This window comes from Arthrobacter sp. PGP41, from assembly GCF_002953935.1.
Taxonomy (GTDB): domain Bacteria; phylum Actinomycetota; class Actinomycetes; order Actinomycetales; family Micrococcaceae; genus Arthrobacter.
Window position 1 is genome coordinate 846,620 of sequence record NZ_CP026514.1, and the last position, 458,222, is coordinate 1,304,841.

Genomic DNA, 458,222 nt, shown 5'->3' on the forward strand with positions numbered 1-458,222 from the left:
CACGGTGAGAAGGAAATCAACGTCTACGGCACCGTCAAGGAAGCCATGGCGGAAACAGGCGCCGACGTTTCCATCGTCTTCGTGCCGCCGGCATTCACCAAGAACGCCGTTGTAGAAGCGATCGAGGCCGGCATCGGCCTGGTCGTCGTGATCACCGAAGGCGTGCCGGTCCAGGACTCTGCCGAGTTCTGGGCGCTGGCCCAGTCCAAGGTTGACGCGGACGGCAACCAGGTCACCCGCATCATCGGACCGAACTGCCCCGGCATCATCACCCCCGGCGAGGCACTGGTCGGCATTACCCCGGCCAACATCACGGGCAAGGGTCCCATCGGCCTGGTTTCCAAGTCCGGAACCCTGACCTACCAGATGATGTACGAACTGCGCGACCTCGGCTTCTCCACCGCCATCGGCATCGGCGGCGACCCCATCATCGGCACCACGCACATTGATGCCCTGGCCGCATTCGAGGCTGACCCCGAGACCAAGGCGATCGTGATGATCGGCGAAATCGGCGGCGACGCCGAAGAGCGCGCGGCTGACTTCATCAAGGCCAACGTCACCAAGCCTGTTGTCGGCTACGTGGCCGGCTTCACCGCTCCCGAGGGCAAGACCATGGGCCACGCCGGCGCCATCGTCTCCGGTTCCGCCGGAACCGCCCAGGCCAAGAAGGAAGCCCTTGAGGCCGCTGGCGTGAAGGTCGGCAAGACGCCGTCCGAAACCGCCAAGCTGCTGCGCGAAGTCTACGCAGCGCTCTAACTCCTGGTAACAAACAAGGCGGGGTCACTCCCGGCCCGATCCATCCCCTGGATTGGGCGCGGAGTGACCCCGCGTTGCTGTTTAACGCACGACGGCGGAAGGTCACCTTTCCAGGCGAAAGGTGACCTCCCGTCGTCGTACTTTTGGCCCGTCAGACCTTGGCGCCGCTGAGGAGTTCGTCCAGCCGCTCGTAGCCCTCGCTCATGCCGCCTTCCATTCCGGACTGGGCCATCCCGTCGCGCGCCTCCTGGCTTGGGTAGACGGAGTGGCCCCGCAGGCGGCACCGTCCATTGCCGAGGTCCTCGAAGGTCATGAATTCCAGGCTCACCACGTCCGGGTAGCCGCCGAACTCAAAGGTCTGGATGGCGAATTCGTTCTCGCGGACCGTGTGGAAGATGCCCCTGAACTCGTAGGGCACCCCTTCGGGGCCGGTGTGCAGGTAGCTGTAGCTGCCGCCGGTCCGGAAATCGTAGTGGCCGATCTCCATCTTGTAGCCCCGCGGGCCCAGCCACTGGACGATCAGGTCCGGTTCCTTGTGGGCCCGGAAGACGTCCGCTGCAGGGAAATCAAACTCGCGCTCGTAGTCGATGAAGGGGACGCCCTCAGGAACGCTGAGTTTCAGGGAATTACTCATGATGACTCCTTGGAGATGGATCGCTGCTGGCCGCAGCATGTGATCTAAGTACGGCGTCGAGGCTCCGGAACTGCCCTTCGCGGACCAGCCTGTACTGGTCGATCCAGGCTGTCAGCGCCTCAAGCCGCGCCGGGTTCAGGTGGACGGGCCGGCGCTGCGCATCCCTGGTCCGGGTGACCAGTCCCGCCTGCTCGAGTACCTGGATATGTTTTGAGACCGCCTGCTTGGAGATCTCAAACGGTTCCGCCAATTCGTTCACGGTGGCCGGGCCCCGGCTGAGCCGGGCGATGATGCTCCGCCGCACGGGATCGGCCAAGGCCATGAAGGCCGAGTCCAAGGCTGCGCTTTCGGAGTTCATCAGGGCCCTTCCTTGCTCAACCTTTTGTTTTATCAACCTTTAGGTTGTTTAAGCCTACGCCTACTCAGGCGCTCGCACAAGCACCGCAGCTCTTGCCCTAGCTCGACGAACTTTGTTAGTATGTCAGTACAAACTTGCATAAGGAGAGACCGTTGCCACTCGTTCGTATCGATGTAAACCAGGGCCGCAGCCAGGAAGACCTGCAGCAGTTGAGCAGGGGAATCCACGACGCCATCCTTGCCGAATACGGCATTCCGGAGCGCGATTACTTCCACATCCTCACCGAGCATCCCGCCGGGCAGATCTTTGCCCAGGATGCCGGACTCGGTTTTGAGCGGACAAGCGGTGTGGTGATGATCCAGATCTTCACCCAGGGCGGACGGTCGCAGGAGGCAAAGCAGCGGCTCTTTGCTGCCGTGGCGGACAAGCTCGCCGAGGTGGGGATCGCTGGCGAGGACGTGTTCATTGGCTACGTGGAGAACACTGCCGGCGACTGGTCCTTCGGCTTTGGCCGCGCCCAGTATGTTACCGGCGAGCTTGCCGTACCCCGGAAATAGGCCGCCGACTTCGACCCGCAGGGACCCTTCCAGGCCTCCTGCGGGAGCCTAAAACCGCCGGTATGGCAAGTTGTAAACATGTCAGTACAAACCTTTGACAGGACATTAATTCTAGGGCAAAGTAGTGGGTGTGACCCCGCTCATGGAGGGGCCAGTCAGGCACCGGAGCTCTAGCTGTTTGAGGTACAGAGTTCAAACTAGAAAGGTCCGCAAATACCGTGACCCACGAACTGCTCACCATCGGGCGCATCAGCGTTGATATCTACCCGAATGACATTGGGGTGGACCTGGAAGACGTGACGTCCTTCGGCAAGTACCTCGGCGGATCGCCGTCGAACGTTGCGGTAGCAGCCGCCCGGCATGGCCGCCGGACCGGCGTGATTACCCGCACCGGTGACGACGCTTTCGGCAAGTACCTCCACCGGGAACTGAAGAAGTTCAACGTTGACGATACCTTCGTCACCCCGGTCAGGGAATGGCCCACGGCGGTGACGTTCTGTGCGATCAAGCCGGCCACGGACGAGTTCCCGCTCTACTTTTACGGGCGTTTCCCTACTGCCCCGGATCTGCAGATCAAGGCCGAAGAGCTTGACCTGGACGCCATCCGCGACGCGCGGATCTTCTGGTCCACGGTGACGGGCCTGTGCCAGGAGCCGAGCCGAAGCGCGCACATTGCCGCTCATGAGGCCCGCCCGCACGCCGGGCTCAAGGACGGCCAGTTCACCATCCTGGACCTGGACTACCGGCCCATGTTCTGGGCCTCCGAAGAGGAAGCCCGGGAACAGGTCGGCCGTATCCTGCCGCACGTGACCGTGGCCATTGGCAACGACAAGGAATGCGCGGTGGCCGTTGGGGAGGGGACGCCTGATGAGCAGGCTGACCGCCTCCTGGCAGCCGGCGTTGAGATTGCCGTCGTGAAGCTTGGCGCCGAAGGCGTCATGGCGAAGACCCGCACCGAGCGTGTTGTCTCCGCACCGGTACCGGTGGAAACGGTCAACGGCCTTGGCGCCGGCGATTCCTTCGGTGGAGCCTTCTGCCACGGCCTGCTCTCAGGCTGGCCGCTGGCCCAGGTCCTGGACTACGCCAACGCTGCCGGCGCGATCGTCGCCTCCCGCCTTTCCTGCGCCGACGCGATGCCGACGCCGGAGGAAGTCACCTCGCTGCTTGCCGAACGCGGCCGCCTGGTTCCTGGTCAGTTTGCCACCGAAGGAGCAGCACTGTGACCCTCACGCCCCTCGCCTCGAACAATGCCCTGGACGACGACCCCCGCCGCTACGCCCACCTGAGCACCATCCGGCTTGAAGACCCGGACGCCATAGCCCGGGCCGCGAAGGCACGGCGCCGCCACCCCGGCCTGAAATACGGCAAGCAAAACTTCATTGTGGCTGCGGACCACCCCGCACGCGGCGCCCTTGCCGTCGGTTCGGATCCCGTGGCCATGGCAGACCGCCGGCAGTTGCTGGACCGGCTGCAAATTGCACTGGCCAACCCGGACGTGGACGGCGTGCTTGCCTCGCCGGATATCATGGACGACCTGCTGCTGCTCGGCGCGCTTGAGGGCAAGCTGGTTTTCGGCTCGATGAACCGCGGCGGGCTCGCGGGCCTGGTCAACGAATTCGATGACCGCTTCACCGGCCACACGGCAGCAGCTCTTGAGGCCCTTGGTGCCGATGGCGGCAAGATGCTGACGCGCATCTGCCTCGGGGACCCGGACACGGTTGTCACTCTCGAAGCAACAGCCAAGGCTATTGATTCGCTTGCCGAGCGTAAGCTGATCGCCATGGTGGAGCCCTTCCTGTCGGTCCGGGAAAACGGCCGCGTCCGGAACGACCTTTCAACGGACGCCGTGATCAAGTCCATCGCCATCGCTGAGGGCTTGGGCTCCACGAGCGCCTACACGTGGATGAAGCTTCCCGTCGTTGCGAACATGGAACGGGTCATGGCGGCCACCACCATGCCCACTGTCCTGCTGGGCGGGGACCCGGACAGCAGCCAGGACGAGGTTTTCGCAAGCTGGCAGGCAGCCCTCGCGCTGCCCGGGGTGCAGGGCCTTACCGTTGGCCGGACACTCCTGTACCCGGCCGGCGGCGATGTTGCCGGCGCCGTTGCCACCGCCGCCTCGCTGCTGAACCACACCACCCCAAACCGAACCGAAGAAGTATCGGAGTAGCCTCCCCATGGGAACAACATCAGGAACTGCAACCCGCAGAATGACGGTCGCCCAGGCCGTGGTGGAATACCTTTCCAGGCAGTACACCGTGGACACGGTCGGGGGAGTGGATTACCGTGAGCGGCTGATCCCGGGAACCTTCGGCATCTTCGGGCACGGGAACGTGGCCGGTGTGGGCCAGGCGCTGAAGCAGTACCAGCAGCTGGATCCGGCCATCATGCCGTACTACCAGGGCCGGAACGAGCAGGCCCAGGTGCATCAGGCCGTGGGCTATGCCCGGCACACCCGCCGCCGCCAGACGTTCGCGATCAGCACGTCCATCGGTCCTGGTTCCTCGAACCTGCTGACCGGTGCCGCTTTGGCGACGACCAACCGTTTGCCGGTGCTGCTGCTGCCCAGCGACACCTTTGCCACCCGCGCCGCGGATCCCGTGCTGCAGCAGCTGGAGCAGCCGTACGCCTACGACATCACCGTGAACGATTCGTTCCGGCCGCTGTCCAAGTTCTTTGACCGGGTGACCCGGCCGGAGCAGTTGTTCTCCGCGTTCCACCACGGCCTGCGCGTCCTGACGGACCCGGCTGAGACCGGTGCAGTGACCATTTCGCTGCCGCAGGATGTTCAGGCCGAGGCCTTCGACGTCCCTGCCGAGTTCCTGGCCGAACGCGAGTGGCGGATCCGCCGCCCGGACGCGGACGACGACGACATCGCCCGCGCCGCAGCGGCGATCCGTGCCGCGAAGCGCCCGCTGATCATCGCCGGCGGCGGCGTCCTGTACGCCTACGCCAACGACGAACTCGCGAAGTTCGTCGAACTGACGGGCATCCCGGTGGGCAACACGCAGGCCGGCGTCGGCGTCCTGCCCTGGGACCACACGTTCTCCCTGGGGGCGATTGGCTCCACGGGCACGACGGCGGCGAACGCCATCGCTGCCGAGGCGGACCTGATCATCGGCATCGGCACCCGCTACGAGGACTTCACCACCGCGTCCCGCACAGCTTTCCAGAACCCGGACGTACAGTTCATCAACATCAACGTCGCCCCGATCGACGCGTACAAGCACGGCACCACGCTGCCGATCGTCGCCGACGCCCGTAAGGCACTGGTGAAGCTCAACGCAGCTTTGGGCGGGTACCGCGTGGGCGCGGACCTGGAACAGAAAATCGAGGCCGAGAAGAAGCGCTGGGACACCACCGTGGACGCCGCGTTCAACACCCGCTACACCCCGCTGCCGGCGCAGAACGAGATCATCGGCGCCACGTCCCGGGCCATGGACGCCCAGGATGTTGTCATCTGCGCGGCCGGTTCCCTGCCCGGTGACCTGCACAAGATGTGGCGCGTCCGCGACCCCTTCGGCTACCACGTCGAGTACGCGTACTCCTGCATGGGCTACGAAATCCCGGGCGGGCTCGGCGTCAAGCGCGCCGCGCTGGCCGAAGCCGCCAACGGCGGAACCCGGCGCGACGTCGTCGTAATGGTGGGGGACGGCTCCTACCTGATGATGCACACCGAACTGGTCACCGCCGTCGCCGAACGGATCAAGCTGATCGTGGTCCTGATCCAGAACCACGGCTACGCCTCCATCGGCTCGCTCTCGGAAATGCTCGGCTCACAGCGGTTCGGCACCCAGTACCGGGCGCTGAACGAGGAACAGCACAGCTTCGACGAAGGCGAGACCCTGCCCGTGGACCTGGCCCTGAACGCCGAGTCCCTGGGCGTGAAGGTCATCCGGATCGAACCGGGGGAGAAGGTCATTGCCGAACTCGAGCAGGCCATCCGCGACGCGAAGGCCGCCCCGGAACGCGGCGGGCCCATCCTGATCCACGTCGAATCCGACCCGCTGCTGGACGCCCCGTCCTCCGAGTCCTGGTGGGACGTGCCCGTCTCCCAGGTTTCCGAACTGGACTCGACGAAAGCGGCATACCAGACCTACTCCGACCACAAAGCCCGCCAGCGCAAACTGCTCGGCTGACACCCCACCCCGCACAGCCACAGACCAAGGAAGTCCACACATGTCAACGACGACCACCACTGTCATCAACCACTTCATCGACGGCGCCGAAAGCGCCGGTGAGGGCGACCGCACCACCAACGTCTACAACCCGGCCACCGGCCAGGTCAGTGCAGAGCTGCGCCTGGCGAACCGGGCGGACCTGGACGCAACGGTTGCCGCAGCCCGCAAGGCCGCCGACACCTGGGGCGATATCTCCCTGGCCAAGCGCACCGCCGTGCTGTTCAAGTTCCGCGAGCTGGTCGCAGCCCACGTGGACGACCTCGCTGCCCTGATCACTGCGGAGCACGGCAAGGTTCTTTCCGACGCCAAGGGCGAGATCGGCCGCGGCCTTGAGGTCATCGAATACGCCTGCGGGATTCCCACCCTGCTCAAGGGCGACTACTCCGACCAGGTCTCCACCGGCATCGACGTCTTCAACTTCCGCGAACCCCTCGGTGTGGTCGCAGGCATCACCCCGTTCAACTTCCCGGTCATGGTGCCGCTGTGGATGGCCCCGATGGCCATCGCCACCGGCAACGCCTTCATCCTCAAGCCCTCCGAACGCGACCCCTCCGCCTCGATGCTGCTGGCCAAGCTCTGGAAGCAGGCCGGCCTGCCCGACGGCGTGTTCCAGGTCCTGCACGGTGACAAGGAAACCGTGGACGGTCTCCTGACCCACCCGGACGTGGACGGCATCTCCTTCGTCGGCTCCACCCCGATCGCCCAGTACGTCCACGAGACCGCCACCAAGCACGGCAAGCGTGTCCAGGCACTGGGCGGGGCGAAGAACCACGCCATCATCATGCCCGACGCCGACCTGGACAACGCCGCGGACCACCTCGCCGCCGCCGCTTTCGGCTCCGCCGGGGAACGCTGCATGGCCATCTCGGTCGCCGTCGCCGTCGGGGAAGCCGCAGACCTGATCGTCAAGAAGGTCGAAGAACGCGCCCTGGCCGTGAAGGTCAACAACGGCACCGCCCCCGACGCCGAAATGGGCCCGGTCATCACCCCCGCCTCCAAGGAACGCATCGTCCGGATCGTCACCGAAGCCGAACAGGCCGGCGCCGCGATGGTCGTTGACGGCCGCGACCTCGTGGTCCCCGGCCACGAGGACGGCTTCTGGGTCGGCCCCACCGTCATCGACCACGTCAAGACCGAGATGACCGCCTACACCGAGGAAATCTTCGGACCGGTCCTCGTTGTGGTCCGCGTTGACAGCCTGGAGGACGGCATCGCGCTGATCAACGCCAACCCGTACGGCAACGGCACCGCCATCTTCACCTCCTCCGGCGCCGCAGCCCGCAAGTTCCAACGCTCCGTGACCGTCGGCATGATCGGCATCAACGTGCCCCTGCCCGTCCCGGTGGCCTACCACTCCTTCGGCGGCTGGAAAGCATCCCTCTTCGGCGACAAGCACATCTACGGCCCCGAAGGCGTCTCCTTCTACACCCGCGGCAAGGTCATCACCTCCCGCTGGCCCGAACCCACGGCCGCTTCGGGCGCCTCCTACAACTTTCCCTCCCACGCGGACGATCACGCTGTACGGCACGACGGAATAGCGGAAGGACTCCCCGACGAGCTGGCGCACGGAGAAGACGCCGTTCCAGGCCGGGCCGACGACGCCACTGAAGGCCGCGGACGGCGCGACTGACCCCTTCGACCTACGCCATCCCGGCTGAGCACCCCGACAACAGAAAGACAACGCTGTCATGACTGACAACAAACTGATCATCGGCACGGCGCCGGACTCCTGGGGCGTCTGGTTCCCGGATGACCCCAAGCAGACGCCGTGGGAACGGTTCCTCGATGAGGTTGCCGAGTCCGGCTACAAGTGGATCGAACTGGGCCCTTACGGCTACCTCCCCACCGACCCCGCACGGCTGGCCGAGGAGCTCAAGCAGCGCGACCTTAAGGTGTGCGCCGGCACGGTCTTCACAGCCTTCCACCGCGGCTTGGAGCAGTGGGAAACCGCCTGGGAGCCGGCCCGCAAAGTTGCCGAACTGACCGCCGCGATGGGCGGCGAACACATCGTGGTCATTCCCGCCATGTGGCGCGACGACGTTACCGGCGAAGCCGTCGAAAGCGGCACGCTGAGCGAGAAGGCGTGGAGCGACCTCTTCGACGGCCACAACCGCCTGGGCAAAACCCTCCTGGAGGACTTCGGCCTGAAGCAGCAGTTCCACTCCCACGCCGACTCACATGTGGGTGCGCAGGAAGACATCGAGCACCTCCTGGCTGCAACCGATCCGCAGTATTTGAACCTTTGCCTGGATACGGGCCATGCCGAGTACTGCGGCGCATCAAGCCTGGAGCTCATCAAGAACTACCCGGACCGGATCGGCTACCTGCACCTGAAGCAGATCAACCCGGAGATCCTTAAGAAGGTCAACGAGGAAAACATGACCTGGGCTGCCGCCAACCTGGCAGGCGTTATGACCGAGCCGCCGAACGGCCTGCCGGACCTGCGCGCCGTCATCGAAGCGGTGGAGGGCCTCAACCGCCCCATCTTCGGCATCGTGGAGCAGGACATGTACCCGGTGGCCTTCGACGTGCCCATGCCGATCGCCAAGCGCACCCGCAACTACCTGCTGTCCTGCGGTTCCCGAACCACCGTCAATTGACACAAGACAGCCCGCATCCGTTACAGATACAGAAGGACGAAACAATGACTCAAAACCTCCGCGTCGCCGTCATCGGCGCCGGACGCATGGGCGCCGACCACATCCAGCGGCTCAACACCCGCATCCACGGAGCCGAGGTGGCCGCCGTCGTCGACGTTGACCTGGCCCGCGCACAGGCAGCCATTGAAGGCATCCCGGGCGCTGTTGCCCTTGCCGACGCCGAGGAAGCGCTCAACAACGGCGACGTCAACGCAGTACTCATTGCCACCCCGGGCTTCCTGCACGAGGACATCCTGCTCAAGGCCATTGCCAAGGACATCCCCATCCTCTGCGAGAAGCCGCTGACCCCGGACGCCGAGTCTTCCTGGAAGATCGTCCAGGCCGAGGTTGCACTGGGCCACAAGCGCATCCAGGTGGGCTTCATGCGCCGCTTCGACGCCGAGTACGCGGCACTGGGTGGAATCATCCGGAACGGTGAACTGGGCGAGCTGCTGATGCTGCACCACCAGCACCGCAACCCCACCACGCCGGCCGGCTTCACCAACGAGATGCTGATCAACGACTCCGTTGTGCACGAGTTCGACGCCATCAGGTACTTCACCGGTGAAGAAATCACCAGCGTCCAGGTCCGCCTGGGCAAGGCGACCAGGAACGCGCCCGCAGGCCAGCACGACCCCCAGCACGTCCTGCTGGAGACCGAGTCAGGTGTCCTGGCCGACGTCGAAATCTACGTCAACGCCAAGTTCGGCTATGAAGTGGCCACGCAGGCGTCCTTCGAAGAGGGCATCGTCAGCATCGGCGGGGACAAGGGACCCTACACCCGCAGCGCAGGCCACTGGGGCGGCAACGTCACGCCCGGCTTCGAGGAGCGCTTCGGTGCGGCATACGACGTCGAAATCCAGTCATGGGTGGACGCGGCACTTAAGGGCGGGATCGGCGGTCCCACGGCCTGGGACGGTTACGCCACCGCAGCCTGCTGCGAAGCAGGTGTCGAGGCACAGAAGAACGGTGAGAAGGTCGCCGTGAAGCTTGCCCCCAAGCCAGACCTCTACAGCTAGCCCCATCCTGACTGATCCACAACGGAGTGTTTTTTCGTGAAAATCGCACTTGACCCTACGCCCTTCCACCACTCGCACAGCCTGCTCGAATTCCCGAAGGTGGTGGCGGACCTCGGCTACAAGTACATGCAGATGACCCCGCACGCGGACTTGATCCCCTTCTACAACCACCCCAAGGCCGATGACGAACTCGTGGGTCAGCTCAGCAAGGCCTGCCGGGACGCGGGGATTGAGATCGCGTCCGTGCTGCCCGTGCTCCGCTGGTCCGGCCCGGACGAGGATGCCCGCGAAGCAGCAGTCCGCTACTGGAAGCGGGTCATCCAGATCACGGTGGACCTCGGCGTCGGCACCATCAACACGGAGTTCAGCGGAAGGCCGGAGAAGGCCGAGGAGTCCGAGCGGGCCTTCTACCGTTCCATGGAGGAGCTCCTGCCGATCATTGAACGCGAGGGCCTCGACCTTCTGATCGACCCGCACCCGGACGACTTCGTGGAGGAAGGCCTGGCAGCGATCCGGGTGATCAGGGGGCTGAACTCGAAGAACGTGGGCCTGGTCTACGTGGCCTCGCACAGCTTCCACATGCAGAACGCACCGCTGGACATCATGCGGGCAGCGGGGGACAAGCTGCGCCTGGTCCATGTTGCCGACACCATGAACCACCATGCCTCGCACGGGCTGCGGTACATCACCAATCCGCCGGGCAACCCCGTCCGCGTGCACCAGCACCTGAAGATCGGTGACGGCGACGTCAACTGGGACGAATTCTTCGGCGGGCTGAAGGAAATTGGATTCCTGGACCGGGAGGACACCGTGATGGTGTCGAGCGTTTTTGCGGAGGACGAGAAGGCTGATGAGGTTTCCCGGTACCAGCTGGAGACGATGAAGGCCTACATCGCCAAGACGAAGTAGTGGATGCGCGGATGGAACACAGCAAAGGAATCTTAACGGAGTCCGAATCCCCGGAAGTGGCCATCGGCGGGGGAGCGCCCCCGAAGGTCACTCAATCCGATCCGAGAAAGTTCATGCGGAAGGTGGCCCTGTTCTCCACCTTCGGCGGCTTGCTTTTTGGCTACGACACCGGAGTCATCAACGGCGCCCTCCCATTTATGCAGCGCGACCTTGGCCTTACACCGCTGACCGAGGGCCTCGTCACGTCGACGCTGCTCTTCGGGGCTGCCTTCGGAGCCATCAGCGCCGGACGGCTCTCGGACCGCTTCGGCAGGCGCAAAACCATCATGGGGCTGGCGCTGATCTTCGTTGCCGCCACCATCTTCTGCACCATCTCGCCCAGCACTGAACTGCTGATTGCGGCAAGGACCCTGCTGGGGCTCGCAGTGGGCGGCGCGTCGGTAATTGTCCCCGTGTACCTTGCGGAGATGTCGCCGGCGGCCCAGCGTGGCCGCATCGTCACGCAGAACGAACTGATGATCGTCACCGGCCAGTTCCTCGCCTTCACGTTCAATGCAGTGCTGGGCAACGCCTTCCCGGAAGAGGCCAACATATGGCGGTGGATGCTCGTGATCGCTACTTTGCCGGCTGTGGTGCTGTGGTTCGGGATGCTGGTCCTGCCGGAAAGCCCGCGCTGGCTGGCGTCTGCCGGCCGGTTCGGTGCTGTCCTGGAGGTGCTGCGCTCCACCCGCGCTGCCGGGGAGGTGCCGGCGGAGTTCGACGAAGTGCGGCAGGCGGCCCGTGAGGACTACCAGGCCAAACTCGGAACGGTCAAGGACCTTACCGTCCCCTGGATTCGCAGGATCTTCGTGGTGGGTCTCGGCATGGCGATCATCAACCAGATCAGCGGCGTCAATGCGATCATGTACTACGGAACGTCCATCCTGTCTTCATCAGGATTCGGCGACCAGGGCGCCCTGATCGCAAACGTTCTCAACGGCATTACCTCCGTAGTGGCCGTGGTTATAGGCATGTACCTGATGTCGCGTGTGCCCCGTAAACCCATGCTGATTGTGGGACTTTGCGGCACAGCCACATCCCTGCTGGCCATCGCGATGATCTCTCTGGCCCTGCCGGAAAGCACCCTTCGCGGCTACCTGGTATTGCTGTTCATGGTGACGTTCCTGGCCTCTATGCAGGGCTGCATCGGCACCGTGACCTGGCTGACCATGTCCGAGATCTTCCCGATGCACGTCCGCGGTGTCGCTATGGGAATCTGCGTGTTCGTCTTGTGGATGGTCAACTTCCTCATCGGCTTCTTCTTCCCGCAGATGGTTTCGTGGATCGGAGTATCGGCCACCTTCCTCATCTTCGTGGCACTGCAGATCTGCGCGATCGCCTGGGTCAAGCGGATGGTCCCGGAAACCAAGGACAAGTCGCTCGAGGAGCTTGAGCACCTCTTCAAAGAGCGTTCCGGCATAAACGCCTAAACCCCTCGACGCAAGGCACCCTCAGTGCAATAGAAACGCCCGACGCCGGCTGGCGTCCCCGCCAACACCATCGCTGCCGGCGTCCCAGCACAAGTCCTGCGCACCATCATCGACGCCGACCGCACCGGGTGGACACCCTCCTGATCTTCATCGGTCGGATTACAGTCGGTCGGCAGCATCTCCATTGAACTTCGGTTTCCCGAAACCCTGCCCTCCGAAGACACCAGGCACACGCGACGGAGGACCTAAGGCGAATCGCGGCCGTGGCGGGAAAGCCAGCAGGAGGAGCGGCGCGTGTGCGCCACCCCTCCTGCTGTGCGGGTTTGTTGTGCGATCAGGCCGTCGGCTTCAGCGAAGAGGTGAGCGCTGCATCAGCGTCCTTCAACACCTTGGCGGCCACTTCCAGCCCTTCGATGCGGCCGAGTGAAACATCCTCATGCTCGATATTGACCAGCATGTCTGGATCTACCTCGTACAGTGCGCGTAGGAATTCCGTCCAGAAGGCGGTGTCGTGCCCACGGCCCAGGGCCACGAAATCCCACGCAGAGTCCTTGGGCCACTCATTGGCCCACTCGTCACCGCCCAGGTTGGTGCGGTTTTCCCCGGGCGAGAGTCGACGGAAACTGTTGTCGAGCACGCCGTACAGCGCCGCGTTCTCCGTGTTTATCCGGACATCCTTCGCTGCCGCCTGGAACACGAGCGGGCCAAGTTCCCGCACCACGGCAACCGGATCCATCTGCTGCCAGAACAGGTGGGAGGCATCCAGTTCCACGCCAACGTGGGTTGCCCCCGTCAGCTCGATTAGTTTGCGGACATCGGCGGTGTTGAAAACAATATTCTGGGGGTGCAGTTCCAGGGCCACTTTGACATCATGGTCCGCGGCGAGGCGGTCGGTCTCCCTCCAGAACTCCGCTGCCACGCCCCATTGGTAGTCCAACACATCCAGCGCCGCAGAGTTCCAGGCGTTCACGATCCAGTTGGCGACGGTGGCGCCGGGCTCTCCGCCGGGCAGCCCTGACATTGTGACCACCCGGTTCTGCCCAAGGCGGTGCGCGAGGCGAATGGAACGGCGGATGTCTTCGGCATGCTTCTCGCCGATCTCACGCTTGGGATGCAGGGGGTTGCCGTTACAGTTCAGGCCGGCGATTGACACCCCGGTTCCCTCGAAAATCGCCAGGAAGTCATCGCGGGCGGCGTCGCTTTCCAGGATCTGGTCCATGGCGGGCACGTGGACCGCGGGCAGGAACCCGCCGGTGTTGATTTCGATCCCGGTGAGGCCGAGGTCGGCGATGACCTTCAATGCCTCGGGAAGGGGCCGGTCATGCAGGATCGCGTTATAGACACCCAGCTTCACAGCGAGATCTTCTTTCCGTTGTTGAGTGCCGAATCGGTGACGGCGCCGAGCAGTTCCATGTTTCGGACGCCCTCGTCGAAGGTGGCGCAGCGGGGGAGGGACTCTTGTTCGCCCAGGCCGGCAACCTCTTCGAGGAAGGCGCGGGCCTGGTAGCCGAAGGCGTCGTTCTGGCCGAACCCCACCTCCGGCGCGTCCATGGCGAGGCCACCTGCGATGTAGGGGTGACCGGGACCGAGAATGACCTGCCGGTAGCCGTTTTCGTGGCCAGAGCCGTCATTGAGGAACAGCTGGATTTCGGAGGGGCGGCGCTGGTCGAACTTGGCGGCGCCGTTTTCACAGAAGACCTCAAACTGAAGGCTGTTCGCGTGGCCGGCGGCAACGCGGGACACTTCGAAGCTTCCCGCGCCCGTGGCGAACTCCGCGTTGAAGGCTGCGTAGTCGTCGTTCTCGACGGCTTCGAAGGTGTCGCTGACGGCAACGTGGTCATGGCCCATCACAGCGGCAAGCGGCAGCGGACGTTTGGTGATGACCGTGCTGAGCTGACCGCCGGAGACAGCCTGGATATCGCCGCAGAGGAACTCGGAGACGTACGCCAAGTGGGATCCGACGTCGGCAAGAGCGCCCGAGCCCGGGCCGCCCTTGTACCGCCAGCTCATGGGGGCGGAGGGGCTGAAGCCGTAGTCGGTCCAGTAGCGGCCGCTGAAGTGCAGGACGTTGCCGAGCACCCCTGTCTGAATCAGGTCCCGAATGTAAGCGATGCCCGGGGTGCGGCGGAACGTGAAGCCGATGCGCGCGATGCTGGACGCGTTGCGCGCCGCCTCGGCCATCGCACGAGCGTCGTCCATGGAATCGCTCAAAGGCTTTTCGCACAGCACGTGCTTGCCGGCCGCGAGCAGACCTTCAACGACCTCACGGTGAAGGGAGTTGGCGATCACTACGCTGACCACGTCGATGTCATCGGCTTCAGCAATTGCCTGCCATGACGTGTCGTTACGCTCGTACCCGAATCGACGGGCGGCCAAGGAACCGAATTCGGCGTTGACGTCGCCGATGGAGACCAGTCGGACCGGAGGAAGGACCGGGCTGTACAGGGCGGACGCCGTACGGTACGCGGCAGCGTGCGCCTTGCCGGCCATGCCTGCGCCGATGACTGCTACACCGAGGCTTTCAGCCATTGATTTCTCCTTTGAAATTCAGCCGCAGCGGGGATCGCCGGCGGCATTTTGTAGCGCTACAATTTTTGCGCTGACCTTGAGCGTAGCCATGTCCATATGTCCTGTCAATCGTTCCCGGGATATTCTCAACCGAGAGATGAAAGGCACTTCCATGACGCATGACCGCCCCAAAAACCGGCGCCCGACGATCTATGACGTGGCAAAGCAGGCGGGAGTCTCGCCATCGCTGGTTTCCCTGGTGCTGCAAAACCCGGTGCGAGTAAGCGAAAAGCGCCGCAATGCCGTGCAAGCGGCGATCTCGGAGCTTGGCTATCGTCCCAGCCGGGCTGCCACGGCGCTGGCCAGCAGCCGGACGAAGAGCATAGGACTTGTCATAGATGACTACCGGAACCTTTGGTTTGTCGATTTGCTGCGGGGCATGGAATCCGTGCTGACGGAGGACGGCTACCGGGTTATGCTGGCCGATTCCCGCCCTGGCGCAAACCGCACCAGTGAGGCGGTGGATGGACTACTGGCCATGCACGTGGACGGGCTGGTGATAGCGGCCGAACCCACTCCATCAATGCTCGCCGGCGCCGGGGTGCCCACCGTCGTTGCAGGTTGGCGCAGCGGCGTGCCTGCGGGGGCTGACCTGATCACAAATGACGACGACGGCGGTGGCGCCATGGCTGCCCAACACCTGCTGGGCCTCGGCCACACCAGGATCGGGCACCTGTCCGGCTCCGGCGGCGCCGCCGACCACCGAAGGGCGGGCTTTGCCGGCCAGCTGCAGGGGGCGGGTCTTGACGTGTGCGTCGTCGGGGAGTCGGGGGGAACTTCGGAGGAGGACGGCTTTTCGTCCGCATCCTGGCTGCTGGACCATCATCCGGAGACCACGGCTATTTTCGCGGCCAACGACACCATGGCCCTCGGTGCCCTCGGCGCCATCAAGATGCGGGGATTGTCCGTCCCGTCCGAAATTTCCGTGATTGGGTATGACAATTCCACGGTGGCGAAGTCCAAGTATGTGGAACTTACTTCCATCGACAACCGAAGTGACCTTGTGGGGATTGATGTGGCTAAGACGTTGCTGGCGCGCATTGAGACAGGGGCTGCCGGAAGCCAGAAGAAGCTCATTGAGCCGGCACTGGTGGTGCGCGGCACCACAGGCCCGCCGGCCCCAATCGCCCCAAAGTAGTTGATTCGTTAAAACATCCTAATGTCAGGACAAACTATTGACATTGGTGAGTCAAGTCACCATGATCTAGGTAGACAGAGTTCCGGAGGCGGCAGAGTGGCAGCCCGGAACCTGGGATCAAAGGAGATTATTGTGGCTAATATTTCTTGGCGTAAGGTGGCTCTGGTTGCGGCGGTAGTGCCGATGCTGGCACTTGCTGCATGTTCGAGCACCGGTGGGAAAACCGAGAACGCAGGCGGCGGCGCCGGCGGAGGCCAAGTGGCCACCACGGACCGAATGAAGGTCGCGCTGATCACCCACGCTGCGGCCGGCGACACGTTCTGGGACATTGTCCGCAAGGGGGCCGAGGAGGCATCCGCTAAAGACAATGTGGAACTGCTCTACACCAGCGACCCTGAGGCCGGACGCCAGGCCCAGCTCGTCCAACAGGCCATTGACCAGAAAGTCGACGGCATCGCCCTTACCCTCGCAACCCCGGATGCCCTCAAGGACGTCCTGAAGAAGGCTACGGACGCCGGCATCCCGGTGGTGAGCCTCAACGCAGGCGAGAGCATCTCGTCGCAGCTCGGCGCATTCACCCACTTCGGTTCCAACGAGAAACTCGCCGGCGAGGCCGTGGGGACCCGGCTGGCCGCCGAGGGCTTCAAGCACCCCGTGTGCGTGATTCAGCAGCAGGGCCATGTTGGCCTGGAAGCACGATGCGCAGGCGTCAAGGCGAAGGTTCCGGGCGCGGAGATCCTGTATGTCGACGGCAAGGACATGACCGCCGTCCAGTCCACCGCCACCGCGAAGCTCCAGGCCGCCAAGGATGCGGACGTCATCATTGGCCTGGGCGCACCGATCACCCTGACGCTGCTCAAGTCCGTCGCGGACGCCGGCAGCTCGTCGAAGGTCGCCAGTTTCGACCTGAACGCAGAGCTAGCGCAGAAGATCGTGGATGGTGACGTGATCTTCACCGTGGACCAACAGCCGTGGCTCCAGGGCTACATGTCCGTTGATTCCCTCTGGCAGGCCAAGCGCGGCGGGTTCAAGCTCGGCGGTGGACAGCCTGTGCTGACCGGCCCGACCATTGTGGACAAGTCCAACGCTTCAAACGTCCTCAAATTCGCCCAGCAGGGCGTCCGCTAGATCCGGGACTCAGGCCGTGCGGCGGCGATCCGCCGCACGGCCTGACCAACAAGGAGTTATTCCTATGGCAAATACAGCAACCCTGCCCCCGGCCCCCGCCTCGGCAGCCGGGCCGCGCGGCGACGAGCGGGTCGGACAACGGAACCCCTTCCAGAAGCTCCTGGGCCGCCCCGAAGTTGGCGCGCTCGTAGGAGCAGTGGTCCTGTTCGTTTTCTTCGCGCTGGTTTCTTCGACCTTCACGCAGCCCAACGCCTTGGCGACCATTCTTTACGGCAGTTCCACCATCGGCATCATGGCCGTGGGTGTGTCGCTGCTGATGATCGGTGGCGAATTCGACCTTTCCACCGGCGTGGCAGTTATCTCATCTGCGCTGACCGCATCCCTTTTCAGCTGGAATTTCTCCATGAACGCATGGGTGGGTGTTGCGTTGGCGCTCGTAGTCTCGCTGGCCATCGGGTTCATCAATGGCTGGATCCTGATCAAGACCAAGCTTCCCAGCTTCATCGTCACCCTCGCGACGTTCCTGATGCTTACCGGCCTGAACCTGGCACTCACCCGCCTCATCGGAGGCAGCGTGTCCTCGCCTTCCATTTCCAAGCTGGACGGCTTCGAATCGGCCCGCGCCGTATTTGCCTCGTCGATCAGCATCGGCGGCGTTGAAGTCAAAATCACCGTGTTCTTCTGGATCATCCTGGTTGCCGTCGCATCGTGGGTACTGCTGCGTACCAAGGTTGGCAACTGGATCTTCGCAGTGGGCGGGAACGCCGACTCGGCACGCGCTGTGGGCGTGCCCGTGACGAAAACCAAGATCGGGCTGTTCATGGCGGTTGGGTTCTGCGGTTGGATCCTTGGCATGCACAACCTGTTCGCCTTCGACGCCGTGCAGTCGGGCGAGGGCGTGGGCAATGAATTCCTCTACATCATTGCCGCAGTGATCGGCGGCTGCCTGCTCACCGGCGGCTACGGATCAGCCGTCGGCGGTGCAATCGGCGCGTTTATCTTTGGCATGGCCAACAAAGGCATCGTCTACGCGCAGTGGAACCCGGACTGGTTCAAGTTCTTCCTCGGCCTGATGCTGCTGCTGGCCACCATCGTCAACCTCATCGTCAAACGCCGCGCGGAACTGAAGTAAGGGGCGAAGAAAATGAACGCCAAAGCCATCGACCAGCAGACCCTGCTCAAGAACGAAAAGGACCCGCTGACGCACACCCCGGTCCATTTGCTCTCCCTGGAAGGTGTGGGGAAGCATTACGGCAACATCATTGCCCTTCGCGATGTCACCATGGCTGTGGACAACGGACGCGTCACCTGTGTCCTGGGGGACAACGGCGCCGGTAAGTCCACGCTGATCAAGATCATCGCCGGACTGCACCAGCACGACGAAGGCTCACTGTACGTCATGGGCGACGAACGGAAGTTCAGTTCCCCCCGCGATGCCCTCGACGTCGGCATTGCCACGGTCTACCAGGACCTCGCCGTGGTTTCTCTGATGCCGATCTGGCGCAACTTCTTCCTCGGGTCCGAGCTCACCAGCGGATTCGGCCCGTTCAAGAGCCTCGATGTCCAAAAGATGAAGGACATCACCAAGAAAGAGCTCGCCGACATGGGCATCGACCTGCGCGATGTGGAACAGCCCATCGGCCAGCTTTCGGGCGGTGAGCGCCAGTGTGTCGCCATTGCCCGGGCAGTGTACTTCGGAGCCAAGGTCCTGATCCTGGACGAGCCGACGGCGGCTCTGGGCGTCAAGCAGTCGGGCGTAGTTTTGCGCTACATCCTCCAGGCGAGGGACCGGGGCCTCGGGGTCATCTTCATCACCCACAACCCGCACCACGCCTTCCCCGTGGGCGACCGGTTCCTCCTGCTCAAGCGGGGCAAATCCATCGGATACTACGACAAAAAGGACATCACCCTGGACGAGCTCACCGCCCAGATGGCCGGCGGCGCGGAACTTGCCGAGCTTGCCCACGAGCTCGAACAGCTCGGCGGCCACAGCGACATCGTCAAGGAAGTCCAGGCCGAGGTGGCTGAAGTGACCGAGACGGCGGAGGCAAAGGAAAGCAGCCCGCGGCACGCATAACACCACTGGAGACGGGGGCCCGCCGCGAGACCCGACGGGCCCCTCGCCATGCCGCGAAGACGAGCAGCCAGCAGACAGGAAGAGAACATGCCGATCCGGGTGGGCGTCATTGGCGCCGGCGTTATGGGCGCAGACCATATCAGGAACCTTTCCGCCACCGTCAACGGTGCCGAAGTCACCTTCGTGGCAGACCTCGACGCCGGACGCGCGGCTGCTGCTGCGCCGCCGTCGGCCAGGACCACGACGGACCCCTCGGAGTTGATCAACGCCAGCGAGGTGGACGCGGTCGTTATCGCTTCGCACGACTCCACCCACGCCGGACTGGTGCTGGAATGCTTCGAAGCGATGACGCCCGTTCTATGTGAAAAGCCATTGGCCCCTACACTCCTGGAGAGCCTTGACGTAGTGGAGGCCGAAGCGGACATCATCGCGGCGACCGGTGCCAGGCTCCTGTCCATGGGCTTTATGAGGCGCTTCGATCCCGGCTACGCCGCCCTGCGCGAAACCACGCGGCTTCGGAGCCACGGCGAACCACTGATTGTCCACTGCACCAGCCGCACGGCAGCCTCCGGCCCCGGCACCAGCTCGGAAACAGCCATCACCAATTCGGCCATTCACGAGTTCGATATCATCCCCTGGCTGCTGGACTCGCCCATCACCGAAGTTTCATGGCAGGCGGGGCGCAGCTCCCGGCACAGTCCCGGAGAACTGCAGGACCCTGCGTTGATGCTCCTGCGGACGGCCGACGGAACCCTGGCGACCCTTGAACTGTTCCTGAACTCGCAGTACGGCTATACCACCAGGTGTGAAGTCGTCTCCGAGCGTGGCACCGCTGCCCTGCCCGAACCCGCAGCCCTGGTAGTTCAGCGTGAGGGCCATCGCACGGCCGAAATCCCCGCTGACTGGCGCCCGCGTTTCGCCGACGCCTACCGTCTTCAGCTCCAGGCCTGGATTTCCGCCCTCGAAAGGGGCGAGCCCGCAGCGCTCGCCACCGGAGAAGACGGCCTGAGAGCATCGCAGGTTGCCCAGGCCATGATCCGGTCGCTTCACAGCGACGGAGCCTTCACGAAAGTAATCTACTAGTGGCTGTTCCCGTCATGCCGGCACCACGCGTCCCGGATTCGAAGGATGCACCCTCCCTGCGGTGGGGCATCATGGGGCCCGGGTGGATTGCAGAGCGTTTCACGGAGTCGGTGCAGGCGCATTCCCGCCAGGTTATTGCCGCCGTCGGCTCCCGCTCTTTGGCCCGCTCCAAAGAGTTTGCCGGGAAGTTTGGCGTGCCGGCCGCATACGGAAGTTACGAGGAACTCGCGGCGGCTCCCGGTATCGACATCGTCTACGTCACCACACCGCACAATTTCCACCACAGCGCCGCCCTGCTCGCCCTCGAAGCAGGCAAGCACGTCCTGATCGAAAAACCCATTGGACTCAATGCCGGGCAGGCACGGGACATCGCCGCACGGGCCGGATCCGCCGGCGTTTTCGCCGCCGAGGCGATGTGGAGTTTCTTCCTGCCCAAATTCGACGTCATCCGGCAGATCCTCGAAGCCGGGACACTGGGGACCTTGACCACGGTGGTGGCGGAGTACGGCGAGCACTTCGACCGGAGCCACCGTATCTTTGATCCAGCGCTCGCCGGGGGACCGCTGCTGGACCTAGGGACCTACCCTTTGGCGCTCATCACCGAAGTCCTGGGCTCCCCCGATAAGGTGCACGTCATCGGCCAGCCGCACGAATCCGGAGTTAATGCCCAGCTTTCGGCGATCATGCAATTCCCGGGCGGCAGCCAGGCAGCCATGAACACGCAGCTGCATAATGTCACCCCCACGGCCGCCACCATTGTTGGTTCCCAGGCAACGCTGGCCATTGACGGCCCCTTCAACATGCCCGGCGGCTTCGAGCTGCGGTTCCCGGACGGGACACGGCTGCGCCACAGCGAGCCGGCGGGCGGGCACTTCGAAGGCCTGCATTTCGAAGCCGCCGCAGTGGCCCGTTGCATTGCAGCCGGACAAGCAGAAAGCCCCCAGCGTCCACTCGCTGCTTCCATCCGGACGATGGAAGCAGCGGACGAAATCCGGCGCCAGCTCGGCATTAGCTTTCCGGGCGAAGGAAACCCGTCCGCTTAACCGTCGCTGTACACAAACCCGAAAGGATGAGCCCTTGGGTTACATCACCCACAACCCCACGGCAGTCCCGGTCCCGGTACGGATGGGTCTCATCGGCTCCGGCTGGATGGGCGCATTCCATGCGGACAGCGTTGCCCGCCGCATCCCCGGCGTAGTCCTGGCCGCCATCGCCGACCCCAACATCGAGTCCGCCCGGAGCCTTGCCCTGGAGCGGGGCACTGCCAAGGTGACGGCCAGTGCCGACGACATCTTCGCGGATCCAGTCGGCATGGAGGCGTGGGCCAGGGATGACAGCGCCGCGGCCCTCGACGCCTTCCGGACCACCTTTACCGTCTATGCAGAGGAAAAACCATGAAGGAAGTAACGCTTGGCCTGGTAGGCGTGGGCCGGATCGGCGTGATGCACGCCGGCAACATCGCGGGCCTCAACGGGGTGCTGAACCCCAAGGGCATCAACGTCAGGCTCCGGCTCACCGACGTGGCCGAAGAGCACGCCCGGACCGTGGCAGCCGGCGCGGGCGCCGAGTTTCTTCCGTCCGTCGAAGCCCTCCTTGCCTCCGGCATCGACGGCCTGGTGGTGGCCACAGGCACCGCCACCCATCCTGGGCTGATCAAGGCCGGGGTGGACGCGGGCATCCCGGTATTCTGCGAGAAGCCGGTGGCAATGAATGTGGCGGATGCCCTGCCCGTGCTGGATTATATCCGCAGCAAGCACGGCGTGGTCCAGATCGGCCACCAGCGCCGCTTTGATGCCGGCTACCTGGAAGCCAAGCGGGCGTACCAGGCCGGCGAACTGGGCTGGATCCACTCGCTGCGTGCCGTCACCTGTGACATGGCACCGCCTCCTGTGGAGTTCCTGGCCACATCAGGCGGCTTGTTCCGCGACTGCTCCGTCCACGATTTTGACATCCTCCGCTGGCTGACGGGCCGCGAGATCGTTGAGGTGTACGCAAAGGGCTCCAACAACGGGGACCCGGCCATCGGCGCTGTGGGCGACGTGGACACGGCGCTCGCGCTCGTGACGTTCGACGACGGCACCGTGGGCACTGTCTCAGCGACGCGTTACAACGGGGCGGGCCACGACGTCCGCCTGGAAATCCAGGGTTCCAAGGGATCGCTGACGGTGGGCCTGGATGAAAAAACCGCCATGGCGTCGGCCGAGCCCGGCGTGGATTTCCCGTCCGGTGAGCCGCACAGGACCTTCGCCGAGCGCTTTGACCAGGCCTACCGGTCCGAAATGGCCGCGTTCGTTGAGCTTGTCCTTGGCCAGCGTGACAACCCCTGCACACCGGAGGACGCAGTGGCCGCCTCCCGGGTGGCGGACGCCGCCCAGGAATCGTTGGCCAGCGGTGTCCCGGTGAGGGTGGAACACGCCACGGCGGGCGTGCACTGAAACTCCGGGCGCGGGAGCTTGCCGTAGGTGGCTAGCGTCCCGCGCCGGGATCTGAGGAGCTCCGCACCACCAGCGCCGGATCGAGCTTGCGCGTGACGGAGGGGCCGGAACCGGCAAGCCGGTCCAGCATGACCTGCGCCGCCACCCGGCCGAGTTCCCCGGCGTGCTGGTCGATGGATGTCAGTCCAATGAGGGGTGAGGCGGCCAGCTCGATGTTGTCGCAGCCCACGATCGCCACATCGTCCGGGACCCTCAGCCCGTGCGTAGCCAGGGCCTCCATGATGCCGATGGCCGTGAGGTCGTTGTGGGCAAAGATCGCGGTGGGCAGCACGGCGCCGGAAGCCAGGAACCGTTCCATGACGTTGCGCCCGCCGCGCTCGGTCATGTCGCTGTGCACCAGCATCGGCTCAAGGCCGAACTGCTTCATCGCGTGCAGGTAGCCTTCGCGGCGGTCGGTGTACGGCAGCCAGTCGGAGATATCCACATGGGCGATCCGCCGGTGCCCCAGCCCGTGCAGATGCTCCACGGCGAGCGCTCCGGAGCGGAAGTCATCCGTCAGGACCGAATCGACGCCGTCGACCTTTAATTCCCTGGTGATGACGACGGCGGCCGTCCCGCGCAGGGCGGCCTCCAGTTCACCGGCCAAGCCGGTGTAGCCGGCCAGGATGACCCCGTCCACGCGGAGGTCCACGAAGTTCCTCACGGCTTCCAGTTCGGTGCCGGGATCAGCGGAGCCGACGGCGACCATCACCTGGTTGCCGCTGCCGGCGAGGCCCTCGGCAATGCCGTCGTAAATGTCTGCGAAGACCGAGTTGTGCAGGTCGAGGAAGAGGACGCCCAGGGTGTTGGTGCGGTGGCTCGCGAGGCGGCTGGCAAGCCGGTTGGGGGAGTAGCCCAGGGCGGCCGCGCTTTCCAGCACCGCCGTCCGCTTGGCGGCCGAGACTTTGGGGGAATCGCGCATCACCAGGGAGACCAGCGCCCGGCTCACGCCGGCTTCGCGTGCCACGTCCTCCATGGTCACGGAGCGGGCGGGGGAAGTCTGCTTCACAAGACCCCACTCTGCCACGTAGCGGGTCTGCGCCGGGACCTCGTTCAGGCTCCGAACGGCAGCCGGGGGTCGATCTCCTGCCCGTCCCACGTCTGGCGAACCCAGCCGTGGTGGGGATCGTCGCTGATGAGCCATTCGCGCACCGGTCCCGGTCCTGCCATTACGTTCAGGTAGTACAGGTCGTAGCCGGGGGCAGCCATCGCCGGTCCGTGCCAGCCGTAAGGAACCAGGACGACGTCACCGGTGCGGACCTCGGCGGACACGTCGATGGGGCGGTCATCGGAGGCGTAGACGCGCTGGTAGCCCATGGCATCGGCATCGGCCGGTGCAGCTGAGCCGGCGGCCACCCGCGTCTCGAAGTAGTAGATCTCCTCCAGGTGGGTCTCGCCGTCCTTTTCCTCGTCATGCTTGTGCGGCGGGTACGAGGACCAGTTGCCGGCGGGAGTGAGGACCTCGCAGACGATGAACCTGTCGGCCTCGAGCGCGGCGGGCGTGCCGAAGTTGTGGACCTGGCGGGAGCAGTTGCCGGCCCCGCGCAGTTCCACCGGCGTCTCGGCGGCAGTCACCAGGCGGGTGGGGTACGAATCCTTCGCCGGTGCCGTGGCAACCGCCACGCGGCCGCCGTCGGCCGAGCTGATGGTGACCCCCCGCCCCGTGCCGGAGTAGAGGACGTCGCTGGGGCCGTGGAACACCGATGCACGGCCTTCCAGCTGGTACTCGATGCTGTCCACCGTGACGGTAAAGGATCCATTAAGGGGCACCACAATGCGCTCCTCAGCGGCGGCGGGAAGGACGACGTCGGCCCCGGCGGCGAGGGTGCCCACCTTCAGTCCGGTGTGTGCCCAGCCGTCCACGGCAAGGGAGGAATCGGAGGTCCCGATTGAGACGTCCCATTTGCCGTCGGCGGCGGTGCCCAGGGGGTAGACCCAGTTGGTCATGGAGTTGGCTCCTTGCGTTATCGCTGTACGAGTGTCATTTCAAAGCTGTAGGAATCGCCGCGGTACACGTGGTGCCCGGTTTCCACGCGCCGGCCGGTGTCATCCATGGCAGTGCGCTCCATGGTGACCAGCGCGGACCCGGGAGCGGTGTCCAGGAGGGAGGCCTGGTAGTCGTTGGCCACCACGGCCCCGATGCGCTGGTTGGCCAGGCGGAAGTTCACGCCGCCGCGGCGCAGGATGGCGTACAGGCCTTCCGCGGCCAGCAACGCTTCATCCATGTCGGTGATGTCGTCACGGACCCAGTTCTCCATAAGCGCCAACGGTTTGCCCCCCACCTTGCGCAGCCGGGTGAAGTGGTAGACCTTGGAGCCCGCCGGCAACTGCAGCGTGGCCAGGGTGGCGTCGTCCGCCTCAACATGGGAGAAGCTCAGGACATCGGTGGTGGGCTTCTTGCCGTTGTTGGTGAGGTCGTCGTAGAGGCTGGAGAGCTCGAGTGGACGGCGCACCTGGCTTGAAACCACCTGGGTTCCCACGCCGCGTTTGCGCACCAGCAGGCCGGACCGGACCAGTTCGTCCATGGCCTTGCGCATCGTGGGGCGGGAAAGGTTCAGCTGCGCCGCCAGGTCAATCTCGTTGTCCAGCCGGCTGCCGGGTTCCAGCACGCCACTGAAGATGGCCGCTTCTATGCCCTGCACCACCTGGTGGTAGAGCGGGACGGGGGAGGAGCGGTCGATGCTGAGACCCAGGTTGTTCGCCACGGTACTTCCCTCATGTTCCTGTTGCGGGGCGTCTTCGCCCGGGTGGGGCGTGAACGGCCGCTTTGCCACTATATGTTCGCTTGATAGGACATACTATCTGTCCTTCGATCCTAGCAGGCGCTTTCCTTGGGTCAAGGGATCGGCCATGCGGCAGGGGATAATGCGCTAGGCGCATTATGTACTGACATTAGAACTTTATGTTGACATGCGGCGTTAGAGCGCTCTAACGTGGGTGTTACGCATCACATTCCTGACCGCTACTCCGGTCCCCGAGAGAATCTGAGAGGCAACAATGCTGTTGCAGAAACAATCGCCGACCGTGCCCGGCACCCAGCGCCGCGGCTACCTCGCCCGGCTGACTGTCATCTCCACCCTGGGGGGCCTGCTCTTCGGCTACGACACCGGCGTTATCTCCGGCGCCCTGCTGTACATGAACGACTCCCTGAACATGACCGCCGTCGAGGAAGCCACGGTGGTCAGCGCCCTGCTGTTCCCCGGCGCCGCGGTGGGTGCCCTCACCGGCGGCCGCATGGCGGACAGGCTTGGCCGCAGGGGTTCCCTGCTGGTCTGCGCCCTGCTGTTCCTGTTCGGTGCCATTGGCTGCGCCATCGCCCCCACCGTGCCGTTCATGATCGCGGCGCGCATCCTGCTGGGCCTGGGTGTGGGCGCGGCGGCCGTTACCTGCCCGCTGTACCTGGCCGAAATGGCGCCCGCCCACCTGCGCGGCCGCATGGTCACCATCAACGAGCTCATGATCGTCACGGGCCAGATGCTGGCGTTCGCCATCAACGCCCTGCTCGATGCCCTGATCCACGACACCGAGGTCTGGCGCACCATGCTGGGCATCGCGTCCCTTCCCGCCCTCGCGCTGCTCGCCGGAATGCTGATGCTCCCCGAGTCCCCCCGCTGGTACGCCATCCGCGGCCGCCTCGAGGATAGCCGCCGTGTCCTCAACCTCAGCCGAAGCCCCGAAGAAGCCGCCAGTGAGTTCCAGGAAATTGCGGAGGCTGCGAAGACCGCCAAGGAAGAGCGCGGTCACGCCTGGCGGGACCTGCGGGACAACCCCTGGATGCGCCGCCTTCTCTGGATCGGCATTGGCCTTGCCGTCGTGCAGCAGGCCACCGGCATCAACACCGTGAACTACTACGCCCCCAGCATCCTTGAAAAGAGCGGGCTCGGCGTCAGCGCATCCCTGGTGGCCACCATCGGCGTCGGCGTGACTTCTGTGCTGATGACCATCCTCGGAATCTGGCTGCTCGGCTTCATCGGCCGGCGGAAAATGCTGATCATCGGCTTCTCCGGAGTGGTGGGCTCCCAGGCACTGCTTGCCGTGGTCTTCCTGTTGCCCCAGTCCGACCTGGCCAGCTACACCATCCTCGCCGCCATGATGCTGTTCGTCGCGTTCGTCCAGTGCTTCATCGGTACCTGCGTGTGGCTGCTCCTCTCGGAGATGTTCCCGCTGGCCATCCGAGGTTTCGCCATGGGAATCGCGGTGTTCGCGCTGTGGACGGTCAACGCAGCCATCTCCTTCCTGTTCCCGATCGTGGTGGAAGCGCTTGGTTCCACCGGCACCTTTGGCCTGTTCGTCCTGGTGAACCTCGCGTCCCTGATGTTCGTCAGCAAGTTCGTCCCGGAGACAAAGGGCCATTCCCTTGAGGATCTAGAAGCGCACTTCCGCCACGGCGAAACCGTCCGGGTTCCCGCCTAGCAACTCCACCAACGCGGGGTCAGATTCAACCCATTCCGGTGCACCGGAGAGACGGTATCTGACCCCGCATTGCTTTAGGTTTAGACGGTGAACCTCTCCGGAAACCTGGGCCCCCACCCGCACAACCTCGAAGTCCAGGACCTGGAGAGCTTCGACCGGCTGCTCAGCGCAGGCGCCCTGGACATGCACGGCTGGCATGCACAGTCCCTGGACCTGCGGGGGAGGACCGCCGCGCTGGAAGGCATGCACGTGGAGGGTGCCATCTTCCTCGGCTGCACGTTCGATGACGGTGCAGAGGACCTGCTCCGGCAACGGGGAGCGCTGATCTTTCCACGGCTTGAGACGGTGCCCTTCAACCCCTACCGGGCCACCCTCTATACGCCCCAGGAGCTCTACGCCGGGCTGCCGCACTCCGCTTATGAGCAGCTTCCGGATGCCCGGATCTACCAATGGAGCATCCACGATGGCCACCGGCACCGGCTGGACGCCACCCTTGCTTCCGCGCTTCATGACCATGCCATCGGCGACGCCCTGGACGAGCTGGCCAGGACAGGGCCCTGGCAGGGCCGTGCCATGGTCGGCGTGATGGGCGGGCACGCCGCGCAGCGTGGCAGCACGGGTTTTGCCCAGGCCGCCCTGCTGGGCCGGCTGCTGGCACAGGACGGTCGCGTGGTTGCCACAGGCGGAGGGCCGGGCGCCATGGAGGCGGCGAACATGGGTGCGTACCTCAGCGAGGCGTCCGACGCCGAGGTGCAGGCGGCGCTGGACATGCTCGCCTCCGTCCCCGGGTTCCGTCCCTCGGTGTCCGCGTGGGCGCGCGCGGCCGCTGCCGTCGTCGAACGCTTTCCCGGCGGGACGCCGTCGCTCGGCATCCCCACGTGGTTCTACGGGCACGAGCCGCCCAACTATTTCGCCACGCACATTGCCAAATACTTTGCCAATGCCATCAGGGAAGCCATCCTGCTGGAGCTGTGCAAGGGAGGCATCGTGTTCCTTCCCGGGGCCGCGGGCACAGTGCAGGAAATATTCCAGGACGCCTGCGAGAACTACTACGGCGCGCGGGAAACGGTCACGCCGATGGTGCTGGTGGGCAGGCACCACTGGGAGCACCAGTACCCCGCATGGCCCATGCTCCGCAGCCTGGCAGCCGGCCGGCCGATGGAAGACCATATCTTCCTGGTGGACTCCGTGCAGGATGCGGTGGACGTGCTGCGAAGCCAACCGGGGCCAGGGCTGGCCACCTGAGACCCGGCGGGCATCCGGGTCCGGAGGGTCAGAGGTCCTTGCGGCACTGGGCCTTGCCCAGCTCATACAGCCCGTTGAGGTCTCCGGCGGACAACCCCTCGGGGGTGCCGATTTCCGGGTACATCAGCTGCGTGGGGTCCTCGACATGGTCAAGTCCCATGACGTGGCTGAGCTCGTGGAGGATCACGGCCCTGGCATACAGGTGGCCATCCGGGTTCAGGAGTTCATCGGCGATCTGCGGTGAGTCCAGGTCCAGGCCTCCGGTCACAAAGGCTCTGGGGCCGTCGTCGTAACTGAAGTGGGTGCTGCCTCCGGTGCCGATCACCTTGCCCTTCAGCTGCGGTGCTGCTTCCGGGGTTGTCCAGGCGATGAGCAGCGGCGCCCAGCGCTCGCCGTAGGCCTCGGGCTGGTAGGGCGGCCGTTGCGGAGAGGGCTGTTCCCGGGTGGTTCCGTCGTAGATGAACTGGATTCCGGTGGCGGCCGAGATGGTGGCGATGGCCTCCATGATGAGCTGCTGCGCGCCGGCCGGTGCCAGTTCGTCGTTGACCACATAGTGCAGCGGCCTGCAGGGCGAATACCCTACGGGGCTGCCGTCCCCGTTGACCGCGAGGAAGCGGTAGGAATCGCTGCCCAGCGGCGGAGGGCTGGCGGCGGCCAGCGGGGCGTCCGACTCCTCGAGTCCCGGAGGCGGCGTCTTCGTCCGGCCCTCAGCCGGGGGTGCCTGGCCGGCCTGTCCCGTGGGGTAGGTATCCTGGTGGCCGCCTGAATCGCCGGCCTTTCCGCCTGGTTGTCCGGTTCCCGGGCCGATGCGGACATCCAGCAGTTCCTTGAAGCGCGGATCGCTGACTGCCACGGCCGCACCAAAAACTGCCGCCGTGGCCAGTCCGGCGATGACCAGGAGCCTGGCTATCCCTCGTGTGCCTCGGCGGACCCTGGCCCGCGCATGGCGGGACCCCTCGCGGCGGTCCTCCACTAGGCTCCGCCCATTAAGATGCCACCGCTAGCCCACCACGGTGCCGAAGACCAGCCCCAGCAGGTAGGTGACTGCTGCAGCGCCGAGGCCAATGGCAAGCTGGCGCAGCCCGCGCGTCAGGGGCGACGTGCCGGACAGCAGACCAACGGTGGCGCCGGTGACCAGCAGGGCCAGGCCCACCAGGACGCCCGCCACCACCAGAGCCGGCACACCTGTCAGGCCGAACACAAACGGCAGGATGGGTACGATCGCGCCGGACGCGAAGAAGCAGAAGCTGGACAGGGCCGCGGCCCATGCTGTGCCCACGGCCTCATGCTGGTCATCGACGTCGGGCAGTTCGGGCTGCAGCGACAAGCTGGGGTCGCAGTCACAGGGCAGCAGGCCGGTGCGCTCGGCCACCCGGTGTTCCGCGGCTTCCTGGGTCATGCCCCGGGCCAGGTACACCAGCAGCAGTTCGTTGTGCTCAAGGTCAAGCTTGGGAGCCGCTACCAGCGTGACCTGCGTGGGCCGCGTTGCCGCCAGCAGTTCCCGCTGGGAACGGACGGAAATGAACTCACCGGCGCCCATGGACATGGCGCCGGCCAGGAGGCCGGCAATGCCGCTCAGCAGCACCACGCTGCTGGCCACGCCGGATGCAGCCATGCCCATCACCAGGGACAGGTTGCTGACCAGGCCGTCATTGGCGCCGAACACCGCTGCCCGGAAAGTTCCTGCCAGGCGGTTGCGCCCCCGTGTTGCCAGTCCGCGGACCACTTCCTCGTGGATCTGCTCATCGGCCGCCATGGCATCCGTGGCGTTGGGGTCCTTGGCATAGGGGGAGCGGCCTTCAGCGCGCTGGGCCAGCGCCAGCACGAACACCGAGCCGAAGTGCCGGGCCAGGAAACCCAGCAGCCGGCTGCGGAGGGATGCACGCCGGGGCTTGCCCGCACGGTCCCCAAGCAGGCCCAGCCAGTGTGCTTCATGGCGGCCTTCGGCCTCGGCCAGGGCCAGGAGGATGTCACGTTCTTCACCCTGGCGGCTCTGCGCCAGGTCCCGGTAAACGGCGGCCTCGGCGCGCTCGTCCGCGAGGTATTGCCGCCAACGTTTGATGTCCGTCGGCGACGGCCGGGACTGCCGGTTCGGCCCGGAAGCTTCCGGTGCAGCCGGAAGGGGCGACGCCTGGGGCGTGGTGTTTCGGTTGTTCTGGGCGTGCGGAGACACGGACACTCCTGGGCTGGATGAAGCATGGTTCGGCCCCATTGCAGTGCCAGCTTACTGCGAAAATCCGCCGGTTTTTGGCAGGTAATCCTCCCTCGGACATTTCGGTCCGCCGTAAATCACGGTCCTGCTCCTGAGGGTGCCGCCAGCCGCTTTCCAGCGCTATTGACCCGTATGCCGGGCGGTGCTGTGATGAAAGTGTGGCGCGGCCCGCGCCCTCACTGAAAGAGCACGTCAGGCGAACAAACGGAGGTTCAATCATGAGCACCACCGGACAGCACCCGGACATGCCGCACCTTGATGCCGTGGAGGCGGACCCCGCCTACGACTACGCCGAGGATGCACCGGTAGATGAGGACGACTGGGACACCGAGGACGATCTCCTGGACGAGGAGGAACCTGTGGTCCAGGTGCCTCCTGTCGTGATCGACGCAGAGGACCGGGTGGTCCCCCTCGAGGACCCCGACGAGGTCCGCGAAGCCGAGTAGGACTGACGACGGCGGCACCTCCTTCGCTGGAACGCTACAGGAGGTGCCGCCGTCGTACTTTGCCGTGGAGCGGTCCGCCGGACCTAGCGGATTGCGGTGGGAACCGGCGCTTCTTCGCTGTCCTGCCCGGCCACCCGGCGCTGCCAGTTGCGCATGACCTGGGGGTCGGTGGGCTTGGTCAGCAGGGACACCGCAATGTAGACCACCGCTGAGGCCAGGAGGCCGTAGTAGATGGGCTCGTTGGCGTAGATGCCGTCCAGCGGCGCCTTGGCGTTGACTTCAAGGATGATCATGGTGCCCAGGGTCACCACGGACCCCACTGCCATGGAGGCCGCGGCGGCCAGGCCCGTGCCGCGCTTCCATACCAGGCCGCCCAGGATTGCCACCAGGAGGCCGCCCACCAGGATGTCGTAGGCGATGGTCAGGGCTGCCACCACGTCCTTGGTGATGATGGCGATGACGATGGCCACGATGCCAAGGGCGAGGACCCACGTGCGGTTGGCTTTGACATCGTGCTCCGGGTTGTCTGTGTCTTCGGTGTTGATGGTCTTGCCGAACCAGCTGGCGACGAAAGGCAGGACATCTGCGCGGGCCACGGTTGCAGCGGCAATGAGGGCGCCGGAAGCCGTTGACATCATTGCGGCCACGGCCGCCGCCAGGACAAGTCCGCCGATGCCTACCGGCAGCAGGGTCTGGGCCACCTCTGCATAGACATCGTCCTTCGCTGCGATCTCAATGTCGGAGAGGGCCACGCTGGCGGCCATGCCGATCAACGCGCCGGCCACACCATAAAGGATGCAGTAGATGCCTGCAGTGGCGCCGCCCCACCGGGCCACCGTGGGGGTCTTCGCCGTGAAGACCCGCTGCCAGATGTCCTGGCCGATCAGCAGGCCCAGTGTGTAGACGACGAAATAGGTGATGATGGTCTGGGCGCCGATGCCGTCAATCTGGAAGAAGCTTTCATCCACACGGCTGCGGATGCCTTCAAAGCCGCCCGCAGCGTTCAGGGTGAACGGCAGCATCAGGAAGAAGATGCCTACGGTCTTGATGATGAACTGCACCTGGTCCGCCAGGGTGATGGACCACATGCCGCCTACTGTGGAATAGACCAGCACGATTGCGCCGCCGACGGCGATGGCCATAGCCCGGTCCCAGTCGAAGAGCACCACGAAGATGGTGGCATAGGCGCCGGTGGACGTGGCGCACAGCATCAGCGTGTAGGCGAGCATCACGATGCCCGAGGCTTCGGTGGCCCTGCTGCCGTAGCGCAGGGTGAGCATCTGGGAGACCGTGTAGATCTTCAGCTTCTGGATGGTCCCGGCGAAGAGCAGGCTCAGCAGCAGGACGCCGGCGCCGATGGCCACTACCAGCCACATGCCGGAGATCCCGAACTTGTAGCCGAGGCCTACACCGCCCACGGTTGAGGCGCCGCCCAGGACGACGGCGGCCATGGTGCCCGTGTAGAGGAAGGGGCCGAGGCGGCGGCCGGCAACCAGGAAGTCGCTGTTGTTCCTGGTGCGGGACTTGCCCCACCAGCCGAAGGCCAGCATCGCGAGCAGGTACGCCACCACGATGGCGATGTTGATGACACTTAGGTCCATGTTGGCTCCTTGGAGCGTGTTGGCAGCGGGGCTGCAGCCCGGGTACCGGGGGGAGCCGGACAACTGCTGCGGAGATGGGGAGAGGTTTTCGAGTTATTGCCCTATAGGCAACAATGGTTTTCCTAAGTTAGGCTGTGATGGTGGTAACAGTCAAGGGGGTTTGCCGTCGCCGCGGCGCGTACGCAACGGTCGCGTCACAGGCGGGGCCGGCCATTAGGATTGCTCCAGAGCGGAGCCGGGCGGCCGGCCATGAAAGGTTCGTAGATGAAGGCACTGCCAGTTGAGCCGAGCAATGTTCCGGTAGCCATCGGTTCCAGGATCCGTGCGGCCCGGCAGTCCCAGCGGCTCACCATAGAGCAGGTGGCAGACGCTACGGGCCTGACCAAGGGGTTTCTCAGCCGGGTTGAGCGCGACCTGACGTCGCCGTCCGTCGCCTCGCTCGTGACGCTTTGCCAGGTGCTGTCGATTTCCATCGGCGATCTGTTCGCAGCGCCGGAAACGCACTTGACCAAACGCAACGAGGGGCCAAGGATCTCCTTGGGTGGCGAGGGCATCGTGGAGCGGCTCCTCACCGCCCGTTCGGAGCGGCGCATCCAGATCATCCAAGCCTGCATTGAACCGCATGGACGCGGTGAGTCCGAGCTCTATGCCGTGGACTGCGACGTTGACGTTCTCCATGTGATCAAGGGCAGGATCCGCCTGATCCTCACCAATGAGGAATACGACCTCGGCGCCGGAGACACGGTGACCTTCCCGGGCCGTGAGCCGCACACCTGGATGAACCCCACGGACAAGCCGGTTGAGGTGCTCTGGGTCCTGGTTCCCGCCGCCAGCCGTTAACCCCCACAACTAGGTAGCGCTAAGTGTCGTTTTGAGCGTTCAAAACGACACTTAGCGTTACTCAGATGGGTGAGGCTCCGTAAACATGCGGTGCACATAGGAAAACCCGGGTGTATGATGGCAGTCACAACAGTCCCTCAACTCCTCGAAGGAGAGGCCTCCAGTGGAAGAGCTGCGCATCGAAGCCAACGGCAACCTAGGCCCCATTGATTCATCCCGCATCCCGCGCTACGCGGGCGCTGCCACCTATGCCCGGCTGCCGCGGCTGGACCAGGTGGCCAAAGCCGATGTCACCGTGGTGGGCGTGCCCTTCGATTCGGGCGTCTCCTACCGCCCGGGAGCCCGCTTCGGCGCCAACCACATCCGGGAAGCCAGCCGGCTGCTGCGCCCCTACAATCCGGCATGGGACGTCAGCCCCTTCGAGAACATCCAGGTTGCCGACGCCGGGGACATGGCGGTCAACCCGTTCAACATCAACGAAGCCATCGAAACCATCCAGCAGAATGCTTTGGACCTCACCGCCGGAGGCAGCAAGCTGGTGACCCTCGGCGGTGACCATACGATTGCCCTGCCGCTTCTCCGCGCCGCGGCCGAGCGGGCCGGGGGCCCGGTGGCGATGCTGCACTTCGACGCGCACCTGGACACCTGGGACACGTACTTCGGTGCCGAATACACCCACGGCACCCCGTTCCGCCGCGCCGTCGAGGAGGGCATCCTGGACACGGAAGCCATCAGCCATATCGGCACCCGCGGCCCGCTGTACGGCAAGAAGGATCTCGACGACGACCATCGCTTCGGGTTCGGCATTGTCACCTCCGCGGACGTCTACTACCAGGGCGTCCTGGAAACCGTGGCCAAGGTCCGGGACCGGATCGGCAACCGCCCGCTGTACATCTCAGTGGACATCGACGTCCTGGACCCGGCCCACGCTCCCGGCACCGGCACGCCCGAAGCCGGCGGCATCACCAGCCGCGAGCTGCTGGAGATCATCCGGGGCTTCCGCGGCATGAACCTGGTGGGCGCCGACGTCGTGGAGGTGGCCCCGGCCTACGACCATGCCGAGATCACCGGCGTAGCCGCCAGCCACGTCGCCTACGAACTGGTCACCCTAATGGCGGACAACGCCGTGGAAGGAAGCCGCTTCGGCTCGGCAACGGGATACGCCGCCCAGGCGCTCGGCCAGGAGGTCCGCCGGCCGGCAGGCTTCGCACCGGCGGGCAAGGAGTAGCGGTGATGGTCGAGCACGATCCGGGCAGGGCGGCTGTGCCGGCAGGGAAAGGTCCGGGTACGGGTGCGCGCAACGGCGGGGACCTCGTCGTGGAAACACTGGAAGCGCTGGGCGCGAAGACGGTGTTTGGCATCCCCGGGCAGCATGCGCTGGGACTGTTTGATGCAATGGGCCGGGGCAACCTGCAGTTCGTTTCCTCGCGGGTGGAGAACAACAGCGCCTTCGCTGCGGACGGGTATTCGCGGGCCACCGGTGAAGTGGGTGTCCTGTTCCTTTCCACCGGTCCAGGTGCGCTGACGTCCCTGGCCGGGCTGCAGGAAGCCTATGCCACCGGCGTGCCGATGGTGGTGGTAGCGAGCCAGATTCCGCTGGAAGGCCTGGGCGCCCGGCGCAAGGGCATGCTGCACCAGCTCGATGACCAGAAGGCCTCGGCCGCGAACGTGACGAAGAGCCAGCGGCTGATCCAGCACGCGTCCGGCATCCCGTCCGCCATCCAGGATGCGTGGACCGAGGCAATCTCCTCGCCCCAGGGGCCGGTGTGGCTCGAGATTCCGCAGAACGTCCTGCTCGATCCGATCATGGTGCCGCCGGTGGAGGACGCCCTCGCTGAAGCGGCGGACAACCCGCCGCGGGTGGAGCTGGTCCGCGAAGCGGTGAAATGGCTGCAGGCCGCCGAGCGCCCGGCCATCATTGCCGGCGGCGGTACCCGCCGGGGCCGGGCTGAGAAGTCGCTGCTGTCCATTGCGGAGAAACTGCGTGCCCCCGTGATCTGCACTCCGGGCGGCAACGGCGCGTTCCCCTGGAACCACGAGCTCTCGCTGCAGTCGTGGATCGAGGACCGCTACATGACCGACGTGCTCGAGGATGCCGACGTGCTGGTGGTGATCGGCTCGTCGCTGGGCGAGGTCACGTCCAACTACTTCACATTCGAGCCGCGCGGCAGGATCATCCAGATCGACGCCGAACCCCGGGTCCTGGAGTCCAACCGGCCCGGGCTGGGCATCCGCGCGGACGCGGGACAGGCACTGGCTGCCCTGGACGAGGCGCTGGAGGTGGAGCCTGCGCATGCCAGGCCCAACTGGCACGGCACCTCTCCGGAGGACCTGGTCAAGGAATCCCTGGCGAAAGTCCGGGCGCGCCTGGAATCCCAGGACCTTGCCAAGGAGCTGAAGTTCATGGCCGACATCCGGGAAGCGGTCCCGGCGGACATGCAGACCTTCTGGGACATGACCATCGCCGCCTACTGGGGCTGGAGCTGCTGGGACGCCCGGGAGGGCCAGTTCCACTCCGCCCAAGGCGCCGGCGGCCTGGGCTACGGCTTCCCGGCGGCGATCGGCGCCGCCGTGGGGCTGGAAACAGTCGGCAAGCCGGGCCGGGTGCTCGCCGTCTCCGGCGACGGCTCGTCCATGTACTCCATCGCGGAACTGGCCACGGCGAAGCAGCACAACGTGCCGGTCACCTGGCTGATCGTGGACGACGGCGGCTACGGCATCCTGCGCGAATACATGGTGGGCGCCTTCGGCAAGGCAACCGCCACCGAGCTGGCCCGGCCGGACTTCGTCAAACTCGCCGAAGCCTTCGGCGTGCCGGCCACAAAAGTGGCGCCGGAGGACGTGGGGGAGGCGCTCAAGGCGGGCTTCGCCGGTGACGGGCCCAACGTCGTCGTGGTGGAAACGCTCCTGAAGATGTTCGCCCCCACCCATCTCCCCGCATAGGGCCCACTCAACCGAATACGCAGAAAAAGGGTCCCGGCCTCCGCAAGGAGCCGGGGCCCTTCGTCATCCCCGAAGCCCTTTAGTTTCCTGAAGCAATCAAATGGGTATATAGTTGCTTCAGGCAAACAAGTAAGGAGTGTCTGTAGCAATGGCAGTTGCACCGGATACGGCGGCCGATCTCGTCTACCAGATCTTCGATCTCCAGCGCGCGGTGCGTTGCATCGCCACTGCCGCAGTCCGCGGGCAGGAGACCGGAGTCGCACTCCAGGGCGTCCTCCGGTTCGTGGGAGAGGGGGAGTCGCGCGCCACGAGCCTGGCCGAGCGGCTGGGGGTCAGCGCGCCGGTCCTCAGCCGCCACATCGCGGACCTGGAGGAGCACGGCCTGGTGGTCCGCAGGCAGGACCCCGACGACGGACGGGCACAGTTGGTTGCCCTCACGCCCCTGGGAGTAGACAGGCTCCGGAGCATCGAGGAGCAGCGGACGGCAGCCCTGCAGGACTACCTGCGGGACTGGAGCGAGGAGGATGCCGGCAACACGGCGAAAACCCTGCACAAGCTCACCGAATCACTCAGGAAATCAGCCCGGGCAACGGCGGCCGGCACCATCACCACCCCCTAGGAGCAAACCCATGGCAACCACAGCCGCCCCGGCCACCATGCCGAGTGCACCCGCTGCACCGCCCGAAATGTCCCACCGCCAGATCATGGAAGCGCTCACCGGCCTCCTGGCCGCCTTCTTCACGGCGATCCTCAGCAGCACGATCGTGGCCAACGCCCTGCCGACGATCATGTCCGACCTGCACGGCACCCAGACCGACTTTGCCTGGGTGATCACCGCCGCGCTGCTGGCCAACGCCGCCACTACGCCCATCTGGGGCAAACTTGCTGACCTCTATGACAAGAAGGTCCTGGTCCAGCTGAGCATCATCATCTTCGTTGCAGGGTCCGTCATGGCAGGACTCTCCGACACCATCCCGCTGCTGCTGGGTGCGCGGGTCGTCCAGGGCGTTGCCATGGGCGGCCTCACGGCATTGGCCCAGGCCATCATCGGCACCATGATCCCGCCGCGGAACCGCGGGAAATACTCCGGCTACATGGGCGCGGTCATGGCGGTCGGCACCGCCGGCGGACCGCTGCTGGGCGGCTTCATCGTGGACAGCCCGCTGGGCTGGCGCTGGACCTTCTTCGTGTGCGTGCCGCTCGCCGTCGTCGCCCTGATCCTCCTGCAGGCCACCCTGAAGATCAGCCACGTCCGCCGGCCCGCCACGATCGACTGGCTCGGTTCCATCCTGCTCACCTCCGGCGTAAGCCTGCTGCTGATCTGGGTCTCCTTCGCCGGCAACCCCGCCTACTACGACTGGATCTCCTGGCAGTCCGCCCTCATGGTGGGCGGCGGAATGCTCCTGCTGGCACTGCTGGTCCTGGTGGAATCCAAGGTGGAACAGCCCATCATCCCGCTCAAAATCATCTCCGAACGCACCACGGCCCTTGCCATCCTCGCCTCAGTGGCGGTAGGCGTCGCGATGTTCGGTTCCTCAACCTTCCTGGGGCAGTACTTCCAGGTGGCCCGCGGCGCCACCCCCACCGAGGCCGGACTGCTTACCCTGCCCATGATCGCCGGCAACCTGGCGGGCTCGGTGGCATCCGGACTCCTGATCAGCCGCACGGGAAAGTGGAAGGGCTACCTGATCGCGGGATCCATCCTGCTGATCGGCGGGCTGGGACTAGCAGGGACCATGGACCACAGCACGGAGCTCTGGCACGCCGGAATCTTCACAACGGTGCTGGGGCTTGGCCTGGGCATGCTGATGCAGAACCTTGTGCTGGCGGTGCAGAACACGGTCCGGGCTGCGGACATTGGGACGGCCAGCGCCTCCGTGGCGTTCTTCCGGTCCGTGGGCGGGGCCATTGGCGTCTCTGTCCTGGGCGCCGTCCTGGCCAACAGGGTCAGCGAACTGGCCACCCAGGGACTGGCAGCGGCCGGTATCCCCGTCCAGGGCGGCGCTGCGGGCTCCAGCATGGACTTGGCGCACATGCCGGAACCCGTCCGCGACATCATGCGGGCCGCCTACGGTGACGCCACCGCGGAAGTGTTCCTGATCTCCGCCGCCGTGGCCGTCGCCGCCCTGGTGTCCGTGCTGTTCATCAAGGAAAAGCCGCTGCGGCGGACGGTTGACATCCAGCCGGCGCCGGAACAGGCGCGGAAGCAGGAAAGCTCGACGGCGGAGCCCGCCCCGGCGGGCAGGTGACACCAGGGGCGTACTCCCCGCGCTCCGCGATGCCGATACGATTCTGGTCATGGAAAAGGGCAAGATCGTGGATGCACAGTTGATCACGCAGGAGGCGCCCGCGCAGCAGGACACCCCGGCGCAGCCGGAATCCACGGGCGGCCGCCGGATCGAGGTGCTGGTGCCCATGCGCTGGGGTGACATGGACGCATACGGGCACATCAACAACGTCCAGATCGTCCGGATGCTGGAGGAAGCCCGGATCGCAGCCTTCGGCCCGCCGCGGGGCGCGGGGCTGCCCGGCATTGAACCCCGCGTCTCACTCTTCAACGATGTCCCGGACGGGACCATGGCCCTGGTGGTGGACCACAAGATCCGGTACGTCAGGACCCTTGAATACCGCAACGTTCCGGCCGTGGTCCTGGTGTGGATCGGGGCCGTCAAGGGGGCAAGCTTTGATATCAACTACCTGGTCCAGGACCCGGTCACCCGGGAGGACTGCGTGAAGGCAAGCAGCCACCTTGCGTTCGTGGACGAAGCCACGGGCCGGGTGCAGCGGCTTACTCCGGAACAGAAGGAACGGCTGGCACCGTTCACTGCCTGAGCCGTCTTGCGGCGGCAGGGCACTGCCACCCATTGCGCAGCGGGCGCCTGCACCGGAAACTGAAACCCCAACCAAGGAGCAGAGAACATGGCCAAGAAAAAGACCTGGAAGGAAATGACTCCGTCGGCCAAGGCAGGCACCATTGTGGTGGGCATCGTGCAGATGTCCCTGCTGGTGGCAGCCCAGCGCGATATCTCCAAGCGCCCGGCCGCAATGATCAACGGTCCCAAGGCAGCCTGGCGGGCGGCGTCCTTCATCAACTTCATCGGTCCCATGGGCTACTTCATTTTCGGCCGGAAGAAGCCCGTCACCGCCATGTAGTGAGCCGGGCCAAGACCGGCCGTTCACCGTCTGTTGAGCGCCCGTCCAGCTTGACCCTGTAAATTTGAATCCATGACCCCCGCCTCCACTGCTGCCATGACCCGCGCCCTCGGCATATCAGAGGAGATTGAGGACGCAGCATGGTTCGTACTGGGCCCGGGGCTGCTGGGGAAACCGTCGGCCCTGGATGGCCGAACCCTGACGTGGACCGGGGACGCGGCCGCAGAGCTTCTGGAGCGGCTGGAACGCGGGACGCCTGACCCCAAGGCCCCCATGATGACCAACCTGCGGCAGAACCTGGACGGCGCCTCCAGAGAAGCGAAGCAGCTGGCCGTCGAACTGTTGTTCCTGCAGTCCCTTCCGCTGGCCCATGAGGTGAAGTCACTGAAGGTCAAGCGTGCCCGCGTGGCCGAGGCTGCTTCATGGCTGGAGCCTCCGCTGGAACTGCCCGACGAGCTCTACGAGGGCATGACGGACCACGGTGTCATCAGGGACCGAACCGCCGAGTTCAACTGGACCATCTGGGACCACCTGAAATGGCTGTGCCGGTTTGTGCAGCACGTGGACCAGCAGCCCACGGCGGCCATCGCGGCGGCGCTGCAGGACCCGCTCGAGTTCCACCGGCTGGCGGCCGCAACCCCGGACGACCAGCCCGCAATCCGCCGCAGCATCGAGTTCCTCACCTGCCCCAGCTACTTCGAGCCCGTGGTGGCGGACGTGGAGCGGCAGGAGATCCGGGACGCCTTCGCGTCGCTGGTGGGCGGCGCGAAGGGGGATGCCGAAGAGGACATCACCGCTGACATCCACCGTATCCGCCTGCACCTGGATGAGCAGGCCGGCCAGCGCATCGACTGGTACTCCCGCCAGCTCGTCAGCCAGTGGCGCAAGGTGGGCGACCCCGGCCGGCGGGCCTGGCTGCTGCGCACGCACAGCGACAACACAGAGCTCCTTACCGCCTGGCAGGGCGAGGAAAAGGCGACCCTCGACGTCGAACACCTTCGACTGCTGGACCCCGGCGTTACCGCCGGGCTGGTCCAGCACGCCGTGGACGAGGACTACAAGCACCTCGGTTACGTGGAGCGCGAGGACACCAAGACGGCGGTCTTTGCCTTCCTGACGGTCATGAAGCCGGGGGACCTGGTGCTGTACCAGCACGCCGGCACCGTGAGCCTGGGGGTTGTGCTGGGGGAGCCCGAACACAACGACGACAACCGGCGCCTGCGCCGCAAGGTCCGCTGGTTCGACGAGGGACACACCACCACCAGCCTTCCCCGGCACGTCCAGCGGCAGCTGGCCACCCCCGGCATCGTCGTGGATGTGACCAAGGTGGTGCAGGCGCTGCAGGCACTTCTGCCGGCAGAGGCGGAAACAGAGCCCGACGACGGCGCTGAAGCGGCCGCCGTCGTACCTCCCGTCCAGGAGGGCTTCCGCCCGCTGACCCGCGAGTTCGCGGACTCGCTGCACATGGAGCTTGAGCCGCTCCAGGAGATCGCCGAGCTGCTGGAGGAGAACCGGCAGCTGGTCCTGTACGGCCCGCCCGGGACCGGCAAGACCTACCTGGCGAAGCACCTCGCCGCCGAACTGGCGGACGACACCACGGACGAGCGGGTCAAACTGGTCCAGTTCCATCCCTCCTACGCCTACGAGGACTTCTTCGAGGGGTACCGCCCGGACAAGACCGACGAAGGCCAGGTCTCCTTCAAGCTGGTGGCTGGGCCGCTGCGCCGGCTCGCGGAGGAGGCGGCGAAGCCCGGCAACGAAAACAAGCCGTACTTCCTCATCATCGACGAGATGAACCGCGCCAACCTGGCCAAGGTGTTCGGCGAACTGTACTTCCTTCTGGAATACCGGGACGACCGGATTTACCTGCAGTACAGCCCCAACGAGCCGTTCACCCTGCCGGACAACCTGTACATCATCGGCACCATGAACACCGCGGACCGTTCCATTGCCATGATGGACGCGGCCATCCGGCGGCGATTCTCCTTCATCGAGCTGCACCCGCAGACCGAGCCCGTGAAGGGCTCCTTGCTGCGGTTCCTCCAGGCGCGGCAACTCGACCTCACGCCGGCGCTGCTGCTGGATGCCCTGAACAGTGCGATCGACGAGTGGGACCGGGACCTGATGATCGGGCCGTCCTACTTCATGAAGCCGGCTGCCCAGACCCCTGCCGGGCTGCGCCGGATCTGGAAGTACGAGCTCATGCCGCTGCTGGAGGAGCACTACCACGGCCAGCTGACCCGGGCGCAGCTCGAGGAGCGCTTCGGGCTGGACCAGCTGCTGGGACGCCTTGCGGGCCGCTGACCCCGGCACGTCTGTCCGGCACCTGGTGCTGGACGAACTGTCCCGCGGCATCGTGGAGCGGCTGGACCCGGCCAGCGCGTCCTTCCTGAATTCCAGCGGCCTGGCCAAGGCATCACCCATGGGCCTTGGGCTGTACCGGATCGAGCCGGTGGGCAAAGTGGGTTCGGTGCGCACGGCCACCGTGCAGCTCGACGTGCGTCCCAAGGACCGGCTGGGGCTCAGCCGGCTCCTGTTCCTGCTCAGCTACGCCGGCGAGCAGGGCTTCCGCCCCGATTCGGTCTCAGCCCTGGAGGACCGGGAGCTGTGGAGCGCGCTGGCGGAGTCCTTGGCGCAACTGGCCGAACGTGCCCTGGGCCGCGGCGTGCTGCAGGGCTATCTCACCGTGGATGAATCGCTCCGGACGGTCAAGGGCCGGATCCGGATTTCGGACCAGATTTCCCGGCGGCCCGGCATGCTGGTGCCCCTGGAGGTGTCCTATGACGAGTTCACCGAGGACATTGCCGAGAACCGGATCCTGCGCGCCGCTCTGGAGCGGATGGGCCAGGTGCCGCGCGTCCGCCCCGAGGTGTTGAGCAGGCTGCGCCAGCTCAAGGGAAAGCTCGACGCCGTTACGCGCCTCCCGGCAGGAGCACCGCTGCCCCGGTGGAAAGCCACCAGGATGAACGTCCGCTACCACGCGGTGCTGCGCCTGGCGGAGCTGATCCTGCGCAACGCCTCCGCGGAAGCCGGCGAAGGCACGCAGCAGACAGCCTCCTTCGTGGTGGACATGTCCCGGGTGTTTGAGGATTTCGTGGGCACGGCGCTGCGGGAGGCGATGTCCGCCTACCCGGGCGAACTCCGGCTCCGGTTCAATGCGCTCCTGAGCGAGGCGGTGCATGACGCTGACCGGCTTTCGGTGCGCCCGGACGCCGTACACCTGCTCGGCGGCCGGCCGGTGGTGGTGTACAACGCCAAGTACACCGCGGCTTCGGATACTGGCGCTTCCCTGACCGCGGACCACTACCAGATGCTGGCGCACTGCACCGCGCTGGCGGTGCCCACCGCTTGGCTGGTCTACGCCGGGACGGGGGAAATGAAGCTCCGCCGGATCCTCAACACGGACATCGATATCATTGAATTCCCGCTGGACCTGTCCAGGCCGCCGTTGGAAATCCTCGCGTCCGTCCGGGAACTCGCCCGCCAGTCCTGGGGTGAGGTGGTCCGGCAGTCCACTCCGTGAGGGCTAGACCGGAACCCGGAACGTGAAGGTGGTCCCTTCGCCGAGGGTGCTGTCCACCCCGATGGTTCCGCCGTGGGCCTCGATGATCGCCTTGCTGATCGGGAGGCCCAGGCCGACACCGGGGATGGCGGTCCGGCGGACCGTGCTGGAGCGGAAGAACTTGGCGAAAACCTCGGAGGCGTCCTCGGGGCTCATACCCATGCCGGTGTCGGTGATCCGGCAGGCCAGGTGCCCGTCCTCCTGCTCCAGGGAGACCAACACGCTGCCGCCGTCAGGGGAGTACTTGATGGCGTTGGACACCAGGTTGTCCAGGACCTGGGAGATCCGGGCACCGTCCACGTGGGCCTCAAGCCGTTCAGGGGTCTGCGCCTGGAGCGCCACCCCCGCGTCTGTTGCCCGGGGCGTGGCCGAGGAAACGCTGGACCGCACCAGTTCGGCGACGTCCACGGCCTCCGGCGTGACGATCAGCTGCCCGTTGCGGCTGGACAGCAGGTCCGAGACCAGGGTCAGGAGCCGCTCGGAGTTCCGGCGAAGAATCTCCAGCATCTGCCGCTGCGCCTCCGTCGGTTTGTCAGCCAGCAGGAGTTCCACGTAGCCCAGGATGGAGGTCAGCGGGGTCCGGAACTCGTGGGAGACGCTGGCAACAAAGTCGTCCTTCGCCGTCAGGGCGTTCACCAGGTCCGTCACGTCGCTGAACGCGACCACCGAGCCGGCGAAAGCGCCGTCGTGGTCCTTCATGGCGCGCGCGGTGGTCACGACGGCGCGCTGGTCGCTGCCGGCTCCCAGCCAGACCAGGTAATCAGTGAAGGTTTCACCCAGGACGGCGCGGCGAACCGGCCGTTCCTCCACGGGAACCAGCGTTTTCCGGTCCGGCCCGAATACCAGCAGCTGGGACTCGTTCGGGTCGGCGATCTCCTTGGGCCGGGCCAGTTCGTGGTTTGCCCGCTGCTTCCTGTTCATCAGGACATCGTGACCGTCCGCGTCCACGGCAAGGACGCCCAGATGGACAGTGTCCAAAACGGTATTGAGCAGTGCCTCCTGGCGCTGGCTGGTCCGAAGGTTCGCCTGCAGCTGGGCGTCCTTTTCCTCAAGTTCCCGCTGCTGCCGCATCATGCTGAGGGTCAGTACGCTCACGGATGTACCGATTCCGAGCACTATCACCGGAACCAGCAAAGAACGCGCCAGGTCCTGGGGCGAAAAGTTCCCCTTCAACAGCAGCGGAACCCAGATGATGGCCAGCGGCCCCAGGAAGGACAACCACAACGCCGCCCTGGGATAATATCCTGACGCGCACAGCCAAATCACCGGGAAAACGGCCAGCAGGGTGATGCCCGCCAGGCTCTCCTGCCCGCCCTGCCGGCCCACCCCGATGGAGACAAAGTCCAGCAGCGGAATGACCAGGAAGCTCGTGTAGGGCAGCCGCTCCCACGGAACCAGGTAGCAAAGGCCCATGATGGCCAGCTGGGAGATTACGAAGGCGGCAAAGAGTGGATTGTCCATGGTGCCCGGGAAGAAGGCCCACACCAGGAACACCGTCAACAACGTGGTGATGAACAGCGGCATCTGGCTCAGCCCCACCCGCTGGGTCAGGCTGTACTCGTGAAAGGGCCGCCGGAAAAACCTCAACTTACCCGAAGCCCACGCCACTGGAGCGGTCATGGCGTGCACAGGTAGGGGAGCGGGGTCAGTGGAGCCATACCAGCAGGATATCGGCAGCCAGCTATACTTCTGACGTTGGCTGCTGAGGGGGCGCTATGAGTGATGCACGAGTGGGACTGGTCATCGAGGATGACCACGACATCCGGGAACTGGTACGCACGGTGCTGTCACAGGCCGGTTTCGAGGTGAGTGTTGCCAGCAGCGGGGCAGAAGGCGTCCTGATCGCCAAGAACCTCAGCCCGGACGTCATCACCCTGGACCTTGGATTGCCTGACATCGACGGCTTCGAGGTTTCCCGGCAGATCCGTGAATTTTCCGATGCCTACATCGTGATGCTCACGGCCCGGACCGAGGAACTGGACACCCTGATCGGGCTGGAGTCCGGGGCCGACGATTACCTCACCAAACCGTTCCGGCCCAGGGAGCTGCGTGCGCGCATCGCAGCGATGATGCGCCGTCCCCGTTCCGTCCCGGACCCTGCCCAGGCCCTGTCCGCGGATAACCAAGCTGACGGGGGAGCCCACCCCGAGCGGGGCAACTTCAGCCACAACGGGCTGGAGCTCAGCTACTCGTCCCGGACCGTGGTTGTGGACGGTAAGGAAATGAACCTGACCCGTACGGAATTCGAACTCCTGCACGCACTCCTGGAAGCAGGGCGGACCGTGCGGACCAAATCGGACCTGGTGCGGCGGCTGCGGGACGAGGATTACGACGTCGGCAGCTACATCAGCGAGGCTGACGAACGGTCCGTCGAGGTGCACATGGGGAACCTGCGGAAGAAGCTGGGCGACTCGCCCCAGAAACCGCGCTGGCTGCAAACCGTCAGGGGAGTCGGCTACCGGCTGGCGCCGGAGGCCCACTGAGCCTCAAGGCGGTGCATCGTCTGCCGGCTGCAATGGTTGATCCGCCTCAAGAAGGCGACAGCCAGCCGCGGCAGGAAGACAGCCACGTCCGCCTCCTGTGCCTCGGTACGGATTTCGCCCTCCAGTTCCATGGCCAGGCTGGCCAGCCGTTCGGCACCCACCATCTGGCTGGCGGTCTTCAGGCTCAGGACCGCGTCCACTGAACCTTCCAGGTCTCCCGTGGTCAGGGCAAGGCGGAGCCGCCCAATGCGATGCGGCAGGAACTCGATAAAGTTCCCCACAAAGACCCTGCAGTAGCCCTCATCCTCTTCCAGTTCTTCCCGGAGCCGGTCGAGAACGGACTGGTCCACCAAGGGCCGGGGGGCATCATCGGCGGCGCTCATGGCGGTCCTTTCGGTGGGTGGCGGTCCATTCCTGGAGGAGGCGTTTAAGTGGGGCATGAATGTCACTTCAGGTTAGGTCTGTTGCTTTTGCCGGGCAGGTTTCCCGAAGAGAATTGTGCGTTTCTTGATGGGACTGCGGTGGTTCCGAATCGACCTGGAACAGGACCTGATGTCCTGCCTGCCTGCCAGCCGGACCGCCTTCAGGGCTGCCCTAACGGCGCGTCGGAGCTGAGGGTCGAGGCAGCCGGCAACAGCCCGGGTGAAGGGTCAGCGGCGGGTTTCGAGGAACTGCACGAGCTCCGCCTCGAGGGCAGAACTGTCCTTGAGCTCGCACTCCCACACCGTCAGGACGTCCCAGCCGGCCTCCTCCAGCAGGCGGCGCTGGCTGGCATCCCGGTCCCGGGTCCGGGTGCGCTTGGCGGCCCAGAATTCCGCGTTGGCCTTCGGCGCATGCTGACCCGCCCGGCACTCATGGAAGTGCCAGAAACAGCCGTTGATGAAGATGACTTTGCGACGGCCGGCGAAGACCAGGTCCGGGTTGCCGGGCAGGCGGGTGCTCCCGGACCTGCCGTGCAGCCGGTACCGGTAGCCCTTGGCGTGGAGGAGCCTGCGCACCAGCAGCTCAGGCTTGGTGTTCTTGCCCCGGATCCGGGACATATTCCAGCTGCGCTGCTCGGGGGTGAGCTTGTCCGCCATGCTTTTAGTCCGGGAGCTCCTAGATTTCCCGTTCAGGCTGTTCGCCAAAGTGGAAGTGGCGGCCGCTGACGGACGTGGGTTCAATTTCCACGTAGAAGTCCTTCAAGGTGGGAACCCAGCTTTTCAGGCCCAGTTCCTCCACCGCCGCCAGTTCCCCGGAGTTGCTCAGAACGCGTGCCTGTCCGCGCAGCACCACGGACCATGCCTCCTCGGAGAGGACGCCGTCCGTTTCGAAGAGGACAGAGGAGTTGATGGTGAGTTGGGCAAGTTTGTTGCCCGGGGCCGTCCTCAGATAGAGCTTTCGGGCGGACGTGACGTAGTTGACCGGGAAGATGTCCGGTTCGCCGGCAACGGATACAACGAGCCGCCCGTGCTTGGTGCCCTCCAACAGCCGCCAGGACTGCTCATCGTTGAGTTCCAGTACGGGTTGTCCATCTGCATGTTCAAACATCATGAAGCTATTCTTCTACGTTATGTAGAAATATTCCAGAGCTTTGACGAGTTTGCTCCTTGCGACGGGGTGGCCGTTCCATGCCGGGAACAGGTTGCCCGCCAGGCAAGGGGCGAGACCTGCACTTTCAGGCGGCGTCCGCAATCGGGGCAGTAGCGCGGCGGTTCCAGCTGCAGCCGTGCGGCGCACGCCGGGTGGAGGGCGATGCCCCGGCGGGCGTCCGACGGCGGAGCGTTGCCGCCGTCGGACGCTTCCTTGCTGCGGGGCTCCCCGCAGAGGGCGCAGAAGATCGCGGCTGGATTGTGCGGGGTGCTCATAGGGTTTTCTGGAGTTCCCTGATGGGCATGTTGAGGTCCACCAGGAGGTTGAGGTCGGCGGCGGCCGGCCGGCCCAGGGTTGTGAGGTAGTTGCCAACGATCACCGCGTTGATACCGCCCAGAAGTCCTTCGCGGGTGCCGAGGTCGCCGAGGGTCAGCTCGCGGCCGCCGGCGTACCGCAGGACCGTGCGGGGCATGGCCAGGCGGAATGCGGCGATGGCGCGGAGGGCATCCTTGCCGTCCATGATGCCCTGGTTTTCCAGCGGGGTTCCGGGCCGCGGATTAAGGAAGTTCAGGGGGACCTCGTGCGGGTCCAGCGCGGCGAGCTGGGCGGCGAGCTCGGCCCGCTGTTCAAGTGTTTCGCCCATGCCGATGAGGGCGCCGCAGCACAGCTCCATCCCGGCGTCTTTGACCATGTTGCAGGTCTCCAGCCGCTCCTCGTAGCTGTGGGTGGTGACCACCTCGGGAAAGTAGCTGCGCGCGGTTTCGAGGTTGTGGTTGTAGCGGTGGACACCCCAGCCGGCGAGCTGGTCCACCTGCCGCTGGGTGAGCATGCCCAGGGAGCAGGCGATGTTGATGTCCACCTCCTCGTTGATGCGGTCGATCGCGAACTTGATCTGGTTCATCAGCTTGATGTCCGGCCCACGGACCGCGGCCACGATGCAGAACTCGGTGGCCCCGGTGGCCGCAGTTTCCTTGGCGGCCTTGACCAGCTCCGGAATGTCCAGCCAGACGCCGCGGACCGGGCTGTCGAAGAGCCCGGACTGGCTGCAGAAGTGGCAGTCTTCCGGGCAGCCTCCGGTCTTGATCGAGATGATGCCTTCCACCTCCACAGCCTCTCCGCAGTGCCTGAGGCGGACCTGATGGGCAAGCTCCAGCGCGGCCGGGACTGCGTGATCGGGAAGCCGGAGAATCTCCACGAGCTGCGCCTCCGAGAGGCCGGTTCCGCCCTCCAGGACCTGCTGCCGGGCGGTCTCGAGGATGGGGTATTCCGTCGTGTGTGAATTGCTTGTCATCGGCGTCCTAGCTTTCGGTGGTGATCCCTCTTTCCGAGACTAATTCCGGGATGTGCGGCCGGTTTTGTGGAATTGCGACAATGGGCAGTTGCTCCCTTTGTTTACAGCAGCAGTCAAGGCTTAACGCCCAAGAAACAAGCCCGTGACCAAGCTGTCGTTTGTGCCGGATAGCGTCGCATCAGATCCCCCAAGATACGAAAGCGACGCAATTCCATGAGCAGTGACAAAGAGACAACGCAACTGCTGGAACCGCCGGCACAGCCCGGCGCCGCCGCCGTCGGAAGCGCTCCCGCAACTAGCGCCGCGGGCAACGCCGCGGCGCTGAACGCCACCAAGGAAAGCCTTGAGGACTACACGCTCCGGTTCGCGCCGCGCTCCTACCGGAAGTGGAGTGCCGGTGTGGTGGCCACCAGTGCTTTGGGTGGTATTGCCTACCTGGCGGACTTCTCCATCGGCGCGAACATCGGCATCGCGTACGGCACCGTCAACGCCATTTTCGGCATCCTGGCGGCTGCCGTGATCATCTTCGCCACGGGTTTCCCGCTGGCATATTACGCGGCACGCTACAACATTGACCTGGACCTCATTACCCGCGGCTCGGGATTCGGCTATTACGGGTCTGTGGTCACCAACGTCATCTTCGCGACGTTCACCTTCATTTTCTTCGCCCTCGAAGGCTCCATCATGGCCCAGGGCCTGGAAGTGGGCCTGGGGATTCCGCAGTGGCTCGGGTACGCCGCATCCACCGTGATCATCATTCCGCTGGTGATCTACGGGATGAACACCCTGGCCAAGCTGCAGGTGTGGACCACCCCGCTGTGGCTGCTCCTGATGGTGGTGCCGGTGGGGTACCTGCTGGTCTCGCACCCGGAGAGCATCAACACCTTCTTCGCCTATACAGGCGAATCGGGTGACGGCGGCCCGAACCTCGCGTCCGTCATGCTGGCTGCCGGCGTCTGCCTGTCCTTGATGGCACAGATTGCCGAGCAGATCGACTACCTGCGCTTCATGCCGCCGCGCACTGAGGCCAACAAGGGTGCGTGGTGGCGCGCCGTGATCCTGGCGGGGCCGGGCTGGGTGATTTTCGGGGCGGTCAAGCAGATTGTCGGGCTGTTCATTGCCATCTACCTCATCGCCACGCTGGATCCCGCAGCCTCGGCGACCGCCAACGAGCCGGTGCACCAGTTCCTGGGCGTCTACCGGGAGATGATGCCGGCCTGGCTGGCCATGACGCTCGCCGTGGTGCTGGTGGTCATCTCGCAGATCAAGATCAATGTCACCAACGCCTACTCCGGCTCGCTGGCATGGACCAACAGCTTCACCCGCATTACCAAGACCTACCCCGGCCGGATGGTCTTCGTGGTGGTCAACCTGGCCATTGCCCTGGTCCTGATGGAAGCCAACATGTTCGACTTCCTCAACACCATCCTCGGGTTCTACGCCAACTGCGCCATGGCCTGGGTGGTGACGGTCGCGTCCGACATTGCCATCAACAAGTACCTGTTGAAGATTTCCCCCAAGGTTCCCGAGTTCCGCCGCGGCATGCTGTATGCCGTGAACCCGGTAGGGTTCGTCTCGATGCTGGCTTCCGCAGGGATCTCGATTGCGGTGTTCTTCGGAGCATTCGGTTCCGCGATCCAGCCGTTCTCGCCCATCTTTGCGGTGGGCCTGGCGCTGGTCCTTCCACCAGTGCTCGCCTTGGCCACCCGCGGTCAGTACTACCTCCGCCGCGCCGACGACGGTATTGACCTGCCGATGTTCGACGCCGACGGGAACCCGAGCGACGCCAGGCTCCTGTGCCACGTGACCGGAATTGAGTTCGAGCGTCCGGACATGGTCCGTTCGGCGAAGGATGCCGACGACGGCGGCCCGCTGTATGTTTCTTCACTCGCTTTGTCCACGGACAAGACAGGGGAGTTGGTGCTGCCGCCGCAGAAGTAGCCATTCGCTGTAATAGGGAAAGCCGGTGCTTATGTGCCGGCTTTCTTTATGACTTTTCCCCGGCCGTTGGTGGTGGTAAAAGTTGGCGAGGTAGCTGTGGATAAGTTTGATCGCTGAATTGTGACCTGGGCTACCCTTAAGTCATTGTCCGGAGCAAGCCGTCTTGAAACTACTGGGGGATTAGCGGCCCATGACATCACAGAACGTCCCTACGCCTTGGCAAGCCCGGTCCAGTGCTGCCGCCTTTATCATTGCAGCGGGGCTGATACTCGCCGGCTGCGCGGGTGGCGCGCCTGCAGACCCCGGCACGGCGACGGCGACGGCTACAACTCCAGCCAGCAGCAGCCCTTCCCCGACGCCAACGCCGAGCGCCGTCTACAAGCCGGCTGATGCATCCGGGCCGGCCCAAAACGTCCCCGTCCCCGTGCTGCCCGAGGTGGCAAAGACGGAGACGAAGGAGGGCCTGGAGGCTTTCGCCAGGTATTGGTACTCCACCCTTAGCTACGCCTATGAAACCGGGGACATGGGCCCCTTGGAAGCGATATCCGGTCCGGCGTGCGCGAGCTGCGCGAAGGTAAGGACAGAAGTTACTGATTGGCACGCAGAGGGTCGCTGGTTGGCAGGCGGGAAAATGGTCGTAGAAGGCGTGCATAGCGACTTCATTGAAACCGGCCCAAGGGAATACCAAGCAATCGTTCAGGTTTACCAAGACACCGTCGATTATCACTTGCCAGACGGCACTATCAAGGGGTCGGTTCCTCGTAAGCCTGCCATGGGCGACATAGTCGTCGCAGAATTTGCCGGTGGTGGGTGGAAGGCCAAGACGGTAGAGCACCTGGTGCAGTGATGAGGCGGCGAGACTTCCGCGATCGCTGCCTCGAGATAGCGGTAGTGGCCTTATTGTTTCTTTGGCTTCCAATTGCCGGAGCATGGGCGGACACGGCGAGTTCACCGTCGATCGGGACTGGCTGGGAGGGCAACGGTGCGGCAGCCTCGGGGTGGTACCAAGATCCGGCCAGCAAGGGTTGGACGACTGTACCGATTGGCATTCCCACAGACCCTTTCAAATACCGCTTCAAGCATGTCTGCCGAACCGATCCAACCCTGGACGGGTCCAACTGCAGCGGCCCGGATGTCCAATGTACCGACGGGGAAAATGGGCGGACTGTGAATTGGTACCGGTCGTTGAAGGCCCTCGATGTCTATTCGTTCTTCGCCGGCCCAACATGCATTTATGACCAGAAGCCCGTTGACGCCTTGGAACAGATCGCCGCCGACATCCAGCGGCAGTTCCAGAGCCTTCCGGTCAACGCCGGGACCGTGGTGGCCCAACCGAGTCCCCACACCTTGAGGGGTGCCGAAACCAACTTCTACGCGGAGGCAGCTGAACAGCAGTTCGACGTCACCATGTTCGGGCAGCAGGTGCACATCGTCGCCACCCCGGTCCAGTACACCTGGAATTACGGGGACGGCACCGTGTTCGGTCCCCAGCCGTCAATGGGCGGACCCCTGCCGCAGGACCGCTGGGGCGAGAAGACCCGGACGAGTCACGCCTACGGCGCCACGGGTGACTTCCAAGTGGTGCTGACCACCACCTTCCAGGGAACGTACTCGGTCAACGCCGGGCCGGCCCTGCCGATTCCCGGCCAGGGCCAGTTCAGCGCTGCTCCCCAGACCATCAGCGTGTGGCGCTCGCTCACCCGGAACTACGCCGACGACTGCAACGCGAATCCCCACGGCCAGGGCTGCCCCGGTGCGCCTCGGTAGGGCCCCAACAAGGCCAGGGTTTGCCTGCGAACCCGCTGTGATTCCCATCGCAGCCGGAATAGCAGCAGATGCTTCCCGGTTGGCAAGGACAGTACGTCTTCAGCCTTCGAAAGGAACTGCACATGCTGTTTTCCCCTCTCACCCTCGGCGAACTTGAACTCCCCAACCGGCTGGTCATGGCGCCTTTGACGCGGCTCCGCGCAGGTGAGGAAGGCGTCCCCGGCCCGCTCGTCGTCGAGCATTACCGCCAGCGCGCGTCCCTTGGCCTCATCGTCAGCGAAGGAACGTTCCCCGCACCGGCCGGCCGCTCCTACGCCGGCCAGCCGGGCATCGTCACCGAAGAACAGGTTGCCGGCTGGAAGAAGGTCACCGACGCCGTCCACGCCGAAGGCGGCCGCATGTTCGCCCAGATCATGCACGGCGGCCGCGTCTCGCACCCGGACATCACCGGCGGCCTTGCGCTGGTGGCTCCCAGCGCCGTCGCCATCGAAGGCGAAGTCCGCACCCCGCTTGGCAAGCAGCCCTACCCGGTGCCGCATGCGCTCACCACGGATGAGCTGCCCATGGTGATCCAGGAGTTCGTGAACGCGTCGCTCAACGCCATCGAGGCCGGGTTCGACGGCGTCGAACTGCACTCAGCCAACGGCTACCTGCTGCACGAATTCCTGGCGCCCAACTCCAACGTTCGCGACGACAGCTACGGCGGCTCGCCCGAGAACCGTGCCCGGTTCGTCATCGAAACCGTCAACGCCGTGGTGGCCGCCGTTGGCGCCAACCGCGTTGGCATCCGCATCTCCCCGGAGCACAACGTGCAGGGCATTGCCGAAACTGATGCCGCGGACGTCCGTGCCACGTACGAGGTGCTCGTGGACAGCATCGCCCCGCTCAACCTTGCATACCTGAGCATCCTGCACCACGAGCCGTCAGGGGAACTGGTGCAGGATCTCCGTGCCCGCTTTGGCGGGGCCTTCCTGGTGAACACCGGATTCGGCGTGATCACCACCCGTGATGAGGCCACGTCCCTGGTGGCAGACGGCCTCGCTGACGCCGTGGTGGTGGGCCGTCCCGCCATCGCCAACCCGGACCTTGCCCGCCGCTGGAAGGAAAGCCTCCCGCTGAACGAGCCGGACCCGTCCACGTTCTACGCCGACGGCGCCCGGGGATACACGGACTACCCGGCCTACCAGAACTAGGACGGGATTAACGACGACGGCGGCACCCGGCATTGGGTGCCGCCGTCGCTGGCTGCGCGGTGTGCTGTCCCGGCAGCTGGCGCCGAGGGCCATCCGACGGCCTCCGGCTCAGACTGTTAACTTGGCCCGCCGGGTCCTCAGGGATGCCGGCGGTGATCAGATGCTACTCCAGCGAATGGACTTTTGCTAGGCCTGGTTTTCGGCAAGCGCATGCCGCTAAAGCACAGCCTCCCGGCCGGTCCCTTCCCTCATCACCAGCCGGCCGTCCTCGATTGAAACCAGCACGCTTTTCGGCTTGCCGCTGACCTTTGTGATCGCCTTCAACCCCCGGTTGGTCACCTCAACGCCCACCTGTGCGCCCTTCGCCGGCAGCTCCACGGACACCTCGTTGGCAATGCCCAAAATCGGATTGGTGGACACACCGAGGTCCCGTCTTGCCTGTTTGCCGTTCACCGTCACAGTGATGTTGGCCTCCTCGAACCCCTCCTGAAAGACGATAAGCAGTTCCCGCATGGTGGCCTCTTCCTCGAGCATTGGGCGTCTGTGACGGCATCTCCACTACAGCACTTTGCGGGCGGGAGCGGAATACCTTAGCCGGCCCGTGCGAGCAGACGGCCGCCGCGCCGGGCAGTGGAGCGGGGCAAGCCCGTAAGGCAAGATGTTCTGGTGACTCAACTGCCGCAGGCCCCCTCCGCTCCGTCCCCGTCCACGAAACCGGACGATGCCATCTACTCGCAGATAGCCGCAGAGCTGGGTGTCAAGGCCTGGCAGGTGAAGGCCGCTGTTGAACTGCTCGACGGCGGATCCACCGTGCCGTTCATCGCCCGGTACCGCAAAGAGGCCACGGGGACGCTGGACGATACCCAGCTCCGCGAGCTCGACGAACGGCTCCGCTACCTCCGCGAACTAGCAGACCGCCGTCGTTCGGTGCTCGATGCGATCGAAGCGCAGGGGCAGCTGACTCCTGAACTGGCGAAGGCCATCCTTGCCGCGGACACGAAGTCCCGGCTTGAAGACATCTACCTGCCGTTCAAGTCCAAGCGGCGGACGAAGGCACAGATTGCGCGGGAGGCGGGCCTGGAGCCCCTGGCGGATGCCCTGCTCAAGCGGCCTGACCTGGACCCGGAACGCGAGGCCGCCAAGTACCTCAACGCCGAGCACGCCATCACCGACCCCGCTGCGGCGCTCGCCGGGGCGCGCGCCATCCTGGTTGAGAGGGTGGCGCAGGACCCTGACCTCGCGGCCACCTTGCGCGAGCGGCTGTGGACGCAAGGCCGCATGGTGTCCCGCGTGAAGAAGGGGAAGGAAACCGACGGCCAGAAATTCGCCGACTACTTCGAGTTCGCCCAGGCGCCCGCCGGGATGCCTTCCCACCGCGTCCTCGCATTGCTCCGCGGCGAGAAGGACGGCGTCCTTGAGCTGGACCTCGCCGAGGCGGATCCAACGGACGACGACGGCCTTGCCGCCGCGCGCTCGCGGTACGAGGCCGCGGTGGCCAGGTGCCTCGGGGTCGCCGACCGTGGCCGTCCCGCCGACCAGTGGCTGGTCCAGACCGCGCAGGTGGCATGGCGGTCACGTCTGCTGTCCCGTCTGACGGCGGATCTCCGCGGCAAACTGTTCGCTGCCGCCGAGGACGAGGCCGTCCGGGTCTTCGCCGCCAACCTGCGCGACGTACTGCTGGCCGCGCCCGCAGGGAACCGGGCCACCCTCGGCCTGGACCCGGGGCTCCGCACCGGCGTCAAAGTGGCTGTGGTGGACGGCACCGGCAAGGTGGTGGCCACGGACACCGTCTACCCGCATGCTCCCGCCCGGAAGTGGGACGAAGCATTGGCAACCCTGGTGCGGCTGGCGCGCCAGCACGCCGTCGAACTCATCGCCATTGGCAACGGCACGGCGTCGCGGGAGACTGACAAACTCGCGGCCGAGCTGATCAAGCGGCTGCCGGAAGTGGACCGGAAGCCGCAGAAGCTGGTGGTGTCCGAAGCCGGCGCGTCCGTCTATTCGGCGTCGGCCCTGGCAGCTGCCGAACTGCCGGGGATGGACGTGTCCCTTCGCGGTGCGGTCTCCATTGCCCGCCGTCTCCAGGACCCGCTCGCAGAGCTGGTAAAGATCGATCCGAAATCCATCGGTGTGGGCCAGTACCAGCACGACGTGACAGCCTCGAAACTGGACCGTAGCCTGGACGCCGTGGTGGAGGACTGCGTGAACGCCGTGGGCGTGGACGTCAACACTGCCTCGCCCGCGCTGCTCAGCCGCGTGGCCGGCGTCGGGCCCTTGCTGAGCGAGAACATCGTGGCTTACCGGAACGAACACGGGCCCTTCGCCAAGCGCACGGACCTGAAAAAGGTGCCGCGGCTCGGCGCCAAGGCGTTCGAGCAGTGCGCCGGCTTCCTCCGGATCACCGGGGGAGCGGAGCCGCTGGACGCATCCAGTGTGCATCCGGAGTCCTATGCCGTGGCGCGGAAGATCCTGGCTGCGGCCGGTTCCACGCCGGCCTCCTCCCTGGACCCGCGGGACTTCGTGGACGATGCGTTGGGCCTGCCCACGGTGCAGGACATCCTGTCCGAGCTGGACAAGCCGGGCCGGGACCCGCGTCCGGCGTTTGCGGCAGCCACCTTTTCCGAGGGAATCGAGAAGATCTCCGACCTCAAGCCCGGGATGGTGCTGGAAGGAACGGTGACCAACGTCGCTGCGTTCGGCGCATTCGTGGATGTGGGCGTCCACCAGGATGGTTTGGTCCACGTCTCGGCGATGGCGAACCGTTTTGTTTCCGATCCGCGGGAAGTGGTTAAGTCCGGCCAGGTGGTCCGGGTGAAGGTGCTGGAAGCGGATCCTGACCGGAAACGGATTTCGCTGACCTTGAGGCTCGACGACGAACCCTCCGTTGGCGGGCCGGGCTCAGGACGCGCCGGCAACAGTTCACGACCCCGGGAACGCGGCAGGGAGAAGGGCGGCACTCCGGCACGGAACATGCCGTCGCCAGCCCGTTCATCCGCGGCGCCGGCTGCCGCCAGGAAGGAAGCCCCTGTCAACACGGCCATGGCTGAGGCGCTGCGGAAGGCCGGCCTGGACAAGTAGCCGTTTCCTGCACCTTCAGGCGAGCGAGAGTATGAACGCCAGGACAAATCCTGCGGCAGTACTGAGGGCCACCGCGGGGCCGCCGTGTTCGTAGGCTTCCGGCATCAGGGTGTCCGCCAGGGATGCGATCACCGCGCCGGCAGCAAATGCCAGCGGTATTGATATTGCCTCGGGATCGGTACCGGACAGGGGGCCGGCTCCGATAACGACGGCGATGACCAGCAGAACGGCACATGACACCCACAGCCCGATGATGCTGCCTGCAGACCGGCCCTGGCTCCGCATCGAAGCTGAACCTACCAGGGCTTCAGGGAAGTTCGATACAAAGATGGCGGCCAGCAGCGCCAGGCCGCCCGTTCCTTCTCCCAAAGAGATTCCGAGGGCAAGGTTTTCCGGGACGCCGTCCAAGGTGACGGCCGCCAGCAATGCCAGGCCTGCCGCTCCGCCCGTCGAGGCAGAGGTTGGGCGTTTGTCGCTCGCCGCAGCGTCGGTATCCAGTTTGGCGCTGCCCTGGAACTCGTCCGCCGCCTTGGCCTGCTTCTGGTCTCCGGCCTGTGCCCACCGGTCCAGCAAAGCGCTCAGAACCGTGAAGACGACGGCACCCAGCATCAAACCAATGGCTGCGCGGAGGATGCCGCCGCGTTCGTAGGCGTCCTGGAACAGTTCGAAAGCCAGGGCAGTGATGAGCGATCCGGCCGCGAAGGCCAGGAGCATGGCAAGGAGCCGTTTGGGAAGTTCGAACCGTACGCCGATGAACGCACCCAGGACGAGAGCGCTGGATGCTATGACGCCAAACCACAGCGACATCATCATCCGGCAAGTATAGGAGCGGTCCGTTGACGTGGGAAGACACGTGTGGAATGGCTCCGGCCCCGGCCGACTTTCGGCGGCAGGTGGTTTCTGCAAAGGTTGCTTCATGACTTATTTCCTGGAGTACACGATTCCCGCCGCGCCCGACGAAGCCGAGTTTGAGTTTCCCCATGATGAGATCAACCCCGGGACCACTATTCCGTTGTCGGAGACCGATGCTGAAGTGGTCCACACCCCGGAACTGCCGGCCAGGACCGGCATCATCGCTGCCACCGTTCCCGAAGCGAAGCTTGAGGCTGAGCAGTTGATCCTGCACAGCCGGGCCTCTGAAGGTTCCCTCTACTTTGACCCGTCCAGTTCCCTTCAGGCCGGAGTTGGGACGCTCGTGGCCACGTTCAGCGAGGGCCGGGGCTGGCAGGACGCCTAGGCAACCGCAGGGTGGCGGGGGCTCCCCATCAGCCTCGGCCGTCCGAACTGGGTCCGCACGCCAGGCGAAAACAGGACCGATTCAGGCGGCCCGCTCACCCCGATACCCGCTGAGGCAATCAGTTCATCCTGCACATGGTGCAGACTGGCGCGGCGCAGAGGCCATGGTTCATGGGTGTTGGGAATGTAGATGCTCCGCCTGCGGAATGCACCGTGCATGCCGAACCTCGCCGTCAGAAAGATGGATAACGGGTCGTCGACTGCGGCACCGGACCGGGGTTCGACGGCGAAGCTGCTCCGTGCCCCTTGCCTGAAGCGCCTGACCGAAAATCCGAATGCTTCATTGCCCGGCGGCCTCATCTGGGAATAGCGGATCCGCGACCACACATAGGGAATTCCCGCTGCCCGGGCCGCCACAACCACGGGCAGCCGGTCCGCGTCCAAGCTCAGGAAAACCACGCCCCGGGTTCCGTCGGGTTCCCGCGAGTAGAGGCGCACGTTGACCTCATTGAAGCTGCCCAGGTACGGGATCCCGGGGCCGCGTCCGATTCCGGCGTTCTCCATGCGGAAACCGATAAGCCCCACCCATGAACTGCCGTCGAAGAGGTCCGGTTGCACTCCAGGGGGCATAAAACGGGCTGCGACGTTTTCCGGGATGCGCCAATGAAGGAATATGGCGTCGGCCCACTGCTGGTCCATGATGCGGGGCGGTGGCAGCTCAGGCGGGGCGGGCCAGAGACCTGCGGCTGTTGGGTGGGTGTCCACGTGCGAAGCCTACCGGAGGCGGCCGGCCGTCACGCGGCGCTTAGCCTGCGGGGGCGCCCGCGGGGTCGCCGGACTCCCGGGACTCCTTCTGCCACGGCCAGCGCCCGGTGATTTCCAGCTCCAGCGAGAAACTGAGGAACGTCCGGATCAGCACGATGACGGCGAGAACGCCGACACTTTCGAAGGTTGGGGTGACGGCGACGGTGCGGATGATGTCTGCGGCCACCAGCAGCTCAAGTCCCAGGAGGATGGACCTGCCCAGCAGCTGACGGTAGGAGCGGTACAACGTCAGCTTTTCGGCGCCGGCGGGCAGTTTGCGGGGCTGGTGGCCGCGAAGCGCGAGCGGGATGGAGATGAGGGCCCCGATCACCATCACGGCCACCCCCGCAAAATCGACGAACTCGCCGACCGTTTCAATGATGTGCCGAAAATCCATGGGTTACGCCTTCCTATATGCCCGAGGCCCAAGCTGCCAGCCTAAACGCTGGCTCCGCTGTGCGGCCGCAACCTATGGGTGGCGTACCCCATTGCCGGCGAGGATGTCCCGGTAGCCCTCCCGGAACGAGGGGAACGCGAATTGGAACCCCGTGCTGCGCAGCAGTTCGTTGCGGCAGCGCTTGTTGCCGCCCCGTGCGAGCCCGGCATCACCCACGGGTGGCTCCTCAAGCCCCAGCTCCGCGGCGAGGAAGCGCAGCACCGTCCCAAGATCGGCGGGGTCGTTGTCCACGCCGACATAAACGGGGGCCGGTTCTGGAGGCATGGTGGCCAGGTGCACGATGGCGGCAGCGGCGTCGTCGCGATGGATGCGGTTGGTGTACCTGGCATCTTCCGGGACGACGGCGGTGCCGCCGCGGACTTGGTCGATCAGGCGGGTGCGGCCAGGTCCGTAGATGCCGCCCAGCCGGAGGGACGTCGCAGTGGTTGCCGTTCCGCTGAATGTTGCCTGCAGCAGCTGCTCCGCTTCCAGCAGGACGCGGCCGGAAAACCCGCCCGGGCGGGGAGGCGTATTTTCATCCACCCAGCCGCCCCCGGCATCGCCGTAAACCGCCGTGGAGGAAACGAAGAGCACCCGCCGGGGCCTGACGCCGTCGCGTTCCAAGGCATCAAGCACATGGGTGAGACCGTCCATGTAGGCGGCCCGGTAGGCCTCCTCCGTCGGCGAGTCGGCAGCTACCGCTATGACGACGGCGGTGGTGTCCGCCGGGACTGGCGGCAGGTTGGGCGCGCTCAGGTCCGCGGCTGCACCTTCGATGGCCGCCGGCAGTTTGGCAGGGGAACGGCGCCAGCCGACGACCCGGTGGCCAAGGGCGTGGAAACGCATCCCGGCCTCAGTCCCCAAGTCACCGCAGCCGGCTAAAAGGATGGTCATGCCTTACGGCGCCTCAACCGGGAAGAAGACTCGCGGGTCCTGGAGAAGGGCCGGGTAGGCAAAAGCGGAGCGGTCAATGATTTCAGTAACAGTGAAGTTCCTGCCGAACCTGCCGTCCTCCAGCGTGATGGGCCGGCCCATCACCTGTCCCACCGCGAACTTCGCGCCGTGCTCGAACGGAACGGCCACCGGGGTTTTGCCCGGCAGCGTCGAGAACGCTTCCTCCTGTGCGAGGCGTTTGCGGGTTGGCTTCTTGACCAGCTGCCTGGGCGGCGCCTTCCGGGGCTGCCGGGAAGGACGGCGGGATCCGTCGTCGAGGAAGACAGGTGAGTAGTCATCGTCGCCAAGAACGGCCGCCGCTGCGGCCGCGGAGCTCCGGCTCACCGGCGGAAGCGCCACCGTGTTCAGCGTCTGGGGGTCGACGTCGTGGTGCGGTGAACGGAGGATCCACAGAATGTCGCCCTCGGGCTCCTGCGGCAGGAACTCATGCTTGGGCTCCGGCCAGATGTAGTCCATCTCGGGGATTGCATCGGTGAACACTGAGCTGTAGAACTTCGGTTCCTTGCGCACCAGCTTGGAGCGGTGGCTGAGGTGGAAATCAGCATCCCCAAGCCACGGCGGCATCGGAATCTTCGCCGCATAGTCCGGGTGCGCGGCCTGCGGTGCGAACTCGGTGATGTTCGCCCGGGTGTTGTCGGGGTGGCCGCGCTTGGTCCACTCGTCCACCATTGCCAGGCCGTACAGGGTGAGGGCCGGCACGTAGCCCATCCACATGCGGATGGCCGGGTGGGTCTGCCAGCCGTAGCCCGGAAGCACCAGGGATCGAAGCGTCTGCAGCGCCTCGACGCGCTGCTTGCCCAGCCTGGCGGTGTCCAGGGCGGCGGCGCTCTGCCGGAAATCGGGGTACGGAAGGAAGGTTTGCATCTCTTCAGTCTGACGGCACCTGGCGGATGTGCCAATTGCAGTGCCACGGGCCACATGGGGATGTCCTGGATGTTCACATCGTGGACGCATGCATACGCCAGTGGCCTCCAGGCACTAAGATCACCGCAACCACCCCAGCGTTTTGGAAGCTCACTCATGACATCAACAGTTGAAAAAACCACCGGAACCGCCCCGGCCTTCGTGCCCCGCTACGGGCAAATGCTAAGCCCGGAAGCAAAGGGCATCCTGGTCCTTGACGAGTTCACCATCGATCCTGCCGCGGCGCGCAAGGAACAGCACCGCTTCCGCGACGGCATGGCTGCAGTCGCCCGGACAATGCGCCGGATCGCCGCCCTCCGCGTAGTGATCGCCATTGTAGCCATCGGGAACCTGCCGCTGTTCCTGCTCTCCAGCGGCTGGTGGATCTACGCCGTGTCGCTCACCCTCGTGGTGGCCGTACACGCGGCTGTTTCATGGCTCAACCGCCATGAGCCGCGGCTCAAGCAGCGCTCCGCCCTGGAGCTGCACATGCACCGCGAGCGCAGCGCCAACTACCGCAAGGTGCGCGACGCCGTGAAATACATGATCGACACCCCTGCGCGGATGAACGAGCACCTCTACCTGGAACTGCTCGCCGCAAAGCGCGTCGCCCTCAACCTTGCCCACGGCACCGTCGCCCTGCTGGACACCAGCGACGACTCCGCCTGGAAGGTGCGCATCGTGCGGGAGCTGCCGGCAGCAAGCTGACCCGCCAGGCGGTGCCTGTAGGGATTAAAGAACGACGCCGGCACGTCCCTTGTGGGGGCGTGCCGGCGTCGTTTTTGGTCAACGGAATTTGTCTATCGCCGACCTGTCGGTGGTGCCGCTGGGGCTGGCGCCCCGCCGTGGCTGGCCCCGGCTGTGACAAGCCGCAGGGCCTGTGCAGCCACTACGCGGGGAGCTGGATGACCTGACCCTCGAAAACAAGGTTGGGATCAGAAATGGTGTCCGTGTTGGCGTCGGCCAGGTGCTGCCAGCCGCCCTCCACGCCAAGCTTCTGGGCCACGATGCTCAGGGTGTCACCGGCCTGCAGCGTGTAGGTCTCGCCGCTGAGGGCCACTGTTGTGGCATGCTTTGCCGCCGGCGCCTGGGCAACGGGTGCGCTTTGGACCGGAGCGGTTTGCGCGGCCTGGACCGGAGCGCTCTGGACCGGCGCTGCCTGGACGGCTCCGGTGGCGCCGCCGCTCAGGCCCAGCTGCGCGGCGCAGGACGGCCAGGCGCCCCAGCCCTGTGAGGCCTGGACCTGCTCGGCTACGGCGATCTGCTGCTCCCGGCTGGCGTCCGCGGCTGAGCCGGTGCCTCCGTAGGCAGCCCAGGTGGTGGGGCTGAACTGCAGTCCGCCGGAGTAGCCGTTCCCGGTGTTGGTGGCCCAGTTGCCGCCGCTCTCACACTGTGCCAGCGCGTCCCAGGTGGACGTGCTGGTGGTGGCGTTGGCCGCCGTGGCTGAGATCGCCAGGCCTGCCACGGAGATGGCGGCTACAGTGGCTCCGCGGCGCGCGGCAGTACGGAATTTGGTGTTTTTCATGATGGTGATGCTCCTGAAGGCCACCTGCGCTGGTTCCGTCCCCGGAGATCATCGCGCCACTGCCCGCCCCTGACGAATAGAGGTCAATTTCGGTGGCTGCCTGCTGGGCAGTTGTGGTGGAGGCAGCACCGGGCATTCCTTCGCCCGCGAGCAGCGGGCATGCGTTTCACGCTAGGACATCACCCGGGCGTTATCAAATCGAGATTTTCCTGGGTGTTGGCTGGTGGTTGCCTGGCCGAGCGCAGCGGCCAGATAGGAAGCGGTGCGGCTGCGGGTGGAATTTGCGACGGCGGCGGGCGTCCCGGCTGCCATGATCTGCCCGCCCTTGTCCCCTCCTGACGGCCCAAGGTCAATGACCCAGTCTGCCCCCGCCACCACTGCCATGTCGTGCTCGACCACCACCACCGAGTTGCCGGCGTCCACCAGGCCGTGGAGCTGGGCCATCAGGAGCTGCACATCGGCCGGATGCAGCCCGGTGGTCGGTTCATCGAGGAGGTAGAGGCTGTGGCCGCGCTGCGCCCGTTGCAGCTCGGTGGCGAGCTTGATGCGCTGCGCCTCGCCGCCGGAGAGTTCGGTGGCGGGCTGCCCCAGCCGCAAATAGCCGAGACCCACGTCCCGCAGGCTCTTGAGGCTCCTCGCGGCAGCAGGGATGCCGGCCAGGAATTCGGAGGCGACATCCACCGTCATGGCCAGAACCTCGGCGATATTCAGGCCCCGGTACCGCACCTCAAGTGTTGCGGGGTTGTAGCGGGATCCCTCGCACTCCGGGCAGGGGCCGTAGCTGCCGGGTAGGAAGAGTAGTTCGACGGCCACAAACCCTTCGCCCTGGCAGGTTTCGCAGCGCCCGCCAGCCACGTTGAAAGAGAACCTGCCGGCGCCGAAACCGCGCGCCTTGGCCTGCCCGGTGGCCGCGAATTCCTTGCGGACGGCGTCGAAAAGTCCGGTGTAGGTGGCCAGGTTGGAACGCGGGGTCCTGCCGATGGGCTTCTGGTCCACGGTCACGAGCCGGTCGATGCGGTGGTTGCCCCGAACGTTTCCCAGCTCCAGGGTCTCCGCGGGGTCCTCCTGCTCCACCGGGCTCTTGAGCGCAGAGGCGACCACCTCGCCCAGGACTTTGCCCACAAGAGTGGATTTACCGGAGCCTGAAACACCGGTGACGGCTGTCAGCACGCCCAAGGGGAACTCTGCATCCAGTCCGCGCAGGTTGTGCAGGCTGATGTCCGTCAGTTCCAGCCACTCCTGCGGCTCCCTGGCCCCGCCGGAACTGGAACAGCCGTGCGGGACAGAGCCGCCGTCGTCGAACAGGAACGGCCTGGTGACTGACGCCTCGATCCCGGCGAGGCCGTCGACAGGTCCGCTGTAGAGCACTTCGCCGCCGCCTTCGCCGGCGCGCGGGCCCACGTCCACCAGCCAGTCGGCCCTGCGGACCACGTCCATGTTGTGTTCCACCACGAATACCGAGTTGCCGGACGCTTTCAGCTGCTCCAGCACTTCCAGCAGCGGCTCGGCGTCTGCCGGATGAAGGCCGGCGGAGGGTTCATCCAGCACGTAGATCACACCGAACAGGCCCGACCTCAGCTGCGTGGCGATCCTGAGCCGCTGCATCTCGCCGGGCGAAAGGGTGGGGGTGGCCCGGCCGAGCGCCAGGTAGCCCAGCCCGAGGTCCAGCAGGACCGTGATGCGCTGCAGCAGGTCCCGGGTGATGGCCACCGCCACCTCGTTGGACTCCCCGGAAAGCTGCCTGCGGGACGCCGTGCCGGCGTCGTCCAATGCAGCGGTGGGACGGACAACCTCGGCGAGCTCCGCCATCGGAAGCCTGTTGAGTTCCGCGATGGTCCTGCCCGCAAACGTGACGGCCAGGGCCTCCGGCACCAGCCCCGTCCCGGAACAGCGGAGGCACGGCCCGGACTCCATGTAGGCAAGCACGCGTTCACGCATCGAGGCGCTCTGCGAATCAGCCAGCGTATGGAGCACATAGCTCCGGGCGCTCCAGAACCGTCCCTTGTACGGTTTGGCCACCCGGTCACGCTGCGGAGTCACCTCCACCACCGGCTGCTCCTCCGTGAAAAGGATCCAGTCGCGGTGTTTCCTGGGCAGCTTGCGCCAGGGGACGTCGACGTCGTAGCCCAGGTGGGTGAGGATGTCCCGCAGGTTCTTCCCCTGCCAGGCGCCGGGCCACGCCGCGATGGCGCCGTCCCGGATGCTGAGTGACGGGTCCGGGACCAGCGAGGACTCTGTCACCGTGTGCGCGGTGCCCAGGCCGTGGCATTCCCGGCAGGCGCCGGCGGCGGTGTTGGGGGAGAAGGTGTCCGAGTCCAGCTGGGTGGAGCCTGCCGGGTAGGTGCCGGCCCGGGAGAAAAGCATGCGCAGGGAGTTGGAGAGCGTGGTGACTGTTCCCACGGTGGACCGGCTGCTGGGTGCGCCGCGGCGCTGCTGAAGCGCGACGGCGGGAGGCAGTCCGCTGATCAGCTCCACCTTCGGATTGTGCCCCTGCTGGATGAGGCGGCGCGCGTACGGAGCCACGGACTCGAAGTAGCGCCGCTGCGCCTCGGCGTAGATGGTGCCGAACGCCAGCGAGGACTTGCCCGAGCCTGAGACGCCGGTGAACGCCACGATCGCGTCGCGCGGGACATCCACATCCACGTTGCGGAGATTGTTTTCGCGGGCTCCGCGGACGCGGACAAAACCGTCGGCGGAAGGTGAAGGAGCGGGGTACTGCAGGTCATCAGCGTGCTTAGCGTTCTGCATTGGTTCGACTCTAGTGGCGATTCGGGCCCCGGGCATTATCCTGACCCGATGGATAACTTTGCGGACGGCACTGCCGTGCCTGATACAGAACCGGACGAAGCTGGGCTTGACGTGCCGGCCAGGCTCCTCCCGGTGGCGGAGCTGCACCTTCACATCGAGGGAACCCTCCAGCCCGAGCTGATCTTCGCACTCGCAGAGAGAAACGGCATCACCCTGCCGTACGCAGGCCTGGACGAGCTCCGGGAAAGGTACGAGTTCACGGACCTGCAGTCCTTCCTTGACCTGTACTACGCCAACATGGCTGTGCTGCAGACAGAGCAGGATTTCGCGGACATGACCCGGACCTACCTGGAGCGCGCAGCTGCAGCCGGGGTGCGGCACGCCGAGATCATGATGGACCCGCAGGCCCACCTCACACGCGGGATTTCCCTGCAGACCTGCGTCAACGGTGTGGCGTCCGTACTGGCAACGTCGCAGGAGGACTTTGGGATTTCAACCCTGCTGATCGCTGCGTTCCTGCGTGATCTTTCCGAGGAGTCGGCACTGGAAGTGCTGGACAGCTTGCTGGCCATGGACGCACCCATTTCCGCCGTCGGCCTGGATTCCGCCGAGGTGGGCAATCCGCCGTCGAAATTCGAGCGGCTCTATGACAAGGCACGCGAAGCAGGCCTGCGGCTGACGGCGCACGCCGGCGAGGAGGGGCCGCCGTCGTACATCATCGAAGCCCTGGACATCCTGGGCGTGGAACGCATTGACCACGGCATCCGCTGCATGGAGGATCCGGACCTGGTGGAACGCCTGGTGGATGCGCGGATTCCGCTCACCGTCTGCCCGCTGTCCAACGTCAGGCTCAGGGCCGTGGACACCCTTGCCGACCATCCGCTGCCCGCAATGCTCGCGGCGGGGCTGAACGTGTCCGTCAACTCGGACGACCCTGCGTACTTTGGCGGCTATGTGGACGACAACTTCGCCCAGCTGGGGGCGGTGTTTGAGCTCTCCGATTTCGACAAGGCCCGGCTGGCCGCGAACTCGATCCATTCGTCCTTCGCTTCCGAGGAACGGAAGGCGGAACTGCTGGAGGAACTCAACGGCGGCGAAGTGGCGGGCGCTTAACGTGTCCCAGGCAACAGCCGCTGATTAATCCCGCTAATATGGGTGCCGCAGGCGTGTCTGGGGAAGTGCAATGTCGCACCCATGTCAGCGCTCAAGGGTTGTGCAGTCAGCCCGTTTCCCGAGACCTCAGCCTCATTTTGTGGGGACGTCCGCTTAATAGTCGGTCACGACACGCAGTGTTAACCATTTCAAGTCGCGCGAATTAACCGGCAGTTGGCAAGATGCCTAAGACCGATCGCATTTATAAAGGGGAATCATGGCCAAGTCCACCGCAGAAAACACCTTCCTTCGCCTCAAGACCGTGCTGGATGTCCTGACCGAAGGCGTGTGGTCCGGCGATGCACTGAACGCGGGGCAGGTCCTCGCGGAGGCTACGGCACGCGTGCCGTTCAACGAGCACGAAGCTGAACTGCTCAGCGGCGGAATTCCCCGCGGGCACAAGACGCTCACCTCAGCCACCGCAAAGCTGGTCAAGGCCGGCTGGCTGGTCAAGGGCCGGTCCGGCTGGACCATCACTGACGAAGGCATGCGCGCCACGGTTGCCTTCCCGGACGCAGTGTCCTTTGCCACCGCGCTCGACGCCGGCGCTCCAGTGCCTGCCGAGGTCCAGGTTCCCACTGCTCCCGAGGGCTTCGTGCGCAGGACCACCGCGGTTCCCGAAACGGCAGCGCCGGCAGCCGTGGCCGCCGACGCCAAGAAGGCTCCTGCAAAGAAGACCCCGGCAAAGAAGGCCGCCGCCGCCGTGGGCAAGGCAGCCAAGGTGATCGAGGACGCCGTCGAGCCCGTTGTCAAAGCCGTGCGCACGCGCAAGGCGCCGGCCAAGGCCACTGAAACCGCCGTACCCGTGGCAGCGGAGCCGTTCGAGGACGCGGACGTTGAGACGCACCCGCAGCCCGAAGCCGTGGCTGTAGCGGGCGACTTCAACACGATCCTGGGCGCCCCGGAGAACTGGGCACCGCAGTACGACGAAGCCCAGATGGAGTTCGACTTCCTGGACCAGCTCTGGAAGAAGAACGCCGACCTGCCCGCCGGTTTCTACACCTTCAAGATCGCCCTCAACCGGTCCTGGGAAGAGAACTACGGCGCGTTCGGCGCGTTCGACGGCCCCAACCACGAACTGCACCACGCCGGCGGCCCGGTCACCATCCGCTACAACCACAGCACCCGCGACATCACCATCAACTAAGTGTCCGTCCGCCTGCCCAACTAGGTAGCGCCAAGTGTCGTTTTGGACGCTCAAAACGACACTTACTGCTACCTAGTTGGGAGGGGACGGCACTGACGGAGGGGAGGCACCTTGGCCAGGCACGCAGGTCCGTCATCCGAGGTGCCCGATCCTTCTGACGGCGCCCCGCCATCCGAGGGAGCCGCGTCATCCGACGCGGGTGCGGTGCGGCTGACTGCCCGGGTTTTCGGCGTGGTTCAGGGTGTTGGCTTCCGCTACTGGACCAGGGGCCAAGCCGAAGAGCTCGGCCTCATCGGCGAGGTGAAGAACCTCGCCGATGGCTCGGTGGGCCTGGTCGCCGAAGGACCCCAGGGGAAAATCAACGAACTCCGCACCTGGCTGAATTCCGGGCGCACCCCCGGGCGTGTGGAGCGCGTGGAGGACTCCATCTCCGCGGCCGAGGGTGGCTTCCGCGGGTTCAGGGCGCGCTGAGCTTTACGGCTCCTGACCCGCTTGGCTCAATCCCGCGGGCTGAGCCCAATGAAGGCACCCAGCTCCTCCAGCGCTGCGGGCTTGTGCGGCGCGTAGCTGGTGAGCTCGGGGGAGCGGATGATCACGGCCCGCCATTGCCCGCGTGACACGGCCACATTGATCCGGTTCCTGTTGAGCAGGAACTCAGCTCCCCGCGGTGCCTCGGCCACGGCGGAGCATGCCATGGATACGATCACAACGGGTGCTTCCTGGCCCTGGAACTTGTCCACGGTTCCCACCCGGACATCCGGCAGCCCGGCTTCCTCCAGGGCTTTCCGGACCAGGTGGACCTGGGCGTTGTAGGCGGCCACCACCAGCAGGTCCTGCTGGTCGAGGGGCCGCGGCTCGCTCTCCGCCCCCGGTTTCCATTTCAGGCCAAGGTGCCGCCGCGCCTGACGGACCACCTCCGCAGCCTCTTCCCTGGACGCTGTGGTGTTGCCGGTGTGCTCCACGAACACAGTTTCGACGCCGGGCGGCAGCTCCTCGAGTTTCCGCTGCGAGGCTGCCGGGGCGGACTTCAGCTTTCCTTCGTAGCTGAGCCCGGAAACTGCGCGGCACAGTTCCGGGTGCATCCGCCAGCTGTCGGCCAGGAAGTAGCCAAGGCTGGCAGGCAGGGTGGCGTGGCCTGCGGCCAGCCACCCCAGTGCGGACTCATCCACGGGCTCGGGGTGCGCGCCCTGGGTGACTTGTGGCAGCTGCTGCGGATCGCCGAGCAGGAGCAGCCGCTTGGCGGCCCGGGAAACAGCGAGGGTGTTGGCCAGCGAGAACTGCCCGGCTTCATCGATCACCAGCAGGTCCAGGGAGCCGGCCGGGACCTCCTTGCCGGTCATGGTCCAGGCCGTTCCGCCCACAAGGCAGCCGCCGGAGGATGCGAGCAGTCGGGCGACGTCGCCCTCGCCCCTGGACTTCCAAGGAACGTCGTGCGGGGCCGCCAGCTTCTTGGTAACCGCCGCCGGATCAACGCCGCCGGCGGCAATGGCGCGGCAGAGCAGGTTCTCCACCACGTTGTGCGACTGGCCCACTACGCCGATTTTCCAGCCCTCATTCACCAGCCGGCCGATGACGTGGGCGCCGACGTACGTCTTTCCAGTGCCCGGCGGGCCCTGCACGGCGAGGTAGGAGCGCTGAAGGTCCAGGAGTGACGCCGTGATCGCCGCAGCGTAGTCCGCGGCGCCATCGGTGCCATGGGGCACGACCACCGGTCCGTCCAGGCTTCTGAACCGCGGCGGCTGCTTGCGCAGGATGTCCAGCCCGGGTTGGGCGGGCAGCGATGGCACGGACGCGCCAACGGCGGCGGCGGCGATCTCCGCGATCGCAGCTTCGATGCTCGCGGTGGCCAGCGGCTGGTCCTCGGTAAGGGCCACGGGCAGGTGCGGGTAGGCGGCAACCTTCCCCGACTCGCGCTCCGCGATGGTGATGATGGTGTGCTCCGGGTTGTCAGGGGCCGGAGCCAGCTCGCTGATCCTGGTCCCGAAGGAGTAGGCGCGTGCACCGGGAGCAGCGTCCGGCGCGGCCATGCCCTCCGGGGGCGGTGCATCGTAGAGCCGGCACCAGGTGGAGTCTGCCCGGAAGTCCGACCCCTCGGTCATGGTGCCGCTGAGCCGGAGCACCCGGGTCCGCATACGCTCCCGGGGTTTGGCCAGCGCCCAGTCGGAGACGACCTCGGCCGAGGACACCACGAACACGTTCCGTTGGTCCGCCCAGGTCTCGAGCGGTGCTTCCACGCGGTCGAAGTGCTGCCACCAGAACTGCTTGCGCTCGCGGCGGTGGTAGCCGGTGGCGGCGGCCACCATCGCGATGGCGCGTTCGTCATCTGTCCAGGAGCGGTTGTCCGGGAGGTCTGCCAGGTACTCGCACAGCCGGGCCTCCGCTGGACTTTCCCCGGGGGCAGCCCGCTGTTCCGGCGCTTGCTGGCGCTCGGCTGGACCCCGGCGGTCCGGGGATGCTGCGGGCGCGGTGGCCTGCGCCCCCACCTCCCGCAGCCAATCCCTGAGCCGGAGCGTGGACAGGCAGTCGTACTGGTTGTAGTCCGAGATGGACGCGAGGACCTTGTCCGCTTCCGCCATATTCCCGGCATCGCGGGCCGCGCAGTACGCGGCGTAGGCCACCACGGAGGCACCGGCGTCCTTCACGTCCCCCGAGCGCAGGTTGCTGCCCATATAGAGCGGTTCGAGTTTCTTGATGGAGTAGGAGGGCTCGGAAATGCGCAGCGAATGCCGGACGGTGGCGTAAAGATCAACCAGCAGCCCTTCCCGGAGCCACTTGTCCACCGTCTCCTCCCCGGCCTGGTGCGCCAGCGAGAGGTTGCGGAGCGCCGTTTTTTCGTACGCCGCGTAGTGGTAGACGTGCATGTCCGGATACCGTGCCCGGCGTTCCTCTACGTAGGCAAGGAAATCCAGGAAGGCGCGGCGCTCCCCGGACCTGGAGTGCGCCCAGAACGGACGGAACACCGGGTCCCCGTGATGGTCTGGAGCCGGCGCCTCGACCACTCCGAACAGGTACTCGATGCCCCAGGCTCCGGTGGCGGGATCCTGCCAGAGGGGGTCACCCTCGAAATCGAAGAAGATGTCCCCGGGGCTGGGCGGCGGGAGCGACCCGATGGTGCTTCCGGGCAGGACAGTGAACGCGACCGTATGGGGCTGGCCGTCCTTGATGAACGTCCGGGAGCCGGCGGCGGCGTCCAGCCCCAGCTGCATCCGCGCCTGCGACCGGAGCCGGGCCACGGAATTCCGGGCGTCCCCGGCAGGCATTGCCGCGAGTTCGTCGATGGTGGTGATGCGGGCGGCGTGCAGTTTCTTTCGCTGCACCACAGACATTCCTGCCACCATCAGCAGGTCCCGGTGCAGCTGCACCTGCTCGGCGCAGTAATCGCACCGGCCGCAGTGGGCGATTCCCGGCTGCTGCCACTGCACCGTGGCGTCAGCCTCCCTGTGGTGCGTAACCAGTTCGCGGAAACGGCGCCGCCGTTCACGGAAAACAGGCAGCAGGTCCGGCAGGGAGTGGCTGCTGCGGAGCCAGTCTTCACCTATGCGCGTGCCCAGCACCAGCGTGACCACCGGTGAGGGCTCAATGCCCATCCCCAGCAGTTGGTCCCCGTAGGCGGCGAGCTGGAGCAGGGCGCCCGCCTTGGCGTGCCGGGCGAGTTTCGTGTCCCAGACCTCGTAGCGGCCGGGGTCTCCGGTGCCCGCGGCTTCGTTGACCAGGAAGTCTGCGTAACCCAGGAACTCCCCGTCAAAGAACGTGGCCTGGAACACCACGTCCGCCCCGGACCGCAGGGCGAGCTCTGTTTCCGCATGCTTGGCCTTCAGTTCCCCGCGCACGTTCTGGCCACGGTCAAGGCAGTACACGCCCGCACCCCGGCTGGAATCCCATTCGCCGTACTTGGCAACCAGGCTGGCAAGGACGGTTTGCTCATGCCGGTCGCCCAGTTCGCCGGCGCGGACCTGCATCTCGTCTGCGGGGAAGACGGCCTTGGGGGAGCGGCCCAGCTTCTCGTCCAGGACCCGGAGCATGCGGTACTCGCACTCGCTGGCAGCCACAAGGTCGCTGGCGGAAAACACCAGGTCCGGCGGCGCGCCAGCGGCAGCAGCTTCAAGCAGGAACACGGGGCCTCCCCATCGACAGCCGGGCTATCATCGGCGGGCCGGAGGAGAAGTCCCGTGGCCCAGAATCAAAGCTAGCAAGAGGCACCGACAAACAGCCGGGCCCCGAAACTGGGTAGCGCCAAGTGTCGTTTTGAGCCCCCAAAACGACACTTGGCGCTACCTAGTTGGGTGGGCGGGTCAGCCCTCCGCGGCCGCCCGCACCTGGGCTTTGTCATGCTCGGCATGGGCGGAACGCAGCAGGTCCATGAACTCGGGCTCGTTCCGGATGAGGCGCTTGTACTTCTCCGGGAGCTTGCGGATCTGGTCCTCCTCGCGGCACATTGCGGCGAAGATCTTGTCCCGCTCGTTCATGTCCGTCTCGTAGTTGAGGTCCAGGTATTCAACGGCATGCCGCCGCGCACCGGAAACGGCGTTCTTGGCCTTGCCCTTGGGGCTGAAGATGGATGCCAGCACGGTGACCACCAGGACACCCAGGATCACGCTCAGGGACACCTCCGTGCTGACCTCCACCACATTCACGTGCTGGCCGTCGTTGATGAACGGCAGGGTGTTCTCATGCAGGGCATGCAGGATGAGCTTCACGCCGATGAACCCCAGGATGACGGCCAGGCCGTAGGAAAGGAAGATCAGGCGGTCCAGCAGGCCGTCGATCAGGAAGAACAGCTGCCGCAGGCCCATCAGGGAGAACGCCGTGGCCGTGAACACGATGAACACGTTCTGGGTCAGGCCGAAAATTGCCGGGATGGAGTCCAGCGCAAACAGGATGTCCGTGCCGCCGATCGCCACCATCACCAGGAGCATCGGGGTGAGGACCCGCTTGCCGTCCTGCACGGTGAAGAGCTTGTCGCCGTCGTAGTGTTCCGACGCCGGCAGGAACTTCTTGGCCAGCCGGACCACCAGGCCTTCGGAGTCGTCGTCGTGGCTGTCCGGCCTGAGGAGGTTGCCGGCGGTGATGAGCAGGATCAGCCCGAAGATGTAGAACACCCACGCGAAGCTGTTGATCAGGGCCGCGCCGAGGAAAATGAATGCCGTGCGGGCGATGAGCGAAAAGACGATGCCGAAGAGCAGCACCTTCTGCTGGTCCGCGCGGGGCACCCGGAAGCTGGCCATGATGATGAGGAACACGAAGAGGTTGTCCACGGACAGCGCCTTCTCCGTGATGTACCCGGCAAAGTATTCGGTGCCCATGGTGGGTCCGCCGAGCAGCAGCACGCCGAGCCCGAAAAGCAGCGCGATTCCCACGTACAGGGCTGACCAGATGGCCGATTCCCTAAGCGAGGGAGTGTGTGCCTTGCGGACATGAAAGAAGAAGTCGAAGACCAGCAGGCCCACGATCCCAATGACGGTCAGGGTCCAGACATAAGAAGGTACTTCCACGTGGCGGGCCTTTCGTTCGGGTCTCTTCCCAGCCTACCTACCTATGCTGGCTTCAGAAGTTCGTGTTCCACTACAGCGGTCCGCGAGAGGGTCTTGTAGCCTTCCTGTTCAAACAGGACGGTCATCACGTCATCCTCGTGCCGCATCACCAGCCCCGGACCCCACTCCTTATGGACCACGGCGGACTGGAGCGGGAACCGTTCCTCCGCCTGATCGCCGAAAGCCCTGCCGCCGTCGTCCGCTGAATGAAGGGCCGGCTCCTTGGCCGCAGCATCGGCGCACGCGTCGCAGTTGCCGCACGGTTCCGGCAGGTGCTCGCCAAAGTAGGCCAGCAGGAACTGCCGCCGGCAGCTGTCCGTCTCGGCGTAGCCGCGCATCATGGTGAGCCGGGACTGGTCCACGCGCTGCCGGGCTTCGGCGAGTTCGACGGCGCCACCCACCAGGGCGGGCAGCTTCTCCGTGGAGACGAGCCGGACGCCGCGCCTGCCGGACGTGACAGCGCCGGTTTCCTCCAGCTGGTTCACCAGCGAGGTGATGCGGCGGGCCGATAAACCCGTGAGTTCGGCAAGGGAAGACCTGGGGGCAGGCGCGCCCGCTGACTTGAGGACCTTCAACAGGGCCAGGAGCGCCTCGGGATCGGGGGAGTGAGTTGCGAAGAACTTCCGCAGGCCCAGATCCTCTGAGCGGTAGTGCAGCACGGCCGCAGCCGGCTCACCGTCACGCCCGGCCCGGCCAATTTCCTGATAGTAGGAATCCAGCGACTCGGGAATGTCCGCGTGGACCACGAAGCGCACATTGGGTTTGTCGATTCCCATGCCGAAGGCGGTGGTGGCCACCACCATGTCCAGCTGGTCGTCCAGGAACTGTTCGTGAATGCGCTCGCGTTCCGCCGCGGAACGCCCGGCGTGGTACGCCTCCGCGCGCAGCCCCTCCTTGCCCAGCCTGGCGGCGTACTTTTCGGTATCTTTGCGGGTGGCGGCGTAGAGGAGGCCCTGCCCCTCCCGGGCCATCGCCGCCACCTGTTCCACCACGGCCTGGCGCTTGCCCTTGTCCTCATGGTGCCGGACGACGTCCAGGCCGATGTTGGGCCGGTCGAAGCCGTGCACCAGGACCAGCGGGTCCTTCATGCGCAGCCGCTCCTCGATCTCGTCCCGGACCGGGGACGAGGCGGTGGCGGTGAGTGCTGCAACGGGAGGATTGCCCAGCCGTTCGCGGACGCTGCCCAGTCCGAGGTAGTCGGGGCGGAAATCGTGGCCCCAGGAGGAGACGCAGTGGGCCTCGTCCACCACGAACAGCGAGATGTCCAGGGCGGCGATGCGGTCCACCGTCTTCTGCTTGGCCAATTGCTCCGGGGCGAGGAACAGGAACGCGGCCTTGCCGGTTTCCACCGCCTGCCACGCGGCCTCCACCTCCGAATCGCTGCGGGACGAATTGACGGCGACGGCGGCGCCCGCCCCCAGGTCCCCGGCCAGCGCGTCGAGCTGGTCCTCCTGCAGGGCGATGAGCGGGGAGACCACGACGGCGGGCCGCCGGGTTTTGTTGTGGAGGAACAGGGCAGCGACCTGGTAGATCGCAGACTTTCCGTAGCCGGTGGGCATTACCGCAAGGACGTCACGGCCGGCGGCCAGCGCGGCCATGCCTGCCAGCTGGCCGTCCCGCAGGTGGGACAGGGAAAAGGAGGACGCCGCGAGGGCGGAGAGGGCAAGATCGTCTGACATAAAAGGCGCTCCGCAGAGTGGTTTCCGCAGCCGCTTGCTTCAGCCGAGGTGACCAGCCTATCGCGGCCCGGAAGCCGCCGTCGTCAATTGTTCGCGGCGGTGTCATGGACAGGAAGCCGTTTTCCTTGACTTCCCGGTTTCCCTGAACAAGTGTGGAAAGGGCCCGGACCCCCGAACATGCGGAGGGTGGCAGGTACCGGCCGAACGCGAGGAGAACCAGCAGTGACGCGCAAGAATCCCGAAGTCGAAGAGGCTGACGAGTCTGAGATTGAAGTCAGCGGCCACCCGAAAACCTGGGCTGCCGGCGTGCCCGGCGTCTACCATTCCATGCAGCCGGCCCTCAAGCACATGGGCCTGGACCGGTCGCGGAAGACCCTGCTGGCGCTGAACCAGAAGGACGGATTCGACTGCATGAGCTGTGCCTGGCCGGACCCTGGCCACCGCAAAACGTTCGAATTCTGCGAGAACGGCGCCAAGGCAGTGACCTGGGAAGCCACCCCGGTGGTGATCGGGTCCGAATTCTGGGCGGAGCATCCGGTCAGCGAGCTGCGGGAACGGTCCGAGTACTGGCTGGGCATGCAGGGGCGCCTGACGGAGCCTGTGTACAAGCCTGCAGGCGAAGACCACTACCGGCCCGTGGGCTGGGACGAAGCGTTCGGGATCATTGCGGACAAGTTGAAGTCGCTGCCCAGCCCCGACCAGGCAGCCTTCTACACCAGCGGCCGGACCTCGAACGAGGCAGCCTTCCTCTACCAGCTTTTCATCCGCGGGTACGGCACCAACAACCTGCCGGACTGCTCCAACATGTGCCACGAGTCCTCGGGCTGGGCAATGGGCCAGACCATCGGCATCGGCAAAGCAACGGTTTCCTATGACGACTTCGCCAAGGCCGAGCTGATCATCATCATGGGCCAGAACCCGGGCACCAACCACCCCCGGATGCTCACCGCCCTCGAAGAAGCGAAGGAGGCCGGTGCCCGGATCGTGGCGGTCAACCCGCTGCCCGAGGCCGGGCTGATGCGCTACAAGAATCCGCAGAAGGTGAAGGGGATCATCGGCCGCGGCACGGACCTGGCAGACCAGTTCCTGCAGGTGCGGATCGGCGGCGACATGGCGCTGCTGCAGGCCGTCTCCAAGCGCGTCCTCGATGCCGAGGCCGCTCATCCGGGGACTGTGCTGGACCACCAGTTCCTCGAGGAACACTGCGACGGCCTCGAGGAACTCCGGGCGCACCTTGCTGAACTGGACGAGGCCGCCGTCCTTGAGGCCACCGGCCTGCGGACCGAGGAAATCGACGAGCTCGCAGCCCGGTACCTCGCTGCGGAGAAGGTGATCATCACCTGGGCGATGGGCATCACGCAGCAGAAGAAGGGCGTTGCCACCATCAAGGAGATCATCAACCTGCTCCTGCTGCGCGGCAACATCGGCAAGCCCGGCGCCGGTGCCTCGCCCATCCGGGGACACAGCAACGTCCAGGGCGACAGGACCATGGGGATCTGGGAGCAGATGCCACCGGCATTCCTGGACGCCCTGGGCAAGGAATTCAGCTTCGAACCGCCGCGGACGCACGGCGCGGATGCGGTGGAGACCATCCGGCAGATGCGCGACGGCGGGATCAAGGTTTTCATCGCCATGGGCGGCAACTTCGTGGGCGCCATGTCGGACACCCGGGCCGCGGAGACGGCGATGGAAGGCACGGAACTGTCCGTCCAGGTTTCCACGAAGCTCAACCACTCCCACGCGGTCACGGGCGCCGAGGCCTTGATCCTGCCCACGCTCGGGCGGACCGAGATTGACCGGCAGGCGTCAGGCCCGCAGTTCGTGTCCGTGGAGGACACCGTCTGCGCCGTCCATGCCTCCCACGGCACGGTGGAACCCGTGGCGCCCGGCCTGCTCTCGGAAGTGGCCATCGTCTGCCAGCTGGCACAGCGGGTGCTGGGTGACCGGATCGCGGCGGACTGGGCGGGCTTCCAAGAGAACTATGACCTGATCCGCGAGCACATCTCCCACGTGGTGGTGGGCTGCGAGGACTACAACCGGAAGATCAGGCAGGAGGGCGGCTTCGTCCTGCCGAACGGTCCCCGCGATTCCCGCACGTTCCACACCCCCACCGGCAAGGCCATGCTGACCGTCAACGAGCTCGAGCATGTGGAGCGGCCGGCAGGCACCCTGATCCTGCAGAGCATGCGCTCGCACGACCAGTTCAACACCACCATCTACGGCCACAACGACCGCTACCGCGGCATCAAGAAGGGCCGCGAGGTGGTGTTCGTGAATCCGGAAGACCTTGCCGAACTGGGGCTTGAAGACGGGCAGCACGTGGACGTGCGGGGTGTGTACGGGGACAACGCCGAGCGGGTCCTCCGCAACTACCGGGTGGTGTCCTACCCGTCAGCCCGCGGGTGCGCTGCCGCCTACTATCCGGAAGCCAACGTGCTGGTGCCGCTGGAGAGCGTGGCGGAGGGCAGCCAGACGCCCGTCTCCAAAGCAGTGATCGTCCGTCTTGAGCCCGTAGCCGCCTTCCGTGAGGAGCCAACGGCCGCGGGATAAGCCGCGGGGATAAGCAGGCGCGACTATTGTGCGGTGTCCGCCCAGCCCTTGCTGGCGGGCCCGCCGTCGTGCCCGTCCTCGCACAGCTGGAAGGCGGTGTCCGCGGCCTTGGCCACCGCGGCAGCCGCGTTCCCGCGGTTGCCGGCACTGCCGGTGCCGGCCTGCAGTCCCGCAGCGTATCCCACCATGAAGGTGGTCACCGGGGCTGCGGCGTGGGTGACAGACCCGGCCGATTTCCGGGCCAGGTCCAGGAGCAGTTCGTGGTCCACGTCCAGGTCCAGGATTTGCAGCGCCTGGGCCAGCCGGTTGCTCCATTGGTCCAGGATCTGCATTTCGTCCTCATTGGCCGGCATGTCCACTCCTTGGTTTTGGCTCGGTGTTGGGTCGCTGGAACGTTCTCCGTGCCGAGACTACAAGGGTTCGGCGCGGAAGTCACCGGGTGTCCGGAACCCTTAATTCCCGTGAGTGGAGATATTAGGGGTCGAACCTATGGCTACGCGGCCACGCCGTGCTTAGACTGGGCGGACCCCCGCCCATTGGACCCTTTCCGGCCCGATCCCCACCTGATGTTGAGGCGCCAGGAATATCGGCCCACCGGACGGTGCCCTTGCCCGGGGTAGCATCAACGACCCAAAATCACGGCCGTCCCACCGGGCAGGCCTGACAACAGGAGACAGAGATGACAGGAAACAAAGCCGTTGCCTACAAAGAGCCGGGCAAGGTTGAACTGATCGACATTGACTACCCCAGTTTCGAACTCAAGGACGGGCCGGGGGTCAACCCAGCGAATGTGGGCCGTCCGGTCAATCACGGAGTGATCCTCAAGACCGTAGCCACCAACATCTGCGGCTCGGACCAGCACATGGTCCGCGGACGCACCACCGCCCCGCCCAACCTGGTGCTGGGGCATGAGATCACCGGTGAAGTGGTGGAGGTGGGCCGCGACGTGGAATTTATTAAAGTCGGCGATCTCTGTTCGGTGCCGTTCAACATCGCCTGCGGCCGCTGCCGGAACTGCAAGGAGCGCAAGACCGGCATCTGCCTGAACGTGAACCCGGACCGCCCGGGCAGCGCCTATGGGTACGTGGACATGGGCGGCTGGGTGGGCGGCCAGGCAAACTACGTGCTGGTGCCGTATGCCGACTGGAACCTGCTGAAGTTCCCGGACAAGGACCGGGCCATGGAGAAGATCATGGACCTTGCCATGCTCTCGGATATCTTCCCCACGGGATTCCACGGAGCCGTGAGCGCCGGTGTGGGTGTTGGTTCCACGGTGTATGTGGCCGGAGCCGGTCCTGTGGGCCTCGCAGCGGCGACGAGCGCGCATCTGCTGGGTGCCGCCGTCGTGATTGTGGGGGACCTCAACGAGGACAGGCTGGCGCGGGCGCGCAGCTTTGGCTGCGAAACGGTGGACCTCACCAAGGGCGGCCCGGCGGAGCAGATCGAACAGATCCTCGGGGTGCCCGAAGTGGACTGCGGCGTGGACGCGGTGGGCTTCGAGGCGCGGGGGCATGGGCACGGAAAGGACGCTGAGGAAGCACCTGCCACCGTCCTGAACTCGCTGATGGAGATCACCGCGGCCGGCGGCGCGCTTGGCATCCCTGGCCTCTATGTGACGGGTGATCCCGGCGGCATCGACGAGGCCGCCAAGAAGGGCGCGCTGAGCCTGAGCCTGGGCACCGGCTGGGCCAAGTCCCTGAGCTTCACCACCGGCCAGTGCCCGGTGATGAAGTACAACCGGCAGCTGATGATGGCCATCCTGAACGACAAGGTGAACATCGCCAAGAACGTGAACGCCAAGGCGATCACGCTTGAGGAAGCGCCGCAGGGCTACGCGGAGTTCGACGCCGGTGCAGCAACCAAGTACGTCCTCAACCCGAACGGCTACCTGAGCTGACCCAGGACTGGCGGACGGTGGGCCGGGCAAGGGAAGGGTGCGGGAACAAGTATCCCTCGGCTGTGGTTAGCTGAAGGACACACCGCACAGAAGGAGATTCCCCTTGAGTGACATCACCGTCCGTCACAACCCCGGCCGCGAGCGCTTCGAAGTGCTCGACGCCGGCAACGTGATCGGCAAGGCCGCGTACAAGGATTACGACGGCGGCGGCTCGCCGCAGCGGATTTTCTACCACACCGTGATCAACGAGGAGTACGGCGGCCAGGGACTGGCGGGCCAGCTCGCCACCGCCGCGCTGGGTGCCACGGTCAGCGCCGGAATGGGAATCGTCCCGGTGTGCCCCTACATCAGGAAATTCCTCATCAGCCATCCTGACTACGCGGGTCACACAGTGCGTGTTGCTCCCGCACACCTGGAGTTCCTGGACGCTGCGCTGGCCGCCCGCACCCGCTGACGGACACCGCACCTGCGCGTCCGCGGGTGCAGTGTCCATAAAGGGGTGCCGGGACATGGCGCGCCTGCGGCTTATCAGGCAGCTCCCGACCTTCAATGGTCTAATCAACATCGCATCCCGTGCGCTGGGGCCGCGTGATGCAGACCGGGCTGTTGAAGGAGGCAGGAGCCCCTATGTCGGTGGACCAGAAAAACACTCCGTCCGGGCCGAAGGCCCGTCCGGGCCCGCGGGCGGCAAGGCGACGGCTTGCGGTGTTGTTTTGTGCCGTGGCGCTCCTGATAGCCGCCACCTTTGTCCTGGCCGTCCAGCGATCGGTGCCGCTGGCCGGGGGAGCGGAACCGGTCCCGGCCGCGGCGCCGACGGAGCCTGTTGCTGCCGCCCCGAATTCGCTGCAGGACCGCATCGACTCCCTTCTGGCGGATAAGGCCGGCTACCGGATCGGGGTGGCCCTGGCGGACGTTTCCGGTGACGCAGCGCTGACCTTCGGGGACCAGGAGGCCTTCAACGCGGCCAGCACGGCAAAGATCATCACGGCAGCGGCCTACTACCGCCTGGTGGAAAAGGGGGAGGCGCGCCTCGACGACCCCCTGGGGGACTATGACGCAGCGTTCCAGCTTGAAGCGATGGTGAACCAGAGCAACAACGATTCCTGGCTGCTCCTGATGGATGCGGTGGGCTACCCGGAGCTGACCGCCTATTCCGCCTCGATCGGTGTCACTTACGATCCCGAAGAGAACCTCCTGACTCCCGCCGCCATGGCCAGTGTCCTCAAACAGCTTTACGCCGGGGACCTGTTGAACCCGGAGAATACGGCGGAACTGCTCGGCTACATGCAGGAGACGAATAACGAGGACCTGATCCCCGCCGGCTCCCAGGCCGGGATCGAGGTGTTCCACAAGTACGGGGAGTTCGACGGGCAGCTTCACGATGCCGCCATCCTGAATTACCGCGGCTCATCCTTTGCGCTGGTGATCTACACCGAGAATGCGGAGGGATTGGAAGCCGCCGGGCAGGCCGACGCAATCCGCGAACTGACAGGACTGGTTGAGGAAGCATTGTTCCCGCCGGTGCGGGCCGGGAACCAGGCCGGATAGCCCATCAACTCGCGCCATCTGTGCCGTGTGCGCCAGACTGTTTCCGTGAGCAACAAATCCCGGACTGCCCTGGCCGTCGCCGGCCTCAGCCTGGGCACGGCGCTGAATCCCCTCAACTCCTCCATGATCGCCGTTGCCCTGGTGGTGCTCCGCGCGGACTTCGGGCTCGACGTCGCTGCCGTCACCTGGGTGGTCACGTCCTTCTACCTCGCGTCGGCAGCAGGCCAGCCCGTGATGGGCAGGCTGGCCGACAGGTTCGGCCCGCGGCGCATGTTCATGCTCGGCATGGCTTTGGTCGCGGTGACGTGTGCGCTGGCACCGTTGGCCCCGAACTTCGCCCTGCTCTGCCTGGCCCGTGCGGTGATGGCGCTCGGTACGGCCACCGCGTACCCCAGTGCTGTGGTGATGGTGGGGGCCATTGCACACCGTGCCAACATGGAGCCGGCGCGTCCTCTTGGCAGGCTTCAGATGGCGAACACCTCGGCCGCTGCGGTGGGCCCCGTTGTTGGTGGACTGCTGGTCAGCCTTGTGGGCTGGGAGGCTTTGTTCCTGGTCAACGTCCCGCTGGCGCTGGCCGCACTGTTGATCGTCCGGCAGGCAGCACCCAAGGACGAGGCCCGGGAGCGCGGCAGCGTCGCGCAGTTGCTGCGCGACTCGGACATCCCCGGGATCCTGGGATTCGTGGCCGCCCTGCTGCTGGTGATGATGGCCGCACTGAACGTCTTTCCCGCCTACCGCTGGTGGATGCTGGCCGCCGGAACGGTCATTGCAGCCCTGTTCGCCTGGCGCGAGCTGCGCTTCAACCGCCCGTTCCTTGACCTGCGGCTGCTGGGACGCAACAAATCCCTGATGCTGATCTACCTGGCCTTCGCGGTGTTCAGCAGCGTGTACTACTTTGTCTTTTTCGGCCTTCCCCAGCTCCTGCAGGAAGCCGGCGGCTACGATCCCGGCGTTGTTGGCCTCCTGATGCTGCCGCTGGCGGGCATGTCCGTCCTGGCTACGCCCTGGGCGGTCCGGGCGATGGGAAGGTTCGGCGTGCGGCGGGTGTTGATTGCCGGCGTCGTCCTCCTCACCGTGGCGGCCGCCCTGATGTGGCTGCTGACCGGCACCCTGGTGATCCCCCTGGTGGTGGTGCTGACTGCCCTGATGGGTGTCCCCTACGGAACGGTGGGCATCGCCACCAACCAGGGCATGTTCGTTTCGATCGGGCCGCAGGAGCGCGGCGTTGCGGCCGGCATCTACCAGACCTGCCGGTACGTGGGCGCCATCACCGCCACGGTGATGATCGGCGTCTTCGCGGGCGGTGGCGTGGACCAGGAAAGTTGGTCCCGGATGGTCCTCGCGATGCTGGTCCTGTGCGCGGTGACGTTCGCGGTGAGCCTGCTGTGGCGGCAGCGGGCGCACCAGTAGTCCCTGTTGCCGGGTTTATCGTGGAGACATGGCTTCTCCAAAGGCGCAGCTGTACCTGGACATCACCGCGAAAGGCCTGTGCATCGTAGGCGCAGCGCTGATGATCTTCGCCCGGGATGCCTGGTTCTACGTGGGCGTCGCCACGGTGGTAGCTGGTGTGCTGTTCATGGGTGCGTCCCTGGTGGCATCCCGCCACCTGCGGCAGCGGGGATGGGACGGCAGGAACCGGCGTCCACTTTCCTAGTTCCGTGATGCCAGGGTCTGGTCTCGGTCCTGGAAGACATCCTCGCCGGGCCCGGTGAAGGCACGCGAGCGCTGCACAGCCTCGATCGAGCCGGTGAACAGCTGTGACTCGTGCGGATCCGCGGCCGGTCGGGCGCCGTCCCGGCTGGACGTACCCAGCCCCCGCAATGGCTGCTGGCGGCCGGCGGAGGTGCCGCCGTCGGACGCTGCCTCGGTCCAGCGCTGCTGGGGGAGCGCTTCCGGATGGCCCTGCTGCAGGAAGCTCACCATGGCCTCGCGGATGAGGCAGCGCAGGTCGAAGAGCGCGGCGCTGTCCGCGGCGCTGACCAGGATGCGCACCCGGACGAAGCCGCCAGTGGCGTCGGTGATCTGCAGGATGCCCACACGCTCGTCCCACAGGTCAGTGCCGGCGAGGACGGACCGCAGCTCGGCGCGCATGTCCTCCACGGGGGCGCGCCAGTCGAGGTCGAACTCCACGGTGCCCATGACCTCGGACTGGCGCCGGGTCCAGTTCTCGAACGGGGTGGTGGTGAAGTAGGTGGACGGTAGGATCAGGCGGCGGTCGTCCCAGATGTGGACCACCACGTAGGTGAGGGTGATTTCCTCGATCCGGCCCCACTCCTTCTGCACCACTACAACGTCGTCCACGCGGATGGCGTCCGTGAAGGCCAGCTGCATGCCGGCGAAGACGTTCACCAGGGAGGTCTGGGCGGCCAGGCCTGCCACGATCGAGATCACGCCGGCGGAGGCCAGCAGCCCGGCGCCGAGGGCCTGGATGGCCGGGAAGGTCAGCATCACCGAGCCGGCGGCGAGCACCACCACCAGCGCCACCCCGATCCGCCGGGCCAGGATCATCTGGGTGCGGAGCCGCCGCGCGCGCCGGTTGTCCGCAACGTCCACGCTGTACCGGCCCAGCACCACCGCCTCGACGATCAGCAGTACGGCCACGGCCAGCCAGGCGAGGGAGCCGATGAGGGATATGAGCAGCAGGTGGTCGACGGCGCCGTGCCAGCTTTCGCCGGCTGCCGTGAGTCCCAGCGCGGTGCGGACGCCGATCAGGCACAGGGCCATGCGCAGCGGCTGGCGGGCAACCCGGGACGTGGCCTGCAGTTCCGGACGCTTGCGGTTGAGGCGCAGGACGAGCCTGCGCAGCAGCCAGGACAGGACCAGGCCTGCGGCCACCGCCAGGGTGACGGCAATGAAGGGCATGGCGGGATTAAGTAGGTCTTGCATCCTTTAACCTCTACCAACGTCGCGCCCGGGGCCGAAATCCGCCTCCGCCCCGGCGTGGTGCAAAAGCACGACGGCGGCTGCCGGACTCCTCCGCGGACGTCCGGCAGCCGCCGTCGGGCCTTCCGCGGAATTTAGCCCTGCAGCGAGTAGGCCTTGGGCAGCTTCAGGCCGCGCTCCGCCATGAGGGTGCGCAGGCGGGTGGGGTAGTCGGTGATGATGCCGTTCCTCCAGGTGGCGGTTCCGGCGGTTCGCCGGTGACCCGTCAACGCTAGGGGGCAGGTTGCGCGCCGGGTGCGGGGAGTTGGCGCCGGGGTTAACGCCGGGTGCCCTGTTTGTCCTGCGGTTCGATGGCCGGAAGCGGTGAATCCTTGCCGTCAGGGTGTGCCCTGCTGATTCCCCGCTCATTGGCGGGTTCCGTGCTGTTCACGGGAGCCGGGGCCGGGACCGGAGGTGCCCCGGTGGGGCCCGGACCCGGAGTTTCCGCCCCGCGGTTGGCATCCGCCGGCACACCGGCCGCTGCCCCCGCTGCACCATCAGGAGAAGCCTTGGCGGCACCCGGGGCATGCCCCGGCGTCGGCGGCTTTTCCGCCGCCGGCTCCTGCCCGGAATCGGACGCCGGATGTTCAGCAGGCCGGGGCCCGGGGGGATAAGGCACGGTCCGGTCCTCCGCCGGATCGCCCGCAACGGCGGGAGCCGAACCCGGTTCCCGGGACGGCAGGGCGGGCGCCGGAGCTGTGGGCAGCGGCGCGGAGAACGCCCGGACAATGTTCATGATGGTTCCTTCCGCACTGCGGCGGATTTCCTCGCTCGCGGCAGCCGCGCCGCTTGCGATGCCGAGCGAGGCCGCTACTGCAAGCGTGGTGAAGGCAATACGCCTTTTCTTCGGCTGCTTGCCCGGCTCCAGCACGTTAACGGTGGCCTCTCCGGGTCCGCCCATCAGCGCGGCCAGTTCGGCCGAGGGCGGTGGAACATCGGCAACCCGCAGTTCCCTCAGCTTCAGGAGCACGTCCCGGAGCCCAGGGTCGTCCGTGTAACCAGCTTCAGCCAGCAGGGCATCCACGCACCGCTCATCCTCCAGCCGGTGCCCGTGCTGCGTGCTGTCCGCGCCGGTTGCTTTGTGTTCACTGCTCATGGCGACCTTCTCCCAGGGAGGGACAGTGCTTCCGGAGCCGGGACAGGGCCCTCCGCTGCAATTGCTTGATGGCGCCCGGCGTTTTGCCCATGATCTCCGCCGTCGTCTCAAGCGACAAGTCCGCGACGATCCTTAGCGCAAGGACCTCCTGCTGATCCTGCTGCAGCGTCCCCAGCAGCGCATTGACGTTTTCGGAGCCCTCGCCAGCCAGCACCTGGTCCTCGGCGGAATCGGTGCGGCGGGGGTCGGCGTCGGGGTCGTATCCGGTGCTGAACGGGGCCTTGACCCGGCGGCGGTGCTCGTCCACGTATCGGGCATGGGCGATGGAAAAGGCCAGGGACTTGGCACCCTTGGCCCCGCCGTTCAGCCCGTCAAGCTGAGGGTACAGGGCAAGGAAAACCTCCTGGGTCATGGCCTCGGGATCTTCCACGTCCCGGGCCCGCAGATAGCTCAAGACCCCGGGCGACAATTCCCGGTACACAGCACAAAAGGCGCCTTGGTCGATCTGACCGTGCGCCGCTGCTTCGTCGCTGACTTCTTGCATCCGCCCCCCTGCGGCAGATGCCCCGGCGGGACATCGTTGGGATGGCGCCGCACCGGGAACGGACAGCCCGTCCCGGTGCGGTCACCGCTCCTAATGAAAGGTTACCGCTGTCCCTGGTTGGAGTTCTTGGCGCTGTTGCCCTGGTGTCTAGCGCCGCCGTTGCTGCCGTTGGAGCCAGAGGCTCCTTCACGCTGCAGCTCAACGCCCTGCGGCTGGACCGCGCCGTCGTGGGTGCCATCGTCCGTGCCGTCCTCAATATCCTGCGGGGCAGGGATGGTGGCGCAGTAATCGTCGATGGCTTCATCTCCGCCGGCCACCTGCATGAGCACCGTGTAGGCCGTGGACGTGGAGTTCAGGCCGCCGTTTTCGAATGCGTTGCACAGGCCCACCGCGGCCGCGCCGGTTACGTCAGGGCCGACCGGGGTGGATGTGGGGCCGCCTTCGGGCTCGTCCGTCTCAGTTGGCTCCGGCTCCGGATCCGCGGTTTCCGTAGGCTCAGCTTCGGCCGTTTCGGTCTCCGTAGGCTCAGGTTCCGGGGTTTCAGTTTCGGTGGGGGTGGGCTCCGGCGTTTCGGTTTCCGTGGGAGTCGGCGACTCCGTGGCCGCCGCCACGGGGCTGTCCGGCACTGAATCGGCCATGGCGGCGACGCCGGTGCCACCCACCGCCAAAGCGCCTGCCGCCAGTACGGTCATAAGCAGCTTGTTGCCGGAAAAAGTGGAGTAAGACATGAGACCCTCCGTTGACGAATTTCATGGATTACGTTCAACTTCGCGGGATGTCCCCGCACTTACTGGATCGAAAACGGGGTCAAGAAGGTTACGGCTTTGGGGAAAAAATTTGACGAAGTTGTCACGCGCCCGTCATCGATTGCTCCGCAAATGCCGTTATGAGCGGTGAAAACGGCCGGTAGGGAGCAATCGATGGGGATTAGGGACGGGGGCGCGACGGCGGTGCACTGGGTTCCGCCACACGAACGTCCTCCGGACGGACGGGCCTCGGCTCGAGCCACACCCGCTCCCGCCGTCCGGGCGGATACGCGTGCTTCTTTCCGGCAAGGGTGATGATCCAGGCCGCCACCACCGGCAGCGCCGCGGCTACGGGGACCAACAGCGGTCCGCCCACCACAAGTGCCGCGGAGCCGTACAGGGCGCCCACCGTGATGCCGAGCTGGATGGTGAGCACCGTGAGGCCGTTCGCGGCTTCCTGGAACTCCCCTCCGGCACGCAGGATGGCGGACTGGTTGTAGATGCCTATCGCGCCGAGTCCCGCACCCCAGACCGTCATGAGGACCAAGGCCACGGCGAAGTTGCCCACCGCAAGGGGGAGGAAGAACATGGAAAGGGCGATCGCCGCCGTCGTCACCAGCAGGGAACGCCGGGGCCGGGAGTCCACGGTGAGGCCCGCGATCCAGATGCCCAGCAGCCCCGAACCGCCCAGGACGGTGAGGGAGAGGCTGATGGCGTAGTCGGGGAAGCCCGCCTCGCGGATGAACGGCGCGATGTAGGTGAACAGCGCGAAGTGGGCCAGGACCAGCAGCGGCCAGGCGATGGCCACCGACTTTACCCCGGGCTGGGCGATTGCCTTGCGCAGTGAAGGACGCACGGCGTCGGAAATGCGCTGGACCCGCGGCAGCAGGAAAAACGCCAGCACTGTCAGGACCAGTCCGAACCCTGCCAGCACCAGGAACGCCGAGCGCCAACCAAGGAAGCCGCCCAGCGCGGTGCCCACCGGCGCGCCGATGGCCAGGCCCAGGCTGTTGCCGCTGAAGACAATGGCCAGGGCCTTGCCCACCTTGTCCGCCGGGACCACCCTTGCGACAAACGGGGCCATGGTGGTCCAGAGCAGGCCGTGCGCCAGGCCGCCCACCAGCCGGGCGACCATCGCAGCGGTGAAGTCCGGCGCGAGTCCCACCATGGCGTTGCTGGCGGCGAACGTCAGGACGAGCCCCACCAGCAGCGCATGCCGGGGAATCTTTCCCAGCAGCCGGGCGGCCGGGACCACCGTGACCACAATGACGGCGGCATAGGCCGCGGCCAAGTAGCCCGCCACCGGCTCGGACACGTTCAGGCCAGCGCTGATCTGCGGCAGCAGCCCGGACGGCAGGAGTTCGGTGGTGATGGCGGTGAAGGCGATAGTGGCCAGAACCACCATCGCGGCATACGGGAAGCGGGCAGGTTCCGGCGCGGGAATGGCGGAAGACATGGGGGAACGATCCATTCAAGGGGGAGGGGTGGAACGTGGCTCGCTGGCCGGACAATTCCTCCCTTAAATTTACAGGATCGCGCCGGCGCTCCTGTACAAGCAGATGCCTTGCGCAGCTATGTTGCAGTGCTTGTCAGGGCGCATTTCGCCAACCGGCTGCGCCGGCTGTAACGGCTACCGGGTGCCGAAGTCGGTGTCCGTGTAGGAGCCCGGCCGCACGGACTTGCCGCCCTGGCAGGTGCAGGTGCGGGTGCCCTGCACGTCGATACGTATCAACGCCGGGGCGCCGGCATCGACGCGCAGGTTCAGGGTTTCCGCATCATCAGCGGCGGTGATGCGCAGGACTGTTTCTTCGGAGGAGATGGCAGGCATGGTTGTCCTTTCATGGGGGATATCGGCCGCCGGCGTGGGGGAGGCAGCGCGGGCAGGGAACCTGGTGCGGAATCAGTGGATCACAGGCTCGCGCCTTGCATGGTGCCGTTGAGCCGTGCGTCCAGCAGGCCTGCCGCAACTGCCGGAGCCAGACCGGGAGCCAGCGGAAGGCGGGGCACCACCAGGCAGTGCCACAGGTGATAGATGTCCGCCTTGCCGGACCACACGGTGGAGGTGACGTTGCCGTCCTCGTCGAGTTCCTGCTTCCAGGATCCGTGCTCGTAGTCGATGAACCAGTCGCGGGCGTGGTCCCAGATCCGCTCGTACCAGTCCGCATACTTCTTCTCGCCGGTGGCGATGTAGAGGGCTGCCGCGCCGCCGATTGCCTCTGCGGGCACCCAGCGGATGCGGGTGGTGACAACGGGCTTGCCTTCCCAGTCCACGGTATAGACAAATCCCGGATGGCCGTCCGGCTCCCAGGCATCGCGGATGGCGGCATCGAACAAGCCCCGTGCGTCTTCCAGCAGCCAGGCCGGGACCTCCAGGCCGCGGGTTTCGAGTCCGGCGCGGAGGTGGAGGAGCAGGCGCGCCCACTCAACCCAGTGGCCGGGGGTTCCGCCATAGGCACGGAACTGGCTGGCCCGGTCATCGGTGTTGTACTCCGGCATGGGCTTCCACTCCGGGTCGAAGTGCTCGAACACCCGGTAGTTGTTGTTGCGCGCAAATTTGTGGATGAGCACCTCGGCGATGTGCAGGGCCCGTTCGAGCCAGCGGTTCTCCCCGGTCACGTCGGCGACGATGAGGTACGCCTCCACGGAGTGCATGCTGGCGTTTCCGCCCCGGTATGCCTCGGTTTCCGTAAATTCCCGGTTCCAGGAGTCGAAGCACATGTTGGCCTGGTGGTCCCAGAACTTCGTGTCGGCTATCCGCAGCGCTTCGTCGAGCAGTTCTCGGGCCCCCGGTCGCCCGGCCGCAACGGCACTGGCAGCAGCGAGGAGCACAAAGGAGTGCTGGTAGCCGGACTTCGTGTCGTTCACCGGGCCGCTTTCGTCGACCTCGGCGTACCAGCCGCCGAACTCCTTATCGTGGAGGACTCCGTTGAGCGCCGCGATCCCGTGGTCCACGAGTGTTGCGGCACCGGGGCGTCCCATCAGCGCGGCGACAGCGAAACTGTGCGTCATCCGGGCGGTGATCCACAGATGGGTCGGCTTATCGGCGAACACCTTGCCGTAGTTGTCGAGCCAGCCGAACCCCGTGGGGACCTTGGAAGCTGAGGCGAAATTGACCAGTCGGTCGGTTTCCGCCTCGAGCCATCGTGCGTGGGCGGCGCTGTTCAGCCACGTCATGTTAGTTCCTTTCTTTGTTACGGGTGCAAGCGAAGTTGTTGGGGTCATCCGACGGCGTCGAACACGCCGCGGATGATGGTGGCGGCCGCGCCCAGGTAGGCCAGGATAATCAGCAGTATCTGCGCGGCGCGGGCAGGGACGAACTTTGCGGCGACGTCACCGAGCACCAGCCCGGCTAGGCAGGCCACGCCCACGGCCGTCCACATTCCCCACGGAAGCGCGGGAAACGCGGCCGGCGCGGTCAGGGACTTGGAGATGAGCGAGAACGCCCCGATGGTAAAGAAGTACGGCTGCATGGTGGCAGCGAAGGAGGTGTGCGGCCACCGGGTGGCGATGGAGTAAATGCTGACCGCCGGGCCGCCCACGCCGGCCGCTGTGTTCATGAAGCCGCTGAGGCCGCCGGCGGTGAACAGGTAGCGGCGGCGCGCTGGCAGGGTGGCCGACTTGAGGACCAGCAGAACGGTCAACCCGGCGGCGAGGATCACACCGATGCCGATCTCCAGCACCGCCGTTGGAACGAGGTGGATCAGGAAGGCGGCGGGGATGATCCCGAGCAGGGCCGAGGCAGTGAGCAGAACGTACCGTTTCCAGTCAATGTCCCGCACCACGCGGAAGATGATGGCCCCCGCGGTCACGGCACCGCACATGTTCACCAGCACCACACCTTCCACCGGGCCCAGGAGCAGGACCAGGAAGGGTGCAGCCACCAGGGCGAAACCCATCCCGGTGATGCGCTGCATCCCGGCTCCCATCACCACGGCGCCCAGCACCAGCCCGGTGGTCAGCACCTAGGGCCTCCAGGCCACGTACTGGACCTCCTCGAATTCCTCCAGGCCCAGGCTTGATCCTTCCCGGCCCAGCCCTGACTGCTTGGCGCCGCCCATGGGCGCGAAGGCCACGGACGGGAGTGGATCGTTCACGCCCACGATGCCCGCTTCGAGCTGCTCCGGAATGTCCCAGCCGCGCCTGGGGCTGCTGCTCCAGACGTAGGCGGCCAGGCCCATTTCCGTGGCGTTGGCTTTCCGGATGGCTTCCTCCTCCGAGGAGAAGGTTACGACGCCGGCTGCCGGGCCGAACACTTCCTCCGTCACCAGGGGTGCGTCGTCGGGGACGTCCGCCAGCAGGGTGGGCGCCAGGAAGGAGCCGTGGCCTGGAACATCGGTGCGTTGGGTGACGCGTCGGGCGCCGCGCTCCAGGGCATCGTCGATCAAGGCCTGGACCGCGGTGACCCGGTCGGCGTCGATCATGGGACCGAGGTCGGGAACCTGGCTGCCGTCGGGAACGCCGTGGCCGATGCTCATCGCGTCAAAGCGCGCGGCCAGCCTGGCGGCGAACTCCTCGGCGATGCTGTCCTGGACCAGGAACCGATTGGCGGCCACGCAGGACTGTCCGGTGTTGCGGAGCCGGCCCAGGACGGCACCCTCGACGGCGGCATCCAGGTCGGCGTCCTCGAACACGATGAAGGGCGCGTTGCCGCCCAGCTCCAGCAGCGGCCGGACCACCCGTTCGGAGGCGGAGGCCATGATCTGCCGGCCCACGCCCGTGGAGCCGGTGAAGCTGACGGCCCTGACAGCGGGGTGGGACATCAGCGCGGCGGTGATTTCCCGGGAGGGGCCGTGGACCAGGTTGACGACGCCTGCAGGGAACCCGGCGTCGTGGAGGACTTCGAACAGCCCGGTGGCAGCCAGCGGGGCCTTCTCGGACACCCGGCCCACCACGGTGCAGCCGGCCGCCAGCATCGCCGCGAGCTTCCGGGCCTGGATGGAGACCGGGAAATTCCAGGGGGTGAGGCTGAGGGCCACGCCGATGGGTTTGCGAAGGCTCAGGTGGCGGCGGCCCTGCAGCTCGGGCGGGCTGACGGTGCCGGTGGCGCGGCGCGCTTCCTCGGCGAACCAGCGGAAGTATTCCACGGAGAAGTCCACTTCGCCCTGCGCTTCAGGGAGCCGTTTGCCCGCTTCAAGCGCCAGGGTGTGGGCAAGTTCGTCGCGTCGCTCTGCCAGGACGTCGGCGGCGTTGCGGAGCAGGTCCGCCCGGTTCCGGACGGTGGTGCGTGACCAGGAACTGAAGGCCTCCGCCGCGGCGTCGGCGGCCTTGGTGGCATCCTTGCCGGTGCCCCAGGCCACCTCGCCCACGGTGCTGCCGTTGCCGGGGTCAGTCACGTCCTTGGCGGTTCCGGCGGTGTTCCAGGTGCCGTTGACGAGGTGTTGGGCTGACTTGAGGTTCACGAATGATGCCTTTCATTGGGCTGGAAGGGGTCCATTGCGGCGGGGCGGGCGCGGCTGGCCGCCGTCGTCGTGACGCTCATCCCTTGCTGGCGCCTGCGGTGATGCCGGCCACGAAGTACCGCTGCAGGAAGACGTAGGCCACCACCACGGGCAGGGAAGCCATGATGACGCCGGCGAAGAGCAGGGGGTAGTCGGTCTGGAACTCGCCTTGGAAGCTGAGCAGTGCCAGCGGCAGGGTGCGGTTGCCGGGTGACTGGATGAAGAGCAGCGGGTACAGCAGTTCGTTCCAGTGGATCACGAACAGGAAGATGGCGGCCGCGGCGATGGACGGGGCGGACAGCGGCAGGGCGATGGAAACGTACGTCCGCCATGGGCCGGTGCCGTCAATCGAGGAAGCCTCGTACAGTTCCTTGGGCAGGGTCCGCATGAAGCCCCCCAGGATGAAGACGGCGATGGGCAGGGTGGACACCAGGTTGGCCACCACCAGGCCCGTAAGGTTGTCGAGCAGACCCAGCCGCCCGAAGAGGACGTAGAGCGGCACCATGTTGGCCTGCGCGGGAATGGCCATGCCCAGGACGAGGAAGCCGAAGATGGCCCAGGACATGAAACCGCGGAGCCGGGAGACGGCGTAGCCGGCCAGGCTGGCCAGGAACAGGGTGAGCGGCACGGAAATGGCCGTGACAATCACGCTGTTCATGAAGGACGAGCCCAGGTCCTGGCCGCCGATCACTTCCGCATAGTTGGCGGGGGAGAGGGACTGCGGCAGGCTGAACGGCCCGGCAAACAGTTCCTGGGTGGACTTGAAGCTGCCGAACCCCACCACGGTCAGCGGAACGATGATGATGACCGCGTAGATCGCGAGGATTCCGCGGCGGGTTATTGACGCGAACATGCTGTCATTCCCCCTTCGGGGTGAGGCGGAGCAGGCGGCGCTGCAGCCAGGTGACCAGAGCGATCATCGCCATGAAGATGATTGACTGGGCGGCTGCGTAGCCGAACTCCGAGTTGGCAAAGGTGCTGTAGATCCGGGTGGAGAGGATGTCCAGGGACTGCTTGGGCGGGTTGCCCGCGATGCCCAGGATCAGGTCGAAGGCCTTGAACGACTGCACGGTGGTGTAGGCCACCACAATGGACGTTGCCGGGGCCACGAACGGCCAGGTGATGGACTTGAACTGCTGCCACTTGTTGGCGCCGTCCATTTCCGCTGCCTCGTACAGCTCCCGCGGGATGGCCTGCAGGCCGGCAATGTAGACCACCATCATCTGCCCGGCGTGGAACCACACCTGGGTCACGGCCACCCAGTACAGGGCCTGGGCGTCGTTGCCGAGGTAGGAGCTCTGGAGCGACTCCAGGCCAACGCCGCCCAGGACCGAGTTGGCCAGGCCGAAGTTGGGGTCGTAGATGAACTTCCAGATGAAGGCCACCGACACCGAGGACAGGATGGTGGGGAAGAAGAACAGGGCGCGGAGCAGGACGCTTCCCCGCGAATTCTTCGTCAGCAGCAGCGCCAGGAGCAGCGAGAACAGCGTCTGCGCGATCACCACCAGCAGCACGAACTTCAGGTTGTTGGTCAGCGCGTTGGTGAACAGCGAGTCCTTGGTGAAGGCCCGGATGAAGTTGTCCAGGCCCACGTAGTTGAACGCTGCCGAGAAGCCGTTCCAGTCCGTGATGGCGTACTGGAAGGCCTGCAGCGTGGGCATCACCAGGAAGAAAGCAATGACGGCCACCGCGGGAAGCGGGAACAGGTATAGTGCCGGATTCACCCGCGTGGGCGAGCGGCGGCGCTTCTTCGCGTCGTCAGGTTCCGTGTGGTTGTCCGGTGCCTTCCGCGTGGGCGCCGTCCCGGGATGGATGCTCATAGCCGTTCGTCAACAATCTTCTGGGCGGCCGCCGCTGCCTGCTCCGGGCTGGTGCCGGAGATGACGGCGGTGGCGCTGGCTTCCACGGCGTTGCGGACATCGAGGTTCTGGAACTGGAACCGCGCCGCCAGCGCCGTCTTCTTTTCCAGCCACGGGCTCAACCGCTTGAGGTCGGGGTTGGTGTAGTCCACATTGTTCACGGACACGTGCTGGGCCGTCTTGTTGGCGTAGTAGCCGGCGTTCTCCGGCTCGGACAGGAAGTCGATCCAGGCGGCCGCCGCGGCCTGGTTCTTGCTGGCAGAGTTCACGCCCAGGATGAACGTGGCGTTGTAGACGCCCTCGTACTTGCCGTTGCCATCCGAGGTGTTCGGGAACACCAGTTCAATGGGGAACTGGGCGCCCAGGCCACGGACTGCGGCGATGTGGTAGGAGCCGGTGGCCAGCATGGCGGCCTTCCCCTGCGAGAACAGGTTCTGGGCCGGCTCCACGGCGGTGCCCGTGGCGTTGGGCTGCAGGTACGGGACCAGGTCCTTGTACTGGTTGAGCATCTTGATGAACCAGTCGTCCGTGACCTTCAGCTTGCCCTGCTCGATCTGGGCGCACATGTCGTCCACGGGGGCGTTGTTGGCAATCATGCAGTTGAACAGCTGGCCGCCGTTTCCAACATCGCCGCCCGGCCAGGAGATGGGAATGACGCCGGCCGAGGCCAGTTTGTCGCACATGGCCAGGAAGGAATCCCAGTCCTTGGGTGCAAGCTCGGCGCCGGCTTTGTCGAAGAGGTCCACGTTGGCCATGGGCATGGGGAACACCACCTGGTAGGGAAGGCCCAGTTGGCTCTCCCCTGACTTGCCTGCGGAGAGCAGGCCTTCCTGGTAGTTCGAAACAGCCTTGCTGCCCTTCAGTTCCGCGTAGATGCCGGCTTCGGTGAAGTTCTTGAACTGGGCGCCGCGGAACGTGGCAAAGGCGTCACCGATGGAGCCGCCGCGCAGTTTCTGGAGAGCCTGGGCGTTGTAGTCGTTGGACGTGGAAATGTCCTGGGCAACCTCCACGCCGTCGTGCATGGCGGCGAAGCGCGTGATCAGTTCGTCGAACACCGCCTTGTCCTCGCCGCGCCAGTGGGCGAAGGACACCTTGCCGGTGACGGCTCCGGTGGAGGGCGCGGCAGGGCCGGTGGCGCCGCCGGGTGCGGTGGAACCGCCCGGCCCGGCACATGCTGCCGCCGTGGCGCCGAAGCCCAGGGCTCCGAGAACTGCGATGGCCTGCCTGCGTGAAATCTGACTCACAATAGTCTCCTCGTTGAGTGTTTGCTGTGCCTTGTTTACTTGACTGCGGAAAGGGTTGCCACGGTCACGACGCTTTGGCTCCCCGGGTGCTTATGCGTTGGTCCTTTGGGCGGTGACGACGTCGTCCACCACGGCGCAGAGGCGCTGCAGCCGCCGGACGGCGTCAGTGGACAGGGATTCGACGACGTCGGGCGCGCCGATGCAGGACGCCCACACAGCGCGTCCGGAGAGGAAGCCGCTGGCACCTTCCAGGCAGGCCCACCGGACCGCCTCCGGGAAGACGTCCTCGGGGACGCCGGAGGAGAGCACCACCCAGGGGCCGTCGATGGCGTTGGTCAGGTCGGCGCACGCGGCACGGACCTCTGCTTCGGAGGCCTGGCCGTGGAAGGGGACTTCTGCCTTGTACAGGTCCGCACCCAGGCTGCCCAGCTCCTTGGCGGCCGCCAGGATCCCGGCGTTCCAGTCAAAGTCTCCGCCGGCCAGCGGCTTGCGGGAGACGGGCTCGATGATGCTGATGAGGCCGGCGGACTGGCACCGTTCCACGAATTCGCGGACCATTTCCACCCGGCCCTCGGCGGGCTCATCCGGGCGGTAGAGGACCAGGAGCTTGAGGGCCTTCACGCCCAGGGCCTTGTACTTGTGCGGGTCCACCAGGCGGTCAATGGTTACCTCGCCCACCAGTTCGCCGTGTGCGGATTCGAAGTGGTCCGCCGAGGCGATCAGCCCGCAGCCGGGGTCCACCACGTTGTCCTCGATGGCCTGGTCGAGGGCGAACTGCCGGTCGATCAGGACGCCCGAGGCGTAGGGGGTGAGGATTCTGGCGGCCTGGAGCTTGAAGTCCTGGAGGTCCTGGTCCGTGACGGGCTGGTCGGTGTGTTCCGCGAACATGTTGCGCATGGCTTCGCGCTGGTCCACGGCGAGCATCGCGAAGGCGCCTGACGGGCGCTGGAGGGGTGAGAGGTCTGTGGGGCTCATGGGCTGCTTCTTTCAGCTGGGCGTTTGGTTAGGCGGGCAGTTTGGAGGCGAGGACAGGGTTGATGGTCTGGTGCGGGATGGCGGAGCGGCCGTCCAGTCCCTGGCAGGACGCGGAGGCGGTGCGCCCGGCAAAGGCTGCAGCCTCCACCAGCGGCAGCCCGGCGGCGACGGCGGCCAGGAGGGCGCCGTGGTACACGTCGCCGGCGCCCAGGGTGGAGACGATATTGGCGGGGGTTGCAGGCACGTGGACCGGGTCGCCGTTGCCGTCCTTGACCCAGGCGCCTTCGGAGCCGGCGGTGGCAACGACGGCGGAGGCGCCGTCGTCGACCGCCTTTTGAAGGAGCGCCGCGGGGGAGAGGTGCTCGCCGTACTCCGCGCGCAGCCGCTCGATGGTGGGGACGTACAGCGCGACGCCCTTGGGATTGAAGGACGGAATGGGGTTGCCGGCATCCACGCTGATTCTTGGGGTGCCACGGTCACGGCGTGCGCCGGAGGCGACGGCGTTCCAGCCCAAGTGGTCCACGTGGACCCAGGCTGCCGATTCCACCAGTTCATGGAAGCGGCTGCCGGCGGGAAAGCTGACCGGCGGCACCGGACGGGTGACGATGGCCCGGCTTTCGGAAACCTTGCTGACCACGATCACGCTGGCCCCCGTTTTGACGTTGGGATCGCGGATCACGGCGGAGGTGTCCACGCCTTCGGCCTGCAGGCCGGCGACGATGCGGTCGCCTTCCTCGTCGGTGCCGAGGACACCTGCGAAAGCTGTGTTGGCTCCGGCGCGGGCGGCTGCCACTGCCGCGGTTGCGGCCGGGCCGCCGCCCGCCGTCGCGAAGTCCGTGGCTACGGTGCGGCTGTCCGCAGCGGGGTAGTCCTCCACCAAGGCGATGGAGTCAAGCGTGGCGCAGCCTACGAAGAGCAGGGTTCCAGTTGACGGTTGGGGCACGTTCCACCTCGTTGTAGTTCCGGGCTGATACTGAAGAAATATACACACGCTATGTTGGAATAACAACACTTTCGGTATAGTTCTGTTTGGGATGCAACGCCACGGTCCCCCAAAACTCAACGTAGAGAAACGGAGCAGCACATGTCATTGCCTTCTGCGGAACCGGTCCGGACTATCCGATACGGCCTCATCGGGGCCGGCCACATGGCCCGCGAACACGTCCGAAACCTCGCCTTGATCCCCGGAAGCCGCATCACCGCAGTCTCAGATCCCCAGCCCTCATCCCTGGAGGAGACCGTTGCGGAGATCGGCTACGGGGTGGAGACCTTTCCCTCCCACCAGGAACTGCTGGCCTCCGGTCTGGTGGACGCGCTGGTCATCGCCAGCCCCAATGACACGCACCTCGGCATCCTGAAAGACATTTTTGCCAGCGGCACGAACCTCCCGGTGCTTGTGGAGAAGCCGGTGTGCACCACCGCCGAGCAGGCCGACGAACTGGAGGGTCTGGCCGCCGGATACCCGGCAGCGGTGTGGGTGGCGATGGAGTACCGCTACATGCCGCCGGTGCAGGAAGTCATCCAGGCTGCGCACAACGGCAAGCTCGGCAACATCTACATGCTCTCCATCGTGGAGCACCGCTTCCCTTTCCTGCACAAGGTGGACGCCTGGAACCGCTTCGCGGAGCGGACCGGCGGAACCCTGGTGGAGAAGTGCTGCCACTTCTTCGACCTGATGCGGCTGATCCTGCAGGATGAGCCCGTCCGGGTCTATGCCAGCGGCGGCCACGACGTGAACCACATGGACGAGGTCTACGACGGCCGCGTCTCTGACATGATCGACAACGCGTACGTGATCGTGGACTTCAAGGGTGGCCGCCGCGCCATGCTGGAGCTGTCCATGTTCGCCGAGGGGTCCAAATTCCAGGAGCGGATCTCGATCGTGGGGGATGCCGCCAAGATTGAGACGCTCATCCCGGTGGCAGCCAACCACTGGATTCCCGGCGATGAGGCGGAAGCCACCGTGGAGTTCAGCCCGCGCTCGCCGCTGGGCCCGGAGAAGCACGAGGTCCCGGTGGATGAGGCAGTGCTTGCTGCGGGCGCGCACCACGGCTCCACCTACTACGAGCACCTTGGGTACCGGAAGGCGATCCTGGGCGAGGGGCCGGTGGAAGTAACGGTTGCGGACGGGCTGCAATCGGTCCGGATGGGCCTCGCGGCCGAACGTTCAATCGCGGAAGGACGCCCCGTCGAGCTTACGAATGCCGGTGCCGGGGTACATCACTAGGTAAGTTGGTGTTGGAATAGCAACACTGCGGCGGGCCGGGGTCCGGCGGGTGGGGCAGGAAGAAGGGTCATGAGCATCGCACGCGAGGAGGCGCCGCTGACGCCCCGCCAGCGCACCATTTTGGACGAGCTGGGCCGGCGGGGGTTCATTTCCACCACCGATCTGGCCGAGACTTTCGCGGTTTCGGACATGACAGTGCGCCGGGACACGCGGGTACTGTCCAAACTGGGCCTGGTCCGGGTGGTGCACGGCGGCGTGAGCGCCATCCATGGGCAGGGCCAGAACGCGGACTTCGCTGCCCGGGTCCGCGAGGATGCCGAAGCCAAGCTTCGCGTGGCCCGCGCCTGCGTATCCATGATCGGGGAGCGGGACGCGATCATCCTGGACGCCGGCACCACCACGTACCAGATCGCGCAGGAACTGCCCGCCGCCTTCAAGGGGACAATTATTACCCACTCGGCCCCGGCCATCCAGCGGTGCCTGCAGCTGACCTCGGCACGGACCATCTGCCTCGGCGGGGAACTGCTGCTGGACAGCCAGGCGTTCAACGGTCCCATGACTGTCAGTGCCGCGGCCGGGCTGCGCGCCAGGACCGCGTTCATTGGCGTCAGCGGAATCCATGATGAGGCGTTTTACATTGAGCGTGACGTGGAGCGCGCCACTAAGATCGCACTCATGAACTCTGCGGAACAGGTGGTAGTGGTGGCAACCCACCAGAAGATGCTGCGGTACGCGCTGGCCCGGCTGGCGGCCTTCGACGCCGCGGATGTACTGGTGACGGACGCGCCCCCGCCTCGGGAAATCGAATCAGCGCTGCGTGCGGCGAACGTCAAGCTCGTGGTGGCGGCATGACCGCGCCGCTGCGGGTTTCCCTGCCCGACCAGAAACTGGTGGACGCGCTTGCGCCGGCTGCCGGCGTCGAATTCTTTGTGTGGGACTTTTCCGGCCCTGCCCCCGACGGTCCGTTGGACATCGTGGTGCCGCCGTACATGCGCGGGCCGGAGGTACTGGCTGCGCTGGAGTCCGTGGAGATCGGCCTGATCCAGAGCCAGTCCATTGGGTACGACGGCGTGGCGGACGTCCTGCCCGCCGGTTGCCTTTTCGCCAACGCGGCGGGGGTGCATGAAACGTCGACGGCGGAACTTGCCCTGGGCATGATGATTGCCAGCCAGCGCGGCATGGCCGATTTTGCACGCAACCAGGCCACCGGAACCTGGGACAACAGCCAGCGGCCCAGCCTGGCAGACCGCCGGGTGCTGCTGGTGGGCTACGGGGGAGTGGGCAAGGCCATCGAAGCCCGGCTCCTGCCCTTTGAAACGCAGGTGACCCGGATGGCGAGCCGCGAACGCGAGGACGCCGGCGGGAGGATCCTCGGGATCGACTCGCTTTATGAGCAGCTGCCCCTGCACGACATCGTGGTGGTCAGTGTGCCCCTCAGCGAGCAGACAAAGCAGCTGGTGGACGCAAAGTTCCTGGCCGCAATGCCTGACGGGGCGCTGCTGGTGAACGTGGCCCGCGGACCGGTGGCGGACACGGATGCGCTGCTGGCGGAGACGTCGTCGGGCCGTTTGCGTGCCGCGCTGGACGTGACGGACCCCGAGCCGCTGCCCGCGGACCATCCCCTGTGGACGTCGCCCGGCGTGCTGATTACCCCGCACGTCGGCGGCGCAAGCTCGGCGATGTTCCCGCGGATGGTCCGGCTGATCAGGCAGCAGATCGGCCTGATGCTCGACGGCAAGGAGCCGGTCAACGTGGTGCTGGGCGGATCGCCCCGGGACTAGGTTCCGCGGCCTACTGCAACGCGGGGTCATTCCCAGCCCAATAATTGACCATTATTGGGCCAAAAGTGACCCCGCGTTGCTTGAATAAGGGGCGGAATTCGTGCGGACCGGGTTGGTCCGGAGGACCCAATATTTACAGGGCAGGCTGGCGCTTCCTGCGGAACACCATCCGCAGGTGGTCCCGGAAACCCAGGCTGCTCCTCCGGCTGGCTATGATCACGCCGGCGACTGAAGCCAGCAGCACGATGACGCCGCCGGAAGCCACTGACCAGCGCGCGCCGAACTCTGAGCCGATCCAGCCCATCAGGGGCGCGCCCAGGGCGGTACCGCCCTGGAGGACCGCCAAGTAGAGCGCCAGCACGCGGCCGCGGAACTGCGGTTCCACGGAGAGTTGGATGCTCGTGTTGCAGCTGTTCAGGAACGTGATGGACGCCAGCCCGATGGGGATCAGGACGGCTGCGTACAGCCAGAACGACGGCGACACGCTCCCCAGGAGGGTGAACGCACCGAGTCCCAGTGCACCGCCCAACAGGAACCGTAGCCGCGGCCCCGCCCGGCGTGCCGCAAGCAGCGCGCCGGCCAGCGTGCCCACGGCCATGATCGAACCAAGAAGCCCGAATTCACCCGGGCCGGCGCCGAACTCAGTGGTGGCCATCAGTGCGTTGATGATGGGAAAGTTCATTCCGAACGCGCCAAGGATGCCCACCAGGACCATGGTCAGCACCAGGTCCGGCCGGTTGCGCACATAGCGGACGCCTTCCGCCACCTGGTGCTTGCTCCGTGTTGCCGGGGCAGCGGAGGCGGGTTCTGCGGTCCGGATCCGGAAGAGGGAAACTATGACGGCGGCGAAGCTGGCGGCGTTCAGCAGGAAGACCGGTCCCGTGCCAACCCAGGCAATCAGTACCCCGGCGATCGCAGGGCCGGTCAGCCGGGCTGTGTTGAAGGAGGCGGAGTTCAGCGCAACGGCGTTGGAGATGTTGTCCTGTCCCACGAGTTCGGACACAAACGACTGGCGCGACGGTGCATCGATGGCGCTGGCTATCCCAAGACAGAGGGCGGCCAGATAGGCGTGCCAGAGCTGGGCGGTGCCGGTCACCACCAGGAGCCCGAGTGCCAGCCCGGTCACGCCCATGGCCACCTGCGTCCACAGCAGGATTACCCGCTTGCGGTAGCGGTCCGCCAGCACTCCGCCGTACGGGCCAAGCAGCAGCATGGGGAGGAACTGAAGGCCTGTGGTGATGCCGATGGCGGCGCCGGAGTAGTTGGTGAGGACGGTCAGGACCAGCCAGTCCTGCGCCACCCGCTGCATCCAGGTCCCGATGTTGGACACCAGCGCGCCGCCGGCCCAGATCCTGTAGTTGCGGTCTTCCAACGCGCGGAACATGGCGCTCATCTGCCGCTCATCTCCTGCATGATGTGTGCGGCCCGGCTCAGGACCAGCCGGTCTTCCTCGCTCAGCCCGGCCACGCGCTGCGCAAGCCACGCGGTCCGCTGGTTCCGGGCCTCTTCAAGGACGGCCCGGCCGGCATCGGTGATGTCGATGTGGACCTGACGGCCGTCGGCGGGGTTTGCCGCCCTTGAGACGAAGCCCAGTTCGGCGAGGGCGTTGACGATCCGGGTCATGGACGGGGCTTGCACGTGCTCGCTTGTGGCCAGTTCGCGGAGGGTGCTGGGTCCGCTGCCGTTGAGCAATGCCAGCACCGTGTACTGGCCCGGCGTGATGACGTCGCCGGTCGCCTCGACGCGGAGCCGCCGCGAGGTGCGCATCACGGCGGTTCGGAGGTCGATGGCCAGGGTGTCCGGGCTGATCTGCCCGGCCGTGCTCTTGTTCTTGGTTGTGGTCACGTCCGCGTTGCGCCTCCGAAAATGCTTAGCAATGCTAATTAGTCCTGCTAATAAGTATGCTACCGCTTTGAAGAAGCGGCAAGCGGTCGGCCGGTGTGGCCGTCGCGGGCGGGGCGGCGTAGGCCCTGGTGCACCATGACAGAACAGCAACCCTTCGAGCTGGTCCGGCGCCATTCGCACTTCGAACTGCGCCACTATCCCGGCCACGTTTGTGGCGAAACCAAGGTGGCCGCCACCTTTGACCGTGCCGGAAACTTCGCCTTCCGGCGCTTGTTCAACTACATCAGCGGGAACAACTCCACCCGCCGGAAGCTGGCTATGACCGCCCCGTGCTTCAGTCCGGGTCCCGGCGGGAAAAGGCGGACAGCCGAATTTGCGGGGCTTTTGTGCTTCCTGCAGGCGGCGCTGACCCTGGCTTGCCCCCTGCCCTACTGGCCCGCCAATGCTTCAAGTGTGGCCCGTGATCCGGCGTCGTGGAGGCTTGTCAGCGCCTGGGAATACGCGGCGATGAATTCCTGGTTGCCGGCCAGGTCGCCAAAGACCTCCCGGTCCGAGATGAAGGCCAGCGGTTCCTGCCGCTGCCGGGCGGCTGAGGCCATCAGCTTGGCCCTGAGCCGGTCGACGACGTCAATCGGGTTGCCCTGCTCGTCGGCGCCTTCGGCATAGCGGGCCCAGCTGGCAACGATGGCCGCGGACCGGCGGATTTCCCCGCCCCGCTCAAGGCTGATGCGGATGACCGGCAGCAGCCATTTGGGGATCCGGTCCGAGCTTTCCGCGCAGAGTCGGGCAAGGGTGTCCCGGACGTGTTCGTTGGAGAAGCGTTCGATGAGGGTGTGTTTGTAGTCGGCGATGTCCACGCCGGGCACCGGCTCCAGGGTGGGGGTGGCCTCCTTGTCCATGTAGTCGAGCAGGAACTGCGCGAACAGCGGGTCCTGGGCAACTTCGTGGGCGTAGCGGTAGCCAGCCAGGTAGCCGAAGTAGCACATGCCCTGGTGGCGGGCGTTGAGCAGGCGGAGTTTCATCAGTTCGTACGGCTCAACATCCGCCACGAGCTGGACCCCGGCGTCCTCTAACGGGGGACGTCCAAGGCTGAACGTGTCCTCGAGGACCCACTGCTCAAACGGCTCGCACACCACGGGCCACCCATCTTCGACGCCGAACTCCGCCGAGATGGCGGCGCGGTCCGCGTCCGTGGTGACGGGCGTGATCCGGTCCACCATGCTGTTGGGGAAGGGAACGTTCGCGGTGATCCAGGCGCCGAGGTCCGGGTCCTTGACGGTGGCGAAGGCGGTGAACGTCCTGCGCGCCACGTCGCCGTTGCCTTGGATGTTGTCGCAGGACATCACCGTGAAGGGGACCAGGCCGCGGGCACGACGGCGGGCCAGGGCTGCCGTGATGAGGCCGAAGATCGTCCGCGGTGCTGCCCCCGCCTGGAGGTCGTGGACCACGTCCGGGTTGCCGGCGTCGAACTCGCCGGTGACGTGGTGGAAGTTGTATCCGCCCTCCGTGATTGTGAGTGAAACGATCCGGACGGCGTCGGACGCCATCTTCTCGATGACGGACTCGGGATCGTCAGGGGCGAACAGGTACTCGATGATCGAGCCGATGACCCGGCCTTCCCGGGTCCCGTCCGGGTTCTTGACCACCAGCGTGTAGAGGCAGTCCTGGCTGTCCATGACCTGTTTCATGCGGGCATCACCGGGCAGGACCCCCACGCCGCAGATGGCCCAGTCGAGGGCCTTGCCGTCGTTCATCAGCCGGTCCAGGTACATGGCCTGGTGCGCGCGGTGGAAGCCGCCCACCCCGAAGTGGACGATTCCCGCCGTCAGCGAGGCCCGGTCGTAGGCGGGGACAGCCAGGGACGCGGGCAGGCCGGCAAGGGTGCGGGTTTGAAGTGCAGTCATGGGGCTAACCTTCTGCAGAGGCGGGCCGGCCGGGCGGTGTTCCGGCCGGCTTTCCGGACAGGGAACCCAGCCCGGCTGACGTGGGCGGGTTGGCCCCCGGCCGGGAACACGCGATGGCGGCGGCCCTGTTCGCGTAGGCCGCCAGGGCATCCAGGTCTTCGGGGGAGAGGCTCCACAGGCGCGGCCTGTTGGCGGCACCGAGCGCGTCCAGTTGCGCCAGGCCGGCGATCAGGGCCGCCATGAAGGAGTCACCCGCCCCCACGGTGTCCGCCACGGCGACCGTTTCGCCCGGCATCTCCACGCGCCCCTTCCGGGTCAGGACCACCGGTCCGTCCGCGCCTCGCGTCAGCGCAACCAGTGCCGGTCCCAGCTCCAGCCAGGCGGCAAGGGACTCGTCCAGGGTCCTTCCCGGGTAGAGCCAGCGCAGGTCCTCGTCGCTGGCTTTAACGAAGTCACTGGCGGCCACAAAGTCTTCCGCTTCACGGCGTGCCGCTTCAACATCGGGGCTGCTGGCCGGCCGGCAATTGGGGTCGAAACTCACCGTCGCGTGCGGGCGTGCCGCTTCGGCCAGGCCCCGGACGGCCTTGCTTCCGGGTGCCAGGACCGTGGCGATGGATCCGGTGTGGACATGCAGCGAACCCTGCACCGCGGCAAGGGCCGGGATGGAGGCCCCGTTGATGTCCCAGCTGATGTTGAACGTGTACTCGGCTGCGCCGGTAGCGTCCAGGGACGCCAGTGCCGACGACGTCGGCAGGGAACCTCCCACGATCGGTTCAACATTGTTGGTGCGCAGGTGGTCAGCGATCAGCTTCCCGTGCGCGTCGTCGCCATAGTGCGTGACCAGCCTGGTCCCCAGGCCCAGCCGCGCGCACCCTACCGCGACGTTGAGCGGGCTCCCGCCCGGGTGCACCTGCTGCGCGGAGCCCCGGCCGGGGGCCTCAATGATGTCAACAAGCGACTCGCCGATGACGGTGATCATGGTCAGCGGCCCGGGTAGACAACGGCTTTGAGCTGGCCGGGCTGCTTGCCCGCCTTGAGCGCGTTCTCGGAGTCCGCGAGTGGGAACCTGCCGGTGACTAGGATGTCCAGGTCCACCTTGCCGTCCGCGATCAGCTGGATGGCCAGCGGCCAGGTGTTGGTGTAGCGGAACACGCCGGAGAGCCAGATCTCGCGGTTCTGGATGTAGGAGACGGGGAGTTCGACGTCGTCCGCGCCCAGGCCGACCAGGATGACTGTGCCTGCAGGGGCCACGGCCTTGATCCCGGCGCGGACCGCCTGCGGTGCGCCGGACGCGTCAATGAACGCGTCGACGTCGAGCCCTTCCACGCTGTCCGTCTTTGCGTTGAGCGCGTGGGTGGCGCCGTGTTCGAGGGCGAAGGCGAGCCGGTCTTCGGCGATGTCGGAGATGTAGATCTCGGTGGCGCCGAACGCGCGGGCGGCCTGGGCAGCGATGATGCCGATGGGCCCGGCGCCGGCGATCAGGACCCGGCTGCCGGGCTTGATCTCCGCGCGTTCGCAGGCCCACAGCCCTACGGAGAGCGGCTCGATGAGGGCGGCGGCCTCGTCGCTGACGCTGTCCGGGATGTCGTAGGCGAAGTCGGACTGGATGGTGACGTATTCGGCGAAGGCGCCGTCAACGGGCGGGGTGGCGTAGAACTCGATGTCCGGGCAGAGGTTGTAGCGGCCGGCCTTGCACTGCTTGCACGTGCGGCAGGGGCGCTGGGGCTCGACGGCGACGCGCCGGCCGGTGCGGGCGGGGTCAACGGCGGATCCGACGGCGGCGATCCGGCCGGAGAGTTCGTGGCCGAGGATGAGCGGGTGGTCCACTACGTACGGGCCGATCCGGCCGTGCTCGTAGTAGTGGACGTCGCTGCCGCAGACGCCGACGGCGGCAACCTGCACCAGGACCTGGTCAGCGTCGAGCTGCGGGAGGGGCAGGGTTTCCATGGCCATCTCGCCCTGGCGCTTCAGGATGGACGCCCGCATGGTGGCCGGCAGACCGGAGCCGGTGGCCGGGGACTGGGTGGTTGTTGTGGTCATCGGAGTGATCCTTCTGAGTGTTGGGCGGGCTGGTTTATCTCACGGCCTGCTATTTCACGGCGCCGAGGGAGAGTCCCTGGACGAGCTTGTCCTGGGCGGCGAACCCGGCAAAAAGCACGGGCAGGGAGATGACGACGGCGGCCGCGCACACCTTGGCGAGGAAGAGGCCCTGGCTGGAGACGAAGCCGGTGAGGAAGACCGGGGCGGTTCCGGCCATGACGCCGGTGAGGACCCGGGCGAGCAGCAGTTCGTTCCAGCTGAAGATGAAGCAGATCAGGGCTGTGGCGGCGATCCCCGGCATCGCGACCGGGGCCACCACTGCGCGGAGGGTCAGGAGCAGGCCGGCTCCGTCGATCTGGGAGGCTTCGAGCATTTCCACCGGGACTTCGGCGAGGAAGGACCGCATCATCCAGACCGCGATGGGCAGGTTCATGGACGTGTACATCAGGACCAGGAACCAGATGTTGTCCAGCCCGCCGATGGTTTTGGCGAACAGGAACAGCGGCAGGACCGCGGCGACGGTGGGCAGCATCTTGGTGGAAAGGAAGAAGAACATCACGTCCGTCCACTTCTTGATCGGCCTGATCGAGAGGGCGTACGCGGCCGGGATGGCCAGGACCAGCACCAGGACCGTGGACAGGACCGAGGCGGTGGCCGAGTTGATCAGCGGCGGCCAGGGGCTGACCCCGGAGCTGGCGCCGAAGAATTCCGCGTAGGCATCGAGCGTCAGGGGTGCGCCGATGGACGGCGGGTTGGTGGCGGCATCCGTTTCGGAGTGGAAGGAGGTCAGGATCATCCACAGGACCGGGGCCACGAACAACAGGGCCAGCAGCCAGGCGGCGATGCCGGCGGCGGTGTTGTTGCGCGTGGGATCCATCCGGGACTTGCCCCGGCCGGACCTTCCGAATCCGCGGCGGCCGGACCCGGTGTTCAGGGCGGTGGGCGGTGTTAAACGGGCCAGGCCCGGCTTGCGGGGTTCGGCAGGAGTGAGGGTGCTCATCGTGCTGCCTCCTTCTTGAAGAGTGAAAAGACGGTGCGGAGGGCGAAGGTGGCCACGATGATGGTGCCGATGACCACCACGACGCCTGTTGCGGAAGCCAGACCGTATTCATTGGCGAAGTAGAAGGTCTGGTAAATGGAGTACGGCAGGTTGGCCGTGCCCAGGCCGCCCGAGGTGAGCGTGAAGACGGCGTCGAAGTTCTGCACGATGTAGATGGCACCGAGCAGGCCGCCCAGTTCCAGGTACTGGCGCAGGTGCGGGAGGGTCAGATGGCGGAAGATTTCCCAGGGGCTGGCCCCGTCCATCTGCGCCGCTTCCACGGTGTCCATGGGCCGGGACTGCAGCCCGGCCAGCAGGATGAGCATCATGAACGGCGTCCACTGCCACACCAGCGAGAGGATGACCGCGGTCAGGGGAGCCTGCGAGAGGAGGTCCGGCTGCGGCGGGGTGTCACTGCCGAAGAGCGACCAGATCCAGGTCAGGACGCCGTTGAACAGCCCATACGTCGGGTTCAGCAGGGCGTGCTTCCATACGAGAGCAGCAGCTACGGGCACCACCAGGAACGGTGCGATCAGCAGGGTGCGGGCAAGCCCGCGGCCAATGAACTTCTTGTCCAGGAGCAGGGCCAGGACCAGCCCGATGACGAGGCTGGCCAGGACCACCGAGACGGTGAGGACGATGGTGGTGAAGATGGCCTGGCGCAGGTCCGCGTTGGTAAGGACCTCCACGTAGTTGCTGAAACCCGCGAATCCCGTCTGGTCCGGGCGGAGGCTGTTCCAGTTCATGAATGAAATGATCAGGGTGGCAGCAAAGGGAAGCTGCGTGACGATAATGAGGAAGATCAGGGCCGGCAGCAGCGGTGCGCGCCGTGCCCACGCCGTGGCGCGTTCACGGGCCCTGGCGTCTTTGGAAGGTTTGGGGGCGCTGTGCCCTGAACGGGCGACGCGCGCTGTTGCGGAAGTCATGATGTTCTCCTGCGGTTCTGTGGCCCGCCGGCAGGGCGGGCCACAGAACCGATTGGTGGGTGGTTACTTCTTGTACTTGTCGCCGATTTTCTGGGCGGCTTCCTGGCCCTTGGCCAGTGCGTCCTCCACGGTGCCCTGTCCGGCTATCGCTGCGCTCACGCCCTGGGAGACAGTGGTGCCAAGGTCCGCGAACTCGGGGATGCCGACGAACTGGATGCCAACCACCGGACGTTCCTGCACACCCGGGTTCTTCGGGTCGGCGTTCTCAATGGCGGAGCGTTCGGCCTTGAAGAACGGTGCGGCCTTCTGGAACTCGGCGTTCTCGTAGGTGGAGATGCGCTTGCCGGACGGAACCTTGGCCCATCCCAGCTTCGAGGCGACCAGTTCTTCATACTTCTTCGAGCTGGCCCAGGCGATGAACTTGCCTGCGGCGTCCTGCTTCTTGGACGCAGCCTGCACACCCCATGACCAGGTCCACAGCCAGCCCGAGGAGTCGGTCTTCTTGACGGGAGCCTGGGCGTAGCCGATCTTGCCCTTCACCGGCGAACCCTCCGCTTCGAGGGCGCCCGCTGCAGAGGTGGCGTCGTACCACATGGCCACCTTGGACTGGCTCATGTTGTTCAGGCATTCGGTGAACCCGGCCTGGGCGGCGCCGGCTTCACCGTGCTTCTTGACCAGGTCCACGTAGAACTTGGTAGCCTCGGTGAATTCCGGAGAATTGACCTTGGCGTTCCAGTCCTTATCGAACCAGGTGCCGCCGAAGGTGTTCACCACCGTGGTCAGCGGTGCGAAAACCTGGCCCCAGCCGGGCTGGCCGCGGAGGCAGATGCCCTTCATTCCCGGCGCGGCGCCGTCGGCCTGGGCGGCGAGCTCGGCCACCTGGTCCCAGGTGGGCTTCTCCGGCATCGCCAGGCCCTTGGCCTCAAGGATGTCCTTGCGGTACATCAGGAAGGACGACTCGCCGTAGAAGGGCTCGCCGTAGAGCTTGCCGTCCTTGCCGGTGAGCGAGGCGGTGTACGCCGGCAGGATGTCGTCCTGGTTGAATTCGGCGTCCTTGGCCACACTGTCCAGCGGGGCCAGCCAGTTGTTGGCGGAGTAGAACGGGATCTCATAGTTAGACAGGGACGCGACATCGTACTGGCCGGCCTGGCTGGAGAACTCCTGGCTGATCTTGGCCCGGACGTCGTTCTCCGGCAGGATCGTGTAGTTCACCTTGATCCCGGTGTCCTTGGTGAAGTTGTCTGCAGTGAGCTTCTGCAGGTCCTCCATCTGGGGATTGTTCACCATCAGGACATTGATGCTGTTCTGGTCACCGGCAGCAGTGCCGCCGCCGGCACCGGAGCAGGCCGATGCGGAGAGTGCGATGCACAAGGCAGCGGCAGCCAGCGTGGCAGTGCGCATTTTTGGGCGCATTGAGGACTCCTTTGTTCTTCAGGGGGTGCGCAGTCACCACATCCGACTGCTGCGTCGGGATGCCTGACCGTGGCGCGGCGTGGAATCGGGAAGCCGATGTGCCGCTGATGTTCCTCAAGATTAGGCCGGTGGCGTGGGGCACAACTAGCGCCGTGGTTGCCGATTTCTGATACTAATTTTCCGCAGCAGGTCCTGCATCAGGCGCTACTCTGGGGACAGGTCCCTGGATCTTGTCCAGAATTCATAACCACTACGGGCGCGGAGAAACACATGACTGCCACGGACACAGCGGACGGAGCTGCAGCCCGGCTGGCCGAGAGGCTGCTGGGGATGAGGGCCAACCGGGAGATCATCCCGCCCGATCCCAACCACTCCGTCCGGTGGGTGGAACACAGCTATCCCAGCCCGGTGGCGCGGTGGAACTACCACCCCGAGTACGAGATTCACCTCATCCGCAAAGGCACCGGACAGTTCATCGTGGGCGACCATATCGGCACGTTCGAAGCCGGCCACGTGTCCCTCGTCGGATCGGGGCTGCCGCACGACTGGGTTAGCGACCTTGAACCCGGCGAAGTGCTGGAGAACCGGGATGCCGTAATCCAGTTCGACGGCAAATGGGTTGAGCAGACGGCTTCGCTGGTCCCGGAGATGGCTGAAGTGAAGCCACTGCTGGAGCAGTCCCAGCGGGGGATCGAATTCCTGGGGCCCTCGGCGGAGAACGCGGCCGCCGCCATAGAAGCCATGGGTGCCAGCACGGGTCTGGTGCGGTTGCGCCACCTGCTGGATCTCTTTGTGGTGCTGGCGCGGGCTCCGCAGGAAGAACGGCGATACCTCGCGGACGAATGGTTCCGGCCGCAACTGGATGGCCAGGCCGCCGCCGTGGTGGACATTGTGCTCGAGTACGTCTTCACCAACCATGCCGGCAGCGTGAAGATGTCCGGGGCCGCCGAGCTGGTGGGCATGTCCGAGCCCACCTTCTCCAAATACTTCAAGCGGGCTACCGGCCAGAACTTCAGTGACCTGGTGCGCAAGCTCCGGCTTGCACATGCCCGCCGGCTGCTGGAGCACAGCGACAAGGCCATCTCGGAGATCTGTTACGAAGTGGGGTTCTCCAACCTGTCCAACTTCAACCGCCACTTCCTGAACGACGCAGGGGAGACGCCGAGGAACTACCGCCAGCGCGTGCAGGGCTGACAATGTCCTGACAGCCGGCAGTGGCAGCTGAGCCGGGAACTACTGGCTCCCCTTGATTTTCCGCCAGCCGCCCGCGCGGTTGGTTTCGATGATTGCCCGGAACATCTCCAGCAGGGCCTCCTCGTTGATTGGCTCGCCCGCGTAGTAGGAAATCATCCGGCCCGTCTTGTTGCCGTGGCCGCCCGTGATGATGTTGTGCGGGTCCGGGGTGAGCCCGCCGTCGTACAGGAAAACATTGACGTGGTCTTTGGCGGCGAGGAGGGCGCAGATGTTGCCCTGCAGCACGAAGTACGGCTGGACGGTGCGCTTTATTGTCTCCTCGACGCCGGGGTCGGCAGCATGGACGAGGTCCCGCACCTTCAGGCAGATGGCCTGCTGCCAGGGCAGGAGTGCGCCGATGTACTGGTCAACACGGGGATCCTTCTGGTAGGTCATCGTTGAACTCCTGGCGGGTCTGTTACTGGCTGCGCAACGCTCGTAGGGTGGGGCCATGGCTGATACATTCTCGTCCCTGATTGACGCGTTCAAGAACGTCGGCGTTTCCAAAGCCTACGGTTCCCCAATCCAGCTGGGCGGGGAAGAGGTCATTCCCGTAGCGCTGGTGTCCTTCGGGTTCGGCGGCGGCGGGGAGGCCGGGCAGGACGGCGCCTCCGGGGGCGGCGGTGGCGGGATGGTGCTGCCGCTCGGCGTTTACCGGAACATCGGCGGTCAGGTGGCGTTCCGGCCGAACACCGTGGTTGCCCTGGTGTGCCTCGTCCCGGTCATCACCGCTGTGGGCGCAGCCGTCCGGAAGGCCATCCGCGCCGCCAAGGCGTAACGGGAAGCCCGGCGCTACGGGGCTGCGCAACATGGCCCGGGTTCAGTGCGCCCGGACTGCTCCTGCGCACCGGCGCCGGGTCCCACTGCGCCAGGCCGCGGCGCAGGGAGCTGCCATGGCGCTGGAACTGCCGTCCCGCCGTCGGCCATCCCTGCGGGGCTAGGATGGCCGCATGGGTGACGTTGACGATTCCCTTGCCGCCTTGGACGAGCCGGAGCGCAGCTCCCTGCAGCGCGTCATTGCGGCGGCGCGGCGCGTGATCCCGGAGGCCGAAGAGGGGCGCAGCTACGGGATGCCGGCGTTGAAGGTGGACGGCAAACCGCTCATCGGGGTAGCGGCGGCTGCCAAGCACCTGTCCATCTTTCCGTTCTCGCCCGAGGTGGTGGACGCCGTCGCGCCCAGACTGGCGGGCTTCTCGCTGTCCAAGGGTACTGTCCGGTTCACGCCGGACCATCCCGTCCCCGAGGAAGTGGTGGAGGAGATGGTCCGGCTGCGGCTGGCTGAGATCCGGAAGTAGCGCCTAGAGCTGCGCCGCGTCCAGGGGCAGCGGAGTGATCGGCTGGTCGTTCGCGGTCAGGTCGATGCCCAGGTCCTTGGCGAACACCAGGCGGGTTTCCTTGTAGATCCCCGCGTGGTTCTCATCCAGCTCGAAGACGCGCGCGCCGCGGAGCCGGTTCCGGTCGGCGCCCGGCAGCCCGTAGGCGCCGAATCCCGTCCCGGGGGCGTAGCCGAGCTCCACGCCGTAGTAGTTGCCCACGTAGGTGTTGACGTGGTCGTGGCCCACGAAGTAGCCGCGGACGTCCCCGCGTTCCAGGAAGGCGTTGAACAGCCCGGAGTTGAAGGGGCCGGGGCACTCGTCCTCGTTCCGCTCGCCCACGATGCCGTGCTTCTTCACCGCCCGCTGGTGGTCCGCGTCCGTCCGGGAATCGATGCTGGCGAACCACATGCTGCGGTGTTCGTGCAGGGCGATGTGGCCCCACATCAGGGAGGGGATCTTCCTGCCGTACTTCTGCTCGGTGGCGATGGAGAGGTTGCGGTACCAGGCCACCTGGTCCATGCGGACCCAGTCCCAGTCCGGGTAGCCCTCGAAGTCCTGGCCGTTGATGGTGTCCGGGGCGTAGCGGCCGGTATCGATGAGCCAAAGGCCGAAGGCCGGGTCCTTGGATTTCGAGGACTGCACCAGCAGCAGCGAGTTGGACGTGCCGGTGAGGCCATCCGTGGAGTCGCCGTTGACGTTGAACGCGTAGCTCTGCAGGAATTGCAGCATCCGGGCCTCGGTCATGCCGGTCCTCGCCACCGAGTCCTCGTCGTGGTTGCCGAACGTGACGGCCCACGGGATCTGCCGGCTTTCCATCGGCCGGACCACGTGGTTCAGGGCCTGCTTGACCTCGAGTTCAGTGTCGCAGCCGCCGTTGATCACGTCCCCGTTGATCACCACGAAGTCAGGCTTTTCGGCATCCAGCGTGCGGTCCATGAGCTCGATGGTGCGGCGGTCCGTCTGCTCGTCGTCCTGGGTGTCGTTGAACTGGATTACCTTGAACCGGCCGTCCGGGCGGAACGCGAGGGCGGGCTTGGGTGCCTTCGTTCCCGGTGCCGCGGTGGCTCCGGTTGCGGCCGCCACCGTCATGCCGAGTGCACCCAGGGTTCCGGCTGCCGCCAGGGCCGCCCGCCTGCTGAAGTTGGGCTGGTTGAGTTTGATGGTCATCACTGCCTCTCTGCATTGTTGCCGCCGGGTTCCGGCCGCCGTCACCTGTGAGGGTAGGAAGCCCGGGCATCGGGGTGCCTAACGCATGGTGAACGGCACGTGCGAAGCTAGCGTTTAACGGACACGTACCGGGAGGGACCTGTGAACACCAACGAACTGCTGCTGGACGCCTTCGGCCGGATCCGCGAGAACGTGGAGGCCACCCTTGAAGGGCTCGACGGCGGGACGCTTGCTTGGCGGCCGGGCGGCGCCGGCAACTCGATTGCCTGGCTGATCTGGCACCTCAGCCGCGTGGAGGACGCGCAGGTGGCGGACGTCGCCGGCCGCGAACAGGCCTGGAGTGAGCAAGACTTCGTGGGCCGCTTCGGGCTCCCGCTGAACCCCCGCGACACCGGCTACGGCCACTCCACGGAGCAGGTGGATTCGGTGCAGGCTGAGCCGGAACTGCTGCTGGAGTACTACGACGCCGTCCACCGGCGGACCGTGGAGTTCCTGCAGGACCTGGGGGACCGGGACCTGGACCGCGTCGTGGATACCCGGTGGGACCCGCCTGTCACGCTGGGCGTGCGTCTGGTGAGCACCCTGGCAGACTGTCTCCAGCACGTGGGGCAGGCCGCATACGCCAAGGGCCTGAAACAGGTGCAGGGGCAGTAGCAATCCCCTATTTCCGTGGGCACAATTCGGTTCCATAATGGCCACATAGGCTTCGGGGACCCTCGCGCCAATGACGGCTGGCGGGGCACGCAGAGTCCCTGGTGGCCGCCCCGGAAAACAGGCGCGACGGGCGGCCATGCGTTCCCGGACTTGGTGGTTCGGGTCCGCGCCCGGGGGAGAGCAACCGCCGCCAATACAAGAATGCTCAAAAGGAAATCACCATGCTCAAAGATTCAGCAGTCATGGCTGTCCTTCCCGCAAAGGACATTAACAGGGCCAAGGATTTTTACCGGGAAAAGCTGGGGCTGGAGCCCTCCGAAACCGTGGAGGACAACTTGGTGTACCGGTGCGGCAACGGAACAAGCTTCCTTGTGTACCAGACAGATAACGCGGGTACGGCCAGGAACACGCAGATGGGCTGGGAAACGGACAGCCTCGAGCGCGACATGGAGGAACTGCGGGGCCGCGGCGTGGTGTTCGAAGACTACGACTTCCCCGGCCTGAAGACGGAAAACGGAATTGCCACGGACAGCTGGGGCAAGGCCGCCTGGTTCTTGGACAGCGAGGGAAATATCCTCAATCTCTCCCAGCGCGCATAACAAGGGCCACGAGCCCGCGCGGGCATGGTGCCCCGCGGGCTGAGCCCTGCCTGGTCACCACCTGGCTGGCCTCAAGATGCAGCGCTTGTTGAGCGCCGAATCCTCCATGCGGCATGAACAATCAAGTCCTGATCAAAATTGCCAAAGGTTCTCCCCAGTTTCGGCGTCATCTGCGGTCCGGGGAAATAGGTTCTTCCCATAATCAGTTTTGGCTTAGCAAGAGGCCCGGCTTATTGCCGGGCCTTTATTTAATGGGGAAACATTGCCGCCACGCGCCTTTACCTTCACCGTCGCTGGGACCAGCGCGCTGCTGGTCCTTCCGGTCCTCGTCGGGTGCGCGGGCCCCGCCGACCTGAAGGCCGCCTCGTCCGAAACCACAACTTCGCCAGCCGCCGCTTTGGCGGGCGCACCCGCCAGAGCAACACCGGCGCCGTCGTCCGTCCAAGAAACGGGCGCACCGCTGGATCCCGACACCACCAGCCTGGTGCCGCAGGCCGCCGCTATGGCGGCTCCAAGGATGCAGCCCGCGTTCGCCACCACGGCGATCGACCTGCTGGCCACCCTCCCCATCAAGGGCCGTGCGCCCAAGACGGGGTACGACCGCGCGCTGTTTGGGCAGGCGTGGCTCGATGTTGACCGTAACGGCTGCGACACCCGCAATGACATGCTCAAGCGGGACATGACGGGCATCAACTACACCAACAGCGTGCCCTGCAAGGTGCAGTCGGGGACGCTGGCGGACCCGTACACCGGCACTACCATCAGCTTCCTGCGGGGGAGCGGGACCAGCAGCAAGGTGCAGATCGACCATGTTGTTGCGCTCAGCGATGCGTGGCAGAAGGGCGCGCAGCAGCTCACCACCGAACAGCGGACCGCCTTCGCCAACGATCCGCTGAACCTGCAGGCGACGGACGGGCCAACCAACCAGAAGAAGGGCGACGGCGACGCGGCCACCTGGCTGCCGCCGAACAAGGGCTTCCGCTGCGAGTACGTCTCCCGGCAGATTTCAGTGAAGGCTACCTACAGCCTGTGGGTAACCAAGGCCGAGCACGACGCTATGGCCAGGATCCTGGCCGACTGCCCGGGCCAGCTGGCGCCCACAAACCAGGAGGCACCTGCCACTCCGGCGCCCGCACCTGCTGTGGCGCCGGCCCTGGTTGCGCCGGCTCCCGCTGCTCCGGCCCCGGCTGCGGTGCCGGCCCCACCCGCTGTTGTCCCGGCGCCTGCGGCCGCCTACTTCGCCAACTGTGCCGCGGCCAGGGCTGCCGGTGCCGCGCCGCTCTTCGCCGGGCAGGCGGGCTACCGTGCCGGTCTGGACCGTGATTCCGACGGCGTTGCCTGCGAGTAGCCGCTATTGCGTAAGTTCAATTGACTGAATGCCGTGGATACCTTCGTTCTTGGAGGCATCCACGGCTTTCGTCTGCCAGCGTGTCCTGTGACATCGCCCTAACGGCCTTGACAGGAGGCGTCTCTAAGCTGCTTTTCCGGTCCCATAATTGATGAACCTGAATGAAACCTGAAAATCCCTAGACACTGGAATAATTCGAGGTCTAGGCTGAGCGCCATTGGGGGCTAAAGAAAAATTCTTCTGGAGGCAAAGCATGCCGCAACGCAGTAGATTGGTTGTTTTTGCAGCACTAAGTACCCTGGCACTATCAGCGCTCGGACTCTCGGGCGCCACCGCCCACCCGGATGGCCAGCACGGCATGGACGAAGGGCACCTCGTCGGAACCGGGGAGTTCGGGAAGATTGATCTGCTGGATGTCGTCCGCCTGACAGACACTCCCGACCTGATCGCCGATGTGAGTGTCTCGCCAGATGGGAACACCGCCTACCTCGCCAACTGGGGCGAGCCTGACTGTGCGGGACCGGAAACGGGCGGGCAGACCAGCCCGGATGCCGGCGTCTACATTGTGGACATCACCGGCGTGGACCAGGGCGCGGCCGGAGCGGAACCGAAACAGGTGGGATTCATCCCGTCACACCAGGATTCACGCCCGGGTGAGGGCCTGCAGGTCGTCACCCTCAGCACCGCAAGCTTCACCGGAGAAATCCTTGTGGTGAACAACGAAGCTTGCGGGAAGAACGGCAAGGGCGGCGTGTCGCTCTTCGACGTTACGGACCCCCTCAACCCAAAGAAGCTGTCCGAGAACTTCGGTGACCGCGCGCCGGGAAGCCGGGATTCCAACGAGATCCACAGCGTTTTTGCCTGGGATGCAGGGGCCAACGCCTATGTGGTGATGACCGACAATGAGGAAGTCACGGATGTGGACATCCTCGACATCACCAACCCGCACCGGCCGCGCCTGGTCGCGGAATATGACCTGAATGCGTTCAAGGTAGACCAGCCGGAACTGGGGCTTACCGATTCTTTCCTTCATGACATGGTGGTCAAGGAAATCAACGGCCATTTCATAATGCTGCTCTCGTACTGGGACGGCGGTTACGTTCTCCTGAACGTCGATGATCCCGCCAACGCCGTGTTCCTCGGGGACTCGGACTTCGCGGCGGTGGACCCTGAACTGCTTGAATCCCTGGGTGTGTCCCTTACGCCTGAGGGCAACGCGCACCAGGCGGAGTTTACGGCCGACAACAGGTTCATCATCAGCACGGATGAGGATTTCGCACCCTACCGCACGGACGATTTCAAGATCACCAGCGGAGCCCACCCGGGCACTTACCCTTCGGTGATTGTTTCCGGGGGCCAGGCGCCTGCCGTCCTGCCGGACCTGACCCTGAATGGTCCTGTGGTGTATGGCGGCTACGCCTGCCCCGGCTCCGCGCCTGTCCCCACGCCGGAGAGCGTCCCGGGATACGTGGAATCGCTGGCACCCGGGGAGGAAACCACCCTGGTGCTCCAACGAGGTCCGGTCGGGGACCTAAGTGCCCCGGAGGGTGCGTGCTTCCCGGGGGAGAAGGCCCATCAGGCAGCCCTTGCGGGCTGGGACGCCGTGCTTTTCGTCAACCACCACACGGGTGAGGCTGCCACGACTGAGCCGTTCTGCGGTTCAGGCGCCTTCGTGGACGAGATCGTTGCTGTCTGCACCACCCACGCGGCATTCCACCGGCTCTTCGACCTTGCACCGCTGGATGAGCCGTGGACCTACCCCGAAGCCCTTCCCGTCGGCACCATCGGGGCGGACATTGAAGTGGGGTCGGTCTTTGACGGCTGGGGCTACGTCCACCTCCTGGACGCGGCCACCCTGCAGGAGTTGGACACGTTCGCCATCCCGGAAGCACATGATCCCGCCTACGCGCTCAATTCCGGGGACCTCAGCGTTCACGAGGTGGCCGTTGATCCGCAAGACCCGTCCCTGGCTTACCTCTCGTACTACTCCGGCGGCCTCCGGGCGGTCCAGATCCAGTGCACCAACCCGGCCGATAACGCCACGTGCGAACTGGTGGAAGTCGGCGGCTACCTGGATGAGGCAGGGAACGACTTCTGGGGAGTGGAGACGTTCGTAGGTGAGGACGGAGCCACCTACGTCCTGGGCAGTGACCGGGACAGCGGCCTCTGGATTTTCAAGGATCCGTAAACCCGGAACAAAACACGGAGGGGGGCGGCTGGGCGCCCCCCTCCGTCTTTAAAGCTCCTACCTCCTTCAGTGCGAGGTGAGTTCGCGCATCAGTCCGAGTTGCGCCAGGAACTCCACCTGGTCGAAATAGAAGTGGTGAGAGGCGATCTCCCCGTTCTCGACTGTGGCGACGTCGCAGCTGTGGACACTGAGTTGCTTGCCGGTGGCCGGCAGGGTTTCGCCGGTGGGCATGCGCAGCGGCCCGGTGTTGGTTCCGACGACGATGCCTTCATCGATCGCTACGTTGCCGGACTCGTACCGCCCCGTCTGGTTGTACCTGACGTCGGGCATCGCTTCCCAGAATTCCATCAGGTACCCGGTGATGGCGTCACGGCCGCGGAGCTCACCCTGGTCAGGGGTGTAAGCCACGGCATCGGTGGCGTAGCTACGTGCGAGCGCCTCTTTGTCTTTTGTTTCCATGGCCTTGTTCAGGCGATCCATTACTTCGCGTGCCTGTCCCATTGTGGACCTCCAATTTGGGCGGCCTCACGGAAGCGGAGGCCGCTTCGTGGATTGGTTTCGGCTGCTTGCCGAAGCCACTTAAATTCCACGCCCGCCGCAGGCTGCTGTCAACGGACGGTTCAACCGCTTGATCACCGGGGAAGACACCCCGGCAGAGCTTTCTCAAGTGGCCTGTTCCGCCCGCCGCAGGAAATCACGGAGCACCTGCAGGAACAGATCGGGCTCCTCGAGATGGGGCATGTGGCTGCTGTTCTCGAAAATGACCAGCTCCGATGCCGGTACCAGGCTGTGGTACCACGCCGTATCCTCGGGCCGCATCTCGTCGTGACGGCCGCAGATGAACAGTGTGGGAACGGATAGGTCCCCCAGGCGGCCGGTTGCGTCGTAATCCTTGTGGATTCCAGTGATCTGGAATTCGCTGGGCCCCTGCATCCGCTCATAAATGACTTGGTTCAGCTGGCCAAAGGTCCGCATGAGGGGCTCAGGCCACGGGTCCAGCCGGCAGACGTGCCGACGATAGAATTCCATGGAGGCGTCCTGGTATTCATCTGAGTCGGTGGTGCCTGCCGCCTCGTGCCGGTCAAGCACAGCGCGGACCTCTGCCGGCAGCTCCCCCCGGAGTGCAGCTGCAGTTTCAGCGTAGCGCGGCAGGCTCAGGCATGGATCAGCCAGAACCAAGCCCGCCAACCTGTCCGGCGCCCGGAGGGCGTACTCGGCCGCCACGATTGTCCCCCACGAGTGGCCAAGCAAATGGACCCGGTCCAAAGCGAGGCCGTCAAGTATCCTGCCCAGTTCGTCAACCAGGCGTTCGTTGGTCCACAATCCAATGTCGTCCGGTGCATCGGATTTTCCCGCGCCCAGCTGGTCGTAGAAAACCACCGGCCGCTCATCGGCCATGGCCTCCAACGGTTCGAGATAGTCGTGGGTGGCACCCGGGCCGCCGTGAACAATGACCAAGGGTACAGCCGGGCTGTCGCCGACGACGCGATACCAGACACCACCGCCCGGAACCTGCAGCCGGCCTTCCCGAGTGCTTACTCCAGCGGACATGATCCACCATCCATGATGAGCTTTTGTGCGCAGGACGCGTCCTCGTCTTCGATTACACTCCCCATCCGCGTCCCGGTCAACGGCTGCTAGGTGACCCTGATCCGGGAGATGCGCAGCCGGTCCATCGCCGTCACCGTCAGCACGTGGCCTGCCACCTCCACCTGGTCGCCGACGCGGGGGAGGCGGCCCAGCCGGTCGATGACGAACCCTGCCACCGTCTCGTAGTGCCCTTCCGGCAGTTCGATCCCGGCGGCCGATTCGAACTCCTGCAGGATCAGCCCGCCGTCCACGTCCACCGCCCCGTTGGTCCTGGTGACGCGGTCCTCGGGTTCGGCGCCGGTGTCGTACTCGTCGTAGATCTCGCCCACAAGTTCCTCCACCAGGTCCTCCAGGGTGACGATGCCGTCCGTGCCGCCGTATTCGTCCACCACCAGCGCAATATGCTGGCCCAGCCTGCGCATGCGGGACAGCGAGGGCAGCACTTTGTTGGTGCCGGGCAGCGGAAGGATCTCCCGCGCGATGTCACGCACCAGCCCGTCGTCGTACTTCCCGTCCCGGGGCATGAGGTCACGGATATGGATGAAGCCCAGGACGTCGTCGGGCGTTTTGTCGATGACGGGATACCGTGAGAACGGGCCGTCCCTGACCATGCTGCGTACGGCCGCGATGGTGAGGTTGCCGTCGATGAAGGTCACCTCGGTGCGCGGCCGCATCACTTCCTGCAGCGATCGGTCCCCGGCGCCGAAGACGTCGCTAAGGATGCTCCGGCTGTGTTCCTCCAGTTCCTCGCTCTCGGCCACCATGTCCCAGAGTTCCTCGGAGCTGACGCTCTCCTGCCTGGCGTGGGGGTCGCCGCCGAAGAGCCGCACCACGGCGTCGGTGGAGACGGACAGCAGCCAGACGGCCGGGCGCATGATCTGCGAGAGGACCCCCAGCGGCGGGGCAAGCACCTTGGTGAAGCCGACGGCGCTTTGCATGGCCAGGCGCTTCGGCACCAGTTCACCGAGCACCAGGGACAGGTATGCCACCAGCAGCGTCATGCCGATGAACGCAACAGGTTCGGCCGCGGCGCCGAAGCCGATGCCTTCGAGGAGGGGTTCGACGTCGGGCGCGATGGTGGAGGCGCCGTAGGCGGCCGAGAAGAAGCCGGACAGCGTCACGCCGATCTGCACGGTGGAGAGGAAGCGGTTGGGATTGCCGGCAAGGGCGGCGATCCGGGCGCCGCGCTTCCCCGACTTTTCCATCCGGCGCACCTGGCTTTCGCGGAGCGACACCAGCGCCATTTCCGTCCCGGCGAACACCCCGCCCAGCAGCACAAAGAAGAGGACCAACAGGAAATTGAGCAGCGTGTCCACGTCCATGCTCAGACAATATCGAATGGGCGCCGGAAGCCCGGGATGGCGGAATTTGCTAGTTCATATAGTAATTAGACAAGCTAGGTACTGAAATCAGTCCGGGGAATGGTGCTGCAGTGCTCACCCAGCGCGGCTGCCTGCATGGTGGGGAAAGGAAGGACCTGATGAAGGACTCGGACCGCAAGGCGCTCGTTATCTTCATGATCGCGGTAGGGGTGGGGATGCTCGTCGCCCTCGCCGGCAGCCAGGGTGGTGCCACCGTGGGCGGCTTCCCCCTGTTTGCTTTGGGGGTGGCGGCGGCCTTCGTCATCCAGTGGCTGGCATTCGTCCCCGCATTTAGGGCACAGACCGAAAAGTATTACGACCTCACCGGCGCCCTGACCTACATCTCCATCACGGTGCTTCTGGTAGTTCTGACCCCGGGCGTGGATGCGCGGGGGCTGCTCCTGGCCGCGATGGTGGTGGCATGGGCCGTGAGGCTGGGGAGCTTCCTGTTCCGCCGTGTGAGCAAGCACGGCAAGGATGATCGCTTCGATGAAATCAAGCCGTCGTTCATCCGGTTCCTGAACACCTGGACGGTGCAGGGGCTGTGGGTGGTCCTCACCGCGGCCGCGGCCTGGATTGCCATCACGTCCGTTGCCCGGGTTGCGCTCGACTGGTGGGCGCTGGCGGGCTTTGTGGTGTGGGCTGTTGGTTTCGGTATTGAGGCCCTGGCGGACAACCAGAAGGGCCGGTTCAAGGCTGACCCGATCAATAAAGGCCGATTCATCTCCACCGGCCTGTGGTCCAGGTCCCGCCACCCCAACTACTTCGGCGAGATTGTGCTCTGGACCGGGGTGCTCGTTATCGCTGTTCCGGTCCTGGAGGGCTGGCAATGGCTGGCCCTGCTGTCCCCGGTGTTCGTAGCGTTGCTGCTGATCAAGGGCAGCGGCATCCCGTTGCTGGAGAAAAAGGCTGACAAGAAATGGGGCGGCGATCCCGCTTATGAGGCCTACAAGAAGAACACCCCAATCTTGATCCCCAAGCTGTAGGAGAATGTGCGCGTGCCCTAGCTCTGGCTGTCCCGGCTGGGTACGGTGTCCGCATGCAGAAGATATCGATTGATGCCCTGGCCAGACAGCAGCTCAAAGCGGCCGTGGCGGCTCCCAGCGGCCGGGCTGCGGACACGGCGTTCGGCGGCCACGAGAAGAAGCTGCGCCAGACCGTCATGGCCTTCCGCGCAGGTACCCAGCTCAGCGAACACCAGAATCCCGGCGAAGCTACGGTCTACGTGATCAAGGGCTCGGTGTGGCTGAAGTCCGGAGGGGAGGCCTGGCAGGGAAAGGCAGGGGATCTGCTCATCATTCCGGACGGGCTGCACAGCCTGGAAGCGGACGAGGACTCGGCGGTGCTGTTTACGGTGGTCAAGACGGACCGGTAGGGAAGGGGCCGGCGCCTACCGGGTGGGCTGGCGCGACGGGCATCAGCTGAATACCATCCGGAGGCCCGGGGGGACAGGCGGACCTACCGGCCCCCACGGTAAGCCCCGTTACTCCGCAGCCGCCGGGACCAACTCCCCGTCGCGGAGGACTGGAGTGCTGCGGCGGCGCCAGTATGCGGCCAGAACTGCACCGGAAACGTTGTGCCAGACCGAGAAGATGGCTCCGGGCAGGGCCGCCTCCGGCGTCAGGTACTGCCGTGCCAGCCCGGCTGCCAGACCCGAGTTCTGCATGCCGACTTCGATCGCGGTGGTGCGTCGGGAGGGGATCGGCAACCTGAACAGGCGGGCCGCCGCGTAACCCAGGGCGTAACCAAGGCCGTTGTGAAGGATGACTGCTGCAAGTACCAGCAGGCCGGCCGCGAAGATGGCCTTTGCGCTTCCGGCGACCACGGCAACCACCACGGCGGTAATGGCGAGCACGGAAATCCAGGGAAGGGCAGGCAGGGCCATGTTGACAAGGCGGGGCAGGAAGAGCCGGGCCACGAGTCCCAGCAGCACAGGGAACAGTACGATTTGGACGATGGACCACGCCATGGAACCGGCGTCCACGGGCATGTACTGGCCTGCCAGCCACAGTGCCAGCACCGGCGTCAGCAGCGGAGCGATCAGGGTGGAGACGGTGGTCATCGCCACGGACAGGGCAACGTCCCCCTTGGCAAGGTAGGAGACCACATTGGACGCCGTTCCACCCGGGCAGCAGCCCACCAGGATGACGCCCGCGGCCAGCGCCGGCGGCAGCCCCAGTGCCGCGGCCACCAGCCAGCCCAGGAACGGCATGATGGCGTACTGCGCCACCACCCCGATCACCACCGGGACGGGACGTTTGGCGATGACGGCGAAGTCAGGGGGCGTGAGCGTCAGCCCCATGCCGAACATGATGAGTCCCAAAAGGGGGCTGATCCAGGGGCCCAGCCCGGTAAACGCTGATGGAGCGGCAAGCGCCACGGCTCCTCCGGCCAGGATAAGCACAGGAAAGAGCGTGACTGCGATGCGGGCGCTGCGTTCTTCCGAGGCTGAGGCCGTCGTGGAAGATTCGGATAAGGAAGACAACCTATCGACTATCACAGTGAGGGTCGGGTCACGGAATTCTCAGGTCTTAATGTCGAGGGCGCAGGTGCCCGGCGACGCCTTGGTGCGTTCATCGCTGGTCAGGCCCGGGTGGAAGGCGCAGCCCTGCCTCCTGCCGCTCGCCGCGGAATTAATACCGCTCGGCGCAAAAATCATACGCTTGGTGACGATTTGCCCCATGATTGCCGGAGGCATTGGCCCAAGTGGGGCTTTTCGCCCCTAAATCGAACAGACATCGACGCCGTCGGATAAGCAAGCGTCGGATAAGCAAGCGTCGAACAAAGCAAAGGGAATATCTATGGGCTGGCTGGACCGAGAACGAACTGTTGCCCCGCCGGGATTCAACCGCTGGCTGGTGCCGCCCGCCGCGCTCGCGGTCCATCTCTGCATCGGGCAGGCCTACGCCACGAGCGTGTACAAGACCGCCCTGGTCAAGCACTTCGGCGCCAGCCTGACCGAAATCGGCGTGATCTTCTCCATCGCCATCGTGATGCTGGGCCTCTCGGCCGCGATCATGGGCACCTGGGTGGACACGAACGGCCCGCGCAAGGCGATGTTCACCTCGGCCATGTTCTGGGCCGGCGGCTTCCTGATCGGATCGCTGGGCATCTTCACGGGCCAGCTTTGGCTCGTCTACCTGGGCTACGGCTTCATCGGCGGCATTGGGCTGGGCATCGGCTACATCTCGCCTGTGTCCACCTTGATCAAGTGGTTCCCGGACCGGCCCGGCCTCGCCACCGGCATGGCCATCATGGGCTTCGGCGGCGGCGCGCTGATCGCCAGCCCAGTCTCCACGGCGCTGCTCAAGATGTACGATTCCAACTCAGGCGCCAAGGACTGGGTGGCCAGCGGCGATGCCGTGGGCAAGCTCTTCCTGACGCTCGGCGTCGTCTACCTCGCGTACATGCTCTTCGGCGCCTTCACCATCAAGGTTCCCGCGCCGGGCTGGGCGCCGGCGGGCTTCGACCCCGCCAAGGTCAAGGCCGCCAAGCTCGTCACCACGGAGAACGTCTCCGCAAAGAACGCCATTAAGACCAAGCAGTTCTGGTTGGTCTGGATCGTCCTGTTCTGCAACGTCACCGCGGGCATCGGCATCCTGGAGCAGGCCGCGCCCATGATCCAGGACTTCTTCCGCCAGTCCGACGGCGTGTCCCTGGTGAGTGCCGCCGTCGCCGCCGGCTTCGTGGGGCTCCTGTCCATCGGCAACATGGCGGGGCGCTTCGCCTGGTCCGCCACCTCCGACGTCACCGGCCGCAAGCGCATCTACATGGTCTACCTCGGCGTCGGCGCCGTCCTTTACACGGTGCTGGCGCTGGCCGGATCGAGCACCACATTCCTCTACGTGGCGCTTGCCTTCGTCATCATTTCCTTCTACGGCGGCGGCTTCGCCACTGTTCCGGCCTACCTGCGTGACCTCTTCGGAACCTTCCAGGTGGGCGCCATCCACGGCCGGCTGCTGACCGCCTGGTCCGCCGCCGGCGTGGCCGGTCCGCTGATCGTCAACGCGTTCCTGGATGCGCAGGGCAAGCCCGGCCAGCTGGACGCCGCCTCCTACCAGCCGGCACTGCTGACCATGGTGGCGCTGCTGGTGGTCGGTTTCCTGGCCAACCTGATGGTCAAGCCGGTGGACGCACGATTCCACGAACCCCGCCCCGATCGGGGACGGGCACACGAACCTGCCATGGAGGCCTGAGATGAGCACTGCACACACCCCCGGCGCGCAGGCGCCCGCCAAAGTATCCGTCGGCAAACTCGCCATCGCCTGGGCGCTGGTGGGCGTCCCGCTTGCCTACGGGATCTACCAGACCCTGACCCGGGTGGCTGCGCTCTTCGGGTGAGGAATGGCGCCAACCCTGCCCGCGCCGGCCGCGGCGCAGGGTTGGCGCAGGAGTCCTTAAGAATTTCCGCAGTTCCACCAAAACGCACGTTTCCGGTTCGCGGCGGGCCATAGGCTCTTCCCTGGCGCAAACACGGCCATGATGCCGGCGCCCGAACCTATCGTGCACACAACCTGGGGAACTGCATGTCCAACAACACGTCCTTGCCTGAAACGATGCCTGCATCCGGCACCCGCGCGGCGGCCGCCGTCGTCCTTGCCGCTGTCCTTGCCCTGTTCTCCGGGGGTGCCCCGGCAGCCGCAGACACCATGGACAGCACCGCAACATACGCGGCCGAAGCTTCGGCTGCCGTTGAGGCAGCGGACCTGCTGGCCACCCTCCCCGTGAAGGGCCGCGCGCCCAAGACCGGATACGAACGTGCTCTGTTTGGCCCGACGTGGGCGGACGTGGACCAGAACGGCTGCGATACCCGGAACGACATCCTGCGGCGGGACCTGACCGAGGTCACCTACACCACCAGCGTCCCCTGCACGGTCAAGACCGGCATCCTGGCGGACCCGTACACGGGCACAACCATCAGCTTCGTCCGCGGCACCACCACCAGCAGCGCCGTGCAGATCGACCACGTGGTGGCGCTCAGCGACGCCTGGCAGAAGGGCGCGCAGCAGCTGAGCACCGAGCAGCGGACGGCGTTCGCCAACGATCCGCTGAACCTACAGGCAACGGACGGCCCCACCAACCAGCAAAAGGGCGACGGCGACGCCGCCACCTGGCTGCCGCCGAACAAGGGCTTCCGGTGCGAGTACGTCGCCCGGCAGGTTTCGGTGAAGGCGCGGTACAGCCTGTGGGTGACGCAGGCCGAGCACGACGCGATCGCGGTCATCCTCGCCGGGTGCCCCGGTCAAGTGGCGCCCGCCGCCGTCGGGCCCGCCGCTCCTGCCGCGGTCTATTACGCCAACTGCGCCGAGGTTGTGGCTGCCGGAGCGGCGCCCCTTTACGCCGCTTCGCCAGGGTACAGGTCCGGGCTCGACGGGGATTCCGACGGCGTTGCCTGCGAGGGGTAGCTCCTGTCCCGGCATGTCCGGCACCACTCTGCGGACGACGGCGGCGCGGTCACCTTCAGGAGGGGTATCCACGGATAGGCTGGAGCTGACCGCACCAAGGCAACAAAGGGCACCGGAGGATGGGCACGATGGCTGATGACCGGGCACCTGCCTTTGACCGGGTAGTCCTGATCTTCAATCCGACGAGGGCCGGGATGGCCGCGCGGATCGATTCCCTGCAGGAGGAGCTTGCCGCGAACCTTCCGGACCTGCCAGTGGACCTGCTGCCCACGGAGTTCGCGGGGCACGCCCGGGACTTGGCACGGTCGGCGGCCGAAAGCGGAACTCCGCTCATCGTTTCGGTCAGCGGCGACGGCGGGTACAACGAGGTGGTCAACGGCGTGATGGACGTGTCCGCCAGTAGGGCGGTGTGCACTGTGCTCCCGGCAGGGAACGCCAACGATCACCATAGGAGCATGCCGGTCCGGCCGCTCACCGAAGCCATCCGCGAGGGCCGCGTCCGGCGAATCGACCTGTTGCGCGTGACCTTCCGCGGGATGCACCGGGAGCAGGTCCGGTACGCCCACTCCTATGTGGGGTTCGGGCTCACGCCGCTGATGGCCATCGGGATCGAAAAGGGTGGAAAAGGGAAAGTCCTGGAACTCATATCCGTGGCCCGGACGCTTTCGGGTTTGAGGCCGTTTGAACTGGTCCGGGCAGACGGTGCCACCGCGAAGTTCGACAGCCTGATCCTGGCCAACATTTCCCGGATGGCCAAGTATGGAACGGTCAGCGAGGCGGACCACCCTGACGATGGCCGGTTCGAGGTGGTCACATTACCCCATGCCGGGCTTATGAGGATGGCGCTGATGACCCTCCGGGCCGTCACGCTGGGACTGGGGCATCAGCCCAGCGTCAGCAGTTATGCCTTCACGACGCGGGACGCCGTACCCTGCCAGATTGACGGCGAAGTCGTCTATGTCCAGGCAGGCACCCATGTCCTGGTGGAAAGCGCCAAGGGCGCCCTGCCAACCATCTGATGGAAAATGGCCGGGGCGTTAAGGCAGCGCCGGACCGCCGAATGACGGACGCCGGCCGGACCGGTAGGCGGAGTCGATGACGGGTTTGAGTTCGTCGAGCACAGTCTTGTTCCCCGGGAGAACCACGTGGGCCAGGAATTCGGATTCAAGGGTGGCGATGCCTGCCGCCGCCGCTGCGAGTTTGGCGTCGATGGCCAGGGCCAGGGCATGCCACGATTTGCGGTTGGCGCGTTCGAGGACTTTTGCGTTCGCCTCGTGAAGCGGGCCTTCGGCTACGTCCCCGCGGATGGCCAGGGCGCCTTCAGACTGCAAAAGCGGAAGGACAATCCGGAATTGCCGGCCGCCGCCCTTGAAAGCGATGGCACTCTGGTTCCCCCGTTGGGTGAAAAGAACGTCCGTTGCCCCGTAGTCTCCTAGCGCCCGCCTGATGTGTTTCCGGGAAGCCTCGCTGGTAAAGGAATCGCCCCGGGTGTAAGGACCTGTCATTCTTCAACTATGCGCCTCCCGGCCACTCTTTACTGCATGGCTGGTACCTGCGCGCGTGAATCTGCGCCAGACTGGAGGCTGCACCCACCACGAAAGCGGAGTCCCTTGATTACTCTCCAGCAGGACGCAGACGGCTTCATCCGGATGAACCGGCACTACCCCAACAGCGTCCGCATCAGGATCGCCTTCACCGACGGCAGCACCGGCGAATTCTCAGGGCAGACCCTCAACAATGCCTACGACGCAGCCCTCGCGGAATTCCGCGCGAAGAACGGCCTGGATGCGCGGGGGTTCTCCAGGACGCCCGCCGGCCGGCAAAACTCCGGCAACAAAGTCGATTTTGTTCCCGTCCATCCCGGCATGGGGGAGTAGCGCGCCCGTCGCCCAACCGGCCGCGGGCACCGTTAACCGCGGACCCAATAATTAGGTATCCCGGCATCTTGACTGCCTTCGGCCGGAGGAATAGCGTCTGCGTTAACGGGGTCATGACCCCCGTTTTTCACGGAATGAGGCGCCGGTCCGGGCCACCTCTGCACGGCGATGGCGCCAGGTGAGGAGGATTCTGTGTCTTGGGAAATGTCTGGAACATACGCTGGCAGCTGCACGTGCCAGCTGGTGTGCCCGTGCCCCGTGGACGGCGTGCCCACCGGGCCCGGAGGTGAGTGCCGCAACCTGAATGTCTTCCATATCGCAAGGGGGAACCATGACGCCACGGACCTTTCCGGCGTCGACTTCGCGTTCGTCGCCTGGTTCCCCGCGAATCTGACGGCCGGGGGCTGGAAGGTAGGCGTCGTCGTCGACCAGTCCGCATCCGATGCCCAGGTGGGCGCCCTGGAAACCATCCTTCGCGGCCAGGCCGGGGGCCCCTTCGGCGACTTTGCCGGCCTGTACGGCGAGTGGCTGGGACTGGAACGCGCCGCGGTCACATTCACGGACGGTGAGCGTCCTTCCGGTTCAGTCTCGGACAAGGCCCGGTTCACGTTCGAGCCGCTGCCCGGACCGGACGGCGGCGTGACCACAGTGAAGAACGCAATGTACGGCTTTGCGCCCGAATTCCTGATCGGAAAGGGGCCCGGGCACGTGGACCTTTTCGGCATCGACTTCGACGGCATCTACGGCGAAACATCCGACTTCACGTTCGCCAGTGAGATGGCGGAGGGTGCCCCCAAGGGCCGGGTCTGAACGGCCCGCCGGTGGAACGCGGAAAGCTGTTCAGGAGCAGGACCGTCAAGGCAGTGGCACACGCCTCCCGGGTTGATCCGCGGGAGGCCACCCTCGTGGCGGTCCTGCTCTTCCTCGCCGCTGCCAGCTGGGTGTTGACGTCAACGCAGTTGACCGGGATGGACATGGGTGCCTGGACCGCCCCGGGACCGGTGGGCTTCTTCACCGTGACATGGGTGGTGATGCTCGCAGCCATGATGTTCCCGTCCGTGGCGCCGATGGTGGTGGCCTACCACCGGATCCAGCGGCACCGGCGGCAGGCTGGTCGGTACGCACCGGCAGGGTCCACTGCCGCCTTCGTGGCCGGCTACCTTGCATCATGGACGGTCTTTGGCCTGGCGGCCTATGCACTCTATGCGTGGGCGGCAGCGGTGGCGCCGGGAATTCTTGCTCCGGATACAAACGGCCGCTACGTCGCCGCGGGAGTCATAGCCATGGCGGCCCTCTATCAGCTCACGCCGGCCAAGAACGTGAGCCTGATGAAATGCCGCTCGCCCATGGATTTCCTCCTGCACCGGATGCGGCCGGGTTACGCGGGGGCCCTGCGGATGGGCGTGGAGCACGGCGCCTGGTGCGTGGCGTGCTGCTGGGCGCTGATGACGGCGCTGTTCGCGCTCGGCGTGATGAGCGTCGGCTGGATGGCCCTGATCGGGGCCTTCATCGCCGGGGAGAAGATGCTTCCGTGGAAACGGCTCGCCAACCGTGCTGTTGCGGTGGCGCTGGCTGCCATTGCACTCGGTGTGGCACTTGCTCCCGCGGCTACAACCGGGATGGGAATGTAGGAGGGAAAGGTCATGCCGAAGTATCTGTTTGAAGCGACGTATGTGGGCGCGGGAATCAAGGGGCTTATGCAGGAAGGCGGCACGAAGCGGCGTGAGGCCCTGACGGAGGCCCTCAAGTCCATAGGCGGTTCGCTGGAGAGCTTCTACTACGCTTTTGGCTACTACGACGTCCTCGGCATTTTCGAGGCGCCGGACGATGCAAGTGCTGCCGCACTGTCACTGATAGTCAATTCCACGGGGAGCGTCAACGTCCGCCTGAAGCCCCTCCTGACTGTGGAAGACATCGACGAAGCAGCCAAGAAGACGCCGTCCTACCGGCCTCCGGGACAGTAGCCCACGACGGCCCTCTTACGGTTGCCCTAAAGGGGAAATCGTCAGCGTTCGGGGCTGGCCCCGGCAGTCTTGCTGCCCGTGGCGGAACGGCATCCCATGCCGTTCCGGGTTGTCAGCATTCGAGGGCGCCCACCGCGCCGGACCTTGGCCTGACGCCGGAGAGGGGCTTTTCAAACCATGCGGGAACGTCCTCCGGAGGCAGGGGAGGGCTCCAGTAGAACCCTTGGGCGTAGCGAATGCCGAGGCGGCGGAGTTCGGCGAGTTGCTCCGCCGTCTCAACACCTTCCGCCACTACCCGGAGACTGAGGCTTTCGGCCATGCCAAGGACGAGTTCAATGATGGTTGCCCCGTGGGGTCCTCTTCCCAGTTCTTCGACGAAAGTGCGGTCAATTTTCAGGGTCCGTGCCGAAAGCCACCTGAGGTAACTCAGGGAGGAGTACCCTGTTCCGAAGTCATCGATTGACAGCCCCACGCCCAAGCTGTGGAGACGTTGCAGCGTCTCCTTGGGCAGGTCGGGCTGGTCCATCAGCACTGTCTCGGTAATCTCCAGGTCCACAGCGCTGGGATCGATGCCCGCGGCCTGGATCGCCGCCTCGACGATGTCCGTGAAATCGGTTGCCAGGAATTGGCGGCCGGAAATATTCACGGCGGCGGAAACGCCTGCCGCTCCCTTTAGCCGCCCGCGCCACTGCTGGACCTGCCGCAGGGCTTCACGGAGTACCCATGTGCCGATGGGGATAATCAAGCCTGTCTCTTCGGCAATCGGAATGAACGTATCGGGCCCGATCAGCCCGTGCTCGCCGTGCTGCCAGCGCAGCAGCGCTTCGAAACCAATGGTGTCTCCGCTGTTGACGTCAACGATGGGCTGGTAGTTCAGCGAGAACTCGCCCCTTTCCAGGGCAAGCCGCAGTCCGGACTCCAGGTTCAGCCGCCCCGCGGCCTTTCCGGACATCAGCACGTCGTAAACGGCTGATGAGTCCCCGCCTGCTGATTTGGCCCGGTACATGGCCGCATCGGCTCCCTGCAGCATCGACTCCGCCGTATCGTCCGGTCCGGCCAGCGCGATGCCGACGCTGACGTTGAGGTAGATCTTGCGTCCGTCGACTTCAAACGGGTGCCTGGTGGATTGCCTGATCCGTTCCGCCAGGGTCCTGGCGCCGCGCAGCATCAGGTCCCCGCACACGATCACGAACTCGTCCCCGCCGAAGCGGCCCACTGTATCGCCGCTCTTGACAAAGGACTTCAGCCGCTCGCCCAGGAGCATGAGGATAGTGTCCCCGGCCCCGTGGCCAATGCCGTCGTTAATCAGCTTGAACCGGTCCACGTCAACGAACATCACCACGGCGCGGGAGTCCCGGTCCAGCAGGTCCTGGAGCACCTCAGTGATCACGTATCGGTTAGGCAGCCCCGTCAGGGGATCGTGGCGGGCCTGCCATTCCAGGATCTGTTCGGCCTGCTTGCGCTCGGTGATGTCCAGCACCGTATCCAGGAACCGCCCGGGTTTCCGCTCATCCACTTCCACGTTCCTGATACGGGAGTGCAGCCACCGTTGCTGGCCATCAGCCCTGACGATACGGTACTCAAAGTCCGCGAACACCGTGCCCTCATCCAGGTCTTTCCAGACGGCCTGGACACGTTCCCGGTCCTCAGGGTGCGTCAATTCAAGCATCAGGTCCCGGGTTGCCGTCTGCCCCGGGCCAAGGCCGAAGATCCGGCCGAATTCCTCCGAATGCCAGGTCTCGCCAGTCTCCTTGGTATGTTCGACGCTTCCGACGTGGGCCATCTCCTGGGCAGCCAGGAGTTTCTCCCGTTCCACGGCGGCCGCCGCCCGGAGGCGCTGGATCTCGGTGATGTCCCGGGCGATCGCCGACGCGCCGATCTGCTCGCCGTTCGGGCCGTATACCGGTGAGACCGTCAGCTCGACATCGATCACGGACCCGTCCTTGCGGCCCCAGCGCACCGCCAGGCCGGTCACGAATCGTCCGCTGCCTATGCTGGCCCTGACTTCTTCATCGAAGTCCTTGTGATCGCGGGTGGTCAGCAGCCGGTAGCTCTGCCCCACGGCTTCCCGCGCCGTCCAGCCGAACATCCGGGCCGCTCCCGAGTTCCAGCTGGTGATGGTCCCCGTCATGTCCGCGCTGACGATGGCGTCTCCCGAGGATTCAATGACGGCCGAGAACCGGCGCAAGACGGCCTCATTGTGCTTTCTGTCCGTGATGTCCTTCGAAATCGCGACCACGGCCACCGGCACGGTGTGCCGTCCACGGACCGGACTGACCGTGGCATGGACAGGAAACTCCTTCCCGGTTCTGTGGCGGACCCAGAGTTCCCCGGACCAGTCCCCACCGGCGGCGATCCGCTGTGCTATCTCACGGGACACGCTCTCCCCATGGGAACGCTCCGCGCCGACGATCCCAATATCAGCGATTGCTGCTCCCAAAGCCTCGGATGCGCTCAACCCATACAGCAACTCCGAGGCCCGGTTCCAGTACGTGACCCGCCACTGGGCGTCCATCCCGATCACCGATTGCCCGATTTCATCAAGCAACAGCGACTGCATTACCAAGCCTTCATCACGCCTGCCAGCCATCCGTACCCCCCAGTCAGGAAACACCGCTGTTCAAGAATCCGTACGCCAACGCTCCCCGGAACTATTGGTGCCCAGTCCCCGCAGCGGCGTTGTCATGATCGTGTACCCGAACCTAGCACCGTCCAAACCTGCTGGCGGGCAGAACCCCTGTGTCGGCCTTTGCAGCGGCCATTGACTGTGCATACCACAGGACTAGCATGATGCTCGTCAGGGCATTTCAAGGAGGAGATGTGTGATGTCACGCGCTGAAGTAGAGCAGCTTGACGACCGCGGAATGGCGGCCTGGGACCAGCATGACACGGCGGCGTTCGCCGACCTGCTGGCCGATGATTTTACCTTTTCGGATGTGACGGTCCCCGAGCCTTTCCGCACGCGGGATGAGGTCCGGACCTACATGGACTCATGGTTCACGGCATTCCCGGACATGCGTATTAAGACCACCAGGAGGGTGGTCAGCGATGACGAGGTTGCGGGGGAAGTGGAGTTCACCGGCACAAATACCGGTCCCCTTCGCATGGGAGGCCAGGAGATTCCGGCCACGGGCAAATCGGTGGTTGGATCCGGCACCTATTTCGCCTCGGTCAGGGACGGAAAAATCGCCTCGTTCCGGGCCCATCCGGACGTTGCATCACTGATGGGGCAGTTGGGGTTGATGCCCGGGATGTGACGCTGGATTTTTGTCCCGTTCGCCCGGCGTACTCCTGGTGTGGGTGGACGTGCAGGTGCCCGCGGCTGGGGACTCCTAGGCCTCCCGGTCTTCCCGCTGGAACGCCCGCACGGCTTCGCTCACGGTGGGGTAGAAGTGTTCGGGGGAGAAGCGGGCGGCCATGCCGTACTGCAGCAGCCTGTCCTTGACCGGACCTTTGAGCTCGGCGAACACCAGGTCCACGCCGTGCCGTTCCAGCCATTCGTCCAGCTGCACCAGCTCGTCCAGGGCCGTGGTGTCGATTCCCGTGACGGGCTCTGCCGCCAGCACCACGCGTTCGGTGCCCGGCGGCGCCTGGTCCAGCTTGTTGCGGACGAAGGATCCCAGCAGTGACCCGTTGCCGAAGAACAGCGGCGCGTCGAAGCGCAGGATCAGCAGGCCCGGGACGCGTTCGCCTTCCGGATGGCGGCTTACGTCGTGGTATCCCGGCACCCCGGGGACGTCCACCAGCTCGGCCCGGTAGGGGTCCCAGGCGCGCCGCAGGAAGTCCAGGATTGCCAGGCCCACGGCGACGGCGATGCCCGGGAGGACCCCCAGGATGGCGACCCCCAGGAATGCCGCGAGCATCACCAGGGATTCACTGCGGCTCATGCCGACCAGCCGCCGCACACCGGCGGGGTCGGCTATTGCCGCGGCTGCCGCGATGACGATGGCGGCCAGGGTGGTGGCGGGCAGGAACTCGGTGACGCCGGGGGCGGCGAGCATGAAGCCGAGCACCAGGACGGCACCTGCCACGCCTGTGAGCTGGGATTTCGCGCCGGCCTCCACGGCCACCGGCGTGCGGGAGGTGCTGGCCGAGATCGGGAACCCGCCCAGCAGCCCGCTGGCCGCGTTTGCCGCACCCAAGGCTGCCATTTCATGGTTGCCGGATACATTCTCATCCTCGGCCGCGGCGAGGGACTGGGACAGGGTTCCGGTATCAACGAAGACGATCAGGGCGATGGCAGCGGCAGCTGGCAGCAGTGCCAGGACGTCGGCCCACCCGATTCCGCCGAGGGCCGGTGCGGGGAGCCCCTGCGGGAGGGCTCCGGTGACTTTGACGCGTTCCTGGAGTCCCAGCAGGGCCACGGCAAGGCAGGAGACCACCACGGCGATGAGCACGCCCGGTACCTTCCACTTCAGCCGGCGGGACACCCAGATGAGCGCCAGCGAGGCCAGGCCAAGCAGCATTGCCGTCATGTTGGTTTCGCCGGCAAGCACCTTCGGCACTGCGGCGAGCAGTTTTTCCCAGGGAGTGCCGTCCTCCACGGAGATTCCCAGGAGGGTGGGAAGCTGGGACATCGCCACCAGCAGGGCGATCCCGTTGAGGTAGCCCAGCCGGATGGGCTTGGACAGCAGTCCCGTGATGATGCCCAGCCTCAGGGCGGAACCGCACAGCAGGATGACGCCGATCAGGATGGCCAGGAGGCCGGCCAGGGCCACGGATTTCTGTTCGTTGTCCGCCGCCAGGGGAACCAGCGCCGCAACGATCATCGGGGCGAGCGCGGAATCCGGCCCCAGCACCAGCACACGCGACGGCCCCACCGCCGCGTACACAATCAGGGGCACTACCGTGGCGTAGAGACCTGTTACCGGCGGAAGACCGGCGGCCTGGGCGTATGCCATGCCCGCGGGGACCAGGATCGCGAAGAGCGCTGCGCCCGCCACCAGGTCGTGGCGCAGCCACTCGATTTTGTAGCCACGCAGGGCTGGCGGGAGCCACCATGCTGGGGTCTTTACGGAGTGGCTCATCTTCAGATGATGGCCCAATATTGCCCCTACCCGCCATCCATAGCCGTCGACGATCGGAGCCGGCTCCAGCCGGGAAGGAGTTTCCCTTGACAGCAATGTGATCCATGCCGCACCATCATTGCATAGTAATTGCGTGGCTGAATAAAAATTTCTACCCGACAGTGAAGTCGCTAAGACAAGAGGAGACGATGATGACTTCCCACAAGATGATCCGCTCGGGGTGTGCCGTTCTGACGGCCGCCATGATGGCGCTCTCGCTTGCTGCATGCGGGGGCGCCGGTGCTCCCGCCGGGGACCAGAAGAAGGTGATTGGTGTGTCGGTGGCGGACCAGAAGTCACTCTTTTATGTGGCTGAGGTTGCCGGCATCAAGGACGAGGCAAAGAAGCTGGGCTACGAGGTGAACATCACCTCTGCCAACAACGACTCGTCGGCGCAGGTCAAGCAGGTCAATGATCTTTTGACGAAGGAGATCGGTGCCCTGATCTTCACCTCCCAGGACTCAACAGCTGCGGCTGCGGGTGTCCGTGCCGCCAACAAGGCGGACGTCCCCGTGGTCGCGGTGGACCAGCGCCCGGAGTCCGGCCAGGGTGATCTCGCCACCTACATCGCGACTGACAGCGTCAAAGCGGCCTACGAGCTCTGCACGTGGATGTTCGGGCAGATCGGCGGGTCGGGCGAGATAGCCATTCTGCACGGCGTACTCGGATCCACCGCGGAGATCCAGCGGACGGAGGGATGCCAGAAGGCCCTCAAGGAGACGCCAGGCATCAAGGTCGTTGCCGAGGAAACCGCCAACTGGGATGAGACCGAGGCCTACAAGGCCACCCAGAACATTCTCACGGCGCACCCCAACCTTAAGGCGGTGTTCGGCGAGAGCGACGCGATGTCCCTCGGCGCCTCCAAGGCGGCCAAGGCATCCGGCAAGACGATCTTCTCTGTGGGCATCGACGGCTTCCCGACCATGTTCGATGCGGTCGCGAGTGGTCTGACCCAGGCGACTATGGCACAGCAGCCGTACATGATGGGCCAGCTCGCCGTGCGCAACGCCATCGCCCTCATGGAGGGCAAGGGCCAGGACATCCCGAAGGAGCAGTACCAGGACACCGTGCTGATCAACAAGGACACTGTGACTAAGCACAAGGTCGAAGACTTCTACGGCCCGGACGCCCAGTCCTTCAAGTGATCCCACGATGACGACTCAACAAGCTTCGGCCGGCCTGGAGGGCACTGGCCTGATGAAGGCATACTCCGGGGTGACAGTCCTGAAATCGGTCGACTTCCGGGTCGAGCCGGGCACCGTTGTGGGGCTCGTGGGCGAAAACGGTGCGGGAAAGTCGACCCTCAGCTCGATCATCACCGGCGTCGTAAAGCCGGACGGCGGCACAATGCGGCTGGACGGGGCGGACTACGCCCCGTCCAACCCCGCCGAAGCACTCCGGCAGGGTGTGGCTCTCATCCACCAGGAAACGCGCCTGATCCAGGACCTCTCGGTCGCCGAAAACATCTTCCTCGGACGGCTTCCGCACCGGCGCGGCCGCGTGGACTGGGAACTCGTCCGCCGCGAGTCGAGGACCGTCCTCGACTCGCTGGGGGTGGAAATCGACGTCCGCCGCCCCGTCCGCGGCCTGTCGATGGCCATGCAGCAGGAGATCGAGATCGCCAAAGCCCTCAGCCGCCGTCCCCGGTACGTCGTGTTCGATGAGCCCTCGGCCTCCCTTGGAGAAACGGAGACAGAACACGTCCTCGAGCGGATCCGCGCGCTGCGGGCCGCCGGCGCCGGCGTCGTCTACATCTCCCACCGCCTCGACGAGGTCCGCGAGGTCGCAGACGAGATCGTGTGCCTGCGTGATGGCTCGCGCGTCCAGTCCTGGAATTCGGGCGACGTGGACAAGGAGAAGATCATCAACGCGATGGTCGGGCGCGAGTTCACGTACGAGCACGTCCCGCCGCAGCCAAGCCGCGATACGACCGTGCTTGAAGTTCGGGGCCTCGGCAGGCGCGGTGCGTTCGCGGACATCAACTTCGAGTTGGCCGCGGGGGAGGTCCTCGGGATTGCCGGCCTCGTCGGCGCGGGGCGGACCGAGGTGGTCCGGGCCATCGCCGGTGTGGACCGTCCCGACTCGGGTGAGGTCATCCTTGAGGGGCGCAAGCTTCCCTGCAGCAGCCCCCAATCAGCGATCCGCGCAGGGATCGTCATGGTCCCGGAGGACCGCAAGGGCCAGGGCCTCAACCTGGACCGCACCGCCGAGGAGAATGTGACACTCCCGTGGGAGCGGGAGCTCGCCCGCAAGGGCATGCTGACACGCAAGTTGGTCCGGAAAGTTGCAGGCGCGCAGGCCCGCCGGCTCGACGTCCGCGGCAACATGGCGCTGCCGGTGAAGTCGATGTCCGGCGGAAACCAGCAGAAGGTCCTCATCGGCAAATGGCTGGTCAAGGATCCGAAGGTCCTGATTATCGACGAACCCACCCGCGGCGTTGATGTCGGCGCCAAGATGGCTATCTACGAGATCATCCGCTCCCTCGCGGCCGAGGGAATGTCCGTCATCGTCGTCTCGTCCGAGCTTGATGAGGTCCTGGGACTCTCGCACCGGGTCCTGGTGATGTCGCGTGGCCGGCAGCGTGGGATTCTCCGCCGGGGAGAAGCTACCCCGGAGACCGTCATGTCGCTGGCCGTGCACTCGTCGGAATCAGCGGCCTCCCCCCTTATTTCCCAGCAGTAGAAAGAGCATCAGCCATGCGAACCACAACGGATCATGCCATTAACCAACGGTCCTCAGGACGCGGCGGCCGGACCCCGGAAGATGCGGGGACTGGCACCTCTCCGGGGCGGGATACGGGCCGTGGCCTGGCCGGGATTGCCGCCAACGTGCTCCGGCGGGTTCCCGGGCCGCTGATTGGCCTCATCGCGGTGATGATCGCGCTTTCCATAATGTCGCCGTACTTCCTGACGTGGCGCAACCTCTCCAACGTGGTCACCCAAAATGCGGACATTGGCATCATGGCCGTGGGTGCGGCCCTGGTCATTCTTATCGGCGGCATAGACCTGTCCGTAGGATCAACTCTGGCTCTGTCGCTCATGACCAGCGCGTGGCTCTACCGCTCCGCCGGCGTTCCCTTCGAACTGTGCGTTGTCCTGGGCCTAACCGTCGGGGCCGCGGTGGGTTTGATCAACGGCGTACTCTCGACCTACGGCCGCATCCAGCCCTTCGTCGCCACCCTCGCCACCATGTCCGCGGCGGCCGGGCTGGCGCTCTACCTCACCAACGGCAACCCTATCAATGGGTTCCCGGAGTGGTACCTGGCCATCACCAGCAACGATATCCTCGGGATCCCGCTCGAAGGGATCATCATGGTGGCCACGTTCCTTATCGCGGCCTACTGGCTCCGGTTCCGTCCTTCGGGCCGCGCGCTCTACGCCATCGGCGGGAACGCCGAAGTGGCGCGGCTCTCCGGCCTTAACGTGACGCGCATCAAGATCGGCGTGTACGTGGTGGCGGGCTTCCTCGCAGCCCTTGCCGGCGTCATCGTCGGCTCCCGGCTCGACTCTGCACAGCCCACGGCCGGCACAGCCGACCTCCTGAATGTCATAGCCGTCGTCGTGATCGGCGGTGCGAGCCTGTCCGGCGGCTCGGGCGGCATGCTGAACACCTTTATCGGACTCCTCATCATCGGCGTCCTGAACAACGGCATGTCCCTCCTGAATGTCTCCCCGAACCTCCAGCCGGTGGTCATCGGCGTCGCGATCATCGTTGCCGTCCTGACCGACCGCGCCAGCCGTTCCCGCCAAGGCGCCTGAGGGCGCACCACCGTTCCGAGAGGACACCATGCCCACCGACACCTACGTCGTAGAGCCCATCGAAGAACTGCTCACCCAGGCGGATCCCGACCATACGCTCGCCCCCTGCGGGCTCCGGCAGCTCATCCTCGGCCCCGGCGCGCTTGGTGCAGTAGCCGACGCGGTCACCCGGCTCCTGCCGGCTCCACAGCCCGGCAGCGTGCCGCCGCGGGTCTCGCTCCTCGTGGACCGTACCCGGATCACACGCTCCGGGGAGGACGTCAAAGACCTCATCCAGGCCCAGCTCGCAGCCAGGTTCAACGTCGTCCGGTCGGTGCTCGATGACGGGCACGCTGAGCTCCACGTCGTCGACAGCGTCCTCGACGAGGCCGCCGGAGTTGTCCTTGGCGCGGATGCCGTCGTCGCTGTTGGCGGCGGCACCATCAGCGACATCGCGAAGGTCGCGGTCCAGCGCGCAGGCGCCGGAGGCAGCACCCCGGTCCTGGTTTCGGTTCAGACCGCCGCCTCCGTCGACGGGTACACCGACGACGTGTCCGTGGTCCTGCGGGACGGGGTGAAACGAACCGTACCCTCATGCTGGCCGGACGCAGTCATCTCCGATACGGACGTCATCGCCGAGGCTCCGGAAGCCATGAACCGTGCCGGGTTCGGTGAAATGACGTCCATGCTGGTTGCCCCGGCGGACTGGAAGCTCGCCTCGCTGGTGGGCACCGACCCGACCTACAAGCCCAGCGCCGTCCGCCTGCTCGGCATGGTGGGCAAGGACCTGGAAAGCTGGAGCGCCGGCGTCCGGGAGGCGGAGCCGGAATCCGTTGGCGCCCTCGCCCGCGCGCTGGCCCTGCGCGGCATCGTCACCGGCGTCGCCGGTACGACGGCCGTCCTGTCCGGCGTCGAACACCTGATCAGCCACATGCTCGACCAGTACCACGGCGCCCACGACGAGCCCATCGGTTTCCACGGCGCCCAGGTGGGGGCCGGTTCCGTCATCGCCGCCAGCGCCTGGGACATGCTGTTCGAGAGGCTCGCCGCGGCGCCCGGCAGCCGCCCGCACCTGGCAGCCCTCGATCACGGACCCGCCAGGCGCAAGGTCCTCACCGCCTTCGAGCGCGTCGACCCGACCCTGCGCGTGGCCGAAGAGTGCTGGCGCGACTACTCCGCCAAACTCGACACCGTCGGGCGCGGGCTCCCGCGCATCGGCGCGCTGCTGGAGGGCTGGGCGGACGTCCAGGACGAACTCCGCGGACTCGTCCGGCCCGCAGACTCGATCGCCGCTGCGCTCGCGGGCGCCGGCGCCCCAGTCTCACTGTCCGGGCTTGAGCCTTCCGTGAATGCCGAACTGGGACGGTGGGCGGTCGAAAACTGCGCCCTCATGCGGAACCGCTTCACGGTGGTGGACCTGCTCACGCTCCTCGGGTGGTGGGGGACCGCGGACGTGGACGAGGTGCTGGCGCGCGCCGCCCAGGCCGCTGCAGCTGCGGCCCCGGAAAGGAAGTGAAGCCATGCTGCGTGACTATGTGATCGGCGTCGACTGCTCCACAACGGCCGCCAAGGCCGTCGTCTGGAACGCCCGCGGCGAAGCGCTCTCGCAGGCGCGCTGCGCCTTCAGCCTCAGCCAGCCCCGTCCGGGATGGGGGGAACAGAACGCAGAGGACTGGTGGACCGCCTCCGCTGAAGCGATCCGGCGTGCAGCCCAGACCGTGGACACCTCCCGGATCGGCGCCATCTGCATCACCCATCAGCGCGAGAGCTTTGTTTGCCTGGATGATGAGGGCATCCCGCTCCGGCCGGCAATGCTGTGGCTTGACACCCGTGCCACCGAGGAGGTCGCCGCCTTCGGCACGGAGGACGTTCACCGCCTCACCGGCAAGCCCGCCAACCCGACCCCGGCCTGGTACAAGCTCCACTGGCTCCAGGCCCATGAACCGGACACGGTCTCACGCATCGGCAAGGTGGTGGACGTGCACGGGTTCCTGGTCCACCGCCTCACCGGTGCCTGGCTCACTTCCTGGGCTTCGGCGGATCCGCTCGGCCTGGTGGACATGTCCACCTTCGATTACGACGACGGACTGGTCACCGCGGTGGGCCTTGACCGCGGGCAGCTCAGCGAACTCCGGCCACCCGGCAGCGTCCTGGGCAGTCTCACGGACGACGCCGCCGCGCGCCTTGGCCTTCCGTCGGGAGTCGCCGTCGTGGCCGGCGCGGGGGACGGGCAATGCGCACAGCTTGGTGCCGGCGCGACCACCGGCGGCCGGGCCTACCTAAACCTCGGCAGCGGGATCGTGTCCGGAACGTTCTCGGAACACTATTCCTATGCGCGGGAATACAGGACGCTCTCGGCCGCTGTCCCCGGTTCCTACACCCTGGAGACCTTCATCGGCGGGGGCACCATCAACCTGGGCTGGTTCGTCGAGAAATTCTCGGGGATCGACGCCCAAGGCCTCGGACTGGGGCTGAGCCCCGAACAGGTCCTCGAGACCGCGGCCGCGGCTCTCCCCCCGGGTTCGGAGGGCCTGCTGGCCCTGCCGTACTGGACCGGTGCCCTCACTCCGTACTGGGACCATAACGCGCGCGGTGCGCTGCTGGGCCTCACAGGCATTCACGGCAAGGCGCACGTGTACCGGGCACTGCTCGAAGGCCTCGCTTTCGAGCAGCGGCTCCTGACCACGGGGGCGGAGAAGGCCCTGGCAGAGCCCGTGGCCGAAGTGGTCGCCCTGGGCGGCGGCTCCCGCAGCCCGGTATGGTGCCAGATTATCGCCGACGTCATGCAGCGCAGCGTCTCCGTGGTGCGCGACCCGGAGAGCACCTGCCTTGGTGCGGGGATGCTGGCCGCGGCCGCCGCGGGCATCCACGATTCCGTGGCCTCCGCCGCGAAGGCCATGAGCGGAACAGGGCTGTCCTACGAGCCCCGAACCGGCGCGGCCGCAGCGTACGACCGGCTCTACGACGTCTACCGCGATATCTATCCCGCCAACCGGGCTGTTTTCGCCAAACTCGCGGAGGCAACGCGATGACTGCTTCAACAACCCTGACGTCCAGGCCCGTGAGGGCCTATGCCGGCTACCTCTTCGACCTGGACGGCACGATCTATCTGGGCGACGAGCTGCTTCCAGGGGCTGCGGAGCTGGTGCACGGTCTCCGGGAGGCCGGACGCGAAACACTCTTCCTATCCAATAACCCCACCAAGAACCCGCAGATGTACGCGGACAAGCTGACCCGGCTGGGCCTGCCAACCCCGGTTAACCGGATCGTGAACCCGCTGGTCACGATCGCCGCGTGGCTGCGCAAGGAAGCCCCGGGGGCCGGGGTGTTCGTCATTGGCGAAGAGCCGCTCCAACAGGCCATCCGCTCGGCCGGCTTCCGGTTGACCGAGGATCCCCGGGACATTGACGTCGTCGTCGCGAGCTATGACCGCGGCTTCGACTACCGCAAGCTCCAGATCGCCTTTGACGCACTCTGGCAGCACCGGCGGGCCCGCCTGGTGGCGACGAACCCCGATGCCTACTGTCCCATGCCGATGGGCCGGGGGGAGCCGGATGCTGCGGCGGTGATCGCCGCGATCGAGGCATGCACGGGAGTGCGCTGCGAGGCCAATGTGGGAAAGCCGGCCGGCGTCATGCTGCAGACAGCGCTGGACGTCCTGGGGCTTTCCGGATCGGACTGCGTCATGGTGGGGGACCGGCTGCAGACGGACATCGCCATGGCGGTAGACGCCGGGATGGATTCGGCCCTCGTCCTCACGGGCGAGGCCACCGTGGAGATGGCAGGGCTGCTGCCCCCTGAGCGGCAGCCGACCCTGGTGCTGCCGCGCATCGATGCACTCCTGGAGCCCTTCCGGGACTCCTGACCAGGCGCGCACGCTTGTGGCCGATCAGGCTCTTGCCAGTTCGGCTACCCACAAATAGAATTAGAATTCATACCTTGAATATTTACTCAGAGAGGAGCCGTGATGGATCTTTCATCGCAGAATTTGCTGGAGATGCAGCGGCGCATGCTGCGCATTCGCCGTTTCGACGAGCGGGCATCCCGGATGGTCAAGCGCGGCCAGATCCCGGGAACCGTGCACACCAGCATCGGGCAGGAGGCCCAGGTTGTCGGTGCCTGCATGGCCCTCGGGGACGGGGACTACATGTCCGGCAACCACCGCAGCCACGGACACCCGATCGGTAAGGGCTCCCCCCTGGGGCCGCTCATGGCCGAGCTCGTGGGCAAGGCAACGGGCGTCTGCCAGGGCAAGGGCGGGTCGCTGCACCTGGCCGACTTCGCCGTCGGGAGCCTGGGGGAGTCCGGCATCGTCGGCTCGTCGATTCCGATCGCCACCGGTGCTGCGCTCTCGAGCAAGGTGCTGGGCAACGGCAAAGTGTCCCTGGCGTTCTTCGGCGACGGCGCAGCGAACCAGGGGTGCCTGTATGAGGCCATGAACATCTCCGGCGTGTGGGACCTGCCGGTGGTCTTCCTGTGCGAAAACAACCAGTACGCGCTGTCCACCCCGGCCCACACGGTGACGTCCGGGGTGATTGCGGACCGTGCGGCCGGCTTCGGGATGCCCGGTGTCCGGGTGGAGGACGGCCAGGACGTGCTCGCGGTGTTCGAGGCGGTCACGACCGCCGTCGAACGCGCCCGACGGGGAGAGGGTCCTTCCCTTGTGGAAGTGGTCACGTACCGGTTCAACGAGCACTCCGAGGGGCTGCGTCTTGGCACGGACTACCGCAATGCGGAAGAAAAGGCGGCCTGGGTGGAGCGGGACCCGATCGTCCTGTTCCGCCGGCACCTCGAGCGGGAAGGGATTGCCACAGCCGAGGAACTCGACGCCCTGGAGGCCGAAGTCCTCGCCGAGGTCGATGAAGCCGTGCGGTTCACCGACGAGAGCCCCTACCCCGACCCCAGCGTCGCCTTCAAAGACCTCTACACCGAGCCGATCGGAGCAATCGCATGACTGTCATGAGCTACCTTGGCGCCATCGGCGCCGCCCAGCGCGAGGCCATGGAGGCCGACGAGCGGGTCGTCATCATTGGCGAGGACGTCGAAGCCAACGTCTACGGCACCACCGGCGCCGGCAAGTCCCGCAAGGACAAGGGCGACTTCCTGGAGATGTTCGGCGCCAACCGCATCCGCAACACCCCGATCTCCGAGGAAGTCATCGTTGGGGCCGCGATCGGCGCCGCGATGACCGGCCTGCGCCCGATCGTCGACCTGTCGTACTCGAGCTTCCTGTACATGGCGATGGACCAGTTCGTGAACCAGGCCGCCAAGAACCGCTACATGTTCGGCGGGCAGGCGTCCATCCCCGTGGTGTTCCGCTCAGCGATGTTCTACGGGCTGAACACCGGCGCGCACCACTCCGACCGGCCGTACCCGATGTTCATGAACGTCCCCGGGCTGAAGATCATCGTCCCGTCCAACCCGTACGACGCGAAGGGCCTGCTCCGCAGCGCGGTGGATTCCGATGACCCCGTCCTGACCTTCGAAGCCTGCATGCTGTGGGGCAGCAAGGGCGAAGTCCCGGAAGAGGAATACAAGATCCCGTTCGGCCAGGCCAACGTTGCCCGGACCGGCGACGACGTCACCGTCGTCGCGATCTCCAGCGCCGTCCCGGAAGCCCTCGCCGCTGCGGAAACCCTCGCTGGAGAGGGCGTATCGGTCGAAGTGCTCGACCCGCGAACCCTCGTCCCGTTCGACACCGAGGCAGTCATCCGCTCCGTCCAGCGCACCGGCCGGCTGGTCATCGCCGACCCGGCCCACCGGACGTGCTCCGCCGCGGCGGAGATCTCGGCCATCGTGGCCGAGGAGGCCTTCGAGTCCCTCAGGGCCCCGATCGTCCGGGTGACCACCCCTGATACCCAGATCCCGTTCAGTCCCGCCCTCGAGAAGCAGCTCTACCCGAACCGGACAAAGATCGAGGACGCCGTCCGCCGCATCACCGGCTTGATGGCGAACACCTTGGACAGCGAACTCACATCGCCCGCACCGCGCATGTGACACCCCCTAAAGAACAACCAAAACAAGGAGAAAGAACATGGCAAAAGTTGAGGTCCTGCTGCCCCAGTGGGGCATGGGCATGAGCGAAGGCACCATCGCCACCTGGCTCAAGAACGTCGGCGACACCGTCACCGAGGACGAGCCGCTGGCGGAGGTCGAAGCTGAAAAGGTCGAGGAGACCCTCGAGTCCCCCGCCTCCGGCGTCCTGGCCGAAATCGTCGTCCCCGAAGGCGAAACGGTCGACGTCCGCAGCGTGATCGCCTACATCGAGACGGCCTGACGGTCCAGGGCAGGAAAGGGAGCCGGTTATGCCACAGGTCGATCCACGCCAGATCGTTAAGGACGCGTCCGAGGGCGCGTACGCCGTCGGGGCGTTCAATATGCACAACGAGGAGACTACTGAAGCGCTCGTCAGGGCTGCCGAACGTGCCAAGTCTCCGGTGTTCCTCCAGGTGGGCCGGGCGATCGTGCCCCACATGGGGCTCAAGAAGGCCTACGAGATGACGCGCCGCATCGCCGAGGAATCCGAGGCCGAATACGTGATCCACCTGGACCACGGGCCGTGGGAGGAAGTCTTCGAGGCCATCAAGCTTGGGTTCACGTCCATCATGTACGACGGCGCCCACCTTCCGTTCGAGGAGAACATCCGCACCACCCGGAAAGTCGTCGAGGTGGCGCACTCCTTCGGCATCCCCGTGGAGGCCGAGCTGGGCAAGATCCCCGACGCCGACCAGCAAGTAGACTGGCAGGCCTACTACACCAACGTTGCCGAAGCGGAGCGTTTCGTCGCCGAGACGGGAGTCGATTTCCTCGCGATTTCCGTGGGCATCGTCCACGGTGTCCCCCTGGCGACGTCGCAGCCGCTGGACATCCAGAGGGTCAAGGAAATCGAGGCCGCCGTGAACATCCCGCTGGTCCTCCATGGCGCCTCCGGTGTCCCGGATGACGAGATCCGCGCTGCCATGGCTGCCGGAGTGCACAAGTTCAATGCGGATACGGACCTGCGCCTCGCGTTCCGTTCGGGCATCGAGGCCGTCTGGTCCCAGGGTGACCGCCAGTTGGAAGACGCGATGGCTGAGGGCCGCGAGAGGATGATCCAGGCGACCATCGAGAAGATGGAGCTGTACGGATGCGCCGGCAAGGCCCGGGGCCTGGTCCAGGCACAGCGGTGACGGCGGTCGAGGAAGAGGGCAGGACTGTCGTCCCGCTCAAGGGAATCAGGCGGACTGCCGCGCGGCGCATGGTGGCCGCGTGGGAGGCGCCCGCCTTCCACCTTGCCGTTGAGGCGGACATGGGGGCTGCGCTCCGCGTGAAGGAGCGCAGCCCCGGTGCCACGGTCACGGATGCCATCCTTGCCGCCTGCGCGGCCGCGCTGCGGGAGCACCCGGCCCTGAACGCGCACTACGCCGACGAGACCGTCACCCGGTTCGAGCGCGTCAACGTCGGCATGGCCGTCGATACTCCGGCAGGGCTGGTGGTTCCGGTCATCAAGGACGCTGCGTCGCTTGACCTGGCGGGTATGGCGGATGCGCGCCGGGACATCGTCCAGCGCGCCCGCGAGGGCAAGCTCACCATGGACGACGTGACGGACGGTACCTTTACCGTCTCCAACCTGGGCATGATGGGGATCGACGGGTTCGATGCCATCCTCAACGTCCCGCAGGTTGCCATCCTCGCCGTCGGCGCCACGCGCCAGCAGTTCGTGCCGACCGACGACGGGCAGGGTGCGTGGAGGCCCCGTGCGAGGCTTACCCTCACCTGCGACCACCGGGCCATTGACGGCGCCACCGGCGCCCGGTTCCTGGCCGCAATACGCGAAAACCTCGAATCAAGCTGACTGGGAGCACCCGCGGCAAAGGAGGCCGGACAACCGCAAGGTTGTCCGGCCTCCTTTTTGTGTGCTGACGGCGGGTCCCGTGGATACCGAGGACATGTCACCTGCGGAGTAGCAGCTGTTGACCGCGGTGCGGGCCCGCTATCTGTTCCGGTAGGGCACTTGCCTGTTCGCGCCCACTTACGAACGCCGACGCACGTTTGTTGGAGTGGCACCGTGGGTATGCGCCGTATCCCGTCTGCCCTGGACCGCATTTCCGGCCGCCGCCTGACGGACAGCAGGCTAACGCGACGAACAGGGGACGACGCCGGGCAGCGGCTGCGTCGGGTGGCGCCAGCCGGGGCCTCAGCTCCGGGATGGGTCAGCCTTAGCGGGACAGGCCCAGGGGCCCTGGACACGCAGGAAACCCCCGGCCTTCATAGCCGGGGGTTTCCTTGGTTTCAGTGGACGGGTGCCCGTTTATTTCAGACGGGACACAACCTCCTTGACGAGGGGCCATACGCGGGTGACCGAAGTATGGTTCACAGTCTCCTTGGGCGAGTGGAGATCGTGCAGTTCAGTGCCGATCGAGATGATATCCAGTCCGGGGATTTTCTGGCTGAACATACCCAGTTCCAGGCTGCACTGGGAGACGTGGACGTCTGCTTCCTGGCCCATGACATCGCGGAAAGCTTCCCGTGCCACTTTCAGCAGCGGCGAGTCCGGCCGGTAGGGGAATTCGGCCGCGTCCAGCCCGTACTCCTCCACGGTGACCCCGCCGCCTGCGAGTGCGGCGAGCGCCCGGACCCGGTCAAGGATCTCGTGCTTGCGGGAAGTCACCGCGGCGGTGATGGTGGACATGAGCCTGGCGCCGTTGGCCGTGGTGCGCACGGTGCCCAGGTTATTGGAGCTCTCCACGATCCCCGGAACGGTGAGGCTCCAGCTGAGGACGCCGTTCGGGATGAGTGCAGTCAGGCGGGCGAAGCGTGCCGCGGCCGCGGCGGAGAAGACCCGGTCCGGAGTCTCGGCAGGTGCCAGTTCGAGGCGCAGGCCGGGGTCAGCCTGGCGGTATTCGTTCTGCAGCACATCCTCAAGCTCCAGAATGACCTTGCGCACGCCGTCCGCGTCCTCGGGCCGCACGAGAAGGGTGCTCTGGGCGTCCGCCGGGATGGCGTTGTTCTGGGCACCGCCGTGGGGGTCGGAGATCCGCACGTCGTACTGCGCAAGTACGGTGTTGAGTGCCCGGGCGAGGACCAGGACGGCGTTGGCGCGCTCAAGATGGATATCGAACTCGCAATGTCCGCCGGACAAGCCGCGGACCTTGAGCTGCAGCGCATCCAAATGCGTGGCGGGAGCCGCCTCCCATTCCGCCGGGATGTCCACGGTGAAGGTTATGTCGCCGCTGCAGCCGGCGAGGATCTCCTTGTCGGTGATCCAGTTGAAGTCGATCATGCGCTTGCCGGACAACTTGGAGGTGTCGAATCCGGCGGCCCCCACCTTTCCCTTTTCCTCCATGGCGGTCAGGACCGCTTCAAGCGGAGGATGCGGGATGTCCGTGGAGTCGAGGAGGGCCAGGATGTAGGAGACGCCGATGCCGTTGTCGGCGCCCAGGGAGGTGCCGTTCGCCGTGACAAAGTCGCCCTCGATGAGGAGTTCAATCGGGTCGTGTTCGAAGTCGTGGACCACTCCGTCCTCTTTCTCGCACACCATGTCCAGATGCCCGTGGAGGATGAGGGGCGGCGCGTCCTCAAGTCCGAGCTGGCCCGGTTTCCGGACCAGGACGCAGTGCAGGTCGTCCTGGGTGGCTTCCAGCCCGCGGGCCTGGGCGAAGTTGACCACCCAGTCGGCAGCTTCCTTCTCATTGCCGGAGCCGCGGGGGATGCCGGCAAGGGTCTCGAAGAAGGAGAACACCTCTTGCGGCTGGAGTGATTTGAGAACTGACATGGGGTGCCTTTCGGAAAGAGGAGGAAGGCCTCGCGGTGGTTCGGAGGACAAGGACATGGAGTGTTCGGAGGTCCGGCGGTTACTTGACCACTTCAGTGTGGCCCCGGCCCATGGTGAGCGCCACGGCGGCGATAATCACCAGGCCATAGACCAGGCTCTGCGCCTGGGGTGTCACGCCCACGGCAGCCGCGCCGATAGGCACGAGCGCGACCGTGAGGGCGCCAAAAACGATGTTGATCGGGTTGGTGGTGCCGCCGGTGATGGCCGTCCCGCCAACGATGGCGGCCGCGATACCCGGCAGCAGCAGGTCGCTTCCCAGGCCGAAGGACGAGGCTGCCCCGGCCTGTGCAATGACGAGGATGCCGGCGAGGCCAGCCAGAAGACCGGAGAGAGCGAAGGCCAGCACTTTGAACCAGCGGGTCCGCAGGCCCGAGAACAAAGCACCCTTCTCGTTGAGTCCCACGGCTGTCATGCCTTCACCGGCCCGGGTAAACCGGAGGAAGGCCCACAGGCCCACTGCCATTAGCACACCGACCCAGAAGGCCAGCGGCAGGCCGGCAAACGCGGTCCCAAACAGGGGAGCGAGGAGCTGGCTGTTCGCCGTTGCATACACGGTGGTCGCATTGCTGATCACCAGTGAAGCTGCCTGCAGGATGCCGAGCGTGCCGAGCGTCAGGGCGAAGGACGGGATCTGGCCGAACGCAACCAGGAAACCATTGGCGGCCCCAATGAGGGTCACGACGCCGAGGGTGACGACGGGTGCGGCGGGACCGAGGGGCCCAAGGGTCTGGGCGAGGATGATCGCCGCGAAGATCACGATCGCTGCATTCGACAGGTCGATGGAACCCACATGGAGCACCATCGCCTGCCCCAACGCAACCAGGAGGATGGTCGCGGCCTGGACGGCAAGGATTGCCATGCCGCCGCCGGTCAGGAATGCCGGCCGGAGGATGGCCACGAGGGCAAACAGGGCAAGGAACACCGCGAAGGGCCCGGCGGTGAACCACAGATTCCGTCGCGGGCGGCGTGCGGACTTCGCCTTGCCGTCGGCGGCGGCCGGCACTGTGGCCGGATGCTCGAGAAGGGCTTTCTTTGACATGGGATTCACACCATCTTTTCAAGCAGGTCGAGGGAAGTCGGGCTGGCGACGGAGAGGTCGAAGCGGGCGGTGATTTCGCCGTCGCGCATCACGATGATCTCGTCCGCCATCTCGAGGGCCTCCTCGAGCGTGTCGGGCAGCAGGATCACGGCGGCGCCGTCCTCCTGGGCGGCACGGATCTGGTCGTTCACCGTTTGCGAAGCTCCCGGGTCTAGGCCGCGGAGCGGGTGGTCAAGGATCAGGACGCTAAGCTCCTCAGCGCGCAGCCACTTGGCCATGACCACCTTTTGCTGGTTGCCGCCGGAGAAGCGGCCAAGGGGCAGGCGGGGGTCGCGGGGCCGGATGTCGAGGCGCTCGAACCATTCCTCGGCGGCCTTCATACGGGCCTTGCGCCGCAGGAACGGGCCCCTGGCTGCTTCGCGCGGATGGACCAGGGTGAGGTTTTCGGCCGCGCTCAGGCCGCCGACCATGCCCTCGACTTTCCGTTCGGAGGGGATGTAGGCCAGTCCGTTCCGTACGGCGCGGCGCATCGACCAGCCCTGGACGGGGCGGCCCCCCACCTCGAGGGTGCCGGAGTCGAACGGCTCGGCTCCGAAGAGGGCCCGGCAGACGGATTCGCGCCCGGAGCCCATGGCGCCCACGATGGCCAGGGACCGCCCGGGAGAGACGGCGAACGAAACGTCCTTGAATTGCCCCTTCCGGCTCAGGCCCTTGGCCTCGATGGCCGCGACGGCGCCCGCGGCGTTGCCGCCCTTGCGCACCCGCGCCCGTGATTCCTGTCCGATCATGAGGCGGAAGAGGTCATCTTCGCTGACTTCCTCCCGCCGCACGTCTGCCACGACTTCGCCGTGCCGCATCACCACTACGCGGTCGCAGATCCGGAGGACTTCGTCGAGCCGGTGGGAGACGAACAGCACCGAACCGATTTCCCGCAGTGAGCGGATCTCGCGCTCAAGGATCGCCGTTTCGTTGCGCTCCAGCACTGAGGTGGGCTCGTCGAGGATCACCAGCGGTGCTGCGTGGATGGCCTCATCCACTCGCAGTGCCCGGGCGATTTCGACCATCTGGCGGTCCACGAAGGAGAGGTCGCTGACCGTGGTGCGAGGGTCGATGGTGGAGCCAACGCGGGCGAGGATGGCGGCTGCCTCCGCATTGAGGCGCTTCCAGCGGTAGAACCCGTAACTGGTGGCCGCATCCTTGGAGGACAGGGCATTCATCGCGATGTTTTCAGCGACGGACAGGTTGGACAGGAGCGACTGCTCCTGGTGCACGACGCCGATGCCCGCGGCAACGGCGTCCTGCGGCCTGCGGAATTTGACCGGCCGGCCGTCTGCCTCGATGACTCCCGAATCGGGCTGGTGCAGCCCGGTCAGGATCTTCAGCAGGGTGGATTTGCCGGCGCCGTTTTCGCCGATCAGCCCGACCACTTCATGGCGCGGGATCTCGAGGGAGACATTCTTGACCGCGTGGGTCGCGCCGAAGGATTTCGAAATGTCGGTCAGCTTGAGTGCCGGGGTTTCGACGCCGGTGCGGGGCGCCAGGGAAGCGTTGGTCATTTTACGATCCTCAGTCTGCTGCGGTGCGGCCAGGTAGCCACGAGGACGGCCGCGATCAGGACGGTTCCGGAGACGGCGGATTGGATGTTCGGGCTGACCCCGCTGAGGATGAGCCCGTTGTTGAGGACGGTCAGCATGAGCACACCGATCGCGGTGCGGAGGATGCCGCCTTTACCGCCTCCCAGGGACGTGCCGCCAATCACCACGGCCGCGATGGTCAGGAAGAGCGTCCCCACGCCCACGGTGGCCGATCCTGCGCCGAGTTTCAGGGCTGCCAACACGCCGGCGGCGGCGCTGCAGGCGCCGGCGACAACGAAGACGTAGAGCTTGTACCTGAGGACCGGAATGCCGTTGCCCTTGGAGATCTCCTCGCTGTCGCCGATCGCGTAGGCGAAGCGGCCCAGCCGCGTGAAACGGGCCACGAACATCCCCGCCAGGACGAAGGCGGCGGCGAGCAGGAATGAGTTGGGCAACCCGAAGGTCAGGGTGGACGGCCAGCCCTTGATGCCGCCGTCGGGCAGGAAGGGAATGGACTCGTCACCGAAGAGCACAGTGGCGATTCCAAGGCCCACGAACCAGACGCCCAGCGTGACGATGAATGAGGGAACCTTGAGGCGCGTGTGCACCAGGCCGCTCAGGAGGCCGAGGCCCACGCCTACGGCGAGCGCCGCAACAATGGCCCAGGGCCCCAGGTCTGCGCTTCCGCGGCTGTTGGCCGTCATCAGGACGAAGGTCATGCCTGCGGCGCCCATCACGCCCTCTACGGAGAGGTCAATTGAACCGGTCAGGATGACCAGGGTGGCGCCGACGCCGATGATCAGCGGAAGGGACGCGTGGTCCAGGATGGTCCGCAGGTTCTCCGGCGTCAGGAACGTCGCGGGGTTCAGCGCCGCGAAAACGGCGATCAGTCCGACCAGGGCAAGCACTTCGCCGAGGTTTTTGGCCTCGAACCGGCGGCCTGCCCGGAGGGGTGGCTGTGATGGGGCGGGCGCCTCGAGGAGGCCGGTCCCGGTGTCCTTTTGTGTCATTACTTTCACCTGTCGTGGTTGCTCCGGATGGGGCGGCTCCGGACCCGTCTGCGCGGTGTCCGGAGCCGCCGTTTGCGGTCCGTTAGGGCAGCTTCTCCGGGCCGCCGGAGACCAGCGGCACGGGCTCGGTGTCCCAGGGGCCGTTTTCGATCAGATCGTCCATCCAGCCGTCGATATCGCCGTCGTACTTGGTGAATTCGGCGTGGTTGTCCGGGGTGACGCAGCTCAGCTTGAACAGGCTGTTGCGCTTCTCCTTGGGCAATTCCGATGGCTTGATCTCACCGGTGGCTGCGAGGTAGGAGGTGTAGAGCCCGATCGCGGCGGCCATGAATCCGCGGTGGAAGGTCTCGCCGGCGATGGCGCCGTTGCCCATGTTCTCCTTCATCATGTCGACGACCGGCGGGTAGAGACCGTCCGAGGCGAACTTGACGTCGTTGATGCGGCCCGCGTCCTTCACGGCCTGCACGGCGCCGATGATCATGCCGTCGTCGGCAGCCCAGATGCCGTCAACCTGGTCGCCGTACTTGGCGAGGAGGTTCTGGGTCTCCTTCAGGCCGAGCTGGGGGTCCCAGTTGGCCGGGCGGGTGTCGAGGAGCTTCACGTCAGGGTAGGCCTTGAGTGCATCCTGCAGGCCGGCGACGCGGGTCTGGCTGGTGGTGCTGTCCAGCACGCCGGCGAGGGCCACGATGTTGCCCTTGCCGCCGATGCTGTCCGCGAGTGCCTTGGCGGTGCACTGGCCGCTCTCGACGCCGGAGTGCTTCTGGAAGGCCACGAAGTTGTCGCCCTGGTCCCACGGCTCGAAGTTGTCCGGCTTGTTCCACCAGACAGTTGCGTAGCCGCCGGCGGCCTTGACGGCGTTGATGATGGGGGGAGCATCCGAGCTGGCGACGGTGTTGACCATCAGTGCCACCTTCTTGCCCTGGGCAAGGATGGCCTGGATCTTGGAGATTTCGGTCTGCGAGCTGCCCTCGGAGTCGACGATCTCGAGGGGCACATCAAGCTTCTTGGACAGGGCCTTGGCGCCCTCGATCATGGAGGCCATGTAGGGGTTGGTCGTGTTGATGACCGACGCGACCAGCACGATGTCCTTCTTGTCGATCGGCTGCTGGGTGCCGGCCGTGGTTGAAGAGCAGGCCGTGGTGGCCAACAGGCCGGCCACCAGCCCGAACGCCGCAATGCGGCGCCCAATGGATTTCCTGAGGTGCATCAAAGACTCCTTTGTGAGAGACGACCCGAAGTGCAACTGAAGATAAATATTCAGCTACTGCATTTGCATGCTAACGAGTGTGCGTTACCTCACAAGCGCCTGTCAAGGGGTTGCCGAACACTGGTGCCCGCGAGGGTTAAACAACTGTGGGGAGCCTGCCAAGCAGGCTCCCCACAGTTGCACGCCGACCTAGCGGAGCGTCCTGAAGAAGGTCCGGACGTCGTCCACGTAGGTGTCCGGCACCTCGAGCGGGGCGAAGTGGCCGCCGTCGTCGTGCACGCGGTACTGCTGGACGTTAAAGTACTTCTCGGTCCAGCTCCGTGGCGGCTTGTAGATTTCGCCCGGGTAGATGCCGATGGCGGTCGGCGCCCCTACTACCGGGAACCTGTCGTGGGAGGGCTTCCAGGGGTTGCCGCGGCACTCCCAGTAGTAGCGCGAGGAGGTGCCGCCGGTGTTGGTGAGGAAGTACACGGCGGCGGTGGTGACCAGATCCTCCTTGGGCCACACGCGCTCAAAGGCTTCGGTGCCCTGGCCGCGCTCCTCGAGGCCCCAGAAGTAACGCTTCTCCGTGATCCAGGCCAGCTGGGCTGCGGGGGAGTCGGCCACGAGGGCTGCAAGCGTCTGGGGCTTCGTCAACTGGATTTCGCCGTAGCCGCTCTCCTTCTGGACGAAGAGCTTGCCGCGTTCGAACCAGCCCTTCTCATCCGCGTCGTTGTACTCGCTCTCGTCCGGGAGTCCGAGGAAGGGGTCGTACTTCACGCCCGGAGGGGCGTCGGGATGTTCGGCGAGATAGTGGCTCATCTGGGCCGGGAAGTGCGTGTAGACGCCGTAGACGTCCTGCTCATATTTGTGGCCGTGCTGCTGGGCGATGAGGGCGCCCCAGTCGCCGCCGGCCGTTGCGTATTTCTCATAGCCGAGGACGTCCTTCATGAGGGCATTCTCCAGGTCCGCGGTCCGCCACCAGTTCCAGCCCGGTTCGGTCAGGGGCGAGGAGAAGCCATAACCCGGGAGCGAGATGAGGACGACGTCGAAGGCGTCCGCCGGGTCGCCTCCGAAGCTCGCCGGGTCGGAGAGCGGTCCGATGACCTTACGGAGGTCCCAAAAAGTCCAGGGCCAGCCGTGGTGGATGAGCAGCGGCATGGGGTTCGGCCCCTTGCCCTTGACGTGGATGAAGTGGAGCGGAACGCCCATGAGTTCCGTTTTGAAGTGCGGCAGTTCGTTCATGCGCCGCTCGACGTCCCGCCAGTCGTATTCGTGGATCCAGTAATCGACGAGCTGCTTGTGGTAGTCGGTGTTGTATCCGTACCGCCAGTCGTCATTGGCGAAGTCCACGGGATATCGGGTGCGGCGGAGCCGCTCGTCCATATCCTTGAGGTCCTCATCCGGGATCGAGATGGTGAAGGGGGTGACCCCGCCTTCGTTGTGCGCAGCCATTGCGCCTCCTCGTGAAAAATAGATGGTTGGGTTTGACGTGCTCAGGTGATGTTGTACAGGGCCCGCGCTTCTTCATGGGTTGCGATGGGCCGGCCCACCTCCCGCGCGATCTCCTGGGCCTGCTGGAGGAGCTCGAGGTTGGTGGGGTTGCGGGCCGGATCGTAAAAGAGCTCCAAGCCGGTCTTGATGTGGCCGCCGAGCTCGATGGCCCGGCGGAGGATGGCGGTGTCATCGAGGGCGCCCTGTCCCCAGATCGAGATGTACCAGGGGTGCCTGACCTTGGCTTCCTCAATCATCGTGAGGTAGTAGTAAAGGCTCTCAAGGCTCGGTTTCATGCCGTTGGTGCCGATCGGTTCCATGGCGGTGAGACCGTAGTCTCCGATGAGGTAGAAGTCCCACATGGAGCCCTGCGTCGACAGGCCCCGGTTGACGTAGTGCATGGCGTGGCGCAGGTGGCCTGGCTCGTACACGCCGAACACCATGGCCAGGTCCCTTTCGCGGAACATTTTGACCTGGCTTGCCACGCGCTGGTAGTTGAATCCGAACTCCGGTCCGGAGAGGTAGCCTTCCTCGTCTTCCTCGACGGCGAAAAGCGTCAGGCCGGTGTCCACGCAGCCGATGCGTACGTTGCCGCCCTCGTACAGGTGCGGCACGTGCTCGAGCCCGTTTTCGTGGGGCAGCAGCCGGAGGTTGTTGCAGGTGGTGGGGTACCACGTGATGTCCGGGTGCTTCTCGAGGACCCGGTCCCAGGTGCGCATGTAGTCTTTGTAGGCGTTCTCCCCGAGCAGGTCGAAGCTGGTGTTGTGCGCATGGATCGCCCCGGCGCCTGCCTCCCAGCACCTGATCGCGTCTTCCGCGATTTCCTCGTAGGTGATGGGTGTGTTCGGGTTCATCTCCTTGGTGCGGATGCCGTTGATGTGGGACTCGATAACGACCGGGTAGTCCCAGTTCGGTTTCATGTCGGCGTATTTGTCGAGGGCGGTGGACACGGTACCTCCTGCAGGTGGCGTGGCGCCGATTCACGCTAGTCAGCCGCAGGGGTGTGAATCGATATGCGCACTTCTAATGAATATGCAATCGATCATGGGACGTACGTCACACCGTTGTCAATAGGTGCCCGGTATCGCGGGCGGTTTTAGGCTTTCGAGGCGGCCGTCCGCCGCCGCGGGGTTGACTGCGCGGGCTTTAGGTCCGCGGCCGCCTTGCGGTCCGCCGAAGCCGTGTCGACAAGGAAGCGCGCGGTGGCCGCGTCCGTGACCAGCGTGTCCACCCACCCGCCGGCCGCTGCTGCCCTGATGGCCCGGTGCTTTCGGGCGCCGCCGGCTACCGCCCACCGGTGCCGGGCGTTGCGAAGCTGCTCCCGGGTGATGCCGACCACCAGGTCCTCGAGTTCCGAGTCGATCGGGTTCCCGTCGGCGTCGAGGAAGTGCAGGCAGACTTCCCCAACCGCCCCGAGTGCACGCACACGGGCGAACTGCTCGTCCGAGAAGAAATTGTCCCCCGGGCGCAGGTCCGGATCGATCTCGTCAGCGCCGATGCCCACCAGTGCCAGATCCACCGAGTCGAGCATCTGCAGTGCTTCCCGGGCATGCGGATCGCCGCTCAGCAGGAGTTCCTTCATCTCCGGGCTTGCTGCCACGCCGGGCGTCCGGAGGAAAACGGGCTGCGCCCCGGTGAGGGCGGCGAACTGCTGGGTGGACCGTGCCGTGGCGTGCTGCAGCGAGGGCGGGCCGAGGTCGCCCAGCGTTTCGACGACGTGCTTGCACCGGGTGCGCATGGGCAGCATGGTGTCGATCATCATCCGCATCGTCTTGCTCCAGGAGGTCAACGCGATCGTGCTCACCTCGAAGGCCACGTCCTGCAAAAGGGAGGCCATCGTGTGCGCCAGGTCCTTGCCCAGCTCCTGCTCGTTGTCGCTGACCGCGTCGATGATGTGGACCTCGCTGAGTCCGTACAGCGCCTCCACGCGTTCCTCAAGCTCCGCATGGATATGCGGGGGAACAGCCACCACGGTCCGCACGATCGACGCGTCCTCGGCCTGGGCCAGCAGCCTCGACACCCGGGATTGCGAAATCTGCAGACGTTTGGCGATATCCGTCTGGCGCATCTCGTGGGTATGGTAAAGGCGCGCAACCTTGATCATCAGTCGCTGCGCGTCGATGTCATTCATTGGACTCCTTCTTTTGCTCCGCCCATCTTATGGCCCCCTTGACACGTGACTTGGGGCACATAACACTTGTAAATGGAAATGCAGCTTGCAAATATTTATTCTATTGCTTATGGGGCTGGAAGGGAAGCGCTATGGAGGAGTTCAGCACTCCGTTCGACGTCGTCGTCGTAGGGGCAGGGATTAACGGCCTGGGAATCGCACGGGATGCAGCGCTCAGGGGGCTGCGGGTTGTCTTGCTCGAGCAGGATGACATCTGCAGCGGCGTCTCCGCGTGGTCCGGACGGCTTGTCCACGGAGGACTGCGGTACCTCGAACACCGCGACTTCGCGCTGGTCCGCGAATCGTTGCGTGAGCGCGAGCTCCTCTTCCGGCTTGCGCCCCACCTGGTCAAACCGCTCCGGCTCATCATGCCGCTGAGCTCGCACAGCCGCCGTCCCGCCTGGCTGATCCGGATCGGCATGTTCCTGTATGACGCCTTGTCCTTCGACAAGAAGACGCAGGGGCACGAGGTCCTGAACCGGGACGCGATCCTTCGCCGTTTCCCGGGCATTGAACCCGGCGGCCTCCGCGGGGCAGTGGTCTTCACGGACGGACAGGTTGAGTATGCGGAGCGGCTCTGCACCGAGGTGGCCCTTGCGGCAGCCGGAGCCGGCGCCGTGATCCGGACCAAGGCGCGGGTCGAGGAACCTGTCCTGGAAGGCGGACGGGTTGTCGGCGTGCGCTACCGGAACACCCTGACCGATGAAATGCATGAGGTCCGTGCACCGATCGTCCTCAACGTGGCCGGGCCGTGGATTGACCGGATCTTCCGCCGCGGCGCGCCGGACCAGCCGCGCCTGAATGGCGGCACCAAGGGCAGCCACCTGATCGTGGATCCCTTCCCGGGAGCCCCGGACGACGTCGTTTACTACGAGTCCAAGACTGACGGCCGGCTTGTCCTCGTGATCCCGTGGATGGGCCGCTACCTCATCGGAACAACGGACCTCCGGTTCGACGACGATCCCGGCGAGGCCCGTTGCGACGCCGACGAGATGGACTACCTGCTGGGCGAGGTCAATGAACTCATCCCAAGCGCAAACCTCACGCCCGCTGACGTCCTTTTCACCTATTCCGGGGTGCGCCCACTGCCCTACGCACCTGATGTGGAAGAGTGGGAGATCCCCCGGAGCCATGTTCTCCACGACCACGCCCCGGACCTGCCCGGGCTCATCACCGTGGTGGGCGGGAAACTGACCACCTATCGCCAGCTTGCCGAAGACGCGGTGGACGACGTCTTCAAGCGCCTCGGACGCAGGAGCCCGAAGTGCGTGACGGCCAGCCTCCCGCTCCCCGGGGCAGCGGGTGATTTCGGTGCTGCGCGGGCCGCGCTGGGCCGGGAAGGCCTCGACCGGCGGACGATTGAACGGCTGCTGGCCCTGTACGGGACGCGGGCACTGGACGTCATCGCCGAAGCGGACGCCACCGGTGCGGGCCACCCCGTCCTCGATCCCGCAACGGGTGCGCTGGAGGCCGAGATCCTCCTCGCCGTGCGGCGTGAGTTCGCCCAGACGCTCACCGATGTCCTGGCACGCCGGATGCTCCTGGCCTTCGAGCCGGGACATGGCCTCGACGTGGTCGGACGGGCCGCTGCAGTCATGGGTGCCGAATGCGGCTGGGACCAGGCGCGCCAGGCGGCCGAAGTCCGCGGCTACCGCGAATGGCTGGAACGGCTTGCGGTGCCCACCCGCGCCGCGCAGGGCCGGCCCGCAGTGGAGGGCTCCACGCCGTGAGCGCCCGGTACGTCCTGGCACTGGACGAAGGCTCGACGAGCGCACGTGCAGTACTGGTCTCCCTTGACGGAATGATCGTGGCGGAGGCCCGCCACCCGGTGACTCCCCTTTTCCCGAAGCCGCGGTGGGTTGAACTCGACCCCGTCGCGCTGTGGGAGGCCCAGCGGAACAGCATGCAGGCTGTCATGGCCAAGGTGGGCGCCACGACGGACGATCTGGCCGCCGTCGGAATCACTACCCACCGGGAGTCCTGCCTCCTGTGGGACCGCCGGACTGGGAAGCCCGTCCACAACGCGATCATGTGGATGTCCAAGCAGACGGACGGAATCGTCCAGCGCTGGAGTACGGACGGCCTTGACCCGGAGTTCCGGCAGCGGACCGGGCTCTTCAACGATTCCTTCTTCAGCGCGGCCAAACTCGCCTGGGTGCTGGAGAATGTGCCCGGAGTCAGGGAACGCGCCCAGCGCGGGGAGCTTGCCGCCGGCACAGTGGATACGTGGCTGCTGTGGCAGCTGACCGGAGGCCGGTCGCATTTCACGGACCACAGTGAGGCATCCCGGACGGCGCTGTTCTCCCTTGAAACACGCGACTGGGACGAGAAGCTTCTCGAGGCCTGCGGCATCCCTGCCCGCCTGCTGCCCCCCGCCCTGCCGTCCGATTCGCACTTCGGCGACATGCGGCCGGCCGACGTCGGCCTTCCGGGGACGTCCAGCGTGCCCGTCATGGCGATCATGGGTGACCAACAGGCGGGGATGTTCGGCCAGGCATGTTTTGAGGGTGGGTCGGTAAAGAACACCTACGGCACCGCCGGCGTCCTGACAGCCAACAGCGGCCAGGCCCCCGCGATCCTGGACGGCCTCACCGCCAGCGTCGGCTGGACGGCGGGCGGAACAACCGCCTATGAAATCGAAGGCGTTGTGTTCCACTGCGGCCAGACGCTGCAGTGGATGCGGGAGCGCCTGGGGATCCTTTCCGCCGATACCGACCTCGAGGAACTGGGACGGAGGGTGCCGGACACCGGAGGTGTCTACATAGTCCCGGCATTCGCCGGCCTGTGTGCGCCGCACTGGTCCCGGGACAGCAAGGCGAGCATCGTCGGGCTGACACTGGAGAGCAGCGCCGAGCATATTGTCCGGGCCGGCATCGAGGCGATGGCCTACCAGACGCGGGACAACATCGATGTGCTCGTGGCTGGGGGAAACCCGGTTCCCGAGCTTAAGGTCGACGGCGGCGCGGCGCGCAGCAACCTGCTCTGCCAGTTCCAGGCGGACATCCTCGGCGTTCCCGTGCTTCGCCCCACCGAGCTGGAGCGCACGGCGTTGGGGGTAGCCCACCTGGCCGGGATGGGCGCAGGGCTCTGGGGCCGCGACGACCTGGCGACCGGTTGGCATCTCGACCGGGTGTTCGAACCGGCGATGTCCGCGGACCGGCGCGAGGAGCTGTATGCAGGCTGGTGTGACGCCGTGAGGACCGTGACCGGGCGGAATCCGGGTCCCGGAACGCTGTGAACGGCGAGCATCCGCCGTTCGGTTCCGGCTTCATCCGGCTGGTCCGCGATCCGAAACCGCGCTCCGGCCCGGAGGACATGGAGTTCATCGCCGGGCGGCTCCGTGCGCTCTCCTCCGCCTCAGCCGGTGAGCTGAACTTCTCCTTGCCGCTTCCGACGGCGGCCTTCAGCCGCCGGGATTCGCTCCGCCCCGGGTACCCAAAAGCCCGTGACCTCCTGGCAGCGCACGGTTACGAACCGATCATCCGGCCAGTGGGGGGACACCTGGCGCTGTACGGTTTTGGTGACCTGGTGGTCCACCTCTGGGCGCCGCACCCGGACCCGCGGCGCTCGATCAAGGAACGCTTCGAATCCTTCGGCCACCACACCGCCACGGCCCTCCGGGACCTCGGGGCCGATGCGCGCATAGGTGCCGTGCCGGGCGAATACTGCACCGGCGAATTCAGCGTCAACCACGCCGGGCGCGCCAAACTGGCCGGCACCGGGCAGCGCCTGACCAAGGACGGCTATCTGTTTAGCGCCGTCGTCATGGTTGAGGATGCGGGCCCGGCCCGGGCGGCCCTTGAGGAGGCATACGCACTCCTGGGCCTCGACTTCCGCCCCGAATCCGTCGGCTGCGTTGCCGATGCCGTGCAGGGAGCCACCGTGGACGACGTCCGCGAAGCCCTGGCCGGCACGCTGATGCCCCAGCTTCAGCCGGCAGCGCGTGCCGGCTTCACGCCCACGGAGTTCCGTGCCGAGCGTGCCATCGACCCCCATTCGCCTTACACCCTGTCGGGAGCCATCCGTGTCCACTGACCACTCCGTCCGGTCCACTGTCCGGGCCCTTAAAGACCATCCGCGCGCCCGCGTCCTCATCATCGGCGGCGGCATCAACGGCGTCGGCACCTTCCGTGACCTTGCGCTGCAGGGCGTCGAGGTGGCCCTCGTAGAGCGCGGCGACTTCTGCCAGGGCGCCTCCGGGGCCTCGTCCCACATGATCCACGGCGGAATCCGTTACCTCGAGAACGGCGAGTTCCGCCTGGTGCACGAATCAGTGGTCGAGCGGAACCGGCTCCTGCGCATCGCACCGCACTACGTCAAGCCGCTGCAGACCACCATCCCGGTGTTCTCGACGTTCTCGGGGCTGCTGAACGCCCCGCTTCGCTTCATCACGCACCGCTCAGGCAAACCGCAGGAACGCGGGGCGCTCCTGGTGAAGGTGGGCCTGAGCCTCTATGACGCGTTCTCCCGGCGCGGCGGGACGGTCCCGCGGCACCGGTTCGTGGGCCGCAAACGCTCCCTGGCGGAGTTACCCGCCCTGCGGCCGGACGTTAAATACACCGCCACGTATTTCGACGCCTCGGTCCATGACCCCGAGCGGCTGACCCTGGACGCGCTCCGGGACGGACTTGAAGCCGGGCCCCACGCACGCGCCGCGAACTACGTGTCGTTCGTCGGAACGCACGACGGCGGCGCCCGCCTCCGCGATGAGCTCACCGGTGCGGAATTCACCTTCGCCGCGGACGTCGTCGTAAACATGACCGGCGCGTGGGTGGACGCGACCAATGGAGCCCTGGGATCGCCGTCGCGCTTCATGGGCGGGACCAAGGGCTCGCACATCGTCTTGGACCACCCCGGGCTGCTGGCCGCCACCGGCGGCCGCGAGATCTTCTTCGAGCACAGCGACGGACGGATAGTCCTCATCTACCCCATGGGCGGCCGCGTGCTGGTGGGCACCACAGACGTGGACGCGGGGGAGGACCTCGAGCCCGTCTGCACGGACGCCGAAATCCAGTATTTCTTCGACCTCATCCGCCACGTGTTCCCCACCGTGGCAGTGGATCGGAAGGACATCGTCCATACGTTCTCCGGGGTCCGGCCCCTGCCGCGGCATGACGACACCGCCCCGGGCTTCGTGTCCCGGGACTACCGCATCGAACGCTCTGTCCTGCCCGGAACCGACCGGCCCGTCCTGAGCATCGTCGGGGGAAAATGGACCACCTTCCGGGCATTGTCCGAGCAGGTGGCCGACGAGGTCCTGGGACTGCTCGGGCGGGTGCGCTCCGTGGATACACGGAACCTGCCCGTCGGCGGAGGACGGGCCTATCCCCAGGACGACGCCGGCATCGAGGCCTGGATCGCTGCCCGCACCGGACCTCGGATCAGCGCGGACCGCGCCCGGACGCTCCTGGCCCGCTACGGCACCCGCGCCGACGACGTGCTGGCATTCCTTGCCCAAGGACAGGACGCCCCGCTGCGGAGCACCGCCGAGCTGAGCGTGCTTGAGCTCGCCTGGATGGCCGAGCACGAGCATGTAGCGCACGTCGCCGATGTCCTGATTCGCCGGACCAGCCTGGCCTTCCGCGGCCTGGTCACCGCAGAACTCGCCCACGAGGTAGGTTCGCACCTGGCGCCCTGCCTCGGCTGGGACGGCCGCCGGACCGAGCAGGAGGCGCAGGCAGCGTTGTCGCTCCTCGCCCAACGCCACCGGGCCGGCACGGCAATCTCGGGGGTGCTGCAATGACCTTGGCACCTGAAGGCCGGAAGCTTTTGCGCGTTGAGCAGCGTAACTCCGCTGTCCCGGTGGAGCGGAAGCCGGAGTGGATCAAGGCGAAGGTGCAGATGGGGCCGGAGTTCGTCCAGCTCAAGAACCTGGTGAAGAAAGAGGGCCTGCACACGGTGTGTGAGGAGGCCGGCTGCCCCAACATTTTTGAGTGCTGGGAGGACAAGGAAGCCACGTTCCTGATCGGCGGGTCCGAGTGCACCCGGCGGTGTGATTTCTGCCAGATCGATACCGGCAAGCCGTCCCCGGTGGACATGTTCGAACCCACCAAGGTGGCCCGCTCCGTGCAGGCCATGCAGCTCCGGTACGCCACCGTCACCGGGGTGGCCCGCGACGACCTCGCCGACGAGGGCGTGTGGCTCTACGCCGAGACGGTCCGGAAGATCCACGAACTGAACCCCGGCACCGGCGTCGAACTTTTGATCCCGGACTTCTCCGGCAAACCCGAACACATCAAGGCGATCTGCGACTCCGCCCCCGAGGTGTTCGCCCACAACGTGGAGACCGTGCCCCGGATTTTCAAGCGGATCCGGCCCGCGTTCCGCTACGAGCGGTCCCTGGATGTGATCACGCAGGGCCGGAACCTGGGCATGGTGACCAAGTCCAACCTGATTCTGGGCATGGGCGAAACCCGCGAGGAGATCTCCGAAGCCCTCCGGGACCTGCACGGGGCAGGTTGCGACCTGATCACCATCACCCAGTACCTGCGCCCGTCCGAGCGGCACCTGCCGGTGGACCGCTGGGTCAAGCCGCAGGAATTCGTGGACCTGCAGGACGAGGCCACGGAGATCGGGTTCCTGGGCGTCATGTCCGGCCCGCTGGTCCGCTCCTCCTACCGCGCCGGCCGGCTCTGGGCCACCGCAATGCGCAAAAAAGGCCGCGACATCCCCGCCGAACTCGCCCACATCGCCGACGGCATCCAGGACTCCGGCACCACCCGCCAGGAAGCCGCAACCCTCCTGGCCCGCTGAAACCACATCGCCTCGCCGCCGACCTGTTCCGGCTTCCCGGCCGGGGCCCTGCAGAACCGAAAGAGGAAGCATGATCCACCACGCCACCCAGCCTGCGGACCTGGCCGCCGACGTGCTGGTCCAGCTAAAACACTGGCCGGGCGCACCCTCCCTCGCCGTCGTGGGGCCCGAAGGGGTCCTGGGCTGCCATGACGAAGGACGCGTTTATCGGCTCGCTTCGGTGACCAAACTGCTCACTGCCCTTACCCTCCTCGTCGCCACAGAACAGGGGGACGCCTCGCTTGACGCTCCGGCCGGCCCCCCGAATTCCACCCTGCGCCACCTGCTGGCCCACGCCTCGGGCATTGGGTTCGAGGAGGAAAAGGTACGGGCTACGCCCGGGGCCAGGAGGATCTACTCGAACCGGGGCATCGACCTGGCCGCAGAGTATCTCAGCGCGCAGACCGGCAGGCCCTTCGAAAGTGAGTTGAGCGAGCGGGTCCTGAAGCCGCTCGGCATGGACCGGACATCGCTGGCCGGCCCGCCGTCCAAAGGAGGCATGGCACCCATCGGTGACATCGCCCGGCTTGCCCAGGAGCTCCTGCGGCCCCGCATCCTCACCAACTCCGTGGTGGACGCCCTGTCCTCAGTTGAGTTTCAGGGGCTGGCCGGGATACTGCCCGGATTCGGCCGCCATTGGGACAACTCCTGGGGCCTCGGCGCCGAGGTGCGCGGCACCAAGGAACCCCATTGGACGAGTCCGCATAATTCCCCCGTCACTTTCGGGCATTTCGGCATGGCAGGAAGTTTCCTCTGGGTGGACCGGGAAGCGGACTTGGCCTGCGCAGCCCTGTCCACCGTCGATTTTGGGCCCTGGGCCGCACGCCTGTGGCCGGAGACATCTTCCGCCGTCCTGAAGTGTTATCGGGACCGGTTCCCACACCCCACGCCAGCTTGCAGCAGCTAAGTCCGGGCGCCGTTAGCCCGTCACCGCCCGCGTCGCCTTCATCCACTCGCTCAGCCATGGCGCCGCGCGTGGCTACCAGCGCGACGTAACCTACCGGCGGGGGAGGCCGAGGTAGCGGGGCACCCGCTGTGCGTAGTCCGGGTAGGACTCCGGAAACAGCCCGGCGAGCGTGTCCTCTTCGCTCAGCACAAACCGGTGCTCCCCCAGCAGTTCCGCGGGCAGCAGCGCGAGGACCCAGGCTGACCCGGCCATGGTTCCCGCGCCGAGCTGGATGATCCACCAGCCCACGTACATCGGGTGGCGGGTGACGGCATACGGGCCGGTGACCACCAGGTCCTCCGGCCGCTCCAGCTCGAACGGGCCGGCAGAGCGCCGCCGGCGTTCAGCCAGGGCCCAGGCATTCAGGCCGGCGCCAGTGATCACCAGTCCCGCCCCCACCATCCTGTGGACGGAACGGGGACCGGGGAGCGGCAGTGGGCGGAGCCTGGCGAGCGCAGCATCGAGTGCCATCGCGGCGACGACGGGCGCCGGCAGCGGAAGGTTTTCGTAGACCGCCTTCACGCGTCCCGCCAGGATGCGTACGGAACCGACGCCGGCTTTCATGGCTTCAGGGTACGCCGCGGGTCTCGGTGCAGCACCCTGCTGAGCAGCCAGACTGTCCGCGGGACAGGCCACAGGATGGCCAGCCCCAGCACCGGCACCAGCGAAACGCCCACGTCCGGGAACTGGCGGACGATGACCAGCAGGTCGGTGTCGAACCGGGCGGGCGCGTAGACGAGGCAGAGCCAGAGGGCGAAGGCGTCGAGTGCCAGCGCGGCGGCGGCCCACGCCAGGGGAGCCCAACGCCCACTGCGGACGAACCGCCGTCGTAAAAGCACCGAGAGGGACAGCCACAGGCTCAGCAGCTCCGCCAGCAGCAGCCCCAGCGAGACGGCCCAGCTGAACTGCTGCAGCCAGTCCTCGAAAACCACGGCGGGCACGGGGGAGCGCCCGTGGAGGATCCTTAGGATGTTCGTGTCGATGGCCTTCAGCCGGGACGGGGCTGCGGTGTCGTTGCCGTTGACGACCAGGGCCACGCCGAGCCCGGACTCCGGGACCATGGCCAGGTAGGTGTGGCTGTTGCCCCATTCCCCCTGGTGCTCCAGCAGCAGCGGCACGTCCCCGGCCGCCGGCGCCGGGGCAGCGGGGTCAACGGATTCCACGAGCGGCCGGGTGTACCAGCCCATGCCGTAGCCCTTCGCGCCGTCCACGGTGGTACGGGGCTCGAACATCGCCGCCACGCTCCCTGGCTCCAGGATGCGCGCTTCCCTGTGTCGGCCGCCGTCGAGCAGTGCGGCCAGCTCGCGGCCCAGGTCCTCGGCCGAGGCATACAGGGTGCTGGAGGGCATCCCCGCGGCTGGCGCCGGAACGTCGGTCCGGACCCAGAACGAGCTGAACCAGCGCGCATGGCCCTCGGCCGCGCTGTCCTCCCGGGCGGCGGCCGCCGTCGTATGGCTGTGCACCATTCCCAGCGGCGCGAAGACGTGCTGCTCCACATACTCCCCGAAGGGCTGGTTGGCGGCGGTCTGCACTAAGAGGCCCAGGACGTTGTAGTTGGCGCTGGCGTAGTGGAAACGCTGCCCCGGTTCGCCGGCCAGCGGGGAGCCGGCCAGTGCCCGGACTGATGCTTCGAGGGCGCTCGGGTCCTGGCTGAGGGAGGCCTCGAAGGCCGTGTCCCTCGAGGACATGCCGCTGGTCTGGTGGAGCAGGTGCCGGACCGTGATGGCCGGGGACCGGCGATCGTCCAGCGTGAACCAGGGCAGGTAGGTCCGCACCGGCTCATCCAGCCGCAGCCGCCCGGCCTCCACCTGCTGCATCACCGCGATGGCCGTCAGCGACTTGCTGGTGGAGGCCAGCAGCACCGGGGTCTGCGGCGTCATCGGCCGCCCGGCGGGGTCCGCCTTGCCGAAGGCGGCGGAGTGCACCTGCCTGCCGTCACGCACGACGGCGATCGCGGCACCGGGAATGCCGAGGGTTTCGAGCTGGTCGAGGAGGAAGGCGTCCACGGCGGCGTAGGCGTGTTGCGGATCGACGGTTTCCGTGGCGGCCGTGGCGGGAATGGTTGCGAGCGTCGCCGCGTGAGTGGCGCCAACGAGGGCCACGAGGCAGCAGAACAGGAACCAGCGCGGTGACCAGGATATTGTCCGCACGGTCACTGGCCGGGGGTAGGCGTAGCCCCGGCCTGCGGGGGACGGTCCTTAAGGAGCACCGTCCCTGCGATGATGCCCCCGGCTGCCAGGAGGGGTATCGGACTTTGCAGGATGGTGCCCAGGGCAGCCAACCCGGAGTCCGCGATGGGCCGTGATGCCGCAAAGAGGCACGCCGCGTCGCTGGCAAGCGCTGCCGCGTATCCGGCGATGAAACACACCACGAGCGCGGGGGTTCTGTAGTCCTTGGTGAACGCCCTGACTGCGGCGTCGTACGCGAGGTATTTGAGGCCAACGACGGTGGGAACGAAGGTCAGGACGAAGACAACGTCCACATCTTCGGGAAAATCGCTGAGGGACACGTTGGCGTTGCCCTGATAGACCCCGGCTGAATGGAACCACAGGCTGTAAAGCTGGATCCCGACCAGGAGCGCCGAGACCATGCCGTACCGCAGTGCCGTTCCGGCCCGCGTCATCCCCAGTGCCATGGCTCAGCCCAGCGCGGCGTCAGTCGAAAGCGAACCAACTGCAAAGACTGCAAGGACGAAGGCCAGCACCATCAGGCCGGTGGCGGACCGCACGTGAGCTTTCTTTGTGCTCCGCATTGAGTCCCCCTATGCAACCCAGTCCAAGGCAGCCGTCCATCTGCCCAAGCCAACCTTAGCGTCCGGCAGGGCAGTGACGTTCCTGAGCAGTGACGTTCCTGAGAACCGCTTAGGTGTCCACGGCGCTCCTCCATGTCAGCCACCATTGCGGAGGCCAGCTCCATGGGACCGTTTTACGTCTTCAGCTCGGCGGCGGCGAAGGACACTGTGAAGCGGGCGCACCAGATGCTGACAGAGGTGTAGTCTCCCAGCACTGTGGCTGCCGGGATGTCATAGTTCTGATCGCCCTTGTTGGCTTTGAGCGCGCCCAGGTCGAGGTAGGCGCCGTCATCGAACACATGCCAGCCCGCCAACCCTTCGATCACCGGGGCATCGCTGAGCCACACCCGGAGGTCGGGGCCATCGGAGGTATTGAGGCCCTCAAGGCGGAGGATCCGGCTCCCGTCGGGAAGCTCGAGGATCCGCACCGTTCCCGAGCTGGCGTGTTCATGGCTGATGAGCCGGCCTGTTGCCAGTTCACGTGGAACCGGGGCGGGCGCGGCGGGCGCGGGCGCTGCCGAGGGCCCAACCGATTCGGATGCAGGAGGGGCAGCAGCCGGCACATCCTCGATCACAGTTGAGCTGGTGAAGATGCGCCACGGCTGGAACAGGTATAGCCCCACGGCAACCGCGATGACAGCCATGAGCGCCACAACCGGGATGACAACACGCCGTCTCATACCACATCAACGTCCGGACCCACCGTGCCGTTCCGCGCCCGGAGGGCCACTCCAATGCGTCCTCCAGTACTCGTCCCGGTCCGAGTGGTTACGCGCCCTTCCCCTGCCTGTGACCTACCAGTGGGTAACCGTTTACCCGGTGCTGTGAGGGTGGACCTGCCGGCTGAAACCGCCGGCAGCATTCACTCAACCCGGAGGATCTTCGTGTACTTGATTGCCAGACCGTCCAAGTTCCATCCCGCCCGGCCCTTGGCCCTGACTGCCGGCACCTTGGCAGTCATTGGCGCGGCTTCCCTTCTCAACCCGTCCACCGGCAATGCCGTCGAGCCTGCCGTCGAGCCTGCCGACTGGGCTGCCACGGCATACCGCGGCAGCGTCAACGTAATCGAAGGACCGGACGAGAACCAGCAGGTGATCGACGGCGTCGCCTACGTGGACGAGGACCAGGACTCGGTGCAGGACGGCAACGAGCGGGGCCTCGCCGGGGTGACCGTATCCAACGGGCGTGACGTGGCAAAGACGGACAGCCAGGGCCGCTATGAGCTGCCTGCGTTCGACAACATGACCGTGTCCGTGACCCAGCCGCGCGGCTACCAGGTTCCGGTGGATGCGGACAACGTGGCCCAGTTCTTCTACCACCACCTGCCCGCGGGTTCCCCGGAGCTGAAGTTCGGCGGCCTCGAGCCCACCGGACCGCTGCCTGACCAGGTGAACTTCCCGCTGGCTAAGAGCGGCCTGACCCAGTCGCCGGAGCAGCACTGCGTCATCGGCGGCGACGTCCAGACCTACGACCAGGACGAGGTGGAGTACGCCCGCACCGGCGCCTTCACCGACCTCGCCGCTCGCACGGACTACGCAGGCTGCGGCGCGCTGTTCATCGGCGACGTGGTGGGCGATGACCTCTCGCTGTATCCGCAGACCCGGGAGCTGGCGGGCATGCTGAACGGCCCGGCACGCTTCCTGCCCGGCAACCACGACCTCGACTTCGATGCCACCAGCAGCGAGCACACGTTCGATACGTTCAGGGCCAAGCTCGGCCCGGAGTACTACTCCTACGACGCCGGCAAGGCCCACGTCGTCGCGCTGAACACCGTGGAATTCCCCACCAAGCAGCCGGCCGCCAAGGGCGACTACACCGGTTCGCTGGATGAGCGGCAGCTTGAATGGCTGCGCAACGACATTGCCCAGGTGCCGGAGAACCAGCTGATTGTCCTGGCCGCCCACATTCCGCTGCTGGATTACGCGGACCAGGGCAGCAGCAAGCACCAGGTGGCGCAGGTCAAGGAGGTCTACGAGATCCTCGAAGGCCGCGAGGTGGTGGCGCTCGGCGGGCACACCCACAGCATCGAGAACCTTCGCGAAGGCGACTCCCTGGCGGGCTGGTCCGAGCTGTTCGGCATCGACGCCCTGCCGTTCACCCACATCACCGCCGGCGCCATTTCCGGCGACTGGTACTCCGGACGCCAGACCGCTGAAGGCTACCCGCTCGCGTACCAGCGCGATGGCGGCCTGCCGGGAGTGCTGACCCTGGACATCAAGAACACCGAGTTCCAGGAGCGCTTCTCCGTCCGCGGCGAGGACGAGTCACTGCAGATGTCCCTGGGCCTGAACACCCCGCGCTACCGCGAGTGGTACGCCCGGAACCTCGCCAACAAGGGCAGCGCCCCCGCGTTCGCTGATCCGATGACGGTTTCCCGTGAGGACCTGGTCAACACCACATGGCTGACCACCAACTTCTGGATGGGCAGCACCGGCTCCGCAGTGAAGGTCCAGCTTGACGGCGGCGAGACGGTTGAGGCGGTACGTACCCAACAGATGCAGGGCGAAGGCCAGTTGGCCGGTGCTGAGTACTCTGACCCGGTGGCCGTCCAGGAGCAGTTGGTCAACGGCGGAAGCCTGGCCGACCGCATGATGCACCTGTGGCGGCTGCAGCTGCCCGCGGACCTGGCAGCAGGCGAGCACACGGCCACGGTCACTGCCACTGATGTCTACGGCCGGACGTTCACGGAGACCCTGGCGTTCCGGGTCGCCGGATAGCGGTTACACGCAGCACCGCGGCTTAGCAGAGAGAGAAAGGCCCTGGCACGGTTCGTGCCAGGGCTTTTCTCTGTCTGGACTCACGACGGCGGCGCCTGCGTTGGGCGCGGCAGGCAATCTCCGTGCACGGTAGGGCCAGCCCACGCGGCGGGCAGGCGTGCTCCGCATGGCGCGCGGCGCCGTCGTGCTTGCCCGTAAACCAAGCCTCAGCACATGGTTGGAGCACCTTGACTTGAACACGTGGCCCATCATCCTGACAAGAGCTGGAGCAGCAGCCCTTCCAGCGCACTGATTTCCGGTGACAGAATGCCCGGCGGCCATTGAGGTGGTTCGCGGTCGGGTTGTTCGGCTTGGTACTGCTGCCCTGTGGGTGACGTCCAGCCGGGCGGTTCGTCCTTGGCAGCCGGCGTCGGTTCCCAGCCGCTGTTGTGTTTGAGCCGGTGATGTTTTGGGCAGACCTGTGCCAGGTTGCTGATTCCGGTGGTTCCGCCGTGTTGCCAGGCCTTGAGGTGGTCGATTTCGTTGTCGAGGGCGTTGTTGCTGCAGCCGGGGAAAGCACATTTGCCGTCCCGAAGATGCAGCGCTTTCCTCATGGCTTTGGTGAGTCGATAACTGGTGCGACCGATTTCCAGTGGTGTTCCGTCGCTCGGGTCAAGCAGGACGCGGCGGAATGACTCGGCACCCGCGGAGAGGAGTTGGCGGGCCATCGAGGCGGGGATGGGGCCGTAGCCGTCGAGCACGGCGGGTTCGCCGGTGAGTCCGAGAAGGGCGAAGAACGGAACGGTCACAAGCACGTCGGCGCGGGGAGTGGGGACCTTCGCGGCATCCGCCGGTGCCCGGTTGCCGTGGCTGCCGGGATGGTCGCTAGTGCCCGGGTCTGTTGCGGGTTCGTCGGAGCCGACGACTGTGGCCGGGCCGATCATGTCCGCCGGCGCCTCGCCCAAGACGTAACCGGTGCCGGTGGGCCCCGGGGCTATGGCGCCGCGGTAGGTGAGGAGCCGGTGGGTGAGGATGTCGGGCCGGAGTTGGGCGAGGGTGCGGGGTTCGTTGGGGCCTTGGAGGCTTCGGGCAGTTGCGGTGAGGTCGTTCCAGACCGCCAGGGCTTGGTCGGCGGGCAGGTATGCAGCGATCCAGGCCATCCCGTCACGGTCCGGCGTGAATTCCACGCGCCGATCGGCCACGCCCTTGCGGTGGCGTTTCTCGATCGACTCCGGGTGATGGCGTTCCCGCCAGCCCCGCACCTTTGCCCGTAACCGGGCCGGCACCAGTTCCGGGGCGGGGCAACCCCGGGCCGGATTGGGTGCGTCGGGGTCGAGGAAGTGCTCCACCAGCGCGGCTGCGGCGGCGTGGTCCAAACCCTCAGTTTCGTCGGCAAAAATCCGGGCCTGCTGCCAGGAGAGGCTGCCGGCGGACAGGGCGTCCATGACCGGCGGCATTGCACACACCTGCCGGGACTGGGTGACGAACGCGGACGCGGCACCGGAGCTGATGGTGAGGATCCCGGCGATTTCCTCAACAGTGGAGATCTCGGCGTAGGTCCGGTCGTGCAGGGGCGCGTCCGGCGGGGTCATGGCGTGCTGCAGGTCCATCGCTTCGGTGGCGGACCGCACCTTCCGCGCCGAGGCCTGGGACTCCAGCTTCTTCTCCAGCCCCATCCGCTCGAGCCGGATTTCGTACGCCCGCTGCAATACATCGGCTCCGTCCCCAGCGGTACCCGAGGCTCCGGCAGAAGCGAGGGCGGCGTCCTCGGCATCAAGCGCGGCGAGCGCAGCAACGGTGGCGTAGATAGCCTCCACGCCCGTCCCGGTTCCCGCTCCGTTTTCCACAGGAATATCGTCTAACGGGGGTACGACATTTTGGTCGGCCCTCACTGGACTGGGCCAAAGCAGCAGACCTGGGGGCCACGCAGGGTCCGCCCAAGCGGAGCACACGCCCGCGCTCTCAAAGTGCGTGCCGCCGTCGTACTTCTCCCAAAAGCGCAACCGTTGTTGCCCTGGCGGGTGCGGTGGCAGGATGATCGAAAGTGTTGGGCTCCTGCCGGCCAGGCGGGCTGGAAGAACGACGACGTATGCCCAGCCAAGCGAGCGAGGCGGCGGTGAGCGGGCCATGACAGAGCACAGAGGGCAGCAGCGGCGGTTGCAGGTATCCGACGTCAACGTCGTCAACCCCCGCACGCTGAAGAAGGCGCTCGGCGGGACCATCGTGGGCAACACGATGGAGTGGTACGACGTGGGCGTGTTCGGCTACCTCATCACCACCATGGGGCCGGTGTTCCTGCCTGAGGCGGACAGGGCCGTGCAGAACCTGTTCCTGCTGGGAACCTTCGGCGCCACCTTCATTGCCCGGCCGCTGGGCGGGATCTTCTTCGGCTGGCTGGGCGACAAGATCGGCCGGCAGAAGGTGCTGGCCATGACCCTGATGCTCATGGCCGTCGCGACGTTCGCCGTCGGCCTGCTGCCCGGGTACGCGGTGCTGGGCATCTGGGCGGCGGTGCTGCTGGTGGTCCTCAAGCTGGTGCAGGGCTTCTCCACCGGCGGCGAATACTCGGGCGCCACCACGTTCGTGTGCGAGCATTCGCCGGACCGCCGCCGGGGCTTCTACGTCAGCTTCCTGGACATGGGCAGCTATCTCGGTTTCGCGGCGGGCGGGCTGGTGGTGTCCCTCCTCCAGCTGGCGCTGGGCCAGGAGCAGATGGAGGCGTGGGGTTGGCGGATTCCTTTCCTTGTAGCCGGTCCGCTGGGCGCCGTGGCCGTCTACTTTCGGATGAAAATCGAGGAGTCGGCCGCCTTCAAGGCCACGCTGGAAGCCGAAGCCGTGGCAGCCAAGCACCCCGAGGCCGGGGAGGACCTCCGCCCGGTGGGACCGGTCGGGATTCTGCAGGCGCACTGGCGGCCCATCCTGCTGGCCATGATTCTGGCGGCGGCAGCCAATACGGTGGCTTACGCGCTCACGTCTTATATGCCCACATACCTGACCAGCAACAAGGGGTACAGCGAGGTGGAGGGGACGCTGCTGACCATCCCGGTCCTGGTGGCCATGGCGTTGTGCATTCCGTTCACGGGGCTGCTTTCGGACCGGATCGGCCGCCGCCGCGTGCTGTGGATCGGGGCCTTCAGCACCGTGGTGTTCGCGGTGCCCGCCTTCCTGGCCATAGCGGCGGGCAGCCTCCCTATGACCTTGCTGGGCCTGGCCCTCATTGCTTTCCCGGTGGCGTTCTCGGTGCCGAACCTCGCGTCGGCGCTGCCGGCGCTGTTCCCCACCGAGCACCGCTATTCCGCCATGGGCATTGCCTACAACCTGGCGGTGGCCATCTTCGGCGGAACGGCCCCGTTCATCATCGCGTCCCTCATCCAGCTGACCGGCGACGACATGGCGATTGCGTACTACCTCATGGCCGTGGCCGCGGTGGCTGCAGTGGCCATCCGGTTCCTGCCCGAGTCAGCCCGGCGGCACCTGCCCGGGTCCATGCCCAGCGTGGAGTCGGAGGAAGCCGCCCGGAAGCTGGTGGAGACCCAGGACAGCAACCCGCTGCTGGACGTGGACTCGCTGCCGTTCGAGAGCAGCTTCGAAATCGCGCGGGCGGAGCGCAAGGGCCGGCCCGGGAATCCGACGGCGATGTGAAACGTGGACTGACGACGGCGGCACTTGGCGTTGGTGCCGACAGCGTGATCTCGCCGACTAAAGGCCAGACGGTTATGCCAGCCCTTCACACGCGTGGCACCCCCATCACGGGCGAGGGCGGGAGACCGTAGACTCGGCGTCATGTCAGCTCATGGGGGGATGCCGGCTCGGCACGCAGGAATGTTCATGGCTGCGGCCGTTCTGGCCATGTCGCTGGCGGGGTGTGAGTACAGCGGCCCGGACGAGCCGCCGGCGCCTTCATCCCCACCGCCCGCAACGCCGTCGGCCGCGTCCTTCAAGGACAACGTCAACGAAGTGGCCCGTTTGCTCGAGGCTTCCCCTACGGACCCCGGCATGCCGTCGGAGGCTGAACCTGCCGGGAAGCTGTCCCTTGAGCTGGCGCCCGGAGACTACCTGGTCACCGGCGCCTGCGCAGGGGTTTACGGGGCCAAGCTCACTCTCATGAAGGCTGACGGCGTCCCGGAAGCGACCAGCTTCGAGTGCACCTCCACGCTGGACCGCTTTGTCAGGCACGACGGCGGGCCCCTCACCATCAGCGCGGTGCCGCCCACGGGCAGACCCGCCGCAACGGGCGTCAAGGTGCAGCCCAACCCTGACCGCAGGCTTTCGGAGCTCGAAGACCTTTCAGACTGGGCAGCACAGCAGCTGCAACCGCCTATGCCCGGAGAGCTGCGGGGAACCAGCAGCGGGAACACAACCACCACGGCCAGCCTGTCGGCCCCACCGGGCCAGTATGAACTGCAGATAGTCTGTGCCGGACTGCCGGTAGCCGAGTTGTCCGTCTCCACCTGGAAGGGTGCGGAAGTCCTCGCCCCCGTGCTGGTCCCTTGCGGCGGGAGCGTGTTCAAGGCGCCGGTGGTGCTGCCCACCGAGGGGGCCGACCTCACGATGGGACCCGGTGGCCCGGACAGCCGGTTCGCTTACCGGCTCGTCCCCACAGGCCAGCCCTGAATCGCCTCCGGACGCCGCGGATCGGGCTGGGCGTAGGGTGGGGAGTTGGACGATAGGAGCATTTCATGAAGAAAATCCTCATGGTACTGACCAGCGTTTCCGAGATCGGCGATACGGGAGAGAAGACCGGCTACAACGTGGCCGAGGCTGCACACCCCTGGAAGGTGTTCAAGGATTCCGGGCATTTCGTCGACTTTGCATCCATCCAGGGCGGCCAGCCCCCGCGCGACGAGGTGGACACGAAAGATCCCATCCAGATCGCCTTCACGGAGGATGAGACCACGCGCGCCGGCCTCTACAACACTGCCCGCGTCGACGTCGTGGATCCGGAACAGTACGACGCCGTCTATCTCGTGGGCGGCCACGGCACCATGTGGGACTTCCCGGACAGCGAAGGCCTGCAAAACCTGGTGGCCAGCGTTTACAACAACGGCGGTTTGGTGGGCGCTGTATGCCATGGACCGGCCGGCCTGCTGAACGTGGTACTGGAGAACGGGCTCCGCCTCGTCGAGGGCCGCAAGGTGGCCGCCTTCACCAACGACGAGGAGGTCGCTGCAGGCAAGGACAAGGTCATTCCGTTCTTCCTGGCAGACCGGCTTGAGGAGCAGGGCGCCACCCACGTCTTCGCTGATGTCTTTGAGGAAAAGGTTGTGGTTGACGACCGGCTGGTGACCGGCCAGAACCCGGCATCAGCTGCCGGCGTGGCCAAGGAGATGGAGAAGCTTTTCGCAGTGGTCATCCACCAGGAAAAAGCCGAGGAACAGCACGACGCCGAGGCTCTCCGGGCCGAGAAGGACGCCGTCAAGGCGGCTGCCGCGGAAGCGGAGCAGTAGCACCCAGCAGGCACTAAAAACTCACGGCCACCCGGATGAAAGGGTGGCCGTCAGTTTTTCGTATGAGAGGCGGCAAACGGGGGCAGCTTAGGCTTGGCCTATGTCTACTGATGATGAGAAGGACCCTCCCGTCCCCGCTGACGTTGAGGGCAAGATCCCGAAGAAGGTTCACGACAAGCCCGGTGCAGACGATGATAAGTCACGGGCCGAGGAGCCTCAGGGCTAACTAATCGCAGTGCATCCGACTGGGTGACCAACACCAGGCATCCGAGCCCACCCGCGATGTGGAGGGGACCTGGCCGCTACCCCGCCACCGCCGCCTTCGCTGCCTGGGAGGCCTTCATCCATTCGCTCAGCCACGGTGCCCGCACGGTGGAGGTGATCCGGCAGTCGGCCACGAAGATTCCCTTAGCGCCGGCGTCCGTCCAGTCCTGCAGCGCGGACAGGTCGGCCAACGAGCGGATGATCGCCGACTCGGCACCCAAAGCGCGGGCAATCCCGCTGAAGTCCACCTCGGGGATCAGCATCGGCTTTTCGGTCAGGCCCTGGGAGCCGTACTGGTGGATTTCGGCGCCGTACGCGGCGTCGTTGTAGATCACGACAATGGCGCTGCGGGCCGCGGCAATCAGCGATTCAAGGTCAGACAGGCCCATCAGGAAGCCGCCGTCGCCGGAGGCCAGCACCAGGGTGCGGCCGTCCTCCAGCGCGCGGGCTGCTCCAACGGCGCTCGCAAGTCCCAACCCGATCGTCTGGTAGGCGGTGCCCACCATCACCAGGTCCTGCGGCCGCGGGATGTTCCAGTACATGGGCGCCCAGCCCACGAAGTGGCCGCCGTCCTGGACCACCGTGCGGCGCTCCGGCAGCACGGCGTCCAGGGCGATGGCAAGGGACCGCGGGTCCAGCCGGCCGTCCGGGGTTTCCGCGGAGCCCGGGTGGTGCCCCGGACCCTCGGCCAGCCGACGGCGGGCTTCCGCGCGCCAGGCTTCCGCCGCAGTCCCGCCGTCAAGCAGCGCCAGGAGGCGCGCCGCCGCGGCTTTCGCGTCCGCGCTGACGAACAGGTCCACCCGGGGGTGCGTGGGCTGCAGGCCGGCGTCGATCTGGATGACGGTGCTGTCCGGGCCGATCAGGTGCCCGAACCGCATGGTGAACGGGCTCAAGCTGGCCCCGGCCACCAGGACCACATCGGCCTCGCCCATGAGGCCCGCCGCGGTGTCGGTGCCGAAACCGCCCGCGACGCCCAGGTACCCCTCGCCGTTGAGGAGGTTGAGCGCCAGGGCGGTTCCGGCGGTCAGTGCGCCGAGCCGGTCGGCGAGCTCGCGGAGTTCCGGGCCGGCGCCGGCGAGGTGCGCACCCCGGCCGGCAAGAATCAGCGGCCGCCTGGCCCCGGCGAGCAGGCGGGCTGCCCGCCCAAGGCCGCCGTCGGCGTCGTCTGTCACCTTTGGCGCCGCCGGTTCCGGAAGGTCCTCGTCCGCGGCCTCGAGTGCCGCGAGGTCGTAGGGAATGGCAAGCACGACGGCGGTGCGCCGGGTGAGTGCGTATTCCACCGCCTGCCGGGTGATGGCACCTGCGGCGTCGCGGGTGACGGTGAAGGTGGCCGCGCCGAGGCCGGCGGCGATGGCCGTTTGGTCCACGTCCCAGGGCCGGGCGCCGCTGGTGGGTGCATCCCCGGTGACCAGCACCACCGGGATCTGCGCCTGGACCGCCTCGGCCAGGGCGGTGAGCGCGTTGGTGTAGCCGGGACCGTAGGTGGTGGTGCCCGCAGCGAGCCGTCCCGACGTCCGGTAGTACGCGTCCGCCGCGGCGATGGCGGCGCCCTCGTGCCGGACGGGGGAGAAGCGGAGGCCCTGCTTCTCCGCGGCGTCCAGGAAGTAGACGTTGCCGTTGCCCATCACGCCGAACACATCGCTGACATAGTTGCTGAGGACCTGCGCCACGCGGCCGGAGACGGTGAGAGTAGTCATGCAGGCATCGTGTGGCCTGCGTCTCATGTTTGCAATACCGACGGATCCTGCTGGGACTTTTGGCAGCAGGAGTTGCTGGCAGTGACAATCTGCCCAGTTGTGGCGCGCCCTGCGGGTCAGTCCGAGGGGCGCGCCTCCTGCTCCGACAGCCGGCTGATGAGGCCGTCGTAGCGGGGCGGCATGAGTTCCAGGATGGAGATGGCCGTGCTGGTGCGCTGGACCCCTTCGATCTCCAGGATCTGGTTGGTGATGCGGTAGAGGTCCCCGGTGCCGCGGGCCACCACCTTGGCCACGAGGTCCGCGTCCCCGGTGGTGGCGTGGACTTCGATGACCTCCGGGATCGCCTCGAGCCCGTGCTCCACCGAGCCTGTCCGGGTCTGGCTGATCGATAGCGAAAGGAAGGCCATCAGGTCGTAGCCGAGCGCGGCGGGGTCCAGCCTGCGGCTGAAGGAGCGGAGCGCGCCGCTGCGCTCCAGCCGCGCCAGCCGGGCGTGGACCGTGTTCCGGGCGACGCCGAGCGTGCGGGAGAGTGCCAGGGCGCTGGCTTCGGGATCCTTGTCCAGGGCCAGGATGATCCTGCCGTCGAGGGAATCCAGGGTGCGAGAGTTCGCAATGGTCATATTTTCACCACACACAGTAGAAGTTGAGCAGAAGTCCCAATGGTTAGAGGGTATCTTGCAATGTGGCCCGGGTCACTCCCATGATCGGACCTCATGACCAGTAATCAGCTTGTGGCCGGTCCCGAGGCAGCGCTGCCCGCCCTTCGCGGCGCCGTCGCCGGCCTTCCGTCCTACGTGCCGGGCCGCCGCGGTGCCGGCGTGGACGTCGCGGCCCTCGCCAGCAATGAAAGCCACTACGACCCGCTGCCCGCAGCCGTCACCGCGGTGGCCGAAGCGGCCGGCAGGATGAACCGCTACCCCGACATGGCCGCCGTCGAACTCCGCGAACGGCTCGCCCGGCACCTGGGCGTCACCCCTGCGGAGGTGGCGGTGGGTCCAGGCAGCGTGGGCGTCCTCCAGCAGGTCATCACCGGACTGTGCGACGCCGGCGATGAGGTGGTGTTCGCGTGGCGGTCCTTCGAGGCCTACCCCATCCTGGTGGAGCTGGCAGGCGCCCGGCCGGTCCGAATCCCCTTGGACGGGGCGGAGGGCCACGACCTTGAGGCCATGGCCGCGGCCGTCACTGACCGCACCAGGGTGATCCTGCTCTGCACGCCCAACAACCCCACCGGGGTGCCGATCAGCCACGACAGCATCGAGGCGTTCCTGCAGGCTGTGCCGTCCAGCGTCCTGGTGGTGATCGACGAGGCCTACATTGAATACGCTGAAGCCGGCAGCGGCCCCGATTCCCTGGCGCTCTACCGCCGGTACCCGAACGTCTGCATCCTGCGCACGTTTTCGAAGGCTTACGGCCTCGCCGGGCTGCGCGTGGGCTACGCCGTGGCGGCGCCGGCCATCGCCGAGGGGCTGCGCCGGACCGCCCTGCCCTTTTCCGTGAGCGCGCTGGCCCAGAAGGCGGCCGTCGCGTCGCTGGACGCGGGGGAGGAGATGGAAGCGCGGGTTGCCGCCGTCAGGCAGGAGCGCGCACGGATGGCCGCGGAACTGGCGGCCCAGGGCTGGAGACTGCAGCCGAGCCAGGGCAACTTCCTGTGGATCCGTGCCGATGAATCCCTCCTTGCCAGGCTGTTGGAGGCGTTCGACGGCGCGGGCATCCTGGTCCGGGCGTACCAGGGCGACGGGGTGCGGGTCACCGTGGCCGATCCCGCCTCCAACGACCGCGTGCTCCGGATCCTTGAAGCCCACGCAGCCTGAAGTTTTATCCCCAACAGTTCCACCTACAACCAGAGGAATTCCCATGGAACAACAGACAAAGACGTCTGCGCGCGCCCTCGGCGCCGCCCTCAAACCCCGCCAGCTCACCATGATGGGGCTCGGCAGCGCCATCGGCGCGGGCCTCTTCATCGGCTCCGGCGCAGGCATCCAGGCCGCCGGCCCGGCGGTGCTGATCTCCTACCTCGTGGCCGGTACCCTCATCATCCTGGTGATGTGGGCCCTCGGCGAGATGGCCGCGGCCAACCCGGACAGCGGCGCATTCTCCGTCTACACCGCCAAGGCCTACGGGCCGGTCGCCGGCGCAACCGTCGGCTGGCTCTGGTGGCTGCAGCTGGTGGTGGTCATCGCCGCCGAAGCGCTCGGTGCGGCAGGCCTGCTCGCCACCATCTTCCCCGCACTGCCGGTGTGGCTGATGGCATTCGTGTTCATCGTGGTGCTCACCGCCGTGAACCTCACCAGCGTGAAGAACTTCGGCGAGTTCGAGTTCTGGTTCGCCCTGCTCAAGGTGGCGGCGATCGTCGGGTTCCTCTTGGTGGGCTTTGCGCTGCTGTTCGGCTGGCTGCCGGGTGTGCAGTCGCCGGGCCTTTCCAACTTCATGGGCGACGGCTTCGCGACCAACGGATTCGCCGGGATTGCCACGGCACTGTTCGTGGTGGCGTTCGCGTTCGGCGGCACCGAGATTGTGTCCGTGGCCGCAGCCGAGACCGCAGAGCCGGCCCGCAGCGTGAAGAAAGCCGTCCGCACCGTGCTGTGGCGCATCCTGGTGTTCTACATCGGTGCCATCTTCATCATCGCTGCGGTGGTTCCCGTGGGTTCGGCGGGGCTGAAGAGCCCGTTCGCCGCCGTGCTGGAGGCCGCCGGCATGCCCGGTGCGGCCACCGCCATCACCCTGGTGGCCGTCGCGGCGCTGCTCTCCGCGCTCAACGCCAACCTCTACGGCGCCTCCCGGATGGCGTACTCCCTGGCTGAGCGGGGCGAAGCGCCGCGGCTGCTTGCTTCCGTGTCCAAGGGGCAGGTCCCGGTGGCCGCGGTGCTGGCGAGCGTTGCCTTCGGCGTTGTCACGGTGGTGCTGGAGCTGGTTTTCCCCGAGATGGTCCTGGGCGTCCTGCTCAACATCGTGGGCTCCACCTGCCTGCTGGTGTGGACGTCCGCGCTCCTGGCCCAGCTCGCGCTGCGCCTCCGTGCCGACCGCGAGGGTACGGAGCTTCCCCTGCGGATGCCCGGCTTCCCGTGGCTGACCGTGCTTGGCCTGGTCATCCTCGCGGCGATCTTCACGGTGGGCTTCATCGGCGAGGATTCCCGTCCCCAGCTCCTGAGCACGTTCGCGCTCGTCGCGCTGCTGGCGGTTGGGTGCTGGGTGAACCAGCGGAACCGTAAGGTTGCGCCTGTTGAAGCGTCGGAGGACGCCAAGCAGCCGGTGCTTATCGACTGAATAATCCGCCTTGGCCCGGGTTGCGGGTTCAGAGCGCACGAAGGGCGCGTCCGGCTTTGGCCGGGCGCGCCCTTCTGTACCGACCGGAGATGTGGGGAATACGTACCTGGCGGGGAGTGTCGGTCTGTCCCCGGATGAGCGACGGCGGCCACAGCACACCTGTATCCTGAGTATCTAGTTCAAGGGCCCCGGCGGCCATCGACCAAGCCCGGCGCGCAGCCGGATGAGGGGTCTGGAAGCTGGGCCGCAGCCTTGGACGTCGTCGAACCGCCGCCGCGATCGTCACCCCGGCCGGCTCCCGGATTTTCAGAATGGATCCTTCATCAGCATTGACCCGCCAGCACCCGCGTTAATCCCGACGCCGGTCCCCAATCCCGTGAGCGCTGCTGCGGCGGATGAGCCTGCCGTTGTGATCTGGGTTGAAGCGGGGACCAGCATGACCGCGCGCTGGCGGTCGGCGAACGGCAGGCCGGCGCCGGCGCGGGCCGATGTGGTGGACGATTCCCTTACGGCCGATGAGGCGTACCGGATGGCGTCCCAGGGGATCGCGATGCTCTGGCGCGGTGACTTCCATAACGGGCGGCAGCTCCTCAACGCCCTGGACCGGCGGGTAGGCGGCGGGAAGAAGGGGACCACTGGAACCGGTGCCGAGAGGTTCTACCGGCACCGCCAGTCCGCCTCGCACCGTGCCCGCATTCTCGGTCTGCTGCTGATTCCCCTTGATCCGGGCCCGGTGGTGCCGCTGCGCCGCGCCCCGGACATCCGGGAGGCCGCCGCCGAGGCGTACGGTGGCATAACCGAACCGTCCGTGGTGTCCCTGCATGAGCTGGTCGGGGCCGTTGGCGCCCACGAGTGGCGGCGGAACGGCGTCTACGTCGAGGCCCTGCAGGGCCGCATCCACCCGCACTATGGCACGTTCTTCCCCACCCGGAGCGAGTATGTGGATCTCGTGGCCACCGCCGCGCTGCCTTCTGAGACGCTGGCGTTCGACGTCGGAACCGGCACCGGCGTGCTCGCTGCCGTCCTCGCCCGCCGCGGCGTCCGCCGCGTGGTGGCGACGGACAATGAGCCGCGCGCCGTCGCCTGCGCCGCCGAGAACTTCCGGAACCTCGGTGTAGCGGACCGTGCCGAGGCGGTCCTGACCGACATGTTCCCGCCGGGCCGGGCGCCGCTGATCGTGTGCAACCCGCCGTGGATTCCCGCCACGCCGCATTCCAGCCTGGACAGCGCGGTCTACGACCCCGGGAGCAGGATGCTGCTCCGCTTCCTGAACGGACTGCCCGACCATCTGGAGCCGGGCGGCGAGGGCTGGCTGGTCCTCTCCGACCTGGCCGAGCACCTTGGCCTGCGCTCGCGTGAGGATCTGCTGGCCGCCATCGGTGCTGCAGGGCTGAAAGTGGTGGAACGGCTCGACACCAAGCCAACGCACCCGAAGGCATCGGACCGCGACGATCCCCTGTTCGAGGCGCGCGCGGCCGAGGTCACGTCCCTGTGGCGGCTCGTTCGCCGTTAGCCCTAAAAAATTTTGTAAGACCGCAGAATGCTTGCGGCCGAGGTTGCGTTCCTGGGGTGGCAGAAAATGGAAACACCAAGCGAAAACTGCGACGACGAAGTGCCCGGTTTGCGGCCACGAATCATGGCGCATTATCTACGGCATGGTCATGCCCGACGCAGTGAGCAGGACCCCAAAGCCGAATTTGCCGGCTGCGTAATCGTCCCCGAAGAGCGCTTCTACCCTGCCACGGGCAAAGTTGAAAGCGGCATAGCCAAATGGGCGTGCCAGAAACCCGAGTGCTGCCATCGTTGGTGATGAAGCCGCACCAACATATCTAGCCCGCTACCGGAGCCTTCGCGGCCCGCGGGGCGTAAATTCACTAGCCAAGGGCCCGGACGCTGGACGTGATCCGGCAGCCGGCCACGAACGTTCCCCGGGCGCCGGCGTCGGTCCAATACATGGGTGCCCAGCCGATGAAGCCCCGGCCACCAGGGCCACGTCGGCGTAGGCCATGAGCCCGGCCGCGGGTCCGTGCCGAAGCCGCCGCGACGCCGAGGTGTCCCTCGCCCTCGTGGAGGTTGAGCGCCAGGCGGTGCCGGCAGTCAGCGCGCCGAGGCGGTCGGCGAGCTCGTGGAGTTCCGGCCTAGCTCCGGCCAGATGCTCTCCCCGGCGAGCAGGCGGGCAACCTGCCCAAGGCCGAGGTCGACGTCGTTCGCCGCCTTTGGTGCGTCCCGCGCCGGAAGTACCTCGTCCGCCGCCTCGAGCGCTGGCCGGGTGCGCCCTTCGTCATGCACCTTTGCCGGGCATGCCGTGGGGCCTCCGGCCCAGGAAGGCCGCCGCAGCCTGTGGCTACCTCGCCGCTGCTCCGGAGGTGGCCTCCTCGGCTTCATCGCGGATTTTCTTCGGCGTTTCCTCGTTGACGGGGCTGACGAACTTGTGAATCATCGAGCCGATTCCCTCGATGGTCGTCGTGAGTACGTCCCCCTCCGAAAGATAGATCTGCGGAGACCGCCCAAGCCCTACGCCCTCTGGCGTACCTGTGAAGATCACGTCGCCCGGATAGAGGGTTACGATCTTGGACAGGTAGGAGACAAGCTGCGGAACCGAGAAGACCAGGTCCGACGTCCGGGAATCCTGTACCGATTCCTCACCCTTGAGGCAGCTCACCCGCAGGTCATCCGGGTTCTCGAATTCATCCGTGGTCACAAGCCAAGGGCCTATGGGAGCGTACTTTTCGAACGACTTGCCCATGCTGAACTGCGGTGAGGTACCTTCCAGTTGCACCTGGCGATCCGAAATGTCCTGCCCTGCAGTCAGGCCAGCTACGTGTTGCCACGCGTCTGCTTCGGATACATTCCTTGCCTCCGCCCCTATGACTGCGACCAGCTCAACCTCCCAGTCGACGGAGTTGCCGGATAGCTCGATCGTTCCGGACGGGCCCGTTATGGCGCTGGGGAACTTCGTGAAGACCATCGGGACGGAAGGCACTGGCAGGCCAGATTCCTTGGCATGGTTTACGTAGTTCAGACCAATAGCAAAAACTTGGCGGGGGCGAGGCACTGGTGAACCGAGGGCGTCAAAGTCGAACGGGGCCGATGACGAGAGGTCGGCAGTGCGCGCCCAGCCGACGAATGCTTCCCATTCGTCATACACAGACTGCGGATCGGGGCCGAAACGTCCACCGCTCGCAGCCGCAACATCCACGGCCCCTTCCCCGGTGACGATAGTGAGTCGGTTGGTAACGTTTGCGATGCGCACTTATGTTCCTCCTGGTTATTGGTCTTAGGCTGCGACGTTTGCTGCTGCGCGAAGTTCGTAGAGCAACTGGAACTCCCCGCCGGAGCCCATGGTCTTCGGATCGATCCCGGACCCTTCGATTCCCTTGCCGAATTCCTTGATTACGCGCTCTGCATCGACGCCTGTTTGCAGTTCGGCGAGAATTGTCCAAGACGCGGGCAGTGCGCTGGCGGTTGCGCGGCCTTCCCGGGTTGAATCTTTCGCGGAGCTCACTGCGGCGTCTGGTTCCATCAGGCACGCGGTGTGTACAAGGTGTCCTGCGATCACGCCCGGCAGCAGCGTATCTGCGATCAGCGTCCGCAACGGTTGTTCGTGGCGACGCTCGGGCGAAAGCTCGATCGCCAGTACGCGGCTGGAGGAACCGAAACCGCGCTGTACGCTGATGACGCAGGCTGCCCGCCGGAACTGCCGGAAGGTGGGGATAACGCGTTGGGTCAGTTCGGTCGGGTTGTTGAGTCGGCGAAGGTATTCCGGCGAATTCAGTACCGAGAGGTCAGCGGTCTCATACACGGTGAGGTAGTTTGCTTCCGCTGAATCGGGTTGGTCAGTTGCTATGAAACGGCGGGCGCGCATAAAACCCGGTGTTGAGACCCGTTCCGGCACATGTTGGTAGTTGTACCAGTCATCGAATGTGGGTACGTCGCTGCGCCCGACCGTGATCCAGTTGACCAAGGCCGCCGCGCCCGACAGTGATTGAAAATGCACGGATAGTTCCTTTCTGATGCCCGGCTATCTTGTCCGTGGTGGACAGGGGATCAGCAGCTGGGACGTGTCTTTGGCAGTGCCAGGATCGGCGGGACGCGAAGGCGGCGGCCAGTTGGCTGCGGTCGCTGCGGCCAAGCGTGAGGCGGCGATGCAGTTGCTGATCCGGCGGATTTCTGCGTACCCGGCCCGCTCGCTACCAGTCGTGGCGGTTGATTAGCTAGAGAGCATTGGCCCTTGTGAGGTTTTCAAGCTGATGCGAGCCTTCGTCCGGTGTCCATGGCGTCAGCTGTTCCGGGCAGACGATTGCCCTGCCATGGATCTCTCCCTTTTCCATTGCCGTGAAGGCCTTTTGCACGTCAGCGAGCGGATACTTGCGGGTCACGACCTGATCCAGTGCATACCCTCCGGTCTTGGCCATGTCTACTACGAGCGGCAGGTCGCTTCGGGTTCGTGCGCCGAAGGAACCCACGATTGACTGTCCTCTCCGGACGAGGGGCGTAATCGGAACCGAAGCGGTCTGGGCACCCGCAGCGATCCCCACAGCCACCATTCGTCCCCCCTCGCTGAGAAGGGAAATGGCTTGGGCAAAAGTCGCTGGGTGACCTAGTGCTTCGAATGCAACGTTTGCACCTCTCCCTCCCGTCAGCCGCCGTACCGCTTCTACGGCATCCTCTGTGCCTGAGTTGATGGTGAAGTCAGCCCCCAGGGACTTCGCTGCTGCAAGTTTGGCGTCGCTTATGTCGATTGCGATGATTGGAGCGGCGCCGGCAAATTTTGCGACTTGGATGAGGCTCGATCCGACCCCGCCAACAGCAACGATGGCGACGGATTCCCCGGCCTCAAGCCGGGCAGAGCGGGTGACTGCCCCGAATGCGGTGAAAGCCGCGCAGCCTAGGACGGCGGCCTCTTCCAGCGGAAGTTCATCAGGCACCGAGGCTAGAGCTGAAAGCGGCACGACTGCATATTCAGCCATGCCGGCCATTGAGTACATGGAGAGGCGGCTGTTGTCAGAGCGGCGAAGCCTGGAGGTCCCGTCGAACAGGTTTCCGTGCAGCCGGTTCTCCTGGAAGAACAGTTCGCACAGGTCGTCGCGCCCCTTGCTGCATGAGTCGCACTTGGTGCATGGCATGATGAATGCCCCGACCACCCGGTCTCCCACAGCTCTTTCCGAGTGGAAGGTACCTTCGCCGATTGCCACGATGGTTCCGCTGATTTCATGGCCGAGCACGGCCGGCGAGGGAAACGCCACTTCGCCCTTCATCACGTGCAGGTCGCTATGGCAGACCCCGCAGGCCGCAATCTTGACCAGGGCTTCGTCCTTTTGCGGTTCCGGGGTAGGAATCGACTCTACGTTGAGCCTGGCCCCTTCGCCGTCCCACACGGCCGCCTTCATCGTGGCCGGAATGACCGGCCCTTGTGGTTCTTCCTTGATCATTTGCAATCCCTGTCTGGTTAATGCGGTGCTAGGCCGCGGCAAAGCTGCGGTCGGAGTTGGGGGGCTTCGGTCTTCTCACCGCCTGGGTTTGTCAGCCGGACCCGGTAAGCGGGAACTCACGCTCCGGCTCACCGCTGGCCCAAAGTATGGAGGGAATCGGCCAAGCCTTTCGACGTGCCCGAGGCCTTCACTTTGCGGCTTCCGTCCGCGGTAATTACCTTGTTGGTGAGTACGCCAATGCCCTCGATTGATACTTCGACGACGTCGCCAGCGTGAAGGAATGCAGCCGGGTGTCGTGTAAAGCCCACTCCCGCTGGTGTTCCAGTGATGATGACGTCTCCGGGTGCGAGCGGCCAAACGGATGAGACATGCCGCACGATGTCCACGACACCGAAAATCATGTGGCTGGTTGATGAGTCCTGGCGTCGCTTCTGGTTTACAGACAGCGAGATCTTGAGATCCTCCGCGCACCCGAGTTCGTCGGCGGTCACCATAAGCGGTCCCATGGGACCGAAGCTCGGAAAGGATTTCGCCGCCATCCATTGGCTTGTCCGCCGCTGCCAGTCCCGGGCCGTCACGTCATTCATGATCGTGTAACCGGCGATGGCATTCCGCGCTTCATCGACATCGGCATGGAATGCCGGCTGTCCGACGACGATTGCGAGTTCTGCCTCATAGTCCACTTCCTGTGATGCGTCCGGCAGGATGATGTCACGCCCGGGCCCCACAATGCAGGATGGGTGCTTAGCGAAGACGACGGGTTCGGATGGGCGAGGTGAACCGGTTTCGGCGGCATGATCCTCATAGTTGAGGCCAATTCCGATCAGGGATCCGGGGCTTGGTACCGGTGCGAGAATCTCCACCTCCGCTGCAGGCAACCAGTCTTCGGGCCTGGATCCAGCCGCCAGCTCGCTTAAGCGGCCCTTCCAATATGTCCAGTCCTGTAAAACGTCGCGCATACTCACAGCACAGGTCATGTCCTCGGCAGCGGCCCACGAGGTTACCGGCAGCACCTTGGAACCGTCAGCGCTTTCCCGGACTATGGCAAGTGCGGCAAATCCGGACTGATCGTAGGAAATGAGCTTCATGTCATTTCCTACGAAGGATTCTTCACGGCCAACAGGCGGCGGATCTCGCGGCTGACATGATCCACTTCGGGATGGTCCTCGTCGTCCAGCCGCCGGGGTCGGTCGCGATTGAGCTCGAACTCGGCGAGGATGCGTCCGGGCCTTCCTGAAAGGACGATGACCCGGTCTGAAAGCAAAGTGGCTTCCGCGATTGAGTGGGTGATGAAGAGAACGGTGGGACGTCGTTCAATCCACAGCGCTTGCAGGTCGTAGCACATCTGTTCGCGGGTGAGGGCGTCAAGGGCTCCGAAGGGCTCGTCCATGATGATAAGGGGAGGTTCATGCAGAAGCGCCCGGCAGATGCCGACCCTCTGTTGCATGCCGCCGGAAAGCTCATGTGGGCGGTGATTTTCGAATCCGGAAAGGCCCACCTGGGCGAGCAGAGCCTTGGCTTTCGCGGTGGCCTCCTCTTTGGGCATGTCCCTCATCTCGGCTTGCAGGAGCACGTTGGAGATGATCGTCCGCCAGTCCATTAGGAGCGGATTCTGGAAAACGATCCCCAGATCTGAGTGGGGCTTCGTGACCGTGATTCCTCCGACTCGGACGCTGCCGGACGAGGGGCGGATGAGCCCGGCCACTGCCTTAAGGAGCGTCGATTTACCGCATCCGCTGGGCCCCACGACGGATACGAACTCCCCGGCCTTGATCTGCATGTTAATCGGTTCCAAGGCCCTTACGGTCTTGCTGCCCGATTGGTACTCGATCGACAGGTCCTGGATATCGATCGGTGTCCCTGCGCTGCGCTTCATGTTCACTGCCCCTGGCGTTACCGTGTGGCTCATTGTGCGTGCTCATTGGTGTAGTAGAGATCGAGCGGCTTTTCCTGAAGGCCCGTGTTTTCGACAAGAATTTTTTGGGTTTCTTTCCAGTCTGATTCTTCCGTCACGCATGCAGGCTTCCCCTCGGTGGCCTTTGTGTGCAGCAGCGGGATAGTGGCCTCGATCTGCTTCAATGCCAGCTCCCTATCGAAGCGCGGCACACCTTTTACAAAGTGGTCGGCTGCCTTCGCTGGGTTCGCCACCACGAAATCGACAGACTCCTGCGTTGCTTTGATGAAGCGGTCGAGAAGCTCCTTGTTCTGGCTAGCCCAGCTCGTGTTGGTCACGATCGCCATGCTGAGCGTGTCCACGCCAAGTTTCGAGAACGAGAGATAGTCCATGTCTTTGCCCGAACTCTGCTCGACTGCGGGGAGCTGCAGGGTGTAGTAGCCGAGAAAAGCATCCGAGGCTCCTGTCAGTACCGAGTTCTGCTTCGCTGCGGGGTCGGACAGGCCCACCAATTTCACGTCGTCCTTGGACATACCGTTCTTCGCGAGGACTGCCGGAAATATTTGCGACAGCGAGTCGCCGGGCGTCACAGCCACCGTTTTTCCCGCCAAATCCCGGATCGATGAGATGCCCGCGCCGGCCGGGAAAATGGCAGACATGGGGTTGCGCTGTGCCAGAACGCAGGCTGACTTGACGGGTAGCCCCTTGCCCACGCCACCCATCATTGTCCCTGCATCGACGAGACCTACCGGGTCGCTGCCGGATGCCACCAACTGCAATGTCGAGGCAGATCCTGTTCCTTCTTGCGGCTGGAGTTCAATGCCGTGCTTGGCATAAATGCCTTCGACCATTCCGGCAAAAAACCATGGATGGTCGGCCGCTTCAAATGTCCAGTTCAGGCGGATTGGCAGCTTGTCCAATCCCTTGGCCTCGGATCCGGACGGGTTTGAAGCCGGGGTGGCGCAGCCGCTCAAAGCCATAATGGCCGATGCTGCCAAGGCGGTGAACGTAACTTTTTTTCGTGCTTTCACGAGAACTCTCCGATGGGTTCTAGGGAATAAGGACTGTGGTTAGAGAGCAGGTCCGGTGGTGACCGCTGTCTCGGCGCGCTGGGATACGTGCCAGGGAATAGCAAGGCGTTCGATCAACGTCACCGTGTAGTAAACGATCAGACCGAGGACTGTGAGGATGACGATGGCCGCAAACAGCAAGGGCGTGTCCAGGTTCGCGTTCGCCCGCAATAGCAGGTAGCCGAGACCCTCCGTGGCTCCGACGAACTCCCCGACCACTGCTCCGACGACTGCCAACGTTATGGCAACCTTCAACCCGGAAAACAAGTGGGGTAAGGCGGCCGGGAGGCGTACCTTCGTGAAAATAGACCACTTGCCGCCACCCATCGACCTGACCATGCTGGCCATCTCGGGGCTGGAAGAGCGCAGGCCGGTCATAGTGTCAAGCAGGATCGGAAAGAAGCAGATCAAGAACGTGACCAGTACTTTGGGCACGATGCCGAAGCCGAACCAGACGACGAAGAGCGGAGCCAGCGCAATCTTCGGTACGGTCTGTAGCAGAACAAGGAACGGATAGACGATCGTCTCGAACCACTTGAACGAGACGATCAGCATGGCCACGGGAACGCTAATGAGTACGGCGAGTATGAATCCGGTAAGGACCTCGAATGTGGTCACCAGCGTTGCATTCCACAGATCTGCCCGTTCGGTCCAAAGAGTGTTTGCCACTTCCGTGGGCAAAGGCAGGATGTACGTGGGGACTTTCAACGATGTCACCAGGACTTGCCAAAGAAGAACGGCGGCGATTCCTACCACCACAGGCATGATCCAAGTCCGATGTTTACCCCAGGCCGCTGCAGCACGGCGTGTTCCGACAGGTCTGGATGCAGGCCGGGGTTGCCTGTCCGTAACGCTCAATGTCATTTGATTGCTTCCTGGCTTGTCGCGTCTGGGCTAGAACTGTCCATTGCGCTGTTGGAATTTTGTTGGTTTTCCTATCGTGGGTCCCTGCGCCTGTGTCCACTCAGATACTCGCTCGATCATCTGATGCAGAGTCACGGAGGGATAGCCGAACTCTCCCTGTAGTGCCGTTCCGTCCATGACATAGGCGGTTTCGTTTTCCTGGCCCTCGAAGGTCACTTCCTTGCCGAACCGCCGCCCGAATTGTTCGGCCAACCACCGGACAGAGACAATTTCCGGTCCTGTGATGTTCAGCTTCCGGGGAGGAGTCGAGGCAAGGTTCAGGCTGCGGATGGCATATTCGGCAACATCGCGCTGCCAGATAACGCTGGCATGGCTCATCTCCAGGCTTACCGGCTTCGAATCGAAAACCGTCTGGGCGATTTCCTGGAGGACCCCGTACCGGGTTTCGATCGAGTAACCGAGCCGGAAGATAAGCAGCGGGGTCTCATTCTTGAGGGCGAAGTGTTCGAATACCCGCTCCCGTCCCACGCAAGAAGCGGCGTATTCGCCGAGAGGACCTGGCGCGTCGGACTCTGTCGACCCGCCGTGGCGCACATCGGCCATGGGGTAGGTCAGGAGTGTCGAGAAGGCCACGATCCTGGAGTCCCGAAACTTTTGGGCGACACGGCCCGGAAGGTACGAATTCATCATCCAGGTGAAGTGCTCGTTGCCCGTCGTCCCGAATTTGGCGCCGGCCATGTAAATGACATTTTTGGTGTCCGGCAGGGAGTCCAGTTGCTGGTCGTCGGTGAGATCCACTGCCAAAGTCCTGACTCCATGAGAGTCAAGGAGGGTTCGGGTTTCGGGGTCCGAGAAACGGGCGATCCCGAAAACTTCCTTATTCAGGCCGGCCTTATCAATTGCCCGTTTCGCCATGATGGCGACGCTGGGGCCGACCTTTCCTCCGACGCCGAGTACCGCAATGTCTCCTTCTAGGGAGGCGATGTCCTGGATCAGTTCTTCGGAAGGCGTCGTTAGATCGGATTCAATGTCGAGAGGAAAGTTCATATTTTCTCCTTGCGGGTTCACACACGTCTTCGTGCGTTGCTCCAATGCTGACATGTGGAAAAGACCCAAAGAAGAGGGCAAACCCCCACCGTTGGGCGCTATCATATTGTGATGGTTTCACAATCAGGGGCTCGCAGGTATGATCCGGACATTGCACGCCTGACGTCCGAAGTGGTGGACCTGATCTGGAACGAGCTGCCCGGATACTCGGCCGATAAGTTGCAGAAGCCGGATCTGATCAGGTCTGTGGAACGCTACGTTAGGCTCACCATCAACGTGCTGCGACGCGGCGAAACGCCCACATTCGGCGAGCTTGCGATAGAGAGTGATCTCGGAAGCCGGCGTGCGAAGCAGAATGTCCCATTGGAATCGGTCATTCTGGCGTTCCGCGTGACTGAACGGGTCCTCCTGCTGGATGTCTTGTCGGACCGCCATCGGTGGCCGCTAAAGTTGACCCGGCATTATGCGGATTTGGTAATTGACACGTTTGACCGACTTTCCCAGCACACGGTCAATTCATATCGTGAGACCTACTCCGTGCTGGAGTCGCTGCATGAACGCGCGCAGAGCGACTTGATGGATGCGCTCATAAGCGGTATCGCGCTTCATCCCGCGCAATTGTCGACGTGGGCGCAGATGCTTTCGGTGGAGCCCGGCCGCCCATACCTGGCGGTGGCCATAGCGACCGAGGGAGAAAAGGACCCTTTGAAGGCGCTTCGCCTGCGGACCAGGTTCACGCTTGCCCTGCAGCCGTCCGCTGTAGGGCCGGTCCTGTTCGGAGGAACCTCGGCAGCGCAAGTCGGCTTATTTTCTCCCGCTGGCCCGGTTGCCAGAGTGATCGAAAATTTAAAGTCGACCATCGCAGGGCTTCACTGGGACGGGCGCCTCATCGTCGGTGTCGGCACTGTCGGCGAGGATCTCGCAAGTGCTGGCTCGTCTTGTCTTGAAGCCTTGTCGGCCGCGGATGTGGGCATGCGCCAAGAGCGGCGGCAAGCCGTAGTCACTTATGAAGCCGTCTTGGTGGACTCTTTGCTGTTGGACCGGGCTAAGACCGCCGATGCTTTGATGGCCACCCGATTGCGGCGGCTGGAAGACCACCCGCATCTACTGGAGACACTCCAGGCCCTGGTAGACAATGACTTCTCTCAATCCAAAACTGCGAGGAGCCTCTTTGTGCACATCAACACAGTGGCCCACCGACTGAAAAAGATACAGACTTTGACCGGGTACGATCCGCTACGGCTAAATGACCTGCTGGAACTTGCCCTGGCTATTCGCTACCGCAATCTCACGCGAGGGGATGCGGCTGGGGCGGATCACTGAGCCGGCGAGAAGACCTTTTTATTAGTCGGGACAGGCCTCTAATGAGCCGCCTTCTTTAGTCCCATGAACATCGTCCGGTGCAGGATATCCACGTGCTTCCGGGCGACCTCGACGGCGTCCTGAACGTCTCCGGCGCGGAGGGCTGCCACCAGGGCGATGTGGTCCTGGTTGGACTTGTGCAGCTTCTCGATCGGGTAAGGGATGAAGTAGTCGTAGAGCTCGGCGAGCGTCTCGTGATAAACCTCGACGGCGGAGTCCAGGCATGACGCAGTACCCACCAGTTCATGGAACTGCTCGTCCATCCGGTGGTAGTAGGACCAGTCGGTCGCCTCGGCCATTTCCCGGGTCAGCCGCTCCAGCTCATCCAGCTGCTCAGCGGTGGCGTTGACTGCCGCGTAGTGCGTCACGGCGCATTCAAACAAAAGCCGCCGGTCCACCAGCCGGTTCACCGCCTGGGATTCGGCGGGGGATGCCGACAGTGAGGCCAGAACATCAGTAGGCGGCGCATCCGCCACGAACGTCCCGCCGGCCCGGCCGCGCCGGCGCACCACCACGCCCTGCTCCGCCAGGCTTGCCAGAGCACGGCGGGCAGTGATGGGGCTGACCGAGAGGCCCAGGGCAACTTCCTCCTGGTCCGGCAGCCGCTCACCCGGTTTCAAGAGCCCCAACGAAATCGCCATCCCGATCCGCATCCGCACGGCGTCCATGGCACTGCGGCGCTCCATCCCGGGCATCCTGCCGGCGCCGAGGCGCGGGGGTTCAACGGTGTCCTCCAGCTGACGGGTCATATCCGCTACTTTACGGCCCACGCCGGCCCTCTTCCCTTTATTGGATCATTCTGATCTAATATAACCCGGATCACACCCCAACGCGGAGAAAAACCCATGCAACGCATCCTTCCCCTCGTCGCGGCCCAAGCAAGGCCCCGGCTCATCGGCGAACCCGTTTCGGCCTTCGCCGATGAGGTCAAAGGAGCCCTCGAAGCCCAGCCGCATAGCAAGCTCGTCGTCTTCCCCGAGCTGCACCTCTTCGGCGACGAAAACCCCGACCTGCAGCGCACGGAAATCCTTCAAGAATCCGCCGAACCGCTGGACGGACCAAGAGTCAAAGAACTCAAACAGCTCGCGAAAGACCTCAACATCTGGCTGGTCCCGGGCAGCGTCTGCGAACGCGGCCCCGAAGGACAGCTCTTTAACACCCAGCTGGTCCTGTCCCCGGAAGGGGAGCTCGCCGGCTACTACCGGAAGATCTTCCCCTGGCGCCCGTTCGAGCCCTACGACCCCGGCGACAAGTTCACCACCGTGGACCTGCCCGGCATCGGCAGGGTGGGCCTGAACATCTGCTACGACGCCTGGTACCCGGAGGTCTCCCGCCAGCTCGCCTGGATGGGTGCCGACGTGATCCTCAACGTCGTCAAAACCACCACCCCTGACCGCAAACAGGAACTGATCCTGGCCAAGGCCAACGCCATCGTGAACCAGGTGTTTATGGTCAGCGTCAACTGCGCCGGCCCCACCGGCCAGGGCAGGAGCATCATCGTGGACCCGGAGGGCAACACCCTCGCCGAGGCGCCCGACGACGCACCCCGGCTGCTCACCGCGGAACTGGACCTGGCCGCCGTCGACCGCGTCCGCACGCACGGCACGGAGAACCTCAACCGCCCCTGGTCGCAGTTCCGCGAGGGGGAGCCCGCCGTCGAACTTTCCGTCTACCAAGGCCGGATCAATCCGTCCACCTGGACACCGCCGTCCTACAAGCCCTAAGGAAACACCGTGACAACCACCCTCACCCGCACGCTGAAGCTGCCCTCGCTGGTCCTGTTCGGGCTGGCGTACCTGACCCCCATCATCGTCCTGGGGATCTTCGGCATCATCGCCGAAACCACCGGCGGCGCCGCGCCCGCCGCGTACCTCGTGGCGCTCGTGGCCATGCTGTTCACCGCGCACAGCTACGGCCGGATGGCCATCGCCCACCCCGTGGCTGGCTCCGCCTACACCTACGTCCGCCGCTCCATTGATTCCCGCATCGGGTTCCTGGTGGGCTGGGCCGTGCTGCTGGACTACCTCTTCCTGCCCATGGTCATCTGGCTCATCGGCGGCTCCTACCTGAGCGCCCAGTTCCCCGGGATCCCCATCGGCGTCTGGATCGTGGGCTTCATCCTCATCACCACGCTGCTGAACATCCTGGGCATCAAGGTGGCGGACAAGGCCAACTACGTCCTGATGGCATTCCAGCTGCTGGTCCTGGTGTTCTTCGTGGCGCTGGCCATCGGCAGCGTGGTGTCCGCCAACGGCGCCGGGGGACTGGCCAGCGGCCAGCCCTTCTTCAATGACACCGCCAGCTTCACCACCATCTCCGCCGGCGCCGCCATCGCCGCGTACTCGTTCCTGGGGTTCGACGCCGTCACCACCCTCACCGAGGAAACCATCGACCCGCGCCGGACCGTGCCGCGCGCCATCATGCTCGTGGCCCTGATCGGCGGCGGCATCTTCGTGGCCGTCTCCTACGTGACCCAGCTCGTCCACCCCGGCGGGGTGTTCGAGGATTCGGCGTCCGGGGCCAGCTCCATCGCCCTGCAGATCGGCGGGCAGCTGTTCGGTGCCGTGTTCCTGGCCGGCCTGGTGGTGGCGCAGTTCGCCTCCGGCCTCGCCGCGCAGGCCAGCGCCTCCCGCCTGCTGTACGCGATGGGCCGCGACTCCGTCCTGCCCAAGGCGGTCTTCGGCCGGCTCAGCGAGAAGTTCCACACCCCGGTGGCGAACCTGGTGATCACCGGCGTCGTGGGCCTGATTGCGATCTTCCTGGACGTGGCGACGTCGACGTCGTTCATCAACTTTGGTGCCTTCACCGCCTTCACGCTGGTGAACGCCGCGGTGGTGTTCCACTATGTGCGCCAGTGCCGGGCCGGGCAGCAGCTGAACCCGGTGTCTTACGTGGTGGTCCCGGTGATCGGCGCCGTCATCTGCGCCTATCTGCTCTCCCGGCTGGACAGCAACGCCATTACGCTGGGACTGTCCTGGCTGGTGCTGGGCGTGATTGTCCTGGCCCTGATCACGCGGGGCTTCAAGGCGGCGCCGCCGGAGATGGCGGCGACCGAGAAGGCAACGGTCGAGGCGGCTGCCTGAGTCCGTTTCGTTTGTAGTTTGTAGTGTGGCCGGTGGGCCGAGGGAAGGAACTCTTGTGCGGATAGCGCTGGGGCAGCTGGAGTCGGGCGCCGACATCCGGGCCAACATCGCCGCGATCGACAGGTTCGCCGCCGAGGCAGCGCACGACGGCGCCGCGTTGATCGCATTCCCGGAGTACGCCACCTACGAGAAGAAGAAGGTGGACGCGACCTTCCCCGCGGTGGCCGAGCCGCTGGACGGCCGCGTCTGCCGGGAGCTCGCTGACATCGCCCGCCGCCACCGCATCGCGCTGGTGGCGGGCGTGGTGGAGACCTCGGAGGAGTCGGGCAGGGCATACAACACGCTGGTGGCTTTCGGGCCCGACGGCGGCCGGCTGGCTTCCTACCGAAAGATCCACCTTTTCGACGCGCAGGGCTTCGGGGAGTCGGAGTTCATCAAGCCTGGCCCGTCTACCGCGCCGGTGGTGTTCGAGCACGGGGGAGTGCGGTTCGGGCTGATGACCTGCTACGACCTGCGGTTCCCCGAGCTGGCCCGGTCGCTGGCCGACGCCGGCGCGCAGGTTTTGCTGGTCTGCTCGTCCTGGGTGCCGGGCGAGCACAAGACGGAGCAGTGGCTGGCGCTGAACGCGGCGCGGGCAATCGAGAACAGCGTGTACGTCGCGGGCGTGTGCCAGGCGCCGCCAGTGTCCGTGGGCAGAAGTGTGCTGATGGACCCAATGGGTGTTGTGGAAGCGGACCTTGGGTTGGATCCCCGGGTGCGGACGGTGGAAGTTTCGCTGGAGACGGTGGACCGCGTCCGGGAGTCGTTTCCGATGTTCCGGCAGCGGCGGCTTTAGGGGTAAGGCCCTCGGCGAGAGCTGCGAACCCAGGCAGCCGCCCCTTCTCCGTCTATACCGGCCAAGACCAACGGGCGGTAAAGACAAAGACGATAAGTGCCCGCCGCCCCTGCACCACGTCGGAAACATGCAAGGCCCTCGCTGAGTGAGCAAGGGCCTTGCCGTTCGGTACTCCTGGCTACCAACCTTGTGAACCGTAAGACCAATCTAACTGCCCTTGCTCAGCAATGACTCAAGATTGATCATCAAAATATCCAAGAATTACATGTCTTCATGATGAAGTTCGATGCTCTTATGTACCTGTGGCTCGTACTGCTCGTGGGTCGCTTTCCGGTTGCCATCGTGTCGGACTGCGTTCACTGCTACGTGTAGGCATAATTGCGGCATGACAGAACCCTCGACGTACGAGCTCGAAGCATGGCAGAACATCCAGCGGTTCAAAGGCCGACCGCTCTCACAGGCGATACGAAATGCGGGCGAGCAGGTGGCCATCGGCGCTGAGAAGATCGGTGAGCGCGCCACGCAGTATTTGGAGGAAAGGCCAGGAGCTCAAGCTACCGTTGTCCGGGGACAGGAGCTCGTTTCCAGGGGAGCTCACGTGCTCGGCACCGGGGCTCGAAAAGCGGCCGAGGCCATTCCGGACGGAATTTCCGATTGGAGCGGCGCTGCATTTACATCGATGCGCAAATCGGTGGCTCGGGTCTCAAGGGCAGGACTCTCACCAAAGCAAGTGGTAGCGAAGCACAGGAAGCGAAAGCATGCCGTCAGTAACCTTTCCGACCTGCGACGTTTGGACCTCGAGCAGGTCGACGCTGTTCGTGGACGAGGGGCGAGCTGGGGATATCCGCTTGCTGCTGCGCTTTCTGGAGCCGGTGCAGGGCTGGCGATCTCCGGCGGGGAACTTGCAGTCCCCCTCACTGGTGGTGCCGCGGCAGCACCTTCGGGCGCCGTAATCGCCGGCGCCTTCGTTGGCGACGCCGCATTAGTTCTGGCGCTTGGGTCCCGCTGCGTCGGCGAAGTGTCGTTGCACTACGGCTACGATCCGGAAGAACCTGCTGAAAAGCTCTTCATCATGTCTGTCGTCAATGCCGGAACGGCTGTGTCCGCCGGTGCGAAGTCTGCCGCACTGGCCGACATTTCACGCCTCACCCAAGCTCTTGTCCGCAAAAAGACTTGGGAAGTTCTGGATAAATCGATCGTCTCTCAGGTCTCGAAGCAATTCGCGAAGGCATTCGGCGTTCGCCTTACGAAGCAGGGGCTTGGCAAGGTTGTTCCCGTCGCAGGAATTCTCGTCGGCGGGACCCTTAACTGGACCACTTTGGAAGGTATCTTTGACGCCGCCAATATCGCATACCGTCGGCGGTTTCTCCTTGAAAAGTACCCGCGCCTTGAAGAGGGGGAATCACAAGGATGGCTTCCTTATGAGGACCAATCCGGCCTAGACGACTCCGACGAACCTATCAGCGTGCTCGGTGAGATCGTCGAGGCGGGCGGCCCCGACCTGCACTGATCGTAGCGTCTCCGCGCGAGGGAGCGTGGTGTAGGTCTGGCCAGGCCGTGGACGCCGACCTTAAAGTGGGCCACAGAACAGTGACGCTGTGAAACGAACCGGCTGATTACAAAAAACGCTTGGCGATAAGAACCTTTTGTAAGTCGGGAAATGTCCACGCCTGCCTTTATATTGCTCGTATGGCTAATGAGGGCGCGACAAGGAAAAGAACTGCGACAAGGAAGTGCCCGGTTTGCGGGCATGAGTCTTGGCGCATCATCTACGGCATGGTTATGCCCGATGAGAGGGAGCAGTACCAGAAAGCGGAGTTCGCAGGCTGCGTCGTACTCACTGAAGAGCGCTACTACCCGCGGACCGGTAAGACAGAACTCGGTGTTCCGAAATGGGCCTGCCAGAACGGCGGGTGCGGTCATTACTGGTGGTGACCGCACCCGGGTTCTACCCCTCGCTTACCTCGTAAACGCTGCCCAACGCCGGGAAGTGGATCAGGGTCCGCAACACCGGTTTTCCTGTCGCAGCGAGAACAGCGCCGCGGTAGGCAGCCATTTGGCCAAGGTACTTTTCCCGGATATGGCCTTCGGGATCGCTGCCCGGATATGTCTTGTGATCAACAAGCACGTAGCCCTCCGGCCCCTCAAGCAGAAGGTCAATCCAGCCTTCCATCACCCTGTTCTCCGGGCGCCAGCCGATTGCAGCCTCACGATGCCGGATCCAGGCGGGGAACTCTGCGTCGAGGTACTCCTCGAAACGGGTGCCTGAGGTCACGAGAAGCGCAGGGGAGACCAGATGTCCGATCTTCCAGCGGCCAATGATTTGTTCCGCAAGGCCTAGCTGCTGACCGCCGTCCAGAGCACCGTATTCGGTGCCGAGGTAGGCATGGACGGCGTTTCCCACGGCGCCCCATTCGTCCGCACCATGCTCGGCGAGCCGAGAGCCAAGTTCGGCAGCCAAGGACACGGTCGCCTTGTCCCCGTCGGAACCCTCTGAGCTGGCGGTCAGACGCGCCGGAAGATACGCGGCGGGAGGTAGCTGACTCGGCGCGTCTGTGAAGTGTGCGGCCCCTGCGGGTACGGCCGCAGTCTGCTCCACCGGTTCGAGTGTCGCAACCCGGGCCGGAAAGACGCCGCCGCCGGCAACGTTCAAGGTCCCCGAGGCGCCTGGCGACTCAGGGTCCTCGAACAGGTCCAACCCGGGGTCCCGAACATCGGGTTCCTCGGTTGCAGACCAGGACAGAAGGGATTCGACGCCGAGATTGTTCAGCAGGCCAGGGACGTTTCCCTTGCCCGTCAGCACATTCGTCTCCACAGCCCGGGTCATTCCGACGTACATCAGCCGTGCCATGTTCCGCCGCTCGCGCTCCTCGGCGTTCAAGGCAACCTGGCTCTCCTTGCCGCGGGCATCCAGCGGAGAACCGGAGTAGGGGAAAGGGCTGGGCCAGAAGCGGATCCAGCGTCCGGCGAGGGGCTGCTCAAGATCAAGCGTTCCGTCCTGTTCCACGGCGGCACCGAACGCCGCGAAGCGCAGGTCCTTGTCCAGTGCTTCCATGACCACCACAGGCCACTCCAGCCCCTTGGCTTTGTGGTAGGTGAGGACGTTGACGACGTCCGGGCCGGCGTTCTCAGCCGACTGCTGCTGCTCCGAACCGAAGAACGTCAGGAATCCCCGCAGGGTGGCGGGCGAGCGGAGCGCCAGGCAACGCTCGTAGTAGTCCTCAAGGGCGCCGCGGAAAGCGTCGAGATTGCGCAGCCGTGTCGCCGGCGCGGACCAGGACTTGATTAGCCGCGGAAGTCCCAGCGCACCGACCACCGCTTCGAAGATTTCGGTCGGCGTGGCCGTCTTGGCCTGCGTTCGCAGCGCATCCAGCGCTGTCAGCAATGGTTCCGTTCTCCAGCGGTCCAGCACCGTTGAGGGCTCGACGGCGGACAGCAGTTCCCGCTGCCATGTCAGGTTCGCAGGATGACCGGGGTGGAGGGCCACGATCTCGGTGAGTGCCACCGTGTCGTAGCCGTCCGCCACATACGCCATTCCTGCGCGGGCCAACTGGATTTCACGGGCGTCGGCAAGCTTGCGCGGATTGCGGCTTGCCCGGATACCCAGGCAGTCAAGGGCCGCGGAGAGCGCCTCGACATCGGCGTTGGACCGGGTCAACACAGCAATGTCTCCCGGGCTGAACTCTGTGCGGCGCGCCAGGAACTCAGCAACGCCGGCCGCCGTGGCACGCAAGCGCTCGCCATCGTTGCTTTGGGGACGCGTCCAGGCCTCGAGGCTTCCGGGTGACCAGTCTTTGTGATCCTCCGGCAGCTCGAGGTGCACGGTGTCGTAAGCCATGCCGTGCTGGGCGAACGCGGGCTCGAAGACCGCGTTGGACAGCTCGACGACGGCCTGGTGGGACCGCCAGGACTGTGAAAGCTGCTGTCTTGTTGGCACGCGGTCAACGACCGCCTGCATCAGGTCGGGGTCGGTGCCGCGGAACTCGTAAATCGACTGCTTCGGATCGCCCACCCACACGGCCTCTTTCACCAGGCTGCTGAGCTGGAGGAAGAGTTCCAGCTGCAGCGGGCTCGTGTCCTGGAACTCGTCGACAACAAGGAAGCTGATGCGCCGGCCAAACGATGCGCGGAAGGCCTCGCTGTTCCGGGCGAGTTGGAGGACGAGGGTCTCCTGGTCCACGAAGTCCATGAGCCCGTGAAGCCGCTTGAACTCGGCGTAGGTCAGGAGGCATTCGTTGGCACAGGCAAAGATGCGCCGGATGTATTGCTCCAAGTCGGAGTGGAACGCCGGGTTGGAGAGAAGTCCCTCATGAATGCGTTCCCGCAGGTCCCAGAAGATCGACTTGATCGGCGCGGCAGGGGCGGACGCGATGAAACCGCGCCAGATCTCCCATGGTGTGTCATCGACGTTGACCGCCTGGTCGAGCTTCTGGATCACCTTGGGGTACTGCTCGCAGAAAGCCTTCGTGGTGATTTTCGCGGCTTTTCCGTCCGGACCGATTCCCGTCCTCGCAACGGTATCGAGCTGGATCCGCCGCTCGATGAACTCCCGGTGCCATACCTGCCGGTCGTCCTGGCCCGGCTCGTCCAGCAGTTCCCGGAGCCCGCGCCAGGACTGCTCGGCACAGGCGGCCAGATCGTCGGCATCAAGGAGATTGGTGCGCGCGGCGTCTACGATCGCGCGAACAGTCTCTTCCCACGGCTGGGCGTCCCGGGCTCCGTTTCCGTCAGTGCCCATCCTGCGGGCGATGGGCAGGATATCGGCTCCGTGCTCAGCGAGGATGGTGTCTGTGGCCAGGTGGAAGATCCCGTGGAGTTGCTCCTCTCCGATCACTTCAAGTGCCGGGGAGAGCCCTGCATCGATGGCATGCTCCTGAAGCAGTTTTCCGCAGACGCTGTTCACTGTGCCGATAAGGCTCGCCGGCAGTTGCTGCGCCGCGAGCTGCAATGACTCGGCCAGCTGGAGGTCTCCAGACGAGGCGGCTGAACCCGACTGGTCCAGAAGCCGCGCCCCGATGCGCTCCTTCAGCTCACCAGCCGCCTTCTTGGTAAAGGTTGTGGCCATCACGGCGTCGGCAGGCAGTCCGTCCTCGATCTTCTCGGCAATGACCTGGGTGAGATGGAACGTTTTGCCGGTCCCGGCACTCGCCGAGACCATGGTGACGTTGTCCAGCAGGTTCATGAAAAGTCCCCCTTCAATCCGCAGAGCACACCGAAATCGCAGAAACGGCAAGGCGGTTTTATGTGGTGTCTGCCAGCGTCGGCGTCCACCTGGGCGCGGTCAGGCACGTTTGCCGTGCGGGCGTCGTCGGCCGGCTGGGCTGCGGTGATCCGGCCCGCGAGCACCTCTTCAACAGTGAATTCGGCGGCCGCCACAGCCTGTGTCCAAAGCAGCGCGGGCTCAACAGCCCGGGGCAGGGGCGTTCCGAAGTGCGGATGGGCCGACGCGAAAGCGCCCTGTTTCAGCAGGTAGAACGCCGTCGGGTCATCGGGCGGGGTGTCGCCGGAATGGAGGGCCCACTGGTAGAGCGCTAGCTGGAGGGCGGTGCCCTGCTGGATTTCCTCGCGGCGGTACTTCGCGTTGTTGGTCCACTTGAGGTCGACGACGACGGTGCGGCCTTCCGCGTCGATGCCCACGGCGTCTGCGCTGCCCTTCACCTGGACCGTGAATTCCTCGCCGTCGGCGGACAGAAGTACGTCTTTTTCGAATTCCCGCTCGACGTCCTGGAGCGTTATGCCGCCCCTCGAGAGCTGTCTGAAGAAGGTTCCGATCGAGGCCACGAGGGTGGCGGTGACGGCGGCACGGCGACGCAACTGGCCCGGCAGCAGCAGTTCCGAGGCATAGTGGGGAATCAGTTCGTCGACGGTCAGCCGGATCTCTGTTTCGTCGGGAACTGCGCGATTCTCGGGGCGAAGGCGGTGGTGGAGGACCTCCACCACCTTGTGCGCGAAGCTCCCGAGCATTTGGTTGTCCATGGGGATGCCAGCGGCGTCGGCAACGTGCAGCTGTGACTTCTTCTGCAGCACCCAGGCAAGGGAACAGCCGAGCAGCGTCGTTAGCTGGCTGAAGGACAGCCGGTCCGGTCGTAGCGAGGGATTCGGGCCAACTTCGTGGACAGGCGGAGGTGGAACGGGCAGGTGCCGGTCCACGGGAACCAGGTGGGCGCTCCGCCCGGCGAACCGCCAGCGGCCGTCGGGGCCGGTGAGCTCGGCCGGCGTCGTGCTCAATAGAGCGATGCGTTCGGACAATGACTTCGCAGTTCCCTCTTCCGGACGCGGGGGCTGGGCGGCGGCCAGTGCCTCCAGGAGCGGATTGCTTTCGGTCCGCTCGCCATTGAGCTGCTGGGCCTGGATGATGACCAGGTTCCGGCACCGGCCGGCGGCTGCGAGCGTCTGCCCGGCCGAAAGCGCCGCGAGGCCTTCCGGTGACGGCAGGTGGACACCCACCCTGGCGAGGGTCTCGACATCGTGCGCGTCCCAGCGCCGTCCAGGAGCCATGGATCCACTGCGGAAGCCCCACCACAGGACGTTCTCGACGTTTCCACCGAGTTCGTGCAGATGGTTGAGCCGGAGCCAAGGACTGGCTTCCGCGGCGACTAAGGGGCTGGACGTTGGCGTCACCACGGCGGAGATGATGCGCCGGAGCTCGCGGCGGGAGACCGACGGGAGGGGCGCGACGAGCTCCAGAATCCGCTGTAGTTGGGTGGACGGGGCCTGGAAGACGGGGTCGACCGCGGCGCGGGCCCGCAGCCGCCCGGCGAACCACGCCGCGCTCCCCGCTAGGTCGGCTCCGCTGGCGCTGTCCCCGGTGATCAGGCCGGCGTTGAACGTACGGTCGAGGATGGCGGCCAGATCATGACCAAGCTGCTCGTCGTCGGCGATCTTCCGGATGGCCTCCTTCCAGGCGGCGCCGCCTGTGCCGGGTGCCTGCTGGAGGGCCTGGAGGAGGTGGTGCGCTGCCCGTCGCTTGACCGGGCTGCCGGGGAGCGACAGGAACTCAGCCAGGAGCCGTACGTCGGCCGGGGCCCAGATGAGCTCGAAGAAGAGGGGAATTAGCTGGTCCTGTACCCGCCACGGGGAGCGGGCGCCCACACCCAGGCGGGGCAGTCCATGCCCGGCAAGGTACTGGTCAAGGACGGAGGTGCTGTCCGAGCACACCACAGCTGTTCTGGCGTTGTCTCCGTTGGAAAGCCAACGGGCTGCCTGCTCGGCGGCCTCCCACTCTGTTTCGGCTGTGAGAATTGTCAGGCGCGGCTGGACAGTTGCCTGAGTCGCATCGCTGACTTGGACGCCGTGCCCGCGAAGTTTGGCGATGATGCGTTGCCAGATTGCGGGGAAGGATGTCTCGGGGTGCTGGAGGATCAGCTGGTCGATCCCGAGCGGCAGGGGAGTGTCGAGGGCGTCAAGCAGTTCCAGGGTGTCGTCCGCAAGCGAGGGGGCCAAATATCCTTGGGCATGTTCCGCGTCAGTCAGCGTGCGAAGCAACGGCGAAGGACCCGTGAAGTCGGGACCGTTTTCGGGCAGCGTGCCGTCCCATCCGTTGCTGACGGCGTCGTCCCGGCCGTCGAGGAGCTCCCGGGCGGTGGACCATGGATCTACCTGGAGCGAGGCATGGAACCATTGGTCCGGTGTGTCGATGGACTGAAGCCGCTGCAGGTACTGGCCGATGCGCTCGGCGTGCGGGGTGTCGGGGCGGGTAATGCCCAGCCGTGTCTGCAGCAGGGTGGTCAACCCCTTGCGGCCTACCCGCACATGGTTCAGGCCAGGCTCGGTGTAAGCCCACGGGGCTCGGTCCAGAAGCCATCCGAACTCAACGATCATTGTTGCCCCCAAGTGTTGTCTGCTGGCTTTGTACTACGGTATGGCAGGGTCCGTGCGGTAGTGCCATCGGATTACCCTGCTGTTTTCTGCGCGCCGCTGTCGCCTCCAAGGTCTACAGCGGCGGCCATCAAACGGTCAAAGCTCGTTACTCCATAGTCGGGAGGGGTGGCGGTGACGACGATGCGCGTCGTCCAGACAACGTTGTCCACACGCTTTATGGCAGGATTCCGCGCCTGCACAGGCGGTTTCGCCCGGACTGCCTGGAGTTCCAGCCCGGGAACACCGTTGACAGGTAGCGGCAGGGGCGCGCCGTTTTCGATCAGTGCCCTGAACTGTTGGGCGGACAACCGGTGTTCAATGTTTCCGGTCAGCCCCACGATTGTGTCGTTGAGTGTTGCGGTCAGGGCCTCCAGGAACTTGCGTTCGGTAGAAGCCTTCGCCTTGACTGCCAGCACCGTGAAGAGGACGGCGAAGGCAGCGGTAAAGAGGGTGAATGCTCCTCCGCTCCTGAGGCCCGGCACGAAGATCATGAGGACCAGGCATAGCACTGCGCCCATGATGGCGGACCCAACGAATATGCTTCCGCCGTCCTTTGCTGGCCGGCCGCTCCACTGTTCGGAGGTAAAGGCATGGAGCACACGCTGCTCCGGTTTGGGATTCGGCATCATTTTTCCCGTTTCGCTTCCAGCAGGGCCTCGGCCAGGATGATGGCGTGCCGTGCGTCCTGGAGATCGCTGCGCAGGCCCGGGTCCGGGTTGGCCACTGCAACCGCGTCCGGCGTCCCGCTGAGTTCTCCGATCGCCCTGCTCAGGCTCTCGCGTTCCTTCGCAATCATCCGGGATGACGTCAGTTTGATTTTGCTCTTCTCCAGGCCGCGGAGGGAGCTGTTGATCTCCGCGCAGCGCGCGCGGACCGCGGCCAGCCGCACGTCGACCCGCTGCGCCCTCTTCCGGAACAGGGGCTCCATTTTGAGCGCAACCTCGTGAAGTTCCATCAGGGCAGTGCTCCGGTCGGGTTCGCCGGCGGCATGTGCCAACAGCTCTTCGCACACGTGAAGCCGCTGCTCCCAGAGCTGAATACCGGTGGTGTTCTGCCTCAGTAGCAGTGCCAGGATCTCAACAATTTCGTTCAGGGTGTTGCGCCGGGCCTTGAGTTTGGCGCTCGCGGCATCAAGGCGGCCGATGAACTCTTCGTAGTTGTCCACCGGCGCCGCACTTTTGGTCGGCCACGGCAGCCTGCGTGGCTCCGCCATCATGCTGCACCGGCCTCGGTGCTTGTGGATCCGGCGACGCCGTCGAAGTTGTACTCGCGTAGGGACTGGGATCGTTCTGGTTCTCTGAGCAGAGCCATGGTCTTCGACTCGATCTGGCGGATGCGCTCGCGGGTGACGCCGTAGGCCTTGCCGATGGCATCCAGGGTCTTTTCCTCGCCGTCGTCCAGGCCGAAACGCATCGCAATGACTCCGGCCTCCCGTTCAGTCAGCGTGTCCAGGACCGCATGCACCTGGGCCGTCAGCTGTTCCTTGGCGATCTGGTCAACGACATCCACGTGCCAGGGATCGAGGAGCTGGTCCGCCAGCGGCTCGAGGCCCCCCTTGCCGTCCGGGACGAGGTAGTCCAGCGAACGTACGGGCTGGTCCAGCGCCAGAAGATACTCCACTTTTGCAGTCGACTGATCCGTGAGCTTGCCGAGTTCCTCAAGGTTGTATTCGAGCCCCTTCCGGGCCGCTTCACGCTGAATTGCCTGCACTTTGTGGATCTGCTCCACCATGTGGACCGGGAGCCGGATGACCCGAGCCTGGTCGGCCAGCGCCCGGGTGACAGCCTGCCGTATCCACCACGTCGCGTAGGTGGAGAACTTGTAACCCAGGGTGTAGTCGAACTTGCACACGGCCCGGTGCAACCCGATATTGCCCTCCTGGATCAGGTCCAGCAGGTCCATGCCGTGATACACGTACTTCTTGGCGATGGACACCACCAGCCGGAGGTTCGCCTCAAGCAATGCGTCCGCAGCCCGCTCGCCCAACTGTGCGATCATCCGGAGCTCCCGGGTCTCGCGGCGCCCGCGGGCAGGGCCGTCCGCCAGCAGGTGGGCAGCGTACAGGCCGGCCTCGATGTCCTTGGCGAGCTCCACTTCCTGCTCGGCTGTCAGCAGGTCCGCGCGGCCTGCCCGCTGGAGGTAGTCAGACACCCCGTCGTCGCTGAAGCCCTCCAGCCCCTGGAGTTCCTCACTCCAGCCGGAGTCCTCGAGGTCAAACGACGTAGGCGCGCTCTCGTCGTCCTCCTCCACGGGAGGCTCCACCGCCGACTCCAGATCACTGCCGACCTCCGGTCCAGCGCCGTTCCCGGGCGTACCCGCCGCGGGCTCACCGGGCTCGGGCCGTGAAGCCACTTCAGGGTCGGCCTGGCGGAGGAACTCCTGCAACCCGTCCTGGTCCGTCCTGATGTCGAAGAACCCCACGTTGCGGGCGAAGGGCAGAACCTTGCCCAGGAACTCCTCGCCTTGGACGTCCGGGTCCTCCACGGTGCCCTTGGAGTAGAGGACAACCAAACGTCCGGGCCGCCCGTCGGCCTTCTTGCGGATAACGCGGCCCAGCCGCTGCACCATCTGCCGCTGGCTCCGGTTGGCTGCAACGATGATCCCGAGGTCGGCCTCGGGTACGTCGATGCCTTCATCGAGGAGCCGCGGCGCGGTGAGTACCTGTGATGCGCCGGAGCGGAAATCCTCCAGGCCCTGCCGGCGCTCATCTTTGGCCATGCCGCTGAACACGGCCGAGGCGGTCGACCCGAGGGACGTATACAGCTCCTGCGCCCGCCGGGCGGAGTCCTGGGTCTGGGTGAACACCAGCGTCCCGCGGGACCCATCAACGGTTTCCTTCAGTGCTGCAAGTGCCAGATACTTCGTCTTGGCTTCGGCCAGTAGGGTGAGCCGCGATGACATTGCCCGCATGTACCTGCGCGCGATGGTTGCTTCCCGGCTGGGCGAATCCGAAGCCGCCAGCGCGGCCACGGCAGTGATGAACTGGGGGAAGGGCCGCCGCGGGATGCCGGCGTACGTCTCCAGGTTTCGCGCCGCCTCCACCATCACCGTCGAGAACTCGTCGTAGTCATTCTGTTCCGACGGCAGCAGGTCAACGCCGACCAAAGCGATGTCGAACGGGGCGATGACCTGGTCCTTCAGCGCACGGTCGTACCAGAGGTTGTAAATGACGCCGCCGAAGTAGGGGGTCAGGAGGTTCTCGTGCTCACCGTCCGCCCGTTCGAACGTGGCTGTCAGCCCAAGCCGCCAGGCGTACCCTTCCTGCAGGGCACCGGTAAACATTGGTGCCGCATAACGGTGGCACTCATCAGCGATGATCAGTCCCGCCTTGTGCGAGCGGAGCGTCTCCCGGTTGGACGCGGAGTGGACGATGGCCACGAGGATGTCGACGTCGTCGAGGGAATCGGCCCGGCCGTCGCCAAGGGCACCACGCCGAGCGGCGGGCAGGTCCCGGCGCAGGGACACCAGCCATTGGCGCTGAAGCTCGGCCGTTGGCACCAGGATCAGGACTTTGATGCCCTGCCGGACTGCCTCGAAAGCGGCGGCGATTCCGACGCGCGTCTTGCCGGAACCGGTCACGGCCTCCACCACGCCGCGGCGCGCATTCGAGTGCCAGGCCTTCAGCGCCTCCTGCTGCCACGGATACAGGAAGCCGTAGTCGTAGGAGGCAGGCACCGCCGCGGGCGGAGCCTGGACGGGCACCCGCGGAAGCGTCGCGACCGGGTGGGACCCGGCGTCGGCTAGTTCTGGCATTTCATCCCCCATTGGACGGTTCTGATCTGGTGCCTGAAGAGTATTGCGGGGCACCGACAATTTAGGTGAGCAGCGCCACTAACCGTCTTCCAGCACAGGTTTCCACGCCTGGCTCCGCGATAGCGCGAGCTTGAGCTCGCGGCCGCCGGCCTCCTCCAGCAGCCCGGAATGACCCACAACCACCAGTAGGCTGCGTGCCCGGGACAGCCCGACGTAGAGCTGCTCCCGGGCCCGGTCCATGTCCTTGAAACCGTTCACGCAGAGAACAACAACAGACCGTTCCAGGCCCTTGAAACCCAGCACATGGCCGTAGAACTCACCGTCGTTGGCGTGGAAGTCCCGCCAGTACTCTTCCGTGGCGCCGCGCTTAAAGTAGTCCAAATGAATGGGGTGGCGGTCCTTGGTGGTGAGAAGCGCGATCTGGTTGTTCGCCCAGCCCTCGTCGATCAGCGAATCCAGGCAGTCCCCGGCGATCTCGAGCGCGTCCTCGGTTGGGCAGTCCACGAACCGGACGGGCAGGCCCGTGCTTCCGCGGGGCTTGAAGTATTCGCCGGCGAATGGCTTGAACGTCTCAGCGATCTTGACGGTGTTCCGGAGGTTATCGTCGATGTGGATGGGCACGAAGGTGGCCATCGGCCCGCTGGTGAGGTCCGCCGTCGCGCCTCCCCAGCGCTGGTAGACGTCCTGCCGGTCGTCCATGAACGCGTATACCTCACCCGCGTACGGGTCGCTGGTGCACGCGAGAAGGGCGTCCCACCACAGGGGCGCGAAGTCCTGCGCTTCATCGACGACGACGGCGTCCAGCCGCTCGTGCGGCTCCAGGCCGGCTGCCAGCTCCTTCAGGAGGCGGGGCATCTCGACGTCGAAATAGTCCTGCCCCGAGCCGTCCGGGACTCCCAGCCCGCGCACGTATTCGTGGAACTCGCCCGTGAACACCGGCTTGGCTTGCCGCTTCCATGTCCCGACGCGGTCCTGGAGGTATTGCCCGAGGCCTTTGTTGTAGCAGAAGAGGCCTACGCGTTTGCCCTGCTTGCTGAGCAGCTTGGCCTTCTCGACGGCGAGCCACGTCTTTCCGCTGCCCGCGCCGCCGGTGAAACGGACCCTGTTGAGTGAGCGGGTTGCCTGGAGCAGCACGGACTGGCGTTCCGTGAGGTGGTCCTGCTCTGCCTCGTCCTCGTGCGAGGTGGTGGAAGGTACGACGGCGGTGTCCAGGTTTCCGCCCAGCTTGCGGACGATGCGTTCCAGGAAGGCCGGGGCCAGCGGGGAGGCGCCGCCGCCTTCGTTTTCGATGGCTTGGCGGACGAGGTCGGCGGGGGACTTGCTGCCGGTCTGGTCGAGGATGAGCGACCGGGGGCAGCCTGCCATGGTCCAGTCCCGCGGCACGTCGGTGTAGGGCAGGCTGACCATGTAGACGCAGCGGCTGCTCAGGCGCGCACCGAGCTGGTTCTCCAGCCAGTTCTTGAGGGCGTGGAGTGAGCTCTGGGACTGCGCCACGGGGCTTTGGATCTTGCGTCTCTGGGTGCGGTCCGACTGGTACCACTGCCCGTCCGTGATGCTGACCTGGCCGCCCTTGACCTCGATGGCAGCCATGCCAACGTTGGGCCAGAGGACCAGCAGGTCAATCTCGTATTCATTCCGGCCGTCGCGGACGTGGACCGAGTGGGCCAAGACGCAGTCATCGGGGAGGCTGTTCTTGAGGGCAGTCCAGACGGCCTTTTCCGCGTGATGTCCTTCGCCGAACTCCGGTTCTTCCGGAATGCACCTCATTGCCGCCCCCATATTGATAAACCGGCTCCCGGGCTTTGCGCTGATCCAACGTTAGCCGGGCTGGCCTGAATCACTACGGCGACACGGACAGGTCAAACTTCCCGATGTTAGGAGCGCGACTTGGCGGAGTCCTTGAAAGCGGCAAGTCCAAACTGGGCGCGGATATCAGCCAGGTCGCGGGTATTCCGTTCTATCTGCGCCATCTGGTCTTTTTCGATGAACCAGGAAAGGATGCGACTTGCGATCACAAGGCCTACCAGCAGTAGGAATGCCCAACCGGCCGCAATGATGAAGTCCGGCATGGTCAGGAATGCATTTTTCAATGCAATGGCGTCGTTCAGGCTTCCGGTCAGGCTGCCGAGGATGTCATTCAGAGTATCGGTGATTGGCTGAAAGATCGGTCCGGCAGAGAGCTGGGGACTCTCAAGTGTTGGATCTTTTCCGACAGACCAGCGCGGATCAGTGAGGTGGGCAAGAATATAGAACACCACCGCCAGATTGGCCGCAGCGAATGACATCGTTCCCGCAAGCAAAGCATTGACGGCCCTCGCTGTTATTTTCGGTAGAGAAGACACCGGGCGCCCAACGGCAAAGAATCCGCCGATAATAATGGCAGCGAGCCATACAAGAGTTTTCAATGTATCGACGCTGAAATCGCTCAGCATTTCCATGGCACGTTCCATCTTCCTAATGCAGTGTAAGAACTGTGGCCGTTGGCCGCAGAGTTTGGCGCGCCCGTGAAGGGCAGATTCAATAGGACTGAGTCGGGCGGACCGGACTAGCAGGGAGGCGTCCCATGGTCCAGCTCAAGTCTGGGGCTTCCACGGGCAGACGGCCAAAACGCGTGACGTTGACAATCTTGGCTTTGCCTTTCCGCCATGGGTCAGGGCGACTTCATCCGGGAGGCTGTTCAGGCAGCCAAGCCCATATTTCGCTGTTCGACAACGCTTGCGGCCATTCGCAAGGTCTCGTGTGCTGGAAGCTCGGCTTCCTTGTGCCTTCGGGACATCACTGCCAGCCGGTCAGCGAGAACGTTCAGTTCATGATCGGCGTGGCCTTTGACCCACTGGAAATGAACGTCGGCAAATGCGGTCAGGGCCTGTATCCGTTGTATCTCTTCGCGGCAGGCTGCAGTTGATTGTCCGGGTTGGAAGCCGCTGTCGTTGAGCATCCTCGCGGCTGTGAGGTTGTCGGAGGAAACGGTGACGGCGCAGCGTCCGTCCAAAACGCCGGTATAGGCGTTCTTGGCAGCACCGAGAGCCAGCCGGATTGCCCGAAGCTCGCTTTCCAGGATGCTTCCGCCGCCCACGGCCTTCAGGCCGGGGCGAAGCGGCAGGCCCTTTCCGAAATCCAATACCCAGCCGTGCCCTGCCCAAGGAGTGCGGTGTCCGATGGAGGCGTCTGTAGCAATCTCCAGCCGGCAGAACAGTGCATCAAGCCTCTCGGCCACGGCTTTTTCTGTCACCACGACGCCTACAGCAGGCGGATAGGAAAGATCAACAGGAAGCCCAAGCCCCAGCAACCGTTCGCGTGCAGTATCCACAACGGAAAAGACGGGCTCGTTCCCGCCCGCCGCCAGTTCCGAAACGGCGCGGGCGGCCTCCGCGTAGGCTTTGCCCCAATGCGGCCCTGCGGCGGCCTCGGTGATCCAGCCCGACCGCACTCCCAGAACGGCAGATTCGAACGTTCGTGCCACGGCCCACAGGATGAGGCCCCGTCGGGACACGATCAGCACTGTAAGTCCGGAACGCTTTGCGACAGCTTCAGCGGCCGAAAGGGATCGGCGTGACGGCGGAGTAGGGAACGGCATGTGGGCCTCCTTGCACGGATTAACTGATGCTCGGAAGGCTATAGGTGGGCACCGACATTATCGCGGGAGGTGTTCCCGGCTGGGCCGATGTTCAACTCGCGCGTCGCAGGTCCTGGACCACTCCGCCGGGCTCGAAGTCAAGGTAATGGACCGAATCGTTGAGTCTTCATGATGCGGTTCCTAGCTCGGCGTGGTGACGGTTTGGATCTCTCCATGAAACTCTTGGCAGAGGCTCAGCGGAACGGTCGGGGACTATGAGGGACGCGTCCCGACGTTCCACCTCAACTCCGTCGCCTCCACCGGATGGCGGCCTCGTTGGATGGCCAGGAGAATTTGGGCAGCGGCTTCCGTTCGCGGTACCCCTTCCTTGAGCCAATTGGTGTTTTCCGGGCTGGGAGCCGACCAACCGTTGCTGGAGAGCCAATGCGTGCTCATGCGCCACTCGTGAGAAGGAATACCCAAATCGGAGACGATTTCGCACCTAACTCCATTGCTGCCAGGCGTGGCCCGAGCATAGGGCGCGGCGGTGTGACTGTACTGGATGTGCAAAAAGGAACCGGATGGTAGTGCTTCGATTGCTTCGGCAACGAGGTTCTCGACGACCCGCCATTCTTCAAATTCCCTAGCTTCCCATTCATTAAGCTCTTCCAGCGTTCCCCAGCCGGAGTCGCAGTCAATGTACGAGGGCTCGTCGGGCTGCATATCCTCCGGCGGGTCCGATGGGAGAATTGTTTCTACCGCCGCTTCCCAGCTTCCGTAACGACGGATGAGCTCTACGGCTGAAGGATGTTCTTCTCTCACGGCGGCGGCCGCGATAATCCACTGGTCGTAAAACTCTATGTCCATGGGATTCCCGAATTGCATGCATTCCTCGGTGGAACGGTCGAGGACGTCCAGGTAGTCCAGCTCGGTGAAGCGGTGGTCACTAGACAGCATCCGCATACCCACCGAGTTCAGCAAACTTTCCCAAGACCCGTGACCGTAGCGTGCACGCAAGGTTCGTCCCGGAACGGGCCAGGGATCAGCCGGGTCGTTCGTAATTGAACCAAGGCGCCTCGACACTGCCTGCATACCGCTCTCGTAGTCCTCGTGAGAAATGGTCGTGATTGTTCTAGCTCGGATGGCAAGAGCTGTTGCTTCGATGACGGCTAGAATCTCTGCCATGCGCCGATATGGCAAGCGTTCATTCAGAATGCCGCGGAGCTCCGACACTGCGGTGAGGGACATCTTTCCCAAGGCCAATTGGTAGTCCGGTTCTATTTCATGGTGTACTCCCGTGACATACAGCAGGCTTAGCTTGTCACCGATCCGCCGTGTCGGGATGTCCTCGACCGTTTGACCACCGGGAATACCCGGGATGTGCAGCAGTTCCGCGGCGGTCGGGATGTCGATTGAAATACCCAGTGCTTTTAAAACTTTGGGTATGTCATCGCGACCAATTTCCGAGGCGTGGAGCCGCTCAACCATTTCCTCGTTGGCGAGCAGCACCTCGTTGGTTGCCGACGCGCGCCGCCGAACCGCGCGTGAGCGCTCCAACTCATCGCTTGGGCTGCTTTCCGCCATGATCAGGAGGCAGACCTCTTCAAGGTCCCGCTCCGTCGCCTTGGCGATCGCACGGAGCGGATCACCCTTCCTGTACCAGTCCATAAAGTCAGACTCGATTATCCAGTCTGACGGCACATGAATGCCCACATGATGCTGTTCCTTGCCGACAACGTCCCCCAATGCTTCTCGCCTATCCCTTCACCGAACGGATCGCATGCGCCCAAGTGCCGTAGATATTCCTTACCGATGCACCGGAGGGGCGGGAACGGCTCTCAGCTAGCTCCTGCTTCACCCATTCGTCGTAGCCTGCAAATGTCGCATTCGTCTCTTCTGCTGACGAGTGAAAGCAAAAGTCACTCACCGCGTCGTCGTAGTCCTCCCGGGTGAATTTGACGAGACCTTTGGGCCGCCCCTTGGACGCTAGCCCCCCATGGCCTCCAGGGCCTCGTTCCAGCCCCCGAAGCGCTTCATCACCGTTTGTCGGGTGGGCGGCCACGGGAAAGCTCCCTGCCGAGACACTAGGCCGAAGGCCACAACGAGTTCGTCGCGGAGCTCCTGGTAACGGGCGCCGGTGATGCTGACGGCCGGGTCCTCCGACAAATGCTTCTGCGCGGCGCCAATAACTCCCAGGATGGTCGCCACGTCGTCCGGCGACGCTTCGGCGGACTCCAGGGCGGCGCGCAGCTCACTCATAAGGGACAGGTCCAGGTTCACAACCGCCCACTCACGGTCGGGCGCAAGATTCCGGTCGGATCCCAGCAGGAACCAGATCCCGGCAGCCAGTGCCTCTTGGGAAAAGATGTCGTCGACCTGGGCCTTGGAGAAGAGAATCGCCGATCCCCTCAATGCATCCTCGGCCAGATCGACGTCGATCGTGGGGAAGAGTGCCTGGAGCTTCAGGACGGTATCGGGGCGGCTGACACCGCGCTTCGCCATCTGGCGGGCGAGGTTACCGTACTGAGCCAGGAAGGCTTCGTGCGCCGCCTTGGTGGCCGCTTCCCGTGCCGCGATCTGGTTCTTGCGGGATTCCTCGGCGTTCGTGCCGCCGACCTTGGCGATGATCTGCCGGACGCGCTCGCGGGTGATGCCGAAGCTTTGGCCGATGGCGTCCAGCGTCTCGCCGTCCGCGTAGCGCTCAACCATTGCAGCGTCGCGCTGCTCCCGGCTGAGTTCAGGAGTTGTTGTCATGGTCATATTCCTATCAGCAGCCTCGGACATTATTGGGCACCTGCGCGCGTGGCACCGCCGGCCGCCGTGTCGGTGATGGTTTCGGCTTCTGCCAGCACCTGCATGAAGAAGGGATTCGGCCGTGCCCCGGGCAGCACGCGCTGTAGTTCTTGCAACGCTTCCAGCGGAGAAATGCCGGCTACACGAGCCCCGTATAACGCTGCAACGGTCGGCGTCCGGGATTCCGCGCGGACACAGTGCAGCAGCACCGTTTTGCCCTCAGCACGGTAGCGCTCGACGGCGGCCGCCGCCTCCCCGAGGACATACGCGGCATGTGCGTTGTCGCCTTCAACAGAAGAGTCGACCACCCAGAAGGTGGCATGGTTCTCAAGTGCCACGTCCGGAACATCCAGCGTGCCCAGTCTGCAGAGCGACACCACCGCATCGATGCCCAGCTCGGCCACCCGCTGAAGCGAGCCGACCCCGCCAAGCCATACTCCGTCGTCGTGCGGATGCCGGACCAGGGAGTCCGTGCGGCTCCACATGCTGTAGTCGTGCCGTTTAGCCCGTGGCCAAGAACCGAGCCGCTGGCCTTCGCCGCCTCCCAGCTCCATGCCCAGGACCATCAGGTCGCGGGCATGCATCCCCGGCCACCCGTGAAGCCGCTGACGCCACTCGAAAGGCACTGCCGTGTAGCCGCAGGCAGCTCCCAGCAGGCCGCCGGCGATGGCGGCCACCGTGTCCGTGTCGCGCCCGCCCCGTACCGCCTCCTCCAAGGCAGCCCGCAGGTGAGCCGGGCCGGCAACCGAAAGGCCTGCATGATGGATGGCGCTCCACGCCCCCTGGAACGCCTCCACCACCCAGCCGTTGCGGGTGAAGTCGCGGGGCCGGGATCGCTCGGCCGTCTCGATCCGCCCCAGCCACACCGAAGCACGATCAGCAGGCAACAGCGACAGCCCGGCCCGGACATCAAGCTGCCCGGTGATAACCGCATAACGGATGGCGACGCACCACAGCCCGCAGGCCTCCTGTGCGTCAGGATCGGCATGGGTCAGGTCGCTCAACTCAGCCGCAGCAGCCATCAGCTCAGAGGGCTCCCGGTCCAGGTATGCAAGCGCGAGGGGAGCAGTCCGCATCAGCGACCCGTTGCCGGCGCTCCGTCCGGTCCGAGTATGGAAGTCAGCGGCCGCGGCAGTGAAGTCAGCGGCCTCAACCTCGCGGCCAGCAGCGGCAGCCAGCCGCCGGGCGGCCGCGATGACGGAGCTCGTCTGGGCCCCGACGTCCTTCGCCTCGGCCGCCCACGAGGACCATGCCCGGACCACTGCGGTGAGTGCCGCAGGGGAGGAGGAGCCGCCGTCGGACGCGGACTCCAGCAGCGCCTCGGCGATCAGGATGGCCATGGAGGTGTCGTCGGTCCACTCGGCCGGCGCGAACCCGAACGGGCCGCCGCCCTTCATGGTGACGTCGGCGCCCTCCGGCAGCGGCGCACCGAACTCGTAGCCGGCCCCAAGGGCGTCGCCGGCAGCATTCTGCAGAGGGTTCAGTTTCATGCCATCTCCATCAGGGGGTGTTGGGTGTTCCAGCCGGTCAGGTGCGCCAGCTGGGGCCGACGCTGGGGGAGTGCGACGGCGATGCCGGCGGCGGTAACCGCTCCGGCGGCGCGGGAGACATTCCGGCTCCGGAGGGAGCCGTGGTTCCGTACCTCCACAGCCGCAACGCCGCCGTCGAACGTTCCGAAGTCCATCGCCTGGACGTGCGCTGCGAAGTCGCGGGCGTACTGGCCGGGCATCGGTCCTGAGTTCAGTGCCTGGGGTGGCAGGAGTTCAAGGTCCAGCAGCGCCGACTCGATCAGCTGCCGGTAGTGGCGGCGGAAGAGCGTGTGGGTGCCGAAGACCTCCAGGAGCAGCGGCTGCCGGCCCAGGCCGATCACCACGCCGCGCTGGCCCTCCAGCGGGGCGGGCGCGTCCGCGGCGCTGAACCGGTTCCGTTCCTCCTTGTCGTCCTTGAACCAGTCCATGTGCTGGAGGAGGGAGCTGGTGGCAGAGGCGCCGCGGGCGGCGTCGAAGCGGCGGACCCGTTCCCAGATGCGGTCCTGCCGGTCGCCACCCCATTGCCTGGTGCGACCGTTGGCAAGCTCGGACCACACGTTCATCGGAGCGCGCCGTGCCTGCCGCCGGTGGCTGTGCTGTCCGGCTTCCCAGCGGCCGGCTTCCACGCAGAAGGTGTCGATGTCGCGGCTTTCGCCCGGGCCGAGGACGACGTCGCTGGCGCACGTCCGGTGCTGCTGGCCGCCTTCAAGCAGCTCGCCTTCCAGCAGCAGTGCCGGGTGCGGGCCGTTGTTGGTGACGGTGAGGCTGGACACCTGGGCGCCGCTGGCGAGTTCGGTGACGGCGACGTCTGCGTGGGTGCCGGTGCTGATGCCGAGGCTCCCGGGGGCGGCGGTCCAAACGGGGAAGATGCTGAGCGGGCCGAGGCTGCTGCCGGCGCCGACGTGGAGCTGGGGAACTTTCATGGTGACCTCCTGGTGATTTATCGCATTTCTGCGCTAATTGAGCCCAGTATGCACCGGTTGCTTCTTTAGCGCAAGACTGCAATAAATAGAGGTGTGAAGGATTCCAAGAACAGCCCTAGCCCGTCCCTGCTTGACTTTCCGCGGCCGTCGGTGGCGGTGGACACTGCGGTGCTGACGGTCTCGGAGGGGAGCGTGTGCGTGTTGCTGGTGCGCCGCGCGGAGGACCATCAGCACGGGAAGTGGGCGCTGCCGGGCACCTTCTTGAGGGAGCGCGAGACCCTGGCGGACGCGGTGCTGCGGTGCCTGCGGGAGAAAGCAGGGATCTCCGGCCGTGTGCCACGGCAGCTGCAGGTGTTTGACGAACCGGGCCGTGACGACCGCGGGTGGGTGCTGTCGGTGGCGCACGTGGACGTGGTGCCGCTGGCGGCTTTGGAGGTGGCGTTGAAGTCCGACGGCGTCCGGCTGGCTTCCGTGACCGGGGAACCGGAGCTGATCGCCGGATTGCCTTACGGGCACACGGATATCGTGACGAAGGCTGTGGAGTGGTTGCGGGTGGCCTATTCGGAGGCCCCCGATCCTGGTGCCCTGCTGAATGAGCCGTTCACTTTGAAGGAACTGCGGGAGCTGCATGAGGTGGTGGCGGGCGCCCCGTTGATGCGAGACACTTTCCGGCGCTTTATGGAGCCGAAGCTTGCCGGGACGGGGCAGATGTCTGACGGGACGCGGGGGAGGCCGTCGCGGTTATGGGTGCGGCCCTGAGAGTTGAAGCCTTGATGGGCCGGTTGAATGGACCTTGACGAGCTATTGTCGATTATGGTCTGAGAATGAGCCTTGAAGCCTGGACTCCTCTCGAATCTGTCGACGATGAACTTTTGACCTTGGAAACCGCCGCGATTCTGACGTTGGCCCGCGAGTACAGAGCGGACAAGGTAGAGGCTGCAGTTGACGCATGGACTCCGCTGCAGATTGCCCTGCTCCAAGAAACGAGGAGAGAGGAACAAATATCAGAGGCAATTAGTGTGCTCGGTGAGTTGCTACACGTGACGGGTCTCAGACTTCCGTCTGCGGTTAACAGGGCGGAATTGCCAGCATTTGTTGAGGCATTGCGTGAACTGTCTCGACTCGTTCGTGTGGCGCCGGATCGCTCAAGCAGTGTGAGGGCAGCCGTGGGCCTCCTCAATCTGGCTTGTGGAGAGTCCATGGAACAGAGCGCTGACGTGTCCAAACTTTTTCGCAGCGGACTACTGGACACCGCATGGCAACATGTCCGACGCTTTGTTGCCGCGCCCGCTTCTGAAGAACGACGAATTCAGCCACCCGAGATTGGCACGCCAGCCTCGAGCGAATGGAATGCGCATGACAGGTCGCTTCTCGGTGACTACGCGCCCTGGTCTTGGGGAGTCGGTCCCATGTTCCAAACTCTGGGCGGCTGGGATGCGACCTGGCAAATGGCACGACGATCGTCCAAAGAAGAACACTTGGACATGATCCGTTACTGGGCACCGCTTCCGCACCTCGTCCTTGGACCCCTTGGGTGGTCGGATCCGGCGTTGGGCGTGGCCCGTTGGATCCTCTTGGGAATGCCACAGTCGACGCCGGAATTGTCATTGTTAGGGCGTGTTTGGGGTGCCGAGGCACTTATGTATTTCTCACATCCGCAAATGGACTGGATACCGGAGTCTCACGGGTGTCTCGGTTTTCAACCTGGAACATCCGGGCGCCGGATCAGCCGCATCTACGAGTCGCGCGAAATCGCTGAAGCCTTTTGGGGCTGCGGAGGACTTCATATGCAGGTCCATTTGGAGTGGCAGATGTGCGGTCAACAAGAACCAACAGGAATCTGGCCTCCTGTATATACAAGTGTGGTCGATCGTCATAATGTCGTTCTTCACCTTGATGCTACAAGGGGGTGGCACACGCAATTGCAGACTCTTGGTGACAGACTTGCCGCTGAGCTCGCGGACCCGAGAATTGAGGTCACGATAATCGCGCCACCCGTCGGCATGCTCGGCACCTTCAGGCGATCCCAGCTGACAGGCCTCTGGTATTCGGGCTCCCACGAGGCTCATACCTTGGGCCACACGAAGCTGAACACTCCCGTTCGTAGACTTCCACCAACCGGTGCCGTAAAACCGCCGACCCCGGTGCATTGGAACCCATCCCTTCGGCACACGAACGCCGCGGCGTTCTGGCTTGCCAGTGAACTTGCTCGCCGGCACCCCCACTACGTGCTCTTGGGTGACTCTGCTAGCAGTCTTCGGCTGGTGAGTGACACTGGGCCGATCATCAAAATTTCGCGACATGCAGCAGTGGAAGCGGGGGCAATTGTGTTGACCCCCAAGGAGTTTTTTGCAGTGGACGACAAGCGGAAGCTCATTGAAGACCTCGAAAGCAAGTTGGGGTTGCCCGCGAGGAAACGGGCAGCAGTTACGACGAGACGGACCGTTATGTACCGGGCAATGGCGCATATCCTGGCCGCGACCGTCGGCGACAAAGCAACCTGGGATTTTGTTCCTGCTGGTGCAGAACCCGCGGGGGCCTGGTATATGACGCGGGATGCAAAACCCATTGCATTCCTGACGCGAGACGGGACAGTCAGTTTCCCGGAGGGATCGGTCAACCTGTTAGAGCGATACGAAGCTCACTCAAGAAAGATGACTGCCATGATCGGAGAGGTCTTCCGGCTGGTCATGCCGTAGAAATGTTGGGCCTTCCATAGCCCAAACCTCTTCCTGTGCCTGAGAAGCAAACTTGGCTGAAGGTATCTGTGAAGGCGGGGTGAGAACGTCCAGCAGTTGCTGGCGAACCTCGATCGCCGACCTTCCGAGGTCAACCGTGGCTACCGTGAACCGATGGCCGCTCGACTCGAAACTCTCCCGGATCGATTGTCCGACAGAGGGATACAGCAGGATGCCTTCCGCATACAGTGAGAGAGGGTCATCTACGGCTTCCTGGGACCGAACATAGGCGTAGATCTGATAGAGATGGCCGCTCTTGAAGGTCTCTCCGCCGAACTGGCCCTTAGCTAGCGCAGAAGTGAATTTTGTGTCGATGATGATACGCCGCTTGACCGTGGAGTTTTCCAGCAGAATATCCGTTTGCATTTTGGGAATGAACGCGGCGGCGCCGGGAGTTTCGTTGTTGGAGTTCCATGAGATGAACTGTCCGGTACTGGTCTGCCAGCCAGATGCACTGGCCGCGGCCCGGTAGAAGCCTCCCACCGCGCGTTCGAACAGGCGCCGGAACTCGTGGTCAGTGAGGCTTGATCGTCGGAGCCGTCCCGTTCCTTCATCGCTCGGCAGTATGAGTTGCAGGGCCAGGCGAGCCGCCAGGAGTACCGCCCTGTCCTGCACATCGTTGCGTGAGAACCGAACGGTCGTGTCGCGGACAGTCGATCGTGTATCGGTGCCCCTCACGCCAAGGTCGGACAACCGCCTAGCATCGGCTCGGCATCGATGGCTCAGCGATTTAGAGACGACCAAGGGAGCCAAAAACGTAAGAGCAGCCTGAACCAGCCGATTTCTGGGAGTGTCTACGGTCAGTTCCTCGTAGCGGCACGCCACTTGCCCCCGGCTCAGCAGCTGATGAGACTCTGTTCGCAGGACGTCAATTCGGCCGCGGACTCGCCGGAGGTCCCCTTCAGTAGGAGCAAATCCCGGTGTTAGTGGCTTCTTCAGGCGGTCCGCTACGCTCGCGACAAGTATCTCGCCTAGTAGGTCCGGTAGCCGCTCCGGGTACTCTTCAATGCCGCTTAGCGATGGGCTTCCAGTTTTATATAAATCGGATGCATACAGCAGAAGCAGCCAGAGGTTTCTGACTGGAATACGGGTTTTTCCGGAAACGACCACGAAAGCATCCGGACCCATATCTAATTCAGTCCCTCGACGAGCTTTGACACTTCTGCCTCCGCTGACGAGGGATCTTCAAACCAATACTCCTTGAGCGTCGGAGCAATTTCTGTTGTTACTACGGCTCGGAACCAGCTCACGTATGAATCCACACGCTCCTCTGCCGGTGGCGTCACGAAGCTGTGGCCGAGCATAAACTCTGCTCCCAGCGTCGAATCGTCCCGGATGGATGCGTTCAAAGCGTCAAAGCGGCGGCGGACGGTCTCGAGGTGTGCTACTTCCACGTTGTGTTTGGCCTTCATCCACTGCAACCAGCTGTCGTTCAAGGCAGGTGCGAGCGAAACGAACCCAAACCGACGGCGGAACGCCAAATCCATGATGGCAAGGGAACGATCTGCGAGATTCATCGTGCCAATGATATGGAGATTGCTCGGGACATGGACCGTCTCGTCTGATGCACGCGGATAAGCAAGATGGAGAGCTTCCCGGGGAGAGCGCTTCCCGGCCTCGATGAGCGTAAGCAGCTCACCGAAAACCTGGACGGGGTTTCCGCGGTTTATTTCTTCTATGAGAACGACGTGAGGCACCTCGGGAACTGCGTTTGCGCGCTCAACCATCTCGAGGAAAGGCCCATTCACCAAGGTCAACTTGCCGTCAGAGCCTGGACGCCACCCTCGTACGAAGTCTTCGTACGACATGTTCGGATGGAACTGCACGGCCCGGATAGCCGACTTCAGGTCTTTACTGCCGATCAATGCGTATGCCAGTCGTCGCGCGAGCCAGGTCTTGCCCGTGCCGGGAGGGCCTTGAAGGATGATGTTCTTCTTCGACCGCCAACGCGCCAGGATCTCCGTCAGCTCGGATTCCGACACGAAGCAACCGTCGAGGACAATGTCGGCGACCGAGTAAGGCTTTGTTGGGGACGGCGGTGCCAACTCCACCGGATCTCCGTCCGCCTCGTCACTCCGCCCGGCCGGGTCCAGGAATGCGGTCCACGAGAGCTCCGGGAAGGAGTGCACTGGATATTCAGGATCATCGAACTTGGCTACCAAAGTGTCCAATATGTCCAGGTACCGGCTGCCGTCCGCCTGGAACAAGTTGCCGTCCAGCATCAGAGCAGTCTTTAGGTATCTTCGCGACTGACCGTCGAGCGGCAAGAAGTTCCAAGGGCGGATCCAAAATAGGCCCATACTCAGTTTTCCGCCGACACCACGAATACCCCGGGCACGGTCATAAGCTTCGGCAAACCTTATTCGCGCCTGATCCTCAGAGGAGCTGGCCAGGGAGAGCGCTGCCTCAAAGGCGTCCCACAGCGCATCGATGTCGCCGGACGCCCTTTCAGGCTTGTAGGAAAAGAACCACGAGTTCTGGTTGTTCAGCAGTGGGATTGCATCGAAAGCAGTAGGCGGAGGCGTCGACAGGCCCAAGGCCTTGGCCCAGTCTCCGGCCAAAGCCGTTCGTTTCGCATGGGTAATTCCGCGATTGAAGGACCCGAAGACAGTGAACGGGCAGATATCGTCAAGCGGCATGGAAACGCCGTTCTCATCCTTGTCCGTCAGATAGTTAAGATTCTCGTGACGCGTCTGTAGGTTCTGAAGAGCTGCCAGGAGCTCGCCCCGACGATCCTTGTACGAAAGCAACGCAGTGGCCAACTCTTCATAAAACGGCGTCCACTGGAAGTCCTCTTCGGGACTCGGGTCCTCATCGCCGAACCGTTTGGACCAGGCCGCATCGTTGCGGAACCTGCTGATGTCCTGCTGCTCATTGTCAAAGGCGAAGCGGATCAGCGCTTCGCTCATCCAGCTCCCGGTAGCCACCTTCCAGATCGTTGCCCGTCCCGTGTAGAAGTACCATTCGCGGGGCTGCTCCAGCGGGTTCCAGTCGACGTCGACTCTGCGGCCATCGCCGTGGTTACGTGTGACACGTCCCGTTGCCTTGATGGCCATGGTTGAGACAAGGTGGCCGCGAGTGTCGAAAGGGACGCCGTGCTTCCGCACGTAGCTCGCCTTTATCGCGATGCGGTCACCGGGCCGCATGGATTTTACGACGTCGAGGTGACGGTCCTCAAAGCCGTTCTCCCAGACTCCTTCGGCCAGAAACCGGGCGGTTTGGTCCTGGGGGTCCCGATCCGAGAAAAACGCTCCGACGAACCAGTTCTGTTTCGGGGTATTTACCTCTTCTGACAACATGCCTCGGGAACTCCTGTGTTCATGTAACGGCCCGATGCGGCCAATGATCATTAGACCACCACCCAGGGCAATCTTGAGTGCATGACGCTTGAATGATCTTTCGCAGTGATTGCGGTTTTGCACGCTAACCTGGCGCAGTGACTAATTCCATTGGGGGAGGGTCGGCGCAGCAGCTGCCCGCAGGTTTATACGAACTACTGAATACGGACGTGCTTGGCCAGCGATTGGGCCGCAATGCAGAACTTGAGCCCATGTTTGCGGACGTAGAAGACGATGACGTCCCTGATATCCTCTCCCGTCATGTCGCCGACGCCGTTCGCGACGCTCTCGCTGCCGCACGCCCTGTAGACAGAGTTGCCCTGGCCAACCGGTTGCTCGAAACGTTGCAGCAGAAGGGCCGCATAGCAAACGGCCCAACAGTGCTGCAGTCCCTCCACCGCCCGGATACGCTCAAGCGCCGCCAGCTCCGTCGCCCCACAACAAGACTTAGCGACTCCGCGCTCCTGACCAACAGCAACGAGGACCCCAACCTGGCAGCAGAACTGCGCGCAGAAATCGAATCGGCGGACAGCGTCGACCTCCTCTGCGCCTTCGTCCGCTGGACCGGCATCAGACTTCTCGAGCCGGCACTTGAGCAGCTTAGGGATCGGGGCGTGAAACTTCGCGTCATCACCACCACGTACATGGGCGCAACTGAACGCCGGGCCATCGACGAACTCGTCAACCGGTACGGAGCCGAGGTCAAGATCAGCTACGAAACCCACTCCACCCGGCTTCATGCGAAGGCGTGGCTGTTCCGCCGCAACTCAGGCTTCCACACCGCTTACGTCGGCAGCTCCAACCTAAGTCAAGCCGCACTACTGGACGGGCTTGAATGGAACGTCCGCCTCAGCTCCGTAGCCACGCCCGCCCTCCTGCAAAAGTTCGAGGTCACGTTCGACAGCTACTGGGAACAGCGTGCGTTCCAAAGTTATGATCCAGAACGCGACGGCGAAAGGCTGGACGCTGCGTTGGAACGCAACGGCGGCCGCCGCACAGCGGTCCCGGATGCACCCACTGGGCTTGAGGTTCACCCGTTCTTGCATCAGGAGGAGATGCTGGAGGACCTGGAAGCGGAGCGTCACAAAGGCTACAACCACAATCTCCTGGTCGCAGCTACCGGCACCGGCAAAACGGTAATCGCAGCCCTGGACTACAAAGGCCTCCGCGCGGCTGCCGGCCGCGACCTAAAGCTGCTCTTCGTGGCGCATCGACAGGAGATTCTCAAGCAGGCAATGCGCACCTACCGCGACGTCATGCAGGACGGCGCCTTCGGTGAACTCTACGTGGGGGACCACAAGCCGAAAGAGTGGAAGCACATCTTCGCGTCGGTCCAGTCGCTGTCTTCCCTCGGCGTCGAGCAGCTGGAGCCTGACTTCTTCGACGTCGTCGTCATCGATGAGTTCCACCATGCCATGGCGCCCACGTACCGCCGCCTGCTGGACCATCTGAAACCGCAGCAGCTTCTCGGACTCACGGCGACTCCGGAACGGGGCGACGGCGTCGACGTCGCCAAGCAGTTCTTCGATGGCCGGACAGCCAGTGAGCTTAGGCTCTGGGACGCTCTGGACGCTGACCTGCTGGTCCCGTTTCACTACTTCGGCGTCTCTGATGACGTCGACCTGAGCCAGTTGGAGTGGAAGCGCGGCAACTATGACACCACCCAGCTGAGCGCCCTGTACACCGGCAACGACGCCCGCGCCGCCAAGATAATCCGCGAACTCAGGGACAAAGCCACCAGCACCGACCAGATGCGGGCCATCGGCTTCTGCGTCTCGGTCCAGCACGCCCACTACATGGCTGAGGTGTTCAACCGTGCCGGCATTGCCTCGGTCGCCGTCGACGGCACCACTGACAATGCTGACCGCGAGGAAGCCCTGCGGCGCCTGGGTAAGCGGGACATCAACTGCATCTTCGCCGTCGACCTTTTCAATGAAGGACTGGACCTGCCGCAGGTGGACACCATCCTGCTGCTCCGGCCCACGCAGAGCGCCACCGTCTTCCTGCAGCAGCTGGGACGCGGACTGCGCCGTGCGGAGGGCAAAGCGGTGCTGACGGTCCTGGACTTCATCGGCCAGCAGCGCCGTGAGTTCCGCTTTGACCTGCGCTACCGCGCGCTGACCGGCTACGGGCGCAAGGAGCTGGAGAAGGCTGTCGAGGACGAGTTCCCGTACCTGCCGTCGGGCTCGCAGATCGTGCTGGACCGGGTGGCGCAGAAGGTGGTGCTGGACAACATCAAGGCGCAGCTGCGGTTCAACCGGGCGCAGCTGGTCCGGAACATTGCGTCGTACGCCGAGACCGAGCTGGAGGCCTACCTGGAGCGGTCCGGGAACGAGGTGAAGACGATCTACCGGTCCACCAGGGACTCGTGGACCGCTTACCTCCGCCAGGCGGGACTGATCGAGGGGCTTTCACCCCTGGAGACCGTGTTGCGCGGGAAGCTCGAGGAGCTGTCGGACGCGGAGGAAAAGAAGCTGCTGGGCCGCATGGCCGCATTGATTCACGTGGACGATCCGGAACGGGCCGCTGCCTATTCGATGCTCGTTGCTCCCGACGCGCCCCGCTACGCGGACCTTGGCATGCGCGAGCAGGCTTTTGCACGCATGCTGTTCTACACGTTGTGGGATGACGGCGGAGGATTCAAGACGTACGACGACGGCCTGGACCACCTGCGCGGCTACCAGTTTGTGTGCCGCGAGATCCGGCAGGTGATCAAGCTGGGAGTGACGGCATCCAAACATGCAGCGAAGAGTCTTGGCGCTGGGTTGCAGCACATCCCTCTGCTTTCACATGCCACGTACCGGCGCGAGGAGGTTCTTGCGGCTCTGCAGTACGGCTCGCTGGAACAAGGCAAGAACGTCCAGCACCGGGAAGGCGTCGCATGGTGTCCGGCAACGTCTACCGACGCCTTCTTTGTCACCCTCAACAAGGACGACAAGAAGCACTCGGCGACCACGATGTACAAGGACTACGCGATCAGCCCCGAGCTCTTTCACTGGGAGTCGCAGAATGCGACATCGCCTACGAGCCCGACGGGACGGCGTTACCTTGACCGGGCCTCGCACGGTTCGAAGGTTCTGATCTTCACGAGGGACACAGCGGACGACGAGACCGGGCTGACAGTTCCGTATACCTGCCTGGGGCAGGTGGACTACGTTCAGCACGCGGGGGAGAGGCCGATAGCCATTACCTGGAAGCTTCATCGAGCGATGCCCGCAGATGTGTACGTGACGGCTGCTGCGGTGGCGCTATGAGCTCAGCAACCGAAGTTTGCCCCATGTGCGCGAAGCCCCTCGCCATCGTGGTCGGGAAGGTCAGCATCCCCAACCACGCAAGCCCCCGAGGTCGCTTCTGCTCGGCGTCCGGAGGCTCGTTTTCGGCGGTCGCCGCAGAAATGCAATCTGTGGTCGAGGAACCCGAACCAGATAGACCGATCAGGATGGGCCGCTGCCCTGTCTGCCGCCAAGAAAGACAGCTCTTCTCCGGCTCAACGAAAATGCCGGCCCACAGATGGAAGACCGGACCCAAGTGCTCTGGGGAGGGCCGAGAGGCGGAACGGCTTCGCATCAGACGTCCGTTCAGGCCGAACTACGGCTTACCTGAATTCGGTACAACCAGTGTTCGTGCTGTGCCGTCCTCACCACCAGGAACTGGAAAGCGTCGTTAGGCTGCCATATTCGCCGATTCGAGGCACGCGATCGTCAACATGGCCTGAGATGCCGCGATTCGAGACCGTTGATAGCCACATTGGGAGACGGCGCGCTTGCGCCGAAGGTCAGCGTCCCATCGGGTTCTTGGGACAAATTATAGGAACTAGACTGGAGTCGCCGTATCGACACCTCGAGGCATAGCGTCTGTGGCTGGGAGGCGGTCGAATGGAGTTGAACGCACTTGAGTCCCACTGGGCAGTTTCTGCCTCGGCAGCAAGGATGGTCCCGGCACGCGCTGCGTCACAGCAAAGACGTTTGACAGAAACGTTAGGCCGGAAAGATGTCATGTGCTCCGGGGAACCCTGAAGCAAATTGACGAGGGGCCAAATTTATTCGAGATGCGTTCATTGAAATGTGGCCGTGGAAGTGGAGAAATAACGTTGGATGGACCGGGGCAGTGAAACTTACCAAGTCGAAGCAGCGTGTAGCCGACCATGGGGAAGTCTTCACACCCGCTTGGGCAGTCGAGGACATGCTTGACCTTGTGAAGGCCGAGTCGGAGCGTATCGATTCGCGGTTCCTTGAGCCAGCTTGTGGCTCGGGTAACTTCTTAGTGGCCGTACTTCGCCGCAAGTTGAGAACCGTTGACACAAGACACGGCAGAAGTCAGTTTGAGAAACGACACTACGGGCTTTTTGCACTAATGTGCATCTACGGGATAGAGATGCTCCCCGATAACGCCGAAGAATGCCGCAGGAATCTGCACGACGCTTTCATGAACTTCATCGGCCTTGATGAAGACGGGCGGTGGTCTCGTGCGACACGAAAAGTGTTGGCGGCCAACATCATCCAGGGTGACGCCCTGACGATGACCGCTTATGGAGGAGGTGCTATAACTTTCCCCGAGTGGGGATATCTGGGAAAAGGAAAGTACCAGAGGCGTGACTTCGATTATGACAACCTTACCCAGAGGGCGTCGTTCGAAGGCACTTTGTGGGAACATCTCGAAGAGGGTGATATATTCACCCCCACGCGGACCTACCCGCAAATGACCGTCCAGGAGATCGCAAGTGAGTAAGGCTACCTTCGCCCTTCGTACTCATAACCCCGATGTGCTTACCTGCATTGCAAACCTGTCAAATGATGAGGTGTTCACTCCGCCCGAGTTTGCGAACCAGATGCTCGATGCGCTGGAACAGTCATGGTCGGAAGCCCATGAGGGCGCCGTCATTTGGGAGGATCCAAACGTAAAGTTTCTCGATCCGTTCACGAAGTCAGGGGTTTTCCTGCGGGAGATAGTAACGCGGCTAACCGCCGGGCTGAGCGGTTTCATCCCTAATCTCGACGATCGTGTGGATCATATCTTGACTAAACAGGTCTACGGAATTGGAATCACCGAGTTGACCAGTCTGCTTGCTCGACGCAGCCTTTACTGCTCCAAGTTTGCCAACGGGCCGCACTCAATTGCGGCAACATTCGAGACGGAAGAAGGAAACATCTGGTTCGAGCGGACCGAGCATGCGTGGATTGGCGGCACCAAGACGTTCCTGGCGGACCCGCTCTCTGACGGGGATCTGATCACCTATGCCAACCGCAGGTGTAAATACTGCGGTGCCGCTGAAGCCGAGTACGCACGAAGCGAACAGCTTGAAACACATGCCTACGCCTTCATTCACACCGACGACATCAAGGCCCGCATTGCCGAGCTTTTTGGAGACGATATGCAATTTGACGTAATTATCGGCAATCCCCCCTATCAGTTGAATGACGGAGGATTTGGATCAAGCGCGGCGCCGATCTATCAGCGCTTCGTGGAGCAGGCTAAGGCCTTGGACCCACGAATGCTCACCTTAGTCATCCCGGCTCGTTGGTATGCCGGTGGTAAGGGATTGAGCGAATTTCGTTCGTCAATGCTTTCCGATAGCCGGATACGAGTACTCCACGATTTCCCCGATACATCCGATGTCTTTCCAGGCGTGAACAACCGGGGAGGAATCTGCTATTTTCTCTGGGATCGTGACTATGCCGGCGATGTTACAGTCTACACCCATGAAAAAGGTGAAATTACTTCAGCTGCGAAGCGACCGCTCCTTGAACCAGGCCTGGATACTTTTATCCGTTATAATGAAGGCGTAGCGATTTTGAAAAAAGTTGTGGCCGTTGAGGGTGGGGGAGAAAATGAGCTCGTACTACCTGCAAAAAAGCGATTCAGCGAGTTGGTTAGTTCGCGTAAACCCTTCGGCTTGGACACAACATTTAATGGTCGGTTGACGCAAATCGGCAACGATCTACGCGTTTATCGAAATGGCGGCATTTGTTATATTCCTCGAGACCAGATTAAAAGCGGTACAGATCTAATCGATAAGTGCAAATTATTCGTTCCGTATGCAAGTCCTGGTAATGATGATTATCCCCACCTGGTTCTATCGAAGCCCCTTCTCGCCGAGGCAGGAGATGTAGCTACTGAGACTTATCTCGCTATTGGCCCTTTCAAGGACACGGAAACGTCTCGCAATGCCGCTACCTATATGGGTACCCAGTTCTTCCGCTTCATGCTTTCGCTCCTCAGGGTCTCACAGCACGTGACCCGCAATGTATACGCTTTCGTGCCGCTGCAGGACTTTTCAAAGTCGTGGTCGGACGATGATTTGGCTGCGAAATACGGGTTGACAGAAGATGATCGCGCATTCATGGGACGTTTCGTGAAGCCTGTTAGTTGGGCGGGTGACTACAAATGACCAAGCCTGTAGACATACTTCTCCCCCCCAAACCTGCTGCCCGCCTCCGTATCTACGCATACTCGATACAGGATGAGGCTCACACGGGCTGGCTAAAAATTGGTCAAACGACGCAGGATATTCGAACCCGCATCTCCCAGCAACTGCAAACAGCAGCCATCACAAATTTCACGATCGAGCTGGACGAATCCGCCGAACGATACGACGGTACGGTGTTCCGTGACTTTGATGTTCGCAGTCGGTTAGCAGCTAAAGGTTTCGCAAACCCCACGTTGGAATGGATGGAGTGCACAGTCGCGGATGTGCAAACCGTAATCACCGAGCTAAGGACGGGACAGAAACTTCGCGGAACCCACCATGAAACGTTCTGTATGCGACCAGAACAAGCGCTGGCGGTTGAAAAGACTTACAAATACTTTATGTCGATTTGGTCCGAGGACGAGAAAGCTGTTCCACGGTTCTTGTGGAATGCGAAAATGCGCTTCGGCAAAACCTTCGCAACTTATCAGCTTGCTCGCACCCTCGACGCAAAGAGGTTACTCGTCGTCACATTCAAGCCAGCTGTAGAGGATGCTTGGCAGACTGATCTCGAATCGCATGCAGACTTCGACGGGTGGCAATATCTTTCTACTGCGGCAGGCGCTGACCCCTCGTCTGCAGATCCAACCTTCCCCCTCGTCTACTTTGCCTCATTTCAAGATCTGCTTGGGCGGGACAAATTTGGCAACATCAAAGCCAAAAATGAGTGGTTACACGCAAGCAATTGGGACCTAGTCGTTTTCGACGAATACCACTATGGGGCTTGGCGTGACAGCGCAAAGGAGTTGTTCGAAGGGGAGGACGCCGCGGTTGCTAAAAAGGAGCTTGCCCTCGAATATGGTGAGGATCTTGCCGCCTTCGACGAGGAACTCGACGAGCTTGGCAATGACGAAGATGCGTTCCTTCCGATTACTACGAAGGCTTATCTTTACCTATCCGGTACTCCATTCAAGGCTCTAGCAACAGGAGAATTTATCGAAGAACAGATATTTAACTGGACCTACACCGACGAGCAGCGGGCGAAGAAAGAATTCGCGGATAATCACCCAGGTCAATGGAACCCGTACGCGACCCTCCCAGAAATGCGACTTTTCACGTATCAAATGCCGGACGAGCTGGTTGCTGTCGCCAGCCATGGGGAGTTTGACGAGTTTGACTTGAACGCCTTTTTTGAAGCCAGTGGCTCGGGTGTCAACGCCCAGTTCTCACACAAGGATGACGTTCAGAAATGGCTCGACATAGTTCGCGGTGCATATATGCCCACACAAGTCGAGGCGCTGAAAGCAGGCACGCGTCCGCCATTCCCCTATTCCGACGTGAGGCTTCTTCCTTATCTACAACATTCTTTGTGGTTTTTGCCGAAAGTTGCAGCGTGCGAGGCGATGGCAAACCTGCTAGGAGAGCCGCAAAACTCGTGGTGGCATGACTATAAAGTTCTTTCGGTTGCTGGAGCTGGCGCTGGTATCGGTTTGGATGCTCTCCCGCCGGTAAAGAACGCTATCGGAAATGGGTTCGATTCAAAGACGATTACATTGACTGTGGGTAAGCTGACCACAGGAGTAACTGTGCCTCAATGGTCTTCCATCCTGATGCTCCGGAACTTAAAGTCTCCGGAGACCTATTTTCAGGCCGCTTTCCGCGTGCAGTCCCCATGGTCGATCAAGAATCCTAACGGCGACAACCCCAGCGCGGAAGCAATCCTTAAGCCCGTGTGTTTCGTCTTCGATTTCGCTCCCACCCGTGCACTACGTCAGATCGCAGACTACGGCGCCGGGCTTTCTCCAGACGACCCTAACCCAGAGCATGCTGTGGAAGAACTGGTGCAGTTTCTTCCCGTTCTGGCATACGATGGCTCGCACATGACTCAAGTTGACGCGGGCGGTATTCTCGATATCGCGTTGGCTGGCACCTCCGCCACCCTTCTCGCACGTAAATGGGAATCGGCGGTCCTAGTCAATGTCGACAATGACACCCTAAAAAAAATCATGGCCAGCCAGGCGGCGATGGAGGCTGTGATGAACATCGAAGGTTTCCGCGCTCTTGGAAGCAGTATTTTCGAAACTGTAGTTAATAAGAGTGAGGCAGTAAAGAGTACCAAAAAGGAGCAAGGTGAGGCCCTCATTCCTTCGGAAAAACGGGCTCTTTCTGAGGAGGAAAAAGAATATAAGAATAAGCGGAAGCAAATTCAAGAAAAGCTGATTAAGTTCGCCACGCGTATCCCTGCATTCATGTACCTTACAGACTTTCGTGAGAACACTTTGCATGACGTGATTACAAAGCTCGAGCCAGAGCTTTTCAAGACAGTGACTGGCCTAACCGTCGCCGATTTCAACCTGCTCGTTTCACTCAACGTCTTCAACGCCTCACATATGAACCAGGCCGTTTTCGCCTTTCGTCGTTATGAAGATGCGTCGCTCTCATACACCGGCATTGAATCCCACCCGGGCTTGCGCCATTACGGGCTCTACGACACAGTTGTGGCTGTAGATGCGGAGGCTGGGAACTAATCGTACCTCTTCGGTTCTTATTTTTCATATTTTGATTTTGTATCAGACATTTTTATCTTGTGCTCCACGAGCTGAAGCATTTTATGCTCCGCATCCGGTTCATAGAGCCATGGTCGAACCTCAAAGCTGGCTATCCGCAATGTGGGCTGAATATCGTACAGGGGTGGCAATAGGTCGGCGAGCATATCTCGAAAGGCTCGCTGACGATGGCGCCCGCCTGCCATGGGGAACAGTGGGGGCTTGGCGGAACCGAATCGGCCTCCTGGAAGGATCTCGTTGGCCCTGCAGTGATCCGCCCACAAGTTCCTATCGTATGCAGTTACTGCCCATTCGGGATAGTGCGCTAACGTAAGGGCTCGATAATGATTAAAATGTTGCTCTTCGTCGTACTCGATAATTCGATGCTCACCATTTCGATGAGTAACAACTCCGTCCAGAGATCTACGTTCACTCAAGGGCATCACTTCGGGCATCTGAAGGCCGGTGAGGGCGTGGTAAATGTCGCTTACCTGGGGCCAGGCGCGGCCGCATTCAGTTTTTCCTGGTCTCATAAGCCACGCAGGGCAGTATTCTCTCCTAATGTCACCCCCCGTGGAGTTCGCGACTAAATCAAGAATCCTGGATTGCTCTTCCCGTGCCATGCGCTAGCTCTCCTTGATACACGTCTCGAAACTTGTTCTGCTATAACCTTAAACCGCGTATAGCTGCGACGTGGGGGAGTCCAACGTCAGCCTCCATAGGACTCAGTCACTGGTCACCTAGGAGTTGGCGACCACGACCGAGAGATAGCAAGCATTTTTGCCTTCTACGGGCTGCCTGGGATTTGCCCACCTAAGTATCCCCCACCTCGGTATCGGTGGGAAGCCGCTGGACAAGGAGCCGGGGTGGCCTGGTCGCTACGGCAGCCCGTTGGCGACATTCCGGTAGACCTTTAGTAGCTGGTTCAGTGGTTCAGTCCGGACCCCGACTGGCCGAGCAGGGGCCCTGCACGGCTCCAGCAGAGCAACCGGGAGGGCGACAGGGTTACGGGTCACTCAGGCGGAGACAAAACACCTGCGGGGTGGCCGTCGGACGCTCCAGTAGTTCCGTCACTCCGCCGGCGAGCCACCACGGCGATGAGTTGGTTTGGTTTCTGGCGGCCCAAGGATTTGAGGACACGCAGCAGGGGCCCCTTTGATATGTGACCCGCGCAGATGGGACTGCCCCGGGTTCTGTTGACTCCTTAACCTAGCGAGCTTGTGCTCGTGGAAGGAGTTGACCATACCCACGGCTTATGGGACGGAGTTCCGCCAGGATGTTATTGATGTGGCCCGGAAGGGTGAGGCGCCGCTGGCGCAGATTGCGAAGGATTTCGGGCTGTCGGTTACGACGTTGAAGCGCTGGATTGCCATTGCGGAACGTAAGGAATCCGGGGCCGTGCCAGCGGCGTCGGAATCGGCCGAGATGCGGGAGCTGAAGAAGCGCAACCGCTTGTTGGAGCAGGAGAATGAGATTCTGCGCCGGGCCGCGGACTATCTTGCGAGGGATACCAACCCAAAATGATCTACCCGCTGGTCACGGATCTTGCCGCCGACGGTGTTCCCGTCGCGGTGACCTGCAGGGTGTTGGGCTTCAGCAAGCAAGGCTATTACCGGTGGGGGCCAGCCCCGTGACAGAACGGGACTGTGTCGATGCGCACCTGGTCAACGCCGCCCTGGACATCCACGCCGATGACCCCCGCGTTCGGGTACCGATTCATCGCCGACGAACTCCCAGAGAAGGGCATCACGGCGGGTGAGAACAGGGTCCAGCGCTTGTGCAGGGACCATGGCATCAGGTGGGTCTTCTCTAAGAAGCGCAGCCCGAATCGCAGACCCAGTCCACCGGTTCGCGACGACTTGGTCGAGCGGGACTTCACCGCAGCCGCACCGAATGAGCTGAGGCTGACGGACATCACCGAGCACCCCGCGGCCGAGGGGAAGCTCCACCTCTGCGCGATGAAGGACGTGTATTCCGGCAGGATCGTCGGCTACTCGATGGACTCGCGGATGAAATCCTCGCTGGCCGTCGCCGCGCTCGAGAACGCGGTGCGGGCACGTCGACCGGAAGGGACTGTGGTGCACTCCGACCGGGCGTCACAATTCCGGTCACGCCGCTTCGTCGAATCACTCCGGCACCACGGCCGCACAGGCTCGATGGGCAGGGTCGGTGCGTGCGCGGACAACGCTGCGATGGAATCGTTCTTCTCGCTGCTGCAGAAGAACGTCCTGGACCGTCAGCGCTGGCTCACCAGGCAGGAACTCCGACTGGCCATCACGACTTGGATCGAGCGGACCTACCACCGCCGGCGACGGCAAAGACGGCTGGGAAAACTCCCACCCATCGAATATGAAACAATCAACCGGACCGCGCTCATAGCGGCCTAAGACCCCGAGTCAACAAAAGCCGGGGCAGTCCCAGGCGGTAGCCGTTAAGATCCGAGTCATCGTGCAGGTCAAGTTGTGGTGGCTACTAACTGCTTCGCGGAGGACAGCTTGCAGTGGGGCGCCGATGATCAGGGCCTCCTGAGAGTGTTGGTGCGCACGCCCACTTCAAGCCAATTAGCGCTCTCGCAAAACTCCCGCCGGCCCGGACGGCGCAGTGTCTCAGGCTGGCCGCCCGGCACGGGAACCGCCATTTGCGCGGGATGCACCAGCAGGTAGCCGAGCCGGCATAGGAACTGTCTGGCAGCAGGTCCCGCAGGGGCGGATCCGCACGTCGGGTGGTCCTATCGCGTCTAGGACTTCGGCACGCACTCGGCCGTTGCATGTGCTAGCTAGCAAAAGTGCTTTGACTGCATATACTCAACACAGTTTACGTGTTGGCATTGCGCTACCACTTCCGTTCAAAGGAGAGTTGCCATGAAAGCTTCGGAGGCCCCAATGCTCGAAATGCTAAGAGTGGCCCGTCAATTTGAAATACCTCTTTACCAGAGGACCTATTCCTGGACAATAGAGGAATGCCAGACGCTTTGGCGTGACATTGTTCGTGCTGGTTCGAATGACAACGTCAATGTCCACTTCATCGGTTCTGTTGTACACATCAGTAAAGGTCAGAGCAACCTGACGGCGCAGGAACCTTTGCTGGTGATTGATGGTCAACAGCGACTCACGTCAACCACTCTTCTTCTCAAGGCACTAGCCTCGACAATTGCTGAGCGACTAGATGGTGTCCAGGAGCCACTTGATGGTTTTTCTGCCACGAAAATAGCGAAACGCTACTTGATAAATGATGACGAAGAAGATGTTCGCCGCTACCGATTGGTGCTAACTCAAACTGACCGCGATACTCTTATGGCCATTGTTGACGATTCTCCTTCACCTCATGAACCCTCGCTACGTATTGCGGAGAACTTTGAATGGTTCAGAAAGCAGCTTTTCGATTTTGTTGATACCGGCCAAGATCTCGCAATTGTTTGTCGGGGCCTGATGAAGCTGATGGTCGTTGACATTGCCCTAACGCGGGACCAGGAGAACCCGCAGCTCATCTTCGAATCAATGAATTCGACAGGTAAAGAACTTAGCCAGGCCGACTTGATCCGGAACTTCGTCCTCATGGGCCTAAAACCGTCGCTTCAGGCGATGCTTTACAAGACCTACTGGCGTCCTATGGAACTCGCATTCGGTCAAGCGGCCTACGCGGATCATTTCGACCCCTTTGTTAGACATTTCCTGACCATCAAGACGGGGAGTATTCCGCGTAACGATGCAATTTATGACGCATTCAAGTCTTACTACAATGAACAGCTGAACTTCCCCGAGCCGCCTGAGGAAGCCGCGCTCGAAGCCCTGATGGCAGACTTCCGGACGGCGGCAGAGCACTATTGTGCACTCGCCTTAGGTGCAGAGCCCGACAAAGCCTTGCACACGGTCTTCCGTGATATAGCGGAGCTTAAGGTCGATGTAGCCTACCCGACTCTACTTGAGTTGTATGGTGACTATGCTTCTGGACGTTTGAGCAAGATGGATTTTTTGACTGCAGCTCGACTTGTTGAAGCCTACGTCTTTAGGCGTGCTGTATGCGGTCTCGCGACTAACTCCTTGAACAAGACCTTTTCGACCTTGATGAAGGGTCTGGACAAGTCTGCATACTTGGAGAATTTCATAGCTAGGCTTGTTCTTCTGAAGAGCTATAAGCGGTTTCCCGACGATGAGGAGTTCGCTTCAAAACTTGCCACAAATGACTCCTACCACTTCAAGAGGCGGCTATACCTGCTGCGGAAACTGGAGAACTTTGCCAGAAAAGAACCTATCAGCATCACCGACTACACTATTGAACATGTTTTGCCGCAGAATCCCAATCTTTCTGAGGAATGGCGGAGTGATCTCGGCGATTCTTGGAAAGAGGTTCAAACTGCATGGTTGCACACCTTAGGCAACCTGACTCTCACCGGGTACAACTCTGAGTACAGCGATAAGAGCTTCCACGAAAAGAAGACCATGAAGGGTGGCTTCGACAGTAGCCCTCTTAAGCTGAATGCGTCTGTGCGAGTGCATCAGATTTGGAATGAGGCGGCGATTGGACAACGTGCTTCGGAACTGACGACGTTGGCGACGTCAGTTTGGTTACGTCCACAGGTCGCCAGCAGGTTCCTGGTCAACGAATCGAAGCCGAAACCCGTCAGTTTGATGGCTCAACTTTATCCAGATTTTGCTGAAAGTGTTTGGAGGGTTGCTCACCATGCCCTACGAGAGGAAGTCCTGGCCCTGGACCCAACTATCACCGAAGAGATCGGGAATCAGGTTATCAGCTTCAGCTCAACACGGCCGTTCGCTGATGTTTACATTGCTAATGATCGGCTCGTGGTTCAGGCCAAGGTGCCAGCGGGGACTCTCGATGATCCCCACGGCATTTGTACCGACATTAGTACGATAGTTCATCCGGGAGTCGGGAATCTCCGGATGTATCTGGAAAACGCAAGTGATCTTCCGAAAATAATGGGCGTCATACGTCAGGCCTTTGATGAGCAACTCGATGATTCATCTGAGGCCAGTGCCGAGTTTGATTCCCTGGAAGTCGATGCCGATGTTCTTAGAGCATCTTTGGATCCTGCGTTGCTGGTTCCCACACCTTCCGCGCAGGCTGCGGGTGACGAACCGCCCTCGCTCTTCGACGAGTAGGCATACTGATTTGGCGTGCTTGAGGTCGCGTAGTGCATGGGCTTATAGGCGCACAGGTGTGGCCGCTTCATTCCCTTACACTGTGGTCCACGGGCTGGCGGTCCACGACGTGACGACGCCGTTACGTAAGGATCTGCGGCTGTGAAGCAGTCTGCCGGCCCTTCGTGGCTAGTGGGGAAATGAGTTCGTGTCGTTGAAGACAAGGGGGCCCGTGGCCCTGCTGCAGCACGTCCTGGCCCGGCACGTACCAGTCCCGCTCCGGTGTTCGACGGAAGCCCAGCCACCGATACAGGCTATGCGCCCGTCGCAATGAACGTGGCGCTGGTGATGCTGATCGCTCCGATGCCCGACAGCTGCCGGGCGTGCTCCACGATCGCGCGCACCACGGCACGGCACGGCCCACGCCGCCGCCCTGGTGCGCCGGGTCAAGGGCCAGCATCCGGAACTCCAGCTCCCCGTCCGTCGCGATCTCGCTGTAGGGCTGGCCGGCGAAGGTCAGCGTCACCGCTGCCACTACCGTCCCGGCGGCTTCCGCCACCCACACCTGCGCGTGCTCGGCGCGGTGCTCTACGTCCTCCAGCACACCCATGTACGGATGGTCGGCGGCGAAGTGACCGGCCCGAAGGTAGGCGTCGCGGGTGATGCGGCGAACCTCCGGAAGGTCCGCCGGCACCGCCGGCCGGAAAACAACACTCATGAGAAAGCGCTCGAAGCGGCAGCCGTCCGTTCCACGTAATGGCCCAGGTGTGCCAAATCCGGCTGCGACGACGCGTCGCCCACGGCGTCCGCACCCACGGCATTGGCCACTTTGTGTAGCATGCTCATTTAACAGAAATTGAACCGTGGGAATGCCGGGGGGCCGCCTAGGAATTTGGGAGGCGTCGTGACACCAGTTCTATCGCCCTTTCCGTGCCCTTATTGTGGAAAGCTGTTGTGCTCGCAGTTTTGGGATGGATATATCGCCCGTCATGCTTCCCGAGGTGCGCTATGCTCTGCCTCAGGTCTGACGTACGCCATGGCTTTGGCGACCGCCCCTCGCTCCACCGATTCGACGGTGAGCAGACCTCTGCGCTATGTATATGATCCACCAGCGCGCGGGGATTGTCCTGATTGTGGTAGATACGTTGACGTCTCTATGACGAACCGAACAGTCCCAAGGCATGTGACGTACAGGGGAGTACCATGCTCAGGGAAAGGGCGGCGAGCCCAGAATGTTGTTCCGAAATACACTAAGCCCTCAAGAGGGGGCGGCCCAGGCCCAATTCCTTGTGGTTTTCACAACTGAGGGGCTGCACCACGCGATGTCCAGCCTGCCGGGGCGCACGCACGGAAGGCGAGGCGCCCAGGGAGGTGCCGCCGTCGGGCATTCCCAGCAGCGACTCCCCACCTCGTGCACCGCACGCTAAGCCGGAAGTCCACTTAGTCGCAGCCCCTTCCGGCCCTACTGAACGGCGGCGTCTGCAGTCAAAGCTCGCTGCGTCGGCCGGACGGCTCTTTCTCCGTGCGCCTAGCCCCGGGAGGGCCTAAAGAGCCGCAAACAACGGGTTCCATTGGTCCGGGCCGTAACCTACCGGTCTTTCGGACCGTTGCGCAGTGCCAGAACCAGCAGACAGGCAGGATTGTCAGCGCCGGATGCCATGATTGGTTGCATTGATTGAATGACGGTACTGATGGCGGTGCCGTAGATGGGGGAATGTGATGAGTCTGTCCAACCGCGAGTATGTGGGCCGGGCCCTTGAGGCCTTGGCGTTTGGCCTGGAGCCCTACATCGCAGCAGTGCTCTCCGAGGTAGCCCCCGGCGTGGCATGGACCAAGATCATTCAGCACAAGGATGAGAACGCCGGCCGCGCTGCGCAATCCTACGCACCCACGGATCTCAGCCTGCAGCTGCGCATCATGACTGAATCCATGGGCTCACTTGGCTACCCTTTCAACCTCCCGCATGAGGCACGCAGCCACACCTCCGAGCTGCGCCAGGCACGGAACCGCTGGGCCCACAATGAGACCTTCGATGACGCCGATACCTTCCGTGCCCTGGACACCGCAGGTCGGCTGGCCAAAGTGATCGGGCTGGACCAAACTCACAGCGAGTTGGCTGCGCTTCTTACCGAGTACCAGAACCGGTCCTCTCCCAGCCGGGAACAACCGGAAGAAGCCCAGCAGGGTCTGCCGGCCGCCGTCGCGCAGTCCGACCACCCGGAGGAAAGCCTTCCAGGTGAGCCCTCGGCCCATGGCCCGGCTGCATCCGCTCCTCACGTTGTGGTCGACGTGACCACTGCAGATTCACTGAGCTACGCGATGGCGCACAACGGCTTCCGCTTCGTCAGGCAGGTCAAGATCACCAACAATGGCGCGGAAATCCGTGGTGCAGTAGTCCGGGTGGAGGCCTCCGCTCAGACAGGCCGGATCTCCGGCGACTTCCAGCAGTATGTGGACCTTGCCGCAGGCCAAACCATCACGCTCGATGACCTCAACGTTCCAGTTCAGGCCGCCACCATGTATGAACTGGCTGACCGCCAGATGGGAAAGGTGCTGGTCACCGTCCACGCGGGCGCCGATGCCGCCGTAGCGGAGCTGGGCCGCGCAGAGACGGACCTGACACTCCTGCCCGCTCAGCTGTGGATCGCCGGCCGGGGACTCGTCTCCTACGAGTTCCTGGCCGCGTACGTGCAACCGCACCATCCCAGCATTGCCAAGCTCATGTCCGAGGCCGCCGACATCCTCATGCAAACAACGGGCAGCGGCAGCTTCGACGGGTACCTGGAAGACGGGGACCGGGTGGACCAGATCGTGTTCGCCATCGCCCAGGCCATGAGCAACCGCGACATCCGCTACAGCATGCCACCCGCCAGCTGGGGACTGGAAGGTCAGCAGGTACGCACGCCGGCGCAGGTTCTTGACGACCGCTTGGGCACGTGTCTCGACACCACGCTGGTCCTGGCTGCCGCTTTGGAATTCTGCGGCATCCGGCCTCTGCTCTGGCTGGTGGAGGGCCACGCCTTCCTCGGCTACTGGCGGGAGGAGGGCAGCCTCAGCACTGCGGCCTCCGACGACGTGCCCGAGCTGGTCAGCCTTGTACAGCGGGGCTTCATCGGCCTCGTGGAAACCACGCTCCTCACCGGCAGCCAGCCGATCTCGGCGGCCGCATTACGCAACAGCCCGCTGAACCGCTATGTGGAAAGCGGCAATGACGAGATCAACGCGGTGACTGACATCAGGCGCGCCCGCCTCGATGGCATCTACCCGTTGCCTGCCCGCACCATGTCCGACGCCGGAACCTACACCGTGGTCAAGTACGTCCCGGAAACCAAGACTGCGCCGGAGCTGCCGAAGAAGGCAGCCTCAAGCGGAGGAACGGCCAGGACCACAACCGATGTCCCGCCCCGGGTGGTCCAATGGAAGAACGCGCTGCTGGACCTGAGCCTGCGGAACAGGCTCATCAACTTCACTGACACGGCCCGGTTCCCACTCGCAGTGCCCACCGCCTGGATGGGCGCCTTCGAGGACCTCATCAGCAAAGGCGCGTCTGTCAGCCTGCTTCCGTCTAACCAGATCAGCGCCATCCACCAGGAACGCGGCGTCCGCTTCGGCAAGGACCTTCCCCAAGACGAACTCGCCGACCTGCTCAGCTCCAAAAAAGCCGTGTTCGCCGAGGTCAGCGAAGACGGCTACAACGCCAAGATGCGCGGGCTCGCCTACAAGGCGAAGACCCAGCTGGAGGAAACCGGAGCCAACAACCTCTATCTGGCCCTTGGCAGCCTGATGTGGGAGCTGGACGGCCGGGCGCTTCGGTCCCCGCTGGTTCTAGTCCCGGTGAAACTGACTTCCGCAGGAAAAAACGGTCTGTACCGGGTCACACTCGACGAGACCGGCCAGTCCACGCCGAACTATTGTCTCCTCGAGAAGCTGGCCCAGTCTCACGACCTGCGCATCCCCGGCCTCGCCGAGCCTGAGGAAGACGGATCTGGAATCGATCTGGACGCTGCCTTCGCTGCTGTCCGGACCGCCGTTTCGGCCAAGGGCCTGGCTTTTCGCGTGGAAAACACCGTGGACCTGTCCATGTTGCAGTTCGCCAAATTCCGCCTGTGGAAAGACCTTGACGAGAACTGGAAGGAATTCACCGCCAACAGCCTGGTCAAACACCTGATCAGCACCCCCACGGAACTCTATTCAGACAGCGTTGCCGTCACGCCCGACGTCGACCTGGACGCCTTGGCTGCCCAGTGTCCAATACCAGCGGACTCGTCTCAGTTGGAGGCAGTCGCGTCTGCGGTCGCCGGCCAGACGTTCGTCCTGGAAGGCCCTCCGGGCACCGGAAAGTCACAGACCATCACCAACCTCTTGACCCGCGCCATTGCTGACGGCAAAAGGGTCTTGTTCGTCGCGGAGAAGCGGGCAGCACTGGATGTTGTCCAGAAGCGGCTCGACGACGTCGGGATGGGACCGTTCTCCCTTGATCTGCATGACAAGGGCAGCAAGCCGGCAGTGGTTCGGGCACAGATCAAACACGCCTTGGAGCTGAGCTTGTCGGCGAACAAGCAGCAGCTCGAGACTGCCTCCACCGACCTTGCCTCGGTCCGCCGTGGACTGGTCCGGTATGCCCACAACGTCCATGAGGAGAATGGCGCGCAGCTGTCCCTCTACAGCGCGCGGACCAAGGCTCTGACCTATGAACCTGAGCACGCCACGGTTTCACTCAGCCCGGAGCTGACCGCGTCCTTAAATGATTCCACCCTCGAGTCGATCCGGCAGGTGTTCCGGGAACTTCCAGAGTTTACGGACCCCGTCCGGCCTGGACCTGATCACCCATGGCGGTTTGCCTCTGTCGCTGGCGGCGAGCAGCAGGAGCAGCAACTGCTGGCTCTGGGAATTCGCCTCAACGAGGCGCTGAACGCCTTGCGGCCAACGCCCGGACTGCCGCCGGTTTTGGACGCCGCGCAGACACCGGCCGACGTCGCAACGCTCGCCACACTGCTGCAGGACCGGGACGTCCCGCTGGTGACACTGGATGTGGTCCGCTCTAGCGACTGGTCAGTTAATGCTGAACAGCTGGAGAAACTGGTTACGGCGTTTGCGTCCGTCCAGCATCCGGGCCTTGAGCAGGTAGCACCGGCGGCTATGGACCTTCCTCTGCCAGAAATCCTCGGCCGCGCACAGCATGCCGCAGCTTCCGGGTTCTGGGGACGCAAAAAGCGGTTGTTGGCAGTGGCCGCCGAACTGTCTTCCGTGCTTGTTCCTGGAGCTGAGATCCGCCACAAGGAGCTGGTGCCGCTGCTGGAGAAACTGGTGGCCGTCCAGCACGAGGTCTCCGGACTGCGGGCAACGCGGGGCTCTTTGCCTGGGCTTCCTGCGGATCAGCAATGGAACCCGCTGACGCCGGACGCACAAGCCGACCTGCGGCACCGTATTTCCTGGCTTCGCTGGGCCGCGCAGGCGGTGCAGCCGGCTTCGGAGCCCGCCGTCGCCGGCTTTCAGAGCGAGCTCCGTACGTTCCTGACAGATGCCCCCGACGTCCACCAGAACGTTGTCGGCTGGTTGCGGGAGCTTTCCCATGCCTGGGAAGAATTCCTGAAGATCCAAGGTGTGGGTAGTGACGACCTGCGGGCGTGGACCGGTGAGCGGGGCTTCCTGGCCCGGTGGTGGGAAACGTCCGTGCCGCGCCGACTGGACGCGGCGGGGTCGGTACCGCTGACCCGGTGGTTCGAGCTGGTCCGTCATGTCGAACCGCTGCGTGCCGCGGGGCTGCTGGATGCCCGTATTGCCATCCTCGACGGCGAGCTGGAAGCAGATGACGCGGCGGCAGCCTTTGAACGCGGCTTGGCTGAAGGGTCGCTGGCCGAACGGCGCATCGCTACCGGGTTGGCCGACTTTGATCCCACAGTGCACGAGCGGACCATCGAGCGGTTCACCACGCGCGCGGAAGCGGTACGCGAGTTGCTCAAAACCAACCTTGCCGCCGGGGTCCTGCGCTCCCGGACGGTCTCGTCGTCGTCGACCTCCGGACGCATGGGCGAGCTGCAACGGCAACTCACGAGGCAACGAGGTGGCTTGTCCGTCCGAAAACTGATGGAACACTACGCAGACCTCATAACGGGGATCATGCCCTGCACGCTGGTCAGCCCGGATTCGGTAGCGCGGTTCTTCCCTGCCAAGGCCGGACTGTTTGACATCGTGGTGTTCGATGAAGCCTCACAGATTCGGGTTGCCGACGCGGTGGGTGCCATGGGCCGCGGTGCGTCAGTGGTGGTGGTGGGTGACAGCAAGCAAATGCCGCCCACGTCGTTCGCAGAGATTTCCTCTGACGCCGGCAGCGATGGCGACGCCGAGATCTCCGTGGTGGAGGATATGGAGTCGATCCTTTCCGAGTGCGTGGAAGCGCGGGTGCCGCGGCAGTGGCTGTCCTGGCACTACCGGAGCCAGGACGAATCGCTGATTGCTTTCAGTAACCAGCAGTACTACGACAGCAAGCTTTCCTCGTTCCCGGGCCCGTCCCATGGCGCTGCGAATGCGGGTGTCCGCGGGCATGGCGTGAACTTTGTCCGCGTGGACGGCCAGTTCAACCGCTCGGGACCGTCCAAGGTCCTTCGTACCAATCCGGTGGAGGCTGCTGCGGTGGTGGCCGAGATTCGCCGGAGGTTTGATGCTGATTCAGCAGGGACTCCCTCCGTAGGTGTGGTGACCTTCAACCTGCAGCAACGTGCCCTGATCGAAGGGCTGCTGCGCGACACCGAGGATCCGCGTATCGTCGCTGCCCTGGACGAGGATTCAGAGGGGCTTTTCGTCAAGAACCTCGAGAACGTGCAGGGTGATGAGCGGGACGTCATCCTGTTCTCGACGGGGTTCAGCAAGAATGACAAGGGATACCTGCCGCTGAACTTTGGTCCCTTGAACCGGTCTGGTGGGGAACGGCGCCTCAACGTTGCTGTCACCCGTGCACGCCGACAAGTTATAGTCTTCTCCAGCTTCAACCCGGCCGATCTGCGCTCTGAGGAAACCAGCTCCGTTGGCATCAAGCACCTGCGGTCCTACCTCGATCTGGCCGAGCAGGGGACCGCTGCTCTGCCTTATGACGGGCGCCGCGCCGCCAGTATTGACCTGCACCGGGAAGAGATAGCCGACGCGTTGCGGGACCGTGGCTTTGTCGTTGCAGCAGACGTGGGGCTGTCCGACTTCAAAGTTGATATCAGCGTTGCCGTTCCGGACAACCCCAACCGCCCGTTGATGGCCGTCCTTCTGGACAGCCCCGCGTGGGCTGCCCGCCGGACGGCGGGCGATCGGGACGGGCTGCCCCGGGATGTTTTGACGCGGATGATGCGATGGCCCTCAGTAGAGCGCGTGTGGTTGCCGGCGTGGCTGGCCGACCGGGACGCGGTGCTGGACAAGCTTGAAGCTGCTCTGGAGGGAGCGTACGTGGCGGCAGCTCCTGCTTCAGAACCGCAGGATGCCTTGGCTGGCGGAACTCCCGCGGTGACGCGCTCCGGACGACGGGCGGCAGAGGACGCCGCACCTGAGCAGGAGTTCGTTCTGGTCGCAGGCAAGGACACTTCGCCGGCTGGCCAGGGCACCCTCCTGGAGGCCGTTCAAGCGAACCCCAGGCCAGTTGCGCTTGTTACCGCATCCGCCCGTTCCAGCTACCAGCCTTGGACTGTCCGGCGCTTTGGCGGCCTTGAAGTACTGGACACGCTTCACTCCCGCCGCTCCGTAACAGCCGTACGCGAAGCTATCCAAGATGTGATTGCAGCAGAAGGACCTATCCACCAGGAGCGGCTCGCCAAGCTCGTCTGCGCTGCTTTTGAACTCAACAAGGTGAACTCGCAAAGGGCAAATTCCGTACTCGATGTTTTGGACGAATCACTCCACTATTGCGACGCCGACGGTTTCATCTGGGACGCCTCGGTTGACCGGGAGATGTGGGAGCAGTTCCGCCCGAACACGGCTGACATCACGAGGAAGCCTGAGCACATCAGCGTTGTCGAAATTCGGAACGCGATGGTCGACATTGTGCGGCTCTCCGGTGGCATCCCAGTGGACGAGCTCCACCGAGAAACTATCAGGACTTTCGGTGGCAAGCGTTTGACGGCAGGTGTGACAGCCCGCCTGAACGAAGGACTGCAGTATGGCGTCGACACGAAGAGGCTTGAGCTTCGAGGAGCATTCGTGCAGCTGGTTAGCTAGGCGAATATGGCATTTAGGCAATCATTCAAATTTTGATCGGAGTTCCCATGTCCCAAGAACCTACACTGCTCTTTCTGCACGGCGTCGGAGACGGAAACAGAGACCGTGCCTGGCTGACTGGCCTTGAGGCGGCGTTATCGCGCCTGGGGTATCCGGCCATAAACCCTGAACGCGTACTTGCGCCCAGGTATGCTCACGCACTCAGGGACAGTGATGAATCCTTCCCTCTTCCCAAGATCAACGTCAAGCAGCCTGCGAGGGACAAGGTCCGCCAGAATCGCCGGGACTTTGAGCGACGCACAGCTGCGCTTGAGTTTCGGCTAGGAAGACATGACCACGGAACCGGCTGGGGTGGCGCCGAACTAGTGGTTAACGGGGCGGCGAACCTTCCCGGTTTCGCGCAAGTCCGAAAGTACCTAGGTGACGCTGACGTCAGAGCACAGGTTCTGCGGCTCCTCCTCAGCAAACTGCCCGCAGCCGGCCGGATAGTAATTGTTGGCCATAGCCTAGGGTCAGTAATTGCTGCAGACCTGATTCAGCGGTTACCAAAAGAGCTCGAGGTGGTCGGCATGATCACCATCGGCAGCCCACTGGCGAGCGGCAGATTCAATGTCGACAAACTGCGCGAAAATATGCAGGAGCCGCCCACCAACTTGGCTTGGTGGGCAAATTTCTGGAACGTGCTGGACCCAGTAGCGGCCCACAGAGGCCTGTCGTCGGTGTACAACTGGATGCTTGACTTCCGAATTGGAACTGGATTTAACCACCACGTGCACGACGCCGAAGCGTACCTTTCACACGATGCCGTCGCCGAAGCCGTGGGGTTTGGGCTCTTCGGATCCAAGTCCAAGGAAATCGTCCTCGCGGAGCGAGGTCTCGATATTCAACTGGATGCGTCTGAACTGACTGCCTTGGTGGCACTGCGTTATGCCCATCTGCTCAAGGAACGGCTGGACGGCGAACAGGGTATTCGATTTGCTGGAGCGTTGCGGCAGGTGCAGGCCACAGTCGTCGACGAAATTCGTCAAAGGAATAAGGAAGCGGGGAGGCCGCTGCCCTCTCAAGTTGCAAGGCTGGCCTTCGACGCATCCGACTCGAATGCGAACGTCCCTGAGCCCCTGCCGAGCCGTCATCTCACTAAAGAGGAGGCGGTAACGCTGTTGACAGTTCTGGCATCCGAAAATGTGATCCGGCCCTTTGACATCAATGTAGACCGCGGTAAATGGCTCGGCGCAATGCGGGAGCTTACCTCGGAGATGGGGTTGGGCAGCCAGTACGGTTCTCACGTTTTTGAGGCTGCCAAGGAGGCCCAAGATGTGCTCAGTGGAGCGCTCGTGATTGATTGGAAGAAATGGGGAGCACTCGGCGCGGGTGCCGTTGCACTAGTCGTTGCTACCGGCGGCCTAGCCCTGGCTGCGGCACCTGGGGTAGTCGGGGCCGCAGTCATCACAAGTGCCCTGGCCGGATTCGGTCCTGGAGGAATGATTGGTGGACTTCTAACTGCGGGAACGCTGGTAGGTGCGGGTGGTGGTGGCATCGCCTTCAGCCTTGCCAGCCCCGGCACTTCAGCCGAAACGGTCGAAGCAGTGATTCAGCGCCGCTTGGCGGCAGCGATACTGCGCCAGCGGCAAAAGCTTGAACCGGACTACACGTTGTGGAGCATCCTAACTTCAAATGAGATAACAGTCCGCCGCGAATATGAGCGGCTGGACGAGTTCTCCGATGAGTCCTCTCAGGCACTGAAAGAGCTGAAGAAGAAGCTCGAGACAATTGGGAGGGCAATGAAGTACTTGTCCGAGAACGGCCTTGAGCCGAGGCTAGTTGAAGATCCAGCGGAAGATGCAGCGGACCTGGCGGAGGGCCCGGACACTGCTGCTCGCCAGCCCTCACCACTTAGCTAGGCGTACTGTTTACCGAGGTTGGGAACGCACAGCTCACCGCCTTATGCCGAGGGCCGGCGGGCGCGTCATAATCGCCCAGTTCTTGATCTTACAAATGGTTTGAGGGGACTTGGCTCGGCGATCTGTTACGGCCGGCCGGCCGTTCCGTACTGTGACCACCCCAGGGCGTTTCGACGTCAAATGAAAATGGAGACTCATGCTTATAAAGTTGTTCAGAGCGCGGTTCCGGCTTTGGCCTGTTCTGCTGATCATCGTGCTGGTTGTTGCGGGAACAGGCGCCGCATTCGCATCCGGTGCACTTAACGCGCGCGTACTCAGTTCGATGTTCACCAGCAGCTCGCACGAACGCGATTCGCAGGTGGTTCAGTCTGTTACGCGCTTGCAAGAGGTCGCCCTGCTCAGCCTTCACATGGAGGGTATCTCGAGGCACGAAAGCAATGGAGAGATTTTCGGTGTGGCCATACCCGCGAGCGAGAAAACGACCCTGATCCAGTATCAATTCGACGCGAAATTGGGCATCGATGGGGCACAGGTGACGATCGAACCCACCGGTCCAAAGTCCTATCGGTTGACCATTCCTCAATTCATTGGCATCGGCTTCGACAAGCCCACGTTCGAGGACCCCCTCGAGAGCAACAACGCGCTTGGCTGGCTGGCAACGCCAGCAGTTGAAACTCGCATGGTCAACAACATCCTCAGTGACGAGAACAAGCAGAAGTACATCTCCCAAAACGAAGCAGCGCTGAAGGAGCAGGCCAAGGTTTTCTACTCCGGGCTCATCGCAAGCGTTGATCCCGGAATCACCGTCGACTTCGCGTTCGCAGGATAGATGCCGACACTCCGCATGAAGAGCAGCCGTCGTCGGCTTAACAGCGAACACGTTTGAGCACCTCGAAGCGTTCAATCCCGGACACAGGATAGGGCGGATTGATTCAAAAACGATGGTGGCTGTTGAGCAGTCGCTCGCTGTCTTTCTCGGCCTGGCCCGGTAGCTGGGATACGGACTTCAGGCCTCCAGCTCTTCGAGCGCCCAGCACCAGTTGATCAGTTCCTGCTCCAGACGAATATTCGAGCCATAGGTGCTGTTCCCCAGCGACTCGTATAGCGCCGCTTCTGCCGCCGTCAGCCTAGCAAGCGCCGCCCGCGAGGGCGATTCTTCCTTGCCCCAAGCATCCCTGTGTGCAAGCAGGGTTCTCTCATCCATTAGTACACTCTCCACGTGCGGATGGACGGCCCGGAGCTGGTCGAGGATCCGGAAGCCGTGGGTGTCAATGTCGCCCCAGTAGAGGACCCGGCAGTCACGGAGCCAGGCGGCGTCCCGCAGGGAAGAGAATCCGTACCCGCCCCCAAAAAGTGCCAGCGTCCCTGGGCGGTCGGGGAGCGCCAGGAAATTGACCTGGTTTTCCGTTGCGATGACGGTATCCACGGGCAGCCGCAACCCGCCGAACGCTTCGGCTGTCAATGTAATGTCCCGCGCCCCACCGAACTGGTCAATTTCAGGATCCAACAGACGAAACCTCACTAACTCCGGAGGGTGCAGGAACCCGTGCCGTCGTGCGAATCTCGCCGCAGGTGTCCTTCCTGCGCTGTCTTCGAGCCCCGCATCATGATCCGGGGACTCCAGCTCGTCGTCACCTGCGGACATTTCCTGGTCGCGGGAAGAAGGCTCGACGGTGGCCAGCATTTGGTCAATAACCTGCTGGTGCCGCTCGATGAACTTCGTGTGCACCCCGGGCAGGCCCAACTGGCGGACGTAGATACCGGGCGCCGGGTTGTCCCGCAGCCACAAAGCTATACGCGCCGCAGTCACGGCCGCCGGGCCCAGTTCGAGGAGCTTCAGCGGCCGCCTCGCTGCCCAGTCCACCAGCTGAGGATCCAGTCCGGCCAGGCCCTCGGTCAGAGACCGGAAGACGCCGACCTCCCGCGCCTTCCCAACAAAGCCGATCTCGTCCTCAACAGTGGCAAATACAGCCGCGGCGGGAACGGAATTGGCCCCCACAGTCCGCCGCCCGGACTCCACCGTCTCCAAAGAGTAGGCACCTGCCCCGGAAAAAAGCTCAGCTGCCCACGCGCGGACCGTCTCGTAATCGCTGAGTAGTTCTGCCGCCGTCGGACGCTTCAACGGACGACGGCGGGGGTACAGTCCGCTGGGCTCCAGCAGCTCCCGGAGGAGTGAACCGCTGCCCCACGCCTTCAGCGACAGGGCCCTCAGGTCCGCCAGCGTGGTCCACGCCTTAGCGGCCACGCCGGTCCTTCTCCTCGCGGTACTCCTGGATGGTCATGTTACGCAATTGGGAATCGTCACCGCTGGTGTTGGCCACGAAACCCACATGCGAGACAAACGGCTCGATCACGTGGATCTTCTGCAGGGGTGTGACGATCAGCAGCTGCAGCTTCATCCGCTGGAACAGCTCCAGCCCGTACCTGGCGGACTCGTCCGAGCCCCGACCGAACGCCTCGTCAATCACCACGAACCGGAAGCTCCTGCCGCTGCCGGCATTCCTGCCCGCTCCCTTGCCGGACCCCAGCCCGAACTGGAACGCCAGGGCCGCCGCCAGGATGGTGTACGCCAGCTTCTCCTTCTGACCGCCGGACTTGCCGCCCGAATCCGTGAAGTGCTCGTATTCCTCGCCGGTCTCCGTCCACTTCTCCGACGCCGAGAATGTGAACCAGTTCCGCACGTCGGTCACCTTCGCCGTCCATTTCCGGTCGAGGTCAGTCAGTCCTTCCCGGCCGCGGAACCTGTCAATAAGCCGCTCCACCTGCAGGTACTTCTGCTCGGAGTACTGATCGGTCCCGCCGATGGTCCCCTCCGAGCACGCCCGCAGGTCGCTGCCGAACTCCCGCACGTCCTGGTCCGACGTGGCCTGGTGCTCCAGCTGGATGTGCCGGCCCGTGTTGTACGGAATACCGGCCAGGGACTGGTTGATCTCGCCGATCCGGTCAATGATGTTCTGCCGACGGCTGTCCAGGAACGCATTGAACGCCACCACCTCGCGGATGGTGTTTTGGTTCAGCAGGTCCTTGAACTGGTTCTCGAACCGGGGCAGGTCGTTGCCCACCAGCTGCTCCAGCAGCCGGTTGTAGTCCGCCGCGGCCTCCAAAGAGGCGTCGACGTCGGTGGTTTCGTTCGGGTACTTGTTGCGGAAGTCCGCCATCTTAGTGACGGTGCTCTCCGCTGCACGGGCGATCCTCTTCGACAGCGCGTCGATGGTGTCCGTCAGCCCGTTCCGCACAGTGCTTTCCACAGCGGCAGTGTTCTTATAGGTGAGCGGTTTGTCCCCCAGCGTTGTTGCGGTGAGGCGTTCGACGGCGGCCAGCACCCCCGTGTCGTCAGTCATCGGCGTGTCAACCAGGACGGCCCGGCACTCCTCAATTGCCTCGGCGATGTCTCTAGCGGCGCCCTGGTTAGTCCCGATGTTGCGTTGGTTCTTTTCGGCTCGAGATTCAGTTTGTTCGAGTCGCCGGGAGATTTCTTCCTTCGTGCCCATGAGCTGTTGCAGGACGTCGCTGGTGGTTTCCAAGGCCCGCTTTTCCGCCTTCAGATCCTCGATGGTGCGGGCCGTCGCCTGCCAGCTGATCTCACCGAATTCCGTGACGGAACCCACCACACCGAGCTGCCGGTTGTGCCGGCCCAGAGACCCCATCTCACCGTTGACACGGTCAAGCTGCCCGGCCACAACCTTCAGCTGGCCCTGTACCCCATCCAGATCGGCGCGGAACCCGGCGATCTTGTCATGGTTGTCCCAGCCCAGCACGTAGTTGCGCCGGTCCGCCAGGTCCTTGCGGTCGTCCTTCTCATGCCGGCCGCGCCCGCCTTTGAGCTGACCGTTGGCAGTCAACGCCTTGGGGTACCGGCGGAAGTCGGCCATGTTCTCGCAACAGAAGTAGTCAAACCGGCTGCTGAGCTCGTCCTGTAGGAAGTCCCGGAACGGGGTGCCCTGCTTGATGGCGATCTTCGCCGCCAGCGTGCCCGGCTCGGCGGCCGTGGGCGTGTAGGACTCGCCCATCCTCAGGTACGCCAACCGGCCGCGCAGGTTGTTCGCGTCCACCCAGCTGCTGACAGCGGCGTAGTGCTCCGCGGGGACCAGGAGCGAGAGGGCAAACCCGTGGAGGGTCCGCTCAGCGGCGCCCTCCCATGCGGCCTCGCCTTCGCGGACCTTGAGCAGTTCGCCCACGTAGGGCAGATCGCTGTCCGTGATCCCGATGCCTTCGCAGAGCCTCCGGCGGATATCCAGCTGGGGGAGCGGAATCAGGTTGCGCCGGGCCTGCAGGCTGGTGAGCTCGGCTTTGATCTCCCCGGACCTGGTGGTGAGGCCTGCCTGCTGTATGGACAGGGTGGTGCGCGTTTCATGGAGCGCCTCGGAGCGCGCCGCCAAGTCCCGTTCCACCCCGGCGAGCCCCGCCCGGTTCGCGTCGAAGAGGACACGGTCCTCGGGGGCCTGCAGGCCAAGGTCCGATGCCGCGGCCGAGTAGGCCTCGAACCGCTGTTTCTGCTCGGCCGACTTGGCAGCCAAAGCGGCAAGTTCGGCGTCAATCGCGGCGAGCCGTCCGCCGCCGTTGGTGCGGATGTCATCCTCCACCCCGGCCAGGACCAGGCGCAGCTGCTTGATCTCACGGGTCAGCCGGTCCGAATCCTCCTGCAGCCGCACCCCGGTGCGATCCAGCTCGGCCTGGTGCTCCAGGCTCAGCTGCAGTTTTCGGTCCGTGAACCACGGATGCAGCTGGTCGCGTTGTTTGCGCGCCAGCTCATCGTCGGCTGTCAGCGCGGCATGGAGTGCGGCGCCCTCCGTGATGGGTGTCAGCAGGGCGATCTGGTCCTTGGCCCGGAGGACGGCGTCGTGGGCTTTTTTTAGGTCGTCGAAGTGGTGGATCAGGTTGGTGATGCGGGTGGCGACGTCATCCTCCTCCAGCATGTTGCCGCGGACGAACGAGGTGATGTTCTCCACCTGCTTCATGGACACCGTGCGGTGGAACAGCTCCATGGCCTGGTTGCCGCTGATCCCGAACTGGCGCTTGAAGGCCGCTGCGTACGGATCGAAGGAATCCTGGACCGACACACCGGCGGCGCGTAGCTTCTTCTTCAGCTTCAGCGGGTCCTGGCCGAAATTGCTGAAGTCGGCAGCGATGGACTGGTCCGCTTCCGCGAGCGAGTAGAACCGGTTGGGCTGCCCTGCCTCCTGAGTAGCCCACAACGTGATGCCCAGCGTGACCCACTTGCCGAGCACGGCGTTGTGGAAGACGCCCAGCACCACCGTTAGCTGGCCGGTGGCGCGCAAAGGTACCGGCTTGGAGTACTCTCCACCGGCGCTCCGGGCGCTCTTGTGGAACCCCCGGACGTACGACATGAGGGAGCGCTCCTTCTTCTGCGCCCCTGCGGCCTTGTTGTACTCGATTTTGTGCGCCGGAAGCAGCAGTGTGGTGATCGCATCCACCACCGTGGACTTCCCCGAACCGATGTCGCCGGTGAGCAGGCTGTTCGCCCCGTCCAGTCGGAACGTGCGCACCCCCTGATGGAAGGTGCCCCAGTTGAGCAACTCCAGGCGGTGCAGCCGGAAGCCCGGGGGAGTGCCGCCGTCGGCAGCTGTTTCATCCAGACTGAAGAGGCTGTCCTGCAAGTCCGTGGCCAGTTCCGCCGTCACAGGTCCTCCCCGATTTCTGATGCCGTCCCGTGCCCTGGTTCGCGTGGGCCGGCGGCCGGCTCACCGGCGAGCGTGGCGCGGTAGTCAGCCAGCCGCGCGTCGAACTCTTCCAGCCACTGTGCATCCACGTACGCCTTCAGGATCCGTGCCACCTCGTACGTGTCCGTCTGCCCTTTGAGCTTGCGCAGGAAGCCGAGCTCCACCACCTTCTTGATGTCAGCCCCCAGCCGGTCCAGGACCCGGGCCTCGTTGCTGGATTCAGGCAAGAACACCGAGACCATGTCCGCGATCTCCTGCTCGCTCATGATGAGCCGGACCTCGCTGCTGTTGATGTCGAACTCCATCATGCGCCGGCGGAGCAGGGCCAGCAGCAGGCTGACGTTGAAGGTCAGGGAGCGGCGGGCGATGAGCCGGGGGAGAGCGGCGTCCGGATCATCCTTGGACCTCAGGAACGCGTAGCCCTCGGACTCGTCCAGGACCAGGTCCAGGCCAAGCACCGAGACGTAGTCGCGTACGTGCGAGGTCAGGCCCAGCAGGGACTGCCACAGCTTCTCTTCGTTCTCCGCGTACAACACGCCCTTGAAGAGCCGGGTGACGACAGCGGGAAGCTCCTCCGGCGTGCGGGTTTCAGTGTCAGCTGTGGCGGGGACGTTCATGCCGGCCTTCCGAAGATGATCTGTTCGATGGTGGCTTCGCGGATGGAGCCGTCCGGCAGCTGCCAGGACAGGCGCTGGGACTGCTCCGGGTTGATGGTGGCCCAGTCCGATTCGGTGGCCAGTTGGTAGTAGGCCACCACCTCCGCCAGTCCCTGCGAGAGGGGGTACGCTGCGGTGATGTCGGCCAGGGTGGCCTGCTCCGCCTCGGCCAGCACGGCGTCAATGTTGACCCGCAGGCGTTCCTTGTCCACGAAGAACTGGCCGAACAGGGCCGAGGCGTCCACGTCCGCGTCGTCGGCCGTTTCGACGGCGTCGTCCACCAGCACTTTGCGGCTGGGCTCATAAAGGGGCCGCTCGAAGGGCAGCACCACGTCCACGGATGGCGCGTCAATTTGCATGAAAGCGCCCGACGGCGGTGCCTCCCGGGTGCCCAATGCGCCGGATTCTATGCGGCGGATCAGCTGCATGATGCGTTTATTCTCAAGGAATACCTTGTCGTCCAGGAGCCGGCGCATCTGCTGGGAAAGCTGGCGGACCGTGGCTTGGGTCTGTTCAACGGCGGGAAGCCAGTCCTGGTGGAGGTTGGCCAGCGCGTTCAGGCTGTCCGCGTTGGCCAGGGCTTCGATCCGGGTGGCTCGCTGAAGCAGGTCCTGCAGCTCGGTGCGGAGCTGGGGTGACATCAGGTAGTCCCAGAACCCCTGGAACGTGCGCCCCTGGAGGGAGCTGCTGATGTCCTGCTGGTTGTCGAAAATGGACTCCAGTAGCTCGCCCTGGGTGCCGTCCCAGGTGGCGATCTGCTCGCGCACCTGCCGGTCCAGCTTGCGGAAATTCTGCTCCACCTCGCGGAAATCGGAGAGCAGGTCCTTGGCCAGGGCCGTGAGCTGCTGGAAGTGGTCCAATGCTTCCGGGCCGGTCATAACGCGGATGTTGCCCTCGCGGATCCGCTGCATCTCGGCGTCGATCCCGTCCCGCTGGCGCTGCAGCTCTGCGAGCCGCACCTCCGGGTCCGTCTCGGACTGCTGCACCAGCTGCTTCAGGACCGCGAAGATGCTGGTGAGCCTGGATTGGGTTGCGACGAAGTCCCGCCCGCGGAGGTTCTCCACCCAGCGGACGACGTCCTCCGCGGCCGCGGTGAGATCGTAATGGGGTTCGTCCTCGCCGGGGACGTAGTACTTCCTTAGCCATTGGCGCTCGTCGGCCGCCCAGTCATCAAGGTATTCACCTGCGGGACGGGGGAACCTGTCTTCGCCTTCTCTGTCCCGGAGTCCGAACAGCACGTCATCCAGGACGTCGATCAGCTCCTGCCGGCCCAGGTTGCGCTGGTTTGGACCCGTGAAGGCGGCCATGAAAAACGTCAATGCCAGGGGCGCGTTTTGGGCACGGAGCAGTGACCACCCTGCATGGTTCTCCCGCAGGGAATTGATGGCGTAGAAGTCCATTGGGGTCCCATGTTTGGTGCATCTCGTCGTCGAAATCACTCTAGGCGATGGCTACGACATTGTTCACCCACCGTTCCAGCTCAGACGCTCCATCACTTAAAGTCAGGTTTCGACGAACGCTCTGGCACTTTGCAGTGCCCGGTAGCCGCCGCTATTCCGATGCCTCGTGTTGCTCCATTTGGCAACCTGTCCATGTGGGGCCCCGCCACGGACCTCAAGCCGTTCATCACCGGCCGGATCGCGCTCGAGGACCTGATGGAGCAGGGGTACGACACCCTGATCAAGCACAAGGACACGGCGGTGAAGGCGCTGGTGCACCCTTAGGTGCTGGCGGGCGTCAGGGCAGGGGCTGCCGTTCGCCCACGCTGAGGGAGGCCGACGGCGGCTGGTACTCCCGCCGTCGTCGTTCCATCCGTTGTTGCTGGCCCGGCGACGGGATTCTGGCACGCTTGGCGCGGTTGCACCTGGCGCAGGCCGCAACAAAGTTCTGCAGGCTGGTGGAACCGCCCTTGGACCACGGATAGAAGTGGTCGCCGTGCTCGGCCGGTCGGCCACAGCGGCGCCCGAAGCCGGCTTCCAGTTCGCACACACCGCCGGCCCGGACCATCCCTTCACGTCGCTGCTGGCGCGTGAAACGGCGCACCGGATCCCGGCGCCGGACGTCCCGGCGGGTGATGACGGCAGCGGCAATACCCAGGACGACGGCGGCCACGCCCGGGAGCGCAACCGCGGCGACGACGTTCTCCACCATGCCGCGCAGAACCCCTGCGGCGGCGGACGGCCCAACTCCGACAGCCGGTGCTGTCTTCGACATGAGCCCTGACATCACCGCGACAGCGAGCCAAACCATCACCGCCGAGTACGCCAGGCGAAGCCCCTGCCGGGTCCAGTAGATGCGGCCGAGTTCCGGCATTGATTACCCCCAATTTTCAGTTCGCCGGAGGCGCGTGGCCCCGGATGACTAGGGAATCCTATAGGCCGGACGCCGGGCGGTGTCCCAGGTTTAGCTCAGTTTTTGCCGAGGTCCGCGTCCACTCTTGGCGGGAGGAGACGAACGTGGCTCCCGGCCCCGGCCTCCAGTGCGTCTCGCCCGGGAAGGTCAGCACCCCGGTGGAGGACCCGTGACCAGGGGCTTGCGGGGTTTTGCTCGGCCGCGTACAAAAGGACGTCCCGTGGCGATTAGACGCAGGTCACTAACAGGTGCAAGGGTGGACGCGTGGATGCCGACATCAACTTCTATTTCGACCCGGTCTGCCCTTTCGCCTGGATGACAAGCAAGTGGGTGCGGCAGGTGCAGGCGCAGCGCGAGTACACCGTGGACTGGCGGTTTATTTCGTTGCGCCTTATCAACGCCCACGTTGACTATGACGCGCAGTTCCCGCCTGAGTACGAGGCCGGACACACGGCCGGGCTCCGGCTCCTGCGGGTGGCGGCCCGGGCACGTGCTGAGCATGGCCGCGAGTCGATCGCCCGGTTGTACGAGGCGTTCGGGACCCACATCTTCGAAGCTGCCCCGGACACGGCCGGCCAGCGCAGCGAGGCCGAAGTGCGTGAGGAACGGGGGACGCGTGAATTCGTGGAGCCGGTCCTGGTCCAGGCCGGCCTGCCCCGGGAGCTTGCGGCGGCTCTCGACGACGACTCCTGGGACTGCGGGATCCGGCAGGAGACGGATGAGGCGCTGGGGCTGACGGGCAAGGACGTGGGCACGCCCATCATCCACTTCGAACCGCCTGCCGGTGTGACCTTCTTCGGGCCGGTGATCAGCCGGCTGCCGGACGACCAGTCGGCAGCCGAGCTGTGGGACCACGTGGTGGGGCTGGCACGGTTCCCTGGTTTCGCGGAGCTCAAGCGAAGCCTGCGGGAGCAGCCGCAGCTTCCTGCCTTCGGGGTCAGCTCCGGTACGGTCGGTCAGCAGGAGGACTGGCACGGCGGCAGCCGGCGGCAGAAGAAGTGACTGTCTGTAAGGATGGACCCATGAACCAGAACAGCATCCGCCACCACCAGGAGTCGGTCACGGTCAAGGCATCGGCAGAGGCGCTGTACGACCTGGTCTCCGACATCACCCGCACCGGTGAGTGGAGCCCGGTTTGCACGCGGTGCTGGTGGGACGACGAGGACAGTGCCGGCCAGCCCGGTGCCTGGTTCACCGGCCGTAACGAGCTCCCGCACCGGTCCTGGGAGACCCGCTCGCAGGTGGTGGCTGCCGAGCGCGGCCGCGAGTTCGCCTGGGTGGTGGGCGGCAGGTTTGTCCGCTGGGGCTTCGCCCTCACCCCGGCAGGCGACGGAACCGTCCTGAGCGAGTCCTGGGAATTCCTGCCGGAGGGGATAGCCATGTTCGGGGAGAAGTACGGTGCTGACGCTGACGCCCAGATCGCCGACCGCACCCGGCAGGCGCTGGACGGCATTCCGAAAACGCTCGCAGCAATCAAGCGGATTGCCGAGTCCGTCGCTGCAAACGAGGAAGTCAGGTCCTAGGACTGGAACTGCTGCACCACCGAAAGGGACGTAGCCGCGTGCAACAATGGCGCCATGACCCACGAGCAGCACAGGTCCGCCGCGCCGGAAGCGGGCAGCACCGACCTCCCCGCCTTCGAAGCCGCCTACCAGGCCGCCCAAAAAGGCCTGGCCGAAGGCGGCATCCCCATCGGGGCGGCGCTCGCCCGGGACGGCGTGGTGATCGCGAGCGGGCACAACGAACGCGTCCAACAGGACGACCCGATCGCGCACGGGGAAATGTCCGCGCTCCGCGCCGCCGGCCGGCAGCGGAGCTACCGGGACACCACGCTCTACACCACCCTGGCCCCGTGTGCCATGTGCGCCGGGACCATCATCCAGTTCAAGATCCCCCGCGTGGTGGTGGGGGAGGCACGCACGTTCGACGGCGAATTGGAACTCTTGCGGTCACGCGGGGTGGAGGTGGTGGTCCTGGATGATCAGCGCTGCGTGGACATGATGCGCACCTTCCAGACCGAGAACCCCGGCCTGTGGGCCGAGGACATCGCCGAGTAGCCCCGGGCCGGCGCCGTCGTCCGTTGCCAGCGTACGGGGCAGCGCCCGCCAGACGTGGAACGGCCGCAGGCCGGGCTTGGATGAGTTCGCCAGGACGGAGACCTCCCGGCCGGCCAGGAAGCCCGCCCCGGTACCCTCGGAACCGGCGAGTTCCTGGAGGATGTTGACGAAAAGCTGCCGGCCATCCAAGATCAAATGATTCACGGAACCCCGATATGCGTGTGTTCCGGACAGGGCGCAGGGGGATGCGGGTGGACTGGTGGTGGCTCTCGTCGGCGGCAAATACGGTGGTGGCCGTCTCCTACCTGGCGATTTCGGTGGCCATCATTGTGCCCTTGGCCCGGTCCGGGCAGGTGCGCCGGAACCGGCTGGGAACTGCAACGGCGGCGATCTTCTTTACCTGCTCCGTGGGGCACGGCCTGCACGCTGTCCATCCGCTGCTGCCTTTCCTGGGGCTGGACGTCCCCGAGGGCCACGCCTCCAGGGAGGGCATCTCCTGGCATGACGCGTTGTGGGAGGTGACGACGGCGGGAGTGGGCCTCTACTACTGGACGCTGCGCCGGGCGTACGCATCCATGCTGGCGGGACCGGTGATTTTCGAGGACCTGATCGAGCGGCAGCGCCTGGCGGAACTAGAAGCCGAAGCGGAGCTGAATGCTGTGCGCCGGCAGGGCGCCGCCGAGCTTGAACTCAGTGAGAAACGCTTCCGGCTTGCCTTTGAGCACGCCCCGATCGGCATCGCGCTGCTCAGCCTGGACCCCGGAGATGCAGGCAAGGTGCTGCGGGCCAACTCCGCCTTTTACGCCCTCCTGGGACGCACGCCCACGGAAGTGGAGTCCGGCAGTGTCCTGGATTTCATGGTGCCGGAGGACCGGTCCGCGGCCCAGCGCCGGCTGGTACAGATGGTGGCCGGGGAAGTCACCGAGTACACCGATTCCCGGCGTTTCTTCCAGGCGGGCGGGGACATCGTCTGGACCTCGATGACAAGCGCGGTGGTGGCCGATGACCATGGCGTGCCCCTGTACTTGGTTGCCCAGTTCGAGGACATCACGGGCCGCCGCGAAACTGAACAGCTGCTCACCCGGCAGGCCATGCACGACGGCCTGACGGGCCTGCCCAACCGGGTGCTGCTGATGGACAGGATCAGCCATGGCCTGGCCCGGACACAGCGCAGCAGCGGGCAGGTGGCCGTGTTCTTCGTGGACGTGGACGGGTTCAAGGCCGTCAACGACACCCTGGGACATGCTGCCGGCGACCTCCTCCTGATCGAAGTAGGCCGGCGGCTGCGCTTACTGGGGCGTGAGGACGATACCGTGGCTCGCCTGGCAGGAGACGAATTCGTGGTGCTCTGCGAAGGCCTCCCGGACCGCGCCGCGGCAGAAGCCGTGGCCCGACGCCTGCTGGACGGGCTGGAAAGCCCGTACGAAATCGGCCGGGACGTCTTCCGGACCAGCGCCAGCATCGGCATCGCGCTGGCCGGCCGGGACAGCACCGCGGCCGACCTGCTGCAAAACGCCGACATCGCCATGTACCGGGCCAAGGAAGCGGGCCGGGGGCGGTACGTGGTCTACGACAGGAACCTGCGCGCCATCCGTGACAGCCGGCTGCGCACCGAGAAGGAACTGCGGCAGGGAATTGAAAACGGCCAACTGCGCGTCCTCTTCCAGCCCGTCATTGGCCTGGCTGACGGGGGCCTTGCCTCCGTGGAGGCGCTCGTGCGCTGGGACCATCCGGGCCGGGGCCTGCTGGCGCCGGCCGAGTTCCTGGACGTGGCGGAAACGACCGGATTAATCATTCCGCTGGGCCGCTGGATGATCCCCGAAGCCTGCCGCCAGGTGGCGGCATGGCAGCGCAAAGATCCCGGACGCGCTCCGCAGCACATATCTGTCAACGTCAGCGCCGTTGAACTCAGCAGCCCCGGCATGGTGAACGCCGTGGCGCGTGCCCTTCGCGACGCCGGGCTTCCGCCCAGCGCCCTGTGCGTTGAGATCACCGAGTCCGCCCTGCTGGACAGCAACAGCACCAACATCTCTACCGTCCGGAAGCTGCGGGCCATGGGCATCCGGATCGCGCTGGATGACTTCGGCACGGGCTATTCCTCGCTCACCAACCTGAAGCGGTTCCCGGTGGATGTGGTCAAGATCGACAGGTCCTTCGTGGCCGGCCTTGGCATCGACGCCGAGGACACCGCCATCGTCGGCGCCGTCGTCGGGCTGGCCCACGCACTCGGGCTGGCCACCACGGCCGAAGGCGTCGAAACTGACGCCCAGCGCGATCACCTGCGGCGCCTCGGATGCACCCACGCCCAGGGGTATTTCTACTCCCGGCCGGCAACCATCTCCGAGCTCACCGGACTCACGGCCCGGCTAACGGACATGCAGCCCGCAGAACCGCTGTCCTAGCCGCGACCGCCCTGCTGATTGCCCTCTACATCGTGGGCATTCCGTGCGGACAAATTTCGGTGCCCGCCAGCCCAGGCGTACCTTGTCCGAATGCGGGGTCGTCCTCGCTTCCTGCCCAGACGGCGCCGCCGCCAGGGCAGGGCATCACCACGAACGCCAAGCCATCATGATGGGCCCGCAGGTGGCGTCCGTCATCCTCGACCACTTCCCAGCCCGCCTCCGGCAACGCCGCACGGTAGTGCTGCAACACATCGACGTTTTCTGGGAGCACCAACCAGCGTGTACACCCGCCGACACCACTCATGCCGCTACCGCTGTATAGGCCGATGTGCGCGATGGAATCGAACGCCCGCTGGGACTCGCGGTCTGCACTGGCCATGGGCTCATCCGTACCCTCGGTCACGCACTGCGGAGAGGAGTGGTACTTCCCGATCTTCTGCCCCAAGGCCAGGGGCGTGACAGCGAGCATCACGAGCAGCACAACTACCGGGATGGCCGCGGCCGTCAGCCTCATCCATAGCCGTGACGAGGGCACCAGGACGGCCACGGCAACCAGCGCGACCAGACCGAGCGCCATGCCGGAAGGACCGGCCGTCAACCCCCAGGTGAGCCCCTCGAAGGCGGTAGCGGTGACGTCGCCGTACACCGCCATGAAGCCCTGATGGACCGGCACAGCCAACAGGGCCAGTCCTGCCTCGACGGCGAGCAGTACCGCAATAGAGACAGCTCGGCCGGTCATGGGCATGGCTCATTGTAGGTTCCGCCTGAGCAGCCGTACATGGGCCCATTGCCGGCGGGCAACTGACAGCAGCGGGCACCCTCCGGGACACCACGCTCTGCACCACCCTCGCCCCGTGCGGCGGGGTTGATGGGGCTCAGGGGCGGACGGGCGTGGCCGCCTCTGTTCCCACCACAGTTGTCCACGGGCGGGCGGTCCACGATGTCACGACGCCGGCGGTCACGTACGGATCGGCACCTGCAAATGCCCTTGCGGCCTCGAGGGCGTTCTCGCCTGTGAAGATCAGCAACCCAGTGAAGGGTCCTTCCCCAACGGCTCCACCCAGCAGAAGGTCACCCCGTTCCGCTGCTTCCCACGCCGCCTTGAGGTGGTCTGCGCGGTATTTTTCGCGGGTCTGGAGGTAGTTGTCCTCGTAGGCGTATTCGAGCACGGCGTGCATGGGTGTCCGTCCATTTCATTCAGGGATTTCACTCGTTGTAGAAGGTAGCGTACCCGCCGTGACCTAGCCCGAAACGGCGGCCACCTCAACAGCAACCCCCGCGTCCCGGAATTTCTGCACCTGCCCGGGGTCGGCGCCGTCGTCCGTCACCAGGGTCCAGGGAAGTGCCAGCCGCACCCAGGCGTGGAACGGCCGCAGGCCGAGCTTGGAGGAATCGGCCAGGACGTAGACTTCCCGGCCGCGTCTCGCCATGAGCTCCTTGAGTCGGGTCTGGGCGTGGTCGGCTTCGCAGATGCCGTCCTCGGCGGTGACGGCGTCGGCGCCCAGGAACACCCGGTCGAAGCTCATCCGCTCCAGCGCCGCCTCGGCCAGGGGCCCGACGAAACTCTGCGAAACGGTGCGCAACCGGCCGCCCAGGCAGTCCACCTCGATGCCCTCCGAGTCGGCCAGTTCCTGCAGGGTGTTGATGCCCGGCGTGGTGACGGAGAGCTTGTCGAACCCGCGCAGTTCGTGCGCAAGTGCACCCACGGTGGAGCCGGCGTCGAGCAGGATGTTCTCTCCGGGCCGGATCACGGCCGCCGCCCACCGGGCAATGGCGTGCTTCTGCTCGAACGCCTCGCCGGTGCGCTGCCGCAGCGAGGCCTCGGGGTGCGCGCCCAGGGCCATGGCGCCCCCGTAGGTGCGGGCCAGCCGGCCCTGCCCGTTCAGCAGCGCCAGGTCGCGGCGGATGGTGGAGGCGGTCACCTCAAACCGGGCGGAGAGTTCCTCCACGGAGGCCAGCCCGGTGGTCACGGCGAGGTGGTAGATCTCCTCGCGCCGCGCGTTTGCGCTCAGCATTCCCGGTCTCCTTCCCGTGGCAGTCGTAACCATGCTAGGTCCGGCCGCCTGAAACTCCCCGCAGCACCGGAACCACTCGACAACGGCCGGTCAGCAATTCTACGCTGACCGGCCGTTTGTCTCTTACGGGTGCTTAGGGGGCTTCCTCGCGTGCCGGCGCGAGGTCCACTGCCTGCCGCAGTGCTTCAAGCAGGGACTCATGGTCCGCGATGTTCTTGCCCGCGATGTCGAAGGCCGTGCCGTGGTCCACGGACGTGCGCACCACGGGCAGGCCCACGGTGATGTTCACGCCGTTCTCCAGGCCAAGGACCTTCACCGGGCCGTGGCCCTGGTCGTGGTACTGGGCCACCACCAGGTCGAAGTCGCCGCGGCCGGCGAGGAAGAACAGGGTGTCGGCCGGGAGCGGGCCGAAGGCGTCGATTCCTTCCGCCTGCGCCTTCTCGATGCCCGGCTGGATCTTCTCCGCCTCTTCGCCGTAGCCGAACAGGCCGTTCTCGCCCGCGTGCGGGTTGATGGCGCACACCGCGATCCGCGGGTTTTCGATCCCCGAGGCCTGCAGCAGTTCGTAGCCGCGCTTGATGGTCCGGTAGACCAGGTCGCCGTTGATTTTGGCAATCGCATCGATCAGGCCGATGTGGGTGGTGACGTGGATGACGCGCATCTTGGGGGCGGTCAGCATCATGGAGACTTCCTCGGTGCCGGTCAGTTCGGCGAGGAGTTCGGTGTGGCCGGGGTACTTGTGGCCGGCGGCGTGGAGGGCTGCCTTGTTCAGCGGCCCGGTGCAGATGGCATCCACCTGGCGGTCCATTGCCAGGGCAACGGCCTTCTCGATGAAGAGGAACGAACCGTGGCCGGCCGCGGCGGAGAGCTCACCCCACGCGAGGTCCTCCGGAATGCAGTCGATGTCCAGAACGTCGATGGTGCCTTCGGCGAACAATGCCTCCGACGGTTCGGCGACCTTGCGCAGGGTCAGCGGGCTGGAGACGATGTCCGCGGCGAGCTGCATCCGGCGGAGGTCGCCGATCACCAGCATGCGCGCCTTTGACCGCAGTTCGCTGTCCGCCAGCGCCTTGACGATGATTTCCGGGCCAATGCCGGCCGCATCGCCCATGGTGATGGCAACAATCGGGCGTCCCATTATTTGATACTCATTTCAGTTGTAGTGCCAGTGAGAAATTGGATGGTCCGGGCCAGCGTACCGGCGTCCCCGAACGCGCCGGCCTTGGTGACCAGCAGGGGGAGGGGCTCGGGCAGCAGGCTCATCACGACGCCGGGCTCGATCTCACCGAGGACGGTGAAGCTGCCCGCGCCGAGGGCCTTTAGAACTGCCGTGGCCGTTTCGCCGCCCGTCATGACGAGGGCGTCGCAGTGCCCGATGCCCGCCGCCGTGGCGCGGGCCAGGGCCTCCGCCACCACAAGCGCCTGTGACTTGTCCACCGTCCCCATCGGGTCCGGCGTCAGCACCACGTCATTCCGCGTCATTGCCTCTGCGACGAGGCGGGCCACCGCTGGCCCCTCCAGCGCGTGGTGGTCCAGCGTGATGTGCTCGGCGCCGGCGGCCACCAGTGCCTCGGTTTGCTGCCGCGCAAGGCTGGAGTAGCTGCCGATCACCGTCAGGGTCCTGCTGACGCGTCGCACTTGCGCATTTCGCGCAGATCCTTCTTCGCGCGAAGCGATGTGCGCCGCCAGCCCGCCGGAGCCCACCAGGAGCGCGGGGAAGTCCAGCAGGTCCGCGGCGGCCGCGATGGCTTGCAGGTCCTCATCCGAGGAGGCGTCCAGTACGACGGCGTCAATCCCGCGTTCCTGCACGTCTCGCAGGTGCGCCGCCAGTTCCTCCGGCGTGCGTCCGGAAGGTCCGGCCACCACCTCGACGGTGAGGCCGCCCGCGGCAAGTGCGCCGCCGACGTCGCCGCCGAAGCGGCCTTCGGTGTTCTGCCTGCCGCCCACGTGGACAATGCCGCCCAGTGTGGTCCTTCCCGTGGCGGGAAAGGCCGGAGCCACGATGGCCAGGCCCTTGCCGCCGCGGGCGAGCCGTGCCAGTGCTGCCGCGACCTCCGCGCCCACATTGCCGCGAAGCAGCGAGTCGATCTTCTTGAAGACCCGCCGGTCCTGCTCCAGGGCACGCCCGACGGCGGAAGTGACGGCCGCGGCCGCCTCCTCCGCCGCCAGGTAGCGGCTCTCTGTGTTGATCGAAAGGATCTCCGCCTCCGGCCAGGTGCTGCCGACGTCGAGCATTACGGAGCTGGTGTGCGTGGGGCCGTAGGCCGCGGCAGCATCTGCCGCCCCCGTCAGGTCGTCGGCGATGATTGCCCAGCGCGTGGTGGTGTTGGTGCTCATACTGCGTGTGCAACCTCAGGAGCTGCCGCGCCTTCCTTGGCCTTGAGGCGCTTGGCGTACCAGGCAACCATGATGGGGCAGCCGATGGCGGTCACGACGACGGAAGCGGCAACCAGGACGGTGGCGGGTCCGGCGGCGGGAAGGTACGCAGGGTTGGCCGCAGCCACCAGCATGGGGACAGTTGCGGCGTTGCCTGCGGTGGTGGCAGCGGCGAGACCGGCCAGGCCGGTGCCTCCGCTCAGCTTGTCCGCGAAGAAGAGCACAGCGCCGCCGACGATCAGCACAAACAGGCCAAGCGCGATGCCCAGCAGGCCGGCGCTAAGTACCTTTTCGAGGTTCAGGCCGAAGCCCAGGGCCAGGGCGAAGAACGGAATAAGGACGGGGGCAGCGGAGGACAGGAACTTCCGCATGGCCGGGTCAAGCGTGCCCAGCAGGACGCCAAGGAGCAGGGGGATGATGGCGCCCACCAGGGCCTGCCACGGGAAGGCCGACAGGCCTGCCACGCCCAGCGTCAGCATGGTCAGGAAGGGACCGGATTCGAGCGTCATGACGGAGTAGGCGGCAACGTCCTTCGGCTTGCCGTACTGACCCATGAGCGCCATGTACAGGCCGCCGTTGGTGTCATTGAGGGCTGCCAGGATGGCGAGGACGGACAAGCCTGCAAGCAGCCCGCCCTCAATGGGTAGTTCGCTCATGAACCTGCCGGCAATGATGCCGATGATGACCGCGAACAGGACCTTGGCGCCAAAAAGGACGCCGCCCTTTTTCAGGATGTAAGGGGTGGCCTTGATGTCGATGCTTGCACCCATGCAGACATAGAACACGGCCAGGATGGTGGTGCCGCCGGTGAAGAGGGCCCCCGTGAACGAACCGAAAAACTTGGCGGAGTCCGGCGCGAAGGTGGCCAGGAGGGCGCCGATGAGAAGGGGGACCAGCATCATGCCGCCAGGAACTTTTTCCATGGTGGCCTTGATCGGGACATGCATGTTGCAACCTCATTGTTGTCGGGGGAGAGGGGGATCGAGAACCGCCCGGCTTCGACCATGATAAGGATCATAGAGTCTGATGCGCGTTTAGCGCAACCCTGCATGCGCGAAGTGCGCAAGAAGATCCCGCAGGGCTCCAGGAAGCATTGTCCGGTGACGGCGGTGACCCTCGCCGGCCTCATCGCTGCCGTCACCGCACGGCTCGTCCTCCGGCGCAGAGGCCGAGCCGGAGGATCCGCCGGGAAACCGGCTGGCTGAAGACGGGACCCCTAGCCGCGGGAGTCCAAGGCGTCGAACTGCTCCTGCCAGAGGGACAGCTCGCGGGCCTTGTAGAGCCTGTGCGACGGGCTCCATTTTGGCCAGACTCCGGATTCAGGCTGTGCTTGCGCCCGCGGCCGGTCCTGGACGCGGGCGACTACGGGCGGGAAGGGCGCGCGCTGCACGCTCCGTCCGCTGCCGACGGCGGGCCTGGCCAGCGCTTTTGGCCGGGCTCCAGGCCCGGCGGGCAGGGGTTTCAGGTCCATCGCCCAGAGAATCAGCTTGCAGCCCGTCCAGATGATGCCGCACAGGACCATCGCGGCGAACAGGACGGCAATCCACAACAGGATCCCGATCGCGGAGAAAATTACCACCATGGTCCATTTTACGGACGTAGCCGCCGTTAACGGGAGGGCTGAATCCCGCGAAGAGGGGCCGTAGCCTCCGTGAGCTGGAGCGTGAACACCCACAGCAGCACGTCCTCGCCCGGCACGTACCAGTCCCGCTCGGGCGCCCGCCGGAAGCCCAGCGATTCGTAGAGGGCGTGCGCCCGTTCCATGAAGGTGGCGCTGGTGATGCCGCCCGCCGAAGTGCGACGCTCACCGCGCGCCGCCGGCCGCGGCAGTCCTCTCCACGTAGTAGCCCAGCCGTGCCAAATCCGGCTGCGACGAGGGATCGCCCACGGCGTCCCCGCCCACCGCGTTCGCCACGGCCAGCGCCCGCGAATAGTCCAACCCCTGGCGCAGCGCCAGGACCAGGGCGGCGCAGAACGCGTCCCCCGCACCCACGGTGTTCGCCACCGTGACCGCAACGGAAGGAGCCTCGGCCACCTTCCGGCCGTGCTCGAACATCGCCGAGCCGTCCGCGCCGTACGTCACGGCCACCAGCTTCGCCGAGGCGAGGGCCGGGATCAGGGCGTATTCGCTCTCGTTGACGATCACCAGGTCGCAGCGCTCCAGCAGTTCCGCCGGCGTGTCCATGGCCGGAGCGGCGTTCAGGACGAAGTACCCGGGAGTCTTCCGGGCGGCCTCCAGCACCACCGGCAGGCCCACTTCCAGCTGGCACAGCACCGTTTCCTCCGGGCCGAACTCCACCCCGTCCAGCGACAGCTGCGAGTTTGCGCCCGGGCACACCACGATCTGGTTCTCGCCCTCGCGGTCCACCACGATCAGCGCCGTCCCGGTGGCCCCCGGAAGGACGGCCACGCCGGCGGTGTCGACGCCGGCACCCGCCAGGGCGTCCAGCATCCGCTGCCCCTGGGCGTCACTGCCCACGGCGCCGACCATGCGCGCGCTGCCGCCCAGCCGCGCCGCTGCCGCGGCCTGGTTGGCGCCCTTGCCGCCGGGCTGCTCGGAGAGCACGGCGCCGCCGATGGTCTCGCCCGCGGTGGGAAGCCGTTCGGCGGTGGCGATCAGGTCCAGGTTGATGCTGCCGACCACGGTGACGGCAGGTCGTGTTGTGTTCATGGGAAAACTCTCTCAGGGGGAGGGCCGGAAGCGGCCGGGGTTTGAAAAAAGTGTAGCGCATGGTTGTACTTGTGAGTCATACATGGTTGTATAACAACTCGAATCGCCATGAAAGACGAATCCCTTCTGCTCGAACAAAGGAGTTTGATGTGAACACCCCAACCCCCGCCGCAGCCGCGCCTCCCGCCCAGGGCGGCGCCGCCGTCGTACCTCCCGCGGACCCGCCGAAAGCCGCCGGCCGCCGCGCCGCTCTGCTGATCTCCACCCTGCTGCTGGGCGTGCTGTCCTTCCAGCTCAACGCCAGCATGGTCACCCCGGCGCTGCCGCAGATCGCCGCCGAATTCGGCCAGGGCGCGGACAGCGCCGCCCCCGTCCAGTCCATGTTCTTCCTGGCCGGCGCCATCGCCGGGCCGGTCATCGGCCGCTGGAGCGACTTCATCGGCCGCCGCGCCGCCCTGCTCCTGGTCCTGGGCATCATGGGCGCCGGCACCATCCTCTGCATCACCGCCCCTACGCTGGAACTGCTGGTCACGGGCCGGTTCCTGCAGGGCGTCTCCAGCGCCGTCTTCGCCCTCGCCTACATCGTGCTCAGCGAAAACCTGCACGCGAAAGTCTTCGGCACCTCCGTGGGCATCATCGCCGCCATCAACGGGGGAGTGGGCGGCGTGGACGGCTACGTGGGCGGGCTCATGGCCGAGACCCTCGGCTTCCGGTCCATCTTCGTCGTCGTGCTCGTCCTGACCGCCATCGCAGCCGCCTGCATCATCAGAATCGTCCCGGCCGGACGTCCCCAGGGCGTGCGCGGCGCCATGGACTGGTGGGGCGCAGGATCCCTCTCGCTGTTCCTGGTGTTCACCACCTACTTCGTCTCCGGCGGATCCGCCGCCGGCTGGACCGCGCCGTCCACGCTGGCCCTGCTGGCCGGCACCGTGGCGACCTTCGCCGCGTTCTGGATGATCGAGAAGCGCCGCAGCCACCCGCTGATCGCCGTCCACCACCTGCGCTCCCGCCAGGTGTGGCCGGTCATCGCCACCACCGTCCTCACCCTCGCCGGCATCTTCGCCATCATCAACTTCACCGTGGTGCTGCTCAGCCAGGATCCCGACGGCGGCTTCGGGCTCAGTGCCTCCATCTCGGCGTTGCTGTTCCTCACCCCCGCCGCGCTGATCGGCGTGTTCGCCGCGCCCCTGGCCGGATGGCTGGCCGACCGCCGCGGCTGGATCAGGACCCTCCGGTTTGGCACGGGGCTGAGCCTCGCCTGCGCCGTCACTGCCGCCGCGTTTTCGGACAGCCAGGTGGCTGTGCTGGTCGCCGTCGCGGCCCTGGGCATCTTCTACAACGGCTTCTTCCTCACCGCCATCAACGGGCTCTCGGTGCTGCTCTCACCCAAGGAGGCCCCGGCCGCGCTGCCCGGCATCAACGGCGCCTCGTTCGGCATCGGGGCGAGCCTCGGCGTCGTCCTCGTGGCGCCGTTCGCCGCCCAGGCCACGGCCGCCGGCTACGCCACCGCCCTCTGGATTTCCGTGGGCATCACCGCCGCCGCGTTCATCACCAGCCTCTTCGTCTCCGCCCCCAAGGGCGAGACGGTCTGACCCCTTACCCCTTTCGAAGGAATCTCTTGTGACTGCCCCCATTTACCTGGACTGCGATACCGGCATCGACGACGCCCTCGCCCTGGCCTACCTCCTCGCCTCCCCCACGGCCGAGGTGGTGGGGATCGGGACCGTCAGCGGCAACGTCAGTGCCGCCGCGGGCGCCCGCAACACCCTGGACCTGCTGGCGCTCGCCGGTGCCGCTGATGTGCCTGTGGCTCTTGGCGCACACGACCCGCTTGTTGGCTCGTTTGCCGGCGGGGCGCCGTGGGTGCACGGGGAGAACGGGATCGGGGAGGTTTCCCTGGCGCCTTCCGCCGCTCCGCTTGCGGCGGAGTCCGCGGCGGAGATGCTGGTGCGGCTGGCGCGTTCCCATCCGGGTGCGCTGCGCGTGCTGGCGATCGGCCCGCTGACCAACATCGCCGAGGCTTTGCGGCTGGAGCCTGCGCTGCCGTCCCTGGTGGAGTCGGTGACGGTGATGGGCGGGGCCGCGCTGGCGCCGGGGAACATCACGCCCGTGGCGGAGGCTAACATCTGGCACGACCCCGAGGCCGCCGCCATAGTGCTGGCCGCGGAGTGGGATGTCACCCTGGTGCCGCTGGACGTGACCATGGCCTCGGTGCTGGAGGAGCCGCACCGGCAGGCGCTGCTGGCGTCTTCCGCGCCGGTGCCGCGGGCGCTGGGGGAGATGCTGGGCTACTACTTCCGGTTCTACGAGGGCATCTACGGCCGGCCCTGCTCCGCGATGCACGATCCGCTGGCGGCGGCGCTCGCTGTTGGTGCTGTTAAGCCTGCCCTGGCACCCGTGGTGCGTGCCGCCGTCGACACCTCCGACGGGCCCTCCCGCGGCCAGACCGTCTGCGACCTGCGCGGGCTGTACGCGGGGTACCCGGAGGTGAAGGGCGCGCGGTGCCGGGTGGTCCTGTCGCTGGAGGAGGACTTCGCTGCGCACCTGGTGGAGACGCTGCTTGGCTTCCCCTTCGGCGCAGGTTCGGAAAGCACTACGGCGGCACTCACCTCCGCCGGGTAGGTGGCCTGGGCTGTCCGAAGACTTTTTTGGCCGGTATCTATCCAGCCAGCGAAGGTTGCCGCAAGATAGGCACATGAAAAGAACTGTTGTCGCGGGTTTCGCGGCGCTCATCATGGGGTTTGGCGCTCTCACCTTCGCGGTCCCGGGCAACGCAGCCGGCCAGCCGACGCACGTCCCGGGGCAGATCCTCGTTAAATTCAGGGACAACGGTGCGGCGGCTGGCGTGCTGCGCCAGCACGGCCTCAGCGACGGTCCCGGGGTTGGCAGCACCGGGGCCCGCCTCATCAAGGTACCGGCCGGTAAGGAACTGCAGCTCATCGCAGCCCTCAGCCGGAACCGGGCCGTCGAGTATGCCGAGGCCGACCAGGTGGCCACCGTCGCTACTGATAACTCCAGCGTCGACTACGTCCCCCGCCAGTACGCTTTGCAGAACACGGGCCAGGGCTTTTGGAATACGCGTGAAACCACATACGTAGCCCCGGGGAAACCCGACGCCGATGTGGACGCGGTCGAAGCGTGGGGCGGGGGCGAAACGATCGGTGCCGGCATCAGGGTGGCTGTGCTCGATACGGGCGTGGCCGGTGACAATCCGGACATCGCAGTCAAGGTTGATGCCCGCAAAAACTTCAGTACCGCGGCAACCGGTGAAGACAAGTACGGCCACGGCACCCACGTGGCGGGCATTATCGCTGCCACCAAGGACGCGGTTGGTGTCACGGGGGTGTGCCCGGGCTGCAGGATCCTGGACGGCAAGGTCCTGAACGACAGCGGCTCCGGTTCCACCTCAAGCATTGCCAACGGCATCGCCTGGGCCGTCACCCTAAAAGCCCAAGTCATCAACATGAGCCTGGGCCAGCGCGTTTCATCACGGACCCTCGAAGCTGCGGTCAATGACGCCTGGACGGCGGGTGCTGTGATCGTCGCGGCGGCCGGCAACGGAGGTACCCAGTCCAAGATCTACCCGGGTGCCTATCCAAACGTGATCGCCGTCGCGGCGACGGACAACAAGGACGCCAAGGCGTCGTTCTCCACCTACGGCAAGTGGGTGGACGTCGCTGCGCCCGGTGTCAGTGTTTACTCGACCTTCCCCAACGGGGATTTCCAACTCGCTGCCCAGAACGGCCGCGCCCATGGCTACGACATAGCCAGCGGCACGTCGATGGCCTCACCCGTCGTGGCCGGTGTGGCCGGGCTGGTGCGGGGCAAGTATGCCAGCGCCGACAATGCATCAGTCCGGACCATCATCGAATCGACTGCTGATCCGATCGCGGGCACGGGTACCTACTGGTTCCATGGCCGCGTGAACGCCTACAAGGCCGTCGGCGGCACAGCGCCCGGAGTTTAAAGGGTCGGCCGGCGAGGCCCGGTACAGGAGTGACCAATATGGCAGTCCATCATCGGGTCTTCGCGCGGCTCTACCCGGTGGTGGGTAAGGCGATGGAGCGCGGCGGCATGGACCAGCGCCGCCAGGAGTTGCTCACCGGCCTCTCCGGCGAGGTGGTCGAGGTAGGTGCCGGCGACGGGCTTAACTTTCCGCACTACCCGCCCGCCGTCACCCGTGTCCTGGCCGTGGAGCCGGAACCGCACCTGCGGCGCCTCGCCCGCGAAGCGGCCAGCCACGCTCCGGTACCGGTCGAGGTTGTTGATGGTCTCGCGGAGAGGCTTCCCTGCACTGACGGCAGCGCCGACGCGGTGGTTGTGTCGCTCGTATTGTGCTCGGTGGCCGACCAGACGGCGGCGCTGCGGGAAATCCGCCGTGTGCTCAAACCGGGCGGTCGGTTGCGTTTCCTCGAACACGTCCGGGCGGACACGCCCGGTCTCGTCCGGCTTCAACTAGTGCTCGATGCCACCCTCTGGCCCCGTGTTGCGGGGGGATGCCACACGGGCCGCGACACCGCTGCGGCCATTGCACGCGCCGGGTTTACCGTCAAGAGCCTGGACCGGTACCTGTTTCCGGGCGCCCGCACGCCGGTCTCCTTCCACATCCTCGGCACCGCCATCCGTGGCGGCTAAGGCTGATGCGGCACATTGCTGCTATGGGCGCCAGCGCTGGCGGAGCTGTTACGCACAACAAGAGTGGGTGCGATTGGCGTACGGTCCACGTCCCGCCCTTCCATTGCACCAAGAAGCACTTCCATGCTCATGAGCGCCAAGGCGGTGAAGTCTTGGCGCACGGTGGTCAGGGGTGGCAGGAAGTAATCCGAGCCTTCAATATCGTCGAAGCCTACGATGCTGACATCATCCGGGACGCGGACGCCGTTTTCGGCGAAGGCGCGTATGACCCCCAGGGCGGTGTGGTCGCTGGCGGCGAAGATGGCCTGGGGGATTTTTTCTTCCCGGACGAGCCGGAGGCCGGTCTCGTATGCCCACCGGGGGCTCCAGTCACCCTCGAGGCACAACCCTGGTTCTAGTCCTGCGTCACGGAGCGCGGCCTCCCAGCCACGCTTGCGCACGCGTCCGTCGAACCAGTCCATGGAGCCGGCGAGGTGGGCGATATCCGTGTGGCCCAGGTCGATAAGGTGCTGGGTGGCCAGCCGCGCCCCGAGTTCCTGGTTTTCCGAATACGTAAAGACGTTCGGAGTGGATGATGCTCCGGCCGCGATCATCTCCACCGGAACGCGGAATGACGCATTCCAGACGGCCGCGGCCATCTGCACCAGGGGAGCGATGACAATGATTCCCCCCACACCGGTATCGTCCAGGGTGTCCAGGGCTGCCTGCACGGACTCTTCGTCGGGTTGTTCGACGCTGATGACGGTTGTGGCGTAGCCCTTCTTGCGGGCGACGTTCTCGAGGGCCATCAGTGTCCCCACCGGGCCAAACCGCGGCGAGCCGTCAGAGAGGATGCCGATGGAGGTCGACCGGCTGGTGACCAGCGCGGTGGCTGCCCGGTTCCGGCGGTACCCGATGTCCTTGATGACCTGCAAAACACGCTGGCGCGTAGCCGCGCTTACGTCCGGCGCGTCATTGAGTACCCGCGAGACCGTTCCGAAGGAGACGCCGGCGGCTTGGGCCACGTCCATGATGGTGGGCTTCCGGCGCAGCGGGGCATCCGCTAGCTTCTCCTTCGCCTCACGGGAAACCGACATCCCTGCCACGTTCTCTCCTGTCTTGCACCTCCCGGACCGAACCAATGGGTTCCGTGCGTTTTCAATCCTACGTCGGCCGCACGTCCCGGCGGCCTGAAGGCGCTGCCCGCGTGATGCTTGACACAATCCTCCGTGAACGTTTACGATGAGGTCCGTAAACGTTTACGGTCGGTTCGTAAACGCTTACGGAGGTAGCACGTTCAATGAGGAAAGGAGCGGGATGGCTGACAGCAGCATCGTCTACGCACTCGCGCTCGATCCCAGCACTGGGCTTCGAAATGTCGACCAGGCCCAGTGGGCAAATTTGGAAGTGCTCCTGAGGGGTACAGCGCCCGGCGATCTCGCAGCCGCTGTCCGCACCTTCGTCTCCGCCGGTTCCTCGGCCGTCGTCGGAATTTTCGATGGCAACCTGCTCTGGGCAAGCCTGGTTGTCTCTGTGGACCACTCCGGCGCACCCGCGTCCGTGTCCACGATTGCCGGTCCGATGGCCCAATCGGGCGGGGAAATGGCTAAAGCCGCAGGCGAAGCGGTGCGGTGGGTCCAAGCCCACCAAGGGCCCTGTTCCCTGGGCCTTTTCGTCGACAAGGTGCATGCAGAGGCGCTCCTGAAAGCTTCAGACAAAGCCGCCGCTCTACGCACAGCCTCGGCCGCCGGCGGACTCGTCCTCTCGCCGGTTCCCCCTGCCCTGGCAGTAGCGCTCGCCTGATCCATCCCAGGCACCCACCCCATCCATCCACTCAAAAGCACTGGAGAACAATGATGATCCGCAGGCTTCCCATCGTGGCCCTGGCCGCAGCCCTGTCACTTTCTGTCGCTTCCTGCAGCAGTTCAACAACTGCCACGTCAAACGCCCCCGACGCCGGCGTGTCCGAAAAAGCCCAGCAGGCCCTTGACAAGATCAAGGGGCAGGTTCTGAGCAAGGGCCCCAACGGCGAGACGCCCTCGCCAGCGTCCGTCGCGGATTTGACTCCCGAAGAGATCGCGAAGGTCAAGGGACTCAACGCCAAAGCCGCAATCGTGATGCACTATGGCGGCAACGACTGGGCCACAGCCCAGGTAAACGGACTTAAGAGCGAACTTGAGAAGCTCGGCATCAAGGTCATCGCCACAACCGACGCGAACTTCAAGCCGGACAAGCAGGTCTCGGACATCGAGACTGTCATGACGCAGGATCCGGACATCATCGTTTCCATCCCAACGGACCCCGTGGCCACGGCCTCCGCGTACAAGAAAGCCGCGGATGCCGGCACGAAGCTCGTCTTCATGGACAACATCCCCCAGGGGCTGACCGCCGGCAAGGACTACGTCTCTGTTGTTTCGGCCGACAACTACGGCAACGGCGTCGTCTCCGCCCACCAGATGGCCAAAGCGCTCGGGGGCAAGGGAAAGATCGGACTCGTCTTCCACCAGGCCGACTTCTTCGTGACCAAGCAGCGCTACGACGGATTCAAGGAAACCATCACGAAGGAGTACCCGGAGATCCAGATCGTCGAGGAAAAGGGCATAGCCGGTCCGGACTTCGCTGGAGATGCGCAGGCAGCTGCGAACGCCATGCTGAGCAAGTACCCTGACCTGGCCGGCATCTGGGCGGTGTGGGACGTTCCCGCCGAGGGTGTCATGGCTGCGGCCCGTGCCGCGGGCCGCCCGGACCTGAAGATCGCCACCGAGGACCTCGGCAAGAATGTGGCCATCGCCCTGGCCAAGGACGAACTCGTCATCGGCCTCGGAGCGCAGGTTCCGTTCGACCAGGGTGTTACAGAGGCACGGCTGGCTGCCGGCGCGCTCATCGGCAAGGAAGCGCCCGCCTATGTGGCATTGAGTGCCCTCCCGGTTGACCACTCCAACGTCCTGGAAGCCTGGAAGCAGGTCTACCACGAGGACGCCCCGAAGGATATCCAGGACTCCTACAAGCAGTAGCCAGACCCGACGGCGCGGGGGCTCCAACCCCCGCGCCGCGCCGAAAGGGCAACCATGAACACCGCAGACAATGTCGTCGAAATGCGCTCGATCTCCAAGGGCTTCAACGGCGTTTCCGTGCTGAAGGACGTCGCCTTCGACGTCCGAAAGGGCGAGGTCCACGCACTCGCAGGCGGCAACGGCGCCGGGAAGTCCACGCTCATGAAGATCCTCCAGGGCGTCTATCAGGCAGACGCTGGAGAGATCCTCATAGGCGGGGAACTGGCCGCCATCAACTCGATCCAGGACGCGAAGGCCGCCGGGATCGGGATGGTTTTCCAGGAATTCAGCCTGGTACCGAGCCTGACCGTTGCACAGAACATCTTCCTTGCCGCCGAACCGCTCGGCAGGGGCGGCCTCATTGACGACCGTACCGCGGTGAAACGGGCCAGGGAGGTCTTCGCTGAGATGGAGGTCGACGTCGACCCCCGTGCGGAGGTCGCCCGGCTGGGGACTGCATACTGGCAGCTGACCGAGATCGCCAAGGCCCTGGCCCAGAACGCCCAAGTGCTGATCATGGACGAACCCACTGCCAGCCTGGCCCGGCACGAGTCCGAGTCGCTGTTCGAACTGATTGACCGCCTCAAGCAGCGGGGCATCTCCATCATCTACATCTCGCACCGCATGGACGAGGTGTACAGGCTCGCTGACCGGATCACCATCCTCCGCGACGGCCGCCACCTGCTTACCGCGCCACTGACCGACGTCACTCCCGAACAGATCGTGGAAGGCATCGTGGGCAAGAAGATCGAGGGCCAGCTTTCCTACCGCGCACGGGACCATGCGGTGCACGACGGCGCGCCCCTGCTGGAGGTGCGCGGGCTTAACGCCGGGCACCGGGTACGGGACGTTTCCTTCACGCTCCGGTCCGGTGAGATCCTCGGCCTGGCAGGGCTGATGGGAAGCGGACGCACCGAGCTTGCCCGTGCCCTCTTCGGCATCGACAAGGTGGACAGCGGTGACGTCCTCCTGCGGGGCAAAAAGGTCAACCTTGCCTCGCCCCAGCAGGCCATCAATGCCGGCGTCGCCCTCATCCCGGAGGACCGCAGGGCACAAGGCCTGGTACTGGAGCATTCCGTCCAGGACAACCTGCTGCTTCCCCTCCTTGGGCAGATCCAGCGGGGACCACTCCTCGACGGCGCCAAGGGCAAGGAATTGTCCTCGTCGCTGATCAAGAGGTTCGCGGTCAAGGTGGCCCACCCCAACCGCCCGGTGCGGCTCCTCTCGGGCGGCAACCAGCAGAAGGTGGTCATCGCCAAGTGGCTGGGCACCGATCCGGACATCCTGATCCTGGACGAGCCAACGGCCGGCGTGGACATCGGCACCAAAAGCGAAATCTTGGACATGATCCGTGAGCTGGCGAGTGCCGGCAAAGCCGTCATCGTCATCTCCTCCGAGTACCCCGAACTACTCGCGGTCAGCGACCGCGTCCTCGTCCTCAGGGACGGCTCCATCATCCGCGACATTCCCCGCAGCGAGATCGCTGACGAGGAGTATCTCCAACTTGCAGTCCAGGGAGTCTGAACAGTGAGCAAGGCAAACACCATCGCGCCCCGGAACACCGCGGCCCGCAATTTCGGCACCGTCCTGAAAGAACTCGACTGGCGGCGCTACGTCATCTACATCGGCTTCGTCGTCGTCTTCCTCTTCTTCGCCATTCTGCTGCGCGACCAGGGCTTCCTGTCGCCGAACAACCTGTTGAACATCTTCCGGCAGACCGCCACCATCACCGTCATCGCCGTGGGCATGACCTACGTGATCGCATGCGCGGAGATCGACCTGAGCGTCGGATCCGTGGCCGGCCTCTCCAGTGTCTGCACCGCGATGGCACTGTCCCAGTGGGGGCTGATTCCCGGCATCCTCGCGGGCCTCGCCGTCGGACTCGTGGTCGGATCAGTCAACGGTGCGCTTGTCAGCCTCCTCGGCATCCCGTCCTTCCTGGTGACGCTCGGCATGCTGGGGATAGCGGTCGGCGTCGCCCAATGGATCACAGCCTCGGCGCCCCAGCCCATCCTGAACGACACGTTCAACATGCTGTTTGGATCCGGCAACTTCGGTCCCATTCCGGGCTTGGTGGTCTGGAGCGCCATCTTCGTGGCCATCGGCGCCGTCGTACTGAACCGCACAAGGTTCGGCCGCCAGGTCCTGGCCACGGGAGGCAACCGCAATGCCGCGGAGTTCACCGGCATCAACACCAAGCGCATCAAATTCCAGGTGCTCCTTATCTCGGCCGTGGCGGCAAGCGTCGCCGGCATGCTCTACGCCGGCCGCCTCCAGTCCGGACGGTTCCAGTGGGGATCGGGAGACGAACTCTCTGCCATCGCCGCCGTCATCCTGGGTGGAACCAGCCTCTTCGGCGGGTTCGGCTCCATCATCGGCACCCTCTTCGGCGCCCTGCTGATCGGCCTGATCAACAACGGACTGATCCTCGCCGGACTCGACAGCAGCCAGCAGCAGGTTGTCCGCGGCGCCATCATCATCCTGGCCGTCGCTATGGCCCGGAAGAAGTAGCACACATGACTCTCAACTGTTCTTCGGCTCCTGAAAGGCACAAGCAATGAAACTTGGTTACTGTTCCATCACCTGGGGCGGCGTGGTGGGCCACGCCCAAGGCGTGACGAGCGTCAAGGACCTCTTTTACCTGACCCACGGGTCCATGAAGGACGCCGTCCGGGACATCGCATCCGTCGGCTACGAGGGTGTTGAGATGTTCGACGGCAACCTCGCGGAATACGCGGAAAAGCCCGAGGAGCTCAAAGAAATCCTCGCCAGTTCCGGGGTATCCCTTACAAGCGTGTACACGGGTGCGAACTTCATCTACGCCGATATCCTTCCGGACGAGCTGCACCGGATCCACCGGGCTGCCGAGCTGGCCGCAGACTTCGGAGCTGAACGGCTCGTGGTTGGAGGGGGAGCACGGCGCGCGGCCGGAACCACCGAAGAGGACTACCGCCGCCTCGGCGAGGCCCTTGACAACGTCACGGACATCGCCGAAAGCTTCGGGCTGTCGGCGAGCTACCATCCACACCTGACCACCATCGTGGAAAGCCCGGACGAGCTGGACAAGCTCATGCCGCTCACACGGATCGGTTTCTGCCCCGACACCGCCCATCTTGCGGCCGGCGGAGCAGATCCGGCCGCGGTCATCCGGAAGTACCCCGACAGGATCCGGCACGTCCACCTCAAGGACTTCCGGCAAGACCCTTTTTCCTTCCTCCCCCTGGGCCAGGGCGAACTCGACTTCCCGGACATCCTCGCGGCAATCCGGGAAAGCGGCTACGACAGCTGGCTCATGGTGGAACTCGACGGCTATGACGGGGATCCCCGGGAAGCGGCCGAGATCAGCAAGAAGTACCTCGAGAAACTCCTCTGACCATCCTGACCACCAGGGAGAGCCACCGCAGGCGGCTCCCGACTTTTCCGAAAGGAACACGATTCACATGCAGCACCTTAACGTCGGCCTCATCGGAGGCGGCTTCATGGGCAAAGCCCATTCCTTGGCTTATGCCGCTATGCCCATGTTCTTTTGGCCCGCCCCGGCCCTCCCGGTCCGCAAGGTCATCGCTGAGGCCAACCCGGAACTGGCCGCCGAAGCGGCCCGCCGCTTCGGCTTCGAGAATTCGACCTCGGACTGGCGCAGCATCATCGACGATCCGGACATCCACGTCGTAGATATTGCTACGCCAAACCACCTCCACGCAGAAATCGCGATCGCCGCGGCCGAAGCAGGCAAGCACATCATCTGTGAGAAACCGCTGGCGCGCACGGGCGAAGAATCAAAAGCCATGTACGACGCGGTGAAGGATAAGAACATCGTCCACATGGTCGCCTTCAACTACCGTCGCACTCCCGCGGTCGCGCTGGCCAAGAAATACATTGAGGAAGGTTCCATCGGCCGAATCCTCAGCTTCCGCGGCACCTACCTGCAGGACTGGAGCGCCGATCCCAACTCCCCGTTGTCGTGGCGTTTCCAGAAGTCGATCGCGGGGTCCGGCGCCCTAGGCGACATCGCAACCCACGTCATCGACATGGCCCGTTACCTCGTCGGTGAGTTCAGCTCCGTCAACTCCGTCCTGTCCACCTGGATCCCGGAGCGCCCGCTCCAAACGGGCGGCGCTGACGCACTCGGAACGGTGCGGGGCGGAGAGGGCCCGCGCGGCGAAGTTGACGTGGACGATGAGGTGATGACGATGATCCGCTTCGCCAACGGCGCCGTCGGATCCCTTGAGGCGACGCGCAACGCGTACGGAAGGAACAATTACATCACCTTCGAAATCCACGGAACCGAAGGAAGCATCGTCTTCAACTACGAACGGCGCGACGAGCTCCAGGTCTGCTTCGCCTCCGACCAAGGCGACCGCCGCGGATTCCGCACCGTTTACACCGGCCCGGCCCATCCCTACGGAGAAGGACTCTGGCCCATTCCGGCCCTCGGCATCGGCTACGGGGAAACGAAGATCATCGAAGCCTACGACTTCTTCAAAGCCATTGCGGAAGGCGGAAGCGTGAGCCCCAATTTCGCAGACGGCTACCAGACCGCACTCATCGACGACGCAATTGTCGAATCGGCTGCAAAAGAGTCCTGGGTCGAGGTCCCACAGATCACCGCTTGATCCTAGGGGAGGGACGGTGAAGAGCCGTTCCTCCTCCGGTTGCGGACAGCCCTGGCTGACTGGGTCAGGACTGGAACTGCTGCATCACCGAGAGGTGCCCGGCCCGGGCCGAGACCAGGCATTTGGCCAGGTAGAAGGGCCGGTTGCCGTTCCGCACGTACTGGGTCAGGACCAGCACAGGGTCCGACGGACGCAGGTCCAGCAGCTTCGCCCGGCTGGGCCCCACCTGGCTGAGGCTGATCTGGCACTCGCCCGGCCCGGCCAGCCGGCCCAGCTGGTTGTTGAGCGCGGCAAGCAGGGTGGCGCCGCCGTCGTCCTCTATCTCAAGGGGCGCGGCGGCGCCCTTGCCGACGCTGACGGGCTGGGCGGTGACGTTTTCCTGCAGGTGGGCGATCGCCTCGCCGTCGCGGATCAGGACCGATTCCCAGAGCCAGCAGTCGGTGCCGGGCTCGACGCCGATGCCGGGGGCGACGAATTCGGAGGCGGCCTGCCGGACCACCTGGGTGCGTTTGACCTCCACCTGCTGGCCGGGGCTGCCGAGGACGTCCTCGAACGGCTGGATGCGCTCGATGCCGATGCGGGGGAGCGTGTCCGAGACGAAACGCCCGACGCCGCGCCTTGCCCTGATGAGCCCGTCCTCTTCGAGCAGCATGAGGGCTTCGCGGACCACCGTGCGGCTGACCTTCATGTCCGTGCCGAGTTCCGTTTCGGTGGGGATCATGGAACCGGGCGTGAGCAGGCCGTTGCGGATGGCCGCGGCGATCCGCGAATACACCGCGACGCGCAGGGGAGCGCCGGGCTGGGCAGCCACAGGCTGGGACAGGAACCGGGCGGCGTCCTGGTGCACGATATGCCTCGCTTGCTTGTGGTGGATCCGGTGTCGGTCCGGGGATTCCAGCCTAATGCAACGTCTGACGCGTGTGTTGGACAAGCATGGGTTGCTGACTGTGCGGGCAGGGCCTCCGTACACTGGGGACCATGGTCTCCCGTATCAGCGAACTGGTCCTCAACTGCGCCAATCCGGAACTCCTGGCAGGGTTCTGGAGCGATGTCCTCGGCTACGTCGAGCTTGGCCGGGAGGACGGTGCCATCGAGATCGGCCCGCCGGACGCCGGGTTCGGCGGCCTGCAGCCCACCATCATCCTGAGCCCGAGCAGCAACCCGCGGACCGGGCGCCTCCCCCTGCACATCGACGTCAACCCCATCGACCGGGACCAGGACGCCGAGCTGGAACGTCTGCTTGCCCTCGGGGCCAGCCCGGCCGACGTCGGGCAGGCAGGCGACGAGCCATGGCACGTCCTGGCCGATCCCGAGGGCAACGAGTTCTGCCTCCTGCGCAAGCGGCTTGACGCCTGACCTGGCACTGAGCTGCCCGGGCGGCATGGTCCCAAAGGGGGGAAAAGGAAAAGATGAAAGCCTTGGCTTCGGTTTCGCTGGCGGAGTTGCTTGTGCAGCTGCTGGCAGCGGGCTCTCATTCGACGTGTCCCACCTAGGCGGGGTTGCTGCGGGAACCAGGCGGCGGAGCGGCCACGGCCGGCGAGGCGGTGAGCGGAACACCGAGCCTCGTTGCCGCCGTCGCAGGCGCCCGGGCGCGGGTCAGTGACCTCCAACGCGCGCCCTTGACAGCCGGTCCAGCACTTAGGAATATCAAAGTGCCGGTGGGTCCGGCTTCTTCCTTGGGGAGCTGACCTCCGGTTCGGCCTCTCCAGGGGGTTATCGGATGCAGTCAGCACGCCGTCGCCGCAGACTCTTTCGTGGTGTGGCTGCGATTGCCGCGGCAGTCCTGACGGTCTCCACGGCGGGCTGCACCGGCCCTCCGGAACCCCCCGGGCCTCCCAACGGGTTTGCGCCCCCTGCACCTGATGTCCGGATCGCTGCCGTCGGCGACATGAACGACGCAGGGAACACCGACCCTGACAGCCCGTCCGGCCGGAACGCTGCTGCGATTACCCAACTCGTGCAGGACAACCAGATCGACGCGTTCCTGGGTCTCGGCGATTTCCAGTACGACACCGCTTATTGCGACGACTATGTGAACTACTGGGCGACCCTGTGGCGTGGCACGATGCCCAAGCTGTACTGGGTTTCGGCCCCCAACCATGACTGGGAACCCGGCCGCAATGAGGACCTCGACAACTTCATGAACGGCCAGTGCCCGGAGGCTCCGAAAAAGGCTGCGATCAACGAGGAGCGTGGACGCATCGAGAACGGGGAGGCGTACTCGAAGGACTTCGGGAACTGGCACTTCGCGTTCCTGTCCTCAGCGCACTGGCGGTACAACCCCGCACAGGCCCGGGCGATAACACGATGGCTGGACAAGGACCTCGCCGCTGCGAAGGCGGCTGGGAAGCACCTGGCGGTGGTGCACCACGAGCCCTACTTCACGTCGAACACGTCCGAGCACAACCGGGCTGCTGACCACAAGCCGTGGATCGACGTGATGTGGAAGCACCGGGTGCGCCTGACACTGTCAGGGTCACAACACAACTACGAGCGGTCATGCCCGGTGAACAATAGGGACGAATGCGTCGACGACGGGATAACGGCAGGGACGAATGCGTCGACGACGGGATAACGGCATTCCAGGTTTCCACTGGCGGTATTGGGCTCCGCCCCTTCACCAGCAGTCCGCGGTATATCGAGAACCGGTTCAGCGACACCCACGGGTTCCTTCGGCTGACGCTGCGCCATGACGGTTCCTTCGACTGGAACTTCATTGCAACACGGGGGCCGGGCACGGACTCGGGCACGCGTTCCGCACCCAAATAAGGGCCACCGTGTGCGCCCGATTCATCAAGCTCGCTAACTAGCTGATGGCGGTCATGATGTTCCAGCCGTCGCCGACTTTGATGCGCCAGCCGAAGAGGCCGTTGCCGGTGCCGGGGTAGGTCCAGAGGGTGCCGCCGGTGTCGCGTGCGGTGAGGTCTGGTTTGCCGTCCCCGGTGAGGTCACCGGCGGCGCTGATGGCGGTCATGATGTTCCAGCCGTCGCCGACTTTGATGCGCCAGCCGAAGAGGCCGTTGCCGGTGCCGGGGTAGGTCCAGAGGGTGCCGCTGGTGTCGCGTGCGGTGAGGTCTGGTTTGCCGTCCCCGGTGAGGTCGCCGGCGGCGCTGATGGCGGTCATGATGTTCCAGCCGTCGCCGACTTTGATGCGCCAGCCGAAGAGGCCGTTGCCGGTGCCGGGGTAGGTCCAGAGGGTGCCGCTGGTGTCGCGTGCGGTGAGGTCTGGTTTGCCGTCCCCGGTGAGGTCGCCGGCGGCGCTGATGGCGGTCATGATGTTCCAGCCGTCGCCGACTTTGATGCGCCAGCCGAAGAGGCCGTTGCCGGTGCCGGGGTAGGTCCAGAGGGTGCCGCTGGTGTCGCGTGCGGTGAGGTCTGGTTTGCCGTCCCCGGTGAGGTCGCCGGCGGCGCTGATGGCGGTCATGATGTTCCAGCCGTCGCCGACTTTGATGCGCCCGCCGAAGAGGCCGTTGCCGGTGCCGGGATAGGTCCAGAGGGTGCCGTCGGTGTCCCGGGCCAGCAGGTCGGCCAGGCCGTCGCCGGTAAAGTCCCGTGCTGCCGCCACAGGAGCGGGCAGCCAGGCATCACGGCCCGTGTTGAGCAGGCGGTTCGGGGTGCCCGGTGACGCGCCGGCGATAACATCCGGGACGGCAGCCGAGGTTATTTCCGCGGAAACTCCTGCCGGCGTCTGCCCGGGGTTTTGGGACAGGACTACAGCCGCAGCACCCGCAACGTGCGGGGCTGCCATGGACGTGCCGTTCAAAGTGGCGGTGGCCGTCGTCGAGGTGTGCCCGGCTGACTGGATGCCGACCCCGGGCGCGTAGAGGTCAACACAGCTGCCGTGGTTCGAGAACCACGCCTGGCGGTCCGAGGAATCGCTGGCGGCCACCGTCAGCGCCTCGGGCACGCGTGCGGGTGACCGGGTGCAGGAATCCACTCCCGTGTTGCCTGCGGCCACGACTGTCGTGACGCCGTCACCGATGACGCCCCGGACCGCCGCGTCCACCACGCTGTTGCCGCCGCTGCCAAGGCTGAGGTTTGCGACGGCGGGCGTCCCGGCGGCGTGATGCGCAGCAATCCAGTCAAGGCCCGCGACGACGTCCGAATCGTAGCCGGAACCTTCGCAATCGAGGACGCGGACCGGAACGATGGTGGCGGCCTTCGCCACTCCGAACGTCCTGCCGGCGATGGTTCCCGCGACGTGCGTGCCGTGTCCGTTGCAGTCACTGCTGCCCACGCCGTCCGCGACGGAAGTCCAGCCAGCCGCGACCCGGCCGCCAAAATCCGAGTGGGCAGCCAGCACGCCGGTATCGATGACATAGGCGTTGACGCCGGCGCCTGAGGAAGGCGGCGTGAACGTGCCGGAGAGCGGGAGCGCCTTTTGGTCGATCCGGTCCAGCCCCCACGGCGGAGACTGCTGGGTCTCATCCAGCGAAACGGGCCCGTCCACCTCGATGGCCGCAATCCGGGGAGAGCGGGCGAGGGCAGTGGCCTGCCCCTTGGTGGCTGTGATGACTGCACCCCGCACCGCGGCGGAGAAGGTTTTTCCCACGGCCACGCCCTGGGAGCGCAGGGCCTGGGCCTCATGGGCGACGTCGGCGCCCGGGGAGAAGCTGATCAGGTACCGTTCCGGGCCGCCCTGGTCCTGCTGGCCGGGAGCCACCGTGAAGGGCGCTGCAGCAGCGGGCACGGCTGCCTGCACTGCAGCGGCTGCAACCGCGAGGGCGCCAAGCGCGCTCAGGAGTCGTTTCGGGAATGGCATGGTGTCCTCCTCAGGACCTGCACGGACGGGTTGGGCAGCTTGACGGTAAGCCAGAAGAAGTTCGCAGCGGCGGGACCAGCCGATTGGCTGAGGTGCTGAAGGGCATTGACGCAGTGCACGTTTCGCAGGCTGCGCTCCCGCGGACAAGATCCAGCGTCCCGGCTCGCGGGCGCCACAGTGGCCCCCAGGCCATTCCTTACGCCCCCGTCAGGCTTGAGCGAACAAGTGAACCCGTCCGTTGTCACGCGATCTTGTCTTCCCCCCGGTGTACACCCCGGCTGAGCCCGGAGCCTGTCCCAACGCTGGGTTTCCGCTCAGGAAACCGGGGCGTTGTGACGCAACAAGTTTACAGGAGCAGCCCGGGCCTGTGGCCCCTGCGAGGGCCCGTCGCATGGGTCAGTAGCGAGGAGGGCAAACACGGTGGCGATGGTCTGTGACCACCACCCAGCCGCTCCATGCGCGGGTGTTCGGCGATAGTTGTCAGCGCGCCTGGCTTTCGTCGGTGGGGCTTCAACCGAATACTCGGGCCTTCCGCCCTGGCCGAGGTGCCCAGCCTCGAATAGTGGACGGGAGCTCAAACGGCAATGCCCCCGGCTGCAGCGAAGGCTGCGGCCGGGGGCATTACTGGATTCGGTTGTGCGGGCGTCGCCCGGACGGTGCCTTTAGACGGTCCCTTTAAGCGTGGGTCCTGCTGTGGCCCTTGGTGAGGACCAGGGCCAGGGCCACCATACCGACGCCGAGCAGCAGGTGCAGGCCGTTGTCGAAGGCGTTCAGCGGGACGAAGTTGCCGGCCGAATCCTGCGGGACAACCAGGCCGTAGACAAAGAGGACCAGGTAGATGATGCCGCCGTAGAGCAGGAATGAGCGGGCGCCGCCGGCGGTCTTGGCCAGGACGATGCCGGCAACGCCGAAGAGCAGGTGGACGATGTTGTGCAGGGCGGAGACCTGGAAGAGGCCCAGCAGCATTGCCTCGGAATGCGCGCCGGCGAAGTGCAGCTGTTCGAAGTTGGCCGTGATGCCCGGAACGAATCCCAGGATTCCGACCAGCAGGAATACAGCACCTACGGCCAGTGATGCCTTTTGCACGTTGGTGCGGGTTGCAGTGCCGGTGTTCGTGTGTGTTGCCATGGTGTTTCTCCTGAATGCGATATGGGTTTATGGGTTTAGCTGGTTGTTTTTACCTGCCTGCCCCAAAGGGTTATGCCAGCAATTCGTGCTGTATCGCATTGCGGATGGGTCCGCACTCAAAATGATTTGGCCGGGCCACCATCCAGCCGGTCATGGCCAATAGGAGCACGGCCGCGTCAACGCACTGCCGGAAGTTTGCCGTAAGCGGGCAAAAAGGAGACCCGTGTCCGGAATGTCCGGGCACGGGTCTCCTGTTCTGCGGTCAGCCCTGGTAAGCGGCAGCCGACGCGAAGACGACGATGATGATGATGACGGCGAGCGCCAGCGACAAGTAGCCGATCACTAGGGCGGCGATTGCCAGGCCGCGGCCGCCTTCACCGGTGGTCTTGATCTGGTTCAGGGCGATGTGCCCCAGGATGATGCCGAGCAGGCTGACGAAGAATGACGAGATCAGCGCTGCAATGGCCAGCGTGTTGGTCTTGGCCTGCATGGTTGGCTGCGGGTAGCTCTGGTACTGCGGCTGATACTGAGGTGTGCTCATGAGTGATGCCTTTCGAATCCGAAAACGATGGGTCCCCCCGGCCCGCCTATTGCGGAGCGGCAATCAAAAAGTATCAATATTCCGGGCAGTAAGGACGGTTGACGCGAAAGAATTCCACTACGCCGCCCCAGAACAGCCCGGGAGTGTCCAGCACCGCGTTGTGGAAGAGGGCGAGCACCACGGTGCCCGGAGGAGTGCCATAGAAATCCATGGCGTCCTTGGATTGGGCAGGCGGGCGGACGACGGATGAGCCCTAAGCTACACGTTACCTCCGACAATTTTCGGCGGCGCGAACGGGATGTATTCCGGATGAAGCACAGGTGCCCTCACGCAGGTGATTGGACGGCGAGGCCTGCCTCTACCGCTGCTGCGAGTAGTTCCGCATCGTAGGCGACCAGGACATCCGCCTGCAGCCGGATTGCGGTGGCCAGGTGGATGGCATGGGCACTCCGCAGCTTGCCGGGCAGCGCTGCCATACATGAGGTCCGGACGTGAAACGTCCACAAGGTTGATTCCGCTGAGTGCCGTGTTGATGAGTTCGCCCGGTATTCCACGGCGGCGCCCCGCGCAGTGAAGCTCAGTGTAGAGGAGCATGGAGGCGGCCAGTACGTCCCCCTGTGAGGCCGCTGCCGACAGGTAGCCGGCAGTCGCCGCTGATTCGTCTTCCGCGATCACCAGCTTAAGGACAGCAGAGGTGTCCACATAGATGATCAACGGTCCCCGCGAAGATCGTCCAAAATTTCAGCAGTGCTGGCCTGCGAAGTCATACGCGGCAAGGAACGGAAGTCGACGGGACCGGCCTTTGCAGGCCGGACCTGGCCCGCCAGCAGGAGCCGTTCAAAGGGAGACGCCGAAGGAGGGATCAACGTTGCCGCGACCTCGCCGTTGTTGGTGACGTCGATAGTTTCGCCGTTCTTGACGCGCTCAAGGATTTTACTGCTGTTATTGCGTAGCTCACGGTGCGGAATAGTAGTCATGCCTGCCTCCGTAGCAATTGTCGCAAAAGGAAGGGTCCGAAGATAAGTATCAACCTGTCTCCGCCTGCTCCCAGTGCCGCCGGAGCAATTCAGCCAGCCGCTTGGGCTCGATCCGGTGGGGAGGATCAAAGTGGTGGCGCTTGGGGAACACTTCCAGATGGAAATCCGGGAAGAACACCCGGGCCAGCCGGGCGGCGATCTCGCCGTAGTCATCAGGGTTGCTCAGGCCGCCCAGGGCGAAGAACACGGGCGGTTGAAAGGCGGCCAAGCGGGCCCTGTCCAGGTGGTAGCTCTTGAAGGTCCGCAGGAAGGCCTTGATACCCGCGGGCCGCTTGGCCATCCACGGGGGCGGGGGACCGGGCGGCGGGGGCGGAAGGACGACGTCGTGCCTCACTCCCAGCCTCATGAAGGCGGGCATGAACTGCTCGGGCGGGAGCGTTTCCAGCCGCTCGTAATGTTTCCAGAGTTCGGTGTGGGCGGGGCTCCAGTCCCAGTTCCCGGCCCAGGCGGGCTCCAGCAGTGCCAGGCTGAGCAGCCTGTCAGGATGTTTTGCGGCGAAGGCCAGGGCAGCCGCGCCGCCGCCGGAGTACCCCAGAAGGTGGAAGGTCTCCCACCCGAGGGCATCAGCCTCCCGCAGCACGCCGTCGATCTCGGTGTCCAGGCTCCAGCCGGGCGGCGGTTCGTCGTCCGCGTAGAGCTCCAGGTCCTTGGCGACCGCCTGCACATCGGGTCCCAAGGCTTCAATCAGCGGGCCGTAGGCCTCATCGGCGGGGAGGACGGCGCCCGGCAGCAGGATGACCCGAATCGGTTTCATGGAAGGAACCCTACGCCGGGGTCGGCTGTTGGCAAGGGGTGCGTTCGCACGGCTTCAGCCGCCCAGGCCGGCGATGTGGCCGGCCACGTATTTGGCGTCGTCGCCCACCAGTGCCAGGGTGGCCGAGGCGTGCCTCGTCAGCCAAGGCAGTCCGACGGCGTACAGGCCGGTGACGTCCGTGACGCCCCGGGAGTGCCGGGGGTAGTTCCACTCATCCAGCACCGGGATGTCCAGGAAGCTGAAGTCCAGGCCGTACCCGGTGGCCCAGATGACTGCCGTGATGCCCTCCGCGTCCAGGTCCAGCCGTGCCCCGGATTCCGGGGGGAGCCATGAATCGGTCTGCGGCGTTTCCGGGGCCGGCGCATCGATGCCGGCTGCCGCGATGTAGGCGTCCGCCATCAGCTTCAGGCGCTGGCCGAACCCTGCCTCAACCAACGCCAGGCGTTCGGGGAGGTCGTCGCTGAAGGCGAGGACGCCGTCGTCAATTCCCTCAAAGCGGCCGTGCAGCCGGACGCCGCGGCGGCCCAGGTCCCGCACGCGGATGCTGTGGCCGCCCTCGTTGCCGGAAACCAGCGGATTGCACAGGAAACGCGCCGCAGGGGAGGGGAGCTGGTCCACCTGGAAACCGTTGATGCCGTGCTCGGGCCCGTGCAGGTTGACCTGCAGGATCCAGTGGAAGACGTCCTGGCCCCGGTACCGGCGCGGCGCCTCGGGGCAGGTTGAGACAGCCAGGTGCACCACCCGGCCGGCCGCCAGCAGGTCTTCGGTAATCTGCCCGCCTGACTGTCCGGTGCCCACCACCAGCACTGTGCCGTCCGGCAGCTGCTGCGGATTGCGGTACTCGTGGCTGTGCAGCTGGAGCACATGCGGGGGAAGGCCGGCCGCCGCCGCCGGGATGCGCGGCAGCTGGAAGGCTCCGTTCGCCAGCACGACGTTCTGTGCCGCGAATTGCCCGCCTGTGCTTTCCACGCTGAATCCGCCGTCAGCCCGGCCAATCCGGGTGGCTTCGGTGCCCAGCCGCACCGGCGCCGAAATCCGCTGAGCGTAATCACGGAACAGGTTGATGACGGCGTCGCGGGGGAGGAAAGCGTCAGGCTCGGGACCGTCGTAGGTCAGGCCCGGCAGCATGAAGGAGAAGTTGGGCGTGTTCAGGTAGAACGAATCCCAGCGGTCCTGCCATGCCCCGCCCAAGGCATCCCGCCGCTCCAGCACCTGGTGCTCCACGCCGTGCCGCGTCAGCCAGTAGCTGGTAGCAAGGCCGGCCTGCCCGGCCCCGATCACCAGGGTGTTCACCCGTTGCGGTATCTCCATGGTTTGCTCCCGCAGGTCAGGAGGCGGACAGGATCTGCTGCTGGCAGGATATGCCCGGATGGGTGCCGTGGTAAGTGCTGCTCCAAATCTCCTGTAGTGTTGATCCTGTTGTTGTGTTTATGCAGTTGGTAGTTCAGGCAGTACGCGCGGTCGAAAGTCCGCGTTCTTCTGAAGTAGCGGTTTTGAACACCCCACACCGGAGGGCCCGAAAGTCGGGACTTTCCCTCCACCTTCACGAAGGACAAAAATAATGGCTACTGGTACCGTCAAATGGTTTAACGCTGAAAAGGGCTTCGGCTTCATTTCCCCCGATGACTCCTCACAGGACGTTTTCGCACACTACTCTGCGATCAACTCCAACGGCTTCCGCTCCCTCGAAGAGAACCAGAAGGTTTCCTTCGACACCGAGCAGGGCCCCAAGGGTCCCCAGGCCACCAACATCCAGGCCCTCTAATTCATTAGGGAATCTGGGGCCTTCGGGTTTCGAATTTTGAAAAGCAGGGCCGGTCAGCTGACCGGCCCTGCTTTTGCTTAACCCGGCTGTGCTGCCAGATCAGCGCTGCAGGACCTTCTCCGGCTCTGGAAGGATGGCCCTATGCGGTCCGCCGCACGCGTCACCGCTCCGCATCAGCATTGAGGACACCGAGCCAGGGATCTGGCGCCGCCTGCGCGTTTCCCGCCGCCCTGACAGTGGAAGAATTCCATCTTGCCGTGCAGGCGGCCTTCGGCTGGGAGGACCGCCACCTTTACGCCGTCAGGTGCGTAGATCCCCGCGGGAACGGGCGTGTGGTTGCAGGGCCCCGCGACGCAACGGAGGGGTTGGAGGCAGAGGCGGCCTCCGCCGTCGTCCTTTCCGACCTGATGGATCCCCGGAAGCCGGGCACGGCCTGCGAGTGCGAGTACGACTTCGGCGACGGCTGGACTCATCAGGTTGAGTTGCTCGGGCCGGCCGAACTGGCTTACGGCGAGCTCCAGTGCGTCGGCGGCGCCAACCGTTGTCCCATGAGGATTCCGGCGGGCCGGAAGGATATGCCAACCCGGTCCGCATCCTCGCGGACCGGCACTATCCGGAAAATGGCGATGCCTGAGAGACACGGCGGTCCGTGCACAGACGTGCAGCGGCCATGAACGACGATGCGACGGCAGTACCGGCAGAAAAAAAGCTACTGATCAGTAACAACGCTTGTGGAATGCCCCCGAAACCTGGCCGCGCCCAGTGCAAGCGGCGGGCGGTCCCGGCCGCACGTTCGTGCAGAACCCGCCGCGGCCGCCCGCTCCTGCCTAGCCTTTAAAGGGTCCGGGCAGGAACGCGGCCCGCAGCACAAGCTCCGGCTCATGCCCGGCCCATCCCGCTGACACGCAAACGAAGAGGTTTATATGTCACTGCTCAAAAAGGCACTGTCCCTGGCCGCGACTGCCGTCCTGGCCGGTTCCCTCGCCGCGGCACCCGCCCAGGCGGACGTCGTCGAAATTTCCCCGCCCGGCGCCAACGACTGGTCCTGCAAGCCGTCCGCCGAGCACCCCTACCCTGTCATCCTGGTCCCCGGGACCTTCGAAAGCATGGCAAAAAACTGGTCCACCCTGTCGCCGTACTTGAAGAGCGAAGGGTACTGCGTCTTTGCGCTTAACTATGGTGAGACGAACGGCGTCTACGCCACCGCGCCGGTAGCGGAATCCGCGAAGGAACTCGCCCCGTTTGTCGACGCTGTCCGCGCAGCCACCGGCGCAAAGAAGGTGGACCTCGTGGGCCACAGCCAGGGCGGCATGATGCCCCGCTACTACATGGGCTTCCTCGGCGGCGCCAAAAACGTCAACCAGCTCGTTGGCATCGCCCCCTCGAACCACGGCACGGAAGGAGTGATTCTTCCTCCGCCGGACGTCGTGGCGGACCCGGACTACACGGCTCTCGGGTGCGCGGCGTGCGCCGACCAGCAGGCAGGGTCGCCGTTCATGCAGGAACTCAACTCCATCGGGGACACTGTTGCCGGGCCGTCCTACACCGTGATTTCCACCGTCTACGACGAAGTGGTGATTCCCTACAACAGCCAGTTCCTGTCCGGCCCGGCGCGGCAGGTTACCAACATCACCATCCAGGACAAGTGCCCGGCGGATGTGTTTGAGCACGACCAGACGCCGAATGACCCCGTGGTGCACCAGATCGTTGCCCATGCCCTGGGCAGGACGTCAGGGCCGGCGGATCCGGCCTACCAGCCCCGCTGCATCTAGCAGCGGGCCGCCGCTTCGCTACTTGTCCGGGTCCGGGTCCCGGACGTCCTTTTCGCCGATGTCCGCCGCGCCCAGGGCTGCCGCCGCCGCGCTGTGGACCGGTTCGTGTTCGCGGACCCGGATCTCGGGGTGGTGCAGGTCCAGGGCGGGCCGCTCCGAACGGATCCGGGGCAGGGACGTGAAGTTGTGCCGTGGAGGCGGGCAGGACGTGGCCCATTCCAGCGAGGCGCCGAAGCCCCAGGGATCGTCCACGGTGACCTTCTTCCCCGCCCGCCAGGTGATGTAGACGTTCCAGAAGAACGGAATCAGGGAGGCGCCCAACAGGAAGGAACTGAAGGTGGAGAACTGGTTCATCAAGGTGAAGTTGTCCTCCACCAGGTAGTCCGCGTACCGGCGGGGCATGCCCATGACGCCCAGCCAGTGCTGGATGAGGAATGTGCCATGGAAGCCAACGAGCAGCATCCAGAAGTGGATCTTGCCCAGGCGTTCATTGAGCATGGTGCCGGTGAACTTGGGCCACCAGAAGTAGAACCCGGCGAACATCGCGAACACCACGGTGCCGAACACCACGTAGTGGAAGTGCGCCACCACGAAGTAGGAGTCCGAGACGTGGAAGTCCAGCGGCGGGGACGCCAGGATGATGCCGGTCAAGCCGCCGAACAGGAAGGTGATCAGGAAGCCGATGCTCCAGAGCATCGGGGTTTCGAACGTCAGGGAACCGCCCCACATGGTGCCGATCCAGTTGAAGAACTTCACGCCGGTGGGGACTGCGATCAGCATGGTCATGAAGGCGAAGAACGGCAGCAGCACGGATCCGGTGACGTACATGTGGTGTGCCCATACCGTCATGGATAGGGCGGCGATGGAGATGGTGGCGTAGACCAGGCCCTTGTAGCCGAAGATCGGTTTGCGGCTGAAGACCGGGAAGATCTCTGAGACGATGCCGAAGAACGGCAGCGCGATGATGTATACCTCGGGGTGGCCGAAGAACCAGAACAGGTGCTGCCAGAGGATGGCGCCGCCGTTTTCGGGATCGTAGATGTGGGCTCCGAAGCGGCGGTCCGCGCCGAGGGCGAAGAGTGCTGCTGCCAGCGGCGGGAACGCCATGATCACCAGGATGGCCGTCACCAGGGTGTTCCAGGTGAAAATCGGCATCCGCCACATGGTCAGGCCGGGGGCACGCATGCAGATGATGGTGGTGATGAAGTTGACCGCACCCAGGATGGTGCCGAAGCCGGACAGCGCCAGGCCGAACACCCACAGGTCACCGCCGATGCCGGGACTGAAGGTGGTATCGGACAGCGGCGCGTAGGCGAACCAGCCGAACGACGCCGCGCCCTGCGGGGTGATGAAGCCGGACACCGCAATGGTGGAACCGAAGAGGAAGAACCAGAAGGCCAGCGCGTTCAGCCGCGGGAACGCGACGTCCGGCGCGCCGATCTGCAGCGGCATGATCACGTTCGCGAACCCGGCGAAGAGCGGCGTTGCGAACATCAGCAGCATGATGATGCCGTGCATGGTGAACAGCTGGTTGTACTGCTCCTTGGTCTGCAGCACCTGCATGCCGGGCTCGAACAGTTCGGCCCGGATCAGCAGCGCCATCACGCCGCCCATGCAGAAGAACGCAAAGGACGTGATCAGGTACATGTACCCGATGGTCTTGTGGTCCGTGGTGGTAAGCCAGTTGACCACTATGCTGCCCTTGCGCCGGGGTACCACGGCCGGCGCAGCCGTAGCGGCGAGCCCTTCACCTGAACGTCCGGTAGTGGTCATCGTTCCACCTCGCAGATCTCCTGGATGGCGCTGGAGGCCCCTTGCGTAAGCCCTACTTTGAAGGCTACTCAGGATCCCGGTGTCCGGGAAGGGCCCGCGTTGACTCATAGGAAAGGTCCGCGTAGAGGGATACGTTGCCTCATTGGAAAAGGTCCGGGAAGAGGCGAGGCGGACATCCTTGAGGGATGGGACTGACGATGAGCCAGCGTAAGGCCGTCACGGTGATCAAGGCCCGGGCGTATGCGCGCGGGAACCGGCTGGAGAAGGTGCGGATTCTGGATGAACTGGTGGAGCTGACGGGCTGGAACAGGGACTATACGCGGCGGGCTTTGCGTCAGGCTCTGGAGTTGCGCCCGGTGCGTGCCCGTCCGCCGCGGGCCCCGGTTTATGGTCCGCGGGTGATCGAGGCGCTGGTGGTCTGTTGGGCGGTCTTGCGGGGCCCGGCCGGCAAGAGGCTGGCGCCGATGCTGCCGGTGCTCGTGCCCTTGCTGCGCCGGGATGGGGAACTGGACTTGGCGGACGCGGAGGCGGTACTGCTGATGCGGATGAGCGCGGCGACGATCGACCGGAAGCTTGCCCCGGAGCGGGCGAAACTGGTGCTGCGGGGCCGATCGCATACCAAGCCCGGCTCATTGTTGAAGTCCCAGATCTCGGTGAGGACCTGGGCGGATTGGGACGGCGCGGTGCCCGGGTTCGTTGAGATTGATCTGGTTGGGCATGAGGGCGGCGTGGCCTCCGGACAGTTCTGTTTCACCCTGACCGTGACTGATATCGCGACGGGGTGGACGGTCAACCGGTCGGTTCCGAACAAGGCGCAGAAATGGGTGTTCGCGGCGCTGCAGTACGCGTTGGGCAGGTTCCCGTTTCCGATCCTTGGGATTGATTCGGACAACGGGTCCGAGTTCATCAACGACTACCTGCTGGAGTACTGCCACGCCCGGCAGATCACTTTCACCAGGTCCCGGCCGGGGAACAAGAACGATGGGGTCCATGTGGAACAGAAGAACTGGGCCCGCGTCCGTGAGCTCGTGGGGTACTACCGCTACGACACTACGGCGGAACTGGAGAAACTCAACGCCATCTGGGAACTCGATGCCCTCTTCACGAACTACCTGTTGCCCAGCAGAAGCTGCTTTCGAAGGAACGTCATGGGGCCAAAGTGGTCAAGAAACACGATGCCGCCCTCACCCCGCACCAGCGCGCCGCCCGGCATCCGAACGTCCGGAAGCAACCCGTCATCAGCATGAATGCCCAGTTCAAACGACTCAAACCGGCGGCACTGTCCCGGCAAATCCTGGCCCTGACCGGACAGCTCGAAGCACTTAGCCAGGCCAAAGCTGCTCCCCGCGACTACAAGATCAACACCTGGTTCAACTCGTACCCGAAACGGACCTTTTCCAGTGAGGCAACGAAGTAGTCTTCCCGGACCTATTGACGTGAGGCAACAGGGGGCCTTGATGAGGCACCGCCGCGCTAATGCAGCCCCATCGCGTTCCGTACCTCGTCCAGGATGTGGTGCATTGCTGATTCCGCCGCCGCCGTGTCCCCGCCCGCCACGGCTGCAGCCACGTCCTCATGCGCCCGCAGCGCCTCGTTCCGCGGCTTGAACGGCATCAGCCCCTGCTGCGTCCGGCTGGTCAGCACCTCCGCGACCATGCCCTCAAGTGCCCGGAACATCTCGTTTCCGCAGCTTCGCAGCAGCAGCTGGTGGAACTCGATATCGGCCGCCAGGAACCCCTGGAGGTCGCCGGCATCGCCCAGGCGCCGGAGCTCCGCCGCAAGGGCAACAAGCTGGGCGCGTTCAGCGGCGCTGGCCCGGCGCGCTGCGCCCGCGGCGGCAATGGGCTCGACGGCGATGCGCAGCTCCGTGAGGCTGCTGTACTGGGCCTCACGCCGGTCCGAGGCCAGCCGCCAGCGCACCAGCTTGGGGTCAAAGACGTTCCAGAACCGGCGCTCCTGCACCACGATGCCCACCCGGCGCCGCGAATAGACCAGGTTCATCGATTCCAGGACCTTCATGGTGTCCCGGGCAACGGTCCGGGAAATTCCGTACTCCTGCTGGAGCCCCTCCAGGGTGAGCCTGCTGCCCGGGGCCAGCTTCGCGGAGGCGATGGCGACGCCGACCGCCTCCAAAACGCGCTCATGCATCGCGGGGGAGGCCCCGCCGTCGTGCGCCTCATCCGTGCCCTCAACTGTCGCCGTCGACATGTTTTCCGCCTCTCTCTGCGCCGAAGCGCACCTCCAGAATAGCGAACAAAACCGGAAAGGTATGACCTGTGACACGCAAAGATAGTATTTATCTCGTCCAAAGGTGATACCTTATGGCGTAGCCCACGCAACGACGGGCACGCAGCGAGCTTCTTCGAAAGCCAAAGACGTCTTCTCCGGAGGTATGAACATGCAGAATCCACCCATGCATCTCGTGGTGATGGGCGTCGCCGGGTCCGGCAAAACCACCTTGGCGGCGGCCCTGTCCGGGCAGCTGGGCTGGGCCTGCGCCGAGGCGGACGAGTTCCACCCGGACGCGAACATTGCCAAGATGTCCCGGGGCATCCCGCTGCAGGACGAGGACCGCTGGCCGTGGCTCCAGGAAATCCGCTCCTGGATGACCGCACAGGCCCGGGCAGGCTGCAGTACGGTCATCACCTGCTCCGCCCTGAAGAAAAGCTACCGCCAGCTCCTGTCCGAGGCGGAGGGACGCGTCATCTTCCTCCACCTCGACGGCGGCGCGGACCTTATCAGCCAGCGCATGCAGGGCCGCGAGGGCCACTTCATGCCGCCCGCCCTGCTGCCGAGCCAGCTGGCCACCCTCGAGCCGCTCAGCCAGGAAGAGCTCGACGCCGGCAGCCTCCGCCTGGACGTCGCGCAGTCACCCGAACGGCTGGTCGCCGCCGTCGTGCAGGCCCTTCACCTTTCCTCCGGCCCGGCGCCCAGCGCGTCCTGACCACCCCTGACCCCCAACAAATCCTGCTTCAAAGGAGAACCATGACCATCGAAGGATGGACCCAAACACTCGGCGCAGGCCCGCTGCTGCTCATCGCCGCGGCAGCGATCCTCGTCCTGCTGTTCCTGATCATCAGGCTGCGCATGCACGCCCTGTTGGCGCTGATCCTGGTCAGCCTCGCCACCGCCTTCGCCACCGGCATCCCCGCAAACCAGGTGGTCCCGGTGCTGATCAACGGCTTCGGCACGACGCTCGGCACGGTGGCACTCCTGGTGGGCCTGGGCGCGATGCTCGGCCGCATCGTGGAAACCAGCGGCGGCGCCAAGGTGCTGGCCGACTACCTCATTGGCGTCTTCGGCGAAAAGCGCGCCCCGTTCGCGCTGGGCCTGGCCTCGCTGATCTTCGGCTTCCCCATCTTCTTCGACGCCGGCCTGGTGGTCATGCTGCCCGTGGTCTTCGCTGTGGCCCACCGCTTGGGCGGGGGAGTACTCCGCTACGGCCTGCCCGCCGCCGGCGCATTTTCCGTGATGCACATTTTCCTGCCGCCGCACCCGGGTCCGGTGTCCGCAGCGGCCTTCTTCGACGCCAACATTGGCCTGGTGACCATCGCCGGCCTCATCGTCGCCATCCCCACCTGGTACGTCACCGCCTACCTGTACGGCCTCTACACCGGCAAGAAGCTGGTCCTTCCCGTGCCGGAAATCCTGGGCCACGCCACCGCCGAAGCCGAGTCGCACCCGCCGCGCTTCCGCACCATCGTGGGCCTGCTGCTCCTGCCGTTGGTCCTGATCTTCATGAACACCGGGCTGAACACCCTGGCTTCCTCCAACGTCCTGCCCGCAGGCGTCAAGAACGAGCAGTGGTACCAGGTCCTGCGCACCCTCGGCGAAACCCCCGTGGCACTGCTGATCGCCGTGCTGGTGGCCATGTTCGTGCTGGGCGCCAAGCGGGGCAAGGACGCGGGCGCGCTTGAGAAGTTGCTCGAATCATCCCTGGGCCCGGTCTGCTCCGTCATCCTGATCACCGGCGCTGGCGGCATGTTCGGCGGCGTCCTGCGCACCTCCGGCATTGGCCAGGCACTGGCCGACGTCCTGGGCGACCTGGGTATCCCGCTCATCCTCGCCGGTTTCCTGATCTCCGCCATCCTGCGCATCGCCCAGGGTTCGGCCACCGTGGCGCTTACCACCACCGCCGGCCTGATCGCCCCCGCTGTTGCCCTGGCGGGGCTGAACGGGATGCAGGTTGCCGCCCTGGTGATTGCCGTGGCCGCCGGCTCCGTGGTGGTCTCCCACGTCAACGACTCCGGCTTCTGGCTGGTGGGCCGCTTCTTCGGCATGGACGTCAAGACCACCCTGAAGACCTGGACCGTCATGGAAACCCTCATCGGCGTGATGGGCTTCGCCATCGCCGCGGTGATCTTCCTGGTGGCCGGCCTGGCGGGTTAGCCTGCCAAATTAAGGCTCCCCACCTAAGTAGCGCCAAGTGTCGTTTTGGACCCCCAAAACGACACTTGGCGCTACTTACTTTTTTAGTGCGTGCCGGAGATACCCCAACGTGGACGGATCACCCTCCTTAGTAAGGGGTAGCCGAGGGGCTTCAGGTTGGCGACCGGCTGCACTACCTTTCTCCTATGGCCATGGGCAAGCAAAGGTGCTCTGACCCCCAATAGGAATTTCTACTCAGAAGGAGTGGGAAAGGTCATGAATCAACCAACCAAGATTTTCCTGGCCGTCCTCGTAGTGCTGCTCGTAGCTGCCGGGGCGGCACTTTTTGTCACTGAAAGCACCAGGAGGAGCAGGGCGGCGGAGTACACCCCCCAGGTCAATCCCGCAGATTTCAGCACCAAGATCACGAACAAATACTTTGCCCTTCCGGTCGGCAAAAAGTTGACCTATGAGACCGTTGAGCAGGGGAAGGTCACCGAGACGATCGAAATCGAAATCCTGCAGGAGACCAAGACCATTGAGGGTGTTGAGACCGTCATTTACCTGGACAGGGAATTCAAGAACGGGCAGCTCGTGGAGGAAACCCGGGATTATCTGGCGCAGCACAAAAACGGCGACGTGTGGTATTTCGGCGAGGACGTGAACAACTTCTGGAATGGGATTTTGATCAACCACTCCGGCAGCTTTCTCCACGGGAAAGACGGGGCGCAGGCGGGGATCTGGATGAAGGCCGAGCAGCGCGTGGGTGACTCCTACCGGCAGGAGTTCTACGCAGGCTATGCGGAAGATATGCGGGACACCCTCGCCGTCGGCGAGACGGTCTCCACAAAATCCGGCACCTACACGGACTGCGTCAAGGTCTACGACTGGACTCCGCTTGAAAAGAATGCACGGGAGCACAAGTACCACTGCCCCCAGGTCGGTGCCCTGGTGCTTACCGAGGACCTGGAAACGGGCAGCCGTTCAGAACTAGTGAGTGTCGTCCAGCCCTAGGCTTCCGGCAGCGGACGCCTGGCAGCGGAAGGTCCGGCCTGTGTGCCGGCCGGACCTTCCGCTGGAACCGGCTTTCGAGCCTAACCGCGCGCCTGCAGCCCGGGCACGCCGTCCTGGATCGCGAACGAGGCCTTCGTCGAAACGGGGGCGCCGGGCGTCGTGACATAGTCCACCGTCCGGAAGTCTGCGGTCATCGCATCGCGGGTAATGCGTGTGTTCACGTAGCCGCGGTTGTCGTTGAAGAACTTCAGGTGCGGGTTCCAGGCCGTCACCGGGTCGGTGGTGGAGCCGGTGCCGTTGCCGGTGGAGGTGATCGATGTGCACACCAGTTCCGAGCCGACCACGGCGGAAGCGGGATCCTTGTAGTCCACCTTGAGATCGTTGGCCCAGTTGCGGTGCACGTCGCCGGTAAGTACGACGGCGTTGCGCACGTTGGCGTCCACCCAGCCCTGGGTGATGCGGCGGCGTGAGGAGGCATACCCGTCCCAGCCGTCCATCGAGACGTCATCGATCTCGGGCGCCTGGTTGCGGTCGCGCTCGGCGAAGAACACCTGCTGGCCCAGGATGTCCCAGCGCTGGGTGGAGTTCCGGAAACCGTCCAGCAGCCACTTCTCCTGTTCGGCGCCGGTGATGGTGCGGTTCTCGGCCAGGCGCTCGGCGACGTTCTTCTTCCAGCCGTCGCCCGCGAGCTGGTCGTCGCGGTACTGCCGGGTGTCCATCATGTGGAAGTTGGCCAGCTGGCCCCACTGGATGGTGCGGTAGATCTTCATGTCGAAGCCGGCCGGTACGGATGAAGCCCGCAGCGGCATGTTTTCGTAGTACGCCTGGAAGGCGGCGGCGCGGCGCTGCCGGAAGCGCTCCGTGGTGTCGTTCATCTGGTTGGGGTCGCGGTTCTCGGGAACCTCGTCCGCCCAGTTGTTGTCCACCTCGTGGTCATCCCAGACCACGAGCCACGGCGCGATCGCGTGCGCTGCCTGCAGGTCGGCGTCGGACTTGTACTGTGCGTGCCGCTGGCGGTAGCCGGCAAGGCTCACAGTCTCAGGGCCCTGGTGGTCGCGCGGGTTGCCGCCGCCGATCACGTAGCTGCCCTTCTTGTACTCGTACAGGTAGTCGCCCAGGTGCAGCACCAGGTCCGGGTGGTCCTCGGCAAGGCGGGTGTATGCGGTGAAGTAGCCGTGCTCGTACTGCGAACAGCTGGCAAACGCCATGGCCAGGGACGCAGGCGTCTCGTGCAGCGCCGGGGCGGTCAGGGTTCGGCCGGTTGCGCTGATGTGGCGTCCGCTGCGGAACCGGTAGAAGTATTCGCGGCCCGGCCTGAGGCCCTTCAGTTCCACGTGGACGGAGTGGGCGGTTTCGATCCCGGCCTGCTCGACGCCGCGGGCTACTACCGTGCGCATGCCCTCGTCTTCGGCCACCTCCCAGGCCACCGGGACCTGGCGGGAGGGCATGCCGCCCAAGCCGTCCTCGGCCAGGGGATCCAGCGCCAGGCGGGTCCAGATCACGAAGCCGTCCGGCCACGGCTCGCCCGACGCGATGCCGAGCATAAAGGGATCGGTGCGGAGGCCGGCGTCGTCCGCTGTTGAAACGGCGACGGCGGCACCCGGCAGGGCGGCGACGAGGCCTGCCCCGAGGCCGGCGGAAATCAGGGATCTGCGTGAGATGTTATCCATGCCTCCGACCGTAGGAAGGCCGGTTGGACGGGCGCTGAGGGCGGCATGAATGACTGGTTAACTGCGTGACAAGAACTGTCTTGTTCGCCGCCGTATCCTTGGACCGTGACCCTCCTACAAGCTGTCTTTTCGTTTGCGTTGGTTGCGGGGCTGCTGACCCTGATTCCCGGCCTGGACACTGCCCTGGTGCTGCGCTCCTCGATCTCGAAGTCCCGGCGCTACGCCTTTGCCACGGCCGCGGGCATCAGCACCGGCGCGATGCTGTGGGGAGTCGCCGCAGCCGTGGGCGTATCTGCGCTACTGGCCGCATCCGAGTTCGCCTACCGCGTGGTGACTATTGCCGGCGCCGCCTACATGGTGTGGCTGGGACTGTCCCTGCTGTGGAAGAGCCGCAGGCAGGCCAGCGCGCCCGCTGCACCGGCCGGCCAGGACGATGTGCCGGCGGCGGGCAGGGATGACCTGTACAAGGGCTGGTTCACGGGGACCGTGACAAACCTCCTGAACCCCAAAGTTGGCGTGTTCTACGTAGCCACCATTCCGCAGTTCATGCCGGCCGGAGCCTCTCCCTTGCTGGTGGGCACGCTGCTCGCCGGCGTCCACTGCGTCCTGGCGATGGCATGGTTCACCCTCCTGATCTTCGGCACGGGGTACGCCTCCCGCTGGCTCAAGGGCGCACGCAGCATCCGGATCATCGACGGGATCACGGGAACGGTCATGGTGGGATTCGGGCTAAGGCTCGTCCTCGAACCCGCCCACTAGCTACTTGCCTGCCGTCCGGGACTTCGCGGCCTTCGGCTCCTTCGGCGGCAGCCCCGCCACGTACTCGAAGGCCTTGTGGATCCACGCCTTGGCCCGGGCGTCGTCGCCGTCGCCTTCCTCGTTCCACACCTCCGGCAATCCTGTGTAGCCGCCCATGGGCCGCTCCGCCGGGCCGAAGGGGACGGTCCGCTCCGCGCCTTCGAGCTGCTGCCTGTCCTCCGGTGAGAGCTTGATCCCGACGGTGGACCCGAACAGGCCGGCGAACATGTTGCCATTAACAAACGCACCGAGGTTGCCGAACATCGGTTTCACCACCACGCCGGGGCCGTCCGGCACCAGGGACCGGAAGCGCTCCTTGTCCGCGTCCGACGCTTTGGGCATTTCCATGGTTTCCCCCCGGGTTCGGCTGGCTGGTCTGTGCAGGATATGCCCTCTTGTCCGCGCCGGGGAACACCTGCCGCGCCGCCGTCGTTGTGCCGGTAGTGCAGCATGCCCAACCCGGGCGCCGCGACTTCCCCAACCGAAGGACACCCCTTGACTCCTCGCACCATCGTGATCACCGGCGCCAGCGACGGCATCGGCGCAGCAGCCGCGCGGACGCTGGCCAAGGCAGGGGAGCAGGTGGTCGTCGTCGGCCGTTCCGCGGAGAAGACGCGGGCCATTGCCAAGGAACTGGACGCCGACTACTTTGCCACCGACTTCGCGGAGCTCGCGCAGGTCCGCACCCTCGCCGCCCAGCTGAAGTCCGACTACCCGCGCATCGACGTTCTGGCCAACAACGCCGGCGGCATCATGGGCAAGCGCACCCTCACCGTTGACGGCAACGAGTCCACGTTCCAGGTCAACCACCTGGCGCCGTTCCTGCTCACCACGCTGCTGATGGACACCCTGGTTGCCAGCGACGCAAAAGTCATTAACACCTCCAGCGGCGCCAACAACTTCGGCAAGCTGGACCTGTTCGACCTCACGGCGGAGCACACCTACTCCACCAACCGCGCCTACGGCACCGGCAAGCTCGCCAACATCCTTTTCACCTCCGAGCTGCACCGCCGCTTCGGCGAGCAGGGAATCACGACGGCGGCATTCCACCCGGGCGTGGTCCGCACAAATTTTGCGGCCGAGTCCAGCAGTCCGTTCCGGCACGCCTACAAGACGCTGCTGAACCGCTTCATGCTCACGCCGGACCAGGGCGCGGACACCCTCCTCTGGCTGGTCAACGGCACGGCGGGCAAGGACTGGATCTCCGGCGCGTACTACTACAAGCGAGCCCTGGCCAAGGCCAACCCCCAGGCCTACGACGCCGAGCTGGCGCGCGGCCTGTGGGAGGCCAGCGAAGCGCTGGTTGCGGCCCGCTGAGTTCTTGCAACCGGGTAGCGCCAAGTGTCGTTTTGAGCCTCCAAAACGACACTTGGCGCTACCTAGTTGGGCCGGGGGCGGGCCTGCTGCACATCGGCCGCGGCCTCTGACTGTCCCCGCGCATGAAGCCCTGCCACCACACCGTCAATGTCCGCCTCGGACCGGTTCTGGCTCAGCTTGGCCTTGGCCTCGATCCGGGTGATGACCAGTTCGACCCCCACGATGGCCCGCAGCTGCCCGGCGATGTACCGGCCAGGGGCGTCATCCACGCTCCACGGGTGGGCGAAGCCGGCCTCGTGCAGTCCCGTGAGGCGCCGGACCTGCCGGTCCAGCCATTCCGGGTCGTCGTGGATCACCAGCCGTCCGTAGACGTGTGCCGTGGTGTAGTTCCAGGTGGGCACAACGCGTCCGTGCTCGGCCTTGGACGCGTACCAGGACGGGGAAACGTAGGCGTCCGCTCCCTGGATGATGGCCAGGGCATCCCCGGCGGCGGGCTGGGACCATTGCGTGTTGTTCCGCGCAACGTGCCCCTGCAGCGAGCCGTGCTCGCCGGAGTCGGGATCGTAAACGAAGGGCAGGAGCGTGGCGAGGAGGCCGTGCGGGGTCATCGTGACCAGGTTCGCGGCTCGCGGGCGGGTGAGGAGGTCCTGCACGGTTGCGGGGACCGCGGCAAAGTGGGCTGGAACGTACATGCGGTTAATCCTTTGCTGGCTGGAGGACGGTGCTGGGGAGGACGGTGCTGGGGAGGGCGTCCGGCGCGGGCCTGAACCGGACCCGGACTGCGGCTCCGGCGCATAGAATGACGGCCAGCCCGCCGAGGACCGTGGACCATGTCAGGCCCTCGCCCAGCAGGAGCGCCGCCCAGCAGATGCTGAGCACAGGCTGGATGAGCTGGATCTGGCTGACCCGGGCAATAGGTCCGATGGCCAAGCCGCGGTACCAGGCAAAGAACCCCAGGAACATGCTCACCACGGCGAGGTACGCGAAAGCGGCCCACTGCGCCAGGGTTGCGGACGGCGGCTGCTGGATGGCGGAGACGGCGGCCGCGGCCAGCATCAGCGGCAAAGCGAGGACCAGCGCCCAGGAAATGGTCTGCCAGGAACCCAGTTCACGGGCAAGCAGGCCGCCCTCTGCGTAGCCGACTGCAGCAGCCGCCACTGAACCCAGGAGCAGCAGGTCCGCCCAGTGCAGGACGCCCAGGCCGCCGGACTGCAGGGAAGCGAAGGCGATGACCGCAAAGGCGCCGAGGCCGCTGATGAGCCAGAAGGCAAGCGGCGGGCGTTCCCGCCCGCGGATAACGGCGGCCGTCGCTGTTGCCGCAGGGAGCAAGGCGATGACCACGGCGCCGTGGCTTGCCGGGGTGCTGGTCAGGGCAAAGGAGGTCAGTAGCGGAAAGCCAATCACGACGCCGGCCGCCACCACCGCCAGGCGCAGCCACTGCGTTCCGCGGGGGAGCCGTTGCCGGCTAAGGGCCAGAGCGGAAGCCGCCAGGACGCCGGCCACCACAGCCCGGCCGGAGCCGATGAACAGCGGGGACAGCCCCGCAACGGCAACCTTCGTGAGCGGTACGGTGAAGGAAAAGGCTGCCACGCCCGCCAGGCCCAGCCACAGCCCGGACGGCTGCGGCCTTAGTATCACTGCGCGGGAAGGCAGAGTAGCGCTACTATTATCTTTCATGAACAACGATAGCAGTTCGCGGATAGTGGCGCACCTGAAATCCTGGATGTCTTCAGCCGCGCCGGGAGCGAAACTGCCGTCCACCCGTTCCCTCGTGGCCGAGTACCAGGCCAGCCCGGTCACCGTGCAGAAGGCCCTGCAGACCCTCACGGCCCAGGGCCTCATTGAAAGCCGTCCCGGCGTGGGGACGTTCGTGCGGGCTGTCCGGATGGCGCGCCCGTCCGACTACGGCTGGCAGACGGCGGCGCTCCGCTCGCCGTCGGCGGCGCTGCCGCCAGCTTCTGCCACCATGCGGGACGTGCCGCTTGGCGCCATCGCCTTCCACTCCGGCTATCCTGCCCGCGAGCTCCTCCCGGAACGGTTGGTGCGGGCGGCCCTTGCCCGCGCCTCCCGCGGTGACGCGGCACTGTCCAGGCCGCCCGCCGCCGGCCTGCCCGAACTGCAGTCGTGGTTCGCCCACGAGCTCAGCACGTCGACGCCGGCGGGAATTTCGCCGCCGAACCCAAGCGACGTCGTCGTACTCCCCGGCAGCCAGAGCGGGCTGAGCTCCATCTTCAGCGCGCTGGTGGGCAGGGGACAGCCGTTGCTGATGGAGTCGCCGTCCTACTGGGGGGCCATCCTCGCCGCCGCGCAGGCGGGCGTCCGCGTAGTCCCGGTGCCCAGCGGCCCGGAAGGGCCGGATGCCATGGAGCTTGCCCGCGCCTTTGACGAGTCCGGGGCGCGGGTTTTCTACGCGCAGCCCAACTATGCAAACCCCACCGGCGCGCAGTGGGCTTCGGAACGCCGCGACGAGGTCCTGGACGTGGTCCGCGCGAAGGGCGCGTTCCTGGTGGAGGACGACTGGGCACACGACTTTGGCATCACCTCCAGCCCCGTGCCCGTAGCGTCCCGCGACGATTCCGGGCACGTCGTCTACCTGCGCTCGCTGACCAAGAGCGTGTCCACTTCCATCCGGGTGGCGGCGCTCATTGCCCGCGGGCCGGCACGGGAGCGCATCCTTGCAGACCGGGCCGCCGAATCGATGTACGTGAGCGGACTGCTGCAGGCGGCCGCGCTCGACGTCGTCACGCAACCAGGGTGGCAGACGCACCTGCGCAGCCTGCGCCACCAGCTTGAATCCCGCAGGGACCTGCTGGTCACCAGCGTGCGGGAGCATATCCCCCGGGCACACCTTGAGCAGGTGCCGAGAGGCGGGCTCCACCTGTGGTTGCGGCTTCCAGACGGAACGGACCTGGCGCGCCTGGCCCGGGACTGCGAAGCCGCTGGGGTCATTATTGCCCCTGGCGACGAGTGGTTCCCGGCTGAGCCTGCGGGTCCTTTCGTCCGGCTCAACTACTCCGGCACGAATCCGGGCGCCTTCCCGGAAGGCGCCCGGATCATTGGCCAGATGCTGGAGCGGAACCTGGCCTGGGAGTCAGCTGGCCAGGACCGCGCAGACGTCAGTGGCAGTCCCGGATGAACTGACCAGGGTCCACACACCCTCGGTGCTGATGGTGTAAACGGCCCTTCCGCACTCACTAACCTTGCGGAGTGCAAGGAACAGGCAGGCGACTGCGTGACCGCCGAACGGCTTCTGCTTGAGGCTGTGGACGCGTCGCTGGAACTCGGGGTCCACGGGAACCTCGCTGCATCTCTTGAATCACTGGCTGGAGTCTATGCCGGGCAGAACCGCCTGGAGTTCGCCATCAGGTTGCTTGCAGCAGCTAATGCTTACCGGTGGGAGCACGTGCGGCCCTTGAACACGGAGGAAGAGAAACGCGTGGCAACCATCACCGCGCGCGTCCGGGCGGAAGCCGGTCCTATCCGTTTTGGATTGCCTGGGCCGGCGGAAAATCCCTCACCATAAGGCAGGCGGTCAACGAGGTGCTGCAGGGCGCACGCCACACCGGAGTCCCGCCGGGCGCTGCCCGCCCGGCAGGCGCGTATCCATCAACCCCGGGGAGCGCCGTGGACCCGGCGCCGTGGTCCTGACTCATAGTGCTGACCGCGACCCATAGTCGTGGCCCCGGGGTCCGTGTCCACCCGGGTCAGTCCTTCGTGTCCTCGGCGTGGTGTTCCTCGGAGTGTGCTGCCTTTTCGCGGGCCTCAATCTGGTGCTGCTCAAGTTTCGCTTCGGCATCCCTGCGCCGGTAGCCGATGGACCGGGCCTGTTCAGGCGTGGGATGCCGGTGCTCCCGTTCCCAGGCATGGTCATTGACGCCGGTGCCCGGGACTGCCTCGTCATCAGGACTGTTGGTTTCTTCATCCATATTCAAACCCTTTCACAGACCCGGTGCGGATAGTAGGGCCTACGCCCCGAGCCTCCCGTGGGTGCTGATCACGTTGCCTTTGCTGGTCCGGGACTCGTCCTGCAGCACCAGCCGGGTGGTTGGGTCGCCGTCCTGGAACAGGCGCCGGCCGGTTCCCGTTCCTCCAGCGGCGCGTCCATCAGCCGCGAGTTGTGCCACTCCAGCGGCTCCGCCAGGGTCCGCGACGCCACAAACTTCTCCACCGGGTTGATGAAGGCGGCAAAGTCCTCGTCCACCGACGCATTGGGCCAGTAGGCTGCCCACTCCTGGTAGCTCACCCGGCCCAGCACCACGGTGTCCACCGTTTCCATCATGGTGCTCAGGCCGGCTCCCAGTTCGTCGTCGAAGCTGTCGAACTGGAACCTGTAGGGATCGGAGACCACCCCGTCCACGGAGTGGAACAGGCCGGCAGTGACTTTGCGCATGGGGACCTTTCGGGAATGCCTTTCGAGTGGACAGGCAACACGCTAGTGCGCCCTCCCGGCGAGCGGAAGGTCCGTGCTGGAATGCACGACGGCGGCTGCTCCAGTTACGTTCATCACTCGCCGCGGCGTCTTGCGGGGTTTCGCTGATTCCGGGCCCCATACTTGTGGTGAGCGGCCGTTGCCGCGCCCCGGCCAGGCAGGAGGAAGTGCATGGAAACCCTGAAAAAAATCGTGACCAACCAGTATTTCCCGGCCGGTGCAGTACTTACGGCTGTCCTGCTCTTCTGGGCCGTGGGACTCTTGGGCGGGCTGTCCCTCCTGAACAACAACCAGCCGCCGCTGACGACGCTCACGTGGATGCTGTTTGTCTACATGGCCGCGGTGCTCACCCCTCTTGCCGGCGCAGCGGCCGCCGTCGACCTGGTCCGGCGCTGGCGGCGCAACCGCACAACTGAAGCAGCGGGCGCCATTGAAGCAGCGCGGGCATCGGATCAGGATGTCACAGCCGAAGAAGAATCCGCCGCCCAGCCTGTGCCGGCTCAGGACCAGCCAGGAGCGGATCGGACGGCACCCCGGAAACCGGTCCAGCAGAAGCCCGCCCAGAAGAAGCCCGGCTCCAAGAAGGCTGCCTAGCCGGACCGCCGCGCCAGTTCCACCCTGTTTCGCCCCGCGGCCTTTGCTGCGTACAGGGCCGCATCGGCCTCACCCAGCAGGGTAACCGTATCCACTGGGTGCTCCGCGGTGAATGCGGAGAGCCCAGCACTGAGCCGCAGCTGGCCGGTAGGATCGCCGGCGTGCGCGATTGCCAGGCCCCGTACAGCATCCAGGGCCCGTTCCATCAGTGCCTTCGCGCCGGATACCGACTGCCGGGGCAGTACCAGCAGGAACTCCTCCCCGCCGAAGCGGTACACGCCGTCGCTTTTCCGGACGGAGCTGAGCAGCGCTTCCGCCACAGCCCGCAGGGCCTGGTCGCCTGCGGGGTGGCCATAGAGGTCGTTGTAGGTCTTGAAGTTGTCCACGTCGCACATGGCCAGGCTGTACTTTTCCCCGTACCGAACGCTCCGCTGGTGGAGCTGCTCCAGATCCTCCGAGAGCTTCAGCCGGTTGTGCAGCCCTGTCAGCGGGTCTGTGCGCGCCTGCCGGGCCAGGACCCTGCGGTAGTGCGCCAGGTCCGCGTGGAGGGTGGTGACACGCAGCGCCACCAGCAGCCGGGCCTGCAGCACGAAGGGGTCCAACGGCTTGGTGACGTAATCGTCGGCCCCGGCCTTGAGCCCGGCCAGTATGTCCTCGCGGGACCCCTGCGACGTGAGCAGGACGACGTAGGTGTAAAGGTCCTCCTCCCGCTCCCGGATGGCCCGGCACAAGGCCATCCCGTCCATTCCCGGCATCACCCTGTCCGTTACCACCACATCGGGTTGGTGCTCCAGGTAGAGGGCCCAGGCCTGGTCGCCGTCGGCTGCTGCCAGGCAGTCGTGCCCGGAGCGCTCGACGGCGGCCCTTGCCACCATCAGCGACCCTGGATCGTCGTCAGCTACCAGCACCTTCACGTGGCCTCCTTTAACGCCGTGTCGAGTCCTGCGTCCAGCAGCCGCAGTTCAGCCTCGAGACGGCGGACCAGTCCCGGGCCGTCGCCGTCCCGTGCGCTGCGCCCCATCCGCTCCAGCTCTGCACAGGTCCCCGCTACTTGCGCCGCCCCGATATTGGCTGCCGCCCCCTTGAGCGCGTGCGCCGCCCTGGCAAGGGCGGGCCAATCGCCGTCGTTCACTGCTGCACGCAGCGCCGCGAGGCGTCCGGGGAGCTCCCGCCTGAACGCGGCCACCGCCGCGGGCAGCAGTCCCAGGCCGTCGCCGGGCCCCAGGTCCCGCAGGATCGCAAGCCTGTCCCGGTCCAGAATCGGCGGGCCTACGGGATCGGCAGGAGCCCGGACCCCGGTGACGGCAAGCGGGCGCTGGACAGCCTGGGGGACGCGCTGGGGCTCAGGTTCCGGAACCCAGCGGGCCAGCGTGGCTTCCAGGGCTGCGGCATCCACGGGCTTTGCCAGGTAGTCGTCCATGCCGGCTGCCAGGCAGCGTTCCCGGTCGCCGTCCAGCGCCCCCGCCGTCATGGCAATGATCGGCAGGCGGGTATGGGTGCCGGCCCTGCCCCGGATCTGCCGCGTGGCCTCGAAACCGTCCATCACCGGCATGTGGCAGTCCATCAGAACGGCTGAGTACCTGGAATCCGCGGTGGCGGTGAGGGCCTCTGCGCCGTTGGACACCACGTCCACGGCATAGCCGAGTCCGCTGACCGTTGCGCGGGCCACCAGTTGGTTGACCTCGTTGTCCTCCACCACCAGGATGCGCCCCTTCGATGGCCCGTCCGTCACCGGCACCGGCGGTACTGAACCGGCGGCCGGAACGGAGGGCTCGTGCGTGGATATGAGGCGGACCAGCCGGTTGTAGAACTCGGAACTTCGGACCGGCTTCATGAGCCATTCGCGCACGCCCGCATCCGTGATCTCGGCCGCGTTGACCTGCATGGTGGACGTGAGCATTATCAGTTCGATATCCGCCAGGGCGGCTTCGCCTTTCAGGCGCCGCGCCAGCTCCAGCCCGTCCATGCCCGGCATGCACAAGTCCAGGACTGCCAGGTGGAAGGGTTCTCCGGCTGCGTGTGCCTCGCGGGCACGCACCAGCGCTGAGGCAGCATCGGGGAACGCTTCCGGCTGCAGCTGCCAGCCGCGCAACTGGGACTCGAGGACCAGCCTGTTGGTGGCGTTGTCATCCACCACCAAAACCCGCAGGCCGCTCAGGAAACCGGCTGCCGGAACCGGGTCGGTGGACGGCGGGGCAACCGGCAGGGGCAGCCGGAACTGGAAGGTGCTGCCCTTCCCCGGAGCACTCTCAACGGAAATCTCGCCATCCATCGCATCGGCCAGGCGGCGGCAGATGGCGAGGCCCAGTCCGGTACCGCCGTATCTCCTGGTGGTGGAGGCATCGGCCTGGGAGAACGACTGGAAAAGCCTGCCAAGCTGGGAAGGGTGGATCCCGATGCCGGTGTCACGCACCTCGAAGCACGCCATGGCGGTGCTTCCGGGTGCCGCTCCGGGGCTCTCCGTTGTAACCCTTATGGACACCTCGCCTGACGCCGTGAATTTAACCGCGTTGGAGGCAAGATTCAGGAGGACCTGCCGGATCCGGCCGGAGTCACCCACCAGCCGTACCGGGACGTCCGGCTCGCAGTAGGCGATCAGCTCCAGGCTCTTGGCCTGTGCCGGTTCCGCCAGGAGCCCGGCCACCTCCTCCACCAACGTGCGCGGATCAAAGGGACGCGCCTCCAAATCAACCTTGCCGGCCTCCAGCTTGGAGAAATCGAGGATGTCGTTGATCAGGGCCAGCAGTGCCTCCCCGGCGCTTTTGACACCTTCCGCATACTGCTTCTGGGTCGGGTCCAGCGGGGTTTCCAGCAACAGGGCCGTCAGGCCCACCACCCCGTTCATGGGGGTGCGGATTTCATGGCTCATGGTGGCCAGGAACTCCGACTTCAGCCGGCTGGACTCCATCGCCGCCTCACGGGCCGCTTCCAGTTCCCTGGTCCGGACGGCCACTTCATCCTCCAGCCCGGTGGTGAGGGTGATGTTCTCAAAAATAATCAGAACCTGCCGGACCATGACAAACACCAGCACGGCAGCGCCTACCACCAGCAGGAACGGCTCAAGTTCGTCCATGTGGGGCCCCGCGAACAGCACCACCGCCATGAGGAGCGGGACGTACGGCAGCAACTCCAGGGCCAGGGTGTAGCCAGCCCGGTCCGTCCCCGAGCTTTCCTCGTACGGAGCCAGCGGGGCCAAGGCAATCAGGAGGAAGGCGATGATCCATCCCAGGGCCAGGGGCGACCCGGTGGTGCCGGTAACGCCGTCGAACGTCATCCGCACGTAGACGCTGTCCGTCACGGCCAGAACCAGCAGGCCGCCGCCCAGGAACAGCCATGGCCGCCGCTCGCCCGGCTGGCGCCGCATGGCAAGGACCAGGACCAGGGACGTAATCACCAGATCCGCCACGGGGTAGGCCATCCCGGTGAGCCGCGCCAGCGGATCGCCCTCGGCCTCGAAGGCCTGCCCAAGCACCATGTACCAGCTGACCACCAGGACAGAACCGGCAATCACGGCAGCATCCATGACCGCCCGGTACAGCGCCACCGCATGGTTGCCGCTGCGCCTCTTAAACGCAAAGAGGGCGGCGACCGCGGGCACCGAGTAGCCGATGAACAGGGCATCCGCCAGGGAGGGGAACGGATATACGTGGTTGTTCGCGAGGCCGTAGAAGGCGTAGAGGGCCATCCCGGCGGCCCACATAAAGGCAGCGACAGCTACAAAGGCCCAGGCCCTGGCATTGACGCCCCCTCGCAGCGCAGCACGCGTGCAGCTTGCTCCGGCAAGCAAGGAAGCTGCCAGGATCAGGAAGTCACCCGTCACGAGGGCGGCCGGAGACCCGCTGTTTACGGCAAGGAACAGTCCGAGCACAGCCAAGGCCGCGCCCGTGGACACAGCCGGCCACTTTAGCGGCGCCGTGTTGCTGCCGCCGGCGGACCGACCCTCCAGGAGACCAGTCTGAGACACGCGGAACCTCCCCCTACGTGCGCCTGTACTCCGAAGCCGTTACCGCTGAGGAACCGTAATCGGAGCCCACCCGAGACCTGGGCGGAGGCGCCCTTCCATGCTATCCCCCTCAGGCGGAAGGCGCGCCCCTCCCGGGCGGCGCTACCGCTCCTTGAGGGCATTGAGCACTTCCTCCGCACGCTGCAACGCCTGGTCCAGCCGCCGGCCGGGCTGCGGGAGCGAGAACAGGTACCCCTGGAGCGTGTCGCATTCGAGTGCCGTGAGGTAGTCCGCCTGCGCTGCCGTTTCCACACCTTCCGCCGTGACCGTCAGGCCAAGGCTGTGGGCCATGTTGATCATGGAGCTGAGGATGGGGAGCCGCTCGTTGCCGGTGTGCACCATGGATACGAACGTCTTGTCGATCTTCACAGTGTCCACCGGCAGGTCCTGAAGCCTGCCCAGCGAGGAATAGCCGGTGCCGAAGTCGTCCAGGGCAACCCTGGCGCCCGCGTCCCGCAGGGTGCTGAGCTGTTTGATCAGGGTGCAGTCGGCGTCGAAGAACACGCTCTCGGTGACCTCCAGGACCAGCTGGTAGGCGGCTACGCCCTTGGTCTCCGCGAGCCCCAGGACGGTTTGCGCGAAATCCGGGTCCTGCAGCTGGACACCGGAGACGTTCACGGCGAGCGACCGGGACGGGTCCCGGCTGAGCCAGGGCGCCAGCTCCGCCATGCCGCGTGCCATCACTTCGGCACCGATCTCGTTGATCAGTCCCGTGCGTTCTGCCAGCGGGATGAAGACCGACGGCGGGACCCGGGTGCCGTCGCTGTCCCACCTCGCCAGTGCCTCCAACGTGACCACCTGCCCCATGCGGTGGGAAACGATGGGCTGGAAATCCACCGAGATCTCGCTCCGGGCCACGGCAAGCTGCAGCCCGCCCTCCATGTAGGTCCGTTGCACCAGGGCCGTCATCATCTCCGGGTGGAAGCGCAGGAACCGGTTCTTGCCGGCGGCCTTGGCCGCGTACATGGCAATGTCGGCCTGGCGCAGGAGCTCGGAGGCGCCCACATTGTCCCGGGCCAGGGAGGCGAGCCCCAGGCTGAGGCTTGGCCGCAGGACCGTGCCCTGGATGGTGACCGGGACGTTCAGGCACCGGACGATGCATTCGGCAATGGCGTCGGCGTCCGGGCAGGCGGTCAGGAGCACAACGAATTCGTCACCGCCCAGCCTGGCCACCACGTCCGCAGTCGGGACACAGCCGGCGAGCCGGCGGGCCACCTCCGTCAGCATGTCATCCCCGGCCTGGTGGCCGAGGATGTCATTGACTTCCTTGAAGTCGTCCAGGTCCAGGAGCAGGACGTCGACGGTCTTCAGCCGCGGCTCCTTAAGCGCATCCGCCAGTGCGTCATTGAAAACTGCCCTGTTGGCCAGCCCCGTGAGCGGGTCCTGGAACGCCATCGCGCGCAGCTTCTCCGTCTGCGCCGCCAAGTCCATCATGGCCTGGCGGGCCTGCTCCTCGGCCTTCCGCCGCGGCGTTACATCCCGGAAGCTCCACACCCTGCCCACCACTTCGTCCCCCACGCGCTGGGGGCGGGAATACCGCTCCAGGGTCCGGCCGTCCTTGAATTCCAGGATGTCATGGCTTTCCGCGGCCGGGTCCGCTTCGAGCTCCGCCATCCGGGCCATGAACGCATCCGGGGCGACGAGCTGGGCGAGAATGAGCTGCAGGATGCGCTCTTCGCTGCCACTCTGGAAAAGCTCCGCAGGCATTCCCCACATGGTAAGGAACTGGTCATTGAACCCGGCGACGCTGCCGTGGGAATTGATGACCAGGATGCCATCCGCGGTTGACTCCAGCGTGGCGGTCAGCAGGGACATCGCCTCCCGCAGGTCGGCGTCCGCGTCCTGGCGGTGGGAAGTACCCCGGACGGACAGCAGCAGTAGCGGCCCGGCGGGGACGCCGTCGTCGGATCCCGGCATCAGGGAACCCGCCGCTTCAGCGGGGAACTCCGTCCCGTCCCCGCGCACTCCGTAGATTTCGCGGGGCGGGAGATGCTCCTCGGGCCCGGCAAGGAGCCTGGCGAAAAGCTGTTCCACCTCGCCGCGGAAGCCCTCGGCCAGGAGCATCCTGTGGTCCCGCCCGGCCAGGTCCCTGCTGAAGTACCCGAACATCCTCCCTGCGGCGGCGTTGGCCATTGCGATGCTGCCATCGGCCGCGATGGACAAGAGAGCGTCCGGGCTGGCGTCCAGGACTGTGCCGAACATTTGTGCTGCCGGATTTTTCCTGTGGTTCCAGTCATCAATCATTGCGCCCCCCCCGCACATCATAAAGCGCGAATGCTGAATTGGTGACGGAACAGCAGGAACTGGTTACCGGCTGCCGGGCGCCCTGTGTGCGTGCGGCCCGGTTGCCAGGTCCCACCGGGAACACAAATAGCGCCGCCCCTTGGAGGGGCGGCGCTATTTTCTTGTTGAGGAATATGTGGGGTTGCTACACCCGGCGGCCACTGCGGTTGGCAACCGCACCGTAAACCAGGAGCACGATGACTGAACCAAGAATGGCCAGCAGCCAGGTGCGGAGATCGAAGAATTCAGCCAGTCCGCCGCCGAAAATCAGCGAGCCGATCCAGCCGCCCAAAAGGGCGCCGACAACGCCGAGAACCAGGGTAACCACCCAGCCTCCGCCTTGGCGGCCAGGCAAGATGGCCTTTGCAATGGCGCCGGCGATCAGGCCCAAAATGAGAAATCCGAGAATACCCATGTTGCCACTCCTTAATCAGTAAGTTGTGCCGGGCCCCCATTTCCGGTTCCATAATTCAATCAGTGTGCTTACTGCTCTGCAAGAGTTTGATTGTCACGGGATGACTGTCAGTTTTCGCGCCTGGATAGGATTGGGTGTCCCCGCCACCAACCAAGGAGCTCCCGCATGTGCAGCCAGCAGACCGTCCGGCCGCGTGCCGTGTTCCTCGATATCGACGGCACCTACGCGGACCATGGGCTGGCTCCGGAAGCCCATGTGGAGGCGGTCCGCACCGCCCGCCGGCTGGGACACCTCGTCTTCGTGTGCACCGGCCGGCCGCTGTCCATGGTCCCCGCCCACATCCTTGAGGCCGGTTTTGACGGGACCATTACCGGCGCCGGCGCCAGGGTGGAACTGGACGGCCAGGTCCTTAAGGACACGCGCTTCGACCAGGACCTGGCCGGGCGCATCGTTGATGCCCTGGATGCCCATGATGTGGCCTACATCCTGGAAGCCCCTGAATCCCTCCACGGGCGTACTGGCGTGGACCAGCGGCTGAGGGAGGTGCTTGGACCCATTTTCGCCGGCCGGCCGCAGCATGACGGAGTCCTGGGCACTGATGTGGATCCCCTTGAGGACATCCTGGGGCCCATGCAGTACAGCGACGACCTGCGTGCCACGTCCTACGCCAAGATCTCCTGTTTCGATTCAGATGTGCCGCTGAAGCAGCTGGTGGACCGGCTCGGTCCGCAGGTTGGTCTCATCCCCAGTTCCCTCTCCGCCTTGGGGGACCGTGCCGGGGAAATCTTCATGGCCGGGACCCACAAGGCGGTGGGCATCCAGGTGGTGGAGGAGCATCTGGGCCTTGACCGGGCGGACATCGTGGCAATCGGCGACAGCGCCAACGACATTGAAATGCTGGAGTACGCCGGGGTTGGGATCGCGGTGGAAGGCGGGCACCCTGCCGTGCTGGCCGTTGCCGACCGGTTAACGCCCGGCCCGGCCGGCAACGGCGTTGCCCTGGCCTTCGCCGAGCTGGGCCTGCTGGACTAAACCCGGGGGAGGGCCCCCTCCGCAGCCGGCACGTCGGAGCCCCTGGTGCCCAGGCCGCGCACTACCCAGCCGTGGGCCTGCCAGTCCGTCGCGTCCAGGACGTTGCGCGCGTCCAGCACCACCCGCCGTCGTACGGCCGCACCCGCAGTGGCGGGGGACAGCCGCCGGTATTCATCCCACTCCGTCAGCAGCAGGACCAGCTCGGCGCCTTCGAGCGCCCGCCCCGCGGCGGCTTCGAACCGCAGGCGCGGGTACCGCAGCCAGGCGTGGTTCACCGCCTTGGGATCCGTGACGGTGACGTGCGCCCCGGCCGCGGCGAGCCGGTCGGCAACGTCCAGGGCGGGCGAGTCCCGGATGTCGTCGGTATCGGGCTTGAAGGACGCGCCCAGCACGGTAATGGAGCGGCCGGCGACGCTGCCGCCGCAGAGTTCGGCGGCCAGGCGTACCGTCCGTTCGCGCTGGCCCAGGTTGACCGAATCCACCAGGCGCATCCAGTCGTCAACGGCGGTGACGCCGAGGTCTGATGCCTGGGCCCGGAAGCTGCGGATGTCCTTGGGCAGGCAGCCGCCGCCAAATCCGAGTCCGGCGTGCAGGTACCGTCCTCCGATGCGCGGGTCCATGCCCATCGCCTCGCTGAGTTCCGCCACGTCCGCGCCAGAGGCGTCGCATAGTTCGGACACCGCATTGATGAAGCTGATCTTGGTGGCCAGGTAGGCGTTGGCTGCCGACTTGATGAGCTCTGCAGTGGCAAAGTTGCAGACCAGGCGGGGAATGCCTGCCCGGAGAAGCGGTTCGTAGACCGTGTCCAAGGCGGCCGTCACCCCGAGCGGTGCGCCGGTGCCGGGGTGGAAGGCAGCTGCGCGCCCGCCGTCAACCCCGTACACCAGCCGGTCCGGCACCAGCGAGTCCTTCACCGCGGTCCCTTGCCGGAGGAACTCCGGGTTCCATGCCAGCACGACGTCCGGCCGGGGGGCCAGCACGCCGCGGAGCATCTCCACCGTGCCAACGGGAACGGTGGATTTGCCGACGACGACGGCGCCCGCCGCCAGGTGCGGCAGCAGGGCTTCGATGGCGGAGACCAGGAAGGTGAGGTCCGCGGCGTCGGACGTTTTGTCCTGCGGTGTCCCCACGCACAGGAAATGCACCTGTGCGCCCTTCGCGGCGGCGGCGTTGGTGGAAAAGGTGAGCGTGCCGGTTTGCCGGCCGTCCCGGAGCAGTTCATCCAGGCCGGGTTCATGGAAGGGGGCGGCACCGCGCGCCAGCTGTTCCACTTTGCCGGGATCGACGTCGATCCCCACCACGGTATGGCCCATGGAAGCGAGGGTTGCCGCGTGCACGGCGCCCAGGTAACCGCATCCAATCACGGAGATTTTCACAATGCTGCTCCTTCGGTGCTGCCTGAGCCCAGGGAAACCGGGATTCCGGCGATGACGTCTTCGTAGTGGCGCACCAGCTCGGCGCACAGTGCAGGCCAGGTCCTGTCCTGCACGGAGGCATGCGCTGCGGCGGCGAAGGCGCGGCGCTTGGCGTCGTCGCCCATCAGGTCGAGCACTTGGCTCCGCATGGCGGACAGGTCACCGGGTTCGTAGAGCCACCCCGTCCGCGAGTTCTCCACCAGGTCCAGCGGGCCCCCGCGGCCGGTGGCCACCACCGGCACGCCCGATGCCATGGCCTCCTGGATGGTCTGGCAGAACGTTTCGAACTCACCCGGGTGGACGAAGAGGTCGAAGGACGCCACGGCGCGTGCCAGCTCCCCGCCGCCCAGGAACCCGGTGAAGACCGCGTCCGGGAGCGCTTCCTGCAGCGCCGCACGCTGCGGCCCGTCGCCCACGATCACAAGCCTGGCGTTGGGGACGCCGGCAAGGGCAGCCAGGTCCTCCACCTGCTTCTCCATCGCGAGCCTGCCCACGTAGCCGATGATCCGCCTGCCGCCGGGAGCTACCTCGGCCCGCCAGCCGTCGTCGCGCTTTTCCGGTGAAAACCTGGCGGTGTCCACGCCGCGCCGCCACATCCGCACCCGTGGAATGCCGCGGCCGCGCAACTGGTTCAGCGCGAACGTTGACGGCGCCAGGGTGCGGGAGGCGAGCAGATGGATGTTCTCCACCCGGTTCCACGCCCAGTTTTCCAGGAACGGAACCCCGTACCTTCCGGCGTAGCTGGGAACCTCGGTCTGGTAGATCGCCACGGTGGGGATGCCCAGCTGGTGGGCGGCCTGGACGGCACGCCAGCCCAGGACGAACGGCGAAGCCAGGTGGACGACGTCCGGTGCGTAGTCGGCAAGGATTCGCTTGACCCGGTACACACCGCCCATCGCCACCCGGACGTTTGTGTAGCCAGCCAGCGGAACCGCCGGCAGCCGGTGGATCTCGGCACCCTTGACGCGGTCCGGCGCTTCTGCGTCCTGCGCGGAGGGCGCGATGACCAGGACGTCGTCGCCCCGGTCCTGGAGATGGTCCAGCACCCTCAGGATGGAATGGGTGACCCCGTTCATCAGTGGCAGGAATGATTCAGCAACAATTGCGATCCTCACCCCTCCACGATGGGCCGGGGGCTTGAAATGGCGGGGGAGAAAGCGTTACCCGCAGGAAAAGGCTGGGTGAACAGGAACCGCCGTGTTTCGAAAAAATTACTAAGTAGGCTTCCCTTTTGATGCTAAGCATGCTTACGGTATGGGGGCAGCTAACGCGAAGCCTCAAGCAGTCGGGGCGGAGGCCGCGCCACGGGAACGCCGTGCCGGTACATCCACTGGTTAGCCAAGCCCAGCGCAACGACACATCCAAGGAGACGTCATGCTCAACCGGGAAAACATTGAAAACCTGCTTACCAAGGGCGGCAACGTTATCGGCTCCGATGGCGAGAAGATCGGCTCCATCGGCCAGCTCTACGCGGACGACGACACCGGCGAGCCCACATGGGTTACCGTCAAGACCGGCCTTTTTGGCACGTCACAGTCCTTCGTTCCCGTCGAGGGTGCGCACAGCCAAGGCGACGACCTGGTGGTGCCCTACAGCAAGGAGCACGTCAAGGACGCCCCGCGGGTGGACGTGGACGGACACCTCACCCCTGAGGAAGAGGACCGCCTCTACACGTACTATGAGCGCGGTGCCCGGACCTACTCGGAGTCCCGGGACGATGTGGACCTGCAGGGCGATGCCGACCTGAATGCAGGCACTCCCACGGCTGGTATCGATTCGGACCGCCGCACTGACGGCGGCACCGTGGGACACGACACCTCCGGCCCCACCACGGATGACGCCATGACGCGCTCCGAGGAGAAGCTCCACGTTGGCACCGAGCGTGAAGCTACCAGCCGCGCCCGCCTGCGGAAGTACGTCACTACGGAAAACGTCACCAAGACTGTCCCCGTGCAGCGCGAGGAAGTTCGCCTGGAGCGCGAACCCATCACCGACGCCAACCGCGGGGCAGCCCTCAACGGGCCGGACATCAGCGAAGAGGAGCATGAGGTCACCCTCCACGAGGAGCGGCCCGTAGTCCAGAAGGAAGCCGTTCCGGTGGAGCGGGTCCGCCTTGACAAGGACGTTGTCCAGGACGACGTGACGGTCAATGAGGAAGTCCGCAAGGAGCACATCGACGCTGAGGGCGTGGCTCGGGACGGGCGCCGCTAGCCCCAGGCAGTGCAGAGGCTGAAGCGCCGCTGAACGGACCGGCGCAAAGGCACAAGCGCAGCGAACGACGCCGGGAGTCCTACTTGGGGGCTCCCGGCGTCGTTTCTGCATGCCGAACTGGTTAAAACGCTGGTGCAGCCTCCGCTCGGGGCGGCGACTGCACCAGCCAGTAGGACGAATATCTTCAGAACTTAGGTTCTTCTTTCATTCGCGGCTCCTGTTTCCCGGCTTACGGATTCCGGGTTATGTCCTGCTGGCCGAGTTCCTCGAGAACAGCCAGCCGGCAACAATCATCACTGCGCCCAGTGCCAGGTGGGTCCAGTTGTCCATCATGTTCAGTGACAGGAAGTTCGCCGCTGAATCCACTCCGACAATCAGGCCGTAGACGGCAAGGACGATGTACAGTGCGCCTGCTCCCAGGAGGAAGTTCCGTGCCCCATGTTCGGTGCGGGACATTGCCCAGCCGGTTGCGCCGATGGCCAACTGCACGATGTTGAGCAGCATGGACACCTGGAACAGTCCAAGGAACATGGCGTGTGACGCCGGTCCGAGGAACATCAGTTCGCTGTATTGGGTGGTGACGCCGGGGATGAACCCCAGGATACCCACCAGCATCAAAACAATTCCCACTCCCATGCCCGCGTTTTGGACGTCTGCCCGGCCAAAGTGAACACCGTGTGCATGTGGGGATGCGGTAGTCATTTTCTCCTCCAATCCACTCGTTGTGGACAGTTAAATCTTACGGCGGACGCCTGCGAAAAGCGCCGGTGCGGACGCCCCTGAAGTTTCCTCATGATCAGGCGGCTAAGCCTGTCGTTGCCGCCTTGGACGGGCTGGCCGTGACACCATGGGGCACGATGAAACTGCGTGCTGACCAGACCGGAGACCGTGGCCTTCCCATGCCCTTGTGGCTGCAGGGCGCCCTCGAAACGGCACAGGCAGCCATCATTTCCGCGCTGGTTGTGATCGCCCCGATCATCGCCGTCTGGGCAACCGCCGGTTTCCATGACAGTGCCTTCGACGTCCTGGCCCGGCTGGCCGGGCAGTCCTGGCTGCTGCTCCACGGGGTGCCGCTGGAGCTCACCGCCGCGGGTCCCAACGCCGCGGCCAACGGGAAATCCGGGGTCCTTTCGCTCATCCCCTTGGGCCTGACCCTGCTGCCTTTCCTCCTGGCCTGGCGGGCCGGGCGACGGCTGGCCCGCGCCTCCTATACGGACCAGCTCTGGCAGGCCCTGCTCGGTTCATGGGTTGTTTACGCCGCCTTCGGAACAGCCACCGGCTTTGTCTGCCGCACGCCCGACGTCCTCATCAACCCTTGGCACGCCATGCTCATACCCCTTATTCCCTACGCGTTCGGCATGGTGGTCGGCGCGCGTCGCGAGGCCGGGTCCTGGAGCCGGCTGATCGGCGTCGACGCAGTCGACTGGATCTCCCGCAGCAGCCAGCATTCGCGGTGGGCCGGCTCCTATCTCGGTTCCGCCGCGAAGGCAGGGTTCGTTGCAGCTGTTTCGGCGCTTGCCATGGCCGCGGCGCTGCTGGCCGTTGACCTGTTCATTCACTGGAACCTCGTGGTCGCTGTCTATGAAGCGCTCGACGCCGGCGCAGTCGGAGGTGCGGCCCTGACCATCGCGCAGCTTGGGTTCCTGCCCAACCTCGCGGTCTTTGCCCTGGCCTGGACGTCCGGGGCAGGCTTTGCCATGGGCGCCGGTTCCCACGTGGGCCCGCTGGGTACCGCCGTCGGGCCGCTGCCGTCCATCCCGGTGCTGGCTGCCCTTCCCTCCGGGCCTTTGGACTACGCCTTTGTAGCCCTGATCGTCCCGGTGCTGGCCGGGGTCCTGGCCGGCTGGTGGTTCCTCCGCGAAGGCGAAAACCACTTTGACGAATGGCTGGCCATCAAGATCCGCCTGCGCTGGTTCACGGCCAGCCTTTCTACCCTGGTGCTCGGGGTGCTGACCGGGCTGGCCGCCGGGCTGCTGGCTTTTGGGCTGGCCTGGCTGGCCCGCGGATCAGCCGGAATCGGACGCCTGACGGACATCGGCCCTGACCCGTTCTGGACGGGAGTCTGGCTGGCCGCGGAGGTGGGTGCCGGCGTCGTTATCGGTTACGCGGCCGGGCCGTGGCTGGAACGTGAGCACGCGTCAAAGGACCAGGAAGCGCAGCTGGTTTCCTAGGCTAGTGCCGCTGCTGGCGCGGCTAGGGGATCTGCCGGGGCAGTGAATCCTGCAGCTGGATGCGGCATGCGGACTGGGCCTTGTCCGTTAGCGCACGGCCAACACATGCCTGGTATTCGCGGACTTCATCGAAGAACACTGCCGTGACAAGGATGAGCAGCACCATGATTGCGGACACCACCAGGCCGGAGATGGTGCCCACCAGGACCAGTCTGGATTCCTTCAAGCGCGCCGCCCGCACCAGCAGGACGATTCCCAAAGTGATGCTGGCAGCCGTCAGGACGCCCGTCAGCCACAGGTAGGTTACGTCCAGCTGGTAGACGAAGAAGGCGCCCAGCACCGAGACGACGAACATCCGGAACAGGGTGTGGGTCTTGGCGAGCGAGGCTTTGGCCGCCTCGCTGAGCCGCGGTTTGGTCCGCTGCTGCCCAGCCGGTCCCGGTGTGGTGTTCATGTTTTCCAGCCTACGCGAGGCTGCCCATAAGCTAGAGCCATGCGCATCGTAGTCCTTGTTTCCGGTACCGGGTCCAACCTCCAGGCTGTCATCGACGCAGCCAAGGCAGGGGAACTGGACGTGGAAATCGCTGCCGTGGGAGCCGATCGCCCGGGCACGTACGGGGTGGAACGGTCCGCTGCCGCCGGCATCCCCACGTTTGTGGTGGACTTCAAGGCGTACCCGGACCGGGCGCACTGGGATGCCGCGCTGACGGAGGCCGTTGCAAGGTTTGAGCCGGACGTGGTGGTCTCCTCGGGGTTCATGCGGATCGTCAGCCCGGAGTTCATCGAGGCTTTCAACGGCCGGTACCTCAACACGCACCCCGCGCTGCTCCCTGCCTTCCCGGGGGCCCATGGCGTGCGGGACGCGCTGGCCTACGGCGTCAAGGTCACCGGCTGCACGGTGCACTGGGCCGACGCCGGCGTGGACACCGGCCCCATCATTGCCCAGGAAGCCGTGGCCATCGAGGAGTCGGACACGGAGGAGACCCTGCACGAGCGCATCAAGGTGGTGGAACGCCGGCTCCTGGTGTCCACTCTGGCCTCCCTGGCCGCGGCCCACCCCTAACCCCTCCTCCCCACCCAACTAGGTAGCGCTAAGTGTCGTTATGAGCGCTCATAACGACACTTAGCGCTACCTAGTTGGGCATGGGCGGGCTGGCCTGTGGATAACCACTGCGGCATCCCGCCCGCCTGCCACGATGGGCGGATGAAGGCACCGAGTCAATTACCCGACCAGTTGGCGTCCCTCCCTTTTACTTTCCAGGAAGCGGTCGACGCCGGAATCAGCCGGCGGCGGCTGCGTCACCCTGGTCTGCTCTGGCCAAGCCGGGGAGTCCGGGTACCGGACGGGGACGATGCATCACACCTCGCCCCCCGCATCCGTCCCTACACCTTGGTGACGGAGTTTGCCGCCGCTTCGCACGCCTCGGCCTTTCTCCTGTGGGAGTTTCCGGGTTTCCTCCCGGGCAGTGATCAGCCTCTGCTTCACATCTCGCGGCCTGACACCGTTGCCATCATGCGCCGGCCCGGAGTGAAGGGACACCGCGGGCAGTTCTTCGCGGACGAGATCGAAAATCTTGCCGGACTGCTGGTCATTTCGCGGGTGAGGACATGGTTGGACTGCGCCCGCAAGATGAGCATCGAGGAGCTGACCGTGGTTGCAGACCACTTGCTTCGCATTCCGCGGCCCGACTTCGAGGGCAGGTCAGAGCCCTATGCAACCCGGGAGGACCTCGAAGACATGCTTGACCGGCACAAGGGGACACCGGGTATCAGGAAGGCCCGGGTTGCCCTCGAGCGTGCACGGGTGGGGTCCGATTCCGCCCCGGAAACCAGGCTCCGGCTGGCCCTGGAGGACGCAAGCCTGCCCGAACCATTGCTGAACGTTCCCACGGAACTGGGAGCCGGCGTCGTCCGCCAACCTGACCTGAGTTATCCGGAACAGAAGGTGGCGGTGGAATACGACGGTGAGGTGCACTCAGAGGCAGCCCAGATCGTCCGGGACATTGCCCGTGAAGAGGACTTCGCCCGTGCAGGCTGGCTCCTTGTGAGGATTTCGAAGCGGCACATGGAGAGGGATGCCCGGCCGGCGGTGGCCAAAGTCCGTTCAGCACTCCTGAGCCGGGGCTGGTATCCCAAGAATGAAAACTAGGTAGCGCCAAGTGTCGTTACGAGGGTTCAAAAACGACACTTGGCGCTACCTAGTTGGGAGGCCGGAGGGGTTACTCGAGGCGGCGCTGCTTGGTCTCGGGGGAGAAGAACGCCATCCAGAGCACGGCCAGCAGCACCAGCCCGCCAGCCAAAGCGAAGCTTGTGGCCAGGCCCAGTTCGGGCCAGAAGTAGTTGGCGAAGATCAAGGGTCCGAACCCGGCCCCCAGCCGTGAAAATGTGGAGGCCCAGCCGAAGCCGGTGCCGCGCAGCTCCGTGGGGTAGAGCTCGGAAACGTAGGCGTAGAGCACCGGGATGGCCACCTGCACCACGAACCCGAACACCAGAAGCCAGAACACGGCCGCCGTGGGGATGTCCACCACGATCGCCACGATCACCAGGGTCAGCGCGGACAGCGGGCCGGTGATGGCCAGTATCCACTTGCGGCCGACCCGCTCCACCAGCAGGGCCGCCACAATCACGCCCAAAAGCCCCACCGCCGCCATGGACGCCGTAGTGACAAAAGCCTTGTACTCGGCAAAGCCGGCGCCGATGAGGATCCGCGGCATCCATGTCAGGGACAGGTAGTACACCAGCAGGATGCTGAAGAACAGTGACCAGGCCGCGGCCGTGATCTTCCAGTTGTACTGCCACACGAGCCGCAGCTGATGCCAGGCGCTGCCGGCCGACAACCGGGGCACCTCCTGGGCATCGGGCAGGCTGTAGGCACGGGCCTCTGCCCCGGTCGCGGCCACCAGGTCGTCTATGACTTTGGCTGCTTCCTCCCGCCTGCCCTTGCGGATCAGGAACAGCGGGGACTCCGGCACGCTGCGCCGGACCCAGAACACCAACAGGGCAGGCAGGACCATCACCAGCATGGTCAGCCGCCAGTCGCCGAAAACGGCTACCAGCGCGGCGGAGACGAAGCCCGCCAGGGCTGCGCCCACGGGCCACCAGCCGTCCATTGCCGTCAAGACGCGCCCGCGCTGCTTCCGGGGAGTGAACTCACCCACCAGGGCATAGTCCACGGGGATACAGCCGCCCAGGCCGAAACCGGCCATGAACCGGAATACGCAGAACCAGATGAAGTCGGGCGAGAAAGCGCCCAGGACGGTAAAGAGCGAAAAGATCAGCAGCGTGGCTGTGAAGGCTTTCTTGCGCCCGATGGTGTCCGCGATGGTGCCCCACACGAACGCGCCCAGGGCCATGCCGATCAGGTTCGACGTGCCCACCCACGCCACTTCACCCGGGGTGAGGGCCCAGTGGGTTGAGAGCAACGGGATGAGGATGCCGTTCAGCGTCACGTCCCAGGCATCGAACATGAAGCCGAGGCCGCCGATCAAAAAGATCCTGCCTTGGACTTTCCATCGCCAGGGCAGTTCCTGGACCACCTGTTCCCCGCTCGGCACAGTGGTGTAAGTGTTCATCGCAGCCTCCTGGGAAAACTCTAGCCGGGCGCACCGGCGTTCACACTCAGGCCGACTCGCGGGGCAATCTCCGCTTCGGGATAAACTGGGCCTATCCCCACCAACCGCGGCGTTGTTCCGCGAGATAAGACGGAGACATTTGTGAGCTTCACGCAGCATGAGCGCGTATCCATCGACCGTGTTCCCATCCGCCGGGCACTGATCTCGGTTTACGACAAGACCGGTCTGGAGGAGCTCGCCCAGGGCCTGCACGCAGCGGGGGTCAAGCTTGTATCCACCGGGTCCACCGCCAAGAAGATCGCCGCGGCGGGGATTCCCGTCCAGGAGGTCGAGGAGGTCACCGGTTCTCCGGAGATGCTGGACGGCCGGGTGAAAACGCTGCACCCGCGCGTCCACGGCGGCATCCTGGCTGACCGCCGCGTGGCAGCCCACATGGACACGCTCACCGAGATGGAGATCGAGCCCTTCGACCTGGTGGTGGTGAACCTCTACCCGTTCGTGGAGACCGTGAAGTCCGGCGCGGCCCAGGACGACGTCGTCGAACAGATCGACATCGGAGGCCCCGCCATGGTGCGCTCTGCTGCGAAGAACCATGCCGCCGTCGCTATTGTGGTGGACCCGTCCTTCTATGGCCAGGTGGTCACCGCAGCCGCTGAAGGCGGCTTTGATTTGAAGACACGACGGCGGCTGGCCGCCAAGGCGTTCGCCCACACCGCGTCCTACGACAACGCCGTGGCCACCTGGACCGCGAGCCAGTTCCTGGACGAGGACGGCGACGGCGTCATCGACTGGCCCGCCTACGCCGGTCTTTCGCTGGAGCGCTCCGAGGTGCTGCGCTACGGCGAAAACCCGCACCAGCAGGCTGCCCTGTACGTGGACAAGGCCGCGCCCGTGGGCATCGCCCAGGCCGACCAGCTGCACGGCAAGGCCATGAGCTACAACAACTTCGTTGACGCCGACGCCGCCCTCCGCGCCGCCTACGACTTCAGCGAACCGGCCGTGGCCATCATCAAGCACGCCAACCCGTGCGGCGTGGCCGTCGGTTCCGCAGATGCCCCCGACCCCATCGCCGATGCCCATGCCAAGGCCCACGCCTGTGATCCGGTTTCCGCGTTCGGCGGAGTGATCGCGGCCAACCGCCCGATCACCGCTGGAATGGCCAACACCGTCAAGGACATCTTCACCGAGGTGGTCATCGCCCCCGGCTTCGAACCGGAAGCCGTCGAGACCCTGTCCAGGAAGAAGAACATCCGCCTGCTTACCCTGCCGGAAGGCTACGGCCGCTACCCCACGGAGTTCCGCCAGGTCTCCGGCGGCATGCTGGTACAGGTGAGCGACAAGGTGGATGCCGACGGCGACAACCCCGCCAACTGGACCCTTGCCGCCGGGGAAGCTGCGGACGAGAAGACCCTCGCCGACCTCGCCTTCGCCTGGACTGCCTGCCGCGCCGCCAAGTCCAACGCCATCCTCCTTGCCTCGAACGGCGCCGCCGTCGGCATCGGCATGGGCCAGGTCAACCGCCTGGACTCCTGCCGCCTGGCCGTGGAGCGGGCCAACACGCTCGGCGTGGAGGTCGAGTCCGGCAGCGCCAGTGGGAGCGACGCACCCGGGGGTGCCACTAACGCCAGCGGCAGCGGTGCACCCCAGCGGGCCCGCGGCGCGGTGGCGGCTTCCGACGCATTCTTCCCGTTTGCCGACGGCCTGCAGATCCTGATCGACGCCGGCGTCCGCGCAGTGGTCCAGCCCGGCGGTTCCGTCCGGGACGAGGAAGTCATCGCGGCGGCCAACGCCGCAGGGATCACCATGTACTTCACCGGCGCCCGGCACTTCTTCCACTAAGCCCCACCCCACCCATTGCTCCGTAACTGCCGTTTTCGCATCCGATAGCGGCAGTTGCGGAGCAGTCGATGAGTTAACGACGACGGCGCCCGCCCCGCGAAGGGGACGGGCGCCGTCAGTATTTCCTGGCTGTGTCAGTCAGAAGGCCCGGACTCCGGTTTACCGGTGTCCGCGTCCCCCTGCTCGAGACGCGGACCCTCTCCCGGAAGCCGCAGCTCCCGGGGCTTGGCTTCCGCCATCCGTTCCGCTGTCCAGTACTCGAGGACCGCCTCGTGCGTCTGGTTCAGCTCGGCGTGGCTGACGGAATCGGGGCCGGGAATGTCCTTAGGATGCTGATGCACTGGCGTAGGTCGCCTGGATGACATCTCCCCAGTACGGGCCGTACATGACAGCGGAGCGGTTGTAGCCGTAGCTGTTAACGGAGTTCTGGACGCCGGCTGCATTGGTGCCGAACGGATCCGCGCCGATGAACCAGGGCCCGCCGGAGGAACCGCCGGTCATGTCGCAGCGGATTCCCTGGGTTCCAAACTGGGGGTTGATGGTATCTCGTGTTGCCGTGCCGGTGCAGCTCTTGAGGGTCTCGCCGTTGAAGGGGGCTGCCGCCGGGTAACCGAAGGACTTATAAGTGAGGCCGTATCCTTGGTTGAAGGCAACGCCGGACCCGCCCACTGCGGCAGTGAGCGTCTGGCCGTTCAGGGGCTGCATAACGGCGAAACCCGTGTCATAGGCCATGTCCCCGTCCCGGCTCCACGCGGTGGGGGAGTAGAGGGCCTTGGCAGTCCATCTGCCGTAGGGTGCCGCGCCGTTCTCATACGCAGGAACAAAGATGAAGTTGGTGGCGTCCGCGCCGGGCCCCTCATTCACGCAGTGACCGGCGGTGGCCACGGTGCTGCCGTTCGCGGAAGACACGGCGTTGCCCGAGCAGACGTAGTTTGAGCCGCCCATGGTGAAGAACACCTTGCCGATGTGGCTGACAGGGGCCTCGCTCTGGGCGATGGTGGCTTTGCCCTTGGTGGCCTTAACCGTGGTGTCCTTGCCCTTCTCCACAACGTCGGTGCTTGAGCGGTTGCCCCGTTCCAGGGCTTTGCCGGCCAGGACATCACCGGGGACCGCGCTGCGCATCCGGTCAGCCGTCCAGTAATCTGCCACGCCGGTGGTGTCAAGGATCGCTCTGGTTACGGAGGGATTCTTATTATCCTCGGTTGCAGTCGGTGCAGCGGCGGCCCCGCCGGCGGAGGTAAGTGCCAGAACGGCAGCAGCCGAGATGCTCAGGAGGCCGGAAGCCAGGGACCAGGTGCGTGTCATTGTTGTCCTGTCTGAACGTGGATAGCCCGGAAAGGGCCCAAAGTTACCCTGCGAATTTATCGCTACATGACAGGTTTGTAAATAGTAGTGACGTATCATGTATGGCCGCGGCGGCAGCGGCGGGAACGTACGGCATGAAAGGCGCGACGACGGCCGACCCGCCGGGTGCGTCCCGGCGTCGTGCGTTCTCCATCGCTGTAACCCTGCTCACCGTGAGGGTAACGCAGGGGCTCCGGTAGGGTTGAAATCCGTGCGCTCGGGTAAGTTGTACGTGGTGAAATAGACCGAATTTTTCACAACCAAGCCGACCCACAGGGAGACGCCCGCGCATGTCCAAGATTATCTACACCCACACCGACGAAGCGCCGATGCTGGCTACCTATTCGTTCCTGCCCATCATCGAGGCGTTCGCCTCGACAGCAGGTGTGGAGGTGGAGACCCGCGACATTTCGCTCGCCGGCCGCATCATCGCCGTCTTCGGTGACTACCTGACCCCCGAGCAGCAGATCGGTGACGCCCTTGCTGAACTCGGTGAGCTGGCGAAGACGCCGGAAGCCAACATCATCAAGCTGCCCAACATCAGCGCCTCCATCCCGCAGCTGAAGGCAGCCATTGCCGAGCTGCAGGGCCAGGGCTACGCCCTCCCGGACTACCCGGACAACCCGTCCTCGGACGAGGAAACGGCCATCCGCTCGCGCTACGACAAGATCAAGGGCTCTGCCGTGAACCCGATCCTGCGCGAAGGCAATTCGGACCGCCGGGCACCGCTGTCCGTCAAGAATTACGCCCGCCAGAACCCGCACTCCATGGGCGCCTGGACCCCGGATTCCAAGACCAACGTGGCCACCATGGGCCAGGATGACTTCCGCTCCAACGAGAAGTCGGTTGTCATCGAGTCCGAGGGCACCATCGCCATCCAGCTGGTGCGCGAAGACGGCTCCGTGAAGGTCCTGAAGAAGGCATTCCCGGTCCTGGCCGGCGAGGTCATCGACGGGACCGTGATGCGCGCCGCCGCCCTGGACGAGTTCCTGAAGGCACAGGTTGCGCGCGCCAAGGAAGAGGGCGTGCTGTTCTCCGCGCACCTCAAGGCCACCATGATGAAGGTCTCGGACCCCATCATCTTCGGCCACGTGGTCAAGGCCTACTTCTCCGAGCTCTTTGAGACCTACGGCAAGCAGCTCGCCGCCGCCGGCATCAGCCCGAACAACGGCCTCGCCGCCATCCTGAGCAGCCTCGAGGACCTTCCCGAGGACGTCCGCGACAGCGTGCAGGCCCTCATCAAGAAGGGCCTCGAAGAAGGCCCCGCCTTGGCCATGGTGGACTCGGACAAGGGCATCACCACCCTGAACGTCCCCAGCGACGTCATCGTGGACGCCTCCATGCCCGCCATGATCCGCAGCTCCGGCCACATGTGGGGGCCGGACGGCAAGGAAGCCGACACCCTGGCCGTGCTCCCGGACAGCTCCTACGCCGGCATTTACCAGGTGGTCATCGACGACTGCCGCGCCAACGGCGCCTACGACCCCACCACCATGGGAACCGTCCCCAACGTGGGCCTTATGGCACAGGCCGCCGAGGAATACGGCAGCCACGACAAGACTTTCGAAATCCAGGAAGCCGGAACCGTCCAGATCGTTGACGGTTCCGGGAACGTCCTGATTGAGCACCAGGTTTCCGAAGGCGACATCTGGCGCGCCTGCCAGACCAAGGACCTGCCCATCCGTGACTGGGTCAAGCTGGCCGTCACCCGTGCCCGCGCTTCCCAGACCCCGGCCGTGTTCTGGCTGGACGAGGAACGCGCCCACGACGCCAACCTCATCGCCAAGGTCAACGAGTACCTCAAGGAGCACGACACCGAGGGCCTGGACATCCAGATTATGTCCCCGGTCAAGGCCATCGCCTTCACCCTGGAGCGCATCCGCAAGGGCGAGGACACCATCTCGGTGTCCGGCAACGTCCTGCGCGACTACCTCACGGACCTGTTCCCCATCCTGGAACTGGGCACCAGCGCCAAGATGCTGTCCGTGGTTCCGCTGATGAACGGCGGCGGGCTCTTCGAGACCGGTGCCGGCGGCTCCGCCCCGAAGCACGTCCAGCAGCTGCTCAAGGAAAACCACCTGCGCTGGGACAGCCTCGGTGAGTTCCTGGCACTGGCCGTCAGCTTCGAACACCTTGCCACCACCACGGACAACAAGCGCGCCCAGGTCCTGGCCGACACCCTGGACCGCGCCACAGGCACGTTCCTGCTGGAGAACAAGTCCCCGAGCCGCCGGGCGGGCGAGCTGGACAACCGCGGCAGCCACTACTTCCTGGCCCGCTACTGGGCCGAGGAACTGGCCAAGCAGGCGGACGACGCCGACCTGGCCGCCGCATTCAGCTCCGTCGCCGGAGAGCTTTCCTCCCAGGAACAGACAATCGTGGGCGAGCTGGCCGAGGTCCAGGGCTCGCCGGTGGACATCGGCGGCTACTACCACCCGGACGAGGCCAAGGCTTCGGCCGTGATGCGTCCGTCTGCCACGCTGAACAAGGTCATCGCGACCCTCAGCTAGGTGGCGCGCGCTGCTGCGGCAGCCGGGCATTAAAAGAGGCGGTGTGCCGGTAACCCGGCGCACCGCCTCTTTTGTCGCGTCTTCAGGAACGGGCAGCGGGCGCTTCGGCTGCCAGCGGGCCGCCGTCGTGCTGTTGTGGAGTGCCTTCCTCGTGTTCCCGGGCGCCCTGAAGCGTGACGCCAATGCCGGCCGCCACCACCAGGGCTATGCCCAGGACGGCGCTGAGACCCGGGGCCTGCCCGAGGACCACGAATCCAATCACGACGGCGATGGCCGGTTCCAGGCTCATCAGCGTCCCGAAAGCCGAGGCTTTCAGGCGGCGCAGGGCCAGCAGCTCCAGGCTGAAGGGGATCACCGGCATCAGGAGGGCAAGCCCGGCACCAACGAGCAGCAGCTGCCAGTCCAGGTGCGCGACGACCGCCGGGCCCACGAAGACGGTGGTTGCCACTGCCGCGACGGGCATGGAGACCGCCAATGCCTGGAGGCCGCTCACCGCGTTACCGGCGCGCTGGGTCAGCAGAATGTAGGCGGCCCAACAGGCTGCCGCGCCAAGCGCCAGGAGAATCCCGGCAGGATCGGTGCCGCCATGCCACGGCTCAGTCAACGCTGCCACCCCGGCGGCTGCCGCCAGCGCCCACCATCGCCCCGATCGCCGTCCCCGGATGACCGCGACAGACAGCGGCCCCAGAAACTCCAAGGCGCTTGCCGTGCCCAAGGGGATCCGCATGGCCGCGGCCATAAACATCAAGGTCATGCCCGCCGTGGTCAGGCCGAGCAGGGCGCAGGTGACCAGGCCGGACCGGGTGAACCGGTGCCGCCACGGACGTGTGAAGGCGACCAGGATGACGGCGGCCCAGGCCAGACGCAGCCACGAAACGCCTTCGGGACCCAGCCGGTCCGCGAGCCCCACGGAGGCGGCAAGGCCGAGTTGTACGCAGCACATTGCGCCGCCGGCCATTGCAGTTCCGGAGCGCACACCGTTGAAGTGTTGAGGTGAAAAGGGCATGGGGCCAGTAGACCGCACGCAAAACGTCTGCGTCCACGTGATAATTCTTCACATATCGTCCGCAAATTATGGACAATGGCTGTATGGAGACGCGTCGGCTGGAAGTCCTGCTCGAACTGGCCCGGCAGGGCTCCATGCGGAACGTGGCAGACTCGCTGGGCACGACGACGTCGACCGTCTCCCAGCAGATTGCAGCGCTCGCGCGGGAAGCCGGCACCGCGCTGCTGGAACCTGCAGGCCGGCGCGTGCGCCTCACCCCCGCAGGCCGGCGCCTCGCCGATCACGCGGTGACCATCCTGGCGGCGGTGGATGCGGCGACCGCCGAGCTCGACCCGGGTGCCGAGCCCGCGGGAACAGTCCGGGTTGCCGGCTTCGTCACTGCTGTCCGTAAGATCCTGATGCCCATCGTCGGGGAGCTCGCCGTTACGCACCCCGGCGTCAAACTGGAAGTCCGGGAGCATGAGCCTGCAGAAGCCCTTGCCCTGCTTGCCGCTGATTCCGTGGATCTGGCGTTGACGTACGATTACAACCTTGCCCCGGACAGCGCCGGCGCCGCCTTCGATTCCGTCCACTTGTGGAGCACACCCTGGAGCCTGGGCGTCCCAGAGGCCGCCGCGCCGGTTGCCGGGAGCGCTTTCGAAGTCCTCTCGGCCTTCCGGGACCTGGACTGGATCGGCAACTCACGGAACAAGGCGGACGAGGATGTCCTCCGGCTGCTCGCGTCGATGGGGGACTTTGAGCCGCGGGTGAGGCATCAGGCCGACAGCCTTGAGCTGGTTGAAGACCTCATCCTGGCCGGGATGGGCGTGGGCCTGCTGCCTGCCGACCGGGAACCGCGGGCCGGCGTGGCCCTTGTTCCGTTGAGTGGTCCGGATGTCCGGGTGCGCGCCTACGCCCGTACCCGGCGGGGCAACAGCACCTGGCCCGCCCTCGCCGCCGTCCTGAACCAGATCACCGGGAAAGCCGCGGCGCTGCCGGGCGCCGCGGCCGTCCACGGAAAAGCCTGAACCGGTCCTCGTGGCAGCGCCAAGGATATCCTCGGCGTCAGCCGCTTCCCTTTCCCTTGCCCTCGTTGTCCTTCTTGCCGGTGCTGGCTTCGGGCGCAGGAGCCGGTGCCGGAGTTTCGACGGCGGGCGATGGGGTCTCGGCGGCCTGTGTTTCCGTGGCGATCCGCTCCTCTTCGGCCGCCTTGTCCGCTGCAGCCTTCCCGGCGGCCGCGATGGCGTCATTAAGGTCTGCCCGGACGGCCGTGGCGATTGTGGTGATGTTCCGGCGCCGTTCTTCTGAAATCCGGCCTCCGGCCTGCGCCGCTTCCAGCTCAGCCTCGAGCCCTTCGAGTGCCTTCAGCGCGGCGGCAGGATTGTTCTGCGACGAAGCCTGGGTCACTTCCAGCACGCGGGCCTGCAGCTGCCGTGCGGCGGCACGCTGCAGCCCCGTATCAGCTGCGGCGCAGCCGCTCAGAAGTCCGGCCGCCAGCAGGACCGCGGAAAATCCCAGCACGGACCGGCGTCCGCGTGCGAAAGGAAAGATCACGGCTCCACGCTCTTCTGGAGTTCCTCCAGATGCTCGCCGAGGATCCCGGTCACCGTGGGATAAGGTACGACGTCGGGTGTGGACTGAGTGGACAAAGTCAACATCACTGCCGCTACAGCGGCCACAATCACCACAAGGCCAAGGATGGCGGCCAGCCAGAACCGCTTGGTCCTGGGCTTAATGCCTTTCGCGCGGTCCCGGTTCAGGGCGTCCATTGGGCGGGCCGGCCCGTGGTCCCCGGCACCGGACGCACCGAGCTCTGCGGCCTCCCGAATCTCCTCCATCGATTCCTCGGCGGTAATGGAGGGAGGGCGGAACGGCATGGCGGGCAGTACCCGCGTGGTTTCGGGCGCAATCTCCCCGGGCGTCGACGCGGGCGAAACCAGCGCCTGCCGCAGGGCAGTTTCGATGTCCGCCGCAGCCGGCCGTTCAAGCGGTTCTATGGCGGTCATCGAGCGGATGAGGTCAGCCCATTCTGATGGCAGGTCCTCGGGGATTTCCGGTGCGCGGTGAAGCCGTGCCACAGCAGACTCCACCGCACCGCCCGGATACTCCACGGTGCCCTTGATGCATTCGAGCAGCACCAGTCCCAGCGAGTAGATGTCCGTCGACGGTGCCAGGGGCTGGCCCAGCGCCTGCTCGGGACTGAGGTAGGCGGCGGTGCCCACCATGGTTCCCGTGGCGGTCAGCCGGGTTGAATCAACGATCCGTGCGATGCCGAAGTCGGTCAGTTTTGGCCGCAGGGGTTCACCGGGACGGATCTGGACCAGCAGTATGTTGCCCGGCTTGATGTCCCGGTGGATGATGCCGAGCCCATGGACGTAGGCCAGTGCATCGGCGATGCCCGCGCCGATGACGGCCAGCTCCTCAAGGGGAACCGTACTGTGCCGGATCCGGCCCCTGAGGTCCTGGCCCTCCACAAGCTCCATGGTCAGGAACGGGCGCGGTTCGTCCGGTATCCGCGTATCGATCCCGGCGTCGAAAAGTGTCACCAGTCCCGGGTGGTTCAGCGTGGCAAGCAGCTGGATTTCTGCTTCCTGCCGTTTCAGTTCGTCGGCGTCGGGGGCCTGCGGTGCAAAGAGTTTAAGTGCTACGTCCCGGCCCAGATTTTCATCCCGGGCACAGTAAACCGAGGACATGCCGCCGCGGCCAATAACCGCACCCAACCGGTAACGTCCGCCAACCACTTCATTCTTGATGGAGCTAGGCGATTCCGCCACCATGACCCGTTCCTCCCGGTGCGCTGCGGCACTCTAGTACGTCAAATTATACGGGCGGGTTGGTTGAACCGGGGATAAGGCCCGGCATCCGGCGGGCGCACCGATGGCCCGGCGGCGAAAGACGAGCCTTTCGCTGCCGGACCCTCGGTCACAAGGACATGTGTGCTGATGACATGTCGTGTAAGGTCTTGGGTTTTGTCCTATTGCACCTCCTTTCCCTCAGCCTGCCGGTGCTGCCGCTTCAGGCGCATGGCCAGGCGCTGTCAGAGCGTTCGGCGTCAGGACAATTTCCGCTTACGGGACAGGAGGAGTCCTGCCACCAGGAGCAACAGGGCGAGGGGAAGCAGTGAGGCGTCCACGCCCGTCTTGGCCAAGGCGGTGGCGCCGCCCTGGGCCGGGGTGCTGCGCGGGTTGATGCTGCCCGCGGCGGCGTCAACGGCAATGGCGCCGCCAACTGCTGTGGAGCCGGCAGCAGGTGCTGCAGAGAAACCGCCGGTGCCCGAAGTGCTGGCATCCGTTCCGTTGCCTGTGCCCGTGTCCGTGCCCGTTCCCGTGCCGGGGGTGCTGGTCCCGGGATCTACGGTTCCGGTTCCTCCGGTATTCCCGCCGTTATTTCCGCCGGTGCCGGGGCCAGCCGTGCCCGGGTTCTCAGTTCCCGGGGTGCTGCTGCCACCCAGTCCAAGATCAACGCCGAGCCCAACTACGGCATCCAGTCCGCCGGTGGTTCCGGTGTTGCCGTTGCCGAGGTCGACGACGGCATTCACCACGGTGTCGAGGCCACCGCTGGTGCCCTCAGTGCTGTTGCCGCCGAGGCCCAGGTCTACGGCTGCGTCAATGGCGGCGGCGAGCCCGCCGGTGGTGCCGGTGGTGCCGGTGCCGAGGCCGAGGACGGCATCCGCAGCGACGGTCAGGTCGGTTGCGGCCGCATCGGTGCCGGTGTTGCCGGTGCCAAGGTTGACGGCGGCTGCTGCGGCGAGGTCCGCCGCGGCGTTGCCGGTTTCGGTGACTGTTCCGAGGCCGAGGGATGCGTCGGCGGCGAGGGCCGCGTCTGCGGTGGTTGAGCCGGCTGTTGCGGTGTTTCCGAGTCCCAGGCTTGCGTCTGCGGCGACAACCGCGTCGGCAGAGCCGGTGCCGTTGGTGCCGGTGCCGAGGCCGAGGACGGCATCCGCAGCGACGGTCAGGTCGGTTGCGGCCGCATCGGTGCCGGTGTTTCCGGTGCCAAGGTTGACGGCGGCTGCTGCGGCGAGGTCCGCCGCGGCGTTGCCGGTTTCGGTGACTGTTCCGAGGCCGAGGGATGCGTCGGCGGCGAGGGCCGCGTCTGCGGTGGTTGAGCCGGCTGTTGCGGTGTTTCCGAGTCCCAGGCTTGCGTCTGCGGCGACAACCGCGTCGGCAGAGCCGGTGCCGGTGCCGTTGGTGCCGGTGCCGAGGCCGAGGACGGCATCCGCAGCGACGGTCAGGTCGGTTGCGGCCGCATCGGTGCCGGTGTTTCCGGTGCCAAGGTTGACGGCGGCTGCTGCGGCGAGGTCCGCCGCGGCGTTGCCGGTTTCGGTGACTGTTCCGAGGCCGAGGGATGCGTCGGCGGCGAGGGCCGCGTCTGCGGTGGTTGAGCCGGCTGTTGCGGTGTTTCCGAGTCCCAGGCTTGCGTCTGCGGCGACAACCGCGTCGGCAGAGCCGGTGCCGGTGCCGTTGGTGCCGGTGCCGAGGTCGACGGCGGCTGCTGCCGTGAGATCGGTGGCGGTGCCGTTGTCGGTTCCGGTGACCGTTCCAAGGTTGACGGCCGTGTCCACCACGGCGGCGACGGCTGTTGTGTCGGACGGCGTTGGGCCACCCAGCAGGTCCAACGACGTCGAATCAGCGGCCGCCGCCGAGATGAGGGCGGACGCGGAGAGATCCGATCCGCTGGTGGTGTCCGCGGCGTTCGCCGCGGTGCAGCCGAGGGCTAAAAGCCCACCGGCAAAGAGGGTGCCAAGCAGCCCCCTGCGAAGGTTCGCACTCATAATGATGTCTCCTGAAAGAAGTTGAGGTGTCGGGGTGCTCGGACAGCAACCCGCTTTATCCGCGTTCTGCCTCAAGAGGGCAGACGGGTCTCAACTAGTCAGGACGGGAACCGGGGTCGAATGACACCGGTGCAGGGGCATGCTCAGGAGTATCCCCGGGGCGGACGGCACCGGGTGTTGAAAGGTCGAAATTGAAGGCGCTTAGCCAGGCCGCCGCACCGGACGAACCCCCGGGGGCCACGCTGCTTCCGGTGCCCGAAGCGGGCACGGCAGGCGCCTGGGCAGGGGCGGGCGAGTGGCCCGCCGTCGGCTGCTCCTGGGCTGAGTCGGGGCCGGCAAAGGACGCCCGCGAAGCTGCAGACGCCTGCGCAAGGGCAATCCCACCAAGCGGCGCGGCGCCGGTAGAAGCAGCCTCAACGAACGGAATAGCCGATGTAGGCGCCGTGGAGGCAGCTTCCCCGCCCGTGCCAGCCGGGACAGTTCCGGCGCTGGCAGGACTTCCTCCGTCCCCGCTCACGAGGGGCAGGTCGGGAAGCCCAACCGGCAACGGTGCCGAGCCTGTCACCAAGTCCGAAACAGGCTGCAGTACGGGTTCAAGCGCCGGAAGCGCCTCGGCTACAGGTGGAACGACTGCCTCCGCCACTTCCACCGCCGCGGCGTCAGCTGCGTGCGCTATGGGAATGGAGATGACCGATACCGCCCCGGCCGGGACCACTTGGTTCACAACGGGCACCGAGTAAACGAGCTGGTCTGCAAGCCCCGAGGCCTCTCCCACGAAGGGCGTAACCAGTCCCGGGGAGGAAACCGGCGCAGGTGCGGGCGTGCCGGGTGCGGGAGCAACAGGCGGCTTTTCCGCCACCGAAGAAACTGAATCGGTGACGCCCCCCAACAGCGTAGTTGCGTCCGAAAGGGTATCGGCCGAAGCCGTGGATGCCGAAAACGTCAGCCACGTAAGGGCGGCAGCACCGGCAAGGAACACCGGTCGAAGGGCACGCCACGGCGAGCGACTACCAGCCATGCGTACCACCCCCAGTACTGATTGCATTCGACGATGGCTACAGCCTAAGACCGAATGTTGCATGAAGTCTAGGGCCTGCTAAAACAACTCGACAAAATCGGAAACTTCAAGTCGCAGGAATTACAGACGGTCGCGGCCCGCTAACGGAGTTTAGGCGGCGATCATGCGGTCCCCGAGCATGTGCTGTTCAGTGCCGGTCGTTCGGATAGCTGACACCGAGTTGGGCGCGGACGCCGTCAAAGAGCCGCATGGTGTTCAACGTGTCCTCCAGGGGCATGACCGGGCTCTCAGTCAGGCCCTGCTGGATGCAGCGGATTACTTCACGCAGTTCGTATGTGTACCCTCGGCCCACCACGTCAAAAGTTTCGGTTCGGCGTTCGTCCCATCCTGTGGACACCGTCAGTTCTCCGGGGTTGTTGATGGAGCCCACGCTCTGGAGGAAGCCAAGGCTGCCGGCAACGGTGGCGGTCCGGGGACCGTGCGCCAACAGGGAGGACGTAAGCTGCACCTGCGCTCCGTGGTTGTAGCCCAGGGTCAGGGCGTTCTGGGCGTCCACGCCGTCGTCGTTAATGAAGCCGGTGGCACTCACCGTCTGCGGAAAGCCAAGGGTGCCCAGGGCCCAGAGCAGTGGATAAACCGTGATGTCCAGCAGCGCTCCGCCTCCGTCCTGCCTGGCCCACAGCCTCGAGGTGGGGGAGTAGGGGGCCGGGAAGCCAAGGTCCGCTGTTACCCAGTGGACCTCGCCGAGCTCACCGGACGCTGCGATCTCGAAGGCCCGCTGCATGCTCGGCAGGAAGCGGCTCCAGACCGCCTCCATGAGGAAAAGCTTGCGGCTTCGGGCAAGGTCGATGAGTTCAGCCGCCTCGCGGGCGTTGATGGTGAAGGCCTTTTCGCACAGGACGTGCTTGCCGGCGTTGAGCGCCGCAAGCACCATCTCATAGTGCTGCGCGTGGGGCGTTGCCACGTAGACAACGTCCACTTCCTCATCTGCGAGCAGCCGCTGGTACCCGGGGACGCCGCCGACCTCGCCGTAGGCCTTCGTGAAGTCATATGCGACCGCAAAGGCCTCGGCTGTGTCCTGGGCCCTGGAGCTGACGGCATACAGTTCGGCGTCTGCGAGCAAAGCCAGGTCCTGGGACACGGAGCGGGCAATGCCGCCGGTGGCGATGATTCCCCAACGGACGGGAGTTCCGGTTGGGGAACGGGGATCCTGATCTGGCTGGTTGGACAGCCATGGCTTTGCGATCGGCGCACTCATGGTGCCCATCCTCTCATTGCAGTGCTGGACGGTTCGGCTATGACCTGCGGAAAGTGGAAGAGCGTTCGGATGTGGCTTGCGGAAAGCGCCGGGACCGCTTGGCAGTCGCGGGGAGGGGTCCCGACGGAACCTCCCCCTGCACTCAGCCGGTGGCCGGCACGGCACTTCCGGCTGCGCACCGGCTCCTCCGTCAGCTTTCCCTGCTGGAGCCGGAAGCGCCGGGCGGTCTTGTTCGCCAGGGCACGGTCGTGCGTGACCACCAGGATGGTGGTGCTGTGATGCCGGCTGAGCGAGCTGATGAGTTCGATGATGTGGTCACCGGTCTGCTCGTCCAGGTTGCCCGCAGGCTCGTCTTCCAGGATCAGCGTTGGCTGGTTGGCCAGAGTGCGGGCAATGGCCACCCTCGACGGGACGGATGCGCGCTGTGAGCAGCGCCGGGACGAGCGCGCCGATGATGGCAACGCCGAACACGGCGCCGATGCCGGCTGCGATGACCCCGGGGAGGCCTTGCAGTGACGAAGGCCACCAACTGCGACGCGCCGCCGAGCGGCCCCCGAAGGGAAAACCAGTTCAGCCGGGGAAGACGCCGCCCACAGGCATCCCGGCCCCGCCAGCCCCCCCGCCAGGCCTGCGCCGCGCCCGGTGGTGGCGCCCGCCGTCGTACTGGTGCTGTTGGTGCTGATCAGTGCTGAGGCGATGCCGCCGCTGGCGAAGGACGCCACGCCCGCCCCGGCAGCACGGCTGAGTCCTGCATGGACGAGGGCTTCCAGGACGAACTGCAGGCCGATGGTGCGGTTGGGTGCACTGGTGGGTGGAGGCAACGTCCCAAGGGAGTCGACGGTGACGATCATGCTGGGCAGGTCGCCGGGGAGTCCTGCGATGGCCTGGGCAGTGGGGAGCGTGACATAGACGGCGTTGTTGCCGAACGTGGTGCCGGCGTCGAACAGGCCCGCGACGGTGTGGGTCTGGCCAGCGCCTATCCGGTGGTGTCCACTTCCGGCCCATGCCAGTTGCCGTGACGGGTAGCGACCGGACGGGCTGGGTGGTGCTACCAGTGGTTCCCGTGGTGCCGTTGGCGGCCTGATTGCGGCCACTGCCGGCCGCCGGGCCTGCCCCGGCACCTGAAGTGGCCTGAGCGGCAGCTTCGGTGGCATTGCGGAGGCGGAGGGATTGGGTCCCGACGACGGCACTGACGTTGGGGATGGCGGCTGCGGTAGCTGCCTGCTCGGCGGTCAGCGGCTCGCCGCCACGTTCGAAGCCCTGCCCGCCGGCGGGGTTGACGGTCAGGACCGTGCCGACAGAGGCATTGAGCTCCTGGACTTTGGCGCCGACATCCTGGCCCTGGCCACCAGCATGGCCAGGGCCAGGGCGATGCGGCCGTCAGCACCGCAACGACGGCGGCGGTGCCCAGAAGTTGGGTCCCCTTTTGTGGGCACGGAAAAGCCCGGCCTCCACAAGAGGGGCCGGGCTTTCCTGCAAAGAGGTTGCTTACTTGGTGATCGGTTCGAGTACCGGGTCGCCGACGTAGGCTGTCTTCACGTTGGCGGCGGTGACAATTACGGGCTCCAGCAGGTAAGCGGGAACGGTCTTGACGCCGTTCTTGTAGGAGTCCTTGTCGTTGATCTCAGGCGTCTTTCCTGCCTGGAGGTCCTTCACCATGGTGATGGCGTGCTCAACGAGCTTCCGGGTGTCCTTGTTGATCGTGGAGTACTGCTCGCCGGCCATGATCGACTTCACGGATTCAACCTCGGAGTCCTGTCCGGTCACCACCGGAAGCGGCTTGCCGGCGCCCTTGACGGCGGTTAGGACTGCGCGGGCCAAGGTGTCATTCGGGGAGAGGACGCCATCCAGGGACTCGGTGCCGTAGCTGCCGGTTAGCAGGGTGTCCATGCGCCGCTGGGCATTTTCGGCCTTCCAGTCCTGCGTTACGGCTTTTTCGAAGGTCGTCTGGCCGGAGAGCACTTTGAGGGTGCCGTCGTCGATCTTCGGCTTCAGGACGCTCATGGCGCCGTCGAAGAAGACCTTCGCGTTGGCATCATCGGGCGACCCTGCCACGAGCTCAATGTTGTACGGGCCGCTGGGCTTCTTGGCCTTCATGCCTTCCAGCAGGGCTTGGCCCTGGAGTTCGCCCACCTTGAAGTTGTCGTAAGCCACGTAGTAGTCCACGTTCTCGGTGTTCAGGAGCAGGCGGTCGTAGGCGATAATGGTGGCGCCGGCGTCCTTGGCCTGCTGGAGCTGGGTTCCGAGCTGGGAGCCATCAAGGGCGCCCACGATGACCACCTTGGCGCCTTTGGCAATCATGGCGCTGATCTGGTTTTGCTGTTCGGCCACACCGTTGTTGGCGAACTGCACGGTGGGCTTGAAACCGGCACTGGTCAGCCCATCATTGAACAGCTTTTCCGCCAGGACCCAGTTCTCGCTGGTCTTCTTGGGAAGTGCGACGCCGATAGCGGAGTCCTGCGCGAAGCCGCCGGTTCCGCCGGTCGATCCGCCTGATGTGGATGGTTCGGAACGTCCGCAGCCCGTCAGCGCCAGTGCTGCGATCGCAGCAACTGCTGCTGCTTTTCCTGCTTTGCCAAACATTCGCATTTCTGTGTCCACTTTCTGTTGGGGGTATTGGTTCAGGAAGCTGAAATGCTCAGGCTTCCCTGGAAATGGTTTCTCGGGTGGAGGTGACTTCGTCCGGCTGCAGCGGTGTACCGGTTCCGCTGGACGGCCGGCTGAAGTTTTTCATCATCAAGCCGATGATTGATGCGCGACCTTGGGATTTGTTGTAAACGTCGATGGCCACAGCCACCAGCAGTACCAGGCCCTTGATCATGGACTGCCAGTCGGCGCCCACACTCAGAAGTTGCAGGCCGTTGTTCAGAACGGCCATGACCAGGCCTCCGACTATGGATCCGATGACGGTACCCACGCCGCCGGTCACTGCCGCGCCGCCGATAAATACGGCCGCGATCGCGTCAAGTTCCCAGCCGGTACCGTCCGAGGGGCCCGCAGAGGTTGACCGGGCAACGAAGATCATGCCGGCCAGCCCGGCGATGATGGACATGTTCATCATGACCAGGAAGTTGATCTTCTTCGACTTCACGCCGGAGAGTTCTGCCGCGTGCCGGTTGCCGCCTACTGCGTAGACGTGCCGGCCAACCACGGTCTTGGAGGAGATGAAGCCGTAGATCAACACCATAACGGCGAGGATGAGGCCGGGAACCGGGAAAGAGGTCCCCGGGCGGCCGGTGGCGAACAGATACGTGGCGTAGAGGATGGCCCCGCAGATTAGGACGAGCCTGAGGACGCTGACCCACGTTTCCGAGACTTCAGCTCCGAGTGCCTTCGCGGTACGGCGGCGCCGGACTTCGCTGAACACAACAAACGCAACGGCGGCAAGCCCGAGGAGCAGTGTGAGGTTATTGAACCCTGTGTCCGGCCCAACTTCGGGAAGATAGCCGGCGCCGATGTACTGGAACTCCCTGGGAACAGGAATCGAGTTGGACTGGCCGACAAACTGCTGCGCACCGCGGAAGATCAGCATCCCCGCAAGGGTCACGATGAACGCAGGGATGCCGACATAGGCGGTCCACCAGCCATGCCAGGCCCCAATTGCGGCGCCGAGGCCCAGTCCCAGCAGGATGGCCAGGTACCAGGGAATGTTCCAGTCGCGCATGGCGATGGCCACCACCATTCCCACGAACGCCGCCACCGAGCCCACAGAAAGGTCGATGTGGCCTGCAATGATGACCAGCACCATGCCGATGGCCAGGATCAGGATGTATGAGTTTCCGTTGAAGAGGTTGATGACGTTGCCCGGTGTGAGGGTGATGCCGCCTGTAAGCCACTGGAAGAGAACTATCAGAGCCACCAGGGCAAAGATCATCCCAAACTGGCGGGTGTCGCCACCGAAGAGTTTCTTGAGCGCGTTCATTGTTTTCGGTCCTCGTATCTGGAAGGTTCTGGAAGGCTCCAGAGGGTTAGGCGGCTTTTCGGGCTGAAGTCATCAGTTTCATCAGGCTCTCCTGGCTTGCTTCCTCTTTGTTGAGCACGCCTGTTATGGAACCCTCAAAAATGGTGTAGATGCGGTCCGAGAGTCCGAGCAGTTCCGGCAGTTCCGAGGAAATTACGATCACGCCTTTTCCTTGGTTGGCCAGTTCCTGGATGATGCCGTAGATCTCGTATTTGGCGCCAACGTCGATGCCGCGGGTGGGTTCATCGAGAATCAGCAGTTCAGGGTCCGTGAACATCCACTTGGCGAGGACCACCTTCTGCTGGTTCCCGCCGGAGAGTTTGGCTACCCCTTCCTGGACCGAAGGGGCCTTTGTCCGAAGGGACTTCCGGTACTCCTCGGCGACCGCAAACTCCTTATTTGTGTCCACAACGCTGCGTTTGCTGATCTTCTCCAGGTTCGCTGACACCGTAGTCGTTTTGATGTCGTCCAGCAGGTTCAGGCCGAGGGTTTTCCTGTCTTCGGTGACATAGCCAAGGCCTGCTTCAATGGCTTGGTGGACGCTTTTGAGGGCCACTTCCTTCCCGTGCATATAGACATGTCCGGAGACGAAGCGCCCGTAGGAGCGGCCGAACACGGAGCGGGCGAGTTCGGTGCGGCCCGCGCCCATCAGACCCGCGAACCCCACGATCTCGCCGCGGCGGACGAAGAAGCTTGAGTTCTTGCAGACCAGCCGGTCCTGCACATTGGGATGTGCAACGGTCCAGTTCTTGACCTCGAAGAACACCTCGCCGATCTTGGGCGTGTGGTCCGGGAAGCGGGATTCGAGCGCGCGGCCCACCATGCCTTTGATGATGCGGTCCTCGTCCACGCCGTCGGCCTTCACGTTCAGCGTTTCGATGGACTTGCCGTCACGGATGATGGTGATCTCATCGGCGATCTGCTCGATCTCGTTGAGCTTGTGGGAAATGATGATGCTGGTGATGCCCTTGGCTTTCAGGCCAAGCATCAGGTCCAGCAGGTGCTGGGAATCCGACTCGTTCAATGCGGCTGTGGGTTCGTCCAGGATGAGGATCTTCACGGACTTGTTCAGGGCCTTGGCGATTTCCACCAGCTGCTGCTTGCCTACGCCGATTTCCTTGATAGGCGTTTCCGGGTCCTCCCGCAGTCCCACGCGGGCCAGCAGGTCAAGGGAACGCAACCGCGCCTCTGCCCAGTCGATGACGCCGCGCTTGGTGGGCTCGTTGCCCAGGAAGATGTTCTCCATGATGGACAGCTCGGGAATCAGCGCCAGTTCCTGGTGGATGATCACGATGCCGGCGTGCTCGCTGGCCCGGATGTCCCGGAACTGCTGCACCTGGCCCTGGTAGACGATGTCCCCGTCGTAGCTGCCGTACGGGTAGACGCCGGAAAGGACCTTCATCAGGGTGGATTTGCCGGCGCCGTTTTCGCCGCAGATGGCGTGGATCTCCCCGGCCTTCACGCGGAGGCTCACATTGTCCAACGCTTTAACGCCGGGAAATTCCTTGGTGATGGACCGCATCTCAAGGATGATCGGTTCCGCTTGCGTGGTCTGGGACGTCATGAACCCTAACCCTCCAATGCAATGACTTCTTTGTCCGGCCGGCAAAGCGCAGGGCCGTCTGATCCAAAAGTAAACTGGATCACTGCTGTTGTCGTCAAGTCTTTAACGCAAACCGCGGATAACGAAACGGTCTATGTTTTGCGGATTCCTGCATGCTGGAACACCAGGGCGGCCGCCCCGAGCGCTTCGGCCCGATCTCCCAGGGAGGACATGGCAAGGGTTGTGGTCTCGCCGATGACAGGCACCGCATGCCTGATTAGGCCCCGTCTAATGGGTTCCAGGAGGATGTCGCCAAGCCCGGCCAGAGGGCCGCCCACCACAATCACTTCGGGGTTGATCAGGTTGGCCACGTTGCCCAGGGCGCGGCCTACGGCGAGGCCCGCATCGTCGATCACCCGGAGTGTGGCCGAGTCCCGGGCCAGGGCCTTGCGAACGATGTCCGCAGGTGTCAGCGGCCGGTCCTCACCACGGCTGAGGAGTTCGATCATGGTGGTGGTGGAGGCGATGGTTTCCAGGCATCCGCGATTGCCGCAGCGGCACACCAATCCCTGTTCGTGGATGGTGGCGTGGCCAATTTCGCCGGTGATCCCCACGTTCCCGTAGTAGGGCGCGCCGTTGAGGATAAGTCCGGCACCGATGCCCGATCCAATCTTGAGGAACAGCAGGTTGCTAACCCCCGAATGGTGCCCCCAGGTCACCTCGGACCAGGCACCAAGATTGGCATCATTGTCAACAAATACGGGGATATTCAGCGTTTCCTCGAGGTACTGGAGGATGTTGATGCCCACCCACTCCGGCAGGATGGCCCCCTGCGCCACCGTGCCCGTGCGCCGGTCGATGGGGCCGGGAATTCCGACGCCGGCGCCCACCACGGCCGTGCGTTCAACGCCGCTTTCCCGCAGGAGTTTCTCCAGCAGGGCCATTGCCGCCTGGACCCCTTCTTCGGCCTGGTGGCCAAGGGGAAGCATTACGGATTCCTCCGCGATCACGTGGTAACTGAGCGACGCCAGGACCACCCGGAGGTGCCGGCGCCCGAAGTCGATTCCAACGGCCACGGCCCCGTTGCTGTTTAGCCGGACGTTCAGTGCGCGGCGGCCCGAACTGGTGGTAGGTTCTGCTGACGCCAAACCGGAATCAAGCATGATCTTGACGATGTTCGAAACCGTCGCAGTGGAGAGGCCTGTCTGCCGGGCGAGTTCGGCCTGCGTGGCGGGGCCCACCATCAGGGTTTCAATGATCCGTTGCTGGTTCAGCTGCCGCAGGGCGGATTGGGAGCCGGGATTCTTGGGCTTGCTCCTCGTTGAGCGCGGGATTGCGGACATGCTAAGAAGATTGCCCTATCCGGACTCTTGTAGTCAAGAAGTTAACGCATTGGGTTGGTTTGATGCTCTCCGCAGGCGGGTAAGTCAATCTGCCCTCGGATGGGTGTTGAAGGGTGCAAACAGTCCTCGGGCCGCGGTTGCAGCCTCGGTACGCTGGACAGACGGCCCCACCCGGAGGCCCTAAATATGGAAGGTGGACCAGTGCTGCTGGCAGTTTTGCAGGCTAACTCCGCGATCCTTGATGTTGAGGCCAACTGCCGCACCATCGCCGCCGCTGCCCGTGATGCGGCTGCCCGTGGCGCGGCGGTCCTGGTCACCCCTGAGCTTTTCGCCGTGGGCTATGCCCCCCGGCGGGTGCGCGCGGAACTCGAGCCTTCCCTCCTGCCGGCGCTCCAGGAACGGCTGGCAGGGATCGCACGCGACAACGGCATCGCACTGGTCTACAGCCTGCCCCGGGTCACTGGCCAGGGGGACTGGCAGATCAGCGCCACGCTTGTGGACGCAAGGGGAAACAGCCTTCTCAGCTATGGCAAGGTGCACCTGTTCGGTCCCGACGAGCGGGCGGCCTTCAGCCCCGCCGGCGAGAGGCCCGCCGTCGTGGACTTCAACGGGATTCCCACCTCAATGGTGATCTGCTATGACGTCGAATTTCCAGAGTCCGTGCGGGCCGCGGCCGTCGGCGGGGCGGAGCTGCTGCTGGTTCCCACCGCGCTGGCCCACGGCTTTGACGACGTCCCGCAGGTCCTGCTCCGCGCCCGGGCGCTCGAGAGCCAGCTGACCATCGCCTACGCCAACCACACAGGGGAGGAGGACGGCTGCAAGTTCCTGGGCGGCAGCGTTGTGGCCGGGCCCGACGGCGGTCTGCTGGCGGAGGCAGGCGGGGAGCCGCAGCTTCTCTACGCCGAGGTGGATCCCGGCGCCGCCGCCCGTGAGCGCCGGTCCGTGCCCTACCTGGATGAGCGCCGCCCGGACGCCTACCGGTCCTGGGGCCTCTGAACCGGGCCCACGGCTAGGCGCTGTCCCGCACTTGGCCATCCGGTGCAGCGTCCTCCGCGTACTGCAGCGCGATCCACAGCTCGGCCCTGGCTTGGGCCTGCCCCAGGTCCATGCCCAGCAGCTCTGCCACGGCATTGATCTGCCGGCGCACGCTGTTGCGGTGCAGCCCAACGTCCTTGGCGGTTGCGTCCCAGCTTCCGTGGGCTGCCAGCCAGGACCGAAGGAGCCGTAGGTGTGACGCCCGGCGTTCGGCGTCGAGCTCCAGGACGGGCGCGAGGAGCCGCGCGGCCAGCAGGGCGCCCGCATCACCGCCCAGCAGGCCGGTGACGGACCACGTCAGCTCCTCTTCCCTGAGGCTCCTTCCGCCCGCTGCCACGCGTGGGCGCAAGGCGGTGGCCCGCCGATACGCGGCAGCGAGGCCGGACAGCCCTGTGGGTTCACCCACCACCAGCCGCCAGCCCAGCTGTTCCACCTCGGACAGCAGGGGCTCGTCTACTTTGAGTCGCGTCACGGCGGTGAACCCGTAGTCGGTGAGTTCCACCATTTTGGTGTCGAACAGCCTGCGCCATTGGAGCAGCTCCCGCACCGGCCCGTCGGCGGCAGGGGCGGCAGCGGCCTGGGCCCGTACCCCCTGGACCACCCGGACCTGGCCTTGCCTGGTTCCCGAGACGCTTTGGGCGAGCAAGTCCTGCAGGCTGCCCAGCCCGCGGCTGTCGCCGTCGGACAGGCTCTCCGGGTGCAGGAGCAGGGCTGTTGCAAGCTGGCTGGGGGCCAGGGAACCGCTGGTCCGCTGCCGCACGAGCAGCTCCAGCAGGCCCACCACGGAGGACACCACATTGTTCTGCGCCGGGGTGAGCGGCCTGCTTGTGCCCAGCACCAGGCTGCCGAGCGTGGCGTCCCTGGTGCTCCGGAGCGGGTGGCCGAACACCAAGGTAGATCCTTCGGACGTTTCCAGTGTTTCCGTCTCCACGCGGGGGCCGCTGCCGCTGAGGAGCCGCTTGAGCAGCGGCTGCAGCTGGGAAAGCCCGACGGCGGCCCCCGCCCGGGCGCGCACTCTCCCGTCCGTGCCCACAAGGACGGCCCATACGGGAACGCGCTGGATCAGCGCCGCCAGCAGCTCGTGTTCCGGCCGGGCGGAAAGGACCGCCCTCATGAGGTGCCGGTTGGTCTCCGCCAGCTGGCGGAACACCTGCGCGTTGCCGGATTCAAGGAGTTTTGAAAACTCGAGGCCCAGGGCGGCGAAGGGAACGGTGGCCGGGACCTCCACCAGGGTGAGACCATGCTGACGGCAAGCCGCCACCACGTGGTCCGGTACGGCGTCGTAATACGGCTCCAGGCCGAAGCCCAGGGCCGCAACCCCGGCAGCCACGAGCCGCCGGACGTACTCATCCGCCCTCTCGGGGCCGCCGCCGCCGCCGCCGTCACGGAAGGGCAGGCCGGCCGTCAGGACGAATTCGCCGTCGAGGAGGTACGGCGTGGGGTCCTCCAGTTCGCTGGGTTCCACCCAGCGCAGCGGCGCCTGCCCGTTACCGGCGTCGTTCAGCACCACCACTTCGCGCGGCAGCGCTGCCAGGAACTGGCCCAGCGTTACGGCGTCCAGCTGGTCCGGACGGTCTGTGGCGGGTGGTGCATTGCGTCTCATGAGTGAAGACTATAGGTCACTTTGCACTCGTTGAGATGCTCCTCACAACCCTACGCTGGGGAAGGGGAAACCAGTTCAACCATTCACCGACACGAACGGACGTCAACGATGACTGTGCCTACACTCTCCGGCAGCGCGCCTGCCGGCGTTAGCGGAACAAGCGGCCGCCCGACGCTGGCCGCGCAACTGCTGCGCCGCAAACCCATCGCCCAGATGGTCAGCGAGGCTGCAAGCAACAACGGCGGCCCCCGCCTGGTCCGCAGTTTCGGGGTGCTTCAGCTGACCATGATCTCCGTGGGAGCAACCCTTGGCACCGGCATCCTGGTGATCCTGGGCGAATCCGTTCCGCTGGCCGGGCCCGCCATCTGGATTTCCTTCGCGATCGCCGGCCTGGCCGCGCTGCTGTCCGCTGTTTCATACGCGGAGATGGCAGGGATGGTGCCGGTGGCAGGATCCAGCTACTCCTACACCTACGCCACCATGGGCGAGGGGATGGCGTGGATCTGCGGCTGGTGCCTGGTGCTGGAATACGCGGTGTCCGTTGCCGCAGTCGCCGTGGGCGCAGGTCAGTATGTGAATGAAACGCTGGCGGTGTTCGGTTCCGTCCTCCCGGACGCGGTGTCACAGCCGCCGGGCGACGGCGGCATGGTCAACGTCCCGGCCATGGTCATCGTGGTGCTCGCAACCATCCTCCTGGTCCGCGGTGCGAAGGAGAGCGCCTGGATCAACACGTCCATCGTGGTGGTGAAGGTGGGCATCCTGCTGTTCTTCTGCGCCGTAGCCTTCACTGCGTTCAACGCCGGGAACTTCGAGCCGCTGCTGCCAATGGGCGCCGCCGGCGTCTCAGCCGCGGCGTCCCGGGTGTTCTTCTCCTACATCGGGTTCGATGCCGCCTCCACCGCCGGCGAAGAAGCCCGCAACCCCAAGCGCGACCTGCCCCGCGCCATCATGCTCTCCATGCTGATCGTCACCACCATCTACGTCCTGGTTGCGGTTGCCGCCATCGGCGCCCGGCCGTGGGGCTGGTTCGACGGCACCGAGGCCGCCCTGGTGAAGATCCTTGAGGAAACCACAGGCCAGCCATGGATTGCCCTGGTCTTCGCGGTGGGCGCCGTCCTGGCCATCGCCAGCATCGTCCTCACCGTGCTGTACGGGCAGACCCGCATCCTGCTGTCGATGGCCCGCGACGGCCTCATCCCGGAAATCTTCGGCCGCGTTTCCCGCCGCACCGGCACCCCCGTTGCCGGCACGCTCCTGGTGGGCATCGCCGTCGCGCTCACTGCCGGGCTTGTGCCGCTCGGTGCGCTCGCGGACGCCACCAGCATCGGCACCCTGTTCGCCTTCGCACTGGTGAACGTCGCCGTCGTCTACCTCCGCCGTACGCGGCCGGAGCTGGAGCGGACCTTCCGCGTGCCGCTCTTCCCGCTCACACCCATCCTGGGGGCCGCGATGTGCGCCTACCTGATGGCCAACCTCGGCGCCGACACCTGGGTGGTCTTTGCCCTCTGGATGCTGGTGGGCGCTGCCGCCTACTTCGGCTACGGCCGGCGGAACTCGCGGCTGGCGGCCCTCAGCAACGAGGAATACCGTGGACTTGCCGGACCGCAACTTTCACCACAGCCCACACCCGAACCGTCAAAGGCAGAACTTCCATGACCATCGCCACCGAACTGCCGGCCTCAGACCCGTCCAGCACCACGGCCACCCGGGCCGCCGGCCCTACGGCGGACGGCGCCGCGGCCGGCCCCATCACCATGCTGAACCCGGACTTTCCGTTCAGCTACGACCATTACCTGGCCCACCCGGACGGCCTGGGGTCTGTTCCACCTGAACTGCTGGGGACCGAGGTGGCCGTCATCGGGGCGGGCCTGTCCGGCCTGGTCGCCGCCTACGAGCTCATGAAGCTGGGGCTCCGGCCGGTGGTCTATGAAGCGGACCAGATCGGCGGGCGGCTCCGCACCGCCTCGTTCCCCGCGGCGCCCGGAGTGGTGGCGGACCTCGGCGGCATGCGGTTCCCGGAATCCGGCAAGGCGTTCTACCACTACGTGGACCTGCTGGGGCTGGACACCCAGGAGTTCCCCAACCCGCTGTCCCCGGCAACGTCCAGCACCGTGATTGAACTCGCCGGCAAGAAGCACTACGCGGAAAAGCCCGGCGACCTGCCGCCGTTCTTCAGGGAAGTGGCGGACGCCTGGAAGGCCGCGGTCAACGACGGCGCCAAGTTCGTCGAGATGCAGGAAGCCATCCGGGCCCGCGACACGGCCCGGATCAAGGAACTCTGGAACGGCCTGCTGCCGCTGATGGACGAGCAGACCTTCTACGGCTTCATCGCGGCCAGCGAATCCTTCATGGCGGCCGGCTTCGCGCACCGGGAGGCCTTCGGCCAGGTGGGTTTCGGCACCGGCGGATGGGACACCGACTTCCCGAACTCCATCCTGGAGATCCTTCGCGTGGTCTACACCGACGCGGACGACCAGCACCGCCTCATCAGCGGGGGAGCGCAGAGGCTGCCCGAAGCACTGTGGCAGCACGCGCCGTCGGGCATGGTGCACTGGCCGGAAGGAACGTCCCTGGCCTCCCTGCACTCAGGTTCGCCGCGCGGGGCAGTCGGCCGGATCAGCCGCGACGCCGACGGCAACTTCCGGATCCGCGAACGGTGGGGCCGCGAAGCCACATACCCGGCGGTGGTGGCCACGTGCCAGTCCTGGCTGCTGTCCACCCGCATCCACACCGAGGAGGCGCTGTTCCCCGCCGAACTGTGGACAGCGATCGAGCGCTCGCACTACATGCAGTCCTCAAAGACGTTCGTCATGGTGGACCGGCCGTTCTGGAAGGACATCGACCCGGACACCGGCAACGAGGTTCTTTCGATGACGCTCACGGACCGGCTCAACCGCGCCACCTACCTGCTGGACAACGGCCCGGGCAAGCCCGCCGTCATCCTGCTTTCCTACACTTGGAACGACGACGCGCTGAAGTGGCTGGCGCTGGACGCTGATGAACGCGTGGAACTGATGCTGCACTCGCTGGAGCAGATCTACCCGGGCGTGGACATTGCCGGCCACATTGTGGGCCAGCCCATCACGGTGTCCTGGGAAGCGGACCCCAACTTCATGGGCGCCTTCAAGGCAAACCTGCCTGGCCATTACCGGTACCAGCAGCGGCTGTTCACCCACTTCAAGCAGGACGCGCTGCCGGCCTCCCAGCGCGGGATCTTCCTGGCCGGCGACGACGTTTCCTTCACCGCCGGCTGGGCGGAAGGCGCCGTGACCACCGGCCTTAACGCCGTGTGGGGCGTGGTGAACCACCTGGGCGGCTCGTCAGCGCCCGGCAACCCGGGGCCGGGCGAACTGCTGGACGCGATCGGCCCAATCAGCCTCGACTAGCCGTGTATCTGCCGGTGCGCCGCGGCTAACTCGACGTAGCGCGCCGCGTTGGCCCGGACGCCGTCGTACTCTTCGTCGGTGAGTTCCCGGCGCACCTTCCCCGGAACGCCCGCCACAAGCGAGCGGGGCGGGACCACGGTGCCTTCGAGCACCACGGCGCCGGCCGCTACCAGCGAGCCGGCGCCGATCACTGCGCCGTTAAGTACTGTTGCCCCCATGCCGATCAGGCAGTCGTCCTCCACCGTGCAGCCATGGACGACGGCGGCATGCCCCACGCTGACGCGTTCGCCCACCGTGCAGGGGAAGCCCGGGTCGGCGTGCAGCACCACGTTGTCCTGTAGGTTGCTGCCCTCGCCCACGGTGATGGCGGCAGTGTCAGCCCGCACGGACACACCGTAAAAGGCGCTGGAATCCCGGGCCAGGGTGGCGTTCCCGATGACCGACGCCGTGGGTGCGACAAAGGCGGATTCGTGGACAGCCGGGGTGTTTCCGGCGAAAGGGTAAAGAGGAGCCATGCGCCAAGCCTAGGACATCCCCGCCCCACCCCAACTAGGTAGCGCCAAGTGTCGTTTTGAACCCCCAAAACGACACTTGGCGCTACCTAGTTGGGTTCGGGGGTTAGCTGGGGTGAGGGGTGCGGAGGACCAGGAACTGGTAATGCTGCGTCCAGTGCCCGGCGCCGGGCCCCGACTCCGCACCCGTTCCCTCCGGCCACGTGACAAAGTCCTCGATCCCCCCGTGGCGCCCAAAGACTTCCCGGACCGTGGCGTCGCTGCGGCGGCTGAAAAAGCGGGGCTCGCCGGCGTCGTCCTCCGGATTCAGCACCTCTTCATCATCACCGGACCAGAGTCCGACGGCGATCGGCGCGCCGGGCGCGGCCACCCGCACCAGCTCGGCCAGGACGGCATCGATGTCGCCGGCGGGAATGTGCAGCAGCGTGCTCATCGTCCACAGGGCAGGAAAGGCGCCGTTGGGAAACGGCAGGGCCCGGGCGCTGGCCACCGAGACGTTAAGGCCCCGCCCCCTCGCACGGCGGACCTGCCCCTCGGCGAGGTCCACTCCGGTGTAGTGGATGCCGGCCTGAACGAACTTCAGGCCGTCGAGTCCGGTCCCCGTCCCCACTTCCAGGACGGAATGCCGGCCTTCGGACTTCAGCAGGGCAATAAAGCGGTCGCGTTGCTCCACGCGGTTATGCGACGGCGGGTGGTCGGCACCGGAGGCGGCACGGCGGTTGTAGAAGTCGGCGAGTCGCCGCTCTGCATCCTTGGCGGCCGGATCCATCCCGCGTCCCCGCCCTCTTGAAGACGGCCGTCAGTTAAAGACGACGGTCCGGTTGCCGTCCAGGAGCACGCGATGCTCTGCATGCCACTGCACCGCCTGGACCAGCGTGCGGCCTTCCACGTCCCTGCCCATCTGCACGAACTGCTCCGGGGTCCGGGCGTGGTCCACGCGGATGACTTCCTGTTCGATGATGGGACCCTCGTCCAGCGCCGCAGTCACGTAGTGGGCGGTGGCGCCGATGAGCTTCACACCGCGGGCATGGGCCTGGTGGTAGGGCTTGGCACCCTTGAAGGACGGCAGGAAGGAGTGGTGGATGTTGATGGCCTTGCCGGTCAGCTCCGTGCAGAGCTCATCGGAGAGGATCTGCATGTAACGGGCCAGGACGGTCAGCTCGATGTCGTGCTCGGCCATGATGCCGCGGAGTTTGTCCTCCGACTGGGCCTTGGTGTCCGGGGTGACCGGGATGTAGTGGAACGGTATGCCGTAGAACTCCGCCAGCCCGGCCAGGTCCTGGTGGTTGGAGACGATGGCGGGGATCTCGATGGGCAGCGTCCCGGAGCGCTGCTGGAACAGGAGGTCGTTGAGGCAATGGGCCGAGGTGCTGGCCATGACCAGCGTGCGCACCTTCCGGCCCACGGTGTTGAGGCTCCACTGCATCCCGAACGCCTCAGCCACCGGCTCGAGGGCCGCGCGCAGCTCGGACTTCGCGGCCGTCGTCGTCACCTCTACCCGCATGAAGAAGTTCCCCGTGGCAGGGCTGCCGTACTGCTGCGAATCCGTAATATTGCAGCCCGCCACCAGCAGGGCGCCGGCCACCGCGTGGACAATTCCGGGGCGGTCCGGGCAAGACAGGGTAACTACGTAGGCTTGGTTCAGCTGCTCTTCACTCACGCATACAAGCCTACCCGCGCAGCGGTGCCGTGGTTTGGTACGCTGAGGGGGTCGCAACTGGCGTTGGGTGGCTAACCACCAGGGAGCGGCAATCACGAAGACCACGGATCGTACGCCTGGGCCGAGGGTCATGTTTTGCCGGAATTGGGGCTGCACCCCGTCAGTACCGCAGCGCCATCCCGTGCGCGTTCACACCCTGTCATCGACGCGGTGTGAAGGTGCCCCAGCCGGTAGCCTGACCTTAGCAGTGCCCGCCTAGCCAGGAGTTTTTCGTGACTACAGCCACTTCAACCACCGCCGTCAGCAACCAGCCGCTGGCTGAGCTCGACCCCGAAATCGCAGCAGTCCTGGACCAGGAACTTGGCCGCCAGCGCGGCACCCTGGAAATGATTGCCTCCGAAAACTTCGCCCCCCGCGCCGTCATGGAAGCCCAGGGCTCCGTCCTCACGAACAAGTACGCCGAGGGCTACCCCGGCCGCCGCTACTACGGCGGCTGCGAATACGTGGACATTGCCGAGCAACTGGCCATCGATAGGGTCAAGGCCCTGTTCGGCGCCGAGTACGCCAACGTCCAGCCGCACTCAGGCGCCCAGGCCAACGCCGCGGCCCTGTCCGCCATGATCACTCCCGGCGACAAGATCCTGGGCCTCTCCCTGGCGCACGGCGGCCACCTGACCCACGGCATGAAACTGAACTTTTCCGGCAAGCTGTACAACGTGGCTGCCTACCAGGTTGAGGAAGACAACTTCCGCATCGACATGGACAAGCTCCGCGAGCAGGCCATCGCCGAAAAGCCGCAGGTCATCATCGCCGGCTGGTCCGCGTACCCGCGCCACTTGGACTTCGCCGCCTTCCGCTCCATCGCCGATGAAGTGGGCGCCCTGCTCTGGACCGACATGGCGCACTTCGCCGGCCTGGTTGCCGCCGGACTGCACCCGAGCCCGGTGCCGTACTCCGACGTCGTCACCTCCACGGTGCACAAGACCCTCGCCGGTCCGCGTTCGGGCGTGATCCTGGCCAAGCAGGAGTGGGCCAAGAAGCTCAACTCCAGTGTCTTCCCGGGCCAGCAGGGCGGCCCGCTCATGCACGTCATCGCAGCCAAGGCCGTGGCCTTCAAGATTGCCGGCACCGAGGAGTTCAAGGAGCGCCAGGAGCGTGTCCTGGAAGGCGCCAGGATCATCGCCGACCGCTTGAACCAGGCGGACGTCGCAGAAGCCGGCGTCTCCGTCCTCACCGGCGGCACGGACGTGCACCTGGTCCTCGTTGACCTCCGCAACTCCCGGCTGGACGGACAGCAGGCAGAAGACCTCCTGCACTCGGTGGGCATCACCGTGAACCGCAACGCCGTTCCGTTCGACCCCCGGCCGCCGATGGTCACGTCCGGCCTGCGCATCGGCACCCCGGCCCTGGCCACCCGCGGTTTCGGCGCCGCCGAGTTCACCGAGGTTGCCGAGATCATCGCCACCGCCCTGAAGGCCGGCACCGGCGCCGACGTCGAGTCCCTGCAGGCCCGCGTGGACAAGCTTGCCGCCGACTTCCCGCTGTACCCGCAGCACGAGCAGTGGTGACCCATGACTGAAACCACCCAGACCGCAAAGGTCCTAGACGGCAAGCTTGCCGCCGCCGCCATCAAGGCCGAGCTGGCCGAACGCGTGGCCGCACTTAAGGCCAAGGGCGTCACGCCCGGCATCGCAACCGTCCTCGTGGGCGCGGACCCGGCCTCGCAGCTGTACGTGTCCATGAAGCACAAGCAGTCCGCGGAAATCGGGATGAACTCGATCCAGCGCGAGCTGCCGGCCGATGCCACCCAGGAGCAGGTCGAGGCCCTCATTGACGAACTCAATGCGGACCCCGCCTGCCACGGATACATCGTCCAGCTGCCGCTGCCCAAGCACCTGGACACCGATGCGATCCTGGAGCGCATCGACCCCGCCAAGGATGCCGACGGCCTGCACCCCACCAACCTTGGCAAGCTGGTGCTCAACGTCAACGGCGAGATCACCTCACCGCTGCCGTGCACGCCCCGGGGCGTCATCGAGCTCCTGGAGCGCAACGGCTACAGCCTCAAGGGCAAGCATGTTGTGGTGGTAGGCCGCGGCGTCACCATCGGCCGCTCGATCGGGCTGCTGCTCACCCGGCGCGCCGTCAACGCCACGGTAACCCTGACGCACACGGGAACGGAGAACCTCTCTGAACTGCTCCGGCAGGCGGACGTCATTGTGGGCGCGGCCGGTGCCAAGCACATCGTCAAGGCCTCCGACGTGAAGCCCGGCGCGGCCGTGCTGGACGTCGGCGTCACCCGGGAAACCGATCCCGGGACGGGCAAGAGCCGGGTTTACGGCGACATCGACCCCGCCGCTGCTGAAGTGGCCGGCTGGATTTCACCGAACCCCGGAGGCGTCGGTCCCATGACCGTGGCGCTGCTGATGACCAACGTGGTGGAAGCCGCGGAACGCCAGGTGGCGCAGGAAAGCGGCTCGGGAAGCGCCTAGCGCCAGGCCAAAGCAGCAACGCCCGACGGCGGCACGCACCTTTTGCACGAAAGGCGCGTGCCGCCGTCGGGCTTTTAAGCGCAGAAGTGGCAGTCCCCTTCCACCTGCGCCGCAGCTCTACTAGTCTGCGGAGGGTGCACAACAAAGCCGCCGTGCCGCCGGGCGCAGCAGTCGGCCCTGTCCAGCCTGCCGCCGGGCCGCGAAGCGAAGACCACCGTACGGTCATTACGGCAGAGAACCTGATGAAGACCTACGGCGACGTGGCCGCCGTGGACGGAATCTCCTTCAGCGTCCCGGCGGGGGAGTCCTTTGGCCTGCTTGGCCCGAACGGTGCCGGGAAATCCACCACCATGAAAATGATCGGCGGCGTCACCCGGCGCACCTCCGGAAACCTTCGCATCCTGGGCCTCGACCCGGACTCGCACGGGCCCGAAGTGCGGGCGCACCTGGGCGTGGTGCCGCAGCAGGACAACCTGGATGAGGAGCTCCGGGTCCGGGACAACCTCCTGGTCTACGGACGCTACTTCGGCCTGCCCATGAGCTACCTGAAGCCGAAGGCCGACGAACTGCTGGAATTCGCGCAGCTGACGGACAAGGCGAAATCCAAAGTGGACGCGCTGTCCGGCGGCATGAAGCGGCGGCTGACCATCGCGCGTTCGTTGATCAACGAACCCCGGATCCTGCTGCTGGATGAGCCCACTACCGGCCTGGACCCGCAGGCCCGGCACATCCTCTGGGACCGCCTGTTCAGGCTCAAGGAGCAGGGCGTCACCTTGATCCTGACCACGCACTACATGGACGAGGCCGAGCAGCTGTGCGACCGCCTCATCGTGGTGGACAAGGGCCGGATCATGGCAGAAGGCTCGCCCGCCCAGCTGATCCGGGAGCACTCCACCCGGGAGGTGGTTGAGCTGCGGTTCGGATCCGAGCGGAACACCACCATAGCCTCGGAACTGGAGGGCATCGGGGAACGGCTGGAGGTCCTCCCTGACCGGGTGCTGATTTACGCGCACGACGGCGAGTCCGCCCTTGAGCAGGTGGCGTCCCGCGGGCTGCGCCCGCTGACATCGCTGGTGCGCAGGTCCTCACTGGAGGACGTGTTCCTGCGGCTGACGGGCAGGAGCCTCGTTGACTGAGGCTGCGGCCACGAAGGCCTTGCGGGCCCACAGCCCCGAAGTTGCTGCAGCCAAGGCCCGGCGCTGGGGAGCGTTCTATTATGCGGAGCAGGTGCTCCGGGTAATGAAGAGCTACGGCTGGTCCATCCTGATGTACAGCGTCGGCCAGCCCGTGGCCTACCTGTTTGCCATGGGGGTGGGCCTGGCCACACTGGTGGACAACGGCGACGCTGCGGCTTTCGGCGGCGGTAGCTACCTCGCCTTCATTGCGCCGGCACTGCTCGTCTCTGCCGCCGTCATGACCGCGGCCAATGAATTCACGTTTCCGGTGATGGCCGGGTTTAAATGGCGCCGGACCTACTACGGCCCGCACGCCTCGCCGCTGACGCCTGGCCAGATCGCGGCCGGACACATCATGGCGGTGACACTGCGCCTGCTCGTGCAGTCGGCGATCTATTTCGGGGCTGTCGCCCTGTTTGGTGCCGCCCCGTCGGGCTGGGCGTGGGCCGGCATCCTGGCGGCAACCCTCGCCGGGTTGTCCTTCGGGCTGCCGCTGATGGCGTACTCGGCGTCGCTGACGGAGGACAAGGGGCAGTTCGCCCTGGTGATGCGGCTCGTTGTGATGCCGCTTTTCCTGTTCTCCGGCACGTTCTTCCCGCTGGAGACCCTCCCGCTTGCCGTCCGCTGGGTCGGCTGGATTTCGCCGATCTGGCACGGCACCGAACTGGGCCGGGTGCTCAGTTACGGGTATAAGGAGCCGCCGGTCCTCACCCTTGTCCATGTTGGCGTCCTGGCCGGACTCGCGGTACTTGGCTGGGTCCTGACCCGCCGCCGGTTCGCCACGAGGATGGCGCAATGAGCCGCGCGGTGGGGGCAACGGCGGAGGCGGACGCTGTGGAGGAGGCCCGCAGCAGGGCCTTCGGCGCCCTGTATTCAAGGAACGCCCGGGCGGTGATTTCGCGCGGACTGAAAGCGACGCTGGGCGGCCACTGGCTGATCATGCTGTCCGGTTTTTTCGAGCCGGTCCTGTTCCTGCTCTCCATGGGCGTGGGCATGGGGGCGCTCGTGGGCGATGTGGAAGGGCCAGGCGGAGCGCCGATCAGCTACGCGGCCTACATCGCACCGGCCCTGCTTGCCGTCTCGGCGATGAACGGCGCGGTGTACGACTCCACCTGGAACGTTTTCTTCAAGATGAACTTCGGCAAGCTGTACCAAGGCATGCTGTACACGTCCCTTGGACCGCTGGATATCGCCCTCGGCGAGATCTTCCTGGCCCTCCTGCGCGGCATGCTGTACGCCACGGGCTTCACGGCGGTCATGGGCGTCATGGGTTTGATCACCACTCCGTGGGCGCTGCTGATGATTCCCGGCTCGGTGCTGATCGCTTTCGGCTTCGCCAGCATCGGAATGGGTATCACCAGCTTCATGAAGACGTTCCAGCAGATGGACTGGATCACTTTCCTCATGCTGCCCATGTTCCTGTTCAGCGCCACGTTCTACCCCCTGAGCGTCTACCCGCAGGCCATCCAGTGGCTCATCCAGGCAATGCCGCTGTGGCACGGGGTGGAACTCCTGCGCCAGATCAGCGCTGGCTCCTTCACGGCCGCGACGCCCGTCCACGTGGGCTACTACCTGGTGATGACCGCCGTCGGCATGCTGCTCACCACTGTCCGCCTGCGCCAGCTCTTCCTGAAGTAGCCGCCAAACCGGCTAGCGAAGTATCCCCCAACTAGGTAGCGCCAAGTGTCGTTTTGGGGGTTCAAAACGACACTTGGCGCTACCTAGTTGGGAATGTTCGCCGGGGGTGGAAGGAGGCGGGAGCATGCCTAGGGGTTTGAGAGAATGGGTGCATGCAATCTCTGGGCAGCTCCAAGTCATCCTCCAAACCCGCCAGGGGCGGATTCTCCATGTTCCGCATCAGCGGCCCGGGACTGATGGTCCTGGTCACAGCATTCATTGTGGCCGTAATCTTTGCGGCCAACCAGAACGACGTCGTGGGCTGGGTTGTGGCCGTCATTGCAGCCTTCTGGCTCGCGCTGGCCTGCTTTGTGGTGTTCAGCATCCAAAAGGCGGCCAAGAAGGCCGGCGCCAAGCTTAGCGAAGCCCAGAACGCCTTCACGTCCGCTGCAGGGCGCGGCCCGTACTCCGCGGCAGACCACGGCGGAACCAGGGTTGTTGCCGAGCGCAGCCAGGCTGAGGAGGTCCGCGACCTCAAGCTGGACCACTCGTTCAAGATTGTCCAGGTGCAGGTCCGCGTGGTGGAGGAGGAGCGCGCCAAGGGTGCCGCCGCCAACCAGGACACCATCCACAGGGCACTGGAAACCATTGAGATCACGGCCACCAACGCCAGGGACATGATCAAGTCCTCCGGCAGCAGTGGAGAGCCGGTCACCGGAACCATCATCGACTAGAGTGGAGCGGGTGAGCTCGGCATTGAACAAGGACCACCTTCGCATCGCATCCGTCAACGTCAACGGCCTCCGGGCTGCCTTCAAGAACGGCATGGCGGCGTGGCTGGAGCCCCGCGAAGTGGACATCCTCTGCCTGCAGGAAGTCCGCGCCCCGGACGCCATCGTGCGCCAGCTGCTGGGCGAAGGCTGGCACATCCTGCACGCCGAAGCTGAGGCCAAGGGCCGGGCCGGCGTCGCTATCGCATCGCGCGAGGAGCCACTGGAAACCCGCAACGGCATTGGTGACGACTACTTCGCCACGGCCGGGCGCTGGGTTGAGGCGGACTTCCGCCTGCGGGATGCGGCGGGGCAGCCTGTGCAGCTCACCGTTGCCAGCGCATACGTCCACTCCGGCGAGGTGGGCACGGCGAAGCAGGATGACAAATTCAGGTTCCTGGATGTCATGAGCACCCGGCTCCCGGAACTGGCCAAGCACAGCGACCACGCCCTGGTGGTGGGTGACCTCAACGTTGCGCACACGCGGCTGGACATCCGGAACTCAAAAGCCAACGTCAAGAAGGCGGGCCACCTGCCGGAAGAACGCGTTTACTTCGACAGGTTCTTCGGCGAGGAAATCGGCTGGCATGATGTGCACCGCAACCTGGCTGGACCGGTTGACGGGCCATACACCTGGTGGTCGCAGCGCGGCAAGGCCTTTGACAATGACACCGGCTGGCGCATCGATTACCACCTGGCCACCCCGGCGCTGGCTGCCTCCGCGATCTCTGCGGTGGTGGACCGTGCGGCGTCGTGGGATACCCGCTTCTCCGACCACGCCCCGCTGGTAGTGGATTACCAGCTCTAAGCCCCGAAGGTTTCCTCCCACATGACTACCCCAACTTCGCCAGCCGCAAAGAAGCGCATCCTCTCCGGAGCCAAGCCCACGGCCGATTCCCTGCACCTGGGCAACTACATCGGCGCCGTCCGCAACTGGGTGGACATGCAGGCTGAGTACGACGCCGTCTTCTTCATCCCGGACCTGCACGCCATCACCGTGGACTTCGACCCGGCTGAGCTGGCCAAGCGCACCCGGATCGTTGCCGCACAGTACATCGCAGCGGGCATTGATCCGGACAAGAGCATCTTCTTCGTCCAGTCCCACGTGCCCGAACATGCGCAGTTGGCCTGGGCATTGAACTGCATCACCGGTTTCGGCGAAGCCTCGCGCATGACCCAGTTCAAGGACAAGACCCAGAAGTCCGGCGCTGACGCCGCCACCTTGGGGCTTTTTGCCTACCCCACCCTCATGGCTGCGGACATCCTGCTGTACCAGACGGACCTGGTGCCGGTAGGGGAGGACCAGCGGCAGCACCTGGAGCTCACCCGGAACCTGGCCCAGCGCTTCAATACCCGCTTTGGTCCTACATTCACCGTCCCCGAGGCGACCATCGTCAAGGAAAGCGCCAAGATCTACGATCTGCAGAACCCCAGCGCCAAGATGTCGAAGACCGGGGAATCCCCCAACGGGGCCATCCAGCTCCTGGAGGACCCGAAGGTCGCGGCCAAGCGCATCAAATCGGCAGTGACGGATGCCGGAACGGAAATCCGGTTTGATACGGAGGAGAAGCCCGGCGTCTCCAACCTGCTCACTATTTACTCGTCCTTGACCGGAAAGACGGTGGCCGAGCTCGAAGCCGAGTACCAGGGCAAGATGTACGGCCATCTTAAGGTGGACCTTGCGGAGGTAGTGGTGGACTTCATTACGCCCCTGCGGAACCGCACCAACGAGCTGATGGCCGATCCGGCCGAGCTGGACCGCCTGCTCGCACACGGGGCCGAGCGCGCCCGTGAGATTGCCTCGGTGACCCTCGCCCGGGTATATGAGCGCATGGGTTTCCTTCCCTCCCTCAGCCTCGCCGGAGTCCACTAGCGCTATGTCGTCCAGCAAAGTCACCGCAAGGGAAGGCACCCGTTCCCGCCGGACGGCGGGGACAGCCGCCACCCCCCACGGAGACCCAGCAGATCGTCGCGTTGCGCCGCGCGGTCGCCCATCCCGCACGGAGGACATCAGCGTCGGCGTCATCCTGGGCTTTCCGGCCGAAATCGCGGCGGAGCTGCAGCGTTGGCGGGCTTCCTTCGGTGATCCCCTGGCGGACGTGGTTCCCGCCCACATCACCCTGGTGACCACTACCCCTACGAAGGATTGGGAGGCCACCCGCGAGCACGTGCGGGATGTGGCCCGCCGGCAGAGGCCCTTCACCGTCACCATCGCGGGAACGGGGACCTTCCGTCCGGTCTCCCCGGTGGTGTTCATCAACGTTGAGGACGGCTTCGAAGACTGCGTCGACCTGCACGAAAAGCTCCAGCAGGGTCCCCTGCACCGCGAGTTGCCGTTTGCTTACCACCCCCACGTCACTATCGCCCATGATGTGGCCCCGGAAAGCCTCGACGAAGCCGAAACGGTGCTGCGGAACTACAGTGCCACCTTCCCCGTGGTTAGCATGGGACTTTACGAGCACGATGCCAACGGCATCTGGCAGCTACGGGAAGAGCTGGAATTTGGGACCCAAACTGACAACGACGGCGGCACCTGACTCACGTCCCCCGTTGCGGCACCAGGCGAAATTGCCTGAACAGCAGCCCCTTCCCACCGACCACGCCCACCTGAAGCTCGCGGTCATCCAGAAACGGATGGAGTGGAACAAGGCACGGAGGGCCGGCAAGGGTCCCTTGGCCAGCCTGATGGCCATGGTCCAGTGGCTGCTGGCCCGCCTTAGCGCCCTTCGACCCATGCGCGCCTTCCGGCACTACACACTCCAGCACGGCCCGCTGATGAGCGCCGGCATCGGCTTCAACATGTTTTTCTCCATCACCGGCCTCCTCACCACCGGCTTCTCCATTGCTGGCCTGGTCCTGCGCGGACAGCCGGCGCTCCTGGACACGATCATTAGCAGCGTTGCCCAAAGCGCGCCGGGACTCTTGAAGCTAAACGGGGGCGATGGGCTGGTTGACCCCCAGGACCTGCTGAACCCGGACGGTCTTGGCTGGACCGCCCTGATCGGTGCCGTGGTCACAGTCATCACGTCCTTGGGCTGGATCGCCGGACTTCGGGACGGGCTGCGCGGTGTGCTGGAGTTGCCACCGCTGCTGGTCAATCCCATCCTCCTGAAGCTCCGGGATGCAGGCACCTTGCTGCTGCTTGGCGTGGCCCTGGTGATCAGTGCTGGAGCTTCCCTGGTGTTTGGAACCGCCGCCGGCTGGGTGTCCGACTTCCTGCGCCTCGATGACGCTGTTGCCGGTCCGCTGACCACATCGATCAAGATTGCGGTCCCGCTGGTCCTGAACTGGGCTACCGCGCTCATCATGTTCCGGCTCGCGGGCGGCCTCAAACTGTCCCGCCGGTCCCTGCTTGAGGGCACCATCCTGGCGGCACTGGGCACCACCATATTGCAGATCTTCAGCACCGAGCTGCTGGCCGGGGCAGGGCGCAATCCCATCCTGGCGCCGTTCGCGATCATCATCGGACTGCTGATCTGGTTCAACCTGGTGAGCCAGGTCTACCTCGTCTCAGCCGGCTGGGCCGCCATCCGCGAAGCAGACCTGCACAGCCCCTCTACAGGCCATGACAAGGGCACGTGGGGCGCCCGCCAGGTGCAGCCAGGTAAGGTGCCCGTGCATCCTGATGCGGGCGTCCTGGCTACTGCCCGGCGTCGAGGTACTGGTCGGCCCAGGCAGCAATGATTCGCGCGGCCCTGGCCGCCTGGCCCTTGCCGGTCAGCAGGTGGTCGCTGCCTTCGAGCGACACGAAGTTTCTGGGGTGGCGGGCCGTCTGGAAGATCGTGCTGGCGTTTTCGATTCCCACGGTGTTGTCGGTGGGGGAGTGGAGCACCATCAGCGGTTTGTGAAGCTGTTTGATGCAGTCCGTGAGGTCGGCATTTTCCAGGTCCTCCACGAAGTGCTTGCGGATCTCCACCCTCTTCCCGCCAAGGTCCACTTCTGCGCTGCCTTCACTCAGGATCTTGTCCAGGGCCGCGTCGAAGACATGCGCCACGTGCTTCGGTGAGAATGGCGCACCCACGGTAGCGACGGCGTCGAGCTCTGGAATTTCCCGGGCCGCGGCCAGGACCGCGGCGCCGCCGAAGGAATGGCCCACCAACAGGGAAATCGGCTTCCCTTCGCTGCGCATGAACTCGGCCGCCCGAACAGTATCCGCCACTTTGTGGCTGAACGAGCCGGCGGACCACTCTCCTGCGGAGCCGCCCAGGCCAAGGTTGTCGAACCGGAGCATGCCGACTCCGCTGTCCGCCAGCGCCTTGCACATCCGGGACGCGGACGGGCTGTCCTTTCCCAGCGTGAAACCGTGCGAGAACACTCCCCAGCCCTTGACCGGCCCCTCCGGAACGTCGATGATTCCCGAGAGCATCTCGCCGGTGGAGCCTTCAAAGCTGACTTTTTCGGAGCGGGACATGGTTCACCTTTCAGATACAGCAACGCGGGGTCACTTCCGGCCCAAAAACCAAGGTTTATCGGGCGCGGAGTGACCCCGCGTTGCTCAGGTTCGGTACAGACTAGATCTTGCGGGAGAGAATGGCCTGCTTGACCTCGGCAATTGCCTGCGTCACCTGGATGCCGCGCGGGCATGCCTCCGAGCAGTTGAAGGTGGTGCGGCAGCGCCACACGCCTTCCTTGTCGTTGAGGATCTCCAGGCGCATGTCGCCCGCGTCATCACGTGAATCGAAGATGAAGCGGTGCGCGTTCACGATCGCCGCCGGGCCGAAGTACTGGCCGTCGGTCCAGAAGACCGGGCAGGAGGAGGTGCACGCAGCACACAGGATGCACTTGGTGGTGTCGTCAAAACGCTCACGGTCCTCGGCGGACTGCAGGCGTTCGCGGGTGGGCTCGTGCCCCTTGTTGATGAGGAACGGCATGACCTCGCGGTAGGACTGGAAGAACGGCTCCATGTCCACGATGAGGTCCTTTTCCACCGGCAGGCCCTTGATGGGCTCCACCGTGATGGGCTTGGACGTGTCCAGGTCCTTGAGGAGCGTCTTGCAGGCAAGGCGGTTCCGGCCGTTAATGCGCATGGCATCGGAGCCGCACACACCGTGGGCGCAGGAGCGGCGGAAGGAAAGCGTGCCGTCCGTTTCCCACTTGACCTTGTGCAGGGCGTCCAGGACACGGTCCGTGCCGTACATGGTCAGGTGGAAGTCGTCCCACGTGGCTTCCTCGGAGACCTCCGGGTTGTACCGGCGGACGCGCAGGTGCACATCGAACGTGGGGATCTCGCCGCCACCGCCGACGCCGGCAGGCAGTTCAATCTTTGAGGCTGGCTCAGCGATTTCAGCGGTCATCTTTAGTACTTCCTCACCATCGGCTCGTAGCGGGTAAAGACGACCGGCTTGGTGGCCAGGCGGATGCCGGCAATTGACTCAGCCGATCCGTCCGCCGGGGCGTGGTCATCCTTGTACGCCATGGAGTGCTTCATGAATTTCTCGTCGTTGCGGTCCGGGAAGTCCTCGCGGAAGTGTCCGCCGCGGGATTCCTCGCGGTAGAGGGCGGCCACGGTCATCACCTTGGCCAGTTCCAGCAGGAAGCCGAGTTCCACCGCCTCGAGCAGGTCAAGGTTGAAGCGCTTGCCCTTGTCCTGGACGTTGATCCGCTTGTACCGCTCCTCGAAGGAAGCGATGTCGCGGAGGACCTGGTTCAGCGTCTCCGCAGTGCGGAACACCTGCATGTTGGCGTCCATGGTGTCCTGGAGTTCCTTGCGGATCACGGCCACCTTCTCGTCTCCGCTGCCGTTGCGCGCAATGTCCAGCAGTTCGGTGGTGTACGCCAGCGGGTTTTCCGGCAGTTCCACGAAGTCGGCCGTCTTGGCGTATTCTGCCGCGGCGATGCCGGCACGCTTGCCGAACACGTTGATGTCCAGCAGCGAGTTGGTGCCAAGGCGGTTGGAGCCGTGAACGGACACGCACGCAACCTCGCCGGCTGCATACAGGCCGGGGACCACGGTGTCATTGTCCTGCAGGACCTCGGTGGTGATGTTGGTGGGGATGCCGCCCATGGCGTAATGCGCGGTGGGGAACACCGGGACGGGCTCCGTGTACGGCTCCACACCCAGGTACGTGCGGGCGAACTCGGTGATGTCCGGGAGCTTGGCATCGATGTGCGCGGGCTCCAGGTGGGTCAGGTCCAGGAGGACGTAGTCCTTGTTCGGTCCGCAGCCGCGGCCTTCGCGGACCTCGTTGGCCATGGAGCGCGCAACGATGTCGCGGGGCGCCAGGTCCTTGATGGTGGGGGCGTAACGCTCCATGAAGCGCTCACCCTCGGAGTTGCGCAGGATGGCACCCTCACCGCGGGCGGCCTCGGAAAGGAGGATGCCCAGGCCGGCAAGGCCGGTCGGGTGGAACTGGAAGAACTCCATGTCCTCCAGGGGGATGCCGCGGCGGAAGGCGATGCCCATGCCGTCGCCGGTAAGGGTGTGCGCGTTGGAAGTGGTCTTGAAGACCTTGCCGGCGCCGCCGGAGGCGAACACCACGGACTTGGCCTGGAAGACGTGCAGTTCGCCCGAGGCGAGGTCGTAGGAGACGACGCCGGCAACGCGCTTCTGCTTGTAGGGGGTACCGTCCGCGCGGACAGCGTCCTCTTCGACAGTCAGCAGGTCCAGGACGTAGTACTCGTTGTAGAACTCAACGTTGTGCTTGACGCAGTTCTGGTACAGGGTCTGCAGGATCATGTGGCCGGTGCGGTCCGCGGCGTAGCAGGCGCGGCGGACGGGTGCCTTGCCGTGGTCGCGGGTGTGCCCGCCGAACCGGCGCTGGTCAATCCGGCCTTCGGGCGTGCGGTTGAACGGCAGGCCCATCTTTTCAAGGTCAAGCACGGCGTCGATGGCCTCCTTGGCCATGACCTCAGCGGCGTCCTGGTCAACCAGGTAGTCGCCGCCCTTAATGGTGTCGAACGTGTGCCACTCCCAGTTGTCTTCCTCGACATTGGCAAGGGCCGCACACATGCCACCCTGCGCCGCACCGGTGTGCGAGCGGGTGGGGTAGAGCTTGGTCAGTACTGCTGTGCGCGCGCGCTGACCGGATTCGATCGCGGCGCGCATGCCAGCGCCACCGGCACCGACGATGACGACGTCGTACTTATGGACCTGCATACCAGACGCTCTTTCTCTCAAAATTCGCAATAAAACAACGGGCGGGCGTTGCCTGCGCCGCAAAACAGGGCCCGCGGTTGTACCCGCGGGCCCGGGGTGGTGCCGGTGCTAGGCAGGGCAGAATCCGCCGGGCAGGGGCACGCCGTCGACGACGGGGCAAGGGTTGAAGGTGAAAATCACCAGGGTGCCCAGGACGATGATGACGACGGTGGCCGAGTAGAGGACCGTCTTCAGCCAGCGGCGGGTTGAGTCCTTTTCGGCGTAGTCGTTAATGATGGTGCGGACGCCGTTGGTTCCGTGCAGCATGGCCAGCCACAGCATGGCGAGGTCCCAGAACTGCCAGAACGGGTCGGCCCACTTGCCGGCCACGAATCCGAAATCGATGGCGTGGATGCCCTCGCCCACCAGGAGGTTTACGAAGAGGTGCCCGAAAATCAGGACTACAAGGACCACGCCGGAGAGCCGCATGAAGAGCCATGCGATCATCTCGAAGTTGCCCTTGCTCCCGCCGTGGCGGCGGTATTGCGGGGCGATCCGCCCGCTCATGTTTTGTCCACTGCTGTTTCGTCCACTGCGTGGGCTTTCGATGGTTGCACTCATGGCTTAGTGACCTCCGAGGGCGAGGGAGAGGTGGCGGATGGAGAAAGCGACCATGGTGACAAGCCAGAGGGCCAGGACCGCCCACAGCATCTGCCGCTGGTACTTGGCGCCCTTCTTCCAGAAGTCAACCGCAATGATCCGCAGGCCGTTGAAGGCGTGGAAGACAATGGCGGCAACAAGGCCCGTTTCGCCCAGGGCCATGAGGGGGTTCTTGTAGGCACCGATCACGGTGGTGTAGGCCTCGGGAGACACGCGCACCAAGGAGGTGTCCAAAACGTGAACCAACAAGAAGAAAAAGATCACTACACCGGTAATACGGTGTCCTACCCAAGACCACATGCCTTCACGGCCGCGGTACAAGGTGCCAGCTGGTTTTGTCGGCACTGATAAACCTCCCTGCAACACAGCGGCGCTGGCATGAGATCCACGCGGGGGGAACGCCTGCTGCGAGAGCACTCGTAGCTCAGGCCTAAATCTAGGCTTCGCTGACAGCTTATTCAATTTAGGAGTTCCTTGGTGACCAGCAGCGGCGCGGATCCCACGAAATTTTGAGACAAAGGACACACTCGCCGCGGCCAGTGCCGGGCATGGCTGCCAGACTGCCGTCCCGCAGGGGCCTGAACCGCTTAAGGGAGGGCGCAGTGACCGTTCCGCTAAAGTAGGCGTTGATGAGTACAGACAAAGTGACAAGCCCGGCATCACCCCTTGACCGCTTCATCGCGGTGATCCCGGCCGGCGGCGTGGGGACCCGCCTCTGGCCCCTGTCACGCGCCGCAGCTCCCAAGTTCCTGCACGACCTCACCGGCTCGGGCAGCACGCTGTTGCGTGCCACCTATGACCGGCTGCACCCGCTTGCCGGAAGCAAGGTGCTGGTGGTCACCGGCAAGGCCCACCGGGATGCGGTGTGCCGGCAGCTTCCGGAGCTCGAGGATTCGGATCTCGTCCTCGAGTCCGAGCCAAAGGATTCCGCGGCAGCAATCGGCCTTGCCGCCGCGATCCTGCATGAGCGCGACCCCGACACGATCATGGGTTCCTTCGCTGCGGACCAGGTGATCAGCCCGGACCACCTCTTCCAGGAGGCGGTCCGCGAGGCAATCCACACGGCGGCTGCCGGCAAGATCGTGACCATCGGCATCAAGCCCACCCACCCGTCCACGGGATTCGGCTACATCCGCTCCGGCCAGGCCCTTCACATCGAAGGCGCTCCGAGCGCCCAGGACGTGGTGGAGTTCGTCGAGAAGCCGGACGAACAGGTGGCCCAGCAGTACGTGGACAGCGGCAACTACGTATGGAACGCGGGCATGTTCGTGGCGCCCGTGGCGCTGCTGCTCAAGCACCTGGAAGCCAACCAGCCCGAACTGTTCGGCGGCCTGCAGGAAATCGCACGGGCCTGGGATACCCCTGAGCGGGACGAGGTCACCGCCCGCGTCTGGCCCACCTTGCCGAAGATCGCCATTGACTACGCGGTGGCCGAGCCTGCCGCCGAAGCCGGGGACGTCGCCGTCGTGCCTGGTTCCTTCCGCTGGGACGACGTCGGCGACTTCGCCTCCGTGGGCCGGCTCAACAGTGCCAAGGAAGTTGACGACGTCACGGTGCTGGGGGAAGGTGCGCGCGTCTTCACCGAAAACTCCAGCGGTGTGGTGGTCACCGACACCAAGCGCGTGATCGCCCTGATCGGGATCCAGGACGTGGTCATCGTGGACACGCCGGACGCGCTGCTGGTAACCACCATGGCCAATTCCCAGCGGGTCAAGGCTGCCGTCGACGCCCTCAAGGCGAGCGGGGATACCGACGTCCTCTGATGTAACGCGGCGACCGTGATGGCCGCTAATGCCGACACCCTCGCTAGAGTGAAGCAGTGCGCAATTACACTACTGAAGCCGAGCCCACCGCCCTGGTGGCTCCGTGGCTCGAGCCGCTCCTGCCGGAACTGATCGACTTCCGCAGGGACCTGCACGCACACCCGGAACTCTCCTTCAAGGAATTCCGCACCACGGACAAGCTCGCTGAGCGGCTTGAAGCTGCGGGCCTCACGCCGCGCCGCCTGGAGGGCACCGGCCTCACGGTGGATGTGGGGGAGGGACCCATTGCCACTGCACTGCGCGGCGACATCGATGCCCTGCCCATCATCGAGGAGACCGGCCTGCCGTTCGCTTCGAAGAACCACGGCGTGACCCACGCCTGCGGCCACGATGTCCACACCACCACCATGCTGGGCATCGCCCTGGTGCTGCACCGGATGCACCAGGACGAGCCGCTCGGCGCCACCGTCCGCATCATCTTCCAGCCGGCTGAGGAAACCATGCCCGGCGGGGCCCACGCCTGCATTGAACAGGGCGTCCTGGACGGCGTGCCGAGGATCCTGGCTCTGCACTGTGACCCCCGGATCGACGTGGGCAAGATCGGGACGCGCATCGGCGCCATCACGTCAGCGTCCGACACCATCCGCATTGAACTGTCCGGCCGTGGCGGACACACGTCCCGCCCGCACCTGACCGAGGAACTCGTGTTCGCCCTGGCCCAGATTGCGGTCAACGTTCCCGCCGTCCTCTCTCGCCGGGTGGATGTCCGTAGCGGGGTGTCCGTGGTGTGGGGGCAGATCTCCGCGGGTTCGGCACCCAACGCGATTCCCGGCACCGGCTACATGGCGGGCACTATGCGGTGCCTGGACCGGGACGCCTGGCACGAGGCCGGCGAACTCCTGGACGAGGTGGTCCACCAGGTGGCCGCGCCCTATGGCGTGGACGTGCGGCTGGAGCACACCAGGGGAGTGCCGCCGGTAGTGAACTCGGAGCACGAGACGGCCATCATCGAAGCGGCGGCACGCGCCGAAATCGGGGAAAGCGCCGTGGTCCTGACCCCGCAGTCCATGGGCGGCGAGGACTTCGCCTGGTTCCTTGCCGAACTCCCCGGAGCCATGATGCGCCTGGGGACCAAGACTCCCGGCGGCGAGGAATACGACCTGCACCGCGGGGATTACATCGTGGACGAGCGGGCCCTCGGGCTGGGCATCCGCGTTCTCACTGCAGCGGCGCTGCGCACCATCCGCGACCTGTAATCCGGAGGCGGCAGCCGCCGTCGTACTTTCCCGGCACGCAGGGCAACCGCCTGCCCTGGCACAAGTAAGTTGTGCACAACTTATTGGTGCCCTATCGTTGGACTCATGACTAATGCCCCCCGGCTGGACCGCCAGGTTTGTTTTGCGCTCTATTCGGCCTCCCGGGCCGCAACCGCCGTTTACCGCCCGGTCCTCGAGGAGCTGGGACTGACCTATCCGCAGTACCTGGTGATGCTGGTGCTGTGGGAAAACGAGCCGCGTGGCGTGAAGGAGATCGGCGAGGAGCTCGGGCTGGACTCGGGCACCCTTTCGCCGCTGTTGAAGCGGCTGGAAGCACTGGGGCTGGTTGAGCGCCGCCGCTCGGGCGAGGATGAGCGGCGCGTGGCCATCCATCTCACCCCCGCCGGGCGGGAGCTAAGCGCCAAAGCGGGCGCCATCCCGCAGCGTCTCGCCCAGGCCGCGGGGCTTACCGCCGCGGAACTGGATCAGCTGCGCAGCACGCTGGGCCGGTTGACGGACGCCCTTCACAAGGCGCACTGACAGCCCGGTCAAAAGAACTTATTCAACCCCTACAGGACGGATACCACCCGTGAAATCTCTTTACACTGCCGAGGCGCTTGCCTCGGGTGAAGGCCGCGACGGCACCGCGCGCACCAGCGATGGCAAGCTCGAGGTCAGCCTCGCCAGCCCCGTGGAGCTCGGCGGAACGGGTCAGGGCACCAATCCGGAGCAGCTCTTCGCCGCCGGCTACGCCGCATGCTTCCACTCGGCACTCCGGCTGGTGGGCCGCAAGGAACGCGCCGACCTGACGGATTCCGCAGTCGCCGCCAAGGTGCACCTGGGCCAGCTGGACGGCGCCGGTTTCGGACTCGCTGCTGAACTGGAGGTGGCGCTCCCTGCCCTTGACCTGGCAGCGGCCGAGGCGCTTGTGGCCAAGGCGCACGAAATCTGCCCCTACTCCAACGCCACCCGCGGCAACATCAGTGTGGACATCAGGGTCATGGAGTACGCCGCATGAGCGCCGGAACCCTGCCCGCCAGCACCCGCGAAATCCAGCTGGCCTCCCGCCCGGTGGGCCGGCCCGCGCCGGAGAATTTCCGACTGGCTGAATCCCGGCTGCCCGAACTCCGTGACGGCGAGGTCCTGGTGCGGAACCTCTTCATGTCCGTGGACCCCTACATGCGGGGGCGCATGAATGACGTGAAGTCCTATTCAGCGCCGTTCGCCCTGGATGAAGCGCTCGACGGCGGCGCGGTGGGTGAGGTGGTCGCGTCCCGTTCCAATGAGCGCAAGGAGGGGGACGTCGTCGTGCATTCCCTCGGCTGGCGGGACTACGCGGTGGTAGCTGCGGCAGCCACGAAAACTGCCCGCACGGACCTGGCGCCTGCGTCAGCGTTCCTCGGCGCCCTGGGCATGACCGGCCTGACCGCCTACGCCGGGCTGCTCAAGGTCGCCCAATTCGCTCCGGGAGACGCCGTCTTCGTCTCCGGCGCCGCAGGGGCAGTCGGTTCGCTCGTAGGACAGATCGCAAAGGCAATGGGCGCTTCCCGCGTCATCGGCTCGGCAGGTTCCCCGGCCAAGGTGGCACGGCTCCTGGAGTTGGGCTTCGACGCCGCCTTCGACTACCACGACGGGCCCGTACGCGGCCAACTGGAGCAGGCCGCCGGCCCCGGCGGCATTGATGTCTACTTCGACAACGTGGGCGGAGAGCACCTGGAGGCGGCACTGGCCGTCCTCAACGTGGGCGGGCGGGTGGCGCTGTGCGGGGCCATAGCCCAGTACAACTCCACCGAACCAACGCCTGCGCCCCGCAACCTGATGCTTGCAATCGGCAAGCAGCTCACGCTCAGGGGGTTCCTGGTGGGCGGCCAGCGGCAACACGCCGCGGAGTTCGCCGGGAAGATGGCGGGCTGGCTGGCCGACGGCACCGTCCGGTATGACGAGACGATCGTGGACGGGCTGGAGAACGCCCCGCAGGCGTTCATGGACCTCCTGGACGGGGCGAACACCGGAAAGATGCTGGTCCGCCTTTAGCCGGCCGCCGCTTACGGCGGCCGTCATCAAGCGGCAGGGGCGCCGCTACCCGGTGGCGCCCCCTACTGGTTGGTAACAACTTGTAAACAATCTTCGGGATACCCTGCGGCTGTGCTACCGGACGTGGCGCGGGCCACTAAAGTGGGTGCCATCAGTGCGCTCCGGCGCAGTGCTGCGTGCCCTCAGTGACAACAGAATTTCAGTGCAGAAACGGACACTCATTGAATTCGAGCCGTAGCGCCACTCTCTTCATCCTGGAGGAAAATTGAAGAAATCACTGCGTGAAAGTTTCAAGCGCGGTTCAATGGCCGGCGTGGCTACGCTCGGTGCTTCGGCGCTCGTGCTGACCGCCTGTGGCGCAGCCCCCGAAGCCGGAAGCACCCCAACTGCAGGAGCCAGCGACTACACCGGCTGCATCGTTTCCGACTCCGGCGGGTTCGATGACCAGTCCTTCAACCAATCCTCCTACGAGGGCCTCAAGAAGGCCGAGAAGGACCTGGGCATCAAAGTCAACCAGGTGGAGTCGAAGACCAACAACGACTTCGAACCCAACCTCAGGGCGATGGTCACGGCCGGCTGCGACCTCACCGTCACCGTAGGCTTCCTGCTCGGCGATGCCACCAAGACGCACGCTACCGCCAATCCGGACAGCCATTTCGCCATCGTCGACTTTGGCTACGCAACGCCGATCAGCAACGTCAAGCCGATCATCTACGACACCGCCCAGGCTGCCTTCCTCGCCGGCTACCTCGCCGCGGGAACCACCAAGACCGGAACAGTTGCCACCTTCGGCGGCATCAAGCTCCCCACCGTCACCATCTTCATGGACGGCTATGCGGACGGCGTGAAGTACTACAACGAGAAGAAGGGCAAGGACGTCAAGCTCCTTGGCTGGAACAAGGAAGCCCAGGACGGCAGCTTCACCGGCGACTTCGAGAAACAGGACGTCGGAAAGCAGCTCACCCAGAACTTCCTGGACCAGGGCGCGGACATCGTGATGCCCGTGGCCGGTCCGGTGGGCAAGGGCGCAGGCTCCGCGCTGAAGGAGGCCAAGGCCGCCGGCAAGGACGTCAAGCTCATCTGGGTTGACTCCGATGGCTACCTTACCGCTCCTGACTACAAGGACATCATGCTCTCCTCGGTCATGAAGCAGATGGGCGACGCCGTTGAGGCAGTCGTCAAGGAGGACAAGGAAGGCAAGTTCAGCAACACGCCGTACGTTGGCACCCTGGCCAACGAGGGCGTTCAGCTGGCCCCGTTCCACGACCTCGACTCCCAGGTCCCCGCCGAACTGAAGTCCGAACTGGACCAGATCAAGAAGGACATCATCGACGGGAAACTGAAGGTCGAGTCCGCGGCAAGCCCCAAGGCCTGACCCCGCCTGAGCGCCACCCCCGGCCGGTTACCGACTGGCCGGGCGGTGGCGCTTTTTTGCTGGCTGCCCCTACCCGGCCGCAGCCTGCCTTTCCCATGACTGCACCCACTAGGCTTGGTGCTGCAGCCACATATCCCGTCCAGTTGATCACTGGACGCTTCGAGATTGGTCAGAGTTTTGAAACTTGAACTCAGAGGGATCACTAAACGCTTTGGCACCCTGGTGGCGAACGACCACATCAACGTGGTGGTGGAATCCGGGCAGATCCACTGCCTGCTGGGTGAGAACGGGGCCGGAAAATCCACCCTCATGAATGTTCTGTACGGGCTCTACGAGCCGTCGGAGGGCGAGATCCTCGTTGACGGCAAGCCTGTTTCCTTCCGTGGACCGGGAGACGCCATGGCGGCAGGGATCGGGATGGTGCACCAGCACTTCATGCTGGTTCCCGTCTTCACCGTCGCCGAGAACGTGGCGTTGGGCGCCGAGCCCACCAAGGCCGCCGGCTTCCTCAACCTGGACGAAACGCGCCGCCGGATCAAGGAGATCTCGGACCAGTACGGCTTCGACGTGGACCCGGACGCACTGGTGGAGGACCTGCCGGTGGGCGTCCAGCAGCGCGTGGAGATCATCAAGGCGTTGGTGCGCAATGCCAGGGTCCTCATCCTGGACGAACCCACTGCCGTCCTGACCCCGCAGGAAACGGACGAACTGCTGGACATCATGCGCCAGCTCAAGTCCGGCGGAACGTCCATTGTCTTCATTTCCCACAAGCTGCGGGAAGTGAAAGCAGTCTCGGACACTATTACGGTAATCCGCCGCGGCAAGGTGGTGGGGACGGCTGACCCTGCGGCATCCACTACCGAACTGGCATCCATGATGGTGGGCCGTGCCGTCAACCTCAAACTGGATAAAGCCCCGGCCCGGCCGAAGGAAAAGACGTTCGAGGTCCGGGACCTCACCGTCATCGCTCCCAACGGCCAGCACGTCGTGGACGGCCTGAGTTTTGAAATAGCCAGGGGCGAGATCCTTGCAATTGCGGGCGTCCAGGGGAATGGCCAAACCGAGCTGACGGAGGCGATCCTCGGCCTGCAGGACCGGGTACACGGTTCCATCCTGCTGGATGGGCGGGAGCTCGTGGGCCGCAGCGTCAAGGAGGTGCTGAACGCAGGAGTGGGCTTCGTGCCCGAGGACCGCTCCGTTGACGGCCTTATCGGCACTTTCTCCATTGCCGAGAACCTGATCCTGGACCGGTACGATCAGGCCCCCTTTGCAAAGGGCATCAGCATGAGCCCTGCCAAGGTGCTGGAAAACGCCACTACCCGGATCGAAGAGTTTGATGTCCGGACCCCTTCAGGAGCCCTTGCCGCCGGAACGCTTTCCGGCGGCAACCAGCAGAAAGTGGTGATGGCCCGCGAGCTGTCCCGTCCGCTGCGCCTGTTCATCGCCTCCCAGCCCACCCGCGGCGTTGACGTGGGATCCATCGAATTCCTTCACAAGCGGATTGTGGCTGAACGGGACCAGGGCACTCCCGTCATGATCGTCTCCACCGAACTTGACGAGGTGATGGAACTGGCCGACAGGATCGCCGTGCTCTACAAGGGCAAATTGGTGGGCGTGGTTCCGGCAGGAACCAGCCGCGACGTCCTGGGCCTCATGATGGCGGGCATCCCGCCGGAGGAACATACGGCCCCAACGGGCAGTGATCAGGGCCCCGCCACCACGGCTTCCGTATCCGACGCCGAAGGAGGCGACCATGTCTGACACGCATCCCCCCAAGCACGCGGCCGGCGAGCCTGGCCCTGAAGCGCAGGAGCCCGCTGCCTCGGAGGACCGGACGGCCGCCGTCGTCGCGGTTGATACCGCAGGCGGGGTCATGGAACCGTCCGCCGTTCCGGCCACCGCCCAAAGCGGGAAGATCCCCGGCGGGCCCGACACCCTGCTCCGCAAGATCTTCACCGGCAGCGGCATGGTCTCCGTCCTGGCGGTCCTGCTTGCCCTCATCATCGGCGGGCTGCTGATCGCCAGCACCGACAAGCAGGTGGCCACCACCTCCACGTACTTCTTCGCCCGGCCCACCGACTTCCTGTCCGCCGTCTGGAACGCAGCCACGCGTTCCTATGTAGCCCTGTTCCAAGGCTCGGTCTTCAACCCCCGAGGCAACAGCGTTGCCGCCCAGTTCGCGCCGTTCATGGAGACCCTCACCATCGCCACCCCTCTCATCACGGCCGGCCTGGGCGTAGCACTGGCCTTCCGCGCGGGGCTGTTCAACATTGGCGCCCAAGGCCAGATCATCGTGGCCGGCATCCTGGCCGCCTGGGTGGGTTTCGCGCTCGACCTTCCCGTGGGCCTGCACCTGCTCCTGGTCCTGGTGGCCGGCATTATCGGCGGTGCCTTCTGGGGCGGACTCGTCGGACTCCTCAAGGCCCGCACGGGGGCCCACGAAGTCATCCTGACCATCATGTTCAACTACATCGCGCTGTACTTCCTGCGGTACCTGCTGAACACCCCGGCGTTCCAGCGGCCGGGGGAGTCGAACCCCATCTCGCCCATCCTGGACCCCACGGCTGTCTACCCGCAGATCTTCGGCACCCAGTACCGGCTCCACCTCGGCTTCCTCCTGGCCATAGCCACCACTGTCCTGGTCTGGTGGCTCCTGAACCGCTCCACCGTGGGCTTCGAATTCCGCGCAGTAGGCGCGAACCCCAAGGCGGCGCAGACGGCGGGCATCAACGTGTCCCGCTCCACCATCCTGGTGATGGCCCTCGCCGGAGGGCTGGCGGGCATGTCCGGCGTCGCCCAGGTGGCCGGCACCGAGAAGGTCCTCACCGACGGCGTTGCCGCCACCTATGGCTTCGACGCCATCACAGTGGCCCTGCTGGGGCGTTCGACGCCGTGGGGCACCTTCGCGGCCGGCCTGCTGTTCGGCGCCTTCCGGGCCGGGGCGGTCCAGATGCAGATCCAGACCGGCACGCCCATCGACATCGTCCTGGTGGTCCAGTCCCTGATCGTGCTCTTCATCGCGGCACCGCCACTCGTCAGGGCCGTGTTCGGACTCAATCCCAGGCGCAGGAAACCGGCCAAAGCCGGCAAGTCCCGTAAGGCAGCAACCACCGGAGGTGCAGCATGAGCACAACAGTTTCCTCGCCCCGCTCCGGAAAACCGCAGCCGGAGGATGCCTCAACGAAGGCAGGCTCCGCCGTCTCCACCAAACCCGTCAGCTGGCGGACGCCGGCGATGCTTACGGCTTTCGGCCTGATCGCATTGGTGTTCTTTGGCCTGATGGCCCCTAACCAGACTGCCAGCTTTGGCATTTCCACGGGGGAAGACTTCTTCCAGCTGCCGGCCCTGGCGGTCAACGCGGCCGCCGGCGGCATTGTGCTGTCCATCCTCCTGCTGGGCCTCGCTGCCTATGCGGTGTACCTCAAGACCAAGGGCATGCCGGCCCCGGGCTGGCTGACGGTGACCTTCATCGTCCTGTTCACGGCCGCGTTCCTCATCTGGGTGGTGGGCGGCGCCCGGACCCCGAACATTTCGCTGGCCGGCCTCATCGCCGGCTCCGTGACCCTCGCCGTTCCGCTGGTATTCGGATCACTGTCCGGCGTCCTCTGCGAGCGGGTGGGCGTGGTGAACATCGCCATTGAGGGCCAACTGCTCGGCGGTGCGTTCACCGCCGCCATTGTGGCCAGCATGACGCAGAACCCCTTCATCGGCCTGCTGGCCGCCGCCGTGGCCGGTGCCGTGGTGTCCATGGTCCTGGCTCTTTTCAGCATCAAGTACCTGGTGAACCAGATCATCGTCGGCGTGGTCCTGAATGTGCTGGTTTCGGGCCTGACCGGGTTTCTGTTCAGCACGGTGATGCAGGCCAACAAGGCGCAGTTCAACTCGCCGCCGGGGCTGGACATCATCGAAATCCCCGTCCTTTCCAGCATCCCCGTCATCGGCCCCATTCTCTTCCGGCAGTCACTGGTGGGCTACCTCATGTACGTCGCCGTCCTGGTGGTCTGGGTGGGCCTGTTCAAGACGCGCTGGGGCCTGCGGGTGCGCGCCGTGGGCGAACACCCGCAGGCCGCCGACACCCTGGGCATCAACGTGAATGCCACCCGGTTCTGGAACGTCACCCTTGGCGGTGCCGTGGCAGGCATCGGCGGTTCCTTCTTCACCTTGGTGGCCATCGACAGCTTTACCAAAGAGATCTCCGGCGGCCGCGGCTTCATCGCCCTGGCAGCCCTGATCTTTGGCCGGTGGAACCCGATCGGAGCGTTCTTCGCAGCGCTCCTGTTCGGGTTCGCGGACAACCTCCAGAGCATCGTCACGATCATCGGCACGCCGGTTCCAAGCCAGTTCATGGCCATGCTCCCTTACCTGGTCACGGTCCTTGCGGTGGCCGGTCTGGTGGGCAAATCCCGGGGACCGGCGGCCAGCGGCATCCCCTATGTCAAGGGCTGACGTCGTGGACGGCACTGCGGGCGCACCAAGGCCGGTTGACTGGGCTGCGCTGGAGGCATCCGCCGTCGCCGCCATGCGCCACGCCTACGTTCCCTATTCGAAATTCCCGGTGGGAGCGGCGGCACTGACCGACGACGGACGCATCGTCAGTGGCTGCAATGTAGAAAACGCCAGCTACGGCCTTACCCTCTGCGCCGAGTGCGCGCTGGTGGGCAACCTGCACATGACCGGCGGCGGGCTGCTCCGGGCGTTCTACTGCGTGGACGGCAGCGGCAACATCCTCATGCCGTGCGGACGCTGCCGCCAGCTGCTGTACGAATTCCGCGCCCCGGATATGGAGCTCATGACTACCCAAGGCATCAAGTCCATGGACCAGGTGTTGCCTGACGCCTTCGGTCCCGAACACCTGAAGGAAACACAGTGACTCATAAGGTGACAGAGACCCGCGCAGTGGACAACACTGCGGAACCCTTCGACGCCGTCGACATCATCCGCGTGAAGCGGGACAAGGGCACGCTCAGCCCGGAACAGATCGACTGGACCATTGATGCTTACACCCGCGGCGCCATCGCGGACGAGCAGATGGCAGCCCTGAACATGGCCATCCTGCTCAACGGCATGGACCGCACCGAGATCGCCCGGTGGACCGCTGCGATGATCGCGTCCGGTGAACGGATGGACTTCTCCAGCCTCCGCCGGCCTGACGGCGGCCTGAAGTACACGTCGGACAAGCATTCCACGGGCGGCGTGGGGGACAAGATCACCCTGCCGCTCGCGCCATTGGTTGCGGTTTTCGGGGTCGCCGTACCGCAGCTCTCCGGCCGGGGCCTTGGCCACACCGGCGGCACCCTGGACAAGCTTGAATCCATCCCTGGCTGGCGTGCCTCCCTCAGCAATGAGGAAATCCTGGCCCAGCTCCAGGACGTGGGCGCCGTGATCTGCGCCGCCGGCGCCGGCCTGGCTCCTGCGGACAGGAAACTGTATGCACTGCGGGACGTCACCGGCACGGTTGAAGCCATTCCCTTGATTGCCTCCTCCATCATGAGCAAGAAAATCGCGGAAGGGACCGGCTCCCTGGTCCTGGACGTCAAGGTGGGCAGTGGCGCCTTCATGAAGGATGAGGCCAATGCCCGGGAGCTTGCCGAGACCATGGTGGCGCTGGGCAAGGACGCGGGAGTGAACACCGTGGCGCTGCTCACCAACATGAATACTCCGCTGGGACTGACCGCGGGCAACGCCATCGAGGTCGAAGAATCCGTGGAGGTGCTTGCCGGCGGCGGCCCGGAGGATGTGGTGGAGCTGACCGTCAGGCTCGCCGAGGAAATGCTGGCCTCTGCGGGAGTGAACGACGCCGATCCGGCCGCCGCCCTCAGGGACGGCCGTGCCATGGATGTCTGGAACCGCATGATCGCGGCCCAGGGCGGCGATCCGCGGGCCAAACTCCCGGCGGCCCGGGAATCCGAGGTGGTCTACGCCCCGGCGGACGGGGTGCTCGTGGAACTTGATGCCCTGGCCGTCGGTGTTGCGGCGTGGCGCCTGGGTGCCGGCCGTGCCCGCAAGGAGGACGCCGTGCAGGCCGGCGCCGGGGTCCGCATGCACGCCAAGCCCGGCGCCGTGGTCCGGGCCGGCGAGCCCCTGATGACGCTGCTCACGGACACCCCCGAACGGTTCGCGCGGGCCAGGGAAGCCCTGGAGCACGCAGTGGTCATTGCGCCCGAGGGATCGCGGCCGGCGCAGCGGCTGATCATCGACCGAATAGCATAGGGATCCATGCAGGCCATCAATGACTTCATCCTCGCCGCGGCCGGGCAGCCTTGGGTGCTGGTCCTGGTGCTGGCCTGCTGCGTCATTGACGGCTTCTTTCCGCCCATCCCCAGCGAATCGGTGGTGGTGGGCCTCGCCGCCGTTGCCGCCACCGCGGACGTTCCCAACCCCTGGGTCCTGATGCTGGTGGCGGCGCTGGGGGCATTTTCGGGGGACAACATCGCCTACCTGATCGGCCGCAAGGTGGGCACCACGAGGTGGGGCTGGATGCGTAACCCCCGGATGCAGAGCGCGTTCCGGTGGGCGGGCAGGGAACTGCGGAAGCGTCCGGCCTCGCTCATCCTCGTGGCGAGGTTCGTGCCAATTGGGAGGGTGGCAGTGAACCTGACAGCTGGCTTCACGCATTATCCCCACCTGCGTTTCATCGGCCTCACCGTTCTTTCCGCGACTCTCTGGGCCGGGTACTCCGTGGGGATCGGGCTGTTTTTCGGGCAGTGGTTCGAGGACAACCACCTTCTGGGCGCGGCCATCGCCATCATCTGCGCCGTGGCGCTGGGGATCATGGTGGACCTGGGCATCAACCGCCTCCGTCGCCGTCCCCCGATGGTGGAGCGGATGAAGGAACCGGAAGCGTAGTTGAAGCGTTGTTCCGTAAAGGCCAGGGCGTAGCGAATCGCGCCTTGGACATGGGACACTTAGGAACGATTTCCGCTTTGGCTGCGGCCCCTTACGGCTACGCCATTTTGCATAGGAGCAAGACCCGCGTGGAGTTTATTAATGAGGCCGTGCTCCATGCAGCTGGTCAATGGTGGATTTACCCGATACTGCTCGTGTTCTTCTTCGTCGACGGTTTCGCGATGGTGGTCCCCAGCGAGACCCTCATCGTGGCACTGGCGGCCTTTTCCCGGCACAGCGGAGAGCCCAATCTTTGGATCCTCGGCCTGACAGCCCTGATCGGGGCCATCGCCGGGGACAACATGGCATTTATGCTCGGCCGGCGGATCGGCCTGGACCGGTGGAAGTGGATGCGGCGCCCCAAGGTCCAGAAAGCCTTCGGCTGGGCGCGCTACGAGCTGCAAAAGCGCGGCGCCGTGCTGATCTTCACTGCCCGCTACATCCCGTGGGGCCGGGTCGCCGTCAACTACGTGGCCGGCAGCACGGGCTTCGCCCACCGCCGCTTCTTCCTGTTGGATGCCTTCGCCTGCATCACGTGGGTGGGCTACTCGATCGGCATCGGCCTGCTGGCCAGTTCCTTCCCCTGGCTCCACCACAATCCGCTGCTTAGCGCGGGCATAGCCGTGGTCTTCGCCATCGTGCTCGGCATCGTCATCGACCACGTCCTGCGTTGGTGGCACAAGCACCTTGCCCGCAATGACGCCGAAGAGGTTGATGAGTGGCTTGACGGCGGTTCCTCCGGCGCCCGGGACCCCGGTAACGGGAGCTCGGCAGTCCTCACCCCCGCGGCCCGGGACGGCAAACCTGCCGCGCATTAGCGGCTGGCTTTGAACTCCCGCCCACCCTAAGGTGGGAACGTGACTGAGCCCATTGTTGACGCTGCCCCTGCCATCGATTTCGACCTGAAGAACCTGCCCAAGGTCTCCCTCCACGACCACCTGGACGGAGGACTGCGTCCGGCCACCATCATCGAACTGGCCGACGCCGTGGGCCACACGCTCCCGTCCACCGATCCCGTGGCGCTGGGCGAATGGTTCAGGGAGTCCGCCAACTCCGGTTCGCTGGTCCGCTACCTGGAAACCTTTGACCACACCGTGGCCGTCATGCAGACCCACGAGGGCCTGTTCCGGGTTGCCAAGGAGTTCGTTGAGGATCTCGCGGACGATGGCGTGGTGTACGGCGAAGTCCGGTGGGCGCCCGAGCAGCACCTCCAGAGGGGCCTCACGCTGGACCAGGCCGTGGAGGCCGTGCAGGAAGGCCTCGAAGCCGGCGTCGAAGCCGTGGGGGAGAGCGGACGCGAGATCCAGGTGGGCCAGCTCATCACCGCCATGCGCCACGCAGACCGCGGCCAGGAAATCGCTGAACTCGCCGTCCGCCACCGCAACAAGGGCGCGGTCGGCTTCGACATCGCCGGAGCCGAGGACGGCTTCCTGCCTTCCCGTTTCCGGGACGCCTTCACCTATCTGGCGCAGCAGAACTTCCCGGCCACCGTGCACGCCGGCGAGGCGGCAGGGCTGGACAGCATCCAGTCCGCCCTGGTGGACGGGCGCGCCCTGCGGCTGGGCCACGGCGTCCGGATTGCCGAGGACATCATGGTGGAGTTCGACGACGATGCAGAGGACACGATCGGACTGGTCACCCTCGGAGACCTCTCCAGCTGGATCCGCGACCGCGGCATCGCGCTGGAAATCTGCCCCTCCTCCAACCTCCAGACCGGTGCGATCGCCGGTTTCGGCGAGGGCATCGAAAGCCATCCCCTGGACATGCTCTACCAGCTCGGCTTCAACGTCACCATCAACACCGACAACCGGCTGATGAGCGGTGTCACCCTGACGGACGAGTTCGAACTGCTGGTGGAAACCTTCGACTACGACCTCGATGACCTGCTGGAGCTGACGCTCAACGCGGCCGAGGCTGCCTTCCTGCCGCTTGAGGAGAAGGAAGCCCTGGTGGAGTACATCAACGACACCTACGCGAACCTTGGCTGAAACTCCCTCCGAAAGCCTCGTGACGGTCATAGCGCAACTGCGGGAACACTGCCCGTGGATGCGTGCCCTGACGCACGCGTCCCTGGTGGAATACCTGCTGGAAGAGGCGTTCGAGGTGGCCGAGACGATCGAGGCCGGCGTGCCGGGGGAAAAGGACACCGACGCCGAGCTCCAGGGGGAGCTGGGCGACGTCCTGCTTCAGGTGGTCCTGCACGCCCGCCTCGCTGAGGAGCGCGGCGCCTTCACGTTCGACGACGTCGCACGCGGCCTGGGTGCCAAGATGGTCCGCCGCAACCCGCATGTGTTCCGTCCCGACGGCTCCCTGCAGGACAGCTTTCCGGCAACTGTCGAGGAGATCGTGCAGAAGTGGGATGCCGTGAAGCGGGCGGAGCGTCCGGAGCGGCAGGATCCGTTCGAGGGCATTCCCCAGGCGCTTCCCGCGCTGGCCCGGGCGCAGAAGTCCATCGACCGCGCGGCGCGGGCCGGGCTGGGGCTACCCCAACCAGCGGGGATACTGCCGCCGGCGGATGGTGCCCGCTTCACGTCCGAGGAAGAGCTCGGGGACCTGCTGCTCGCCGTCGTGAATTCCGCCCACGCAGGTGGATTTGACGCCGAGCGGGCCCTCCGTGGCGCGGTGCGGCGCTACCAGCGGCGCGTGGCCGCGGCAGCACAACCCGGGATAACCGCACCATCATGACGTCCGGGGCTAAATAGGTTTCCGTAACCCGAACCACTCTCGACTACGCTGGTCTGTGACGAGTACGTCGAGTCTTTCTGCAAGATCCCCCCGTTAATCGCCCATAAGGAGCAAATTCATGGCGCTTATCGATGCCATCCACGCCCGCGAGATCCTCGATTCCCGCGGCAACCCGACCGTAGAAGTTGAAGTCCTGCTCTCCGACGGCCAGATCGGCCGCGCCGCGGTTCCCTCCGGTGCCTCCACCGGCGAGCACGAGGCCGTTGAACTGCGCGACGGCGACAAGGGCCGTTACCTTGGCAAAGGCGTCCAGAAGGCTGTTGACGCGATCATCGACCAGATCGCTCCCGCCCTGACCGGCTTCGACGCCACCGACCAGCGCAGCATCGACCAGGCCATGCTGGACCTGGACGGCACCCCGAACAAGGGCAAGCTGGGCGCCAACGCCATCCTGGGCGTTTCCCTGGCCGTGGCCAACGCCGCCGCCGCCTCCGCTGACCTGCCCCTCTACAAGTACCTCGGCGGCCCGAACGCTCACGTCCTGCCCGTGCCGCTCATGAACATCCTCAACGGCGGCTCCCACGCGGATTCCGACGTCGACATCCAGGAATTCATGGTTGTCCCGCTGGGTGCCGAGACCTTCTCCGAGGGCCTGCGCTGGGGCGTTGAGGTCTACCACGCCCTCAAGTCCGTCCTGAAGGAAAAGGGCCTCGCCACCGGCCTGGGCGACGAAGGCGGCTTCGCGCCGAACCTGCCGTCCAACCGTGCTGCACTGGACCTGATCCAGGAAGCCATCAAGAACGCCGGCTACACCCCGGGCAAGGACATCGCGCTGGCCCTGGACGTGGCCTCCTCCGAGTTCTTCACGGACGGCGCGTACCAGTTCGAAGGCAAGTCCCTGACCTCCGCCGAGATGAGCGCCTACTACGCCGAGCTCGTGGCTGACTACCCGCTGGTCTCCATCGAGGACCCGCTGGATGAGAACGACTGGGACGGCTGGAAGACCCTCACCGACTCCATCGGCGACAAGGTGCAGCTGGTGGGCGACGACCTCTTCGTCACCAACCCCGCCATCCTGCAGCGCGGCATCGACACCAAGACCGCCAACTCTCTCCTGGTGAAGGTCAACCAGATCGGTTCCCTGACCGAGACGCTCGACGCCGTCAGCCTCGCCCAGCGCGCCGGCTACACCACCATCACCTCGCACCGCTCCGGCGAAACCGAGGACACCACCATCGCCGATATCTCGGTGGCCACCAACGCCGGCCAGATCAAGACCGGCGCCCCGGCCCGCTCGGAGCGCGTGGCCAAGTACAACCAGCTGCTGCGCATCGAAGAGGAACTCGACGACGCCGCCCGCTACGCAGGCCGCAGCGCGTTCCCGCGTTTCAAGGGCTAGTAGCCGCGTAAAGCAAACAACGGTGGCTATGGTTGAAAGACCATAGCCACCGTTGCTGTTCCGGCAGCACTTGTTTCAGCCCAGATAGTGGCGGCCCAGGCAGGCTGCGCGTTTCAGGAGTGTCATGGCTACCCGCCGTCCCAAAGTTCCCAAGGTCGCCCCATCCCGTTCCGCGAAGGAAGCCTCCGAGGGTGCGGACGTCATCCGCGCGGACTTCGGCCCGGGCAAGGACACAAGGGCCGGTCACGCGGCGGATGCACAACGGGCCGGCGCACAGCCGGCCGGCACGGCAGCCGGACGCCCGGACCAGCCTTCCCGCAAGGGGCCTGGACCGGCCAGCCGCAAGGGGAGCAGCGCAGCCGGGGACAAGGCAACCGGGGACAAGGCAACTCCGGCGGCTCCGGCGGACGACGAAGACCAGCAGCCGGTACCGGCCAAGGCATTCTCCGGGCGGATGCTGGCGCTGGCCGTGGTGATGATTGCCATCACCATCATGCTGGCGCCCACGGTGAAGATCTTCTTCGACAAGAAGGCCGAGATCGACGCGCTGAACGCCGATATCGCTGCCCGCCAGGCAGAAGGCGACACCCTGCGGCAGCAGGTCTCCCGGTGGCAGGACCCCAACTACGTGAAGCAGCAGGCCCGCGACCGCATTAACATGGTTATGCCGGGAGAAACCGGCTACTGGGTCTTCGGCAGCGATCTGCCGGCCGGAGAAACCAGCAGCCAGGCCGGTACAGCAGCACAAGACCCCGCCGATCTGCCGTGGGTGGATTCCCTGTGGGAGTCCATCACGCGCGCGGCTACAGACTGAACCGCAACAGGAAGGACGGCCCGCCACAGTGGAACACAACACGGCAGCCGCCCGGGACGAATCCCGCCAACCATCAGCGCACGATCTTGAAGTCCTGAGCCGCCAGCTGGGACGGCCGGTCCGCGATGTGGTGGAGATTCCTGCGCGCTGCGTCTGCGGCAATCCACTCGTGGCCGCCACAGCTCCCCGGCTCAGCAACGGGACCCCGTTTCCCACCACCTTTTACCTGACGCACCCGGTCATCACCTCGGCGGTGTCGCGGCTCGAAGCCGCAGGCGTCATGAATGAGATGAATGAACAGCTGGCCGGCGATGAGGAACTGTCCGCAGCCCACCGCGCAGCACACGAAGATTACCTCGCGGCCCGCAACGCCATCGGAGAGCGGTCCGGCATCGGCGCCGTCCCCGAGATTGACGGGATCTCCGCCGGGGGCATGCCCACGCGCGTCAAATGCCTGCACGTCCTGGTGGGGCATTCCCTGGCCGCGGGTCCCGGTGTCAACCCGCTCGGAGACCAGGCACTGGCCGGCATCACCGAATGGTGGACCGCGGACAGGTGCTACTGCGACGGCGCCTGGGACACCACGGGCGAGGCACCTTCCAGGGACCTGAGCCGCCACGGGCCGCAGGGCCTGCCGGACATCGTGGGCCGGCCGGCCCCGGTGCGGAAATCCGCCAACACGGCAGGAGCCCCGGAGTGACACGCGTTGCAGCCATTGACTGCGGCACCAACTCCATCCGCCTCCTGATTGCCGACGTTGAACGGGCCAACGGCACCACCTCGCTCAAGGACGTGGTGCGGGAAATGCGCGTGGTGCGGCTGGGCCAGGGGGTGGACGCAACGGGCGAGCTGGCACCGGAGGCGCTGGAGCGCACTTTTGCGGCCACCGCTGACTATGCCGCGCTCATCCGCGACCACGGCGCGGCCAGGGTCCGTTTTGTTGCAACCTCCGCCAGCCGCGACGCACGCAACCGGCAGGTCTTCGTGGACGGGATCCGCGACCTGCTGGGCGTGGAACCCGAAGTGATCTCCGGCGACGAGGAAGCCGCCCTGTCCTTCGCCGGTGCCAGCAGCGTGCTGCCCATCCTGGACGGGCACGAAGTGCTGGTGGTGGATCTGGGCGGCGGCAGCACCGAGTTCGTCCTGGGCACGGCTGCCGGGGTTACCGCCGCGAAGTCCGTGGACATCGGTTGCGTCCGCCTTACTGAACGGCACCTCCGGGACGATCCCCCCACTGCCCAGCAGATAGCGGACGCCGAAGCGGACGTGGACGCCGCCATCGCCCGCGCCCGCCGCGACGTACCGCTGGAACGCGCCACCGCCGTCGTCGGTGTTGCCGGGTCCATCACCACCATCACCGCACACGCGCTCGGACTGGCCGAGTACTTGCCGGATGCAATCCACGGCGCCGAACTGCCCTTGGAAACCGTCCGGGCGGCCTCCAGCGGCCTTCTGGAAATGACCAGGGCGGAGCGGGCCGCGCTGCCCTACATGCACCCGGGGCGGGTCGACGTGATTGGTGCCGGCGGCCTGGTGTGGCGGCGCATCCTGGAACAGTTGGGGGAGCTGACCGGCGGCCGCGTCGCCACAGCTACCGCCAGTGAGCATGACATCCTCGACGGCATCGCCCTGAGCATCGGCTGAGCGGATGCACCACTTCATTCCACGGGCAACGCCCCAGCTTCGCCGTGCCGCCTCGGCGGTGCTTGCCCTGCTCCTGGCTGCCTGCTGCCTGGGTACCGGCCTTTTCGCCGCTCCCGCAGCGCACGCGGACGAATGGCGGGACAAGCAGTACTGGCTTCCTGAGTCCGGCATCACCAAGGCCTGGGAAGTTTCCAAGGGCGCCGGGGTAAAGGTGGCCATCATCGACAGCGGCATTGACGCGCAGCACCCGGACCTCAAGGGCGCCGTGAGCGGCGGCTACGACGCCTCCGGCTCGGGCCAACCGGACGGACAGAAAAGCGTAGGCGTGAAGCCGGAACACGGCACGCTGGTGGCCACCATGCTTGCCGGACGCGGACACCAGCCGGCCAGCGCCAGCCCCAGCCCGGCCCCCGGGCCCGCCGGCCTGCCTCCGGAGGGAATCGTAGGCGTGGCGCCCGAGGCCGAGCTTCTCTCGGTCTCCACCTGGCTGGGCTCCACCAACCCCTCGGGCAAGAGCGACCAGGACCAGATCCCGGAAGCAGTCCGCTGGGCCGTGGACAACGGAGCTAAGGTCATCAACATCTCGCTCGGCAGCACTACTCCGCAATGGCCCCAGAGCTGGGATGCGGCGTTCCTCTATGCCGAACAGAAGGACGTGGTCATCGTTGCGGCTGCCGGAAACCGGGTGGGCGGCAACGTCCAGGTGGGGGCTCCGGCCACCATCCCCGGAGTCCTCACGGTCGCCGGCCTGGACCGCAAAGGCGCGGCCAGCGTTGACGCCTCCTCCCAGGGCATCAGTATCGGCGTGGCCGCCCCGGCGGAGAACCTGCTGGGCGGTCTTCCGGGCGGCGGCTACGCCGAATGGGCCGGAACGTCCGGCAGCGCCCCCATCGTTTCCGGCGTGGCGGCACTGATCCGCTCCAAATGGCCGGCCATGAGCGCCGAGCAGGTGATCAACAGAATTGTGTCCACGGCCAAGGATGCCGGGGCGCCGGGCAAGGATCCGCTGTACGGCTTCGGCGTGCTGGACGCCGAGGCGGCGCTGAAGGACGATGTCCCGGAAGTCACCGGAAACCCGCTGGGGTCCATCGCCGAATGGATCCGGGTCCACCGCAGGGGAAACCTGGCTTCTCCCGCGCCGCTGCCCACCACCGACGTTCCCAGCGCAGTCCCTACGCTGCCGGAAGCTACGGTGCCTGCGGCTGAGGCGCCCTCGAAGCGTGACAGCGCCATCGGCGCCGCCGTCGTCATTGGGTTTGCCGTGCTGTTCGTGGCGATCATCGCGGCCGCCGCGGTCCAGCTGCGCCGGGCCGCCAGGAATCCCGCCCTGCTCCGTGAAGAAGTGGAAACGGGAGCTGTCCACAGGGTGGAATCCCGCGGAAAACCCGAGATTACGGGCCGGACTCCCAGTTAGTGAAGATTTTCACAAACTGTTGTATTCTTAAACCCATGGCAACCACCCCAGAGCTCCAGGACCGTCCCAGGGTACTCGTCGTCGGCGGCGGGTACGTCGGCCTGTACGTAGCACTCAAACTGCAGAAGAAGATCGCGAACGCCGGTGGCATCGTCACCCTCGTGGATCCACTGCCCTACATGACCTACCAGCCCTTCCTCCCTGAGGTAGCCGGCGGAAACATCGAGGCCCGCCACGCTGTGGTCTCCCACCGCAAGCACCTCCAGCAGACCGAACTGATCCAGGGCCGCGTTACCTCGATCGACCACGAGAACCGCACCGCGGTTGTGGCTCCCGCCGATGGCGGGGCTCCCTTCGAGGTTCCGTACTTCGACGTCGTCCTGGCGGCCGGCGCCATCACGCGTACGTTCCCCATCAAGGGACTCGCGGACAAGGGCATCGGACTGAAGACCATCGAGGAAGCTGTCGCCCTCCGCAACAAGGTCCTGGAGCGCATCGAACTGGCCTCCACCATGACCGATCCCGCTGCCCGCGCCAAGGCCCTCACCTTCGTGGTGGTCGGCGGCGGCTTTGCCGGCATCGAATGCATCACCGAGATGGAGGACCTTGCCCGGGCCGCCGTCCGGAACAACCCGCGCGTCAAGCAGGAGGAAGTCCGCTTCGTCCTGGTTGAAGCCATGGGCCGGATCATGCCCGAGGTCACCGCCAAGCAGGCCGAATGGGTTGTGGAGCACCTTCGCGGCCGCGGCATCGAGGTGCTCCTGAACACCTCGCTGGACAGCGCCGAGGGCACCCTTAAGCTCATCAACCTTCCGGACAAGTCCCCGGCGCAGGAGTTCGAAGCGGACACCCTCGTGTGGACCGCCGGCGTGCAGGCCAACCCCATGGTCCGCTCCACCGACTTCCCGCTCGAGCCCCGCGGCCGCGTCCGCGTCCTGCCGGACCTCCGCATCGCCGGTGACGAAGGCATTATCGACAACGCCTGGGCCGCCGGCGATGTCGCGGCTGTTCCGGACCTCACCGGCAAGGGCCTCCCGGACGGTACCTGCGTCCCCAACGCCCAGCACGCCCTCCGCCAGGCCAAGCGCCTCGCCAAGAACCTGTGGGCTTCGCGCTGGGACAAGCCGCTCAAGGACTACAAGCACAAGAACCTTGGTGCTGTAGCCGGCTTCGGTGAGTGGAAGGGCGTCGCCAACATCAACCTGGTTGGCAGCATCGGCCTCAAGGGCGGCCTCGCGTGGCTTGCACACCGCGGCTACCACGGCCTCGCCATGCCCACGTTCGAGCGCAAGTTCCGCGTGATCCTGAACTGGGTTATCGCCTTCTTTGCCGGCCGCGATACCACTCAGCTGCTGGACCTGGACAACCCGCGCGGCGCCTTCGTGGCAGCAGCCACTCCGGCACCCAGGCCGGCGGCTGCGGCGGCTCCGGCGCCCGCCCCTGAGCCCGCCTCCGTGTCCGCAGGGTCCGGTTCCACGGCGACGGCACCAGCCGCTGCCGAAGCCAAGGAAGCGGTTTCGGCCAAGGCCAAATAGCGCCTGGCTGCGCCCTGCGCCGTAACGTCCGACGGCGGCTGTCCCCTTCCAGGGGGCAGCCGCCGTTTGCGTGGGCCCGGCAGGATGGGTCCGGCCCGGCTGCACTTCCAGCCAACGGCGTTGCCCGCCTCCTAAACTGGCATCATGACTGGCGAAAAGAACCTTGAGGCACTGCTGGCCGGGATGCGCCCGGTACAGCGCGACGGCGAATACGTCTACGTGCTGTGGCCCTACGGCAGGACCATGGTGGAGGGCATTGAGGCGGCAGTCCGCGAGGCGGAAGGCCTCACGGTGGTGCTGCCCCGTGCGGTTGCGGAGAAGGAAGGCCTGCCCTACGACTTCGTGGGTGCGTGGATCACCCTCCAGGTGCATTCCGCCCTGGAGGCTGTAGGCCTCACCGCCGCCGTCAGCAAGGCGCTCACCGACGCCAGGATCAGCTGCAACGTCCTCGCCGGCTTCCACCACGACCACCTGCTGGTGCCGGTGGCAGATGCGCCCCGGGCACTTGAGGTCCTTGCCGAACTTTCCGCGCGGAGCCGGCAGTCGCCGCCGTCGGAGCCGGTGCTGCGGGACGAAACGCCGGAGGACCGGGAAGCGATCCTGGCCCTCACGGCTGATGCCTTTGCCGTTTCGCCGGTCACCGGGTTGCCCGTGGAGGGCGAGCCGGTGGAGGTGCGGGTACTCCGCGGGCTTTTCGAGTCCCGTGAGTACTTGCCCGGGTTCAGCGTGGTGGCGGTTCAGGGCGTTGAAGTGGTGGGCCACGTCATCAGCACCCGGGGCTGGGTGGGCGAGCACCCGCTGCTGGGACTGGGCCCCCTTGGGGTCACGCCACGGCTCCAACGGCACGGTATTGGTTCGGCGCTCATGAAGGAGACCATCAGCCGGGCGAACGCTGCCGGGGAGAGCGGCATCGCCCTCCTGGGCAGCCCCGCGTATTACTCCCGGTTTGGTTTCGTCCCGGCCACCTCGCTGGGGGTCCTGCCGCCCGAGGAATCCTGGGGAGACTACTTCCAGCTGCTGCCGCTCGCGCTCTGGCCGGGCGGAGTCCACGGCACCTTCCGGTACGCAGAGCCGTTCTCACTCGTTTGACGGGATACCATTGACCGGGCGCCCCAGTAGCCCAATTGGCAGAGGCAGCGGACTTAAAATCCGCGTGTTGTGGGTTCGAGTCCCACCTGGGGTACAAGAGCAGGCCAAGGGCCCGGAGAACGGAAGCCGTCCGCACGCAGCGGGCGGCTTCCTGCGTTTAATTCCACATATGCAACTACTGTTATAAGGATGTGACCTCAGTCACTTATGTTCCCTGTGTATATGCATTAGCTTGAAAACTAAATCAGGAACACCTGGTTTTTCGTGTCAAAGGCCGTTCGCACCTTTAGATCGAGGAGCTCGTAAATGACTTTATTCCCCCAGGCGGGAACCCGCGTTGCCAAGCTGACAGCGCTTGGCATCGGCGTTGCCTTCATGGCAACGGCATGCGGCGGTTCGTCCACACCCACGGCAACCGAAACTTCCGCCACCGGATCTGCGGCAGGAATCGCGTGTCCGGCAGCTGAGGGCGGCGGAGGAGCGGCCGCCAGCCAGCCTGCCGAGACCCCTTCGGTGCCGCCGTCAACCGCCACTACTGAAACCCCGCTGCGGATCGGCTCGCTGCTTCCCACCACCGGCTCGCTGGCCTTCCTCGGCCCGCCCGAAATCGCCGGCGTCAACCTTGGCATCGAGGAAGTCAACAAGGCGGGCGGCGTCCTTGGCAAGCCGGTCGAAGTAATCCACCGCGACTCCGGTGACACCAAGACCGATATTGCCACGCAGTCCACGTCCGCATTGCTGGGCCAGGGCGTGAGTGCCATTATCGGTGCAGCGTCCTCGGGCGTGTCCAAGACGGTCATCAACCAGATCACCGGTGCGGGCGTTATCCAGTTCTCACCGGCCAACACGTCACCGGACTTCACCACCTGGGATGACAAGGGCCTGTACTGGCGTACTGCGCCTTCCGACGTTCTCCAGGGCAAGGTGCTTGGCAACTACATGGCTACCTGCGGCGCGCAGACCGTGGGCATGATCGTCCTGAATGACGCGTATGGAACCGGGCTGGCCAAGAACATCAAATCGGCCTTTGAATCGGCTGGCGGCCAGGTTGTGGCGGAGGAGCTCTTCAATGAGGGCGATACCCAGTTCAGCAGCCAGGTGGACAAGGTCATTGCCGCCAAGCCCGATGCCATCGCCCTGATCACCTTTGACCAGGCCAAGAGCATCGTCCCGCTGATGACGGGCAAGGGTGTCAAGCCCACCCAGATGTTCCTGGTGGACGGCAACACCTCCGACTACAGCAAGGACTTCCAGGCGGGCACCCTGAAGGGCGCGCGGGGCACCATCCCGGGCACCTTCGCCCAGGAGAACTTCAAGAAGAAGTTGCTGGCCATCGACCCCGCCCTGAAGGACTACAGCTACGCCGGTGAGTCCTACGATGCCGTCAACCTGATCGCGCTGGCAGCCGAGTCGGCGAAGAGCACCAAGGGCGTGGATATTGCAGCCAAGCTCAAGGAAGTCTCTGAAGGCGGCGAGAAGTGCACCTCCTACGCCGCCTGCGTCAAGCTGATCCGTGAGGGTAAAAACGCGGACTATGACGGACAGTCCGGCCCGGTGACCTTCTCGGACGCCGGCGACCCGACCGAAGCCTACATCGGCATCTACGAGTACCAAGACGACAACAAGTACAAAGCAGTCAAGGAAGAGTTCGGCAAGCTCTAACAGCCCTGCCTGATACACGAAGGAGCGTCCAACTGAAGTGGTCCCCGATAGTTGGACTGGCCAAGTAAGATCCTAAGCCGCGAGGGCCTGGGCTCGGTGTTGCACCGGGCTCAGGCCCTCGAGCTTTGTCGAGATCCGGTCGTTGTTGTACCAGCGGATGTACTCGTTTAGGTTTGCGGTCAGTGCGTCGGTGCTGATGAACCGAACGTGGTGGAACATCTCTTCCTTGAGGTGACCGAAGAAGTTTTCCATCACGGCGTTGTCGTAGCAGTTTCCCTTGCGGGACATGGATTGGACTGCGCCAGCGTCCTTGAGGAGCGATTTCCATGAGGCGTGACGGTACTGGAAGCCCTGGTCTGAATGCACGACCGGATGTTGACCGGGTTCCAGGCAGGCGAGGGCTTGCTTGAGCGAAGAGTTGGTGAGTGCAAGGTTCGGGGACGGGCTAATCGAATGGGCGACGATCTGCCGGTCAAAGAGGTCCATGACCGGCGAGAAGTAGAGCTTCCGGTCGCCGACACTGAACTCAGTCACGTCCGTGACCCACTTCTGATTCGGGGCGGTGGCCTCGAACTCCCGGTTCAGCAGGTTAGGCGCGGCAGTGCCTTGTTCGCCTTGATAGGAGTTGTAGCGCTTCCTCCGCCGGACCTTGCAGGCCAGCCCGAGTGTGCGCATCAGCTTCAGCACGGTCTTCTTCGCGAGTATCCAGCCCTGCTTGAGCAGTTCCGTGTGGACACGGCGGTGCCCGTACCGGCCGTGGTTCGTCGTGAAGATCTCCGTGACTGTGGCCTTGAGGGCCTCTTGGGGGTCTGGAGCCTGGAGTCGTGACTGGTGATAGAAGAATGTCGATCGGGCAAGACCCGACACTTGCAGCAGAACAGGAAGCGGGAAGTCAGCCTTGAGGGCAGTCAGGGCCTGGACCTTCACCGTTGTTCTTGAGCCCTCAAGGCCCGCAATTTTCCCAGATAGGCCACTTCTGCCCGCAAACGCTCGTTCTCACGGCGCAGCCGCTCCAGCTCGGATGGTTCAACGGGCGGGGTGTCGGGCTTCCGAGGTCGGCCTTTTGGTTTTGGTCGCAAGGAGTCCGGGCCCTCAAGACGGTAGGCGCGCACCCACGTTCTCAGTAGGACCGGAGAGGACAGGCCAGCTTCTGCTGCCAAATCAGGGGCAGTCTCGCCGGCGAGGAACCGTTCGACCAAAGCGAGCTTGAATTCGAAAGAGTATGACTGTTTTGTCGGCTTGGTCACCAGCGCTCCTTGGCCATGAATCCTCCACCGCCGATACAGCCTCTTGACCGGCCAATTAGACACGCCCAACAGATTAGCTGTCGCCTTATCTGCAAGGCCTTTCTCAAACCACGCTACAGCCGCCTCACGCTGAGCCTCGGACAACGAACTATCTACACGCAAAAAACTGCTCCCCGGAAGTCAGAACTGAATTTCTCAGTCCAACTTCCAGGGAGCAGTTCAAACAGGACGGGGGCTCCTTTGTGTGGAGTGTGCCTTACTCGACGGTGTCGGCCAGCGTCCCGAGGTAGAGCTGGATGACTTTGGGATCCTTCATCAGCTCGCGGCCGGTGCCGGTGTAGGCGTCCCGGCCCTGGTCCAGGACGTAGGCGCGGTCGCAGATCTGCAGGCAGCGCCGGGCGTTCTGTTCCACCATGATCACCGAGACGCCTGCACGGTTGATCTCATGGACGCGCAGGAAGGTCTCGTCCTGCTTGACGGGGGAGAGGCCCGCGGACGGCTCATCAAGCAGCAGCACGGCCGGATCCATCATCAGTGCGCGGCCCATGGCCACCATCTGGCGTTCACCGCCGGACAGCGAGCCGGCCCGCTGCGCGCGCCGCTTGCCAAGTTCCGGGAACAGGCCGGCCACGAAGTCGAACCGTTCGGCGAAATCCTTGGGGCGCTGGAACATGCCCATCTGCAGGTTTTCCTCGATGGTCAGCGTAGCGAACACGTTGTTGGTTTGCGGGACGAAGCCCACCCCGCGGGTCACCAGCTTGTTCGCCTTCAGCCCGGTGATGTCCTGGCCACGGACCACCACCGTGCCCGAATGGACCTTCACCAGGCCGAACATTGCTTTCAGAAGGGTGGACTTGCCGGCCCCGTTGGGCCCGATGATCCCGATCAGTTCGCCTTTGCGGGCCTCGATGCTGCAGCCGTTGAGGATATTGACTCCCGGCAGGTAGCCCGCCACAAGGTCGGTGACCTTGACCACCGAGTCCCCGTCAATGACTGGGTGTGCGGCTGGTGCCGCGCTGGTGCTGCTCATTGGCTGTCCTTCTCTGTGCTGCCTGTATCCGTGCTGCCATGGCGGCCCCGGGTCCGGTCGGGGCGGTCCTCGTCCGCCTCCTTGGCCACAATGTCGAGGGAGATAATGCCCGCATTTTCGGTTCCGACGATCGATTCCTCGTCCGCCACAAGTTCAGCTGCGAGCTCCTTGAGGCCTTCGGAGTCGCCGAGGTCGACGTCGTGGTGTGCACCAAGGTAGGCGTCGATGACCGCAGGGTTCTTCATCACTTCACCGGGCGGGCCCTCCGCGACCACTTTCCCCTCGGCCATGACCACCACCCAGTCTGCGATGTGGCGGACCATGTGCATGTCGTGTTCCACGAAGAGGACGGTCATGCCTTCGGCTTTGAGGTTCTTGATGTGGTCCAGCAGCGACTGGGTCAGGGCCGGGTTGACGCCTGCCATGGGTTCGTCAAGCATCACCAGCTTGGGCCGCACCATGAGGGACCGGGCCATCTCCAGGAGCTTGCGCTGGCCGCCGGACAGCGACGCCGCGTAGTCGTCCTTTTTGGCGTCGAGCTTGAACTTCTCCAGCAGCACGTTGGCTTCGCCGGTGATCTGTTTTTCCCGGCCGCCCCAGATGCCCTTGAACAGCGCCTTGGACAGCCGCTCGCCGGGCTGGTTTGCCGCGCCGAGGCGCATGTTCTCCATCACGGTCAGCTTGCCCATGACCTTGGTGAGCTGGAAAGTGCGCACCATGCCCATCCGCGCCACCTTGTAGGGAGACACTCCGGCGAGGCTCTTGCCTTCGAACTGCCACTTTCCGGTATTGGGTGTATCAAAGCCGGTGAGCAGGTTGAAGAGGGTGGTCTTGCCCGCGCCGTTGGGGCCGATGAGCGCCGTGATCTTGTGGCGGGGGATTTCGAGGTATTCGACGTCCACCGCATTGATGCCTCCGAAGCTGCGGGTCACGTTCTCTGCCACCACGATGGGGTCGCGCTTTTTGCAGCCGGGCCCCACTTCTCCGGCCGCGATGGGTCGGGTGTCGGTCATGTAGTCCAACTCGCCCGGACCGGCCGGTGTTGGTTCTTCGCTGTGCATGCTCATGCGAACGCCAGCTCCTTCTTGTTTCCAAAGACGCCCTGGGGCCTGAAGATCATCAGCAGCATCAGCGCGACGCCAACCAGGATGTAGCGCAGCTGCCCGGCCTGGACCGTGTTCAGCCAGGTGATGGCCCCTGACTCGATCAGGCCGTACAGGATGCCTTGGGTCAGTGACAGGACAACCCAGAAGATCATCGCGCCGATGACCGGTCCGAGCACGGTGCCCAGGCCTCCCAGCAGGAGGCAGGTGTAGAGGAAGAACGTCAGTTCCGTGCCGTAGTTGGCCGGCTGCACCGCTCCGCGGGGGAGGGTGAAGATCATGCCGGCGAGTGCGCCAAGGACGCCGCCGATAATGAGTGCCTGCATCTTGTAGGCATAGACGTTCTTGCCCAGGGACCGGACGGCGTTCTCATCTTCGCGGATCCCCTTGAGGACGCGTCCCCAGGGGCTGCGCATCAGCAGCCACACCAGGGTGCAGCAGAGGGCAACCAGTGCCCAGCCCACCACGCGGATGAAGAAGTCGCGGTTGTTCATGCCGAAGTAGGAGCCCTCGGGGAAGGGGTTCATGGCGTAGAACCCGCCTTCGAAGGCCGCCAGACCGTTGGCTGAACCGGTCACCGAGGTGAGCTGGTTGGTGGTCACGATGTACCGGACGATTTCCGCCGCTGCAATGGTCACGATGGCGAGGTAGTCTGCCCGGAGCCGCAGGGTGGGGATGCCGAGGAGCAGCGCAAAAATTGCGGAGGCAATGATGGCGATCAGCAGTCCAACGAAAAACGGTACACCGAAGGTGAGCGTGGAGATGGCGAAGCCGTAGGCTCCCACCGCCATGAAGCCGGCCTGGCCAAAGTTCAGCAGGCCGGAGTAGCCGAAGTGCACGGCGAGGCCGAGCGCAGCGAGGGCGTACGCGGCCGTCGTCGGGCTGAAAATTTCACCGGCAGCGCTGGCAAGAATGAATCCAAAGTCCATGGCTGTCTCCTAACCCACGCGCTCGCGCCGGCCCAGGATTCCCTGCGGCCGGAACAATAGGACAACGATCATGATGAACAGGGCACCTACATACTTAAGGTCCGCGGCAAGGCCGAACACGGTGGTCAGTTCCACGAAGATGCCCACAATGACGGAACCGATCAGGGCGCCGAAGACTGTGCCGAGCCCGCCGAGGGTGACGCCGGCGAAAATCAGCAGGAGGATGGCCGAGCCCATGTCGAAGGTGACGCCGGGACGGTAGTACGCCCAGAGGATGCCGCCCAGGGAGGCCAGCATGCCGCCCGTGATCCAGACAATCCGAATGACGGAGTCGACGTCGATGCCTGAGGCGGCCGCCAGTGCCGGGTTGTCGGCTACCGCACGGGTTGCCTTGCCCAGCCTGGTCTTCAGCAGAACGATGCCGATCAGGGCGATCACCACCGCGCTGATCCCGAGGGACCAGAGGTTGTTGGGTGATATGGATACCGGGCCCAGCTGGATCTCGGGGCTCTGCGCGAACGGCAGCTGCTGGGTGGCGCCGCCGAAGTAGAACTGGATGACGTACCGGACGGCAAGCGCAAGCCCGATGCTGACAATCATCATTGGCACCAGGCCGGTGCCGCGTCGGCGCAGCGGCCGCCACAGGCCTCGGTCCTGGGCATATCCGAACAGACCACCGCCCAACAGGGACAGGATCAGGGCCAGCCAGAAGGGGAGGCCGATGGCGTTGAAGGCAAACACCAGCACCGCCCCAAGGGTGACCATCTCGCCGTGGGCGAAGTTGGTGAGGCCGGTGGTGCCGAAAATCAGCGAAAGGCCTACTGAGGCGAGGGCAAGGAGAAGGCCGAAGCTCAGGCCGGCCACGAGCCGGTTGAGCAGGTTTTGGCCGAAGTCCTGCTGCTGCACCACGATGCCCTTGCCGAAGGCGAAGATCACCGACAGGTTTGAGGTCTGGCTGAAGGTCACCTGGCGGGGGTTTTCCTGGCCTTCAGCCAGCTTGATGCCCTCGGGAAGGGTCGATTCGTCCAGTTCCACCGTGTACGTGCCCTGATCGGGCACGCCGATGTTCCAGGATCCGTTCGCCGACGACTTGGCCGTACCGGTGAAGCCGTCCTTCTTGGCCGTGATGGACACATCCGCCAGGGGTGCGCGGGTGTCATCACGGAGAAATCCACTGATGTTGTTCTGGAATGTCTGGTTCGACGGGGATGGTGTCGGAGACGGGGAAGTGGCCTGCGATGCCGGTGCTGCCACAAGAAGGATTGCCAGGATGGACGCGCTTATAGCTCCCATTAACCTCAGCAACCTGCGGCGTCCTTCGGCCGGCCGGCCTTGGGGTGTACTTCTCAAATTGAATAACCTCCACTTGGGGGCGGTCTCGGCTGCGCCTTTGCAGCCGTTGCGAACGGATGCAGGGATAGGATGGTGCCAATCTGGCGCGGCACCGCACGTGTGTGAGTTCCGTCACCCTGCTTGGCTTATGCTACAGCGCGGATGTTGCGGGAAATGCCGCGGTTCAGGCGCCGATGGTAGCGATCGGATAACAACTCCGCTCTCGTGGCGGGGGCGGGGAACTTTCACGGGCGCACTTACGTGAGAATTGGTACCGTAAACCTTAAGGTTTCAACACATCCCTATGGAGGAATCCAGCAATGGCACTTGGCGGCAACCCGATCTTCAACGGAAAAAGCTTCCGTGGAGCCACCCAGGCACCGCCTGTCCCGCAGGCTCCCTACGGACACGCGCCCTACGGCCAGCAGCCGTACGGGCAGGCGCCCTACGGCCAGCAGCCGTACGGCCAGCCACAGAACATGACCAATGAGCAGCTGCAGCAGATGTACAACCAGCCCGCTGCGGGCCCGGCGGACACCGGCAGGATGACCTTCGACGACGTCATCGTCAAGACCACCGCCTGCCTCGGGGTGCTGCTCGCCGGTGCCGCAGTGACGCTGTTCGTCAGCATGGGCCTGGCTTCGCTCCTGATGATCGTTGGTGCGCTGGGCGGTTTCGTGCTGGCCCTGGTCAACACTTTCAAGAAGCAGCCGTCGCCGGCACTGATTCTTGCTTACGCAGGCCTTGAAGGCCTCTTCCTCGGCGGCCTCACCCGGGTCCTGGACGCCATGTACCCGGGAGTGGGGCTTCAGGCTGTCCTCGGCACGCTGTCCGTCTTCACGGTGACGCTGCTCCTGTTCAAGAGCGGCAAGGTCCGCGCCACCCCGAAGGCCATGAAGTTCTTCATGATCGCCCTGGTTGGCTACGCCCTCTTCTCTGTCGTGAACCTCGTCATGATGATGACCGGCCTGACATCGGAACCCTTCGGGCTGCGCAGCGGCATCATCGGCGTCGCCATCGGCATCCTGGCCATCGGTCTCGCGGCATTCTCCCTGGTCATGGACTTCACCAGCATCGAGGAGGGTGTCCGCAACGGCGCCCCCCAGCGCTTCTCCTGGACGGCCGCATTCGGCCTGACGGTCACGCTGGTATGGCTCTACGTGGAAATCATCCGCCTGCTGTCCATCCTGCGCGGGGAAGAGTAGCGCACAAGGCGGCTCCCGCCGTCGGACCTTCCCAATAGCTGAGGGCCCCACCATATGGTGGGGCCCTCAGCAGTTAAGCGCACTGCGGCTGGCTCTAGGCGATCCGCCGGGCCCCCGCCGCGGGCGAGACCGCGAAGATGTCCGGCGCTTTGAAGCCGGCATCCGCGAAGGCAGTGGCGACGGCGTCACGCACCTTTTGCTCCAGGGCCACCGGGGTGAGCGCTATGGCCGCTCCGCCGAATCCGCCCCCGGTCATCCGTGCACCGATGGCGCCGCTGGCACGGGAAGCGTCCACCGCCAGGTCCAGCTCGGGGCAGGAGATTTCGAAGTCGTCCCGCATGGACGTGTGGCTGGCGTCCAGCAGGGGACCAATGGCGCCTGGCCCTTGGCTTGCCAGGAGCTCGACGGTCTGGAGTACGCGGTCGTTTTCCGTGACCACGTGGCGGACGCGGCGGAACGTGACTTCATCCAGGAGGCCGCTGGCTTCCGCCAGATCGCCCAGCTGCACGTCACGGAGCGCCTTGACCCCCAGCACTTCCGCGCCGAGTTCGCAGGATGCCCGCCGGGAGGCATAGCCGCCGTCGGCATGCGAGTGCGAGACCTTGGTGTCGATCACGAGCATCACCAGGTCCGCGGGCTGCGTCTCGAAGGGAACCAGGCGCACGTTCTGGTTCCGGCAGTCCAGGAAGACCGCGTGGCCTTCCGAACCGCGGAGCGAGGCGGACTGGTCCATGATCCCTGTGGGAGCGCCGACAAAGTCATTTTCGGCACGCTGCGTGGCCAGCACCATTTCCTGGGCTTCGAGCCCGGCCCCGGTGAGATCGTTCAGTGCCGAGATGACGGCACATTCAATCGCGTGGGAGGAGGACAGTCCGGCCCCGAGGGGGACATCCGAGTCCAGCAGCAGGTCAACGCCCGGGACAGCGATGCCTCGCTGTTTCAGCGCCCACATCACGCCGAGCGGGTATTTGGTCCATCCTTTGGCGGAGCCCGGCTCCAGCGAATCCAGCCTGGTGCTTACCAGGCCTTGGTCGCCGTAGGTGGAGAGCAGGCGCACAGAGGAACCGGGGCGGACCCTGACGGCCACCCGGGCGGTGCGGTTGATGGCGAAGGGGAGGACGAAACCCTCGTTGTAGTCCGTGTGCTCGCCGATAAGGTTTACCCGGCCCGGCGCCTGCCAGATTCCGTCCGGAGCGCTGCCGAACTCCTGTGAAAACCGTGCCGCAAGATCCTGGGTCCCTGCAGGCGCGCTTGTGGTCAGGGGATCCGGTGCGGGGTTCACGCGTGGGCTCCTTCAGGTGCGGCCGCCGCGACGGCGGGGGTGGTGGAAGGCGGAAGGGTTACCGTGCGCAGCCGCTCGGCGACGCTTTCCGGGGTGGTGTCATTGATGAAAGCGCCCATGGCTGCCTCCGACCCTGCCAGGTACTTCAGCTTATCGGCCGCCCGCCGCGGGGAGGTCAGCTGGAGGTGGAGGTAGCCGGCGGGCCGCAGAACCGGATCCAGGGGAGCCTGGTGCCAGGCGGATATGTACGGGGTGGGCGTGGGGTAGAGGCCGTCCACCCTCCGGAGCAGCTCGAGGTAGACGCAAGCGAGTTCGTCCTTCTCCTCGCCGCTCAGCGCCGCGAGGTCGGGGACCTGGCGGTGGGGCACCAGGTGGATTTCGAGCGGCCACCGGGCGGCAAAGGGAACATACGCGCTGAAGTTCTCCCCTTCCAGGACCATCCTGCTTCCGTCCTCCCGCTCGGAGCGCAGCAGTGAGCCGGTGAGGGTGTCGCCGTCCCGGGCATCGTAGAACCTTCGTGCTGCAGCGCCGAGGACGCCCGCGCGGGGAGTGATGTAAGGGTAGGCGTAGATCTGGCCGTGGGGGTGGTGGAGTGTTACCCCAATGTCCGCGCCACGGTTTTCGAAGGGGAAGACCTGCTTGATTCCGGGCAGCCCGCTCAGGGCCCGCGTTCGCTGGGCCCAGGCCTCGATGACAGTACGGGACCTCTCTTCGCCCAGTTCACTGAAGGATCCGGTGTGGGAGGGGGTGAACGCCACTACCTCGCAGCGTCCGTACGCGGGACCCTTGGTACCCCATGCTGCCTCGCCCGGTATCGGGCCCAGCGCGGGACCAAGCGAGGGGAAGCGGTTTTCAAACACCACCACGTCGTAGTCCGAAGCAGGGATCTCAGAAAGATTGCTGGGGGTGGTGGGGCAGATCGGGCACTGGTCCGCCGGCGGGAGGTGGGTCCGTGCCTGCCGGTGCGACGCGACGGCAACCCACTCGTCCGTCAGTGCGTCGTAGCGGACCTCGCCGGGTTCCCCCCTCGGGGGGAGACCGCGATGGTCGGTGGTGAATTCGGCGGCGCGCGGCTTGGGGGTTGCGGCGTCATCGAAATAGATGAGTTCCCTGCCGTCGGAGAGCCTGGTGCTCGTGATAGCTGTCATGGATAAAAGTGTGACACGTTCGATCAAAAAAGAATAGTTAACAACAAAATCTAACATCCGGACTGCTGCGGGCACACGTCCTGCCGGGGTACGGTGGTGCCCATGACTTCCAGTTCTCCCCGTGAATCCAACAGCGAGCCTGCCCTGCGCGGCTATGCCACCGGCAGGCAGTACGAGCTCCGCCGCGGCGACGCCCTGGCCGTGGTCACCGAACTAGCCGCTGGCCTGCGGTCTTTCAGCAGGGGAGGAACGCTCCTGACGGAAACCTACAGCGACGACCAGATCGCGCCCGGCGCTGCCGGCATCACCCTGGCGCCGTGGGCCAACCGCGTGGAGGACGGCACGTGGTTCCTGCACGGCAAAAAGCAGCAGCTGGACATCACCGAGGTGGCCAGGAACAACGCCAGCCACGGACTGCTCCGCAATTCCGCCTATGCCCTCGTGGACGAGTCAGAGCACTCCGTTTCCCTGGAGGCCACCATCTTTCCGCAGCACGGGTACCCCTTCCTAGTGCGGCACCGCGTGCAGTACCAGCTCGGCGACGAGCTGGGGCTGGCAGTCCGCCAGACCCTGTTCAACGATTCCAAGGAGCCGGCACCCTTCGTCCTGGGTGCCCACCCTTACCTGCGGCTGGGCGACACGCCCGTCGAGGACCTGGTGCTGACCGTTGCCGCCGACACGTGCCTGGTTGCCGACGAACGCCTCATTCCGCGCAGCACGGCAGCCGTGCAGGGGGAGACCGACTTCAGGGCAGGGCAGAACATCGCGGCCCTCGCCGTGGACGTGGCGCTGACAGGCCTGCAGTTCGAAGCAGGGAAAGCCCGCCACACGCTCGCTGCGAAGGACGGCACGAACGTGAGCCTCTGGCAGGGCGAAGCCTGCCGATATGTCCACGTCTTCGTCAGCACCGAGTATCCGGGACGCAGCCGCGCGGTGGCCGTTGAACCCATGACCGGGCCCGCCAACGCCTTCAACTCCGGGGACGGCCTACGCTGGCTGGACCCGGGTGAGTCCTTCACCATCGAATGGGGGATCGACTACACCCCGGGCAGCGAACGGTAGCGGTTTCCGAATAGGCCCCGGCTGGGGAAGTATTAGGCTATGACGCCAGCAGAGGATGCCGTTACCTCCCCCAACACTTCCCCAAGCCAGCAACTGCCTGCCATGAACCAGCCCCTGCGGATCCTCGCGGACCGTGAACTGGACCGCGATATACCCTACGGCGTGCGGATAGCGGCGTCCTGGGCCTGGCGCCTGGGACTGATCCTCCTGGTGGGAGGCGCGCTCGTCTGGCTGCTGAGCAGGATCAGCTTCCTTATGATTCCGGTCATGGTGGCTGCCCTGCTCGCCGGGCTCCTGAGCCCGGTGGTGGGATGGCTCAAGAAAAACAGACTGCCGTCCGGGGTGGCTGTGGCCGTCACCGTGGTCGGCTTCATCGGCCTGATCGCAGGATCCTTGGCGCTGGTGGGCAGGCAACTCGTCGCCGGTTTCGGGGAGCTCTGGTCCGAGGCGCTCGCCGGAGTCAAGCAGATCCAGGACTGGCTGGCTGACGGGCCCCTCCATGTCACGGCAGACCAGATGGACCAGTACCTGAAGGAAGCCACCACCGCCCTGCAAAACAACACCAGCAGCATTGTCAGCGGGGCCCTGTCCTTCGGCAGTACGGCGGGGCACTTTGCTGCCGGTCTCATCCTGGCCCTGTTCATACTGATTTTCTTCCTCCTGGAGGGGGACCGGATCTGGGCGTTCCTGGTCCGGTTGCTCCCCAAAAAGGCCAGGGCAGCAACGTTCGGTGCCGGGCGCAAGGGCTGGGCATCGATGGTCAGCTACGCCCGCATCCAGATGTTTGTGGCCTTCGTCGACGCGGTAGGCATTGGCGTGGGTGCCGCGATTATCGGCGTCCCGCTGGCGCTTCCCTTGAGTGTGCTCGTCTTTATCGGTTCCTTCATCCCGATCGTGGGCGCCCTCGTGACCGGCGCCGTCGCAGTCCTGCTGGCACTGGTGGCCAACGGCCCCATCAACGCCCTGATCATGCTCGGCATCGTCCTGCTTGTCCAGCAGTTGGAAAGCCACATCCTCCAGCCGCTCGTCATGGGCAAGGCCGTGGCCCTGCATCCGGTGGCAGTGATCCTGTCGGTGGCAGCCGGGTCGTACCTTGCCGGCATTCCGGGTGCCCTTTTTTCGGTGCCCATCCTCGCCGTCGCAAATACTGCCATTCGCTACATCGCCGCCAGAACGTGGGAACATGAACAAGTGCCGGCATGGACCGGAGAGCCTTTGACGGCGGGCGCCGGAGTGGACAACACCATCCGGGACGTTCAGCCGCCGGCAGTACTCAGCCGCGGCAAGGGCGCCGCCGCCGGCACGAAAGCAGAACAACCTGATGCCCCTCCCGCTGCGGAACGGGGCGCCGGGGCCGAATCCAAAGGAGAATAGTCCGTGAACATCCTCGAAACCCTTCCCGTCACGCTGGACGATGTCCTGGAGGCGCAGAAGCTGCTCGACGGGATTATTGCGCGGACACCGGTGGAATCATCCCGCGCCCTTGGGACCATGGTGGGCGGGGATGTCTTCTTCAAGTGCGAAAACCTCCAGCGGGCCGGATCGTTCAAGGTCCGCGGCGCGTACGTGCGCATGGCGCGGCTTTCCCCGGAGGAAAAGAAGCGTGGAGTGGTGGCCGCTTCTGCAGGCAACCACGCCCAAGGCGTAGCCGTTGCAGCCAAGAGCCTGGGAATCAAGGCCCGCATCTACATGCCGCTGGGCGTGGCGCTGCCTAAGCTGGCGGCCACCCGCAGCCACGGTGCCGAGGTAATCCTGCATGGACACAACGTGGACGAGGCGCTCGCCGAGGCCCAGCGCTACAGCAACGAGACGGGCACCGTTTTTGTCCACCCGTTCGACAATGTGGACGTGGTGGCGGGCCAGGGCACGCTGGGCCTGGAAATCCTCGAGCAGGTTCCCAACGTGGACACCATCCTCATGGGCGTCGGCGGCGGCGGGCTCCTGGCCGGGGTTGCCGTCGCCGTCAAGGCCAGGGCCAGGGAGCTGGGCCGGAACATCCGCATCATCGGGGTCCAGGCCGAAAACGCCGCCGCCTATCCTCCCTCCCTCGCCGCAGATGCGCTGGTGCCCCTGAAGAAGGTCTCCACCATGGCTGACGGCATTGCCGTCGGCCGGCCCGGGCAGCTTCCCTTCAGCATCATCCGTGAACTCGTCGATGACGTAGTGACGGTCAGTGAAGACTCGCTGGCCCGCGCACTGATCTTCCTGCTGGAGCGGGCCAAGATGGTGGTGGAGCCTGCGGGTGCGGTTGGCGTGGCAGCGCTGATGGACGGCAAGATCGAGAACCCGGGAACCACGGTGGCGGTCCTTTCCGGCGGCAACATCGACCCCATGCTCATGCTCAAGGTCATCCAGCGGGGCCTCTCCGCGGCAGGGCGCTACATGACGGTCCGCATGATGCTCGATGACCGCCCCGGTTCCCTGGCCACCATCGCCCGGATCATCGCCGAGAACGATGCCAACGTCACCGGCCTGGACCACACCCGCGTGGGCGGCTCCATCAGCATGGGAGACGTGTCCATCACGGTGAACCTTGAAACCAAAGGCCACGAGCACGGGGAACAGGTGCTCAGCGCCCTGCGTGCCGAAGGCTTCCAGCCCATCGTGGTGCATTAGGACCCGCCCCATGGCCGGACTGGCGGGAAACGGGAGCTTCGGGCAGCGGCGGACAGTCGCTGCCCGGGCCAAGGGCGGGCTGCTCGTGCTGGGCAGCTTCGTGGTGTTCCTCTTTGTCATCGAACTGTTCAACATGGTGATGCTGCGCTCGCTCAACGCGACGTTCGGACTCCGGCCCAGAAGCGCCGACGGGCTGCTGGACATCTTCACCTTCCCTCTCCTGCACGCCAACCTGAACCATCTCCTGTCCAACAGCCTGCCGCTGATCATCTTCGGCTTCCTGGTGTTCCTCTCGGGGCTCCGGGTATTCCTGACCGCCCTCGCCTTCAGCTGGCTGGGATCCGGCCTGACCGTTTGGCTGATTGGCGACGGCGGCATCACCGTGGGGGCGTCAGGCCTGGTGTTCGGCCTGTTTTCCTTTCTCCTGGTCCGGGGATTCATAAACCGCAGCTGGCGGCAGATCCTCCTGGCGGTGGTCCTCTTCATGGGTTACGGCAGCATCCTGCTGGGGGTCCTGCCCATCGGGGCAGGCTACATCTCGTGGCAGGCGCACCTTGGCGGGGCAGCCGGGGGAGTAGTGGCCGCACTGCTGCTTCGCCGCCGCAGCCGGGCCATGGGTTCGGCGCTCTAAGTTCCTGCCACTTTAAAGTGGAACGCCGGCCGTCCCTTTCGGGACGGCCGGCGCTTCCAGGATATGGACGGCTATGCAGCGTAGGGCTTGGCGGAGAGGATCTCCACCTTGATGTCCTTGCCGTTGGGCGCCACGTAGCTCAGGGTTTCGCCTTCCTTGTGTCCAAGAATGGCGGCCCCAAGGGGTGACTTCTCGCTAAACACGTCAAGATCGGAATCGCCGGCGATTTCGCGGGAACCGAGGAGGAAAGTCTCTTCGTCGCCCGCGATCCTGGCAACGACGATCATGCCGGGCTCCACAATCCCGTCGTCCGCGGGGGCCGCGCCCACATGGGCGTCACGGAGCAGCGCGGTCAGCTGGCGGATGCGGGCCTCGATCTTGCCCTGCTCCTCCTTGGCTGCGTGGTAGCCGCCGTTCTCCTTGAGGTCACCCTCTTGCCGGGCTGCTTCAATCTTCTGGACGATCTCTGCCCGGCCAGCGCCGGAAAGGTGGTCCAGCTCTGCCTTCAGGCGGTCAAAAGCTTCCTGGGTGAGCCAGGCTGCAGCTGCGCTGTTGGTGGTAGACACGGACTTCTCCTCTTGTGGTCCTACATGCAAAAGACCCCGCCACGGTGGCCACTTGTGGAACAGTAACCAGCTCAGCGGGGTAAAGGTATGCCTTCATTGTAGTCAATCCCTTGGAGTTAACCCAACAGCGAAGCGGCGCACGTCACATGCTCCGGCCACTTTTTCAGGCGCCGGCCCCAGGCAACACCGGACTTATGTGCCAGCGGCCCAGCAGCTGTCCACTACACCGGAGACGGACAGTGATTCCGTGCGTATGGCCACCCGCTGCGCAACTGTGCGGCCGCCGTCGGCTGTTCCGTCGGCAGGTGCGGGCGGAATGTCCACAACCTTCCACCCCACCACCGCAAACTTGGAGTCCAGTGCCTTGACCGCGCACTTGACGGCGGTTCCGGGCTCGCGCGTGACCTGGAAGTCAACTTCCGCAAGCGTGGCGTCCGTGGTCCTGTAGCCAATGTCCTTGAACGAAACGTCAGACAGTGACTGGGATGTGGAAACCCAGGCGAGGAACCCGATTCCCGCGGCCAGCGCCGCACCGCCGATGGCGCGCCTGGCTCCTGGCTTAAGCCTGCGCTTTTTAGCACCATAGCGATTGGCTAGGCTAGTGTTTGCGGGCGCGGGTTGGGCCGGCTGGTCCGGGGAAGTCACCAGACCAGTTTAGTGCCCTTTCCGGCGGAAGCCTGTTGGTCCCGGCCAGGCCAGCGTCCGCCCCGCCCAAGTGACCCGTCCAGCGCCCAAAGGCAGCAGAAAAGAATAAGGAGCCGTCCTTCGATGACAGCGTCCAGCACCTCCCCGGCGCCGCTACGGCTGCTCGCGGTCCACGCCCATCCGGACGATGAGTCCAGCAAGGGCGCTGCGACGATGGCCAAATATGCCGCGTCAGGCGTAGACGTCATGGTGGCCACATGCACCGACGGTTCCCGGGGAGACATCCAGAACCCGGCAGTTGAGGGCGAGCCGCACCCCAAGCGGGACATGGCAGGCGCCAGGCGCCTGGAAATGGAACGGGCAGCGGCCATCCTGGGCATCAGGCAGCGGTGGCTGGGCTTCGTTGACTCGGGCCTGCCCGAAGGTGACCCGCTTCCGCCCCTTCCCGCCGGATCCTTCGCCACCCTGCCCCTGCACCAGGCCGCTGCGCCCCTGGTGCGGCTGGTCCGGTCCTTCAAGCCGCATGTCATCCTCAGCTACGACGAAAACGGCGGCTACCCCCATCCGGACCACATCATGGCTCACCGGGTGGCAGTGGAAGCCTTCGAGTCCGCCGGTGACGGTTCGCGATATCCGGACGCCGGCGAGCCCTGGGAACCCAGCAAGCTCTACTACGACAGGGCGTTCAGTCCGGAGCGCTTCCGTGCGCTGCATTTTGCCCTGGAGGAGGCGGGCCTCCAGTCGCCGTACGCCGAACGGCTGGCAGCCTGGCTCGAAGCGGACGCGGAGGGCCATACCCCGCCTCCCGCCATCCACCCCACCACTACGCAGGTGGACTGCGGGGATTTCTTCGAAGTACGTGATGACGCACTCCGGGCCCACCGGACCCAGGTGGACCCGTTGGGGTTCTTTTTTGCCGTCTCGCCCGAGATGCAGCGCCGGGCCTGGCCGTGGGAAGACTACTCCCTGATCCACTCAAGGGTTCCTTCGGAGCTCCCCGAACGGGATCTGTTCGCGGGGCTAAGATAGAAGCAGCCGGCAATTTCTATGTCGCGTAGAAGATGGGGCCTGGCGCCTCGCCGGTCCCGGCCGCTGCCCCCGCACCACAGAAGGTAAACAACCGTGCATCACCTGCTCCTCAGTTTGGCCACCACTCCCACGCCCCTGCCCACGCCCACGCTGCGCGAGGGGATTTCCGAGGACCAGGTCACGCCCGGCCTGCTGGGCTTCATCATGACGGCGTTTTTCGTAATTGCCACCGCACTGCTGATCGTGGACATGGTGCGGCGCATCCGGCGCGTGCGGTACCGGGCGCAGGTGGAGGAGGACCGCATTGCTGCCGCTGCCGCGGCGGACGTCGAGGCGGCGGACGCCGCCGAGGATGCGTCCGGCAGGCAGGAGCCCGGCACCGTGCAGGGAACGGCCGACGGCGGGACAGGGCCCGCGCAGGGAGACCAGCGGCACTGATAAGGCGGCACCGGCACTGCGCCCGGCTCCGCCGTAGGCTGGCGGCTAGCTGAGGACCGCCATGGCTATGGCCGTGAAGTGTGCCGCGAAAGCCACCACGGTCAGGGCGTGGAACAGTTCGTGGAAGCCGAAGTGGTGGTAGCTGATGTTCGGTTTTTTCAGCGCATAGAACACGGCGCCCGTGATGTACAGGACGCCGCCCACGCAGATGAGGACAGCGGAGGGAATGCTGGCCTGGAAGAACTGCGGCAGGTAAACGAGAGCGCCGCAGCCCAGGGCTACATAGATGGGTACATATAGCCAGCGCGGGGCATCCGTCCACAGAAGCCGGAACAGCACCCCGAGGATGGCCCCGGACCAGATGACCCACAGCAGGAGGACCGCCTGGGGGCGCTCCAGCAATGTCCAAGCCAGGGGCGTGTAGCTGCCGGCGATTACCAGCATGATGTTCGTGTGGTCCAGTCGCTTGAGGACGATCTTGACCCCTGGCGACCAGTTTCCCCGGTGGTACACTGCGCTGACTCCGAACAGCAGGACGCCCGTTGCCGCGTAGACAGCGGAGGTAACCTTGCGGTCCGCCGTGGGGGCCAGCATCACCAGCACGATTCCCGCCACGAGGGCGAGCGGCGCCGTAACCGTATGGATCCAGCCCCGCCATTTCGGCTTGATCATCAGGAGTTCGGCCAGCCGGACGGCGGCCTCATCCACAGCGTTTGTTTCGTGGCCTGTTTCCGCCCTGCTGTCCTTGCGCTGCGGCGTCCGCGGGGCGTCCGGGGTGTCGCTGTTCATGCTCCCAGAATAACCTACGCCGCAGTAAGTTACTGATGAGTAGCAAGGAGCGTGAAGGGCCTTCCGGGGCTCGCCGGCAGGTCCTGGCCGCTCCGGACGGTAGCCTAGGATGTGCAAGTACGTACAGCAAGGAAGTCAGGTGAGTGAGCGCGTGGAGTTGCCCGGGTTCCTCTACGGCTTCTATGAGCGCAGGCTGCTCAAGGACCTCCCCCGTGACCGGATACCCCGGCATATCGGCGTCATGGTGGACGGGAACCGCCGGTGGGCGAAGCAGTTCAATGCCCCCACCAGTCAGGGCCACCAGGCGGGCGCAGACAAGATCCACGAGTTCCTGGGCTGGTGCCAGGAGCTCGGGGTCAAAGTGGTCACCCTGTACATGCTGTCCACCGACAACATGAACAGGTCCAGTGAGGAACTGGATCTGCTGATGGGTATCATCGCCAACACCCTGGACCGCCTGGACGAGGACGCCAACATCTCCGTCCATGCGATGGGTGCCCCGGAGCTCCTGCCCGATTACCTGGCAGAACGGCTCCACAAGCTGACGGCGCGGACTCCCGTCAAGGAGAAGATCCACGTCAACGTGGCCGTGGGGTACGGCGGCCGCCGGGAGATCGTCGACGCGGTGCGGGAACTCCTCCACGATGCCGTGGCCAGGGGAGCGGACATCTCCCAACTGGCCGACGACCTTTCCGTGGACGACATTTCCAGGTTCCTTTACACCCGCGGCCAGCCGGACCCGGACCTGGTGATCCGAACGTCGGGCGAGCAGCGGCTCTCCGGCTTCCTGATGTGGCAGAGCGCCTACAGCGAGTTCTACTTCTGTGAGGCCCTGTGGCCCGCATTCCGCAAGGTGGACTTCCTGCGGGCCCTGCGCGACTACGCGGGCCGGCAGCGCCGCTTCGGCTCCTGACATATCCGGTTAATCACGAGTTCACAGTCCCGCAACAGGAATCGCCGCGTAATGGATGCGGAAATTAGTTGGCGGGGATTTACGTTATATCCATCAGCAGGCAAAACCGCCGGCTGATCGGGGAGGCCAGTACATGGAGCGAAACATCGCACCGGTTGTATGGGAGGCCGGACCCGGCCTCGTGGCCGAGCCGCCTCACCAATAACAATTCCGGGCTGGCGCCCGGGGCTGGAGTCGATGTGGCTACTTCTGAACAACTGCCCGAGGTCCTTTCCGACCAGGGAGAGAAAGCTACCTCTCGCGCCACGCGAGCCACCATACAAACCGGTGCGGCAGAAGATGCTGCGGCCGGTTTTGCTGTCTCCGGAAGGGAAGCCGACATTAACACCTTCGTCATTGACACCTCCGTCCTGCTCTCCGACCCCCGTGCGCTGCTCCGCTTTGCGGAACACGAGGTGATTGTGCCGGTGGTGGTCATCACGGAACTGGAAGCAAAACGGCACGATCCCGAGCTTGGCTACTTCGCCCGGAAGGCGCTTCGGCTCCTGGACGACCTTCGGGTCAAACACGGCGGACTCAACCAGCCAATCCCCATCGGCGACGGCGGCTCCCTGATGGTGGAGCTGAACCACATCTCCTCGGACGTACTTCCGTTGGGATTCCGCAGCGGCGACAACGACAGCCGGATCCTCGCCGTGGCGAAGAACCTCGCCAATGAGGGCCGCAACGTCACCGTGGTGTCCAAGGACCTACCGATGCGTGTCAAAGCCTCCGCCATGGGCCTCACCGCCGACGAATACCGCAACGAGCTGGTGAAGGATTCAGGCTGGACCGGAATTGCCGAAGTTGAGGTCGGCGAACAGGAGATCTCCACGCTGTACGGCCACGAGCCCGTCTTCATCCCCGCGGCCGCCGAGATGCCGGTCAATACCGGGCTCGTGCTGCTCTCCAACCGCGGTTCCGCCCTGGGCCGGGTGGGCGCAGACAAGCAGGTCCGGCTCGTCAAAGGCGACCGTGATGTGTTCGGGCTCCACGGACGGTCCGCGGAGCAGCGGCTGGCCATCGACATGTTGATGGATCCCGCCGTCGGCATCGTCTCCATCGGCGGCAGGGCGGGCACCGGCAAGTCCGCCCTTGCCTTGTGCGCGGGCCTGGAAGCGGTGCTGGAACGCCGCGAGCACCGCAAGGTCATCGTGTTCCGGCCCCTCTTCGCGGTGGGCGGCCAGGAACTGGGCTACCTGCCCGGCTCCGAGTCCGAAAAAATGAACCCTTGGGCGCAGGCCGTGTTCGACACCCTCGGCGCGCTGGTCAGCCAGGAAGTAGTGGAGGAAGTCATGGACCGCGGCATGCTCGAGGTCATGCCGCTCACCCACATCCGCGGACGCTCCCTCCACGACGCCTTCGTGATCGTCGACGAGGCCCAGTCCCTCGAGAAGAACGTCTTGCTCACCGTCATGAGCCGCATGGGCCAGAACTCAAAGGTCGTCCTGACCCACGACGTCGCCCAGCGGGACAACCTCCGCGTCGGACGCCACGACGGCATCGCCGCCGTCGTCGAAACCCTGAAAGGACACCCGCTCTTCGGCCACATCACCCTGACCCGCTCCGAACGGTCCCCGATCGCAGCCCTGGTCACCGAACTCCTCGAAGGCTAAGCGGGGGTGCCCGGGTGCCCCTTCCTCTGCGTGCTGGCTCCTTCGTCGCCTTTGACGCAGGCTGCCGGAAGGCGCACCCGGGCACCAAGTCCCGGCACTAGCTGATGTTCAAGTACTTCGCTGCTGCCTCGTGGCCTTCTACCCTGAGGGTCCAGTCGGGGCGTTTGAAGGAGTCCGGGGTGAGGCGGACGTGCTGGACTGTCTCGACCTGCGTCCCCCAGGCCTTACGCGTGATGCCGTTGGGTTCGTAGCCGAGGGAGCGGGATACGCCGAGGGAGGCTTCGTTCCAGCCGGCGGCCTCGGACTCGGCTACTTCTGCGCCCAGCCAGTCAAACGCGTAAAGGGCGACGGCGGCACGCATCTCCTTGCCAAAGCCGCGGCCCTGCATTGACTGCGTGAGCCACGATCCTGTGGTGACCGTCTTGAGCGCCGCAAAATCCTTGGCCCCGACGTCCTGGCAGCCGATGAACTCACCGGCGTGCCAGATGCCCAGCAGGAGGGTCCACGACTCGGGGGTGCACTCCGCGCGGCAGCGCCAGTGCCATTGCGCCATTCTGGGGCCGAGCTCATGTTCCGGAGCTTCCGCCCAGGCGGTGCTGAACGGGTTCCTGCCGGGCTCGTGGATGCCGCTGCGGGCGGCGGCCACGGCAGCCGGAAGGTCCTGGTCGAGGACAGGGCGGAGCTCCAACCGCGGAGTTCTGAGGGTCAGGCCGAAGAGCGGCCATACGGCGTCCAGCGTAGTCATCCGCGAAGCCTAGCCGATGAGCCTGCGTGGCGGCCTGTCACGGTCAGGCGGGGACGTCCCAGCTGATGTGGCGGCGGACGTCGGTAAGGTTCATGGACTGGGCAAGGAACAGGTCGTCCAGCATATATTCGTCGACGGCGATGATCCGCAGCCAGTGCCCGTACTGGTCAGTGCCGGATTCTAGGGAGCGGCTGGAGACGCACACTCCCGTTCCAAGGTCCACCCGGATCCGGGTGCGGCCCGGCAGGCACAGGGGAGCGGCAGGATCCACGGGGCGATAGGCGGCGGTGGGGGAGACGACGGCCTCGAGCGCGGGCCGGCCCTCATGCTCCCGGCGGCTGACCTCGTGCACTTCCACGGCGTTGCTGCCGGGGAACTCGAGGGGCACGGGCGCGTTGCCTGCGAGTTCCACCGGGTCCAGGGCGGCGGAGAAGCGTCCGTTGCCGAAGCCCGGCTCGCCGTAGGCTGCTTCCGGGCGGCGCCGCACCAGGCCCAGGTCGTCGTAGACGGGCGTCACCAGATGGGGCGGGAGGAGCCAGGATTTCCGGGTGGAGCTGGTGTAAAGGCCGTCTTTGGAATCGTTGATTCCCGTGGTGCTGTGGAGGACCAGTCCTTCCGGGCTTTCGAGGCGGAGTGCCCCGGGGCGGCGCAGCCAGGCGCGGACAAGCGGAGCAGCAGGACTGGGAGCCTCCGGGAACGGCTCATCCCAGTATTCAAAGCGCAGCGACTGCCACTTCCAAGGAGAGGACCGGCAGAGGTCCCGGAACATGGCTGCGAGGTCCGTGGAGGCAGCACCACTGTCCGGATCCGGCCGGTGCCGGGATTCCCACGTCGCCATATCCACAGTTTACGCGCGGCCAGTACTGCCGGAGAGTGGAAATCCAGTAGCATCCGAGGGTGATCCAACGACTGGGCGAACTGTGGCAGCACACCCCGCTGGCCTTCTGGCTGGTGCTGGCTGCCTGCGCCTACTTCGCAGTGATGGCCGTGCGGCTCACAGTGATTGACGTCCGCCACCACCTCCTGCCAAACCGGATTATCTTTCCGTCCTACGCCGTTGCCGGTGTGCTCCTCCTCGCGGCGTCGGCCTTTCCCGGTGCCGGCGCCGGCGGGGCCCCCGATGCCCCCGGATTCGCGGCAGGCTTGATGGCCCTTCCGCTGCTTCGGGTAGTGGCCGGAGCCGCCATACTGTGGCTCTTCTACTTCGTTCTCCGGGCGGCCTATCCGCCCGGAATGGGCTTTGGCGACGTGAAACTGGCAGGAGTCCTGGGAATGTACCTCGGCTACCTCGGCTGGGGCCACCTGTTTGCCGGTACCTTCCTGGCCTTCCTGCTGGGCGGCGTGTGGTCCATCGTGCTCCTGGCTGCACGCAGGGGGACATTGAAATCCTCCATCCCCTTCGGGCCGTTTATGCTCGCCGGAGCTGCTGCGGCCATGCTGCTTCCGGCCTGATCCCCCCGCAGCGGGGGACCGGGGACTGCTTCCGGCAGGCAAACGGGGAAAGCACTTCGGTAGGCTGGCGGCATGCCAGCGCCTGACTACGTCCTGAAGCTCCGTAAGAAAATCGGCAATGATCCGCTGTGGGTTCCGGGCGTCCGCGGCGTGGTGGTGGACGCACTGGGGCGCGTCCTGCTCGCGCAGCGGGCGGACAACAGGCAATGGGCTTTGGTCAGCGGGATGCTGGAACCCGGGGAGCAGCCGGCACATGGCCTGGTGCGGGGGATCTTTGAGGAAACGGCAGTTGTGGCCGAACCCGAGCGAGTGGTCTCCGTGGGGGCTGTTGGGCCCTTCACCTACCCGAACGGTGACGTGTGCGAGTTCCTTGATGTGGTGTTCCTCTGCCGCTACGTTTCAAGAACTGCCCGGGTGAATGACGACGAATCCCTGGCCGTCGGGTGGTTCGGCGTTGATGAGTTGCCTGAGCTCATGGCCGGCCACCTCACCAGCATCCACCGTGCCCTGGCTCCGGCCGAAGCAGCCCACTTCGAACCCTGAGCCCTGCCCCCTGCGCCTTCGCGGGAAATCCCAGCGCCCGCAGAGGAGCTTAACGACGCCGGCCGCCCGCCTTCGCAGGGAAGGTGGGCGGCCGCCGTCGTGCTTGTCCCTTGCCAGGCGGGCCTGGCTGGGAAGGGGACCTACGCCTTGTGGGCCGGAGCCGTCATGGTGGTGACGTCCAGTGCCCTGTCAAGGTCCGCTTCGGAGACCTTGCCCTCGCCGTCACCGACGAAGCCGAGCTTCTCGGTGGCCTGGCGTACGGTCAGGCCCTCAGCCACGGCCGTCTTGGCGATCTTGGCGGCGTTCTCGTAGCCGATGTACTTGTTCAGCGGGGTCACGATGGACGGGGACGCCTCGGCCAGGAAGCGGGCCCGCTCCACGTTCGCGGTGATGCCGTCAATCATCTTGTCCGCCATGACGCGGCTGGTGTTTGCGAGCAGGCGGATGGATTCCAGCAGGTTGGACGCCATGACCGGGATGCCGACGTTAAGCTCGAAGGCGCCGTTGGTGCCGGACCAGGCGATGGCGGTGTCGTTGCCGATGACCTGTGCGGCCACCATGATGGATGCCTCGCAGATGACCGGGTTGACCTTGCCCGGCATGATCGAGGAACCCGGCTGCAGGTCGGGGATGGCGATTTCGCCAAGGCCTGTGTTGGGGCCCGAGCCCATCCAGCGGAGATCGTTGTTGATCTTCATGAACGAGATGGCGATGTTGCGCAGCTGGCTGGACGCCTCGATGAGGCCGTCGCGGTTGGCCTGGGCCTCGAAGTGGTCGCGGGCCTCAGTCAGGGGAAGCCCCGTGTCGGTTGCCAGCAGTTCGATGACGCGCTCCGGGAACCCGGCCGGGGTGTTGATGCCGGTGCCCACCGCTGTGCCGCCGAGCGGAACCTCGGCGACGCGGGGGAGGGACGCGTTGATGCGTTCGATGCCGTAGCGGACCTGCGCGGCGTAGCCGCCGAACTCCTGGCCGAGCATCACCGGGGTGGCGTCCATCAGGTGGGTGCGGCCGGACTTGACCACGTCCTTGAACTCAACAGCCTTGCGCTCCAGCGACTCCGCCAGGTAGCCGAGGGCCGGGATGAGGTCGTTGATCAGGGCCGAGGTGGCAGCAACGTGGACCGATGTGGGGAAGACGTCGTTGGAGGACTGGGAGGCGTTGACGTGGTCGTTCGGGTGGACAACCTTGTCGCTGCCGGCGGCCTTGAGGGCACGCGAGGCAAGCTCGGCGATGACCTCGTTGGTGTTCATGTTCGAGGACGTGCCGGAGCCCGTCTGGAAGACGTCGATGGGGAAGTCGCCGTCATACTTGCCGGCGGCCACCTCATCGGCTGCATCTGCGATCGCCTTGGCCAGCTCGCCGTCGAGCACACCCAGCTCAGCGTTGGCCTGGGCGGCAGCCTTCTTGACCCGGGCCAGTGCTTCAATGTGCGCACGTTCCAGGGTCTTGCCGGAAATGGGGAAGTTCTCCACTGCCCGCTGCGTCTGCGCGCGGTACAGTGCGTTCACGGGGACGCGGACTTCGCCCATCGTGTCATGTTCAATGCGGAACTCTTCAGTGGAAGTCATGGGGCTAGCTTAGGACGCACGGGCGCCGCACCGAAAACCGTGAACTGCTTGCTACAGGCCTACGGCCGCGGCAGTTTTGGGAAGCTCCTAGTGCTCGCCGATTCCGGAAACAAGGTTGGCGCGGCCTTCGGCCAGGCTGTACGAGAGGCCGATCACCGCGGTCTTGCCGGAGCCGATTGCGTCGGAAATCACACGGGAGCTGTCCACGAGGCGCTGCGACGTCTGCTTGACGTGTTCCACCACCATGTCATTGACTTCGGTTTCCTCATTGCGGAGGGAGGTGAGGACCGACGGCGTAATCCGTTCCACCAGGTCCCGGATGAAACCTGTCGGCATCTCTCCGGTTTCCACTGCGGATTTGGTGGCGCTGACGGCGCCGCAGCTGTCGTGCCCCAGGATCACGATCAAGGGCACCCCCAGCACTGCCACGCTGTATTCCAGCGAGCCCAGGACGGCGTCGTCAATGACCTGGCCGGCCGTCCTGACGACAAAGACGTCGCCGAGGCCCACATCGAAGATGATCTCTGCGGCGAGCCGCGAGTCGGAGCAACCGAAGATGACGGCGAAGGGGTGCTGGTTCTCCACGAGGGATGACCGGCGTGACGCATCCTGGTTGGGGTGCGAGGTCTCACCGTTAACGAATCGTTCATTGCCTTCGCGCAGACGGCGCCAGGCGAGTGCAGGAGTCAGGTAGGTAGCCACGCGCCTACCTTACGGCGCGGCGGGCGCAGAGGGTGAAACTGTGACAGCCGGGTTGCTTTCCATGGATCTGACGACGGCGTCCGCCAGCGCGGCGATCTCGTCCAGTTGGGCCTCCCCGGACAGGACAACGGTGGTGCCGCGGTAGTCCAGCACCAGGGACTTACCGCCCTTGCCGGTGTCCCGAAGCTGCCATTCCTGCCCGCCGGCGTTCCGGGAGCCGGTGACCGGCGCGTTCCTGGTTTGCTGAAGAAGCCAGGTGGGGTTGGCGCTCCTGGTCTGGACCAGGCTGATGAAGGACTCCCTGGGCGTCAGGTAGCCGACTTCCCAGGTGGGGACGCCGCTGCCGGTTCCGGCTTCCCACCGGGCGTAGTTCGGCCGGAAAGTGTTGCCGGTGTCCGGGGCTGCAGGTGTGAATCCCGCCACATCCGCGGCGTTGCGTGCGGTGGCTCCCACATCGATGTTCGGACGGTAGCCCTCGCTTTTGGGCAGCGGATTCATGAGGATGATGGGCAGGAACGCCGCGATGCTCACCACCAGGGCGATGACCATTCCAATCACCGAGGCGTTGGCGCGCTTGGCGGCTGCCGCCGGAATGACAGGCTTAACCTGCCCCTGTCCTGCCGTGGCGCCGGGTCCGTTGCTGCCTCCGGATCCGTGCGGCTCGGGACTGGGAGTGGTCTTTTCCTGCATGTCATTCACACCTCTATAGTCGCCCATGCCGGCGGTCAACTTCCATTTGGCCGGCGCCGGCTCCGCGGCGCAGCTCCCGGCACATTGCGGTGTTGCGTCATCCGCCGCCCCGTGGGCGGTGCCGCGACTATGATCGGTAGCAGAGGAATCACCGCCCTGCCGCACCGGCCGGGCGGGTTCAATGATCGCCACTCGAAGAAGAGGTTCACGTGTCACCAGCGTCCATGACCCAGAAGTACTCCACGCTCTCCCCGTCCCTTGCAGTGGGTAACGATGAGCCGGACCGCAACCTTGCCCTCGAGCTTGTCCGCGTCACCGAGGCGGCAGCCATCGCCGGCGGTCACTGGGTTGGTTTCGGCGACAAGAACAAGGCTGACGGCGCTGCCGTTGACGCCATGCGCTCCTTCCTGCAGACCGTCCACTTCAACGGTGTCGTGGTCATCGGTGAAGGCGAAAAAGACGAAGCCCCCATGCTGTTCAACGGCGAACGCGTCGGCGACGGTACGGGGCCCGAATGCGATGTTGCCGTCGATCCCATCGATGGAACCAGGCTGACTGCACTGGGCATCAACAACGCCCTTGCCGTCCTGGCAGTAGCCGAGCGCGGCTCCATGTTCGACCCCTCCGCCGTGTTCTACATGGAGAAGCTCGTCACGGGTCCGGAAGCCGCTGACATGGTGGACCTCCGCCTCCCGGTCAAGCAGAACCTGCACCTGATCGCGAAGGCCAAGGGCGTCAAGGTCAACCAGCTCAACGTCATGATCCTCGACCGTGACCGCCACAAGCCGCTGGTGGAGGAAATCCGCGAGGCAGGCGCGCGCACCAAGTTCATCATGGACGGCGATGTGGCAGGCGCCATCGCAGCTGCCCGCTCGGGAACCGGCGTCGACGCGCTGATGGGCATTGGCGGCACCCCGGAGGGCATCGTTGCGGCCTGCGCCATCAAGTCCCTCGGCGGCGTGATCCAGGGCCGCCTGTGGCCCACCAGCGACGAAGAAAAGCAGAAGGCCATCGATGCCGGCCACGACCTCGAACGGGTCCTGTCCACCAACGACCTCGTCTCCAGTGACAACTGCTACTTTGCCGCCACCGGCATCACCGACGGCGACCTCCTCAAGGGAGTGCGCTATTCCAAGGACAAGGTCCTTACCCAGTCCATCGTGATGCGTTCCAAATCCGGCACCATCCGCTTCGTTGACGGCGAGCACCGGGCCGACAAGTGGGAAGGTTACGCCCGCAAGAGCTGACCCGGCCGCGTTGAGATTCCAGGCCCCCGGAGCGCGCACCGCGTTCCGGGGGCCTGGCGTTTTAAGCCGTTGGTATAGGGTTGAAGCCATGATTCCTGCTGTTGTGCCCTGTACTGACCGCGCCCTCTGGGACGACCATGTTGACCGGTTCCAGGGACATCCGCAACAGCTCTGGGGGTGGGGCGAGACCAAAGCAATGCACGGCTGGTCCGTGGACCGTGTGCTCATCAATGACGGCGGGAACACCATTGGCTGCGCCCAGTTGCTGGTCCGGCGCCTTCCCCTTCCGTTCCGTGCGCTGGTGTATATTCCCCGCGGCCCCATGTGTGCTCCGGAAAATGCGCAGGCGGTCCTCAACAGCCTGGCCGGCCACGCCGCCGTCCGGCACAGGGGCGTGGCCCTGAGCATCGAACCCGACTGGGACCGGGATTCAGTCTTCGCCGGTGAAGTGGCGGCCGCCGGGTTCCGGTCATCCAGCAATACGGTGCTGATCCCGCGGACCCTGATCCTTGACCTCACCAGGACCGATGACGAGCTCATGGCGGACATGTCCAAGTCCACCCGCGCCAACATCCGCAAGGCCATGCGCAGCGAAGTGGAGTTCCGCAAGGTGAAGAACGACGCCGAACTTGAGCAGGTACTGGCCGTCTACCACGAGACCGCGGACCGCGCCGGGTTCGGGATCCACGAGGACCAGTACTACCGGGACATCTTCAAGAACATGGGCGACGGCTCGCCGATCATCGGGGCGTTCGACGGCGAGCAGTTACTGGCGTTTGTCTGGCTCGCGAGGAGCGGCTCCACCGCCTTCGAGCTCTACGGCGGCGTGTCTGCCGAGGGGCAGAGGCAGCGCGTCAACTACGGCGTTAAATGGGCGGCGCTGCAGGCGATGCGCGAGGACGGCTGCTCCCGCTACGACTTCAACGGCCTGCTCAACGACGGCATCTCGGACTTCAAAAAGCAGTTTGCCAAGCACGAGAACATGCTGCTGGGCACCTGGGAAAAGCCGCTCTCGCCGTTCTACCCGGCATATGCCCAGGCCATGCCGCTGGCGCGGCGCGGGCTGCAGACCGGCCGGCGGCTGCTGAAGGCTGCCGCCGGCAGGGTCCGCCCTGTGCTCCAGAAGCTGCGCCCGGGCAGCTAGCCCCGGCAAGCAAAGGGCGACGGCGGCACCCGCCCGGGTGCCGCCGTCGCCCTTTGCTGTTGCTGCCTGGAGAGCCGTGGGGCGCGGCCTGCTACAGGCCCGTGGTCACGGCGAAAGCTAGCGCAGGCTCCGTGCTCCCCGCCACCGGGTGAACGTTGACTGGAGCCTCGGCGGCGGCCAGGAAAGCGCTGCCGCCCCGGGCGAGCTGCAGGTCGCCCTTGGGCGAATCGAGGTAGATGTTGCCGGCCACAACAATCACCACGGCCGCGCCGGACTGTGCCAGCGGTACCGGTCCGGCGTCGGGTGAGAGCTCGATGCGCTGCAGCTGGAATTCCGCGAACGGCGGGCGGAACAGTTCCTGGTCCAGGACAGTCCTTTCGGCCGCGAGCATGGGCACCGCCACAGGCTGGAAGTCAACCGTCCGCAGGAGCTCGGGCACATCCACGAACTTGGGGGTGAGGCCGCCGCGCAGGACGTTGTCGGAGGATGCCATGACCTCCACGCCCAGCCCGTGCAGGTAGGCATGGACGTTTCCGGCGGGCAGGTAGACCGCCTCGCCGGGTGCCAGCGAGATGCGGTTCAGCAGCAGGGAGATCAGGACCCCGGGATCGCCGGGGTACTTTTCGTTCAGGCTGACCACAGTGTTGAGTTCGGCCTCGTAAGGTGCAACGGGCGCTCCGGAGCGGAGCGCGGCCACCACCAGCGCAGTAGCATCAGCCACTGACTGGCCGCCGCTGATCAGGCGCTCGAAGGCTTTCCGCAGGCCCGTGCTTTCGTCGGCGGACTGGAGGTCCCCAAGCAGCCCATCGATCAGCGCGGGAGCCCCGCCGTCCACGGAGTCGAAGGCGGCGGCAACGTGCCGCAGGATTTCCACGGTCCGGGCAGCCGGACGGAAACCGCACAGCGCCTCAAACGGCGTCAGGGCGAGAATCATCTCCGGCTTGTGGTTGTCGTCCCGGTAGTTCCGGTTGGGTGCCTCCGGGGCCAGGCCCGCCGCGTTTTCCCGCGCAAATCCCGCCCGTGCCTGCTCCAGGCTCGGATGGACCTGCAGGGACAGTGGCTGGGCTGCCGCCAGGATCTTGGCCAGGAACGGCAGCCGCGGACCAAAGCGGGCAACGGAGTCCGCGCCGAGGAAATGCTCCGGATCGCGCGAGATCAGGGCGTCCAAGGGCGTGGTGGCCGAACCGTCCTCGGGAACGCGGGCGACAGACGGGGAGTCGGGGTGCGCGCCGATCCACAGTTCCGCTTCGGGCCCGCCGGACTCCGGGCGTCCCAGGAGGGCGGCGATGGCCGTCGTCGAACCCCAGGCGTAATCCCGGAGGACGTTGTCAATCTGGTACAAAACCGTTCCGTTCGTTGGTGGGTTGGCTCTAGAGCGGGGCGCACTGGCCGTTGGTGGCCACGAGCTGGCGGATGGCTTCTTCATCGCCATCGCGCTTGAGCTGGTTCAGCATCTCTGCGGTGATCGGCTCGCCGTCGGGGGTTGTGGTCACCGGCGTGAAGTCCGACGGCGTGGGCTGCTGTGCGGCGCCGCCGCCGGCCAGCAGGCCAGCGGGGGAGGCCCCGGCCGCCTGGATGCGCCCGGAACCCGCCTTCGGGACGGCGATGGCGTCGTCTGCAATTCCTGCCGACTGGGCGCCCTTGGCGGAGGCCGATGCCAGCAACTGGGCCACCCGCTCATGGAGCCGGCCGAAGTCCGGGACGGTGGAGAAGGAAGCGTCGAAGTCAGGGGGGCCGATGGTAAGCCGCTTGACCTCCTGGCCTTTCGCCTTGATGGCGAGGTCCAAAAAGCTGCCAAGCTGGGAAGAGGAGATATTGGATTCCACAACCCGCGTGCCCGCGTTGGCGATGTCCTCGAACTTGGCCAGCAGCGTGGCCGGGTCCAGTTGCTTCAGCATGGCTTGCTGGACGCATTGCTGGCGCTGGATACGGGCGTAGTCGTCCACATACTCGCGTGACCGTCCGTACCAGAGCGCCTGGTTGCCGTCGAGCGTCTGCTCTCCGGCGGGGATCCACCCGAGGGGCATGCCGTGGGTTTGGCTGTAATCGTCGAAGTAGCCGCTCATGGGTACCCAGCCGCCGGCCTTGATCCTAATGCCGCCCATGGCGTCGATGAGGGTGGAAAAGCCTTCCATGTCCACCAGAACATAGGCCTGGATTGTCATTCCCAGAGTTCCGGAGACGGCCTCCATGGTTGCCTGCGCGCCGGGATCGGCCACCCCCGGGTAAAGGTCCGCGTATTGGTTGGTTACTTCGGTGTTGATGGCATTGATGAGGCATTCGTCGCCGCAGTTGTAGCCGTCGGGATAGATGGCCCGCATCGGCGAGTCTTCGCTGAACTGCGCGTTCTGGAAGTTGCGGGGGACGGAAATGATGGCGGTCTGGCCGGTTTCGGCGTCAACGCTCAGCACGGAGAGGCTGTCCGGACGCCGTCCCGTACGGTCCTCACCGGCGTCGCCGCCCATCATCAGGAAGTTATAGCGCCCGTCCACGGGGTCGATGGCGGGCCCGGAGGAAAAGATATTGCCGATAGCGTTACGGCCCACGTTGAGGAGGTAGGCGGCATAGCCGAGCGACCCGCTCCCGAGGACCAGAGCCAGTACCAAAGCAATCCCGACGGCGGGCCGTACCGAGGGCTCCAGCAACACGGGGCGGATCAGCCGCAGGGTGTTGATGAACAGCGCCGCCCAGCCGACGGCCAGCGCCACCAGCAGGATCACGATCGCCAGGGAGGCGAAGGGATTGGTGATGATGTTGATCAGGAGGGGGCGGTTGAGGAGCAGCAGGAGCAGGGTGAGCGCGAGTACCGTCCAGACGCAGAGCGTTACGGCCAGTGCGGCGCGGCCCAGCTTCCGGTCGCCGGCCACAATCTGGGCGCTGCCCGGTACCAGGAGGGTCAGGAGGACAAGCACGAAAGCGCGCTTGGTGCGGACGGGCGGGGAGGCGCTGACCGGGTACCGGACGGGATCTGTCATTGCGCCGCCGGGAGCGGAGTCATGCAGCTTGCTGCTGGACATACGCGCCGCCCTAGCGGCTGCCCCGCAGGGCGCCGTTGCCTTCGGCAAAGACCTCGCTGACCTTTTGCCGCAGGTTCGCACCCTTGCGGGTAGCGACGGCGTTGAGGTCCGCGGCGAAATCAAGGAGGTCTGCGCGAAGCGATGCGGCAAGCCCGTCCGTCCCGGCCGCCAGTATCCGCACGGTCAGGAGGCCCGCGTTGCGTGCCCCGGCGATGGAAACGGTAGCCACCGGAACGCCCGCCGGCATCTGGACGATGGACAGGAGTGAATCCATGCCATCCAGGGTCTTCAGGGGGACAGGCACGCCGATGACCGGAAGCGGCGTAACGCTGGCCAGCATGCCCGGCAGGTGGGCCGCGCCGCCGGCGCCGGCAATGATGACCCTCAAACCGCGCTCATGGGCGGTCTGCCCGTAGCGGATCATTTCCGTCGGCATCCGGTGGGCGGACACGACGTCGGCCTCGAACGGAATGCCGAACTCCGCCAGCGCGTCCGCCGCGGCTTCCATCACGGGCCAGTCCGAGTCGGAACCCATGACCAGGCCTACCAAGGGCGCTGTCTCCGACGCGGTGGCAGGTGTGGTTTGGGCGCTCATGCGTTCTCCTCGAAAGTGCTTGGCGTTTCCTCCGCCGCTACCCGCCCGTCGCGGATGATGTTAGCCACCATGGTGGCACGGCGGCGAACGGACTCAACGTCCGTGGTTGATGAACCCACCAGGTTCACATGGCCGATCTTGCGGCCGGGCCGGACGGACTTGCCGTAGCAATGCACCTTCGCGGCAGGTTCGCTGGCAAGCGCCAGCGGGAAGGCGGAATACAGGTCCTGGTTCTCGCCGCCCAGGAAGTTCTTCATCACCACCACCGGGGCAAGGGTGTCCGTGGCGCCAAGTGGAAGGTTCAGTACCGCCCGGAGGTGCTGCTCGAACTGGCTGGTCACCGAGCCGTCCTGCGTCCAGTGGCCGGTGTTGTGGGGGCGCATGGCAAGTTCGTTGATCAGGAACCCTGCCCCCGAACCCGGCGTCTCGAAGAGTTCAACGGCCAGCACGCCCGTCACTCCCAGCTCGCCGGCAATCCGCAGGGCGGCGTCTTCCGCTGCCGCTGCAACCTCCACGGGGATATCCAGCGCGGGCGCTATGACCTCGTCACACACGCCGTCCACCTGGATGGTGTGCACCACGGGCCATGCCCGGGCCTCGCCGTCCGGCGTCCGTGCCACCAATGCGGACAGTTCCCGCGTGAACTCGACCTTGGCCTCGGCCAGGAGGGGACTCATGGCGTCAAACCATTCTTCTGTGTCCGCAGCCTCTTCCGCCGAGCCCACAATGCGGACACCCTTGCCGTCGTACCCGCCACGCGGCATCTTCAGCACAACCGGCCAGCCAGTCCGTTCCCCGAAACTGACGAGGCCTGCCACGTCCTCAACCGAGGCCCAGGCGGGATTGGGAAGTTCCAGCCGGTCGATGGCTGCACGCATCACCAGCTTGTCCTGGGCGTTAACGAGCGCGTCGGGTCCGGGCTGGATGTTGACTCCGGCGTCCTGCAGGGCACGAAGGTGGGCCGTTGGGACGTGCTCGTGGTCAAAGGTCATGACGTCCAGGCCTTCTGCGAAGTCCAGGAGGGTCTGCAGGTCCTTGTAGTCACCCACAGGCGAGGACGGCACCGCCGATACAGCGGAGACATCGTCACCTTCGGCAAGGACGCGGAGTTCAAAGCCAAGTGCGGTTGCGGCCGGGGCCATCATGCGGGCAAGCTGGCCGCCGCCCACCACGCCTATTACTGGAAAAGTCACATTTGCCAGCCTACCGAAGACCGACCGGTATCCCACGTTCCGGTCCGCGGCGGGCAGGAGTGTTTCGGGCGCCGAAAGCCCCAGGCGCAGGTTAGGGAGGCTGCCACGCAGGTTTGGGGGCTAAAATGGCCTCTGGCCCGATGGCCCACAGTTCAGACAGCCATGGAGGGCCATGTTTACCGCACTTGCAGACCGCATCCGGGGACTCGCGTCCCTTTTTTGGCGCGAAGTCGCCAAATTCGGAGCTGTGGGCGGTGTTGCGTTCGTCATCGACAACGGCCTCACCTACTACCTCATGCACGGCCCCATGACCGACAGCGAGGCCAAGGCAAGGTTTGTGGGCGCCTCGGTGGCCACGGTGTTCTCCTGGATTGCCAACCGGCTCTGGACCTTCCGGCACCGCCGGCAGGCAAACGTGCTCCGGGAATTCCTGATGTTCGTCCTCATCAATGGGATCGGCATCGGCATCTCCACCGGCTTCACCGCCCTCGCGAAGTACGGTCTGGGCGTGACTGACAAGAATATGCTGTTCTTCGCGGGAATACTTGGCATCCTGGTAGCCACCGTTGTCCGCTTCTTCGCCTACCGGTTCCTGGTGTTCAACCAGGAACTGGACCAGGAACCGGAGTTCTCCCACGACCACGAGCTCATCGAGCTGCACCACCACGCCAAGGAGCGCACCGTCCCCGTCGAGAGGGAAACCTCGGCCGAAAGCCAGGGCAAGGGCTAGCCGGCACGGCAGCTCAACTTCCGTGGATGCGTTCCGCTGCGAGCAGGTTGTCCGTCAGCTGCACATCCGGGTGGGTTACCACCACCGAGCCGTCGCGCCGCCAGGCGCCGAGGGCATTTGACAGGGCCGCCTCGAGGCCGTTCCCGGCCGGGATGTGCAGCCGCACGCCCTCTTCATGAGGTACCGCGAAGCCGTCGAGCAGGTCCTGGTGAAGGTAGCTCCGGCCGTCGCCGGCCACGATCGCGCAGCCTGCGGGATCAGCTTCGGCATGGGCCATGAACACGTCCCCGTGGGAGCGCACTTCCGCTGCATAGTCGAGGTAGCCGGCGCCCAGCTCACCGGGCCAGCGCATGGCCAGCGCAGGCAGCGCAACGGCGATGACGGCGTCGTACTTTCCCTCCACCGTTTCCGGATCAGCAGTAACCAGGTAATCCGCCGGGCTGCGGTCAAGGACGGTCTGCATGCCGAGCTGCCAGGCGGCAAGTGCCCAGACCATGGACTTCCAGTGCGCCGGCAGTTCCAGGCCCAGCCGCATGCCGGGGGTCGCGTCCAGTTCGTCCTGGAGCAGGTTGCTGGTCTTGGCAACCCAGTTGTCCAGCACCCGGCCGGATAACTCAACGCGTTCGCCGTCGGGGCCGTACCAGGTGAGGCGCGGGGCAGTGGAGTTGCCTGAACGAAGGGTTGCCATGAGGTCAGCTGCCGGGTTGGTCATGGCTACATCCTGCCACCGGGGGCGCTCCTTGGACTACGGTTGGCCGGGCACTGCCGGCGCAGCACGCTGGAGTTGCACCCGCCACCCCGACGTGACATATCTCACACTGAGTTGCTCAGTGTGCTTGCTATTTACTGTCTTTGCGGGTATTTTCCCGCAAACGGCGGCGAATTTGACGGTTCGCGGCCGTCAGTTCGGACTGCTGGACCATGGCGCCGCACGCCCGTAATAAATTACCGGGCGTGGCGTACGCCTTATTCGTGATCGAGAGTGATTATTATCCGGCGGCGGCTTGACTCGCCCTAGTTACACGCGTGTAATTAGATAACTAAAGGCAACTGCGTAAATGCCGGCACACAACCGAGTGCCACGTATCCAGGCAGGGGCTGCAACATCAGGAGGGTCGCCATGGGGCAAGCAGAGCGTATCCAGGAAGATGCCGTCGTGGCCGGCCAGGCAACGGCAAAATACCGGGCACGGGGGGTGCCGAGCGACTGGTACGTGGACCCGGCCGACCCCCATGCCGCCGAGCGGTACAACAGGAACGCGGGTGGCGCCCTTGAGGACCAGGCCACTGCCTTCCTCGCCGCGCACGAGGCCCTGCTGGACGGCGGCGCCGAGCCGGAGGATGAACTCGACCCTCCCATGGAGCTGGCCGCACCAAGCGCCATCCAGCCCGTATGGATCGGACTGCCTTTCCAGCAGGATTTCGACGACGAAGGCGAACTGGGCTGGCAAACGGACGCCTTGTGCGCCCAAACCGACCCCGAGGCATTCTTCCCTGAGAAGGGCGGCTCCACCCGCGACGCGAAAAAGGTATGCGGGGCATGCAACGTGCGTTCGCAATGCCTGGAGTACGCGTTGGCGAACGATGAACGGTTTGGCATCTGGGGAGGCCTTTCCGAGCGCGAGCGCCGGCGCCTTAGGAAGCGAGCAATCTAATTCACCAGGATGTCCATGTCACTGCCGTTGTGGTCGCCCACAACGGCAGTGACTATCTGCCCAGAACCCTCGCAGCCCTAGCGGACCAGGCCCGGCCCGTGGACTACGCCATTGGCGTCGACACCGGCTCCCGGGATGATTCCAAGGCCCTTCTCCAGCAGGCCCTGGGCCCGGCCCACGTCGTCAGCCAGCAGCGGGGTAAAGGCGGCATGGGGGCGGCGGTGCTGGCCGGCCTGGCGGAACTGGCACCATGGCGCGGAAGCTCTGCAGGCGGCAGGACTGAGTGGATCTGGCTGCTGCATGATGATGCGGCACCCGCGCCGCAAGCCCTCGCCGAGCTGCTCAGCGCCGTCGAACGCGCGCCTTCCGTCACCGTGGCCGGCTGCAAGCAGCTGGACTGGGACGGCGGACGGAAGTTGATCGACGTCGGCCTGTCCACCAGCCGGTGGGCCGAACGACTCACCCTGATCGACGCCGATGAACTGGACCAGGGGCAGTACGACGGGCGCAGCGACACGTTTGCGGTCAATTCCGCCGGCATGCTGGTTCGCCGCGACATCTGGGAGCAGCTGGGCGGTTTCGATCCCGCCCTGCCCGGCAGCGGCGACGACGTCGACTTCTGCTGGCGCAACCGGCTGGCAGGGCACCGGGTTGTGGTGGTGCCCTCGGCCGGGATGTTCCACGTAGCGCACCGGCCGCACGCGCTGGGCAACGCCGCAGCCGCCCGGAAAGCCCAGGTCCATCTGCGCCTGAAACACTCGCCGCTGTGGATGGTACCCATCCATGGAGCCGGGGCCCTCCTGGGCAGCCTGTTCAAGCTGGTACTCAGTATCCTGGTAAAAGATCCCGGCCACGGCTTGTCCCAGCTGGTTGCCACCTGCGCCGCCCTCGGCCGGCCGCGCGCCGTGGCCCAGGCCCGCCGCAGCGCCCGCCGAACCCGCCGGATCCGCAGGTCTGTGATCCGCAAGCTTCAGACGCCCAGGCGCGAGGTCTGGAGCCACCGCCGGTCGTTAATGGAAGCGCTCGGCTCGGACAATTCACCTGCCGATGACCTGGAGCATGATCCACTGGCAAACCAACCCACGGGGGACGCGTCTGACGACTTCGCGGCACTTGCCACCTCAAAGCGCGGCTGGGTGGGCAACGGCGCCCTGGCCACCGTCATCATCGCATCCGTCGCGTCGATGCTGGCCCTTACGGGACTTTTCCGTGCCGACGCCGTTACAGGTGGCGCCCTCATTCCCGTTTCCGGCGACCTCGGCGATCTGTGGAACCACGCCTCAAGCTGGTGGATCACGCTGGGTGCAGGATTGCCCGGGCGGGGAGACCCCTTTGGATACGTCCTGTGGATCCTTGGCGTATTTGGCGGAGGCGACGCCAACGCCGCCATCGCCTGGCTGCTGCTGCTGGCAACTCCGCTGTCCGGGCTGACCGCGTGGTTCGCTGTGGGAGGACTGACTGTCCGCCGCCGGCTGCGGCTGGCCGCGGCTGTCTTCTGGGCTGCCGCCCCTGCCCTCCAGGTGGCGCTTAATCAGGGCCGGGCCGGCGCCCTGGTTGCGCACATCATGCTTCCCTTGCTGGTCCTTGCGCTGCTGCGGGCCACCGGCTCTGCAGTAGGGCACGGCCGCTTCACGCTGCCTGCCCTTTCCAGCGACCGCCTTGGCGACAGGCCGCCGGCCAGGCCAGGCATCAACGGCACGCCGTCCTGGACCGCCGCCGCGGCCGCGGGGCTTGCACTGGCGGTTGTTGTCGCGTCTGCACCGTCGCTCCTGGTTCCGGCCGCGGTGGTCATCGTGCTCTGCGGCCTCCTGCTCGGCCGCCGCGGCCGCACGGTCTGGTGGGCCCTGCTGCCCACTGCGGCCCTTTTCATTCCCTTCGGCATCTCCGTGCTCGACAGGCCGAGGGCGTTGCTGGCGGATCCCGGTCTGCCGCTGGCTTTTGATGCTGCACCTTTGTGGCAGCAGCTCTTGGGACAGCCGTTGCAGTTTGATCCGGAGGGCGGCCTGGAGGGGCTTCCCTACTTCACGGGCGGCGCAATTCCGTGGGCCTTGCTGCTGGCACTCCTTGTGGCGGTCCCGGTGCTCGCCCTGGCCGTTGCCGGGCTGCTGATCCCCGGACGCCGGGCCAGGACAGTGAGGTGTTTCTGGGTGGCCGCCATCATTGCCCTGACCGGCGGCTGGCTGGCCGGCCACGTGGCCACCGGACTAAACGCGGAAACGCTGGTGACCCCCTTTACTGGCCCGCCAGTCTCGGCCGCGGCCTTCGCACTCCTGGCGGCAGGCATTCTGGGTGCGGAACAACTCCTGGCCATGAGCGACAAAGCTGTGGCCAGCAGCACCACCAGGCACAGGACTGCCCTGCGGTCAGTCGCTGCCATCAGCATGGCCGTCCTGCTGATCGGCCCCCTCGCGGGGATGGCGGCGTGGTCCGCCCAGAACCTGCTTCGCCCTGCGACTGCCGCCGGGACGGTCCCGGCGGGCGCCGGTGCCACGGAATCGGGCGTTGCCGGCGACGCCGGCGCGCTCGGAGTCCCCCGCCTGGTGGAGCCCGCCAACCCGCGGACCCTCCCGGCGACCGCGATCGACCGCGGTACCGGCCCCGAGCAGACCCGCACCCTGCTGATCAGTACACGGGACAACGGCATTTTCGATGCAACCCTGATGCGGGGCTCCGGCACCACGTTGGACAGTTTTTCCGCCATAGCGTCCGCACGCAACATCATCGGTGCGCCGGGGGTGGAGTCGGTACGCGACGACGATGACGTCGCCGCCGCCGTCCGCCGCGTAGTGGCCATCCTTGTTGCCGGCCAGGGCGTGGACCCGCGGATCGACCTCGAACAGTTGGGCGTCGGGTTCATTGTGCTGCGCTCAGCGGACACTGCGGCGCAACTGACAGCAAGCAGGATGGATGCCGTACCCGGACTTGTGGCCGTCGGCCAGACAGACGTGGGATGGCTCTGGCGGATCACCCCGCTGAACCAGCCGGTACTGCAGGCTGCCGATGTTGCCCACCGGGTACGGATCGTGGACGCAAACGGTGCTGCCATAGGGCTGGTTCCCTCCGCCTACACCGACGTCGACGCCCCCGTGGATGCGGGCCCGGAAGGGCGCCTTGTGGTCCTGGCAGAACGTGCGGATCCCGGCTGGAGCGCCTGGATCGATGGCCGCAGGCTCACGGCAACTACCTCGGGCTGGGCCCAGGCCTTCACGCTCCCCGCCTCCGGAGGACAGCTGACCATCCGCTATGAGAACCCTTGGGCACTGTGGACGGCCATAGCGCAGGTCACGGTAATTGGCCTGACGGTCCTGCTCGCCATCCCGATGCCCGCCCGAAGGACACGGACCGGCCTTTCACGGGACGAGGGCTCCCTGCGTAAGGAACACCAGAATGCATGAGCACACCGCGGCCGCCGAAGAGCCGGAAGCCAAGGCCCCCGGCGGGACGCACAGCGTAACGGGCGCCCAAGATACCCCGGACACTGATCAGCGTTCTTCCCAGCCGGTTTCAGTACAGGGGCGCAAAGCGAGGCTGATGGGGTTCGCCTCGGCGGCGGTGATCCTCGCCGGAGCGGGGGCCGTGGTGGTGGGCGGATCCCTCCTGCCACAGGCGGATTCCAGCCGTGCGGTGGCGGCCCCGGCAGTAGCTGTCCCCGCCGGGACGAGCCTGGGCGTGTGCCCGGGACCGGCCCGGCTACTGGAAGGCACCGAAACAGGAACGGATCCCCAGTTCAGTCCGGTGTCAGCTACGGCGGCCAGTTCTGTCACAGGGGCGGTGCTCGGCTCGGCGGGCGTGCTGCCGGCTAGCCGGCTGTCGCAGCTGGACGGGACAACCGCCGTCGAGATCTCCAAGGAACCCGGCCAGGCTGCCTCTGCCGGTTCGCCCCAGGAACTCCTGGCCGGAGTGGTGGACGCCCGTCCTGTAGAACAGGCCAGCGTACTGACCGCCGACGCCTTGGCGAACCAGAAGGCATCGGCCGCAGCGGTGATGAAGTTCACTGCCTCTGACGGAGACCTCCAAGGCACCGCAACATCCAACTGCCAGCCGCCGTCCAACGACCAGTGGCTTGCAGGAGCCAGCACAACCGTGGGCCGGGCCTCCGTGCTGGTGCTGACAAATGCTTCCACCACGCCGGCCACCGTCAGCCTGGAACTTTTTGGCGCCCAAGGGCAGATCCAGGCGCCTGGCAGCCGCGGCCTGCTTGTCGCTCCGGGCACCTCCCGATCCGTGGTCCTCGCAGGCTTGGCGCCGGGGGAGCGGCAACTCAGCGTCCACGTCCGCAGCGCCGGCGGCCCCGTCGCGGCGGTGATCCAGCAGGGCGTCCTGCGCGGCCTCACCCCCGGGGGAGTGGACTTCATTGCGCCGGGAGCAGCTCCCGCAGCGCGCCAGGTCATGACGGGCGTGGACATCCAGGACCCTGCCGGACTGGCCCAGCTGACCGGGAAGTCCGGATATGAGGATGCCGGCCCGGCCCTTCAGCTGACGGTTCCGGGGCCGTCGGACGCAGTGGTGGAGGTCAAGCTCTACGGCCGGGACGGCCAAGAGGCCCTGCCCTCCGGCGGCGTCGTTACGGCAAAGGCAGGCGCCGTCACTGAAGTTTCGCTCGCGGGTGTCCCCGCCGGGCAGTACACGGTGGCAGCGTCCTCGGATGTCTCGTTTGTCGCGGCCACGCGGATCACCCGCGGGCTCCAGGAAGGCGAGGCGTCGGACGTCGCCTGGGCAGCGTCCGGGGTGAGGCTGGGCAGCCAGCACGTGGTTCCGGTTCCCCAGGGCGGCAGCCGCAGCCTGATTTTCGGCGCCTTGGACGCCAGGGCCACCATCACCTATTCGGCGATCACATCGGACGGCAAAGTCCGGCCGCCGTCCACCGCCGACATTGCCGGCGGAACCACGTCTTCCATAGCGGTGCCGGACAAGGTTGAGGACGTGGGCGTCGTGGGCTACGTAGTTTCCGCGTCCGGCGATGCCGCTTACGGCGCTGTGCTGGTCCAGCAGGACGGCAGGAACGACGTCTCGACGCTGGCGTTCCTGGCAGCAGCCGCCGGCCAGGAAACAGTGCCCGTGACGCTCAGCCACTAGGCTGGCCGGACAGCTGCAGCGGCAGGCTCAGTACCGGCGGCGGTACACCGGGTCCAGCGTCTCCGGAGCCACTCCGAGCATTTCGGCGGTGTGCTCCACAACGACGTCGTGGATCAGGTCCTGGAGCTCTTCCGGGCCGGGGCTCGCCTGTTCCACCACGCGCCGGTACACGGTAATCATGGGTCCTTCCCCGTCCGCAGCGGGAGCATAGGAGCCCAAGGGAGCGGGGGAAGTGCCGGCCGCCAACTGCTCCAGGTCCGGCGGGATCTCGTCCACGCCGAACCGGACCCCGTCCAGGGTCTTGCCCCAGATGTCGTGAAGCCGCTGGGCGGAATCCATCACCATGTCATCAAAGCGGTCCGAGCGGGTCCGGTAGCCGGGATGGGTTGGGAGCATCACTTCCCCGCGCAGCCCGCGTCCGTGCCGGTTGCGGCGGCGCATAGCGAAGCTCTTGCCCGGTGAGCCGGTCCCTGGATCCCTGCGGGCATCCGGATCAGCCAACCGGACCGTGAAACCTGATTTCTGGTTCGATGACTGCATACATTGACTGTAAACCCGGGGGAACTTTTATGCGATACATTCTGCCCGGGGCACGGACGCGGCGGCCCGGGGCGGCAATGCGCTGTTTTCGCGGCGATACGGAGTAGTCTGGGATGTCGTGGGAGCTATCCGTCAGTGTTCAAGATCTGCCTGCCGCCAGTCGGCGGTGGCCACCCTGACGTACGTCTATGCGGACTCCACAGCAGTCCTCGGTCCCCTGGCCACATACGCCGAGCCGCATTGTTACGATTTGTGCGAGCAGCATGCCGGCTCCCTGACGGTCCCGCGGGGCTGGGAGGTCCTGCGACTCGCCATGCCGTCGACTCCCCAGCAGCCCGGCCCTGACGACCTGCTCGCCCTTGCCAATGCCGTCCGGGATGCTGCGGCCCTGCCCAGCCAGGCGAAGCAGCCGCCGCTGCAGCGCGGCCCCCATTCAGCCCTTGAGGCGCCGGCCGGGGCCGAGGGCACCCGCAGGGGACACTTGCGCGTCCTGCGTGAACCCTCCTGACATCCATGTGGCGGTAGGCTGGAAGCTGCACATCAGTCCGCTACCGGCGCGAGCGCGCCCGCCAGGGAGCACCAATAAATGCCCAAGATCAGTCCCGAACTGCTGTCCGTCCTGCGTTGTCCCGTGACCGGTTCTCCCCTGGTGCAGGAAGGCGAGGAACTGGTTGCCGCCGTCGCTGCGGAATCCGGGGTCAAGCCGCGTTACGCCATCGAGGACGGCATACCGCTGCTCCTGCCCCCCGAGCTGCTGGCAGCAGCCTCCGCGGCAGGATCAGACCAACATGACTCTGCCTCCGGAACGAATTAAGGACCATCCATGACTTTTGACTACAAGGTTGCCGACATCACCCTGGCAGAAGCCGGCCGCCACCAGATCCGCCTTGCCGAGCACGAAATGCCCGGGCTCATGTCGCTGCGCGAGGAGTTCGGGCCCACCCAGCCGCTCCAGGGCGCCAGGATCGCAGGATCACTGCACATGACAGTGCAGACAGCCGTGTTGATTGAAACCCTCACCGCCCTGGGCGCGGAGGTCCGCTGGGCTTCCTGCAACATCTTCTCCACCCAGGACGAAGCCGCCGCCGCCGTGGTGGTTGGCAAGGGCACCGTGGAGGACCCGCAGGGTGTGCCGGTGTTCGCCTGGAAAGGCGAAACCCTCGAAGAGTACTGGTGGACAGCCGAGCAGATCCTCACCTGGCCGGGCGCGGAATCCGACCCCGAACTGGGACCCAACATGATCCTGGACGACGGCGGCGACGCCACCATGCTGGTGCACAAGGGCGTGGAGTTCGAGGCAGCGGGCAACGTGCCGTCCGCTGATCCCACTGATTCCGAAGAGTACGGAATCTTCCTTGAGGTCCTGCGCCGCTCCCTGGCCCGGGACCCGAAGAAGTGGACGCGGACGGCAGCCACGATCAAGGGCGTCAGCGAGGAAACCACCACGGGCGTCCACCGCCTGTACCAGCTCGCCGAACAGGGCAAGCTGCTGTTCCCGGCCATCAACGTCAACGACTCCGTCACCAAGAGCAAGTTCGACAACAAGTACGGGATCCGCCACTCGCTCCCGGACGGCATCAACCGCGCAACGGATGTGCTCATGGGCGGCAAGGTCGCCGTCGTCTGCGGCTACGGCGACGTCGGCAAGGGCGCCGCGGAAGCGCTGCGAGGCCAGGGTTCACGGGTCATCGTTACCGAGATCGATCCCATCTGCGCGTTGCAGGCCGCGATGGACGGCTACCAGGTGGCCAAGCTGGAGTCTGTCCTCGCGCAGGGCGACATCTTCATCACCACCACGGGCAACAAGGACGTCATCATGGCGGAGCACATGGCCGGCATGAAGAACAAGGCGATCGTGGGGAACATCGGCCACTTCGACAACGAGATCGACATGGCAGGGCTTGCGAGGGTCCCCGGCATCAAGAAGGTCGAAATCAAGCCGCAGGTCCACGAATGGGTTTTCGAGGAGGATCCTGCCACTGGCGAGGCCAGCCGGTCCATCATTGTCCTTTCCGAGGGCCGCCTGCTGAACCTGGGCAACGCCACCGGCCACCCGTCCTTCGTCATGAGCAACTCGTTCGCCAACCAGACCATTGCGCAGATCGAGCTGTGGACCAAGAAGGACCAGCCCGAAGGCGAACGCGAATACGAGAACCAGGTCTACGTGCTGCCCAAGGTCCTGGACGAAAAGGTGGCCCGCCTGCACCTGGATGCCCTGGGCGTTGAGCTGACAGAGCTAAGCAAGGACCAGGCCGAGTACTTGGACATTGACGTCGCCGGCCCTTACAAGCCCGAGCATTATCGTTACTAAGAAGTAAAGCGCCCGGGCGCCCACTGCGCCCGGGCCGTTACTTTCTGCCCCTAGGATCAACATATGGAGCCCGAAGTCCAGTCCCGCCGTCCGGGGACCCTCAAGAAAATCCTCCTCGTGGTGGCTGTCTGCGTCCTTGCCGCCATGGGCGGCGTTTTCGCGGCGGTTGCGCCGGGCATCGCCCGGGGCGCCATCGAATCCGAAGCGGGATCCGCAGTCCGGACTTCCCCTGGCATTGCCTCGCCGGTTATTGCTCCCGTCAAGTCCGACGCCGCGCCGGCCAACGGTGCTAAGCAGGTGAATCCGGCGGCCCCGGTGTCGCTGAAGGTAACCAACGGCACCATCGAGCGCGTCACCTTGACCAGCACCTCAGGTGAAATCATCGAGGGCCGCATTGACGCTGCGGGCACCGGCTGGTCCGCAGCCGGGCCGCTCAAGTTCAACACCGACTACAGCTATACGTATGTCGTCAAGGACGAAGCGGGCCGCGAAACAAGCACCACGCAGTCCTTCAGCACCGTATCCAGCACGCACGAGGCGGACGCCGCCATCTACCCGCTTGATGGCATGAAAGTCGGCGTCGGACAGCCGTTGCAGGTCATCTTCAGCGAGCCGGTGGTCAACCGCGAAGCCGTGGAAAAGGCCATCACCATCACCAGCAGCGCCGGCCAGCCGGGCGCGTTCCACTGGTACAGCGACACCATGGTCCGGTACCGGCCGGAGAACTTCTGGGCCGCCAACTCCACCATCAGCATGGACATGAAACTCTTCGGTGTGGACCTGGGCAACGGCCAGATTGCCAACTTCAACAAGAAGGTGAACATCTCCATCGGCGACAAGAAGGTGGCCGTTGCCGACGCCGCTGCACACACCTTCACGCTGAGCGTCAACGACCAGGTGGTCAAGACCCTGCCGGTAAGCATGGGGGACAAGCGCTTCCCGTCGGCCCGTGGCTACGGCGTGCTGATGGAAAAGAAGCGGCATGACCACTTCCGGGCCTCAAGCATCGGCCTGAAACCCGACGATCCGGCCTACTACGGTGACGTCGACGTGGAATACACCATCCGCCTCACCCTCAGCGGCGCCTACATCCATCAGGCCCTTGAGTCGGCCTATCCGTTCATCGGCAACACGAACGTCTCGCATGGCTGCATCGGGTTTGCTCCCGACGGTGCTGCCTGGGTCTTCGACAACATGGGCACCGGGGATGTGGTGCAGATCGTCAACACCGAGGGCGACTACGCCGCCCACGACGACGGGTTCGGCGACTGGAACATTCCCTGGAGTGAGTACGACAACTAGCGGTCAGCTGCCGAAAGGCAGCCGCTGCAGCCGCTCGCCCGTCCCGGTGTTGCGCCGGCGCGATTGGGCCAGCCGGGTCAGCTCACGGTTGCGGCGTTCAGCCACGACGGCGGCAAGGTAGTCGTCCGGCCCGGTACCGGGGGGAGGGGGCGGAGCCACGTGGGCGGACAGTTCGGTGGCGATGGACAAGGCCATTTCCGAACGGGACAGGGGGGCCATCCGCGCTGCCTGGCGGAGGAACTGGGTAGCCCTGCGGGCCGTCGCATCGGGGATCCTTCCGATATCGGCGGCGGCAGCCCACGCCTTCAGCCGCTGCGGAACGAACACCGGAACCGGCTGCTCAACGGGGACCCGCGTACGGACTGCGTAGGTTCCGGCCATGAGGTCACCCAGCCTGCGCGACTTGTCATTGAACAGCGCAACGGTCAGCGCAATCCCCCCAAAGGTCAGGTAGATCTCCAGGAATCCGGTCAGGCCGCGGATGACCGCATGCCGGAACCGGATGGCGCCGCCGTCCTCCCGAACCACCCGGAGGCCGGTGGCCAGCTTGCCCAGGGACAGGCCGCGGCTCAGCGTCTCCACCCCTACAGGAACAATCACCAGGCAAAAGACCACGCCCACCAGGATCAGGGCACGCGTAGCCGCCTCGTCGAGGCCCTCACCGGCAGCTGACAGGCCAAACAGGATCGCCACCAGCAGGATGACGCTGAAGGCAACATCAAGGAGCAGGCCAAGGGCGCGGGTGGCAAAGGACGCCGGCCGCAGTTCCAGCACCACGGCCTCGCCGGTGACAATCGAACTCACAGTTCTTTCCCGCTCCTCAAGGCTTTCGGTGTGGTCGCTCACAGTCTAGTGCGGTAGCGCTAGGCTGGTCCCGTGGATATGGACGCCTTTTCCGCCGTCAACGCGGACAAGTGGGCACGGCTGCATGAGCTTGCCTCCAAGGGCAGGCTCAGCGGCCGCGAGGCCGATGAACTGCTGGCGCTGTACCAGTCCACGTCGGCGCACCTGTCCCTGATCCGCTCGGTCGCCCCCGAAAGCGGGCTCTCCGCCTCCCTGTCCGCCACCCTCGCGCAGGCGAGGACCCGGTTCACCGGCGCGCGGTCCAACCCCATGGCGGACCTGGCACGGTTCTTCGTGGTGGCACTTCCGGCGGCGTTCTACCGCCTGACCTGGCTCACGCTTGCCTGCGGCGCGGCCTTCACCCTCATCGGTGCGGCGTACGCACTCTGGATTGGCACGTCCCCGGAAGCGCTGCGGGCAGTGGCGTCCGAGGCCGCGGCCCGGCAGTACGTCGAGGAAGACTTCATCAACTACTATTCCGAAAACCCGGCTGCGTCCTTCGCAGGCGCCGTGTGGACCAACAACGCCTGGATCAGTGCGCAGGCTGTCGCGTTGGGGATTACGGGCTTCTGGGTTCCGATGATCCTCTTCAGCAATGCCCAGGGCGTGGGGGTCGCCGCCGGTATTTTTGCCGCCGCAGGCAAAACCGACGTTTTCTTCAGCTATATCCTGCCGCACGGCCTGATGGAACTCACCGCAGTCTTCATCGCCTGTGCCGCCGGCCTGCGGATCTTCTGGGCGATGGTTTCACCAGGCGCGAGGACCAGGGGCAGGGCGGTGGCCGAGGAGGGCAGGTCCCTGATCACCGTGGCCCTTGGCCTGGTCCTGGTGTTGTTTGTCTCCGGGCTGGTGGAAGGATTTGTCACTCCCAGCGCGCTGCCGGTGTGGGCCAAGATTGCCATCGGCGCCGCAGTTTTGGCTGCCTACTGGCTCTACGTGCTGAAGTGCGGCAGGCCGGCGTACCTGGCCGGAGAACGCGGGGACCTCCGGCGTGAGGACGCGGGCTACCCGGAAATCGCTGCCTGAATCGTTGTAATCCGACCGGGGTGGTTCCTCGCCCAGCCGAAGGCGCGGACGGTAGGCTCGTCAACAGGTAAAGCGCGCCTGCTGACCCCGGCCCGGCGCGGACATTCGACGGAAGTGACCTGCTGTGAAAGACGAAACACCGGCCCGCGCCAAAAGCCCGGAGCCGCAGCCGGAACCGCTCCTGGATACCTCCCGGGACTCCGACGAGCCTGCGTTTTCCTGGCTGACCCAGGGTAGCGGCTCCAATGCAGCCAGCGATTCCAACGGAACATCCGGGTCCTCGCCCGCCCCGGCCTCCGCGGCCCCCGTCCCATCCACAGCTGACGGTTCCGCCGCTCCCGCCGCCACCGCTGGGACAAAGGGCACCGGTTCCGCAGGCGATGAACAAGCCAAGCCAAGGGTCCCGGAAGGCGCCGGCCGGCCTGAGACCCGGGCGGACCGGAAAGCAGCCGAAGCTGCCGCCGACCCCGACGGCGGGGGCAGTTCCCCGGTATTCAGGGAGCCCCTTGCCACATCCGCTCTGCAGGTCCGCCCGCCGGAGGAGGAAGTGGAGCGCCGCAATGCCCAGCGGGAAAGTGCCGCGAACGCCAAGCCGGTGGCGCCGCGCGTCATTCAGGTGTTGCTTGCGATATTCTTCCCGGTGATCCTGCTGATCCTGGCTGTCCGGGCGGTGACCAGTCCGCTGTTCCTATGGGTTGAATACAACCGCCCCGGATTCCCCGGCGACGGGTACGGGTTCAGCACGGACGACCGGATGACCTACGGCTCCTATGCAGTGGATTACCTCAGCAACTGGTCCGGCCCGCGCTACCTGGGAGACCTGGTGCACCGCGGCGGCGAGAAGCTTTTCAAGGACGGCGAAGTCAGCCACATGGCGGACGTCAAACTGGTGATCCTCTCAACCTTCGGCGCAGGTGCCCTGCTGCTCCTGCTGGGCCTCATCGCCGTCCTCTACCTCCGCAAGCGAAGCACCGGGGGCGTCCGGCGGGGACTTTTCGCCGGTTCCCTTGTCACCCTGGTCCTCATTCTGGGCCTCGGGACGCTGGCGTTCCTGGGCTGGCAGCAGTTCTTTACCGAGTTCCACCGGATCTTCTTCGCCGATGGGACTTGGACCTTCAGCATGGATGACACCCTGATCCGGCTGTTCCCGGGCCAGTTCTGGATAGATGCCGGCATGGTGATCGCCGCCCTGGTCCTGCTGACGTCGCTCCTGACGCTCATCCTCACCTGGCCCACCCGCCGGCGGCGTGGACTGGTGAAGGACGAACCGGCTCCGGCGGCAGGCCAGGAGTAGGCAGGACAGGATCGCCGTCCGGGCAACCGGCTCCACGCAGCCGGGCCGGCGGGCTCAGGCGTACAGCCTGGCGATTTCGTCGCCGTAGTCACGAACAACCGCGGCACGCTTCAGTTTGAGGGAGGGGGTCAGGTGCCCCGACTCCACGGTAAACCGGGCGTCGAGGAGCGAGAAGCTCCGGATGGACTCGGCTTTGGATACCAGCAGGTTCGCCTGGTCCACCGCATCCTGGACTGCCGCGAGGACGTCCGGGTCCTTGGTCGCGTCGCTGGCCGCCAGGGCGGGCAGGCCCCGTTCCGAGCGCCAGTTGTCCACGCCCTCGGGGTCGAGGGTGACCAGCGCGGAGACGAAGGGTTTCCCATCGCCCACCACCACGGCATGCGCCACCAGCGGATGCGAACGGATCTTTTCCTCCAGCGGGCCCGGCGCCACATTCTTGCCGCCCGCTGTGACCAGGAGGTCCTTCTTACGGCCCGTCACGGTGAGGAATCCCTGCGGATCCAGTTCCCCGAGGTCGCCGGTCCGGAAAAACCCGTCAACGAAAGCCTCGGCATTCGCGGCCTGGTTGGCATGGTAGCCCTTGAAGACGCCAATCCCCTTGACCAGGATTTCACCGTCTTGCGCTACACGGATGGTGGTGCCGGGGATGGGTATTCCCACTGAGCCCACCCGGGTGCGCGAGGGAGTGTTGGCGGTGCACGGCGCCGTGGTTTCGGTCAGCCCGTAGCCTTCCAGTACCGGGATGCCGGCACCCCGGAAGAAGTGGGCGTCCTCAAGGGCCAGCGGACTTGCCCCGGATACCGTATACCCCACCTGCCCGCCCAGGGCCTGTCGAAGGCGGGGATACAGCAGCCGGTCAAAGATTCCACGGCGGACCCGGCACAGCAGCCCGGGACCGCTGCCCTTCCCGCGGTTCCGCTTATCCTCCTCCTGCGAGAATTCGATGGCCGCGGCCGAGGCGGCCCGGAAGAGCCAGGCCTTGCCCGCCAGGGCAGCCTTGTGGGCGGCGCTGGCCCTGACTTTTTCGAAGATCCGCGGCACCACCAGCAGGAAAGTGGGCCGGTAGCTGCGCAGGTCCTCGAGGAGCTGGGCGGCTCCCGGTGTATGGCCCAGGGTGGCCCCGGCGGAGAGGCACACCACCTGCACGGCACGGGCAAGGACATGGGCCAGCGGCAGGAACATCAGGGTGCGGGCCTGGTCCTGCAGCAGCAGTTCCGGAAGGAACGCCACGATGTTCTTCGCCACCAGGGCGAAGTTTCCGTGCGTGATCTCGCAGCCCTTGGGATTTCCCGTGGTGCCTGAGGTGTACACCAGGGACGCGACGTCGTCCAGGCCGGCGCGGCTGCGGTGCCGCTCGAGCTCCGCGTCGGTAACCCCGGCGCCGGCAGCGGCGAGGCTGGCAAGGTCCGGCGCTTCGCCGTCGTAATCCATCCGCACGACGTTGACCAGCCGGTCCCGGAGCAGGGAGGAGCCGGCGAGCACATTGGTGACAAGGTCCACCGTGGCCCGGTCCCCGGCAAAAACGCGGCGCACGCCGGCGTCCTGCATGATCCACTCCACCTGGCGTGCGGAGGATGTCTCGTAGATGGGGACCGTCACGCCGCCGGCAAACCAGATGGCGAAATCGACCAGGGTCCATTCGTAGGAGGTGGGGGACATCACGGCCACGGCGTCGCCCGGCTCGATGCCGCCGGCGATCAGGCCCTTGGCCAGGGCACTGACATCCTGCAGGAACTTGTGTGCTGTGACGTCAACCCACCCGTTGGGTCCCTTCCTGCGGTACAGGGCGTGGGCAGGGTTGGCCGCATGCTGCTCCAGCAGCAGGTCAGTGACGTTGCTGGCGGCGTCAAGCTCAACCAGCAGTTCGGTGCTCGCTTCTCTCACAACAGGTCTCCGTTTCCGCTGCCACGCCGCGGCAGCGGCTCCGTTGGGGGTCTGATGCCATCCTGCCCTAGATCCAGGACGGCATCCACATCCGGACTTTCCAGTCCTCGTACGGAATGGTTTCGGCAGCCCAGACAGGATAGAAGAAGGCCGACAGGAGGACTGCGGCAGCGACAAAAAGGGCAACCAGGTAGAGCCCCGAACGGCGGCGCCAGGGCGGGTCGGCTGCCCTGCCCAGGACGAGCCCCAGGCAGTACGTCAGGGCCAGGATGAGGAACGGTTCAAAGGACACCGCGTAGAAGTAGAACATGGTCCGTTCGGGGTACAGGAACCACGGCAGGTATCCCGCGGCCACGCCGGCCAGCACCGCACCGGCGCGCCAGTCCCGGCGCCCGGCCCACCAGAACAGGAGGACCACCAGGGATACGGCTGCACCCCACCAGATCAGGGGGTTTCCCACGGACAGGATCGCGGAAGTGCATTTTTCCACAGCACAGCCGGGCGTGCCCTGTTGGGGCGATTCGTAAAAGAACGACGTCGGCCTGCCGAGCACCAGCCAGCTCCAGGCAGATGCCTCGTACGGGTGCTCCGAACCCAGGCCCTGGTGGAACGTGTAGGCCTCCCGGTGATAGTGGGCCAGCGAGCGGACAGAGTCTGGCAGCCAGCCCCACTCGGCGGAGGGGTTGCCCTCGGCCCACCGGCGGAAGTACGCATTTTCGGACCGGAACCAGCCTGTCCACGCGGCCGCGTAGACGACACCGGCCACTGGAACCGTGCTGAGGAATGCCGGGATGCCGTCCTTGATGACGCCCCCGCTGATCCAGCCGCGGATGCCTGCCACCCGCCGGGCGTTTAGGTCCCACAGGACGGTGAGGAGTCCAAACCCGGCCAGGAAAAACAGGCCGGACCATTTGGTCCCGACGGCGAGCCCCAGGCAGGCTCCTGCCGTTACCCGCCACCAGCGGACGCCCAGCCAGGGGCCGGAGAGCAGGTGGTCCGCCGTGGGGATGCCTCCGTTTCCTGCGGCAGCCCGGGCCAGCCGGACCGCGAGCCGGCGCCGGCCGTCATCCCGGTCAAGCAGCAGGGCGCCAAACGCGGCGAGAACCCAGAACATAAGGAAGATGTCCAGGAGCGAGGTCCGGGACATCACCAGGTGGTGGCCGTCCACGGCCAGCAGGAGTCCTGCGGCTCCCGCCAGCGAAAGGGAGCGGAACAGCTTCAGGGCGATCAGCGACAGCAGCAGGATGGACAAGGTGCCGGTCAGTGCGGCGGAGAAGCGCCACCCAAACGGGTTGTCAGGGCCGAAAAGCCACATACCTGCCGTGATCATCCACTTGCCCACGGGCGGATGGACCACGTACTCGGGGGAGTCCAGCAGCACTCCGGGGTTTCCGGAGTTGAATGCGTCATTGGCCTTGTCCGGCCAGCTGCGTTCGTAGCCGCTGACCAGGTAGGAATACGCGTCCTTCACGTAGTACGTTTCGTCAAAGACCAGCTTGGGCGGGGCCTCGAGCCGGACAAAGCGCAGGATCCCGCCGACGAGGGCAGTCAGGACGGGAACCAGCAGGAGCCACAGCCGGAGCGACGGCGGGTAGTCGCGCCACGTTTGGACGCTTCCGAGGAGCCTGGCTGTGAGGGATTCCGCCGTGAACGCCTCCGCCGGGCGGCTGACCCACGGCCGTTGTGCGGTACTCCCCGGACTGCCTGGTGTCCCCCCTGCTTCCCTGCCTGCTGCAGTGGGGGCGGCGTGTCCGGTCCCGCCCGGCCGCGTCGAGGTCTGCGTCACGAGCCCCATGCTACCGTTTGCGGCCGGTAGTCCTCCGCAGCAGTAGGCTGGTGGCGTGGACCCTAACCCCAGCACCATTCCAGATTCCGGCCCGGCAACTCCCGGGCGCATCGTGCTTGCCGCCACTCCAATCGGCAACACCGGGGACGCTTCCGCAAGGCTGGTGGAACTGCTGGGAACCGCTGACATCGTGGCCGCCGAGGACACCCGCCGGCTGCACCGCCTGGTCCAGAGCCTGGGCGTGACCGTGGCCGGACGGATTATCAGCTACCACGAGCACAACGAGGCCACCAAGACCGCCGAGCTGCTGGCGCAGGTGCAGGCAGGAAGCACCCTGGTCATGGTTACGGACGCCGGGATGCCCTCGGTCTCGGACCCTGGTTTCCGACTGGTTGAAGGGGCGGTCGCTGCAGGCCTCACCGTGACGGCGGTTCCGGGGCCGTCGGCGGTACTCACCGCCCTGGCATTGTCCGGCCTGCCCACGGACCGCTTCTGCTTTGAGGGGTTCCTTCCGCGGAAGGCCGGTGAGAGGGCGTCGCGGCTGGCCGAACTTGCGGGGGAGCGCAGGACCATGGTGTTCTTCGAGGCACCGCACCGGCTGGAGGTGATGCTCCGGGCGGTGCGCGAACGGTTCGGACCGGACCGTCCCGTCGCCGTCTGCCGTGAACTGACCAAAACATATGAAGAGGTCATCCGCGGCACGCTCAGTGAACTATTGGTGTGGGCGGAAAGCACGGAGATCAGGGGCGAGATCGCCGTTGTCCTGGGCGGGGCGCCGGAAAAGGCTCCCGGCACGCCGGAGGACCATGTGGCCGCCGTGAACGAACTCGTGGCCCAGGGCATCCGGCTCAAGGAAGCGGTGGCAGCGGTGGCCGAGGACGTCCGGGTGAGCAAGCGGGAACTGTACTCCGCCGTGCTGGCGGCCCGCTGACGGTCCCCGCAAACGATGCCTGGTCCGCTGTGCAGCTGCACAGCAGCGCCATGATGCGGCAGTGCGCAACGGCGTAGACCAGCCGGAAGCCGCCGCAGTAGTCTGGCAGTAATCCAGCCTGTATGGGCCGGTCACTCCGGCCGCTGCCGATCGGGCTGCACCAACCCAACTGACGAGGGAGTCATCGTGACTGTCACTGCACAGCCGGCCGTTTCCGCAGACCGCGAAAGCGCCCTTCTGGCCTCTGTCCCCACTGGCCTGCTCATCAACGGCGAATGGCGCGATGCCATGTCCGGGAAGACCTTCGACGTCGAAGATCCCGCCACCGGCAAGGTGCTGCTGAGCCTTGCCGACGCCGGACCCGAGGACGGTGCCGCAGCCCTGGATGCCGCCGCCGCCGCGCAGGAGTCCTGGGCTAAGGTGCCCCCGCGCGAACGGGGCGAGATCCTCCGCCGCGCGTTCGAGCTCGTCACCGAACGCGCCGAGGACTTCGCGCTGCTGATGACCATGGAGATGGGCAAGCCGCTGGCGGAAGCGCGCGGCGAGGTCACCTACGGCGCAGAGTTCCTGCGCTGGTTCTCGGAGGAAGCTGTCCGGGCCTTCGGCCGCTACTCGGTGTCTCCGGACGGCAAGTCGCGCCTGCTGGTGACCAAGAAGCCGGTGGGCCCGTGCCTGCTGATCACGCCGTGGAACTTCCCGCTGGCCATGGCAACCCGCAAGATCGCCCCGGCCGTCGCTGCAGGCTGCACCATGGTCCTGAAGTCTGCGAACCTTACCCCGCTGACCTCCCAGCTGTTCGCCGCCGTCATGATGGAAGCCGGCCTGCCCGCCGGTGTCCTGAACGTCATTCCCACCTCGACCGCTGGTGCCACTACCGGCCCCCTGATCAAGGATTCCCGGCTCCGGAAGCTCTCCTTCACCGGGTCCACCGAGGTGGGCCGCCGCCTGCTCTCCGATGCCTCCGGAACCGTCCTGCGCACCTCCATGGAACTCGGCGGCAACGCCCCGTTCCTGGTCTTCGAGGACGCTGACCTGGATGCCGCCGTTGCCGGGGCGATGCTCGCCAAGCTCCGCAACATGGGCGAGGCCTGCACTGCAGCGAACCGCTTTATCGTGCATGAGTCCATCGCCGCCGCGTTCGCGGAAAAGTTCGCGGCGAAAATGAAGGACATGACCACCGCCCGCGGGACCGAGCCGGAGTCCAAGGTGGGCCCGCTGATTGACGCCAAGAGCCGGGACAAGGTCCATGAACTCGTCTCCGATGCTGTTGCCTCAGGCGCCAAAGCCATCCTGGGCGGCGGGCCGGTGGAGGGTCCGGGCTACTTCTACCAGCCCACCATCCTTTCCGGGGTTACCGAGGGCACGCGCATCCTGTCCGAGGAAATCTTCGGCCCCGTGGCCCCGATCATCACATTCAGCAGCGAGGACGACGCCGTGCGCCTGGCCAACAACACCGAATACGGGCTGGTGGCCTACGTCTTCACCAAGGACCTGAACCGCGGCATCCGGATGGGCGAGCGCCTTGAGACCGGCATGCTTGGCCTGAACGCCGGCGTCATTTCAAACGCGGCTGCCCCGTTCGGCGGTGTCAAGCAGTCCGGCCTGGGACGCGAGGGCGGCCTTGAAGGCATCGAGGAGTACCTCTACACGCAGTACATCGGCATCGCCGACCCCTACGCCGGATAACACTTTCGGCTGGCGGCCGGTCAGCCCCCGCTTCGCCGGTGGACGCCGTCGCGCGGTCCAGGCCTGGAAGGACCAGGCCAGGAACGGGCGGCGGCTTTTGCCGTCCTGGCCAGGACGCGGCCAGTGGCGCGGAACGGGGCGGCGAGAAAGCGCCCCAGCCCGCCCATGACCGACGGCGGGATCCAGGTGGCCTGCAGCCGCCGCCTGAGCGGGGCATTGGCGCGCAGTGTTTCTTCCAGGGCCGCAACGTCGGCCGCCATGGCGGTTGCCCTGTCCCGGGCGGCCCGTGACTTTGCGTCGTCGGTTTCCTGTTCCGGGATGGTGCGGGGCGGGCGGCCATAGCTGTGGCGTTCGAAGTTTTCCGTGAGGGCAGCGGCTGCCGCATGCGCGGGCCGGTCCAAGCCTTCCCGGTCGCCCAGCAGGGCGCCACGGAACCGCGCCGAATAGGCCCGGGGTGTCTCGCTGGCGCCTGGCGGCAGTCCGTAGTCGGTGCCGAGGTCCAGCAGTTCGCGCCATCCCATGGGCACGGCCTTGCCGGGGTCCTGCGGCCGGAGCCGCCGTGCCCGGAGTCCCGCCCGAACCATCCTCGGGGCGGCCGCAAGGAGCGCCATCGCCAGGATGCCACCGGCGCCCAGGAGCCACGGCAGGAGCTGGACGCCGCCGTCAGCCCTTCCGCCGCCACCGCCGGGGGCGGGCAGCGGGGTGGTGCCGGGTGCCGGAACGGGAGCGGGTGTGGCGCCGGGCACCAGGTCCTGGTTGTTGTCCAGTGCGTCGGGGGCGGCAGATACCGATGATTGTGTGGCGTACTCGGGGACCACGCCGCGGGACGGGGTGGGCTCGAAGGGCACCCAGCCAAGCCCCTGGAAGTAAAGTTCCGGCCACGCGTGGGCATCACGCGCATCCACCTCGTATTCGGGCAGGGCCCCCTGACCGGCCACGGAAACGGTGGCGCCGGTGAGCCTGCCGGGGGCGTAGCCTACGGCGATCCGGCTGGGAATACCTTCCAGCCTTGCCATAACGGCCATTGCGGACGCGTAATGGATGCAGTATCCGCTCTTCTGCTCCAGGAAGTCAGCCAGCACCGAGAGCCCGTTGCCGTCATAGCCGCCCTGCACCGGAGACTGCAGCGAGTAGGTGAACTCGGCGGAACGCAGGTACTTCTGGATGGCCATCGCCTTCTGGTACGGCGTGCCAGTCCCGGCCACGGTATCGGCGGTGGCGCGCACAACGTCGGGAACATTGCCGGGGATCCGGGTGAAGTCCTCGGGGATGCCCTGGACTGCTGCCGAGGACTGATCCAAGAGCGCAGCCGTCAGTTTGGGCACGGAGGACGTCACCAGGTACTCCTGCCTTCGTGTGGTCGTGGTGCCCGATCCCTTGATGCTCAAGGTCGCCGGGTCCCAGGTCCAGCGGCCGCTCAGCCCGCGGACCGTTTCGGGAGCATACGGTGCGGGAAGGTAGGGGCTGTTGAAGCTGCCGGCGTCGATGGCCGTGACCAGCCTTAGCTGTTCGTCGGCAAGCACCGGATAGCCAGGGTCGATCCGGCCGCCCATCGGCAGCCGGGAAGCGTCACGGTCGTCCGGGCCCCAGGATTCGCCGTCGAAATTGTCCACGGTGACGGAGCGCAGGTACAGCGGGGCGGATGCATTGGTGGCGTAGGTGATCCGCCCGCTTCCGTCAGGGGTGCGCAGGCTGTTGCCCAGGGTGATCATGGGGTTCAGTCCGGTCGACGTGCCCCACGGATTAAGGCGGGATCCTTGCGGGAACGTGCCCTGGTCAAACCCGGGAATGGCCAGGGGCACCACCAGGGTTGCGGCAAGTGCAACCGACCCCGTGAGCACGGCGCGCCGCAAGTGGCCCGGACTCCGGACGGCCTCGGTCTGAAGCCGGGCGTCGGGGGCGAAATACTGGCTGCAGGCAAGGATCATCAGGTATCCGGCAACTGTGGCGGCGAACCCCCAGAAGCCTACGCTCTGCGGCTTGATCATCGCTGGCACCACCAGGATGGCCAGCAGCCCCACCCCGGTAGCGGCCGGCATGCCGAGTGGCAGCGCAAGTGCATCCACCAGGATCACCGCGAGGCCCAGGACCGCGCAGACAACCATGACGATGCCAACATTGGGCGCCACGGGCGCGGTCTCGGAGAGAACAGTCTCGCTGGCCCGCCGGACCAGGCGGTCCAGCTCGGCGAAGCTGCCTCCGGTGGGAATAAGTCCGGCAAAGCTCGAGCTTCGGAAAAACGTCAGCGTCAGGATGGCACCAAGGGAAAGGAAACCGCCGGCTGTCACCAGCAGGGGCTGCGCGCGCAGGGACCGGAGGGCGGCCAGGGTGAAACTGACCACCAGGACGGAGGTCAGCACCGGCCAGTACCAGCCCCAGCCCCGGAGCACGCCGTTCAGCGACAGGCCGGCACCGCAGACAGCCACGGCGATCGCGCCGGCCATGGCCCAGGGATAGGCGCCAACCGGCGGCCTGGCGGCGGGCTGCTCGCCCGGCGTCCCGGACGGCAGGCCCGTCCCGTGTTTGCGCGCTGGTGCCATGGTCACAGGGACACCCCCGTTCCGCGGCGGACGTCGGCGGTGGGGGTGGGTATGGCCAGATCCTGGTCGAACTGGCTCCAGGCTGCCGCCACGGGAACCGAGGGGGCGATTGCCACTGCCCGCCAGCCTCCCTGGCGGAGCACCTCCAGGACGTCCGCATACTCTGCGGGCCTGTCAGCAGCGATAATTGCAAAGGCATTGGTGGCGTAGTTTGCCGCCGGGGCAAGGGCAAGGGCCTCCATGCGCGAAATGGTTCCGAGCACCGCGATGACGGGACCCCGCATGCGGTGTGCGGACAGCTTATCCATGAGGAGGTCGTCGAAGGCTTCCGGCCCCGGATCATGGGACGCGCGGTCGCCGCCCCCCGCCCGGGCCGCCCACTCGTGAAGGACATTGTCACGCCGGGCGTGATGGGATCCGGTCAACTGGATGGCAGCAAGGCTTTCCCCAATGGACTGGAGCCCGGCACCACCGCTGTACTCCTCAACCTCAGGTTCGGGCGCGGACGGCGAGTGCAGGAAGGCGGGCCCGCCGCCGGTGTCCAGCAGGCGCAGCGCGTAGTTTCGCTCCGCCAGATGGGCGCTGATCGACATGACCGCCACAACGCTCCATTCGAAGGTCGCGCAGCTGGCCATGGGGTGCCCGTCCTGGCCGGCTTGTCCGGCCGGACCGTTACCGGAGCCCCCGGAAAACGCGCTGTACCGGTGGTCCATGATGATTGTTGCCTCGGGGGTGGTTACCGACTCCTCCTGCCGCACCATGAGGTCGCCATGGCGTGCAGTGGCAGCCCAGTGCACCCGCCGCATGGGATCCCCATGCCGGTACTCGCGGGTCATGACGTCGTCGTCGCTGGGATTGGCCCGGATCCTGGTGGCCGTGACGCCATCGTTGCCCCGGGCACCGGCCAGCCCGGTCAGGGGAAGCACGACGGCGGCTGGCGTCACGGTGAGGACGTCGCCGTCGTCAATCGCCTGGCGGTGCAGCGAAAGGCCGAACGGGTCCGTGAACTCGGCCGTCACCGGGCCAATGAGGTACTGCCCCCGCCGGGCTGAGCGCAGGTGGTACTCGTACCGGCTGGTGCCGCCGGTGGCGGAACGGGAGGGGAAACGGAACGCCGGCGACTCGCCCAGGCGGGCAGGCAGCCGCTCTTCCATGGTCGCCCTGCCGCTGCCGCTGCCGATTCCCGTCCGGGCCACCGCGAGCCGGACGGTGGTGGGCGCGGAGGTTTCCACGGGGGAGGGGTTGAACTCCCGGTACACCTGGAACCTGGGCTTTACCAGCCGGATCCCGGCAAGCGAAACCAAAGGAAGGACCATGAGCAGCACACTCAACGTCAACAGGTCCCTGCGGCCCATGATGTACGCCGCTCCGAGGGCGATGCCACCGGCAGAAATCATGCCCCAGCCACGTGTTGTGAAGAGGTGCCGGGGCACCCTGTCCAGCAGGGCCATGGGTAGCCGCCTAGTGGTTCCTGCCCAGGCCGGTGACCGGGGCAGCAGTCCGGCCGGCAGATACAGGAGCCCTGGTGCCGGCTCCAGTGGTCCCGGAAGTGACGGGCAAGCGTGACAGGATGCCCCGCAGGACACTGTGCGGGGTCTCCCCGGCACCAGCAGCCTTCCGGTCCAGGATGATCCTGTGTGCCAGCACGGCCTCGGCGACGTGGACGACGTCATCCGGCAGCACGAAGTCGCGCCCGTCCAGGGCAGCTGTGGCTTTCGCCGCGCGCAGCAGCTGCAGCATTGACCGGGGGCTGGCACCCAGCCGAAGCAACGGGCTTTCCCTCGTGGCCCTGCCCACGGACACTGTGTACTCCTTGACAGCCTGGGACACGTAAACCTGCTGGACGGTGGTGATCATGGCTGCCACCTCTGCGGCAGTGACGACCGCGGAAACCTTGGCCAGGGGCGAGGTTGCCTGGTGCGTCTCGAGCATCTCGATCTCGGCGTCCTTGTCCGGGTATCCCATGGAAATCCTGGCCATGAAACGGTCCCGCTGCGCCTCGGGCAGCGGGTACGTTCCCTCCATTTCGATGGGGTTCTGGGTAGCGACCACCATGAACGGCTCGTCGAGCCGGTACGAGTTGCCGTCCACTGTCACCTGGTGCTCTTCCATGCATTCGAGCAGCGCGGACTGGGTCTTGGCCGAGGCGCGGTTGATTTCGTCGCCGATGACGATGTTGGCGAAGACAGCCCCCGGACGGAACTCAAACAGCCGGGAGGACTGGTTGTAGATGGACACGCCGGTCACATCGGACGGCAAAAGGTCCGGGGTGAACTGGATGCGGTTGACAGTGCAGTCGATAGTACGTGCCAGCGTCTTGGCGAGGAGTGTCTTCCCTACGCCCGGGACATCTTCAAGCAGCAGGTGTCCCTGGGCCAGCAGTACGGTCAGCGCCAGTCTGGCGGCGTCGGATTTCCCATCGATGACTGTATTGACGGATGTGAGGATGCGCTGGCTCGCCGCGTGGAAGGAAGCAGCGTCCATGGCTGCGGGGCGGTGACCGTTCAAATGGCTGACAGGATCAGCGATCCCCGCCAGGTTGCGGTTCACAGCGCTCACATCGTTGGCAGTGCGTCGGTGGGGTTCCATCGGCAACCTTTCAGCGCTGGTTCACCTGGACGGGACAGCAGGCCTGCCTTCGCCCGTCGGGTGGGCGTTCGCATGTGTTCGTACCAGACTACTAACACAACTGCCGCAGCAGACAGAGAGTTCCGACAAATATCCGGGACCATCCGCGGCTAGGCTGGACGGATGTGCAATTCGCTTCCTCCCGCTGCCTACCAGGACCCCGCAACGGCAGGCGCACCGGAGCCGGGGAGTTCACGGCCAAAGGCGTTTCCGCCCGCTCCGGAACCCCTTCCGGTGCCCGTGATGGACAACCACACGCACCTTGACTTCCCGGACGGGCAGGCCCCTGTCGGAGTGAAGGCGGCTTTGGATGCCGCCGCCGCCGTGGGTGTCCGGGGAGCAGTCCAGGTGGGCTGCGACCTTGAATCGTCCCGGTTCACGGTCCGGGCGGTGGACCTGGACGAGCGGCTGCTGGGTGCGGTGGCGCTGCACCCCAACGATGCCCCCCGTTACGCCGCCCGCGGCCAACTGGAAGAAGCGCTCGCAGAGATTGAGCAGCTCGCCGCCCACCCCCGTATCCGGGCCATCGGGGAGACCGGGCTCGATTTCTACCGCACCGAGGGGGAAGGGCTGGCGCATCAGAGGTACTCCTTCCGGCGCCACATCGACATGGCCAGGCGCCTGGACCTTACGCTCCAGATCCACGACCGGGACGCCCATGACGACGTCGTCCAGGTGCTGAGGGAGGAAGGCGCGCCGGGGCGGGTGGTTTTCCACTGTTTCTCCGGCGACGACGGGCTGGCGAGGATCTGCAACGAGGAAGGGTGGTGGATGTCCTTTGCAGGTACGCTGACCTTTCGGAATGCAGCGAATCTGCGCCGGGCCCTGGCAGTTGCGGACCCCGGGTTGGTCCTGGTGGAAACCGATGCGCCGTTCCTGACTCCGCACCCCCATCGCGGGCGGCCGAACGCCAGCTATATGGTTCCTTACACCGTCCGGGCCATGGCCGAATTGACAGGAACCGACCTTGCAGAAATGTGCGCAGGAATAAGCGCAAATACCGTACGGGCCTACGGATCCTGGGACTAGGAAGCCGTTTCCCCCGTGTTATCAAATAAATACCCGGTATGCAGAATTGTTGGTTGCTTTATAACGCTACGGTTACAGTGGTCAGATATTAGCCGGGGTCGGGGAAGGCCAGCGGGTAATTCACTTCTTTCTGCAGCAGGCTGCCGGGCGCTGCCCCGGCCTGCCGATTGAGCGGAGTTTAGGCGGTGCAACGGTGCCCGGATTGCCCTTTGCGGCGGTGCCGGGCATTTTATTGCGCGATTCCCCGTGCCCGGATGGACCTAAAGTTACGGGCAATCGTGATCAAGTTCTTTACGTCGGACGGCAAGTTCAGCTTTATCAAGGTTGGCGCGCAGCTGCTGGTGCTCTGCGCACTCGTGGTGGGCCTCGTAGCCTTCGTCGGCAATAACAAGACCGTCACACTCAATGTTGACGGCAAGGTCTCGTCCGTGCAGACGTTCGGCGGAACTGTTGGCCAGGTGGTCAAGAGCGCCAACCTGGAACTGAACCCTGCAGACCGCGTGTCCCCGTCCATTGATGCGTCGGTCCAGAACGGCACGGTCATCAACGTCAACAAGGCCAAAGAGGTCAAGGTAAGCCTCGACGGTGCCGAGACGACGGTGAACACCACCGCGCAGGACGTCGCGGGGCTGGTTACTGAACTCGGCGTCGCGAGCGCGTCCTCGGTTTCCGTGCCCAAGGATGCCCAGCTTTCCGTAGCCGGATCCTACGTTTCCATTTCCACGCCCAAGTCCGTCAGCATTGTTGCCGACGGCAAGGTGGACACCGCCACCACCACCGCGGCCACCGTTGGCAAGGTCCTCGAGGACGCGGGCCTTATCCTCGGTGCCAACGACCGCACTTCGCAGCCGGCCAACGCGCACGTGGTGAACAACATGGTCATCAAGGTCTCGCGCGTTGACAACGGCCAGACGGCGGTTACCACCGAGGACGTCCCCTTCGAGACTGTCACCAGTGAGAGCGCCAAACTGCTGAAGGGCGAAAAAGAAGTTACCCAGGAAGGCGTCGCAGGCAAGCTGGAGAAGACCTTCAAGCTGGTGCTGGTGGACGGCCGCGAAGCGTCCCGGACCCTTGTGTCGGAGACTGTTGCCGTCCAGCCCGTACCTGAGAAGGTCACTGTGGGCACCAAGCCCAAGCCCGCTGCGCAGGCTGCTGCCGCGGCATCCGCAGGAACCAACACCGGAGCTGCCGCTCCCGCAATGATGAACGAAGCCATGTGGGACAAGATTGCCCAGTGTGAGTCCGGTGGAAACTGGAGCATCAACTCCGGGAACGGTTACTACGGCGGCCTTCAGTTCGATATCCGGACCTGGATCGGCGCCGGCGGCGGAGCGTACGCCCCCAACGCCAGCCTTGCCACCAAGGCCCAGCAGATCGACATTGCCAACCGCGTCTACGCACAGCGCGGCCTGCAGCCATGGGGTTGCGGCTGGGCTGCCACCAGCTGACCTTGCAGATTCCCCGCCCGTGAGGGCGCGCGGTGGCCGGTCCCGGATGCCCGGGGCCGGCCGCTGCCGTTTACGGGGGTTGCTTTCTACCGGCCGCCGGCACTTCTGTTTTTCCGTGCTGATTGTCCCGGTGGGGCGCCCGTACCGTGCGGGATAGGATACCTAGGTGACTGAACCAATCCCCGCGCCCGCACCATTGTTTGGTGCATCCGACATACGCCGGCTCGCGGAGGAGATCGGTGTCCGCCCCACCAAGACCCTCGGCCAGAACTTTGTCATTGACGGCAACACCATCCGCAGGATCGTGGCCGCCGCAGATGTTGGCCCGGAAGAGACAGTGCTGGAGGTGGGGCCGGGGCTGGGATCCCTGACCCTCGGACTGCTCGATGCTGCGGCGTCGGTAGTGGCAGTGGAAATTGATCCGGTGCTGGCCGCCAAACTGCCGGAAACCGTCAGGGAATGGCGTCCTGCGGCCGCGGGGGCCTTCCACCTGGTGCATGCCGATGCCATGAAAGTCACGGAGCTGCCGGTGCAGCCCACGGCACTGGTGGCCAACTTGCCCTACAATGTCGCCGTTCCCGTGGTGCTGCACCTCCTTCAGCACTTCCCCAGCCTCCAGCACGGACTGGTGATGGTCCAGGATGAGGTTGCGGACCGGCTGGCCGCGGGTCCGGGATCCAAAACCTATGGGGTGCCGTCGGTAAAGGCGGCCTGGTACAGCCAGATGCGCAAAGCGGGGGTGATCGGCATGAACGTCTTCTGGCCGGCGCCCAAAATCCATTCGGGGCTGGTGGCCTTTACCCGGCGCGAGCCTCCGGCCACAACAGCAACCAGGGAACAGGTCTTCGCCGTGGTGGACGCCGCTTTTGCCCAGCGGCGCAAGACCCTAAGGGCCGCCTTGGCCGGTTGGGCCGGCGGGGCGCCGGAAGCCGAGCGCTGCCTCGTTGCTGCCGGCGTCGACCCCACCGCCAGGGGCGAGGTCATCGGGATCGAAGCCTTCGCGAGAATCGCGGAAGCCAAGCAGGCACTGGCATGAGCGCCCCGGGACGGTTCACCGCCAGGACAGTCCGCGTCAAGGCCCCCGGCAAGGTGAACGTTTCGCTGGAAGTGGGGCCACTGCGCCCGGACGGCTACCACTCCGTTGCCAGCGTCTACCTGGCCGTATCCCTCTACGAGGAAGTCGCGGCCACCAGCACGGAGACGCCCGGGATCACCATCAGCCTCAGCCCGGCCAGCTCGGTCGACCTTGACGCGGCAGACATCCCGCTCGACGGAAACAACCTGGCCCACAAGGCCGCGGCGATCATGGCGGATGTCTCCGAGCACGCCACCGGGGTCCACCTGGAAATTACCAAACGAGTGCCGGTGGCCGGAGGCATGGGCGGAGGATCGGCAGATGCTGCCGCAACCCTGCTGGCCTGCGACGCGCTCTGGAACAGTGGCCTGTCGCGGGAAGAGTTGGCGCACCTCGCCGCCGAACTGGGTGCCGACGTCCCCTTTTCCCTCCTTGGCGGCACAGCGGTTGGCCTGGGCGTGGGCGACGAGCTCTCGCCGGCGCTGGCTAAGGCGCAGACCCACTGGGTACTGGTAACCGCGGACTACGGGCTCCCCACTCCTGAGGTGTACCGCACCCTTGACCGCCTTCGGGAAGCGGCCGGCGTCATGGCCGCCGAACCCACCGGGGTGGACCCGCAGATCCTTACAGCCTTGCGCAGCGGTGACGCCGAAGCGTTGAGCCGGGTCCTGGTCAATGATCTCCAGCGGGCATCCATTGAACTGGCGCCCGCCCTGCGCGATACGCTGGGTATCGGAGAGTCGCACGGAGCAATTGCGGGCATCGTCTCCGGCTCGGGGCCAACTGTGGCCCTGCTGACTGATGATTCGGTGGCCGCTGAAGGCCTGGCCACGGATCTGCGGCGTTACGGCTTGACAGCCCTCGCCGTCCACGGCCCGGTCCCCGGCGCGCGCATCATTTCCGACACCCTCCTCTAAACCTCCAGTTTTACCTGAAGCAGAAAGCAGTTCCTTTGGCACACCTTCTTGGCGGCGAGAACCTGACGGTCTCCTACGCGACCCGTACCGTCCTGGACGGCATAACCCTGGGGCTTGAGGAGGGTGACAGGATCGGCATGGTGGGGCGCAACGGCGACGGCAAATCCACCCTGATGCGGCTGCTCGCCTTGCGCTCCACGCCGGATTCGGGCCGGGTCACCAAGCGCGGCGACGTGAACGTGGGCTACCTGGACCAGAGCGACGTGCTCGACGGCGACCTGACGGTGGGCGCCGCGATCGTGGGGGACCAGGCGGATTACGAGTGGGCGCGGAATCCGCAGATCCGCGAGGTCATGGGCGGGTTGGTGTCCGACGTCGATTGGCACGCCAATGTCCATGCACTCTCCGGCGGCCAGAAGCGGCGCGTGGCACTTGCCAAACTGCTGATCGAGGACCACGACGTCATCATGCTGGACGAGCCCACCAACCACCTCGACGTGGAGGGTGTGGCCTGGCTGTCGCGCCACCTGAGGACGCGCTGGCGGGCCAACCAGGGTGCGTTCCTGGTGGTGACCCACGACCGGTGGTTCCTCGATGAGGTCTGCAACAAGACCTGGGAAGTCCACGACGGCATCGTCGACCCCTTTGAAGGCGGATATGCCGCCTACGTGCTGGCCCGTGCCGAGCGGGACCGGATGGCGTCCGTCGTCGAGGGCAAGCGCCAGCAGCTGGTCAAGAAGGAACTCGCCTGGCTCCGCCGCGGGGCACCCGCGCGGACGGCAAAACCCAAGTTCAGGATCGAGGCCGCCAACGCCCTCATCGCCGATGTGCCTGAGCCGCGGGACTCCATGGCCCTCAGCAAAATGGCAACCGCCCGCCAGGGCAAGGACGTGCTGGACCTGGAGAACGTCTCCCTCAACTTCCAGGGCAGCGATGACGGGCGGAAGCTCTTCGACAACATCACCCTGCGTCTTGCCCCCGGCGAACGCCTGGGACTGGTGGGCGTCAACGGCGCCGGCAAGACCACGCTCCTGAAGCTTCTCAATGGAGAGATCCTTCCCGACGCCGGAAAGGTCAAGCGGGGCAAGACCGTGGTCACCGCTGTCCTGACCCAGGAGGTCAAGGAACTTGACGACGTCAAGGACCTGCGAGTCATCGAGGTGATTGAGCGGGAAAAGCGGTCCTTCAACGTGGGCGGCAAGGAATTCAGTGCCGGCCAGTTGGTGGAGCAGCTGGGTTTCACCAACGAGAAGCAGTGGACCCCGGTCAAGGACCTGTCCGGTGGCGAACGCCGCCGGCTCCAGCTTCTGCGCCTGCTTGTCGGCGAACCCAACGTCCTGATGCTGGATGAGCCCACCAACGACCTCGACACCGATACCCTCGCGGCTGTTGAGGATGTCCTGGATGGCTGGCCCGGAACCCTGGTGGTGGTCAGCCACGACCGCTACCTGCTGGAAAGGGTCACCGACCACCAGATGGCACTCCTCGGCGACGGCAAGCTCCGCGGCCTGCCCGGCGGCGTGGACCAGTACCTCGAGCTGCGCGAGTCTGCGCTGGCAGGCTCCACGGTCACCGGCGGCGGGAACCCCGTCACCAGCGCCGGCAGCAGCACCGCCGCTCCAGCTCCTTCAGGCGCCTCGGAAGCCGAGAAGCGCGACGCACGCAAAGCCAAGAACCGCATCGAGCGACAGCTGGGCAAGCTCGAACAGCAGGAAAAGAAAGTCCACGACCAGATGGTGAAGAGCACCGAACAATCGGACTTCGACGCCCTGGCTGAACAAAACAAGAAGCTCAAGGAACTCGCAGCAGAACGCGAAGCCCTCGAACTGGAATGGCTGGAGGCACTCGAGGTCCTCGGCGAGTAAGTCCGCCTTGGGTACCGGCCCGTGGCCCGGCCGTGGTGCCGGCGGCACGCGGGAGTGGGGCGGCTGTCCGGCAGCGTGCGTCAAAGCGACGAAGGAGCAGCACGCAGAGGACAGGTGCCCCGCTCGCGAAGGAAACCACTCATCCCGAGCTCTGCAGCTCCGGGTCCTTCTTGAGGCCGGTCAGGCCGTTCCAGGCGAGGTTGACCAGATGGGCGGCCACCGTGTGCTTGTCGGGCTGGCGGGAGTCCTGCCACCACTGGCCGGTCATGGCCACCATGCCGACGAGCATTTGGGCGTACATGGCGCCGTCCTGGGCGCTGAAGCCGCGGCGGTCGAACTCGTCGGAGAGGATGTGCTCCACCTTCGCGGTCACGTGCGAGAGCAGCGTGGAGAAGGCGCCTTCCGGCTGGGACGGCGGAGCGTCCCGCATCAGGATCCGGAAACCTTCGGTGCGGTCTTCGATGTAGGTGAGCAGGGCCAAGGCGGCACGTTCCACCAGGACGCGCGGCTTGGCTTCCTCGGTGAGTGCACCGTTGATCGAGTCCAGGAGGAGCCGAAACTCGTGGTCCACCACCTGGGTGTACAGGCCTTCCTTGGAGCCGAAGTGCTCGTAGATGACCGGCTTGGATACTCCGGCGCAGGCCGCAATTTCCTCGATGGTGGTGCCGTCGAGTCCGCGGACGGCGAAGAGGCCGCGTCCGACGTCGATCAGCTGGCTCCGCCGCTGAAGTCCGGTCATCCGTCTCCGCGGGGGGTTGTTGCTCACCGTTCCATCATGCACTACGAGTTTCCGGCCGATTCGCCGCGCTCCGGCCGGGCCGGGAAAGCGGGCGGGGCGGGACAGGAACGGGGGAAGGACAGGGGATGAACGGCCCATGTCGCGCGGTGCCCCGAACCCGTGGCAAAATAACTACTTGTGCCCGGCCGCGCGCCAAGGCATGGTCCGCTCTGGTGTAATGGCA

The 458,222-nt window shown here is 65.3% G+C and carries 401 protein-coding genes, 2 tRNA genes, 7 pseudogenes and 1 riboswitch (2 of these 411 running past the window's edge); of the genes and pseudogenes, 216 read left to right on the forward strand and 194 right to left on the reverse strand.

Going from position 1 to position 458,222, the window contains the following annotated elements; genetic code table 11:
- A protein-coding gene (gene sucD / locus C3B78_RS03930) for a succinate--CoA ligase subunit alpha (RefSeq protein WP_104996906.1) crosses the window boundary here: on the forward strand, positions 1-756 show its 3' portion. 147 nt of this gene lie to the left of the window's left edge; 756 of the gene's 903 nt are visible here — the last part of the coding sequence; its start codon lies beyond the left edge, outside the window; it ends in the stop codon at positions 754-756.
- 151 nt (positions 757-907) lie between these two features.
- Here sucD and C3B78_RS03935 read toward each other — a convergent pair whose 3' ends face one another.
- Positions 908-1,390, reverse strand: a complete 483-nt coding sequence (locus tag C3B78_RS03935; RefSeq protein ID WP_104996907.1) for an SRPBCC family protein — start codon at positions 1,388-1,390, stop codon at positions 908-910.
- Positions 1,383-1,748 carry an ArsR/SmtB family transcription factor gene (locus tag C3B78_RS03940; protein ID WP_104996908.1) on the reverse strand — a complete coding sequence of 122 codons (366 nt, stop codon included), beginning with the start codon at positions 1,746-1,748 and terminating at the stop codon, positions 1,383-1,385. The genes C3B78_RS03935 and C3B78_RS03940 overlap by 8 nt, the downstream gene beginning before the upstream one ends.
- A 152-nt stretch (positions 1,749-1,900) precedes the next feature.
- Between C3B78_RS03940 and C3B78_RS03945 the strand changes: the two genes are divergently transcribed.
- From C3B78_RS03945 to C3B78_RS03985, 9 genes and pseudogenes are all read left to right on the forward strand, one after another.
- Positions 1,901-2,305: a tautomerase family protein gene (locus C3B78_RS03945; RefSeq protein ID WP_104996909.1), complete on the forward strand. Its 405-nt coding sequence runs from the start codon at positions 1,901-1,903 to the stop codon at positions 2,303-2,305.
- A gap of 218 nt (positions 2,306-2,523) precedes the next feature.
- Entirely contained in the window at positions 2,524-3,528 is a 1,005-nt protein-coding gene (gene iolC / locus C3B78_RS03950) for a 5-dehydro-2-deoxygluconokinase (RefSeq protein ID WP_104996910.1), read from the forward strand.
- Complete coding sequence (locus C3B78_RS03955) at positions 3,525-4,475, forward strand: Cgl0159 family (beta/alpha)8-fold protein (RefSeq protein ID WP_104996911.1); 951 nt, start codon at positions 3,525-3,527, stop codon at positions 4,473-4,475. Before iolC ends, C3B78_RS03955 begins: the two co-directional genes overlap by 4 nt.
- 40 nt (positions 4,476-4,515) lie before the next feature.
- Positions 4,516-6,444, forward strand: coding sequence for a 3D-(3,5/4)-trihydroxycyclohexane-1,2-dione acylhydrolase (decyclizing) (gene iolD / locus C3B78_RS03960; protein WP_104996912.1), 1,929 nt, complete (start codon positions 4,516-4,518; stop codon positions 6,442-6,444).
- Positions 6,445-6,484: 40 nt separating this feature from the next.
- Positions 6,485-7,990: pseudogene (locus tag C3B78_RS03965) on the forward strand (CoA-acylating methylmalonate-semialdehyde dehydrogenase); the annotation flags it as partial.
- A 184-nt stretch (positions 7,991-8,174) separates the two neighbouring features.
- On the forward strand, positions 8,175-9,086 hold the full coding sequence (locus C3B78_RS03970; protein WP_104996913.1) for a sugar phosphate isomerase/epimerase family protein: 912 nt from the start codon (positions 8,175-8,177) through the stop codon (positions 9,084-9,086).
- Between the two features lie 44 nt (positions 9,087-9,130).
- Complete coding sequence (locus C3B78_RS03975) at positions 9,131-10,144, forward strand: Gfo/Idh/MocA family protein (RefSeq protein WP_104996914.1); 1,014 nt, start codon at positions 9,131-9,133, stop codon at positions 10,142-10,144.
- Positions 10,145-10,180: 36 nt separating this feature from the next.
- On the forward strand, positions 10,181-11,053 hold the full coding sequence (locus C3B78_RS03980; RefSeq protein ID WP_104996915.1) for a sugar phosphate isomerase/epimerase family protein: 873 nt from the start codon (positions 10,181-10,183) through the stop codon (positions 11,051-11,053).
- A 113-nt stretch (positions 11,054-11,166) separates the two neighbouring features.
- The gene (locus C3B78_RS03985) at positions 11,167-12,522 is read left to right on the forward strand and encodes a sugar porter family MFS transporter (protein WP_234005509.1); all 1,356 of its coding nucleotides are present in this window, start codon (positions 11,167-11,169) and stop codon (positions 12,520-12,522) included.
- 334 nt (positions 12,523-12,856) lie between these two features.
- Here C3B78_RS03985 and C3B78_RS03995 read toward each other — a convergent pair whose 3' ends face one another.
- On the reverse strand, positions 12,857-13,876 hold the full coding sequence (locus C3B78_RS03995) for a sugar phosphate isomerase/epimerase family protein (protein WP_104996917.1): 1,020 nt from the start codon (positions 13,874-13,876) through the stop codon (positions 12,857-12,859).
- The gene (locus tag C3B78_RS04000) at positions 13,873-15,051 is read right to left on the reverse strand and encodes a Gfo/Idh/MocA family protein (protein ID WP_104996918.1); all 1,179 of its coding nucleotides are present in this window, start codon (positions 15,049-15,051) and stop codon (positions 13,873-13,875) included. The genes C3B78_RS03995 and C3B78_RS04000 overlap by 4 nt, the downstream gene beginning before the upstream one ends.
- A gap of 151 nt (positions 15,052-15,202) precedes the next feature.
- Here C3B78_RS04000 and C3B78_RS04005 point away from each other — a divergent pair, with 151 nt between their 5' ends.
- From C3B78_RS04005 to C3B78_RS04040, 8 genes are all read left to right on the forward strand, one after another.
- Positions 15,203-16,228, forward strand: coding sequence for a LacI family DNA-binding transcriptional regulator (locus C3B78_RS04005; RefSeq protein WP_104996919.1), 1,026 nt, complete (start codon positions 15,203-15,205; stop codon positions 16,226-16,228).
- 132 nt (positions 16,229-16,360) lie between these two features.
- Positions 16,361-17,356 carry a substrate-binding domain-containing protein gene (locus C3B78_RS04010; RefSeq protein WP_234005510.1) on the forward strand — a complete coding sequence of 332 codons (996 nt, stop codon included), beginning with the start codon at positions 16,361-16,363 and terminating at the stop codon, positions 17,354-17,356.
- 64 nt (positions 17,357-17,420) lie between these two features.
- Positions 17,421-18,488, forward strand: a complete 1,068-nt coding sequence (locus C3B78_RS04015) for an ABC transporter permease (RefSeq protein ID WP_104996920.1) — start codon at positions 17,421-17,423, stop codon at positions 18,486-18,488.
- Between the two features lie 12 nt (positions 18,489-18,500).
- Positions 18,501-19,433, forward strand: coding sequence for an ATP-binding cassette domain-containing protein (locus C3B78_RS04020; RefSeq protein WP_104996921.1), 933 nt, complete (start codon positions 18,501-18,503; stop codon positions 19,431-19,433).
- 87 nt (positions 19,434-19,520) lie between these two features.
- Positions 19,521-20,516 (forward strand): Gfo/Idh/MocA family oxidoreductase, encoded by a 996-nt coding sequence (locus C3B78_RS04025; protein ID WP_104996922.1) that lies wholly within the window; start codon positions 19,521-19,523, stop codon positions 20,514-20,516.
- A complete protein-coding gene (locus C3B78_RS04030) occupies positions 20,516-21,559 on the forward strand; it encodes a Gfo/Idh/MocA family protein (RefSeq protein ID WP_234005511.1) in 1,044 nt (347 codons plus the stop codon). The genes C3B78_RS04025 and C3B78_RS04030 overlap by 1 nt, the downstream gene beginning before the upstream one ends.
- A 34-nt stretch (positions 21,560-21,593) precedes the next feature.
- Complete coding sequence (locus tag C3B78_RS19955) at positions 21,594-21,914, forward strand: Gfo/Idh/MocA family oxidoreductase (RefSeq protein WP_234005512.1); 321 nt, start codon at positions 21,594-21,596, stop codon at positions 21,912-21,914.
- Positions 21,911-22,951 carry a Gfo/Idh/MocA family oxidoreductase gene (locus C3B78_RS04040; protein WP_104996923.1) on the forward strand — a complete coding sequence of 347 codons (1,041 nt, stop codon included), beginning with the start codon at positions 21,911-21,913 and terminating at the stop codon, positions 22,949-22,951. Before C3B78_RS19955 ends, C3B78_RS04040 begins: the two co-directional genes overlap by 4 nt.
- A 31-nt stretch (positions 22,952-22,982) precedes the next feature.
- On the opposite strand, the gene C3B78_RS04045 is transcribed toward C3B78_RS04040, so the two are convergent.
- From C3B78_RS04045 to C3B78_RS04055, 3 genes are read right to left on the reverse strand one after another with little or no spacing between them, the layout of a single operon-like run.
- A complete protein-coding gene (locus tag C3B78_RS04045; RefSeq protein ID WP_158677175.1) occupies positions 22,983-23,999 on the reverse strand; it encodes a LacI family DNA-binding transcriptional regulator in 1,017 nt (338 codons plus the stop codon).
- 44 nt (positions 24,000-24,043) lie between these two features.
- Positions 24,044-24,937: a 5-deoxy-glucuronate isomerase gene (gene iolB, locus C3B78_RS04050; RefSeq protein ID WP_104996925.1), complete on the reverse strand. Its 894-nt coding sequence runs from the start codon at positions 24,935-24,937 to the stop codon at positions 24,044-24,046.
- Between the two features lie 17 nt (positions 24,938-24,954).
- A complete protein-coding gene (locus C3B78_RS04055) occupies positions 24,955-25,695 on the reverse strand; it encodes a GntR family transcriptional regulator (protein ID WP_104999624.1) in 741 nt (246 codons plus the stop codon).
- Between the two features lie 292 nt (positions 25,696-25,987).
- Between C3B78_RS04055 and C3B78_RS04060 the strand changes: the two genes are divergently transcribed.
- A complete protein-coding gene (locus C3B78_RS04060) occupies positions 25,988-27,403 on the forward strand; it encodes a sugar porter family MFS transporter (protein WP_104996926.1) in 1,416 nt (471 codons plus the stop codon).
- An 87-nt stretch (positions 27,404-27,490) separates the two neighbouring features.
- Complete coding sequence (locus C3B78_RS04065; RefSeq protein WP_104996927.1) at positions 27,491-28,648, forward strand: LOG family protein; 1,158 nt, start codon at positions 27,491-27,493, stop codon at positions 28,646-28,648.
- 28 nt (positions 28,649-28,676) lie between these two features.
- Here C3B78_RS04065 and C3B78_RS04070 read toward each other — a convergent pair whose 3' ends face one another.
- Both C3B78_RS04070 and C3B78_RS04075 read right to left on the reverse strand, forming a co-directional pair.
- Entirely contained in the window at positions 28,677-29,621 is a 945-nt protein-coding gene (locus C3B78_RS04070) for a matrixin family metalloprotease (RefSeq protein WP_199775327.1), read from the reverse strand.
- Positions 29,622-29,648: 27 nt separating this feature from the next.
- On the reverse strand, positions 29,649-30,821 hold the full coding sequence (locus tag C3B78_RS04075; protein ID WP_104996928.1) for a VIT1/CCC1 transporter family protein: 1,173 nt from the start codon (positions 30,819-30,821) through the stop codon (positions 29,649-29,651).
- Positions 30,822-31,078: 257 nt separating this feature from the next.
- On the opposite strand from C3B78_RS04075, the gene C3B78_RS04080 reads away from it, so the two are divergent.
- Positions 31,079-31,306 (forward strand): hypothetical protein, encoded by a 228-nt coding sequence (locus tag C3B78_RS04080; RefSeq protein ID WP_104996929.1) that lies wholly within the window; start codon positions 31,079-31,081, stop codon positions 31,304-31,306.
- Positions 31,307-31,389: 83 nt separating this feature from the next.
- On the opposite strand, the gene C3B78_RS04085 is transcribed toward C3B78_RS04080, so the two are convergent.
- Positions 31,390-32,907 carry a sodium:solute symporter gene (locus C3B78_RS04085; protein WP_104996930.1) on the reverse strand — a complete coding sequence of 506 codons (1,518 nt, stop codon included), beginning with the start codon at positions 32,905-32,907 and terminating at the stop codon, positions 31,390-31,392.
- Between the two features lie 264 nt (positions 32,908-33,171).
- Here C3B78_RS04085 and C3B78_RS04090 point away from each other — a divergent pair, with 264 nt between their 5' ends.
- From C3B78_RS04090 to C3B78_RS04130, 9 genes are all read left to right on the forward strand, one after another.
- Positions 33,172-33,747, forward strand: a complete 576-nt coding sequence (locus C3B78_RS04090) for a helix-turn-helix domain-containing protein (RefSeq protein ID WP_104996931.1) — start codon at positions 33,172-33,174, stop codon at positions 33,745-33,747.
- A gap of 163 nt (positions 33,748-33,910) precedes the next feature.
- The gene (gene speB / locus C3B78_RS04095; protein ID WP_104996932.1) at positions 33,911-34,975 is read left to right on the forward strand and encodes an agmatinase; all 1,065 of its coding nucleotides are present in this window, start codon (positions 33,911-33,913) and stop codon (positions 34,973-34,975) included.
- A gap of 5 nt (positions 34,976-34,980) precedes the next feature.
- On the forward strand, positions 34,981-36,690 hold the full coding sequence (locus C3B78_RS04100; RefSeq protein WP_104999626.1) for a thiamine pyrophosphate-binding protein: 1,710 nt from the start codon (positions 34,981-34,983) through the stop codon (positions 36,688-36,690).
- A 148-nt stretch (positions 36,691-36,838) separates the two neighbouring features.
- Positions 36,839-37,309 (forward strand): MarR family winged helix-turn-helix transcriptional regulator, encoded by a 471-nt coding sequence (locus C3B78_RS04105; RefSeq protein WP_104996933.1) that lies wholly within the window; start codon positions 36,839-36,841, stop codon positions 37,307-37,309.
- Positions 37,310-37,319: 10 nt separating this feature from the next.
- Complete coding sequence (locus C3B78_RS04110; RefSeq protein ID WP_104996934.1) at positions 37,320-38,939, forward strand: MFS transporter; 1,620 nt, start codon at positions 37,320-37,322, stop codon at positions 38,937-38,939.
- Between the two features lie 166 nt (positions 38,940-39,105).
- On the forward strand, positions 39,106-39,522 hold the full coding sequence (locus tag C3B78_RS04115; protein WP_104999627.1) for an acyl-CoA thioesterase: 417 nt from the start codon (positions 39,106-39,108) through the stop codon (positions 39,520-39,522).
- An 87-nt stretch (positions 39,523-39,609) separates the two neighbouring features.
- Positions 39,610-39,843, forward strand: a complete 234-nt coding sequence (locus C3B78_RS04120) for a PLDc N-terminal domain-containing protein (protein WP_104996935.1) — start codon at positions 39,610-39,612, stop codon at positions 39,841-39,843.
- Positions 39,844-39,915: 72 nt separating this feature from the next.
- On the forward strand, positions 39,916-42,147 hold the full coding sequence (locus tag C3B78_RS04125) for an McrB family protein (protein ID WP_104996936.1): 2,232 nt from the start codon (positions 39,916-39,918) through the stop codon (positions 42,145-42,147).
- Entirely contained in the window at positions 42,134-43,366 is a 1,233-nt protein-coding gene (locus C3B78_RS04130; protein ID WP_199775328.1) for an McrC family protein, read from the forward strand. The genes C3B78_RS04125 and C3B78_RS04130 overlap by 14 nt, the downstream gene beginning before the upstream one ends.
- A 3-nt stretch (positions 43,367-43,369) precedes the next feature.
- Here C3B78_RS04130 and C3B78_RS04135 read toward each other — a convergent pair whose 3' ends face one another.
- The gene (locus C3B78_RS04135) at positions 43,370-45,025 is read right to left on the reverse strand and encodes a sensor histidine kinase (RefSeq protein WP_104996937.1); all 1,656 of its coding nucleotides are present in this window, start codon (positions 45,023-45,025) and stop codon (positions 43,370-43,372) included.
- 95 nt (positions 45,026-45,120) lie between these two features.
- On the opposite strand from C3B78_RS04135, the gene C3B78_RS04140 reads away from it, so the two are divergent.
- Positions 45,121-45,888 carry a response regulator transcription factor gene (locus tag C3B78_RS04140; RefSeq protein ID WP_199775329.1) on the forward strand — a complete coding sequence of 256 codons (768 nt, stop codon included), beginning with the start codon at positions 45,121-45,123 and terminating at the stop codon, positions 45,886-45,888.
- On the opposite strand, the gene C3B78_RS04145 is transcribed toward C3B78_RS04140, so the two are convergent.
- The 5 genes from C3B78_RS04145 to bioB form a co-directional block, all read right to left on the reverse strand.
- A complete protein-coding gene (locus tag C3B78_RS04145; protein ID WP_104996939.1) occupies positions 45,861-46,271 on the reverse strand; it encodes an Hpt domain-containing protein in 411 nt (136 codons plus the stop codon). The two genes, C3B78_RS04140 and C3B78_RS04145, sit on opposite strands and share 28 nt — an antisense overlap.
- 267 nt (positions 46,272-46,538) lie before the next feature.
- Positions 46,539-46,967, reverse strand: a complete 429-nt coding sequence (locus C3B78_RS04150) for a very short patch repair endonuclease (protein ID WP_104996940.1) — start codon at positions 46,965-46,967, stop codon at positions 46,539-46,541.
- Positions 46,968-46,986: 19 nt separating this feature from the next.
- A complete protein-coding gene (locus C3B78_RS04155; protein WP_104996941.1) occupies positions 46,987-47,421 on the reverse strand; it encodes a pyridoxamine 5'-phosphate oxidase family protein in 435 nt (144 codons plus the stop codon).
- Between the two features lie 17 nt (positions 47,422-47,438).
- Complete coding sequence (gene bsaP / locus C3B78_RS19815) at positions 47,439-47,735, reverse strand: biotin synthase auxiliary protein BsaP (RefSeq protein WP_199775330.1); 297 nt, start codon at positions 47,733-47,735, stop codon at positions 47,439-47,441.
- Positions 47,732-48,751: a biotin synthase BioB gene (gene bioB, locus C3B78_RS04165; protein WP_104996942.1), complete on the reverse strand. Its 1,020-nt coding sequence runs from the start codon at positions 48,749-48,751 to the stop codon at positions 47,732-47,734. Before bioB ends, bsaP begins: the two co-directional genes overlap by 4 nt.
- A 213-nt stretch (positions 48,752-48,964) precedes the next feature.
- Here bioB and C3B78_RS04170 point away from each other — a divergent pair, with 213 nt between their 5' ends.
- From C3B78_RS04170 to C3B78_RS04185, 4 genes are all read left to right on the forward strand, one after another.
- Complete coding sequence (locus tag C3B78_RS04170; RefSeq protein ID WP_104996943.1) at positions 48,965-50,692, forward strand: purine-cytosine permease family protein; 1,728 nt, start codon at positions 48,965-48,967, stop codon at positions 50,690-50,692.
- Between the two features lie 190 nt (positions 50,693-50,882).
- Positions 50,883-51,539 (forward strand): DUF6318 family protein, encoded by a 657-nt coding sequence (locus C3B78_RS19960; RefSeq protein ID WP_234005513.1) that lies wholly within the window; start codon positions 50,883-50,885, stop codon positions 51,537-51,539.
- A gap of 320 nt (positions 51,540-51,859) precedes the next feature.
- The gene (locus C3B78_RS04180; RefSeq protein ID WP_234005514.1) at positions 51,860-52,459 is read left to right on the forward strand and encodes a hypothetical protein; all 600 of its coding nucleotides are present in this window, start codon (positions 51,860-51,862) and stop codon (positions 52,457-52,459) included.
- A gap of 122 nt (positions 52,460-52,581) precedes the next feature.
- Positions 52,582-53,652, forward strand: a complete 1,071-nt coding sequence (locus tag C3B78_RS04185; protein ID WP_104996945.1) for an alkene reductase — start codon at positions 52,582-52,584, stop codon at positions 53,650-53,652.
- 216 nt (positions 53,653-53,868) lie between these two features.
- On the opposite strand, the gene C3B78_RS04190 is transcribed toward C3B78_RS04185, so the two are convergent.
- The gene (locus C3B78_RS04190) at positions 53,869-54,186 is read right to left on the reverse strand and encodes a hypothetical protein (protein ID WP_104996946.1); all 318 of its coding nucleotides are present in this window, start codon (positions 54,184-54,186) and stop codon (positions 53,869-53,871) included.
- A gap of 132 nt (positions 54,187-54,318) precedes the next feature.
- On the opposite strand from C3B78_RS04190, the gene C3B78_RS04195 reads away from it, so the two are divergent.
- The gene (locus C3B78_RS04195) at positions 54,319-56,730 is read left to right on the forward strand and encodes a Tex family protein (protein WP_104996947.1); all 2,412 of its coding nucleotides are present in this window, start codon (positions 54,319-54,321) and stop codon (positions 56,728-56,730) included.
- A gap of 15 nt (positions 56,731-56,745) precedes the next feature.
- Here C3B78_RS04195 and C3B78_RS04200 read toward each other — a convergent pair whose 3' ends face one another.
- A complete protein-coding gene (locus C3B78_RS04200) occupies positions 56,746-57,543 on the reverse strand; it encodes a ZIP family metal transporter (RefSeq protein ID WP_104996948.1) in 798 nt (265 codons plus the stop codon).
- 103 nt (positions 57,544-57,646) lie between these two features.
- On the opposite strand from C3B78_RS04200, the gene C3B78_RS04205 reads away from it, so the two are divergent.
- Positions 57,647-57,967 (forward strand): hypothetical protein, encoded by a 321-nt coding sequence (locus C3B78_RS04205; protein ID WP_104996949.1) that lies wholly within the window; start codon positions 57,647-57,649, stop codon positions 57,965-57,967.
- On the opposite strand, the gene C3B78_RS04210 is transcribed toward C3B78_RS04205, so the two are convergent.
- The 4 genes from C3B78_RS04210 to C3B78_RS04225 form a co-directional block, all read right to left on the reverse strand.
- Positions 57,964-58,665 (reverse strand): YqjF family protein, encoded by a 702-nt coding sequence (locus tag C3B78_RS04210; protein ID WP_104999631.1) that lies wholly within the window; start codon positions 58,663-58,665, stop codon positions 57,964-57,966. The genes C3B78_RS04205 and C3B78_RS04210 overlap by 4 nt on opposite strands.
- A 106-nt stretch (positions 58,666-58,771) precedes the next feature.
- On the reverse strand, positions 58,772-59,167 hold the full coding sequence (locus C3B78_RS04215) for a DUF1622 domain-containing protein (protein ID WP_104996950.1): 396 nt from the start codon (positions 59,165-59,167) through the stop codon (positions 58,772-58,774).
- Positions 59,168-59,239: 72 nt separating this feature from the next.
- Positions 59,240-60,100 (reverse strand): SDR family oxidoreductase, encoded by an 861-nt coding sequence (locus tag C3B78_RS04220; RefSeq protein ID WP_104996951.1) that lies wholly within the window; start codon positions 60,098-60,100, stop codon positions 59,240-59,242.
- Positions 60,101-60,103: 3 nt separating this feature from the next.
- Positions 60,104-61,024 carry an MSMEG_6728 family protein gene (locus C3B78_RS04225; RefSeq protein WP_104996952.1) on the reverse strand — a complete coding sequence of 307 codons (921 nt, stop codon included), beginning with the start codon at positions 61,022-61,024 and terminating at the stop codon, positions 60,104-60,106.
- Between the two features lie 156 nt (positions 61,025-61,180).
- Here C3B78_RS04225 and C3B78_RS04230 point away from each other — a divergent pair, with 156 nt between their 5' ends.
- On the forward strand, positions 61,181-61,771 hold the full coding sequence (locus C3B78_RS04230) for a hypothetical protein (protein WP_104996953.1): 591 nt from the start codon (positions 61,181-61,183) through the stop codon (positions 61,769-61,771).
- A 181-nt stretch (positions 61,772-61,952) separates the two neighbouring features.
- Here C3B78_RS04230 and C3B78_RS04235 read toward each other — a convergent pair whose 3' ends face one another.
- Positions 61,953-62,588 (reverse strand): LysM peptidoglycan-binding domain-containing protein, encoded by a 636-nt coding sequence (locus C3B78_RS04235; RefSeq protein ID WP_104999632.1) that lies wholly within the window; start codon positions 62,586-62,588, stop codon positions 61,953-61,955.
- A 171-nt stretch (positions 62,589-62,759) separates the two neighbouring features.
- Positions 62,760-65,336 (reverse strand): excinuclease ABC subunit UvrA, encoded by a 2,577-nt coding sequence (locus C3B78_RS04240; RefSeq protein ID WP_104996954.1) that lies wholly within the window; start codon positions 65,334-65,336, stop codon positions 62,760-62,762.
- A 48-nt stretch (positions 65,337-65,384) separates the two neighbouring features.
- On the opposite strand from C3B78_RS04240, the gene C3B78_RS04245 reads away from it, so the two are divergent.
- The 3 genes from C3B78_RS04245 (at position 65,385) to C3B78_RS04255 (ending at position 68,106) form a co-directional block, all read left to right on the forward strand.
- Positions 65,385-66,449, forward strand: coding sequence for an adenosine deaminase (locus C3B78_RS04245; RefSeq protein ID WP_199775331.1), 1,065 nt, complete (start codon positions 65,385-65,387; stop codon positions 66,447-66,449).
- A 256-nt stretch (positions 66,450-66,705) separates the two neighbouring features.
- Positions 66,706-67,635: a pullulanase X25 domain-containing protein gene (locus C3B78_RS04250; RefSeq protein WP_104996955.1), complete on the forward strand. Its 930-nt coding sequence runs from the start codon at positions 66,706-66,708 to the stop codon at positions 67,633-67,635.
- Between the two features lie 111 nt (positions 67,636-67,746).
- Complete coding sequence (locus C3B78_RS04255) at positions 67,747-68,106, forward strand: acylphosphatase (RefSeq protein WP_104996956.1); 360 nt, start codon at positions 67,747-67,749, stop codon at positions 68,104-68,106.
- A 26-nt stretch (positions 68,107-68,132) separates the two neighbouring features.
- Here the strand turns inward: C3B78_RS04255 and C3B78_RS04260 are convergent, their stop codons facing one another.
- The 3 genes from C3B78_RS04260 to C3B78_RS04270 all read right to left on the reverse strand — a co-directional run bounded on the left by C3B78_RS04260 (position 68,133) and on the right by C3B78_RS04270 (position 74,845).
- On the reverse strand, positions 68,133-71,750 hold the full coding sequence (locus C3B78_RS04260) for a TM0106 family RecB-like putative nuclease (protein WP_104996957.1): 3,618 nt from the start codon (positions 71,748-71,750) through the stop codon (positions 68,133-68,135).
- A 177-nt stretch (positions 71,751-71,927) separates the two neighbouring features.
- The gene (locus tag C3B78_RS04265) at positions 71,928-73,127 is read right to left on the reverse strand and encodes a TerC family protein (RefSeq protein ID WP_104996958.1); all 1,200 of its coding nucleotides are present in this window, start codon (positions 73,125-73,127) and stop codon (positions 71,928-71,930) included.
- A 41-nt stretch (positions 73,128-73,168) separates the two neighbouring features.
- Positions 73,169-74,845: a RecQ family ATP-dependent DNA helicase gene (locus C3B78_RS04270; RefSeq protein WP_104996959.1), complete on the reverse strand. Its 1,677-nt coding sequence runs from the start codon at positions 74,843-74,845 to the stop codon at positions 73,169-73,171.
- Positions 74,846-75,067: 222 nt separating this feature from the next.
- Between C3B78_RS04270 and C3B78_RS04275 the strand changes: the two genes are divergently transcribed.
- Positions 75,068-77,395, forward strand: a complete 2,328-nt coding sequence (locus tag C3B78_RS04275; RefSeq protein WP_104996960.1) for an FdhF/YdeP family oxidoreductase — start codon at positions 75,068-75,070, stop codon at positions 77,393-77,395.
- A 23-nt stretch (positions 77,396-77,418) separates the two neighbouring features.
- Here C3B78_RS04275 and C3B78_RS04280 read toward each other — a convergent pair whose 3' ends face one another.
- Positions 77,419-77,748, reverse strand: coding sequence for a DUF6457 domain-containing protein (locus tag C3B78_RS04280; protein ID WP_104996961.1), 330 nt, complete (start codon positions 77,746-77,748; stop codon positions 77,419-77,421).
- Between the two features lie 326 nt (positions 77,749-78,074).
- Here C3B78_RS04280 and fdhA point away from each other — a divergent pair, with 326 nt between their 5' ends.
- The 5 genes from fdhA to C3B78_RS04305 all read left to right on the forward strand — a co-directional run bounded on the left by fdhA (position 78,075) and on the right by C3B78_RS04305 (position 82,494).
- Entirely contained in the window at positions 78,075-79,292 is a 1,218-nt protein-coding gene (gene fdhA, locus C3B78_RS04285) for a formaldehyde dehydrogenase, glutathione-independent (RefSeq protein ID WP_104996962.1), read from the forward strand.
- 103 nt (positions 79,293-79,395) lie between these two features.
- Complete coding sequence (locus C3B78_RS04290; RefSeq protein ID WP_104996963.1) at positions 79,396-79,746, forward strand: GNAT family N-acetyltransferase; 351 nt, start codon at positions 79,396-79,398, stop codon at positions 79,744-79,746.
- Positions 79,747-80,012: 266 nt separating this feature from the next.
- The gene (locus tag C3B78_RS04295) at positions 80,013-80,840 is read left to right on the forward strand and encodes a serine hydrolase (protein WP_234005515.1); all 828 of its coding nucleotides are present in this window, start codon (positions 80,013-80,015) and stop codon (positions 80,838-80,840) included.
- 45 nt (positions 80,841-80,885) lie between these two features.
- Positions 80,886-82,250 (forward strand): MFS transporter, encoded by a 1,365-nt coding sequence (locus C3B78_RS04300; protein WP_104999634.1) that lies wholly within the window; start codon positions 80,886-80,888, stop codon positions 82,248-82,250.
- 28 nt (positions 82,251-82,278) lie between these two features.
- A complete protein-coding gene (locus C3B78_RS04305; RefSeq protein ID WP_104996965.1) occupies positions 82,279-82,494 on the forward strand; it encodes a hypothetical protein in 216 nt (71 codons plus the stop codon).
- Here C3B78_RS04305 and C3B78_RS04310 read toward each other — a convergent pair.
- The 15 genes from C3B78_RS04310 to C3B78_RS04375 all read right to left on the reverse strand — a co-directional run bounded on the left by C3B78_RS04310 (position 82,491) and on the right by C3B78_RS04375 (position 96,607).
- Entirely contained in the window at positions 82,491-83,726 is a 1,236-nt protein-coding gene (locus tag C3B78_RS04310; protein WP_234005516.1) for a mechanosensitive ion channel family protein, read from the reverse strand. The genes C3B78_RS04305 and C3B78_RS04310 overlap by 4 nt on opposite strands.
- A gap of 131 nt (positions 83,727-83,857) precedes the next feature.
- On the reverse strand, positions 83,858-83,992 hold the full coding sequence (locus tag C3B78_RS20205; RefSeq protein ID WP_267895221.1) for a hypothetical protein: 135 nt from the start codon (positions 83,990-83,992) through the stop codon (positions 83,858-83,860).
- Positions 83,993-84,039: 47 nt separating this feature from the next.
- Positions 84,040-84,858, reverse strand: coding sequence for a hypothetical protein (locus C3B78_RS04315; RefSeq protein WP_104996967.1), 819 nt, complete (start codon positions 84,856-84,858; stop codon positions 84,040-84,042).
- On the reverse strand, positions 84,848-85,402 hold the full coding sequence (locus tag C3B78_RS04320; RefSeq protein ID WP_104996968.1) for an RNA polymerase sigma factor: 555 nt from the start codon (positions 85,400-85,402) through the stop codon (positions 84,848-84,850). The genes C3B78_RS04315 and C3B78_RS04320 overlap by 11 nt, the downstream gene beginning before the upstream one ends.
- Before the next feature lie 101 nt (positions 85,403-85,503).
- Positions 85,504-86,130, reverse strand: coding sequence for a hypothetical protein (locus tag C3B78_RS04325; protein WP_104996969.1), 627 nt, complete (start codon positions 86,128-86,130; stop codon positions 85,504-85,506).
- Between the two features lie 199 nt (positions 86,131-86,329).
- On the reverse strand, positions 86,330-87,604 hold the full coding sequence (locus tag C3B78_RS04330; RefSeq protein WP_104996970.1) for an MFS transporter: 1,275 nt from the start codon (positions 87,602-87,604) through the stop codon (positions 86,330-86,332).
- Between the two features lie 174 nt (positions 87,605-87,778).
- On the reverse strand, positions 87,779-87,976 hold the full coding sequence (locus tag C3B78_RS04335; RefSeq protein ID WP_104996971.1) for a hypothetical protein: 198 nt from the start codon (positions 87,974-87,976) through the stop codon (positions 87,779-87,781).
- 80 nt (positions 87,977-88,056) lie between these two features.
- Entirely contained in the window at positions 88,057-89,322 is a 1,266-nt protein-coding gene (locus tag C3B78_RS04340) for an AGE family epimerase/isomerase (protein WP_104996972.1), read from the reverse strand.
- Positions 89,323-89,366: 44 nt separating this feature from the next.
- A complete protein-coding gene (locus C3B78_RS04345) occupies positions 89,367-90,110 on the reverse strand; it encodes a sulfite exporter TauE/SafE family protein (protein WP_104996973.1) in 744 nt (247 codons plus the stop codon).
- Positions 90,111-91,547: an NAD-dependent succinate-semialdehyde dehydrogenase gene (locus C3B78_RS04350; protein ID WP_104996974.1), complete on the reverse strand. Its 1,437-nt coding sequence runs from the start codon at positions 91,545-91,547 to the stop codon at positions 90,111-90,113.
- Between the two features lie 76 nt (positions 91,548-91,623).
- Positions 91,624-92,439 (reverse strand): carbohydrate ABC transporter permease, encoded by an 816-nt coding sequence (locus C3B78_RS04355; RefSeq protein WP_104996975.1) that lies wholly within the window; start codon positions 92,437-92,439, stop codon positions 91,624-91,626.
- 4 nt (positions 92,440-92,443) lie between these two features.
- The gene (locus tag C3B78_RS04360; RefSeq protein WP_104996976.1) at positions 92,444-93,406 is read right to left on the reverse strand and encodes a carbohydrate ABC transporter permease; all 963 of its coding nucleotides are present in this window, start codon (positions 93,404-93,406) and stop codon (positions 92,444-92,446) included.
- Positions 93,403-94,689: an ABC transporter substrate-binding protein gene (locus tag C3B78_RS04365; RefSeq protein ID WP_104996977.1), complete on the reverse strand. Its 1,287-nt coding sequence runs from the start codon at positions 94,687-94,689 to the stop codon at positions 93,403-93,405. The genes C3B78_RS04360 and C3B78_RS04365 overlap by 4 nt, the downstream gene beginning before the upstream one ends.
- 90 nt (positions 94,690-94,779) lie before the next feature.
- A complete protein-coding gene (locus C3B78_RS04370) occupies positions 94,780-95,664 on the reverse strand; it encodes an aldolase (protein ID WP_104996978.1) in 885 nt (294 codons plus the stop codon).
- A gap of 28 nt (positions 95,665-95,692) precedes the next feature.
- Positions 95,693-96,607, reverse strand: a complete 915-nt coding sequence (locus C3B78_RS04375) for a PfkB family carbohydrate kinase (RefSeq protein WP_104996979.1) — start codon at positions 96,605-96,607, stop codon at positions 95,693-95,695.
- Between the two features lie 141 nt (positions 96,608-96,748).
- Between C3B78_RS04375 and C3B78_RS04380 the strand changes: the two genes are divergently transcribed.
- From C3B78_RS04380 to C3B78_RS04390, 3 genes are all read left to right on the forward strand, one after another.
- A complete protein-coding gene (locus tag C3B78_RS04380; RefSeq protein ID WP_104996980.1) occupies positions 96,749-97,891 on the forward strand; it encodes a Gfo/Idh/MocA family protein in 1,143 nt (380 codons plus the stop codon).
- A gap of 69 nt (positions 97,892-97,960) precedes the next feature.
- The gene (locus C3B78_RS04385) at positions 97,961-98,743 is read left to right on the forward strand and encodes a DeoR/GlpR family DNA-binding transcription regulator (protein ID WP_104996981.1); all 783 of its coding nucleotides are present in this window, start codon (positions 97,961-97,963) and stop codon (positions 98,741-98,743) included.
- Positions 98,740-99,672 (forward strand): 2-hydroxyacid dehydrogenase, encoded by a 933-nt coding sequence (locus C3B78_RS04390; protein WP_104996982.1) that lies wholly within the window; start codon positions 98,740-98,742, stop codon positions 99,670-99,672. Before C3B78_RS04385 ends, C3B78_RS04390 begins: the two co-directional genes overlap by 4 nt.
- Before the next feature lie 133 nt (positions 99,673-99,805).
- On the opposite strand, the gene C3B78_RS04395 is transcribed toward C3B78_RS04390, so the two are convergent.
- On the reverse strand, positions 99,806-101,065 hold the full coding sequence (locus tag C3B78_RS04395; RefSeq protein WP_104996983.1) for an MFS transporter: 1,260 nt from the start codon (positions 101,063-101,065) through the stop codon (positions 99,806-99,808).
- Entirely contained in the window at positions 101,062-101,517 is a 456-nt protein-coding gene (locus C3B78_RS04400) for a MarR family winged helix-turn-helix transcriptional regulator (RefSeq protein WP_396136713.1), read from the reverse strand. Before C3B78_RS04400 ends, C3B78_RS04395 begins: the two co-directional genes overlap by 4 nt.
- Positions 101,518-101,652: 135 nt before the next feature.
- On the opposite strand from C3B78_RS04400, the pseudogene C3B78_RS04405 reads away from it, so the two are divergent.
- A pseudogene (locus C3B78_RS04405) lies at positions 101,653-101,799 on the forward strand (heme-binding protein); the annotation flags it as partial.
- Positions 101,800-101,945: 146 nt separating this feature from the next.
- Here the strand turns inward: C3B78_RS04405 and C3B78_RS04410 are convergent.
- From C3B78_RS04410 to C3B78_RS04435, 6 genes are all read right to left on the reverse strand, one after another.
- Positions 101,946-103,421, reverse strand: coding sequence for a mannitol dehydrogenase family protein (locus C3B78_RS04410; protein ID WP_104996984.1), 1,476 nt, complete (start codon positions 103,419-103,421; stop codon positions 101,946-101,948).
- Between the two features lie 4 nt (positions 103,422-103,425).
- A complete protein-coding gene (locus tag C3B78_RS04415; protein WP_104996985.1) occupies positions 103,426-104,400 on the reverse strand; it encodes a carbohydrate kinase family protein in 975 nt (324 codons plus the stop codon).
- Positions 104,401-104,402: 2 nt separating this feature from the next.
- Entirely contained in the window at positions 104,403-105,461 is a 1,059-nt protein-coding gene (locus C3B78_RS04420; protein WP_104996986.1) for an NAD(P)-dependent alcohol dehydrogenase, read from the reverse strand.
- 49 nt (positions 105,462-105,510) lie between these two features.
- Positions 105,511-106,461 carry a carbohydrate ABC transporter permease gene (locus C3B78_RS04425; protein ID WP_104996987.1) on the reverse strand — a complete coding sequence of 317 codons (951 nt, stop codon included), beginning with the start codon at positions 106,459-106,461 and terminating at the stop codon, positions 105,511-105,513.
- Complete coding sequence (locus C3B78_RS04430; protein WP_104996988.1) at positions 106,458-107,426, reverse strand: carbohydrate ABC transporter permease; 969 nt, start codon at positions 107,424-107,426, stop codon at positions 106,458-106,460. The genes C3B78_RS04425 and C3B78_RS04430 overlap by 4 nt, the downstream gene beginning before the upstream one ends.
- A gap of 63 nt (positions 107,427-107,489) precedes the next feature.
- Positions 107,490-108,839 (reverse strand): ABC transporter substrate-binding protein, encoded by a 1,350-nt coding sequence (locus C3B78_RS04435; protein ID WP_104996989.1) that lies wholly within the window; start codon positions 108,837-108,839, stop codon positions 107,490-107,492.
- 270 nt (positions 108,840-109,109) lie between these two features.
- Between C3B78_RS04435 and C3B78_RS04440 the strand changes: the two genes are divergently transcribed.
- On the forward strand, positions 109,110-110,033 hold the full coding sequence (locus C3B78_RS04440; RefSeq protein ID WP_104996990.1) for an AraC family transcriptional regulator: 924 nt from the start codon (positions 109,110-109,112) through the stop codon (positions 110,031-110,033).
- A gap of 39 nt (positions 110,034-110,072) precedes the next feature.
- On the opposite strand, the gene C3B78_RS04445 is transcribed toward C3B78_RS04440, so the two are convergent.
- Positions 110,073-110,468, reverse strand: a complete 396-nt coding sequence (locus C3B78_RS04445; protein WP_104996991.1) for a DUF1801 domain-containing protein — start codon at positions 110,466-110,468, stop codon at positions 110,073-110,075.
- A gap of 55 nt (positions 110,469-110,523) precedes the next feature.
- Here C3B78_RS04445 and C3B78_RS04450 point away from each other — a divergent pair, with 55 nt between their 5' ends.
- Together C3B78_RS04450 and C3B78_RS04455 are read left to right on the forward strand one after the other, a co-directional pair.
- Positions 110,524-110,850, forward strand: coding sequence for a hypothetical protein (locus C3B78_RS04450; RefSeq protein WP_104996992.1), 327 nt, complete (start codon positions 110,524-110,526; stop codon positions 110,848-110,850).
- A gap of 172 nt (positions 110,851-111,022) precedes the next feature.
- Positions 111,023-111,367 (forward strand): iron chaperone, encoded by a 345-nt coding sequence (locus C3B78_RS04455; RefSeq protein ID WP_104996993.1) that lies wholly within the window; start codon positions 111,023-111,025, stop codon positions 111,365-111,367.
- A gap of 3 nt (positions 111,368-111,370) precedes the next feature.
- Here the strand turns inward: C3B78_RS04455 and C3B78_RS04460 are convergent, their stop codons facing one another.
- The gene (locus C3B78_RS04460; protein WP_104996994.1) at positions 111,371-112,555 is read right to left on the reverse strand and encodes a metallophosphoesterase family protein; all 1,185 of its coding nucleotides are present in this window, start codon (positions 112,553-112,555) and stop codon (positions 111,371-111,373) included.
- 141 nt (positions 112,556-112,696) lie between these two features.
- On the opposite strand from C3B78_RS04460, the gene C3B78_RS04465 reads away from it, so the two are divergent.
- The 4 genes from C3B78_RS04465 to C3B78_RS04480 all read left to right on the forward strand — a co-directional run bounded on the left by C3B78_RS04465 (position 112,697) and on the right by C3B78_RS04480 (position 117,344).
- Positions 112,697-113,209, forward strand: a complete 513-nt coding sequence (locus C3B78_RS04465; RefSeq protein ID WP_104996995.1) for a mycothiol transferase — start codon at positions 112,697-112,699, stop codon at positions 113,207-113,209.
- 221 nt (positions 113,210-113,430) lie between these two features.
- Positions 113,431-113,808, forward strand: coding sequence for a VOC family protein (locus C3B78_RS04470; protein WP_104996996.1), 378 nt, complete (start codon positions 113,431-113,433; stop codon positions 113,806-113,808).
- A gap of 262 nt (positions 113,809-114,070) precedes the next feature.
- Entirely contained in the window at positions 114,071-115,156 is a 1,086-nt protein-coding gene (locus C3B78_RS04475) for a GmrSD restriction endonuclease domain-containing protein (protein WP_104996997.1), read from the forward strand.
- 253 nt (positions 115,157-115,409) lie between these two features.
- Positions 115,410-117,344, forward strand: coding sequence for an LVIVD repeat-containing protein (locus C3B78_RS04480; RefSeq protein WP_158677177.1), 1,935 nt, complete (start codon positions 115,410-115,412; stop codon positions 117,342-117,344).
- A gap of 66 nt (positions 117,345-117,410) precedes the next feature.
- On the opposite strand, the gene C3B78_RS04485 is transcribed toward C3B78_RS04480, so the two are convergent.
- The 3 genes from C3B78_RS04485 to C3B78_RS04495 all read right to left on the reverse strand — a co-directional run bounded on the left by C3B78_RS04485 (position 117,411) and on the right by C3B78_RS04495 (position 120,256).
- Entirely contained in the window at positions 117,411-117,845 is a 435-nt protein-coding gene (locus C3B78_RS04485; protein ID WP_104996999.1) for an ester cyclase, read from the reverse strand.
- Between the two features lie 162 nt (positions 117,846-118,007).
- On the reverse strand, positions 118,008-118,895 hold the full coding sequence (locus C3B78_RS04490) for a proline iminopeptidase-family hydrolase (protein WP_104997000.1): 888 nt from the start codon (positions 118,893-118,895) through the stop codon (positions 118,008-118,010).
- An 86-nt stretch (positions 118,896-118,981) separates the two neighbouring features.
- Positions 118,982-120,256: a hemolysin family protein gene (locus C3B78_RS04495; protein WP_104997001.1), complete on the reverse strand. Its 1,275-nt coding sequence runs from the start codon at positions 120,254-120,256 to the stop codon at positions 118,982-118,984.
- 158 nt (positions 120,257-120,414) lie between these two features.
- On the opposite strand from C3B78_RS04495, the gene C3B78_RS04500 reads away from it, so the two are divergent.
- Positions 120,415-121,281, forward strand: coding sequence for a DUF1295 domain-containing protein (locus C3B78_RS04500; protein ID WP_104997002.1), 867 nt, complete (start codon positions 120,415-120,417; stop codon positions 121,279-121,281).
- A gap of 53 nt (positions 121,282-121,334) precedes the next feature.
- Positions 121,335-121,670 (forward strand): cupin domain-containing protein, encoded by a 336-nt coding sequence (locus tag C3B78_RS04505; RefSeq protein ID WP_104997003.1) that lies wholly within the window; start codon positions 121,335-121,337, stop codon positions 121,668-121,670.
- Positions 121,671-121,778: 108 nt separating this feature from the next.
- On the opposite strand, the gene C3B78_RS04510 is transcribed toward C3B78_RS04505, so the two are convergent.
- Entirely contained in the window at positions 121,779-122,780 is a 1,002-nt protein-coding gene (locus tag C3B78_RS04510; RefSeq protein ID WP_104997004.1) for a bile acid:sodium symporter family protein, read from the reverse strand.
- Between the two features lie 316 nt (positions 122,781-123,096).
- On the opposite strand from C3B78_RS04510, the gene C3B78_RS04515 reads away from it, so the two are divergent.
- The 4 genes from C3B78_RS04515 (at position 123,097) to C3B78_RS04525 (ending at position 126,719) form a co-directional block, all read left to right on the forward strand.
- Positions 123,097-124,491 carry an OFA family MFS transporter gene (locus tag C3B78_RS04515; RefSeq protein ID WP_104997005.1) on the forward strand — a complete coding sequence of 465 codons (1,395 nt, stop codon included), beginning with the start codon at positions 123,097-123,099 and terminating at the stop codon, positions 124,489-124,491.
- Between the two features lies 1 nt (position 124,492).
- Positions 124,493-124,636 carry an MFS transporter small subunit gene (locus tag C3B78_RS19820; protein WP_199775332.1) on the forward strand — a complete coding sequence of 48 codons (144 nt, stop codon included), beginning with the start codon at positions 124,493-124,495 and terminating at the stop codon, positions 124,634-124,636.
- A 185-nt stretch (positions 124,637-124,821) separates the two neighbouring features.
- Positions 124,822-125,700 carry a GmrSD restriction endonuclease domain-containing protein gene (locus C3B78_RS04520; RefSeq protein WP_104997006.1) on the forward strand — a complete coding sequence of 293 codons (879 nt, stop codon included), beginning with the start codon at positions 124,822-124,824 and terminating at the stop codon, positions 125,698-125,700.
- A gap of 128 nt (positions 125,701-125,828) precedes the next feature.
- Positions 125,829-126,719: a diacylglycerol/lipid kinase family protein gene (locus tag C3B78_RS04525; protein WP_104997007.1), complete on the forward strand. Its 891-nt coding sequence runs from the start codon at positions 125,829-125,831 to the stop codon at positions 126,717-126,719.
- Positions 126,720-126,737: 18 nt separating this feature from the next.
- Here C3B78_RS04525 and C3B78_RS04530 read toward each other — a convergent pair whose 3' ends face one another.
- The gene (locus C3B78_RS04530; protein ID WP_104997008.1) at positions 126,738-127,205 is read right to left on the reverse strand and encodes a hypothetical protein; all 468 of its coding nucleotides are present in this window, start codon (positions 127,203-127,205) and stop codon (positions 126,738-126,740) included.
- Positions 127,206-127,310: 105 nt separating this feature from the next.
- On the opposite strand from C3B78_RS04530, the gene C3B78_RS04535 reads away from it, so the two are divergent.
- The 4 genes from C3B78_RS04535 to C3B78_RS04550 all read left to right on the forward strand — a co-directional run bounded on the left by C3B78_RS04535 (position 127,311) and on the right by C3B78_RS04550 (position 129,541).
- A complete protein-coding gene (locus C3B78_RS04535; RefSeq protein ID WP_104997009.1) occupies positions 127,311-127,577 on the forward strand; it encodes a hypothetical protein in 267 nt (88 codons plus the stop codon).
- Positions 127,578-127,781: 204 nt separating this feature from the next.
- Positions 127,782-128,387, forward strand: a complete 606-nt coding sequence (locus C3B78_RS04540) for a DUF1326 domain-containing protein (RefSeq protein WP_104997010.1) — start codon at positions 127,782-127,784, stop codon at positions 128,385-128,387.
- 53 nt (positions 128,388-128,440) lie between these two features.
- On the forward strand, positions 128,441-129,208 hold the full coding sequence (locus tag C3B78_RS04545) for a DUF2182 domain-containing protein (RefSeq protein ID WP_234005517.1): 768 nt from the start codon (positions 128,441-128,443) through the stop codon (positions 129,206-129,208).
- A gap of 12 nt (positions 129,209-129,220) precedes the next feature.
- The gene (locus C3B78_RS04550) at positions 129,221-129,541 is read left to right on the forward strand and encodes a GYD domain-containing protein (protein ID WP_104997011.1); all 321 of its coding nucleotides are present in this window, start codon (positions 129,221-129,223) and stop codon (positions 129,539-129,541) included.
- A gap of 112 nt (positions 129,542-129,653) precedes the next feature.
- Here C3B78_RS04550 and C3B78_RS04555 read toward each other — a convergent pair whose 3' ends face one another.
- Entirely contained in the window at positions 129,654-132,101 is a 2,448-nt protein-coding gene (locus C3B78_RS04555; protein ID WP_234005518.1) for a sensor domain-containing protein, read from the reverse strand.
- Between the two features lie 265 nt (positions 132,102-132,366).
- Between C3B78_RS04555 and C3B78_RS04560 the strand changes: the two genes are divergently transcribed.
- Complete coding sequence (locus C3B78_RS04560; RefSeq protein ID WP_104997013.1) at positions 132,367-132,798, forward strand: ester cyclase; 432 nt, start codon at positions 132,367-132,369, stop codon at positions 132,796-132,798.
- Between the two features lie 75 nt (positions 132,799-132,873).
- Here the strand turns inward: C3B78_RS04560 and C3B78_RS04565 are convergent, their stop codons facing one another.
- Positions 132,874-134,568: a SulP family inorganic anion transporter gene (locus C3B78_RS04565; protein WP_104997014.1), complete on the reverse strand. Its 1,695-nt coding sequence runs from the start codon at positions 134,566-134,568 to the stop codon at positions 132,874-132,876.
- Between the two features lie 191 nt (positions 134,569-134,759).
- On the opposite strand from C3B78_RS04565, the gene C3B78_RS04570 reads away from it, so the two are divergent.
- The 11 genes from C3B78_RS04570 to C3B78_RS04620 all read left to right on the forward strand — a co-directional run bounded on the left by C3B78_RS04570 (position 134,760) and on the right by C3B78_RS04620 (position 146,178).
- Complete coding sequence (locus C3B78_RS04570) at positions 134,760-135,752, forward strand: substrate-binding domain-containing protein (RefSeq protein ID WP_158677178.1); 993 nt, start codon at positions 134,760-134,762, stop codon at positions 135,750-135,752.
- 7 nt (positions 135,753-135,759) lie between these two features.
- Positions 135,760-137,289: a sugar ABC transporter ATP-binding protein gene (locus tag C3B78_RS04575; RefSeq protein ID WP_104997016.1), complete on the forward strand. Its 1,530-nt coding sequence runs from the start codon at positions 135,760-135,762 to the stop codon at positions 137,287-137,289.
- Between the two features lie 14 nt (positions 137,290-137,303).
- A complete protein-coding gene (locus C3B78_RS04580; RefSeq protein ID WP_104997017.1) occupies positions 137,304-138,365 on the forward strand; it encodes an ABC transporter permease in 1,062 nt (353 codons plus the stop codon).
- Positions 138,366-138,393: 28 nt separating this feature from the next.
- Entirely contained in the window at positions 138,394-139,860 is a 1,467-nt protein-coding gene (locus C3B78_RS04585; RefSeq protein ID WP_104997018.1) for an iron-containing alcohol dehydrogenase, read from the forward strand.
- Positions 139,861-139,864: 4 nt separating this feature from the next.
- A complete protein-coding gene (locus C3B78_RS04590; protein WP_104997019.1) occupies positions 139,865-141,376 on the forward strand; it encodes a xylulokinase in 1,512 nt (503 codons plus the stop codon).
- Entirely contained in the window at positions 141,373-142,209 is an 837-nt protein-coding gene (locus C3B78_RS04595) for an HAD-IIA family hydrolase (protein ID WP_104997020.1), read from the forward strand. Before C3B78_RS04590 ends, C3B78_RS04595 begins: the two co-directional genes overlap by 4 nt.
- Before the next feature lie 102 nt (positions 142,210-142,311).
- Positions 142,312-143,298, forward strand: a complete 987-nt coding sequence (locus C3B78_RS04600; RefSeq protein WP_199775333.1) for a thiamine pyrophosphate-dependent dehydrogenase E1 component subunit alpha — start codon at positions 142,312-142,314, stop codon at positions 143,296-143,298.
- The gene (locus tag C3B78_RS04605) at positions 143,295-144,341 is read left to right on the forward strand and encodes an alpha-ketoacid dehydrogenase subunit beta (protein WP_104997021.1); all 1,047 of its coding nucleotides are present in this window, start codon (positions 143,295-143,297) and stop codon (positions 144,339-144,341) included. Before C3B78_RS04600 ends, C3B78_RS04605 begins: the two co-directional genes overlap by 4 nt.
- Before the next feature lie 37 nt (positions 144,342-144,378).
- Positions 144,379-144,621, forward strand: coding sequence for a biotin/lipoyl-containing protein (locus C3B78_RS04610; RefSeq protein WP_104997022.1), 243 nt, complete (start codon positions 144,379-144,381; stop codon positions 144,619-144,621).
- Between the two features lie 28 nt (positions 144,622-144,649).
- Positions 144,650-145,513, forward strand: coding sequence for a class II fructose-bisphosphate aldolase (locus C3B78_RS04615; protein ID WP_104997023.1), 864 nt, complete (start codon positions 144,650-144,652; stop codon positions 145,511-145,513).
- Positions 145,510-146,178: a 2-oxo acid dehydrogenase subunit E2 gene (locus tag C3B78_RS04620; protein WP_199775334.1), complete on the forward strand. Its 669-nt coding sequence runs from the start codon at positions 145,510-145,512 to the stop codon at positions 146,176-146,178. The genes C3B78_RS04615 and C3B78_RS04620 overlap by 4 nt, the downstream gene beginning before the upstream one ends.
- A gap of 456 nt (positions 146,179-146,634) precedes the next feature.
- Here the strand turns inward: C3B78_RS04620 and pepD are convergent, their stop codons facing one another.
- The 8 genes from pepD to C3B78_RS04660 all read right to left on the reverse strand — a co-directional run bounded on the left by pepD (position 146,635) and on the right by C3B78_RS04660 (position 156,592).
- Positions 146,635-148,098 carry a beta-Ala-His dipeptidase gene (gene pepD, locus C3B78_RS04625; protein WP_158677179.1) on the reverse strand — a complete coding sequence of 488 codons (1,464 nt, stop codon included), beginning with the start codon at positions 148,096-148,098 and terminating at the stop codon, positions 146,635-146,637.
- A gap of 79 nt (positions 148,099-148,177) precedes the next feature.
- Positions 148,178-149,197 carry an ABC transporter permease gene (locus C3B78_RS04630; protein WP_158677180.1) on the reverse strand — a complete coding sequence of 340 codons (1,020 nt, stop codon included), beginning with the start codon at positions 149,195-149,197 and terminating at the stop codon, positions 148,178-148,180.
- Between the two features lie 5 nt (positions 149,198-149,202).
- A complete protein-coding gene (locus C3B78_RS04635; RefSeq protein ID WP_104997027.1) occupies positions 149,203-150,753 on the reverse strand; it encodes a sugar ABC transporter ATP-binding protein in 1,551 nt (516 codons plus the stop codon).
- Positions 150,750-151,781, reverse strand: coding sequence for an ABC transporter permease (locus C3B78_RS04640; RefSeq protein WP_104997028.1), 1,032 nt, complete (start codon positions 151,779-151,781; stop codon positions 150,750-150,752). Before C3B78_RS04640 ends, C3B78_RS04635 begins: the two co-directional genes overlap by 4 nt.
- An 82-nt stretch (positions 151,782-151,863) precedes the next feature.
- Complete coding sequence (locus tag C3B78_RS04645; RefSeq protein ID WP_104997029.1) at positions 151,864-152,988, reverse strand: sugar ABC transporter substrate-binding protein; 1,125 nt, start codon at positions 152,986-152,988, stop codon at positions 151,864-151,866.
- Positions 152,989-153,177: 189 nt separating this feature from the next.
- Entirely contained in the window at positions 153,178-154,422 is a 1,245-nt protein-coding gene (locus C3B78_RS04650) for an epoxide hydrolase family protein (RefSeq protein WP_104997030.1), read from the reverse strand.
- A gap of 41 nt (positions 154,423-154,463) precedes the next feature.
- A complete protein-coding gene (locus tag C3B78_RS04655) occupies positions 154,464-155,411 on the reverse strand; it encodes a 3-keto-5-aminohexanoate cleavage protein (protein WP_104997031.1) in 948 nt (315 codons plus the stop codon).
- Positions 155,412-155,557: 146 nt separating this feature from the next.
- Entirely contained in the window at positions 155,558-156,592 is a 1,035-nt protein-coding gene (locus tag C3B78_RS04660; protein WP_104997032.1) for a sugar-binding transcriptional regulator, read from the reverse strand.
- 131 nt (positions 156,593-156,723) lie between these two features.
- Here C3B78_RS04660 and glpD point away from each other — a divergent pair, with 131 nt between their 5' ends.
- The 6 genes from glpD (at position 156,724) to C3B78_RS04690 (ending at position 164,330) form a co-directional block, all read left to right on the forward strand.
- Positions 156,724-158,361 carry a glycerol-3-phosphate dehydrogenase gene (gene glpD, locus C3B78_RS04665; protein WP_104997033.1) on the forward strand — a complete coding sequence of 546 codons (1,638 nt, stop codon included), beginning with the start codon at positions 156,724-156,726 and terminating at the stop codon, positions 158,359-158,361.
- Positions 158,358-159,869 (forward strand): FGGY family carbohydrate kinase, encoded by a 1,512-nt coding sequence (locus C3B78_RS04670; protein ID WP_158677181.1) that lies wholly within the window; start codon positions 158,358-158,360, stop codon positions 159,867-159,869. Before glpD ends, C3B78_RS04670 begins: the two co-directional genes overlap by 4 nt.
- The gene (locus tag C3B78_RS04675) at positions 159,866-160,666 is read left to right on the forward strand and encodes a lipoyl protein ligase domain-containing protein (protein ID WP_104997035.1); all 801 of its coding nucleotides are present in this window, start codon (positions 159,866-159,868) and stop codon (positions 160,664-160,666) included. Before C3B78_RS04670 ends, C3B78_RS04675 begins: the two co-directional genes overlap by 4 nt.
- Positions 160,656-162,374, forward strand: coding sequence for a glycerol-3-phosphate dehydrogenase/oxidase (locus C3B78_RS04680; RefSeq protein ID WP_234005519.1), 1,719 nt, complete (start codon positions 160,656-160,658; stop codon positions 162,372-162,374). The genes C3B78_RS04675 and C3B78_RS04680 overlap by 11 nt, the downstream gene beginning before the upstream one ends.
- Positions 162,371-163,384 (forward strand): lipoyl synthase, encoded by a 1,014-nt coding sequence (gene lipA, locus C3B78_RS04685; protein WP_104997036.1) that lies wholly within the window; start codon positions 162,371-162,373, stop codon positions 163,382-163,384. The genes C3B78_RS04680 and lipA overlap by 4 nt, the downstream gene beginning before the upstream one ends.
- Before the next feature lie 70 nt (positions 163,385-163,454).
- Positions 163,455-164,330, forward strand: a complete 876-nt coding sequence (locus C3B78_RS04690) for a serine hydrolase domain-containing protein (protein ID WP_104997037.1) — start codon at positions 163,455-163,457, stop codon at positions 164,328-164,330.
- A gap of 90 nt (positions 164,331-164,420) precedes the next feature.
- Here C3B78_RS04690 and C3B78_RS04695 read toward each other — a convergent pair whose 3' ends face one another.
- The 4 genes from C3B78_RS04695 to C3B78_RS04710 form a co-directional block, all read right to left on the reverse strand.
- Positions 164,421-164,933, reverse strand: coding sequence for a methyltransferase family protein (locus tag C3B78_RS04695; RefSeq protein ID WP_104997038.1), 513 nt, complete (start codon positions 164,931-164,933; stop codon positions 164,421-164,423).
- Positions 164,930-166,519 carry a serine hydrolase domain-containing protein gene (locus C3B78_RS04700; protein ID WP_199775390.1) on the reverse strand — a complete coding sequence of 530 codons (1,590 nt, stop codon included), beginning with the start codon at positions 166,517-166,519 and terminating at the stop codon, positions 164,930-164,932. Before C3B78_RS04700 ends, C3B78_RS04695 begins: the two co-directional genes overlap by 4 nt.
- A gap of 2 nt (positions 166,520-166,521) precedes the next feature.
- Complete coding sequence (locus tag C3B78_RS04705) at positions 166,522-166,992, reverse strand: hypothetical protein (RefSeq protein WP_104997039.1); 471 nt, start codon at positions 166,990-166,992, stop codon at positions 166,522-166,524.
- A gap of 302 nt (positions 166,993-167,294) precedes the next feature.
- Complete coding sequence (locus C3B78_RS04710; RefSeq protein WP_104997040.1) at positions 167,295-167,840, reverse strand: DM13 domain-containing protein; 546 nt, start codon at positions 167,838-167,840, stop codon at positions 167,295-167,297.
- A 204-nt stretch (positions 167,841-168,044) separates the two neighbouring features.
- Here C3B78_RS04710 and C3B78_RS04715 point away from each other — a divergent pair, with 204 nt between their 5' ends.
- Positions 168,045-169,877: a calcineurin-like phosphoesterase C-terminal domain-containing protein gene (locus C3B78_RS04715; protein WP_104999640.1), complete on the forward strand. Its 1,833-nt coding sequence runs from the start codon at positions 168,045-168,047 to the stop codon at positions 169,875-169,877.
- 248 nt (positions 169,878-170,125) lie between these two features.
- On the opposite strand, the gene C3B78_RS04720 is transcribed toward C3B78_RS04715, so the two are convergent.
- A complete protein-coding gene (locus C3B78_RS04720; RefSeq protein WP_199775335.1) occupies positions 170,126-171,703 on the reverse strand; it encodes an HNH endonuclease signature motif containing protein in 1,578 nt (525 codons plus the stop codon).
- A 280-nt stretch (positions 171,704-171,983) separates the two neighbouring features.
- Between C3B78_RS04720 and C3B78_RS04725 the strand changes: the two genes are divergently transcribed.
- The 4 genes from C3B78_RS04725 to C3B78_RS20210 all read left to right on the forward strand — a co-directional run bounded on the left by C3B78_RS04725 (position 171,984) and on the right by C3B78_RS20210 (position 175,529).
- Positions 171,984-173,498, forward strand: a complete 1,515-nt coding sequence (locus C3B78_RS04725) for an MFS transporter (RefSeq protein WP_104997042.1) — start codon at positions 171,984-171,986, stop codon at positions 173,496-173,498.
- A gap of 186 nt (positions 173,499-173,684) precedes the next feature.
- Positions 173,685-174,470 (forward strand): hypothetical protein, encoded by a 786-nt coding sequence (locus C3B78_RS04730; RefSeq protein ID WP_104997043.1) that lies wholly within the window; start codon positions 173,685-173,687, stop codon positions 174,468-174,470.
- A gap of 65 nt (positions 174,471-174,535) precedes the next feature.
- Complete coding sequence (locus C3B78_RS04735; RefSeq protein WP_104997044.1) at positions 174,536-175,303, forward strand: type 1 glutamine amidotransferase domain-containing protein; 768 nt, start codon at positions 174,536-174,538, stop codon at positions 175,301-175,303.
- Positions 175,304-175,403: 100 nt separating this feature from the next.
- A complete protein-coding gene (locus tag C3B78_RS20210) occupies positions 175,404-175,529 on the forward strand; it encodes a hypothetical protein (RefSeq protein WP_267895222.1) in 126 nt (41 codons plus the stop codon).
- A gap of 76 nt (positions 175,530-175,605) precedes the next feature.
- On the opposite strand, the gene C3B78_RS04740 is transcribed toward C3B78_RS20210, so the two are convergent.
- Positions 175,606-177,264: a thiamine pyrophosphate-binding protein gene (locus C3B78_RS04740; RefSeq protein ID WP_104997045.1), complete on the reverse strand. Its 1,659-nt coding sequence runs from the start codon at positions 177,262-177,264 to the stop codon at positions 175,606-175,608.
- Positions 177,265-177,380: 116 nt separating this feature from the next.
- Positions 177,381-177,884: an Lrp/AsnC family transcriptional regulator gene (locus tag C3B78_RS04745; RefSeq protein ID WP_104997046.1), complete on the reverse strand. Its 504-nt coding sequence runs from the start codon at positions 177,882-177,884 to the stop codon at positions 177,381-177,383.
- 93 nt (positions 177,885-177,977) lie between these two features.
- Between C3B78_RS04745 and hisC the strand changes: the two genes are divergently transcribed.
- The 3 genes from hisC (at position 177,978) to C3B78_RS04760 (ending at position 182,041) form a co-directional block, all read left to right on the forward strand.
- Entirely contained in the window at positions 177,978-179,075 is a 1,098-nt protein-coding gene (hisC, locus tag C3B78_RS04750; RefSeq protein ID WP_104997047.1) for a histidinol-phosphate transaminase, read from the forward strand.
- 43 nt (positions 179,076-179,118) lie between these two features.
- Positions 179,119-180,528 carry an amino acid permease gene (locus tag C3B78_RS04755; RefSeq protein ID WP_104997048.1) on the forward strand — a complete coding sequence of 470 codons (1,410 nt, stop codon included), beginning with the start codon at positions 179,119-179,121 and terminating at the stop codon, positions 180,526-180,528.
- A 436-nt stretch (positions 180,529-180,964) separates the two neighbouring features.
- Complete coding sequence (locus C3B78_RS04760) at positions 180,965-182,041, forward strand: N5-glutamine methyltransferase family protein (protein WP_104999641.1); 1,077 nt, start codon at positions 180,965-180,967, stop codon at positions 182,039-182,041.
- Between the two features lie 584 nt (positions 182,042-182,625).
- On the opposite strand, the gene C3B78_RS19965 is transcribed toward C3B78_RS04760, so the two are convergent.
- The 9 genes from C3B78_RS19965 to C3B78_RS04810 all read right to left on the reverse strand — a co-directional run bounded on the left by C3B78_RS19965 (position 182,626) and on the right by C3B78_RS04810 (position 190,835).
- Positions 182,626-182,817 (reverse strand): hypothetical protein, encoded by a 192-nt coding sequence (locus tag C3B78_RS19965; RefSeq protein WP_234005520.1) that lies wholly within the window; start codon positions 182,815-182,817, stop codon positions 182,626-182,628.
- A gap of 55 nt (positions 182,818-182,872) precedes the next feature.
- On the reverse strand, positions 182,873-183,781 hold the full coding sequence (locus C3B78_RS04770) for a fumarylacetoacetate hydrolase family protein (RefSeq protein WP_104997049.1): 909 nt from the start codon (positions 183,779-183,781) through the stop codon (positions 182,873-182,875).
- Between the two features lie 24 nt (positions 183,782-183,805).
- A complete protein-coding gene (locus tag C3B78_RS04775; RefSeq protein ID WP_104997050.1) occupies positions 183,806-184,525 on the reverse strand; it encodes a DUF4286 family protein in 720 nt (239 codons plus the stop codon).
- A 217-nt stretch (positions 184,526-184,742) separates the two neighbouring features.
- A complete protein-coding gene (locus tag C3B78_RS04785; protein ID WP_104997052.1) occupies positions 184,743-185,960 on the reverse strand; it encodes a zinc-binding dehydrogenase in 1,218 nt (405 codons plus the stop codon).
- A 128-nt stretch (positions 185,961-186,088) separates the two neighbouring features.
- The gene (locus C3B78_RS04790) at positions 186,089-187,048 is read right to left on the reverse strand and encodes a fumarylacetoacetate hydrolase family protein (RefSeq protein WP_104997053.1); all 960 of its coding nucleotides are present in this window, start codon (positions 187,046-187,048) and stop codon (positions 186,089-186,091) included.
- 8 nt (positions 187,049-187,056) lie between these two features.
- On the reverse strand, positions 187,057-187,836 hold the full coding sequence (locus C3B78_RS04795) for an ABC transporter ATP-binding protein (protein ID WP_104999642.1): 780 nt from the start codon (positions 187,834-187,836) through the stop codon (positions 187,057-187,059).
- Between the two features lie 29 nt (positions 187,837-187,865).
- Positions 187,866-188,885 carry an ABC transporter substrate-binding protein gene (locus tag C3B78_RS04800; RefSeq protein ID WP_158677182.1) on the reverse strand — a complete coding sequence of 340 codons (1,020 nt, stop codon included), beginning with the start codon at positions 188,883-188,885 and terminating at the stop codon, positions 187,866-187,868.
- A gap of 39 nt (positions 188,886-188,924) precedes the next feature.
- Positions 188,925-189,689 (reverse strand): ABC transporter permease, encoded by a 765-nt coding sequence (locus tag C3B78_RS04805; RefSeq protein WP_158677183.1) that lies wholly within the window; start codon positions 189,687-189,689, stop codon positions 188,925-188,927.
- Between the two features lie 129 nt (positions 189,690-189,818).
- The gene (locus C3B78_RS04810) at positions 189,819-190,835 is read right to left on the reverse strand and encodes an NAD-dependent epimerase/dehydratase family protein (protein WP_104997056.1); all 1,017 of its coding nucleotides are present in this window, start codon (positions 190,833-190,835) and stop codon (positions 189,819-189,821) included.
- A gap of 111 nt (positions 190,836-190,946) precedes the next feature.
- Here C3B78_RS04810 and C3B78_RS04815 point away from each other — a divergent pair, with 111 nt between their 5' ends.
- The gene (locus C3B78_RS04815; protein ID WP_158677184.1) at positions 190,947-192,158 is read left to right on the forward strand and encodes a PucR family transcriptional regulator; all 1,212 of its coding nucleotides are present in this window, start codon (positions 190,947-190,949) and stop codon (positions 192,156-192,158) included.
- Positions 192,159-192,196: 38 nt separating this feature from the next.
- Here the strand turns inward: C3B78_RS04815 and C3B78_RS04820 are convergent, their stop codons facing one another.
- Entirely contained in the window at positions 192,197-192,946 is a 750-nt protein-coding gene (locus C3B78_RS04820) for a FadR/GntR family transcriptional regulator (protein ID WP_104997058.1), read from the reverse strand.
- Between the two features lie 96 nt (positions 192,947-193,042).
- Between C3B78_RS04820 and C3B78_RS04825 the strand changes: the two genes are divergently transcribed.
- From C3B78_RS04825 to C3B78_RS19970, 4 genes are all read left to right on the forward strand, one after another.
- The gene (locus C3B78_RS04825) at positions 193,043-193,921 is read left to right on the forward strand and encodes a carbon-nitrogen hydrolase family protein (RefSeq protein ID WP_104997059.1); all 879 of its coding nucleotides are present in this window, start codon (positions 193,043-193,045) and stop codon (positions 193,919-193,921) included.
- Positions 193,922-193,930: 9 nt separating this feature from the next.
- On the forward strand, positions 193,931-195,280 hold the full coding sequence (locus C3B78_RS04830) for an APC family permease (RefSeq protein WP_104997060.1): 1,350 nt from the start codon (positions 193,931-193,933) through the stop codon (positions 195,278-195,280).
- Positions 195,281-195,335: 55 nt separating this feature from the next.
- Entirely contained in the window at positions 195,336-196,115 is a 780-nt protein-coding gene (locus C3B78_RS04835; protein WP_104997061.1) for a carbon-nitrogen hydrolase family protein, read from the forward strand.
- 385 nt (positions 196,116-196,500) lie between these two features.
- Entirely contained in the window at positions 196,501-197,625 is a 1,125-nt protein-coding gene (locus tag C3B78_RS19970) for an EcsC family protein (RefSeq protein WP_104997062.1), read from the forward strand.
- 438 nt (positions 197,626-198,063) lie between these two features.
- Here C3B78_RS19970 and C3B78_RS04845 read toward each other — a convergent pair whose 3' ends face one another.
- The 12 genes from C3B78_RS04845 to C3B78_RS04900 form a co-directional block, all read right to left on the reverse strand.
- Entirely contained in the window at positions 198,064-201,297 is a 3,234-nt protein-coding gene (locus C3B78_RS04845; RefSeq protein WP_104997063.1) for a UvrD-helicase domain-containing protein, read from the reverse strand.
- Entirely contained in the window at positions 201,294-203,936 is a 2,643-nt protein-coding gene (locus tag C3B78_RS04850) for a PD-(D/E)XK nuclease family protein (RefSeq protein ID WP_104997064.1), read from the reverse strand. The genes C3B78_RS04845 and C3B78_RS04850 overlap by 4 nt, the downstream gene beginning before the upstream one ends.
- A 71-nt stretch (positions 203,937-204,007) precedes the next feature.
- Complete coding sequence (locus C3B78_RS04855; protein ID WP_158677185.1) at positions 204,008-204,601, reverse strand: hypothetical protein; 594 nt, start codon at positions 204,599-204,601, stop codon at positions 204,008-204,010.
- A complete protein-coding gene (locus C3B78_RS04860) occupies positions 204,601-205,191 on the reverse strand; it encodes a hypothetical protein (RefSeq protein WP_104997066.1) in 591 nt (196 codons plus the stop codon). The genes C3B78_RS04855 and C3B78_RS04860 overlap by 1 nt, the downstream gene beginning before the upstream one ends.
- Positions 205,188-207,728 (reverse strand): sigma-70 family RNA polymerase sigma factor, encoded by a 2,541-nt coding sequence (locus C3B78_RS04865; protein WP_158677186.1) that lies wholly within the window; start codon positions 207,726-207,728, stop codon positions 205,188-205,190. Before C3B78_RS04865 ends, C3B78_RS04860 begins: the two co-directional genes overlap by 4 nt.
- A 78-nt stretch (positions 207,729-207,806) precedes the next feature.
- Positions 207,807-209,495: a nuclease-related domain-containing DEAD/DEAH box helicase gene (locus C3B78_RS04870; RefSeq protein WP_104999643.1), complete on the reverse strand. Its 1,689-nt coding sequence runs from the start codon at positions 209,493-209,495 to the stop codon at positions 207,807-207,809.
- A gap of 107 nt (positions 209,496-209,602) precedes the next feature.
- On the reverse strand, positions 209,603-210,166 hold the full coding sequence (locus tag C3B78_RS04875; RefSeq protein ID WP_158677187.1) for a hypothetical protein: 564 nt from the start codon (positions 210,164-210,166) through the stop codon (positions 209,603-209,605).
- Between the two features lie 239 nt (positions 210,167-210,405).
- Positions 210,406-211,305, reverse strand: coding sequence for a ribonuclease HI (locus C3B78_RS04880; RefSeq protein ID WP_104997069.1), 900 nt, complete (start codon positions 211,303-211,305; stop codon positions 210,406-210,408).
- 252 nt (positions 211,306-211,557) lie between these two features.
- The gene (locus C3B78_RS04885; RefSeq protein ID WP_158677188.1) at positions 211,558-213,030 is read right to left on the reverse strand and encodes a TY-Chap domain-containing protein; all 1,473 of its coding nucleotides are present in this window, start codon (positions 213,028-213,030) and stop codon (positions 211,558-211,560) included.
- Positions 213,031-213,270: 240 nt separating this feature from the next.
- The gene (locus C3B78_RS04890) at positions 213,271-214,038 is read right to left on the reverse strand and encodes a sigma factor-like helix-turn-helix DNA-binding protein (RefSeq protein ID WP_234005521.1); all 768 of its coding nucleotides are present in this window, start codon (positions 214,036-214,038) and stop codon (positions 213,271-213,273) included.
- Between the two features lie 29 nt (positions 214,039-214,067).
- Positions 214,068-215,567 (reverse strand): ADP-ribosylglycohydrolase family protein, encoded by a 1,500-nt coding sequence (locus C3B78_RS04895; protein WP_104997072.1) that lies wholly within the window; start codon positions 215,565-215,567, stop codon positions 214,068-214,070.
- Positions 215,564-216,529, reverse strand: a complete 966-nt coding sequence (locus C3B78_RS04900) for an ARPP-1 family domain-containing protein (protein WP_104997073.1) — start codon at positions 216,527-216,529, stop codon at positions 215,564-215,566. The genes C3B78_RS04895 and C3B78_RS04900 overlap by 4 nt, the downstream gene beginning before the upstream one ends.
- Positions 216,530-216,622: 93 nt before the next feature.
- Here C3B78_RS04900 and C3B78_RS04905 point away from each other — a divergent pair, with 93 nt between their 5' ends.
- Positions 216,623-217,288, forward strand: coding sequence for an NUDIX domain-containing protein (locus C3B78_RS04905; protein ID WP_104997074.1), 666 nt, complete (start codon positions 216,623-216,625; stop codon positions 217,286-217,288).
- A gap of 65 nt (positions 217,289-217,353) precedes the next feature.
- Positions 217,354-219,228 carry a TY-Chap2 family putative peptide chaperone gene (locus C3B78_RS19615; RefSeq protein ID WP_158677189.1) on the forward strand — a complete coding sequence of 625 codons (1,875 nt, stop codon included), beginning with the start codon at positions 217,354-217,356 and terminating at the stop codon, positions 219,226-219,228.
- Here the strand turns inward: C3B78_RS19615 and C3B78_RS04915 are convergent.
- The gene (locus C3B78_RS04915; protein ID WP_104997076.1) at positions 219,175-220,395 is read right to left on the reverse strand and encodes a 5-methylcytosine restriction system specificity protein McrC; all 1,221 of its coding nucleotides are present in this window, start codon (positions 220,393-220,395) and stop codon (positions 219,175-219,177) included. The genes C3B78_RS19615 and C3B78_RS04915 overlap by 54 nt on opposite strands.
- 2 nt (positions 220,396-220,397) lie before the next feature.
- Positions 220,398-222,566, reverse strand: a complete 2,169-nt coding sequence (locus C3B78_RS04920; protein ID WP_199775336.1) for an McrB family protein — start codon at positions 222,564-222,566, stop codon at positions 220,398-220,400.
- 173 nt (positions 222,567-222,739) lie between these two features.
- Between C3B78_RS04920 and C3B78_RS04925 the strand changes: the two genes are divergently transcribed.
- The 4 genes from C3B78_RS04925 to C3B78_RS04940 all read left to right on the forward strand — a co-directional run bounded on the left by C3B78_RS04925 (position 222,740) and on the right by C3B78_RS04940 (position 231,539).
- Positions 222,740-225,859 (forward strand): DUF3427 domain-containing protein, encoded by a 3,120-nt coding sequence (locus C3B78_RS04925; RefSeq protein WP_267895227.1) that lies wholly within the window; start codon positions 222,740-222,742, stop codon positions 225,857-225,859.
- 853 nt (positions 225,860-226,712) lie between these two features.
- Entirely contained in the window at positions 226,713-227,333 is a 621-nt protein-coding gene (locus C3B78_RS04930; RefSeq protein ID WP_234005523.1) for an N-6 DNA methylase, read from the forward strand.
- The gene (locus tag C3B78_RS04935) at positions 227,326-228,993 is read left to right on the forward strand and encodes an Eco57I restriction-modification methylase domain-containing protein (RefSeq protein WP_104997079.1); all 1,668 of its coding nucleotides are present in this window, start codon (positions 227,326-227,328) and stop codon (positions 228,991-228,993) included. Before C3B78_RS04930 ends, C3B78_RS04935 begins: the two co-directional genes overlap by 8 nt.
- Entirely contained in the window at positions 228,990-231,539 is a 2,550-nt protein-coding gene (locus tag C3B78_RS04940) for a GIY-YIG nuclease family protein (protein ID WP_104997080.1), read from the forward strand. Before C3B78_RS04935 ends, C3B78_RS04940 begins: the two co-directional genes overlap by 4 nt.
- Positions 231,540-231,556: 17 nt before the next feature.
- On the opposite strand, the gene C3B78_RS19620 is transcribed toward C3B78_RS04940, so the two are convergent.
- Positions 231,557-232,180 carry a DUF7255 family protein gene (locus tag C3B78_RS19620; protein WP_158677191.1) on the reverse strand — a complete coding sequence of 208 codons (624 nt, stop codon included), beginning with the start codon at positions 232,178-232,180 and terminating at the stop codon, positions 231,557-231,559.
- Between the two features lie 619 nt (positions 232,181-232,799).
- Here C3B78_RS19620 and C3B78_RS04945 point away from each other — a divergent pair.
- A pseudogene (locus C3B78_RS04945) lies at positions 232,800-233,944 on the forward strand (IS3 family transposase).
- Between the two features lie 474 nt (positions 233,945-234,418).
- Entirely contained in the window at positions 234,419-236,677 is a 2,259-nt protein-coding gene (locus C3B78_RS04950) for a DUF262 and DUF1524 domain-containing protein (protein ID WP_104997081.1), read from the forward strand.
- A 121-nt stretch (positions 236,678-236,798) separates the two neighbouring features.
- Here C3B78_RS04950 and C3B78_RS04955 read toward each other — a convergent pair whose 3' ends face one another.
- Positions 236,799-237,374 carry a GNAT family N-acetyltransferase gene (locus C3B78_RS04955; protein ID WP_324778430.1) on the reverse strand — a complete coding sequence of 192 codons (576 nt, stop codon included), beginning with the start codon at positions 237,372-237,374 and terminating at the stop codon, positions 236,799-236,801.
- Complete coding sequence (locus C3B78_RS04960) at positions 237,371-237,502, reverse strand: hypothetical protein (RefSeq protein WP_442778256.1); 132 nt, start codon at positions 237,500-237,502, stop codon at positions 237,371-237,373. Before C3B78_RS04960 ends, C3B78_RS04955 begins: the two co-directional genes overlap by 4 nt.
- A gap of 873 nt (positions 237,503-238,375) precedes the next feature.
- Here C3B78_RS04960 and C3B78_RS04965 point away from each other — a divergent pair.
- The 3 genes from C3B78_RS04965 (at position 238,376) to C3B78_RS04975 (ending at position 247,582) form a co-directional block, all read left to right on the forward strand.
- The gene (locus C3B78_RS04965) at positions 238,376-244,852 is read left to right on the forward strand and encodes a DUF3320 domain-containing protein (protein ID WP_158677192.1); all 6,477 of its coding nucleotides are present in this window, start codon (positions 238,376-238,378) and stop codon (positions 244,850-244,852) included.
- A gap of 569 nt (positions 244,853-245,421) precedes the next feature.
- Entirely contained in the window at positions 245,422-246,753 is a 1,332-nt protein-coding gene (locus tag C3B78_RS04970; protein ID WP_199775337.1) for a hypothetical protein, read from the forward strand.
- Positions 246,754-246,949: 196 nt separating this feature from the next.
- Entirely contained in the window at positions 246,950-247,582 is a 633-nt protein-coding gene (locus tag C3B78_RS04975) for a hypothetical protein (RefSeq protein WP_104997082.1), read from the forward strand.
- A gap of 177 nt (positions 247,583-247,759) precedes the next feature.
- Here the strand turns inward: C3B78_RS04975 and C3B78_RS04980 are convergent, their stop codons facing one another.
- Genes C3B78_RS04980 through C3B78_RS04995 form a run of 4 tightly spaced genes read right to left on the reverse strand, consistent with a single transcriptional unit; the run spans position 247,760 to position 254,490 of the window.
- Positions 247,760-248,998, reverse strand: coding sequence for a Wadjet anti-phage system protein JetD domain-containing protein (locus C3B78_RS04980; protein WP_104997083.1), 1,239 nt, complete (start codon positions 248,996-248,998; stop codon positions 247,760-247,762).
- Positions 248,988-252,395: an ATP-binding protein gene (locus C3B78_RS04985; RefSeq protein ID WP_104997084.1), complete on the reverse strand. Its 3,408-nt coding sequence runs from the start codon at positions 252,393-252,395 to the stop codon at positions 248,988-248,990. The genes C3B78_RS04980 and C3B78_RS04985 overlap by 11 nt, the downstream gene beginning before the upstream one ends.
- The gene (locus tag C3B78_RS04990; protein WP_104997085.1) at positions 252,392-253,051 is read right to left on the reverse strand and encodes a DUF4194 domain-containing protein; all 660 of its coding nucleotides are present in this window, start codon (positions 253,049-253,051) and stop codon (positions 252,392-252,394) included. The genes C3B78_RS04985 and C3B78_RS04990 overlap by 4 nt, the downstream gene beginning before the upstream one ends.
- Positions 253,048-254,490, reverse strand: a complete 1,443-nt coding sequence (locus C3B78_RS04995; RefSeq protein WP_104997086.1) for a DUF3375 domain-containing protein — start codon at positions 254,488-254,490, stop codon at positions 253,048-253,050. The genes C3B78_RS04990 and C3B78_RS04995 overlap by 4 nt, the downstream gene beginning before the upstream one ends.
- A gap of 210 nt (positions 254,491-254,700) precedes the next feature.
- Between C3B78_RS04995 and C3B78_RS05000 the strand changes: the two are divergent.
- A pseudogene (locus C3B78_RS05000) lies at positions 254,701-254,814 on the forward strand (2,3-butanediol dehydrogenase); the annotation flags it as partial.
- A gap of 13 nt (positions 254,815-254,827) precedes the next feature.
- On the opposite strand, the gene C3B78_RS05005 reads toward C3B78_RS05000, so the two are convergent.
- A complete protein-coding gene (locus C3B78_RS05005) occupies positions 254,828-255,403 on the reverse strand; it encodes an HNH endonuclease (RefSeq protein WP_104997087.1) in 576 nt (191 codons plus the stop codon).
- A 303-nt stretch (positions 255,404-255,706) separates the two neighbouring features.
- Between C3B78_RS05005 and C3B78_RS05010 the strand changes: the two genes are divergently transcribed.
- The 4 genes from C3B78_RS05010 to C3B78_RS05030 all read left to right on the forward strand — a co-directional run bounded on the left by C3B78_RS05010 (position 255,707) and on the right by C3B78_RS05030 (position 259,901).
- Entirely contained in the window at positions 255,707-256,444 is a 738-nt protein-coding gene (locus C3B78_RS05010) for a mycothiol-dependent nitroreductase Rv2466c family protein (RefSeq protein WP_104997088.1), read from the forward strand.
- 20 nt (positions 256,445-256,464) lie between these two features.
- Positions 256,465-256,965, forward strand: a complete 501-nt coding sequence (locus tag C3B78_RS05015; RefSeq protein ID WP_104997089.1) for an SRPBCC family protein — start codon at positions 256,465-256,467, stop codon at positions 256,963-256,965.
- Between the two features lie 54 nt (positions 256,966-257,019).
- Positions 257,020-257,499 (forward strand): nucleoside deaminase, encoded by a 480-nt coding sequence (locus tag C3B78_RS05020; protein WP_104997090.1) that lies wholly within the window; start codon positions 257,020-257,022, stop codon positions 257,497-257,499.
- A 215-nt stretch (positions 257,500-257,714) separates the two neighbouring features.
- Positions 257,715-259,901: a putative bifunctional diguanylate cyclase/phosphodiesterase gene (locus tag C3B78_RS05030; protein ID WP_104997091.1), complete on the forward strand. Its 2,187-nt coding sequence runs from the start codon at positions 257,715-257,717 to the stop codon at positions 259,899-259,901.
- A gap of 25 nt (positions 259,902-259,926) precedes the next feature.
- On the opposite strand, the gene C3B78_RS05035 is transcribed toward C3B78_RS05030, so the two are convergent.
- The 9 genes from C3B78_RS05035 to C3B78_RS05075 all read right to left on the reverse strand — a co-directional run bounded on the left by C3B78_RS05035 (position 259,927) and on the right by C3B78_RS05075 (position 266,963).
- The gene (locus tag C3B78_RS05035) at positions 259,927-260,640 is read right to left on the reverse strand and encodes a hypothetical protein (protein WP_158677193.1); all 714 of its coding nucleotides are present in this window, start codon (positions 260,638-260,640) and stop codon (positions 259,927-259,929) included.
- Between the two features lie 136 nt (positions 260,641-260,776).
- Positions 260,777-261,079, reverse strand: coding sequence for a YciI-like protein (locus C3B78_RS05040; RefSeq protein ID WP_104997093.1), 303 nt, complete (start codon positions 261,077-261,079; stop codon positions 260,777-260,779).
- 63 nt (positions 261,080-261,142) lie between these two features.
- A complete protein-coding gene (locus tag C3B78_RS05045; protein WP_104997094.1) occupies positions 261,143-261,916 on the reverse strand; it encodes a DeoR/GlpR family DNA-binding transcription regulator in 774 nt (257 codons plus the stop codon).
- A 133-nt stretch (positions 261,917-262,049) separates the two neighbouring features.
- Positions 262,050-263,054, reverse strand: a complete 1,005-nt coding sequence (pdxA, locus tag C3B78_RS05050) for a 4-hydroxythreonine-4-phosphate dehydrogenase PdxA (RefSeq protein ID WP_104997095.1) — start codon at positions 263,052-263,054, stop codon at positions 262,050-262,052.
- Entirely contained in the window at positions 263,054-264,253 is a 1,200-nt protein-coding gene (locus C3B78_RS05055) for a four-carbon acid sugar kinase family protein (protein ID WP_104997096.1), read from the reverse strand. The genes pdxA and C3B78_RS05055 overlap by 1 nt, the downstream gene beginning before the upstream one ends.
- Positions 264,250-265,239 (reverse strand): 2-keto-3-deoxygluconate permease, encoded by a 990-nt coding sequence (locus tag C3B78_RS05060; RefSeq protein ID WP_104997097.1) that lies wholly within the window; start codon positions 265,237-265,239, stop codon positions 264,250-264,252. The genes C3B78_RS05055 and C3B78_RS05060 overlap by 4 nt, the downstream gene beginning before the upstream one ends.
- Positions 265,240-265,508: 269 nt before the next feature.
- Positions 265,509-265,874 carry a hypothetical protein gene (locus C3B78_RS05070; protein WP_104997099.1) on the reverse strand — a complete coding sequence of 122 codons (366 nt, stop codon included), beginning with the start codon at positions 265,872-265,874 and terminating at the stop codon, positions 265,509-265,511.
- Between the two features lie 26 nt (positions 265,875-265,900).
- Entirely contained in the window at positions 265,901-266,056 is a 156-nt protein-coding gene (locus tag C3B78_RS19830; RefSeq protein WP_199775434.1) for a hypothetical protein, read from the reverse strand.
- 40 nt (positions 266,057-266,096) lie between these two features.
- Positions 266,097-266,963, reverse strand: a complete 867-nt coding sequence (locus C3B78_RS05075; RefSeq protein ID WP_104997100.1) for a ribokinase — start codon at positions 266,961-266,963, stop codon at positions 266,097-266,099.
- A gap of 149 nt (positions 266,964-267,112) precedes the next feature.
- Here C3B78_RS05075 and C3B78_RS05080 point away from each other — a divergent pair, with 149 nt between their 5' ends.
- The 4 genes from C3B78_RS05080 (at position 267,113) to C3B78_RS05095 (ending at position 271,598) form a co-directional block, all read left to right on the forward strand.
- Positions 267,113-268,555, forward strand: coding sequence for an MFS transporter (locus C3B78_RS05080; protein WP_104997101.1), 1,443 nt, complete (start codon positions 267,113-267,115; stop codon positions 268,553-268,555).
- Between the two features lie 28 nt (positions 268,556-268,583).
- Positions 268,584-269,585, forward strand: coding sequence for a nucleoside hydrolase (locus C3B78_RS05085; protein WP_104997102.1), 1,002 nt, complete (start codon positions 268,584-268,586; stop codon positions 269,583-269,585).
- A 73-nt stretch (positions 269,586-269,658) separates the two neighbouring features.
- Positions 269,659-270,930 (forward strand): S8 family serine peptidase, encoded by a 1,272-nt coding sequence (locus C3B78_RS05090; protein WP_104997103.1) that lies wholly within the window; start codon positions 269,659-269,661, stop codon positions 270,928-270,930.
- A 38-nt stretch (positions 270,931-270,968) separates the two neighbouring features.
- Positions 270,969-271,598 carry a class I SAM-dependent methyltransferase gene (locus C3B78_RS05095; protein ID WP_104997104.1) on the forward strand — a complete coding sequence of 210 codons (630 nt, stop codon included), beginning with the start codon at positions 270,969-270,971 and terminating at the stop codon, positions 271,596-271,598.
- Here C3B78_RS05095 and C3B78_RS05100 read toward each other — a convergent pair.
- A complete protein-coding gene (locus C3B78_RS05100; RefSeq protein WP_104997105.1) occupies positions 271,595-272,674 on the reverse strand; it encodes a LacI family DNA-binding transcriptional regulator in 1,080 nt (359 codons plus the stop codon). The genes C3B78_RS05095 and C3B78_RS05100 overlap by 4 nt on opposite strands.
- Before the next feature lie 220 nt (positions 272,675-272,894).
- Between C3B78_RS05100 and C3B78_RS05105 the strand changes: the two genes are divergently transcribed.
- The 6 genes from C3B78_RS05105 (at position 272,895) to C3B78_RS05130 (ending at position 279,243) form a co-directional block, all read left to right on the forward strand.
- Complete coding sequence (locus tag C3B78_RS05105) at positions 272,895-273,380, forward strand: hypothetical protein (RefSeq protein ID WP_104997106.1); 486 nt, start codon at positions 272,895-272,897, stop codon at positions 273,378-273,380.
- A gap of 50 nt (positions 273,381-273,430) precedes the next feature.
- Positions 273,431-274,591: a substrate-binding domain-containing protein gene (locus C3B78_RS05110; protein WP_104997107.1), complete on the forward strand. Its 1,161-nt coding sequence runs from the start codon at positions 273,431-273,433 to the stop codon at positions 274,589-274,591.
- A gap of 54 nt (positions 274,592-274,645) precedes the next feature.
- A complete protein-coding gene (locus C3B78_RS05115; RefSeq protein WP_104997108.1) occupies positions 274,646-276,154 on the forward strand; it encodes a sugar ABC transporter ATP-binding protein in 1,509 nt (502 codons plus the stop codon).
- 3 nt (positions 276,155-276,157) lie between these two features.
- The gene (locus C3B78_RS05120) at positions 276,158-277,141 is read left to right on the forward strand and encodes an ABC transporter permease (protein ID WP_104997109.1); all 984 of its coding nucleotides are present in this window, start codon (positions 276,158-276,160) and stop codon (positions 277,139-277,141) included.
- A gap of 46 nt (positions 277,142-277,187) precedes the next feature.
- Positions 277,188-278,003 (forward strand): sugar phosphate isomerase/epimerase family protein, encoded by an 816-nt coding sequence (locus tag C3B78_RS05125; RefSeq protein ID WP_104997110.1) that lies wholly within the window; start codon positions 277,188-277,190, stop codon positions 278,001-278,003.
- Positions 278,004-278,070: 67 nt separating this feature from the next.
- Entirely contained in the window at positions 278,071-279,243 is a 1,173-nt protein-coding gene (locus tag C3B78_RS05130; protein WP_104997111.1) for a Gfo/Idh/MocA family protein, read from the forward strand.
- Between the two features lie 64 nt (positions 279,244-279,307).
- Here the strand turns inward: C3B78_RS05130 and C3B78_RS05135 are convergent, their stop codons facing one another.
- A complete protein-coding gene (locus tag C3B78_RS05135; protein WP_104997112.1) occupies positions 279,308-280,090 on the reverse strand; it encodes a GntR family transcriptional regulator in 783 nt (260 codons plus the stop codon).
- Positions 280,091-280,221: 131 nt separating this feature from the next.
- On the opposite strand from C3B78_RS05135, the gene C3B78_RS05140 reads away from it, so the two are divergent.
- Positions 280,222-280,599: a VOC family protein gene (locus tag C3B78_RS05140; RefSeq protein WP_104997113.1), complete on the forward strand. Its 378-nt coding sequence runs from the start codon at positions 280,222-280,224 to the stop codon at positions 280,597-280,599.
- A 403-nt stretch (positions 280,600-281,002) separates the two neighbouring features.
- On the forward strand, positions 281,003-281,818 hold the full coding sequence (locus tag C3B78_RS05145) for a metallophosphoesterase family protein (RefSeq protein WP_234005524.1): 816 nt from the start codon (positions 281,003-281,005) through the stop codon (positions 281,816-281,818).
- A 231-nt stretch (positions 281,819-282,049) separates the two neighbouring features.
- Here the strand turns inward: C3B78_RS05145 and C3B78_RS05150 are convergent, their stop codons facing one another.
- The 8 genes from C3B78_RS05150 to C3B78_RS05180 all read right to left on the reverse strand — a co-directional run bounded on the left by C3B78_RS05150 (position 282,050) and on the right by C3B78_RS05180 (position 288,776).
- Positions 282,050-284,005 carry a S8 family serine peptidase gene (locus tag C3B78_RS05150; RefSeq protein ID WP_104997114.1) on the reverse strand — a complete coding sequence of 652 codons (1,956 nt, stop codon included), beginning with the start codon at positions 284,003-284,005 and terminating at the stop codon, positions 282,050-282,052.
- 675 nt (positions 284,006-284,680) lie between these two features.
- Positions 284,681-285,133, reverse strand: a complete 453-nt coding sequence (locus C3B78_RS05155) for a DUF4383 domain-containing protein (protein WP_104997115.1) — start codon at positions 285,131-285,133, stop codon at positions 284,681-284,683.
- A gap of 262 nt (positions 285,134-285,395) precedes the next feature.
- On the reverse strand, positions 285,396-285,674 hold the full coding sequence (locus C3B78_RS05160; protein ID WP_104997116.1) for a DUF4190 domain-containing protein: 279 nt from the start codon (positions 285,672-285,674) through the stop codon (positions 285,396-285,398).
- Between the two features lie 73 nt (positions 285,675-285,747).
- Positions 285,748-285,885: a hypothetical protein gene (locus tag C3B78_RS19625; protein ID WP_158677194.1), complete on the reverse strand. Its 138-nt coding sequence runs from the start codon at positions 285,883-285,885 to the stop codon at positions 285,748-285,750.
- Between the two features lie 115 nt (positions 285,886-286,000).
- Positions 286,001-286,150, reverse strand: a complete 150-nt coding sequence (locus tag C3B78_RS19975; RefSeq protein ID WP_234005525.1) for a hypothetical protein — start codon at positions 286,148-286,150, stop codon at positions 286,001-286,003.
- A 234-nt stretch (positions 286,151-286,384) separates the two neighbouring features.
- Complete coding sequence (locus C3B78_RS05170) at positions 286,385-286,651, reverse strand: type II toxin-antitoxin system Phd/YefM family antitoxin (protein WP_104997117.1); 267 nt, start codon at positions 286,649-286,651, stop codon at positions 286,385-286,387.
- A gap of 49 nt (positions 286,652-286,700) precedes the next feature.
- A complete protein-coding gene (locus tag C3B78_RS05175; protein ID WP_104997118.1) occupies positions 286,701-287,465 on the reverse strand; it encodes an alpha/beta fold hydrolase in 765 nt (254 codons plus the stop codon).
- A 54-nt stretch (positions 287,466-287,519) separates the two neighbouring features.
- On the reverse strand, positions 287,520-288,776 hold the full coding sequence (locus tag C3B78_RS05180; protein WP_104997119.1) for a flavin-containing monooxygenase: 1,257 nt from the start codon (positions 288,774-288,776) through the stop codon (positions 287,520-287,522).
- Positions 288,777-289,026: 250 nt separating this feature from the next.
- Between C3B78_RS05180 and C3B78_RS05185 the strand changes: the two genes are divergently transcribed.
- The 3 genes from C3B78_RS05185 (at position 289,027) to C3B78_RS05195 (ending at position 291,002) form a co-directional block, all read left to right on the forward strand.
- On the forward strand, positions 289,027-289,230 hold the full coding sequence (locus C3B78_RS05185) for a cold-shock protein (RefSeq protein ID WP_009372930.1): 204 nt from the start codon (positions 289,027-289,029) through the stop codon (positions 289,228-289,230).
- 179 nt (positions 289,231-289,409) lie between these two features.
- On the forward strand, positions 289,410-289,904 hold the full coding sequence (locus C3B78_RS20340; RefSeq protein WP_442778257.1) for an IS1096 element passenger TnpR family protein: 495 nt from the start codon (positions 289,410-289,412) through the stop codon (positions 289,902-289,904).
- Positions 289,905-290,153: 249 nt separating this feature from the next.
- Positions 290,154-291,002: an esterase/lipase family protein gene (locus tag C3B78_RS05195; RefSeq protein ID WP_104997121.1), complete on the forward strand. Its 849-nt coding sequence runs from the start codon at positions 290,154-290,156 to the stop codon at positions 291,000-291,002.
- An 18-nt stretch (positions 291,003-291,020) separates the two neighbouring features.
- On the opposite strand, the gene ctaD is transcribed toward C3B78_RS05195, so the two are convergent.
- Positions 291,021-292,775, reverse strand: coding sequence for an aa3-type cytochrome oxidase subunit I (ctaD, locus tag C3B78_RS05200; protein ID WP_104997122.1), 1,755 nt, complete (start codon positions 292,773-292,775; stop codon positions 291,021-291,023).
- Between the two features lie 197 nt (positions 292,776-292,972).
- On the opposite strand from ctaD, the gene C3B78_RS05205 reads away from it, so the two are divergent.
- On the forward strand, positions 292,973-294,022 hold the full coding sequence (locus tag C3B78_RS05205) for an integrase catalytic domain-containing protein (RefSeq protein WP_234005526.1): 1,050 nt from the start codon (positions 292,973-292,975) through the stop codon (positions 294,020-294,022).
- Positions 294,019-294,192, forward strand: a complete 174-nt coding sequence (locus tag C3B78_RS19980; RefSeq protein ID WP_234005527.1) for a hypothetical protein — start codon at positions 294,019-294,021, stop codon at positions 294,190-294,192. Before C3B78_RS05205 ends, C3B78_RS19980 begins: the two co-directional genes overlap by 4 nt.
- Positions 294,193-294,248: 56 nt before the next feature.
- On the opposite strand, the gene C3B78_RS05210 is transcribed toward C3B78_RS19980, so the two are convergent.
- On the reverse strand, positions 294,249-294,983 hold the full coding sequence (locus C3B78_RS05210; protein WP_104997123.1) for a FadR/GntR family transcriptional regulator: 735 nt from the start codon (positions 294,981-294,983) through the stop codon (positions 294,249-294,251).
- Between the two features lie 190 nt (positions 294,984-295,173).
- Between C3B78_RS05210 and C3B78_RS05215 the strand changes: the two genes are divergently transcribed.
- The 3 genes from C3B78_RS05215 to C3B78_RS05225 all read left to right on the forward strand — a co-directional run bounded on the left by C3B78_RS05215 (position 295,174) and on the right by C3B78_RS05225 (position 298,157).
- Positions 295,174-295,719, forward strand: a complete 546-nt coding sequence (locus tag C3B78_RS05215; RefSeq protein ID WP_104999646.1) for a gluconokinase — start codon at positions 295,174-295,176, stop codon at positions 295,717-295,719.
- A 41-nt stretch (positions 295,720-295,760) separates the two neighbouring features.
- Complete coding sequence (locus C3B78_RS05220; RefSeq protein WP_104997124.1) at positions 295,761-297,164, forward strand: GntP family permease; 1,404 nt, start codon at positions 295,761-295,763, stop codon at positions 297,162-297,164.
- Between the two features lie 255 nt (positions 297,165-297,419).
- The gene (locus tag C3B78_RS05225) at positions 297,420-298,157 is read left to right on the forward strand and encodes a hypothetical protein (RefSeq protein WP_104999647.1); all 738 of its coding nucleotides are present in this window, start codon (positions 297,420-297,422) and stop codon (positions 298,155-298,157) included.
- An 80-nt stretch (positions 298,158-298,237) separates the two neighbouring features.
- Here the strand turns inward: C3B78_RS05225 and C3B78_RS05230 are convergent, their stop codons facing one another.
- Positions 298,238-299,827 (reverse strand): alkaline phosphatase D family protein, encoded by a 1,590-nt coding sequence (locus tag C3B78_RS05230; protein WP_104997125.1) that lies wholly within the window; start codon positions 299,825-299,827, stop codon positions 298,238-298,240.
- A gap of 105 nt (positions 299,828-299,932) precedes the next feature.
- On the opposite strand from C3B78_RS05230, the gene C3B78_RS05235 reads away from it, so the two are divergent.
- Entirely contained in the window at positions 299,933-300,586 is a 654-nt protein-coding gene (locus C3B78_RS05235) for a LysE family translocator (protein WP_104997126.1), read from the forward strand.
- Here the strand turns inward: C3B78_RS05235 and C3B78_RS05240 are convergent, their stop codons facing one another.
- Entirely contained in the window at positions 300,587-300,973 is a 387-nt protein-coding gene (locus C3B78_RS05240) for a TfoX/Sxy family protein (protein ID WP_104997127.1), read from the reverse strand.
- 147 nt (positions 300,974-301,120) lie between these two features.
- On the opposite strand from C3B78_RS05240, the gene C3B78_RS05245 reads away from it, so the two are divergent.
- Positions 301,121-301,942: an SDR family NAD(P)-dependent oxidoreductase gene (locus C3B78_RS05245; RefSeq protein WP_104997128.1), complete on the forward strand. Its 822-nt coding sequence runs from the start codon at positions 301,121-301,123 to the stop codon at positions 301,940-301,942.
- Between the two features lie 62 nt (positions 301,943-302,004).
- On the opposite strand, the gene C3B78_RS05250 is transcribed toward C3B78_RS05245, so the two are convergent.
- Together C3B78_RS05250 and C3B78_RS05255 are read right to left on the reverse strand one after the other, a co-directional pair.
- Positions 302,005-302,634, reverse strand: coding sequence for an FMN-binding negative transcriptional regulator (locus C3B78_RS05250; RefSeq protein WP_104997129.1), 630 nt, complete (start codon positions 302,632-302,634; stop codon positions 302,005-302,007).
- A gap of 4 nt (positions 302,635-302,638) precedes the next feature.
- The gene (locus C3B78_RS05255; protein ID WP_104999648.1) at positions 302,639-303,619 is read right to left on the reverse strand and encodes a DMT family transporter; all 981 of its coding nucleotides are present in this window, start codon (positions 303,617-303,619) and stop codon (positions 302,639-302,641) included.
- Between C3B78_RS05255 and C3B78_RS05260 the strand changes: the two genes are divergently transcribed.
- Together C3B78_RS05260 and C3B78_RS05265 are read left to right on the forward strand one after the other, a co-directional pair.
- On the forward strand, positions 303,618-305,078 hold the full coding sequence (locus C3B78_RS05260; RefSeq protein ID WP_104997130.1) for an aminotransferase-like domain-containing protein: 1,461 nt from the start codon (positions 303,618-303,620) through the stop codon (positions 305,076-305,078). The two genes, C3B78_RS05255 and C3B78_RS05260, sit on opposite strands and share 2 nt — an antisense overlap.
- Positions 305,079-305,138: 60 nt before the next feature.
- Positions 305,139-305,465 (forward strand): annotated as a pseudogene (locus tag C3B78_RS05265) (hypothetical protein); the annotation flags it as partial.
- A gap of 181 nt (positions 305,466-305,646) precedes the next feature.
- Here the strand turns inward: C3B78_RS05265 and C3B78_RS05270 are convergent.
- Together C3B78_RS05270 and C3B78_RS05275 are read right to left on the reverse strand one after the other, a co-directional pair.
- The gene (locus tag C3B78_RS05270; RefSeq protein ID WP_104997132.1) at positions 305,647-305,868 is read right to left on the reverse strand and encodes a hypothetical protein; all 222 of its coding nucleotides are present in this window, start codon (positions 305,866-305,868) and stop codon (positions 305,647-305,649) included.
- 39 nt (positions 305,869-305,907) lie between these two features.
- A pseudogene (locus tag C3B78_RS05275) lies at positions 305,908-306,332 on the reverse strand (dihydrofolate reductase family protein).
- 210 nt (positions 306,333-306,542) lie between these two features.
- Between C3B78_RS05275 and C3B78_RS05280 the strand changes: the two are divergent.
- Complete coding sequence (locus tag C3B78_RS05280; RefSeq protein ID WP_104997133.1) at positions 306,543-306,965, forward strand: hypothetical protein; 423 nt, start codon at positions 306,543-306,545, stop codon at positions 306,963-306,965.
- On the opposite strand, the gene C3B78_RS05285 is transcribed toward C3B78_RS05280, so the two are convergent.
- The 4 genes from C3B78_RS05285 to C3B78_RS05300 form a co-directional block, all read right to left on the reverse strand.
- Positions 306,962-307,879 (reverse strand): GGDEF domain-containing response regulator, encoded by a 918-nt coding sequence (locus C3B78_RS05285; protein WP_104997134.1) that lies wholly within the window; start codon positions 307,877-307,879, stop codon positions 306,962-306,964. The genes C3B78_RS05280 and C3B78_RS05285 overlap by 4 nt on opposite strands.
- Positions 307,876-310,929 (reverse strand): hybrid sensor histidine kinase/response regulator, encoded by a 3,054-nt coding sequence (locus C3B78_RS05290; RefSeq protein ID WP_234005528.1) that lies wholly within the window; start codon positions 310,927-310,929, stop codon positions 307,876-307,878. The genes C3B78_RS05285 and C3B78_RS05290 overlap by 4 nt, the downstream gene beginning before the upstream one ends.
- A 141-nt stretch (positions 310,930-311,070) precedes the next feature.
- The gene (locus C3B78_RS05295; protein WP_234005529.1) at positions 311,071-313,170 is read right to left on the reverse strand and encodes a putative bifunctional diguanylate cyclase/phosphodiesterase; all 2,100 of its coding nucleotides are present in this window, start codon (positions 313,168-313,170) and stop codon (positions 311,071-311,073) included.
- Positions 313,171-313,396: 226 nt separating this feature from the next.
- Positions 313,397-313,666 (reverse strand): GlsB/YeaQ/YmgE family stress response membrane protein, encoded by a 270-nt coding sequence (locus tag C3B78_RS05300; protein WP_104997136.1) that lies wholly within the window; start codon positions 313,664-313,666, stop codon positions 313,397-313,399.
- Between the two features lie 165 nt (positions 313,667-313,831).
- Here C3B78_RS05300 and C3B78_RS05305 point away from each other — a divergent pair, with 165 nt between their 5' ends.
- Entirely contained in the window at positions 313,832-314,698 is an 867-nt protein-coding gene (locus C3B78_RS05305) for an HAD family hydrolase (RefSeq protein WP_104997137.1), read from the forward strand.
- Here the strand turns inward: C3B78_RS05305 and C3B78_RS05310 are convergent.
- Together C3B78_RS05310 and C3B78_RS05315 are read right to left on the reverse strand one after the other, a co-directional pair.
- Positions 314,695-316,074, reverse strand: coding sequence for a UDP-glucose dehydrogenase family protein (locus tag C3B78_RS05310; RefSeq protein ID WP_104997138.1), 1,380 nt, complete (start codon positions 316,072-316,074; stop codon positions 314,695-314,697). The genes C3B78_RS05305 and C3B78_RS05310 overlap by 4 nt on opposite strands.
- Positions 316,071-317,228 (reverse strand): glycosyltransferase family 4 protein, encoded by a 1,158-nt coding sequence (locus C3B78_RS05315; protein ID WP_199775338.1) that lies wholly within the window; start codon positions 317,226-317,228, stop codon positions 316,071-316,073. The genes C3B78_RS05310 and C3B78_RS05315 overlap by 4 nt, the downstream gene beginning before the upstream one ends.
- 259 nt (positions 317,229-317,487) lie before the next feature.
- Here C3B78_RS05315 and C3B78_RS05320 point away from each other — a divergent pair, with 259 nt between their 5' ends.
- The gene (locus C3B78_RS05320; RefSeq protein WP_104997139.1) at positions 317,488-318,324 is read left to right on the forward strand and encodes a DUF2382 domain-containing protein; all 837 of its coding nucleotides are present in this window, start codon (positions 317,488-317,490) and stop codon (positions 318,322-318,324) included.
- A gap of 243 nt (positions 318,325-318,567) precedes the next feature.
- On the opposite strand, the gene C3B78_RS05325 is transcribed toward C3B78_RS05320, so the two are convergent.
- Positions 318,568-319,026, reverse strand: coding sequence for a DUF4383 domain-containing protein (locus C3B78_RS05325; protein WP_104997140.1), 459 nt, complete (start codon positions 319,024-319,026; stop codon positions 318,568-318,570).
- Positions 319,027-319,181: 155 nt separating this feature from the next.
- Between C3B78_RS05325 and C3B78_RS05330 the strand changes: the two genes are divergently transcribed.
- A complete protein-coding gene (locus tag C3B78_RS05330; protein ID WP_104997141.1) occupies positions 319,182-320,495 on the forward strand; it encodes a cell division protein PerM in 1,314 nt (437 codons plus the stop codon).
- Between the two features lie 22 nt (positions 320,496-320,517).
- On the opposite strand, the gene C3B78_RS05335 is transcribed toward C3B78_RS05330, so the two are convergent.
- Positions 320,518-320,949, reverse strand: coding sequence for a hypothetical protein (locus C3B78_RS05335; RefSeq protein ID WP_104997142.1), 432 nt, complete (start codon positions 320,947-320,949; stop codon positions 320,518-320,520).
- A 39-nt stretch (positions 320,950-320,988) separates the two neighbouring features.
- Between C3B78_RS05335 and purN the strand changes: the two genes are divergently transcribed.
- Together purN and C3B78_RS05345 are read left to right on the forward strand one after the other, a co-directional pair.
- Entirely contained in the window at positions 320,989-321,558 is a 570-nt protein-coding gene (purN, locus tag C3B78_RS05340) for a phosphoribosylglycinamide formyltransferase (RefSeq protein WP_104997143.1), read from the forward strand.
- A 450-nt stretch (positions 321,559-322,008) separates the two neighbouring features.
- The gene (locus C3B78_RS05345; protein WP_234005530.1) at positions 322,009-322,644 is read left to right on the forward strand and encodes an endonuclease domain-containing protein; all 636 of its coding nucleotides are present in this window, start codon (positions 322,009-322,011) and stop codon (positions 322,642-322,644) included.
- A 70-nt stretch (positions 322,645-322,714) separates the two neighbouring features.
- On the opposite strand, the gene C3B78_RS05350 is transcribed toward C3B78_RS05345, so the two are convergent.
- The gene (locus tag C3B78_RS05350; RefSeq protein ID WP_104997145.1) at positions 322,715-324,067 is read right to left on the reverse strand and encodes an MFS transporter; all 1,353 of its coding nucleotides are present in this window, start codon (positions 324,065-324,067) and stop codon (positions 322,715-322,717) included.
- A 141-nt stretch (positions 324,068-324,208) separates the two neighbouring features.
- Between C3B78_RS05350 and purH the strand changes: the two genes are divergently transcribed.
- Entirely contained in the window at positions 324,209-325,906 is a 1,698-nt protein-coding gene (gene purH / locus C3B78_RS05355) for a bifunctional phosphoribosylaminoimidazolecarboxamide formyltransferase/IMP cyclohydrolase (RefSeq protein WP_104997146.1), read from the forward strand.
- A 134-nt stretch (positions 325,907-326,040) separates the two neighbouring features.
- Here purH and C3B78_RS05360 read toward each other — a convergent pair whose 3' ends face one another.
- Together C3B78_RS05360 and C3B78_RS05365 are read right to left on the reverse strand one after the other, a co-directional pair.
- Entirely contained in the window at positions 326,041-326,247 is a 207-nt protein-coding gene (locus C3B78_RS05360) for a hypothetical protein (protein ID WP_234005531.1), read from the reverse strand.
- Positions 326,231-327,211: a trypsin-like serine peptidase gene (locus C3B78_RS05365; protein WP_104997148.1), complete on the reverse strand. Its 981-nt coding sequence runs from the start codon at positions 327,209-327,211 to the stop codon at positions 326,231-326,233. Before C3B78_RS05365 ends, C3B78_RS05360 begins: the two co-directional genes overlap by 17 nt.
- 329 nt (positions 327,212-327,540) lie before the next feature.
- Here C3B78_RS05365 and C3B78_RS05370 point away from each other — a divergent pair, with 329 nt between their 5' ends.
- A complete protein-coding gene (locus C3B78_RS05370) occupies positions 327,541-329,760 on the forward strand; it encodes an NADP-dependent isocitrate dehydrogenase (RefSeq protein ID WP_104997149.1) in 2,220 nt (739 codons plus the stop codon).
- An 82-nt stretch (positions 329,761-329,842) separates the two neighbouring features.
- On the opposite strand, the gene C3B78_RS05375 is transcribed toward C3B78_RS05370, so the two are convergent.
- A complete protein-coding gene (locus C3B78_RS05375) occupies positions 329,843-330,766 on the reverse strand; it encodes an EamA family transporter (RefSeq protein WP_234005532.1) in 924 nt (307 codons plus the stop codon).
- Between the two features lie 83 nt (positions 330,767-330,849).
- Here C3B78_RS05375 and C3B78_RS05380 point away from each other — a divergent pair, with 83 nt between their 5' ends.
- Positions 330,850-331,773: a LysR family transcriptional regulator gene (locus C3B78_RS05380; RefSeq protein WP_104997151.1), complete on the forward strand. Its 924-nt coding sequence runs from the start codon at positions 330,850-330,852 to the stop codon at positions 331,771-331,773.
- A 37-nt stretch (positions 331,774-331,810) separates the two neighbouring features.
- On the opposite strand, the gene C3B78_RS05385 is transcribed toward C3B78_RS05380, so the two are convergent.
- The 10 genes and pseudogenes from C3B78_RS05385 to C3B78_RS05435 form a co-directional block, all read right to left on the reverse strand.
- Positions 331,811-332,299, reverse strand: a complete 489-nt coding sequence (locus C3B78_RS05385; protein WP_104997152.1) for an FIMAH domain-containing protein — start codon at positions 332,297-332,299, stop codon at positions 331,811-331,813.
- Positions 332,296-333,522, reverse strand: coding sequence for a serine/threonine-protein kinase (locus C3B78_RS05390; RefSeq protein WP_104997153.1), 1,227 nt, complete (start codon positions 333,520-333,522; stop codon positions 332,296-332,298). The genes C3B78_RS05385 and C3B78_RS05390 overlap by 4 nt, the downstream gene beginning before the upstream one ends.
- Before the next feature lie 275 nt (positions 333,523-333,797).
- Positions 333,798-335,516, reverse strand: a complete 1,719-nt coding sequence (locus C3B78_RS05395) for a hypothetical protein (RefSeq protein ID WP_104997154.1) — start codon at positions 335,514-335,516, stop codon at positions 333,798-333,800.
- A gap of 94 nt (positions 335,517-335,610) precedes the next feature.
- Positions 335,611-336,534 (reverse strand): hypothetical protein, encoded by a 924-nt coding sequence (locus C3B78_RS05400; protein WP_104997155.1) that lies wholly within the window; start codon positions 336,532-336,534, stop codon positions 335,611-335,613.
- Positions 336,535-336,721: 187 nt separating this feature from the next.
- Positions 336,722-337,792, reverse strand: coding sequence for a Gfo/Idh/MocA family protein (locus C3B78_RS05405; RefSeq protein WP_104997156.1), 1,071 nt, complete (start codon positions 337,790-337,792; stop codon positions 336,722-336,724).
- Between the two features lie 167 nt (positions 337,793-337,959).
- Positions 337,960-338,196, reverse strand: a pseudogene (locus C3B78_RS05410) (ABC transporter ATP-binding protein); the annotation flags it as partial.
- A 1,084-nt stretch (positions 338,197-339,280) separates the two neighbouring features.
- Positions 339,281-340,381: a substrate-binding domain-containing protein gene (locus C3B78_RS05420; RefSeq protein WP_104997157.1), complete on the reverse strand. Its 1,101-nt coding sequence runs from the start codon at positions 340,379-340,381 to the stop codon at positions 339,281-339,283.
- 49 nt (positions 340,382-340,430) lie between these two features.
- Positions 340,431-341,714: a multiple monosaccharide ABC transporter permease gene (mmsB, locus tag C3B78_RS05425; RefSeq protein WP_104997158.1), complete on the reverse strand. Its 1,284-nt coding sequence runs from the start codon at positions 341,712-341,714 to the stop codon at positions 340,431-340,433.
- Positions 341,715-341,760: 46 nt separating this feature from the next.
- Entirely contained in the window at positions 341,761-343,317 is a 1,557-nt protein-coding gene (gene mmsA, locus C3B78_RS05430; RefSeq protein WP_104997159.1) for a multiple monosaccharide ABC transporter ATP-binding protein, read from the reverse strand.
- A 131-nt stretch (positions 343,318-343,448) separates the two neighbouring features.
- Positions 343,449-344,639, reverse strand: a complete 1,191-nt coding sequence (locus tag C3B78_RS05435) for an ROK family transcriptional regulator (RefSeq protein ID WP_104997160.1) — start codon at positions 344,637-344,639, stop codon at positions 343,449-343,451.
- Positions 344,640-344,825: 186 nt separating this feature from the next.
- Here C3B78_RS05435 and C3B78_RS05440 point away from each other — a divergent pair, with 186 nt between their 5' ends.
- Positions 344,826-345,635: a carbon-nitrogen hydrolase family protein gene (locus C3B78_RS05440; RefSeq protein ID WP_104997161.1), complete on the forward strand. Its 810-nt coding sequence runs from the start codon at positions 344,826-344,828 to the stop codon at positions 345,633-345,635.
- A gap of 13 nt (positions 345,636-345,648) precedes the next feature.
- On the opposite strand, the gene C3B78_RS05445 is transcribed toward C3B78_RS05440, so the two are convergent.
- Positions 345,649-347,277, reverse strand: coding sequence for a PucR family transcriptional regulator (locus tag C3B78_RS05445; protein WP_104997162.1), 1,629 nt, complete (start codon positions 347,275-347,277; stop codon positions 345,649-345,651).
- Between the two features lie 108 nt (positions 347,278-347,385).
- Here C3B78_RS05445 and C3B78_RS05450 point away from each other — a divergent pair, with 108 nt between their 5' ends.
- Positions 347,386-348,933, forward strand: coding sequence for an amino acid permease (locus tag C3B78_RS05450; RefSeq protein ID WP_104997163.1), 1,548 nt, complete (start codon positions 347,386-347,388; stop codon positions 348,931-348,933).
- On the forward strand, positions 348,930-350,663 hold the full coding sequence (locus C3B78_RS05455) for a flavin monoamine oxidase family protein (protein WP_199775339.1): 1,734 nt from the start codon (positions 348,930-348,932) through the stop codon (positions 350,661-350,663). Before C3B78_RS05450 ends, C3B78_RS05455 begins: the two co-directional genes overlap by 4 nt.
- On the opposite strand, the gene C3B78_RS05460 is transcribed toward C3B78_RS05455, so the two are convergent.
- The 3 genes from C3B78_RS05460 to purU all read right to left on the reverse strand — a co-directional run bounded on the left by C3B78_RS05460 (position 350,660) and on the right by purU (position 352,835).
- The gene (locus C3B78_RS05460; protein WP_104997164.1) at positions 350,660-351,178 is read right to left on the reverse strand and encodes a gamma carbonic anhydrase family protein; all 519 of its coding nucleotides are present in this window, start codon (positions 351,176-351,178) and stop codon (positions 350,660-350,662) included. The genes C3B78_RS05455 and C3B78_RS05460 overlap by 4 nt on opposite strands.
- A 103-nt stretch (positions 351,179-351,281) precedes the next feature.
- Positions 351,282-351,944, reverse strand: a complete 663-nt coding sequence (locus C3B78_RS05465) for a class I SAM-dependent methyltransferase (protein ID WP_104997165.1) — start codon at positions 351,942-351,944, stop codon at positions 351,282-351,284.
- Positions 351,945-351,974: 30 nt separating this feature from the next.
- Positions 351,975-352,835: a formyltetrahydrofolate deformylase gene (gene purU, locus C3B78_RS05470; RefSeq protein ID WP_104997166.1), complete on the reverse strand. Its 861-nt coding sequence runs from the start codon at positions 352,833-352,835 to the stop codon at positions 351,975-351,977.
- 43 nt (positions 352,836-352,878) lie between these two features.
- A riboswitch (ZMP/ZTP riboswitch) is annotated at positions 352,879-352,964 on the forward strand.
- A gap of 143 nt (positions 352,965-353,107) precedes the next feature.
- Here purU and glyA point away from each other — a divergent pair.
- The 10 genes from glyA to C3B78_RS05520 all read left to right on the forward strand — a co-directional run bounded on the left by glyA (position 353,108) and on the right by C3B78_RS05520 (position 362,573).
- Positions 353,108-354,403 (forward strand): serine hydroxymethyltransferase, encoded by a 1,296-nt coding sequence (glyA, locus tag C3B78_RS05475; protein WP_104997167.1) that lies wholly within the window; start codon positions 353,108-353,110, stop codon positions 354,401-354,403.
- Between the two features lie 3 nt (positions 354,404-354,406).
- The gene (locus C3B78_RS05480) at positions 354,407-355,327 is read left to right on the forward strand and encodes a bifunctional methylenetetrahydrofolate dehydrogenase/methenyltetrahydrofolate cyclohydrolase (protein WP_104997168.1); all 921 of its coding nucleotides are present in this window, start codon (positions 354,407-354,409) and stop codon (positions 355,325-355,327) included.
- A gap of 134 nt (positions 355,328-355,461) precedes the next feature.
- A complete protein-coding gene (locus tag C3B78_RS05485; RefSeq protein ID WP_396136740.1) occupies positions 355,462-356,463 on the forward strand; it encodes an ABC transporter ATP-binding protein in 1,002 nt (333 codons plus the stop codon).
- Positions 356,456-357,301 carry an ABC transporter permease gene (locus C3B78_RS05490; RefSeq protein ID WP_104997169.1) on the forward strand — a complete coding sequence of 282 codons (846 nt, stop codon included), beginning with the start codon at positions 356,456-356,458 and terminating at the stop codon, positions 357,299-357,301. Before C3B78_RS05485 ends, C3B78_RS05490 begins: the two co-directional genes overlap by 8 nt.
- On the forward strand, positions 357,298-358,140 hold the full coding sequence (locus tag C3B78_RS05495) for an ABC transporter permease (protein WP_104997170.1): 843 nt from the start codon (positions 357,298-357,300) through the stop codon (positions 358,138-358,140). Before C3B78_RS05490 ends, C3B78_RS05495 begins: the two co-directional genes overlap by 4 nt.
- A gap of 152 nt (positions 358,141-358,292) precedes the next feature.
- Positions 358,293-358,853: a hypothetical protein gene (locus C3B78_RS05500; RefSeq protein WP_104997171.1), complete on the forward strand. Its 561-nt coding sequence runs from the start codon at positions 358,293-358,295 to the stop codon at positions 358,851-358,853.
- Between the two features lie 10 nt (positions 358,854-358,863).
- Positions 358,864-359,697, forward strand: a complete 834-nt coding sequence (locus C3B78_RS05505; RefSeq protein WP_104999653.1) for an exodeoxyribonuclease III — start codon at positions 358,864-358,866, stop codon at positions 359,695-359,697.
- 21 nt (positions 359,698-359,718) lie between these two features.
- A complete protein-coding gene (trpS, locus tag C3B78_RS05510; protein WP_104997172.1) occupies positions 359,719-360,762 on the forward strand; it encodes a tryptophan--tRNA ligase in 1,044 nt (347 codons plus the stop codon).
- 4 nt (positions 360,763-360,766) lie between these two features.
- A complete protein-coding gene (locus tag C3B78_RS05515; RefSeq protein ID WP_234005533.1) occupies positions 360,767-361,426 on the forward strand; it encodes a 2'-5' RNA ligase family protein in 660 nt (219 codons plus the stop codon).
- A gap of 97 nt (positions 361,427-361,523) precedes the next feature.
- Positions 361,524-362,573, forward strand: a complete 1,050-nt coding sequence (locus C3B78_RS05520) for a YihY/virulence factor BrkB family protein (RefSeq protein WP_104999655.1) — start codon at positions 361,524-361,526, stop codon at positions 362,571-362,573.
- Here C3B78_RS05520 and C3B78_RS05525 read toward each other — a convergent pair.
- From C3B78_RS05525 to sdhC, 5 genes are all read right to left on the reverse strand, one after another.
- Positions 362,530-363,300, reverse strand: coding sequence for an alpha/beta hydrolase family protein (locus tag C3B78_RS05525; RefSeq protein ID WP_104997173.1), 771 nt, complete (start codon positions 363,298-363,300; stop codon positions 362,530-362,532). The genes C3B78_RS05520 and C3B78_RS05525 overlap by 44 nt on opposite strands.
- 100 nt (positions 363,301-363,400) lie before the next feature.
- The gene (locus tag C3B78_RS05530; RefSeq protein ID WP_104997174.1) at positions 363,401-364,183 is read right to left on the reverse strand and encodes a succinate dehydrogenase iron-sulfur subunit; all 783 of its coding nucleotides are present in this window, start codon (positions 364,181-364,183) and stop codon (positions 363,401-363,403) included.
- A gap of 2 nt (positions 364,184-364,185) precedes the next feature.
- Positions 364,186-365,985 carry a succinate dehydrogenase flavoprotein subunit gene (sdhA, locus tag C3B78_RS05535; RefSeq protein ID WP_104997175.1) on the reverse strand — a complete coding sequence of 600 codons (1,800 nt, stop codon included), beginning with the start codon at positions 365,983-365,985 and terminating at the stop codon, positions 364,186-364,188.
- A gap of 108 nt (positions 365,986-366,093) precedes the next feature.
- Positions 366,094-366,585, reverse strand: a complete 492-nt coding sequence (locus C3B78_RS05540) for a succinate dehydrogenase hydrophobic membrane anchor subunit (RefSeq protein ID WP_104997176.1) — start codon at positions 366,583-366,585, stop codon at positions 366,094-366,096.
- A 3-nt stretch (positions 366,586-366,588) separates the two neighbouring features.
- Entirely contained in the window at positions 366,589-366,969 is a 381-nt protein-coding gene (gene sdhC / locus C3B78_RS05545) for a succinate dehydrogenase, cytochrome b556 subunit (protein ID WP_104997177.1), read from the reverse strand.
- 284 nt (positions 366,970-367,253) lie between these two features.
- On the opposite strand from sdhC, the gene C3B78_RS05550 reads away from it, so the two are divergent.
- The 24 genes from C3B78_RS05550 to C3B78_RS05665 all read left to right on the forward strand — a co-directional run bounded on the left by C3B78_RS05550 (position 367,254) and on the right by C3B78_RS05665 (position 392,179).
- The gene (locus C3B78_RS05550) at positions 367,254-368,387 is read left to right on the forward strand and encodes a mannose-1-phosphate guanylyltransferase (RefSeq protein WP_104997178.1); all 1,134 of its coding nucleotides are present in this window, start codon (positions 367,254-367,256) and stop codon (positions 368,385-368,387) included.
- Positions 368,388-368,443: 56 nt separating this feature from the next.
- On the forward strand, positions 368,444-369,643 hold the full coding sequence (locus C3B78_RS05555) for an amidohydrolase (RefSeq protein ID WP_104997179.1): 1,200 nt from the start codon (positions 368,444-368,446) through the stop codon (positions 369,641-369,643).
- Positions 369,644-369,748: 105 nt separating this feature from the next.
- Positions 369,749-370,183, forward strand: a complete 435-nt coding sequence (locus C3B78_RS05560; RefSeq protein WP_104997180.1) for a MarR family winged helix-turn-helix transcriptional regulator — start codon at positions 369,749-369,751, stop codon at positions 370,181-370,183.
- 49 nt (positions 370,184-370,232) lie between these two features.
- Positions 370,233-370,661 carry an organic hydroperoxide resistance protein gene (locus C3B78_RS05565; RefSeq protein ID WP_104997181.1) on the forward strand — a complete coding sequence of 143 codons (429 nt, stop codon included), beginning with the start codon at positions 370,233-370,235 and terminating at the stop codon, positions 370,659-370,661.
- On the forward strand, positions 370,658-371,677 hold the full coding sequence (locus tag C3B78_RS05570) for an NADP-dependent oxidoreductase (RefSeq protein ID WP_104997182.1): 1,020 nt from the start codon (positions 370,658-370,660) through the stop codon (positions 371,675-371,677). The genes C3B78_RS05565 and C3B78_RS05570 overlap by 4 nt, the downstream gene beginning before the upstream one ends.
- 265 nt (positions 371,678-371,942) lie before the next feature.
- The gene (locus C3B78_RS05575) at positions 371,943-373,052 is read left to right on the forward strand and encodes a BMP family lipoprotein (RefSeq protein ID WP_442778258.1); all 1,110 of its coding nucleotides are present in this window, start codon (positions 371,943-371,945) and stop codon (positions 373,050-373,052) included.
- A 177-nt stretch (positions 373,053-373,229) separates the two neighbouring features.
- On the forward strand, positions 373,230-374,813 hold the full coding sequence (locus C3B78_RS05580; RefSeq protein WP_104997183.1) for an ABC transporter ATP-binding protein: 1,584 nt from the start codon (positions 373,230-373,232) through the stop codon (positions 374,811-374,813).
- Positions 374,806-376,179, forward strand: a complete 1,374-nt coding sequence (locus C3B78_RS05585) for an ABC transporter permease (RefSeq protein ID WP_104997184.1) — start codon at positions 374,806-374,808, stop codon at positions 376,177-376,179. Before C3B78_RS05580 ends, C3B78_RS05585 begins: the two co-directional genes overlap by 8 nt.
- A complete protein-coding gene (locus C3B78_RS05590) occupies positions 376,176-377,498 on the forward strand; it encodes an ABC transporter permease (protein ID WP_104997185.1) in 1,323 nt (440 codons plus the stop codon). Before C3B78_RS05585 ends, C3B78_RS05590 begins: the two co-directional genes overlap by 4 nt.
- The gene (locus tag C3B78_RS05595; protein ID WP_104997186.1) at positions 377,485-377,922 is read left to right on the forward strand and encodes a cytidine deaminase; all 438 of its coding nucleotides are present in this window, start codon (positions 377,485-377,487) and stop codon (positions 377,920-377,922) included. Before C3B78_RS05590 ends, C3B78_RS05595 begins: the two co-directional genes overlap by 14 nt.
- Entirely contained in the window at positions 377,919-379,262 is a 1,344-nt protein-coding gene (locus tag C3B78_RS05600; protein WP_234005534.1) for a thymidine phosphorylase, read from the forward strand. Before C3B78_RS05595 ends, C3B78_RS05600 begins: the two co-directional genes overlap by 4 nt.
- A gap of 6 nt (positions 379,263-379,268) precedes the next feature.
- The gene (locus tag C3B78_RS05605) at positions 379,269-379,898 is read left to right on the forward strand and encodes a DedA family protein (protein ID WP_104997188.1); all 630 of its coding nucleotides are present in this window, start codon (positions 379,269-379,271) and stop codon (positions 379,896-379,898) included.
- 128 nt (positions 379,899-380,026) lie between these two features.
- A complete protein-coding gene (locus tag C3B78_RS05610; protein WP_104997189.1) occupies positions 380,027-380,755 on the forward strand; it encodes a DedA family protein in 729 nt (242 codons plus the stop codon).
- Positions 380,756-380,794: 39 nt separating this feature from the next.
- Positions 380,795-381,925: an adenosine deaminase gene (locus tag C3B78_RS05615; protein WP_104997190.1), complete on the forward strand. Its 1,131-nt coding sequence runs from the start codon at positions 380,795-380,797 to the stop codon at positions 381,923-381,925.
- A gap of 58 nt (positions 381,926-381,983) precedes the next feature.
- Positions 381,984-382,622, forward strand: a complete 639-nt coding sequence (locus C3B78_RS05620) for a MazG nucleotide pyrophosphohydrolase domain-containing protein (RefSeq protein ID WP_104999657.1) — start codon at positions 381,984-381,986, stop codon at positions 382,620-382,622.
- A gap of 118 nt (positions 382,623-382,740) precedes the next feature.
- Entirely contained in the window at positions 382,741-384,021 is a 1,281-nt protein-coding gene (gene eno / locus C3B78_RS05625) for a phosphopyruvate hydratase (protein WP_104997191.1), read from the forward strand.
- A gap of 124 nt (positions 384,022-384,145) precedes the next feature.
- Positions 384,146-384,835: an FtsB family cell division protein gene (locus tag C3B78_RS05630; RefSeq protein WP_104997192.1), complete on the forward strand. Its 690-nt coding sequence runs from the start codon at positions 384,146-384,148 to the stop codon at positions 384,833-384,835.
- Between the two features lie 28 nt (positions 384,836-384,863).
- Positions 384,864-385,535, forward strand: coding sequence for a DUF501 domain-containing protein (locus C3B78_RS05635; protein WP_104997193.1), 672 nt, complete (start codon positions 384,864-384,866; stop codon positions 385,533-385,535).
- Positions 385,532-386,479 carry a Ppx/GppA phosphatase family protein gene (locus C3B78_RS05640; protein ID WP_104997194.1) on the forward strand — a complete coding sequence of 316 codons (948 nt, stop codon included), beginning with the start codon at positions 385,532-385,534 and terminating at the stop codon, positions 386,477-386,479. Before C3B78_RS05635 ends, C3B78_RS05640 begins: the two co-directional genes overlap by 4 nt.
- Before the next feature lie 4 nt (positions 386,480-386,483).
- On the forward strand, positions 386,484-387,893 hold the full coding sequence (locus tag C3B78_RS05645) for a S8 family serine peptidase (RefSeq protein ID WP_104997195.1): 1,410 nt from the start codon (positions 386,484-386,486) through the stop codon (positions 387,891-387,893).
- A 35-nt stretch (positions 387,894-387,928) separates the two neighbouring features.
- Positions 387,929-389,428, forward strand: a complete 1,500-nt coding sequence (locus tag C3B78_RS05650; RefSeq protein WP_104997196.1) for an NAD(P)/FAD-dependent oxidoreductase — start codon at positions 387,929-387,931, stop codon at positions 389,426-389,428.
- Positions 389,429-389,572: 144 nt separating this feature from the next.
- Entirely contained in the window at positions 389,573-390,517 is a 945-nt protein-coding gene (locus tag C3B78_RS05655; RefSeq protein ID WP_104997197.1) for an N-acetyltransferase, read from the forward strand.
- A 20-nt stretch (positions 390,518-390,537) separates the two neighbouring features.
- A tRNA-Leu gene (locus C3B78_RS05660) sits at positions 390,538-390,611 on the forward strand.
- Between the two features lie 212 nt (positions 390,612-390,823).
- Positions 390,824-392,179, forward strand: coding sequence for an ABC transporter substrate-binding protein (locus C3B78_RS05665; protein ID WP_104997198.1), 1,356 nt, complete (start codon positions 390,824-390,826; stop codon positions 392,177-392,179).
- 72 nt (positions 392,180-392,251) lie between these two features.
- Here the strand turns inward: C3B78_RS05665 and C3B78_RS05670 are convergent, their stop codons facing one another.
- From C3B78_RS05670 to C3B78_RS05690, 6 genes are all read right to left on the reverse strand, one after another.
- A complete protein-coding gene (locus C3B78_RS05670) occupies positions 392,252-393,106 on the reverse strand; it encodes an IS3 family transposase (RefSeq protein WP_234005535.1) in 855 nt (284 codons plus the stop codon).
- Positions 393,103-393,426, reverse strand: a complete 324-nt coding sequence (locus tag C3B78_RS19985) for a helix-turn-helix domain-containing protein (RefSeq protein WP_234005536.1) — start codon at positions 393,424-393,426, stop codon at positions 393,103-393,105. The genes C3B78_RS05670 and C3B78_RS19985 overlap by 4 nt, the downstream gene beginning before the upstream one ends.
- Positions 393,427-393,682: 256 nt before the next feature.
- The gene (locus tag C3B78_RS05675; RefSeq protein WP_104997199.1) at positions 393,683-394,456 is read right to left on the reverse strand and encodes an ABC transporter ATP-binding protein; all 774 of its coding nucleotides are present in this window, start codon (positions 394,454-394,456) and stop codon (positions 393,683-393,685) included.
- Entirely contained in the window at positions 394,453-395,523 is a 1,071-nt protein-coding gene (locus tag C3B78_RS05680) for an ABC transporter ATP-binding protein (RefSeq protein WP_104997200.1), read from the reverse strand. The genes C3B78_RS05675 and C3B78_RS05680 overlap by 4 nt, the downstream gene beginning before the upstream one ends.
- Positions 395,520-396,488 carry a branched-chain amino acid ABC transporter permease gene (locus tag C3B78_RS05685; RefSeq protein WP_104997201.1) on the reverse strand — a complete coding sequence of 323 codons (969 nt, stop codon included), beginning with the start codon at positions 396,486-396,488 and terminating at the stop codon, positions 395,520-395,522. Before C3B78_RS05685 ends, C3B78_RS05680 begins: the two co-directional genes overlap by 4 nt.
- 9 nt (positions 396,489-396,497) lie before the next feature.
- Entirely contained in the window at positions 396,498-397,781 is a 1,284-nt protein-coding gene (locus tag C3B78_RS05690) for a branched-chain amino acid ABC transporter permease (protein ID WP_199775341.1), read from the reverse strand.
- Between the two features lie 359 nt (positions 397,782-398,140).
- Here C3B78_RS05690 and C3B78_RS05695 point away from each other — a divergent pair, with 359 nt between their 5' ends.
- Entirely contained in the window at positions 398,141-399,025 is an 885-nt protein-coding gene (locus C3B78_RS05695) for a Bax inhibitor-1/YccA family protein (protein ID WP_104997203.1), read from the forward strand.
- 94 nt (positions 399,026-399,119) lie between these two features.
- Here C3B78_RS05695 and galK read toward each other — a convergent pair whose 3' ends face one another.
- The gene (gene galK / locus C3B78_RS05700; protein WP_104997204.1) at positions 399,120-400,307 is read right to left on the reverse strand and encodes a galactokinase; all 1,188 of its coding nucleotides are present in this window, start codon (positions 400,305-400,307) and stop codon (positions 399,120-399,122) included.
- Positions 400,304-401,455, reverse strand: a complete 1,152-nt coding sequence (gene galT / locus C3B78_RS05705; RefSeq protein WP_104997205.1) for a galactose-1-phosphate uridylyltransferase — start codon at positions 401,453-401,455, stop codon at positions 400,304-400,306. The genes galK and galT overlap by 4 nt, the downstream gene beginning before the upstream one ends.
- Before the next feature lie 102 nt (positions 401,456-401,557).
- Between galT and C3B78_RS05710 the strand changes: the two genes are divergently transcribed.
- Genes C3B78_RS05710 through C3B78_RS05725 form a run of 4 tightly spaced genes read left to right on the forward strand, consistent with a single transcriptional unit; the run spans position 401,558 to position 405,764 of the window.
- Positions 401,558-402,517, forward strand: a complete 960-nt coding sequence (locus C3B78_RS05710) for an aldose 1-epimerase family protein (protein ID WP_104997206.1) — start codon at positions 401,558-401,560, stop codon at positions 402,515-402,517.
- Between the two features lie 39 nt (positions 402,518-402,556).
- Entirely contained in the window at positions 402,557-403,891 is a 1,335-nt protein-coding gene (locus C3B78_RS05715; protein WP_199775342.1) for an AI-2E family transporter, read from the forward strand.
- 3 nt (positions 403,892-403,894) lie between these two features.
- Positions 403,895-405,133: a threonine ammonia-lyase gene (gene ilvA, locus C3B78_RS05720; protein ID WP_104997207.1), complete on the forward strand. Its 1,239-nt coding sequence runs from the start codon at positions 403,895-403,897 to the stop codon at positions 405,131-405,133.
- A 10-nt stretch (positions 405,134-405,143) separates the two neighbouring features.
- The gene (locus tag C3B78_RS05725) at positions 405,144-405,764 is read left to right on the forward strand and encodes a rhomboid family intramembrane serine protease (protein WP_104997208.1); all 621 of its coding nucleotides are present in this window, start codon (positions 405,144-405,146) and stop codon (positions 405,762-405,764) included.
- A 71-nt stretch (positions 405,765-405,835) separates the two neighbouring features.
- Here C3B78_RS05725 and greA read toward each other — a convergent pair whose 3' ends face one another.
- Positions 405,836-406,330 (reverse strand): transcription elongation factor GreA, encoded by a 495-nt coding sequence (gene greA / locus C3B78_RS05730; RefSeq protein WP_104997209.1) that lies wholly within the window; start codon positions 406,328-406,330, stop codon positions 405,836-405,838.
- Between the two features lie 192 nt (positions 406,331-406,522).
- On the reverse strand, positions 406,523-406,975 hold the full coding sequence (locus C3B78_RS05735; RefSeq protein WP_104997210.1) for a DUF4307 domain-containing protein: 453 nt from the start codon (positions 406,973-406,975) through the stop codon (positions 406,523-406,525).
- Positions 406,976-407,098: 123 nt separating this feature from the next.
- Here C3B78_RS05735 and mca point away from each other — a divergent pair, with 123 nt between their 5' ends.
- Positions 407,099-408,004, forward strand: a complete 906-nt coding sequence (mca, locus tag C3B78_RS05740; protein ID WP_104997211.1) for a mycothiol conjugate amidase Mca — start codon at positions 407,099-407,101, stop codon at positions 408,002-408,004.
- 93 nt (positions 408,005-408,097) lie between these two features.
- The gene (locus C3B78_RS05745; RefSeq protein WP_104997212.1) at positions 408,098-408,442 is read left to right on the forward strand and encodes a hypothetical protein; all 345 of its coding nucleotides are present in this window, start codon (positions 408,098-408,100) and stop codon (positions 408,440-408,442) included.
- 45 nt (positions 408,443-408,487) lie between these two features.
- On the opposite strand, the gene trhA is transcribed toward C3B78_RS05745, so the two are convergent.
- Positions 408,488-409,231, reverse strand: coding sequence for a PAQR family membrane homeostasis protein TrhA (trhA, locus tag C3B78_RS05750; protein WP_442778259.1), 744 nt, complete (start codon positions 409,229-409,231; stop codon positions 408,488-408,490).
- Between the two features lie 151 nt (positions 409,232-409,382).
- Between trhA and C3B78_RS05755 the strand changes: the two genes are divergently transcribed.
- Complete coding sequence (locus C3B78_RS05755) at positions 409,383-410,144, forward strand: isoprenyl transferase (RefSeq protein WP_104999660.1); 762 nt, start codon at positions 409,383-409,385, stop codon at positions 410,142-410,144.
- 239 nt (positions 410,145-410,383) lie between these two features.
- On the forward strand, positions 410,384-411,799 hold the full coding sequence (locus C3B78_RS05760) for a PhoH family protein (RefSeq protein ID WP_104997213.1): 1,416 nt from the start codon (positions 410,384-410,386) through the stop codon (positions 411,797-411,799).
- Between the two features lie 97 nt (positions 411,800-411,896).
- Here C3B78_RS05760 and C3B78_RS05765 read toward each other — a convergent pair whose 3' ends face one another.
- The gene (locus tag C3B78_RS05765; protein ID WP_104997214.1) at positions 411,897-412,544 is read right to left on the reverse strand and encodes a GNAT family N-acetyltransferase; all 648 of its coding nucleotides are present in this window, start codon (positions 412,542-412,544) and stop codon (positions 411,897-411,899) included.
- 43 nt (positions 412,545-412,587) lie between these two features.
- Entirely contained in the window at positions 412,588-413,382 is a 795-nt protein-coding gene (locus tag C3B78_RS05770; protein WP_104997215.1) for a hypothetical protein, read from the reverse strand.
- A 59-nt stretch (positions 413,383-413,441) separates the two neighbouring features.
- Between C3B78_RS05770 and C3B78_RS05775 the strand changes: the two genes are divergently transcribed.
- Positions 413,442-413,996 carry a prepilin peptidase gene (locus tag C3B78_RS05775; RefSeq protein WP_104997216.1) on the forward strand — a complete coding sequence of 185 codons (555 nt, stop codon included), beginning with the start codon at positions 413,442-413,444 and terminating at the stop codon, positions 413,994-413,996.
- Positions 413,997-414,068: 72 nt separating this feature from the next.
- Positions 414,069-414,539 (forward strand): NUDIX hydrolase, encoded by a 471-nt coding sequence (locus C3B78_RS05780; RefSeq protein ID WP_104997217.1) that lies wholly within the window; start codon positions 414,069-414,071, stop codon positions 414,537-414,539.
- Between the two features lie 140 nt (positions 414,540-414,679).
- Here C3B78_RS05780 and C3B78_RS05785 read toward each other — a convergent pair whose 3' ends face one another.
- The 3 genes from C3B78_RS05785 to C3B78_RS05795 all read right to left on the reverse strand — a co-directional run bounded on the left by C3B78_RS05785 (position 414,680) and on the right by C3B78_RS05795 (position 417,499).
- Positions 414,680-416,107, reverse strand: a complete 1,428-nt coding sequence (locus C3B78_RS05785) for a class II fumarate hydratase (protein ID WP_104997218.1) — start codon at positions 416,105-416,107, stop codon at positions 414,680-414,682.
- Positions 416,108-416,194: 87 nt separating this feature from the next.
- The gene (locus C3B78_RS05790) at positions 416,195-416,809 is read right to left on the reverse strand and encodes a carbonic anhydrase (protein ID WP_104997219.1); all 615 of its coding nucleotides are present in this window, start codon (positions 416,807-416,809) and stop codon (positions 416,195-416,197) included.
- A 9-nt stretch (positions 416,810-416,818) separates the two neighbouring features.
- Positions 416,819-417,499, reverse strand: coding sequence for a DUF4245 domain-containing protein (locus C3B78_RS05795; RefSeq protein ID WP_104999661.1), 681 nt, complete (start codon positions 417,497-417,499; stop codon positions 416,819-416,821).
- Between the two features lie 224 nt (positions 417,500-417,723).
- Here C3B78_RS05795 and glpX point away from each other — a divergent pair, with 224 nt between their 5' ends.
- Both glpX and C3B78_RS05805 read left to right on the forward strand, forming a co-directional pair.
- Complete coding sequence (glpX, locus tag C3B78_RS05800) at positions 417,724-418,746, forward strand: class II fructose-bisphosphatase (protein ID WP_199775395.1); 1,023 nt, start codon at positions 417,724-417,726, stop codon at positions 418,744-418,746.
- An 88-nt stretch (positions 418,747-418,834) separates the two neighbouring features.
- Complete coding sequence (locus C3B78_RS05805) at positions 418,835-419,890, forward strand: lipid II:glycine glycyltransferase FemX (RefSeq protein ID WP_104997221.1); 1,056 nt, start codon at positions 418,835-418,837, stop codon at positions 419,888-419,890.
- A gap of 91 nt (positions 419,891-419,981) precedes the next feature.
- Here the strand turns inward: C3B78_RS05805 and manA are convergent, their stop codons facing one another.
- The 4 genes from manA to C3B78_RS05825 are packed head-to-tail and all read right to left on the reverse strand — an operon-like array spanning position 419,982 to position 424,695.
- Positions 419,982-421,232, reverse strand: a complete 1,251-nt coding sequence (manA, locus tag C3B78_RS05810) for a mannose-6-phosphate isomerase, class I (protein ID WP_104997222.1) — start codon at positions 421,230-421,232, stop codon at positions 419,982-419,984.
- 28 nt (positions 421,233-421,260) lie between these two features.
- Positions 421,261-422,907, reverse strand: coding sequence for an LCP family protein (locus C3B78_RS05815; RefSeq protein ID WP_104997223.1), 1,647 nt, complete (start codon positions 422,905-422,907; stop codon positions 421,261-421,263).
- A gap of 10 nt (positions 422,908-422,917) precedes the next feature.
- The gene (purE, locus tag C3B78_RS05820; RefSeq protein WP_104997224.1) at positions 422,918-423,502 is read right to left on the reverse strand and encodes a 5-(carboxyamino)imidazole ribonucleotide mutase; all 585 of its coding nucleotides are present in this window, start codon (positions 423,500-423,502) and stop codon (positions 422,918-422,920) included.
- Complete coding sequence (locus C3B78_RS05825) at positions 423,499-424,695, reverse strand: 5-(carboxyamino)imidazole ribonucleotide synthase (protein WP_104997225.1); 1,197 nt, start codon at positions 424,693-424,695, stop codon at positions 423,499-423,501. Before C3B78_RS05825 ends, purE begins: the two co-directional genes overlap by 4 nt.
- A 172-nt stretch (positions 424,696-424,867) precedes the next feature.
- Between C3B78_RS05825 and C3B78_RS05830 the strand changes: the two genes are divergently transcribed.
- Positions 424,868-425,425 (forward strand): GtrA family protein, encoded by a 558-nt coding sequence (locus C3B78_RS05830; protein WP_104997226.1) that lies wholly within the window; start codon positions 424,868-424,870, stop codon positions 425,423-425,425.
- 13 nt (positions 425,426-425,438) lie between these two features.
- On the opposite strand, the gene C3B78_RS05835 is transcribed toward C3B78_RS05830, so the two are convergent.
- Positions 425,439-426,137: a TIGR03089 family protein gene (locus C3B78_RS05835; RefSeq protein WP_104997227.1), complete on the reverse strand. Its 699-nt coding sequence runs from the start codon at positions 426,135-426,137 to the stop codon at positions 425,439-425,441.
- Positions 426,138-426,545: 408 nt separating this feature from the next.
- On the opposite strand from C3B78_RS05835, the gene C3B78_RS05840 reads away from it, so the two are divergent.
- From C3B78_RS05840 to C3B78_RS05850, 3 genes are read left to right on the forward strand one after another with little or no spacing between them, the layout of a single operon-like run.
- Entirely contained in the window at positions 426,546-427,079 is a 534-nt protein-coding gene (locus C3B78_RS05840) for a WhiB family transcriptional regulator (RefSeq protein ID WP_104997228.1), read from the forward strand.
- Between the two features lie 29 nt (positions 427,080-427,108).
- Positions 427,109-430,474: a glycosyltransferase family 2 protein gene (locus tag C3B78_RS05845; RefSeq protein WP_104997229.1), complete on the forward strand. Its 3,366-nt coding sequence runs from the start codon at positions 427,109-427,111 to the stop codon at positions 430,472-430,474.
- A complete protein-coding gene (locus C3B78_RS05850) occupies positions 430,467-432,155 on the forward strand; it encodes a DUF5719 family protein (protein WP_104997230.1) in 1,689 nt (562 codons plus the stop codon). Before C3B78_RS05845 ends, C3B78_RS05850 begins: the two co-directional genes overlap by 8 nt.
- Positions 432,156-432,182: 27 nt before the next feature.
- Here C3B78_RS05850 and C3B78_RS05855 read toward each other — a convergent pair whose 3' ends face one another.
- On the reverse strand, positions 432,183-432,695 hold the full coding sequence (locus C3B78_RS05855; protein ID WP_104997231.1) for a metallopeptidase family protein: 513 nt from the start codon (positions 432,693-432,695) through the stop codon (positions 432,183-432,185).
- 118 nt (positions 432,696-432,813) lie between these two features.
- Between C3B78_RS05855 and C3B78_RS05860 the strand changes: the two genes are divergently transcribed.
- The 4 genes from C3B78_RS05860 to C3B78_RS05875 all read left to right on the forward strand — a co-directional run bounded on the left by C3B78_RS05860 (position 432,814) and on the right by C3B78_RS05875 (position 436,308).
- Positions 432,814-433,203 carry a DUF3499 domain-containing protein gene (locus tag C3B78_RS05860; RefSeq protein ID WP_104997232.1) on the forward strand — a complete coding sequence of 130 codons (390 nt, stop codon included), beginning with the start codon at positions 432,814-432,816 and terminating at the stop codon, positions 433,201-433,203.
- Positions 433,204-433,281: 78 nt separating this feature from the next.
- Positions 433,282-433,509 carry a Trm112 family protein gene (locus C3B78_RS05865; protein ID WP_104997233.1) on the forward strand — a complete coding sequence of 76 codons (228 nt, stop codon included), beginning with the start codon at positions 433,282-433,284 and terminating at the stop codon, positions 433,507-433,509.
- A 9-nt stretch (positions 433,510-433,518) separates the two neighbouring features.
- Positions 433,519-435,006 (forward strand): adenosylhomocysteinase, encoded by a 1,488-nt coding sequence (gene ahcY / locus C3B78_RS05870; protein WP_104997234.1) that lies wholly within the window; start codon positions 433,519-433,521, stop codon positions 435,004-435,006.
- A gap of 63 nt (positions 435,007-435,069) precedes the next feature.
- Positions 435,070-436,308 (forward strand): L,D-transpeptidase, encoded by a 1,239-nt coding sequence (locus tag C3B78_RS05875; RefSeq protein ID WP_104997235.1) that lies wholly within the window; start codon positions 435,070-435,072, stop codon positions 436,306-436,308.
- A 3-nt stretch (positions 436,309-436,311) separates the two neighbouring features.
- Here the strand turns inward: C3B78_RS05875 and C3B78_RS05880 are convergent, their stop codons facing one another.
- Positions 436,312-437,112, reverse strand: coding sequence for an RDD family protein (locus tag C3B78_RS05880; protein ID WP_104997236.1), 801 nt, complete (start codon positions 437,110-437,112; stop codon positions 436,312-436,314).
- A 72-nt stretch (positions 437,113-437,184) separates the two neighbouring features.
- On the opposite strand from C3B78_RS05880, the gene C3B78_RS05885 reads away from it, so the two are divergent.
- Positions 437,185-438,177, forward strand: coding sequence for a stage II sporulation protein M (locus C3B78_RS05885; protein ID WP_199775344.1), 993 nt, complete (start codon positions 437,185-437,187; stop codon positions 438,175-438,177).
- A 124-nt stretch (positions 438,178-438,301) separates the two neighbouring features.
- Positions 438,302-439,471 carry a TIGR01906 family membrane protein gene (locus tag C3B78_RS05890; RefSeq protein ID WP_104997238.1) on the forward strand — a complete coding sequence of 390 codons (1,170 nt, stop codon included), beginning with the start codon at positions 438,302-438,304 and terminating at the stop codon, positions 439,469-439,471.
- Positions 439,472-439,525: 54 nt separating this feature from the next.
- Here the strand turns inward: C3B78_RS05890 and C3B78_RS05895 are convergent, their stop codons facing one another.
- Together C3B78_RS05895 and C3B78_RS05900 are read right to left on the reverse strand one after the other, a co-directional pair.
- Positions 439,526-441,355 carry an AMP-dependent synthetase/ligase gene (locus tag C3B78_RS05895; protein ID WP_104997239.1) on the reverse strand — a complete coding sequence of 610 codons (1,830 nt, stop codon included), beginning with the start codon at positions 441,353-441,355 and terminating at the stop codon, positions 439,526-439,528.
- A 67-nt stretch (positions 441,356-441,422) separates the two neighbouring features.
- The gene (locus C3B78_RS05900; RefSeq protein ID WP_104997240.1) at positions 441,423-443,150 is read right to left on the reverse strand and encodes a dolichyl-phosphate-mannose--protein mannosyltransferase; all 1,728 of its coding nucleotides are present in this window, start codon (positions 443,148-443,150) and stop codon (positions 441,423-441,425) included.
- 46 nt (positions 443,151-443,196) lie between these two features.
- On the opposite strand from C3B78_RS05900, the gene rsmI reads away from it, so the two are divergent.
- Both rsmI and C3B78_RS05910 read left to right on the forward strand, forming a co-directional pair.
- A complete protein-coding gene (gene rsmI / locus C3B78_RS05905; protein WP_104997241.1) occupies positions 443,197-444,072 on the forward strand; it encodes a 16S rRNA (cytidine(1402)-2'-O)-methyltransferase in 876 nt (291 codons plus the stop codon).
- 186 nt (positions 444,073-444,258) lie between these two features.
- A complete protein-coding gene (locus C3B78_RS05910; RefSeq protein ID WP_104997242.1) occupies positions 444,259-445,758 on the forward strand; it encodes an NAD-dependent succinate-semialdehyde dehydrogenase in 1,500 nt (499 codons plus the stop codon).
- Positions 445,759-445,778: 20 nt separating this feature from the next.
- Here the strand turns inward: C3B78_RS05910 and C3B78_RS05915 are convergent, their stop codons facing one another.
- The 3 genes from C3B78_RS05915 to C3B78_RS05925 are packed head-to-tail and all read right to left on the reverse strand — an operon-like array spanning position 445,779 to position 450,887.
- Entirely contained in the window at positions 445,779-448,304 is a 2,526-nt protein-coding gene (locus C3B78_RS05915) for a transglutaminase TgpA family protein (protein WP_104997243.1), read from the reverse strand.
- On the reverse strand, positions 448,301-449,749 hold the full coding sequence (locus tag C3B78_RS05920) for a DUF58 domain-containing protein (protein ID WP_104997244.1): 1,449 nt from the start codon (positions 449,747-449,749) through the stop codon (positions 448,301-448,303). The genes C3B78_RS05915 and C3B78_RS05920 overlap by 4 nt, the downstream gene beginning before the upstream one ends.
- Before the next feature lie 10 nt (positions 449,750-449,759).
- Positions 449,760-450,887 carry an AAA family ATPase gene (locus tag C3B78_RS05925; RefSeq protein ID WP_104997245.1) on the reverse strand — a complete coding sequence of 376 codons (1,128 nt, stop codon included), beginning with the start codon at positions 450,885-450,887 and terminating at the stop codon, positions 449,760-449,762.
- 162 nt (positions 450,888-451,049) lie between these two features.
- Between C3B78_RS05925 and C3B78_RS05930 the strand changes: the two genes are divergently transcribed.
- From C3B78_RS05930 to C3B78_RS05950, 5 genes are all read left to right on the forward strand, one after another.
- Entirely contained in the window at positions 451,050-451,955 is a 906-nt protein-coding gene (locus C3B78_RS05930; protein ID WP_104997246.1) for a TatD family hydrolase, read from the forward strand.
- 254 nt (positions 451,956-452,209) lie between these two features.
- Positions 452,210-453,403, forward strand: a complete 1,194-nt coding sequence (locus C3B78_RS05935; RefSeq protein ID WP_234005537.1) for a resuscitation-promoting factor — start codon at positions 452,210-452,212, stop codon at positions 453,401-453,403.
- Positions 453,404-453,569: 166 nt separating this feature from the next.
- Positions 453,570-454,439, forward strand: coding sequence for a 16S rRNA (adenine(1518)-N(6)/adenine(1519)-N(6))-dimethyltransferase RsmA (gene rsmA / locus C3B78_RS05940; RefSeq protein WP_104997248.1), 870 nt, complete (start codon positions 453,570-453,572; stop codon positions 454,437-454,439).
- Positions 454,436-455,395 carry a 4-(cytidine 5'-diphospho)-2-C-methyl-D-erythritol kinase gene (locus tag C3B78_RS05945; RefSeq protein ID WP_104997249.1) on the forward strand — a complete coding sequence of 320 codons (960 nt, stop codon included), beginning with the start codon at positions 454,436-454,438 and terminating at the stop codon, positions 455,393-455,395. Before rsmA ends, C3B78_RS05945 begins: the two co-directional genes overlap by 4 nt.
- A gap of 35 nt (positions 455,396-455,430) precedes the next feature.
- On the forward strand, positions 455,431-457,260 hold the full coding sequence (locus C3B78_RS05950; RefSeq protein ID WP_104997250.1) for an ABC-F family ATP-binding cassette domain-containing protein: 1,830 nt from the start codon (positions 455,431-455,433) through the stop codon (positions 457,258-457,260).
- Positions 457,261-457,399: 139 nt separating this feature from the next.
- Here C3B78_RS05950 and C3B78_RS05955 read toward each other — a convergent pair whose 3' ends face one another.
- Positions 457,400-458,026: a TetR/AcrR family transcriptional regulator gene (locus C3B78_RS05955; RefSeq protein ID WP_104999662.1), complete on the reverse strand. Its 627-nt coding sequence runs from the start codon at positions 458,024-458,026 to the stop codon at positions 457,400-457,402.
- 176 nt (positions 458,027-458,202) lie between these two features.
- Between C3B78_RS05955 and C3B78_RS05960 the strand changes: the two genes are divergently transcribed.
- Positions 458,203-458,222 (forward strand) — tRNA-Gln (locus C3B78_RS05960); it runs 52 nt beyond the window's last position.

Excerpts from the sequence above, each read along its gene's own strand:
- C3B78_RS04185 (WP_104996945.1), top strand. The coding sequence starts at position 52,582 with ATGCTGTTTTCCCCTCTCACCCTCGGCGAACTTGAACTCCCCAACCGG.
- C3B78_RS04370 (WP_104996978.1), bottom strand. The coding sequence starts at position 95,664 with ATGAGCCCCACAGACCTCTCACCCCTCCAGCGCCCGTCAGGCGCCTTC.
- C3B78_RS04430 (WP_104996988.1), bottom strand. The coding sequence starts at position 107,426 with ATGACTTCCGCAACAGCGCGCGTCGCCCGTTCAGGGCACAGCGCCCCC.
- C3B78_RS04570 (WP_158677178.1), top strand. The coding sequence starts at position 134,760 with ATGACTTCCCACAAGATGATCCGCTCGGGGTGTGCCGTTCTGACGGCC.
- C3B78_RS04310 (WP_234005516.1), bottom strand. The coding sequence starts at position 83,726 with ATGCAAGACCTACTTAATCCCGCCATGCCCTTCATTGCCGTCACCCTG.
- C3B78_RS04735 (WP_104997044.1), top strand. The coding sequence starts at position 174,536 with ATGAAGAAAATCCTCATGGTACTGACCAGCGTTTCCGAGATCGGCGAT.
- C3B78_RS04140 (WP_199775329.1), top strand. The coding sequence starts at position 45,121 with ATGAGTGATGCACGAGTGGGACTGGTCATCGAGGATGACCACGACATC.
- C3B78_RS05925 (WP_104997245.1), bottom strand. The coding sequence starts at position 450,887 with ATGGAACCCCACCGACGCACTGCCAACGATGTGAGCGCTGTGAACCGC.
- C3B78_RS04455 (WP_104996993.1), top strand. The coding sequence starts at position 111,023 with ATGGGTGACGTTGACGATTCCCTTGCCGCCTTGGACGAGCCGGAGCGC.
- C3B78_RS04335 (WP_104996971.1), bottom strand. The coding sequence starts at position 87,976 with ATGCCTGCCATCTCCTCCGAAGAAACAGTCCTGCGCATCACCGCCGCT.
- C3B78_RS04525 (WP_104997007.1), top strand. The coding sequence starts at position 125,829 with ATGGCTGATGACCGGGCACCTGCCTTTGACCGGGTAGTCCTGATCTTC.
- C3B78_RS05330 (WP_104997141.1), top strand. The coding sequence starts at position 319,182 with ATGAAACTGCGTGCTGACCAGACCGGAGACCGTGGCCTTCCCATGCCC.
- C3B78_RS04940 (WP_104997080.1), top strand. The coding sequence starts at position 228,990 with ATGACCAAGCCTGTAGACATACTTCTCCCCCCCAAACCTGCTGCCCGC.
- C3B78_RS04560 (WP_104997013.1), top strand. The coding sequence starts at position 132,367 with ATGTCACGCGCTGAAGTAGAGCAGCTTGACGACCGCGGAATGGCGGCC.
- C3B78_RS04595 (WP_104997020.1), top strand. The coding sequence starts at position 141,373 with ATGACTGCTTCAACAACCCTGACGTCCAGGCCCGTGAGGGCCTATGCC.
- C3B78_RS05295 (WP_234005529.1), bottom strand. The coding sequence starts at position 313,170 with ATGTTCGGCACAGTCCTGGACGCCAGCCCGGACGCTCTCTTGTCCATC.
- C3B78_RS04080 (WP_104996929.1), top strand. The coding sequence starts at position 31,079 with ATGAGCACCACCGGACAGCACCCGGACATGCCGCACCTTGATGCCGTG.
- C3B78_RS05180 (WP_104997119.1), bottom strand. The coding sequence starts at position 288,776 with ATGGAGATACCGCAACGGGTGAACACCCTGGTGATCGGGGCCGGGCAG.
- C3B78_RS05175 (WP_104997118.1), bottom strand. The coding sequence starts at position 287,465 with ATGAAACCGATTCGGGTCATCCTGCTGCCGGGCGCCGTCCTCCCCGCC.
- C3B78_RS04100 (WP_104999626.1), top strand. The coding sequence starts at position 34,981 with ATGGTCGAGCACGATCCGGGCAGGGCGGCTGTGCCGGCAGGGAAAGGT.
- C3B78_RS05550 (WP_104997178.1), top strand. The coding sequence starts at position 367,254 with ATGAGTACAGACAAAGTGACAAGCCCGGCATCACCCCTTGACCGCTTC.
- ctaD (WP_104997122.1), bottom strand. The coding sequence starts at position 292,775 with ATGACCACTACCGGACGTTCAGGTGAAGGGCTCGCCGCTACGGCTGCG.
- C3B78_RS05210 (WP_104997123.1), bottom strand. The coding sequence starts at position 294,983 with ATGTCGACGGCGACAGTTGAGGGCACGGATGAGGCGCACGACGGCGGG.
- C3B78_RS05160 (WP_104997116.1), bottom strand. The coding sequence starts at position 285,674 with ATGAGCACACCTCAGTATCAGCCGCAGTACCAGAGCTACCCGCAGCCA.
- C3B78_RS04385 (WP_104996981.1), top strand. The coding sequence starts at position 97,961 with ATGAGCATCGCACGCGAGGAGGCGCCGCTGACGCCCCGCCAGCGCACC.
- C3B78_RS05185 (WP_009372930.1), top strand. The coding sequence starts at position 289,027 with ATGGCTACTGGTACCGTCAAATGGTTTAACGCTGAAAAGGGCTTCGGC.
- iolD (WP_104996912.1), top strand. The coding sequence starts at position 4,516 with ATGACGGTCGCCCAGGCCGTGGTGGAATACCTTTCCAGGCAGTACACC.
- C3B78_RS04015 (WP_104996920.1), top strand. The coding sequence starts at position 17,421 with ATGGCAAATACAGCAACCCTGCCCCCGGCCCCCGCCTCGGCAGCCGGG.
- C3B78_RS05250 (WP_104997129.1), bottom strand. The coding sequence starts at position 302,634 with ATGTACGTTCCAGCCCACTTTGCCGCGGTCCCCGCAACCGTGCAGGAC.
- C3B78_RS05325 (WP_104997140.1), bottom strand. The coding sequence starts at position 319,026 with ATGACTACCGCATCCCCACATGCACACGGTGTTCACTTTGGCCGGGCA.
- C3B78_RS05435 (WP_104997160.1), bottom strand. The coding sequence starts at position 344,639 with ATGTCCGCAATCCCGCGCTCAACGAGGAGCAAGCCCAAGAATCCCGGC.
- C3B78_RS05125 (WP_104997110.1), top strand. The coding sequence starts at position 277,188 with ATGAAACTTGGTTACTGTTCCATCACCTGGGGCGGCGTGGTGGGCCAC.
- C3B78_RS04555 (WP_234005518.1), bottom strand. The coding sequence starts at position 132,101 with ATGCAGTCGCTGTTGCTTGATGAAATCGGGCAATCGGTGATCGGGATG.
- C3B78_RS04850 (WP_104997064.1), bottom strand. The coding sequence starts at position 203,936 with ATGATCGTTGAGTTCGGATGGCTTCTGGACCGAGCCCCGTGGGCTTAC.
- iolB (WP_104996925.1), bottom strand. The coding sequence starts at position 24,937 with ATGACCAACTGGGTCTACCCCCTGGGCACCGCCGCCGACGGCAAATGG.
- C3B78_RS04505 (WP_104997003.1), top strand. The coding sequence starts at position 121,335 with ATGCAGAAGATATCGATTGATGCCCTGGCCAGACAGCAGCTCAAAGCG.
- C3B78_RS05460 (WP_104997164.1), bottom strand. The coding sequence starts at position 351,178 with ATGGCTCCTCTTTACCCTTTCGCCGGAAACACCCCGGCTGTCCACGAA.
- C3B78_RS03935 (WP_104996907.1), bottom strand. The coding sequence starts at position 1,390 with ATGAGTAATTCCCTGAAACTCAGCGTTCCTGAGGGCGTCCCCTTCATC.
- C3B78_RS05280 (WP_104997133.1), top strand. The coding sequence starts at position 306,543 with ATGGAAACCCTGAAAAAAATCGTGACCAACCAGTATTTCCCGGCCGGT.
- C3B78_RS04515 (WP_104997005.1), top strand. The coding sequence starts at position 123,097 with ATGGGCTGGCTGGACCGAGAACGAACTGTTGCCCCGCCGGGATTCAAC.
- C3B78_RS04975 (WP_104997082.1), top strand. The coding sequence starts at position 246,950 with ATGCTTATAAAGTTGTTCAGAGCGCGGTTCCGGCTTTGGCCTGTTCTG.
- C3B78_RS05795 (WP_104999661.1), bottom strand. The coding sequence starts at position 417,499 with ATGCAGGAAAAGACCACTCCCAGTCCCGAGCCGCACGGATCCGGAGGC.
- glpD (WP_104997033.1), top strand. The coding sequence starts at position 156,724 with ATGGAGGAGTTCAGCACTCCGTTCGACGTCGTCGTCGTAGGGGCAGGG.
- C3B78_RS04890 (WP_234005521.1), bottom strand. The coding sequence starts at position 214,038 with ATGACAACAACTCCTGAACTCAGCCGGGAGCAGCGCGACGCTGCAATG.
- C3B78_RS04705 (WP_104997039.1), bottom strand. The coding sequence starts at position 166,992 with ATGACGCGGGCCGGAACGGCACTGCGGTACGGCATGGTCTCGGCGCTC.
- C3B78_RS05495 (WP_104997170.1), top strand. The coding sequence starts at position 357,298 with ATGAGCCGCGCGGTGGGGGCAACGGCGGAGGCGGACGCTGTGGAGGAG.
- pepD (WP_158677179.1), bottom strand. The coding sequence starts at position 148,098 with ATGTCAGTTCTCAAATCACTCCAGCCGCAAGAGGTGTTCTCCTTCTTC.
- C3B78_RS05605 (WP_104997188.1), top strand. The coding sequence starts at position 379,269 with ATGCAGGCCATCAATGACTTCATCCTCGCCGCGGCCGGGCAGCCTTGG.
- C3B78_RS04530 (WP_104997008.1), bottom strand. The coding sequence starts at position 127,205 with ATGACAGGTCCTTACACCCGGGGCGATTCCTTTACCAGCGAGGCTTCC.
- trpS (WP_104997172.1), top strand. The coding sequence starts at position 359,719 with ATGACTACCCCAACTTCGCCAGCCGCAAAGAAGCGCATCCTCTCCGGA.
- C3B78_RS04270 (WP_104996959.1), bottom strand. The coding sequence starts at position 74,845 with ATGTCAGACGATCTTGCCCTCTCCGCCCTCGCGGCGTCCTCCTTTTCC.
- C3B78_RS04115 (WP_104999627.1), top strand. The coding sequence starts at position 39,106 with ATGCGCTGGGGTGACATGGACGCATACGGGCACATCAACAACGTCCAG.
- C3B78_RS04110 (WP_104996934.1), top strand. The coding sequence starts at position 37,320 with ATGGCAACCACAGCCGCCCCGGCCACCATGCCGAGTGCACCCGCTGCA.
- C3B78_RS04740 (WP_104997045.1), bottom strand. The coding sequence starts at position 177,264 with ATGACTACTCTCACCGTCTCCGGCCGCGTGGCGCAGGTCCTCAGCAAC.
- C3B78_RS05540 (WP_104997176.1), bottom strand. The coding sequence starts at position 366,585 with ATGAGTGCAACCATCGAAAGCCCACGCAGTGGACGAAACAGCAGTGGA.
- C3B78_RS05835 (WP_104997227.1), bottom strand. The coding sequence starts at position 426,137 with ATGACCAACCCGGCAGCTGACCTCATGGCAACCCTTCGTTCAGGCAAC.
- C3B78_RS05055 (WP_104997096.1), bottom strand. The coding sequence starts at position 264,253 with ATGAGCACCAACACCACCACGCGCTGGGCAATCATCGCCGACGACCTG.
- C3B78_RS04025 (WP_104996922.1), top strand. The coding sequence starts at position 19,521 with ATGCCGATCCGGGTGGGCGTCATTGGCGCCGGCGTTATGGGCGCAGAC.
- C3B78_RS04190 (WP_104996946.1), bottom strand. The coding sequence starts at position 54,186 with ATGCTCGAGGAAGAGGCCACCATGCGGGAACTGCTTATCGTCTTTCAG.
- C3B78_RS04485 (WP_104996999.1), bottom strand. The coding sequence starts at position 117,845 with ATGGGACAGGCACGCGAAGTAATGGATCGCCTGAACAAGGCCATGGAA.
- C3B78_RS04745 (WP_104997046.1), bottom strand. The coding sequence starts at position 177,884 with ATGACCATTGCGAACTCTCGCACCCTGGATTCCCTCGACGGCAGGATC.
- C3B78_RS05140 (WP_104997113.1), top strand. The coding sequence starts at position 280,222 with ATGGTCTCCCGTATCAGCGAACTGGTCCTCAACTGCGCCAATCCGGAA.
- C3B78_RS04340 (WP_104996972.1), bottom strand. The coding sequence starts at position 89,322 with ATGACGTGGCTGAACAGCGCCGCCCACGCACGATGGCTCGAGGCGGAA.
- C3B78_RS05930 (WP_104997246.1), top strand. The coding sequence starts at position 451,050 with ATGTGCAATTCGCTTCCTCCCGCTGCCTACCAGGACCCCGCAACGGCA.
- C3B78_RS04495 (WP_104997001.1), bottom strand. The coding sequence starts at position 120,256 with ATGGACGTGGACACGCTGCTCAATTTCCTGTTGGTCCTCTTCTTTGTG.
- C3B78_RS04090 (WP_104996931.1), top strand. The coding sequence starts at position 33,172 with ATGAAGGCACTGCCAGTTGAGCCGAGCAATGTTCCGGTAGCCATCGGT.
- mmsB (WP_104997158.1), bottom strand. The coding sequence starts at position 341,714 with ATGAACGCGCTCAAGAAACTCTTCGGTGGCGACACCCGCCAGTTTGGG.
- C3B78_RS04725 (WP_104997042.1), top strand. The coding sequence starts at position 171,984 with ATGACAGAGCACAGAGGGCAGCAGCGGCGGTTGCAGGTATCCGACGTC.
- C3B78_RS05020 (WP_104997090.1), top strand. The coding sequence starts at position 257,020 with ATGACCCACGAGCAGCACAGGTCCGCCGCGCCGGAAGCGGGCAGCACC.
- C3B78_RS04695 (WP_104997038.1), bottom strand. The coding sequence starts at position 164,933 with ATGAAAGCCGGCGTCGGTTCCGTACGCATCCTGGCGGGACGCGTGAAG.
- C3B78_RS05240 (WP_104997127.1), bottom strand. The coding sequence starts at position 300,973 with ATGGAAATGCCCAAAGCGTCGGACGCGGACAAGGAGCGCTTCCGGTCC.
- C3B78_RS04415 (WP_104996985.1), bottom strand. The coding sequence starts at position 104,400 with ATGATCACCGTCATCGGCGAGTCGCTTGTTGACATCATTGAGGCCCCC.
- C3B78_RS04380 (WP_104996980.1), top strand. The coding sequence starts at position 96,749 with ATGTCATTGCCTTCTGCGGAACCGGTCCGGACTATCCGATACGGCCTC.
- trhA (WP_442778259.1), bottom strand. The coding sequence starts at position 409,231 with ATGAACAGCGACACCCCGGACGCCCCGCGGACGCCGCAGCGCAAGGAC.
- C3B78_RS04585 (WP_104997018.1), top strand. The coding sequence starts at position 138,394 with ATGCCCACCGACACCTACGTCGTAGAGCCCATCGAAGAACTGCTCACC.
- C3B78_RS04280 (WP_104996961.1), bottom strand. The coding sequence starts at position 77,748 with ATGCCGGCCAATGAGGACGAAATGCAGATCCTGGACCAATGGAGCAAC.
- C3B78_RS04240 (WP_104996954.1), bottom strand. The coding sequence starts at position 65,336 with ATGCAGAACGCTAAGCACGCTGATGACCTGCAGTACCCCGCTCCTTCA.
- C3B78_RS05110 (WP_104997107.1), top strand. The coding sequence starts at position 273,431 with ATGATGATCCGCAGGCTTCCCATCGTGGCCCTGGCCGCAGCCCTGTCA.
- C3B78_RS03940 (WP_104996908.1), bottom strand. The coding sequence starts at position 1,748 with ATGAACTCCGAAAGCGCAGCCTTGGACTCGGCCTTCATGGCCTTGGCC.
- C3B78_RS05765 (WP_104997214.1), bottom strand. The coding sequence starts at position 412,544 with ATGACTACGCTGGACGCCGTATGGCCGCTCTTCGGCCTGACCCTCAGA.
- C3B78_RS04470 (WP_104996996.1), top strand. The coding sequence starts at position 113,431 with ATGCTCAAAGATTCAGCAGTCATGGCTGTCCTTCCCGCAAAGGACATT.
- C3B78_RS05380 (WP_104997151.1), top strand. The coding sequence starts at position 330,850 with ATGGAGACGCGTCGGCTGGAAGTCCTGCTCGAACTGGCCCGGCAGGGC.
- C3B78_RS19830 (WP_199775434.1), bottom strand. The coding sequence starts at position 266,056 with ATGGAACGGGCGCACGCCCTCTACGAATCGCTGGGCTTCCGGCGGGCG.
- C3B78_RS03975 (WP_104996914.1), top strand. The coding sequence starts at position 9,131 with ATGACTCAAAACCTCCGCGTCGCCGTCATCGGCGCCGGACGCATGGGC.
- C3B78_RS05620 (WP_104999657.1), top strand. The coding sequence starts at position 381,984 with ATGCGTGCCCTGACGCACGCGTCCCTGGTGGAATACCTGCTGGAAGAG.
- C3B78_RS04315 (WP_104996967.1), bottom strand. The coding sequence starts at position 84,858 with ATGAGCAGTGAACACAAAGCAACCGGCGCGGACAGCACGCAGCACGGG.
- C3B78_RS05260 (WP_104997130.1), top strand. The coding sequence starts at position 303,618 with ATGAACAACGATAGCAGTTCGCGGATAGTGGCGCACCTGAAATCCTGG.
- C3B78_RS04870 (WP_104999643.1), bottom strand. The coding sequence starts at position 209,495 with ATGAGGTGCATTCCGGAAGAACCGGAGTTCGGCGAAGGACATCACGCG.
- C3B78_RS05015 (WP_104997089.1), top strand. The coding sequence starts at position 256,465 with ATGAACCAGAACAGCATCCGCCACCACCAGGAGTCGGTCACGGTCAAG.
- C3B78_RS05370 (WP_104997149.1), top strand. The coding sequence starts at position 327,541 with ATGTCCAAGATTATCTACACCCACACCGACGAAGCGCCGATGCTGGCT.
- C3B78_RS04520 (WP_104997006.1), top strand. The coding sequence starts at position 124,822 with ATGTCCAACAACACGTCCTTGCCTGAAACGATGCCTGCATCCGGCACC.
- C3B78_RS04690 (WP_104997037.1), top strand. The coding sequence starts at position 163,455 with ATGATCCACCACGCCACCCAGCCTGCGGACCTGGCCGCCGACGTGCTG.
- C3B78_RS04490 (WP_104997000.1), bottom strand. The coding sequence starts at position 118,895 with ATGTCCGCTGGAGTAAGCACTCGGGAAGGCCGGCTGCAGGTTCCGGGC.
- C3B78_RS04600 (WP_199775333.1), top strand. The coding sequence starts at position 142,312 with ATGGATCTTTCATCGCAGAATTTGCTGGAGATGCAGCGGCGCATGCTG.
- C3B78_RS04040 (WP_104996923.1), top strand. The coding sequence starts at position 21,911 with ATGAAGGAAGTAACGCTTGGCCTGGTAGGCGTGGGCCGGATCGGCGTG.
- C3B78_RS05665 (WP_104997198.1), top strand. The coding sequence starts at position 390,824 with ATGACTTTATTCCCCCAGGCGGGAACCCGCGTTGCCAAGCTGACAGCG.
- C3B78_RS04395 (WP_104996983.1), bottom strand. The coding sequence starts at position 101,065 with ATGAGCGCCATGTTCCGCGCGTTGGAAGACCGCAACTACAGGATCTGG.
- purE (WP_104997224.1), bottom strand. The coding sequence starts at position 423,502 with ATGAGCGCCCAAACCACACCTGCCACCGCGTCGGAGACAGCGCCCTTG.
- C3B78_RS04565 (WP_104997014.1), bottom strand. The coding sequence starts at position 134,568 with ATGAGCCACTCCGTAAAGACCCCAGCATGGTGGCTCCCGCCAGCCCTG.
- C3B78_RS05455 (WP_199775339.1), top strand. The coding sequence starts at position 348,930 with ATGACCATCGCCACCGAACTGCCGGCCTCAGACCCGTCCAGCACCACG.
- C3B78_RS04480 (WP_158677177.1), top strand. The coding sequence starts at position 115,410 with ATGCCGCAACGCAGTAGATTGGTTGTTTTTGCAGCACTAAGTACCCTG.
- C3B78_RS04575 (WP_104997016.1), top strand. The coding sequence starts at position 135,760 with ATGACGACTCAACAAGCTTCGGCCGGCCTGGAGGGCACTGGCCTGATG.
- C3B78_RS05040 (WP_104997093.1), bottom strand. The coding sequence starts at position 261,079 with ATGCACGCCGTGCTCGAATACGCCTACGAGGACAACTACCTCCAGACC.
- C3B78_RS04105 (WP_104996933.1), top strand. The coding sequence starts at position 36,839 with ATGGCAGTTGCACCGGATACGGCGGCCGATCTCGTCTACCAGATCTTC.
- C3B78_RS04760 (WP_104999641.1), top strand. The coding sequence starts at position 180,965 with ATGACCGCGCGCTGGCGGTCGGCGAACGGCAGGCCGGCGCCGGCGCGG.
- mmsA (WP_104997159.1), bottom strand. The coding sequence starts at position 343,317 with ATGACGTCCCAGACCACGCAAGCGGAACCGATCATCCTTGAGATGCGG.
- C3B78_RS05595 (WP_104997186.1), top strand. The coding sequence starts at position 377,485 with ATGTCAAGGGCTGACGTCGTGGACGGCACTGCGGGCGCACCAAGGCCG.
- C3B78_RS04755 (WP_104997048.1), top strand. The coding sequence starts at position 179,119 with ATGGAACAACAGACAAAGACGTCTGCGCGCGCCCTCGGCGCCGCCCTC.
- C3B78_RS04590 (WP_104997019.1), top strand. The coding sequence starts at position 139,865 with ATGCTGCGTGACTATGTGATCGGCGTCGACTGCTCCACAACGGCCGCC.
- C3B78_RS04445 (WP_104996991.1), bottom strand. The coding sequence starts at position 110,468 with ATGACCTACCAGAAGGATCCCCGTGTTGACCAGTACATCGGCGCACTC.
- C3B78_RS04330 (WP_104996970.1), bottom strand. The coding sequence starts at position 87,604 with ATGTCTTCCGCCATTCCCGCGCCGGAACCTGCCCGCTTCCCGTATGCC.
- C3B78_RS05100 (WP_104997105.1), bottom strand. The coding sequence starts at position 272,674 with ATGTCGGTTTCCCGTGAGGCGAAGGAGAAGCTAGCGGATGCCCCGCTG.
- C3B78_RS04200 (WP_104996948.1), bottom strand. The coding sequence starts at position 57,543 with ATGATGATGTCGCTGTGGTTTGGCGTCATAGCATCCAGCGCTCTCGTC.
- C3B78_RS04000 (WP_104996918.1), bottom strand. The coding sequence starts at position 15,051 with ATGGCTGAAAGCCTCGGTGTAGCAGTCATCGGCGCAGGCATGGCCGGC.
- C3B78_RS04660 (WP_104997032.1), bottom strand. The coding sequence starts at position 156,592 with ATGAATGACATCGACGCGCAGCGACTGATGATCAAGGTTGCGCGCCTT.
- C3B78_RS04900 (WP_104997073.1), bottom strand. The coding sequence starts at position 216,529 with ATGAAAGTTCCCCAGCTCCACGTCGGCGCCGGCAGCAGCCTCGGCCCG.
- C3B78_RS05560 (WP_104997180.1), top strand. The coding sequence starts at position 369,749 with ATGACTAATGCCCCCCGGCTGGACCGCCAGGTTTGTTTTGCGCTCTAT.
- C3B78_RS05045 (WP_104997094.1), bottom strand. The coding sequence starts at position 261,916 with ATGCTGAGCGCAAACGCGCGGCGCGAGGAGATCTACCACCTCGCCGTG.
- C3B78_RS04990 (WP_104997085.1), bottom strand. The coding sequence starts at position 253,051 with ATGAACGTCCCCGCCACAGCTGACACTGAAACCCGCACGCCGGAGGAG.
- C3B78_RS05205 (WP_234005526.1), top strand. The coding sequence starts at position 292,973 with ATGAGCCAGCGTAAGGCCGTCACGGTGATCAAGGCCCGGGCGTATGCG.
- C3B78_RS19620 (WP_158677191.1), bottom strand. The coding sequence starts at position 232,180 with ATGGCACGGGAAGAGCAATCCAGGATTCTTGATTTAGTCGCGAACTCC.
- C3B78_RS05445 (WP_104997162.1), bottom strand. The coding sequence starts at position 347,277 with ATGAGACGCAATGCACCACCCGCCACAGACCGTCCGGACCAGCTGGAC.
- C3B78_RS05095 (WP_104997104.1), top strand. The coding sequence starts at position 270,969 with ATGGCAGTCCATCATCGGGTCTTCGCGCGGCTCTACCCGGTGGTGGGT.
- C3B78_RS05875 (WP_104997235.1), top strand. The coding sequence starts at position 435,070 with ATGGAGCCCGAAGTCCAGTCCCGCCGTCCGGGGACCCTCAAGAAAATC.
- pdxA (WP_104997095.1), bottom strand. The coding sequence starts at position 263,054 with ATGGGACGCCCGATTGTTGCCATCACCATGGGCGATGCGGCCGGCATT.
- C3B78_RS04210 (WP_104999631.1), bottom strand. The coding sequence starts at position 58,665 with ATGGACCAGCAGTGGGCCGACGCCATATTCCTTCATTGGCGCATCCCG.
- C3B78_RS05710 (WP_104997206.1), top strand. The coding sequence starts at position 401,558 with ATGACTTCCAGTTCTCCCCGTGAATCCAACAGCGAGCCTGCCCTGCGC.
- C3B78_RS04220 (WP_104996951.1), bottom strand. The coding sequence starts at position 60,100 with ATGACCATCCTTTTAGCCGGCTGCGGTGACTTGGGGACTGAGGCCGGG.
- C3B78_RS05695 (WP_104997203.1), top strand. The coding sequence starts at position 398,141 with ATGGCACTTGGCGGCAACCCGATCTTCAACGGAAAAAGCTTCCGTGGA.
- C3B78_RS04420 (WP_104996986.1), bottom strand. The coding sequence starts at position 105,461 with ATGACCACAACAACCACCCAGTCCCCGGCCACCGGCTCCGGTCTGCCG.
- C3B78_RS04845 (WP_104997063.1), bottom strand. The coding sequence starts at position 201,297 with ATGAACCTGCTGGACAACGTCACCATGGTCTCGGCGAGTGCCGGGACC.
- C3B78_RS05030 (WP_104997091.1), top strand. The coding sequence starts at position 257,715 with ATGCGTGTGTTCCGGACAGGGCGCAGGGGGATGCGGGTGGACTGGTGG.
- C3B78_RS04085 (WP_104996930.1), bottom strand. The coding sequence starts at position 32,907 with ATGGACCTAAGTGTCATCAACATCGCCATCGTGGTGGCGTACCTGCTC.
- C3B78_RS19820 (WP_199775332.1), top strand. The coding sequence starts at position 124,493 with ATGAGCACTGCACACACCCCCGGCGCGCAGGCGCCCGCCAAAGTATCC.
- C3B78_RS04880 (WP_104997069.1), bottom strand. The coding sequence starts at position 211,305 with ATGCCGTTCCCTACTCCGCCGTCACGCCGATCCCTTTCGGCCGCTGAA.
- C3B78_RS04815 (WP_158677184.1), top strand. The coding sequence starts at position 190,947 with ATGGTTTCACAATCAGGGGCTCGCAGGTATGATCCGGACATTGCACGC.
- C3B78_RS04170 (WP_104996943.1), top strand. The coding sequence starts at position 48,965 with ATGAGCAGTGACAAAGAGACAACGCAACTGCTGGAACCGCCGGCACAG.
- C3B78_RS04305 (WP_104996965.1), top strand. The coding sequence starts at position 82,279 with ATGGCTTCTCCAAAGGCGCAGCTGTACCTGGACATCACCGCGAAAGGC.
- C3B78_RS05345 (WP_234005530.1), top strand. The coding sequence starts at position 322,009 with ATGCGCCGGCCCGGAGTGAAGGGACACCGCGGGCAGTTCTTCGCGGAC.
- C3B78_RS05270 (WP_104997132.1), bottom strand. The coding sequence starts at position 305,868 with ATGGATGAAGAAACCAACAGTCCTGATGACGAGGCAGTCCCGGGCACC.
- C3B78_RS05865 (WP_104997233.1), top strand. The coding sequence starts at position 433,282 with ATGCCCAAGATCAGTCCCGAACTGCTGTCCGTCCTGCGTTGTCCCGTG.
- C3B78_RS05070 (WP_104997099.1), bottom strand. The coding sequence starts at position 265,874 with ATGGTGGTAATTTTCTCCGCGATCGGGATCCTGTTGTGGATTGCCGTC.
- C3B78_RS04950 (WP_104997081.1), top strand. The coding sequence starts at position 234,419 with ATGAAAGCTTCGGAGGCCCCAATGCTCGAAATGCTAAGAGTGGCCCGT.
- C3B78_RS04460 (WP_104996994.1), bottom strand. The coding sequence starts at position 112,555 with ATGACCATCAAACTCAACCAGCCCAACTTCAGCAGGCGGGCGGCCCTG.
- bioB (WP_104996942.1), bottom strand. The coding sequence starts at position 48,751 with ATGACAAGCAATTCACACACGACGGAATACCCCATCCTCGAGACCGCC.
- C3B78_RS04610 (WP_104997022.1), top strand. The coding sequence starts at position 144,379 with ATGGCAAAAGTTGAGGTCCTGCTGCCCCAGTGGGGCATGGGCATGAGC.
- C3B78_RS04865 (WP_158677186.1), bottom strand. The coding sequence starts at position 207,728 with ATGCCAGAACTAGCCGACGCCGGGTCCCACCCGGTCGCGACGCTTCCG.
- purN (WP_104997143.1), top strand. The coding sequence starts at position 320,989 with ATGCGCATCGTAGTCCTTGTTTCCGGTACCGGGTCCAACCTCCAGGCT.
- C3B78_RS03985 (WP_234005509.1), top strand. The coding sequence starts at position 11,167 with ATGCGGAAGGTGGCCCTGTTCTCCACCTTCGGCGGCTTGCTTTTTGGC.
- C3B78_RS05060 (WP_104997097.1), bottom strand. The coding sequence starts at position 265,239 with ATGCATGTCCCGATCAAGGCCACCATGGAAAAAGTTCCTGGCGGCATG.
- C3B78_RS05305 (WP_104997137.1), top strand. The coding sequence starts at position 313,832 with ATGTGCAGCCAGCAGACCGTCCGGCCGCGTGCCGTGTTCCTCGATATC.
- C3B78_RS05530 (WP_104997174.1), bottom strand. The coding sequence starts at position 364,183 with ATGACCGCTGAAATCGCTGAGCCAGCCTCAAAGATTGAACTGCCTGCC.
- C3B78_RS04630 (WP_158677180.1), bottom strand. The coding sequence starts at position 149,197 with ATGTCAAAGAAAGCCCTTCTCGAGCATCCGGCCACAGTGCCGGCCGCC.
- C3B78_RS04960 (WP_442778256.1), bottom strand. The coding sequence starts at position 237,502 with ATGAGCATGCTACACAAAGTGGCCAATGCCGTGGGTGCGGACGCCGTG.
- C3B78_RS05675 (WP_104997199.1), bottom strand. The coding sequence starts at position 394,456 with ATGAGCAGCACCAGCGCGGCACCAGCCGCACACCCAGTCATTGACGGG.
- C3B78_RS05680 (WP_104997200.1), bottom strand. The coding sequence starts at position 395,523 with ATGAGCATGCACAGCGAAGAACCAACACCGGCCGGTCCGGGCGAGTTG.
- C3B78_RS04810 (WP_104997056.1), bottom strand. The coding sequence starts at position 190,835 with ATGAACTTTCCTCTCGACATTGAATCCGATCTAACGACGCCTTCCGAA.
- C3B78_RS05300 (WP_104997136.1), bottom strand. The coding sequence starts at position 313,666 with ATGGGTATTCTCGGATTTCTCATTTTGGGCCTGATCGCCGGCGCCATT.
- C3B78_RS05400 (WP_104997155.1), bottom strand. The coding sequence starts at position 336,534 with ATGGCTGGTAGTCGCTCGCCGTGGCGTGCCCTTCGACCGGTGTTCCTT.
- C3B78_RS05405 (WP_104997156.1), bottom strand. The coding sequence starts at position 337,792 with ATGAGTGCGCCGATCGCAAAGCCATGGCTGTCCAACCAGCCAGATCAG.
- C3B78_RS04540 (WP_104997010.1), top strand. The coding sequence starts at position 127,782 with ATGTCTGGAACATACGCTGGCAGCTGCACGTGCCAGCTGGTGTGCCCG.
- C3B78_RS04855 (WP_158677185.1), bottom strand. The coding sequence starts at position 204,601 with ATGCCGAATCCCAAACCGGAGCAGCGTGTGCTCCATGCCTTTACCTCC.
- C3B78_RS04390 (WP_104996982.1), top strand. The coding sequence starts at position 98,740 with ATGACCGCGCCGCTGCGGGTTTCCCTGCCCGACCAGAAACTGGTGGAC.
- fdhA (WP_104996962.1), top strand. The coding sequence starts at position 78,075 with ATGACAGGAAACAAAGCCGTTGCCTACAAAGAGCCGGGCAAGGTTGAA.
- C3B78_RS04325 (WP_104996969.1), bottom strand. The coding sequence starts at position 86,130 with ATGTCTTACTCCACTTTTTCCGGCAACAAGCTGCTTATGACCGTACTG.
- C3B78_RS04635 (WP_104997027.1), bottom strand. The coding sequence starts at position 150,753 with ATGACCAACGCTTCCCTGGCGCCCCGCACCGGCGTCGAAACCCCGGCA.
- C3B78_RS04425 (WP_104996987.1), bottom strand. The coding sequence starts at position 106,461 with ATGAGCACCCTCACTCCTGCCGAACCCCGCAAGCCGGGCCTGGCCCGT.
- lipA (WP_104997036.1), top strand. The coding sequence starts at position 162,371 with ATGACCTTGGCACCTGAAGGCCGGAAGCTTTTGCGCGTTGAGCAGCGT.
- C3B78_RS04150 (WP_104996940.1), bottom strand. The coding sequence starts at position 46,967 with ATGGCGGACAAGCTCACCCCCGAGCAGCGCAGCTGGAATATGTCCCGG.
- C3B78_RS04435 (WP_104996989.1), bottom strand. The coding sequence starts at position 108,839 with ATGCGCCCAAAAATGCGCACTGCCACGCTGGCTGCCGCTGCCTTGTGC.
- C3B78_RS05440 (WP_104997161.1), top strand. The coding sequence starts at position 344,826 with ATGGAAGGTGGACCAGTGCTGCTGGCAGTTTTGCAGGCTAACTCCGCG.
- C3B78_RS05850 (WP_104997230.1), top strand. The coding sequence starts at position 430,467 with ATGCATGAGCACACCGCGGCCGCCGAAGAGCCGGAAGCCAAGGCCCCC.
- C3B78_RS05645 (WP_104997195.1), top strand. The coding sequence starts at position 386,484 with ATGCACCACTTCATTCCACGGGCAACGCCCCAGCTTCGCCGTGCCGCC.
- C3B78_RS04605 (WP_104997021.1), top strand. The coding sequence starts at position 143,295 with ATGACTGTCATGAGCTACCTTGGCGCCATCGGCGCCGCCCAGCGCGAG.
- C3B78_RS05320 (WP_104997139.1), top strand. The coding sequence starts at position 317,488 with ATGCTCAACCGGGAAAACATTGAAAACCTGCTTACCAAGGGCGGCAAC.
- C3B78_RS04500 (WP_104997002.1), top strand. The coding sequence starts at position 120,415 with ATGAAGGACTCGGACCGCAAGGCGCTCGTTATCTTCATGATCGCGGTA.
- C3B78_RS04125 (WP_104996936.1), top strand. The coding sequence starts at position 39,916 with ATGACCCCCGCCTCCACTGCTGCCATGACCCGCGCCCTCGGCATATCA.
- C3B78_RS03970 (WP_104996913.1), top strand. The coding sequence starts at position 8,175 with ATGACTGACAACAAACTGATCATCGGCACGGCGCCGGACTCCTGGGGC.
- ahcY (WP_104997234.1), top strand. The coding sequence starts at position 433,519 with ATGACTTTTGACTACAAGGTTGCCGACATCACCCTGGCAGAAGCCGGC.
- galT (WP_104997205.1), bottom strand. The coding sequence starts at position 401,455 with ATGACAGCTATCACGAGCACCAGGCTCTCCGACGGCAGGGAACTCATC.
- C3B78_RS04710 (WP_104997040.1), bottom strand. The coding sequence starts at position 167,840 with ATGAGACGGCGTGTTGTCATCCCGGTTGTGGCGCTCATGGCTGTCATC.
- C3B78_RS05830 (WP_104997226.1), top strand. The coding sequence starts at position 424,868 with ATGTTTACCGCACTTGCAGACCGCATCCGGGGACTCGCGTCCCTTTTT.
- C3B78_RS04230 (WP_104996953.1), top strand. The coding sequence starts at position 61,181 with ATGACATCAACAGTTGAAAAAACCACCGGAACCGCCCCGGCCTTCGTG.
- C3B78_RS05220 (WP_104997124.1), top strand. The coding sequence starts at position 295,761 with ATGACCATCGAAGGATGGACCCAAACACTCGGCGCAGGCCCGCTGCTG.
- C3B78_RS04790 (WP_104997053.1), bottom strand. The coding sequence starts at position 187,048 with ATGAAGCTCATTTCCTACGATCAGTCCGGATTTGCCGCACTTGCCATA.
- C3B78_RS05500 (WP_104997171.1), top strand. The coding sequence starts at position 358,293 with ATGCAATCTCTGGGCAGCTCCAAGTCATCCTCCAAACCCGCCAGGGGC.
- C3B78_RS19615 (WP_158677189.1), top strand. The coding sequence starts at position 217,354 with ATGAGCCTTGAAGCCTGGACTCCTCTCGAATCTGTCGACGATGAACTT.
- C3B78_RS05780 (WP_104997217.1), top strand. The coding sequence starts at position 414,069 with ATGCCAGCGCCTGACTACGTCCTGAAGCTCCGTAAGAAAATCGGCAAT.
- C3B78_RS05115 (WP_104997108.1), top strand. The coding sequence starts at position 274,646 with ATGAACACCGCAGACAATGTCGTCGAAATGCGCTCGATCTCCAAGGGC.
- C3B78_RS04235 (WP_104999632.1), bottom strand. The coding sequence starts at position 62,588 with ATGAAAAACACCAAATTCCGTACTGCCGCGCGCCGCGGAGCCACTGTA.
- C3B78_RS04450 (WP_104996992.1), top strand. The coding sequence starts at position 110,524 with ATGGCTGATACATTCTCGTCCCTGATTGACGCGTTCAAGAACGTCGGC.
- C3B78_RS05335 (WP_104997142.1), bottom strand. The coding sequence starts at position 320,949 with ATGAACACCACACCGGGACCGGCTGGGCAGCAGCGGACCAAACCGCGG.
- C3B78_RS05170 (WP_104997117.1), bottom strand. The coding sequence starts at position 286,651 with ATGACTACTATTCCGCACCGTGAGCTACGCAATAACAGCAGTAAAATC.
- C3B78_RS05685 (WP_104997201.1), bottom strand. The coding sequence starts at position 396,488 with ATGGACTTTGGATTCATTCTTGCCAGCGCTGCCGGTGAAATTTTCAGC.
- C3B78_RS05770 (WP_104997215.1), bottom strand. The coding sequence starts at position 413,382 with ATGGCGACGTGGGAATCCCGGCACCGGCCGGATCCGGACAGTGGTGCT.
- C3B78_RS04135 (WP_104996937.1), bottom strand. The coding sequence starts at position 45,025 with ATGACCGCTCCAGTGGCGTGGGCTTCGGGTAAGTTGAGGTTTTTCCGG.
- C3B78_RS05155 (WP_104997115.1), bottom strand. The coding sequence starts at position 285,133 with ATGGCAACACACACGAACACCGGCACTGCAACCCGCACCAACGTGCAA.
- C3B78_RS05840 (WP_104997228.1), top strand. The coding sequence starts at position 426,546 with ATGGGGCAAGCAGAGCGTATCCAGGAAGATGCCGTCGTGGCCGGCCAG.
- C3B78_RS19960 (WP_234005513.1), top strand. The coding sequence starts at position 50,883 with ATGACATCACAGAACGTCCCTACGCCTTGGCAAGCCCGGTCCAGTGCT.
- C3B78_RS04785 (WP_104997052.1), bottom strand. The coding sequence starts at position 185,960 with ATGATCAAGGAAGAACCACAAGGGCCGGTCATTCCGGCCACGATGAAG.
- C3B78_RS04550 (WP_104997011.1), top strand. The coding sequence starts at position 129,221 with ATGCCGAAGTATCTGTTTGAAGCGACGTATGTGGGCGCGGGAATCAAG.
- C3B78_RS04795 (WP_104999642.1), bottom strand. The coding sequence starts at position 187,836 with ATGAAGCGCAGCGCAGGGACACCGATCGATATCCAGGACCTGTCGATC.
- C3B78_RS04955 (WP_324778430.1), bottom strand. The coding sequence starts at position 237,374 with ATGAGTGTTGTTTTCCGGCCGGCGGTGCCGGCGGACCTTCCGGAGGTT.
- C3B78_RS05255 (WP_104999648.1), bottom strand. The coding sequence starts at position 303,619 with ATGAAAGATAATAGTAGCGCTACTCTGCCTTCCCGCGCAGTGATACTA.
- C3B78_RS05130 (WP_104997111.1), top strand. The coding sequence starts at position 278,071 with ATGCAGCACCTTAACGTCGGCCTCATCGGAGGCGGCTTCATGGGCAAA.
- C3B78_RS05725 (WP_104997208.1), top strand. The coding sequence starts at position 405,144 with ATGGCCGGACTGGCGGGAAACGGGAGCTTCGGGCAGCGGCGGACAGTC.
- C3B78_RS05150 (WP_104997114.1), bottom strand. The coding sequence starts at position 284,005 with ATGCCATTCCCGAAACGACTCCTGAGCGCGCTTGGCGCCCTCGCGGTT.
- C3B78_RS05585 (WP_104997184.1), top strand. The coding sequence starts at position 374,806 with ATGTCTGACACGCATCCCCCCAAGCACGCGGCCGGCGAGCCTGGCCCT.
- C3B78_RS04645 (WP_104997029.1), bottom strand. The coding sequence starts at position 152,988 with ATGCACCTCAGGAAATCCATTGGGCGCCGCATTGCGGCGTTCGGGCTG.
- C3B78_RS05215 (WP_104999646.1), top strand. The coding sequence starts at position 295,174 with ATGCAGAATCCACCCATGCATCTCGTGGTGATGGGCGTCGCCGGGTCC.
- glpX (WP_199775395.1), top strand. The coding sequence starts at position 417,724 with ATGACCCAGAAGTACTCCACGCTCTCCCCGTCCCTTGCAGTGGGTAAC.
- C3B78_RS05005 (WP_104997087.1), bottom strand. The coding sequence starts at position 255,403 with ATGCCGGAACTCGGCCGCATCTACTGGACCCGGCAGGGGCTTCGCCTG.
- C3B78_RS04005 (WP_104996919.1), top strand. The coding sequence starts at position 15,203 with ATGACGCATGACCGCCCCAAAAACCGGCGCCCGACGATCTATGACGTG.
- C3B78_RS19625 (WP_158677194.1), bottom strand. The coding sequence starts at position 285,885 with ATGGATTTCTATGGCACTCCTCCGGGCACCGTGGTGCTCGCCCTCTTC.
- C3B78_RS05350 (WP_104997145.1), bottom strand. The coding sequence starts at position 324,067 with ATGAACACTTACACCACTGTGCCGAGCGGGGAACAGGTGGTCCAGGAA.
- C3B78_RS05570 (WP_104997182.1), top strand. The coding sequence starts at position 370,658 with ATGAGCGCCGGAACCCTGCCCGCCAGCACCCGCGAAATCCAGCTGGCC.
- C3B78_RS05375 (WP_234005532.1), bottom strand. The coding sequence starts at position 330,766 with ATGCCCTTTTCACCTCAACACTTCAACGGTGTGCGCTCCGGAACTGCA.
- C3B78_RS04920 (WP_199775336.1), bottom strand. The coding sequence starts at position 222,566 with ATGTTGTCAGAAGAGGTAAATACCCCGAAACAGAACTGGTTCGTCGGA.
- C3B78_RS05715 (WP_199775342.1), top strand. The coding sequence starts at position 402,557 with ATGACGCCAGCAGAGGATGCCGTTACCTCCCCCAACACTTCCCCAAGC.
- C3B78_RS04895 (WP_104997072.1), bottom strand. The coding sequence starts at position 215,567 with ATGAAACTGAACCCTCTGCAGAATGCTGCCGGCGACGCCCTTGGGGCC.
- C3B78_RS05195 (WP_104997121.1), top strand. The coding sequence starts at position 290,154 with ATGTCACTGCTCAAAAAGGCACTGTCCCTGGCCGCGACTGCCGTCCTG.
- C3B78_RS04915 (WP_104997076.1), bottom strand. The coding sequence starts at position 220,395 with ATGGGTCCGGATGCTTTCGTGGTCGTTTCCGGAAAAACCCGTATTCCA.
- C3B78_RS04245 (WP_199775331.1), top strand. The coding sequence starts at position 65,385 with ATGGATAACTTTGCGGACGGCACTGCCGTGCCTGATACAGAACCGGAC.
- C3B78_RS05365 (WP_104997148.1), bottom strand. The coding sequence starts at position 327,211 with ATGACACGCACCTGGTCCCTGGCTTCCGGCCTCCTGAGCATCTCGGCT.
- eno (WP_104997191.1), top strand. The coding sequence starts at position 382,741 with ATGGCGCTTATCGATGCCATCCACGCCCGCGAGATCCTCGATTCCCGC.
- C3B78_RS04615 (WP_104997023.1), top strand. The coding sequence starts at position 144,650 with ATGCCACAGGTCGATCCACGCCAGATCGTTAAGGACGCGTCCGAGGGC.
- C3B78_RS05390 (WP_104997153.1), bottom strand. The coding sequence starts at position 333,522 with ATGGTGGCGGAATCGCCTAGCTCCATCAAGAATGAAGTGGTTGGCGGA.
- C3B78_RS05900 (WP_104997240.1), bottom strand. The coding sequence starts at position 443,150 with ATGGGGCTCGTGACGCAGACCTCGACGCGGCCGGGCGGGACCGGACAC.
- mca (WP_104997211.1), top strand. The coding sequence starts at position 407,099 with ATGACAGCGTCCAGCACCTCCCCGGCGCCGCTACGGCTGCTCGCGGTC.
- C3B78_RS05945 (WP_104997249.1), top strand. The coding sequence starts at position 454,436 with ATGAGCGCCCCGGGACGGTTCACCGCCAGGACAGTCCGCGTCAAGGCC.
- C3B78_RS05785 (WP_104997218.1), bottom strand. The coding sequence starts at position 416,107 with ATGACTTCCACTGAAGAGTTCCGCATTGAACATGACACGATGGGCGAA.
- C3B78_RS05230 (WP_104997125.1), bottom strand. The coding sequence starts at position 299,827 with ATGGATAACATCTCACGCAGATCCCTGATTTCCGCCGGCCTCGGGGCA.
- C3B78_RS04440 (WP_104996990.1), top strand. The coding sequence starts at position 109,110 with ATGACTGCCACGGACACAGCGGACGGAGCTGCAGCCCGGCTGGCCGAG.
- C3B78_RS04120 (WP_104996935.1), top strand. The coding sequence starts at position 39,610 with ATGGCCAAGAAAAAGACCTGGAAGGAAATGACTCCGTCGGCCAAGGCA.
- C3B78_RS05480 (WP_104997168.1), top strand. The coding sequence starts at position 354,407 with ATGACTGAAACCACCCAGACCGCAAAGGTCCTAGACGGCAAGCTTGCC.
- C3B78_RS05855 (WP_104997231.1), bottom strand. The coding sequence starts at position 432,695 with ATGCAGTCATCGAACCAGAAATCAGGTTTCACGGTCCGGTTGGCTGAT.
- C3B78_RS04145 (WP_104996939.1), bottom strand. The coding sequence starts at position 46,271 with ATGAGCGCCGCCGATGATGCCCCCCGGCCCTTGGTGGACCAGTCCGTT.
- C3B78_RS05520 (WP_104999655.1), top strand. The coding sequence starts at position 361,524 with ATGGAGTGGAACAAGGCACGGAGGGCCGGCAAGGGTCCCTTGGCCAGC.
- C3B78_RS05395 (WP_104997154.1), bottom strand. The coding sequence starts at position 335,516 with ATGAGTGCGAACCTTCGCAGGGGGCTGCTTGGCACCCTCTTTGCCGGT.
- C3B78_RS05515 (WP_234005533.1), top strand. The coding sequence starts at position 360,767 with ATGTCGTCCAGCAAAGTCACCGCAAGGGAAGGCACCCGTTCCCGCCGG.
- C3B78_RS04410 (WP_104996984.1), bottom strand. The coding sequence starts at position 103,421 with ATGACTGCACTTCAAACCCGCACCCTTGCCGGCCTGCCCGCGTCCCTG.
- C3B78_RS19975 (WP_234005525.1), bottom strand. The coding sequence starts at position 286,150 with ATGGCAGCGCTGCCCGGCAAGCTGCGGAGTGCCCATGCCATCCACCTG.
- C3B78_RS04355 (WP_104996975.1), bottom strand. The coding sequence starts at position 92,439 with ATGTTCGCGTCAATAACCCGCCGCGGAATCCTCGCGATCTACGCGGTC.
- C3B78_RS05105 (WP_104997106.1), top strand. The coding sequence starts at position 272,895 with ATGGCTGACAGCAGCATCGTCTACGCACTCGCGCTCGATCCCAGCACT.
- C3B78_RS05655 (WP_104997197.1), top strand. The coding sequence starts at position 389,573 with ATGACTGGCGAAAAGAACCTTGAGGCACTGCTGGCCGGGATGCGCCCG.
- C3B78_RS04970 (WP_199775337.1), top strand. The coding sequence starts at position 245,422 with ATGATCACCATCGGCAGCCCACTGGCGAGCGGCAGATTCAATGTCGAC.
- C3B78_RS04995 (WP_104997086.1), bottom strand. The coding sequence starts at position 254,490 with ATGGACTTCTACGCCATCAATTCCCTGCGGGAGAACCATGCAGGGTGG.
- C3B78_RS04820 (WP_104997058.1), bottom strand. The coding sequence starts at position 192,946 with ATGACCCGTCAGCTGGAGGACACCGTTGAACCCCCGCGCCTCGGCGCC.
- C3B78_RS04805 (WP_158677183.1), bottom strand. The coding sequence starts at position 189,689 with ATGCCTGTGGTGGTAGGAATCGCCGCCGTTCTTCTTTGGCAAGTCCTG.
- C3B78_RS04360 (WP_104996976.1), bottom strand. The coding sequence starts at position 93,406 with ATGAGCATCCATCCCGGGACGGCGCCCACGCGGAAGGCACCGGACAAC.
- C3B78_RS04215 (WP_104996950.1), bottom strand. The coding sequence starts at position 59,167 with ATGGATTTTCGGCACATCATTGAAACGGTCGGCGAGTTCGTCGATTTT.
- C3B78_RS04060 (WP_104996926.1), top strand. The coding sequence starts at position 25,988 with ATGCTGTTGCAGAAACAATCGCCGACCGTGCCCGGCACCCAGCGCCGC.
- C3B78_RS04825 (WP_104997059.1), top strand. The coding sequence starts at position 193,043 with ATGCAACGCATCCTTCCCCTCGTCGCGGCCCAAGCAAGGCCCCGGCTC.
- C3B78_RS05035 (WP_158677193.1), bottom strand. The coding sequence starts at position 260,640 with ATGACCGGCCGAGCTGTCTCTATTGCGGTACTGCTCGCCGTCGAGGCA.
- C3B78_RS05420 (WP_104997157.1), bottom strand. The coding sequence starts at position 340,381 with ATGCGAATGTTTGGCAAAGCAGGAAAAGCAGCAGCAGTTGCTGCGATC.
- C3B78_RS05805 (WP_104997221.1), top strand. The coding sequence starts at position 418,835 with ATGATTCCTGCTGTTGTGCCCTGTACTGACCGCGCCCTCTGGGACGAC.
- C3B78_RS05650 (WP_104997196.1), top strand. The coding sequence starts at position 387,929 with ATGGCAACCACCCCAGAGCTCCAGGACCGTCCCAGGGTACTCGTCGTC.
- sdhA (WP_104997175.1), bottom strand. The coding sequence starts at position 365,985 with ATGCAGGTCCATAAGTACGACGTCGTCATCGTCGGTGCCGGTGGCGCT.
- C3B78_RS04580 (WP_104997017.1), top strand. The coding sequence starts at position 137,304 with ATGCGAACCACAACGGATCATGCCATTAACCAACGGTCCTCAGGACGC.
- C3B78_RS04155 (WP_104996941.1), bottom strand. The coding sequence starts at position 47,421 with ATGATGTTTGAACATGCAGATGGACAACCCGTACTGGAACTCAACGAT.
- C3B78_RS04020 (WP_104996921.1), top strand. The coding sequence starts at position 18,501 with ATGAACGCCAAAGCCATCGACCAGCAGACCCTGCTCAAGAACGAAAAG.
- C3B78_RS05450 (WP_104997163.1), top strand. The coding sequence starts at position 347,386 with ATGACTGTGCCTACACTCTCCGGCAGCGCGCCTGCCGGCGTTAGCGGA.
- C3B78_RS05690 (WP_199775341.1), bottom strand. The coding sequence starts at position 397,781 with ATGGGAGCTATAAGCGCGTCCATCCTGGCAATCCTTCTTGTGGCAGCA.
- C3B78_RS04250 (WP_104996955.1), top strand. The coding sequence starts at position 66,706 with ATGGCCAAGTCCACCGCAGAAAACACCTTCCTTCGCCTCAAGACCGTG.
- C3B78_RS05090 (WP_104997103.1), top strand. The coding sequence starts at position 269,659 with ATGAAAAGAACTGTTGTCGCGGGTTTCGCGGCGCTCATCATGGGGTTT.
- hisC (WP_104997047.1), top strand. The coding sequence starts at position 177,978 with ATGACCAGTAATCAGCTTGTGGCCGGTCCCGAGGCAGCGCTGCCCGCC.
- C3B78_RS04860 (WP_104997066.1), bottom strand. The coding sequence starts at position 205,191 with ATGATGGCGGAGCCACGCAGGCTGCCGTGGCCGACCAAAAGTGCGGCG.
- C3B78_RS05630 (WP_104997192.1), top strand. The coding sequence starts at position 384,146 with ATGGCTACCCGCCGTCCCAAAGTTCCCAAGGTCGCCCCATCCCGTTCC.
- bsaP (WP_199775330.1), bottom strand. The coding sequence starts at position 47,735 with ATGAGCACCCCGCACAATCCAGCCGCGATCTTCTGCGCCCTCTGCGGG.
- C3B78_RS05075 (WP_104997100.1), bottom strand. The coding sequence starts at position 266,963 with ATGAACACAACACGACCTGCCGTCACCGTGGTCGGCAGCATCAACCTG.
- C3B78_RS04640 (WP_104997028.1), bottom strand. The coding sequence starts at position 151,781 with ATGACACAAAAGGACACCGGGACCGGCCTCCTCGAGGCGCCCGCCCCA.
- C3B78_RS04205 (WP_104996949.1), top strand. The coding sequence starts at position 57,647 with ATGACTTATTTCCTGGAGTACACGATTCCCGCCGCGCCCGACGAAGCC.
- C3B78_RS05935 (WP_234005537.1), top strand. The coding sequence starts at position 452,210 with ATGGACCTAAAGTTACGGGCAATCGTGATCAAGTTCTTTACGTCGGAC.
- C3B78_RS05590 (WP_104997185.1), top strand. The coding sequence starts at position 376,176 with ATGAGCACAACAGTTTCCTCGCCCCGCTCCGGAAAACCGCAGCCGGAG.
- C3B78_RS04965 (WP_158677192.1), top strand. The coding sequence starts at position 238,376 with ATGAGTCTGTCCAACCGCGAGTATGTGGGCCGGGCCCTTGAGGCCTTG.
- C3B78_RS04875 (WP_158677187.1), bottom strand. The coding sequence starts at position 210,166 with ATGGAAATGCTGAGCGATTTCAGCGTCGATACATTGAAAACTCTTGTA.
- C3B78_RS05920 (WP_104997244.1), bottom strand. The coding sequence starts at position 449,749 with ATGGCCCTGCTGGACAGGGTGCCCCGGCACCTCTTCACAACACGTGGC.
- C3B78_RS05815 (WP_104997223.1), bottom strand. The coding sequence starts at position 422,907 with ATGTCCAGCAGCAAGCTGCATGACTCCGCTCCCGGCGGCGCAATGACA.
- C3B78_RS04225 (WP_104996952.1), bottom strand. The coding sequence starts at position 61,024 with ATGCAAACCTTCCTTCCGTACCCCGATTTCCGGCAGAGCGCCGCCGCC.
- C3B78_RS20210 (WP_267895222.1), top strand. The coding sequence starts at position 175,404 with ATGTCTACTGATGATGAGAAGGACCCTCCCGTCCCCGCTGACGTTGAG.
- C3B78_RS05465 (WP_104997165.1), bottom strand. The coding sequence starts at position 351,944 with ATGGATCCGGCCGCCAAGGATGCAGAGCGGCGACTCGCCGACTTCTAC.
- C3B78_RS19980 (WP_234005527.1), top strand. The coding sequence starts at position 294,019 with ATGAATGCCCAGTTCAAACGACTCAAACCGGCGGCACTGTCCCGGCAA.
- C3B78_RS05225 (WP_104999647.1), top strand. The coding sequence starts at position 297,420 with ATGAATCAACCAACCAAGATTTTCCTGGCCGTCCTCGTAGTGCTGCTC.
- C3B78_RS19970 (WP_104997062.1), top strand. The coding sequence starts at position 196,501 with ATGACAGAACCCTCGACGTACGAGCTCGAAGCATGGCAGAACATCCAG.
- C3B78_RS04650 (WP_104997030.1), bottom strand. The coding sequence starts at position 154,422 with ATGGCTGCGCACAACGAAGGCGGGGTCACCCCCTTCACCATCTCGATC.
- C3B78_RS04730 (WP_104997043.1), top strand. The coding sequence starts at position 173,685 with ATGGCTGCGGCCGTTCTGGCCATGTCGCTGGCGGGGTGTGAGTACAGC.
- C3B78_RS05525 (WP_104997173.1), bottom strand. The coding sequence starts at position 363,300 with ATGTCCCGCTCCGAAAAAGTCAGCTTTGAAGGCTCCACCGGCGAGATG.
- C3B78_RS04320 (WP_104996968.1), bottom strand. The coding sequence starts at position 85,402 with ATGCAAGAAGTCAGCGACGAAGCAGCGGCGCACGGTCAGATCGACCAA.